At 67.9% G+C, this 380040-nt stretch carries 329 protein-coding genes, 4 tRNA genes, 3 rRNA genes and 4 pseudogenes (1 of these 340 running past the window's edge); 167 read left to right on the plus strand and 173 right to left on the minus strand.

What is annotated here, in order from left to right:
* Nucleotides 1–138 precede the first annotated feature (138 nt).
* From HEP73_RS00765 to HEP73_RS00795, 7 genes are all read right to left on the minus strand, one after another.
* Complete coding sequence (locus HEP73_RS00765; RefSeq protein ID WP_003466273.1) at nt 139–447, minus strand: type II toxin-antitoxin system RelE/ParE family toxin; 309 nt, start codon at nt 445–447, stop codon at nt 139–141.
* Complete coding sequence (locus HEP73_RS00770) at nt 444–629, minus strand: hypothetical protein (protein ID WP_080627620.1); 186 nt, start codon at nt 627–629, stop codon at nt 444–446. The genes HEP73_RS00765 and HEP73_RS00770 overlap by 4 nt, the downstream gene beginning before the upstream one ends.
* A gap of 196 nt (nt 630–825) precedes the next feature.
* A complete protein-coding gene (locus HEP73_RS00775; protein WP_185821753.1) occupies nt 826–1158 on the minus strand; it encodes a hypothetical protein in 333 nt (110 codons plus the stop codon).
* A gap of 210 nt (nt 1159–1368) precedes the next feature.
* Nucleotides 1369–1725: an HIT family protein gene (locus tag HEP73_RS00780; protein ID WP_185821754.1), complete on the minus strand. Its 357-nt coding sequence runs from the start codon at nt 1723–1725 to the stop codon at nt 1369–1371.
* Nucleotides 1726–2256: 531 nt separating this feature from the next.
* Entirely contained in the window at nt 2257–4020 is a 1764-nt protein-coding gene (locus HEP73_RS00785; protein ID WP_185821755.1) for a hypothetical protein, read from the minus strand.
* Nucleotides 4021–4171: 151 nt separating this feature from the next.
* Entirely contained in the window at nt 4172–5428 is a 1257-nt protein-coding gene (locus tag HEP73_RS00790; RefSeq protein WP_185821756.1) for a hypothetical protein, read from the minus strand.
* Between the two features lie 121 nt (nt 5429–5549).
* Nucleotides 5550–6374, minus strand: a complete 825-nt coding sequence (locus tag HEP73_RS00795; protein WP_185821757.1) for a restriction endonuclease — start codon at nt 6372–6374, stop codon at nt 5550–5552.
* 252 nt (nt 6375–6626) lie between these two features.
* Here HEP73_RS00795 and HEP73_RS00800 point away from each other — a divergent pair, with 252 nt between their 5' ends.
* The 3 genes from HEP73_RS00800 (at nt 6627) to HEP73_RS00810 (ending at nt 8203) form a co-directional block, all read left to right on the plus strand.
* The gene (locus tag HEP73_RS00800) at nt 6627–6959 is read left to right on the plus strand and encodes a hypothetical protein (RefSeq protein ID WP_185821758.1); all 333 of its coding nucleotides are present in this window, start codon (nt 6627–6629) and stop codon (nt 6957–6959) included.
* A complete protein-coding gene (locus HEP73_RS00805) occupies nt 6952–7308 on the plus strand; it encodes a SymE family type I addiction module toxin (protein ID WP_185821759.1) in 357 nt (118 codons plus the stop codon). The genes HEP73_RS00800 and HEP73_RS00805 overlap by 8 nt, the downstream gene beginning before the upstream one ends.
* Nucleotides 7309–7489: 181 nt before the next feature.
* The gene (locus HEP73_RS00810; RefSeq protein WP_185821760.1) at nt 7490–8203 is read left to right on the plus strand and encodes a DUF2306 domain-containing protein; all 714 of its coding nucleotides are present in this window, start codon (nt 7490–7492) and stop codon (nt 8201–8203) included.
* Nucleotides 8204–8450: 247 nt separating this feature from the next.
* Here HEP73_RS00810 and HEP73_RS00815 read toward each other — a convergent pair whose 3' ends face one another.
* The 3 genes from HEP73_RS00815 to HEP73_RS00825 all read right to left on the minus strand — a co-directional run bounded on the left by HEP73_RS00815 (nt 8451) and on the right by HEP73_RS00825 (nt 12586).
* Complete coding sequence (locus tag HEP73_RS00815; RefSeq protein WP_185821761.1) at nt 8451–9713, minus strand: lipase family protein; 1263 nt, start codon at nt 9711–9713, stop codon at nt 8451–8453.
* A gap of 604 nt (nt 9714–10317) precedes the next feature.
* Complete coding sequence (locus HEP73_RS00820; protein WP_185823237.1) at nt 10318–10749, minus strand: hypothetical protein; 432 nt, start codon at nt 10747–10749, stop codon at nt 10318–10320.
* Nucleotides 10750–11695: 946 nt separating this feature from the next.
* Nucleotides 11696–12586 carry a type II toxin-antitoxin system RelE/ParE family toxin gene (locus HEP73_RS00825; protein ID WP_185821762.1) on the minus strand — a complete coding sequence of 297 codons (891 nt, stop codon included), beginning with the start codon at nt 12584–12586 and terminating at the stop codon, nt 11696–11698.
* 304 nt (nt 12587–12890) lie between these two features.
* Here HEP73_RS00825 and HEP73_RS00830 point away from each other — a divergent pair, with 304 nt between their 5' ends.
* The 7 genes from HEP73_RS00830 to HEP73_RS00860 all read left to right on the plus strand — a co-directional run bounded on the left by HEP73_RS00830 (nt 12891) and on the right by HEP73_RS00860 (nt 22802).
* The gene (locus HEP73_RS00830) at nt 12891–13439 is read left to right on the plus strand and encodes a YdeI/OmpD-associated family protein (RefSeq protein ID WP_185821763.1); all 549 of its coding nucleotides are present in this window, start codon (nt 12891–12893) and stop codon (nt 13437–13439) included.
* A gap of 119 nt (nt 13440–13558) precedes the next feature.
* On the plus strand, nt 13559–14941 hold the full coding sequence (locus HEP73_RS00835; protein WP_185821764.1) for an MFS transporter: 1383 nt from the start codon (nt 13559–13561) through the stop codon (nt 14939–14941).
* Nucleotides 14942–15080: 139 nt separating this feature from the next.
* Nucleotides 15081–15683 (plus strand): GTP cyclohydrolase I FolE, encoded by a 603-nt coding sequence (gene folE, locus HEP73_RS00840; RefSeq protein WP_179570518.1) that lies wholly within the window; start codon nt 15081–15083, stop codon nt 15681–15683.
* A gap of 71 nt (nt 15684–15754) precedes the next feature.
* Nucleotides 15755–17224 carry a DUF3375 domain-containing protein gene (locus HEP73_RS00845; RefSeq protein WP_185821765.1) on the plus strand — a complete coding sequence of 490 codons (1470 nt, stop codon included), beginning with the start codon at nt 15755–15757 and terminating at the stop codon, nt 17222–17224.
* A complete protein-coding gene (locus tag HEP73_RS00850; protein ID WP_185821766.1) occupies nt 17211–17915 on the plus strand; it encodes a DUF4194 domain-containing protein in 705 nt (234 codons plus the stop codon). The genes HEP73_RS00845 and HEP73_RS00850 overlap by 14 nt, the downstream gene beginning before the upstream one ends.
* Before the next feature lie 82 nt (nt 17916–17997).
* Complete coding sequence (locus HEP73_RS00855) at nt 17998–21612, plus strand: ATP-binding protein (RefSeq protein WP_185821767.1); 3615 nt, start codon at nt 17998–18000, stop codon at nt 21610–21612.
* 5 nt (nt 21613–21617) lie between these two features.
* Nucleotides 21618–22802, plus strand: coding sequence for a Wadjet anti-phage system protein JetD domain-containing protein (locus HEP73_RS00860; RefSeq protein WP_255423618.1), 1185 nt, complete (start codon nt 21618–21620; stop codon nt 22800–22802).
* A gap of 45 nt (nt 22803–22847) precedes the next feature.
* On the opposite strand, the gene HEP73_RS00865 is transcribed toward HEP73_RS00860, so the two are convergent.
* Nucleotides 22848–23621, minus strand: a complete 774-nt coding sequence (locus HEP73_RS00865) for a sulfite exporter TauE/SafE family protein (RefSeq protein WP_185821768.1) — start codon at nt 23619–23621, stop codon at nt 22848–22850.
* A gap of 100 nt (nt 23622–23721) precedes the next feature.
* Between HEP73_RS00865 and HEP73_RS00870 the strand changes: the two genes are divergently transcribed.
* The 8 genes from HEP73_RS00870 to bphP all read left to right on the plus strand — a co-directional run bounded on the left by HEP73_RS00870 (nt 23722) and on the right by bphP (nt 34667).
* On the plus strand, nt 23722–24114 hold the full coding sequence (locus HEP73_RS00870; RefSeq protein ID WP_185821769.1) for a YchJ family metal-binding protein: 393 nt from the start codon (nt 23722–23724) through the stop codon (nt 24112–24114).
* 77 nt (nt 24115–24191) lie between these two features.
* Nucleotides 24192–25907, plus strand: coding sequence for a GGDEF domain-containing protein (locus tag HEP73_RS00875; RefSeq protein ID WP_185821770.1), 1716 nt, complete (start codon nt 24192–24194; stop codon nt 25905–25907).
* A gap of 330 nt (nt 25908–26237) precedes the next feature.
* On the plus strand, nt 26238–27209 hold the full coding sequence (locus tag HEP73_RS00880; protein ID WP_185820548.1) for an IS110 family transposase: 972 nt from the start codon (nt 26238–26240) through the stop codon (nt 27207–27209).
* 93 nt (nt 27210–27302) lie between these two features.
* Complete coding sequence (locus tag HEP73_RS00885) at nt 27303–29543, plus strand: lytic murein transglycosylase (protein ID WP_255423823.1); 2241 nt, start codon at nt 27303–27305, stop codon at nt 29541–29543.
* Between the two features lie 322 nt (nt 29544–29865).
* A complete protein-coding gene (locus tag HEP73_RS00890) occupies nt 29866–30468 on the plus strand; it encodes a DcrB/PsbP domain-containing protein (RefSeq protein ID WP_185821771.1) in 603 nt (200 codons plus the stop codon).
* A gap of 253 nt (nt 30469–30721) precedes the next feature.
* A complete protein-coding gene (locus tag HEP73_RS00895) occupies nt 30722–31966 on the plus strand; it encodes a TCR/Tet family MFS transporter (protein WP_185821772.1) in 1245 nt (414 codons plus the stop codon).
* Between the two features lie 200 nt (nt 31967–32166).
* Nucleotides 32167–32766: a biliverdin-producing heme oxygenase gene (locus HEP73_RS00900; RefSeq protein WP_185821773.1), complete on the plus strand. Its 600-nt coding sequence runs from the start codon at nt 32167–32169 to the stop codon at nt 32764–32766.
* On the plus strand, nt 32763–34667 hold the full coding sequence (gene bphP, locus HEP73_RS00905; RefSeq protein ID WP_185821774.1) for a bacteriophytochrome BphP: 1905 nt from the start codon (nt 32763–32765) through the stop codon (nt 34665–34667). Before HEP73_RS00900 ends, bphP begins: the two co-directional genes overlap by 4 nt.
* A 22-nt stretch (nt 34668–34689) precedes the next feature.
* Here bphP and HEP73_RS00910 read toward each other — a convergent pair whose 3' ends face one another.
* On the minus strand, nt 34690–35874 hold the full coding sequence (locus HEP73_RS00910) for a benzoate/H(+) symporter BenE family transporter (RefSeq protein ID WP_185821775.1): 1185 nt from the start codon (nt 35872–35874) through the stop codon (nt 34690–34692).
* Between the two features lie 728 nt (nt 35875–36602).
* Here HEP73_RS00910 and HEP73_RS00915 point away from each other — a divergent pair.
* The 5 genes from HEP73_RS00915 to rrf all read left to right on the plus strand — a co-directional run bounded on the left by HEP73_RS00915 (nt 36603) and on the right by rrf (nt 41855).
* A 16S ribosomal RNA gene (locus HEP73_RS00915) occupies nt 36603–38148 on the plus strand.
* Nucleotides 38149–38233: 85 nt separating this feature from the next.
* Nucleotides 38234–38308 (plus strand) — tRNA-Ala (locus HEP73_RS00920).
* Between the two features lie 76 nt (nt 38309–38384).
* Nucleotides 38385–38460, plus strand: a tRNA-OTHER gene (locus HEP73_RS00925).
* A gap of 226 nt (nt 38461–38686) precedes the next feature.
* Nucleotides 38687–41564: ribosomal RNA gene (locus HEP73_RS00930) — 23S ribosomal RNA — on the plus strand.
* 176 nt (nt 41565–41740) lie between these two features.
* Nucleotides 41741–41855 (plus strand): 5S ribosomal RNA (gene rrf / locus HEP73_RS00935).
* Together the 16S, 23S and 5S rRNA genes with 2 tRNA genes alongside form the textbook arrangement of a ribosomal RNA operon.
* Nucleotides 41856–41921: 66 nt before the next feature.
* Here the strand turns inward: rrf and HEP73_RS00940 are convergent.
* The 10 genes from HEP73_RS00940 to HEP73_RS00985 form a co-directional block, all read right to left on the minus strand.
* The gene (locus HEP73_RS00940) at nt 41922–42383 is read right to left on the minus strand and encodes a PepSY domain-containing protein (protein WP_185821776.1); all 462 of its coding nucleotides are present in this window, start codon (nt 42381–42383) and stop codon (nt 41922–41924) included.
* Nucleotides 42384–42478: 95 nt separating this feature from the next.
* Nucleotides 42479–43837 (minus strand): substrate-binding domain-containing protein, encoded by a 1359-nt coding sequence (locus HEP73_RS00945; protein ID WP_185821777.1) that lies wholly within the window; start codon nt 43835–43837, stop codon nt 42479–42481.
* Between the two features lie 552 nt (nt 43838–44389).
* The gene (locus HEP73_RS00950; RefSeq protein ID WP_185821778.1) at nt 44390–45268 is read right to left on the minus strand and encodes a methylglyoxal synthase; all 879 of its coding nucleotides are present in this window, start codon (nt 45266–45268) and stop codon (nt 44390–44392) included.
* Nucleotides 45269–45419: 151 nt separating this feature from the next.
* Complete coding sequence (locus HEP73_RS00955; RefSeq protein WP_185821779.1) at nt 45420–46475, minus strand: glycoside hydrolase family 5 protein; 1056 nt, start codon at nt 46473–46475, stop codon at nt 45420–45422.
* A gap of 204 nt (nt 46476–46679) precedes the next feature.
* The gene (locus HEP73_RS00960; protein ID WP_185823240.1) at nt 46680–47669 is read right to left on the minus strand and encodes a glycoside hydrolase family 5 protein; all 990 of its coding nucleotides are present in this window, start codon (nt 47667–47669) and stop codon (nt 46680–46682) included.
* Nucleotides 47670–48021: 352 nt separating this feature from the next.
* Nucleotides 48022–49080 carry a glycoside hydrolase family 5 protein gene (locus HEP73_RS00965; protein ID WP_185821780.1) on the minus strand — a complete coding sequence of 353 codons (1059 nt, stop codon included), beginning with the start codon at nt 49078–49080 and terminating at the stop codon, nt 48022–48024.
* A gap of 820 nt (nt 49081–49900) precedes the next feature.
* Nucleotides 49901–51010, minus strand: coding sequence for an IS5 family transposase (locus tag HEP73_RS00970; protein WP_255423619.1), 1110 nt, complete (start codon nt 51008–51010; stop codon nt 49901–49903).
* Nucleotides 51011–51312: 302 nt separating this feature from the next.
* A complete protein-coding gene (locus HEP73_RS00975) occupies nt 51313–52803 on the minus strand; it encodes an FAD-dependent oxidoreductase (protein ID WP_185814794.1) in 1491 nt (496 codons plus the stop codon).
* A gap of 127 nt (nt 52804–52930) precedes the next feature.
* Complete coding sequence (gene gltB / locus HEP73_RS00980; RefSeq protein WP_185821782.1) at nt 52931–57388, minus strand: glutamate synthase large subunit; 4458 nt, start codon at nt 57386–57388, stop codon at nt 52931–52933.
* Nucleotides 57389–57593: 205 nt separating this feature from the next.
* The gene (locus HEP73_RS00985; protein WP_255423620.1) at nt 57594–57989 is read right to left on the minus strand and encodes an I78 family peptidase inhibitor; all 396 of its coding nucleotides are present in this window, start codon (nt 57987–57989) and stop codon (nt 57594–57596) included.
* Between the two features lie 151 nt (nt 57990–58140).
* Between HEP73_RS00985 and HEP73_RS00990 the strand changes: the two genes are divergently transcribed.
* On the plus strand, nt 58141–59355 hold the full coding sequence (locus HEP73_RS00990) for a DNA topoisomerase IB (RefSeq protein ID WP_185821783.1): 1215 nt from the start codon (nt 58141–58143) through the stop codon (nt 59353–59355).
* 95 nt (nt 59356–59450) lie between these two features.
* On the opposite strand, the gene HEP73_RS00995 is transcribed toward HEP73_RS00990, so the two are convergent.
* Entirely contained in the window at nt 59451–59807 is a 357-nt protein-coding gene (locus HEP73_RS00995; protein ID WP_185821784.1) for a hypothetical protein, read from the minus strand.
* Between the two features lie 139 nt (nt 59808–59946).
* On the opposite strand from HEP73_RS00995, the gene HEP73_RS01000 reads away from it, so the two are divergent.
* From HEP73_RS01000 to HEP73_RS01020, 5 genes are all read left to right on the plus strand, one after another.
* Nucleotides 59947–60180 carry a hypothetical protein gene (locus HEP73_RS01000; protein ID WP_185821785.1) on the plus strand — a complete coding sequence of 78 codons (234 nt, stop codon included), beginning with the start codon at nt 59947–59949 and terminating at the stop codon, nt 60178–60180.
* An 85-nt stretch (nt 60181–60265) separates the two neighbouring features.
* On the plus strand, nt 60266–61306 hold the full coding sequence (locus tag HEP73_RS01005; protein ID WP_255423621.1) for an SDR family oxidoreductase: 1041 nt from the start codon (nt 60266–60268) through the stop codon (nt 61304–61306).
* Nucleotides 61307–61633: 327 nt separating this feature from the next.
* Complete coding sequence (locus tag HEP73_RS01010; RefSeq protein ID WP_053836589.1) at nt 61634–62020, plus strand: BlaI/MecI/CopY family transcriptional regulator; 387 nt, start codon at nt 61634–61636, stop codon at nt 62018–62020.
* Nucleotides 62021–62023: 3 nt separating this feature from the next.
* Nucleotides 62024–63883, plus strand: coding sequence for a M56 family metallopeptidase (locus tag HEP73_RS01015; RefSeq protein ID WP_185821787.1), 1860 nt, complete (start codon nt 62024–62026; stop codon nt 63881–63883).
* Between the two features lie 67 nt (nt 63884–63950).
* The gene (locus HEP73_RS01020; RefSeq protein ID WP_185821788.1) at nt 63951–65063 is read left to right on the plus strand and encodes a saccharopine dehydrogenase family protein; all 1113 of its coding nucleotides are present in this window, start codon (nt 63951–63953) and stop codon (nt 65061–65063) included.
* A 388-nt stretch (nt 65064–65451) separates the two neighbouring features.
* On the opposite strand, the gene HEP73_RS22515 is transcribed toward HEP73_RS01020, so the two are convergent.
* Entirely contained in the window at nt 65452–66567 is a 1116-nt protein-coding gene (locus HEP73_RS22515) for a ribonuclease H-like domain-containing protein (protein WP_255423622.1), read from the minus strand.
* Between the two features lie 341 nt (nt 66568–66908).
* The gene (locus HEP73_RS01030) at nt 66909–69407 is read right to left on the minus strand and encodes a DEAD/DEAH box helicase (protein ID WP_185821789.1); all 2499 of its coding nucleotides are present in this window, start codon (nt 69405–69407) and stop codon (nt 66909–66911) included.
* Nucleotides 69408–69577: 170 nt separating this feature from the next.
* Between HEP73_RS01030 and HEP73_RS01035 the strand changes: the two genes are divergently transcribed.
* From HEP73_RS01035 to HEP73_RS01050, 4 genes are all read left to right on the plus strand, one after another.
* Nucleotides 69578–69859, plus strand: a complete 282-nt coding sequence (locus HEP73_RS01035; RefSeq protein WP_185821790.1) for a type II toxin-antitoxin system RelE/ParE family toxin — start codon at nt 69578–69580, stop codon at nt 69857–69859.
* A gap of 14 nt (nt 69860–69873) precedes the next feature.
* Nucleotides 69874–70164 (plus strand): HigA family addiction module antitoxin, encoded by a 291-nt coding sequence (locus HEP73_RS01040; protein WP_179571181.1) that lies wholly within the window; start codon nt 69874–69876, stop codon nt 70162–70164.
* Nucleotides 70165–70312: 148 nt separating this feature from the next.
* Nucleotides 70313–70975: a PAQR family membrane homeostasis protein TrhA gene (gene trhA / locus HEP73_RS01045; RefSeq protein WP_185821791.1), complete on the plus strand. Its 663-nt coding sequence runs from the start codon at nt 70313–70315 to the stop codon at nt 70973–70975.
* Between the two features lie 127 nt (nt 70976–71102).
* Nucleotides 71103–71555 (plus strand): hypothetical protein, encoded by a 453-nt coding sequence (locus HEP73_RS01050; RefSeq protein WP_185821792.1) that lies wholly within the window; start codon nt 71103–71105, stop codon nt 71553–71555.
* Between the two features lie 186 nt (nt 71556–71741).
* On the opposite strand, the gene HEP73_RS01055 is transcribed toward HEP73_RS01050, so the two are convergent.
* From HEP73_RS01055 to HEP73_RS01065, 3 genes are all read right to left on the minus strand, one after another.
* Nucleotides 71742–72161, minus strand: coding sequence for a BA14K family protein (locus tag HEP73_RS01055; protein WP_185821793.1), 420 nt, complete (start codon nt 72159–72161; stop codon nt 71742–71744).
* A gap of 220 nt (nt 72162–72381) precedes the next feature.
* Nucleotides 72382–72675, minus strand: coding sequence for a DUF2388 domain-containing protein (locus HEP73_RS01060; protein WP_185821794.1), 294 nt, complete (start codon nt 72673–72675; stop codon nt 72382–72384).
* A gap of 182 nt (nt 72676–72857) precedes the next feature.
* Nucleotides 72858–73049 (minus strand): hypothetical protein, encoded by a 192-nt coding sequence (locus HEP73_RS01065; RefSeq protein ID WP_185821795.1) that lies wholly within the window; start codon nt 73047–73049, stop codon nt 72858–72860.
* 224 nt (nt 73050–73273) lie between these two features.
* Here HEP73_RS01065 and HEP73_RS01070 point away from each other — a divergent pair, with 224 nt between their 5' ends.
* A complete protein-coding gene (locus HEP73_RS01070; RefSeq protein WP_221899366.1) occupies nt 73274–73495 on the plus strand; it encodes a Rossmann-fold NAD(P)-binding domain-containing protein in 222 nt (73 codons plus the stop codon).
* Between the two features lie 36 nt (nt 73496–73531).
* Here HEP73_RS01070 and HEP73_RS01075 read toward each other — a convergent pair whose 3' ends face one another.
* A complete protein-coding gene (locus tag HEP73_RS01075) occupies nt 73532–74443 on the minus strand; it encodes a hypothetical protein (protein WP_185821796.1) in 912 nt (303 codons plus the stop codon).
* Nucleotides 74444–74581: 138 nt separating this feature from the next.
* Nucleotides 74582–75085 carry a lysozyme inhibitor LprI family protein gene (locus HEP73_RS22520; RefSeq protein ID WP_255423623.1) on the minus strand — a complete coding sequence of 168 codons (504 nt, stop codon included), beginning with the start codon at nt 75083–75085 and terminating at the stop codon, nt 74582–74584.
* A 466-nt stretch (nt 75086–75551) separates the two neighbouring features.
* Here HEP73_RS22520 and HEP73_RS01085 point away from each other — a divergent pair, with 466 nt between their 5' ends.
* From HEP73_RS01085 to HEP73_RS01135, 11 genes are all read left to right on the plus strand, one after another.
* Nucleotides 75552–76454, plus strand: a complete 903-nt coding sequence (locus HEP73_RS01085; protein ID WP_185821797.1) for a DUF4424 family protein — start codon at nt 75552–75554, stop codon at nt 76452–76454.
* A 166-nt stretch (nt 76455–76620) separates the two neighbouring features.
* Nucleotides 76621–78030, plus strand: coding sequence for an MFS transporter (locus HEP73_RS01090; RefSeq protein ID WP_185821798.1), 1410 nt, complete (start codon nt 76621–76623; stop codon nt 78028–78030).
* 323 nt (nt 78031–78353) lie between these two features.
* Complete coding sequence (locus tag HEP73_RS01095) at nt 78354–79169, plus strand: EcsC family protein (RefSeq protein ID WP_255423624.1); 816 nt, start codon at nt 78354–78356, stop codon at nt 79167–79169.
* 221 nt (nt 79170–79390) lie between these two features.
* A complete protein-coding gene (locus tag HEP73_RS01100) occupies nt 79391–80476 on the plus strand; it encodes an alpha/beta hydrolase (RefSeq protein WP_458309667.1) in 1086 nt (361 codons plus the stop codon).
* Between the two features lie 156 nt (nt 80477–80632).
* Nucleotides 80633–81508, plus strand: a complete 876-nt coding sequence (locus HEP73_RS01105) for an NYN domain-containing protein (protein ID WP_185814815.1) — start codon at nt 80633–80635, stop codon at nt 81506–81508.
* A 59-nt stretch (nt 81509–81567) separates the two neighbouring features.
* Nucleotides 81568–82170 (plus strand): DUF938 domain-containing protein, encoded by a 603-nt coding sequence (locus tag HEP73_RS01110; RefSeq protein WP_185821799.1) that lies wholly within the window; start codon nt 81568–81570, stop codon nt 82168–82170.
* Between the two features lie 186 nt (nt 82171–82356).
* Nucleotides 82357–83373, plus strand: coding sequence for a glycosyltransferase family 2 protein (locus HEP73_RS01115; protein WP_185821800.1), 1017 nt, complete (start codon nt 82357–82359; stop codon nt 83371–83373).
* A gap of 10 nt (nt 83374–83383) precedes the next feature.
* Nucleotides 83384–84121 (plus strand): hypothetical protein, encoded by a 738-nt coding sequence (locus HEP73_RS01120; RefSeq protein WP_185821801.1) that lies wholly within the window; start codon nt 83384–83386, stop codon nt 84119–84121.
* Nucleotides 84112–85299, plus strand: a complete 1188-nt coding sequence (locus HEP73_RS01125) for a glycosyltransferase family protein (RefSeq protein WP_255423625.1) — start codon at nt 84112–84114, stop codon at nt 85297–85299. Before HEP73_RS01120 ends, HEP73_RS01125 begins: the two co-directional genes overlap by 10 nt.
* A complete protein-coding gene (locus tag HEP73_RS01130; RefSeq protein WP_185821802.1) occupies nt 85296–86210 on the plus strand; it encodes a fatty acid desaturase family protein in 915 nt (304 codons plus the stop codon). The genes HEP73_RS01125 and HEP73_RS01130 overlap by 4 nt, the downstream gene beginning before the upstream one ends.
* Before the next feature lie 301 nt (nt 86211–86511).
* Nucleotides 86512–87291: a hypothetical protein gene (locus HEP73_RS01135; RefSeq protein WP_185814821.1), complete on the plus strand. Its 780-nt coding sequence runs from the start codon at nt 86512–86514 to the stop codon at nt 87289–87291.
* A 315-nt stretch (nt 87292–87606) separates the two neighbouring features.
* Here the strand turns inward: HEP73_RS01135 and HEP73_RS01140 are convergent, their stop codons facing one another.
* A complete protein-coding gene (locus tag HEP73_RS01140) occupies nt 87607–91314 on the minus strand; it encodes an indolepyruvate ferredoxin oxidoreductase family protein (RefSeq protein ID WP_185821803.1) in 3708 nt (1235 codons plus the stop codon).
* Nucleotides 91315–91504: 190 nt separating this feature from the next.
* Here HEP73_RS01140 and HEP73_RS01145 point away from each other — a divergent pair, with 190 nt between their 5' ends.
* Nucleotides 91505–92113, plus strand: coding sequence for a tetratricopeptide repeat protein (locus tag HEP73_RS01145; RefSeq protein ID WP_185823246.1), 609 nt, complete (start codon nt 91505–91507; stop codon nt 92111–92113).
* A gap of 322 nt (nt 92114–92435) precedes the next feature.
* Entirely contained in the window at nt 92436–93350 is a 915-nt protein-coding gene (locus HEP73_RS01150; RefSeq protein ID WP_185821804.1) for an AEC family transporter, read from the plus strand.
* Nucleotides 93351–93476: 126 nt separating this feature from the next.
* On the opposite strand, the gene HEP73_RS01155 is transcribed toward HEP73_RS01150, so the two are convergent.
* The gene (locus tag HEP73_RS01155) at nt 93477–94970 is read right to left on the minus strand and encodes an AAA family ATPase (protein WP_185821805.1); all 1494 of its coding nucleotides are present in this window, start codon (nt 94968–94970) and stop codon (nt 93477–93479) included.
* A 123-nt stretch (nt 94971–95093) separates the two neighbouring features.
* Between HEP73_RS01155 and HEP73_RS01160 the strand changes: the two genes are divergently transcribed.
* From HEP73_RS01160 to HEP73_RS01200, 9 genes are all read left to right on the plus strand, one after another.
* Complete coding sequence (locus HEP73_RS01160; RefSeq protein ID WP_185821806.1) at nt 95094–95726, plus strand: ParA family protein; 633 nt, start codon at nt 95094–95096, stop codon at nt 95724–95726.
* A gap of 15 nt (nt 95727–95741) precedes the next feature.
* Entirely contained in the window at nt 95742–96218 is a 477-nt protein-coding gene (locus HEP73_RS01165; protein WP_185816444.1) for a SixA phosphatase family protein, read from the plus strand.
* Nucleotides 96219–96268: 50 nt separating this feature from the next.
* Nucleotides 96269–96823, plus strand: coding sequence for a YceI family protein (locus HEP73_RS01170; protein WP_458309668.1), 555 nt, complete (start codon nt 96269–96271; stop codon nt 96821–96823).
* Entirely contained in the window at nt 96820–98817 is a 1998-nt protein-coding gene (locus HEP73_RS01175) for a phospholipase D family protein (protein ID WP_185821807.1), read from the plus strand. Before HEP73_RS01170 ends, HEP73_RS01175 begins: the two co-directional genes overlap by 4 nt.
* 115 nt (nt 98818–98932) lie before the next feature.
* On the plus strand, nt 98933–99352 hold the full coding sequence (locus HEP73_RS01180) for a hotdog fold thioesterase (RefSeq protein ID WP_185821808.1): 420 nt from the start codon (nt 98933–98935) through the stop codon (nt 99350–99352).
* A gap of 76 nt (nt 99353–99428) precedes the next feature.
* Nucleotides 99429–100223: a lysophospholipid acyltransferase family protein gene (locus HEP73_RS01185; RefSeq protein ID WP_185821809.1), complete on the plus strand. Its 795-nt coding sequence runs from the start codon at nt 99429–99431 to the stop codon at nt 100221–100223.
* Nucleotides 100224–100294: 71 nt separating this feature from the next.
* Nucleotides 100295–101287 (plus strand): YheT family hydrolase, encoded by a 993-nt coding sequence (locus HEP73_RS01190; RefSeq protein ID WP_185823248.1) that lies wholly within the window; start codon nt 100295–100297, stop codon nt 101285–101287.
* A gap of 240 nt (nt 101288–101527) precedes the next feature.
* A complete protein-coding gene (locus HEP73_RS01195) occupies nt 101528–103600 on the plus strand; it encodes a tetratricopeptide repeat protein (RefSeq protein WP_185821810.1) in 2073 nt (690 codons plus the stop codon).
* A 22-nt stretch (nt 103601–103622) separates the two neighbouring features.
* Nucleotides 103623–104234 carry a YbhB/YbcL family Raf kinase inhibitor-like protein gene (locus HEP73_RS01200; protein ID WP_185821811.1) on the plus strand — a complete coding sequence of 204 codons (612 nt, stop codon included), beginning with the start codon at nt 103623–103625 and terminating at the stop codon, nt 104232–104234.
* Between the two features lie 318 nt (nt 104235–104552).
* Here HEP73_RS01200 and HEP73_RS01205 read toward each other — a convergent pair whose 3' ends face one another.
* Nucleotides 104553–105344 carry an undecaprenyl-diphosphate phosphatase gene (locus tag HEP73_RS01205; RefSeq protein ID WP_185821812.1) on the minus strand — a complete coding sequence of 264 codons (792 nt, stop codon included), beginning with the start codon at nt 105342–105344 and terminating at the stop codon, nt 104553–104555.
* A gap of 222 nt (nt 105345–105566) precedes the next feature.
* Between HEP73_RS01205 and glnA the strand changes: the two genes are divergently transcribed.
* The 7 genes from glnA to HEP73_RS01240 all read left to right on the plus strand — a co-directional run bounded on the left by glnA (nt 105567) and on the right by HEP73_RS01240 (nt 113512).
* The gene (glnA, locus tag HEP73_RS01210) at nt 105567–106976 is read left to right on the plus strand and encodes a type I glutamate--ammonia ligase (protein ID WP_003480122.1); all 1410 of its coding nucleotides are present in this window, start codon (nt 105567–105569) and stop codon (nt 106974–106976) included.
* Nucleotides 106977–107303: 327 nt separating this feature from the next.
* Nucleotides 107304–107642, plus strand: coding sequence for a P-II family nitrogen regulator (locus HEP73_RS01215; RefSeq protein ID WP_039009092.1), 339 nt, complete (start codon nt 107304–107306; stop codon nt 107640–107642).
* 19 nt (nt 107643–107661) lie between these two features.
* Nucleotides 107662–109101: an ammonium transporter gene (gene amt, locus HEP73_RS01220; RefSeq protein ID WP_185821813.1), complete on the plus strand. Its 1440-nt coding sequence runs from the start codon at nt 107662–107664 to the stop codon at nt 109099–109101.
* A 339-nt stretch (nt 109102–109440) separates the two neighbouring features.
* Complete coding sequence (locus tag HEP73_RS01225) at nt 109441–110478, plus strand: two-component system sensor histidine kinase NtrB (RefSeq protein WP_185821814.1); 1038 nt, start codon at nt 109441–109443, stop codon at nt 110476–110478.
* Nucleotides 110479–110488: 10 nt separating this feature from the next.
* Nucleotides 110489–111913 carry a nitrogen regulation protein NR(I) gene (gene ntrC / locus HEP73_RS01230; RefSeq protein WP_179571145.1) on the plus strand — a complete coding sequence of 475 codons (1425 nt, stop codon included), beginning with the start codon at nt 110489–110491 and terminating at the stop codon, nt 111911–111913.
* Nucleotides 111914–112201: 288 nt separating this feature from the next.
* Nucleotides 112202–112783: a superoxide dismutase family protein gene (locus tag HEP73_RS01235; RefSeq protein ID WP_185814834.1), complete on the plus strand. Its 582-nt coding sequence runs from the start codon at nt 112202–112204 to the stop codon at nt 112781–112783.
* Between the two features lie 69 nt (nt 112784–112852).
* The gene (locus HEP73_RS01240) at nt 112853–113512 is read left to right on the plus strand and encodes a superoxide dismutase family protein (protein ID WP_185821815.1); all 660 of its coding nucleotides are present in this window, start codon (nt 112853–112855) and stop codon (nt 113510–113512) included.
* Nucleotides 113513–114013: 501 nt separating this feature from the next.
* Here the strand turns inward: HEP73_RS01240 and HEP73_RS01245 are convergent.
* Complete coding sequence (locus HEP73_RS01245) at nt 114014–114901, minus strand: hypothetical protein (RefSeq protein WP_185821816.1); 888 nt, start codon at nt 114899–114901, stop codon at nt 114014–114016.
* 102 nt (nt 114902–115003) lie between these two features.
* Between HEP73_RS01245 and HEP73_RS01250 the strand changes: the two genes are divergently transcribed.
* Entirely contained in the window at nt 115004–116284 is a 1281-nt protein-coding gene (locus tag HEP73_RS01250; protein ID WP_185821817.1) for an acetyl-CoA C-acetyltransferase, read from the plus strand.
* A 219-nt stretch (nt 116285–116503) separates the two neighbouring features.
* Nucleotides 116504–117073 carry a hypothetical protein gene (locus tag HEP73_RS01255; RefSeq protein WP_185821818.1) on the plus strand — a complete coding sequence of 190 codons (570 nt, stop codon included), beginning with the start codon at nt 116504–116506 and terminating at the stop codon, nt 117071–117073.
* A gap of 116 nt (nt 117074–117189) precedes the next feature.
* Here HEP73_RS01255 and HEP73_RS01260 read toward each other — a convergent pair whose 3' ends face one another.
* The 3 genes from HEP73_RS01260 to HEP73_RS01270 all read right to left on the minus strand — a co-directional run bounded on the left by HEP73_RS01260 (nt 117190) and on the right by HEP73_RS01270 (nt 120330).
* Nucleotides 117190–118461, minus strand: coding sequence for a heme biosynthesis HemY N-terminal domain-containing protein (locus HEP73_RS01260; protein ID WP_185821819.1), 1272 nt, complete (start codon nt 118459–118461; stop codon nt 117190–117192).
* The gene (locus HEP73_RS01265; RefSeq protein WP_185814841.1) at nt 118458–119435 is read right to left on the minus strand and encodes a uroporphyrinogen-III C-methyltransferase; all 978 of its coding nucleotides are present in this window, start codon (nt 119433–119435) and stop codon (nt 118458–118460) included. The genes HEP73_RS01260 and HEP73_RS01265 overlap by 4 nt, the downstream gene beginning before the upstream one ends.
* 118 nt (nt 119436–119553) lie before the next feature.
* Entirely contained in the window at nt 119554–120330 is a 777-nt protein-coding gene (locus HEP73_RS01270; RefSeq protein WP_458309642.1) for a uroporphyrinogen-III synthase, read from the minus strand.
* A 42-nt stretch (nt 120331–120372) separates the two neighbouring features.
* On the opposite strand from HEP73_RS01270, the gene HEP73_RS01275 reads away from it, so the two are divergent.
* The 5 genes from HEP73_RS01275 (at nt 120373) to HEP73_RS01295 (ending at nt 123439) form a co-directional block, all read left to right on the plus strand.
* Complete coding sequence (locus HEP73_RS01275) at nt 120373–120843, plus strand: YiiD C-terminal domain-containing protein (RefSeq protein ID WP_185814843.1); 471 nt, start codon at nt 120373–120375, stop codon at nt 120841–120843.
* Nucleotides 120844–120880: 37 nt separating this feature from the next.
* A complete protein-coding gene (locus HEP73_RS01280; RefSeq protein WP_185814844.1) occupies nt 120881–121300 on the plus strand; it encodes a hypothetical protein in 420 nt (139 codons plus the stop codon).
* Between the two features lie 53 nt (nt 121301–121353).
* Nucleotides 121354–121788 (plus strand): rhodanese-like domain-containing protein, encoded by a 435-nt coding sequence (locus tag HEP73_RS01285; RefSeq protein WP_179571134.1) that lies wholly within the window; start codon nt 121354–121356, stop codon nt 121786–121788.
* Between the two features lie 88 nt (nt 121789–121876).
* On the plus strand, nt 121877–122395 hold the full coding sequence (gene secB / locus HEP73_RS01290) for a protein-export chaperone SecB (protein ID WP_185814846.1): 519 nt from the start codon (nt 121877–121879) through the stop codon (nt 122393–122395).
* An 18-nt stretch (nt 122396–122413) separates the two neighbouring features.
* On the plus strand, nt 122414–123439 hold the full coding sequence (locus tag HEP73_RS01295; RefSeq protein ID WP_185821820.1) for an NAD(P)H-dependent glycerol-3-phosphate dehydrogenase: 1026 nt from the start codon (nt 122414–122416) through the stop codon (nt 123437–123439).
* Nucleotides 123440–123612: 173 nt separating this feature from the next.
* Here the strand turns inward: HEP73_RS01295 and HEP73_RS01300 are convergent, their stop codons facing one another.
* The 4 genes from HEP73_RS01300 to HEP73_RS01315 form a co-directional block, all read right to left on the minus strand.
* Entirely contained in the window at nt 123613–124185 is a 573-nt protein-coding gene (locus tag HEP73_RS01300) for an OmpO family porin (protein ID WP_145707161.1), read from the minus strand.
* A 346-nt stretch (nt 124186–124531) separates the two neighbouring features.
* Entirely contained in the window at nt 124532–125200 is a 669-nt protein-coding gene (locus HEP73_RS01305) for an NAD(P)-dependent oxidoreductase (RefSeq protein WP_185821821.1), read from the minus strand.
* 197 nt (nt 125201–125397) lie between these two features.
* Entirely contained in the window at nt 125398–125871 is a 474-nt protein-coding gene (locus tag HEP73_RS01310) for an AtaL-like protein (protein WP_185821822.1), read from the minus strand.
* Between the two features lie 39 nt (nt 125872–125910).
* On the minus strand, nt 125911–126780 hold the full coding sequence (locus HEP73_RS01315; protein WP_185821823.1) for an SDR family oxidoreductase: 870 nt from the start codon (nt 126778–126780) through the stop codon (nt 125911–125913).
* 110 nt (nt 126781–126890) lie between these two features.
* Between HEP73_RS01315 and HEP73_RS01320 the strand changes: the two genes are divergently transcribed.
* The gene (locus HEP73_RS01320) at nt 126891–127772 is read left to right on the plus strand and encodes a LysR family transcriptional regulator (RefSeq protein ID WP_185821824.1); all 882 of its coding nucleotides are present in this window, start codon (nt 126891–126893) and stop codon (nt 127770–127772) included.
* Between the two features lie 175 nt (nt 127773–127947).
* On the opposite strand, the gene HEP73_RS01325 is transcribed toward HEP73_RS01320, so the two are convergent.
* From HEP73_RS01325 to HEP73_RS01340, 4 genes are all read right to left on the minus strand, one after another.
* The gene (locus HEP73_RS01325; protein WP_185821825.1) at nt 127948–128355 is read right to left on the minus strand and encodes a DUF2000 domain-containing protein; all 408 of its coding nucleotides are present in this window, start codon (nt 128353–128355) and stop codon (nt 127948–127950) included.
* 52 nt (nt 128356–128407) lie between these two features.
* Complete coding sequence (locus HEP73_RS01330; RefSeq protein WP_185821826.1) at nt 128408–129262, minus strand: AraC family transcriptional regulator; 855 nt, start codon at nt 129260–129262, stop codon at nt 128408–128410.
* Between the two features lie 311 nt (nt 129263–129573).
* Nucleotides 129574–130053: a tRNA (cytidine(34)-2'-O)-methyltransferase gene (locus tag HEP73_RS01335; RefSeq protein ID WP_179571124.1), complete on the minus strand. Its 480-nt coding sequence runs from the start codon at nt 130051–130053 to the stop codon at nt 129574–129576.
* A 51-nt stretch (nt 130054–130104) separates the two neighbouring features.
* Nucleotides 130105–130578, minus strand: a complete 474-nt coding sequence (locus tag HEP73_RS01340; RefSeq protein WP_185814856.1) for a hypothetical protein — start codon at nt 130576–130578, stop codon at nt 130105–130107.
* A gap of 414 nt (nt 130579–130992) precedes the next feature.
* Between HEP73_RS01340 and HEP73_RS01345 the strand changes: the two genes are divergently transcribed.
* The 6 genes from HEP73_RS01345 (at nt 130993) to HEP73_RS01370 (ending at nt 138626) form a co-directional block, all read left to right on the plus strand.
* Nucleotides 130993–133869 (plus strand): M16 family metallopeptidase, encoded by a 2877-nt coding sequence (locus tag HEP73_RS01345; protein ID WP_185821827.1) that lies wholly within the window; start codon nt 130993–130995, stop codon nt 133867–133869.
* 317 nt (nt 133870–134186) lie between these two features.
* Nucleotides 134187–134504 (plus strand): DUF4156 domain-containing protein, encoded by a 318-nt coding sequence (locus HEP73_RS01350; RefSeq protein WP_185821828.1) that lies wholly within the window; start codon nt 134187–134189, stop codon nt 134502–134504.
* A gap of 102 nt (nt 134505–134606) precedes the next feature.
* A complete protein-coding gene (locus tag HEP73_RS01355) occupies nt 134607–135623 on the plus strand; it encodes a 3-oxoacyl-ACP synthase III (RefSeq protein ID WP_053835032.1) in 1017 nt (338 codons plus the stop codon).
* Nucleotides 135624–135763: 140 nt separating this feature from the next.
* Entirely contained in the window at nt 135764–136936 is a 1173-nt protein-coding gene (locus tag HEP73_RS01360) for a Fic family protein (RefSeq protein ID WP_185821829.1), read from the plus strand.
* A 103-nt stretch (nt 136937–137039) separates the two neighbouring features.
* Complete coding sequence (locus tag HEP73_RS01365; RefSeq protein ID WP_185821830.1) at nt 137040–137945, plus strand: alpha/beta fold hydrolase; 906 nt, start codon at nt 137040–137042, stop codon at nt 137943–137945.
* Between the two features lie 192 nt (nt 137946–138137).
* Nucleotides 138138–138626: a hypothetical protein gene (locus tag HEP73_RS01370; RefSeq protein WP_221899367.1), complete on the plus strand. Its 489-nt coding sequence runs from the start codon at nt 138138–138140 to the stop codon at nt 138624–138626.
* A gap of 143 nt (nt 138627–138769) precedes the next feature.
* On the opposite strand, the gene HEP73_RS01375 is transcribed toward HEP73_RS01370, so the two are convergent.
* Nucleotides 138770–139144: a YkgJ family cysteine cluster protein gene (locus HEP73_RS01375; protein ID WP_185821831.1), complete on the minus strand. Its 375-nt coding sequence runs from the start codon at nt 139142–139144 to the stop codon at nt 138770–138772.
* A 215-nt stretch (nt 139145–139359) separates the two neighbouring features.
* Here HEP73_RS01375 and oleC point away from each other — a divergent pair, with 215 nt between their 5' ends.
* Entirely contained in the window at nt 139360–141012 is a 1653-nt protein-coding gene (gene oleC / locus HEP73_RS01380; RefSeq protein WP_185821832.1) for an olefin beta-lactone synthetase, read from the plus strand.
* A gap of 10 nt (nt 141013–141022) precedes the next feature.
* Nucleotides 141023–142600 carry a winged helix-turn-helix domain-containing protein gene (locus HEP73_RS01385; protein ID WP_185821833.1) on the plus strand — a complete coding sequence of 526 codons (1578 nt, stop codon included), beginning with the start codon at nt 141023–141025 and terminating at the stop codon, nt 142598–142600.
* Here HEP73_RS01385 and HEP73_RS01390 read toward each other — a convergent pair.
* Nucleotides 142584–143723 carry a serine hydrolase domain-containing protein gene (locus HEP73_RS01390; RefSeq protein WP_185821834.1) on the minus strand — a complete coding sequence of 380 codons (1140 nt, stop codon included), beginning with the start codon at nt 143721–143723 and terminating at the stop codon, nt 142584–142586. The genes HEP73_RS01385 and HEP73_RS01390 overlap by 17 nt on opposite strands.
* A gap of 78 nt (nt 143724–143801) precedes the next feature.
* Here HEP73_RS01390 and HEP73_RS22525 point away from each other — a divergent pair, with 78 nt between their 5' ends.
* The 3 genes from HEP73_RS22525 (at nt 143802) to HEP73_RS01400 (ending at nt 145152) form a co-directional block, all read left to right on the plus strand.
* The gene (locus tag HEP73_RS22525) at nt 143802–143924 is read left to right on the plus strand and encodes a hypothetical protein (RefSeq protein WP_255423626.1); all 123 of its coding nucleotides are present in this window, start codon (nt 143802–143804) and stop codon (nt 143922–143924) included.
* On the plus strand, nt 143921–144931 hold the full coding sequence (oleD, locus tag HEP73_RS01395) for a 2-alkyl-3-oxoalkanoate reductase (RefSeq protein WP_185821835.1): 1011 nt from the start codon (nt 143921–143923) through the stop codon (nt 144929–144931). Before HEP73_RS22525 ends, oleD begins: the two co-directional genes overlap by 4 nt.
* 62 nt (nt 144932–144993) lie before the next feature.
* On the plus strand, nt 144994–145152 hold the full coding sequence (locus tag HEP73_RS01400) for a DUF1328 domain-containing protein (RefSeq protein ID WP_003468167.1): 159 nt from the start codon (nt 144994–144996) through the stop codon (nt 145150–145152).
* Nucleotides 145153–145265: 113 nt separating this feature from the next.
* On the opposite strand, the gene ddlA is transcribed toward HEP73_RS01400, so the two are convergent.
* Nucleotides 145266–146381: a D-alanine--D-alanine ligase gene (gene ddlA / locus HEP73_RS01405; protein WP_185821836.1), complete on the minus strand. Its 1116-nt coding sequence runs from the start codon at nt 146379–146381 to the stop codon at nt 145266–145268.
* Nucleotides 146382–146596: 215 nt separating this feature from the next.
* On the opposite strand from ddlA, the gene HEP73_RS01410 reads away from it, so the two are divergent.
* From HEP73_RS01410 to HEP73_RS01430, 5 genes are all read left to right on the plus strand, one after another.
* A complete protein-coding gene (locus HEP73_RS01410) occupies nt 146597–148513 on the plus strand; it encodes a prolyl oligopeptidase family serine peptidase (RefSeq protein ID WP_458309669.1) in 1917 nt (638 codons plus the stop codon).
* A gap of 66 nt (nt 148514–148579) precedes the next feature.
* Complete coding sequence (locus HEP73_RS01415; protein WP_185814868.1) at nt 148580–149221, plus strand: ubiquinone biosynthesis accessory factor UbiJ; 642 nt, start codon at nt 148580–148582, stop codon at nt 149219–149221.
* Nucleotides 149218–150876 (plus strand): ubiquinone biosynthesis regulatory protein kinase UbiB, encoded by a 1659-nt coding sequence (gene ubiB / locus HEP73_RS01420; protein ID WP_185821838.1) that lies wholly within the window; start codon nt 149218–149220, stop codon nt 150874–150876. Before HEP73_RS01415 ends, ubiB begins: the two co-directional genes overlap by 4 nt.
* A 71-nt stretch (nt 150877–150947) precedes the next feature.
* Nucleotides 150948–151298, plus strand: coding sequence for a DUF3147 family protein (locus HEP73_RS01425; protein ID WP_185821839.1), 351 nt, complete (start codon nt 150948–150950; stop codon nt 151296–151298).
* A gap of 284 nt (nt 151299–151582) precedes the next feature.
* On the plus strand, nt 151583–152383 hold the full coding sequence (locus HEP73_RS01430; protein ID WP_255423750.1) for a pseudouridine synthase: 801 nt from the start codon (nt 151583–151585) through the stop codon (nt 152381–152383).
* 292 nt (nt 152384–152675) lie between these two features.
* On the opposite strand, the gene HEP73_RS01435 is transcribed toward HEP73_RS01430, so the two are convergent.
* The gene (locus tag HEP73_RS01435) at nt 152676–153215 is read right to left on the minus strand and encodes a DUF2059 domain-containing protein (RefSeq protein ID WP_185821841.1); all 540 of its coding nucleotides are present in this window, start codon (nt 153213–153215) and stop codon (nt 152676–152678) included.
* 190 nt (nt 153216–153405) lie between these two features.
* On the opposite strand from HEP73_RS01435, the gene arfB reads away from it, so the two are divergent.
* Nucleotides 153406–153837: an alternative ribosome rescue aminoacyl-tRNA hydrolase ArfB gene (gene arfB / locus HEP73_RS01440; RefSeq protein WP_185814873.1), complete on the plus strand. Its 432-nt coding sequence runs from the start codon at nt 153406–153408 to the stop codon at nt 153835–153837.
* A gap of 3 nt (nt 153838–153840) precedes the next feature.
* Entirely contained in the window at nt 153841–154443 is a 603-nt protein-coding gene (locus HEP73_RS01445) for a lysophospholipid acyltransferase family protein (RefSeq protein WP_185814874.1), read from the plus strand.
* A 153-nt stretch (nt 154444–154596) separates the two neighbouring features.
* Here the strand turns inward: HEP73_RS01445 and HEP73_RS01450 are convergent, their stop codons facing one another.
* The 3 genes from HEP73_RS01450 to HEP73_RS01460 form a co-directional block, all read right to left on the minus strand.
* On the minus strand, nt 154597–157635 hold the full coding sequence (locus HEP73_RS01450) for a TonB-dependent receptor (protein WP_255423627.1): 3039 nt from the start codon (nt 157633–157635) through the stop codon (nt 154597–154599).
* A 106-nt stretch (nt 157636–157741) separates the two neighbouring features.
* Entirely contained in the window at nt 157742–158869 is a 1128-nt protein-coding gene (locus HEP73_RS01455; protein WP_255423628.1) for a FecR family protein, read from the minus strand.
* Nucleotides 158793–159368, minus strand: coding sequence for an RNA polymerase sigma factor (locus HEP73_RS01460; protein WP_185821844.1), 576 nt, complete (start codon nt 159366–159368; stop codon nt 158793–158795). Before HEP73_RS01460 ends, HEP73_RS01455 begins: the two co-directional genes overlap by 77 nt.
* 349 nt (nt 159369–159717) lie before the next feature.
* Here HEP73_RS01460 and HEP73_RS22530 point away from each other — a divergent pair.
* From HEP73_RS22530 to lepB, 4 genes and pseudogenes are all read left to right on the plus strand, one after another.
* Nucleotides 159718–160239, plus strand: a pseudogene (locus HEP73_RS22530) (cyanophycinase); the annotation flags it as partial.
* Nucleotides 160240–160503: 264 nt separating this feature from the next.
* A complete protein-coding gene (locus tag HEP73_RS22535; RefSeq protein ID WP_255423751.1) occupies nt 160504–161469 on the plus strand; it encodes an isoaspartyl peptidase/L-asparaginase family protein in 966 nt (321 codons plus the stop codon).
* Between the two features lie 246 nt (nt 161470–161715).
* Nucleotides 161716–163870, plus strand: a pseudogene (dcp, locus tag HEP73_RS01470) (peptidyl-dipeptidase Dcp).
* A 434-nt stretch (nt 163871–164304) separates the two neighbouring features.
* Nucleotides 164305–164934 carry a signal peptidase I gene (gene lepB / locus HEP73_RS01475; RefSeq protein WP_185821846.1) on the plus strand — a complete coding sequence of 210 codons (630 nt, stop codon included), beginning with the start codon at nt 164305–164307 and terminating at the stop codon, nt 164932–164934.
* A gap of 115 nt (nt 164935–165049) precedes the next feature.
* Here lepB and HEP73_RS01480 read toward each other — a convergent pair whose 3' ends face one another.
* The gene (locus HEP73_RS01480; protein ID WP_185823250.1) at nt 165050–166090 is read right to left on the minus strand and encodes an MBL fold metallo-hydrolase; all 1041 of its coding nucleotides are present in this window, start codon (nt 166088–166090) and stop codon (nt 165050–165052) included.
* Nucleotides 166091–166219: 129 nt separating this feature from the next.
* Here HEP73_RS01480 and HEP73_RS01485 point away from each other — a divergent pair, with 129 nt between their 5' ends.
* Complete coding sequence (locus HEP73_RS01485; protein WP_185821847.1) at nt 166220–166852, plus strand: TetR/AcrR family transcriptional regulator; 633 nt, start codon at nt 166220–166222, stop codon at nt 166850–166852.
* A 104-nt stretch (nt 166853–166956) separates the two neighbouring features.
* Here HEP73_RS01485 and HEP73_RS01490 read toward each other — a convergent pair whose 3' ends face one another.
* The 3 genes from HEP73_RS01490 to HEP73_RS01500 all read right to left on the minus strand — a co-directional run bounded on the left by HEP73_RS01490 (nt 166957) and on the right by HEP73_RS01500 (nt 169224).
* Nucleotides 166957–167307 carry a VOC family protein gene (locus tag HEP73_RS01490; RefSeq protein WP_185821848.1) on the minus strand — a complete coding sequence of 117 codons (351 nt, stop codon included), beginning with the start codon at nt 167305–167307 and terminating at the stop codon, nt 166957–166959.
* 70 nt (nt 167308–167377) lie between these two features.
* A complete protein-coding gene (locus HEP73_RS01495; protein WP_185821849.1) occupies nt 167378–168100 on the minus strand; it encodes a helix-turn-helix domain-containing protein in 723 nt (240 codons plus the stop codon).
* Between the two features lie 155 nt (nt 168101–168255).
* Nucleotides 168256–169224, minus strand: a complete 969-nt coding sequence (locus HEP73_RS01500) for a LysR family transcriptional regulator (RefSeq protein WP_185821850.1) — start codon at nt 169222–169224, stop codon at nt 168256–168258.
* A gap of 108 nt (nt 169225–169332) precedes the next feature.
* Here HEP73_RS01500 and aceB point away from each other — a divergent pair, with 108 nt between their 5' ends.
* The 4 genes from aceB (at nt 169333) to HEP73_RS01520 (ending at nt 176405) form a co-directional block, all read left to right on the plus strand.
* Nucleotides 169333–170976 (plus strand): malate synthase A, encoded by a 1644-nt coding sequence (aceB, locus tag HEP73_RS01505; protein ID WP_185821851.1) that lies wholly within the window; start codon nt 169333–169335, stop codon nt 170974–170976.
* Between the two features lie 142 nt (nt 170977–171118).
* Complete coding sequence (gene aceA, locus HEP73_RS01510) at nt 171119–172414, plus strand: isocitrate lyase (RefSeq protein WP_185814885.1); 1296 nt, start codon at nt 171119–171121, stop codon at nt 172412–172414.
* 293 nt (nt 172415–172707) lie between these two features.
* Entirely contained in the window at nt 172708–173754 is a 1047-nt protein-coding gene (locus tag HEP73_RS01515) for a GGDEF domain-containing protein (protein ID WP_185814886.1), read from the plus strand.
* A gap of 26 nt (nt 173755–173780) precedes the next feature.
* The gene (locus HEP73_RS01520; protein WP_185821852.1) at nt 173781–176405 is read left to right on the plus strand and encodes a putative peptide modification system cyclase; all 2625 of its coding nucleotides are present in this window, start codon (nt 173781–173783) and stop codon (nt 176403–176405) included.
* On the opposite strand, the gene HEP73_RS01525 is transcribed toward HEP73_RS01520, so the two are convergent.
* Entirely contained in the window at nt 176357–176683 is a 327-nt protein-coding gene (locus tag HEP73_RS01525) for an NHLP-related RiPP peptide (RefSeq protein ID WP_185821853.1), read from the minus strand. The two genes, HEP73_RS01520 and HEP73_RS01525, sit on opposite strands and share 49 nt — an antisense overlap.
* Nucleotides 176684–176853: 170 nt before the next feature.
* Between HEP73_RS01525 and HEP73_RS01530 the strand changes: the two genes are divergently transcribed.
* Complete coding sequence (locus HEP73_RS01530; RefSeq protein ID WP_185821854.1) at nt 176854–178032, plus strand: putative peptide maturation dehydrogenase; 1179 nt, start codon at nt 176854–176856, stop codon at nt 178030–178032.
* A gap of 179 nt (nt 178033–178211) precedes the next feature.
* On the opposite strand, the gene HEP73_RS01535 is transcribed toward HEP73_RS01530, so the two are convergent.
* The 3 genes from HEP73_RS01535 to HEP73_RS01545 form a co-directional block, all read right to left on the minus strand.
* Entirely contained in the window at nt 178212–179018 is an 807-nt protein-coding gene (locus HEP73_RS01535) for a DUF2884 family protein (RefSeq protein WP_185821855.1), read from the minus strand.
* A gap of 121 nt (nt 179019–179139) precedes the next feature.
* Entirely contained in the window at nt 179140–179646 is a 507-nt protein-coding gene (locus HEP73_RS01540; protein WP_185821856.1) for a cupin domain-containing protein, read from the minus strand.
* Nucleotides 179647–179862: 216 nt separating this feature from the next.
* Nucleotides 179863–181485 (minus strand): SulP family inorganic anion transporter, encoded by a 1623-nt coding sequence (locus HEP73_RS01545; protein WP_185821857.1) that lies wholly within the window; start codon nt 181483–181485, stop codon nt 179863–179865.
* A gap of 452 nt (nt 181486–181937) precedes the next feature.
* Here HEP73_RS01545 and HEP73_RS01550 point away from each other — a divergent pair, with 452 nt between their 5' ends.
* The 4 genes from HEP73_RS01550 (at nt 181938) to HEP73_RS01565 (ending at nt 184768) form a co-directional block, all read left to right on the plus strand.
* Nucleotides 181938–182357: a hypothetical protein gene (locus HEP73_RS01550; protein WP_185821858.1), complete on the plus strand. Its 420-nt coding sequence runs from the start codon at nt 181938–181940 to the stop codon at nt 182355–182357.
* A 191-nt stretch (nt 182358–182548) separates the two neighbouring features.
* A complete protein-coding gene (locus HEP73_RS01555) occupies nt 182549–182755 on the plus strand; it encodes a hypothetical protein (protein ID WP_185821859.1) in 207 nt (68 codons plus the stop codon).
* 31 nt (nt 182756–182786) lie between these two features.
* A complete protein-coding gene (locus HEP73_RS01560; protein WP_185821860.1) occupies nt 182787–183878 on the plus strand; it encodes a DUF3182 family protein in 1092 nt (363 codons plus the stop codon).
* A 2-nt stretch (nt 183879–183880) separates the two neighbouring features.
* Entirely contained in the window at nt 183881–184768 is an 888-nt protein-coding gene (locus HEP73_RS01565) for an alpha/beta hydrolase family protein (RefSeq protein ID WP_185814896.1), read from the plus strand.
* A gap of 77 nt (nt 184769–184845) precedes the next feature.
* Here the strand turns inward: HEP73_RS01565 and HEP73_RS01570 are convergent, their stop codons facing one another.
* Both HEP73_RS01570 and dkgB read right to left on the minus strand, forming a co-directional pair.
* Nucleotides 184846–185163 (minus strand): hypothetical protein, encoded by a 318-nt coding sequence (locus tag HEP73_RS01570; protein WP_185821861.1) that lies wholly within the window; start codon nt 185161–185163, stop codon nt 184846–184848.
* Nucleotides 185164–185406: 243 nt separating this feature from the next.
* The gene (gene dkgB, locus HEP73_RS01575) at nt 185407–186210 is read right to left on the minus strand and encodes a 2,5-didehydrogluconate reductase DkgB (RefSeq protein ID WP_185814898.1); all 804 of its coding nucleotides are present in this window, start codon (nt 186208–186210) and stop codon (nt 185407–185409) included.
* A 297-nt stretch (nt 186211–186507) separates the two neighbouring features.
* Here dkgB and HEP73_RS01580 point away from each other — a divergent pair, with 297 nt between their 5' ends.
* From HEP73_RS01580 to HEP73_RS01590, 3 genes are all read left to right on the plus strand, one after another.
* On the plus strand, nt 186508–187410 hold the full coding sequence (locus HEP73_RS01580) for a LysR family transcriptional regulator (RefSeq protein WP_185821862.1): 903 nt from the start codon (nt 186508–186510) through the stop codon (nt 187408–187410).
* 265 nt (nt 187411–187675) lie between these two features.
* Complete coding sequence (locus tag HEP73_RS01585) at nt 187676–188122, plus strand: Rrf2 family transcriptional regulator (protein ID WP_185821863.1); 447 nt, start codon at nt 187676–187678, stop codon at nt 188120–188122.
* Nucleotides 188112–189044 carry an NAD(P)/FAD-dependent oxidoreductase gene (locus tag HEP73_RS01590; RefSeq protein ID WP_185821864.1) on the plus strand — a complete coding sequence of 311 codons (933 nt, stop codon included), beginning with the start codon at nt 188112–188114 and terminating at the stop codon, nt 189042–189044. Before HEP73_RS01585 ends, HEP73_RS01590 begins: the two co-directional genes overlap by 11 nt.
* Before the next feature lie 69 nt (nt 189045–189113).
* On the opposite strand, the gene HEP73_RS01595 is transcribed toward HEP73_RS01590, so the two are convergent.
* The 3 genes from HEP73_RS01595 to HEP73_RS01605 form a co-directional block, all read right to left on the minus strand.
* Nucleotides 189114–190334: an RtcB family protein gene (locus tag HEP73_RS01595; protein WP_185821865.1), complete on the minus strand. Its 1221-nt coding sequence runs from the start codon at nt 190332–190334 to the stop codon at nt 189114–189116.
* Nucleotides 190335–190389: 55 nt separating this feature from the next.
* Nucleotides 190390–191511: a slipin family protein gene (locus HEP73_RS01600; protein WP_185821866.1), complete on the minus strand. Its 1122-nt coding sequence runs from the start codon at nt 191509–191511 to the stop codon at nt 190390–190392.
* A gap of 373 nt (nt 191512–191884) precedes the next feature.
* Nucleotides 191885–191960 (minus strand) — tRNA-OTHER (locus HEP73_RS01605).
* 927 nt (nt 191961–192887) lie between these two features.
* On the opposite strand from HEP73_RS01605, the gene HEP73_RS01610 reads away from it, so the two are divergent.
* Both HEP73_RS01610 and pcaD read left to right on the plus strand, forming a co-directional pair.
* A complete protein-coding gene (locus HEP73_RS01610; RefSeq protein ID WP_185821867.1) occupies nt 192888–193376 on the plus strand; it encodes a nuclear transport factor 2 family protein in 489 nt (162 codons plus the stop codon).
* Between the two features lie 322 nt (nt 193377–193698).
* Nucleotides 193699–194478: a 3-oxoadipate enol-lactonase gene (gene pcaD / locus HEP73_RS01615; protein WP_185821868.1), complete on the plus strand. Its 780-nt coding sequence runs from the start codon at nt 193699–193701 to the stop codon at nt 194476–194478.
* 74 nt (nt 194479–194552) lie between these two features.
* Here the strand turns inward: pcaD and HEP73_RS01620 are convergent, their stop codons facing one another.
* Complete coding sequence (locus HEP73_RS01620) at nt 194553–195599, minus strand: NADP-dependent oxidoreductase (protein WP_185821869.1); 1047 nt, start codon at nt 195597–195599, stop codon at nt 194553–194555.
* Nucleotides 195596–196555, minus strand: coding sequence for an aldo/keto reductase (locus tag HEP73_RS01625; RefSeq protein WP_185821870.1), 960 nt, complete (start codon nt 196553–196555; stop codon nt 195596–195598). The genes HEP73_RS01620 and HEP73_RS01625 overlap by 4 nt, the downstream gene beginning before the upstream one ends.
* A 175-nt stretch (nt 196556–196730) precedes the next feature.
* Between HEP73_RS01625 and HEP73_RS01630 the strand changes: the two genes are divergently transcribed.
* Together HEP73_RS01630 and HEP73_RS01635 are read left to right on the plus strand one after the other, a co-directional pair.
* Nucleotides 196731–197588: a class I SAM-dependent methyltransferase gene (locus tag HEP73_RS01630; protein WP_185821871.1), complete on the plus strand. Its 858-nt coding sequence runs from the start codon at nt 196731–196733 to the stop codon at nt 197586–197588.
* A gap of 113 nt (nt 197589–197701) precedes the next feature.
* Entirely contained in the window at nt 197702–198238 is a 537-nt protein-coding gene (locus HEP73_RS01635; RefSeq protein WP_185821872.1) for a pseudouridine synthase, read from the plus strand.
* Nucleotides 198239–198551: 313 nt separating this feature from the next.
* On the opposite strand, the gene HEP73_RS01640 is transcribed toward HEP73_RS01635, so the two are convergent.
* Nucleotides 198552–198953, minus strand: coding sequence for a hypothetical protein (locus HEP73_RS01640; protein WP_185821873.1), 402 nt, complete (start codon nt 198951–198953; stop codon nt 198552–198554).
* Between the two features lie 533 nt (nt 198954–199486).
* A pseudogene (hrpB, locus tag HEP73_RS01645) lies at nt 199487–202101 on the minus strand (ATP-dependent helicase HrpB).
* 110 nt (nt 202102–202211) lie between these two features.
* On the opposite strand from hrpB, the gene HEP73_RS01655 reads away from it, so the two are divergent.
* The gene (locus HEP73_RS01655) at nt 202212–203009 is read left to right on the plus strand and encodes a TatD family hydrolase (protein WP_185821874.1); all 798 of its coding nucleotides are present in this window, start codon (nt 202212–202214) and stop codon (nt 203007–203009) included.
* A 148-nt stretch (nt 203010–203157) separates the two neighbouring features.
* Here HEP73_RS01655 and HEP73_RS01660 read toward each other — a convergent pair whose 3' ends face one another.
* From HEP73_RS01660 to HEP73_RS01765, 22 genes and pseudogenes are all read right to left on the minus strand, one after another.
* Entirely contained in the window at nt 203158–203670 is a 513-nt protein-coding gene (locus HEP73_RS01660; RefSeq protein ID WP_185821875.1) for a hypothetical protein, read from the minus strand.
* Nucleotides 203671–204101: 431 nt separating this feature from the next.
* Nucleotides 204102–205046 (minus strand): 2-dehydropantoate 2-reductase, encoded by a 945-nt coding sequence (gene panE, locus HEP73_RS01665; protein ID WP_185821876.1) that lies wholly within the window; start codon nt 205044–205046, stop codon nt 204102–204104.
* Nucleotides 205047–205491: 445 nt separating this feature from the next.
* The gene (locus tag HEP73_RS01670; RefSeq protein ID WP_255423630.1) at nt 205492–206724 is read right to left on the minus strand and encodes an OmpA family protein; all 1233 of its coding nucleotides are present in this window, start codon (nt 206722–206724) and stop codon (nt 205492–205494) included.
* Entirely contained in the window at nt 206652–207260 is a 609-nt protein-coding gene (locus HEP73_RS01675; RefSeq protein ID WP_185814914.1) for a hypothetical protein, read from the minus strand. Before HEP73_RS01675 ends, HEP73_RS01670 begins: the two co-directional genes overlap by 73 nt.
* Nucleotides 207260–207931: a TadE/TadG family type IV pilus assembly protein gene (locus tag HEP73_RS01680; protein ID WP_185814915.1), complete on the minus strand. Its 672-nt coding sequence runs from the start codon at nt 207929–207931 to the stop codon at nt 207260–207262. Before HEP73_RS01680 ends, HEP73_RS01675 begins: the two co-directional genes overlap by 1 nt.
* Complete coding sequence (locus HEP73_RS01685) at nt 207928–208317, minus strand: DUF192 domain-containing protein (RefSeq protein WP_185821877.1); 390 nt, start codon at nt 208315–208317, stop codon at nt 207928–207930. Before HEP73_RS01685 ends, HEP73_RS01680 begins: the two co-directional genes overlap by 4 nt.
* Nucleotides 208314–209204: a type II secretion system F family protein gene (locus HEP73_RS01690; RefSeq protein ID WP_185814917.1), complete on the minus strand. Its 891-nt coding sequence runs from the start codon at nt 209202–209204 to the stop codon at nt 208314–208316. The genes HEP73_RS01685 and HEP73_RS01690 overlap by 4 nt, the downstream gene beginning before the upstream one ends.
* Nucleotides 209201–210049 carry a type II secretion system F family protein gene (locus HEP73_RS01695; RefSeq protein WP_185814918.1) on the minus strand — a complete coding sequence of 283 codons (849 nt, stop codon included), beginning with the start codon at nt 210047–210049 and terminating at the stop codon, nt 209201–209203. Before HEP73_RS01695 ends, HEP73_RS01690 begins: the two co-directional genes overlap by 4 nt.
* Nucleotides 210049–211773 (minus strand): ATPase, T2SS/T4P/T4SS family, encoded by a 1725-nt coding sequence (locus HEP73_RS01700; protein WP_185821878.1) that lies wholly within the window; start codon nt 211771–211773, stop codon nt 210049–210051. Before HEP73_RS01700 ends, HEP73_RS01695 begins: the two co-directional genes overlap by 1 nt.
* Nucleotides 211774–211805: 32 nt before the next feature.
* Nucleotides 211806–213329: a type II and III secretion system protein family protein gene (locus HEP73_RS01705; protein WP_255423631.1), complete on the minus strand. Its 1524-nt coding sequence runs from the start codon at nt 213327–213329 to the stop codon at nt 211806–211808.
* A gap of 71 nt (nt 213330–213400) precedes the next feature.
* Nucleotides 213401–214234 (minus strand): Flp pilus assembly protein CpaB, encoded by an 834-nt coding sequence (gene cpaB / locus HEP73_RS01710; protein ID WP_185814920.1) that lies wholly within the window; start codon nt 214232–214234, stop codon nt 213401–213403.
* Nucleotides 214235–214276: 42 nt separating this feature from the next.
* Nucleotides 214277–214471 (minus strand): hypothetical protein, encoded by a 195-nt coding sequence (locus tag HEP73_RS01715; RefSeq protein WP_185821879.1) that lies wholly within the window; start codon nt 214469–214471, stop codon nt 214277–214279.
* Nucleotides 214468–215160 (minus strand): hypothetical protein, encoded by a 693-nt coding sequence (locus tag HEP73_RS01720; RefSeq protein ID WP_185814922.1) that lies wholly within the window; start codon nt 215158–215160, stop codon nt 214468–214470. The genes HEP73_RS01715 and HEP73_RS01720 overlap by 4 nt, the downstream gene beginning before the upstream one ends.
* The gene (locus tag HEP73_RS01725) at nt 215157–215969 is read right to left on the minus strand and encodes a TadE family protein (protein WP_255423632.1); all 813 of its coding nucleotides are present in this window, start codon (nt 215967–215969) and stop codon (nt 215157–215159) included. Before HEP73_RS01725 ends, HEP73_RS01720 begins: the two co-directional genes overlap by 4 nt.
* Before the next feature lie 5 nt (nt 215970–215974).
* Nucleotides 215975–216838: a hypothetical protein gene (locus HEP73_RS01730; RefSeq protein ID WP_255423633.1), complete on the minus strand. Its 864-nt coding sequence runs from the start codon at nt 216836–216838 to the stop codon at nt 215975–215977.
* Nucleotides 216775–218289, minus strand: coding sequence for a pilus assembly protein TadG-related protein (locus tag HEP73_RS01735; protein ID WP_185821880.1), 1515 nt, complete (start codon nt 218287–218289; stop codon nt 216775–216777). Before HEP73_RS01735 ends, HEP73_RS01730 begins: the two co-directional genes overlap by 64 nt.
* Before the next feature lie 164 nt (nt 218290–218453).
* Nucleotides 218454–218732, minus strand: coding sequence for a pilus assembly protein (locus tag HEP73_RS01740; RefSeq protein WP_184413945.1), 279 nt, complete (start codon nt 218730–218732; stop codon nt 218454–218456).
* Nucleotides 218733–219041: 309 nt separating this feature from the next.
* Nucleotides 219042–219539, minus strand: coding sequence for a hypothetical protein (locus tag HEP73_RS01745; RefSeq protein WP_185821881.1), 498 nt, complete (start codon nt 219537–219539; stop codon nt 219042–219044).
* Between the two features lie 30 nt (nt 219540–219569).
* A pseudogene (locus tag HEP73_RS01750) lies at nt 219570–219773 on the minus strand (ABC transporter permease); the annotation flags it as partial.
* Between the two features lie 90 nt (nt 219774–219863).
* Nucleotides 219864–220316 carry a hypothetical protein gene (locus HEP73_RS01755; protein WP_185821882.1) on the minus strand — a complete coding sequence of 151 codons (453 nt, stop codon included), beginning with the start codon at nt 220314–220316 and terminating at the stop codon, nt 219864–219866.
* On the minus strand, nt 220313–221128 hold the full coding sequence (locus HEP73_RS01760; protein WP_185814925.1) for an ABC transporter permease: 816 nt from the start codon (nt 221126–221128) through the stop codon (nt 220313–220315). Before HEP73_RS01760 ends, HEP73_RS01755 begins: the two co-directional genes overlap by 4 nt.
* A gap of 21 nt (nt 221129–221149) precedes the next feature.
* On the minus strand, nt 221150–222157 hold the full coding sequence (locus HEP73_RS01765) for an ABC transporter ATP-binding protein (RefSeq protein WP_458309643.1): 1008 nt from the start codon (nt 222155–222157) through the stop codon (nt 221150–221152).
* Nucleotides 222158–222296: 139 nt separating this feature from the next.
* Here HEP73_RS01765 and HEP73_RS01770 point away from each other — a divergent pair, with 139 nt between their 5' ends.
* Nucleotides 222297–223007: an FAD-binding oxidoreductase gene (locus HEP73_RS01770; protein WP_255423752.1), complete on the plus strand. Its 711-nt coding sequence runs from the start codon at nt 222297–222299 to the stop codon at nt 223005–223007.
* A 101-nt stretch (nt 223008–223108) separates the two neighbouring features.
* On the opposite strand, the gene HEP73_RS01775 is transcribed toward HEP73_RS01770, so the two are convergent.
* The gene (locus HEP73_RS01775) at nt 223109–224002 is read right to left on the minus strand and encodes an AraC family transcriptional regulator (RefSeq protein ID WP_185821884.1); all 894 of its coding nucleotides are present in this window, start codon (nt 224000–224002) and stop codon (nt 223109–223111) included.
* 237 nt (nt 224003–224239) lie between these two features.
* Here HEP73_RS01775 and HEP73_RS01780 point away from each other — a divergent pair, with 237 nt between their 5' ends.
* From HEP73_RS01780 to HEP73_RS01805, 6 genes are all read left to right on the plus strand, one after another.
* Nucleotides 224240–224995 (plus strand): SDR family NAD(P)-dependent oxidoreductase, encoded by a 756-nt coding sequence (locus tag HEP73_RS01780; protein ID WP_185821885.1) that lies wholly within the window; start codon nt 224240–224242, stop codon nt 224993–224995.
* A gap of 247 nt (nt 224996–225242) precedes the next feature.
* Nucleotides 225243–225824, plus strand: coding sequence for a hypothetical protein (locus HEP73_RS01785; RefSeq protein WP_185821886.1), 582 nt, complete (start codon nt 225243–225245; stop codon nt 225822–225824).
* A complete protein-coding gene (locus HEP73_RS01790) occupies nt 225821–226021 on the plus strand; it encodes a helix-turn-helix transcriptional regulator (protein ID WP_053840574.1) in 201 nt (66 codons plus the stop codon). Before HEP73_RS01785 ends, HEP73_RS01790 begins: the two co-directional genes overlap by 4 nt.
* An 82-nt stretch (nt 226022–226103) precedes the next feature.
* A complete protein-coding gene (locus tag HEP73_RS01795) occupies nt 226104–227621 on the plus strand; it encodes an alpha/beta hydrolase (RefSeq protein ID WP_185821887.1) in 1518 nt (505 codons plus the stop codon).
* Nucleotides 227622–227652: 31 nt separating this feature from the next.
* Nucleotides 227653–228399, plus strand: a complete 747-nt coding sequence (locus tag HEP73_RS01800) for an ABC transporter ATP-binding protein (protein WP_142742927.1) — start codon at nt 227653–227655, stop codon at nt 228397–228399.
* Nucleotides 228396–229577 (plus strand): ABC transporter permease, encoded by a 1182-nt coding sequence (locus tag HEP73_RS01805; RefSeq protein WP_185814933.1) that lies wholly within the window; start codon nt 228396–228398, stop codon nt 229575–229577. Before HEP73_RS01800 ends, HEP73_RS01805 begins: the two co-directional genes overlap by 4 nt.
* A 137-nt stretch (nt 229578–229714) precedes the next feature.
* Here HEP73_RS01805 and HEP73_RS01810 read toward each other — a convergent pair whose 3' ends face one another.
* On the minus strand, nt 229715–230728 hold the full coding sequence (locus HEP73_RS01810) for an energy transducer TonB (RefSeq protein ID WP_185821888.1): 1014 nt from the start codon (nt 230726–230728) through the stop codon (nt 229715–229717).
* A 178-nt stretch (nt 230729–230906) separates the two neighbouring features.
* Nucleotides 230907–231515, minus strand: a complete 609-nt coding sequence (locus HEP73_RS01815; protein ID WP_179571039.1) for a TIGR00645 family protein — start codon at nt 231513–231515, stop codon at nt 230907–230909.
* 110 nt (nt 231516–231625) lie between these two features.
* On the opposite strand from HEP73_RS01815, the gene HEP73_RS01820 reads away from it, so the two are divergent.
* The 4 genes from HEP73_RS01820 (at nt 231626) to HEP73_RS01835 (ending at nt 237388) form a co-directional block, all read left to right on the plus strand.
* Nucleotides 231626–232315, plus strand: a complete 690-nt coding sequence (locus HEP73_RS01820; RefSeq protein ID WP_185821889.1) for a glutathione binding-like protein — start codon at nt 231626–231628, stop codon at nt 232313–232315.
* A 76-nt stretch (nt 232316–232391) separates the two neighbouring features.
* A complete protein-coding gene (locus HEP73_RS01825; RefSeq protein ID WP_185821890.1) occupies nt 232392–234623 on the plus strand; it encodes a S9 family peptidase in 2232 nt (743 codons plus the stop codon).
* Nucleotides 234624–234662: 39 nt separating this feature from the next.
* On the plus strand, nt 234663–235274 hold the full coding sequence (locus HEP73_RS01830; protein WP_185821891.1) for a cytochrome c oxidase assembly factor Coa1 family protein: 612 nt from the start codon (nt 234663–234665) through the stop codon (nt 235272–235274).
* Between the two features lie 320 nt (nt 235275–235594).
* Entirely contained in the window at nt 235595–237388 is a 1794-nt protein-coding gene (locus HEP73_RS01835; protein ID WP_185821892.1) for a DUF885 domain-containing protein, read from the plus strand.
* 59 nt (nt 237389–237447) lie between these two features.
* Here HEP73_RS01835 and HEP73_RS01840 read toward each other — a convergent pair whose 3' ends face one another.
* Nucleotides 237448–237819: a hypothetical protein gene (locus tag HEP73_RS01840; RefSeq protein ID WP_255423635.1), complete on the minus strand. Its 372-nt coding sequence runs from the start codon at nt 237817–237819 to the stop codon at nt 237448–237450.
* A 246-nt stretch (nt 237820–238065) separates the two neighbouring features.
* A complete protein-coding gene (locus HEP73_RS01845) occupies nt 238066–238542 on the minus strand; it encodes a hypothetical protein (protein WP_185821893.1) in 477 nt (158 codons plus the stop codon).
* 178 nt (nt 238543–238720) lie between these two features.
* Here HEP73_RS01845 and HEP73_RS01850 point away from each other — a divergent pair, with 178 nt between their 5' ends.
* The 3 genes from HEP73_RS01850 (at nt 238721) to hemB (ending at nt 242300) form a co-directional block, all read left to right on the plus strand.
* Nucleotides 238721–238969 carry a hypothetical protein gene (locus HEP73_RS01850; protein WP_185821894.1) on the plus strand — a complete coding sequence of 83 codons (249 nt, stop codon included), beginning with the start codon at nt 238721–238723 and terminating at the stop codon, nt 238967–238969.
* 152 nt (nt 238970–239121) lie between these two features.
* Nucleotides 239122–240882, plus strand: a complete 1761-nt coding sequence (locus tag HEP73_RS01855; protein ID WP_185821895.1) for a thiamine pyrophosphate-dependent enzyme — start codon at nt 239122–239124, stop codon at nt 240880–240882.
* A gap of 425 nt (nt 240883–241307) precedes the next feature.
* Complete coding sequence (hemB, locus tag HEP73_RS01860; RefSeq protein ID WP_185821896.1) at nt 241308–242300, plus strand: porphobilinogen synthase; 993 nt, start codon at nt 241308–241310, stop codon at nt 242298–242300.
* Nucleotides 242301–242455: 155 nt separating this feature from the next.
* Here hemB and HEP73_RS01865 read toward each other — a convergent pair whose 3' ends face one another.
* On the minus strand, nt 242456–243466 hold the full coding sequence (locus HEP73_RS01865) for an SDR family oxidoreductase (RefSeq protein WP_185821897.1): 1011 nt from the start codon (nt 243464–243466) through the stop codon (nt 242456–242458).
* Between the two features lie 94 nt (nt 243467–243560).
* Between HEP73_RS01865 and HEP73_RS01870 the strand changes: the two genes are divergently transcribed.
* Entirely contained in the window at nt 243561–244448 is an 888-nt protein-coding gene (locus HEP73_RS01870; RefSeq protein ID WP_185821898.1) for a LysR family transcriptional regulator, read from the plus strand.
* A gap of 175 nt (nt 244449–244623) precedes the next feature.
* Here HEP73_RS01870 and HEP73_RS01875 read toward each other — a convergent pair whose 3' ends face one another.
* Entirely contained in the window at nt 244624–245376 is a 753-nt protein-coding gene (locus HEP73_RS01875) for a DNA/RNA non-specific endonuclease (protein ID WP_185821899.1), read from the minus strand.
* A gap of 197 nt (nt 245377–245573) precedes the next feature.
* On the opposite strand from HEP73_RS01875, the gene HEP73_RS01880 reads away from it, so the two are divergent.
* Nucleotides 245574–248078, plus strand: coding sequence for a PepSY domain-containing protein (locus HEP73_RS01880; RefSeq protein ID WP_185821900.1), 2505 nt, complete (start codon nt 245574–245576; stop codon nt 248076–248078).
* Between the two features lie 259 nt (nt 248079–248337).
* Here HEP73_RS01880 and HEP73_RS01885 read toward each other — a convergent pair whose 3' ends face one another.
* Nucleotides 248338–249237, minus strand: a complete 900-nt coding sequence (locus HEP73_RS01885; RefSeq protein ID WP_185821901.1) for a TolB-like translocation protein — start codon at nt 249235–249237, stop codon at nt 248338–248340.
* 52 nt (nt 249238–249289) lie between these two features.
* On the opposite strand from HEP73_RS01885, the gene aroE reads away from it, so the two are divergent.
* From aroE to HEP73_RS01915, 6 genes are all read left to right on the plus strand, one after another.
* On the plus strand, nt 249290–250138 hold the full coding sequence (gene aroE / locus HEP73_RS01890; protein WP_185821902.1) for a shikimate dehydrogenase: 849 nt from the start codon (nt 249290–249292) through the stop codon (nt 250136–250138).
* Nucleotides 250139–250185: 47 nt separating this feature from the next.
* Entirely contained in the window at nt 250186–250512 is a 327-nt protein-coding gene (locus tag HEP73_RS01895; protein WP_185821903.1) for a hypothetical protein, read from the plus strand.
* Between the two features lie 106 nt (nt 250513–250618).
* Entirely contained in the window at nt 250619–252718 is a 2100-nt protein-coding gene (gene dinG / locus HEP73_RS01900) for an ATP-dependent DNA helicase DinG (RefSeq protein ID WP_185814950.1), read from the plus strand.
* A 220-nt stretch (nt 252719–252938) separates the two neighbouring features.
* The gene (katB, locus tag HEP73_RS01905) at nt 252939–254462 is read left to right on the plus strand and encodes a catalase (protein WP_221893151.1); all 1524 of its coding nucleotides are present in this window, start codon (nt 252939–252941) and stop codon (nt 254460–254462) included.
* 68 nt (nt 254463–254530) lie between these two features.
* A complete protein-coding gene (locus tag HEP73_RS01910; RefSeq protein ID WP_185821904.1) occupies nt 254531–255076 on the plus strand; it encodes an ankyrin repeat domain-containing protein in 546 nt (181 codons plus the stop codon).
* Nucleotides 255077–255319: 243 nt separating this feature from the next.
* Entirely contained in the window at nt 255320–256900 is a 1581-nt protein-coding gene (locus tag HEP73_RS01915; RefSeq protein ID WP_185821905.1) for an SDR family NAD(P)-dependent oxidoreductase, read from the plus strand.
* A gap of 50 nt (nt 256901–256950) precedes the next feature.
* Here HEP73_RS01915 and HEP73_RS01920 read toward each other — a convergent pair whose 3' ends face one another.
* Together HEP73_RS01920 and HEP73_RS01925 are read right to left on the minus strand one after the other, a co-directional pair.
* Nucleotides 256951–257247: a hypothetical protein gene (locus HEP73_RS01920; protein WP_185814953.1), complete on the minus strand. Its 297-nt coding sequence runs from the start codon at nt 257245–257247 to the stop codon at nt 256951–256953.
* A gap of 7 nt (nt 257248–257254) precedes the next feature.
* Nucleotides 257255–257680: a hypothetical protein gene (locus HEP73_RS01925; RefSeq protein ID WP_185821906.1), complete on the minus strand. Its 426-nt coding sequence runs from the start codon at nt 257678–257680 to the stop codon at nt 257255–257257.
* Between the two features lie 422 nt (nt 257681–258102).
* Between HEP73_RS01925 and HEP73_RS01930 the strand changes: the two genes are divergently transcribed.
* Entirely contained in the window at nt 258103–258465 is a 363-nt protein-coding gene (locus tag HEP73_RS01930; protein WP_255423636.1) for a TfoX/Sxy family protein, read from the plus strand.
* A 36-nt stretch (nt 258466–258501) separates the two neighbouring features.
* Here the strand turns inward: HEP73_RS01930 and HEP73_RS01935 are convergent, their stop codons facing one another.
* Nucleotides 258502–258969: a metallophosphoesterase family protein gene (locus HEP73_RS01935; protein WP_185821908.1), complete on the minus strand. Its 468-nt coding sequence runs from the start codon at nt 258967–258969 to the stop codon at nt 258502–258504.
* Nucleotides 258970–259074: 105 nt separating this feature from the next.
* Here HEP73_RS01935 and HEP73_RS01940 point away from each other — a divergent pair, with 105 nt between their 5' ends.
* Nucleotides 259075–259416, plus strand: coding sequence for a hypothetical protein (locus HEP73_RS01940; RefSeq protein WP_185821909.1), 342 nt, complete (start codon nt 259075–259077; stop codon nt 259414–259416).
* Between the two features lie 251 nt (nt 259417–259667).
* On the opposite strand, the gene acpA is transcribed toward HEP73_RS01940, so the two are convergent.
* The 27 genes from acpA to HEP73_RS02065 form a co-directional block, all read right to left on the minus strand.
* On the minus strand, nt 259668–261368 hold the full coding sequence (gene acpA, locus HEP73_RS01945; protein WP_185821910.1) for an acid phosphatase: 1701 nt from the start codon (nt 261366–261368) through the stop codon (nt 259668–259670).
* A gap of 310 nt (nt 261369–261678) precedes the next feature.
* Nucleotides 261679–262077 (minus strand): VOC family protein, encoded by a 399-nt coding sequence (locus HEP73_RS01950; RefSeq protein WP_185823255.1) that lies wholly within the window; start codon nt 262075–262077, stop codon nt 261679–261681.
* A 115-nt stretch (nt 262078–262192) separates the two neighbouring features.
* Entirely contained in the window at nt 262193–262474 is a 282-nt protein-coding gene (locus HEP73_RS01955; protein WP_185821911.1) for a hypothetical protein, read from the minus strand.
* A gap of 144 nt (nt 262475–262618) precedes the next feature.
* Nucleotides 262619–262831 (minus strand): hypothetical protein, encoded by a 213-nt coding sequence (locus tag HEP73_RS01960; RefSeq protein ID WP_185821912.1) that lies wholly within the window; start codon nt 262829–262831, stop codon nt 262619–262621.
* Between the two features lie 129 nt (nt 262832–262960).
* Nucleotides 262961–263449: a YcxB family protein gene (locus HEP73_RS01965; protein WP_185821913.1), complete on the minus strand. Its 489-nt coding sequence runs from the start codon at nt 263447–263449 to the stop codon at nt 262961–262963.
* A 79-nt stretch (nt 263450–263528) separates the two neighbouring features.
* Entirely contained in the window at nt 263529–264515 is a 987-nt protein-coding gene (locus HEP73_RS01970; protein WP_185823256.1) for an AI-2E family transporter, read from the minus strand.
* A 210-nt stretch (nt 264516–264725) separates the two neighbouring features.
* Nucleotides 264726–265040 carry a hypothetical protein gene (locus HEP73_RS01975; RefSeq protein ID WP_255423637.1) on the minus strand — a complete coding sequence of 105 codons (315 nt, stop codon included), beginning with the start codon at nt 265038–265040 and terminating at the stop codon, nt 264726–264728.
* A 190-nt stretch (nt 265041–265230) separates the two neighbouring features.
* A complete protein-coding gene (locus HEP73_RS01980) occupies nt 265231–265800 on the minus strand; it encodes a DUF1963 domain-containing protein (protein ID WP_221899368.1) in 570 nt (189 codons plus the stop codon).
* Between the two features lie 152 nt (nt 265801–265952).
* A complete protein-coding gene (locus tag HEP73_RS01985) occupies nt 265953–266498 on the minus strand; it encodes an NADAR family protein (protein WP_185821914.1) in 546 nt (181 codons plus the stop codon).
* Between the two features lie 60 nt (nt 266499–266558).
* Entirely contained in the window at nt 266559–266879 is a 321-nt protein-coding gene (locus tag HEP73_RS22735) for a hypothetical protein (RefSeq protein ID WP_185821915.1), read from the minus strand.
* A 66-nt stretch (nt 266880–266945) separates the two neighbouring features.
* Complete coding sequence (locus HEP73_RS01995) at nt 266946–267752, minus strand: trypsin-like serine protease (RefSeq protein ID WP_185821916.1); 807 nt, start codon at nt 267750–267752, stop codon at nt 266946–266948.
* An 83-nt stretch (nt 267753–267835) separates the two neighbouring features.
* Nucleotides 267836–268057: a hypothetical protein gene (locus tag HEP73_RS22545; RefSeq protein WP_255423639.1), complete on the minus strand. Its 222-nt coding sequence runs from the start codon at nt 268055–268057 to the stop codon at nt 267836–267838.
* A gap of 585 nt (nt 268058–268642) precedes the next feature.
* Complete coding sequence (locus HEP73_RS02000; RefSeq protein ID WP_185821917.1) at nt 268643–269023, minus strand: hypothetical protein; 381 nt, start codon at nt 269021–269023, stop codon at nt 268643–268645.
* Between the two features lie 431 nt (nt 269024–269454).
* Nucleotides 269455–270675 carry a PQQ-dependent sugar dehydrogenase gene (locus tag HEP73_RS02005; RefSeq protein WP_185821918.1) on the minus strand — a complete coding sequence of 407 codons (1221 nt, stop codon included), beginning with the start codon at nt 270673–270675 and terminating at the stop codon, nt 269455–269457.
* A 1488-nt stretch (nt 270676–272163) separates the two neighbouring features.
* Entirely contained in the window at nt 272164–272562 is a 399-nt protein-coding gene (locus tag HEP73_RS02010) for a hypothetical protein (RefSeq protein ID WP_185821919.1), read from the minus strand.
* Between the two features lie 928 nt (nt 272563–273490).
* Nucleotides 273491–273727, minus strand: coding sequence for an Imm32 family immunity protein (locus HEP73_RS22770; protein WP_458309644.1), 237 nt, complete (start codon nt 273725–273727; stop codon nt 273491–273493).
* 867 nt (nt 273728–274594) lie between these two features.
* Nucleotides 274595–275293, minus strand: coding sequence for a bleomycin resistance protein (locus tag HEP73_RS22775; RefSeq protein WP_458309645.1), 699 nt, complete (start codon nt 275291–275293; stop codon nt 274595–274597).
* A 35-nt stretch (nt 275294–275328) separates the two neighbouring features.
* Nucleotides 275329–275679 (minus strand): DUF6717 family protein, encoded by a 351-nt coding sequence (locus HEP73_RS02020; RefSeq protein WP_185821921.1) that lies wholly within the window; start codon nt 275677–275679, stop codon nt 275329–275331.
* Between the two features lie 853 nt (nt 275680–276532).
* Nucleotides 276533–276940: a DUF6265 family protein gene (locus HEP73_RS02025; protein ID WP_185821922.1), complete on the minus strand. Its 408-nt coding sequence runs from the start codon at nt 276938–276940 to the stop codon at nt 276533–276535.
* A 533-nt stretch (nt 276941–277473) separates the two neighbouring features.
* A complete protein-coding gene (locus tag HEP73_RS02030) occupies nt 277474–277653 on the minus strand; it encodes a hypothetical protein (protein ID WP_081274991.1) in 180 nt (59 codons plus the stop codon).
* Between the two features lie 174 nt (nt 277654–277827).
* Nucleotides 277828–278298, minus strand: coding sequence for a VOC family protein (locus tag HEP73_RS02035; RefSeq protein ID WP_185821923.1), 471 nt, complete (start codon nt 278296–278298; stop codon nt 277828–277830).
* Between the two features lie 113 nt (nt 278299–278411).
* Nucleotides 278412–278864, minus strand: a complete 453-nt coding sequence (locus tag HEP73_RS02040) for a hypothetical protein (RefSeq protein ID WP_185814967.1) — start codon at nt 278862–278864, stop codon at nt 278412–278414.
* A gap of 60 nt (nt 278865–278924) precedes the next feature.
* A complete protein-coding gene (locus HEP73_RS22780) occupies nt 278925–279404 on the minus strand; it encodes a DUF4188 domain-containing protein (RefSeq protein WP_185821924.1) in 480 nt (159 codons plus the stop codon).
* Nucleotides 279405–279465: 61 nt separating this feature from the next.
* On the minus strand, nt 279466–279828 hold the full coding sequence (locus HEP73_RS02050) for a bleomycin resistance protein (protein ID WP_185821925.1): 363 nt from the start codon (nt 279826–279828) through the stop codon (nt 279466–279468).
* Nucleotides 279829–281875: 2047 nt separating this feature from the next.
* On the minus strand, nt 281876–282148 hold the full coding sequence (locus tag HEP73_RS02055; protein WP_185821926.1) for a hypothetical protein: 273 nt from the start codon (nt 282146–282148) through the stop codon (nt 281876–281878).
* 96 nt (nt 282149–282244) lie between these two features.
* On the minus strand, nt 282245–282631 hold the full coding sequence (locus tag HEP73_RS02060) for a hypothetical protein (protein WP_185821927.1): 387 nt from the start codon (nt 282629–282631) through the stop codon (nt 282245–282247).
* Between the two features lie 1139 nt (nt 282632–283770).
* Entirely contained in the window at nt 283771–284064 is a 294-nt protein-coding gene (locus tag HEP73_RS02065) for an immunity 53 family protein (RefSeq protein ID WP_185821928.1), read from the minus strand.
* A gap of 208 nt (nt 284065–284272) precedes the next feature.
* Here HEP73_RS02065 and HEP73_RS02070 point away from each other — a divergent pair, with 208 nt between their 5' ends.
* Nucleotides 284273–285247, plus strand: a complete 975-nt coding sequence (locus tag HEP73_RS02070) for an integron integrase (RefSeq protein WP_185823258.1) — start codon at nt 284273–284275, stop codon at nt 285245–285247.
* 146 nt (nt 285248–285393) lie between these two features.
* Here HEP73_RS02070 and ilvD read toward each other — a convergent pair whose 3' ends face one another.
* Nucleotides 285394–287232, minus strand: a complete 1839-nt coding sequence (ilvD, locus tag HEP73_RS02075; protein WP_185821929.1) for a dihydroxy-acid dehydratase — start codon at nt 287230–287232, stop codon at nt 285394–285396.
* A gap of 259 nt (nt 287233–287491) precedes the next feature.
* Here ilvD and HEP73_RS02080 point away from each other — a divergent pair, with 259 nt between their 5' ends.
* The 3 genes from HEP73_RS02080 (at nt 287492) to HEP73_RS02090 (ending at nt 289582) form a co-directional block, all read left to right on the plus strand.
* Complete coding sequence (locus HEP73_RS02080) at nt 287492–288034, plus strand: DUF1190 domain-containing protein (protein WP_185821930.1); 543 nt, start codon at nt 287492–287494, stop codon at nt 288032–288034.
* A gap of 40 nt (nt 288035–288074) precedes the next feature.
* A complete protein-coding gene (locus HEP73_RS02085; RefSeq protein WP_185821931.1) occupies nt 288075–289256 on the plus strand; it encodes a glutathionylspermidine synthase family protein in 1182 nt (393 codons plus the stop codon).
* Nucleotides 289257–289393: 137 nt separating this feature from the next.
* On the plus strand, nt 289394–289582 hold the full coding sequence (locus HEP73_RS02090) for a hypothetical protein (protein WP_185821932.1): 189 nt from the start codon (nt 289394–289396) through the stop codon (nt 289580–289582).
* Between the two features lie 210 nt (nt 289583–289792).
* Here the strand turns inward: HEP73_RS02090 and HEP73_RS02095 are convergent, their stop codons facing one another.
* From HEP73_RS02095 to HEP73_RS02185, 19 genes are all read right to left on the minus strand, one after another.
* Complete coding sequence (locus HEP73_RS02095; protein WP_185821933.1) at nt 289793–291040, minus strand: PstS family phosphate ABC transporter substrate-binding protein; 1248 nt, start codon at nt 291038–291040, stop codon at nt 289793–289795.
* A 174-nt stretch (nt 291041–291214) separates the two neighbouring features.
* Nucleotides 291215–292525: a PstS family phosphate ABC transporter substrate-binding protein gene (locus HEP73_RS02100; protein ID WP_185821934.1), complete on the minus strand. Its 1311-nt coding sequence runs from the start codon at nt 292523–292525 to the stop codon at nt 291215–291217.
* Nucleotides 292526–292845: 320 nt separating this feature from the next.
* Nucleotides 292846–304914, minus strand: coding sequence for a filamentous haemagglutinin family protein (locus HEP73_RS02105; protein WP_185821935.1), 12069 nt, complete (start codon nt 304912–304914; stop codon nt 292846–292848).
* 24 nt (nt 304915–304938) lie between these two features.
* Nucleotides 304939–305301: a hypothetical protein gene (locus HEP73_RS02110; protein ID WP_185821936.1), complete on the minus strand. Its 363-nt coding sequence runs from the start codon at nt 305299–305301 to the stop codon at nt 304939–304941.
* Nucleotides 305298–305978: a hypothetical protein gene (locus HEP73_RS02115; protein ID WP_185821937.1), complete on the minus strand. Its 681-nt coding sequence runs from the start codon at nt 305976–305978 to the stop codon at nt 305298–305300. The genes HEP73_RS02110 and HEP73_RS02115 overlap by 4 nt, the downstream gene beginning before the upstream one ends.
* 2 nt (nt 305979–305980) lie before the next feature.
* On the minus strand, nt 305981–307690 hold the full coding sequence (locus tag HEP73_RS02120) for a putative porin (RefSeq protein ID WP_185821938.1): 1710 nt from the start codon (nt 307688–307690) through the stop codon (nt 305981–305983).
* Between the two features lie 28 nt (nt 307691–307718).
* Nucleotides 307719–308390 carry a TonB family protein gene (locus tag HEP73_RS02125; RefSeq protein ID WP_185821939.1) on the minus strand — a complete coding sequence of 224 codons (672 nt, stop codon included), beginning with the start codon at nt 308388–308390 and terminating at the stop codon, nt 307719–307721.
* Between the two features lie 9 nt (nt 308391–308399).
* Nucleotides 308400–308804, minus strand: a complete 405-nt coding sequence (locus HEP73_RS02130) for an ExbD/TolR family protein (protein ID WP_185814983.1) — start codon at nt 308802–308804, stop codon at nt 308400–308402.
* A 4-nt stretch (nt 308805–308808) separates the two neighbouring features.
* Entirely contained in the window at nt 308809–310584 is a 1776-nt protein-coding gene (locus HEP73_RS02135; protein WP_185821940.1) for a DUF2341 domain-containing protein, read from the minus strand.
* Between the two features lie 57 nt (nt 310585–310641).
* Nucleotides 310642–311292 carry a hypothetical protein gene (locus tag HEP73_RS02140; RefSeq protein WP_185821941.1) on the minus strand — a complete coding sequence of 217 codons (651 nt, stop codon included), beginning with the start codon at nt 311290–311292 and terminating at the stop codon, nt 310642–310644.
* 31 nt (nt 311293–311323) lie between these two features.
* Nucleotides 311324–312934 (minus strand): ShlB/FhaC/HecB family hemolysin secretion/activation protein, encoded by a 1611-nt coding sequence (locus tag HEP73_RS02145; protein ID WP_255423640.1) that lies wholly within the window; start codon nt 312932–312934, stop codon nt 311324–311326.
* Between the two features lie 622 nt (nt 312935–313556).
* On the minus strand, nt 313557–314855 hold the full coding sequence (locus tag HEP73_RS02150; RefSeq protein WP_185821942.1) for a DUF58 domain-containing protein: 1299 nt from the start codon (nt 314853–314855) through the stop codon (nt 313557–313559).
* Nucleotides 314856–315027: 172 nt separating this feature from the next.
* On the minus strand, nt 315028–316020 hold the full coding sequence (locus tag HEP73_RS02155; RefSeq protein WP_185821943.1) for an AAA family ATPase: 993 nt from the start codon (nt 316018–316020) through the stop codon (nt 315028–315030).
* Nucleotides 316017–317213 carry a DUF4350 domain-containing protein gene (locus HEP73_RS02160; RefSeq protein ID WP_185821944.1) on the minus strand — a complete coding sequence of 399 codons (1197 nt, stop codon included), beginning with the start codon at nt 317211–317213 and terminating at the stop codon, nt 316017–316019. The genes HEP73_RS02155 and HEP73_RS02160 overlap by 4 nt, the downstream gene beginning before the upstream one ends.
* Nucleotides 317210–318895 (minus strand): DUF4129 domain-containing protein, encoded by a 1686-nt coding sequence (locus HEP73_RS02165; RefSeq protein ID WP_185821945.1) that lies wholly within the window; start codon nt 318893–318895, stop codon nt 317210–317212. The genes HEP73_RS02160 and HEP73_RS02165 overlap by 4 nt, the downstream gene beginning before the upstream one ends.
* Nucleotides 318885–319910, minus strand: a complete 1026-nt coding sequence (locus HEP73_RS02170; protein WP_185821946.1) for a stage II sporulation protein M — start codon at nt 319908–319910, stop codon at nt 318885–318887. Before HEP73_RS02170 ends, HEP73_RS02165 begins: the two co-directional genes overlap by 11 nt.
* Nucleotides 319907–320584 carry an RDD family protein gene (locus HEP73_RS02175; protein WP_185821947.1) on the minus strand — a complete coding sequence of 226 codons (678 nt, stop codon included), beginning with the start codon at nt 320582–320584 and terminating at the stop codon, nt 319907–319909. Before HEP73_RS02175 ends, HEP73_RS02170 begins: the two co-directional genes overlap by 4 nt.
* A gap of 232 nt (nt 320585–320816) precedes the next feature.
* Entirely contained in the window at nt 320817–321767 is a 951-nt protein-coding gene (locus tag HEP73_RS02180) for a DUF2167 domain-containing protein (protein ID WP_185821948.1), read from the minus strand.
* Nucleotides 321768–321858: 91 nt separating this feature from the next.
* On the minus strand, nt 321859–322419 hold the full coding sequence (locus HEP73_RS02185; RefSeq protein WP_185821949.1) for an RBBP9/YdeN family alpha/beta hydrolase: 561 nt from the start codon (nt 322417–322419) through the stop codon (nt 321859–321861).
* A gap of 125 nt (nt 322420–322544) precedes the next feature.
* On the opposite strand from HEP73_RS02185, the gene HEP73_RS02190 reads away from it, so the two are divergent.
* Nucleotides 322545–323018 (plus strand): Lrp/AsnC family transcriptional regulator, encoded by a 474-nt coding sequence (locus tag HEP73_RS02190; protein WP_185821950.1) that lies wholly within the window; start codon nt 322545–322547, stop codon nt 323016–323018.
* A gap of 17 nt (nt 323019–323035) precedes the next feature.
* Here HEP73_RS02190 and HEP73_RS02195 read toward each other — a convergent pair whose 3' ends face one another.
* Together HEP73_RS02195 and HEP73_RS02200 are read right to left on the minus strand one after the other, a co-directional pair.
* The gene (locus tag HEP73_RS02195) at nt 323036–323587 is read right to left on the minus strand and encodes a gamma carbonic anhydrase family protein (RefSeq protein WP_185821951.1); all 552 of its coding nucleotides are present in this window, start codon (nt 323585–323587) and stop codon (nt 323036–323038) included.
* 585 nt (nt 323588–324172) lie between these two features.
* The gene (locus tag HEP73_RS02200) at nt 324173–324382 is read right to left on the minus strand and encodes a hypothetical protein (protein ID WP_185823559.1); all 210 of its coding nucleotides are present in this window, start codon (nt 324380–324382) and stop codon (nt 324173–324175) included.
* Nucleotides 324383–324436: 54 nt separating this feature from the next.
* Between HEP73_RS02200 and HEP73_RS02205 the strand changes: the two genes are divergently transcribed.
* The 4 genes from HEP73_RS02205 to HEP73_RS02220 all read left to right on the plus strand — a co-directional run bounded on the left by HEP73_RS02205 (nt 324437) and on the right by HEP73_RS02220 (nt 331660).
* Complete coding sequence (locus HEP73_RS02205; protein ID WP_185821952.1) at nt 324437–325294, plus strand: PA4780 family RIO1-like protein kinase; 858 nt, start codon at nt 324437–324439, stop codon at nt 325292–325294.
* A 682-nt stretch (nt 325295–325976) separates the two neighbouring features.
* Nucleotides 325977–327098 carry an efflux RND transporter periplasmic adaptor subunit gene (locus tag HEP73_RS02210; protein WP_255423641.1) on the plus strand — a complete coding sequence of 374 codons (1122 nt, stop codon included), beginning with the start codon at nt 325977–325979 and terminating at the stop codon, nt 327096–327098.
* Between the two features lie 9 nt (nt 327099–327107).
* Nucleotides 327108–330236, plus strand: coding sequence for an efflux RND transporter permease subunit (locus tag HEP73_RS02215; RefSeq protein ID WP_185821954.1), 3129 nt, complete (start codon nt 327108–327110; stop codon nt 330234–330236).
* Nucleotides 330233–331660 carry an efflux transporter outer membrane subunit gene (locus HEP73_RS02220; protein ID WP_185821955.1) on the plus strand — a complete coding sequence of 476 codons (1428 nt, stop codon included), beginning with the start codon at nt 330233–330235 and terminating at the stop codon, nt 331658–331660. The genes HEP73_RS02215 and HEP73_RS02220 overlap by 4 nt, the downstream gene beginning before the upstream one ends.
* Nucleotides 331661–331777: 117 nt before the next feature.
* On the opposite strand, the gene HEP73_RS02225 is transcribed toward HEP73_RS02220, so the two are convergent.
* From HEP73_RS02225 to HEP73_RS02235, 3 genes are all read right to left on the minus strand, one after another.
* A complete protein-coding gene (locus HEP73_RS02225; RefSeq protein WP_185821956.1) occupies nt 331778–332596 on the minus strand; it encodes a nucleotidyltransferase domain-containing protein in 819 nt (272 codons plus the stop codon).
* 48 nt (nt 332597–332644) lie between these two features.
* Entirely contained in the window at nt 332645–334534 is a 1890-nt protein-coding gene (gene mnmG / locus HEP73_RS02230; protein WP_185821957.1) for a tRNA uridine-5-carboxymethylaminomethyl(34) synthesis enzyme MnmG, read from the minus strand.
* A 500-nt stretch (nt 334535–335034) separates the two neighbouring features.
* Nucleotides 335035–335592 (minus strand): hypothetical protein, encoded by a 558-nt coding sequence (locus HEP73_RS02235; protein ID WP_185814999.1) that lies wholly within the window; start codon nt 335590–335592, stop codon nt 335035–335037.
* A gap of 165 nt (nt 335593–335757) precedes the next feature.
* On the opposite strand from HEP73_RS02235, the gene HEP73_RS02240 reads away from it, so the two are divergent.
* The 3 genes from HEP73_RS02240 to HEP73_RS02250 are packed head-to-tail and all read left to right on the plus strand — an operon-like array spanning nt 335758 to nt 337799.
* Nucleotides 335758–336717, plus strand: coding sequence for a pyridoxal-phosphate dependent enzyme (locus HEP73_RS02240; protein WP_185821958.1), 960 nt, complete (start codon nt 335758–335760; stop codon nt 336715–336717).
* The gene (locus HEP73_RS02245) at nt 336702–337319 is read left to right on the plus strand and encodes a YdcF family protein (protein WP_185821959.1); all 618 of its coding nucleotides are present in this window, start codon (nt 336702–336704) and stop codon (nt 337317–337319) included. Before HEP73_RS02240 ends, HEP73_RS02245 begins: the two co-directional genes overlap by 16 nt.
* Nucleotides 337320–337370: 51 nt before the next feature.
* Nucleotides 337371–337799 (plus strand): ketosteroid isomerase-related protein, encoded by a 429-nt coding sequence (locus tag HEP73_RS02250; protein WP_179570926.1) that lies wholly within the window; start codon nt 337371–337373, stop codon nt 337797–337799.
* A 172-nt stretch (nt 337800–337971) separates the two neighbouring features.
* Here the strand turns inward: HEP73_RS02250 and bioC are convergent, their stop codons facing one another.
* The 6 genes from bioC to bioB all read right to left on the minus strand — a co-directional run bounded on the left by bioC (nt 337972) and on the right by bioB (nt 343796).
* The gene (bioC, locus tag HEP73_RS02255) at nt 337972–338862 is read right to left on the minus strand and encodes a malonyl-ACP O-methyltransferase BioC (RefSeq protein ID WP_185815002.1); all 891 of its coding nucleotides are present in this window, start codon (nt 338860–338862) and stop codon (nt 337972–337974) included.
* 399 nt (nt 338863–339261) lie between these two features.
* Nucleotides 339262–340044, minus strand: coding sequence for an SDR family oxidoreductase (locus HEP73_RS02260; protein ID WP_185821960.1), 783 nt, complete (start codon nt 340042–340044; stop codon nt 339262–339264).
* A 183-nt stretch (nt 340045–340227) separates the two neighbouring features.
* Complete coding sequence (gene bioH, locus HEP73_RS02265; RefSeq protein ID WP_185821961.1) at nt 340228–340989, minus strand: pimeloyl-ACP methyl ester esterase BioH; 762 nt, start codon at nt 340987–340989, stop codon at nt 340228–340230.
* 47 nt (nt 340990–341036) lie between these two features.
* Nucleotides 341037–341390: a DUF7079 family protein gene (locus tag HEP73_RS02270; protein WP_185821962.1), complete on the minus strand. Its 354-nt coding sequence runs from the start codon at nt 341388–341390 to the stop codon at nt 341037–341039.
* A gap of 24 nt (nt 341391–341414) precedes the next feature.
* A complete protein-coding gene (gene bioF, locus HEP73_RS02275) occupies nt 341415–342620 on the minus strand; it encodes an 8-amino-7-oxononanoate synthase (protein ID WP_185821963.1) in 1206 nt (401 codons plus the stop codon).
* Nucleotides 342621–342740: 120 nt separating this feature from the next.
* A complete protein-coding gene (bioB, locus tag HEP73_RS02280; RefSeq protein ID WP_185821964.1) occupies nt 342741–343796 on the minus strand; it encodes a biotin synthase BioB in 1056 nt (351 codons plus the stop codon).
* A 49-nt stretch (nt 343797–343845) separates the two neighbouring features.
* On the opposite strand from bioB, the gene HEP73_RS02285 reads away from it, so the two are divergent.
* Entirely contained in the window at nt 343846–344571 is a 726-nt protein-coding gene (locus tag HEP73_RS02285) for a ComF family protein (protein ID WP_185821965.1), read from the plus strand.
* Nucleotides 344572–344940: 369 nt separating this feature from the next.
* Nucleotides 344941–345450, plus strand: coding sequence for a SecDF P1 head subdomain-containing protein (locus HEP73_RS02290; RefSeq protein WP_255423642.1), 510 nt, complete (start codon nt 344941–344943; stop codon nt 345448–345450).
* A 460-nt stretch (nt 345451–345910) separates the two neighbouring features.
* On the opposite strand, the gene ubiA is transcribed toward HEP73_RS02290, so the two are convergent.
* Nucleotides 345911–346813 (minus strand): 4-hydroxybenzoate octaprenyltransferase, encoded by a 903-nt coding sequence (ubiA, locus tag HEP73_RS02295; RefSeq protein WP_185821966.1) that lies wholly within the window; start codon nt 346811–346813, stop codon nt 345911–345913.
* 269 nt (nt 346814–347082) lie between these two features.
* On the opposite strand from ubiA, the gene HEP73_RS02300 reads away from it, so the two are divergent.
* Both HEP73_RS02300 and HEP73_RS02305 read left to right on the plus strand, forming a co-directional pair.
* A tRNA-Arg gene (locus HEP73_RS02300) sits at nt 347083–347159 on the plus strand.
* 534 nt (nt 347160–347693) lie between these two features.
* Complete coding sequence (locus tag HEP73_RS02305; protein ID WP_185821967.1) at nt 347694–348524, plus strand: alpha/beta fold hydrolase; 831 nt, start codon at nt 347694–347696, stop codon at nt 348522–348524.
* A gap of 323 nt (nt 348525–348847) precedes the next feature.
* Here HEP73_RS02305 and HEP73_RS02310 read toward each other — a convergent pair whose 3' ends face one another.
* On the minus strand, nt 348848–350413 hold the full coding sequence (locus HEP73_RS02310) for a YifB family Mg chelatase-like AAA ATPase (RefSeq protein WP_255423643.1): 1566 nt from the start codon (nt 350411–350413) through the stop codon (nt 348848–348850).
* 13 nt (nt 350414–350426) lie between these two features.
* Nucleotides 350427–350696, minus strand: a complete 270-nt coding sequence (ubiK, locus tag HEP73_RS02315; protein WP_185821968.1) for a ubiquinone biosynthesis accessory factor UbiK — start codon at nt 350694–350696, stop codon at nt 350427–350429.
* Nucleotides 350697–350872: 176 nt separating this feature from the next.
* Between ubiK and HEP73_RS02320 the strand changes: the two genes are divergently transcribed.
* Nucleotides 350873–351211, plus strand: coding sequence for a P-II family nitrogen regulator (locus tag HEP73_RS02320; RefSeq protein WP_003480503.1), 339 nt, complete (start codon nt 350873–350875; stop codon nt 351209–351211).
* 884 nt (nt 351212–352095) lie between these two features.
* Nucleotides 352096–354084 carry a beta-N-acetylhexosaminidase family protein gene (locus tag HEP73_RS02330; protein WP_185823261.1) on the plus strand — a complete coding sequence of 663 codons (1989 nt, stop codon included), beginning with the start codon at nt 352096–352098 and terminating at the stop codon, nt 354082–354084.
* Nucleotides 354085–354278: 194 nt separating this feature from the next.
* Here the strand turns inward: HEP73_RS02330 and HEP73_RS02335 are convergent, their stop codons facing one another.
* Entirely contained in the window at nt 354279–355010 is a 732-nt protein-coding gene (locus HEP73_RS02335; RefSeq protein WP_185821970.1) for a hypothetical protein, read from the minus strand.
* A 169-nt stretch (nt 355011–355179) separates the two neighbouring features.
* On the minus strand, nt 355180–356031 hold the full coding sequence (gene speE, locus HEP73_RS02340) for a polyamine aminopropyltransferase (protein ID WP_185821971.1): 852 nt from the start codon (nt 356029–356031) through the stop codon (nt 355180–355182).
* A 303-nt stretch (nt 356032–356334) separates the two neighbouring features.
* Here speE and speA point away from each other — a divergent pair, with 303 nt between their 5' ends.
* The 3 genes from speA (at nt 356335) to HEP73_RS02355 (ending at nt 360346) form a co-directional block, all read left to right on the plus strand.
* A complete protein-coding gene (gene speA / locus HEP73_RS02345; protein WP_185821972.1) occupies nt 356335–358224 on the plus strand; it encodes an arginine decarboxylase in 1890 nt (629 codons plus the stop codon).
* A 235-nt stretch (nt 358225–358459) separates the two neighbouring features.
* Entirely contained in the window at nt 358460–359575 is a 1116-nt protein-coding gene (locus tag HEP73_RS02350; protein WP_185821973.1) for an acyltransferase family protein, read from the plus strand.
* 123 nt (nt 359576–359698) lie between these two features.
* Nucleotides 359699–360346, plus strand: coding sequence for a hypothetical protein (locus HEP73_RS02355; protein ID WP_185815017.1), 648 nt, complete (start codon nt 359699–359701; stop codon nt 360344–360346).
* A 397-nt stretch (nt 360347–360743) separates the two neighbouring features.
* Here the strand turns inward: HEP73_RS02355 and HEP73_RS02360 are convergent, their stop codons facing one another.
* Nucleotides 360744–361652 (minus strand): LysR substrate-binding domain-containing protein, encoded by a 909-nt coding sequence (locus HEP73_RS02360; protein ID WP_185821974.1) that lies wholly within the window; start codon nt 361650–361652, stop codon nt 360744–360746.
* 105 nt (nt 361653–361757) lie between these two features.
* Here HEP73_RS02360 and HEP73_RS02365 point away from each other — a divergent pair, with 105 nt between their 5' ends.
* From HEP73_RS02365 to HEP73_RS02380, 4 genes are all read left to right on the plus strand, one after another.
* Complete coding sequence (locus HEP73_RS02365; RefSeq protein ID WP_185821975.1) at nt 361758–362081, plus strand: carboxymuconolactone decarboxylase family protein; 324 nt, start codon at nt 361758–361760, stop codon at nt 362079–362081.
* Between the two features lie 23 nt (nt 362082–362104).
* On the plus strand, nt 362105–362503 hold the full coding sequence (locus tag HEP73_RS02370; RefSeq protein WP_185821976.1) for a tautomerase family protein: 399 nt from the start codon (nt 362105–362107) through the stop codon (nt 362501–362503).
* A complete protein-coding gene (locus HEP73_RS02375; RefSeq protein WP_185821977.1) occupies nt 362500–363069 on the plus strand; it encodes a DUF4865 family protein in 570 nt (189 codons plus the stop codon). Before HEP73_RS02370 ends, HEP73_RS02375 begins: the two co-directional genes overlap by 4 nt.
* Before the next feature lie 73 nt (nt 363070–363142).
* A complete protein-coding gene (locus HEP73_RS02380) occupies nt 363143–363898 on the plus strand; it encodes an SDR family NAD(P)-dependent oxidoreductase (protein WP_185821978.1) in 756 nt (251 codons plus the stop codon).
* A gap of 192 nt (nt 363899–364090) precedes the next feature.
* Here the strand turns inward: HEP73_RS02380 and HEP73_RS02385 are convergent, their stop codons facing one another.
* From HEP73_RS02385 to radC, 3 genes are all read right to left on the minus strand, one after another.
* The gene (locus HEP73_RS02385) at nt 364091–364918 is read right to left on the minus strand and encodes an SPOR domain-containing protein (RefSeq protein ID WP_185821979.1); all 828 of its coding nucleotides are present in this window, start codon (nt 364916–364918) and stop codon (nt 364091–364093) included.
* A 15-nt stretch (nt 364919–364933) separates the two neighbouring features.
* Nucleotides 364934–366622: an arginine--tRNA ligase gene (gene argS / locus HEP73_RS02390; protein ID WP_185821980.1), complete on the minus strand. Its 1689-nt coding sequence runs from the start codon at nt 366620–366622 to the stop codon at nt 364934–364936.
* A 165-nt stretch (nt 366623–366787) separates the two neighbouring features.
* Nucleotides 366788–367462, minus strand: coding sequence for a RadC family protein (radC, locus tag HEP73_RS02395; RefSeq protein WP_185815025.1), 675 nt, complete (start codon nt 367460–367462; stop codon nt 366788–366790).
* 97 nt (nt 367463–367559) lie between these two features.
* Between radC and coaBC the strand changes: the two genes are divergently transcribed.
* The 3 genes from coaBC to HEP73_RS02410 are packed head-to-tail and all read left to right on the plus strand — an operon-like array spanning nt 367560 to nt 371647.
* Nucleotides 367560–368822, plus strand: coding sequence for a bifunctional phosphopantothenoylcysteine decarboxylase/phosphopantothenate--cysteine ligase CoaBC (gene coaBC, locus HEP73_RS02400; RefSeq protein ID WP_185821981.1), 1263 nt, complete (start codon nt 367560–367562; stop codon nt 368820–368822).
* Entirely contained in the window at nt 368819–369289 is a 471-nt protein-coding gene (dut, locus tag HEP73_RS02405; RefSeq protein ID WP_009588584.1) for a dUTP diphosphatase, read from the plus strand. The genes coaBC and dut overlap by 4 nt, the downstream gene beginning before the upstream one ends.
* A gap of 15 nt (nt 369290–369304) precedes the next feature.
* Nucleotides 369305–371647: a phosphomannomutase/phosphoglucomutase gene (locus HEP73_RS02410; RefSeq protein ID WP_185821982.1), complete on the plus strand. Its 2343-nt coding sequence runs from the start codon at nt 369305–369307 to the stop codon at nt 371645–371647.
* Nucleotides 371648–372132: 485 nt separating this feature from the next.
* On the opposite strand, the gene HEP73_RS02415 is transcribed toward HEP73_RS02410, so the two are convergent.
* The gene (locus HEP73_RS02415; protein WP_185821983.1) at nt 372133–372813 is read right to left on the minus strand and encodes a hypothetical protein; all 681 of its coding nucleotides are present in this window, start codon (nt 372811–372813) and stop codon (nt 372133–372135) included.
* Between the two features lie 15 nt (nt 372814–372828).
* Nucleotides 372829–373488, minus strand: coding sequence for an orotate phosphoribosyltransferase (pyrE, locus tag HEP73_RS02420; RefSeq protein WP_185821984.1), 660 nt, complete (start codon nt 373486–373488; stop codon nt 372829–372831).
* Between the two features lie 135 nt (nt 373489–373623).
* On the opposite strand from pyrE, the gene HEP73_RS02425 reads away from it, so the two are divergent.
* From HEP73_RS02425 to HEP73_RS02435, 3 genes are all read left to right on the plus strand, one after another.
* On the plus strand, nt 373624–374424 hold the full coding sequence (locus tag HEP73_RS02425; RefSeq protein WP_185821985.1) for an exodeoxyribonuclease III: 801 nt from the start codon (nt 373624–373626) through the stop codon (nt 374422–374424).
* On the plus strand, nt 374421–375737 hold the full coding sequence (locus tag HEP73_RS02430; RefSeq protein ID WP_185815031.1) for an AmpG family muropeptide MFS transporter: 1317 nt from the start codon (nt 374421–374423) through the stop codon (nt 375735–375737). The genes HEP73_RS02425 and HEP73_RS02430 overlap by 4 nt, the downstream gene beginning before the upstream one ends.
* Before the next feature lie 70 nt (nt 375738–375807).
* Nucleotides 375808–376035, plus strand: a complete 228-nt coding sequence (locus HEP73_RS02435; protein WP_104558896.1) for a hypothetical protein — start codon at nt 375808–375810, stop codon at nt 376033–376035.
* A gap of 29 nt (nt 376036–376064) precedes the next feature.
* Here the strand turns inward: HEP73_RS02435 and HEP73_RS02440 are convergent, their stop codons facing one another.
* Nucleotides 376065–377195, minus strand: coding sequence for an anhydro-N-acetylmuramic acid kinase (locus HEP73_RS02440; RefSeq protein ID WP_185821986.1), 1131 nt, complete (start codon nt 377193–377195; stop codon nt 376065–376067).
* A 90-nt stretch (nt 377196–377285) separates the two neighbouring features.
* Nucleotides 377286–378755, minus strand: a complete 1470-nt coding sequence (locus tag HEP73_RS02445; protein ID WP_185821987.1) for a M23 family metallopeptidase — start codon at nt 378753–378755, stop codon at nt 377286–377288.
* 167 nt (nt 378756–378922) lie between these two features.
* Between HEP73_RS02445 and tyrS the strand changes: the two genes are divergently transcribed.
* On the plus strand, nt 378923–380040 hold the 5' portion of the coding sequence (tyrS, locus tag HEP73_RS02450; RefSeq protein WP_185821988.1) for a tyrosine--tRNA ligase. 94 nt of this gene lie beyond the right edge of the window; 1118 of the gene's 1212 nt are visible here — the first part of the coding sequence; the start codon lies at nt 378923–378925; the stop codon falls past the right edge of the window.

The following is a 380040-nucleotide window of genomic DNA, read 5'->3' on the forward strand; positions in this document are numbered from 1 at the left end:
CACCGCCGTCGTCAACATTCCAAACAGAAGGCCAGCCGTTCCCTCTCCAAGGCGCATTGTTCTAACCTATTCGGGCGAGCCGCAACGTCGATCTGATCCGCGTGCCGCAAGAGTCCTGGGCCACTCTCATGGCACAGATCAGCCGGCCTCCCACGGCGGGCGGGGCATCAGCGACAGGTCGCGCGCGCCATGCACGATGGCGAGAATTTCGACAACTGCCGCGTGCGAGCGATAGATGATGCGGTAACTCTGGAAAAGCAACTCGCGCACTGCAGGATTGCCGGCCTCAGGCACTTCTCGGCCGCGCTCGGGGAACGCCTGCAGCGACTCCGCTGCGTCGATGAGGCGATTGACGAAGAGGTCGGCGTAGAAAACGCTGTCGTGGGCGACATAGTCGCGAATGGCTTGCAGGGAATCGACGGCAGGTTCGGTCCAGACGATGTTCATCGGTCGAGAGCGAAGCGCCTTCTGACTTCATCATGCGGTACCACACGACCTTCTTCGGCTGCACGCAAGCCTTGTTCGATCTTCTGGCGAACGTAGATTTCGTACATCAGGTCGTCCCAACTGGCCTGTTCCGGCAGGCTACGCACTAGCTGTTCGGCTTCGGTTTTCATGCTGTTGGGCATGGGTGTGCTCCGTTACAGGGACAGGCCTACTTTAGCGAAGAACGGGGAGGGTAGAAATGGAGCCCCGGCGCAGCTAGCTGCGTTACCCGAGGCAGGCCCGTTGCACGGCGCTCCATCGCCACGCGTGGAGACGCCGCGCCGGCCCGAGAGGCAGCGGCGCGGCGTTCCTTCCAGGCCTAGCGCCCGGGCGACGCGCTCACTTGGCCGGAACGCGCTGGTACTCGTCGCTGCCGGTGCGCAGGTGCCCATTGGCCTGGTCGATGGCGAAGTTCACCGTTTCGCCGTCGTTGGAGACCTGCAGCACGTCGTCCTTGTAGATGGCCGGGTAGCTCTCGGTCTTGGGCTTGCGGCTGAAGAACCGCGGCGTGGTGTTGCGCACCATGAAGGACTCGCCATTGCGTTCGATGTCCATCGTGTCGTCCTGCGATTGCACGTTGACCCAGTGGCCGACGAACTTCTCGCCCTCCACCTTGGCGCAGCCGGCCATCAGCATCGCCGCGGCCAGCGCGGCACCCATCCACTTCGTCATTTCCAGCGCTCCGGTGTTGAAATCGCGGCAAGGATGAGGCGCTTCGGCTGTATGGAAAGTCAAGAGTGCAGGGGGCAAGGAATCAGGCGCCCATCGTGCCGAAAGGGCAAGCGCGCCAAGGACTCACCGGGCCTTGCCAGGTGCTTACGTCCCAGAGCCATTCACGGGGCCACAGCCAGGCAGGGGATGCAGGCCTTCCGGAGGGCACGCTTACGGCAGCGCAGCCCGAAGACGGGCGGCCAGTGCAATGCGCTCCTCGGTGGCGTAGCGCACTTTCTGCCCCCCATACAGCCCGTCGTTCGTGTAGCGCGGGAACACGTGCAGGTGGTAGTGCCACACATCCTGATTGCCGGCCGGCCCGTTGTGCTGGCGCGTGGAGATGCCCTCGCAGCCGAAGGCCGCCAGCATCGCGTGCGCCAGGCGCCGCGTGGCGCGGAAGACCTCGCGGCCCAGCTCGTCCGGCATGTCCAGCACGTTCTCGTAGTGGCCACGCGGGATCACCAGGCAGTTGCCTTGGATGCCGGCGTAGTGGTGCGTCGGCACCAAGGCGTACACGTTGGCATCCACCAGGACAACGGCTGACTCCGGCGCAGGCGAGGGCAGCGTGGTCGCAATACCGCAGAACGGACAGTCGTACCCGGGGGGAGCGTGCTGCATGAGACCGAGCAACGAAGAGAACCCACTGTGGGGCGGGAGCGGATTTTGTGGGGCGCTCCGGCGACGCGTCAATCGGACAACACAGCTGGTGGGCTGGCACCGATCACCGAACCGCTCGGGCAGAGGAGGGCGGCAGGAAAAGTGCACACTGATCCCAAGCGTCGTGACCTGGGCGTTGAGCTACAGCCTGTCGGCCAGGCGAGCCATCAAGTCCATGCGTTCGTGAAAGATCGCCACGATGCTGATGGTCGGGGGCATCCGCGGCTTCCAGCGGCACCACCTGAATCCGTTCCACCAGCCCGTGATGCGGGCGGTGGCTGGTTCGGCAGCGTAAGCGTGCGACTCGATCTGCATAGCAGATTGGCAGCTGAAAGTGATGGGATAGTCTGCGTAAGTGCACTCTGACCCCCGTTTTCTAGACCCCCGTTTTCTACGTAGCTACTAAGGTTGGCAGTAGATTCTTGGTGTAACACCAGCTTCTTTGCAGGCGTGAGCGAAGGAGGAGACTATCCAGAAGAACTGCGTGATGTTTCCTGCCACGGCTTGCTTGCTCTTTATTTTTTTGAATTCCTTGCTCATTTGTGCCTTGGATATAAAAGAGCATGCCAGAACGCATACCCTCTCATATTTGTAATTCCCCACTAACTTTCTGAGAAATGAGGGGAACTGTCCGTTTCTCTTTCGCACTCTATCGATATTTGATCCAGCCATCTTTTTACTACGGATAGACTTTTCGTACTTCGCGACTATTTGATCGATAGAAAAATACATATTTCCAAGATTTTTCATTGCCTGGCCTACAACTACCTGTAAAGCGCTCGCTGAAGAACTCGGTTCGCCGTGTTTTGAGTGTACAAAAAAAACGCAGTTCTCCTTGCTGCTAAAAGAAATATGATCGGCCCATTCATCACCAAGGTCATCACAAAACAGAAAGTCGTCATTGCAGTGAATCTGCTCAACAACAGAAAATACGGTGTTTGTGTCAAAGTCCACCTGTGCGGGAAGAAATTTCCCCTTTTCTGACGTTACAGTCTTAAGGGCTGGAATAGCCAAGAAAAGTGCTAGCAATGCGTCTATTTCAGACGATCCAGAAACATCGATGAAACATCTCTTGGCGAAGTACATGTATCTTGTGTCGTCAAAACAGATAGAATACGCTCCGTTCTTATGGATGAACTTAAGTAGCGTCATTGTCTCTACACCTTCAACGGAAACTTTTACCCGCTGTAAAACCTTTGCATGAAAAGTTAGGCTTTTCCTGCCAGGCTTACCCTTGAGCCAAGCGCTATTTTCGTGGCCTATTACAGCGCCGTTGTTGTCGAATTCGTAAACTTTTCCGATCACGTCGAGGAAGGGCGACCTTGCTTTCCCTCTGATTTCAACAGCGGTTCCGGTCCTTGTCTCAAAGAAGATTTTAATGCTGCCAGATTCGATCTTCTCAATTAGAATGGATGTTTCAATTAGAAGTGATCTTGGAATTACTGGAATATCGTTTGTTTCCAGCTCGGCTAGATCCACTGATCGCGCAAAGTTTTTTAGAAAGCCATCATTTTTATCGTGTGCGTTAGTCATTCGCTTAAGTTCTGATCGAGCCCAAGCTGCGACGACTTCAATGCTCTGTCGATCTGATATTTCAACCAGCCTGCCGGCAGTCAAAGTAACCGATTTGGTGCTAGAACCATCTTGAACGCGCAAGTAAGATGGAATTGATCGGCCAGCAGCGTGCAGTGACATGACGCCATTAAGATTCATTGCTTCGTATGATCTGTTACGGACGGCTCGCTCGGAAATTGTCATGTTTCGAGCATTTATTTTTCTAAACTCCGCAGTATTCGTGTCCACTGCTGCTGCCAACGCATCGTAACTAATTTTTTCAAACTTCTCATCTAGCTGGTCGTTAAGATCTGCGCAATTCTTCTTTGTTATCACCAGGTGGTTGTCAATTTCGATAATTACTATATATCCATAAATCCTGTCTTTGAGCAATGGGTCCGAATGGAAGTGCAAGTCCCGCTCCACCAAGAAAAGCGCCGTCGAATAGCGGAAATTTAAACCGGCCACCTCCTGTCGAAAAACACTGTACTGGTCCAGAACTTCTACGGCGTCCTTAGTCGCGGCTTCAATTATTTCGGCTACATTCTCCTCAAGAACGTGGTTAGCTGTATAGAATCGAGCATTCTTTGAAAGGATGAATTCGTTAGGCATGATTTTATCTCAGACTAATACGTAGGCTTGTGAGGAGATCTCTTAATTAATAAATTTTCCGGAAGGAAATACACTCTGATCCCTATCTCTCTGCCGACGTTTGACTGAGCGGCCAAGAACAACAGCTTTGGTAGCTCGATCGTTGAAAGGGTTAGGTTGCGATTTCAAGGCGTCGAGACGATGCGATAAGTACGTAGTGGGCAATGAATCGCGCAAGATCAATTTCGAAGTGCATGCGGTCAGCCTCGGGTGAGTACGGAAGGAGTAACTCAATATCGCCATCATCTGAGTCGCCTTTCGTATGTACGATCTTGCAGCGTATGTCGTATATGCGTTCAGCTACTTGGTAAGCCAGATCGTTTTGTCGATTGTCTGGGTTGATTAGGCAGCCCGTGACGCCTTTGGATTTAGTCAGGAAGTGTGCTGCTCGTTCCTTGTCGTCACCCAAGAATGCCTTGATATCCTCCGGCGACAGGCATTCCTTTAGAGTCGCGCGCAGCTGATCACGCTCCGAGGCAGGTCCTTGCCGCGACCCACGAAATGCCGCGATTACCCTTGATAGATCAACATCGCGGTCTACCCGGAACGAGGGGTGCTTGAGGATCGTGCGAATTCTACGGCTCATGTCAGCGTTGTAGTAAACGGGGTAGTAGTATTCAATGACTTGGTAATACGCAAGGAACTGAAGCAGTGGCATGCCCTCTGCAGATCGAGCGTACCAATACAGTGCCATTGGCGCCTTATCGTATTCGTGCTTTGGATATTCAATTGGAGCATCTTGTTGATTGGTGCGGGACCGCCTGCGCGAAGATGCATGACGAAGAAGGGCGAAGTGTGCGCCAGTCCCTACATCGATCCCAAAAAACACAGAGTTTGATAGTCGTTCAAGTAAATCCAATGCCGAGTCGTGGGTGATCTGTCCTGATGTTTTTATAAACAGGCTAGCACCAAGGTTATCGGTCGACTGCGATAGTAGCTTTGCAGTTTTTGTTGTTGGGCCAAACGAAACTGAGGGCAACTCAAGTTCATCACCAACGAGCACGCGCGAGCTCAGCTTTCCAGCTGATTCCGATAACCCAAGTGCTTTCAATAGTGCACCCTTTCTCAATACCGGCTTTGACTGCCCTGGTGCGGTCAGGATTGCTTCGATTTGACCAGATTTCCGATCGGCTATTGCTGCGAACGATCCAAGTAACGTGAAGCTCTCGAACTTAAGCTCATCAAAGTCCTCAAGATCATCTTCATCCCAGATAAATATGTTTCGTGTGGCGCGGCCACAGGGAAACTGTACAGTTAGGTCTACATCTAGAGTCTCGTCGAAGTCGCAAGAGTCAATATATTTGATATTGGCCGCATCGAGGCGATCGACGACTTTTTCGTGGAGTTGTTGAATTTCGTCTTTATTCATAGCGTGTAGGTTATCGATGTAAATCTTTGCCTAAGGAAGATATTGAGCTGCGCTTATTGCGGCCTATCGCTTGCAAGGCGCTGACGCCGACCTGCTACTACCGAGTAACGGGGAAGGTCGCTTATGAAGTTTCTCGGCATCGCGGAAACTGACTACAGCCAAAGAACGATTCGCCTGTGCGCCTGTTGGTCCGCTGTACCAGCGTGCTTCCACACTGCCGACATGCGTGTGCTTGACTGGGAGCGTCGATCACCAGGACAAGCACCGGTTCGATGCGCGGCCTTGGAGAAGACCCGGTCGCGCGGTCGCGTTGCGCCGATTGGATCATCGCTAGCAAGAACTCGCCACTAATCAGCTCGATCGGTTTGCCCTGTGCAAACAGTGCCGCATCTTTCGTATAGCTGCCGATGCAAACGATCTTCACCGCGTGCGCCTGGTGATGCGCCAGCAGCCCATATATCTCGCGCACGACGCTGACGCCGACCTGCTGCCACTTCCACTGTTTGCATTGCACCAGCGTGCGGCGGCCATCCTTGCGCAGGATCAGGTCGATACCGCCGTCGGCGCCGCCTAGGCCGGTTTCTTCCACGCTGTAGCCCTGGCGGCGGAAGGCTTCGCCGACGAGCAGTTCGAATTGGCGCCAGCCACCGGCGGCAAGGCTTTCCAGGGTGGTACGAGTATCCAGTAGGCGGCGACGATGGCGTGCGCCGAGGAAGGAGAAGAGCGCAGCGATCCAACAGACGATCAGCACGATCCACGCAAGCGGTGCGAGCGTGCTGTCCGAGTGCTGCGCGATGCCTTGAGCCAGCATGCCGCCGTGCTGGGAGAGCCACCAGGCGAGTCCATAGCGCACGGCAAGAAAGCCAGCGATGCCCATGGCTAGCCCAAGCGGCCACGGCAACGCAGCCAGCGCGTCAAAACCGGTATTTCCCCGTTTGCGTCCCATGCGACCCCCGTCCCAGAACCAAACATAGCGCCAGAATCGGCAGCTGTCCGCCTGGCGATTGCGTCGTCTACGAAACGAGACATGAGGTGCTTCAGGGCAGCGGTCGAGCAGACGGCACCGGCCCTAGGTTATGGGTACGACTGTCGTTGCGCGGCTGAAGCTCTCAGTGAATATCTGATTTTTGGATATCAAAAAGAGCGCGCTACGTTGGCTGCGCGGACACCCCGTCCGCCCACGTCGAGGACGGATGCCATGACGACTTCGAAAGCCCGCACAACCACCGCCGCGCTGCGACACGCCGCGCCAGCGGCCACGCTGCACACGCAGGAAGACCGCTTCACCTTCGGCGTCACCCTGCAGCAGCTCGACCAGTTCCACGCGCTGTTGCGCACCATCACCGCGCAGAGCGACATGGTGGCGGTGTGCAGCGGCGCGCCGCTGGACGACAAGAGCGTGTCGATCCTGGGCGAGAGCATCTTCACGGCCGCCCGCGCGGTGCGCGGGATCGTGGACGAGATCCACGCACAGCGGCTGGGCGGCGATGGCCTGGCGCAGGTATCGCACGGGGAGCCGCGCCATGCGTAAGCCGCCTTCCCGTCCCGCCGCCACCTCGCGCAAGCGTGCGCCGCGCCAGACAGCGCAATTTCGCGACTGGACCATCGTCGAGCCGACGCTCACGCCGATGCTGACGCCCGAGCAGATCGCCGCCGAGCTTGCCGCCGAGGAGGCCCGTACGCCGCGCGCACCCTGCCGCCGGCGCCCGCCGCAGCGCTGCAAGATGGGTTACGGCTATTACCCGGCCAGCAACCAGGTGGTGCCGTCGCTGCGCCTGCGTGGGCGCTGGCTGGAACAGTTGGGCTTTGCCATCGGCAGCACCTTGCGGATCGAGGTGCGCGATGGCGCGTTGGTGGTGCGCATGGCCGGGGAGGAGTGATGCATGTGCGGCCACGCGCGGGCGTGCGCATGGACGGTTGAACACCGACCCGGCCGGCCGTTGCGGTGTGCTCCGCTGTGCGTCGGGCCGGTCCGATGATGGCCTGGCGCTGCGGCTGCCGGGTGGGCGCAGCCGTGCTAGCGTGCCGCTGCCGAGGGTCCGGCAGTGCGAAGGGGCAGGCATGCGCATTGAGTCAGTGCCAGTGGAGCGCCGCGTGGTGGCGCCGCGCACCAAGCCAGGCGTGCGCCTGGCCTGGTGGCTGTTGTGGCTGGCCTTGGCGGTGTTCGCCGGGGAGTTCGTGCACTCGGTGTACGCGAAGTACGCATCGCTGCAGTCGCCGGCCTATGCGATGTTCCTGACCCGGCGCGGTTGGCTGTGGTGCCACCTGGGTGGCGGCGCGGTCGGCCTGTTGCTCGGCGCGCTGCAGTTCGCGACGCAGCGTTGGCGGCGGTGGCCGCGGCTGCACCGCTGGGTGGGGCGGGTCTACTTCGCCGGTATGGCGGTGGCGATGGTCGGGGCGGTCGGCTTGATCGCCACGTCGCCGGCGCCGCTGTCGATCCGGCTGGCGTTTTCCGTGACGGCGCTGGTGTGGCTGGTCACCGCGTCGATGGGGTTGCTGGCGATCCTGCGCGGCCAGGTGCTGCGCCACCAGCGCTGGATGGTGCGCGCCTATCTGGCGACGCTGGCACCTGTGCTGTTCCGGCTGGCGCTTCCCACGGCGATCGGGTTGGGCATGACGCCATCGCCCGGCCTGATCGCGCTGTTGCTGTGGGCCAGTTGGATGGTGCCGTTGCTGTTGTATGCGGTTGGTCGTGCGGGGGTGCACGCGCTGCGCGGTGGCATGCAGGCAACGCCGGTTGCGGGAGCTGCCCGCATCGGCGGCGATGCCGGTTGATCGAGGAGCGCGTGCTGGGAGTGCGGTGGTGCGTCGCGCTTGCGCGGAAGGTCCGCGCCTTGTTGGTCCGCTTTCGCGACACGCTGGTTCGGCCACACCCGCTAGCCGCGATGCGCGATCGCCGCAGTCCGCGCGGCCATCGCCCCGGACGCTGCCGCGCCGATGGTCAGGCGCGGCAGCGTCCGTTCGCTGGCGATCGCAAGGGCATGGGGGAGGGGGCTGCCCCTGCGATTCTCTGCGGCGAAACTCAGCGGCGCTTGTCGAACAGCTGCTGGCGCACGGCGACGGTGCAGGCTTCCTTGGTCAGCAGGTGCTCGAAGGCGCTGTTGTCGCTGGGCTTGCCGCTGCCCAGGTCGAGCACGGAGACTTGGTTGCTGCCGCGGGCCTTGAACGCGGCGATGGCGGTGGTGGCGTTCTTCAGCGGCACGGTGGCGTCGTTGTCCGAGCCGCACAGCAGGGTCGGGGTGCGCGGCGCCCAGTCGAGCAGGTCGTTGCGCTCCAGGTCGCGCAGGAACGGGTCGTTGGCGTTGCTGGCGAAGTCCTTGTAGAAGCCGGGCTGGAAGTACTGGCGGATCTTGTCGACGCCGGGCAGGGTGTCGCCGAGCACCAGGTCGGTCAGGCTGTGCGTGCCGGGGAACAGCGCTTCGACCTGTTTGGCCCACGGATCCTGGAACACCTGCGCCGGGTCGAGGTAGAGGTTGTGGTAGGTGTGCTGCATGCCGACGATGGCGTAGCTGGCCAGCACGATGCCGAAGGTGTTCTCGCCCACGGCGCTGTGGCCGCTCCAGCCGTCGCGGAAGGTCTGGCTGAGCGCGTACGGGCCGGAGATCGGCGCGCTGGCGACCAGGTGGAATTCGTTGGACAGGTGCGCTTCGATCTCGCGCTGGGTGGCCATGGCGGCATGCCCGCCCTGCGAGTAGCCGGTCAGCATGACCTTGCCCGACAGGGGGGTGTTGAGCCGCTGCAGCACCTGGCGCGCGGCGCGCAGGGCGTCGATGCTGGCGCTGGCCTCGGACGCGGCGTGCAGGTAGGGATGGAACGGATAGTTGGACTGGCCGATGCCGAGGTAGTCGCTGCTGACCACCACGTAGCCCTGGGTGGCGAGGTGGGTGACCATGGTGTCGTCGCCATTGGCGTCGCGGATCTCCTTGGCCTGCTCGGCGCGGCGCAGCGACTCGGTTCCCTGGCTGTAGCTCACCAGCGGGAACGGCCCGGTGCATTGGCTGCCGCCCGGCACCAGCAGCGCTGCGGAGGCGGTAGCGGGCTCGCCGCCGACGCCGATGGTGGCGTAGGTGAACTCGGCGACGCGCACATCGCACTTGGCCTGGTCGGTGGATTGGTCGTTGGCCAGCAGGGTTCCGATCGCCTGGTGGGTGTAGCTGGTCAGCACATTGCTCTTGAGCAGCGTGCCGCGCGCCGGTGCGGCCGACGCGGCCAGGGGCAGCAGCGCGCCTGCAACGCCGATGGTGGACAGGACGCGCAGCGCCAGCCGATTCCGCAGTGTGGCCATGAAAAACGTCCTCGCAAGTGAATCCCGGTGGCACGGGACGGTGGGGTGGGGTGGGGGGCAACCCTACTACGGCGCTTCGACTGTTCTTCTGACAATGCGCGGCAATGTTTATCTGCAGTATGGATTCGCGCAGCAATCGGGCGAATATCGAGACACGCAGCGAAAATAAATCCTGTAGCGCGTCTGTGTGGCAGCGTGCGGAGTGGCACGCCGGTGCAGAAATTCGCCTGAAATCCGCATGCTTTCGCTGGATTTCTGCCTGTTTCGCCAATGGCGAAAAAATCAGATGGCGCCGCGCTTCATTCGAAAATGGATATTTCAGTATTCGATAATCTGGCGATAAAGGTGATCGCCGCGCATTGAAAGATAATCCGGCATGCAGTGCATGTCGGGTATGGGCGATCGCATCGATTGGGTGGCGCGACGCGGCGAGGCAGCGGCGTCGGATGGCCGCCTGGTTTCGCCTTAGGTCATGGCGTATGCCGCGCTCCCGGATGTGTCCAGCAGTGCGCGCGGCGCAGAAGACAAAAAAGCCGGCTGCCCCATCAGGGCATGCCGGCCGGGTGTAGCTGCCTGCGCGGCTGCGCAGGCCGGACGAAGCGGATTAGCGCACCTTGTACAGCACCGCAGCACCGGGCTTGGGTTCGAACATGGGCACGGTCTGCTGCTTGAGTGCTTTGCCGTTGGCGTCCCACACCAGGGTCTCGGCGGGATATTCCTCGTTGCGGGTCATGGCGCCGATCTGCTTGACGATCACCGTGGAGCCGGCCTTCACTTCGGGATTCCAGGCGAACACGCCGAGCCTGCCGTAGAACACGGCCGGCGCTTCGGCATCCAAGCGGCGGTCGGGACACATGACCAGGCCGCGGTCGAGCATCACGCGCAACGCGCCGACGGGCACGGCTTTCACGGTGGGCGCGGTGCGGTCGGTGCTGTGGCCGGGGCAGACATTGGCCGAGCGGAGCAGCATGTCCTCGACCACTTGCCGATCGGGCTGGGCGAAGGCCGGCAGGGCGGCGGCGGACAGGGCGAGCATTGCGACAGTGGACTTCCAGTGCACGTGACACCTCCTATTGAATGAATTGCTCCAAGCGTCGCGGTCGGCCACGTGGCACAGGTGGGCTGCCGCTGGGGACGCGCGGCGACTCTATCAACAAGGCCAATGGGCAATTGCAAATGAAGCGTGATGGTGCGTGAGGTTGCGCACGCTTCTATTCACGTTGGGTGTGTTGGTTGATGGTGGTGACGGCGAGGTGTTTGCACAGTTGCGGTAGGCGCGCGGGGAGTGCGGCGACGCGTTCTTGCACATTGCATGGCGCGCGCTCGCGTGTGGGTATCGCTGCGGAAGGTGAGCGAACATTTCGAGACGCCGCCGCATGCATCGTGGGTGGAAGCGCTGTCTGTGCAGCAACGCCGGATGCAGGGAGGGGCGGAGCCTTGCGCACTCAATTCCGCGAGACGCTTCGCTCCGTACCCTCACCCCAACCCCTCTCCCGGGGGGAGAGGGGCTTTGGCTGTTCCCTTCTCCCATCGGGAGAAGGTGGCCCGCAGGGGCGGATGAGGGTCCGGGCGAAGCCTCGTGCACCCAAACGCCGCGAGACGCTTCGCGCCGCACCCTCACCCCAACCCCTCTCCCGGTGGGAGAGGGGCTAGTCGGCTGTTCCTTCTCCCATCGGGAGAAGGTGCCCCGCAGGGGCGGATGAGGGTCCGGGCGAAGCCTCGTGCGCCCAACTCCGCGAGACGCTTTGCGCCGCACCCTCACCCCAACCCCTCTCCCGAGGGGAGAGGGGCTAACGGCTGTTCCTTCTCCCGTCGGGAGAAGGTGCCCCGCAGGGGCGGATGAGGGTACGGGCGCAGCCTCGTGCACCAACTCCGCGAGACGCTTTCGCGCCTTACCCTCACCCCAACCCCTCTCCCGGAGGGAGAGGGGCTTTTGGCCGATCGTGCGGACTCTTATCCCCACCCGTCCCAGGGGAGATGGGCTACTTGTACGGCCCCGGCCCACGCCAGACCAATTCGCCCTGCTTGTAGACCTGCAGCATGGTGATGACCTCGCGGGCGTCGCCGATGTCCTTCAGTTCCGGGGAGTCCGGCGGCAGCGCGCGGCATTTGCCGGAGCCGCGCTTCATCGCGATCTCCAGCGGGCAGGCCATGCGGTACTGGGTGCCGGGCAGCAGGATGAAGAATTCCTTCATGCCCTGGTCCATCCAGGCGCGCAGCAGGGTTTCGCTGCGCAGGTCGTAATAGACCAGGTAGCCGCCCAGTTCCATGCTGGGGCCGGCGTCGCTGGGGTCGCCGCGGCGCCCGCCGCGACCGCCGCCGTCGCGCACCAGCCCCGCTTCGTTGGGCCCCAGGTCCTGGTCGATCGCGCCCGGCGGCCGCCCGGTCCAGGTCTCGCGGCGCTGGGTCGGTTCGGGTGCGCTGGCGGCAGCCTGCGCCTGCTGCTGGGTGGTGGGGTCCGGCTGCGGCGGTGCCGGTTGCTCGGCGGGCGTGGGCGCGGGCGGCGCCGGCGTGCTGGCCGTGGCGGCCGGATCGGGCGGCGGCACCGGGTGGTCGGACTGCGCGACCAGCGTGGACTGCACCGGTGAGGTGGCACGCCGTTTCTTGGCCGCGACCGGCTTTTGCGCGGGGGGGGGCGAGGGCGGCGTCTTGGCTGGATGCACCGGCTGGCGCGTGGCGCCGATGAAGTCCACCTTGGTCCGGCCGCCGCTGGCCGCGCCTTGCGGCGTGCTCATGGTGGGCGGGTCGGCCAGCAGCAACAGCAGCAACATCAGCAGATGCAGCACTGCGCTGACGATGGCGGCAATCCAGGGGTCCAGGCGTTCGACCCAGGATTTGGCCCGGGGGTCCGCGCGATGCGACGCGTTGCTCATGCCGCCGCGGCTGCGTCGGGAGTGCGGGCCTTCATGGGGGGTCTGCAGGGTGCGGCCGTGGGGGCGCCATCGTAACGCGTGCGGGGCTCCGTTCATTTGTCGGGCCGCAGCACGCTTAGGGTCTGTTGCTGTTGGCGGGACAGGGCGATCCGGCCAGGCCACGCCTGCGCGCGGTCGGCGTGGGCCGCGTCCGCAACACCGCACGGAGGTCCGCGACCGGCGCGATGAGGCGCTCCAGCGCGGCGACACGAGGCCCGGCGGCTGCCGGAATCACCCGCCGGCACGCAGTGCTATCTTCCGCGCCATGTCCAAAGGCAATGCCACCATTCGCTTCAAGACGAAGCTGCTGCGGCCGGCCGCGCCGAAGGATGCGGCCTGGACCTTCCTGGTCCTGCCCGCCGAAGCCAGCGCCAGGCTGCCGACGCGCAGCATGGTCAGCGTGGACGGCACGCTCGCCGGCCAGCCGTTCCAGGCCACGCTGGAGCCGGATGGGCAGGGCAGCCATTGGTTGAAAGTCGAAGAAGCGCTGCGGGCAGCGGCCGGGGTTGCCGCGGGCGAGACGGTGGCGCTGGAGATCGCGCCGGTGGCGGTGGAGCCGGAACCGGCGGTGCCGCCGGACCTGGCCGCCGCGCTCGCCGCGGAGCCGGCCGCGCGTGCGACCTGGAACGACATCACCGCGCTGGCGCGGCGCGACTGGATCTTCTGGATCGTCTCGGGCAAGAAGGCCGAGACGCGGGTCAAGCGCATCGCCAGCGCCTGCGACATGCTCGCCTCGGGCAAGCGCCGCGCCTGCTGCTTCGATCGCTCGGGCATGTACAGCAAGTCGCTCGGCGCGCCGCAGGCGGCGCAATGACGCGCGGCGGCAACGCGCCGCGCGCGCGTGCCGCTCGGGTCGGCTGAGGCGGTTCGCGACAGCGTCCTCGCACATCGCCACCTATACTCCGGCGATGTCCAGCTGAAGGGTCTCATCGCATGAGCACACCCGCATCTTCGACCGCCGCCGTTTCCGGCGCCGCGCCCGGCAGCCTTCGCCGCTCGGTGTCCAATACGCTCAAGGGCTCGGCCGGCAACCTGGTCGAGTGGTACGACGTCTACGTCTACTCGGTGTTCGCCACTTATTTCGAATCGCAGTTCTTCTCCAAGGAAGACAAGAACGCCACGATGTTCGTGTGGGCGATCTTCGCGATGACCTTCCTGATGCGGCCGATCGGCGCGTGGTACTTCGGCCGCTTCGCCGACCGCTACGGCCGCCGCCTGGCGCTGACCATTTCGGTGTCGCTGATGGCGCTGTGTTCGTTCGCGATCGCGGTGACGCCGACGGTGGCGACGATCGGCATCGCCGCGCCGATCGTGCTGCTGTTGGCGCGGCTGCTGCAGGGCTTCGCCACCGGCGGCGAATACGGCACCAGCGCCACCTACATGTCCGAGGCGGCGATCCCGGGCCGGCGCGGCTTCCTGTCCTCGTTCCACTACGTGACCCTGGTCGGCGGGCATGTGCTGGCGCAGACCACGCTGCTGCTGATGCTGCATTTCGCCGACAAGGGCTGGGTGTCCGAATGGGGCTGGCGCCTGGCGTTCGGCCTGGGCGGCATCGGTGCGCTGGTGGTGTTCTGGCTGCGCCGCACGATGGACGAATCGCTGGGCTCGGATTCCATCGCCGAGGCCAAGAAGGGCGGGGCGCGTTCGGCCGGCTCGCTGCACGAGCTGTTCGTGCACCAGTGGCGGCCGCTGCTGCTGTGCTTCCTGGTCACTGCGGGCGGCACCATCGCCTTCTACACCTATTCGGTCACCGGGCCGAAGATGATCCAGACCGCGTTCGCCGGCGACGACGTGATGGCCGGCACCATCATCAACCTGGTCGCGCTGACCGTGCTGATGCTGATGCAGCCGGTCGGCGGCTGGCTGTCGGACATCATCGGGCGCAAGACCCTGCTGGTGTTCTTCGGCATCGGCGGCGTGCTCTACACCTGGTTCCTGGTGCTGGAGCTGCCCAAGCAGAGCGATTGGCTGACCGCGTTCGCGATCCTGACCGGCGGCTTCGTGATCCTGACCGGCTATACCTCGATCAACGCGGTGGTCAAGGCCGAACTGTTCCCCACCCACATCCGCGCGCTGGGCGTGGGCCTGGGCTATGCGCTGGCGAACTCGGCGTTCGGCGGCACCGCGCCGCTGCTGTACCAGGCCTCGCTGAAGACCGGCCACGTGACCACCTTCGTCTGGTACGCCACGGCGGTGATCGCGGTGTCGCTGGTGGTGTACATGTTCTTCCTGAGCAACAAGGGCGCGAACTGGCTGGACGACGAGCGCGCGATGCGCGAGCGCCGGGCGGCGAAGGCGGCGGCCGGACGCGGCTGAAGCCGGCGGCGGCATGGGCGCGACCACCGCGCCCGTGCCGCGGCGAGCGCCGCGATCCCGGCGGGACGTTGGCCTCCGGTTTCGGCGGCACGCGTGCGACTCGGGTACCATGCAGCCCCCCTCACGGGCGTTTTCGCTCATGGCCGATTCCAAGAAGACCCCCGACTCCCCCGTTACCCAGGACCAGGCCGAAGCCGCCGTGCGCACCTTGCTGCGCTGGGCCGGCGAGGACCCGGACCGCGAGGGCCTGCTGGACACGCCGCGGCGCGTGGCCGAGGCCTATGGCGACTGGTTCAGCGGCTACAAGGCCGACCCGCGCGAGTACATGCTGCGTACCTTCGAGGAAGTGGCCGGCTACGACGAACTGATCGTGCTGCGCGACATCGAATACGAAAGCCATTGCGAACACCACATGGCGCCGATCATCGGCAAGGTCCATGTCGGTTATTTGCCGCGCGGCAAAGTGGTGGGCATCAGCAAGCTGGCGCGCGTGGTCGAGGCCTATGCGCGGCGCTTCCAGGTGCAGGAGAAGATGACCGCGCAGATCGCGCAGTGCATCCAGGACGTGCTGCAGCCGCTGGGCGTGGGCGTGGTGGTGGAAGGCGCGCACGAGTGCATGACCACCCGCGGCATCCACAAGCGCGGCGTCAGCATGGTCACCTCGAAGATGCTCGGCACCTTCCGCGAGGACGCGCGCACCCGCGCCGAATTCCTGCGCTTCATCGACGGCGGCGTGCGCTGAGCGTGCCGCATGCGGTGCCGCGCTAGCCTTTCCGCCTGTTCGTCACACCCGTTGCGCCCGGCAGCATCGGCATGAAGCACCGCGCCCGCATCGCCCGCTACCGCGCCATGCGCGAGCAGCCGCTGTGGAAGCTGCTCGCCGCCGACCAGGCGCCGGAAGTGATCGGCCTGCTGCAGTCGCTGTTGCTGGACAGCGAACGCCGGCTGCCGGCGGCGGTGCTGCACGAACGCCTGCAGCGCATGCTCGACGAACTCAATGCCGACCAGCTCTCGCGCGAGTTGCCGCGCACCGCGCAAGCCTATGTCGCGCACTGGCTGGCGCAGGGCTGGCTGGAGCGGCGGCTGCCGGAAGGCGCGCAGCAGGAGGAATACGAACTCTCCACCCAGGCCACGCAGGCGATCCGTTTCGCCGACGGCCTGGAGCATGCGCGCGGCGCGGCCACCGAGAGCCGCCTGGCCTTGGTGATGCAGCAGCTGGCGCAGCTGGCGGCGCTGACCGAGACCAATCCGGACGCGCGGCTGTCGGCGCTGCGCGACGAGCGCGACCGCATCGACGCGGAGATCGCGCGGGTGTCCAAGGGCAAGGTGGCGGCGCTGGACGGCAAGCGCGCGCTGGAACGCGCGCGCCAGGTGATCGCGCTGGCCGACGAATTGACCGAGGATTTCCGCCGCGTCCGCGACGATTTCGAGCAGCTCAACCGCGATTTCCGCGAGCGCATCATCGACGACGAGGGCGAGCGCGGCGAGATCCTGGGCAAGCTGTTCGAAGGCGTGGACGTGATCGGCGACAGCGATGCCGGGCGCAGTTTCCAGGCGTTCTGGGCCTTGCTCAACGATGCCGAGCAGAGCGCGCAACTGGATGCGGCGCTGGAGACGGTGCTGGCGCGCGGCTTCGCGCGCAAGCTGGACCGGCGCGAACGCGGCTTCCTGCGCGGGCTGACCGGCACCATGCTCGAGCGCGGCGGCCAGGTGCACGACGTGATGCAGCATTTCGCGCGCAGCCTGCGCGGTTTCGTGCAGAGCCGCGGCTATCTGGAGCAGCGCCGACTCAACCAGTTGCTCAAGCAGGCGCAGGCCGAGGCCTTGGCGTTGCGCGACCACATTCCCGCGCAGCGCGGCATCGGCCGCGATCTCAACCTGACCACCAGCCGCCTGCGCTCGCTGGCGCAGTGGCGCCTGCACGACCCGCGCCAGCAGCAGGTCGAGGGCGGCATCCAGCGCAACGAGGCGGCGGCGATTTCGCTGGACAGCGTCGGCGACCTGGTGGCGCAGTCGGAAATCGACTTCCGCAGCCTGCGCCGCGACCTGTTCGACCTGCTCGCCGAGCAGCCGCAACTGTCCATCGCCCAGGTGCTGACGCAGCGTGAGGCCAGCCAGGGCCTGGGCAGCGTGATCGGCTATCTGTCGCTGGGTACCCGCCATGGCGTGGTCGCCGCCGGGCAGCACGAGATCGCGCAATGGCGCGGCGGCGACGGCCAGTGGCGCCGCGCGCGCATTCCGTTGGTGTGGTTCACCCAGGAGAAACGCCATGAACTGGCATGAGCACGAAGTGGATGCCGAGCAGGAACGCCTGCCGGACGCGGCCGACAGCGCGGCCCCCGACGCCGGCACCGGCCTGTTCCCCGGCGACAGCGGGCGCCTGCCGGTGGAGGCGCGGCGCGCGCTGTGCCAGCTGCTCAGCGGCCCCAGCGTGGACGCGCAGCGCCACAGCAAGCTGTGGCCGGCGCTGCTGCGCAGCGAGGCGGCGATCCGCAGCGCCCTGGCCGAGCTGTTCCTGGAGCTGGTGCTGGACCGCGAGGCCGGCATCGCCTTCACCCGCCAGGCCGACACCGGCGAACTGGAAGCGCCGGTGCTGCTGCGCTCCTCGCCGCTGACCTTCATCGATTCGGTGCTGCTGCTGTACCTGCGCCAGCAACTGGCCGAAGCCGATGCGCGCGGACTGCGCGCGGTGGTGGAGGACGCGCAGCTGGGCGAGGCGCTGGCGGTGTACGAGAAGAACCTGTCCACCGACCGCGCCGGCTTCCTGCGCCGGGTCGGCAATGCCGTGCAGAAGATGAAGGACAACCACATCCTGACCCGCCTGCGCGGCGAGGACGAACGCTACGAAGTCTCGCCGGCGCTGAAGCTGCTGTTCTCGGCCGAGGACGTCGCCGCGCTGGCGCAGGTGTACCGGCAGCTGCGCGAAGGCCCGGGCAGCGGCGAGGACGACGCCGAAGCTGCGCAGGACGCCTAGGGCGCGCTTTCGCCGGCGCGAACTGCCGCGAAAGCGCCCGCGCCGGCTTGGTTCCGCGCGTCCCCGTCCCTAGACTGTGCGGATGAAATCCTCCGCTTCCACGCCTGGCCTGTTCGCCGGCGATCTGCCCGATCCGCGCCTCCAGCAGTTCCGCATGCGCCGCCTGCAGGTGCACAACTGGGGCACGTTTTCCGGCCTGACCGAGATCCCGATCGCCGCGCGCGGCTTCCTGTTCGTCGGCCGCTCCGGCTCGGGCAAGTCCACCCTGCTCGATGCGATGTCGGCGTTGCTGACGCCGCCGAGCATCGTCGATTTCAACGCCGCCGCGCGCGAAGCCGAGCGCAGTGGCCGCGACCGCAACCTGGTGTCCTACGTGCGCGGCGCCTGGGCCGACCAGCAGGACAGCGAATCCGGCGAGATCGCCACCCAGTACCTGCGCAAGGGCGCGACCTGGACCGCGCTGGTGCTGGAATACCGCAACGGCGAGGACCGCGTGGTCAGCCTGGTGCGGCTGTTCTGGATCGCCGGCAACGGCACCGCCGCGGCCGACGTGCGCAAGCACTACATGGTGGCCGAGCGCGCGTTCGATATCGCCAGCGACCTGGACGGTTTCGACCTGGACCTGCGCAAGCTCAAGCAGCGCCTGCACGACGTGCACCATTTCGACAGCTTCGCCGGCTATGCCGAACGCTTCCGCCACCAGCTCGGCATCGGCAACGAGATGGCGCTGCGGCTGCTGCACAAGACCCAGTCGGCGAAGAACCTCGGCGATCTCAACGCGTTCCTGCGCGGCTTCATGCTCGAGGAGCCGAAGACCTTCGACGCCGCCGAGCGCCTGGTCGGCGACTTCGCCGAGCTCGACGGCGCGCATCAGGCGGTGGTGACCGCGCGCCGCCAGGTCGAGACCCTGCTGCCGGCGCGCGGGCACCACGCCGAGCTGATGGCGGTGCGCCGCCAGCGCAGCGAACTGGACGAACTCAAGCTCGGCATCGACAGCTACCGCGAGCAGCGCCGGCTGGCGTTGCTGGATGCGCGGCTGCAGGAACTGGACACGCAGGACCGCGGCCTGGCCGGCGAGGAAGGGCAACGCCGCGCCGTGCTGGAGAACCACCAGCGGCGCCTGGACGACCTGGAAGCGCAGCGCCGCGCGCAGGGCGGCGAGCGCATCGACGCGCTGGAACGCGAGCGCGGCCAGCAGGAAACCGAGCGCGACCGCCGCGCCGCCAAGCGCAGCCAGGCCGAGCAGGCCTGCCGCCAGTTGGAGCAGGTGCTGGCCGGCAGCGCGCATGGCTTCGCCGAACAGGCCGCACAGGCGCGCGCGGCGCTGGAGGACGGCACGCGCGCGGCCGCCGAACTCGATGAGGCGATCGGCCAGCGCATCGCCGGCAAGGCCGAGGACGCCAAGCGTTTTGCCGAAGTGCGCGCCGAGATCGACGCGCTCAAGCGCAACCCGTCCAATATCCCGGCGCCGATGCAGGCGCTGCGCGCGCGCCTGAGCGCCGACACCGGCGTGCCCGAGGCCGCCTTGCCGTTCGTCGGCGAACTGCTGCAGGTGCGCAGCGAGGACGCCGACTGGCGCGGCGCCATCGAGCGCGTGCTGCACGGCTTCGCGCAATCGCTGCTGGTGGACGAGCGCCATTACGCCGACGTGGCCGACTGGGTCAACCGCACCCATCTGGGCATCCGCCTGGTCTATTACCGGGTGCGCGACAACGAACACGCGCTGCCTGCGCGGGCGCCGGCCGCCGGCTCGCTGCTGCACAAGCTGGAACTGCGCGAGCACGCCTTCGCCGGCTGGCTGCGCCGCGAACTGGGCAAGCGCTTCGACTACGACTGCGTGGACAGCGCCAAGGCGTTGCGCCATGCCGAGCGCGCGATCACCCGCGAAGGCCAGGTCAAGCATCCAGGAGAGCGCTACGAGAAGGACGACCGCCACGCGGTGAACGATCGCCGGCGCTGGCTGTTGGGCTTCGACAACCGCGACAAGCTGGCCTTGTTCGAAGAGGAAGGCCTGGCGCTGGCGCAGCGCATCGCCGCCTGCGATGCCGACGTGGCCGCGCTGCGCGCGCGCCGCGAACGCGATGGCGCGCGGCGCCTGGCCCAGCACACCCTGGCCAACCTGGTTTGGGACGAGATCGACGTGGCCGCGCCGCTGCAGCGCCTGGACGACATCGCCACGGCGCTGCGCCAGTTGCGCGAGGGCGACGCCAACCTGCGCGCGCTGGGCGAGGCGATCGACCATGCGCGCGCGGACATCAAGCAGGCCGAGCGCACCTTCGAGGGCGTGCGGACGGAGCGGATCGCGCTCGGCGTCGAGCGGACACGATTGGAGAAGCAACGGCTGTCCTGCGCCGACGCGGACGCGCGCGTGGTCACGCCGCTGCAGCGGCAGGGACTGGACGAACGCCTCGCTGGCCTGGGCGTGCTCAGCCTGGACAATCTCGAGGCGCATTTCCGCCAGATCGGCAATGCCCTCGTCGAGCAAACCAGCGCCAGCGATAAGGAACACAACCGCCTGGAGCAACTGCTGCTCGGCTGCTTCCGCCGTTACTGCCAGCAGTGGCCCGAAGACAGCGGCGATTTCACCGTCGGCCTGGGCAGCGCCGAGGATTTCCTCGCGCGCCTGCAGCGCCTGGAACGCGACGGCCTGCCGCAGCACGAGGCGCGCTTCTTCGACCTGCTGCAGAGCCAGAGCAAGAACAACCTGCTGGCCTTGCAGCGGCATACCGCCGAGGCGCGCAAGTCGATCGCCCAGCGCCTGGACGAGGTCAACGCCAGCCTGGAGCAGGTGCCGTTCAACCGCGGCACCTTGCTGACCATCGAGTTGGGCGACCGCCGCCTGCCGGAGGTGATCGAGTTCCACCAGCGCCTGCGCGACGTGCTCGGCCACCACCAGACCGAGCAGCGCGAACTGGCCGAACAACAGTTCGCGGTGTTGCGCGAACTGGTGCGCCGGCTCGGCTCGCAGGACGGCGAGGACAAGCGCTGGCGCGAGCTGGTGCTGGACGTGCGCCTGCACGTGGAATTCGTCGGCGTCGAGCTGGATGCCGCCACCCGCCAGCAGGTGGAGATCTACCGCAGCGGCGCCGGCAAGTCCGGCGGCCAGCGGCAGAAGCTGGCCACCACCTGCCTGGCGGCAGCGTTGCGCTATCAGCTCGGCGGCGAGGACGGCGAACTGCCGCGTTACTGCGCGGTGGTGCTGGACGAAGCCTTCGACAAGGCCGACAACGAGTTCACCGCGCTGGCGATGAACATCTTCGAGAACTTCGGTTTCCAGATGGTGGTGGCCACGCCGCTGAAATCGGTGATGACCCTGGAGCCGTTCATCGGCGGCGCCTGTTTCGTCGAGATCAGCGGCCGCCACGACTCGGGCGTACTGCTGATCGAATACGACGAGCAGGCGCGCCGGCTCAAGCTGCCAGAGCGCACGCGTGGCGCGAATGCGGCGGACGCCACCGCGGCCGCGCCGGACGAACAGGAAGCGCCGGAGGCGGAGCAGGCGCAGCCGGCGCCGCAGCGTCTGCGCGCTGGCGCCGTGGCGGTGGTGCGCAGCGCTGTGGCTGACCCTGCGCTTTCAGATGCTGCCGCCGCCACGGCAGCCACGCCGCAGCGCACGCCGCCCAAGTCCAAGCCGACGTCCAAGTCCAAGCCGACGTCCAAACCCAAACCCAAACCCAAATCCAAGCCGAAGGCCTGACGTGGATGGCGCGCGCTAACGCGATGCTGCTGCCCGACGCCGCGCTGGCCGCGCTGCGCGGGCAATGGCGGCTGCACCGCGGCGCCTGGCTGCTGGGCGAGGCCGTGCCGCAACCGGTCGCGCTGCGCATGCCGACCCAGGCCCAGGCCAGCGCCGGATTCGATGCGTTTGGCGCCTGGCTGCGCGCCTGGCGCACCACGCCGTTGCCGGGGCACGTGGAATGGCGCGATGTGAAATGGCCGCAGCTCGGCCCGCAATGTCTGCCGCAGGCCTGGCAGCCGAACGCCGACGAGGCCGCGCTGGCGCTTGGCGAACACGCGCGCTGGCAGCGCGCACGCCAGCGCTGCGCGGCGCTGGTCGCGCGCTGGCCGCAGGCACTGGGGTTTGCCGCGCGGCTGCGCCGGCAGTTCGACCTGCTTGCCGATGCGCCGGAAGCGGACTTCGTGCGCCTGCTCGCGGTCGTCGAGTGGCTGCACGCGCATCGCGACAGCGGCCTGTTCCTGCGCCAGTTGCCGATCGCCGGCATCGACAGCAAATGGATCGAGCCGCGCCGCGGCATCATCGCCGACTGGCTGGCCGGGCTGCGCGGCATCGCCGAACCGCGCAGCTTCGACAGCCTGTCCGGACTGCGCCACGCGCCCGACCGGGTCCGCCTGCGCCTGCTCGATCCGGACCTGCGCGCGCGGCTCGGCGGACTGGACGACATCCAGGCGCCGATCGCGCAGGTCGCCGCGCTGCAGCTGCCGGTGCGGCAGGTGCTGATCGTGGAGAACCGCGAGACCGGCCTGGCCTGCGAGGACCTGCCCGGCACGCTGCTGCTGATGGCGCGCGGTTACGCGGTGTCCTATGTCGAGCAGATGCCGTGGCTGCAGCAGTGCCCCCTGTACTACTGGGGCGATATCGATACCCATGGCCTGGCCATCCTGGACCGGCTACGCCGACATGCGCGGCATGTCGTCTCGGTGCTGATGGACGAACCGACCCTGCATGCGACGCCGCGCGAGCTCTGGGGCCACGAACCCGCGCCGCATCCCGCCGAGGCTGGAGAACTCGTTGCGCTCACGGATGCCGAGCGCGGCTTCTACGCACGGCTGCGCGGCGGCGAGTTCGGCCCTGCCCCGCGCCTGGAGCAGGAGCGCATCGCCTGGAACTACGCGTGGCCGCGCCTGCGCGCCGCAATGGCCGGCTAGCGCGACGACCCATCTGCGATCGCGTCGATACGGCCGCGACGCGCCTCAGCGCAGCAGATCCCAGCCCATCTTGCCGATCAGCACCACCACCAGCACCAGGAACAGCTGCCGGATCAACGGCGTGCCGCCGCGCAGCGCCAGCCGCGTGCCGGCCACCGCGCCGGCGATGTTGGCCACGGCCATCGGCACCGCCATTGCCAGCAGCACCTGGCCGCTGGGCACGAAGAAGCACAGCGCGGCCAGGTTGGTGGCCAGGTTCACCACCTTGGAGGCGGCCGAAGCGCGCAGGAAGTCCAGGCCGAAGAAGCGGATGAACAGGAAGATCAAGAAGCTGCCGGTACCCGGCCCGAAGAAGCCGTCGTAGAAACCGATCGCCGCACCCATCGCCAGCGCGATGGCCAGCTCGCGGCGGCCGATCTGGCGCGGCCGGTGCAGCGCGCCGAAGTCCTTCTTGATCAGCGTATAGACCAGCATCGCGATCAGCAGCGCCAGGATCAGCGGCCGCACCGCCTGTTTCGGCAGCAGGCTGACCGCGGTGGCGCCGAGGAAGGAGAACGCGAACGCGGCCGCGGTGGCGTATAGCACCGGCCGCCACGGGAAGCGCACGTTGCGCGCATAGCGCCAGGCCGACGCGCCGGTGCCGGCCATCGCGCTGAATTTGTTGGTGCCCAGCAGCACCGCCGGCGCCTGCTGCGGCAGGGTCGCGAACAGCCCCGGCAACTGGATCAGGCCGCCGCCGCCCACCGCCGCATCCACCAGCCCGGCGACGAAGGCGATGCACAACAGCCACGGCAGCTCGGTCGGGATCAGTTCCAGCAAGGCGGCGCTCCGTGCGATGGGGGGCGCAAGCATAGCCGGGGGCCGCCGCGCACGGCAGCGCAGGCGTGCGCCGCGCCGTCACAGCCGGCACAATCGGCGCATGTCTCCGTCCGCCCCGCGCCTTGCCGACCCCTGTCCCTGCGGCCGCCCGCGCGATTACGCGCAGTGCTGCGGGCTCTACCACGCCGGCGCCGCCGTGCCCGACGCGGAAACGCTGATGCGTTCGCGCTACAGCGCCTACGTGCGCCGCGACGCCGACTATCTGCGCGCCAGCTGGCACCCGTCCACGCGCCCGGCGGAACTGGAGTTGGATACGCACACCACCTGGCTCGGCCTGACCGTGCAGCGGGTCGTCGCCAGCGGCGCCGACCGCGCCGAGGTCGCGTTCCTGGCGCGCTACCGCATCGGCGGCGGCAGCGCCGTGCGCATGACCGAGCACAGCCGTTTCGTGCGCGAGGACGGCCGTTGGTATTACCTGGACGCGCTGGACTGACCCATGGCCGGGCGCGGCATCAGGTTTGCGCGTGGCTGGCCGATGATGTTGCAGTGTCCGCCGTTCCTGCAGCCGTGATGTCTTTCCTGTGTACCGCGCTCTTCGCCCGGTTGCGCCGCTGGCGCAGCCATGGCCGCGCGTTGCTGTGCTGCTGCCTGTTGCTCGCCTGCCACGGCGCCGTGGCGGCTTCCGCGCCCATGCCGGCGCTGGAAGGCGCCTGGCGCCCGGTCGCCGCCGCCGACCGCGGAGTGCCGCCGTCGCGCGCCGATCCCGCGCTGCAGCGTTTCGACCCGAACCGGATGACCCAACTGCACGGCGGCGATGCCGGCGCCTGGGTGCTGCTGTGGCCGGCGCAGGGGCCGTGGCCGCCGGCGCCGTGGGTGCTGGAAGTGCCCAGTCCTGCGTTGCAGCGGGTCACCCTGCTGGCGCCGGTCGCCGGCGCGGCGCCGCAGCAGCGCGGGTTGATGCGCGACGACCCGCAGGCGCTGCCCGGCAACGGCCGGCTCGGCTTCCGCATCGACGCCGCGCCGGCCGCCGGACAACCGCTGCGGCTGTGGGTGGACCAGCACGGGGTCATGGCCGCGTCGCTGCGCTTCCATTTGCGCAGCGAGTCCGACTACCTGCGCCAGGACAGCCGCTGGCTGGTGGTCGCCAGCCTGAGCTTCGCGATCATGCTGAGCATGGCGGCGATGGCGCTGGTGTTCGCCTGGCGCCTGCGCGAGGCGACGTTCCTGTATTACGCCGTCTACGTGCTCAGCTATGGCCTGGTGATGGCGCTGGAAACCGGCTATGTGGTGCATCCGCTGGGGCTGGAGGCGATCGGCCAGGCCGCACGGTTCTGGGGGCGCCTGGGCGTCACCACGTCGATCGTGGCCGCGGTGCTGTTCCTGGAACGCTTCGCCGACCTGGCGCAGTACCTGCCGCGCGCGCGGCGCTGGTTGCGCGGCTATGCGCTGCTGGTCGCGTTGATCGGGTTGCCGGCGCTGCTGCCGCTGCCGTGGCTGGACGCGCTCGGCCGGGCGCTGGTCAACCCGCTGCTGATCCTCGGCGGGCCGCTGCTGATCGGCATCGCCGTGGCGGCGGCGTGGCGCGGCTCGCGCTATGCCGGGCTGTTCCTGCTCGGCTGGACGCCGCTGCTGCTGGTCACCGCGCTCAGCAGCCTGCAGGGCTTCGGCATGGCGGCGCACTGGACGTGGAGCGAAGAGGCGGCACTGGCCGCCGGCGCGTTCGAGGCGCTGGTGCTGTCGCTGGGCCTGGCCGAGCGCAGCACCTCGCTGCGCCGCGACCGCGACCAGGCGCGGCAGCTGGCCGACCTGGATCCGCTGACCGGGCTGCTCAACCGCCGCGCCTGGCACGAGCGCCTGACCGCGCTGAAGCAGGTCGCCCGGCGCCGGCGGCGACCGTTGGCGCTGATGTTCCTGGACGTGGACCACTTCAAGCGGCTCAACGACCGCTACGGCCACCGCGCCGGCGACGACGGCCTGCGCGCGCTGGCCCAGGCGCTGCGCGAGGAACTGCGCGGCGAGGACCTGATCGGCCGCTATGGCGGCGAGGAATTCGTGATCGCGCTGCCCGGCATCGACGCGGCGCAGGCCACGCCGATCGCCGAACGCATCCGCGAACGCTTCCGCGCGCAAGCCGCGCTGGCCTTTCCCGAGCTGCAGCCGACAGTGAGCATCGGCGTGGTCCAGCTGCGCCCCGGCGACGACGCCAACGGCCTGGTGCAGCGCGCCGACGAGGCGCTGTACGCGGCCAAGAGCGGTGGCCGCAACCGCGTGGTCGCCGTGCATTGACGGCGCAACAGCCCACCAGCACCCCTGTAGGAGCGGCTTCAGCCGCGACAGGATCTATCGGTAAAGCCCGTCGCGGCTGAAGCCGCTCCTTGTATCTGGACATAGCGCTCCTATGGCGTTATGTCTTCCGACTGATCATCGGAGGAGGTGCGGGAAGTCCAGTCGCTCCTGAAGCTTCGAGCTTGTGCTGTAGATCGGCTCGCGCCCTCCACATGCTGGCCCATCGGTGTCCGAACGGTATCCAGAGTCCGCCCTTGGCGTGAACTCGCATCCACAAGGCAGGACCGGGCGCAGCGATGATCGTCTTCACCCTACGATGGAGGATTCTTCATGCCCCTAGTCGTCGGTATCGACGTCGCCAAATGCAGTTTCGACCTGGCCATCGAACTGGCCAACGGCAAGCACCGCACCAAGGCCAAGCTCCCCAACGAGCAGAAGGGCTTTCAGGCACTGCAGACATGGCTACAGACCCATGCGCAGGCCGATAGCTGGATCGTGATGGAGGCCACCGGCGTTTACCATGAGGCCCTGGCGGAGTTCGTGTATGCGCTGGGCTACCGCGTCTGTGTCCTCAACCCAGCGCAAACGGCGCTGTATGCGCGCAGCCAGCTGACCCGGGTCAAGACCGACCGCAGCGATGCCAAGCTGATCGCCAGCTACGGCGCACGCCACCAAGAGCAGCTACGGCCCTGGCAGCCCGATCCGCCGGCACTCAAGCAGCTCAAGGCGCTGGTACGCCGTCGCGGCGATCTGCAGCAGATGCTGCAGATGGAGCGCAACCGTCTGGACGTGGCCGGGTCCGCCGTGCAGGACTCCTTGCACACGCATATTGCCGATCTGCAGGTCCGCATTGCCGAGATCGAACGGGCGATCGAGGACCATATCGACCAGGATCCGACCTTGCGCGGACAGCGCGAACTGCTGGTGAGCATCGACGGCATTGCCGACACCAGCGCGGCATTGATGCTGGCCGAGCTGGGCGATGTGGCCCGCTTCGCCGATGCCGCGGCGGTGACGGCGTTTGCGGGCCTGAACCCGCGACTGCAGGAGTCGGGCAAGCGCCAGGGCCAGGTCTGCATCTCCCGCACCGGCTCACCTCGCCTGCGTGCCGGACTCTACATGCCCGCGCTGGTCGCCATGACCCACAATCCGATTGTCCGGGCGCTCAAGCAACGCCTGCGCGAGCGCGGCAAAGCCAACAAGCAGATCATCTGCGCCGCCATGCGCAAGCTGCTGCATATCGCCTACGGCGTCCTCAAATCACGGACGCACTTCGATCCTGAAAAGGCTCTTGCCTGTTAGCAGGGAAGACGGTATCTACAAAAGCGCGCGTGAGCAGCCATTCCCCACCGTTGTTTATGATGTCCGGCCTGCTGTTGGCGAGGAATTCCGATGATGCGTTTCGCCTGGGCCCTGCTGCTGGCCGCGCCCTGCGCCGCCGCGCAGACCCTGCCCGCGCCGCCCGTGGCGCCGGACCCCGCCTTCGTCGGTTGCCTGTCCACGCTGCGCACCGCCGCCGCCAAGACTGGCGTGGCCGCCACCGCGTTCGACCGCTTCACCGCCGGCGTGCAGCCGGACATGAGCGTGCTGCCGTTGCTCGACGCGCAGCCCGAATTCACCACGCCGATCTGGGATTACCTGGCCGGGCTGGTGGACACCCAGCGCGTCGCCGACGGCCGCGCGATGCTGACCACGCACCGCGACCTGATCGCGCGGGTGGCGCAGCAGTACGGCGTGGACGCGCAGACCGTGGTCGCGGTATGGGGCGTGGAGAGCGACTACGGCCGTGTTTCCGGCAAGCGGCCGCTGCTGGTGTCGCTGTTGACCCTGTCGTGCAACGGCCGCCGCCAGCCGTTCTTCCGCGGCGAACTGTTCGCGCTGCTGAAGCTGCTGCAGGCCGGCGACCTGCAGCCCGACGGCCTGAGCGGTTCCTGGGCCGGCGCGTTCGGGCACACCCAGTTCATGCCCAGCACCTATGCGCGCGTCGCCGTCGACGGCGATGGCGACGGCCGCCGCGACCTGGTCGCCAGCATTCCCGATGCGCTGGCCTCCACCGCCAACTACCTGAAGCTGGCCGGCTGGCAGAGCGGGCAGCCGTGGGGCATGGAGGTCAAATTGCCGGCCGGGTTCGACCCGGCCCTGGCCGGGCGCACCCAGCGCCGGCCGCTGTCCGACTGGCGCACGCGCGGCGTGACCGCCATCGACGGCAGCGCGCTCGAGTTGCCCACGCTGGCGCCGCAGACGCCGGCCGCGGTGCTGATCCCGGCCGGCACGAAGGGCCCGGCGTTTCTGGTGTTCCGCAATTACGACGCGATCTACGCCTACAACGCCGCTGAAAGCTATGCACTGGCGATCGCGCTGCTGTCCGATCAGTTGCGCGGCAAGCCCGGCCTGGTCACCGCCTGGCCCACCGACGATCCCGGCCTGGGCCGTCCGGAGCGGCGCGAACTGCAGACCTTGCTGCTGGCGCGCGGCCACGACATCGGCCAGGCCGACGGCATGATTGGCAGCGCCAGCCGCCGCGCGATCCAGGCCGAGCAGCTGCGCCTGGGCCTGCAGCCGGCCGACGGCCGCGCCGGGCAACGCATCCTCGACGCGCTGCGTCGTGAGGCGCCCGGCGCACCCGCCACTGCGCCTGCCGCACCGACCACGCCAACGCCAGCACCCGCGCCATCCAGGCCGTTCGGCGGCAAGCCCGCGACTGCCTTCCGCATGCCGGCGCGTTACCCGGCCTTCGTCCAATCCCCCGCGCCACGGAGCATCACCCCCATGTCCGAGATCCCCGGCCTGAGCACAGGCGATTTCCACGGCTACCCCTCGCTGCTGGTGGAGACCCCGCACTCCACCGCCGCGATCAGCCTGTTCGGCGGCCAGCTGCTGTCGTTCGTGCCCAAGGGCGGCACCGAAGTGATGTGGTTGTCGCCGAGCGCGCAGCCCACGCCCACCCCGATCCGCGGCGGCACCCCGGTGTGCTGGCCGTACTTCGGCCGCCAGGACCAGAGCGCCGACGTGCCGGCGCACGGCTTCGTGCGCACCGTGCCGTGGCAACTGCAGGACGCGCGCCGCGAGGCCGACGGCAGCATGCTGCTGACCCTGGCGCCGCCGGACTTCGACGACCTGCCGCTGCGCCTGCGCATGCAGCTGCGCATCGGCGCGACCCTGGAGCAGCGCCTGATCACCGACAACGTCGGCCGCGAACCGGCACGCTTCACCCAGGCGCTGCACAACTACTTCCATGTCGCCGACGCCACCGAGGTGCGGGTGCAGGGCCTGGATGGACTCGACTACCTCGACAAGTTCGAAAACTACGCCACGCCGCACCGCCAGCAAGGCGACTGGAGCCTGCAGGACCCGCGCGATCCGGGCCGCAGCGACCGCATCTACACCGGCGCCGGCGGCCGCTACACGCTGCTCGACCCGGGCCTGCAGCGCCGCATCGAGATCGCCACCGCCGGCAGCCGCACCCTGGTGGCCTGGAACCCGGGCGAAGCCGGCGCGCAGAAGATGGCCGACGTCGGCGCCCACTGGCGCCAGTTCGTGTGCCTGGAAGCGGCCAACGCCGGCCCCGAGGTGATCGAGCTGGCCGCGGGCGCGCAGCACGTGTTGCAGCAGACCATCGCGGTCGCGCCGCTGTAACGGCGCGCACTTGCGCAGGCGTTCGCGCCGGATAGGCCGTGGCGGCGGGGCGGCCTCGCGCCCCAAGCCGCAACGGCGTGAGCGACCTGCACCAGGCGGATCGACCGGCGTCAGGCCCGCGCGATCCCTGTGGGAGGGACGTCAGTCCCGACGCGCGCTACCGACGCGATGTCGGGACCGAACCTCGCCGCCGCGCTCGCACCTGCGCAGATGCCGGCGGACGCGGTGTTCACTGGCGGCGACGACGGTGTGACTCCAGTCGACACATCGACGCGACGTACTGACGCGATCAATGAAACCAACCCAAGGAACGCACACCCGCATGGCTTCCACATTCCTCAGATCTGCCTTCCTGGCGCTGGCCATTGCCGGATCGCCACTGTGCGCAAGTGCATCGGTGCGAACGGCGGCCGACAGTCCGGGCAACGCGACGCAGCAGGAACATGCGTCGCTGCTGAACGGAAAAATCAAGTTTGACGTGCCGCCCGGTTTCGTCGGCATGGCGCTGCCCCCCGAGCCACCCCAGAACGGGGCTGCGGGCGTCACCGCCATGGCCTACTCAAACCGTGCGCAGCAACAGATGATCCTCGCCAGCGAGGAGGAACCGATGCCAGACGGTGTGCGCGTCCAGGACAACGACGCAACGTTCCTGGATGGTGTCGTGGCCAGCTTCATGGAACAGCAGCAGGCAAGGTGGCAGCAGTATCGACGGTTGGGTGAAACATCCATCGCCATCGAGGGCTTGGGCCTGCGCCGAGTGGACGCGATCGCCAGTTTCGATGGCATTCCCATGCGCGTGACCATGCTGTTCGCGGGCTCGGGCACTGCCTTGGCGCTCATCCGCATCACCTCGAAAGCCGACGATGCCGACGGCCACGACACCCTGGTGTCCACTGTGCTGGATGGGATTCGGGCCGGGCGCTGACGCGACAGCCGGTGTGCGGCCGATTTCCGGATCAAGCCGACGCCGCTGGCCATCGATGCCGGGATGACGAAACCGCTCCTGCGCGCGGGAATGACCACGGCGTATCGCCTGGCGTAGCGCGCCCTGGGCCATGACCCCGCCCAGGGCGCTGGTGGCGGACCGCCAACCGCTCCCCTATCGCCCCTCCACCCCGCCGCCCGCCCGAAACCCCACGCCTGCCGCTTACACTGCCGCCTCCATCGGGAGACCTGCCGTGCATTCCTCGCCCCCTGCCGCGCGCACGCGCCGCGCTGCCCTGGTCTTCATCTTCATCACCCTGCTGATCGACGTGCTGGCCTTCGGCGTCATCATTCCGGTGTTGCCGGGGCTGGTGCGCGGCTTCACTGGCGGCGATTTCGCTGCCGCGGCGAAGTGGGTCGGCTGGTTCGGCTTCCTGTTCGCCGCGCTGCAGTTCGTCAGCTCGCCGCTGCAGGGCGCGCTGTCCGACCGCTACGGCCGGCGCCCGGTGATCCTGGCCTCGTGCCTGGGACTGGGCGTGGATTTCGTGGTGATGGCGCTGGCGCAGAGCCTGCCGTTGTTGCTGCTGGCGCGGGTGGTGTCGGGCGTGTTCTCGGCCAGCTTCACCACCGCCAACGCCTACATCGCCGACATCACCACGCCGGACAAGCGCGCGCAGGCCTACGGCATGATCGGCGCCGCGTTCGGACTCGGCTTCGTGATCGGGCCGCTGCTCGGCGGCTGGCTCGGCAGCTACCACCTGCGCGCGCCGTTCTGGTTCGCCGCGGCGTTGGCGCTGCTCAATTTCCTGTACGGCCTGTGGGTGCTGCCCGAATCGCTGGCGCCGGAGCGGCGCACCCCGCGCCTGGACTGGAAGCACGCCAATCCATTCGGCGCGCTGCGGCTGCTGCGCAGCTATCCGCAGGTGTTCGCGCTGGCCGCGGTGATCTTCCTGGCCAACCTGGCGCACTACGTGTATCCGAGCATCTTCGTGCTGTTCGCCGAGTACCAGTACCAGTGGGGACCGAAGCAGGTCAGCTGGGTGTTGGCGCTGGTCGGGGTGTGCAGCATCGTGGTCAACGCCTTGTTGGTCGCGCGCGTGGTGCGCCGCCTGGGCGAACGCGGGGCGCTGCTATTCGGATTGGGCTGTGGCGTGGCCGGTTTCGCCATCTACAGCGTCGCCGGCAGCGGCGCGATGTTCCTGCTCGGGGTGCCGGTCAGCGCGCTGTGGGCGGTGGCGTCGCCGTCCGCGCAGGCCATCGTCACCCGCCACGTCGGCGCCGATGCGCAAGGCCGCGTGCAGGGCGCGCTGATGAGCCTGGTGAGCCTGGCCGGGATCGTCGGGCCGCTGCTGTACACCTGGGTGTTCGCGTTGTTCATCGGCAAGCACGCACCGGCACATCTGCCCGGCGCGCCGTGGCTGCTGGCCGCGCTGTTGCTGGCCGCCGGCTGGGTCGTGGCCTGGCGCCGTGCGCGCGTGCCCGCCAGCGTCACCGCTTAGCACGCCGAACCGCACTGCGGCGGACCGTTGCGCGCATGGCCGGCGTGGTGCCGCTGGCGGTGGATGAATCGCTCAGCTTTGAGCCGGCGCGGCGCGCTGTGCGGCCGCCGCAGCGCCAGGAGCTCTGTATCCACGATGCTACGCTGTGCGGCCTCTCCGCCGTCGCGGCCGTTTCGGCTGCTGTAGACCGCACGCCCTCCATGATGTCGCCCCCCGACGGTTCCGCCGTGCCCCTCACCGCCTCGCGCCTGTTGCGCGAAGCCACCGCGCAACAGCATCTGGCCGTCGAACAATTGCCGGCGATGCGCGCGCTGATGCGCGACTCCCTTTCCGTGTCCGACTACGTGCAGGTGCTGCGCCGCCATCACGCCGCGCTGGCCGGCTGGGAGCAGCGCGAGTCGGCCTGGCTGCACGCCAGCGGCGATGCCGCCTGGCGCTACCAGCCGCGCAGTCCGCTGCTGGAACAGGATCTGGCCGCGCTGCAGGCGACCCCGCCGCTGCCGGCGCCCGCGCCGCCAGCGCCCGACACCGGCAGCCGCTGGGGCATGCTGTACGTGGTCGAAGGCTCGCGCCTGGGCGGGCGTCTGATCGCCCGGCAGCTGCGGCACAGCCTACCCGACGCCGCCCCGGCGCTGAGCTATTTCGAACTCGGCCATGCCGACCCGGCCTGCTGGCGGCGGTTCCAGCAACGCCTGGAGCAGGCCCTGCCGACGCCGCGATCGCGGCAGGCCGCCGTCGATGGCGCACGCGCGATGTTCGCGCACTTCCACACCCACTTCGCCCTGGAGACCGTCGCATGAGCGAGACCGCCGCGCCCTTGGACATGGACGCCTGCGCGCGCGAGCCGATCCATATCCCCGGATCGATCCAGCCGCACGGCGCGTTGCTGGTGATCGAACCCGGCGACGGCCGCATCGTGCAGGCCAGCACCAGCGCCGCCGACCTGCTCGGCGTGCCGCTGGCGGACCTGCTCGGGCAGCGCTACGACGCGCTGCTGACGCTGCAGGAACCGCGCGTGTCGGCGGACGCCTCCGAACGTACCCAGCTCGCCTACGTCGACGTCGCTTTCCCGCGCCGCGCCACCGCCCCGCGCCAGCGCTGGGTCGGCGCCTGGCATCTGTACCCGGAGCAATGGCTGCTGGAACTGGAGCCGCGCGATGCGCCGCTCGCCGATGCCACCTTGCGCGAGGCCTTGCCGTTGCTGCGCCGGCTCGAGACCGACAACAGCATCGACGAAGCCTGCCAGCGTGCGGCCAAGAGCCTGCGCACGCTGATCGGCTACGACCGGGTGATGATCTACCGCTTCGACGACGAGTGGAACGGCGACGTCGTGGCCGAAGCGCGCACGCCCGAGCTGGAGTCCTATCTCGGCCTGCACTATCCGGCCAGCGACATCCCGGCGCAGGCGCGCACCCTGTACCTGCGCAACCGCGTGCGCCAGATCGCCAATGTCGGCTACATCCCCTCGCCGATCCAGCCGACCCTGCATCCGCGGCTGCACGCGCCGGTGGACCTGAGCGACGTCAGCCTGCGCAGCGTCTCCCCGGTGCACCTGGAATACCTGGCCAACATGGGCGTCACCGCCACCCTGGTGGCCTCGATCGTGGTCAACGATGCGCTGTGGGGGCTGATCGCCTGCCACCACTACCGCCCGTACTTCTGCAACCACGAGATGCGCGACGTCACCGACGCGGTCAGCCGCGCCCTGGCCGGGCGCATCGGCGCGCTGACCGCGGTGTCGCGCGCGCGCGTGGAAACGGTGCTGCTGACCGTGCGCGAGAAGCTGATCACCAACTTCAACGAAGCCGAGACGCTGACCGGGGACATGCTCGACGACATGGCCTCGGACCTGCTCGACGTGGTCGATGCCGACGGCGTGGCGGTGTTCCACGGCGACCACGTCACCCGCCACGGCATGGTGCCGAGCGCCGCCGAGCTTGCGCGGATCCGCGAGCAGATCGAAGCCAGCCACCACGAGGCGCTGCGCCACGACGCGGTCGGCGCGCTGCATACCGAGCAGATCGGCGCGACCTTCCCGGAGCTTGCCGACCTGGCGCCGCTGGCTGCCGGCTTCATCTTCGTACCGCTGATGCCGCAGGCGCGCAGCGCGCTGCTGTGGACGCGGCGCGAGCAGGTGCGCACGGTCAACTGGGCCGGCAACCCGCAGCTGTCCAAGCTGCAGGACATTCCCAACTCGCGTCTTTCGCCGCGCAAGAGCTTCGACCTGTGGCAGGAAACCGTGCGCGGCCGCGCGCGGCCGTGGTCGCCGCTGAGCCTGGAGTCGGCGCGCAGCCTGCGGGTGCTGATCGAGCTGATGGAGCGCAAGCGCTTCCAGCAGGATTTCGCGCTGCTGGAAGCCTCGCTGTCGCGGCTGCGCGAACCGGTGGCGATCATCGAGCGCGGCAGCGACGGCCGGCCCAGCCGGCTGGCATTCGTCAACGACGCCTTCGCCGTGCTGTACCAACGCGAGGTCGCCGAGCTGATCGGCTGCGAGCTGGACCAGCTGTACGCCACCGACGCCGCGCCGGTGGAAACCCAGCGCATCGCCACCTTGCTGCGGCAGGGGCGCGCCGCCTACGTGACCTTGCCGCTGCGCATCGAAGCCGCCGCGCCAGTACATCGCCAGTTCGATTTCGAACCCTTGCCCAGCCCGTCCGGCGTCTCCACGCACTGGCTGCTGCAATTGCGCGATCCGCGCTGAGCGCATCCGTGGCGGCGCTCGTTCAGCGCGTGCGCCGCCGCCACAACAGCGACGTCGCCGCACCGGCCAGTAGGCCCCAGAACGCGGCGCCGATGCCGAACAGCGACAGTCCCGAGGCAGTGACCAGGAAGGTGATCAGCGCCGGCTCGCGTTCGCCCTCGTCCTTCAGCGCCATCGCCAGGCTGTTGCCGATGGTGCCGAACAGCGCGATACCGGCGATCGCCATCACCAGTTCCTTCGGGAACGCGGCGAACAGCGCGGCCACGGTCGCACCGAACAGGCCGATCAGCAGGTAGAACAGGCCGGCGAACACCGCCGCCATGTAGCGCCGCTGCGGATCTTCCTGCGCCTCGCGGCCCATGCAGATCGCCGCGGTGATCGCCGCCAGGTTCAGCCCATAGGCCCCGAACGGAGCCAGCAGCGTATTGACCACGCCGATCCAGCCGATCGTCGGCGAGATCGGCACCGCATAGCCGGAGGCGCGGATCACCGCCACCCCGGGCAGGTTCTGCGAGGCCATCGTCACCACGAACAACGGCAACGCGATGCCGAACAGCGCCTGCCACGACAGCGTCGGCCATACGAACACCGGCCGCGCCAGGCTCAGCTGCGCGCTCTCCAAGTGCAGCGTGCCGCTGCCGGCGGCGATCGCGATGCCCACCGCCAGCGTCGCGATCACCGCGTAGCGCGGGAACGCGCGGCGCCCCAGTAGATAAACCGCGAACATCGACAGCGCCATGCCCAGCCGGCTCTGCATCGCCACGAACACGTCCAGGCCGAAGCGCAGCAGCACCCCGGCCAGCATCGCCGAGGCCAGCGACACCGGGATGCGCCGGATCATCCGCTCGAAGACGCCGGAGAATCCCGCCGCCGTGCCGAGCAGCGCCGCCACCACGAACGCGCCGATCGCATCGGACAGCGGCAAGCCGCCCCCGCTGCTGATCAGCATCGCCGCGCCGGGGGTGGACCAGGCCGTCACCACGGGCATCCGGTAGCGCAGCGACAGGCCGATGCAGGTGATGCCCATGCCCAGCCCCAGCGCCCACATCCACGAGGCGATCTCCGCCTGCGAGGCGCCCAGCGTGCGCGCGGCCTGAAACACGATCACCGCCGAACTGGCGAAGCCGACCAGGACAGTGACGAAGCCGGCGACCAGCGCCGGCAGCGAGGCGTCGCGCCATAGGGAGCGTCCGGCAGTGGAGGGCATTGCGAGATCCTGCGGGGGTGAACCCGCATTCTCGGCCAAGCGCGCCGCCAACGGCAGCAGTGGCGTGAGGCGGCCGCCGCGCGTGCGCGTTCTACTAATGGGATCGCTGCCGGGAAGCGCCTGCGATGGCCGCAGACACACCGAGCGCAAAAAAGCGGTTGACGTTTTTTCCTGGCCCGGTAGACTGCGCGGCCCGCTACGCAGCTGCCGATCTTCGGCTCGACGGAAGCGAAACGGGGCCGGAAACACTTAGCGAACATCGGGTGTTGACGGCGTGAAAAAAACGGCTAATATGGCCGGCTCGCTTCAACGAAAAGACCTCCGGGTCCTCATCAAGAAGCGGCGTCAACCTCCTGATAAATCAGGGTATTGACGGCAACAAAAAAGCCGCTATGATGGGCGGCTCGGTTCAGCGGAAAGTCTGCGGGTTTGAAGCGAAGCCGGCGTCAAAGCCTCCGAAACGAGGTGTTGACGGAAAGAAAAAGTCCGCTATAATGGGCGGCTCGCTACGACGGAAACGTCGCAAGCGAAACGGGAAAGGCGCTGAGGCCGGCCCCGAAGTTCTTTGACAGTGTGCGCAGGTAACTTGTGAGGGCGCCTGCAGGTGGAAGTATGTCCATCTTGCAGACGTTCGAATCAAGAGCAACAAATCAATTGCTAAGCAAGCGATACGTAAGCTTGGTTTGAACTCTGCATATTCAAAGTATTGACCTTCGGGTCTGTAATTTTAAGTGAAGAGTTTGATCCTGGCTCAGAGTGAACGCTGGCGGCAGGCCTAACACATGCAAGTCGAACGGCAGCACAGTGGTAGCAATACCATGGGTGGCGAGTGGCGGACGGGTGAGGAATACATCGGAATCTACCTTTTCGTGGGGGATAACGTAGGGAAACTTACGCTAATACCGCATACGACCTTAGGGTGAAAGCGGAGGACCTTCGGGCTTCGCGCGGATAGATGAGCCGATGTCGGATTAGCTAGTTGGCGGGGTAAAGGCCCACCAAGGCGACGATCCGTAGCTGGTCTGAGAGGATGATCAGCCACACTGGAACTGAGACACGGTCCAGACTCCTACGGGAGGCAGCAGTGGGGAATATTGGACAATGGGCGCAAGCCTGATCCAGCCATGCCGCGTGGGTGAAGAAGGCCTTCGGGTTGTAAAGCCCTTTTGTTGGGAAAGAAAAGCAGTCGGTTAATACCCGATTGTTCTGACGGTACCCAAAGAATAAGCACCGGCTAACTTCGTGCCAGCAGCCGCGGTAATACGAAGGGTGCAAGCGTTACTCGGAATTACTGGGCGTAAAGCGTGCGTAGGTGGTTGTTTAAGTCCGTTGTGAAAGCCCTGGGCTCAACCTGGGAATTGCAGTGGATACTGGGCAACTAGAGTGTGGTAGAGGATGGCGGAATTCCCGGTGTAGCAGTGAAATGCGTAGAGATCGGGAGGAACATCTGTGGCGAAGGCGGCCATCTGGACCAACACTGACACTGAGGCACGAAAGCGTGGGGAGCAAACAGGATTAGATACCCTGGTAGTCCACGCCCTAAAACGATGCGAACTGGATGTTGGGTGCAACTTGGCACGCAGTATCGAAGCTAACGCGTTAAGTTCGCCGCCTGGGGAGTACGGTCGCAAGACTGAAACTCAAAGGAATTGACGGGGGCCCGCACAAGCGGTGGAGTATGTGGTTTAATTCGATGCAACGCGAAGAACCTTACCTGGTCTTGACATCCACGGAACTTTCCAGAGATGGATTGGTGCCTTCGGGAACCGTGAGACAGGTGCTGCATGGCTGTCGTCAGCTCGTGTCGTGAGATGTTGGGTTAAGTCCCGCAACGAGCGCAACCCTTGTCCTTAGTTGCCAGCACGTAATGGTGGGAACTCTAAGGAGACCGCCGGTGACAAACCGGAGGAAGGTGGGGATGACGTCAAGTCATCATGGCCCTTACGACCAGGGCTACACACGTACTACAATGGTTAGGACAGAGGGCTGCAAACTCGCGAGAGTAAGCCAATCCCAGAAACCTAATCTCAGTCCGGATTGGAGTCTGCAACTCGACTCCATGAAGTCGGAATCGCTAGTAATCGCAGATCAGCATTGCTGCGGTGAATACGTTCCCGGGCCTTGTACACACCGCCCGTCACACCATGGGAGTTTGTTGCACCAGAAGCAGGTAGCTTAACCTTCGGGAGGGCGCTTGCCACGGTGTGGCCGATGACTGGGGTGAAGTCGTAACAAGGTAGCCGTATCGGAAGGTGCGGCTGGATCACCTCCTTTGAGCAAGACAACTACGCCTACAGGCGTCCCTCACAAGTAACCTGCATTCAGAGAGTTCCGCCACAGGGCGGGGCACCCCGATTTCGGGGCCATAGCTCAGCTGGGAGAGCACCTGCTTTGCAAGCAGGGGTCGTCGGTTCGATCCCGACTGGCTCCACCAGATTTGCAGATCCCTCTGCAAACGCCCGCACATCCATGTGCGGACTGTCTAAGGGAACTGCAAGAGCAAAGACTTTGGGTCTGTAGCTCAGGTGGTTAGAGCGCACCCTGATAAGGGTGAGGTCGGTGGTTCGAGTCCTCCCAGACCCACCACTCTGAATGTAATAAGCACACTAAGAATTTAAGATGCGCCAGCATTGAGGCTGGGGTATGTTCTTTTAAAATTTGTGACGTAGCGAGCGTTTGAGATCAAACTATCTTGACGTGTCGTTGTGGCTAAGGCGGGGACCTCGAGTCCCTAGAAATTGAGTCGTTATAGTTCGCGTCCGGGCTTTGTACCCCGGACTCAGCATAGCTTGGAGGCAACTTCAGGTTATATGGTCAAGCGAATAAGCGCACACGGTGGATGCCTTGGCGGTCAGAGGCGATGAAGGACGTGGCAGCCTGCGAAAAGTGTCGGGGAGCTGGCAACAAGCTTTGATCCGGCAATATCCGAATGGGGAAACCCACTGCTTCGGCAGTATCCTGCAGTGAATACATAGCTGCTGGAAGCGAACCCGGTGAACTGAAATATCTAAGTAACCGGAGGAAAAGAAATCAACCGAGATTCCCTAAGTAGTGACGAGCGAACGGGGACTAGCCCTTAAGCTGGTATGGTTCTAGAAAACAACCTGGAAAGGTTGGCCATAGAAGGTGATAGCCCTGTATTTAAAAGGGCCATTCCAGTGAAGACGAGTAGGGCGGGGCACGTGAAACCCTGTCTGAATATGGGGGACCATCCTCCAAGGCTAAATACTCCTGACCGACCGATAGTGAACCAGTACCGTGAGGGAAAGGCGAAAAGAACCCCGGAGAGGGGAGTGAAATAGATCCTGAAACCGTGTGCGTACAAGCAGTAGGAGCTCGCAAGAGTGACTGCGTACCTTTGTATAATGGGTCAGCGACTTACTGTTCGTGGCAAGCTTAACCGTATAGGGGAGGCGAAGGGAAACCGAGTCTGATAAGGGCGCATAGTCGCGGGCAGTAGACCCGAAACCGGGTGATCTAGTCATGCCCAGGGTGAAGGTCAGGTAACACTGACTGGAGGCCCGAACCCACTCCCGTTGCAAAGGTAGGGGATGAGGTGTGATTAGGAGTGAAAAGCTAATCGAACCCGGAGATAGCTGGTTCTCCTCGAAAGCTATTTAGGTAGCGCCTCGGACGAATACTGCTGGGGGTAGAGCACTGTTATGGCTAGGGGTCATCGCGACTTACCAAACCATTGCAAACTCCGAATACCAGTACGTACTATCCGGGAGACACACGGCGGGTGCTAACGTCCGTCGTGAAAAGGGAAACAACCCAGACCCACAGCTAAGGTCCCAAATTCACTGCTAAGTGGAAAACGATGTGGAAAGGCACAGACAGCCAGGAGGTTGGCTTTAGAAGCAGCCACCCTTTAAAGAAAGCGTAATAGCTCACTGGTCGAGTCGGTCTGCGCGGAAGATTTAACGGGGCTAAGCAGTGAACCGAAGCTTGGGGTGCATCGCGATAAGCGATGCGCGGTAGAGGAGCGTTCCGTAAGCCGTTGAAGGTGGATTGAGAAGTCTGCTGGAGGTATCGGAAGTGCGAATGCTGACATGAGTAACGATAATGCGGGTGAAAAACCCGCACGCCGAAGCCCAAGGTTTCCTTGCGCAACGTTAATCGGCGCAGGGTGAGTCGGCCCCTAAGGCGAGGGCGAAAGCCGTAGTCGATGGGAAGCAGGTTAATATTCCTGCACCTCGCGTAAGTGCGATGGAGGGACGGAGAAGGTTAGGTGTACCGGGCGTTGGTTGTCCCGGGGAAAGGCGGTAGGTTTGGATCTTTGGCAAATCCGGGATCCTTTAAGACCGAGCACCGAGACGAGTCTTTTAGACGAAGTCACTGATACCACGCTTCCAGGAAAAGCTCCTAAGCTTCAGCTTACGCAGACCGTACCGTAAACCGACACAGGTGGGTAGGATGAGAATTCTCAGGCGCTTGAGAGAACTCGGGTGAAGGAACTAGGCAACATGGCACCGTAACTTCGGGAGAAGGTGCACCCTTTTGGTGGCTCATGCGAGCTATAGCTGAAGAGGGTCGCAGAAACCAGGCCGCTGCGACTGTTTATCAAAAACACAGCACTCTGCAAACACGAAAGTGGACGTATAGGGTGTGACGCCTGCCCGGTGCTGGAAGGTTAATTGATGGGGTCAGCCGCAAGGCGAAGCTCTTGATCGAAGCCCCAGTAAACGGCGGCCGTAACTATAACGGTCCTAAGGTAGCGAAATTCCTTGTCGGGTAAGTTCCGACCTGCACGAATGGCGTAACGACAGCGGCGCTGTCTCCACCCGAGACTCAGTGAAATTGAAATCGCTGTGAAGATGCAGCGTTCCCGTGGCAAGACGGAAAGACCCCGTGAACCTTTACTATAGCTTTACACTGAACGTTGAGTTCGTCTGTGTAGGATAGGTGGGAGGCTATGAAACTGTGGCGCTAGCTGCAGTGGAGCCATCCTTGAAATACCACCCTGTCGTGCTTGACGTTCTAACCTAGGTCCGTAATCCGGATCGGGGACCGTGTATGGTGGGTAGTTTGACTGGGGCGGTCTCCTCCTAAAGAGTAACGGAGGAGCACGAAGGTACGCTCAGCGCGGTCGGACATCGCGCACTGTGTGCAAAGGCATAAGCGTGCTTGACTGCAAGATCGACGGATCAAGCAGGTACGAAAGTAGGTCTTAGTGATCCGGTGGTTCTGTATGGAAGGGCCATCGCTCAACGGATAAAAGGTACTCCGGGGATAACAGGCTGATACCGCCCAAGAGTTCATATCGACGGCGGTGTTTGGCACCTCGATGTCGGCTCATCACATCCTGGGGCTGTAGTCGGTCCCAAGGGTATGGCTGTTCGCCATTTAAAGTGGTACGCGAGCTGGGTTCAGAACGTCGTGAGACAGTTCGGTCCCCATATCTGCCATGGGCGTTGGAAGTTTGAGAGGGGCTGCTCCTAGTACGAGAGAGGACCGGAGTGGACGAACCTCTGGTGTTCCGGTTGTCACGCCAGTGGCATTGCCGGGTAGCTATGTTCGGAAGCGATAACCGCTGAAAGCATCTAAGCGGGAAGCGCGCCTCAAGATGAGACTTCCCGGGGCACAAGCCCCTTAAGGAACCATGTAGACTACGTGGTTGATAGGTCAGGTGTGTAAGTGCAGCAATGCATTGAGCTAACTGATACTAATGATCCGTGCGGCTTGACCATATAACCTCAAGTTGCTTCCTCAAAAAGCAACCCTTAGCACGACACACGTCGATAGCTATCCAATCGCTCGCTACGTCACACCCTATGAGAGGCTGGCGCCCAATGCCGTCCTTCGACCTCCGCACACATCCGTGCCTTGTTCGAACGACGCATCGCGGCGACACTCCAACCGTCTCCCTGGTGAAATTAGCGCTGTGGAACCACCCGATCCCATCCCGAACTCGGAAGTGAAACGCAGCTGCGCCGATGGTAGTGTGGCTCAAGCCATGCGAGAGTAGGTCATCGCCAGGGGCTTTACCCCAAATCCCCGTCCTCACAAGGACGGGGATTTTTTATTGGGCGCAAAAAAGCAACACCTCAGTCCCGCTCCGCGCTCACCACGCGCCCGTCCACAGGGTCCGCGTACACCTCCACCCGCTCCCCCGTCGCGCTGTGCGCCTGCGCTTGCCACAAACCGTCGTCGTACTTCACGTCGTGTACCTGCGTGTAACCCGCCGTCGTCAATGCCGCACGCACCTCCGCTTCGCTCAGCTTCGACGGCACCCCTTCCGCGTAAATGCGACCCCCGCGTGCGCCGACCCGCACATCGCCGCGCTTGCCGTCGCCGCTGGTGGCTTCGGTCTTCCAGAGGCCGTCTTCGAATTTCAGCTTGTCCAGCTTGGTGTAACCCTGCTCGCTCAGCAGGGCCTTTACCTGCGCCTGGGTCAGTGCCGGGCCGGCCGGCGCCGGTGCTTGCGCATGGGCACTGCCGACGGCCAGCGCAAGCGAAAGCGACATCGCCAGCAGCGGCCGCGACAGGATCTTGTTGGTGTCGTTCATGACGTTCTCCGTTTGACCAGAATCGTCATGCTCCCAACCGGGAGTTCTGCAGCGAGTGAATATGCGGACGCTGCGTTCAGCTTGCGCCGTAGCGGTCAGCGCCCGGCATCCAGCAGCCAGATCTCGACCCGCTCGTTGCGCGCCTTGGCCGCCGCATCCTCGCCGCCGACCAGGGGGCGTGCCGCGCCCAGTCCACGCGCGCGTTTGACCACGATGCCGCGCTGGGACAGATAGGCCGCGACCACGTCGGCGCGGTCGTTGCTGGCGATGGTCGGATACAGGCGATTGGCCGTATCCGGCGTGGCGAAGCCGATGATGCCCAAGGCGCGACCGCGCATGGCCGGCTGCTGCATGTAGGCGATCAAGCGATCCAGGTCCTGCGCGCTGCGCGCCTCGAACATCGAGTTCAACGACTGCAGGCTGAAACGCAGGGTCGTGGTCAGGCGCTGCCCACCGGCGCCGGCCTGCAGGTAGGCATCGGTCTGGCGCTTGTCGGGGCCTGCCTGGGCCGTTTGGGTTGGATCGGACGCGATGCTCATCGGGATCGGCCCGATCCGGCGCACGACCTGCTGCGCCTGCGCGCCGACCGAATACAGCGCCAGGCTGCGGCCGAGGGCCGACATCATCTGCCCGCCGTACAGGCTGTAGCGCTGTACCAACGGATAGTCTTCGCCACGGATGCTGGCCGGCGTGGGCAGCACGGCGATGCCGCCGTCGGCGATGGCGAGCGCACGCGTGCCGGCCGGCAGCGGCGTGGTCAGCGCGACGATCGCCAGCGCCGCCGGGTGCCCGGCCACGGCCTGCGCCGCTTCGGCCAGGCTGGGATGGATCTGTTGCGAGGCGGCCCGCGCCGTCGCCGGCAGCGGCAGGCGTTCGCGCAGGAAATCGCCCAAGCCGCTGTGCTCCGCATTGCGTTGCACTTCGATCGGCAGATCGGCGCCACCGAGTTGCGACCAGCGCGTCAGCCGCCCGCTGAGGATGTCGCGCAATTGCGCGACGCTGAGCGAGGCCAGCGGATTGTCGGCGGCGACCAGCAAGCGCGCGCCGTCCAGGGCGAGGACGAAGTTCTGGTCCGGCGAGGCCAGGTCGCCAAGCTGCCAGGCGGCATCGCGTTCGCGCGCATCGGGGACCCGCGCCAGCATCGCCAGCTCTGCGTCGCCGCGGACCAGATCGGCGAAGCCGGTGGCCGAACCGGCGCTGCCGATCTCCACTACCAGCGGTGCGTCGTCGCGCAGTGCGGAGATTTCCAGCGTCGCCGCATCGACGCGGCGGCGCTGGATCTGCCGATAGCCGATGCTGTGCAACCAGGATTCGACCAGTGCCGGCATCAGCTGCACGCCGACGCTGTTGGAGCCATGCACGCGCAGGCGTTCGGCCTGCTGCGCGGCGGCGGACGGGATGGAGCACAGCACTGCGGCACCCAGCAACAGCAGGTGCAAGATGAAACGCGACATCGGATCCCCCCAGGATCTGGACAGGCGGAAGTGTTGGCGACAGGCGTGACATGGCAGTGACTGTGAGCGCGGTCACGCGATGTGTGCGGGGCGTACGAGGTGTGGCGCTCGCGCGTGCGTATCTTCGGCTAGGGCTGACGCAGCTGGCTGCGGCGGCCTAGCGGGTCACGGGACGGGGGAGCATGCAGACGTGTCATCCAGTCTGCGCAGGCTTGCTGGCTGCTATCGCGTGTGCTCGAGAGCGAAGCGAGGGGCACGAACAAGCGCCCAGCACAGTGCGGGAAAAAGCACTTGGATAAGGTTACTGCTAACGGCTGAACCCAGCACGGCACAGCTGGTCCCTTTCTGGAACCGTGCGTCCGGCCCAGTCTGGCGGCGTCCGGACACCGCCGGGAGCATTCGACTTGGAGACGATACTAGGACACTAGTTGGGAGCGACTGCAGATGGCTTCGCGCCAAAATCGCGACGGGCATGTTTCTCGGTAATGCGCGTCGCGACTGAAGTCGCTCCTACAGGGAGCGAATGGCCTGGAGAAACGCTTGCACCATCGCTCAGGCCGACGGCAGCGCCCGCTTCGCCGCCGCCTGCGCCCAGCGTGCGGCGACCAGGGGCGAGGTGATGCAGACCGCGCTGTCGGTCACGGTGGTCACCGCGCGCTCCAGCAACTGGATGTCGGCCTCGTGCTGGCGCGCCACGTGCGGATCCTCGAAGAAGATCGCGCGTTGGCAGCGCCGTTCCAGCACGCGGTCGGCGATCTGCGCATCGCCGCCCATCGGTCCGCTCTGATAGCGATGCACCCAGTCCTGGCCCTGCGGCCAGCCGCGGCTCCAGGCCAGTTCGTTGAGGCGCTGACCGGTGGTGCCGGTGGCCACGCGCTCGGCGAAGCGCGACAGCAGGTCGAAATGCTCGCTGGCGAAGGCCAGCATCTGCGGCTTCATCGCATCGTGCGCGATCAGCGCCAGGGTGTGCCGCTCCAGCGCGTGCAGGTCGTCGGCGCCGGCGTCTGCCGCCAGCCCGGCGTGCACGCGCTCCATCTCGATCCAGTCGCGGGCGCTGGCCACGGTGGAGATGAAGGGCTTGCCGTGGATCACGCATTGGCGCTTGAGCGCGATGGCTTCGGGAAAGATCGACGAGGGATCGACCGGGTCGATGAAGTAGATCGCACCGTCGAGGGTGCGTTCGGCGCCTTCCAGGCCCACCACTTCGGCGACCAGTTTCATCAGCCCGCCTTCGCGGCCGAACGGATAGCGCTTGAGTTCCGTGTAGCCGGACAGCCAGCCGGCGCGCGCGATCGCCTCGTGGGTGCGGCCGACCGCGTGCAGGCCGAGCTGCAGTTCGCGGATGCCAGCCTCGCAGGCGCGCAGCCAGCGGAACAGGGCGGCGTCCTTGCCCTGGTGGTGCAGTCGGTTGGCGGCCAGGCCCAGGCGCATACGTCGATCCGTGCGGAAGAGGAACGACAGTCTGCGCCGGATCGCGGTACGGACTCAATCGCCCGCTATCGCCACAGACCTAAGGTCCACGCCGCTGAACCCAGCCGCCCCGCGCTCCACCAATCCCGTCATCCCGAATCCCCAATCCCGGCTACTGCACGATCTCCCGCGCCCGCGCCGACAGCACGCTCATCTGCGGCTTGTCGCTGCCGTCCTGGTTGGGTTGCAGGTTGAACGCGTAATCGGTCTTCCACCACGCGCCGGCGGCCCAGGCGGTCCAGCCCAGCCACACGTCGGCATTGTCGTGCACGTAGCCGAGCATGTCGTCGAGCGCGGCCATGCAGGTGGCGTTGCCGCTGGCGCCGAATTCGCCGAGGAAGCCCTTGTAGCCGTTGGCGCGGAGCCACTGGGTGAAGCCCTGCAGTTTCTCCGAGCCGATCGTGGCGCTGACGCAGTCGGCGCTGGTGCCGCTGTAGTCCTGGTCCAGGTACTGGTGGACTTCGAACACCAGGTTTTCGACGGGATCCTCGATCGACACCAGCGATGCCGCGTTGGACACGCCGTACCAGGTGCTGTTCCAGCTGTGCGCGCCGGTGTACGCGGTGCCCGGCACCATGATCAGGTTGTAGGCGCCGGCGCCGCGGATCGCATCGATCGCCAGTTGCGCGGCGGCGGTCCAGTCGCCGGAGGAGATGCCGTTGGGCTCGTTCATCAGCCCGAAGATCACCGCGTCGTCGTTGCCGAACACGATCGCCAGGCGCCGCCACAGGTCGGCCAGCATGCTGGCGGGGGTGCCGTCGCTGCCGATCCGCGCGCCGTTGTACTTGGCGTAGTTGTGCAGGTCCAGGATCACGCGCAGGTTGTGGCTCTTGGCACGGCTCACCGCGGTCTGCAGGTAGCCGAGCTGGGCGGCGTCCAGCTCGCCGTTGGCGGTGGGCTGCAGGCGTTCCCACAGGAACGGCAGGCGCACGATGTTCATGCCTTGCGCGGCGACGTAGGCGTAGTCGCTGTCGCGCGGATACAGGTAGTCCTTGAAGACCACGCCCGGTTTCTTGGCCGAATTGAATTCTGCGCCGGCCAGGTTGAGGCCGGCGTAGTGCGCGCCGTTCTGGGCGAAAGCGACGAACGTACTGGTGACCAGCAACAGGCACAGCGCTGCGCGCAGCAGCCAGCGTGAGGGAGTGGGGAGGTTGGGATGGCGTTGCATGGGATTGCCTTCTTCGTGGGGGGAAGAGCGAATGGGCGCCGCCGCGCACCAGGTGTGTGGCGCGGGCTGTCCCCATCCGTTGCAATCGGCATGCCAGCAGTGTGCGTGCGTGGAGCCGGCGCGCCGACGCCACGCATGCCTTTGCCGACGCTCAGGCTTTGTTCGGCCCGCGTTGCGGTGTTCTCCCTTGCAGGAAACGCGGTGTCAGCGCGCGATGCGTTTCGCCCTGGCCGACAGGATCGACATCTGCGGTTTGTCGCGGCCATCCGCGCCGGGTTGCACGTTGAATGGATAGTCCGCGTTCCACCAGGCGCCCCCGGCCCAATAGCTCCAGCCCAGCCACACCGCGCGGTGCTGCTCGATGTAGTCGAGCATGCCGTCCAGCGCCTGCCGGCAAGCGGCATTGTCGGCGGCGCCGAACTCGCCCAGGAAGCCGATGTGTCCGGTCTTGCGCAGCCAGTCGGTGAAGCCGACCAGGCGTTCGGCACCGATGCTGCCGCTCACGCACGTGGCGCTGGTGCCGCTGGAATCGATGTCCAGATACTGATGCACTTCGATGGCGGTGCGCCGCAGCGGGTCGTACAGCGACGCCAACGCGGTGGCATTGGATTCGCCGCCGACGGTCGAATACCAGCTGTGCGCGCCGCTCCACAGCGCGCCCGGCACCAGGATCAGATTGCGCGCGCCGGTGACGCGGATCGCATCGACCGCCGCCTGCGCGGCAGCCGCCCACAGCCCGGGCGCGATGTTGTTCGGCTCGTTCATCAGGCCGAAGACCACGCTGTTGTCGTCCTTGAACTCCAGCGCCAGGCGTTGCCACAGATCGCTGAAGGTCTTGATCGGCACGTTCGCGCTGCCGATCTTGTTGCCGTAATAGCTGGCGTAGTTGTGGATGTCCACGATCAGGTGCATGCGCTGCGCCTTGGCCTGCTTCGCCGCGGCCTTGATCAACGCCAGCTGCGCGGGGTCCAGCCGGCCCTGCGGCGTGGGCTGCAGGCGTTCCCACAACACCGGCAGGCGCACGATGTTCATGCCCTTGCCGGCGAAATAGGCGTAATCGGCATCGCGCGGATAGAAGTAGTCGATGTTGACCACGCCGGGCTTCTTGCTGGAGCTGATTTCCGCGCCGGACAGATTGACGCCGGCGAATTTCAGCACGCCTTGCGCGTGCAGTGGCGGCAGCACGGCAAGCAGGGACAACAACAGCGCCAGGCGCAGTGCGCGCAGGCACGGCGACGAATGCACCATGGGGAGCCTCCTTCTGCATCAGCGGGGGGAGACTCGGCCAGGCGGATCGTGGGCTGGCCGAGCTGATGACAAACGGTGTGCTTGCTCGCACCGTAATGCATTCCCGCTTCCGCCACTACGACCGGCATGCGTGCATGCGCGGATCTGTGCAGGGCTTGGCATGGCCAACACGCACTGGTTCTCTCTCGGCCCTCGCCGCCGCAAGGCATGCGGCGGCGTACGTACGCGATGTTGTCCGAGAGCTTCTGTTCTTCTTTCGCAACGGCGCGCCGGACGATTGCCCGGTGCGCCTGTGCGCCTACTTTCCGGTCACCTTGTGCGCGTGCTTGGACAGGATCGACATCTGCGGCTTGTCGCTGCCGTCCTTGTTCGGTTGCACGTTGAACGGATAGTCGTTCTTCCACCACGCGCCGGCCGCCCACCAGGTCCAGCCGACGATCACGTCGTTGTTCTGCTCGATGTAGCTGAGCAGGCCTTCCAGGGCCTGGTTGCAGACGGGGGTATCGGCGGTGGCGAACTCGCCGATGAAGCCGACCTTCTTGTTCTCGCGCAGCCAGCTGACGAAGCCGGCCAACTTTTCGGCGCCGGCGGTGGCGCTGACGCATTCGCCCTTGGTGCCGCTGTTGTCCTTGTCGAAGTACTGGTGCGCTTCGAAGGCGATGCGGTTGCCCGGATCGGTCAGCGGCTGCAGCGCCACCGCATTGGAGGTGCCGTAGTAGGTGCTGCGCCAGCTGTGCGCGCCGGTGTAGGCGGTGCCGGGGACCAGCACCAGGTTCTTGGCGCCGGCCTTGCGGATGGCGTTGATCGCCGCTTGCGCGGCCGCGGCCCAATCGGTGGAGGACACCGCGTTGGGTTCGTTCATCAGGCCGAAGATCACCGTGTCGTCGTCCTTGAACTCGGTCGCCAGGCGCCGCCACAGGTCGGCGAACACGGCGGCCGGCGCGCCGTCGCTGCCGATCAGCGCGCCGTTGTACTTGGCGTAGTTGTGCGGGTCCAGGATCAGGTGCATGTGGCTGGCCTTGGCCTGCGCCACCGCCTTCTTGATCTGCGCCAGCTGCGCCGGATCGAACTCGCCTTTGGCGGTGGGCTGCAGGCGTTCCCACAGGAACGGCAGGCGCACGATGTTCATGCCCTTGCCGGCGAAGTAGCTGTAGTCCGCCGGACCCGGATAGGTGTAGTCCTTGTACAGCGTGCCCGGCTTCTTGCCGGAATTGAATTCGGCGCCGGACAGGTTGATGCCGGCGTACTTGAGCACGCTCTTGCCGTCCTGGGCGGACACGCTGAAGGCGGCGGCGAGCAGGAACACGGCGGGCGCGACGGGGCGCAACCGCGACGACCAGAGAGAGGAAAGCGACATGGGGGAGCGTCCTTGGGGGAGGGGAGGATGCCGTTTTGCCATCGGGGGGAAGCAGCCGGCGGTGCAAGGGTGCGCGGATCGCACCCGCGCGGCCAGCCTAGGCGCTCGTGCGTTAGCGCCTCATTCACCCGCGCGAAAAACGGCGTTGCGCGTGTGGTGATGCAGGGGCGATCGCCGTTCTGTGGCGCATAGGTGGTTGGTGTGGTCCGAGTTGCCTGCGTGAGCGGTCGCAGCCCCGCTCACTGGCGCTTTTGTAGAAGGGGCTTCAGCCTCGACAGGCAGCCGAAACCAGTGGGTTTCGACTTCGCTCGTCGCGACTGAAGTCGCTCCCACAGGGGGGGGCGTGCACTTCGAGTGCACTTGTGGGAGGAGACTTCAGCCCCGACAGATAGCCAAACCACGCGGTTCCGACGCTGCTCGTCGCGATTGAAGTCACACCCACAGGGATCTTCTGGGCCCGGTGAGGCACTTGTGAGATGAGAATTCAGCCCTCACAGATGGCCGAGCCGCAGGGTCTCCGGCTCCGCTCGTCGCGGCTGAAGCCGCTCCTACAGGGGGCTGCGGTGCCTGTAGGGTGCACTTGTAGGAGGGGCTTCAGTCCCGACAGGTAGCCGAAACCACACGGGTTCCGACGCTGTTCGTCGCAACTGAAGGTCACCTCGAACAACCCGTCATTTCACTGATGTGAGCTGCAAAGACGCTCCCGCTACGTCTGTTTGAGGAAGCCGACGTGCTTCGCAGGGGGCGCTGGGCGTCCTGGATGTGGGAAGAGCGGCCGTTTTTGGCCGCCTCACCCGCTCACGCGGGCGCCATGGCCCGCTCACGCGGGCGCCATGGCCCGCTGCTGCAGCCGCGCCAGCCGCATCAGGTTGTGACTGGCGACCTTCAACCCGATCACCACCGTGGCCCGTGCCAACCCGATGGTGCGCAGGCATTTACCGCCCTGCTGCGCCAGCCGCGCGAACGGGTGTTCGCCGAACACCCGGTCCTTGGCAAGCCGCCGGTTGCGACGTTGTTCGGCCGCGCTTAGTGGCTTGCGCGCCTGGCCCTGGTGCTGAATGGCCGCCCGATAGCCGCGTTGCGTGAGATCAGCCTCCCGCGATGCGTCGGCATAGCCACTGTCGGCCCACACCGTGCGTCCGCGATTGCTGGGGTCCAGCACCTCCTCGAAGTGTCGGCTGTCATGCACGTTGGCTGCGCTCACCGCATGTCGGCGGATGAAGCCCCAACGCCGATCGGTGCTGGCGTGCAGCTTGTAGCCGTAGTGCGCCTTGCCGTGCTTGCGGGTCCAGCGGGCTTGCACATCCTTCTGTGCGCGCTTGGCGTCGCTCCAGTCTTGGCCTACCTCGCCACCCTGCTTGATCTGTGCGTTCTCCTCGCGCGTGTTGCGTTGGATCGGGGCGCTGACGATGCTCGCATCGATGATCTGACCGCCACGCGCGATGAATCCCGCACGCTGCAATTGCACGCCGACCGCTGCGCTGATGTCGCCCATCACATCCTGCGCCTTGAGCCGCTCGCGCCACACCCAGATCGTCTTGGCGTCAGGCACCTTGCCGCTGTGTTCCAGCCCAAGGAACTGCTGGAAACTGCGCCGATCCAGCACCTGGTACTCCAGCGCATCGTCAGAGAGGTTGTATAGCTGCTGCAACAGCAGCAGTTTGACCATCACCACCGTCGGCCAGGCCGGACGACCCCCGCGCGTACCGGTGCCCAAGGACAGCTTCGCATCGACGGCTTGGGCAATCGCTGCGAAATCGATATGGCGCGAAAGCAGGGTCAGCGGGTCGCCTATCTGCTGGCGCTTGGCTTCGCGTTCGTGTCCGGCAAACAGGCTGATCATCGCGGGGCCTCGGCTCTCTCTTCTGACCATATGATGCCAAAGAAGGAGGTTTTTAGAGGTGCCCTGAAGTCGGCTCCCACAGGGCATCTTCTGCGCCTGGTGAGTGCGCTTGTGTATGGGAGGGGATTTCAGCCCTGACAGATGGCTGAGCCGCAGGGTTTCGGACTCCGTTCGTCGCGGCTGAAGCCGCTCCTACAGGGGGCTGGGGTGCCTGATGGGGCACTTGTGGGAGGGGCTTCAGCCCCGACCCGACCATGCGGGCGCCGCTGAGTTCGGCGGACGCTGTTCCCATGGGCGAATGCCGCTGTATTGCGGTCAACCCGCAACCCGCAACCCGGCCGCTCGCCGCCGGGCATGCAACGCCGTTGCCTAGATGCGGTAGAGCTCGCTCAGGCCGCGGCCTGGGTGGTCACCGGCAGGCGGTTGCCGATCCATTCGGCGATGCTGGCGGCCGCGTCGCGGCCTTCGGCCACCGCGGTCACTACCAGGTCCGCGCCGCGCACCGCATCGCCGCCGGCGAACAGCTTCGGGTTGGTGGTCTGGTACGGCAGGCGGCCGCTGCCATCGGGGTCGCTGCCGCCGGCCAGGATGCGGCCGTTGGCGGTGCCTTCCACGCCCTGCGCGGCCAGCCATTCCGGCACGCTCGGCGAGAAGCCGAAGGCGATGATCACCACGTCCGCGTCCAGCAGCGATTCGCTGCCTTCGACCGGCACCGCGGCCTGGCGGCCGCGCGCATCGGGTTCGCCCAGGCGGGTCTGCACCACGCGCACGCCGGCCAGCTTGCCGCTGGCGTCGGCTTCCACCGCCAGCGGCTGGCGGTTGAACAGGAAGCGCACGCCTTCCTCGCGCGCGTTGGCCACTTCGCGTGCCGAGCCGGGCATGTTGGCCTCGTCGCGGCGATAGGCGCAGGTGACCTTGGCCGCGCCCAGGCGGATCGCGCTGCGCACGCAGTCCATGCCGGTGTCGCCGCCGCCGAGCACCACCACGCGCTTGCCGCTCAGGTCCGGCAGCGCGATCTTGTCTTCCCAGCCGGCGATCGGCCGGCCCCAGGGATCGTTGCCGCTGACGATGCGGCTGTTCTGCACCAGGAACGGCAGCGCCGGCAGCACGCCGGGCAGGTCCTGGCCGGTCAGGCCGCCGTCGGTGTAGCGGTAGGCGCCGGTGCCGAGGAACACCGCGTCGTATTCGCCGAGCAACTGCTCCAGGCTCACGTCGCGGCCGATCTCCACGCCCAGGCGGAATTCCACGCCCATGCCTTCGAGCACCTCGCGGCGCTTACCGATCACGCTCTTGTCGAGCTTGAAGCTGGGGATGCCGAACTGCAGCAGGCCGCCGATCTGCTCATAGCGGTCGTAGACCACGGCATGGATGCCGGCGCGGACCAGGCGGTCGGCGCAGCTGAGCCCGGCCGGGCCGGCGCCGATCACCGCCACGCGCTTGCCGGTGGCCTGGACCTGGCTCAGGTCCGGGCGCCAGCCGTTGCTGAGCGCGGTATCGACGATGTACTTCTCCACCGCGCCGATGGTGACCGCGCCGAATTCCTCCAGCGTGCAGCTGCCTTCGCACAGGCGGTCCTGCGGGCACACCCGGCCGCACACTTCCGGCAGCGGATTGGTGCTGTGGCACAGTGCCGCGGCTTCCTCGATGCGGTTCTCCTGCACCAGCTGCAGCCACTGCGGGATCGCGTTGTGCACCGGGCATTTCCAGCTGCAGTACGGATTGCCGCAATCCAGGCAGCGCCCGGCCTGGTACTGCGCGTCGGCCTTGTCGAACTTGCCGTACAGCTCGTTCCAGTCGCCGGACGTACGCAGCTCCACCGGGATGCGCTGCGGCATCTGCCGGGGCAGGTCGAGGAACTGGAAGGCTTGTTTGCGGCTCATAAAAAATTCCGTGGCGTATTCCCTTCTCCCCCCGGGAGAAGGTGCCCCGAAGGGGCGGATGAGGGTACGGGGCGCGCAGCGCCTTCGCGATCCCCTCTCCCCAAAAGCAGGAGAGGGGATACATCGATCAAGCAGCTCGCCGCAGCGACTCGGTCAACGACTCGATGCTCGCCGCCTTCGGCTTGACCAGCCAAAACTTGCCGACATAGTCGCGGAACTCGTCGAGGATCTGCTGCGCCCAGATGCTGCCGGTCAGTTCGCGATGGCGGCTGATCAGCTTGTGCAGGTGCTGGCGGTGGCTTTCGAAGCCTTCGGCGGAGATGCGATGGATGTCGATCAGCTCGTGGTTGTAGCGGTCGACGAAATCGCGGTCCACGTCGAGCACGTAGGCCAGGCCGCCGGTGAAGCCGGCGCCGAAGTTCAGTCCGACCTTGCCCAGCACCAGCACGATGCCGTCGGTCATGTACTCGCAGCAGTGGTCGCCGGCGCCTTCGATCACCGCCAGCGCGCCGGAGTTGCGCACGCCGAAGCGCTCGCCGGCGCGGCCGGCGGCGTACAGCTCGCCGCCGGTGGCGCCGTACAGGCAGGTGTTGCCGATGATCGCGGTGCTGCGCGCCTCGAAGCGCGCGCCGCGCGGCGGACGCACCACCAGGCGGCCGCCGGCCATGCCCTTGCCGACGTAGTCGTTGGCCTCGCCTTCCAGCTCCAGCTGCAGGCCGCCGGCGTTGAACGCGCCGAAGCTCTGCCCGGCCGAGCCGCGGAAGCGCAGGGTCAGCGGCGCGTCGTCCATGCCGTGGTTGCCGTGCACGCGGGCGATGGCGCCGGACAGGCGCGCGCCGATCGAGCGGTCGGTGTTGTGGATCAGGAAGCGATGGTCGCCGCCGGTCTTGTTGGCGATCGCGTCGGCGAGCAGGCCATCCATCTGCGTGGCCAGGCTGTCCGGCGATTCGTACAGGCGCTGCGCCGCGCAGTGACCGCCGTCGTAGCGCACGTCCTTGAGCAGCCGCGACAGGTCCACGCGCACGCCTTCGCGCGGCGACACGTCCAGCTGCTGCAACAGTTCGGTGCGGCCGATGATCTCGTCCAGCGAGCGCGCGCCCAGGTACGACAGCCACTGCCGCACTTCTTCGGACAGCAGCTTGAAGAAGTTCTCCACGCGCTCGGGCAGGCCGGTGAAGTAGTTGGCGCGCAGGCGCTCGTCCTGGGTGGCCACGCCGGTGGCGCAGTTGTTGAGGTGGCAGATGCGCAGGTACTTGCAGCCGAGCACGATCATCGGGCCGGTGCCGAAGCCGAAGCTGTCGGCGCCCAGGATCGCGGCCTTGATCACGTCCAGGCCGGTCTTCAGCCCGCCGTCGGTCTGCAGGATGGTGCGGTCGCGCAGGTTGTTGGCGACCAGCGCCTGGTGCGACTCGGCCAGGCCCAGTTCCCACGGCACGCCGGCATAGCGGATCGAGCTGACCGGGCTGGCGCCGGTGCCGCCGTCGTGGCCGGACACGGTGATCAGGTCGGCGCCGGCCTTGACCACGCCGGCGGCGATGGTGCCCACGCCGGCATGGCTGACCAGTTTCACCGACACCAATGCTGTCGGATTGACCTGCTTGAGGTCGTAGATCAGCTGCGCCAGGTCCTCGATCGAATAGATGTCGTGGTGCGGCGGCGGCGAGATCAGGCCGATGCCCGGCTTGGCGTAGCGCAGCCGCGCGATCAGCTCGTTGACCTTGTGCCCGGGCAGCTGGCCGCCTTCGCCGGGCTTGGCGCCCTGAGCGACCTTGATCTGCAGCACTTCGGCATTGACCAGGTATTCGGGGGTGACGCCGAAGCGGCCGGAGGCCACCTGCTTGATCTTGGAGCGCTTCTCGGTGCCGTAGCGGGCCGGGTCTTCGCCGCCTTCGCCGGAGTTGCTGCGCCCGCCGAGGCGGTTCATCGCGATCGCCAGCGCCTCGTGCGCCTCGGGCGACAGCGCGCCCAGGCTGATCGCGGCGGTGTCGAAGCGGCGCAGCAGATCGGCGGCCGGAGCCACCTCGTCCAGCGGGGTCGGCACCTCGGCGCGCTTGAGCTGCAGCAGGTCGCGCAGCGCCGACGGCGGGCGCGAATGCACCGCGTCGGCGTACGTGGCCCAATCGGCCTGTTCGCCGCTGCGCGTGGCGCGCTGCAGGGTCATGACCACGTCCGGGTTGTACATGTGGTACTCGCCGCCGTGCACGTACTTCAGCAGACCGCCCACTTCCGGCTTGAGCAGGTCGTTCCAGGCGCGCGCGGTCAGCTGCCGCGCCTCGGTGTCCAGCCGCGCCAGGTTCACCCCGCCGATACGCGAGGCGGTGTCCGGGAAGCACAGCTGCACCACGTCCGGATCCAGCCCGACGATCTCGAACAGCTGCGCGCCGCGGTAGCTGGCGATGGTGCAGATGCCCATCTTGGAGATGATCTTGGACAGGCCCTTGTAGATGCCCTTGCGGTACTTGCGGCCGATCTGCGCCTGTTCGCCGCCCTTCTTCAGCAGCAGGATGCCGCGCCGGCCCAGGTCGAACAGGGTCTGGTAGGCCAGGTACGGATACACCGCGGTGGCGCCGAAACCGAGCAGGCAGGCCATGTGGTGCGGATCGCGCGCGGTGCCGGTCTCGATGATCAGGTTGGCGTCGCAGCGCAGGCCGGCGCGCGACAGATGGTGGTGCACCGCGCCGGTGGCCAGCAGCGCATGCGCCATCGGCCGTTCCGGCACCGGGTAGCGGTCGGTCAGCAGCAGCATGACCTTGCCGTCGCGCACCGCCTGCTCGGCCTGCGCGCAGATCCGTTCCAGGCCGGCCTTGAGGCCTTCCTCGACGCTGTAGGACAGGTCGATCTGCGCGTTGCGGGTCTGGTACTGCTCCATCTTCAGCAGCTGGCGCAGCTTGCGCTGGCTGAGCACCGGCGAATTGAGGATGACGTGGTTCACCGTCTCCGGGCCGGCATGGAAGATGTTGGTCTCCTTGCCGAGCTGGGTGGTCAGCGACATCACGCAGTCTTCCCGCAACGGGTCGATCGGCGGGTTGGTGACCTGCGCGAACGCCTGGCGGAAGTAGTCGTACAGCGGCCGGGTGTGGCGGCTGAGCACCGCCATCGGGGTGTCGTCGCCCATCGAGCCGGTGGCTTCCTGCTCGGTCTCGGCCAGCGGCCGCAGCACCTGCTCCACTTCCTCGGTGCTGAGCTGGAACAGCTTGTGGTAGCTGCGCAGGGTGCTCTCGTCGAACGGCTCCTCGACCAGCGAGGGGTCGATCAGCTCGGTCTGCAGATAGGTCACGCCCTGCTGCAGCCACTGCTTGTACGGGGCGCGGCCGCGGTTGATGCGGTCGATCGCGTCCGAGTCGAGCAGGTCGCCGCGCTTGAGGTCGATGGCCATCATCTCGCCCGGGCCGAGCTTGCCCTTGCGGGTCACGCGCTCGGCCGGCAGTTCCCACACGCCGGCTTCGGAGGCGACCAGGAAATGCCGGTCGGAGGTCAGCATCCAGCGCGCCGGGCGCAGCCCATTGCGGTCGAGCATGCACGCGGCATAGCGGCCGTCGCAGGCGACGATGCCGGCGGGGCCGTCCCACGGCTCGGTGTTGAGCCCGTAGAACTCGTAGAACGCCGCCAGGTCGGCGTCCTTGAACTCCAGCGACTGGGTCGCCGGCGGCACCAGGATGCGCAGCGCCTGCAGCAGGTCCATGCCGCCGGCGACCAGCAGCTCCAGCATGTTGTCCAGGCTCTGCGAATCGGAGCCGTGCATCGAGATCACCGGGTCGAACTCGGCGATGTCGAAGCGCGGCGTCTTCCACACCTTGCTGCGCGCCTGCGCCCAGTGCCGGTTGCCCTCGATGGTGTTGATCTCGCCGTTGTGCGCGAGCAGCCGGAACGGGTGCGCCAGCGGCCAGCGCGGCAGCGTGTTGGTCGAGAAGCGCTGGTGGAAGACGATGGCGCTGGAGGCCAGGTCGCTGCGCTGCAGGTCCGGGTAGAAGGTGCTGAGCTTGTCCGGCAGCACCATGCCCTTGTAGCTGATGCCGTTGGGCGAGAGCGTGGTGACGTAGAAATCGGCGATGTCGCGCAGGCGCTGTTCGGCGCGGCGGCGCGCCAGGAACAGGGCCAGGGCGAAGCCGTCCTCGCTATGCTCGGCGCCGGCATCGACGAACACCTGCTCGATGTGCGGCAAGGTGTCCTTGGCCAGCTGCCCGCACACCGAATCGTCGGTGGGGGTGACCCGCCAGCCGCGCGGCTGGGTGCCGGCGCGGAGCAGTTCCTCTTCCAGCACCTGGCGGCAGCGTGCGGCGCCATCCACGTCGTCGCGCGGCATGAACACCTGACCGGCGGCGAAGCGCGCGCCCACCGCGATGCCGGCGTCGCGCGCCAGCGCGCGCAGGAACGCATCGGGTTTGCGGATCAGCAGGCCGCAGCCGTCGCCGGTGAGGCCGTCGGCGGCGACGCCGCCACGGTGGGTCATCCGCGACAGCGCGGCAATGGCGGTATCGACCAAGGCCCGCGAGGGTTGGTCATCGAGTTGCGCGACCATGCCGAAACCACAGGCATCGCGCTCATCTTGGGGGTCGTAGAGCCCGTGGCGGTTGCGGGGGGCCATGTCTGCCTCTGAAAAGCGATCCGAAGGAACGCGGCGACACTCGCCCCCGCTCTATCCTGGAGCGCATCTTGAGGTCACCGGAACATCGACTAAAGCACATGTTGGTGCGGTGCCGCAATACACGGTTGCAGCTGCAACCGTAGTGACGGCAACCGCCTTGCCGTCGCAACCATGCGCGGTGCCTGCAGGCGCCGCCGGACGGGCCTCAGCCGCAGCGCACGCCGGTGATCTGGTTCTTGGCATCGACCTCGATGTTGAGCCGTTCGCCGTCGAACTCCATGGTCACCGCCTGGTTCGGCTTGAGCACGCGCACGCTCTTGGCGCCGGTGTCGCTGCGCGCCTGATCCAGCAACGCCTGTTCGGCAGCCTGGCCGACCAGGCCCTGCGCCTGCGAGGCGTCGCAGGTGCCCACCGGCGGCGGCTGCGGGGCACTGGCCGGATCGGGCGCGGCGGCCTGCTGCGCGGCGGCCTGGGCCTTGGCCCCCACCTGTTCCTGCTCGTCCGGCGGCGGCGCGCTACATGCGGCCAATGCCAGCGCCAGGCACGCCGTGCCGAGCAGGCCGGCACGCGCGCACGCACGAGAAGAAAGGAAAGTGCTCATCGAGGCTCCTGGTGGGTGGAGGAAGACGGGTCCAGCATACGTGCAGAAGAATCGGACAAGTCGCGTTCGCCGCACGTTAACCGGTCCGCCGTTGACGCGGCCTAGGCGCCGCGCTGCCGACAATCCGGGCTCCCCATCCGCTGGCGTCCCGATGTCCAACGCGTCCCGCACCACCGCCGCCACCGAGGCGGCCCGCGCGCTGCAGGCCAGGCAGGCCGCCAGCAGCGCCGGCCTGGTCTATGTCAGCGACGAAGAGCCCGGCATCGTCCGCCGCCGTGCCGGCAAGGGCTTCAGCTATCGGCTGCCGGACGGCCGCCCGGTGCGCGATGCGCAGACCTTGCAGCGCATCCGCCAACTGGCGATCCCGCCGGCCTACACCGAGGTGTGGATCTGCACCAAGCCCAACGGCCACGTGCAGGCCACCGGCCGCGATGCGCGGCGGCGCAAGCAGTACCGCTACCACGCGGACTGGGCGCAGGTGCGCGGCGACGGCAAGTTCGAGCGGATCATGGCCTTCGGCCAGGCCTTGCCACGGCTGCGCCGGCGCCTGCGCCGCGACCTGGCGCTGCCCGGCTACCCGCGCGACAAGGTGCTGGCGATGGTGGTGGCGCTGATGTCCGAGACCCTGGTCCGCGTCGGCAACGCCGAATACGCGCGCAGCAACCGCTCCTACGGCCTGACCACGCTGCGCAACCGGCACCTGGCATTCGTCAAGGGCGGCCGCGCGCGGCTGAAGTTCCGCGGCAAGGGCGGGCAGGAGCACGACATCGAGGTCGACGACGTGCGCCTGGTCAAGCTGATCCGCGGCTGCCAGCAATTGCCCGGGCAGGCGCTGTTCCAGTACCGCGACGACGACGGCCAGCTGCAGCCGGTGGATTCGGGCGAGGTCAACGACTACCTGCGCGAGGCGATGGGCGAAAGCTTCACCGCCAAGGACTTCCGCACCTGGGGTGGCACCCGCGCCGCGCTGCAGCGGCTGGCGCAGCTGCCCTTGCCCGACCCCAGCAGCGAGCGCGCGCTGAAGCTGGCGCAGAACGCGGTGATCCGCGAGGTGGCCGACGCGCTGGGCAATACCCCGGCGGTATGCCGCAAGGCCTATATCGACCCGTGCGTGTTCGACGGCTGGCGCGGCGGCGAACTGCACGGCCTGTGCGAGCGCGTGCGCGGCGAGCGGCAGTGGGACCTGGCCACGCTGAAGTACCTGGCGCGGGCGCGCGCCGCGACCCGCAAGGCGGCCAAGGCCTCGGGGGCCAAGAAGACCGGATCCAAGGCGGCCGGTGCCAAGCCGGCGAAGTCCACGGTGCCGCGTCGCGCCGGCGGCAGTGTTGCGGCCGGGAACGCTGCGCGTTCACGCGGCCGCGCCTGATCGCAGCGCTGGCGCGGCTGTGCCATCAGCGCAGGTCGCGACGCGGTCGCGGCAAGACCGCGCCGCGTCCTGCGCTCAAGCTGCGGCGCGCACCATCAACCGCAATACAGCGTGGTGATGTTGTTGTACGGGCCGACCTCGATGGTCAGGCGATCGCCACCGCTTTCGCCTGCACCGCGCGACGCGCTGTCCACGCCGCTGGAGGTGGCGCCGCTGTGGCCGACGCTGCTGTTCACCACCTGCACCTTCAGGCTGTCGCTGTCGACGCGGGCGCGTTCGACGGTGGTCTGCGCGGCGGCCAGGCCCGCCGCGCCGCGGACCTTGTCGATGTGGCACTGGCCGGAGATGACGCCGTCGATCGGCTGCACCTCGGCGACCTGGGTGGTGCTGCAGGCGCCGAGCAGCAGGCTGGCGGCGAGGGGAACGGCGAGGGCGAGCGGGTGGCGGATCATGGACGGGTTCCTTGTGCGGATAGCGCGAGCGTGTCGCGGCGGATGTTTGCGCTGCATGAAGAGATCGGCGGCCGGCTTCACCCGACGTGGCCGCGGGCTTGGCCAGACTGTGGCTTCCCCAGCCAACCGGAGCCTGACCATGGCCACCTGCGATGTCTGCGGCAACGACTACGACAAGGCCTTTACCCTGACCCAGGGCGCCCGCAGCGGCACCTTCGATTCGTTCGAATGCGCGATCCACGCCTTCGCCCCGCACTGCAGCCACTGCGACTGCCGCATCGTCGGCCACGGCGTGGAAGCCGGCGGCCGCATATTCTGCTGCGCGCATTGCGCCCAGCATGCCGGCGTCGAAGGCGTCGCCGACCGCGCCTAGCGCGCTCGCGCCCGATCGCCCACGTCTGTCCATTCCCCGATGCGGCGCCCTGCAGCGCCGCGTCGCGTATTCCGGAGCAATGCCGATGGCTTCCAGCAACAAGCGTCCTGCCGCGTCCACCAAGACCGCTTCCTCCAAGCCGGCGTCGTCCCGATCCGGCGCGGCAGCCGCCAAGACCGCACGCCAACAGCGCGTCCTGCAGCGCGCGACCGATGCCGACGAGGCGCAGTCGAAAGCCAAGGCCAAGAAGTCCGCGCCGACCCAGGCCGGGGTACGCAAGCAGCCGGAGAAGATGCCCAGGCAGCATTTGCGCAAGCCTGGCAAGGAGCAAGACCTGGCATTGCAACCGCGCTTCGAGGCGCCTGAGTACGTCGGCAGCGGCAAGCTGCGCGGCATGAGCGCGATCGTCACCGGCGCCGACTCGGGCATCGGCCGCGCGGTGGCGGTGCTGTTCGCGCGCGAAGGCGCCGACGTGGCGGTGCTGTACCTGGACGAGCACGAGGACGCGCAGCTGACCCGCGCGCACGTGGAGAAGGAAGGCCGGCGCTGCCTGACCATCGCCGGCGACGTGAAGGATCCCCAGTTCTGCGAAGACGCGGTGGCGCAGACCGTGCGTGCCTTCGGCGGACTCGACGTGCTGGTCAACAACGCCGCCTTCCAGTTGCACTGCCACGCCCTGGAAGACCTCAGCGAGGAACACCTGCAGGAAACCCTGCAGACCAACATCGGCGGCTACTTCCACATGGCGCGCGCGGCCTTGCCGCATCTCAAGCGCGGCGCGGCGATCATCAACAGCGGCTCGGAGACCGGCCTGTTCGGCAGCAAGTCGCTGCTCGACTACTCGGCCACCAAGGGTGCGATCCACGCCTTCACCATGGCCCTGGCCAGCCAGCTGCAGCCGCGCGGGATCCGCGTCAACGCGGTCGCGCCGGGGCCGGTGTGGACCCCGCTGAACCCGGCCGACAAATCCGCCGAGGACGTCGCCGAGTTCGGCAAGAGCAGCGCGATGGGCCGCCCGGCGCAGCCGGAGGAACTGTCGCCGGCCTATGTGTTCCTGGCCTCGCCGATCACCGCCAGCTACATCAGCGGCGCGATCCTGCCGGTGATGGGCGGGCCGCAGGGCTGAGGCGCGGCAGACAGAGAAAGCGGGCGGGCGCGGCAGGTTCCGACGGAACCGATAGCGAAGCGCTCCGAACGCCGGTGCCAGCGAGGCCCATGCTTGTCGCCATGGACGTTCGCGACCCAGCGCCGCATGCGGTGTGCTGACCGCTTCATCGCCCAACCGTAACGGCAGGTTCTGCTTCGATCTTGAGTAAGCGGCGCCCCTGTGGAGCCATGGCTTCCGCCGCGGGCGCCGCACTTCTCTTACAGCGTAGCCAATGACCGACGGCCTATTGACTACAGATGTCGCCACGGGTACGTTGGCGACACGTGTAGTCACTGGGGCGGGCGGATGCGACGCAAATCGATCGGGGACCAGGAGCTGGCCCTGCTGCAATACATCGGCGAACAGGGCGAGGCCAGCGTCGGCGAGGTCGCTGCCGGCTTTGGCGAGACCCGCGGGCTGGCCCGCTCCACCGTGCTGACGATGATGGAGCGGCTGCGTGCCAAGGCCTATCTGCGCCGGCGCCAGGTGCAGGGCGTGTACCGCTACGCCGCCACCAGCGGCCAGGACGACGTGGTGCGCAGCGCGGTCGGCAGCTTCGTCGAGAAGACTCTGCAAGGCTCGGTGTCGCCGTTCGTGGCGTGGATGTCGCAGCGCGCCGAGGTCAGCGACGACGAACTGGCCGAACTCGAGGCATTGGTCGCCAAACTGCAATCGCAGCGGCGGGAGGACTGAGGCATGGACACGATTTTAGGCACGACGTTGTTCGAGACCCTGCTGTCGCGGCTGCTGGCGACCAGCGTGCAGGCGGCGATCCTGGTCGCGGCGATCTGGGCGCTGTGCCGCTGGTTGCCGGCATTGCCGGCGGCCACGCGCTGCCGGCTGTGGTGGCTGGTCGGCGCGCAGACCGTGCTCGGCCTGCTGTGGGCCGGTGCGCTGCACCTGCCGGTGTTGCCCGCTGCGCCGGCACAGACCGCCGTTGCCGCGACCGCGTTGCCAGCCGCCTCGCTGCAGGACGCGGGCGCTGCGACTGCCGCATCGCCGCGTGCCGCCACGCAGCAGGCCGCTGCTGCAGCGTCGCTGTCCTGGGCGCAGGCGCTGGTCGCGCTGTGGATGGCGGGCGTGCTGCTCGGCGCGCTGCGCAGCGGCCATGCCTACCGCGCCAGCCGGCGCCTGGTGCGCGCCAGCACGCCGTGCACCGATGCCGCCTTGCTCGGCGCCTTGCGCCTGGCCGCCGAAGCGCACGGCCTGCGCCAGCCGCCGCAGCTGCGGCTGTCCGCGCAGATCGATTCGCCGCAACTGATCGGCCCGTGGCAGCCGGTGCTGCTGCTGCCGGCGCGGCGCCTGGCGGCGATGCACGCCGACGATCTGGACATGGCATTGACCCACGAACTGGTGCATCTGCAGCGCCGCGACCTGTGGTGGGGCCTGTTGCCGGCGCTGGCGCAGCACCTGTTCTTCTTCCACCCGATGGTGCACCTGGCGGTGCGCGAATACGCACTGGCCCGCGAAGCGGCCTGCGATGCGGCGGTGGTCGCCGGGCACCGGCACTGCCGGCACAACTACGCGCGGCTGCTGGTGCAGTTGGGTGTGGCGCCGCGGCCGGCGGCCGGCGTGGCCAGCGCCTCGCCCAGCTTCGTCAGCCTGAAGCGGCGGCTGCTGATGCTGCAGAGCACCGCCTCCTTTTCGCGCCTGGGCGCCGGGTTGATCACCGCCGCGATCGCGCTGGCCGGAGTGATGCCGTTGCGCCTGGTGGCCAAGCCGGCGCCGGCGAACGCGGCAGCGGTGGCTGCGCCGGCCGCCGCGCCGGTCGCAGCGGCCACACCGGCCACTGCCGCGCCTGCGGCGCAGTCGACCTCGATCGTGGCCAGCGTGCTGGCACGGCCTGCACCCGTGGCGCCGGCAAGCCCTCCGGAGCCGCCGACGGTGCCGGTGCCACCGACCCCACCCGCTGCGCCGCCGGAAACCGATGCGCCGCTGCTCACCCAAGGCCGCATTTCGCTCTCGCCGCACAACGAGCAGGACGCCTACGTGCTGGTGCAGGACGGGCACAATCTGATGGATGCCTCGCTGGACGACCTGCGCGAAGCGCGTCGCCTGGCCGGCAACGATGGCGAGATCCTGTGGTTGCGCCATGCCGGTCATCGTTACGTGGTCCGCGATCCGGCGGCGCTGGCGCGCTTCCAGGAACTGCATGCGCAGACCCTGGAGCTTGCCGATGCGCAGGCCGAACTGGGCGACCAGCAAGGCGATCTCGGCGAGCGCCAGGGCGACCTGGGCGAACGCATGGCGGAACTGAGCGCGCAGATGGCCGAGAGCGCCGCGCGCCAGGCCGAGGCGGCGGTCGCCGCCAGCCATGGCGCCGCCAGCCAGGCGCAGATCGAGCGCATGGCGGCGCAGCGGGCGACCGAGCAACTGCGCCGGCAGGACCTGGGCAAGAAGATCCAGGAGCTGGCCAAGCAACAGGCGCAACTCGGCCTGCAACAGTCCCGGCTGGGCAAGCAGCAGGCCGATGCCAGCGCACGCGCACGGCAGCAGGCCGAGCAGCTGATCCGCGAGGCCATCGCGCAAGGGCTGGCCACGCCGATCGACGGCTGAGCGATTCCCCGCAGGCGGCGCCCGCGCGGATAATCGCCGCGGACGCCGACAGGAGGGGGCAAGGGCAATGGCTGTTTGCAAGGTGGTAGTGCTGGGCGGCTACGGCCATTTCGGCGCGCGGATCGTGCGCGCGCTGGCGGCGACGCCGACGCTGCAGGTGATCGCGGCCGGACGCCATCCTGGCGCTGCCGCCACCAATCTCGCCGGCGCGGACCTGGGCGGCGTCGCGGTGTGCCGCCTGGACACTGCGGCGGCGGATTTTCCGGCGCAGCTGACCGCTACCGGCGCGGACATCGTGGTGCACACCGCTGGGCCGTTCCAGGGCCAGGACTACGCGGTCGCGCATGCCTGCCTGCAGGCCGGCATGCACTACATCGACCTGGCCGACGGCCGCGCGTTCGTGCGCGACTTTCCCGCCGCGCTGGATGTGCTGGCGCGGCAGGCCGGGCGCACCGCGATCAGCGGCGCCAGCACGCTGCCGGCGCTGTCCAGCGCGGTGGTCGATGCGTTGCGTCCGCGCTTCTCGCAGTTGCACGACATCGACCTGGTCATCGCGCCGGCGCAGGCCACGCCGTTGGGCATGGCCACGGTGCGCGCGGTGCTGTCGTATTGCGGCCTGCCCTTCGACTGGTGGTGCGATGGACGCTGGCAGCGCACGCTGGGCTGGGCCGCACCGCAGCCGGTGACGTTCGCGCGGCTTGCGCCGCGTCTGGCCGCGCCCTGCGACGTGCCCGATCACGACCTGCTGGTGGCGCGCTATCCCGGCGTGCGCAACGTACGCTTCCGCGCGGCGCTGGAACTGCCGTTCCTGCAGCGCTGCCTGGCCGCGCTCGCGCGCCTGCGCGGGCTCGGCGTGCCGCTGCCGATGCGCTCGCTGGCGGCACTGTTCGCGCACGCCGGACGCTGGTTCGATCGCTTCGGCAGCGACCTGGGCGGCATGTCGGTGCAGTTGCGTGGACTGCGCGATGGCCGCCCGCACGCGCTGTGCTGGGAACTGACCGCGCCGACCCTGCACGGCCCGGAGATTCCCTGCCTGGCCGCGATCCTGCTGGTACGCAAGCTGGCCAGCGGCGCGCCGCTGCCGGTGGGCGCGCATGCGTGCATGGGTCTGCTGAGTTTGGCCGAATTCGAAGGCGAGTTCGCGGCGTGGCGGATCGAGACGGAGGTGCGGGAGAGTTAGGGTTGTTGTCTGGAATCCATCAGCGTTGAGAGGTGGGGCTACAACACAGTGCGGCTATTCCCTTCTCCCACCGGGACCATGGCCCCCTTTTCGGGGGAAGGTGGCGCGAAGCGCCGGATGAGGGTACGGGCGAAGCCTCGTGCATCCAATCTAGCGCCGCGCCTGGGGCCGTACCCTCACCCCAACCCCTCTCCCGGGGGGAGAGGGGCTAACGCGCTGCGGCTGTTCCTTCTCCCACCGGGACCATGGCCCCCTTTTCGGGAGAAGGTGGCGCGAAGCGCCGGATGAGGGTACGGGCGTAGCCTCGTGCATCCAATCGAGCATCGCGCCTGGTGCCGTACCCTCACCCCAACCCCTCTCCCGGTGGGAGAGGGGCTAAAGCGCTGCGCTACGGCGCTTCCACGAACGGCACCACCTCGCGCTCTTCGGCTTCATTGTCGACCAGGCGCTGCAGCAGCAGCGCAAGCGTCACCACGTCCTGGTGGTTGTGCGCGGCGACGCGGCGCAGGTTGCGCGCGCTGCCGCCGCGCAGGTAGCTCAGCCATGCGGCCGGCGCTTCGGAGCCGGGCAGGTCGTCCTCGCGCACGATGCGCAGCAGCTGGCGTTCGATCGTGGACAGCTTGCAGTTCTCCCAGGTGCCGCGGTAACGACGGCGGGTGGGATGCAGCAGGTCCACATGGTCCAGCGCCGACAGCGGATCGGCGCAGCGCGCCAGCCGGTAGCGGGTCTTCAGCAGCGGCGCGTCGTAGCAGCGGCCGTTGTAGCTGGACAGCACCGTGGTCGGCGCCAGCCATTCGCGGAACGCTTCGAGCATGGCCTTCTCCGCGCCCATCGTCGCCATCATCAGCTGGCGGATGCGCAGGCCGGGACCTTCGACCGGATGCAGGTACCAGTCGGCCGCGCCGATCATGAAAGCGCGGGTGCCGGTGCCGCCGGCCAGGCCGGTGGTCTCGGTGTCGAAGAACAGCAGGTCCGACGGCTGCACCGCGTCCTCGCGGCGGGCGAAGGCCAGCGACAGCGCGGCGGCGGGGATCGGTTGCGGCAGGAACGCTTCGATCAGGTGCAGGCCGGGCGCGATTTCCACTCCGGGCAGGTGGCGGTCGGCCGCCTGCGGCTTGCGTGGTGACGCGGCCGGCGCCACCGCGCGCTCGCGCATGCCGAGCAGGCGCCGTAGCGACGCGACGTCGGCACCGCGCCGGTCGAACGGTTCGATCGCGATCGGCGGCGCCACGGCGACGGCGGTGTCGACGCTATGCGCAGGCAACGGCGCGCGTGACGTAGGTGGGGCGGGCGCCGCAGCGGTGTCGCGGGGTGGCTTGCGCAGCAGCGTGGATCCGCTGGCGGGCGCGGCTGCCCTTGCAGGCACGGGTGCCGAAGCTTTGGCACCTGCGGCGCCGGAAGGGCTGTTTGGCCGCACGCCCGGCGTCGACGGACGCGGCGCGTCCACACTCGCATCGCCGGCCTGCTTGCGCAGCGCGCGCAGGCGCTCGAGGCTGATGCTCATGCGCGCGACACCGGCAAGGCTGCGGGACCGGCATGGACCGCGATCGCTGCGTGGTCCAACACCGCCCGTTCCAGCAGAAAACGCGATGCGTACCGACATTCCAGGCTGCCGCTCATACGCGCGACTCCAGCAACGCTGTGGGATCAGTGGGTCGATTCGATGCGTTGTCGCGCGCCGATCGTTCCGGCAGCAAGCGCAACCTGCACGGATGTCCGAAGCCGACGCTCATGCGCTCCGTTCCGTCAGCATGTGGAGATCGACGTCGACTGCGCTCGACGCGCCATCCGGCACCACATCTTGCGGCAACAGGCGCAACGCCCACGCAAACTCTGGGCCGACGCTCATGCGCTCCACTCCGGCAGCGCATCCAGTTCGCTGTCGATCGCGGTGGTTTCCTCGTCCAGCGCCGCGCCACCGTCCAGCAACAGGCGCAGTACCTGCAGCGCCAGCGCCTTTGGTGTGGTCGCGCTGTCTTCCTGCGCGGCCAGCACCGGGCCGACGCAGGCCGGGCAACCGGCCACGCAGTCGCAGCGCTGCACCAGTTCGCGCGCGCGCTGCACCAGCTCGGCCTGGCGCTGCCACAGCGGTTCGCTCAGGCCCACGCCGCCGGGGAAGTTGTCGTACAGGTATACGGTGGGCACGAACTGCTGCAGTTCCACGCCGACCGGTTCGCCGTTGTCGCCGCCGCGCAGCTGGCCGCGGCCCTTGGCATCGGCCATCGCGAACCAGGCGCCGTCGCCGTCGCCCACCGCTTTCTGCAGGTCGCGCGCGTCGGCCATCACCGCCACCGTCGCCACCACGTGCAGCGCGTAGGCCGCGCCGAGGAAGCCGTCCAGCGCGTCCTGCTTGGCGGCGAATGCCTTCAGTAGCGTGGCCTGCGGCAGCTGCCACCACACCGCGGTGGTATGCAGTTCCTGGTCGGGCAGGGTGACCGGGCCGTAGCCGATATTCTCGTGGGTGTAGTAGCGGATCTTCTTGTAGCCGGCCACGCGCCGCACAACGTGCACTTCGCCGTGGTGGCTGTCGCCGCGCCCGGCCGCGCCGCCGTCGAAGCGGTCCAGCACCTTGAGCTTGGTGAAGTCGATGCTGTCGGTGTAGTAGTCCACGTGGGTGCGGGTGACGTAGGCCTTGCGCCCTTCCCAGTCCAGCTTCTCCACCTGGTACGGGGTGCTCTGCACCATGTGGATCGCGCCTTCGTACAGGGTGAGCGCGGCGGCGGAATAATCCACCTCGGCGATGATCTGCTGCTTGCCGTCGGTCTTGTCCACCACCACGAAATTGCCGTCGGCCACCGAGCGCAGGCTCACCGCGTTGGCCGGATAGCTGTCGGCGATCCATTCCCAGCGGTCGCCTTCCTGGTGCACCACATCGCTTTCCGCCAGCGCTTCCAGGAACACCGCCGGATCGACCGGGCCGAACGCTTCGCCGGCGACGAAGGTCAGCTCGAACGCGGCGCAGCGGATGTGGTCGAACAGGATCAGCGGCTGGTCCGGGGCGATGCGCGCATGTTCGGGCGAGGCGTCGGCGAAGAAGTCCGGATGCCGCACCACGTACTGGTCCAGCGGCTGCGAACTGGCCACCAGCACGCCCAGCGACGGCTGCTGGCGGCGCCCGGCGCGGCCGAAACGCTGCCAGGTCGCGGCCACGCTGCCGGGGTAGCCGTTGAGCACCACCACGTCCAGCGAGCCGATGTCCACGCCCAGTTCCAGCGCCGAGGTGGAGACGATGCCGTCGATGCTGCCGGCACGCATCGCGCGCTCGGCCTCGCGACGCTCGGTGGGCAGGTAGCCACCGCGGTAGGCGCGGATGCGCGGCGGCTTGCGCGGATCGTGGTCGAAGATGTCCTTCAGGTACTTGGTCAGCACTTCCACCATCAGCCGGGTCTGCGCGAACACCAGGGTCTTCAGTCCGCTCTTGATCGCGATGCGCGCGATGCGGTTGCTCTGCGAACGCGCCGACGCGCGCAGGCCCAGGTCGGCGTTGACCACCGGCGGGTTCCACAGCAGTACGTGCTTGTCGCCGGACGGCGCGCCGGACTCGGTGATGGCATGCACGCGCTGCTCGATCAGCGCTTCGGCGTGCGCACGCGGATTGCCGATGGTGGCCGAGCACAGGATGAACTGCGGGTTCACCCCGTAGAACGCGCAGATGCGCTTGAGCCGTCGCAGCACGTTGGTGACGTGGCTGCCGAACACGCCGCGGTAGGTATGGATCTCGTCGATCACCACGTAGCGCAGGTTCTCGAAGAACTGCGCCCACTTGGTGTGATGCGGCAGGATCGCCTGGTGCAGCATGTCCGGATTGCTGACCACGATGTCGCCGTGCAGGCGGATCGCCTGGCGCGCATCGCCCGGGGTGTCGCCGTCGAAGGTGAAGGCCTTCACTCCCAGCTCGCCGGCCCGGTTGAGTTCCAGCAGCTCGGCCACCTGGTCCTGCGCCAGCGCCTTGGTCGGGAACAGGTACAGCGCCTTGGCCTGCGCGGTCATCGCCGCGGCCACCACCGGCAACGTGTAGCACAGCGACTTGCCCGAGGCGGTGGGAGTGACGATGGCCACGTGTTCGCCGCGCTGCGCCGCGTCCCAGGCCTCGGCCTGGTGGCTGTACAACTGCTCGATGCCGCGCGCCTTCAGCGCCGCGACCAGCGCCGCCGGCACGTCGTCCGGGATCGGCGCGTAGCGGCCTTCGCGCCCGGGGATCATGAAGCTGCCGGTGATGCGGTCGTGGTAGCGCCGCTCCAGCCGCTCGGTCAGCAGCGCACCGTCGCGCGAGGGCTCGCCGCCGGTGGTGGACAGGGCGCGCTCGGCGTCCTCGGTGCGGCGGGCTAGGGCGTGGGCGGGCATCGGGACGGCTCTCAAAGCGGGACAGGGAAGCGGAACGGCGTCTCAGGGTATGAGACAGCAGCCAACCGGGCGAGGGCCGCTGGCTGAGCAGATTCAGCCAGCGCAGCGAAAGACGCGCAGGATCTCCATGACGGGTTGCGTCATATGACGAGCTGCGTTATGGTTGCTGCGTGATCCGGAACTTTGTCGACAAGGAAGCCGAAAAGATCTGGCAGGGCACGCCTTCCCGGCGATTGCCGGCCGACATCCAGGCCGTGGCGCGGCGCAAGCTGCGCATGCTCAACAGCGCGGCCACGCTGGACGATCTGCGTGTTCCGCCGGCCAACCGTCTGGAGGCGTTGAAGGGAAACCGTAAGGGTCAGTGCAGCATCCGGATCAACGATCAATGGCGCGTGTGCTTCCAATGGAAGGACGGCGATGCGCTGGACGTGGAAATCGTCGACTACCACTGACCCATCGAGCCGCCATGAAGACCCTGCCCAACATCCACCCCGGCGAAGTCCTGCTGGAGGAATTCCTGATCCCGCTGGGCATCAGCCAGAACGCACTGGCGCGCGCCGCCGGCGTGCCGCCGCGCCGCATCAACGAGATCGTGCTGGGCAAGCGCAGCGTCAGTGCCGACAGTGCGATCCGGTTGGCGGCCGCGCTCGGGACCAGCGAGCGCTTCTGGCTCGGCCTGCAGGCCGACTATGACCTGGAACAGGCGCGGCGCGCGCTGGGTGCGCAAGCGCGCAAGATCGAACGCATCGCGGCGTAGCCGCCGCCATGCGCGCGGCCGTTGCCGCCGCGCCGCACGGCTGTAGCGGCCGGCGGCCGAGAAAGCCGACTGATCGTCGCGGCCAGCGCGTATCCTGTGCTCCCCCCTCGCGCAGCGGCGCCGTCCCCCGACGTGCCGAAGACTCGCCTTGTCCGTGCCTGCCCCCGCTCCCGCCGCCCATTACAAAACCGCCGGTGCCCGCCGCGCCGACCTGATCGTGCACGCCGCCGGCCTGCTGCTGTCGATCGTCGGCGGCGCCATGCTGATCTGGCGCCCCCACGCCAACCACGCGCTGCTCCTGGCCACCTGCGTCTACGCACTGGGGATGCTGGTGATGTTCGCCTGCTCGGCGGCCTACAACTTCGCCACGCCGCAGCGCCAGCCGATTCTGCGCAAGCTCGACCACGCCGGCATCTTCGTGATGATCGCCGGCTCCTACACGCCGCTGTTCGTGCTGGCGCTGTCTGGCGCCTGGGTCTGGTCGATGACCCTGGCGGTGTGGGGCGTGGCGCTGTTCGGGGTGTTCGCCAAACTGTTCCTGCCCGGCATCAGCAAGGGCTTCTGGGTGGCGATCTACCTGCTGCTGGGCTGGGCCGGCATCGTCGCGATCAAGCCGCTCATGGCCAGCCTGGACAGCGCCGTGCTGTGGTTCATCGCCGCCGGCGGCATGTTCTACACGGTGGGCGTGGGCTTCTACGTGCGCAAGTCGATGGTCTACAACCGCGCCATCTGGCACGCGCACGTGCTGGGCGGCGCGCTGTCGCACTGGTGCGCCATCTGGTTGTGCCTGCAGCCGTTGCAGACGGCCTGAACCGGCGGGCAAGGGCGAGCGCCGGCGGCGGCATGCGTCCTCCCATCGCCGCGGCAATGGCGACGTTCAGCCGCCGACCGTAAGCTCGGCAGTTGCCATGGCGATGCATGGAAAAGGATCGATCTCGATGTGCAATGCCGCGCGTTTCGTCGTTGCCGCCGCGCTGCTTGGCGCGGTCGCGCAGGCGCATGCCCAACAGGTCGACCCCGCGCCCGCCGCGGCCAGCCCGCCGCAGCAGGACATCCAGACCCTCGACGAAGTGCGCGCGCTGCCGCCGGACGTGGAGCAGCCGCTGGACCTGTATCGCTTCAAGAATCCGGTCAGCGCCCAACCCAACCGCTTCGACAAGGATTGGCGGCCACCGCCCTCGGTGGAGCAGGTCAGCCAGGGCGGCGGCTACATCGCGCTCGGCGTCTATTACGTTGCCGGCAAGGTCGCCAAGGGCCTGCATACGCTCACTGGCGCGCCGGACCAGGTTCAGGCGGCGGTCGCCCGCCCGCCGCCGTTGAGCGATGCGCAGATCCGCCGCGCCGCAGAGATCTGCGACGCGCAGAATACGGACTGTGCTGGGCAGCAGTGAGCGTGTCCCGGATGGTGCTAGCAACGGTCTGGGCCGCTCGCCGGATGAGGCCGCTCATCCCGTAGAAAATTGCGCTGCTGCACTTCGTTATTCGACCAGGCCCGCGCGCGTTGCGCTCACCTGGCATCGAGAAGCCTGCCCCGCGTTCTGCGCCGCTTGCGCAAAACGCGGGCAGGCGCTTGCCGCTTACAGCGAGCAGCGCAGGCGGCGGCCGCGATGGACGAAGGTGTCGGTGCGCGCGTCGTAGCTGCGGTAGCGCTGCTGGCAGGTGCGCACGTGGCGATACCAATCGTCGTGCCGCGCGCGGTGCGCGGGCGGGTTGCCCGGACGCGGGCCCCACTTGGGATCCCAACGCCCATAGCGCTTGTCGTCCGGGCGGTCGTCCCTGCGGTGGTCGTCGCGGTGGTCGCCGGGCCGATCGTCATGGCGGTTGTCGTGCCGCGCTTCGTCGCGGCGATCCGTGCCCAGTTGGCCCGGCCGCGGCGGGTCGTCGTGACGGCGGCCGTCGTCGTGGCGGTCCTGGGGCGGGACCTGGTCCGCGCCTGCAACGGCAGGAAAGCCGGCGGCCAGGGCGCAAGCGAGCACAACGCCAAGCATCTTGTTCATTCGATTCTCCATGGGCGGGTAACGCACTGCGTGCGATCCGGCGCTGACGCTACGCGCACCGGTACGTTGACGCCGTGATGCCGTCCGTCCGTGCAGGCGGGCGACCGCCTGGCGAACTTGAGCGACCTGCGAATAGAGCTTGGCTGGCGGGTAGCCAGGGTCGAATGGCGGCCGGGATGCCGGATGGAGTTGCCGCCGGACGGCAGTCGCCAGCCAGGTGTCAGCGGGCGAGGATGGCCTGGGCCAGTTGCAGGTCGCTGGCCTGGCGCGCGCCCGGGTCGCGTTCGCGCAGCGCGCGCAGCGCCGATTCCAGTTGCGCGCCGCGGATGCGGCCGTCGCTGGCGACGAAGCTCGCGGCATCGTCGCGCGCCTGCAACACCACTTTGTCGTCGCCGGAACTGCTGCTGCCGGCCGAGGACGCGCCGGCAGAGCTGCCGGCGAAGCTGGAGGCCTGGGCCAGCATCGGCAGGGACAGGCTCGCCAGCAACGCGCCGGCCAAGGTGATCTTGTTCATGGATATCGCTCCAGGGTGGGTGCAGCGTGTTGCCGGCGCTCGGCGCCGGACGTTCCGACATCGCCGCAGCGGATGGCTGCAGCGACCGTATCATCGCGTCGAATGGCGCTGCGTGCTGCAGCGATCCGATATGCGCTGGGATGGCGCCGCTCGCATGCGCCCGTTACCGGGCGCCGGCGCGTTCAATCGCGTCGACCGCAACGGTCCGAGCGACTGCGCGACAGCATCGCGGCGATCGTGTGCAGGCGCCGGCTCATCCAGCCGGCTGCCGGGCGCACGCGCGCCGACGGGATCTCCGGAAGGTCGAACAGCGCCTGCTCACCCGGACGCAATGCGGGTGAGGAAACAGAAGGAGTGGGATGGTGCGGCTTCATGGGGGAGGCCTGGCGGGGGTGGCAAAAAAGCACTGGGGGGGACGAACAGCACAACACGATGCAGCATTGTTGCTACGCGGTAGCGACGGGTCAGCGCTGCCGTCGTTGCCTGCTCGGAAGGCTATTCCAAATAGCTTGTATAAAAACCAAACTGTACGGTTCTATTATTTGGCGGCTGTCTGTTGTTGTCAACACGAAACCCAGCAAGCAGTTCAGCTCGCGGTGTGGCGTTCGGCGACATCGCTGCGGCCATCGGCCTGCACCTGCAGTTGCCGGTGCGCTCGATCCTGGCCGAGGCAGCGCCGGCGCAGTTCGGCTGGAAGGCGCGCTTCGCCAGCCAGGACGTCCCCACTTCCAGCGCATGGACGCGCGAACGGCTGGGCTGGCAGCCGACCGGCCCGAGCCTGCTGCAAGACCTGGACAGCGCAGGCTATTTCGCCGGTTAAGCCGATCGCGAGTAACGTTTACCCGCGTTGCCGACCTCAGCCGCAGGCCCAGTCGAACTGCATGTCCTTGAAGTCCAGTTGCGCGTTGCCGCCGCCGAAGTTGTAGCCGCCGAAGTCCTCTTCGAACCCGATGTAGTAAGGGCTGAATTCCGGCACGTTCTGCACCGGGCGCATGGTGCCGCCGAGGTGGTTGGCGGCGTGGCCGGCGGCCCAGTCGTGTTCGCGGTAGTTCTCGGTCGCGATCTCGCCGTCCAGCCAGTAGTGGAAGGGTTGATAGTCGCCATCGCCGGGCGTGTCGCCGAAGTATTCCCGCGGCGGCCTGCCGGCGTTGGGATCGTTGGCGCGCGCGCTCAGCTCGAACGGGCGATGGACGATGTGCGGGTCGCGCGCTTCCGGCAGTGGTATATCCCGCCGCTCCCACGCAGCGAAGCCGGCTGCCGCCCCGGCGCCTAGCCACTGCGGCACGGCCAACACGTGCTGCAGCGGACTATCCACCAGCGCCGGCGGTGGGCACGGCGGGCCATCGGCTTCGTCCTGGCTCAGCAGGATCACCGCGTAGGCGCAACCCAGGATGTCGCGCATCCGCCACAGCCGCGGATGCGCCTGCCGCGCGCGTTCCCAGAAGGGCAGCAGTGCCACGTCGTCCGGCGGCAGCGGGCTTGGCGCATCGATCACGTCCTCCATGCCATCCGGTCCGCCGATCGGGCCGCCGTCGTTGTGATCCAGCGACGTGGCGAAGAACGACAGTGCCACCACGTCGGAACCATGCACGCGATAGTCCGCCGGCAGCCGCAGGGTGAAGCCGTGCAGCATCGGATAGCCGCTGTGCGGATCCAGCGGCCATTGTGCCGGGCGAATCCCGGGCGGCAGGCCGAAGCACCAGCCGTCGCTGTCGTGCGCCGGTGGGCCGCTTTGCCAGTCGCCCAGAGTGATGTCGTAGGCCTGCATCGGGTGCTCCGGAGGTGGGGCGGAATTGCGCGAAGCAGATCGCGTGCACTCACCATGCCGGGATGCGCCGCGCAGCGTACTGACCACATAGTGCATGCTGCAGCGCCCACCGAATCGGGCGCTGCGCATTTCTCTGCCTCAGGGGTTTATGCGCGTGTATTTCTCCAACTCGTTGGCGCGCGAGCTGACCCGCTCCAGCGCGGCTTCTGCGCTCTGCAGGGCGGCCGCCTGGCCGTGGCCACCGAGTGCCTTGTCCAGATCCCTCGCCTGCGCGTCGGACTGCAGCCAGGTGTATTGCGCATCCATCAGCGTGGCCCGGTCGCGGCCTCCGAGCCGATAGCGCAGGGTGTCGTAAGCCTTGGTCATGCGCTGTTCCTGCAGCCTGCGTTCGCGCTCGATGCAGCGCTGTTGATCGTAGACGCCGCTGGCCTGCTTGCGGCAGTCCAGGTAGGCTGAGGACAGGCCCTTGGAAGACTCGGCGTTCGCCGACTGCTGCTGTTGCTGCTGGAGTTGCAGTTGCTGAAGCTGTTGGAGCTGCTGCTGTTGTTGCATCTGTTGCTGCTGCAGTTGCAACTGTCGCTGTTCTTGGTCCTGCTGCGCGCTCGCTTCGGCGCTGGCCGCCGCAGCGGCCAGCAACACCACCCACAACAGCCAGCTGCGCTTGTTTTCCCTGGTACCCATGCGTCCTTCCCCTTGTCTCGTATCCATGTGCGGAGACAGCTTTACAAGCCTGCAGTTAATGTTTCGCTAAGGATACGGCGCGCAGCGCCATTGGCGATGCCGGATCCGGAAGCCTGAAAATGGTATGGACTTAGAGATGAGGCGCACGGATGCCGATGTAGCGTGGCTATACTTCGAGCGCTTTTTCGTCTCGCGACCCTCGATCGGCTCAGGACCACGGATCGGTTCGTGTGCGCTCACTGGATGCGTCCCCGTAGTGTCATGACTTCCAAACTCCCGCCACTCCGGCTTCCTCGTTGCGCGCCGCGCTGACGGTCCTTGCCGCCGCGCCGCCGCCTTCCTGGACGCAGGTGAAGGCGATTGCTGGTCTAGACAAGCGGCTGTGTGACTGGCGCATTTGCCTCCTTTCTTCGAACTTATCCTACCCATGGCACCAAAATCCCTGCTGGTCCGCACCCTGTTCGCTCTCGTGCCGCTGTTCGCGGCCACCGCCCATGCCAACGACAGCAGCTTCGGCGATGCCAACGGCACCATCCAGCTGATCCAGCAGCCGGATATCCGCATGAGCAAGGAGGCCTTGTTCATCAGCGAGGACCTGGTGCGGGTGGACTACGTGTTCACCAACACCAGTGCGCGCGATCTGGTGGTGCCGATCGCGTTTCCGATGCCGCCGATGTACTTCGGCATGGCCGACCACAGCAAACTGACCGAGTTCAAGCTGTGGGTGGACGGCAAGCCGGTGCGTACCGAGCGCAAGCTGGTGGCGCAGCTGGAGAATGGGACCGACGTGTCGCGGCAGTGGGCGGCCAGCGGCTGGAGCAGCGACGACCTGGCCAGCTACACCGAATCCGGCGAGACGCCGAAGGGCCGCAAGCCGCTGCCCAAGAGCTGGTTCGACCCGGATGGGCAGCCGCTTTTCACGCTCAGCGAGTATTTCACCTGGCAGCAGCCCTTTGCCGCGGGCAAGGCGGTGTCGATCCGTCACAGCTATGCGCCGAGCCTGGCGAGCGGCGTACCGCAGCCGGCCAGCGAGTTGATCCGCGACTACGCCAAGGACACCTGCATGGACGCCGGCGCGCAGCAGAGCGCGCGCCGCCGCGAGGGCGAGCAGGGCCTGCAATGGAGCAACCTGCGCTACATCCTGTTGACCGGCAACAACTGGAAGGGGCCGATCCAGGACTTCCACCTGACCCTGAAGAAGCGCGCGCCGAGCGACATGCTCAGCCTGTGCTTCGACGGCGCGCTGAAGCGCACCGATCCACTGACCTTCGAATTCGAGCAGAAGGAGTTCGTGCCGAAGCAGGATCTGAACGTGCTGTTCCTGCACTAGTTGGCTGACGCTGCGCGCGGGCCGAAGCCGACGTCCCGCTGAACGCGAGCCGGACTGCGCCGGCAACCATCGCCGCTTGCGGTAGCGGATACGCAGGGCAATCGGGCAGCATGCGCCAGCGCCGACGGTCGAGGCCGTCGGCGACCCTTTTCGCCGGTGCATGCCCATGCTCGATCCTGTCGCTGCTCGTTCCGATTCCGTCGCGCTGGTGGCCGCGCGCATCGATCGCCTGCCGGCCACGGCGACGCTGTGGCGCCTGGTCGCGCTGCTGGCGCTGGGCGGCTTCTTCGAACTGTACGACCTGTTCCAGACCGCCTACATCAGCCCGGGCCTGCTGCGCGACGGCATCTTCGCCACCGGCGCGGCCGGCGCGTTCGGAATCGCCGACCAGGCGGCGTTCGCGTCGGCCACCTTCCTGGGCCTGTTCCTCGGCGCCAGCCTGCTCAGTCCGTTCGCCGACCGTTTCGGGCGGCGTCCGGTGTTCACCTTCGCGCTGCTCTGGTACACCGCCGCGACCGTGGCTATGGGCCTGCAGAGCACGGCGTTGGGGGTGATCGGGTGGCGCTTCGTGGTCGGCATCGGCCTGGGCATCGAGCTGGTCACCATCGATACCTATCTGTCCGAGCTGATGCCCAGGCACATGCGCGGGGCGGCCTTCGCGTTCGCGTTCTTCGTGCAGTTCCTGGCGGTGCCGGCGGTGGCGGTGAGTGCGTGGGCGCTGGTGCCGCATGCGCCGTTCGGGGTCAGCGGCTGGCGCTGGGTGGTGCTGCTCAGCGGCACGTTCGCGGTGGCGATCTGGTGGCTGCGCCGGAGCCTGCCCGAATCGGCGCGCTGGCTGGCCGCGCAGGGCCGGCATGCCGAAGCCGACGCCGTGCTGCGCCAGCTCGAGGCAGGTTGCACGGCGGACCTGGGCCGCGCACTGGACGCGCCACAGCCCGAACCGCAGCTCGCCACCACCGCGGCGACGCAGGGGCGTTTCGCCGCACTGTGGAAAGTGCCTTACCGGCGCCGCGTGGCGATGCTGGTGGCGTTCCATGTGTTCCAGGCGATCGGCTTCTTCGGCTTCGGCAACTGGTTGCCGGCGCTGTTGTCGGCGCAAGGCGCGGACAGCGTGCACGGGCTGGGCTATGCGTTCGCGATCTCGCTGGCCTATCCGCTGGCGCCGCTGCTGTTGCTGCGTTTCGCCCAGCGCTGGGAGAACAAGTGGCAGGTGGTGTGGTCGGCGCTCGGCGCGGTGCTGTTCGGCGCGCTGTTCGCCTGGCAGACCCAACCGCTGGCGATCATCGCCTGCGGCGCGGCGATCACCTTCTGCAACGCCTGGATGAGCTTCGCCTACCACGGTTACCAGGCCGAACTGTTCCCGACCGCATTGCGCGCCCGCGCGGTGGGCTTCTGCTATTCCTTCAGCCGCCTGTCCACCGCCGGCAGCAGCCTGCTGATCGGGCTGTTGCTGGAGCGCGCCGGCAACCGCGGCGTGCTGGCCTTCATCGTCGCCAGCCTGCTGGCGGTGGCCGGGATCATCGGCTTCTTCGGCCCGCGCACCCGCAACCGCACGCTGGAGCAGATCGCAGGCTAGGGCGTGTCACCGATTCCGGAGTAGGTCGCGTTGGGTCTGTCAGGTCGCCAGCCGGTGCTGCGTGGCGCAGCGCCTGACTGGCGGTCAGGTCAAGCCGCGCGGCGCCGGCTGGCGGCCTGACAGGCCCAACCCGCAGGGCCGCTCTTGTGCGCCCTCGGCGCACGTCATCGCCTGGGTGGAACCACGCACAAGAGTGGCGCGATCTGCTCGGGGATTGATGACGCGCCCTAGGGCGCCGTGTTCCCGGTCTCGTCATCTGCTCTCGACAGCATCGCGGCGGCGGCCGGTGCATGCTGTGCGTTCCCACGCCACGACTCCTGGCCATGACCTCCAATCTCCCCGTTCCCGCCATGGATGCCGCCGACCACCGCGATCTGGCCCAGGCGCACGCGCTGCTCGAACATCCCGGCCTGGCGGCGAAGATCGCCAATACGGTCGGCGCGCCGATCGAGGATCTGCTCAGCAAGCGCCTGCCGAAGGCGCTGTCCTCGCGGATCGACGCGATCAGCCATCGCGCGCTGCGCATCGCCTTGCGCTCGGCGCTGCTGACCCTGCGTACCCAGGCACCGGGTGCGGCGCGGCCGCGCCTGCATGGTGTGGCGGTGGCCGCCACCGGTGCCGCCGGCGGTTTCTTCGGCCTGCCCGGGTTGCTGGTGGAATTGCCGCTGACCACCACGCTGATGCTGCGTTCGATCGCCGACATCGCCCGCGCCGAGGGCGAGCGGTTGGACGATCCGGCGACCACCCTGGCCTGCCTGGAAGTGCTGGCGCACGGCGGCCGCAGCGCGCGCGACGACGGCAGCGAATCGGGCTACTTCGCGGTGCGCACGGCGATGGCGCAGCAGCTCAGCGCCGCCGCGCAGTACATCGCCGCGCACGGCATCGGCAGCAAGGGCGCGCCGGCGCTGGTGTCGCTGATGTCGCGGATCGCGGCGAAGTTCTCGATCACGGTCAGCGAGAAGCTGGCCGCGCAGGCGGTGCCGCTGGTCGGCGCGGCCAGCGGCGCGCTGCTCAACACGGTGTTCATGGCCCACTTCCAGGCCATGGCGCGTGGCCACTTCATCGTGCGCCGGCTGGAGCGGCGCTACGGCGAGGCCGCGGTGCGGCAGGCCTACGAGGCGTTGCCGGCGTCGGCATAAGCCAGGGCGACGTGCTTCCCGGCACGGATTGACCACGCTGTAGCCGTTGTGCGTTTCCTGCCTGAAGACGGGCGGGCGCGCGTTGGCATTGCGCGCAGCGTCGCCTGCGTTCGGCGGGATCGCGCAAAGCCACGCGCGTTCGCCGCCGGTATCCTTTGCGCTCGATCGCCGCCTGGGAGGGCGTGTACGTGACGGGATACCTGCGCAAGACGACACCGGCGCTGTTCGCGCTGCTAGCGAGCCTGGCGGCTCCGGTGGCGATCGCCGCCGAGGCTGCGGCGCACGACGGCATCCGCCACATGCCCGCATTCGACCTGCCGCTGTCGCCGTTCCTCAGCCCGCAAGCGCAGGCGGTGGCGCGCGACGGCATGGCCCATGGCGATCCCTTGGCGAAGATGGACAACGCCACGCTGGCGCGCGAACTGCCGCGCATCCGCGCCGAGACCGAGGCCTGGGCGAAAGGCGTGGTGGAGCCGCTGCGCGAGCGCTATGGCGTGAAGATCACCACCGCGACCTGGAACGGCGTGCCGGTGACGCTGGTGCAGCCGCGCGCTGCGTCGCCGGCGCAGCGCCAGCGGCTGTTGATCGAACTGCACGGCGGTTCTTTCGTGATGGGCAGCGCCGCCTCGTTCGGCATGATGGAGGCGATTCCGGTGGCGGCGATGACCGGCGTCACCGTGGTCAGCGTCGACTACCGGATGGGGCCGGAACACAGGTTTCCCGCGGCCAGCGAGGATGTGGCGACGGTGTATCGCGAAGCGCTCAAGCGCTATGCGCCGCAGCACATCGGCCTGTTCGGTTGCTCGGCCGGCGGCGTGCTGACCGGCGAGTCGCTGGCCTGGTTCGCCAAGGAGAAGCTGCCGATGCCGGCCGCGGCGGGCATGTTCTGCGCCGGCGGCGATGCGCGTTACCGCGGCGATTCGCGCTATGTGGTGGCGGCGGTGAACGATGCGCCGCTGCCCGATGTGCAGGGCGCGCTGCCGATCATGGAGGACCTGTACTACGGCGCAGACGTGGATTTCCACGATCCGCTGGTGTCGCCGGTGTTTTCCGATGCGGTGCTGGCGCAGTTTCCGCCACTACTGTTCATCACCGGCACGCGTGCGGCCGAGCTGAGCAATGTCGCCTACACCCATTCGCGGCTGGTCGATCTGGGCCGCGAAGCGGATCTGCACGTGTGGGACGGCATGGGCCATGCGTTCCATCTCAATGACGCGCTGCCCGAGAGCCAGCAGGCCTTGCGGGTGATCGCGCGCTTCTTCCACAAGCATCTGCAGTTGCCGCCCGCGCCTGCGGCAACGCCCTGACAGCGGGATCGCGCCTGGCGACGCGGCGACCGCCGCCATTCTTCGAGACTGGCCGCCGCTGTGCCGGAGTGGCACAGTGGGGCCTGGCGCCGAGCGCGCCGGCGTCACCACGCTGCGCTCGGCGCCGCCGCTTTCGTTTCCACGCAGGTCCTTGCCATGAAAACCCGTTCCAGATCCGAGACCGACGACGACCAGCCGCGCCTGGCGGTGCTGATCGATGCCGACAACGCGCAACCGTCGGTGATCGAAGGCTTGCTGGCCGAAGTGGCCAAATACGGTGTGGCCAGCGTCAAACGCATCTACGGCGACTTCACCAGCACGCGCATGACCCAGTGGAAGCAGGCGCTGCTGAAGCACTCGATCAGCCCGGTGCAGCAGTTCGCCTACACCAGCGGCAAGAATGCGACTGACAGCTCGCTGATCATCGACGCGATGGACCTGCTGTACACCGGCCGTTTCGACGGCTTCTGCCTGGTCTCCAGCGACAGCGATTTCACCCGCCTGGCGCAGCGCCTGCGCGAGGAGGGGCCGACCGTGTACGGCTTCGGCGAACGCAAGACCCCGGATGCGTTCGTGCAGGCCTGCGACAAGTTCATCTACACCGAAGTGCTGCGCAGCGAGGCGGCCAGCCCCGAACCGTCCAAGCCGGCAGCGGCGGTCGCCAAACCGGCGCGCAAGGGCCGCAAGACGCCACAAGGTGCGCAGGCTGCGCAGACGGCCAAGCCCGAGGCGACGGCCGTGGCCGCAACCACGGCGGCGCCCGCTGCGCCGGCCGATGCGAAGGCCGCGCCGCTGTCGGCACCGCTGAAACTGCTGCGCCAGGCGATCGAGGAAGCCTCCGACGACCAGGGCTGGGCCGGACTCGGCAGCGTCGGCAGCTATCTCAACAAGGTGCGCCCGGATTTCGATCCGCGCCTGTACGGGCACAAGAAACTCAGCGACCTGCTGCGCCGGCTGTCGGCGCAGTTCGAACTCGAGGAGCGCGGCAACGAAGGCGGCAGCAAGCGCATCTTCGTGCGTTCGCGCAGTTGACCGCGACCCGCCTGCGCGCGGCCGTGGCACGCGCGCAGGCCACACCCAGGCGATGAGCGATGAACGATAGACCCTACGCCCCCTCCTGCGACCGCAATCGCGACCCGATCCTGCAGGTGCTGCAGCGGCATTTCGCCGATCGCCGCCATGTGCTGGAGATCGGCAGCGGCACCGGCCAGCACGCGGTGCATTTCGCCGCCGCCTTGCCGCAGCTGACCTGGCAATGCAGCGAGCGCGCCGAGCACCTGCCCGGCATCGCGCAATGGCTGGACGCGGCGGCATTGCCGAACACGCCGCCGGCCTTGGCCCTGGACGTGCAGGAGGGGCCATGGCCGAGCGCCGGCTACGATGCGGTATTCACCGCCAACACGCTGCACATCATGGGCTGGCCCGCGGTGCAGGCGTTCTTCGCCGGTGTCGGCACGTTGTTGGCCGACCGCGATGACGGCACGCTGGCGGTGTACGGGCCGTTCAATTACGGCGGCACCTTCAGCAGTGACAGCAACCGCGAGTTCGACGCCTGGCTGAAGGCGCGCGATGCCGCGAGCGGGATCCGCGACTTCGAGGCTGTCGCCGCGCTGGCGCAGGCGCAGGGCCTGGTGCTGCAGGAGGACGCGGCGATGCCGGCGAACAATCGCTGCCTGGTGTGGCGGCGCGGCTGAGTCCGCATTAACTCGTAAAGGCGCGTTCGGTTCCTGCCGCGGCACGGCGCCTGCGCAGCGGGCACCGCGGTTCCCCGGTATAGTCGCGCTGCGATTTCAGGGACGCTGCCGTCCCCTCCCGTTCGAGCGCGCAGGCCATGCGGTCGTGCGCGGCGCGGGCCATGGACGCCTACCGGGACTTGTTCGATGTCGATGCTCATTGCCGCACGCAGCGCCCTGGTCCTGGAGACCAACAATCTGCGTGGCGGGGACGCGGCGGCGGTGCGCGCCGAGGCGAGCCTGCAGCGGGTCATGCGCGCCTTGGCCGCGCAGAGCGTGCCGCTGGACGCGCTGGCGCAACTGATCGTGACCCACGATGGCTTGAGCGAAGCGGCCTGCGCGGCGCTGGTGGCGATCGCCGGGCGCCCGATCGGGTTCGTCTGCATCGACGCGGCGACCGGCTATTACGACGCCAAGAACGCCGGCTTCGCCGCCACCGATCCGCAGCGCTGCGACTATGTGGTGTTCGCCGACGCCGACTGCCTGCCGGATCGCGAATGGCTGGCCGCACTGTTGCAGCCGTTCGCGCAGCAACCCGCGCCGGCGGCGGTGGCCGGCCGCACCAGCTACCGTGCCGACGTGCTCGGCACCGCGCTGACCACGCTGGACTTCATGTACTTCCCTAGTCCGTTGCAGGCGCAGGCGACGCGGAACTTCTATGCCAACAACGTGGCGTTCCGGCGCGAGGTTTTCGCCCAGCACGCTTACCAGCCGCTGGACGGCGTGTACCGCGCGCACTGCCAGGTGCTGGGGCTGCGCCTGCAGGCGGCCGGGGTGGCGGTGCACTACGCGGCGCAGGCGCACACCGTGCACCGGCTGCCCGATACCCGACGCGAGGCACTGCAGCTGCGCTGGTGGCGCGGCCAGGACACCTTGGGCCTGACGCCTCACCTGGTGCGCGCCTACCTGCCCGGTGCGCTGCATTGGCTCGGCCGCAGTGGCCCGCTCGGCCCGCTGTGCGTGCTCGCCTCGCGCCTGTGGTTCAGCGTGGGTGCGTTGAACCGGCAGAACCTGCCGCCGCTGCGCGGCCTGCGTTGGTGCGCGGCGCTGCTGCTGATCGCCGGCTTCTCCGCGGTGGACATGGCCGGCGCGCTGGCGCGCGGACTGGGCTGGCGCCGTGGCGGCCAGGCCGATGCGCAGGCGCTGTCCTATCACCGCGCGTGAGCGGCAGCCGGTGACGGCGCTGCCCGAGGGCGAGGGCGCCACCATCGCCACCCTGCGCGACCTGGAGCCGCCGCCGCTGCACGGCCCGCTGCGCTGGCAGGCGTGGCTGGTCGATCGGATCAAGCGTGCCGCGCTGCGGCAACTGCATGCCAGCGTCGCCGGCGAACGCCTGCTGCTGCGCATGTACCTGATCGGCGAGGAAGCCACCGAACTGGCGTTGCAGCGCGAAGTGCCGGTGCAGCGGCCGGCCTGGCTGGTGCCGCTGATGGACCGGCACCTGCAGGAAGAGCAGTGGCATGCGCAGGCGTTCGCCGCCGCGCTGGCCGCGCGTGGCGACCTGCAGCCCTCGCGCCGGCCCGATCCACTGAGCAGGCGCAAGATCGCGCAATGGCATCGCCTGGCCGAGCGCTATGCCGGCGCCTTCGCGCAAGGGCTGCTGGTGCCGGCGTTCGCGATCGGGCTGTGCGCCGAGCAGATGGCGTCGCGGGTGCTGCAACGGCATTGCGCGACCTTGCCTGCCGAGCATGCGCTGCAACCCTTGCTGAGCCGGGTGCTGGGCGACGAACAACGGCACGTGCGGCAGTGCCGGCAGATCCTGCAGCGGTTGGTGAGCGCGCAGGAGCAGCCGGCGTTGAGCGCCTTGCTGGCGCAGGTGCGGCGGATCGACCGTGCCTTCGGCGTCAGCGGCGCGCTGGGCATGTACCTGGCCGGGTTGCTGCTGCGCGTGCGCGGCGCAGTGTGGCGCTGAGCGCGCCGCGGCTGTTGTACCTGGCCACCGCCGATGCGCGCGGGCACCTGATGCGTGCGCAATTGCTGACCCACGCGCTGCGCGCGCAGGGCGCGCACGTGGATGTGCTGACCACCTCCGAGGCGGGTGTGCAGTTCCTGCGCCGCTTCGGCATCGAAGCCGCGCTGCTGTCGCCGCGCTACGCCGTGCAGTTCGATGCGCGGCAGAACATGCGCGCGGCCGCGACCGACGCCAATGTCGCCGCCTACCTGCTGCACCCGGCACGGATGCTGCGCGACATCCTGCGGCTGCGGCGTTGCCTGCGCGGCGTTGACCTGATCCTCAACGATTCGTTCCATCCGGCCTTGCTGGTGATGGGCATGCTGCCGGGCTGGCGGCGCAGGATCGTGCATGTCTATGGCGCCAGCCTGCGCGCGGCGCTGCAGGGGAATTTCGACGGGCGCCTGCCGCGGCGGGTGGCGGCGCTGTTCGCGCGGCTGATCGGCTGGCAGATCGACGCGGCGGCGGGGCAACTGGAGCACGATTTCGCGCAGCCGCGGCTGCAGGCGTGCGGCCGACGTTTCCGCCTGCCTACCCCGGTCGCGCTGGCCGCACCCGCGATGCCAGGTGCGCCGCCGCAGGCACCGACCGCGGCGGTGTACCTGAATCCGCACTTCCGCGATCCGGCCTTGGCGCAGGCGCTGGAGCAGGGCCTGCAGCGTGCCGGCCTGCACAGCCACCGGGTCGGTGAAGGCTATGCCGATCGCGCCGGCTGGGTGGGCGAGGATCTGCAGTGGATCGCCTGCGCTGCCGCCAGCACGCTGCTGGTTTCGGCGCCGGGCATGGCCGCGCTGTCGGTGGCGCAGGTGTATCGGCGGCCGATCCTGCTGCTGCTCACCGAGCAGCCCGAACAGCAGCGCAATGCGCGCCGCGCTGCGGCCTGCGGGCTGCCGCACCGGACCGTGGTGTGGCGCGGCGATGGCGAGGCGTTCGCGCTGGCGGTGGCAGTGGCCTGCCGTGCGCTGCAGTCCGAACCGCTGCCGCCCGCGCCGGAGCCGGCCCCGCTCGATGCGCCCGCGCGGCTGCAGCTATGGGTGCAACTGATCCTGGCGCTGGCGCGTGGGCAATGCGTGTCGAGCGCCGATGCTGCCGTTCCCGCACCCGCTCCCGTACCGCTGCGGCAGGAGCAGGGCGCATGATCGCTGCCTTGCCGCCGGCATTGCGCCGGCTGAGCCCGTGGCGCAGCGCGCTGGCCTTGGCATTGGACTGGGCAATGATCGCGCTGTGCTTCGCCGCGGCGATCCGCTATCCGCACCCGCTGGTGTATCTGCTGGCGGCGCTGCTGGTGGCGCGCACCCAGTTGGCGCTGGCGGTGATGATGCACGAGGGCGCGCACGGCCTGCTGGCGCGGCGGCAGACGCACAACGACCGGTTGGCGCAACTGTGCGCGGCCGGGCCGTTGTTCCTGTCGCTGTTCGCCTATCGCCAGGGTCATCTGCAACACCACCGCGCGCCGATGGCCGACGACGATCCGGTGGCCATCGTGTTCGGCATTGCCGATTACCCGGTCTCGCGGCGTCGGCTGGCGGCGCGCTTGCTGCGCGATGTTACCGGCATCGGCTACGTGCTCGCCGTGCGCGATGCGCTGCGGCGGCGCCGCGCGCGTGCTTCCGAGTCCGGCGCGTCGGCGCCGGCCGGCCATCTGCCGTTGGTGCTGGGCTCGATCGCGGTCAGCAACGGCGTGCTGCTGGGGACGCTCGCCGCGCTCGGCCACGCAGGGCTGTACCTGGGCCTGTGGCTGCTGCCGGCGCTGACCTTCCTGCAATTGTTCGCGCGCATTCGCGCCATCGCCGAACATGCCGGCTATCCTGCCTGCGCCGACCAGCGCCGCAACGCCCGCAGCATCGTCCGCCGCAGCTGGCAGACGTTCTTCTGCGGGCCGCACGCCATTCACTATCACATCGAACACCACCAGCACGTGCGCGTGCCGTTCTACCGTCTGCCGGCGGTGCATCGCTGGATGCACGCGCACGGGCAGTTGCCTGCAGCCAATCTGTATCGTGGCTACGGCGCGGTGCTGCGCGAAGTCAGCCGCGGCCCGGCGGCGTGATCGGTGTGCGATGCAACGTGCGGCGCGTGGCGCGTGCAGCCGATGCAGTGCATGTGGCAGCGCACCGATACGGCGATGGTCGCGTTTGCACGGAGCCTGCGGGTAGTGGATGCACCGCAGCATGGCGTTGCCGCGCCGCCGCCTGCCGAGGCGACGTTGCGGGCACGTGAGGACGGGGGCGTGCAGCCTCATCGCGCGCTCACCCCGGTGGCACGAGGGATTAACCGGACGTTCGCCACTGTGCGACCACCACGGGCCGATGCAGATGGCCGGTGATCCCATCAACTGCGGAGCGTTCCCAATGAGCAGCAACAACGAAGCACGCGATCTGAATCGCGATCCCATCTCCGGCACGCCGGGCTCGCATCCGGTCGGCGTCGGCATCGGTGGCACCGCGGGTGGCGTTGCCGCCGGTGCGTTGGCCGGTACCGTGTTCGGACCGCTCGGCACGCTGATCGGCGCCGCGGTCGGCGTGGTCGCCGGCGCCGCCGCGGGCAAGGGCGTGGCCGAACGCATCGACCCCACCGGCGAGGCCGAATACTGGCGCGAGGAATACCGCAACCGCGACTACGTGAAGTCCGACTACGACTACGAGCGCGATTACGCGGCCGCTTACGGTCTTGGCCTGCAGGCGCGCGAGCAGTATCCGACCCGCAGCTGGGAAGAGAACGAAACCGAGTTGTCGCGCGACTGGGGCACGCGCCGCGGCGAATCGCGCCTGGAGTGGGAAGACGCGCGCCTGGCGGCACGCGATTCCTGGCAGCGCGCCGACACCACCTATCGCACTTACGAAGACAGCGACCGCTACTACGCCGAGCGCTTCGACCGCGTCGACTACCGCGATCCCGATGCCGGCTACGACGACTACCGTCCTGCCTACCGCTACGGCATCCAGGCGCGCAGCCGCTATCAGGACCGCGACTGGGACGACCGCCTGGAATCGGATCTGGAAAGCGGCTGGGAACGCGCCAAGGATCGCTCGCGGCTGACCTGGCAGCAGGCCAAGGCGGCGGTGCGCGAGGCCTTCCATTCGGACCGCTACGGTTCGGGCCGCGGCACGCCGACTGATCCGCGGGTTTGATAGCGCAGTGAGGTGACCCTTGCAATCGCGCGGGCGTAGTCGCAATCGCCCGCCGCGATCAACGCGCTTCGCTCTGTCCTCTAGAACGCTGCCGGCACGATGCCGGCAGCGGTTTTTATGGAAAACCGGATGCTTGGCCCGTGCACTGTAGGAGCGGCTTCAGCCGCGACCGCGTTTGTCCGATCGGCGACCTGGTTGACTAGCCGACACACAAAAGGTCGCGGTTGAAACCGCTCCTACAAGAGCGTGCGGGGCGCAGTGCAGGAGGAGCTTCGGCCCCAAGCGCCGTTGCTGCGTTGCGCGCGCCTCCATTATTCAAGCCGCCTGCACGATATGCAGCGCCTTCGGATTGCGCCAGGTCGCCAGCAGCCGCGCCTCGCGCTGCTTGGCCTCGTGCAGATGCGCTTCCTTGACGTGGCCGTAGCCGCGGATGTGTTCCGGCACGCTGGCGATCTCCACCGCCAGCGCCAGATTGTCCGTCGCCAGCCGTTCCAGCAGTTCGCCCACGGTGCGTTCGTAGTCGGCGATCAGCTGCCGTTCGCCGCGGCGTTCGGCGCTGTAGCCGAAGAGGTCGAACGCGCCGCCGCGCAGCACGCGCAGCTTGGCCAGCCACTTGAACGCGGTAAACATCCACGGCCCGTACTCGCGCTTCAGCGCGCGGCCTTGCGCGTCTTTCTTGGCCAGCAGCGGTGGCGCCAGGTGGAAGCGCAGCGAATAGGCGCCGTCGAACTGCTGCTGCAGCTGGCGCTGGAAATCGCCGCTGGTGTACAGCCGCGCCACTTCGTATTCGTCCTTGTACGCCATCAGCTTGAACGCGTAGCGCGCCACCGCCTCGGTCAAGGCGGTGGAACCGGCGGCGACGCGCTGCTCGGCCTCGCGCACGCGTTCCACCAGCGCGGCGTAGCGCGCGGCGTAGGCGGTGTCCTGGTAATCGACCAGGAACGCGCGGCGGCGCGCGACCAGTTCGTGCAGCGAGCGCGACAGGCGGGTGTCGTCTAGCGGCGCGTGACCGGTGTCGGCGGCATCGCCGGCGGCGGGCAGGTCGCGCGCCTGGCGTGCGTTTTGCGGATTGCGCGGCGCGGCGCTGGCGCCGCCCTCGTGGCCTTCCCACTCGCCGGGCGGCAGCTGCTGCAGCCGTTGCGCGGCGGGTTCGGCTCCGGCGGCGACGCTGCTGGGCATGCCCGCGGCCTGCTGCACCGCGGCCAGGTCCAGCGCCGCCAGGCGGCCCCAGGCGAAGGCCTGCTGGTTCATCGTCACCGCGGCGCCGTTGAGTTCGATCGCGCGCATCAGCGCGTCGTGCGACAGCGGCACAAGACCTTGTTGCCAGGCGTAGCCGAGCATGAACAGGTTGCTGGCGATGGCGTCGCCGAGCAGCGCGGTGGCCAGTTGCGTGGCGTCGAGCAGCAGGGGTTCGCGCCCGCCCAAGGCCAGGCGCACGCCGGCGATGATGTCGGCCGCGGGGAACTGCATGTCCGGATGCGTGGTGAAGGTGCCGGGCATCGCTTCGTAGGTGTTGAGCACCACCTGCGAGCGGTCGCCGCGCACCTTGGACAGCGCCCAGTAGTCGTTGACCACGACCATGTCGCAGCCCAGCACCAGGTCGGCCTCGCCGGCGGCGATGCGCACCGCGTGCAGGTCCTCGGGCTGGCGCGCCAGGCGGATATGGGTGGTGACCGCGCCGCCCTTCTGCGCCAGTCCGGTCTGGTCGAGCACGCTGGCGCCCTTGCCTTCCAGGTGTCCGGCCATGCCCAGCAGCGCGCCGATGGTGACCACGCCGGTGCCGCCGACGCCGGTGATCAGGATGTTCCAGGGCTGCGCCAGGTCGCTGCGGAACACCGGCGGCGGCAGGTCCTGCAGCAGCGTGGCCGCGTCGGCCTTGCGGCCCTTGCGCAGCGCGCCGCCATGCACGGTGACGAAGCTGGGGCAGAAGCCGGAGACGCAGGAGTAGTCCTTGTTGCAGCCGGACTGGTCGATCTGGCGCTTGCGCCCGAACTCGGTTTCCTTCGGCAGCACCGACACGCAGAAGCTCTTCTCGCCGCAATCGCCGCAGCCCTCGCAGACCAGCGAATTGACCAGCACGCGCTTGGCCGGATCGGGCAGCTTGCCGCGCTTGCGCCGGCGCCGCTTCTCGGTGGCGCAGGTCTGGTCGTAGATCAGGATGCTGGTGCCCTTGACCTCGCGCAGGCGCTTTTGCACCGCGTCCAGCTCGCCGCGGTCGTGGAACTCGACCTCGCTGGGGAACTGCTCGCGGCGCCGCGTCCACTTGCCGATGTCGTCGCTGACCAGGGCGATGGTGTGCACGCCTTCGGCACGCATCTGCCGGGCGATGTCGGGCACGCTCAAGGTGCCGTCCACCGGCTGCCCGCCGGTCATCGCCACCGCGTCGTTGTAGAGGATCTTGTAGGTGATGTTGACGCCGGCGGCGATCGACTGGCGGATCGCCAGCGAGCCGCTGTGGAAATAGGTGCCGTCGCCCAGGTTCTGGAACACGTGCGGGGTGTCGGTGAACGGCGCCTGCCCGGCCCAGGTGACGCCTTCGCCGCCCATGTGGGTGAAGGTGTCGGTGGAGCGGTCCATCCACGTCACCATGTAGTGGCAGCCGATCCCGCCGAGCGCGCGCGAACCCTCCGGCACCACCGTGGAGGTGTTGTGCGGGCAGCCGGAGCAGTAATGCGGCACGCGCGGGAAATTGGCGCGCGGCAGGGCCATCTCCGCTTCCTTGGCCTCCATCCAGCGCAGCCGCTGCTCGATCGACTCGGTGTTGAAGAACCGCTGGATGCGCTTGCCGATCACCGCTGCGATCGTCGCCGGGGTCAGCTCGCCGGTGGACGGCAGGATCCACTCGCCGGCCTCGTCGTACTTGCCGACGATGCTCGGGCGCGGCCCGGCGCTGGCCGGCCAGTTGTAGAACTGCTCCTTCATCTGCCGCTCGATGAAGGCCTTCTTCTCCTCCACCACCACGATGTCGTCCAGGCCCTGCGCGAACGCGGCGATGCCGATCGGCTCCAGCGGCCAGGTCATGCCGACCTTGTACACGCGGATGCCGATGTCGCGGCAGGCGCGTTCGTCCAGGCCCAGGTATTCCAGGGCCTGCAGCACGTCCAGGTAGCTCTTGCCGGTGGTGACGATGCCCAGCCGCGCGTGCGGCGAATCCATCACCGTGCGGTCCACGCCGTTGGCGCGGGCGAAGGCCTGCGCGGCGCGCACCGCGTAGCGGTGCAGGCGCATCTCCTGATCCAGCGGCGGGTCCGGCCAGCGGATGTTGAGCCCGCCCGACGGCAATGCGAAATCCTCCGGCAGCACGATCTGCCGCGCGAACGGATCCACTTCCACCGAGGCCGAGGATTCCACCGTCTCGGCGATGGTCTTGAAGCCGATCCAGCGCCCGGTGTAGCGGCTCATCGCCCAGCCGAGCAGGCCCAGGTCGAGGATGTCCTGCACCCCGGCCGGGTTGAGCACCGGCATCATCGCGCTGACGAATTCCTCTTCCGAGCCGTGCGGCAGAGTCGAACTGCGGCAGGCGTGGTCGTCGGCGGCCAGCGCCAGCACGCCGCCGTGGCGCGAGGTGCCGGCGGCGTTGGCATGCTTGAACACGTCGCCGCAGCGGTCCACGCCCGGGCCTTTGCCGTACCACATCGCGTACACGCCATCCACGCGCGCGCCGGGGAACAGGTTGGTCTGCTGCGTGCCCCACACCATGGTCGCGCCCAGGTCCTCGTTGAGGCCGGGCTGGAATTTCACGTTGGCCGCGTCCAGGTGCTTGCGCGCGCGCCACAGCTCCAGGTCGAAGCCGCCCAGCGGGCTGCCACGGTAGCCACTGACGAAGCCGCCGGTGTTGAGTCCGGCGGCGCGGTCGCGCAACTGCTGCATCAACGGCAGGCGCACCAGCGCCTGCACGCCTGAAAGATAGATGCGGCCGTCGGTGCGGGTGTACTTGTGCTCCAGGGTGTAGCCGGCGTCGACGCCGGCGGCGGCCGGCACGGCGAGGGAGGACGGCGGACGCGGATCGGCGATGCGGTTCATGGCTTGCCTGGAGATGGAAGGCTGGCGCGCGCGCGGCGCAGGCCGGGCACGATCCCCCGATTGTATCAGCGGCATTTTGTGCGCCCGCCCCTCGCCCCCGGCGGCGGACGCGGTTAGGATGCGGATGGGGGAGGGGACCACCTCCAAGGGGTTGTCAGCAGTGAATGCACATAAATACGCACTGGCCGCGATGCTGGCCTGGGTGGGCACGGCCGCGGTCGATGCGCACGCGCAGGCCTTGCCGGCGCCGAAGGAGTTCTATTTCGACCAGGACCGCAGCACCACGCGGCCGGTGGCGGCGATCGCCGGCAGCGGCGAGGCGCTGGTCGATCGTCTCGCCAGCACCGTGCAGCGCGATCCGAACGCGGTCGAAGCACGCGCGCAGTTGGCGGCGATCGCCATGGCCGGCGGGCGCCGCGAACTGGGCGAAGAGCTGTACCAGACGGCGCTGCGTGCCTTGAGCGCCGGCGCGCAGCGCCGCCAGATCGAGTGGAACTACGGCTGGGACCTGTTGCGCGCCGGCGATCCGGCGCGCGCGCTGGCGCAGTGGAGCGGCCTGGTCAACGGACGTCCCGCGGCGCCGGACTGGGTGCCGCCGACGCTGGCGCTGGTGCTGTGGCGGCTGGATCGCAAGGACGAGGCGGTGAAGTGGTACGCCGCCGCCGTGCGCACCTGGCCGGACCAGTGGGGCGCCGGCGCCGATTTCGCCAAGCTGCTGCCGGCCTGGCGCGACGACGAACGCGCCAGCCTGGCCGACGTGCAGGCCGCCTGGCAGGCCAAGCCGCCCGCCTGGCCCTGAGCTGCGCTTGTCCTGGCGCTGTGGCCTGAGTCGCCGCCACCGTTACAGCTAGGGATGGCGTGGCTGGGTCACTGCAGCAGGGTCTTCGGCTCGACGGTGTGCGCGATCGTCATGTGCATCGCTCCGTTCGTCGCGGCTGAAGCCGCTCCTACAGGGGCTTGCGTCAAGCTGGCCGGGTGCACTGTGGGAGGGGCTTCAGCCCCGACGCGGGAACGTTGCGTGCGCTAGCACCGTCGTGCCGCACGGTGCATTCGGCCTCGACCGACTAAGCGGCAACCGCATGCGATGATGCCCGCGGACCCGCCACATTCCCGTTGTACCGATGGCTTTCGACGCGTTCGCCCTGATCCTGGCCATGTTGGCGCTCGGCATGCTGTTCGCGCGCCTGCGCGTGTTGCCGGTCAACACCACCGAAGTGCTCAACGGCGTGGTGCTGTACCTGTGCCTGCCGGCCTCGGTGCTGATCTACGTGCCGCGCCTGCAGTTGAACCTGTCCCTGCTCGGGCTGATGCTGACTCCGTGGCTGCTGGCCGGCGTCACCGTGCTGGCGGTGCTGGCGCTGCGCCGGCCGCTGCGGCTGCGCCGCGAGGAGCACGCCGCGTTGCTGCTGTGCGTGGGCCTGAGCAATTCCAGCTTCATCGGCTATCCGATGGTGCGCGCGCTGCTCGGCGAGACGGCGCTGCCGTATGCGGTGGTCTACGACCAGTTCGGCACCTTCGTGCTGCTGTCCAGCTTCGGCCTGTACGTGCTGGCCCGCTACGGCGGCGAGACCCCGCCGTCGCTGCGGCAGACGCTGCTGCGCATGGCCCGCTTCCCGCCGCTGTGGGCGCTGGCGTTTGCGTTGACCCTGATGCCGGCGCAGCCACCGGCGTGGATCGCCTCGGGCCTGCAGCATCTGGCCGATGCGATGCTGCCGCTGGTGATGCTGGCGGTGGGCTTCTCGATCCAGTTGCGGCTGCCGCGCGAGGAGCTCAAGCCGCTCGCCGCGGGCCTGCTGCTGAAGCTGCTGCTGTTGCCCGCCCTGGCCTGGCCACTGTCGTGGGCGCTGGGCCTGCGCGGACAGGCATTGCAGGCCAACGTGCTCGAATCGGCGATGCCGACGATGATCACCGCTGCGGCGCTGGCGATCTCGCACCGGCTGGCGCCGCGGCTGGCGGCGGCCTTGGTCGGTTACGGCATCCTGCTGTCGCTGGCCACGCTGCCGGCATGGGCGTGGCTGCTGGGGGCGCTGGGCTGACGCTTTCCGTTTCGGCGTGCGCGATCGCGAGTCGGGCGCCGTAGGCGGCGCTAGGAGGGCACTACAGGCAAAACCCGGCTCGAGGGTGAAGCACCTTCCGCAGCTAGACAGAACCCAGCCGGCCACTCAATCCGCCGGCACCGTGCGCTCGCGCGCCCACTCGCGCAGCGCCTGTACCTGTTCGGCCATCATCACCGACAGCGGCCGCGTGCCACGCAGTTCCTGCATCAGCAGCTCGGTGTCCAGCGGCCGGCTCTCGGCATGCGCCGCATACAGGCCGGAGACGATGGCCTGCTCGATCTCGGCGCCGGAAAAACCGTTCGCCGCGGCGGCCAGCGCCGGCAGCGCGAAGTCGTCCTCGCGCAGTTTGCGCCGCGCCAGGTGCAGGCGCAGCAATTCCACCCGCGTGTCGGCATCGGGCAGGTCGACGAAGAAGATCTCGTCGAAGCGGCCCTTGCGCAATAGTTCCGCCGGCAGTTCGTGCACCTGGTTGGCGGTGGCGACGATGAACACGCCGCCGCCAGCGGCGGTGCCGCCGCGCTCGGCCATCCAGGTCAGCAGGTAGCCGAGCACGCGCCGCGACACGCCGCCGTCCTCGCCGCCGCTGGCCAGGCCCTTCTCGATCTCGTCGATCCACAGCACGCACGGCGCCAGTTGCTCGGCCGCGGCCAGCGCGCCGCGCAGGTTCTTCTCGGTCTCGCCGTGGTACTTGTCGTACAGCGAGCCGAAGTCCAGGCGCAGCAGCGGCACGCCGAAGCCGGCGGCGGTGGCCTTGGCCAGCATCGACTTGCCGCAGCCCTGCACGCCCAGCAGCAGCACGCCCTTGGGCGGGTCCAGCCCGGGCGGGGCGGCGCCGGCGAACACCGCGCGGCGTTGCTCGATCCAGCGCTTGAGCCGGCGCGCGCCGGCCACGTCGGCGAAGCGGGTGGCGTCGTATTCGTAGTGCAGGTGACCGCTGCGGTTGAGCAGCTCGAACTTGAGCTTGGCCAGCTGCGGCAGGTCGGCGGCGTTGAGCGCGCCGTCGGCGTAGATCAGTTGGCGGGCGATGCGACGCGCGTCGATCAGGCTCAGCCCCTGCAGGTTGCGCACGACCTGCTTGACCGCTTCGCCATCCACCTCGACCCGGCGCCCGCCGAACTCGCGCGCGTAGCCGGCGGCCTCTTCCTGCACCATCTTCAACAGCGCGTTGGCGTCGGGCAGGCGCGGGTTGAAGCGCGTGGCCAGCGCTTCCAGCTCGGCCGGCAGCTCGATCCTGGCGCCGATCAGCACCAGCACGTGCGGCTGGCAGTGGCGGCGCTCGACGATGTCGCGCAACAGGCGCTGGTGGCTGGCGTAGCCCAGGTACGGCACCACGTCCAGCAACAGGTAGATGCCGCGCTGGTCGGCCTGCTTGATCGCCTGCAGCACCGCGCTGGCGTCGGGCGGGCCGCTCGGCTCGTCCTCGCGGTCCAGGTCGATGCGGCGCAGGCCTTCGGTGATCGACCAGCGGTACAGCGCGCGCCAGACCTGCATCAGCGCCTGCCGGAACAGCGCCACGATGCGCGCCTCCTCCTGGGTCTCGATGACGATCAGGGGGGTGTTGGCGCGGATCAGCGCGGTCAGGTCCTGCAGCTCGCTCATGGGCGATCCGTTGCCGTGGGGCCGCCACGATAGCAACGCGCCGCCCCGCCCGCTACGCGTTGACTACCGGCCAACATGGGGCCGGTGTACGCTGCGGCCTCTTCTTCCGGAAGCGAGGCGCGCATGAAGACGATCCTGGTGGCCGGCTCCAAGGGCGGCGTGGGCAAGACCACGATTGCCACGCACCTGGCCGCGTACTACGCGCTGGCCGGCAAGCGCACGGTGCTGGCCGATGCCGACCCGCAGGGCTCCTCGACCCGCTGGGCCGAGCGCCGCGCCGGCCTGGACAGCGCGGTGCTGCCGATCGACGCCAGCCGCAAACGCAACTGGCGCGCGGCGCTGCCGGACGACACCCAGCGGGTGATCGTCGACGCCGCCGCCGGCGCCATGGCCGAAGACCTGGCCCAGTTCCTGGACGAGGCCGATGCGGTGGTGGTGCCGGTGATGCCGTCGGCGCTGGACATCGAGGCCACCGTCGGCTTCCTCAATACCCTGGCCAAGGTGCCGCGGGTGCACCAGCGCAAGCTGCCGGTGGGGTTGGTGATCAACCGCAGCAAGCCGTGGACCCACGCCGCGCAACAGGCGCTGGAGATGCTTGGCGGCTGGCCGTATCCGGTGCTGGCGCAGCTGCGCGACAGCCAGGCCTACGTGGTGCTGGTCGGCCTCGGCCGCAGCCTGTTCGACTACCGTTCCGCTCAGGTGCGCGATCACCAGCAGGACTGGGAACCCTTGCTCAAGTGGCTCAAGAAGGCCTGACCGATGACCATCGTCCTGCGTGAAGTGATCCTGCTGCGCCATGCCCATGCCGAGCCGGCCGACACCGGCCAGGCCGATTTCGACCGTCCGCTGTCGCCGCACGGCATCGCCGAGGCCGAGGCCGCCGGGCGCTGGCTGCTGGAGCAGCGGCTGGTGCCCGACTGCGTGCTGTGCTCGCCCGCGCGGCGCGCGCGAGAGACCCTGGAAGCGGTGCTGGAAGTGACCGGCTATGCCGAGCAGCGACTGGAGCCGCGGATCTACGAGGCCACCTCCGGCACCCTGGCCGCGCTGATGGACGAGCATCGCGACGTCGAGCGGCTGCTGCTGGTCGGTCACAACCCGGGCCTGGAGCAGCTGGCGGCGCTGATGCACAGCGGCCAGTCCGGCGACTACCGCGGCATGCCCACCGCCAGCGTGGTGGTGCTGACGGTGCCGCAGGACGCGGCGATCGAGCCGGGTGTCGCCCGACTGACCGCGTTCTGGTGGCCCTGAACGCACCGCGCCGGCGCCTGAGCCCGGCGCTGTGCACCGCGCTGCTGTCGCTGTGCCTGGTGCCGGGCTGGGGCCGCGCGCAGGCGCCGCCGCTGTCGCCGGGGGAGCATGCCTTCGACCCGGCCCAGTCGCGCTTCGGTTTCGAGATCCGCACCCGCTTCGGGCAGCGCATCGAGGGCTTCTTCCCGCGTTTCGAAGGCACCGTGGAGATGCTGCCCGACGGCCGCCACCAGGTCCGCCTGCGCCTGTTCACCGCCTACGTGCAGATTCCCGGCAAGCCGCGCTACACCGGCTGGATGCGCGGCGAGGATTTCTTCGACGCGGAACGCTTTCCGACCGTGTCCTTCGATTCGCAACCGTTCTCCCCGCAACTGCTGACCACCGGCGGCGCGCTGGTCGGCACGCTGAGCATCCGCGGGGTCGGCCATACCGAGACCCTGACCATGATGCCGTCGGCCTGCAGCCGTCCAGGCTATGATTGCGATGTGATCAGCCGCGGTACGGTTCTGCGTGGACGTTATGGAATGGACAAGTGGGATCTGGCCTTGAGCGATCGGGTCACCTTCGTGCTGCGCGCACGGCTGACCGGAGCGGACGCCCGGTGACGGCGTGGTTGAGGGTCCTGGTGCTGGCGGCGATGCTGCTCGGCAGCGGTTGCGCGAGCCTGTCGCAGGCCCAGCACGGCCGCGCGGTGGCGATCGCCGAGGCGGCGCGCGATGGCCGCGTCGACTGCACGCAAAGCGACCACTGCGCGCTGGCCTCGCCGCTGCGCGCGCTGGCCGGCAAGGCCTTCGCCGCATCCGGCGACGCCGCGCCGCACCACTACGCCACCATCCTGGACCACGGCGAGGAAGCGCTGGTGGCGCGGGTCAACCTGATCCGCAGCGCCAGCCGCAGCATCGACCTGCAGACCTACATCTTCGACAAGGACGACAGCGCGCGGCTGGTGATGGACGAGCTGCTGGCCGCGGCGCGGCGTGGCGTGCAGGTGCGGGTGCTGATCGACCAGCTGTCGGCGATCTCCGACCTGCAGATCCTCGGCGCGCTGGCCGGCGCCCACCAGAATTTCTCGTTGCGCATCTACAACCCCACCTTCGGCCTGGCCAAGCCCAACTACTTCCACTACGCCGCCAGCGTGGTGTGCTGCTTCCGCCGCTTCAACCAGCGCATGCACAACAAGATGCTGGTGGTGGACGACGCGGTCGGCGTGGTCGGCGGGCGCAACTACCAGGACGACTATTACGACTGGGACGCCGAGTACAACTTCCGCGACCGCGACGTGCTGGTGGCCGGCCCTGTGGCGCGCGAGATGGCGGCCAGCTTCGATGCGTACTGGGCGGCGCGGCGCAGCGTGCCGGTAGCGCGGCTCAACGACGTCGGCAAGCTGCTGCTGCGCGACGGCGTGCCGACGATGCCGCCGGCGCAGTTCCTGCGTCCGGAGCGGGTGCAGCGGGTCAGCGAGGAGGCGGCCGATCCGGCCTTCGTCGAGGACGCCTTCGTGCTGCCGGCGCTGCCGGTGAGCAACGTCAGCTACGTCGCCGATCCGCCGCAGAAGCACCGGCGCGATGCCGCATCCAAGCGGGCGCTGGCGGTGGCCGTGCCCAAGCGGGTCAGCCTGATCACCGGCGCGCAGCGCGAGATCATCCTGCAGACGCCCTACCTGGTGCTGTCGGACCCGGCGCAGGAGATCTTCCGCAACCTGCGCAAGCGGCCCACGCCGCCCAAGATCATCGTCGCCACCAACAGCCTGGCCTCCACCGACAACCCGGTGGTGTACGCGCTGTCGTACAAGTACAAGCGGCGCAACCTGCGCGAACTCGGCTTCGACATCTACGAATACAAGCCGTTCCCGCTGGACGCGCCGGTGAACTACGCCAACCTGCTGCCGTCGCCGTTGCTGCCCGATGCCGACGTGGCCGACGGTGGTGGCCGCAATCCGCTGATCGGCGGCAGCGCCGCCGGCCGTTCCAGCGCGCTCGGCAGCGGCGGCGGCAGCGGTAGCCCGGGCGGCAGCGGACGACGCGCCGACGGCAGCCAGGTCGACCGCCGCGTGCTGCGCACCGAGACGCGCCCGTCGTTCCTCAGCCGTCGGGCGGCCAACCGCCCGCTGCCGGTGACCCGCGAGGGCGCGCGCATGGGCCTGCATGCCAAGTCGCTGGTGGTGGACCGGCACATCGCGGTGATCGGCACCCACAACTTCGATCCGCGCAGCGAGAACTACAACACCGAGGGCGCGGTGATCATCGACGACCCGGCCTTCGCCCAGGCGCTGGCCGCCAGCATCCTGCGCGACATCGAGCCATCGAACTCGTGGACGGTCGCACCGCGCGCCAAGCCGCCGGTGCTGTCGGGGCTGAACTACAGCCTCGGCAAGGCATCGGAGGCGCTGCCGGTGCTGGATTTCTGGCCATGGCGCTACGCCACCAACTACGAATTCCAGCCCGGCCCCGAATGCCCGGCGCCGCTGACCCGGCGCGATCCCGGCTTCCACCGCTGCTACAGCGCGGTCGGCGACTTCCCCGAGGTCAACGTCGGCCCGAAGTGGCTGCTGGTGCGGATGCTGACGGCATTCGGTTCGGGGTTGGTGCCGATTCTTTGAGGGCCGGGATTGGGCATTGGGGATTCGGGATTGGCAAAAGCGGTAGTACTGTTTGAGGGAGAGCCGCTGGCGAATTCCCGATCCCGAATCCCTAATCCCTAATCCCGGACCCAAGATGACTTTCCGCGACCCCGTCGATCTCGATGCCCTCAACGCCGCCGCCCGCGACACCCTGATCGCGCATCTGGGCATCGTCTTCACCGAGGCCGGGCCGGACTGGCTGCGCGCGACGATGCCGGTCGATGCGCGCACGCTGCAGCCGTACGGGCTGCTGCACGGCGGCGCCTCGGTGGTGCTGGCCGAAACCCTGGGCAGCAGCGCCGGCAATCTGTGCGTCGGAGCTGACCGGATCTGCGTGGGCCTGGAGATCAACGCCAACCACCTGCGGGCGGCCCGCGCCGGCTCGGTCACCGGCACCGCGCGGCCGCTGCACGTGGGCCGCGCCACCCAGGTCTGGGAGATCCGCGTCGAGGACGCGGCCGGCAAGCCGGTGTGCGTGTCGCGGCTGACCCTGGCGGTGATCGCACGCGATTAGCGTGCACTCAGCCGTAACCGTCTTCATGCTGACACAATAAGGTGCTTCCCTCCCGGCTTCCGGTACCCTGACCAGAATGAGCGAGTTCTCCTCACCCGCCACGCGCCAACACGGCGAGGCGCTGCGCTGGGTCCGTTACGGTTACCGCATTCCGCTGCTGGCGCTGCACGTGTTGCTGTCGTTGCCGTTCCTGCTGGCGTGCATGGCGCTGTCGCCGGGCCGGGCCGGGGTCGAATCGTTCGGCGACCGCGTGGTGTGCTGGTGGTCGACCTGGCTGCTGCGCATCTTCGGCCTGCGTGTGCGCCGGGTCGGCACGCCGTTGCCCAATCCGGTGCTGTTCGTGGCCAACCACGTCAGCTGGATCGACATCGTGATGCTGCACAGCCAGCGCATGATGGGCTTCGTCGCCAAGCGCGAGATCGCCGGCTGGCCGCTGGTCGGCTGGCTGGCCACGCGCGGGCAGACCATCTTCCACCAGCGCGGCAACACCGAATCGCTGGGCGGGGTGCTGCAGGCGATGCTGGAACGGCTGCGCTCGGGGCGCTCGGTCGGCGTGTTCCCGGAAGGGCGCACCCGCGGCGGCCACGATGTCGGCCCGTTCCACGCGCGCATCTTCCAGGCCGCGGTGGAGGCCGAAGTGGCGGTGCAGCCGGTGGCGGTGCGCTACGGCGCCGGCGGCTCGGCGCAGACGGTGATCGCGTTCGGCCCGCACGAGAGCTTCTTCGCCAATTTCCTGCGCCTGCTCGGCGAACCGGGCCGGGTGGCCGAGGTGCACTTCCTGGAGCCGATCCGGCTGCAGGACGTGGAAGGGCGCCGGGGCATCGCCGAGATCGCGCGCGCACGCATCGTCGCCGCGATGGCGCAACGCTGAATCATGGAACACTGCGGTCCGGACGATTTGACCTATTGCTCCAATCGCCCGGCGCAAGCTCGCGGCCGATGATGAATGCCGCCGACTACCTCCCCCCGCGTTGGCTGCGCAACCCGCACCTGCAATCGGTGCTGGGTTCCAGCGCGCTGCGCGTGCGCCGCGGCGAACAGCTGCTGGCCGCCAGCGGCGCGACCACTACCTCGCATATCCTCGACGGCGGCGACGGCGTGCGCCTGCAGGGCTGGCTCAGCGTGCCGGCCGGCACCGCCGAGCCGCGCGGCACCGTATTGCTGCTGCACGGCTGGGAAGGCAGCGCCGACTCCAGCTACATGCGCCTGACCGCCGCACAGCTGCTGGCGCGCGGCTACCAGGTGTTCCGGCTCAACTTCCGCGACCACGGCGGTACCCACCACCTCAACGTGGACCTGTTCCACTCCGATCGCCTGGACGAAGTGGTCAACGCCGCCGGCGACCTGTGGCGGCGTTTCCCGGCGCCGACGTTGCTGGCCGCCGGCTATTCGCTGGGCGGCAATTTCGCGTTGCGCCTGGCGCTGCGCGCGCCGGCTGCCGGCCTGCCGCTGCAGCACGTGGCCGCGGTGTGCCCGCTGCTGGATCCGGCCACGACCATGCAACGGATCGAGCAAGGCCCGCAGTTCTACGACTGGTATTTCCGCCGCAAGTGGCGCGAGTCGCTGCTGCGCAAGCGCGAGCTGTTCCCCGAGCGGCACGGCTACGACGACGCCACCCTGGCGCTGGACATGCGCGAGCTGATGGGCTGGCTGGCGCAGCGCCACGCCGGCTTCGCCAGTCTGGACGCGTACTTCGAAAGCTATTCGATCGCCGGCGAGCGCCTGCGCAACCTGAGCGTGCCGGCCGACATCCTGATGGCCGAGGACGACCCGGTTATCCCGCTGGACGATTTCCGCAACCTGCGCCTGCCGGCGCTGGCGCGGCTGGAAATCGCGCGCTGGGGCGGGCACTGCGGCTTCATCGAGAATGCGCGCGGCGACGGTTTCGCCGAGCGCTGGGTGGCCGAACGCCTGACCGACGGGCTGCCCGCCTGAGCCAGGGCATGGCGCCAGTTCCAGGGCAGGCGACAGGCGTGGCCCTGCCGGTTGCGCCTGGCAAGCGACCAGTCGGCACCGCGTAGCTTGACCCGACCGCCGTCGCGCGACGCAGCACCAATCGACGGCTCGCCAGCCCGACGCAGCCTGCCCGCGAATTGATGACACACCTGCCGCGCCAAGGCGCAGGCAGGCCGGGCGCTCCCGTTACAATGCCGGTTTGCCCAGAGCCGGACCCTCATGCAAGAGCAAATTCTCGACGCCCTGCGCCGCCAGGCCAACGCCGACGCGCTGCGCATCGCCCAGGCCTGGGTGGCCGACGCCGCCGCCGACGCGCAGGCGCACCGTTGGCTGGCGCTGGCGCAACAGCAGAACGGCGACACCGCCGCCGCGCTGGTCAGCATCGACCAGGCCATCGCGCTGGCGCCGGAAGACGCCGGCCTGCACATGCTGCGCGCCGGCATGCTGCTCAGCGCCAACGACCTGGCCCAGGCCGAGGACGCGCTGGCACGCACCGCCGCGCTGGATCCCAACCAGTTCCTGGCCTACGTGATGCGCGCCCATCTGGCGCTGGGTCGCGGCGATCTGGACGAAGTGGAGCGGCTCAGCCGCACCGCCGCGCGGCTGGATCCGGACCATCCGCAATTGCTGGGCCTGGACGGCATGCTGGCGCTGCGCCGCGGCGATGCCGATCGCGCGCTGGCGCTGCTGTCGCGCGCCAGTAAGGCGCTGCCCGACGATCCGCGCTTGCTGTACGCGCTCGGGTTCGCCTACCTGGACAAGCAGCACCTGGCGTTCGCCGAGACCGCGTTCCGCCGCGTCGCCACGCTGACCCGCGGCACCAGCGCGCTGATGGCGCTGGTCGCGCAGCTGGCGCACCGCCAGGGCCGCCTCGACGACGCCATCGCCGCGCTGGACGCGGTGCTGGCCGATCCGGTCAGCGATACCGCCGGCATGCGCCGGCTGGCGGGCGAATACGCCTTGCAGGCTGGGCGTCCGGCCGATGCGCTGGAGCACCTGCGGCGCGCGCTGGGCGCCGCCCCGGCCGACCGCCGCACCCTGCATGCGGCGCTGATCGCCTGGCAGCGGCTGGGCGCGGTCGAGGATGCCCGCGCCACCCTGGAAGCGGCGCTGGCCACCACCACCGACGCGCACGACCTGTGGCTGGCGCGGCTGGCGCTGGAGCCGGTCGGCGGCGCCGAGGCGCGCGCGCTGATCGCGCGCTGGCAGGCGGCGATGCCGGGCCATTTGCCGGCGCTGGAAGCGCAGCTGCGGGTGCACGACATGGCCGGCGAACGCGACCAGGGCGAGGCCGTGGCGCAGCGCATCGTGGCGCTTGAGCCGGGCCGCATCAGCGGCGAGGAGCGCCTGGTCGAGGCGCTGCTGGAGCGCGGCGAGCACGACGAGGCCATCGCCCACGTGCGTGGCCTGATGCAGCGCATGCCCGAGAACGAGCAGACCACGCTGCGGCCGTGGCTGGCGGCGGTGCAGGACCGCGCCGGCCATTCGACCGAGGCGCTGGCGACGTGGCTGGCGTTCCAGCAGGAACAGCTGCCGCACCGCCTGCCGCTGCCGCCGCTGGGCCAGGCCACGGCGACGTGGCCGGCGCTGGCCGAGATCGATCCGCAACAGCCTGCGCGGCCGCTGTTCGTATGGGGTGCGCCGGGTAGTGGCGTGGAGCGGGTGATCGCGGTGATGGACGCGACCAGCCAGGTGCTGCGCAGCGACCGCTTCGGCGTGCAGCCGCCCACCGACGGCTTCCAGCGCTACCGCACCGTCCCCGAACTCGATAGCGGCGAACTCGACGGCGCGGCGCTGATCGCCGAGTGGCGCGCGCAGCTGCCGGCGCGCGGCATCGACGACGGCAACATCGTCGACTGGTTGCTGTGGTGGGACAACGCGCTGCTGCGCGCGCTGCGCCCGCAGCTGCCGGAAGGACGGCTGCTGATCGCGCTGCGCGACCCGCGCGACATGCTGCTGGACTGGCTGGCCAACGGCGCCCCGGCACCGCTCGGCCTGGCCACCCCGGAGACCGGCGCGCACTGGCTGGCGGCGGTGCTGGCGCAGGTCGCCGACTTGCACGAGCAGGACCTGTATCCGCACCGCCTGCTGCGCCTGGACGGCATCGAGGCCGATCCGGCCGGCGTCGCCGCGGCGCTGGAACAGGCCTTCGGCATTCCGTTCCCGAGCGTGCCCACGATCGGTCCGCCGCGCCTGCCGTCCGGCCACTGGCGCGCCTATGCCGCGCCGCTGGCGGCCGCGTTCGCGCCGCTCACGCCGGTGGCCGTGCGCCTTGGCTACGCCGAAACCTGATTCCCCCCACAGGAGTTTTCGCATGCGCCTTCGCAGTGACAGCATCCAGCCCGGCCAGCCGATCGCCGCGACCTACGCGATGGGCCAGGCCGACGGCTTCGCCGCCAACCGCAATCCGCACCTGGCCTGGGACGACGTCCCGGCCGGCACCGCGGCCTTCGCGCTGCTGTGCCTCGATCCGGACGTACCGACCGTGGCCGAGATGGTCGGCCGCGATGACGTGCAGATCCCGGTCGAGCAACCACGCACCAATTTCGTGCATTGGGCTGCCGTTGATCTTCCGGCCGATCTGCGCGAGATCGCCGAGGGCAGTGCCAGCGACGGGGTCGTGGCCAAGGGCAAGCGGCAACCGCCCGGTTTGCCTGGCGCGCGGCAGGGCTTGAACAGCTATACCGAGTGGTTTGCCGGCGATGCGCAGATGGGTGGCGACTACTACGGCTACGACGGCCCGTACCCGCCGGCCAACGACCTGCGCGTGCACCGCTACTTTTTCCGCCTGTTCGCGCTGGACGTGGCCACGCTGGACCTGCCGGCACGCTTCACCGCCGCCGATGTACTGCGCGCGATGCAAGGTCATGTGCTGGCCGAGGCCAGCCTGTACGGCACGTACAGCCTGAATCCCAAGCTCGCCTGAAGCCCCTCTCCCGTCGGGAGAGGTGAGTCGCCGCGTAGCCCCTCTCCCGCCGGGAGAGGGGTTGGGGTGAGGGTACGGCGCGAAGCGACTCGCGGAGTTTGGGTGCGCGAGGCTACGCCCGTACCCTCATCCGCCCCTGCGGGGCACCTTCTCCCGAGGGGAGAAGGAACAGCCGCTTAGCCCCTCTCCCCTCGGGAGAGGGGTTGGGGTGAGGGTACGGCGCGAAGCGCCTCGCGGAGTTTGGGTGCACGAGGCTTCGCCCGTACCCTCATCCGGCCCTGCGGGCCACCTTCTCCCGATGGGAGAAGGGAACAGCCCTCAAGCCCCAGGCAACCACAGCAACAACGCCGCACCCAGCACGATGCGATACACCGCGAACGCGGTGAAGCGGTGCGACTTGATGTAGCCCAGCAGCCACTTCACCACGATGAAGCCGGTCACCACCGCGGCGGCGAAGGCGATGGCCACGTCGCCCCAGTCCTCGCTGCCCACCGCGCCGTTCTTGTAAAGCTCCAGGAACGAGTAGCCGCTTGCCGCGAACATGGTCGGGATGCCGACCAGGAACGCGAAATCGGCCGCGGCCGAGCGCTTGCTCAGGCCCAGCAGCATCGCCAGGAAGATCGTCGCGGCCGAGCGCGAGGTGCCGGGGAACACGCCGGCCACCACCTGCGCCAGGCCCACCGCGATGGCCACCTTCCAGGTCACCAGCTCGCGCTCGGGCATGCGCGCGGCGAAATGCTCGGCCACCAGCATCCACACGCCGCCGATCACCAGCGCCCAGGCCACCGGTTGCACCGATTCCGGCAGCTGCCAGCCGGCCTTGCGCACCGCCAGGCCGACCACCGCGGTGACCAGGAACGCGGCGCCCAGCTTGAGCACGTAATCGCGGTTGGCGCGGTCGCCCAGCCCGGTGGCCAGCGTCCATAGCTTCTGCCGGAACACCAGGGTGGTGGCCAGGATCGCGCCGGCCTGGATCACGATGTTGAAGAAGTCCGAACGGCGGCCGAGCCATTGCTCGGCGATCAACAGGTGACCGGTGCTGGAGACCGGCAGGAATTCGGTCAGGCCTTCGAGAATGCCCAGCAGCAGGGCGGAGAACATGTCGCTCATGGGGGAGGGTTCGGCTCGTGGGGGAGGAAAAGCCGGGCAAGGATAAAACATTGCCTCGAGCACCATTTTGGTGCTCCAAATCGCTGCCGAACTATTTTGGTGCGTTGATTTCGCCCCGTTGGCGTGCTCCCTTCACCAAAATCAAGGACTTGTGAACCGGTCACAGTTGGCACGGCGATTGCTGTTACTGGGCAAGCCATTCACCAACCCGAGGTTTCATCGATGTCTGCGGAAAATATTGAGAAGCTGGTCAAGGACAACAAGGTCGAGTTCGTCGACCTGCGGTTCGTCGATATGCGCGGCGTGCAGCAGCACGTGACCTTCCCCGTGAGCATCATCGAGCCGGCGCTGTTCGAAGAAGGCAAGATGTTCGACGGCAGCTCGATCTCGGGTTGGAAGGGCATCAACGAGTCGGACATGGTCCTGCTGCCCGATGCCGACACCGCGTTCATCGACCCGTTCATGGCCGATCCGACCCTGGTCCTGACCTGCGACATCCTCGACCCGGCCACCATGCAGAGCTACGACCGCGACCCGCGTGGCGTGGCCAAGCGCGCCGAGGCCTACCTGAAGTCCAGCGGCATCGCCGACCAGGCGTTCTTCGGCCCGGAGCCGGAATTCTTCATCTTCGACGGCGTGCGCTTCGGCAACGAGATGGGCCACACCTTCTTCAAGATCGATTCGGAAGAAGCGGCCTGGAGCAGCGGCAGCAAGATCGAAGGCGGCAACAGCGGCTACCGTCCGGCGGTCAAGGGCGGCTACTTCCCGGTGCCGCCGACTGACTCGCTGCAGGACCTGCGCGCGGAAATGTGCAAGACCCTGGAGCAGGTCGGCATCGAAGTCGAAGTGCACCACCACGAAGTGGCCACCGCTGGCCAGTGCGAGATCGGCACCAAGTTCAACTCGCTGGTGAAGAAGGCCGACGAACTGATGATGATGAAGTACATCATCAAGAACGTCGCCTACCGCAACGGCAAGACCGCGACCTTCATGCCCAAGCCGATCGTCGGCGACAACGGCTCGGGCATGCACGTGCACCAGTCGCTGGCCAAGGGCGGCACCAACCTGTTCTCCGGCGACGGCTACGGCGGCCTGTCGCAGATGGCGCTGTGGTACATCGGCGGCATCTTCAAGCACGCCAAGGCGATCAACGCCTTCACCAACTCCGGCACCAACAGCTACAAGCGCCTGGTCCCGGGCTTCGAGGCGCCGGTGATGCTGGCCTACTCGGCGCGCAACCGCTCGGCCTCGTGCCGCATTCCGTGGGTGTCCAACCCGAAGGCGCGCCGCATCGAGATCCGTTTCCCGGATCCGCTGCAGTCCGGCTACCTGACCTTCGCCGCGCTGATGATGGCCGGCCTGGACGGCATCAAGAACCAGATCGACCCGGGCGCGCCCAGCGACAAGGATCTGTACGACCTGCCGCCGGAAGAAGAGAAGAAGATCCCGCAGGTGTGCTCCAGCCTCGACCAGGCGCTGGAAGCGCTCGACGCCGACCGCGAGTTCCTCAAGGCCGGCGGCGTGTTCAGCGACGACTTCATCGACGGCTACATCGCGCTGAAGATGCAGGAAGTGACCAAGTTCCGCGCCGCAACGCACCCGCTGGAATACCAGCTGTACTACGCCAACTGAGTTCCACGCGCGGCGATGGCGAAGGTTACCCCTCCCTCCTTCGTCATCGCCGCCACCTACTCGGCTGGGGAGCCGTGTCGGTGGTCCGCGCCCGAATCAGTCGCAACAGCCGGTTTTCCAGGGGATGCACCACGAAAGACAGCGCTTGCGTGCCGTGGGCCACGCTCCCTCCCACGTCGCCGTTGCCGTCGCACTCCGGTGCGCCGCGCCACGGCGTGATCCGCGGGACGCACCGCGCAGCAGGACGGCGCCGTTCGCGGCGCCGATGACATGCAAACCGCCGGCCGGCGTTCGCCGGCCGGCTCCTTCCACCAACGGGGTATGCGCATGAAACTGATCACCGCCATCATCCGGCCATTCAAGCTCGACGAGGTCCGCGAGGCCTTGTCGCAGGCAGGCGTGTCCGGCATCACCGTCACCGAGGTCAAGGGCTTCGGCCGGCAGAAAGGCCACACCGAGCTGTATCGCGGCGCCGAGTACGTGGTCGACTTCCTGCCCAAGATCAAGATCGAGACCGTGGTGACCGACGAGCGCCTGGAAGCCGTGGTCGAGGCGATCCAGACCGCGGCCGGGACCGGCAAGATCGGCGACGGCAAGATCTTCGTCACCGCGATCGAACAGGTCATCCGGATCCGCACCGGCGAGATCGGCGCAGATGCGCTCTAACCCCACCCTGGAGCCCCTCATGAAGACAGGTCTTTTCTCCGGGTGGAAGGCCCGGTTCTACGCGGTATGCATGCTGATGCTGGTCAGCGCGATGGCGGTGGGCGTGCCGGGCACGGCCTTCGCCCAGGCCGAAGTGACCCCGGCGCCGACGCCGGACGTGGTTACCGAACAACTGACGCCGCCGGCGCCGCCGGCCGCGGCCGCCGCGCCCGAAGCCGCCGCACCGGTGGTGGACAAGGGCGACGTCGCCTGGATGCTGACCTCCACGCTGCTGGTGCTGCTGATGGTGGTGCCGGGCCTGGCGCTGTTCTACGGCGGCATGGTGCGCTCCAAGAACGTGCTGTCGGTGCTGATCCAGGTCGGCGTGGTGTTCTCGCTGATCGCGATCCTGTGGGTGCTGTACGGCTACAGCCTGGCCTTCGCCGATGGCGGCCCGTTCGTCGGCACGCTCAACAAGGCGCTGCTGCACGGCGTGGATACCACCACGCTGGCCGATACCTTCTCCAAGGGCTTCAAGCTGCCGGAGTACGTGTTCGTCGCCTTCCAGCTGACCTTCGCCGGCATCACCGGCGCGCTGATCGTCGGCGCCTTCGCCGAGCGCGTGAAGTTCGCCGCGGTGCTGTTGTTCATCGTCATCTGGTTCACCTTCGGCTACCTGCCGCTGGCGCACATGGTGTGGGCGGCCCCGGGCTTCCTGTTCACCAAGGGCGCGCTGGACTTCGCCGGCGGCACCGTGGTGCACATCAACGCCGGTGTCGCCGGCCTGGTCGGTTCCTACTTCGTCGGCAAGCGCCTTGGCTTCGGCCAGACCGCGCTCAAGCCGCACAACGTGACCCTGACCTTCGTCGGTGCCTCGCTGTTGTGGGTGGGCTGGTTCGGCTTCAACGCCGGCTCGGCGCTGGAAGCCAACGCCACTGCCGCGCTGGCTTTCCTCAACACGCTGCTGGCCACCGCCGCCGCGGTGCTGGCCTGGTCGCTGGTCGAGAAGCTGGTCAAGGGCAAGTCCTCGGCGCTGGGCGTGGCCTCGGGCATGGTCGCCGGCCTGGTCGGCATCACCCCGGCCGCCGGTACCGTCGGCCCGTTCGGCGCGATCGTCATCGGCCTGGCCGCCGGCGCGATCTGCGTGTGGGGCGTGACCGGGCTGAAGAAGCTGCTCAACGCCGACGACACCCTTGACGTGTTCGGCGTGCACGGCGTCGGCGGCATCGTCGGCGCGATCCTGACCGGCGTGTTCACCGACAAGGCGCTGGGCGGTGCCGGCTACGCCGAAGGCGTGACCATGGGCCACCAGCTGCTGGTGCAGGCCACCGGCGTCGGCGTGACCGTGGTCTGGATCGGCGTGGTCTCGGTGGTCGGCTTCCTGGTCGCCAAGCTGGTGTTCGGCCTGCGGGTGTCGGAAGAAGCCGAGCGCGAGGGCCTGGACATCACCTCGCATGGCGAAGCCGCGTACGAGTCCTGAGCAAGACCGGCCCGCGACCATGCGTCGCGGGCCGCTGCGGCAATCCGCCTGCGGCCGGTATGCGCCGGTCCTGGCGGTCAGAGGCCATCGCCGGCGCTCCATGGGGCGGAACGACGGCAGTTTTCTTAGCGATCTGAGGTATTCCCGCGTGGCCGCTAGCCTCGCCCGACCCCCAATTCTTTTCTTCTCCGTTGCCCGCGGCGCCTCGTGCCCGCCGGCCGCGGTGGCTGCGACAGGCTGCGCCTCGGCGCCGGCCCACGTTGCCGGCAGGTTCCGGCAAATGGCCCGCCCGGCCGGGCGTTCAGCGCCTTCCGGCAGCCTTTGCACTACATTGGTGCAATGCTGATGTCCTCGCCTCCACCCCCGCTCGACGCGCTCGGCACTCCGGTGGTCTGGGCCGATGCCGACGGCCGCCTGCTCGGTGCCAATCCGGCCTTCGCGCGCTGGCTGGGCGTGAGCGTGCGGCGCCTGCTCGACCAGCCGCTGGCCTCGCTGGAAGTGCAGGGCGACGCGCTGGCGCGGTTCCTGCTCAACGACGAGCGCGACGTGCTGCGCCTGCACCGCATGGCGCTGGCCATTCCCGGCGAGGCCCCGCGCTTCGCCGAGGGCTGGCTGTCGCGGATGGACGATGGCGGCTGGCTGCTGGAAGCGCACCCGGTCGACGAATTCCCCACCCCGGATCCGGCGCAGGCGTTGCCCAACGCGCTGGGCGCGGCGCTGAAGGGCCTGGCTCACGAACTGCGCAACCCGCTGGCCGGGCTCAAGGGCGCCGCGCAGCTGCTGGCGCGGCGCGCGCAGCACCGCGACGAGGACGAGCGCGAGCTGATCGAGCTGATCGGCGCGGAGATCGAGCGCCTCAACAGCCTGCTCGACCAGTTGCTGTCGCCGGCGCCGGCGCGGCCGCACGCCATGCTCAACATCCACGCGGTGCTGGAACGGGTGCTGCGCCTGGCCGAGAACGAGGGTGGCTGGTCGGTGCGCCTGCAGCGCGACTACGACCCCAGCATTCCCGAATTCCTCGGCGATGCCGACCGCCTGACCCAGGCGGTGTGGAACCTGGTCCGCAACGCGATCCAGGCCGGCGCCGCGCAGGTGACCCTGCGCACCCGCGTCGAGCACGCCCAGCGCATCCGCGACCGCGTGCACGCGCGCGGCGTGCGCCTGGAGATCGTCGACGACGGCCGCGGCGTGCCGGAAGAGCTGGCCGAGCACCTGTTCCTGCCGCTGGTCAGTGGCCGCGCCGAAGGCAGCGGCCTGGGCCTGGCGCTGGCGCAGCAGGTGGCGCGCGAGCACGCCGGTTCGCTGACCTTCCGCTCCCGCCCCGGGCATACCGTTTTCACCCTGCTGCTGCCGCAGGCCGCAGCGGACCCCGAATAGGAGCATTCCGATGACCGAATCCCTGGAAGGATCGCAACGCATCTGGGTGGTCGACGACGACCGCTCGGTCCGCTTCGTGCTGTCCACCGCCTTGCGCGATGCCGGCTACAGCGTGGACGGTTTCGACAGCGCGGCCTCGGCGCTGCAGGCGCTGGCGCAGCGCCCGCTGCCGGACCTGCTGTTCACCGACGTGCGCATGCCCGGCGACGACGGCCTGGTGCTGCTGGACAAACTCAAGGCCGCGCATCCGCAACTGCCGGTGATCGTGATGTCCGCCTACACCGACGTGGCCAGCACCGCCGGCGCGTTCCGCGGCGGCGCGCACGAATTCCTGTCCAAGCCGTTCGACCTGGACGACGCGGTGGCGTTGGCCGCGCGCGCGCTGCCGGAGGCCGGCGGCGTCGCCGAGGTCGCGCTGCCGGTGTCCAGCCAGGGCAGCGCCGAACTGATTGGCGACACCCCGGCGATGCGCGCGCTGTTCCGCGCCATCGGCCGCCTGGCGCAGGCGCCGCTGTCGGTGCTGATCAACGGCGAAACCGGCACCGGCAAGGAACTGGTCGCGCACGCGCTGCACACCGAGTCGCCGCGCGCGCGCAAGCCGTTCGTGGCGCTCAACACCGCGGCGATCCCGGCCGAACTGCTGGAAAGCGAACTGTTCGGCCACGAGGCCGGCGCCTTCACCGGCGCGCAGCGGCGCCACATCGGCCGCTTCGAACAGGCCGACGGCGGCACCCTGTTCCTCGACGAGATCGGCGACATGCCGCTGCCGCTGCAGACCCGGCTGCTGCGCGTGCTGGCCGAAAACGAATTCTTCCGCGTCGGCGGCCGCGAACTGATCCGGGTCGACGTGCGGGTGATCGCCGCCACCCACCAGGACCTGGAGGCGCTGGTGGAACAGGGCCGCTTCCGCGCCGACCTGCTGCATCGGCTGGACGTGGTGCGGCTGCAGCTGCCGCCGCTGCGCGAACGCCGCGCCGACGTGCCGCAGTTGGCCGAGAACTTCCTGGCGATGGCCGCGCGCAAGCTCGACACCCCGCCCAAGCGGCTGTCGCCGGCGGCGCTGGACGCGTTGCGCGGCTACGCCTGGCCGGGCAACGTGCGCGAACTGGAGAACGTGTGCTGGCGGCTGGCCGCGCTGGCGCCGGCCGAGGTCATCGACGCGCACGACGTGGACGGCGCGCTGCTGCGCGGCAGCCGCCGCGAGCGCAGCGGCGAGGGCGGCGAATGGGACGCGCAGCTGTCGGCCTGGGCGCAGCAGCGCCTGACCGACGGCGCCGAGGGCCTGCACGCGGAAGCGCGCGACCGCTTCGACAAGGCGCTGCTGGAAGTGGCGCTGCGCTTCACCCAGGGCCGCCGTGCCGAAGCCGCCGCGCGCCTGGGCGTGGGCCGCAACACGGTGACCCGCAAGCTGGGCCCGGGCCGGCGCCGCCGTTGAGTGGCGCCGGGACTCGGGACTCGGGACCGGGGACCCGGAAAGCAATGGGCCTTGTCTGATTTCTCCGCAGGCTTCGTAAGCAACCGCTGCGACGCTCTGCCGATTCCCGATTCCCGATTCCCGATTCCCGAATCCCGAATCCCGAATCCCGAATCCCGAATCCCGAATCCCGAATCCCGAATCCCGAACCGGCGCGCAGCGCCGGTTTAGACTTGCGCGGCCGACGCCGCCTTCATGAGCTGTGAACGGCCATCCCTCTAGTTTTCGCTGCACAAGGAGTCAATGCCGATGCGTTACAGCCTGTATGCCGTCGTGGGAAGCGCGTTGCTGATACTGGCCGGCTGCAGCAGTGCGCCGCCGGTAGCGCCACCGCCGCCGCCGCCGAAAGCGCCGCCGATGCCCACCAGCGGCACCGCGCAGCAGGCGCAGGCGGTGCTCGCCCCGGCCTCCGGCAGCCTGGTCAGCGGCAAGCTGTCGCTGGTCGCCGCGCCCGGCGGCGTGCGCATCACCGGCACCCTCGGCGGTCTGCAGCCCAGCCGCGCGTTCGCGTTCCACGTGCACGAGCGCGGCGATTGCAGCGCGGCCGACGCCAGCAGCGCCGGCGGCCACTTCAATCCGCTCGGCGGTCCGCACGGCCGCGCCGGCAGCGGTCCGCACCACGCCGGCGACATGGACAACCTCAGCGCCAACGCCGACGGCGTCGCCCAGGTCGATGTGCTGCTGCACGGCGTGGTGCTCGGCGGCGGCGCGGCCAACGACATCGCCGGGCGCGCGCTGGTCGCGCATGCCGATGCCGACGACTACCGCAGCCAGCCGGCCGGCAACGCCGGCGCGCGCGTTGCCTGCGGCGTGATCCGCGTGCTGCGCTAACCGATCATCCGCCCGGGGCTTGCTCCGCGGCGAACGTCCGCATTCCGCGGCCCCTCAAGGAGAACCACCATGCGTACGCTTCCCACCGTCCTGTTCCTGGCCACGACCCTAGCGCTCGGCGCCTGCAAGCGCGAAGAGCCGGCCGCTGCCGACGCGCCCGCTGCGGCCGCGACGCCCGCCACCCCGGCACCGGCCGCAGAACCGGCGCCCGCCGCCACGCCCGCCCAGGCCGCCGCCAGCGCCGCGCTGAGCCCGACCCAGGGCAACCAGGTCGCCGGCGAGGTCAAGTTCGACACGGTCGATGGCGTCGTGCACGTCACCGGCACCATCACCGGGCTCAAGCCCAACAGCGAGCACGGCTTCCACATCCACGAGTTCGGCGATTGCAGCGCGCCCGACGGCAGCAGCGCCGGCGGCCACTTCAACCCGGCCAAGTCCGAACACGGCCAGGTCAGCGCCGACCCGCACCACGGCGGCGACATGCCGAACCTGAAGGCCGACGCCGACGGCAAGGCCACGATCGACGCGCCGGTGTCCAACAACGTCAACATCGGCAAGGGCGACGGCTTCGACATCCTCAACCACGCGGTGATCGTCCACGCCGACGCGGACGACTACAAGACTCAGCCCACCGGCAATGCCGGCGGCCGCCTGGCCTGCGGCGTGATCAAGGGCAACGCCAACGCCGCCGCCCCGGCGGGCGCAGCGGCGGCGCCTTCCGCGCAGTAAGCGGCAGGTCGCCGTAGGCAGATGCAAGCGCGCCGCCGGTGGCTTCGGGCCATCGGCGGCGACGGGTTTCGAAGTCGGCAAATCCGCCGACTTCGGAGCGCCGTTCGAGCTTGAAACCGCCGCTGCGACGACGGTGCAAGCCGCCAGGCTCTGCCTGTGCAGAAGATGCATCCGCGTGTGTAGGAGCGGCTTCAGCCGCGACGAGCGGAGTCGGGAAGTTGGCCGGCTTCGGTGCCTATCTGGGTCGATGGCACAAGGCGGGATCTGCCGGGAGGCTGCCGGCTTCGGCACAGGTCGGGTTGAAATCCCATCGACAGAGCGCTCAGCGCCCAGCCGCAACTCCTGTGGGAGCGACTTCAGTCGCGACGCACGAAGCGCTAGACGCAGACGGTGTTGGACAGCACTGGCACCGAAGCGCTAATCGCAGGACCACACGGCCAGATCGCTGCAAGTTCGCTTGCTCGCCCCGTCACCCGAGCCACCTCCGCGATCAAACGCGCTTCACGCCGCCAGCAACGCCTGCTTCGCGTCCTCGCCGGCCTCGCAATGCACGTACAGCACCGGCATGCCGTGCGCTTCCAGCACCGCGGCCAGTTGCCGCTGCCGGGCCAGGTAGTGTTCGTAGACCCGCTGCAGGCGCTCGCAGTCCTGGCGGTCGTGGGCGTAGTGCGCGCACCAGCTGGCCGGGTCGAACAAGGCCATGCGCACTTCGCCGCCGCGGTAGCGCAGCAGCGGTTCGGGCGGGCTGGCCAGCCATTCCTCCTGGTCCGGCGCCAGCAGCGCGGTCTCGATCAGCGGCCACAGCGGCGCCAGGCCCTGGTTGTCGTACTGCATCGACATCATCGCGGCCAGGTCGTTGACCGTCAGATAGCGCGCGTGTTCGATCTGCGCGCCGAACGCCTGCTGCGCCAGCAGCGCGGTGTCCGGCTGCGCCATGCCCTGCGCCAGCAACACGTCTTCCAGCGCCTCGGCGACCGGTTGCAGCGTCTCGGCCGGACCGCTGAGCAGGAACGGCACCACCCGCAGCGCGCCGCCGAGCAGGGCGGTGTCGGCCTGGAACGGCAGCGGCACGGCGCCGTCGGCATCGGCGCCGAACGCCAGCAGGCGCGGGCCGGCGTCGCGGCCGGGCGCGCGCGCGCGCAGCTCGTCCAGGCGCCGGTGCATCGGCCAGCCCGGGCGCAGCGCCTCGGCGGGGTCGAAATGCGCGCCGGCCAGGCTCAATTCCAGTTCGCGCACCGCCGGCACCAGTTGCGCCAGGTCGCGGCCGACCTTCTCGGCCAGCTCCGCGGCCAGGGCGTGCGGCAGCGCCGCGTGGGCCGGGGCGAGTCCGGCGGACAGTTCCAGGGCGATCACGCCGCGGGCATTCATGCTGGCAATGGCTTGGCTCATGGCTTGGCGGTTGGCCCGTCGCGGGCGCAAAGCTACACTCGCTTCATTATGCCTGCGCTAACGTGCAGGTCATGTCCCCGACCCCTCGCGCGAGGTAATCCCATGCCAGTAGCCCGTCCCGTCGCCATTCTCGGCGGCGTCCGTATTCCGTTTTGCCGGCAGAACACGGCGTATGCGGATGTCGGGAACCTCGGCATGTCGGTGCGCACGCTGGGCGCGCTGGTCGAGCGCTACGGACTGCACGGCCAGCAGCTGGGCGAGGTGGCGATGGGGGCGGTGATCAAGCACTCCAGCGACTGGAACCTGGGCCGCGAGGCGGCGCTGTCGTCCGGCCTGTCGCCGCTGACGCCGGGCATCACCCTGCAGCGCGCCTGCGGCACCAGCCTGGACAGCATCATCACCGTGGCCAACAAGATCGCGCTGGGGCAGATCGAGTCGGGCATCGGCGGCGGTTCGGACACCACCTCGGAAGTGCCGATCGTGTACGGCAAGAAGCTGCGCGCGCGGCTGCTGGCCGCCAACCGCGCCAAGACCACCGGCGACAAGATCCGCGCGCTGATCCGCAGCTTCAAGTTCGCCGAACTCAAGCCGGAGTTTCCCGGCGTGGCCGAGCCGCGCACCGGCAAGAGCATGGGCGACCACTGCGAGGACATGGCCAAGCAGTGGAACATCGCGCGCGACTCGCAGGACGCCTGGGCGGTGTCCTCGCACCACAAGCTGGCCGCAGCCTACGAGCGCGGCTTCTTCGCCGACCTGATCGCGCCGTTCCGCGGCGTGGAGCGCGACAACATCCTGCGCGCCGACACCTCGCTGGAGAAGCTCGCCACGCTGAAGCCGGCGTTCGACAAGGTCAGCGGCCGCGGCACCCTGACCGCGGCCAACTCCACCCCGCTGACCGACGGCGCGGCCGCTGTGCTGCTGGCCTCGGAGGAATGGGCGCAGGCGCACGGCCATGTGCCGATGGCGTATCTGCGCGATGCGCAGGTCGCGGCGGTGGACTTCGTGCACGGCGAAGGCCTGCTGATGGCGCCGACCATCGCCGTGCCGGACATGCTCAAGCGGCATAACCTGAGCCTGCAGGACTTCGATATCTACGAAATCCACGAGGCCTTCGCCGCGCAGGTGCTGTGCACGCTGCGCGCCTGGGAGAGCGAGGACTACTGCCGCACCCGGCTCGGCCTGGACGCGCCGCTGGGGCAGATCGATCCGGCCAAGATCAATCCGCTGGGGTCCTCGCTGGCCACCGGCCACCCGTTCGCCGCGACCGGCGCGCGCATCGTCGCCACGGTGGCCAAGCAACTGGTCGAACGCGGCGGCGGGCGTGCGCTGATCTCGATCTGCACCGCCGGCGGCATGGGCGTGGTGGCGATCGTCGAGCGCTGAGCCGCGGCGTGCGGTCCGCGCGCCTGGGTGCGTCGGACCGCGAAGGCGTGCAGGGGATGGCCGCCCGAGAGGCGGAGCGTGGCTCGACGCGGCCACGCCGACACCATCGTCGTACGCGTCTTCCTGCCATCGCCCGCCAGCAGCGCTTGCCGCTGCGCTACCATGCGCGCCGATCCGCCTGCACGACGCAGGCCGAACGGCGCGCAGGGGGCGCATGCCATGAACCAGCAGGACAGCTTCAATCCGTATCAGGCGCCCGACGCCGCCATCCAGACCACCACCATGCCGCCGCTGCCGGGCGAGACGCTGTGGCGCGATGGCGACGACTTGCTGTGCCTGCGCGATACGCCGTTCCCGGCGCATTGCGTCAAGTGCGGAGTGGCGTTGCGCAACGACGAACTGAAGAAGCGCACGTTCTACTGGCATGCGCCGGGCTGGTACGTGCTGATCCTGGTGAGCGTGGTGATCTACGCGATCGCGGCGATGATCGCGCGCAAGCGCAGCATCCATGTGCTCGGCATGTGCGCCGAGCATCGGCGCCGACGCAACCGCTTCGTGCTGCTCACGGCGGCGGCGTTCGTGGCCGGGCCGCTGCTGGGGTTCGCCGTCGGCAATGAGGCCGGGATTTGGCTGGGCCTGGGACTGTTCCTGGCCATGCTGGTCGCCGGCCTGCTCGGCGCGCGCATCCTGGTGCCGCGCCGCATGGACGAACGCTATGCGCGCTACAAGGGCGTGGCGCCCGCATTCCTGGCGCGCCTGCCGGCGCTGCCGGCCGCGTTGCGGCGCTGAGCCGGTCGATTCAACCGGCCGAGCGCTGGATTCGCAATCGTTGAACGAGAAAGCCGGCGCCGGCTGCAGCCGACGCCGGCCCCGGACAACGGCGCCTCGTCCCTGGTGCCGCCGCGTTATTCCTGCAGGCGCGGGAAACCGTGTTCGTCGCGGCGCTCGGCGCTGTCCGGATCCGGATCGATCGGGATCACCGCCGGCGCGCTGGCCGCGGGCAGCGGCTGGGCCAGTTCGCCGCGTTGCAGGCGCAGCGCGTTGGCGTAGCAGTGCTGCGCCAGGACCGGGTCGCCGGCCTCGGCATAGCCATCGCCGAACGCCTCCCAGGCTTCGGCGCCGGCGCCCAGCGCCAGCGCGCGGTGCAGGAATTCCTCCGATTGCGGCCATTGCTGCTGCTGACGCGCCAGCCGCGCCAGGGTCAGCAGCAGCCCCGGGCTGTCCGGATGGCTCTGCAGCCAGCGCTGCGCGCTGGCGCGGCGCGAATCGTATTTCTCCACCGGCAGGCGTCCGTACAGCGCCGCCAGGCCTTCGTCCCAGCGCGTTTCCAGTGCCTGTTCCACCGCGCGCAGCGCCGCGTCGTCCCAGTGCAGTGCGGCGGCGCGGGTGGCATAGGCCTCGACCACCGCCGGTTCGCTGCGTTGCGACTTGGGCAGGCTTTCCCAGCGTTCGGCCAGCGCGTTGGCATCGTCCGCCTGCTGCAGCGAGGCGGCGGCCAGACGCGATTCCAACGGACCGATCGCTTCCAGCGGCAAGGCCTGCTGCTGGCGGATCGCACCAAGCTGGCCATAGGCCTCGCCGGCACGGCCGATGCTGGTCAGCGCCTCGGTGCGCAGCAGCAAGCCGCGCGGCGGCAACGGCTGCGCCGCGGCCACGTCCAGCGCATTGATCGCATCGACCGGCCGTTGCTGGGCCAGAAGGCGTTCGCCCTGCAGCAGCGCGTGCGCGCCGGCGTCGCGTTCGCTCAGGCGCTGCAGGTAGCGGTTGGCCGCCTCCGCGTCGGCGCGCGCATCGGCCACGCGTACCGCCGCGACCAGGGCGATGGCGCTGACGTCGGGATCTTCCGCAGCGGCATTGAGCTGTTTCTCGGCGCGCGTCCACTGACCGTTGTGCAGCGCGGTCAGGCCTTCGATCAGGCGCGCGCGCGATTGCTTGCGGCGATGCCGGCCCCAGGCGCGGAACGGGAAGCTGAGCAGGTTCCACAGCAGCAACAGCACCAGGAAGGCGATCACCAGCAGCAGCGCCGCCTGCGGCAGCGGCGAGATGTAGTCATTGCCACCGGCGCGCACGATCACTTCGCCGAGGTCGCCCAGCTTGTCCTGCGCCAGCCACTGCGCGCCGATCACGCCCAGGGCGATCACCACCAGCAACACGATCAGGGAACGGAGGGATTTCATGGTTGGCTCCTTGCATCACGCATGTTGCGCAATTGCTGCAGGGTGGTGCCCAGCTCGGGGACGGCCGGACGCAGGGCGGCGTTGCGCAGGGTCTGCAATGTGGCACGGCGTTCGCGCAGCGGCGCCGAATCCGGCCACAGGCGTTGCAGCCAGGTGCCGGCGCGGGTCAGCGCGCCGCGGTAACCGCGCGCGTCGCCGCGCTCCAGCGCGGCGCGCGCCAGGCTCAGGTCCAGCTGCAGCGCGTCGCGCGCGGCGACCCGCTCCGAACGCGCGACCAGCACGCCGCCCTGGGCGGGGCGGATCTTGACCAGCGGCGACAGCAGCCGTTGCCACAGCGGCGCTTGCGTGCGCTCGGGCAGTTGCGTGGGCAAGGCCTCCAGGCTGGCGGCGAAGGCGTCCAACTGCGCCGACAGCCGGGCCTGCGGGCCCTCGCCGAGCGCGTCCAGCGCGGTGCGTTCCTGCAGCAGCACTTGGCGCAGGTTGAGATAGCGCGGATCGTCCACGCCTTCCAGCACGCCGCTGGCCAGCGCATAGGCGCGGCGGGCGCCCTGGGTATCGCCAGCCACATCCAGGCGCTGCTGGCCCTGGCTCAGCAGCAGTTCCACCTCGTCCAGGCGCAGCGCCTGTGAGCCGTGGCGATTGGAGTCGGCGAGCTTGGCGACGTTGTCTTCGAGCAGCGCGCTGCGCTGGCTGAGGCCGAGCATCTCGTCGCGCAGCACGCGGTTGGTGCTGGCCGCGTCCTGGACCCGCTGCACGGTGGCGCGCTGGTCGCGGCGCAGGGTTTCCAGATTCTGTTGCAGGGCCTGCAACTGCAGTTGGGTCTCGGATTGCTCGGCCAGCGCGCGCGCATTTCGCGCCTGCCACCACTCCCAGCCGCGCCAACCGGCCAGCGCGAGCGCAACCAGCATGGCCAGCACCAGAAGCAGCCAGATCCAGCGCGTGGAGCGGCGAGGCGGGGACGAGATTTCGGTCATCGGCGGGGGCATCCTTTTAGCCTGCGTCCCGTCGCGACGATGGCGACGGCCGGACCCACGGCACGCGGGAGCATGGCGTGAGCGGCACCGCGCCCGCAAGCCGGGGGGCGGCGCGCGTTCAGCGAGGTGGCGAGCGCGTTACGACCGCGGCGGCGGCCGCGGCCAGTTGCTGCGGCAGCGGACCGGCGGCGCGCGCGATGTCGGCGAAGCCGAGTTCGGCGGCCAGCGCGGCCAGCCGCGCGCTGGCGGCGACCAGCGGCTGCGCGCGCCACGCTGCGGCCAAGTCGTCGGGCAGGTGCTCCAGCACCAGCCGCAGCGCCTCGCCGCTGCTCAGCGCCAGCACGCCCGGCGCCGCGGCGCGCAGCCGGGCGATGCACGCCGCGGACAGCGGCAACGGCACCCGGCGGTAGACATCGGCGCGCTGCAGCGGCGTGCCGCGCGCCTGCAGGTGCGCGGCGATCAGGCCGCGTCCGCCGGGCGCGGTGACCAGGCCGACGGCGCCATCGCTGGCCGCCAGCTGCGGCAGCGCCAGCAGGCCGTCGCTGTCCATCCGTTCCGGTACCGCGACCTCGGCGATGCCATGGCGCCGCAGCGCGCGCGCGGTGCCGGCGCCCACCGCCAACCAGCATTGCCCGGGCGCCGCCGCCAGCGGCTGCAGCGCCGCGGCCGCGCGCACCGCCGCCGGGCTGCTGAAGATCACCCGCGGCGCGGCCAGCGCCAGGGCCAGCGCGCTGCGCGTGGCAGCGTCGTCGCAGGCCTGCAGGCGCCATGGCGAGACCGCCAGCAGCCGCGCGCCGACCCGCGCCGCGGCCCGCCGCAGCGGCGCGTGCTCGCCCTGCGGGCGCAGCGAGATCAGGGTCCAGGCCGCGGCGGCAGCGGTTGCATGTGCGCTCATGCCAGGCATTATGCGAGCCCCCACCGGCAGCACAATCGCACCATGGCAGCGGATCTTTCTTTCGATGCGTTCCTGCAGCAGCTGCAGCGGCAGTTCGACGCGATGCCGCCGGTGGCGGCGCTGCAGGTCGCGCTGCAAGGCTATGCTGAACGGCGCTTGCAGGTGGTCGCGCCGCTGGCGGCCAACCTCAACGACAAGGGCAACGCCTTCGGCGGCAGCCTGGGTTCGGTGATGACCCTGGCCGGCTGGGCGCTGGTCACTTGCGAACTGCACCGCGCCGGCCTGCAGGCCGACGTCTACGTCGCCGATACCCAGGTGCGCTACCTGGCGCCGCTGTACGCCGACCTGCACGCGCAGGCCAGCGCCGACGCGCAGGCCGACTGGGACACCTTCGTGCAGACCTTCCGCCAGCGCGGCCGTGCCCGGATCGGCATCCAGGCCCAGGTCGGGCCGGCCGATGCCGCCGCGGCGGCCACGCTGAGCGGGCGTTTCGTCGCCATCGCGAAAGGGTAGGATGCGCGCACCGCTCGCGCCCATCCGGAAACCCGCCATGCACTCGACGTTCCGCGCCCTGGCGCTGCTGCTGGTGCTGGGTTTCGCCGGCACCGCGCTGGCCGGCAGCCGCAGCCAGCAGAACAAGCTCGACGACCTGCAGACCGCCTACGGCACCGCGATCCGCTGGAGCGAGTTCGAGTCGGCCTGGGAAGCGGTGGACCCGGCCTACCGGCAGGCGCACCCGCTGACCGATCTGCAACTGGAGCGCTACCGCCAGGTGCAGGTGTCCTCCTACAAGGTCGGGCGGGTCGGCGTGCTGGACGGCGACGCGGTACGCGACATCGAACTGGGCGTGATCAACCGCAATACCCAGGCCGAGCGCATCGTGCGCTACCGCGAGCGCTGGCGCTGGGACGCGCAGGCCAAGACCTGGTGGCTGCTGGACGGGCTGCCGGACTTGTGGAACGGCCAGTAGCGCCGCCGGCCAGCTGTGCGACAATCGGCGCCCGCTTCCAGCCCCCTATTCCTGTGAACTTCGAAGAACTGCTGGCCTTCGCCGGCCGCAACCCGATGCTGGCCCTGGCCCTGGTCGGCCTGACCATCGCCCTGATCGTCACTGAAATCGCGCGCCTGTTCCGCGGCTTCAAGACCCTGCGCCCGGCCGAACTGACCCTGCTGATCAATGCCGGCAACGCGGTGCTGGTCGACCTGTCGGCCGCGGCCGATTTCGAGAAGGGCCATATCGCCGGCAGCCGCAACGCCACGCCGAGCCAGTTCGGCCCCGAGCACAAGCTGGTGGCCAACGCCAAGTCCTCGCCGGTGGTGCTGGTGTGCCGTACCGGCAATACCGCCGATGCCGCCGCCAAGCAGCTGAAGAAGGCCGGCTTCGAGCAGGTCTACGTGCTCGACGGCGGCATCGCCGCCTGGCAGCAGGCCGATCTGCCGCTGGTCAAGGGCCGCTGATCGCGCCTCCCGGCCCGGCGCCGAGCGCCGCGGCCGGCATGTGATAATCCCGAATCTTTCTGTTACCTGAATCCACCGGAGTCAAGAAATGTCCGACGTCACCAACAACGGCGCCACGGCGCCGGCCGAAGCCGCAACCGGCCCCGCTTTCACCATCGAGAAGATCTACGTCAAGGACGTGTCCTTCGAGTCGCCCAACGCGCCGGCGGTGTTCAACGACAACGTGCAGCCGGAGTTGCAGCTCAACCTCAACCAGCGCGTGCAGCGTCTGAACGAGCAGGCCTTCGAAGTGGTGCTCGCGGTGACCCTGACCTGCACCGCCGCCGGCAAGACCGCGTACGTGGCCGAAGTGCAGCAGGCCGGCGTGTTCGGCTTGGTCGGCCTGGACCCGCAGGCGGTGGACGTGCTGCTCGGCACGCAGTGCCCGAACATCCTGTTCCCGTACGTGCGTTCGCTGGTCAGCGACCTGATCCAGGCCGGCGGCTTCCCGCCGTTCTTCCTGCAGCCGATCAACTTCGAAGCGCTGTACGCGGAAACCCTGCGCCAGCGCGCGCAGCAGGGCGAGACCCAGTCGCTCGCCGACTCGGAGCCGGCCGGCAACGCCTGAGCGCGTCTGCCGTTCCACATGCGCGATAACCCCGCGAAGAAGATCGCCGTTCTCGGCGCCGGCTCCTGGGGCACTGCCCTGGCCGCGCTCGTCGCCCGGCACGGTTTCCCGACCGTGCTGTGGGGGCGCGACGCCGTCGTCGCCGAGGCGATCCAGCAGCGCCACGAGAACCCGCGCTACCTGCCGCAGATTCCGCTGCCGGCGACCCTGCAGGCCACCACCGACCTGGCGGCGGCCGTGCACGGCGCCGACTGGATCCTGGTGGTGGTGCCGTCGCACGCGTTCACCGAAACCCTGCAGCAGCTGGCGCCGCTGCGCCCGCCGCAGGCCGGCGTGGCCTGGGCGACCAAGGGCTTCGAGCCCGGATCGGGGCGCTTCCTGCACGAGGTGGCGCAGCAGATCCTGGGCGAGGACGTGCCGCTGGCGGTGGTGACCGGGCCGTCGTTCGCCAAGGAAGTGGCGCTGGACCTGCCGACCGCGGTGACCGTGCACGGCGATGCCGCGTTCGCGCAGCAGGTCGCCGACGCGATGCACGGCCCCACCTTCCGCGCCTACACCGGCGACGACATGGTCGGTGCCGAGCTGGGCGGGGCGATGAAGAACGTGCTTGCGGTGGCCACCGGCGTGGCCGACGGCATGGAGCTGGGCCTGAATGCCCGCGCCGGCCTGATCACCCGCGGGCTCAACGAAATGCTGCGGCTGGCCGCGGCGATCGGCGGCAAGCCGGAAACCCTGATGGGCCTGGCCGGACTCGGCGATCTGGTGCTGACCTGCACCGGCGACCTGTCGCGCAACCGGCGCCTGGGCCTGGCCCTGGGCCGCGGGCAGACCCTGCACGACGCGGTTCGCGCGATCGGCCAGGTGGTCGAGTCGGTGCAGACCGCCGACGAGGTGATGCGCCAGGCCGAACGCCATGGCATCGACCTGCCGATCTCCAACGCGGTGCGCGCGGTGCTGCACGGCGAACTGACCCCGGCGGTGGGTCTGCAGCAGTTGCTGGCCCGCGAGCAGAAACCCGAGTATCCGACCACGCTGTTCAGTTGATCGGATCGCTTACCGTTGCAGATACGAAAAAGCCCGGCCGAAGCCGGGCTTTTTCGTATCTACGGTCACTCGGCACGAACGACGCGCAAAAAAGAAGCCCGGTCCTGGGACCGGGCTTCGAACCGCGCGCAGCGGGAGAGAGAGACGCGGCGCGCAGTGCTACGCGGTGTCGCTTACCAGCTGAAACGCGGGCCGACGAACCATTCCTTGTCGCCATCGCGGTTCATCTTCAGGTCCGCGCTCAGGCCCCAGTTCTGGTTGAGCTTGGCCTGGGCGCCGAGGCGGCCATAGAACTCGCCGTCCGGGTTGATGCCGTCCTTCTTGGTGTAGTCCTCGTAACCGCCCAGCGCATACACCTCGAGGTACGGGTTGAACGCGGTACGGATGCCCACTTCGGCGCTGTAGCCGTTGAACTTGGTGCCGTATTCCGGGTCGAAGCGGTTGTAGGCCACGCGGGTCACCAGGTCGGTGCTGGTCGAGATCTCGTGGTTGTAGCCGGCGCCGATGCGCCACTGGTCGACGTCGACGTCGCCGAAATCGGTCTTCTGGCGGTTGAAGTCGCCGAACACGCTGAAGTTCGGGTTGATCGCGTAGGAGCCCTTGACGGCCCAACCATCCGCGTCGCCGCCGTCGGCGTCGGTCTTGATGTAACCGCCTTCGACGTAGTTGTAGGACAGGCCTTCAGCCGCAGAGGCAGCGAACGGCAGAGCGGCCAGGAGGCCGAGAGCGAGCAGAGAAGTCTTCATGATCGGGATACCCTTGTTATTGGTTTAGTCGGCGCTGAGGCGTGGGCCGTTCGCTGCCGATATGTAAATTATCCGTTAGCCACCCGAACTTCCCCTGAATTTCAAACTGACCGGTATATAAATCAGACGCCCTGTTCAGGAACTTTCGAAGGCATGGTTTCGAGGGCGCATGGCCCGCACGGTCCGCGCTGCTACCGGATCACAAGTCGCCCCATTGCGGGATGCCAAACCGCAATCGACTCGTTGCCGATGGGATTGGTGGCGGGCTCTTCTTTGTACCTACCGCTGCGGCCGCGTCCCCGTCTGCTCGTTCAGCGCGCTCCCAACAGCGGCGCGCGCGGTGCGCTTACCAAGTGATCAGCGGCGAACGATGTATCCAGTCGCTGGCGGTCACCTGGTCCAAGACGAACGCCGCGACATCCGAACGCGCGATGGTGCCGCCGTGGAAACCGGTGAGATCGGTGAGCGTGCGGACATCGCCGCGGGCAGGCTTGTCGTTGAGGACGGAGGGGCGCACCAGCACCCAGTCGAGGCCGCTGTCGCGGATCAGCGCTTCCTGCCGATTCTTGTCTGCATACACCTTGCGCAGGAGTAGTGGAAAGATCAGCTTGTCGAAGAGAAAGCCGCCGTGTCCCGCGCTGTCGCCGGCCCCCATGCCGGTAATGCCGACCAGGCGTGCGACCTGCTCCGCCTTCATCGCACTCACCAGCGCCCGCGTCGCGGTGGAGAGCAGTGTGACCTCGCGGCGCGGGCTGGCCGGTGTGCCCAGTGCGCTGATGACGGCGTCGCGGCCGCGCAGCGCCTGGCGCAGGATCGTCTCGTCGCGGGCGTCTCCTACGATGAGCCGCGCCCCGCCGAGATGCCGCGCCGCGTCGGGCGAACGCACCAGCGCCGCGACGTCGTAGCCTCGGGCCAGCGCTTGGCCGACGATGAGTTGGCCGGTGCCGCCGGTCGCGCCCAGGACCAGAATCTTCGGTCGGTCAGGCGCGATATTGCCGCTGTCATGCTGTTGCATGTCGATTTCCTCAAGGCAAGGGGCGCCTGTTGCAGGTCGCCCAGGATGGGTCTGACTTTTCGGCCAGGCATCGCTGCTGGCTGAGCCGTTGCCAGTTCGTCAAATGGGGCCGAGCGTGGGGGCGTCGGCGTGGCTTTCCGTATCGCTGCCCGCATGGAACAGCTCCGTGCGGACAGGGAATGGAAGCGGATGCTTGTTCAGAGCCGGCCGTCCGCGAGCAGTTCGCGGGTGCGTTTCAGCGTCGAGTGCAGCGCCGCCTTATAGCCCTTGTCGCTGTCGAACTGCGCCTGCTCGGCCTGCTCCTCGGGGCCACCCGGCACCTTGCCGCGCAGGCCGAGATAGCAGTAGAAGCGCAGCTGCAGCGCTCCGGCCGCGTCTTCGAACAGCACGTTGACGATCGCGCCTTCGCGCGGGCCGGTGGCTTGGAAGAAGGTGATCTTGCTTTCCGGTTCGAGGGCGATGATCTCGCGCAGGTTGGTGCCGGCGATCGTGGCTTCGCGCACGAAGTGCGTGGCGCTTTCCTCCACGACATCGCAGCGGGTGCACAGGCCTTCGGGCAGGAACAGGCGGGCGTCGCGGGCCTTGAGCAGCAGGCCCTGCCAGGCCTGCGCGCGGGTCAGCGGGAGTTCGCCGGGAGGGTTCACGGCGACGGTAGCGGTCGAATAGATCATGGTGGCGTCCTGGTGGTGTAGGTGCGCAAGCGCTGCGTGTCAGGAGGAGGTCGCGACCCGGGTGGCGAACTCGCGATAGGAGTGGAGCGGGCGCCCCAGCAGCGTGGTCAGGCGTTCGACGTCGCCGGTGGCGGGGATCATGCCGTCGCTGATGAAACGCTCGCTCATCAGGCGCATGTCGTAGGCCATCCAGCTCGGCATGAACTGGCGCAGGTTCTGCTCGAATGCGGCGGTGTCCTCGCCCGGATAGGAGATCTGGCGGCCCAGCGCGTCGCTCCAGATCGCGGCGATGGCGGTGCCGGTCAGCGTTTCGGGGCCGACCAGATTGATGCGCTCCAGCGCCAGCGGCACGGCCGACTGCTCGCGGCGCAGCAGTTCGATAGCCGCGACCTCGCCGATGTCGCGGGTATCGACCATCGCCAGGCCCTTGCTGCCGATCGGCATCGGATAGACGCCGTAGCCGCTCACCACGTCCTTGATCGTGAGGTCGTTGTCGATGAAGTAGGCCGGACGCAAGATGGTGGCGTTCAGGCCCATCTGCTCGATCATGCGTTCCACGCCGTACTTGCCGGCGAAGTGCGGCACGTTGACGTACAGGTCGCTGTGGATCACCGACAGATAGACGAACCGCTCGATCCCGGCCTGGCGAGCGACGTTCAGTGCGATCAGGGCCTGGGTGTACTCGTCGGCCACCACGGCGTTGAGCAGAAACAGCGTGGAGACGCCGGAGAAGGCGCCACGTAGCGAATCGACATCGAGCAGATCGCCCTGGACGACCTCGACGCCTGCCGGCAGGTTGGCCTTGGCCGGGTCGCGGACCAGCGCGCGGACATCGGCGCCGCGCTTGACGAGTTGTTCGACGACCTGACGGCCGACATTGCCGGTGGCACCGGTTACGAGAATGGTCATGGTGATTTCCTTGGTTGGGGTTTGGTGTGGGTGTGGGCAAACAATAGGAGGTTCCATATTCAAAACACAGACTCTAAAATGTGGACGCCTCGTATCAAATCTGAGACACAATGGACCTGAATGCCCTGGAAGATTTCCAACTGGTGGCCGTGCATGGCGGCTTCGGCAGAGCCAGCCGCGCCAGTGGCCGGTCCAAGGCGACCTTGTCGCGCCGGGTCGCCGATCTCGAGGACTCGCTGGGCATACGGCTCATCGAGCGAGGCGAGCGCAGCCTGGGCCTGACCGAAGCCGGCCAGATCCTGCTGGCCAGACTCGAGGGACCGATGCGCGAGGTGGCCGACGCGATCGCGGCGGCACGGGACGGGCTGGCGGCCCCGCGAGGCCGGCTGCGTGTCGCCGCGCCGCTGCTGTTCTCGCAAGTGGCGCTGGGACGGCTTGCCGCCGCGTTCCAGGCGCTCTATCCGCAAGTGCATATAGAGGCCGTCTCCGAGGACCGTGTCGCCAACCTCGTCGAGGAGCAGTTCGACGTCGCCATCCGCATCAATCCGCGCAAGGACAGCGTGCTGGTCGGCAGGTGTTTCGCCAAGGACCGCTTGCTGCTTGCGGCGGCTCCCACCATCGAGAGGCCAAAAGGGCGCAAAGGCGAGACGCCGCGCGTCCCGGCCGTGGTGACGCCGTCCTATCGCGACGGCGAGCTGTGGTCCGTGCAGGGCGGCCAGCTCGTCGTCGAGCCACAGCCCGTGCTGCGGCTGTCCTCGCTGCTGACGGTCCGCGACGCGGTCACCGCCGGCGCGGGCGCGGCCATGCTGCCGCAATCGCTCATTGCACGCCTTCTCGACCAGGGCGAACTGGTCGCGTGGGGCGCGGCCGGCGACGAGGTCGAACTGTGGGTGCTGCATACCTCGCGGCGCCTGCAGAGCCCTAAGGTCCGGGCGTTCGTCGAGTTCATCTGCGGCTGCTACCCGAGTGGCGTGTTTGTCGTCGACGCCTGACCTGAGCCAGTCGGCGCACGCCATACGGATGTGCGGATTGCGCACCTGCCCCTGGCTGCCAGGCAGCGCCACGCATCGTCTGGAGCGATCCGCTACCGACCGACCGTGCAGGGGACGATGCGGCTTGCGAGATGACCTAAGGAAATTCGGAACGGCTGCATCGCCGCGCGCGCTGTCACGGATGCAGCGACAGGCGCTTGGTGGCTTTTTCCACGGCCTTCTTCGACCCGCGCAACCCGATCCCCACGAGGTTCAGATCGCCCGGGTCTTCCGCGGCGAAGGCCTGGCGATTGGCGTCGTCGTGTCCGGTCGCGAACATGGCGAACACATACGGCAGCACGGTGATCTCGCGTTCCAGGCCCACGCGGTGCGCGGCCTGGAGCCCGGCGATATCGGCCTCGAACACCAGCATCGGCTGGCCGAGCATGTTGCCGTAGCGGTGGCCGTTCGCATCGACGTAGGGTTCGCCCATGGCGTCGGGGGCGGCCGCTGCGATACCTGTCGCCAGGAAGGCAACGACATTCAACCGCTGCCAGGTCGCCAGGTCGTTGCGGACGATGAGAGCCACTTTGGTGTCGAACATGGGGGAACTCCGTTCTCGCTGGACTGTGGCCATGGTCGGAGCGCCCCAGGATTCAATCTAGAACGCCTGTGCACTGCCGCTGGTAGGCGGCCGGGGTGAGCCGATAGGCGCGCTTGAACCAGCGGCCCAGATGGCTTTGATCGGCAAAGCCGACCTTGAGCGCCACGTCCGCAGGTTCCTGGCCACTGGCCAGCAGGGCGCGCGCGACGCGCAACCGCAAGCGGATCAGGTAAGCGTGCGGCGACAGGCCGAACGTGCGCTGGAATTGCCGGGTGAGGCGGAACCGGTCCATGTCGGCGTAGCCGGCAAGTTCATTCAGGCCGACGTCGCGTTCCATCTGCGCGTGCAGGAAATCCCTGGCCCGCGCCATCCTTGCCGCCGAATCGCGCGTGGGCTGCGCATCCGCAGACAGATGCGAGGACAGCAGCCGCATCATGCGATCCAGGCTCTGGTCCCGCGCCAGGCGGCCTTCGCCGTGATGCACGGCGAGGAACGCCTGGCGTATCGCCGCGCTCAGCACGGCGTCGCCGGTCAAGGTGCTCCGGAACGCCGGTTGAATCGCGGAGATGTCCCACTGGCCGAGCCGCTGCAGCATCTCCGCCACCCAGGACTGGGGGAGGTAGAGCATCGCGTAGGTGAAGCCGTCCTCCTCGGGCGCATGCCCGTCGTGGACCGCCCCGGGCTCGATCAGGATGGCGCGCCCGGGCGTACTGGTATGCAGCGATCGATGGCAGTGGAACCGCTGCACTCCCTGCAAGGTGACGCCGACCAGCACTTCGTCATGATCGTGGGGATCGTAGGCGTGTCCGCGGAAATGCGCGTGCACGCTCTCGATCCCGGTTTCCCGGTCGCGGCGAATCCTGACCCAATCGTCGGTGGTGATCGTTTTTCGGGAGCTGGATGTCATGGCGCTACCCTGCAAGAGCGCGGCGGGCAGCTCGCTCGGATCGACTCAGGCGATGTTCCTGACGGCCGAGTGTAAGAACGAAGCGTTGCCGACTTCAACTGCAAGCAGGGACGCCCGTAATGCACGTTCGCGAGAGGTAGCGGTGTTCCGGCGGAAACCTCGGCGTGCAGCTTTCGTGGCGTTGTCGTGGAGAAGGCGTCATGCCTGCGCCGCCGCCGCCGTGTGTCGAATCGCGCGGCAGTCGTGGTCTATGTTGTTGCGCCGTTCGGCCCAAAGGACGTGTCGCCATCAACCAGTGTCCTGCCGCGCGTTCAATCCGCGCCGGGGAAGCCCAGTTGCCGCCATGCTTCGAACACTACCACCGCCACCGCGTTGGACAGGTTGAGGCTGCGGTTGTGCGGGCGCATCGGCAGGCGCAGGCGTTGCGCGGGCGGAACCTGTTCCAGCACCTCGGCCGGCAGGCCGCGGGTCTCCGGGCCGAACAGGAACGCATCGCCGTCGGCGAAGGCGGGCGCATCGTAGCGGGTGTCGCTGCGGGTACTCAGGGCGAACAGGCGGCGCGGGGCGATGCTTTGCAACGCGGCGTCCAGCGAAGCGTGGACCTGCAGGCGTGCGTACTCGTGGTAATCCAGGCCGGCGCGTTTGAGCTGCTTGTCCTCGAGGTCGAAGCCGAGCGGCTCGATCAGGTGCAGCTGCGCGCCGGTATTCGCGCAAAGGCGGATGGCGTTGCCCGTGTTGGGCGGTATTTCGGGTTGGAACAGCAGGACATGCAGCGTGGGCGTGGCGGTCATTGGCGCAGTTTACGCGCCGGCTCCGGCCTGCGCCGGCGAAGCGTCGCCGGCTCAGCGCGCCAGGCTGGTGGTCAGGTCCTGGCCCAGGTTCTGCAGGCTCGGCTGCAGCTGCAGCATCGCGCTGTCCAGGGCGCCGCTGACCACGCTGCCGATCGCGAAGACGCTCTGGGTGTCGGCGCTCGGACGCACCTGCACTGCGGTCAGGGTAACAACGCGCGGGCTCGTGGCCTGCTCGGTAGCGCGCTGGGCGATCTGCTCGGCGGACGGACGCACCTGCACCGACGCCAGCGTGGCGATGCGGCTGGACAGCTCGGCGTCGCGCTGCGCCAGCTGCTCGGCGGAGGGACGCACCTGCACCGCGGTCAGGGTGGCGATGCCGCTGTTGCGCTCGAAGGTGCGCTGGGCGATCTGCTCGGCGGAGGGGCGGACCTGCACGCTGTCCAGGGTGGCGGTCGGTGCGGCGATGGCCGGCGCGGCGAGCAGGGCGGCGATGGCGAAGGTCAGGGCGAAGGAAGCGGTTTTCATGGCGGGCCTCGTTGGTGTTGTTGAGCAGTGGTGTGGTAGTAAGGTAGAACACCCAATCAGGGTGTGCAAGAACTTTCTTCTGTTTTTTCTACTTATTAAGCTTTCATTCATTATTTGATTTGACGGTGTTTGTTGCGCCCCAGATACAAAGCAGATCCTGTGCCAACTTCAAAGCATTGTTATTCAAGGTTTTTTTGCGGAGCCGTGTGTCCGCAGGCGGACACACGGTCGCTTGCGTACGTCCGTCTTCGGCCTGCCGGTCACCCCTCCGGCAGCGTCGTCCGCCCATCGCGTTCAGGATCGAAGGCGCCAGCGATGCTCAGGAACGGGCCGAAAGGCATACGCGGGCGCGGCATCGGCCCGTTACGATCGAGGCCTGGCTGTCCTTCCATTCATTACTCAAAAGGAACTTGCATGACCGTGTCGATCCGCCCCCGTGGGGCGCTGCTGGCCATCGCCCTGTCCACCGCGCTCGGCGCGCTGAGCTACGCGCCTCCGTCCAGTGCGGCCAGGCAGCCGGCTGCGGCGAAAGTGGACATCGCGTTCGAGCAGTTCACCCTGCCCAATGGCCTGCGCGTGGTGGTGCATACCGATCGCAAGGCGCCGATCGTGGCGGTCAATCTCTGGTACCACGTCGGCGCCAAGGACGAGCCGGCCGGGCGCACCGGTTTCGCGCACCTGTTCGAACACCTGATGTTCCAGGGCAGCGAGAACCACAGCGGCGAATTCTTTGAACCGTTCAAGCAGGTCGGCGCCACCGACCAGAACGGCACCACCAACAGCGACCGCACCAACTATTTCGAGAACGTGCCGACCACCGCGCTGGACATGGCGCTGTGGATGGAGTCCGACCGCATGGGCCACCTCGTCGGCGCCATCGATCAGGCCGCGCTCGACGAGCAGCGCGGCGTGGTCCAGAACGAGAAGCGGCAGGGCGAGAACCAGCCCTACGGCCAGGCCTGGGACAAGCTGAGCCGCGCGCTGTACCCGAAGGGCCACCCGTACCACCACAGCGTGATCGGCTCGATGAACGACCTCAACGCCGCCTCGCTGGCCGACGTGAAGCAGTGGTTCCGCACCTGGTACGGGCCGAACAACGCGGTACTGGTGCTGGCCGGCGACATCGACGTGGCCACCGCCAAAGAGAAGGTCGCCCGTTACTTCGGCGATATTCCGGCCGGGCCGAGCATGGCGCAGCCGCAGGTCGACGTGGCCCAGCACACCCAGTCCACCCGCGAGACGATGACCGACAAGGTGCCGCAGGCGCGCATCTACCGCGTCTGGAACGTGGCCCAGACCGGCACCGAGGACATCGACCGCCTGCAGCTGCTGGCGCAGGTGCTGGGCGGCGCCAAGTCGTCGCGGCTGGACCGGCGCCTGGTGCACGAGGACAAGCTGGTCGACCAGATCAGCGCCGGCGCCTGGCCGTCGCAGCTGGGCTCCAGCTTCGGCATCATCGCCACGGTGAAGCAGGGCGTGGATCCGGCCAAGGTCGAGGCGGTGATCGACGAGGAACTGCGCAAGCTGCTCGACAAGGGGCCGGACAAGGACGAGCTGCTGCGCGCCAAGACCGCGTTCCGCGCCGGCTTCGTGCGCGGCATCGAGCGCATCGGCGGGTTCGGCGGCAAGGCCGATGCGCTGGCCGAGTGCACGGTGTTCACCGGCGATCCGGGCTGCTTCCGCACCTCGTTGGCCACGATCGAGTCCACCCGCGCGCGCGATCTGAAGGCGGTGGGCCGCAAGTGGCTGGGCAAGGGCGACCACACCCTGGTGGTGGAGCCGGGCGAGCGCGTGGCGCTGGCCGAAGAGCCGGCCGTGCAGCCGGCGCCGCTGAATCCGCCGCCGGTCGATCCGAAGTACCGCGCGCTGCCCAGCGTCGTCGATCGCAGCGCCGGCCCGCCCAAGACCACCCAGTTCCCGCAGCTGAAGTTCCCGGCGCTGCAGCGCGCCACGCTGAAGAACGGCACCCGGTTGATCCTGGCCGAGCGCCACGACGTGCCGGTGGTGCAGTTCAGCTACGAATTCCCGGGCGGCTTCAGTGCCGACCAGGGGCGCAAGTCGGGCACCGCCAACTTCACCATGGGCATGCTCGACGAAGGCGCCGGCACCTACGACTCGCTGGGCTTCGCCGATGCCGCCGACACCCTGGGCGCCACGCTCAGCGCCGGCGCCTCGCTGGACGGCAGCAGCGCCTACTTGTCCGCATTGAAAGAGAACCTGGCGCCGTCGCTGGCGCTGTACGCCGACATGCTGCGGCGCCCGCGCTTCGAGCAGAAGGAGATCGAGCGGATCAAGGCGAGCTGGATCGCCGGCATCCGCCAGGAGAAGGCGCAGCCCAACGCGGTGGCGATGCGGGTGCTGCCGCCGCTGCTGTACGGCGCCGGCCATCCGTATGCGATCCCGTTCAGCGGCAGCGGCACCGAGCCGGCGATCGAGGCGCTGGAGCGCACCGACCTGGTGGACTTCCAGCGCGACTGGATCCGTCCCGAACAAGCCACCCTGATCGTGGTCGGCGACACCACCCTGGCCGAGGTGGTGCCGCTGCTGGACGCGCAGTTCGGCGACTGGAAGGGCGAGGGCGCGGCACCGTCGCTGCAGGCGCCGGCGGCGGTGCCGCGTCCGAGCAAGTCGCGGGTGTACCTGATCGACCAGCCCGGCGCGGTGCAGGCCAACCTGTTCGCCGCCGAACTGGTGCCGCCGACCACCGATGCGTCCTCGATCCGGTTCGACACCGCCAACGGCGTGCTCGGCGGCGACTTCACCTCGCGGCTGAACATGAACCTGCGCGAGAACAAGCACTGGTCGTACGGCGCGCGCAGTTCGGCCTCCAACACCCTTGGCCAGCGCCCGTGGTCGGCCGCCGCGCCGGTGCAGATCGACAAGACCGCGCCGGCGCTGCAGGAGATGCAGAAGGAGATCAGCGTCTTCGCCAGCGGCAAGCTGCCGCCGACGGCGGAGGAAGTGGCGCGGATCCGCAACATCCAGACCCTGAGCCTGCCTGGCGCCTACGAGACCGCCAGTTCGGTGCTCGGTGCGATCGGCGGCATCGTCCGCTACGGGCGCCCCGACGACTACGTGTTCAAGCGCAAGGCCGAGATCGAGGCGATGACCCCGGCGCAGGTGGCGCAGGCCGCCGCGACCCTGGACGCGAACGCGCTGACCTGGGTGGTGGTGGGCGACCTGAAGCAGATCGAGCGCCCGGTGCGCGCGCTGAAGCTGGGCGAAGTGACGGTGATCGACGCGGACGGCAAGCCGCAGGGCGCGGCCGCGCCGGCAGCGCCCAAGCGCTGAGGCGGTGGCCTGTGGGGCGGGGGGCGGATGAGGATATGGGCGGAGCCTGTGCGCCCCAATTCCGCGAGTCGCTTCGCGCCGTACCCTCACCCCAACCCCTCTCCCGGTGGGAGAGGGGCTTAGGCGGTTCCTTCTCCCATCGGGACCATGGCCCCCTTTTCGGGGGAAGGTGCCCCGAAGGGGCGGATGAGGGTACGGGCGAAGCCCCGCGCTAGCAGGCTTCCATGCCTGCCAGCCACCGGCGGATCCGCCAGCGTCATTGCCAATTCAGCGATCTGCGGCACAATCCGGGTTCTCTCAGCCTGCGGTCCCTCTCCATGCGCCTACCGATCGCGTTGCTCCTGCTCGCCAGTCTCGCCGCCTGCACCTGGGTGCCGATGGCGCCGGAAGGCAAGACCGTGCGCGTGCTGCCGCCAGGGCAGGCGCCGGCCGGCTGCGAGAAGCGGGGCGAGGTGGTGGTGTCGGTGAAGAGCAGCGTGGGCTTCTACCAGCGCAACCCGCTGCGGGTGCGCGAGGAACTGGAGACCCTGGCGCGCAACGAGGCCCCCGGCGTCGGCGCGAATACCGTGCAGGCGATGGGCGAACCGGTCGACGGCGACCAGCGCTACGCCGCTTATCAGTGCAGTGTTCGCTGAACAGGTTAAGCCATACGCTCTGTTCCAGTTTGTTAAAGATGCGGTAAAACCGGGCAGCCGCTAGAATTGGCGCCCCTTCGCCTTATCCCGGCGTACATCTCGATGCTCTTCAACAATGTCTCCATCGCGGGACTGGCGCATATCGATGCGCCGCACACGCTGACTTCCAAGCAGATCAACGAACGCCTGCAGCCGACCTATGATCGCCTCGGCATCCGCACCGACGTGCTCGGCGACGTCGCCGGCATCCACGCGCGGCGCATGTGGGATGCGGACATGCAGGCATCCGATGCGGCCACCCTGGCGGCCCGCAAGGCGATGACCGACGCCGGCATCACCGCCGGCCAGGTCGGGCTGCTGGTCAATACCTCGGTCAGCCGCGACTACCTGGAACCGTCCACCGCCAGCATCGTCTCCGGCAACCTGGGCGTGGGCGAGGAATGCGTGACCTTCGACGTCGCCAATGCCTGCCTGGCCTTCATCAACGGCATGGACATCGCGGCGCGGATGATCGAGCGCGGCGAAGTCGACTATGCGCTGGTGGTGGATGGCGAGACCGCCAACCTGGTGTACGAGAAGACCCTGGAGCGGATGACCTCCCCGGACGTAACCGCACAGGAATTCCGCGACGAGCTGGCCGCGCTGACCCTGGGCTGCGGCGCCGCGGCGATGGTGATGGCGCGCGCCGAGCTGGTTCCCGACGCCCCGCGCTACCGCGGCGGCGTGACCCGTTCGGCCACCGAGTGGAACACGCTGTGCCGGGGCAACCTGGACCGCATGGTCACCGATACCCGCATGCTGCTGATCGAGGGCCTCAAGCTGGCGCAGAAGACCTTCGTCGCCGCCATGCAGGCGCTGGGCTGGGCGGTGGACGAGCTGGACCAGTTCGTGATCCACCAGGTCAGCCTGCCGCACACCCAGGCCTTCATCAAGAACTTCGGCATCGACCCGAAGAAGGTGATGACCATCTTCGGCGAGCACGGCAACATCGGCCCGGCCAGCGTGCCGATCGTGCTGAGCAAGCTGCGCGAACTGGGGCGCCTGAAGAAGGGCGACCGGATCGCGCTGATGGGCATCGGCTCGGGCCTGAACTGCTCGATGGCCGAGGTGGTCTGGTAGGCGGAAGGCGTTTGTTGTGGGGCTCCATTGCGCCGAATAGGCCAATAATTTTCCTTGTCCGGCGCAATCTGGCGCTTTGGGAAAATTATTGGTAGTTTTCTTTCTTAATGGCCGCATTCGGTGGCTGTAAGGAAAGCCCGATGCCTCCCCGCCGTTCCACCGGCCATTACGTTTCCGGTTCGCTGGCCGGGAGTCGTTACCAGGCGTTCGTCCCTGATCCGCTGCCGCCTGTGCCGCCGCTGGATCTGGCCGCGCCGGAATTGATCGCTCGCAAGGAGCGGGCGGATCAGGCCCTGGGACGCCTGGATGGCATCACCTTGATGCTGCCGGATCCGGAACTGTTCCTCTATCAATACGTGCGCAAGGAAGCGCTGCTGTCCTCGCAGATCGAGGGGACGCAGTCGTCGTTGTCGGACTTGTTGCTGTTCGAGTTGGACGAGGCGCCGGGCGTGCCGCTGGACGACGTGGAGGAGGTGTCCAACTACGTCGCCGCGCTGAACCACGGGCTCAAGCGTTTGCGCCAGGACGACTTCCCGCTGTCCTTGCGCTTGATCCGGGAAATGCACGCCTTGCTGTTGCGGGGTGGGCGCGGTGCCGGCAAGCGGCCCGGCGAATTCCGCGCGGGACAGGTATGGATCGGCGGCGCCTCGCCGGCGTTGGCGTACTTCGTGCCGCCGCCGCCCGACGCCCTGGAGACGGTGCTGGGCGCATTCGAACGCTTCCTGCATGCGCCGGCCAGCGACGTGTCGCCGCTGGTCAAGGCCGCGTTGGCGCATGTGCAGTTCGAGACGATCCATCCTTTCAGCGACGGCAACGGCCGGCTGGGGCGGCTGCTGATCGCGTTGATCCTGTGCAATGAAGGCGTCTTGCGCGAACCAAGTCTGTATCTGAGCCTGTTCTTCAAGCGGCATCGCGTGCAGTACTACGAGCGCCTCAACGGTGTGCGCACCGAGGGTGACTGGGAAGGATGGCTGGGATTCTTCCTCGACGGGGTCGCGGATACGGCGCAGCAAGCGGTCAGCACGGCGCAGCGTTTGCTGGCGCTGTTGGCGCAAGATCGTGCGCGGATTGCCGGCCTGGGCACGCGTGCCGGCAATGTCGGACTGGTGTTCGAGCAGTTCGCGCGCAGGGTGCTGCTGGGCGTGCCGCAGGTGCAGCCGCATCTGGCGCTGAGCGCACCGACGATCCGCGCGGCCATCCGTACCCTGCAGGAACTGGCGATCGTCAACGAACTCACCGGCCAGCAGCGGCATCGCGTCTTCGCCTATCAGGCGTACCTGGACATCCTCAGCGAAGGCGCGCAGCCGCTATGAATGTGCCCGCGCCCGCGTGTGCAGACATGCCATCTGCATGCCTTGCCCGCGATGCAGATGCACATGCTTCGCTTCATTACCCACTTTCAATTGGTCGACCCATATGAACTACCCCGGCTACCCCTTCACCCCGCAGCGTTTCCAGGTCCGTCCGGGGCTGGCGATGTCCTACCTCGACGAAGGCCCGCGCGACGGCGAGGTGATCGTGATGCTGCACGGCAATCCGTCGTGGAGCTACCTGTGGCGGCATCTGGTGAGCGGACTGTCGGACCGCTATCGCTGCATCGTGCCCGACCATATCGGCATGGGCCTGTCGGACAAGCCGGACGACGCGCCGGGCGCGCAGCCGGGCTACGACTACACCCTGCAGTCGCGCGTGGACGATCTCGACGCGCTGCTGCGGCACCTGGGCATCGACGGGCCGGTGACGCTGGCGGTGCACGACTGGGGCGGCATGATCGGCTTCGGCTGGGCGCTGTCGCACCACGCGCAGGTCAAGCGGCTGGTGATCACCAACACCGCTGCGTTCCCGTTGCCGGCGGCCAAGCCGATGCCGTGGCAGATCGCGATGGGCCGGCACTGGCGCCCGGGCGAATGGTTCATCCGCACCTTCAACGCGTTCTCCTCCGGCGCGTCGTGGCTGGGCGTGTCGCGGCGCATGCCCGCCGACGTGCGCCGCGCCTACGTGGCGCCGTACGACAGCTGGGCCAACCGCATTTCCACCATCCGCTTCATGCAGGACATCCCGCTGTCGCCGGCCGACAAGGCCTGGTCGCTGCTGGAACGTTCGGCGCAGGCGTTGCCGTCGTTCGCCGACCGCCCGGCGTTCATCGCCTGGGGCCTGCGCGACATCTGCTTCGACCATCACTTCCTGGCCGGTTTCCGCCAGGCGCTGCCGCAGGCCGAGGTGATGACGTTCGAGGACGCCAACCACTACGTGCTCGAAGACAAGCACGAGGTGTTGGTGCCGGCGATCCGCACGTTCCTGGACACGCATCCACTGGGCTGACGCGCCGTTGTCTGTGCGCATCGGCCCGGCAGCGGCGTGCATCGCGCTGAGGCGCGCCGTTGGCCATGGCGCGCGTCGCAGCGGGAGCCGTCGCCGGCATGTTCGCGGAAACTGCAAACGATTGCCGCTCTGTAATAAACCGGTCCCTGTACAGTGCGGGCGATTCACGCAACCGGACCGGAGACAGACGAAGTGAGAGCGATCGCAATGTCGATGTTGTTGATGTCGATGAGCGCCACTGGCGCGCACGCGGAAGACCTGACGACCTCCCCCGACGGCAAGCGCCTGGCGGTCGGTTTCGGCCAGCCCACCTACAAGCAGGTGCTGCATTACCGGAAGATGTACGACAAGAAGCCGTTTCCCGATGCCGAGCTCTATTACTACAGCAACGGCATGTACAAGCTCATCTCGCAAGGCGAGAACCACTACGGCGTGTATGTGTTGCAAGGCAGTTTCGACGACGAGAGCTATACCGTCCGCTTCATTTCCCTGCCTTCCGAGGATTGGGGCAACAAGACCGCCTTCCACCAGTTGACCTTCGTCCGCGGCGAGGACAAGAACATCTTCATCCAGAACGCGATCGTCGACACCGGCGAAGCCATCGCCCAGCAGAACGGCACCTACACCATGGAAAAGAACACCGTGACCAATCCGGTGTCGACCAAGTGGAAGGATCGCTGAAGCGGGTTCGTGCTCGGCCGTGGCGTTGGCAGGCGGACGTCGCCAGCGTTATGGGCGCCCGGCACCGATGAGAGGGTGGTCATCGGACGACGGGATGTAATGCGCGCGGACGGCGTTGCGCCGAGCGCGGCGGCACCGCGCAATCAGGCGTCCGGAAGATTGCGCTCGGTCACGCCATCCCAGTCGTCCGCGGTCAACAATGGCAAACCATGCGCCAGCCGCGACTTGTCGCACTGCGCGCTGCGCTCGCCGAACTCCAGCGAGGCGGGTACCGCGGCGCACACCGAGGGACGCCGGTCGTGGATCGTGCAGCGGCTGTAGCGGCCGATCTCGGCATCCAGCGCCACGCAGCGCGGCTGCGCCTGCGAGGTGCCGCGCATCACCCGTTCGTGGGTGCGCAACGGCTCGGTGAGCGCGAACGGGACCCTGCCGCCCAGCTCGGGATCGGCTTCGCTCCAGTGGAAGCTGACGCGGAAGTAGGCGCAGCAGGCGCCGCAGGTGAGGCAGGGATGTGCCATGGCAGCCGGGCCTTGCGCGGCAAACAACGTTGGGGGGCGCGGCATTCTGACCGAACCGACGCGCGCTGCAAGCGCTGCGGCGTTCAGGTGCATGGCGCCGCCGCGCCGCTGGCGAACCGGGGTGCCAGCTGCCGAACCCACTCCTCGGGTCGCGGCACGTTGGACAAAGGCATGCCGGTAAAGGCATGGCCGGCGCCATCGGCGATAATCGACCGATGACTACGACCCCCATCTGCAACATCGCCGCGACGCTGCCGCCGTTGGCGCGCGAGCGCCCCGACCAGATCGCCATCCGCTGCCCGGGCCGCCGTGGCGCCGACGGCCTGGCCGCCTACGACGTGACCCTGAGCTATGCGCAGCTGGATGCGCGCAGCGACGCGATCGCCGCCGGGCTGGGCGGTTACGGCATCGGCCGCGGCACCCGCACGGTGGTGATGGTGCGGCCGTCGCCGGAATTCTTCCTGCTGATGTTCGCGCTGTTCAAGGCCGGTGCGGTGCCGGTGCTGGTGGATCCGGGCATCGACAAGCGCGCACTCAAGCAATGCCTGGACGAGGCGCAGCCGGAGGCGTTCATCGGCATTCCGCTGGCGCAGCTGGCGCGGCGCTTGCTGGGCTGGGCGCGCTCGGCGCGGCGCATCGTCACCGTGGGCCGGCGCTGGGCCTGGGGCGGCACCACGCTGGCGCAGATCGAGCGTGCCGGCAACGGCGCCGGCAGCCAGCTGGCCGACACCGCGGCCGACGACGTGGCCGCGATCCTGTTCACCAGCGGCTCCACCGGCGTGCCCAAGGGTGTGGTCTACCGGCACCGCCATTTCGTCGGCCAGATCGAACTGATGCGCAACGCATTCGGCATGCAGCCCGGCGGCATCGACCTGCCGACCTTCCCGCCGTTCGCCCTGTTCGATCCGGCGCTGGGGCTGACCTCGGTGATCCCGGACATGGACCCGACGCGGCCGGCCAGCGCCGATCCGCGCAAGCTGCACGATGCGATCGACCGCTTCGGGGTGACCCAGCTGTTCGGTTCGCCGGCGCTGATGCGGGTGCTGGCCGACTACGGCCGGCCGTTGCCGAACGTGCGCTGTGCGACCTCGGCCGGCGCGCCGGTGCCGCCGGAAATCGTCGCCAAGATCTGCAGCCTGCTGCCGGAGGACGGCAAGCTGTGGACGCCGTATGGCGCCACCGAGTGCCTGCCGGTGGCGGCGATCGAAGGCCGCGAACTGCAGGACACGCGCACGGCCACCGAAACCGGCGCCGGCACCTGCGTCGGCGCGGTGGTGGCGCCGAACGTGGTGCGCATCATCGCCATCGACGATGCGGCGATCCCCGAGTGGCCCGGCGTGCGCGAGCTGCCGGCGGGCACGGTCGGCGAGATCACCGTGGCCGGGCCGACCACCACCGACACCTATTTCAATCGCGATGCGGCCACGCGCATTGCCAAGATCCGCGAGCGCCTGGACGACGGCAGCGAGCGCATCGTGCATCGCATGGGCGACATCGGCTACTTCGACGCGCAGGGCCGGCTGTGGTTCTGCGGGCGCAAGACCCAGCGCGTGGAGACCGCGCAGGGGCCGCTGTACACCGAGCAGGTCGAACCGATCTTCAATACCTTGCCGTGGCTGCGCCGCAGCGCGCTGGTCGGGATCGGCGCGGCGGGCGCGCAGCGGCCGGTGCTGTGCTACGAACTGCAGGCGGGCGTGGCGCCGCCGGCGCAGCCGGAAGCCGTGCTGCGCGCGCTGGCGCAGACGCATGCGCACACCGCCGGCATCGCCGACTTCCTGCGCCATCCGGGCTTCCCGGTGGATATCCGCCACAACGCCAAGATCGGCCGCGAGAAACTGGCGCTGTGGGCCAAGGACCGCGTGCGCTGAGGCCGCGGCGATGGGCGAGCGCTACCGGCTGGACGACCTGCGCATCGACGTGGCGCGGCAACGGGTCGAGCGCGACGGCGTGGCGCTGGAGCTGGGCGGGCTGAGTTTCCGCCTGCTGCATTACCTGCTGCAGCAGGGCCAGCGCGTGGTCGGCTTCGACGAACTGATCGCGCAGGTGTGGGCACCGGCGCTGGTCAACGAGGAGACCGTGACCCAGCGCGTGCGCCTGTTGCGGCAGGCGCTGGGCGATGCCTCGCGGCAGCCGCGCTATCTGCGTTCGGTGCGCGGCCAGGGCTACCAGTTGTGCGCGCCGGTGCGCAGCGACGAAGACGACAGCGACAGTGAGGACGCACCGGCACCGCAGCGACCGCGTTGGCGTGGCATCGCGATTGCGGCCGTCGTGGTGCTCGGTGTCGGAACGCTGGCGGCGCTGGCGTGGCCGTGGCATGCGCCGCAGCAAGCGGCGACGTCGCCGCTGCTGCAACGCGCCGAGTATTACGCCGGCATCGGCCAGCGCGACGACAACGAACGCGCGATCGCGCTGTACCGGCAGCGCCTGCAGCAACTGCCCGACGAGCCGCGTGCGTTGCTCGGGCTCAGCCGTGCCTACAGCGCGCGCGTGTGCCAGTACGGCGGCGATGCGCAGTACGTCGCGCTCGCGCGGCGCCTGGCGGCGCAGGTGATTGCGGCGCAGCCGCAGCTGGCCGCAGCGCATGCCGCGCTCGGCTACGCGCACGATTGCAGCGGCGAGTACGCGGCGGCGCTGGCCGCCTACGAGCGCGCGCTGCAGCTGGATCCGGGCGCCGATGCGGTGCGTGGCTCGGCTGCGTATCTGTACGAACGCAAGGGCCAGTTGGCGCAGGCGTTGGCCGCCAACCTGCAGGTGCGCGATCCGGCGCGGGTGCGGTTCCTGCCGATCCAGATCGCCAGCAACCTCAACCTGCTCGGCTACGTCAGCGCCGCCGAAGCGCGCTATCGCGACAGCTTCCAGTTGTATCCGGACAGCGCGTTTTCCAACGTGGCCTGGCCGAGTTTCCTGTTCGCGCATGGCCGCACCGCCGAAGCGCAGGCGGCATTGGACGAGGCGCTGGGGCGCGGCACCGACTACGCCGGCCTTTACCTGCTGCAGGCGGAACTGGCATTGGCGCAGGGCGATGCGGCGCGTGCGCGCCAGGCCAGCCTGCATGCGCTGCGGTTACGTCCCCAGGGCAGCCTGGGGCAGACCGTGGCATGGACGCTGGACGCGCAGCCACGACCAGCCGCGCCGGCGCTGCGCGCGCGGGCGCAGGACCTGTTGCGCAACCTCGCGCGTGGTGCCGACCCGCTCGATGGGCTGGATGCGGCGCTGCTGCTGCAACTGGCCGGCGACCCGGCCGCGGCGCTGGATGCGCTGCGCCGCGCACAGGCCGCCGGCTATCGCGATGCGGCCTACCTGCGGGTGTCGCCGCTGCTGGCACCGCTGCGCATGCAGGCCGGCTTCGCCGCGTTGCTGGCGCGCAACCAGGCTGACATCGCCGCCCAGCGCGCACAGGTGCGCCAAGCCGGCCTGCTCCCGCAGGAAACCGGCGCGGCTACGGCAACGCCTTGAGCACGTAGTCGGCGAGCAGCGCCTGCGATTGCGGATGCATTTTCGGCGTGTTGTAGGCGCTGCGGGTGATCACCACCACCAGGCGTTCCTCGGGCAGCACGAACACGTAGTTGCCGCCGTTGCCGGACATCGCCCACACCCCGCGTTCCACCCCGCGCACCGGGAAGCGGAAGCGCCACAGCAGATAGCCGTAGTCGGCGTCCTCGCGCGCCTGCGCGTGCACCGTGGTCATCGCCCGCACCCAGTCCGCCGGCAGCACCTGCTGACCGTGCCAGCGGCCCTGGTCGAGCAGCAACTGGCCGAACTTGGCCAGGTCGCGGCTGCGGTAGCGGGTGCCGCCGCCGCCCATGCCCACGCCTTCGGCCGAGCGGCCCCAGTGGACGTCGGTGATGCCCAGTGGCCGTTCCAGCGCTTGCGCGGCGAAGTCTTCCAGGTGCTGGCCGGTGGCTTTCTCCACCAGCGCGCCGAGCAGGAAGCTGCCGGCGGTGCAGTAGGCGAAGGCGCGGCCATGCGGGCTGTTCTCCGGGCGGCTCATCCACGGCGCGTAACCCTTGATCGGCAGGTCCAGCGCGAACTGGGTCCAGTTGGCGCTGACGTACATGCGTTCCTCGTTGCCGCTGGAGAACGCGTTCTCGTCGTCGCATTCCAGTTGCGAACTCATCGTCAGCAGGTCCTCGACGGTGAGCGCGCGCTTGCGCGGATCCGGCTGCTGCCAATGGCGATCGCCGAAGTAATCGTAGACCTTGGCCTGCGCGCCGGCCAGGCGGCCGCGCTCGATCGCCGCGCCGACCAGCATCGCGGTGATGCTCTTGGTCGCCGAGCGGGTGTCTTGCAGGGTCTGCCGGTCGGCATCGCCGAAGTAGCGTTCGTAGACCAGCGCGCCGTCGCGCACGATCAGCACGCTGCTGGTGTTCGGCGCCTTGCCGTCGGCGATGGCCTGATCCAGTGCCGCGAGCGTGGCCATGTTCCAGCCGGTGGCCTTGGGGTCGGCGACCTTCCAGCCGTCTTCGAGCGCCGGCGGCGTGGTGGTGGTAGTGCTGCTGGTGGTGGTGGCGGGCGCGGCATGGACGACAGGCGCGGCGAGGACGAACACGGTGCACAGCAGGAACGGAAGGCGCGACATGGTGAAACTCCGGAAGGATGCAGTCCGCGCACTGCGCCAGCGCCGTGGATGAAGTGCCTGATGCCACGGTGAAGAATTATGAAGTTCCACAAGATCAATGACTTGGGGTGCGCCCTGGCGTCGCCCGCGGCCGTGCGGATCGCCTTCCCCGGCGACCCCGGCTATCGTGTGCGCCCTGATGCGATCGGTGCGGCGCGATGAAAATAGTGGTGACGGGCGGTGGTGGATTCCTGGGCCAGGCGCTGTGCCGCGGCCTGGTCGCGCGCGGGCATGAAGTGATCAGCTACAACCGCGGCCACTATCCGGAGCTGCAGGCGCTGGGCGTGGCCCAGGTGCGCGGCGACCTGACCGATGCGCAGGCGCTGCACCACGCCGTCGCCGGCGCCGAGGCGGTATTCCACAACGCGGCCAAGGCCGGTGCCTGGGGCAGCTACGACAGCTACTACCAGCCCAACGTGGTCGGCACCGAGAACGTGCTGGCCGCCTGCCGCGCGCACGGCGTGGGCCGTTTGATCTACACCTCCACGCCGAGCGTGACCCATCGCGCCACGCATCCGGTGGAGGGCTTGGGCGCGGATCAGGTGCCGTATGGCGAGAACTTTCAGGCGCCGTACGCGGCGACCAAGGCGATCGCCGAGCGCGCGGTGCTCGCCGCCAACGACGCGCAACTGGCGGTGGTGGCGCTACGGCCGCGGCTGATCTGGGGGCCGGGCGACAACCAGATCCTGCCCAAGCTGGTCGCGCGCGCGCAGGCCGGGCGCGTGCGCCTGGTCGGCGGCGGCGACAACCGGGTCGATTCCACCTTCATCGACAATGCCGCGCAGGCGCATTTCGACGCGTTCGAGCATCTGCGCGTCGGCGCGGCCTGCGCCGGCAAGGCGTACTTCATTTCCAACGGTGAGCCGTTGCCGATGCGCGAGTTGCTGAACAAGCTGCTGGCCGCGGTCGGCGCGCCGCCCGTGACCAAGACCCTGTCGTTCAAGGCGGCCTACCGGATCGGCGCCGCCTGCGAAACGTTATGGCCGCTGCTGCGCCTGCGCGGCGAGCCGCCGCTGACCCGCTTCCTGGCCGAGCAGCTGTGCACGCCGCATTGGTACAGCATGGAACCGGCGCGACGCGATTTCGGCTATGTACCGCAGGTTTCGATCGATCAAGGCCTGCAGCGCCTGGCGTCATCATGGCGCCGCGACACTTCCGTCACTTCCTGACGACCGGCGGTTTCCGAAGATAACTGCGCGCCGATTCGGCACGACAACTTCTGGACCTTGCCATGCTGCATTACGCCATCATCTTTTTCGTCATCGCCATCATCGCGGCCGTGCTGGGTTTCAGCGGCATCGCCGGCGCCGCGACCAACATCGCCTGGATCCTGTTCGTGGTATTCCTGATCCTGGCCGTGATCTCGATGTTCCGTCGCGGCAAGGTGTAGTCGCCCGCGTAGCATCCCGAACGGCCCGTCGCACCGGAGAACATCCGGCGCGGCGGGCCGTTCGTTTTTGTGCGCGCCGCTGGCGCGGGATGCACCATTACATGGCCGCTGCGCTATTCCTCGGATCCCGGCAACGCCACCGCACTTCGCAGCGCCGCATCCTGCGCGTGACGTTCCAGCGCCAGCTCGATCAGGCGGGTGATCAGTGCGCGGTAGCTCAGCCCGCTGGCCTGCCAGAGTTTCGGATACATGCTGATGCGGGTGAAGCCGGGCAGGGTGTTGAGTTCGTTGATCACGATACGGCCGTCGCCGGTCAGGAACACGTCCACCCGAGCCAAGCCGGCGCATTCCAGCGCGGCGTAGGCGCGCAACGCGATAGCGCGGATGCGTTCCTGGGTGGCTTCGTCGAGTGCCGCCGGCACCACCACCTCGGCGCCGGTCTCGCTGATGTATTTGGTCTCGTAGGAATAGAACGCGTCGTGCACCACCACCTCGCCGCAGACGCTGGCCTGCGGGGCGTCGTTGCCTAGCACGGCGCATTCGATTTCGCGCCCGTCGATCGCCGCCTCCACCAGCACCTTGTGGTCGTAGGCCAGGGCCAGCGCCAGCGCCGCATCGAAGCCGGCCGCATCGTGCACCTTGCTCACGCCCACCGACGAGCCCTGGTTGGCCGGCTTGACGAACAACGGCAGCCCGAACTGCGCGGCCAGCGCGGCGAAATCGGCCTGCGCCGCATCGCGGCGGCGAATGGAGGCGAACGGCGCCACCTCCAGCCCGGCGTCGCGCAGCAGGCGCTTGGCCACGTCCTTGTCCATCGCCAGCGCCGAGCCGAGCACGCCGGAGCCGACGAACGGCAACCCGGCCATGCGCAACAGGCCTTGCAGCGAGCCGTCCTCGCCCAGCGTGCCGTGCACGATCGGGAACGCCACGTCGATCTGTTCCAGCGCCTGCGCCGGCTGCAGCGCGCGCAAGGGCTGCGCGTCGTCGCCGGGGATCACCGCCACGCCGCGTCCGCTGCGCTGCAGCGCGATCCGCGCCGGATCGTCGGCATGCAACAGGAAGCCGTCGCGCTCGTTGGCGTGCCAGCGGCCTTGCTTGTCGATGCCGATCAGAGTGGCGTCAAAACGCTGCGGATCCAACGCATCGACGATGTTGCGCGCCGATTGCAGCGAAACCTCGTGCTCGGCCGACTTGCCGCCGAAGATGATGCCGACCCGGATCTTGCGCATGTCGCGGCTCCCGTCATTGCCCGATGAAGGGGCGATAGCATGGGCCATCGCCGCGCGATGCGGGAGAGGGGATCTGCGACGCACGCGCGGGGCTCCGCGGACTGTGGCGGGGGATGGACGCCGTTCCCGGAGCTTGCCAACATAGGTCGTTCAGGGGAGAGGGGAAGCACGCGATGCGACGTTGGACATTGGTGGCCGGCCTTGCGCTGGCCGGTATGGCATGCGCGCAGGCCGAGCCGCCGCCGCTGGATCTGACCCCGTATCTGAAGCGCGACCAGTTCGAGCGGGTCAAGATCTCGCCGACCGGCGCCTACTATGCCGTTACCCAGCCGATGGAGGACCGCACCGGGCTGGTGGTCGTTCGCCGCAGCGACAAGCAGCTTTCGGCCAGGATCATCGGCGGTGCCGACTCGGTGATCGACGATTTCTGGTGGGCCAACGACGAGCGCATCGTGGTATCGATGGCCGAGCGCTTCGGCACGCGCGATGAACCGGTGGCGATCGGCCAGCTGCACGCCATCGATGCCGACGGCAAGAATCCGCGTCTGCTCGCCAGCCCGTATGGAATGAACGATGCGGTCAATGCCACCACGCTCAAGGCGGGCCTGGATCCGTCGGTGTACATGCTCGATACCCTGGCGCAGGATCCGCGCAACGTGCTGGTGTCGGTAGTGGCGCCCAGCAGCGATCCCACGATCCGCATCGACAAACTCGATATCTACAATCACCGGCGTACGCCAGTGGCGACCGCGCCGGTGTCGCGGGCGGACTTCGTCGCCGACCATGCCGGGCGCGTACGTTTCGCCAACGGCGCCGATAGCGGCAATTCCAGCAAGCTCTATTACCGCGACGACAACGACACGCCGTGGCGGCTGATCAACGACGAAACCGTCAGCTTCCATCGCGCCTATCCGCTGGGGTTCTCCAGCGACGACAAGCTCGCCTATCTGCAGGTGGAACAGGCCAGCGGTCCGGATGCGGTGGTGTCCTGGGATCCGGCGACCGACCACTACTCGCCCTTGCTGCGCGATGAGCAGGTCGACCCGTACCGGGTATTGCGCGACCTGGACGGCAAGACGCCGATCGGCGTGTCGTTCATGAGCGATCGGGTGCGCAACCGCTTCTTCGACGACAACGCGCCGACCTCGCGCCTGTATCGATCGCTGGAAAAGGCGTTCAACGGCGATGCGGTGTTCATCACCTCAGCAACGGCCGATCGCCGGCTGGTGTTGCTGTACGTCTGGAGCGACCGCAACAACGGCGATTATTTCCTGTACGACACCGTGGACAAGCAGGCCAAGCGCGTGTTCAGCCGGCGCGAATGGTTCCGGCCCGACCAGGTGCCGCCCAGCCGCGAGGTCAGCTTCAAGGCCAGGGATGGCCTGCCGCTGCACGGCTATCTCACCCTGCCGCTGCATGCCGAGGCAGGCAAGCCCTTGCCGATGGTGCTGTTGCCGCACGGCGGGCCGTTCGGCGTGTTCGATGCGTGGGATTTCGACGACGACACGCAACTGCTCGCTGCGGCGGGCTATGCGGTGCTGCGGGTCAATTACCGCGGTTCGGGCAACTATGGCCGTGCCTTCACCCAGGCCGGGGCGAAGGAATGGGGCGGCCGCATGCAGGACGACCTGACCGATGCCACGCGCTGGGCGGCTGCGCAGGGTATCGCCGATGCCTCGCGCATCTGCCTCTATGGCGCCAGCTACGGCGCCTACGCGGCGTTGATGGGCGGGGCCAGGGAACCGGCCTTGTACCGCTGCGCCGCCGGCTACGTCGGCGTCTACGACCTGGAGACGATGTACCGCGACCAGGCCAGGCGTGCGCGCTGGGCCAAGAACTGGGCCGGCGACTGGCTTGGCGAACGCAGCACCCTGGCCGCGCGCTCGCCGGTCAATCTGGCCGATCGCATCCGCATCCCGGTGTTCCTGGCCGCCGGCGGCAAGGACGAGCGTGCGCCGATCCAGCACACCGAGCGCATGGAAAAGGCGCTGAAAAAAGCCGGTGCGCCGGTGGAGTCGCTGTACTTCCCCAACGAGGGCCATGGCTTCTACACCGAGCCGCACCGGCGCGCCTACTACACCCAGTTGCTGGCGTTCCTGAGCAAACACCTGGGGGGCGCGCAGGCGCAGTAGCGCGGCGCGCTTCACAGTCTGCCGCGCGCACGGTGCGGCGACGTGTCTGCCGCTAGAATGCGCGGCATGCCTGGATCTCCCTTCGATGCCCTCAAGCCCCTGGCCGGCCGCGCGCTGGAAGCGGCGCTCAACCGCGCGCTGGCGCTGGACCCGGATACCCGCGAGGCGCTGCGCGGCCTCGACGGCCAGCGCGTGGCGCTGACCCTGGAGGCGCCCGCGCTGGCGCTGCAGATCCGGGTGGACGGCACGCGCCTGCAGGTCGGCCCGGTGGACACGGCGCAGGAGCCGGATCTGGCGGTGCGCAGCACCCTCGGCGGGCTGTTCGCGCAGCTGCCGTTCCTGGCCCAGGCACGGCGCGGCGCCAGTCCCGGCGGACGGGTGCGGGTGTCCGGCGATGCCGAACTGGCGCGGCGCCTGCAGCAGTTGGCGGGGCGTTTCGATCCCGACTGGCAGCGCCCGTTCACCCAGGTGTTCGGCGACGTGCTCGGCGTGCAGTTCGCCAACGCCGCGCGCGCGGCGCTGCAGCAGGCCCAGCGCAGCGCGCAGGATCTGGCGCAGAGCGCGGCCGAATTCGTTACCGAGGAGTCGCGCGACGTGGTCCCGCGCGCCGAGCTGGACGCGTTCTACGACGATGTGGATGCGGTGCGCGACGATGTCGAACGTCTGGCCGCGCGGGTGGCCAGGTTGCAGCCGGGGCACGGCGCATGAAGGCGATGTTCCGCGCCAGCCGCATCGGCCGGGTGATCCTGCGCTACCGCCTGGACGATCTGCTCGACGGCACCCCGGCCGAGCGCTGGCTGCGCCTGGCCAAGCCGTTCGTGCCGCGTGCCAGCCCGGACATCGCCGCGCAGTCGCGCGGCGCGCGGTTGCGTTTGGCGCTGCAGGACCTGGGCCCGATCTTCGTCAAGTTCGGGCAGATCCTGTCCACCCGCCGCGACCTGATGCCGCCGGACGTGGCCGAGGAACTGACCCTGCTGCAGGACCGGGTGCGCCCGTTCGACGGCGAGGCCGCGCGGCGCATCGTCGAGCAGGCGCTGGGGCAGCCGATCGGCGTGGCCTTCGCCAGTTTCGACACCACGCCGCTGGCCTCGGCCTCGATCGCGCAGGTGCATGCGGCGACGCTGCACGACGGCCGCGAAGTGGTGGTCAAGGTGCTGCGCCCGGATATCGAGCGGCAGATCGACGCCGACATCGCCCTGTTGAAGTCCGCCGCCGCGCTGGTCGATCGCGCGCACCCGCGCGCCGACAAGATCCGTCCGCGCGAAGTGGTGGCCGAGATCGAGACCACCCTGGCCGCGGAGCTGGACCTGCAGCGCGAAGGCGCCAACGCCAGCGTGCTGCGCCGCTTCTGGCTGCATTCGGACGACATGTACGTGCCGGAGGTGATCTGGAGCCACACCGCTGAGCGCGCGCTGACCCTGGAGCGGGTGCGCGGCATCCCCTCCGACGACATCGCCTCGCTCGACGCCGCCGGCATCGACCGCAAGGCGCTGGCGGCCAAGGGCGTTCGCGTGTTCTACACGCAGGTGTTCCGCGACAACTTCTTCCATGCCGATGCGCACGCCGGCAACATCTGGGTCGACAGCGATCCGGCGCGGCGGATCAACCCGCGCTTCATCGCGCTGGACTTCGGCATCATGGGCCAGCTGTCGCAGGAAGATCAGTACTACCTGGCCGAGAATTTCATGGCCATCTTCAACAAGGACTACCGGCGCATGGCCGAGCTGCACGTGGAGGCGGGCTGGATGCCGGCCAACGTGCGCATCGACGAACTGGAGGCGGCGGCGCGCTCGGTGTGCGAGCCGTACTTCACCCGGCCGCTGTCGCAGATCTCGCTGGCCGAGGTGCTGATCAAGCTGTTCCGCGTGGCCCAGCGCTATGAGTTGACCCTGCAGCCGCAGCTGATCCTGCTGCAGAAGACCCTGCTCAACATCGAAGGCGTGGGCCGCCAGCTGGACCCGGAGCTGGACATCTGGGCGGTGGCGCGGCCGGTGCTCGAGCGCATCCTGGTCGAGCGCTACAGCCCGCAGCGCGCGCTGCACGAACTGCGCAAGCGGTTGCCGGAAATCATGACCCATGCGCCGGACATGCCGCGCCTGGTGCACAGCTGGCTGCGCCAGCAGGTGGAAGGCGGCCACGAGCTGTCGATGCGCTCGCGCGATCTGTCCGACCTCAACGTGATCCTGCTGCGCATGCAGCGCCGCGTGGTCACCGCGATCACCGGCGTGGGCCTGCTCACCGTCGCGGCGCTGCTGTACGCGCTCGACGCCGGCGGGCCGCAGCTCGGCGGCGTGTCGATCTGGGCATGGATCGCCGGCGGCATCGGCGCGGTCAGCCTGCTCTCGGCGTGGTGGCGGCGCTAGGCGCTTCGCCGCCGCGATCGAACGCCCCGCGCTGTCCGCGTCCTGCGTTTTTCACCTGTCGGGAGCTGCGCATGCCCTGGATCGTCGGCAAGTATCTGATCACCGCCGCGCTGGTGGTGGCGATTTCCGAAGTGGCGCGGCGCAGCGACCGGCTCGGCGGGCTGATCGCCGCCTTGCCGCTGGTGACGGTGCTGACGCTGATCTGGCTGCAACTGGAGCGGCAGCCGCAGGCCAAGATCGCCAACCATGCCTGGTATACGTTCTGGTACGTGCTGCCGACGCTGCCGATGTTCCTGGCGTTTCCGCTGCTGTTGCCGCGGCTGGGCTTCTGGTGGACGCTGGCCGCGTGCGCGCTGCTGACCATCGCCTGCTTCGGCGCGTTGGCGCTGGGCGTGCGCCGCTTCGGGATCCAGTTGCTGTAGGGCGTGTCATCCACCCATGAGCAGATCGCGCCACGCTTGCGCGTGCCTGGGGCAGGAAACGGGAGGACGTGAGTCCACGCGATGACATGGCAGCGTGCGCGCAAACGCGGCGCGACTTACGCGGAAGCTACACGCCAGGGCACCGATACGGCTGCCGGTCGCCACGGGCTGCGCGTCGGGCAGTTCCAGCATTTCAACGGGACTCCGCAGCTGTGGGAGGCCATCGTCGAACCATCGCGCGGCGACGTCGGCGGCCTGGAACCGGACGCTGCGTGACGCGCGCATTGTGGCCGGGGGCGCCGGGCGCGGATAATCCGGTGGTGAGCATTTCCCCCGATTCCCTGCAGATCCTCTATCTGGACCCGTTCCTGGCCGTGGTCGACAAGCCGGCCGGGCTGATGGTCCACGACAGCAAGCTGGCCCGCGGCGAGGACGACTTCCTCGCCGATCGCCTGCGCGCGCAACTGGGGCGTCCGATCTTCCTGGTGCACCGGCTCGACCGCGCCACCAGCGGTTCCCTGCTGCTGGCCTTCGACCGCGACACCGCCAGCGCGCTGGGCAAGGCGCTGATGGGCGGCGAGGTGGACAAGGATTACCTGGCGATCTGTCGCGGCTGGCCGGCCGAGGAGCGCTTCGACGTCGACCACGACCTCGACGGCGGCCCCGGCAAGCCGTTGAAGAAACCGGCGCAGACCCGCTTCCAGCGCCTGGCCTGCGGCGAGTTGCAGGTGCCGTCGGGCGAGTTCGGCACCTCGCGCTACGCGCTGTTGCGCTGCAGCCCGGTGACCGGGCGTTTCCGCCAGATCCGTCGCCACCTCAAGCATCTGTCGCATCACCTGATCGGCGACACCAGCCACGGTGATGGCCGCCACAACCGCATCTTCCGCATGCAGGGCGTGCACCGCATGCTGCTGCACGCCGAGCGCCTGGCGTTCCCGCATCCGGACGGGCGCCGGATCGAGGTGAACGCACCGCTGGATGCGGAGTTCGTGCGCGCGTTCGGGTTGTTCGGGTGGTCGGCGGCGCCGTGGGTGCGGGGCACCGCGGAACGATTGGCGGTTGCGCCAGGCGAAGTCGCTGGTTAGCGCTTTTCCAGACGGTTCGTGGTGCGCGCTTGTGTAGGAGCGGCTTCAGCCGCGACCGGAGCTACCGGTAATGCCCGATCGCGACGACGCATGACCTAACGCCACCCAAAGTCGTTCCGACGATGCCTTCCGCGCGGCCTGAGCTTCCAGCTGCGGCCGGAACATGTCGATCCAGACCTCTGCCGCAAGCGCAACGCCAGCCGCTTCGCTCATCGCGGTTGAAACCGCTGCTACAGGAAGCGGGGGTGCAGCGCTTCGCGCGCAAGGGCCCAGCGCATTGGCCGCGGCAGGACTACTTCTTCGCCGGCGCCGCCGGCGGCGTGTTGACGGTCTGCTCCAGGTCCTTCTGCAGGTCGGCGAACAGCGGGGTGATCTTCTGCTGGATCGCGCCCATCAGGTTCTGCATCAGCTGCGGGGTCTTGTCGAGCATGCTCTGGCCGGCCGGGCTCTCGTAGAACTCGGCCATCGCCAGCACGTCCTGCTTGGAGAACGACTGCTTGTACAGGTTCACGTAGAGCGGGCGCATTTCCTGCCACGACAGCGCCTTGCGCACGGTGGCCTGGGTGCGCTCCTGGATCTGCTGCACCTTTTGCTGCTGCGCCGCGTCGAGCGGGCGCTGCGCGGTCAGCTGCGCGAATTGCTGGCGCTGCATCGCCTCGATCTGCGGCAGCATGCTGTCGAGCATGTTCTGCGCGCGCGAGGCCGACAGCAGGCGGTTGACGTCGCCGTCGCTGGGCGGCTCGGCCAGCGCGGGGCCCGCGGCCAGGGCCAGCAGCGCGGCCAGCAGCAGGCGCTGCGGCCAGCGACGGGAAAGGAGCGGGGTCGGGTTCATCGAGCGTCCTGCAAGGCTATGACCGGCGGCCAGGATACGGGAATCGCCGTGGCCTCGCCGTCTGCGCCGGCTCGCATGGCCGGCCCAGGTCCGGGGTCGCGCCGCGGCCGCCGGCGCTGCCCGCGTCTTCACGTCGCGGCCGCGGGCCTTGGAAAATCAAGCCGTCTGGCGGATGCCCTACAATTCGCGGATGGGTAATGGGGCCATCCACATCTCGAACAGCCTGGCGATTCCGGAAAGCGAAATCGTCGAGCGCTTCGTGCGCGCCAGCGGCGCCGGCGGGCAGAACGTCAACAAGGTCTCCACCGCGGTGGAGCTGCGTTTCGATCTGGCCGGTTCGCCGTCGCTGCCGGAGCCGCTGCGTGCGCGGCTGCTGGCGCGTCGCGACCGGCGCATCACCGCCGAGGGCGTGCTGGTGATCGATGCGCAGCGCTTCCGCACCCAGGACCGCAACCGCGACGATGCGCGCCAGCGCCTGGCCGAGTTCATCGCCGCCGGGCTGTCGGTGCCGAAGCGGCGCATCGCCACCAAACCTTCGAAGGGCGCAAAGCTGCGGCGCCTGGATGACAAGCGCGAGCGCAGCCAGATCAAACGTGGCCGTTCGCCCGGCCGCTGGGAGTGACTTTTGAGCGAACGCGATTTTTCGTTGCCCCCCGCCACCCCCAACATGCCGATGGTCAAGCCCAGCCGCTTCGGCCGCTGGCTCGGCCGCACCGCGCTGCGCCTGACCGGTTGGCGGGTGGTGGGCGAATTCCCGGACGTGCCGAAGCTGGTGATGATCGTCGCCCCGCATTCGTCCAACTGGGACGGTTTCCTCGGCTTCGCGGTCAAGTTCGCGGTCGGCTTCGAGGTGCGGGTGATGGGCAAGAGCCAGCTGTTCTGGTGGCCGCTGGGACCGTTGCTGCGCAAGCTCGGCGGCATCCCGCTGGACCGCAAGTCGCCGCGCGGCGTGGTCGAGCAGGCGGTGGCGCTGATCCGGCAGGCGCCGCGCATGTGGTACGTGATCACGCCGGAAGGCACGCGCAAGCGGGTGGAGAAGTGGAAGGTCGGTTTCTGGAAGATCGCGCATGGCGCCGAGATCCCGATCTTCCCGGTGTACTTCGACTACCCCAGCCGCACCGTCGGCCTCGGCCCGCTGTTCCACACCAGCGCCGACATGCAGGCCGACATCGCCGCGATCCGCACCTGGTACCGGCCGTGGCGCGGGAAGCATCGCGATACGTTGTGAGGCTGGCCGGCACCTCGATGCGAATGCGGTTCCTGTAGGAGCGGCTTCAGCCGCGACCGGGCGTTACCGGTAGCATCCTGTCGCGGCTGAAGCCGCTCCTACAGGATCGCGCCGACCTGCGAACAGTCGAAGAACGCGCCAGTAGCGGTGGCCTTACAACGCGCTGCCGCCGAACTTGTGCGTGTACTGCAAATACAGGCTGCGGCCCACGGTGTCGAACCAGGACACGTCGTAGTACGGATACGACGTGTAGGTGCGGTCGCGCGGCGGCATCTTGTCGAACAGGTTGGTCACCGCCAGCGACAGCTGCGCATGGTCGCCGATGCGGTACTGCACCGAGGCGTTGTAGCGGTAGGTGGCGCCGATCCACGGGCTGTCGCCGCTGTCCGGGTCGTACACCTGGTCGTAGGAATCGGAACTGGGCAGGCGCCCCAGGCGCTCGCCGTGCAGCGTCGCCGACCACGCCTTGCGTTCCCACGACACGCTGGCGCTGGCCTTGCTGCGCGGGATGTCGTAGCCGCTGTTGACCGCGAATTCGTCCACCATCGCTTCGCCGGCGTAGACCTGGATGTCGTGGCGGCGCACCCAGGTGTAGCTGCCGCTGAAGCGGAAGGTGCCGATCCCGGTGTCCAGCCGGTAATGGGTGCTCAGGTCGATGCCGCTGGTGCTTTCGCGGGCGATGTTGATCGGGTTGACGTAGACCCCGTACAGGTCGCCGTCGGCGCTGCGGGTGACCCGCGCCAGCGCCTGCTGGCAGGTGGTCGAGGCTGCGTCCAGGTTGCCGAGCCGGCATTCGGATTCGTCGCGCAGCACCTGGTCCACGCGCAGGTCCTGCACCTGGTTGCGCATGTCGATGTCGAAGTAGTCCACCGACACGTCCAGCTCCGGACGCGGCGACCAGACGAAGCCGGCGGTCCACGAGGTGCTGGTTTCCGGATCCAGTTTGCGGTTGCCGCTGCGGCCGCGGATGATCGCCTCGTCGTTGTAGCTGCAGTCCTCGATCGCCACGCCGGGTTCTTCGCTGGCGCAGCGGTAGTAGTCCACTCCGGAGGTCTCGTCGTTGCCGGCACCGGCGTAGATGTAGTGCAGGTCCGGCGCGCGGAACGCGGTGCCGTAGGAACTGCGCAGCAGCAGCGTGTCCAGCGGCCGCCATTCCAGCCCGCCGCTGTAGGTGAACTTGCCCAGGGTGCGGCCGGAGAAGCGGTACTGGTCGTAGCGTCCGGCCAGGCTCAGCGCCAGCGTCGACAGCACCGGCAGGCGCAGCTCGCTGGCCAGCGCCCAGCGGTTGCGGCTGCCGTGGCCGTCGGAGTCCTTCCAGCTGTAGTAGTAGTACTGGGTGGCCAGCGGATCCGGGCGCAGGTCGTAGCCCTGGTTGCCGAACTCGGCGGTGGCCGACAGCCCGGCGTCGCCGCCGGGCAGCGCGAACAGGCTGGGGTTGGTCACGGTGAAGGCGGCGGTGTCGGTGCGCGAGCGCGGCTGGTAGACGCTGCGCTGGGCGATGCTGTCGTATTCGGCGCGGGTCAGCGGCGTGTACAGGCGTTGCGGGTCGGCGTTGAAGATCGGCAGGCCGGAATCGTCGTCCACGCCCAGCTGCGGGCCGAGGAACAGCGCGTTGGCGCGCTCGGCGACGATCTGCGGCCAGCTGATGGTGGCCTGGTACTGCGAATGGCTGAGGCTGGCCTCGTAGTCCCAGTCGCTGGCCAGCTTGCCCTTGAAGCCGGTGGTCAGGCTGAAGGTCTTCTGCCGGGTGCGGATGGTGCCGACGTTGAGCCCGCCCATTTCCTCGGGACTGAACTGGCGGCCCCAGGCCTCGATCTGGTCGCTGGCCTGGTTGTAGAAATAGCCTTCCTCGTTGCCGTCCGGGGCCATGTAGCCCCACTGGGTCACGTCGCGGAACAGCGACAGTTCGTGGTAACCGAGTTGCAGGTCGGCGAACCACTCGGTGCCACCGTCGAAGGCGTAGCTCAGCGAGGCGTAGGCGTTGATGCCGCGGCGCTTGTTGCCGATGGTGCCGTAGCCGATCGACGCGCTGCTGCCGCAGAACTCGCCGTAGCCCGGGCGCGAGGCGTAGCTGGTGCTGCCGCGGTTGAGGCCGGACACCGCCTCGCAGGTGGCTGCGCCCGGATCCAGGTAGTTGTCGTCGTAGTCGGTGCGCAGGAAGGTGCGGCGCGGCACCTGCGAACGCTCGGTCGGGCCGTCCAGGGTGCTGTCCTGGCGGCTGCGCTGGTAGGCCCACAGCGGATTCTGGGTCACCGCTTCGGCGCCGAACACCGCATCGAATGCGCCGCGCGAGAAACCGCTGCTGACGCTCAGGTTGAAGCTGTCGCCGCCGCCGCCGCTGGTATCGCCGAAGCGGTAGTCCAGGGTGGTGCCGTCGGCGTGCTTCTTGAGGATGAAGTTGACCACGCCGGAGATCGCGTCCGAGCCGTAGATCGCCGAGGCGCTGCCGGTCAGGATCTCGATGCGGTCGATCATGCCCAGCGGGATGTTGGAGATGTCGGTGAAGTTGCTGCGTCCCTTGAACGGCATCGGGAAGTCGGCGATGCGGCGGCCGTTGACCAGCACCAGGGTGTGGTTGGGGCCGAGCCCGCGCAGGTCCACCTGCTGCGCGCCGGGCGAGAAGTCGGCGCCGCTGGCCGACTGCGGGCTCTGCGTCTCGCCGCCGTTCTGGGTCATCGCGCGCAGCACGTCCGGCACCGAGGTGAAGCCGTTGGCCTTGATCTGTTCGGCACTGATCACGCTGATCGGCGCCGGCCCTTCCAACTGCGCGCGCGGAATGCGCGAGCCGGTGACCTGCAACGTCTGCAAGTCGGCGATCGGTTCGGCGGGCGCGGCGGCCGGCAACGTGGCGCGCACCGGTTGCGTGCGCGGCGCCGGGGCCGGCTCCTGGCGGCGGACCAGCCAGGCGCCGGAGGCATCGCGCTGGGCGACGAAGCCGCTGCCGTGCAGCACGCGTTGCAGCGCCTGCGCGGTGTCCAATTGGCCGTGCGCGCCGGCGCTGCGCGCGCCGTCGAGCTGGTCGGCGCGGTAGATCAGCTGCGCGCCGGATTGCCGCGCCAAGGCCTCCAGCGCCGCGCGCAGCGGGCCGGCGGGAATGTTCAGCTGGATGCCGGCGGTTTGGCCGTCGGCAACGGATTGCGCCTGCGCCGCGCAGGCGGTGGCGCAGGCCATGCTCAGCAGCAGGACACGCATCGGATATCGCATCGAGTCTTCTCCCCTAAACCAGGCGCAAGGCCACGCCCCCGCTAGACACGACGAACGAGCTGCGCAAATCCCCCCATCCCGACCGCGCTCGCGCTCAGCGGCTGTGCAACAGCACCTGGTCGCCGCGGCGCTCGGCGCGGATCGGGAAGCCCTGCTCGAGCAGGCGCACGAACGCCTCGGTGTTGGACCATCGGAAATTGCCGCCGACCCGCAGCGCGCCGGCAGCGGCGTCGGCCACCTGCAGCTTGACCGTGTTGTAGCGGTTGAACTCGGCCACCGCCGCCTGCAGCGGGGTGTCGTCGAAAGTCAGGTAGCCGTTGCGCCAGTCCAGCGCGCGTTCGGCCTCGGCTAGCGCGACCCGCCGCACCAGCACTCCGTGCGGGCCGGCCAGGGCGATGCTGCCGGCCGGCAGCAGGGTCGGCGGCGCCTGCGGGTTCGCCGCCGATTCCAGTCGCACCGTGCCCTCGGTGACCACCACGCGCAGCGCGTCGGCGTCGCGGCGCACCGCGAAGCGCGTGCCCACCGCGATCACCCGGCGCGCGCCGCTGGCGACCACGAACGGCCGCGCCGGATCCTTGCTCACTTCGAAGAACGCCTCGCCGCGCTGCAGGTCGATATGCCGCTGCGCGCGCGACAGCGCCACGTCGATGCGGCTGTCGCTGCTCAACGTCGCGTGCGAGCCGTCGGCCAAGGCCAGCGGGCGCAGGCTGCCGGTGGCGCTGGCGTAGGCGACCGCCGGCGGCGTCGCGGACTGGCGCCAGGCCAAGCCCAGCACCGCGCCGAGCAGCAGCGTCGCGGCCAGCGCCAGCGGCCAGCGCCGGCGCGTGCGTGGCGGCGGGCGCGGTGCGAAGCGCAACTGGCCGAGGTCGGCCGATGCGCCGGATGCGTCGGCGGCCGCCGCGCTGGCGCTGGCCGCGCCGTCGCCAGCCGCCAGCCCGCGCCAGCTGCCGCGCGGCGGAATGCCGCCGTCGCGCTGGCCGGCGCCCAGCGCCTGCAGCCGCCCGCTCTCCTGCCACGCCGCGCGCAGGCGCAGGAACGCCACCCGGTGCGCCGTGGCCGCCGCCAGCCACGCCTCCAGCCGCGCCTGCTGCTGCGGCGTCCAGTCGCCGCGGTCGCAGCGCGCCAGCCACGCCGCAGCGCGCAGCTCAATCCGCCTGCTGTCCATCCTGCGCCCGTGCCCGCCGCGGCGCCGCGGGCGCACGCGCGCCGTCGTCGTCGCCATGAAAATGATCGGCCAGCAGGCGCATGCCCTTGGCCACGTGTTTTTCCACGGTCTTCTCGCTGATGCCCAGACGCACGGCCACCTCCCTTTGCGACAGTTCCTCGACCCGCCGCAGCCAGATCACGCTGCGGCAGCGGTCGGGCAGGCGGTCGAAGGCGGCTGCCAGCCGTCCCAGTACCTGCCGCCCGCCGCACCAGCGTTCCGGCGACAGCTCGTCTACCAGGACGTGCAGCGACTCCAAATCACCCACTGCCTCGATCGACACCACCCGGCTGCGCCGCCGCCGGTCGCTCATCAGGTGCCGCGCGGTGGCGAACAGGAACGACTTGGGCAGGCTCGGCCGCGCCTTGCCGGCGGCCTCGTAGACGCGCACGTAGATTTCCTGGCGCAGGTCGTGCCATTCGTCGCGCTGCGGCCAGCAGCGCCGTAGGTAACCGCTCAGCGCCTGCTCGTGGACGAGGATCTCGTGGACGAACCAATCGTCGAGGGAGGCGGGCATGCATCCCACATTAGCCGATCGTCCGCCCGCGTGGCAGCGCCCGCGCGGCGCCGCGAACCGGTACAACGACGAGGGGGGAAACCGCGCCGCCGTTCGTCCCTTGTCTGCAACGAACCGCCCGTGCGGTTCCCGTCCGCCCCTCGAGGAGATCCGCATGACCCGTTTCGTCGGCACGTTCCGGCCCTGGATGGTGGCGTTGCTGGGCCTGTGCCTGGCCGCGCCCGCCGCCGCGCGCGATTACCGCCAGTACCTGGTCGGCGACCCGGCCCTGCCCACGCCCGGCCCGGTCGCGCCGGGGCTGCTGCTGATGGGCGGCGGCGACCGCAACTACGACGCGCTGCGCTGGTTCATGGCCAAGGCCGGGCACGGCCACGTGGTGGTGCTGCGCGCCTCGCAGGGCAACGAAGTGGCCGAGGAGTTCTATCGCGACGTCGGCGGCGTGGCCTCGGTGGAGACGTTCGTGTTCAGCGGCCGCGGCGCCTCCAGCGATCCGGCGCTGCTGCGCAGCCTGGCCCGCGCCGACGGCATCTTCATCGCTGGCGGCGACCAGTCGCGCTACGTGCGCTACTGGAAGGGCACGCCGGTGGCGGCCGCGCTGGACGCGCACGTGCGCGCCGGCAAGCCGCTCGGCGGCACCAGCGCCGGCCTGGCCATGCTCGGCGAATACCTGTACGGGGCGATGGACGGCGGTAGCCTGACCAGCGCGCCGGCGCTGGCCGATCCGCTGGGGCCGGCCACCACCATCGAGACCGACTTCCTGCACCTGGACCTGCTCAAGCGGGTCATCACCGACACCCACTTCAAGGAACGCGACCGGCTCGGCCGGCTGTTCGCGTTCCGCGCCAGGGCGGCGACGCTGGCCCCGGCCGGGCAGCCGTTGATCGGCCTGGGCGTGGACGAGAGCGCGGCGCTGGCGGTGGAGGGCGACGGCAGCGCGCGGGTCTATGCCACCGATCCGCAGGCCGGCGCCACCGTGGTCGCCGGCCCGCTGCAGCCGCCTAGGCCGGCCGGGAAGCCGCTGCAGGCGGCGCGCATCGAGACCGTCGGCGTCGGCCCCGGCTCGACTCTGCATCTGCCCGAAGGTCGGGTCGATGCGCCGGTGTTCCACCGCTACTACGCGGTGCGCGATGGGCAGATGCGCGAGATTCCCGCCACCACCCTGGTGATCCACGGCGGCGCCGGGGTCGAGCGCGCCAGCAGCAGCGCTGCCGACTTGGCCGAGGCGCGTACGGCGATGGAAACCGCCCTGCGCACCGGGCAGGCGCTGCTGGCGCAGGGCAAGCCGGCAGTGGACGCGGTCGCCGCGGCGATCGCGGTGCTGGAGGACTCGCCGCAGTTCAACGCCGGCAAGGGCGCGGTGTTCACCCACGACGGCCGCAACGAACTGGACGCGGCGATCATGGACGGCGCCAGCGGCAAGGCCGGCGCGGTGGCCGGGGTGCACCGGGTGAGGAACCCGATCCAGCTGGCGCGCGCGGTGATGGACCAGTCCGAGCACGTGATGCTGGTCGGCGACGGCGCCGAGGTGTTCGCGCGCCAGCACGGCGTGACCCTGGTCGATCCGTCCTACTTCCGCACCGACAAGCGCTGGAAGCAGCTGCAGCAGGCGCTGAAGGAAGAAGCCAACAAGCAGGCGCACGCCGACCTGGAGACCGCCAAGCACTTCGGCACGGTCGGTGCGCTGGCGCTGGACACGCAGGGCCGGCTGGCCGCGGGCACCTCCACCGGCGGCATGACCAACAAGCGCTACGGCCGCATCGGCGACTCGCCGATCATCGGCGCCGGCACCTATGCCGACAGCCGCTGCGCGGTGTCCGGCACCGGCTGGGGCGAGTTCTACATCCGCGCGGTGGCGGCCTACGACATCTGCGCGCGGGTCAAGTACGCCGGGCAGAGCCTGGCGCAGGCGGCCGAGGCGGTGATCGACCAGCAGATCCCCAAGGCCGGCGGCGACGGCGGCGCGATCGCGCTGGGCGCCGACGGCAGCGTCGCCTTCCCGTTCAACACCGAAGGCATGTACCGCGGCTGGATCGGCGCCGACGGCGTGCCGCACGTGGCCATCTTCAAGGACGAGGCGCTGCCGCTGCCTGGGGCGCCGTAACCGGCTTGAGCAAGTTCCTGTCGCGGCTGAAGCCGCTCCTACAAGGCCGGTGCACTGTAGGAGCGGCTTCAGCCGCGACAGGATCTGCCCGCAAAGCGCCTGCTCCGGCCGCTGCGCCAAGGCGTTCGGCGCCATGCCCGCGCCGCGCGCGCCACCCCCAGATCCAATGGCACATGCCGCCCCCGCACAAACCGCGTAGCGTGCGCGGCTGCCCCGCCACCATGTCCCTGTCAGGAGTTCCACCCCATGTCGCGTACTGTCGTTCTGGCCGCCGCCATCAGCTTGGCGCTGGCCGCCTGTTCCGGTAAGGAGTCCACCCCGTGCCCGCCGCCCCTGCCGCTTCGCAGTCCCCGCGCCCGCCGCCGCCAATCCGCTGTTGAGCGCCAGCACGCTGCCGTTCCAGGCGCCGCCGTTCGACAAGATCAAGGACGCCGACTACCAGCCCGCGTTCGAAGAGGGCATGAAGCAGCACCTGGCCGAGATCCGCAAGATCGCCGACAACGCCGAGCCGGCCACCTTCGCCAACACCATCGAGGCGATGGAGCGCAGCGGCGAGACCCTGAACCGGGTCCAGCGCATCTTCTTCGGCCTGGTCCAGGCCGACACCAACGACGAACGCCAGAAGATCCAGGAAGCGGTGGCGCCGAAGATGGCCGAGCACCAGGACGAGATCAGCCTGGACCCGAAGCTGTTCGCGCGGATCAAGGCGATCTACGACCAGCGCGACACGCTGAACCTGGAGCCGGAGCAGAAGCGTCTGGTCGAGCGCGACTACGAGGAATTCGTGCGCTCCGGCGCGCAGCTGTCCGATGCCGACAAGGCGACGCTGCGCAAGCTCAACGTCGAGGAAACCACGCTGGCCACGCAGTTCCACACCAAGCTGGTCGCGGCCACCGCCGCCGGTGCGGTGGTGGTGGACGACAAGGCCAAGCTCGACGGCCTGTCCGAAGGCGACATCGCCTCGGCCGCGCAGGACGCCACCGCGCGCAAGCTCGACGGCAAGTACCTGCTCGCGTTGCAGAACACCACCCAGCAGCCGGTGCTGGCGTCGCTGAAAGACCGCGAGCTGCGCACCCAGGTGATGGCCGCCTCGCAGTCGCGCGCCGAGAAGGGCGACGCCAACGACACCCGCCAGACCATCCAGCGCCTGGCCCAGCTGCGCGCGCAGAAGGCCAAGCTGCTCGGCTTCGAGAGCTACGCGGCCTACAGCCTGGGCGACCAGATGGCCAAGACCCCGGCCGCGGCGCTGAAGCTGCTCACCGACACCGTGCCGGCGGCCACCGCCAAGGCACGCAGCGAAGTCGCCGAGATGCAGAAGGTGATCGACGCGCAGAAGGGCGGCTTCAAGCTCGCCGCGTCCGACTGGGACTTCTACGCCGAGCAGGTGCGCAAGGCCAAGTACGACCTGGACGAGTCGCAGATCAAGCCGTACTTCGAGCTGGACAACGTGCTCAAGAACGGCGTGTTCTACGCCGCCACCGAGCTGTACGGCATCACCTTCAAGGAACGCACCGACATTCCGACCTACAACCCGGACATGAAGGTGTACGAAGTGTTCGACCAGGACGGCACCTCGATGGCGCTGTTCTACACCGACTACTACAAGCGCGACAGCAAGTCCGGCGGCGCGTGGATGGACGTGTTCGTCGAGCAGGACGGCCTCACCGGCGCCAAGCCGGTGGTGTACAACGTCTGCAACTTCACCAAGCCCGCGCCCGGCCAGCCGGCGCTGCTCAGCTTCGACGACGTCACCACCATGTTCCACGAGTTCGGCCACGCGCTGCACGGCATGTTCTCCAAGGTGAAGTACCCGTCGATCGCCGGCACCGCGACCTCGCGCGACTTCGTCGAGTTCCCGTCGCAGTTCAACGAGCACTGGGCCTCGGATCCGAAGGTGTTCGCGCACTACGCCAAGCACTACCAGACCGGCGCGGCGATGCCGGCCGAGCTGGTGGAGAAGATCAAGAAGGCGCGCACCTTCAACCAGGGCTACGCGACCACCGAATATCTGTCGGCGGCGCTGCTCGACCTGGCCTGGCACACCCAGCCGGCCGACGCCCCGCTGCAGGACGTGGACAAGTTCGAGGCCGACGCGCTGAAGAAGTTCAAGGTGGACGTGGCCGAAGTGCCGCCGCGTTACCGCACCACCTATTTCGATCACATCTGGGGCGGCGGCTACTCGGCCGGCTACTACGCCTACTTCTGGTCGGAAGTGCTCGACGACGACGCGTTCGAATGGTTCAAGGAGAACGGCGGCCTGTCGCGCAAGAACGGCGACATCTTCCGCGCCAAGATCCTCTCGCGCGGCAACACCGTCGACCTGGCCACCCTGTACCGCGATTTCCGCGGCAAGGATCCCAGCGTCGAACCGCTGCTGGAAAACCGCGGTCTGAAGAACTGAGTCGCACCTCGCCGCCAGCGGTGATCGAGAACGGGATGGCCCAACGGCCATCCCGTTCTTCGTTGTGGCAGCCGCGAAATGGCCGCAGCAACCCTGTAGGAGGGGCTTCAGCCCCGACAGTCTCCTAAACCGTGCGCACACTCGTTTCGAGCGCCATGGCTTCCGCCGCCGACCGCCGCCTCCTAAGTGCCGCACCGCTAGTCGACGCGACCTAACGCGGCTCCCACATGAAGAGCATGCACTGCCTGTCTGGGTGCACTGCAGGAGGGACTTAAGCCCCGACCGCCTGCGTATCCGTGAACCCATCCGCGCCCGCCTCCCGATGGCACAAGCGCAGCCCCATGCCTTCCGTCACTGGTACCCGTGCGGCGACGCGCGCACTGTCGCAATGGCAACCCCGCGATGTCCTCCCACCCGAATCCCACAGGTGTTCCATGACCTCGACCGACCCGCAAGACTCCCGCCTGCACCGCGCCGCGCGCTGGACGCGCAAGGAACTGCTGCCGATCGCGGTCATGCTGCTGTTGCTGACTGCCGCGCGTTCCTCGTTCGCCAACCACTACGTGGTCCCGAGCGGTTCGATGCAGCCGACCCTGCAGCCCGGCGACCGCGTCGCCGTGGACATGAGCGCCTATGGCCTGCGCGTGCCGTTCACCGAATGGCGCCTGCTCGAACGCGGCCATCCGCAGCGCGGCGACGTGGCGGTGTTCGATTCGCCGCGCGACGGCACCCGCCTGATCAAGCGCGTGGTAGCGGTGGCCGGCGACCGCGTCGACCTGCGCGACGGCCACCTGTCGATCAACGGCCAGCCGCTGCGGATCGGCAGCGCCGGCGACGAGGAACGGTTCGGCGAACGCATCGCGCACCTGGACCTGGACGCCGGCGGCGGCCCGGACCTGTACGACGTGCGCGTACCGCCTGGCAAGCTGCTGGCGGTGGGCGACCATCGTGGCAACAGCCTGGACGGCCGTTACTTCGGTTTCGTCGATGCCGACAGCGTCTACGGCAAGGCGTTGGCGGTGTACTACCGCCGCGGCGAAGGCCTGGAGTGGCTGCGCCTGTAATGGCCATGCGCGCGTGTCGGTCGCGTCATGCGGCCGGCGCGTACAGTTCTCCGAAGGGTGTGCCGGCGCAGGTCGCGGACCGCGCCGGCATTGGCAACGTTGCTGCTTCAGCGCTTCATCGCGCCGCCGCAGGAACCGCGCCCAGCGTGCGCCACCAGCGGTCGCCGGCAACCGGCGCGGTCAGATCCACCCGCTCGCCCATGCGCGGCGTCGCCAGCGTCACGCCGGCCGCGACCGCCAGCGCGACGATGCGCTCGAACGGTTCGTGCCAGGCATGCAGGGCCAGGTCGAAGGTGCCGTTGTGGATCGGCAGCAGCGTGCGCCCGCGCACGTCCAGGTGCGCCTGCAGGCTCTGCTCCGGCTGCATGTGCACGTGCGGCCATTGCGCGTCGTAGGCGCCGGTTTCCATCAAGGTCAGGTCGAACGGACCCAGCCGCTGGCCGATCGCCTTGAAGCCGTCGAAGTAGCCGCTGTCGCCGCTGAAGAAGATCTTCAGCGCCTGGTCCTGGATCGCCCACGAGCACCACAGCGCGCGGCCGCTGTCGAACAGCCCGCGGCCAGAGAAATGCTGCGACGGCGTTGCGGTCAGCGTCACTCCGTCCACCGTGGTCGATTGCCACCAGTCCAGCTGCCGCACCTTGGCCGGGTCCACGCCCCAGCGCAGCAGCAGGTCGCCCACGCCCAGCGGCGTCACGAACACGCCGACCCGGTCGGCCAGGCGGCGGATGGTGGCGCGGTCCAGATGGTCGTAGTGGTTGTGCGACAGGATCACCCCGGCGATCGGCGGCAGCTCGTCCAGCGCGATCGGCGGCGCATGGAAGCGCTTGGGTCCGGCGAAGGCGAACGGCGAGGCGCGCTCGGAGAACACCGGGTCGGTCAGCCAGAAACCGCCATGCAACTTCATCAGCACCGTGGAGTGGCCGAGCCGGAACAGGCTGTGGTCCGGCGCGGCCAGCAGCTGCGCGCGGGTCAGCGGCAATACCGGCAACGGCAGCGACGGCACCGTGTGCGCCGGCTTGTTGAACAGGAAGTCCCACATCAGGCGCAGGGTCGGGAAGAAGCCCAGCGCACTGGTCGCGGTGGGCGCCGCATTGCGGAAGCGACCATCGCGGAACTGCGGCGAGGCCGCATGCGGGGACGGCGAACAGCGGGGCATCTGGCGGGCGGAGGCGAGCACGGCGGTGTTCCAGAAGGGTGTGGAGGGAGGGGGTGTGGCATGAAAATTACACTACACAGTGTAGTTTCCTTGAGGGGGAAAGTAAACCGCCCGGTGTAAAATGTCCACATGTCCAGTTCATCCGACCCCGCACCGGCCCCGGTGCGCCTGACCGAGCGCAAGCGCCAGGCCATCCTGGAGGCGGCAATCGCCGAGTTCCGCAGCCAGGGCTTCGACGCCACCAGCATGGACCGCGTCGCCGCCAGCGCCGGCGTGTCCAAGCGCACCGTCTACAACCATTTCCCGAGCAAGGACGCGCTGTTCGCCGAGATCCTGCGCCGGCTGTGGCAGCGCAGCGCGGACACGCTCGACGTGCCGTATCGCGCCGACCGGCCGTTGCGCGAGCAACTGCTGCAACTGCTGCAGCAGAAGCTGCGGCTGCTCGACGACCCGGCCTTCGTAGATCTGTCGCGCGTGGCCATCGCCCAAGGCGTCCATTCGCCCGAACGCGCCCGCGAACTGATCGCGCAACTGGGCAGCAAGGAAGAGGGCACCACGGTCTGGATCCGCGCGGCCCTGGCCGACGGCCGCCTGCAGCCGCTGGATCCGGAGTTCGCCTCGCAGCAGCTGCAAGGCCTGGTCAAGGGCTTCGCGTTCTGGCCGCAGATCGCCATGGGCCAGCCCGCGTTGAACGCCGCGCAGCAGGCGCAGGTGGCGGAGTCGGCGGCGGATATGTTCTTGCGGCATTACGCGCGCGGCTGAGTGCGGTGCGCGTGCGGCGTGCCGCTCGCGCCATTGCGCGGTTGGCTATCGGCAGCAGTGCCGCAGACGCACAGCGGCCTCTGCGCCGCAGTTTTGCCCAGCCGTCAGCTTTCCGACCACACCGCCAACTCATAGCCATCGCGATCGGTGAAATGGAAGCGGCGGCCGCCGGGGAATTCGAAGAGCGGGCGGACGATGCGGCCGCCGGCGGCTTCGATGCGCGCCTGGGTGTCGGCCAGGTCGTTGGAGTACAGCACCACCAGCGCACCGCCGGGCTGCGCGGTGCCGTGGAAGAAGCCGCCGGTGAGGCGGCCGTCGCGGAATTCGCAGTAATCGGGGCCGTAGTCCTGGAAGGTCCAGTCGAAGGCCTGGCCGTAGAAGGCCTTGGCCGCGGCGATCGAGGCGACGGCGAATTCCAGGTAGTCGATGCGGTGCTGATGGTCGGCGCGGCTCATGGCGGGCTCCGTGGAAAGGGCGGCCAGTATCCATCGCCGTGCCGCTGCCGGCTTGGCGAAAACGGCCAGCTCAGCTTGCGTGTTGTCGTACCAGGTCGCGCGGGCTGAGGCCGGTCAGTTGGCGGCTGTCGCGGACCAGATGCGGGGCGTCGCCGTAACCGGCTTGCAGCGCCGCCGCGGTCAGCGTGGCGTGGCCGGAGGCAATGCGCAGGAAGCGCTGCAGGCGCAGGATGCGTTCCAGGGTCTTGGCGCCGTAACCGAACGCGTCCTGGCAGCGGCGCCGCAGCGAGCGCTCGCTGATGCCCAGGCTGCGCGTGAGTTCGGCCATGCGCGGCGCATCGTCGCCGGCCAGTTGCGCGAACACCCAGGCCATCCGCCGGTCCGCCACGAGTGGACGGCTGGCGCATAGCGCATGCAGCAACGTCAGCGGCTCGGTGCTGTCTTCGAGCCGTGTTTGCCAGTCGCGACCGCGGCCGTCCCACAACGCCTCCAGCGCGACGCGTTGGTCGGCGATGGCATGCAGCGGCACGCCGAGCAGGCTCGCGCCCGCGCCTGCAGCCAGGCGCACCCCGCTCAGTACGCTGCCCGGCGCCAGCGTCGCGACGCTGGCTTCGTGGTCCGGTCCGGCCACGAACAGAGCGCGTCCGTCCCAGATCAGGTCCACGCAGCCATCCGGCAATACCTGCGTCGGCAGCGGATCGGCATCGCCCTGGCGAAAGCGCCAGCTGCAGCGCAGGCGATCGCGCAATGCCGGCGGTGCGTCGATTTCGGCGTAGCGGGAGGAGGGAGTCAAGGCTGTGGCGGTGGGTGGGCGATGTGCGGCTTCACCTTAGCAGGCAGCCGGCATGTCCTGGGTCCGGCGCCGCCGCGAGCCTGCCAGCGCAACCGGACGGCCTGCGGCCACCTGGCGCGGCGCGCGAAACGGCCCGTTCGCCCGGCCACGGCGACTCAACGCTCCGACGGCCCGCTCTCGTCGTAGCCGCGCGGGGTGAACAGGTCTGGCTGGATCAGTTCGATGAAGGCGCGCGCCTGCGGCGACAGGAACTTGCCCTTGCGCACCACCACGCCGTAGCTGCGTGAGGGAAAATAGTCGCTCAGCGAGCGCGTGGCCAGCTTGCCGCGGTCGGCCTCGGTGACGCAGATCGAGCTGACGATGGAGATGCCCATGCCCATCGCCACGTACTGCTTGATCACCTCCCAGCCGCCCACTTCCAGCGCCACCGTGTACGGCACCCGCGCCTGCTGGAACACCAGGTCGACCAGGCGGTAGGTCACCTGGCGCTTGGGCGGCAGGATCAGCGGATACGGCGACAGGTCGTGCAGGGTGAGCTTGGGCGTGTTCGCCAGCGGGTGGTCGCGCGGGGCGATCAGCAGTTGTTCGAAGCGGTACACCGGCGCGTAGCTGAGGTCGGCCGGCACGTCGAGCATCGAGCCGATCGCCAAGTCCACCGCATCCTCGCGCAGCAGTTCGGTACCGTCGGCGCTGATCGCGTTGTGCAGGGTCAGGCGCACGTCCGGGTGGCGCGCGCGGAAGTTCTCCACGATCTTCGGCAGCAGGTACAGGATGGTGGAGCTGTTGGCGGCGATGTTCAGTTCGCCGGCGTCCAGCCCGCGCGCCTTCTCGCGGAAATCGGCCTCCAGCCGGTCAAGGCTTTCCACCAGCGGCTGCGCCATTTCGTACAGCAGCTGGCCCTCGCGGCTGGGGATCAGGCGGCGCCCACTGCGCTCCAGCAGCACCACGCCCAGTTCGCGCTCCAGCGCCTGCAACTGCAGGGTCACCGCCGGCTGGCTGACGAACAGCGCCTCGGCCGCCCGTGAGACCGAACCCAGGCGTACCGTCTGGCAGAACGCGCGCAGTGGCTTCAGCCGGTCGGATTTGTAGGGAAAACGCGGGGTTGCGGTGCCGCGCGTGGCCATGACGTGACAACTATAAGGTGTGCTTATTTAATGCATTGATAAAACTGTATTGTCAAATACTTGCGGCAGCAGCACGGTGGCATCCCGGAAACATCGAGGAACCCCACCATGTCCGCCGCCGCCTTCGCCGCTTCATCCCCGTCCGCCGACCGCTCCACCCCCGGCATCACCCTGACCGCCTCGCTGGCCGGCCAGGACGCCCTGTTGCCGCCGGCGGCGCTGGCCTTGCTGGTGTCGCTGCACCGGGCGATTGAACCCGAGCGCCAGGCGCGGCTGGCGGCGCGCCGCGAGCGCCAGGCCTATTTCGATGGTGGCGGCCTGCCGGACTTCCGCGCCGACACCCAGGCGATCCGCGCCGGCGACTGGCGCGTGGCGCCGCTGCCGGCCGCGCTGCAGGACCGCCGCGTCGAGATCACCGGTCCGACCGATCCGAAGATGGTCATCAACGCGCTGAACTCCGGCGCCAAGGTGTACATGGCCGACTTCGAGGACTCGACCGCGCCGACCTGGCGCAACCTGGTCGCCGGGCAGCGCGCGCTGGCCGAGGCGGTGGCCGGCACGCTGATCTTCAGCGCGCCGCCGGCGCGCGACGGCAGCGCGGGCAAGCGCTACGCGCTCAAGCCCTTTGAGGAGCAGGCGGTGCTGATCGTGCGCCCGCGCGGCTGGCACCTGGACGAGAAGCATGTGCTGGTCGATGGCCAGCCGCTGGCCGGCGGCCTGTTCGACGCGGCGCTGTTCGCCTTCCACAACGGCCGCGCGCTGCTGGCCAAGGACCGCGGCCCGTACCTGTACCTGCCCAAGCTGCAATCGATGGAAGAGGCCGCGCTGTGGGAAGCCGCGCTGTCGCACATCGAGGCGATGCTGGGCCTGCCGCAGGGCCAGATCAAGGTCACCGTGCTGATCGAGACGCTGCCGGCGGTGTTCGAGATGGACGAGATCCTGCATGCGCTGCGCGAGCGCATCGTCGGCCTGAACTGCGGCCGCTGGGACTACATCTTTTCCTACCTGAAGACTTTCCGCCGCCACCCCGACCGGGTGCTGCCCGAGCGCGGCCAGGTGACCATGACCCAGCCGTTCCTGAAGGCGTATTCGGAACTGCTGATCCGCACCTGCCACCGCCGCGGCGCGCACGCGATGGGCGGCATGGCCGCGCAGATCCCGATCGGCCACGACGAGGCGGCCAACGAACAGGCGATGGCGCGGGTGCGTGCGGACAAGCTGCGCGAAGTCAGCGCCGGTCACGACGGCACCTGGGTCGCGCATCCGGCGCTGATCCCGATCGCCCGCGCCATCTTCGACGAGCACATGCGCGCGCCGAACCAGCACGACCTGCGCCGCGAGGACGTGCAGGCCGACCGCGACACGCTGATCGCGCCATCCACCGGCACGATCACCCGCGCCGGCTTCGAAGGCAACATCGAAGTGTGCGTGCGCTATCTGGCGGCGTGGCTGGACGGCAACGGCTGCGTGCCGATCCACCACCTGATGGAAGACGCCGCCACCGCCGAGATCAGCCGCAGCCAGCTATGGCAGTGGCTGCACGTGGGCGGCCTGCACCTGGACGACGGCACCGCGATCGACTTCGCGCTGTTCGACGCCTGCATGCGCCAGCTGCCGGCGCGCCTGGGCGAACGCGCGCTGCTGCCCGGCGGCAACCGCCTCGACGACGCCATCGCGCTGTTGGACACGCTGACCCGCAGCGAGGACTTGGCCGAATTCCTGACGTTGCCGGCCTACCAGATGATCGAGTGATTGGAGCTGGGAGTGGGGAATCGGGAATGGGGAATCGTGAAAGCGACATTCCTGCGCCTGACTCTTCCGTGCCTTCCATGCTTTTCGTCCGAAACACCGCTCCACCGTTTCATCGCCGTATCCATTCCGAGGAGAACGCAAGATGAGCACCACGTTGCAGACCGCCGAACAGATCCAGCACGCCTGGGACACCGATCCGCGCTGGGCCGGGATCGCCCGCAACTACACCGCCGCCGACGTGGTGCGCCTGCGCGGCACCGTGCACGTGGAGCATTCGCTGGCCCGGCTCGGTGCCGAGAAGCTGTGGAAATACCTGCACGAAAAGGACTTCGTCAACGCGCTGGGCGCGCTGACCGGCAACCAGGCGATGCAGCAGGTCAAGGCCGGGCTCAATGCGATCTACCTGTCCGGCTGGCAGGTCGCCGCCGACGCCAACCTGGCCGGGCAGATGTACCCGGATCAGTCGCTGTACCCGGCCGATTCGGTGCCGGCGGTGGTCAAGCGCATCAACAACACGCTGCTGCGCGCCGACCAGCTGCACCACGCCGAGGGCAAGGACGAGATCGACTTCCTGCAGCCGATCGTGGCCGATGCCGAGGCCGGTTTCGGCGGCGTGCTCAACGCCTTCGAACTGATGAAGGCGATGATCGAGGCCGGCGCGGCCGGCGTGCACTTCGAGGACCAGCTGGCCTCGGTGAAGAAGTGCGGGCACATGGGCGGCAAGGTGCTGGTGCCGACCCGCGAGGCGATCGAGAAGCTCAATGCCGCGCGCCTGGCCGCCGATGTGCTGGGCGTGCCGACGCTGCTGGTCGCGCGCACCGACGCCGAGGCCGCCGACCTGGTGACCAGCGACATCGACCCCAACGACCGCCCGTTCACCACCGGCGAGCGCACCGTCGAAGGCTTCTTCAAGACCAACAAGGGCCTGGACCAGGCGATCAGCCGCGGTCTGGCCTACGCGCCCTACGCCGACCTGATCTGGTGCGAGACCGGTAAGCCGGACCTGGAATTCGCGCGCCAGTTCGCCGAGGCGATCCACGCCAAGTTCCCGGGCAAGCTGCTGGCCTACAACTGCTCGCCGAGCTTCAACTGGAAGAAGAACCTGGACGACGCGACCATCGCCACGTTCCAGAAGGAGATCGCCCGCTACGGCTACAAGTTCCAGTTCATCACCCTGGCCGGCTTCCACGCGCTGAACTACTCGATGTTCAATCTGGCGCACGGCTATGCGCGCCGGCAGATGAGCGCCTTCGTCGAGTTGCAGGAAGCCGAGTTCGCCGCCGCCGATCGCGGCTTCACCGCGGTCAAGCACCAGCGCGAGGTCGGCACCGGCTACTTCGATGCGGTGACCCAGGCGATCCAGCAGGGCCAGTCCTCCACCACCGCACTGAAGGGCTCGACGGAAGAAGAGCAGTTCCACGGCGAAAAGGCCGCCTGACCTGCAGCCAGGCGTCCGTTGCTTGCCGATCCCCATGGGAGGGGAGAGCCCGGGTTCGCCCGGGCTTTTTTTTGCGTGTGCGGTGGCGCATGGGTCGGCGGCGGCACGGTGTCTACGAGTTGCGCCAGGCTGGGTGCGGCGGCACCGTACCGTCAGGCCGGCAACGCCCGATTCCAGGTCCTTTCGCGGTCTCAGCCCTTGCGAGATTGGCTGTGATCGCGTCAGCGGCGATTCGTTCAGGTGCTATGCTTTGTGCAAGATGGCGGGCGACGTCAAGAGCAGTAGGGGACTGGATGAGCTGCGATAGCGCCGCGTCCAATGCACGCGAGACAATTCCGACGGTTGCTGTGGTCGCTCCCAAGCCCAATGAGCTGACGGTGCTGACTGCCGCGGAGCTGCGCCTGTTCTCCGAGTTCGGCCGTTCGCGCACGGTGCGCGCCGGCGACGTGCTGTTCCGGCGCGGCGACGGCGGCAGCGCCATGTTCGTGATCAACAGCGGCGTGATCGACCTGGATTTCGGCGAGGACCTGGTCGTCAAGCATCTCGGGCACGGCGAATTCTTCGGCGAGCTCGGCCTGTTGATCGGCAACCACATGCGCAGCGCCGACGCCATCGCCGCCAGCGACGGCGTGCTGGTGGAACTGGACCACGACGACTTCCAGCGCCTGGTGGAGCGCGATCCGGGCCTGGTCGCCTACTTCCTGCGCCGCACCATCATGCGCGTGGTGATGAACGAGCAGACCCTGATCCGCCAGCTGCGCCGCCGCAACCACGACCTGGAAGCGGCGCTGGACAATCTGTACGCCACCACCCACCAGCTCACCCAGACCGAAGAGCTGGTGCGCACCGACGAACTGACCGGCCTGCACAACCGCCGTGGCCTGATCCTGCGCCTGCAGGAATGCCGCCGCGACGGCCGCTCGCCCGGCCCCGGCCTGCTGCTGATCGACTGCGACCGCTTCAAGCGCATCAACGACGAGCACGGCCATCTGGTCGGCGACCGCGTGCTGCAGAACGTCGCCAACATCCTGCGCTCCGTCGCCGGCCAGGACGACATCGCCTGCCGCCTCGGCGGCGACGAATTCTGCCTGCTGGTGTCCACCGGCAATGCGGACGACCTGCGCCGCATCGGCGAGTTCGTGATCGCCACCGTGCAGAACCTGCTCGGCGTGCCGCATCCACTGCCGCACATCTGCCCGGTCAGCATCGGCATCAGCCGGGTCGATCCGCAATCGGACTGGAACGACTGGTACGCCAACGCCGACGCCGCGCTGTACGAGGCCAAGCGCCTCGGCGGCAACCGCTTGTATTGGCACGACCTCGCCTCCGGCTCGCGCTGAGCCCATCAACAACCCTCGAGCTGCCCATGAACGACGCCCATCAGCCGCAGCCCGACGCCCCGCAACTGCGGACGCTGCTGCTGACCGACCTGTGCGATTCGATGGCGCTGGTGGAGCGGCTGGGCGACGCCAAGGCCGCCGAGCTGTTCAAGCTGCACGATCACCTGGTGCTGGAACTGCAGCAGCGCTGGCGCGGACGCCTGATCGACCGTTCCGACGGCCTGCTGCTGCTGTTCGAGCGGCCGATCGACGGCCTCGGTTTCGCCCTGGACTACAGCCGCGGGCTGCACGAGCTGGGCAAGCAGCGCAAACTGGTACTGAAAGTGCGCGCCGGCCTGCACGTGGGCGAGGTGCTGACCTGGCGCAACAGCGACGCCGCGGTGCAGGTCGGCGCCAAGCCGCTGGAAGTGGAGGGCCTGGCCAAGCCGACTGCGGCGCGGCTGATGACCCTGGCCCGGCCCGGGCAGATCCTGCTGTCGGCGGTGGCCGAGTCGCTGACCCACCGCGCCGCGCGCGAACTGGGCGAGCGCGGCGAACGCCTGCTGTGGAAATCGCACGGCCGCTGGCGCTTCAAGGGCGTGCCGACGGCGCAGGAGATCTACGAAGTCGGCGAGATCGGCAACACCCCGCTGCGCGCGCCGAAGCCGACGCCGAAGGCGTGGCGGGACATCCCGCTGTGGCGGCGCCCGGCGGCGCTTGCCGCAGAGGTGGCGCTGATTGCCGCGATCACGGTCGGTGCCTGGTTCGTCACGCGTCCGCAGCCGGCCATCGCCTTCGCCGAGCGCGACTGGGTGGTGGTGGGGGATCTGCGCAATTTGACGGGCGACACGTCCATGGACGATTCGCTGCAACAGGCATTCCGGGTGAGTCTGGAACAGTCGCGCTATGTGAATGTCCTGAGCGATCTGAAAGTACGCGATACGCTGGCGCGGATGCGCCGCGATCCTGATCGGACCGCGCTGGATCGAGCCACTGCTTCCGAAATCGCTTTGCGCGACGGAGCGCGCGCAGTCCTTCTTGCGACGGTATCCGAAGTAGGTGGAAAGGTACGGGTGAGCGCGGAAATGGTGGATCCGATCACGCAAGCCACAGTTTATGCGTCCTCCCGGGATGGAAGAGGAGCTGGTTCAGTACTTGCATCGATCGATACGGTCACTGCGTCGCTGAGAGAGCAATTGGGGGAAGACGAAGATTTGATCAGCAAGAATTCGGCGCCTTTGCCTCGCGTCACCACAAGCAGCCTGGATGCGTTGAAGGCATACGCCATCGCTGTGAGGTACTTCACGAAGCGCGACTTTCAGGCAGCTGATCAGTACTTCGCAAAGGCTGTCGAGATCGACGAGGATTTCGCGCTCGCCTATATGGGCTTGATGCGTACCAAGGTATCCACAGCCAATAATCGGGCCGCCATTCCGTATCTTGTCAAGGCAGTTGCATTGCGCGACCACTTGTCGGAACGGGATGCGCTCTATCTCGACGCGTGGGCTAGCGAACTCGGTTCCTACCCTTGGCGGCAGGCAAGGCAGAAGTGGAAAATGCTCTCCGAACTTTACCCCGACTATTACGCCGGCGCGGCCCAGTTTGCCTGGGACGAATTCACTGAGGGCGACTATGCATCTGCTTTGCAAAGCACGAATATGTTCGCCGTTCCGCAGAACCCATTGCGCGACGTCGCCATCGAGCTGCAGGGAAGGATCTATCTTGCGCAGGGCCGCTATCGCGAAGCGTTGAGCAGTTTCCGGCAAGCCGAGCAACTCGGCGGATACTCGGCAACCAGAAGGCACGCGGCCGCATTGGCCGCCACCAAGGACTACGCGACTGCCAGCAAGGTGATGGCGGCGCTGAGTACTTCAAGCAAGGCATTGACGGATAGGTTCGAGCAGATCTCCATCCCCCTGGATCAAGGTAAGCTCGTCGAGGCCGCCAACGCTGCGAAAGCGGCCGTGATCGCCTCCGCCAATGCGGAGCCGGTACTCAAGTATCCTTTCCAAGTCGCGCAGCAAGCCGTCGCTTTTGTAGTCGACCCGCAGACGGTCGATAGAGCGGCACTCGGACGCATCGCAAGCGAGTCGCTGACTCAGGCCGTCATTGGAGACGCAGGCGATCGCGACGATCTCGTCATTGTGGCGATGGCCGCAATCAGGCTGGCGCAGCGGGTCGGTGACAGGAATATCTGCGAAACGCATCTTCCACAGCTCGAAGCGCTAGTATCACAATCAGGGTTTCCTCCCATGATCAAAATGCTATCGCTACTCAAGGCTGAGCAACTGGTCATGTCGGGGCGCTCGCATGAGGCAGTCCCTCTTCTTCGGCAACAAATCGACGGCAAGGAGCCGTTCCAAATTCATGTCGGCTTGAGAGATGCGCTGCTTGCAGCGGGGGAAAAGAAGCAAGCTTTGGCCGAAAACGAATGGCTGGCCTCTCGCCGTGGTTTGGCTTACATCGAGCCGATCGGTGGCCTGGTCTTCCAGGCTACGAATGTCGCCGATTCGAATCTGGCGATATTGAGGACTACGGAAATCCTGTCCAGCATGGGCCAGGGAGAAATGGCGCGGCAGAAGGCCGATACCTTCCGCCGCGCTTGGCAGCAGTCACTCCCGTCTTATCTTGCCTTGAGGCTTGTGGCTACGGAGCCCGCTTCGAAACAATGAACGACCGTGTGGGTGCCATGGGCAGTGAGGTAGGCGGTCAAAAGCTCGCAGGCCTCCTCTATCTCTTCCTTTGAGGCCAGTTCCGAAGTGCAAAGGCACGTGGGTTCTTTAAGGGCGGCTGCGGCTCTTTCTTCGGAGACGCCAAGGCTACGCAGGGCGGCATCCGGATCTTGGGAAAACATAGCGCGGAAATCGTCATCCGTGGCCAAAAGCGCGAGCAGTTGTTGTGCAGTGGCGATGTCGAAGGGCGGATGCCCCTGAATCTGATCACTTGTCATGGTGTATCCCCCTGTGTGTCAATGAATTAAGCATGCGACAGAGTGCATGACTTAGACGCGGCTGCCACGGACGCTAGCAACTCGACCGGGGCTGCGTCGGTATCCTAGCAGGACAGACCGTCGTCCACGCGATTCAGACATAATTTGCATCATGGAAAAAGAAGGGGTTTATGCGGTTAAGGCGATGCGCAGTGCTGTTCATCGAGGCTAGGGAAAGCGTGGGGTTCGACCTAGGCGTTTTGCTACGGGGCGGCGCTGGTCTCAGCCGGCGAAGCGCATGGATTGCCTTGGCGCCCCATCTGGATCATGAGGTGGAAATCAATCACGCCGACATGCAGTTGCTCGGTGCAATCAGTCCGACTGAATGGATCAAGCAAACGCAAGTCGTAGGTGGTGACGCGGAATCGATCCGACGATTGCTTGAGTGCGGTTTGTTGATAGGCGATGACGAGAGCTTCGCTTCTTTCCGGAGAAGCGACGACACGCTGCGCGCAGGTCATTGGTGGCCAGCAGCGGCAGTGGCGCATTGGCTTAGCCGATGGCAAGGGGTGGATGGGGTCGTGGCGATGGAGTCCAGCGGCATGATCTCTGCCAATGACCTGCGTAAGAAGCTTGGCCCCCCGCCGCCTGAAGTACGGGCAACAGGCCATGAAAGCGATAGAATTCCGCTCGCAAAGCTCGATGATGATGAGTTCGGGAAGATGCTTGCGCGTCGCGTAACATGCCGGAACTACGACCGGACAAGATCGCTTCCCAATGCGCTTTTCGTCAGGATGCTGCAACGTGTACTGATGGCGCAGATGCTGGTTCGCGTGGAGGAAGACACGGCTTTCCTCAAAAAGAACGTGCCCTCAGCCGGCGGCCTGCATCCCACGGAAGCCTACCTTCTGATAAGGGATGTCGAAGGAGTGTCGCCAGGGGTCTACCATTACCACCCGGTGGACCACGCCCTACAACCATTGACTCACCCCGAGCCGGGCGTGGAGGAATTTGCCCGCCTCGCCTTGGCTGGGCAACACTGGTTCTCCAGCGCGCACGTCCTTGTGCTTCTGGCGCCGAGGTTCGACAGGACATTCTGGAAGTATCGCCAGCACGCGAAAGCTTATCGCGCTGTGATCCTGGATGTCGGACATATTTCTCAGGCTTTGTACATTTCCGCCACCGAGTTGGGCTTGGGCGCTTTTGTCACGTCAGCGATCAACGAGATCGACATCGAGAAAGTACTTGAACTGGATCCAATGCGACAGGGTGCAATAGCGATCTGCGGCTTTGGTTGGCGCAGCGAATGCTTGATGACAACGGAATTCGATCCTGCCAACGGAGTATGGTCGGATGAGGAGGCCCGTTAAGGCGATGAGTTGGTCAGGCCTCGGGAGCGGCAATGTCAAGAGCAGCAAGAACTTTCCAGCTTCTCACCGCAGGGTGCCGTAGCTTGAATTCTTGCTTGACTTGCCGTGTTGCGGCCAATTTTTGTAAGGGCTGTGGTGTCGCGTAACCGTGCAGTGCTCGAAAATACCGAATTTCCGCTTCACCGCCTCGATCCACCAGTCACTTCTGTCTCTCTGGCCATCGCAGATGAGGGTTCGGCCGGATTTTTGGTTTGTTGGAGCAACAGTAAGCGCTTGCCGTCGGAGAGCCGGTAGTCCAATTGCAGTTGCAGCTCGTCGAGCTCTCTGACTTGCACGCAGAGCGCGTTGGCCCTGGCTTCCAGCGCCTTGCCGCGCGCGTCCATGCGCCGATCCATGTCCTTCTGCATCGCGTCGGTGCGTTTCTCGATGTCGTCGGCGCGGCCGGTGAACACCGCGAACATCACCCCGCTGGTCAGCGCGCCGGCCATTTCCTCGGCGGCGGCGCTGACGTCGGCTTCGAACGCCTTGTCGAACGGTTCCTTCTGCCATTGGCCTTTGCCGAGGGTGCGCTCGAGGTGGGCGAGGGCGGCGTCGCGGTGCCGCTCGATCTTGCGCGCCTTGCTGCGGCTGCCGGTGATCGCTTCGACCACGCCGCCGAAGGCGTCGAAGGTGATGCCGACCACTTCGCGGGCGATGCCGGCCACTTCGGGCATCAGTGCCTGCGCGCCCTGTTCCATCTGCCGCACGCGCTGGGCGTCGGCACTGCTCAGCGGCTGCGCGACGCCGTCCACCTGCAGGCGGCCGTCATGCAGGAATACGGTCTTCGGTGTGCCGGCGCTGCGCGTCAGGGCGACGCCGGTGCGGTCGACGATGACGTCGTAGGGCGTGGAAAAGCCGCATTGCTGCGAGGAGAACTGCGGCCCGGCGCTGGCACTGGCGGCGGCACCGAGCAGGGAGAGGGTGCATACGGAAAGCAGCAGGCGCATGGCGACGGTTCCTTTGACGATGGCAGCAGCATCGCTGCTGGGCCGTGCTCTGTCGTCTGCGGGAAGTCAGGGTGCGGGAAGTCATGCCCGCACCGCGGTGCGCCGGCAGGCCCGCGCGGGTCTAGCCCCGGTCCTGAGGCACTTTCCAGTGCTGAAGAAAGGGGCCTTGCGGACCGGCGACGGGATCGCTGGGCGGGAACGGCAACTGGGCGATGCGCTGGATCGTTTCGGCGCTGGGCGCCTGCCGGCAGATGTCCCAGTCCTGCCCGGCGGGATAGGCACCGACCACCAGGAAGTCGCTGCTGGAATCGATGCAGCAATGGCCGGTGCCGGCCGGCAGCAGCAAGGCGTCGCCGGCCGCCAGCGCGGTTTCGGGGCCGCCCGGGCCGCCGATGACCAGCCGCGCGCTGCCGCTGGCCACGCCAAGCACCTCGTGTGCAGTGGAATGGTAGTGGTGGTAATCGTAGATGCCATCGCGCCATTGCGGCGGCCAGCCGTGGGCGGCGAAGCGGCGTTCGAAGCCGGCGGCACCGCCCTCGCGGTCGGCCTGGCGGTACAGCAGGACCGGCAGGAACGGATGGTTGGGGACCCAGTCGTGTGGCGGCAGCAGCCAGTGTTCCAGATGCATCGGCGAATCCTCGCGGCATGGTGCGGCGGACAGCGGGCGGCCGCCGTTGCGGAGCATGCTAGCCAGGCCGCGTGGTCGTGGCGTCATGGCGCGATGTGGCGGCATCGTCGCGGTGCATTTGCGCGTGCATAGGCCGACACGGGCACCGAAGCCATCCGCTGATCTGCGACATGGCAGCGAGCGCAGGCGGTATCGCCTGCGCTGCCGCTATCCAATTCAATGCAGCGGTGCCGGGGCCGCGTCGGCCCGATGGTGCGTGCCCAGATCCCCGACCATGGCGGCGCTGGCGGCGTTCAGTCCGATCACCTGCACCTGCGCGCCATGGCGGCGGAACTTCAGCACCACCTTGTCCAGCGCGCCGATGGCGCTGATGTCCCACAGGTGCGCCTGCGACAGGTCGAGGGTGACCCGCGCCGGCGCGTGCGCATAGTCGAACGCGGCGGCGAAACTGCCGGCCGAGGCGAAGAACAGCTGGCCGCTGATGCGGTAGGTGTGGCCGCCATCGGCGTCCTCGGTCTTGACGATGTCCAGCATGCGCCCGACCTTGCGCGCGAAGAACAGCGCCGACAGCAGCACGCCGGTCAGCACGCCGCGCGCCAGGTCGTGGGTGGCCACGGTCACCGCCACAGTGGCGAGCATCACCACGCTGGAGCTCTTCGGATGCGTGCGCAGCTGCGCCAGCGAGCGCCAGCTGAAGGTACCGATCGAGACCATGATCATCACCGCCACCAGCGCGGCCATCGGGATCTGCCGCACCCACGGGCCGGCGAACACCACCAGCATCAGCAGCACGCTGCCGGCGACCAGGGCCGACAGGCGGCCGCGGCCGCCGGATTTCACGTTGATCACCGACTGCCCGATCATCGCGCAGCCGGCCATGCCACCGATCAGCCCGCTGGCGATGTTGGCGGTGCCCTGGCCGATGCATTCGCGGTTCTTGCCACTTGGGGTGTCGGTCATGTCGTCGACGATCTGTGCGGTCATCATCGATTCGAGCAGGCCGACCACCGCCATCGTCGCCGACACCGGGAACACGATCTTCAATGTCTCCAGCGTCCACGGCACGTCCGGCAGCAGGAACGTCGGCAGGCTGTCGGGCAACTGGCCCTTGTCGCCGACGGTGGGCACGGCGATGCCGAAGTACAGCGCCATGCCGGTCAGCAGCACGATCGCCACCAGCGGCGGCGGTAGCGCGAGCGTGCGGGTCCAGCGATGACCGAGTAGCAGGGCCGCGCCACCGACCGCTGCCACGGCATACAGCGCACGCGCATCGAGGCTGCCCGCGGTCAGCGCGGCGCCGAGCAACAGCAGCCACAGGCCGAGCCCGGCAAAGGTGCGCTGCGACAGCCACGGCAGGCCGTAGATCACCAGCAGGCCCAGCGCCACCAGTGGATACACCAGCGCCGGCACGCCGATCAGTTCCGGCAGTTGCGCCATGAAGATCAGGATCGCCAAGGCGTTGACGAAACCGGTGATCACCGAGCGCGACACGAAGCGCATCAGCGCGCCGAGCTTGAGCAGGCCCGCGCCGATCTGCAGCACGCCGGTCAGCAGCGTTGCCGCCAGCAGGTACTGCAGGCCGTGGTCCTTGACCAGGCCGACCATCAGCAGCGCCATCGCGCCGGTGGCGGCGGAGATCATGCCCGGCCGGCCGCCGACGAAGGCGATCACCACGCAGATGCAGAACGAGGCGTACAGCCCGACCTTGGGATCGACCCCGGCGATGATGGAGAAGGCGATGGCTTCGGGGATCAACGCCAGCGCCACGACCAGGCCGGCGAGCACGTCGCCACGGAGGTTGCCGAACCATTGCTGGCGCAGCGGGGGATAAAGATTCACGAGAAAACACTCCTGGCGCCGCGCCCGTCGCAGGGCGGCGCTACACGAAATGGAAAGCCAGAACACACCGGGCGTCCCGCAGGGGGGACAGCGTGGAAAGCGCAGCGCGGGTGTCAGGGTGGCGTCATGTCGTGGCGTGGGGAGCGGAAGAGCGCGCGCGGCGATGCGCTGCGTGCCGCGCCAGTATAGAACAGTCGCGCCGATGCCGGTCTTGCGCTGCTTCCCAGTTGCGCGTGCTGCGGTGGATGCAGCGCTGCATCCGCCCGCAAATGCGGCCACGCGGCAAGGAGCGCATTGCCGTTCGATACGGCCGTTTGCAGCTGATCGCCGGCTTACCCCGGCCGAGCCGCGGAACGCGCCGTCCCATTGCCGCAGAGGCTGCGGCTCACAATCTCCTCACTATTTGCGCGCAAAATGCGTCGATCGGATTGCGCGACGTGGAGCGCCAGCGAATGAACGATTTACGCATCGACCAGATCGACGCTGCCTTGTCCGCCCTGGACCAGGCCGATCCGCAACGCAAGGCGGCGCTGTGGCAGTGGGCATATCTGGAGATGCTGCACGAAACCCTGAGCGCGATGCATCAGCTGTCGCACCGGATCGGCGTGGCCGAGCTGGTCGCCGATGCCTGGCTGGCGCCGGTGGACGTGATCGCACTGGAACACTCGTTTCTCGACCGTGCCACGCTGGCCGACCCGCGCGTGCAGGCCTTCGCGCTGGCGCTGGCCGAAGCATCCTCGCGCCAGTCGCGCGCCGAGCTGTGGCGCAGCGGCTACGCCAGCGCGGTGCAGGCCACGCTGCAGGGCATGCAGGCGCTGGCCGGCAAGCACCGGATCGATGCGCAGGCCACCGCACCATTATCGTCCGCCTGAGCGCCGCCCCCGAGAGGCATTCGTGCGGGGTGGATAACGTTGTTAGTGACGCGCCGGTAGCATGCGCTCGCAACAGGCAACGTCGTCGGTTGCATCTTCGACATCGAGATTCGACATCCGGATATCCCGCTAACGCGCTCGGCACGCAGCGTTCACCATGGCGCAACGCGGTTGCCGACAGCCTTGGAACCATGGTCAATCCCCACCGCCATTCCTCATCGCAGGCGACGGCCAGGCATCAGGCTCCGCCTACAAACGACGTTCCCGCCGATGCCCCGGGCATCTCGGAGGCCGGCGCCTGGTGGCGGCAATTGCGCGCCGCCGTGCCGCGCTGGCTGCTCGCCGCGGTCGCGCTGTTCGCGCTGGGCCTGCTGCTGTTCTGGTACGCCCGTGCTTGACCTCCTGTCCTGTTCGCCTGGAGAGCCGCGCATGGCGCCATCTGCCGCGCACGACCATGTCCGTCGCTGCAGCGTCCGCATGCATCCGCCCGGCGGACACGAGGTCGCCACGCACGCCTGGATCGCCGCCGAAGTGGCGCGGCTGATGCGCCTGCCGTTGCAGGATGCCGGCGCGACACAGAGCGGTTTCTACGTACCGGACGACACCCTGACCACCGCGCAGGCGCAACAGCTGGGCGTGCGCGCGGCGGCCGACCTGCTCGGTGGCGTGGTCCCGCATGCGTTCGTCGCCACCAAGGCGATCAGCCATCCGCTGGTCGATCCCGGCGCGGCCGCGCCACAGGGCTGGAACCATGCGCTCGGCGGCGCATTGGCCGAGGCGACGGTGCCCGGCTACACCGCGTTCGCGGCGGACGATGCGCGCGTAGCGTATGCGCGCTTGTGTGGCGGCGGCCAGGTGCGCTTGAAGTTGCCGCACGGCATCGCCGGGCAGGGCCAGCTGTTGCTGCACGATGCGCAGGCGTTGGAGACCGCGCTGGACGCGTTGGCAGCCGCGGATCTGGCGCAGCAGGGCGTTGTGCTGGAGCGGCAACTGGATCGCTCGACGACCTTCAGCGTCGGCGAAGTGGACTGCGCCGGCATGACCATCGCCTACTACGGCACGCAATCAGCCACCGACGACGCTGCCGGTGGCGAGACCTACGGCGGCTCGCAGCTGTTCGTGATCCGCGGCACCCTGGACGCGCTGCTCGAACGCACATTGCCGCCGCCGCAGCGTGAGGCGGTGTTGAAGGCGCGCCATTACGATCGTTGCGTCGCCCAGGCCTATCCCGATTTCTACGCATCGCGCCGCAACTACGACGTGATCGAGGGCATCGCCCAGGACGGCACGCGCCTGTGCGGCGTGCTCGAGCAATCCTGGCGCATCGGCGGCGCCACGCCGGCGGAACTGGCCGCGGTCGATGCCTTCCAGCGCGACCCGGCGTTGCACGCGGTGATCGCGGCCACGGTCGAACGCTATGGCGCGCCGGCGCTGCCCGCGGATGCCGAGGTCTACTACATGGGCGAAGATCCGCGCGTGGGCCGCCTGACCAAATACCGTTATGTGAGCGCTGCGGACTGACGATGGAAACCAAGCTCTCCAGCATCGATATCGCGGTGGACGGCGACGCCTTGAGCGGCACCTTGCTGACGCCGACCAATGGCATGCCTGGCGTACTGTTCGTGCATGGCTGGGGCGGCAACCAGCATCACAACCTGGTGCGTGCGCGCGAAGCGGTCGGCCTGGGCTGCGTGTGCCTGACCTTCGACCTGCGCGGCCACGAAGGCATGGCGTCGATGCGCGAGACGGTGACGCGCGCGCAGAATTTGGACGACATCAAGGCGGCCTACGACCGGCTGGTGGATTCGCCGCAGGTGGATCCGGAATCGATCGCGGTGGTGGGCCTGAGCTACGGCGGCTACCTGGCCTCGCTGCTGACCCTGGAGCGGCCGGTGGAGTGGCTGGCGCTGCGTTCGCCGGCGCTGTACAAGGACGCGCATTGGGACGGGCCGAAGGTGGCATTGAACCGCGATCCGGACTTGATGCCGTATCGGCATCGCGCCGTCGCGCCGGACGACAATATCGCGCTGGCCGCGTGCCAGCGCTTTCGCGGCGACGTGTTGCTGGTCGAGGCCGAGCAGGATGTGATCGTGCCCGGCCAGGTGCTCAAGAACTATGCCGCCGCGTTTTCCAATGCGCGCTCGCTGACCTCGCGGGTGATCAAGGGCGCCGACCACGCGCTGACCCGCAAGGAACATCAGCTCGAATACACCCGCTACCTGGTCGACTGGCTCACCGAGATGGTGGTCGGGCGCCGCGTGGCGCTGGCCAAGAACGTGGTCGAACGGCGCAAGCAGCAACTCAAGAGCACCCAGGGCGATGCGGCGACATCGCCCGGGCAGGGCTCGAAAGAATTCCATGGCCGCATCGAGGCCAAGGAGCGCACCTCCGACGCGCCGCCGTCGCGGTGAAGCGCTGGCGCGACGAAAAAGCTGTCGCGCTGCAGTCTGCAACGCGCTACCCATTTCCGGCGTGCTCGCCGCTGCCGTCAGTGGCTGCGCCCGGATTGCTCCAAATGGTGCCAGGCATGGCGGACCAGCCAGCGCGCCTCGTCCCACGGCACCGACAGCGACGGTGCCAGGTGGTGATAGGACTCCTGCAGCACGCGGTACAACTGCGCTTCGGTGGCGCGCGGATAGGCCAGATAGACGTCGTAGCCCATCTTCAGCAGCGAGACATAGTCGGAGAAACCATGGTGACCGAGGCGGCCATTGGCATGCGCATGCCGCCAGTAGGCCATTTCGGCATCCAGATCGACGGCGCGACGAGCGTGGGCAGGACGAGCGAGAGCGGAAGCGGTCTGCATGGGTAGGACTCCTCTCGAAGCTACCCCCCTGTCGCTCCGATCCTAGCCGATAGTTGCCGCGATTTGCGCCTGCAGCGCGATATCGCGCGCGAATCGCTGAACCGATAAGCGAGATGAGCGGGCAAACGCCATGGAAGCGTTTGCAACGCCGTGCTGGATAGCGTGCCGGTTGCGAGGTCGCATGACGCGTTGTCGTGGAGGCGCCGGCACGCTCACCGATCCAGGGCATGCAGCGCGGCGGCTTCAGTCCCAGTCCGGCGCGATACCGGCCGGGTTCGCCAGCCGTTCGCCGCGGTCCAGCGTGGCGATCTGCGCCATGTCCTCCTCCTCCAGGCGCAGCGACTGCGCGAGCAGATTGCTGGCCAGGTTCTCGCGCTTGGTCGAGGACGGGATCACCGCATAGCCTTGCTGCAGCGCCCAGGCCAACGCCACCTGTGCCGGTGTGGCGGCATGGCGTGCGGCGATCGCGGCGATCGCCGGATCCTGCAGCACCTTGCCGTAGGCCAGGGTCATGTACGAGGTGACGTGGATGCCCTGTTGCTGCAGGTAGCCGATCAGCTTGCGATTCTGCAGATAGGGATGGACTTCGATCTGCTGGGTGGCGATCGCGTCGGCACCGAGGATCGCGATCGCCTGCTCGGTCAACGCGATGGTGAAGTTGGATAGGCCGATCTGCCGGGTCAGGCCTTGCCGCTTGGCGTCGGCCAGGGCATGCAGATATTCGGCCATCGGCACCGCATCGCGCGGCGAGGGCCAATGCACCAGGGTCAGGTCCACGTAGTCGCTGCGCAGCTTGTCCAGGCTCTGCCGCAGGCTCGGCAGCAGGGTATCGGCGGACAGGTTGTCGGTCCACACCTTGGTGGTGACGAAGATGTCCGCGCGCGGCACGCCGGAGGCGGCGATGGCCTGGCCGACCTCGGCTTCGTTGCCGTAGATCTGCGCGGTGTCGACGGCGCGGTAGCCGAGTTCGAGCGCGTTGCGAACCGAGTCGACGACGACCTGATCCTTGAGCCGGAACGTACCCAGGCCGAAAGCGGGAATGCGCATGCGGTGACTCCTTGCGAGGAAGATGGGGAAGAAGATTGGATTTCAGTATGCGAGTGGCGCGGTCATGTCGGTGTCGCTGCGGCACGCATCGCATCGCGCTGGCCGATCGGTGCGGTGGCGCCTAGGGGGACGTTCACAGGGCAGAGCACGGACGGAAGCGGGACCATGACGGCATCCGGGAGAAATAAGCACAGACGCAGTGTGGCCCCATCCCTGGCCAGGAAAAACCCATCGCCAGACCAGTCACTTTTGCGTTCTGATCAATAATCGATTCCCGATTCCACCATCCGCTCTGCCATGAAGACGACGCTGGACGAACTGCAGGCCTTCATCGCCGTGGTCGATACGCACTCCATCACCGCCGCCGCCGACGCATTGGGGCAGACCGCCTCCGGGGTCAGCCGCGCGCTGGCTCGGCTGGAGGAAAAGCTGCAGACCACGCTGCTGCGGCGGACCACCCGGCGCCTGGCGCTGACCGAGGAAGGCCAGGCCTTCTTGCAGCGCGCCCGCGAGATCGTGGCTGCGGTCGAGCAGGCCGAAGAGCAGATGGTCGCGCGCCGCCAGCGCCCGGTCGGGCGCCTGCGCGTGGATGCGGCCACGCCGTTCATGCTGCATGCGATCGTGCCGCACGTGGCCGGCTACCGCGCACGCTATCCGGATGTGGAGCTGGAGCTGACCAGCAACGACGGCATCATCGACCTGCTCGAACGCCGCACGGACCTGGCGATCCGCATCGGCGCGCTGCGCGATTCCAGCCTGCATGCGCGCGCGCTGGGCAGCAGCCGGCTGCGCGTGCTGGCCAGTCCCGACTACCTGGCCCGGCGCGGCTTACCGCGCCGCGTGGACGCGCTGGCCCCGCACGACCTGCTCGGCTTCACCCAGCCCGAGTCGCTCAACGAATGGCCGCTGCGCGGCAGCGATGGCGCTGCGTTGCACATCCGCCCGACGCTCGCCTGTTCCAGCGGCGAGACCCTGCGCCAGCTGGCGCTGGCCGGCGACGGCATCGCCTGCCTGTCCGACTTCATGACCGCGGCCGATCGCCGCGAAGGCCGCCTGGTGCAGCTATTGCCCAAGCTCACGCTGGACGTGCGCCAACCGATCCACGGCGTGTACTACCGCAACACGGCGGTCTCGGCGCGCATCGCCTCGTTCCTGGACCATCTGGTCGACGCGCTGGGACCGGCGCCGTTCGCGGCGTGACGCATGCGTGCGCCAAGCGCGCATTGGCGAGCGGGGGCGAGGCGTCGCCGATCGGGGCACGCTGGCAGCGCACGCCACGATGCCGTGAAGATGCGCAGCCGAAACGGGCCGCACATGCACGTCGTGCAGACGATGCCTCCAATAGCCTGCCTGCGTACGAATGACGCGTGTGCCGCGTCCATGTGCGAGACCGCGGCGGCGGTTGCGCCGTCGTTCCGGCCACCGGGACTGGACACGCATTTATAAATGTAACTAAGATGGTTACATGAAGCGAAACACACAACTTTCCGATGTGCTGCACTTGCTGGTGCACATGGCCCAGCATGGCGAGCCGATGACCTCCGAGCGGATGGCGGCCTGCCTGCAGAGCCATGCGGTGGTGGTGCGGCGCCTGCTGGCGCGGCTGCGCGACGCGCAACTGGTCGAATCCACCCGCGGCCACGGCGGCGGCTGGCAGTTGGCGCGCGCGCCGGAGGCGATCAGCCTGTACGACGTCTATGTCGCCTTGGGCGAGCCGCTAGTGCTGGGCCACGGCGTGCGCGGTCCGCATCCGGATTGCGCGATCGAGCGTGCAGTCAACGATGCGCTGGACGACGGCTATCGGCAGGCACAGGCCGCGTTGGCCGCACAGCTGCAGGCATTGACGCTGCGCAAGCTGGGCCAGCGCGTACAACGCAAACTCAAACAGGAGCAGAAGACCCATGCAACATGATGCCGTGGTCGTCGGTGGCAGTTTCTCCGGCCTGTCCGCCGCGCTGATGCTGGCGCGCGGGCATCGCAAGGTCCTGGTGGTCGATGCCGGCCTGCCGCGCAACCGGCACGCCGCGCACTCGCACGGCCTGCTGGCGCTGGACGGCATGCCTGGCAGCGCGGTGCTGGCGCAGGCCAAGGCGCAGCTGCTGGCCTATCCGACCGTCGAATGGTGGGACGGGCAGGTCGAAGAGGCGACTGCATTGCCCGGCGGCTGGGATGTGGCGCTGGCCGACGGCAGGCGGATACGCACGCGCGGCATGGTGCTGGCGACCGGCGTCGTCGACCAGTTGCCGGACCTGCCGGGCGTGGCCGAGCGCTGGGGACACACGGTCATGCACTGCCCGTACTGCCACGGCTACGAGCTGGGCCGGCAGGCGCGCATCGGCGTGCTCGGCAACGGCACCGCCATGTCGGCGGAACAGGCGCTGATGCTGGCCGACTGGGGCCGGGTGACGTTGTTCGCGCAGGGCATGCCGCTGGATGACGCCGAGCTGATGGCCAAGCTGGCCAGGCGTGGCGTGCAGCTGGAAACGCGGCGGGCAATCGCCTTGGAAGGCGAGGGCACGGCGATCGACGGCATGCGCGTGGACGATGGCGCGCTGGTGCAGATCCAGGCGCTGTTCCTGGGCGCGCCGACGCGCATGGCCAGTCCGTTGGCCGAGCGCCTGGGTTGCCGCTTCGAGCAAGGCCCGTTGAGCCCGTATCTGAGCGTGGACGAAAAGAAGCTGACCAGCGTGCCGCGGGTCTATGCGGCCGGCGACGCGGCGCGCATGTTCGGCAACGCCACGCTGGCCTCGGCCGATGGCGTGATCGCCGGCATCGGGCTGCACCACGCGTTGATCGCCGAAGACAGCGAGCAGGACGCTGCGGCTGCGGCATAAAAAAAGGCCGTCCGCGAACGGACGGCCTCGCACCGGCACGAGGCCGGCAGCTGCCAAGGCCACACCGCCTCAGCCCTTAACGCACAACACCTGACGCAGCGTATGCACCACTTCCACCAGGTCGCTTTGCGCGGCCATCACCGCGTCGATCGACTTGTAAGCCGCCGGCGATTCGTCGATCACCGCCGCATCCTTGCGGCACTCCACGTGCGCGGTGGCCTCGCGGTGCTGGGCCAGGGTGATCTGCTGGCGCGCGGCGGTCCGGCTCAGCAACCGCCCGGCGCCGTGGCTGCAGCTGTGGAAGCTGTCGCCATTGCCCAGGCCGCGCACGATGAAGCTCTTCGCGCCCATGCTGCCGGGGATGATGCCCAGCTCGCCGGCACGCGCGCTGACCGCGCCCTTGCGCGTCACCAACAGTTCCTCGCCGGCGTGCGTTTCCTTCTGCACGTAGTTGTGATGGCAGTTCACCGCCAGCTTCTCCAACTGGAACTTCGGCAAGCGGTGGCGCATCTCCGCCAGCACCCGCGCCATCATCGCCTCGCGGTTCTCGCGGGCGTAGTCCTGCGCCCAGGACACCGCTTCCACGTAGTCGTCGAACAACGGCTCGCCTTCCATGAAGAACGCCAGGTCCTTGTCCGGCAGGTGGAAGCCGAGCACGCGGTGCGCCAACTGCTCGCGCGCCTGCTCGATGAAGTAGCTGCCGATCAGGTTGCCGGTGCCGCGCGAGCCGCTGTGCAGCATCACCCACACCGCGTCGCTCTCGTCCAGGCACACTTCGATGAAGTGGTTGCCGCCGCCGAGCGTGCCGATCTGGCAGTCCAGCTTGTCGGTGCGGATCCGGCGGTGCCTGGCCTTGATCGTGTCCAGGCGCTCGACCAGCCCCGACTGCGCGATGCGCGTGGCGATGCTGTCGGGCAGCTTGCGGTGCTCGCCGCCGCGGCCATTGCCGACCGGCACGCTGCGCTCGATGCTGGAGCGCAGTTGCGCCAGGCTGTCGGGCAGATCGGCCGCGCGCAGCGTGGTCCGCACCGCGGCCATGCCGCAGCCGATGTCCACGCCGACCGCGGCCGGGATGATCGCGCCGCGGGTCGGGATCACCGAGCCCACGGTCGCGCCCTTGCCCAGGTGCACGTCCGGCATCACCGCCACCCATGGTCCCACGAACGGGATCGCGGCGATGTTGCGCAGTTGCTCGTGGGCCTGCGCTTCCAGCGGCACGCCGCGCACCCAGCCCTTGATCGGCGTGGCGCTGCCCTCGGCGTGCAGCAATTCATAGTTCTGCATGTTCATGTCTTCATTCCTTCGAGGCCCTGCACGGCGCTTCCTTGCGCCGCACAGGGCGGTCCTACTTCATCGTCACCAACTGCTTCAGCACGCCATCCAGGCCGCCGAACACGGTGAGCTTGTCGATCTTCTCGGTGACCTTCTCCAGCGCCTCCAGCTCCTTCAGCCGCATCAGCACCGGGTTGTCCTCGATCAGCTTGGCGGTGTTGAGCAGCGACCGCGTGGCGTTGGCCTCCTCGCGCCGGCGGATCACGTTGGCCTGCGCCGACTTCTCCGCCTGCACCACCGCGTTGAGGATGTCCTTCATCTCGCCGGGCAGAATCACGTCCTTGACCCCGACGCCCAGCACCTCGATGCCGAAGCCGGCGACCTGCTCGCGCACGTAGCCGAAGATGTCCGCATCCAGCGAGGCCTTGTCGCCCAGCAGCTCGTCCAGCGTCTTCGCCGACACCGCACGGCGCAAGCCGTACTGCAGCTCGCGGTACAGCTGGTCGCCGTACTTGGCCACCCGCGTCCGCGCCGCGACGGGGTCGGCGACGCGCATGCTGGCGGCCAGGTTGACGCGCAGGCTGACCTTGTCGCGGGTCAACAGCTCCTGCCCGGATACCTCCACCGACTGGATACGCAGTTCGATCACTTCCGCGACGATGTTCTTGCGGAAGTTCCAGAACGCGTAGTGCCCCGGCGCCAGGGTCTGCTGCAGGCGCCCATCGACGAACACCAGTCCCGCCGACTCGGCCGGAACGTCCAGCGCCACCGCGAAGCGCGACAGCAGGCCGAGCTGGCGCAGGCGCTGGGCGACATCCGCCGGCACCGCCAGGCTCTCGCCCAGCGGCAGACGCATCACCTCCACCGCGATCAGCCCGCGCCAGTACAGCCGGCGCGTGCCGGGCGCCAGCACGTCTTCGAGCTTGCCCTGCTTGAACACCAGGCCGACCTCGTCGCTGCCCAGGTCGGCCAGCACGAAGACCTCGTGCAGCTGTGCGCCCAGGCGCGCGATCAACGCATCGACATCGGTGCCGGCGTATTCCGGCACGGCGATATTGCAGGTCTTCACGTCGATCCGCTGCGACGGATCGAACAGACGGTAGACGCCGGGCGCGAGCACGCGCTCGAAACGCCGGTTGCGATACATCAGGCCGCGCTCGCTATCGCCGATCACGACCCGCTTGGTCCAGAACATGGCACGTTCTCCTTGTGTGGCTCTGGTGATCCGGTCCTGTGGATGAAATCGCCGCGCCGGACCGAAGAACGCGAGGACGCTGCGTTGCGGATGCCGTCGGCACTGCAACGCTGCAGAGAGGTGCAAGTACGCGCACGACGTCGCTGTGGCGGCCAGCGGGCGCTGTCGGTGCGGAGGCCGGCGCGTGTCGTCGGCATCGCGTTGCATTGCGATGCGACCGTCGGCGCAGGCGCGCACGTCCAGGGCGGCGTGGCGGCGGCAGCGGCGCTGCGGTGCATGCGTTACGCAGCGCCAATGGCGATGCGTGCGGCGTGTCCCGCGCGGCGCGACTTGCTGGGCTTGCGCCCGGTATTGCACATGACGTGACAGGTCATGGTTCTCGGAGCGGGAATCGAACCCGCAACATTCGGATTGATTTCCGATGCTCTAACCAATTGAGCTATCCAAAAGGTGACGTGCCGGAATCGAACCGGCGACCAGTGGACAAGCCACTGCTCTACCTCTGAGCTAACGTCTGGTGGAAACTGCACATCCCGGCCGCAGGCATACGCGACGGCAGCGCCGTGCGCACCGGACGGGAGTGGCATCCCGTACCGCTAGCGGCCATTAAGTACAGTTTCCCATTGTCGTCTCCTTCGAAACGGCAATTCCTGCGTCGATCCCATTCCCGCCGCCCGCGTCCGGCACCTGGACGCAGCGCTTGCGCGCCTCGCGAGCGAAACTTCCCTGTTTCCGGGCATTCCATGCCCGGGTGCCTGGGATATTGGATCGATAAAAACAAAAAAGCATGCGAACGCGCAAAGCAAAACGCCCCCGGAATGGTGTCCGAGGGCGTTCGCGTTCCTCGGAGATCGATGCAACCGATCTCCGCAACGGGCGATCAGTCGATCAGGTGGTGGGGTCCAGCCGCAGCGCGGTATTGCGCAGCGCACGCAGTGCCGCTGCGCGCGTTTCGCGCTGCAGGCTGGGCAGATGTGCGGTGAAGGGGCGGAAGGTCATGGTCGTCGGAGTCGTCGTTGCCGAACGTGTCGGCTGATGGGCGCGCACATTACCTGCGTTGTTTTCGTTGCGCAAGGGGTTTATCGAATTATTTTTCTCTCACGCCAATGCCTCGATCGCCGCGCGCCGCGTCGGCGGTCGCCGCAAGATCGGAATTCCCTGGGGCGCGTTTCCAATTCTGGTGTTTTGGTTACTGTGGCCGGCTCCGCAGAGCGGGAAATTTCATCGGCAAATCGCCGGATTTTCTCTGGCGATGGCCGGACTGGCGCAATGCGCACTGTTAGGCTCGCGATGCGTCCTCCAGCACCAAATCACTTACTTTTCGGTAACTGGATGGCGCTTGCGATCGAGCCACTTCCCCCAACGGAGCCATCGAAATGAAAATTCGCCTGCATGCGTCTCTGCTCGCATTGCTGCTCGCGTTCCCCGCCGCGTCCGCATTCGCGCAAACCGCGGTCACCGCCAATCCCAACCACCAGCAGCTGCTGCAGGCGTCGGATTGGCGTACCGAGGCGAACAAGCGCCTGGTCTACGACTTCTGGCGCATCGTGTTCGAAGCCGGGCACACCGAATACGCGCCGATGTACATGGCCAAGGACTATATCCAGCACAATCCGACCGTGGCCAACGGTCGCGACGCGTTCCTGAAGTTCCTGACGGCGTTCGTCAAACCGCAGCCGATCAAGCCGCGCGTGCAATTGCCGCTGGTGGCGATCCTCGCCGAGGGCGATTACGTGACCCTGGTATCGGTGCGCACGTTGCCCGACCCCAAGGACGCAACCAAGACCTATACGACTACCTGGTTCGACATGTTCCGCATCCAGAACGGCAAGATTCAGGAGCATTGGGATCCGGCGACCAAGTGAGATAGGCCAGGGTCAAGGACGTTGCGGCGATGCGTCGCTGCGGCACGCACGATGTGTGGTGTCGCAGCGACGCGGTGTGTGCGGGCGTGATGCCGTCATCGGACGGATTTCCTTGTTGTCCGGCGCCGGCACAGGGTGGCGAGTTGGATGTCGGCGTGGGCCGCATGTGCAGTCGGTCGCATGCGCCTCGAGAACGCTCTGCCGGCTTGCAGTGGCGAACATCCGGCGGTGCTCGTTTGGAGCATGCTGGCGAGGCGCGAGAGGGCTAGACTCCGGTAGCGGCCATCGGTCGCGCGCCCTTCCCCCAGCCGACATCGCCGCCATGCCCTTCCTCGAACTTCCGACGCATCGCCTGCATTACCGCATCGACGGCAGCGAAGGCCGTCCATGGCTGACCTTCTGCAATTCGCTCGGCACCGACCTGCACATGTGGGACGCGCAGATCGACGCGCTGGCACCGTACTACCGGGTGCTGCGCTACGACCGTCGCGGCCACGGCGCCTCGAGCGCCGCGCCTGGCCCGTATCGGATCGAGGAACTGGCCTGCGATGTGCTGGCGTTGCTCGATGCGCTGTCGGTGGAGCGCACTCATTTCTGCGGCCTGTCGATCGGCGGGCTGACCGGGCAGTGGCTGGGCATCCACGCCGGCGCGCGGCTGCATACGCTCACCGTGTGCGCGACCGCGGCCAAGATCGGCACCGCCGATGGCTGGCAGGCACGCATCGCGCAGGTGCAGGCCGATGGACTGGCGCCGTTGCTCGCCGGCACCCGCGAGCGCTGGTTCACTCCGGCCTTCGCCGAGATGCAGCCGGCGACGGTCGAGGCGATCCTTGCGAGCTTCATGGACACCGATGCGCAGGCCTATGCAGCCTGCTGCGAGGCAGTGGCCAGCGCCGACTTCCGTGGCGTCCTGGGCGAGATCGCCACGCCGCTGCTGGCGCTGGCCGGGCACGACGATCCGGTCTGCCCGCCGGACGGTCTGCAGGCGGTCGCCGCGCAGGCGGCGCGCGGCAGCTACGCCCAGGTGCATGGCCGGCATCTGTGCAATGTGGAATCGCCGCACGCCTTCAACGACGCGCTGCTGCGCTTCCTGTTGCAATAGCCACGGCCAGGTGCGGCAGAGACCGTTGCCGCGTGATCCCGACCACGCAGCGCGGGCTGTCCAATCCCGAATCCCTAATCCCGGCTCTCATCCAGCTGCACAACCAGCTTGCCGAAATTGCCGCCGCCGAGCATGTCGATGAAGGCCTGCGGCGCGTTCTCTAGCCCATGCACGACATGCTCGCGGTAGCGCACGCGGCCGTCGGCCAGCCACGCGCCCATCTCGCGCAGGAACTCGGGATAGAGCTTGACGAAATCGCCGACGATGAAGCCGCGCAAGGTCAGCCGCTGGCGCAGCACCTGGTTCATCAGCGCCGGCAGACGGTCCGGTCCCGGCGGCAGTTCACCTCGCTTGTTGTAGGTGGCGATGGTGCCGCACACCGGCACCCGCGCGAAATCGTTGAGCAGCGGCAACACCGCATCGAACACATGGCCGCCGACGTTCTCGAAGTACACGTCGATGCCGTCTGGCGCGGCGGCGCGCAGTTGCTCGGCGAAGTCCGCAGCGCGATGGTCCAGCGCCACGTCCAGGCCCAATTCCTCGCGCAGGTAGCGGCATTTCTCGGCGCCACCGGCGATGGCGATCACTTTCGCGCCGCGCAACCTGGCGATCTGCACCACGCTGGCGCCGACCGGGCCGGTCGCCGCGGCGACCGCCACGGTCTCGCCGCTCTGCGGCTTGCCGATCTCGTGCAGGCCGGCGTACGCAGTGAAGCCAGGCATGCCGTAGACGCCGAGCGCCGTGCTCGGCGGCAACGGCGATTGCGGATCGAGCTTGCGCCGCAGGCCGGCGCCGTCGGCCACCAGATGCGTCTGCCAGCCGCCGCTCTGCACCAGCACCAGATCGCTGGGCTTGAAGTCGGGGTGGTGCGATTCCAGCACCTCGGCGACGGTGCTGCCGACCATCACTTCACCCAGTTGCACCGGCGGCGCGTACGAGGGGGCATCGCTCATGCGTCCGCGCATGTACGGATCCAGCGACAACCAGCGGTTGCGCAGCAGCACCTGGCCGGGACCGGGTGCGGCCAGCGGCGCTTGTTCGATGCGGAAATTCTGCGCGGTCGGCGCGCCTTGCGGACGCGAGGCGAGGACCACGCGGGTGGTATGGGAAGCGGTGCTCATACGGTTTCCTTGCTTGCGGTATCCAGTTGCGCGATATCGTCGGCCGACAGCGCCAGGCGCGCGGCGGCCAACAACTGCTGCAACTGCTCGATGCTGGTGGCGCTGGCGATCGGCGCGGCGATGCCGGGGCGCGCGATCAGCCAGGCCAAGGCGACCTGGGTCGGCGTGGCCGAGTGCTTGCCGGCGATGTCGTCGAGCGCGGCGAGGATGCGCAGGCCGCGCGCGTTGAGGTAACGCGCGATCACGCTGTCGCCGCGCGCCTGGCTCTTTGCCGCATCGGCGGGACTGCGGTACTTGCCGCTGAGGAAACCGCGGGCCAGCGCGTAGTAGCAGATCGTGCCCAGGCCTTGTTCGCGCACCAGCGGTTCCAGGCCGGCCTCGTAGCCGGCGCGGTCGTACAGGTTGTATTCGGGCTGCAGCGTCTCGTAGCGCGGCAACCCGTATTGCGCCGACACCTTCAGCGCTTCGGCCAAGCGTTCGGCGCTGTAGTTGGAGGCGCCGATCGCGCGCACCTTGCCTTGCTCGATCAGCCGCCCGAATGCGGCCAACGAGGCTTCCAGCGGCACCGACTCGTCGTCCTCGTGCGCCTGGTACAGATCGATCACATCGGTCTGCAGGCGCTGCAGCGATTCGTCCACCGCCGCGGCGATATTGTCCGCGGCCAGGCCCGGGCGTTCGGCCCACTTGCCGACCTTGGTCGCGATCAACACCTTGTCGCGCTTGCCGCTGCGCTTGAGCCACTGGCCGATGATGGTTTCCGACTCGCCACCGCGGTTGCCGGGCACCCAGGCCGCGTACGCATCGGCGGTGTCGATCAGGTTGAAGCCGGCTTCGACGAAGGCGTCGAGCAAGGCGAAAGAGGTCTTGGCGTCGGCACTCCAGCCGAACACATTGCCGCCGAAGGCGAGCGGCGCCGCGTGCAGGCCGGAACGGCCGAGTTCGCGCGTGTGCAGCATGGGGAACGCTCCGCTGTGGGGAAGGGCGACAGGATAGTCGTCCAAGGTTTCGGTATCGGGGCGATGGTCGCGAAAACAGCGTTCCGTTTGCGTGATTCGCGCTAACGCGAAGACAACATTCGGGCGCGCGCGCATGCGTGCTAGGCTCGCCTCACACCGACAACGGACGTACGCCATGAGCCTTCGCACCACGCTTGCCTGCGCTTGTACCCTTGCCATTGCCGCGACGCTGGCGATCCCGGCCGCACAGGCGATCAAGCCTGCCGACAGCGCCAGCTTGCCCGCGCCGGATGCGGCCTTGCAAAAAGCCATCGACGGCAGCTGGCGCGACCGCGTCTACGTCGAGCGCGATGCCTATCGCCACCCGGGGCAGACCCTGGCGTTCTTCGGCATCAAGCCGACCCAGACGGTGATCGAGATCACCCCGGGCGGCGGCTGGTATTCGGAAATCCTGGCGCCGTACCTGCGCGAGCGCGGCCAGTACATCGCCGCGGTGGTCGATCCGACGGCGGTGCCGGAAGGGCGCGGCCGCGAGTATCAGCAGAAGGCGCGCGCGACGCTGGAGCAGAAGTTCGCCGCCGCGCCGGCGCAGTACGACCACGCCAAGCTGGTGGCGTATTCGCCGACCGCGCCGGTCTTGGGTCCTGCTGGCTCGGCCGATCTGGTGCTGACCTTCCGCAACGTGCACAACTGGCGCATGTCCGGCCAGGCCGAGGGCATGTTCAAGGGCTTCTACCAGGTGCTCAAGCCCGGCGGCGTGCTCGGCGTGGTCGAACACCGGGCCAAGGCCGATGTGCCGGCCGACGACAAGAGCGGTTACGTCGGCCAGGCGCAGGTGATCGCGATGGCCGAGGCGGCCGGCTTCAAGCTGGCCGGCAAGAGCGAGGTCAACGCCAACCCGCGCGACACCAAGGACTATCCGGGCGGCGTGTGGACGCTGCCGCCGAGCAATAGCCACGATGCCGCCGACGACGCCAAGTACAAGGCGATCGGCGAGAGCGACCGGATGACGCTGAAGTTCGTCAAGCGCTGAGAGCGGCCGGCGCGGGCAGCGGGAAAAGGAAACCGGCGTGGGAGAATTGCCCGCGTCGCGCGCGACGCCGATGCTCGCCAATCCCTAATCCCCACTCTCCAATCCCCGCTTCCATGCTGATCGCGTTCAACAAGCCGTTCAATGTGCTGTGCCAGTTCACCGATCGCAGCGAACCGCCGCGACGCACGCTGGCCGGGTTCGGCCTGCCCGCCGACGTGTATGCGGCGGGGCGGCTGGACTACGACAGCGAAGGCCTGCTGCTGCTTACCGACGACGGCGCGCTGGCGCACCGCTACACCGACCCGCGCCACAAGCAACCGAAGACGTACTGGGTGCAGGTGGAAGGCGTGCCGCAGCCCGAACAGCTGCAGCGCCTGCGCGATGGCGTGGTATTGAACGACGGACCGACCGCGCCCGCCCAGGCCAGCGTGCTGGAGACGGCGCCGGACCTGTGGCCGCGCGACCCGCCGGTGCGTTTCCGCAAGACGGTGCCCGATGCCTGGCTGCAGATCGTGCTGCGCGAGGGGCGCAACCGCCAGGTGCGGCGCATGACGGCCGCGGTCGGCTTGCCGACCCTGCGCCTGGTCCGCGCGGCGATTGGCACGCACCGGCTGGACGGGTTGGCGCCGGGCGCGTGGCGGGCGCTGTAGGCCGTCTGGGCAACACCCCTGTAGGAGCGGCTTCAGCCGCGACCCTTTACCGATAGAGTCTGTCGCGGCTGAAGCCGCTCCTACAGGAACGGGGCCGGGCGGTCGCGAATCTTGGATTGAGACGCGGGCGTGCCGCGTGGCGTATCCGCAGGCGCTCGACGATCGCCGTCGCGGCGGCCGCATCGCCGCGCCGCGGATCGCCGGCGCATCACGTCCTCCGCCGCCTGCAAACGAAAACAGCGGCCGGATGCATCCGGCCGCTGTTTCGATGGCGCTGCTGTCGTCGCTGTCGCGGCGACGCTCCTGCAAAGCCCTATTCTTCGGTGGCGTCCTGCGCGGCCGCGGCACGGCGCGAGCTGCGTGCCGCCGAACGACGGGCACCGGCGTTGCCGCGCTTGCTGGCTTCGATGCGCTGCGAATCGCCTTCGATCGGTGCGGCGTTGTCGCGCTGGCGCTTGCGGTAGATCGCATACCCGAGCAGGCCGACGCCTACCGCCGCGGCGGCGATCGCGATGACCGGATTGCGGCGCACCGCGGTGCGCGCGACCTTGGTGCCGGTCTTCACCGCACCCAGCGCCGCACCGGTCTTCAGCGCGCCCATGGCGGCGCCGGACTGCAACCACTTGTTGGCCTGCGGCCCGATGTGACGGAGGCTGTCGCCGGCATGGCTGGCGAGATCCAGCGCGCGGTCGGTGATGATGGTCAGCTTGCTCATGGGGGCGTCCTTACTGGCAGGAATAAGGGCTGCAGTGTCCCTTGGGCGCCGTATACATGGCGTTAGCGCGCTGGCGTGGAATCGTCTGGCGGCTGAATGCGCAGGGCGGTTCGGGTGCGGCGGTCGGTGCGCTTGCGGTCGCCACGCTGGGGATTTCTCGATAGGACGCGCTGGCGCGATATCGCCGCGGGCGACGCCGGTCGGCGCACCGTTCGCGCCGGGACTATCGCCTTCGCCATCCATGACGGCGGGCGGCGGGTGAGGCGGTGCTCGCCCGCCTCCGTACCTTGGCGTGCTTGCATCGGACCTTGGCGGAAGCGCGGCAGGCAGGCGGAGCGTCCTAAGCCGCCGTTGCCGCCTCGAATGGCCGCAACCTGCAGCCGGGCGGCTTCGCCGAGCAGACGGCGGAGGGCGTCGAATGCCTGCTGGCGCTCAACACCACCGCGCTGACGCGGCTGGCGATCGCGCCGCGGCTGGCGCAGTCCGGCCACGGCGCGATCATCAGCATCGGCTCGGTTTTGCCTGCCGTCGGCTCAGGTGCCACGCGGCTTCGCGCGATGGCTGGCGGTGGCGGTCCACGGGTCGTCCGGCCACGGGTGGCGGGGATAGCGGCCCTTCATTTCCTTCTTCACTTCCGGATAGGTGCTGGACCAGAAGTTGCGCAGGTCCTGGGTCACCTGCAACGGGCGTCCGCCGGGCGAGAGCAGGTGCAGCAGCAGCGCCACGCGGCCGTCGGCGACGCGCGGGGTGTCGGCCAGGCCGAACAGTTCCTGCAGCTTCACCGCCAGCACCGGCGGTTGCGGCTGGCCGGCGTGATCGAGCGCGTAGTCGATGCGCCGCTCCATGCCTGAGGGCACGGTGATCCGCGTCGGCGCATGGCGATCGACGGCCTGCCGCCGGTCCCACGGCAGCAGCGACTTCAACGCCTCGCCGAGGTCGTCTTCGCCCAGCGCGTCGAGCCGGGTCTTGCCGGCGAAGGCGGGGCGCAGCCAGCCGTCCAGGCCTTCCAGCAACGCCGCATCGCCGAGATCGGGCAAGTCCAGCTCCGGCATCCAGGTGCGCAGTGCGACCACGCGCGCGCGCCACTGGGTCAACGGTTCGCTCCACGGCAGCGCCTGCAGGCCGAGTTCGCGCACCGCCTCGGTCAGCGCCGCCGCCGCGTGCGACGGATCGACGCGGCCGGCGGGGCGGCTGTCGAGCACGATGCGGTCGAAGCGGGTTTCGCGCAGCGCGCTCAACGCACGCCGCTCGGCGTCCCAGCGCACCACGTCCTGCTGCACGAAGCGCTGCGGGAAGTCCACGCGCAGCCGCGCTTCGTCCACCGGCGCGGCGCGCAGCAGTAGCGCGTCCTTGGCCTCGTAGCGCAGTTCGGTGGCGACCAGCCACGGCTCGCCGCGCAGGTCGCTGTGCTCGAACAGGCGTGCGCTGCGGCCGTTGGCCAGCAGGTAGCGCAGCGGATCGGCCGGATGCCGGGTGGCGATGCGGTCGGGGAAGGCGTGGGCCAGCAGGTCTCCGAGTTCATGCGCTTCCACACTGTCCGGCGCGGCGGCGTCGCTGCGCAGGCGCCGCCGCCATTGCTTGGCCGCCGCGTCGATCGCGGCCAGGCCGCCGCGGTTGGCATCGTGCGGGGCGCGGCCGCGGCGGAAGCCGGCCAGTGCGCGCCAGCGCGCCGCCAGCGCGTCGCCGCCCTGGCGCAGCGGATCGCGCGCCTCGACCAGCGCGGCCAGGTCGCAGGCCAGCGCCTGCGCCCGCGCATCCGGCGCGGCCAGCAGCATCGCCGCCAGCCGCGGGTGGGTGCCCAGCGCGAGCATGCGCCGGCCGCTGGCGGTAATCGCATGGTTCTCGCTCAAGGCGCCGAGCCGCTGCAGCAGTTCGCGCGCGGCGGCCAGCGCGCCGGCCGGCGGCGGATCGACGAAGCGCAAGGCGTCGCTGCCCCAGGCCGCCAGTTCCAGCGCCAGCCCGGCCAGTTCCACCTGCAGCATTTCCGCGCGGCGCTGTGCCTCCAGGCGCTGCGACTGCGGCCACAGCCGGTAGGCCCAGCCGGAGGCGACACGGCCGGCGCGGCCGGCGCGCTGGTCGGCCGAGGCCTGGGCGATGGCGGTGACGTCCAGCCGCGAGAAGCCGCTGTTGGGATCGTAGTGCGGCTCGCGCGCCAGGCCGGCATCGATCACCACGCGCACGCCGGGCAGGGTCACCGACGATTCGGCCACGTTGGTCGCCAGCACCACGCGGCGGCGGCCGTGCGGATCGGGCTGCAGCACCTTGGCCTGCTGCTCGACCGGCAGCTCGCCATGCAGCGGCAAAACGTCGATGCCACCGCTCCCTTCTCCCATCGGGAGAAGGTGGCGCGCAGCGCCGGATGAGGGTACGCCCGAGGCGGTGCCGGATGGGAGGCCACCAGAAGCAGCCCCCGATGCGGGCACCCCCACCCCACCCCGGCCGCTTCCAGCGCCGCCTGCACCCGCGCGATCTCGCGCTGCCCTGGCAGGAACACCAGCACGTCGCCGGGATGATGCTGCAGCGCATGTTCGATGGCGCGGCGGGTCTGCGCTTCCAGCGCCTCCTCGCGCCGCGCCGGGAAATGCGCGATCTCCACCGGATAGCTGCGGCCGGCACTGGACAGCCGCGGCGCATCCAGGAACTGCGCCAGGCGTTCGCCGTCCAGCGTCGCCGACATCACCACGATGCGCAGGTCCTCGCGCACCTGCGCCTGCACGTCCAGCGCCAGCGCCAGGCCCAGGTCGGCGGCCAGGTGGCGTTCGTGGAATTCGTCGAACAGCAGCGCGCCGACGCCGTCGAGCATCGGGTCGTCCTGGATCATCCGGGTCAGGATGCCCTCGGTGACCACCTCGATGCGGGTGCGCGCGGACACCTTGTTCTCGAAGCGGATGCGGTAGCCCACGGTCTCGCCCGGCGCCTCGCCGCGCTGCCGGGCCATGAACGTGGCGGCGCTGCGCGCGGCGACCCGGCGCGGCTCCAGCATCACGATGCGGCGGCCCTGCAGCCACGCCGCGTCCAGCAGCGCCGGCGGCACCTGGGTGGTCTTGCCCGCGCCGGGCGGGGCTTCCAGCACCAGCCGCGGATGCGCGGCGAGGCTGTCGCGGATCTGCGGCAGCAGCGGATCGATCGGAAAAACGGGAGAGGCCATCGGCCAAGGATACGGATCGGCTGCGTCGCTGTAGAGCGCATCCATCTCGCCGGTAGCGCCGGCCCCGTACAATCTCCCGCTTTCCTGCCCGGCTTCCTCGGCATCTCCGCATGACTCTGATCGATATCGGCGCCAACCTCACCCACGACTCCTTCGATCGCGACCGCGACGCGGTGCTGCAGCGCGCCCGCGACGCCGGCGTCGCGCAGCTGGTGGTCACCGGCGCCAGCCGCGAGCACTCGCCGCTGGCGCTGCAGCTGGCGCAGCAGCATCCCGGTTTCCTCTACGCCACCGCGGGCGTGCATCCGCACCACGCGCTCGAGTACACCGCCGAGTGCGACGCCGAACTGCGCGCGCTGCATGCGCATGCCGAGGTGGTGGCGGTGGGCGAGTGCGGGCTGGACTACTTCCGCGACCTCGCGCCGCGCCCGGCGCAGCATCGCGCCTTCGAGCGCCAGCTGCAGCTGGCCGCCGACACCGGCAAGCCGCTGTTCCTGCACCAGCGCGACGCGCATGCGGACTTCCTGGCGCTGATGCGCCAATTCGACGGCAAGCTCGGCCCGGCGGTGGTGCATTGCTTCACCGGCACCCGCGAGGAGCTGTTCGACTATCTGGACCGCGACTGGCACATCGGCATCACCGGCTGGTTGTGCGACGAGCGCCGCGGCGCGCACCTGCGCGAGCTGGTCAAGAACATCCCGGCATCGCGGCTGATGATCGAGACCGACGCGCCGTACCTGTTGCCGCGCACGCTCAAGCCGCTGCCGAAGGACCGGCGCAACGAACCGGCATTCCTGGCGCACATCGTCGAGGAACTGGCACGCGACCGCGGCGAGGACGTGGCGGCGGCCGCGGCGGCGACCACCGCCACCGCGCGCGGGTTCTTCCGCTTGCCCGCCGCCGCGTGAGTGGAGTTCGCAGCACGGCAGTAGTCGATCGCGGTTGTTTGCGCTGCGAGATCTTGTAGGAGCGGCTTCAGCCGCGACCGGATCTATCGGTAAAGCGGTCGCGGCTGAAGCCGCTCCTACAGGGTTGATGGCCTGCCGATTTTCCCAGCTATTCGACCTGCGCGTCCTCGCGCTTGGCCTCGGCCATCGCTTCCGGCTCCAGTTCCTCGGCGCTGCGGTTGAGCTTGACGAACACGCCCCAGGCGACCAGCAACAGCGCCGCGCACAGGCCGACCGCGGTGGCGTAGGGCAGCTTGGCCGGGTCGTCGTGCATCAGTTCGAAGATCGACACCAGCGTCTCGATCGCCAGGGCGATGACGATGACCACGAAGAACCGCGACAGGTAGCGGCGCACCCGCGTCGGGCCACTGACCTTGACGTCGCGCTGCACCTCTTCCTCGAAGATGGTCTGGCCCAGTTCCAGCGTCACCAGCGCCACGGTGAGCAGGCCGATCGCCTCCAGCACCACGTTGAAGCGGTCGCGGATCACCAGGTCGCCGCCGGGAGTGAGGCCGTGCCACAGCTCCAGCACCGCCATCGCCACCAGGCCGGTGGCGCACAGCAGGAACAGCAGGATGATGACGAAATGGCCGCCGCGGAATAGTTTTTCCATGAACTTCATCGCCGCTCGCCGTGGTCAGGTCGGCGAGCATAGGCGCGGCGGGCGTCAGCGGCGCGCGAAGGCGTGCGCAGAGGGGGGGCGGTGGCAAGCGGCGCATGTGCGGATGCGGGGAATGCGTTCTCGCATGCACTTCGCTGCCGCCGCCACAGCAACTATGGGGACGCGCGCCGTGAACTGCTGGCCCGGTGCTGCGCAAGAGGTTGGGCGCTGCGATCGTCGGCCGGAACGCTGTGGGAGGGACTTCAGTCCCGACGCTTGCCGCCGGCCAATCGCATGGCTCCGCTTGTCGCCGCTGAAGCCGCTCCTGCAGAGTGCATTGCGCCTCGCCACGCTGCGCCGAATCCAATATCGGGAAGATTGCGCGAGGAGGCGGCTCCCGGCGCTTCAACGAATCGCACTGCCGCTGAAGGCATCGCCAGGCTGGTCCGCTTCTATCCTTCCGCCAGCCCCGCCTGGTAGGCCTGCAGGTGGCAGTAAGCGGCTATCAGCCATGGCGCGGCGTGGCCGGCGGCGCGGGCGCGCGCCAGCATGTCGCCGACGATGTGCTGCGCTTCCACCTGCTGCCCGGCTTCCAGGTCGCGCAGCATCGACGCTTTCATCGGCGAGCCGGGTTGGGTCAGCAGCTGCAGCGCGTTGGCCTGCGCCGCTTCCGGCACCGGTTCGCCTGCGGCGGCGGCGACCGCCGTGCATTCGGCATACAGCCCATGCAGCAGCGCCACGCCGTCGTCGCTGGCGACGATGCGGCCGGTCGGCGCGCGCATCAGGCAGGTGGCCGCGGCCAGCGCGGTCAGGAAGGTGTACTTGATCCACTGTTCCTGTGCGATGCGCGGCGTGGCGACATGGTCGATGCCGGCCTGCGTGCAGGCGGCGGCCAGGTCGCGCACGCGTGCGCTGTCGGCGCCGCGTCCGTCGCGTTCGCCGAAGGTCAGCGAGGCCGGCTTGCCCAGGTGCTGGATGCTGCCGTCCGCGTCCAGCGTGGCGCTGATGAAGCACAGCCCGCCGAGCACGCGTTCGGCCCCGAAGCGCGTGTCCAGCACCGGGTAGTGGCGCAGGCCGTTGAGGATCGGCAGCAACGCGGTGTCGCCGCTCATCGCCGGCGCCAGCGCGTCCAGGGCGCTGTCCAGGTCGTAGGCCTTGCAGCTGAGGATCGCAAGGTCGAATGGCTGCGCGGCGGCCGCGGCCGGCAACGTGTCGGCGGTCAGCGTGGTCACCGCGATGTCGGCATCGCCGCGCGGGCTGCGGATGCGCAAGCCGTCGCGCTGCAGCCGATCGGCTCGTGCCGGGCGGACCAGGAAGGTGACGTCGGCGCCGGCCTGGGCCAGGCGTCCGCCGAAGTAGCCGCCGGTCGCGCCGGCGCCGAGGATCAGGATGCGCATGCGCCGATGGTAGCAGCGACGCCGGCCCGGTTCAGCGAGGCGGGTCGCGCGTCTGCGGCGTGCGCAAGCCGTCCGGGGGCGCGAAGGTCTCGGCGGGCACGGGCCCGTAGCTGACCGCGTCCACGCGCAGGCTGCGTTCGTCGCGGCGGCTGCCGATACGGCCGCGATAGCCGAGCAGCAGGCCGCTGCTGTCCAGCCAGAGCGTGCCGCTGGTGGTGCCGTCGGGCCCTTGCGTGGCGGATTGATAACGCCAGCCGGCGGCGGGGCGGCCGGCGATGAATTCGCCGGGGACCGGCGCGCAGCGGCAGCCGATCCGCCTAGGGGATTCTTGGTGTCGTGTAAGTAGAGCCCGCTGGCGTCGCGCGGAAAGGACCTGCCCGCGACGAGCCAGGCGTGCAGGTTTCCGCTACCGATGCGGCATCCAAGCGGGCTCTGTTGACAGGTCCTAGCGCTTGACTAGTTCGACCCTGCGGTTTTGCGCCTTGCCAGCTTCGTTTGCGTTGTCGGCTACCGGATCGGCATCGCCAAAGCCGGCAGACGTCAATCTGGTCGCATCGATGCCCTGGGCCGCAATGGCGGAGGCGACAGCCTTGGCGCGGCCGTCCGACAACGTCTTGTTGTGCGCCGGGTCGCCGGTGTTGTCGGTGTAGCCATTTACGGCCAACTTCAGCGAGGCATCCTGCTTGAGCAGCTGCACGACCTGCTCGATCTGCGGTTGCGAGTCCGGCAGGATGTCGGTCTTGTCGGTTGTGAAGTTGACGTGCAATGCCACCTTGCCGGTCTTGTCGATCTGCGCCTTCAGTTCGCTGGCCGGCAGCAGGCTGGCGGTGATTTCCAGCGGCTTGGTCTCGGCGATGAGCAGTCCGCCGCCGAACTGGTAGCTGCACAGGTGGATCCAGATGTCGCGATCGGCGCGATGCACGACGAACACCTGTGTGGGATTGTTCCAGACATCGCCCAGGCCGCTGTTGTACTTGACCGCGAAATCGCGCGGCCATTCCTTGATCTTCTGCCCGGCTTGTTCCGGAATCTTGCCGTCGAAGATCTTCTTGCCGCCCAGCGACGCGACCACCGCTTCGATGTTGCGTTCCAGTTCCACGTCCGAGAAGGTCTTGCCCTGCGCGGCATCGATGTGCGCGGACCATACCTTGCCCTCCACGGTTTCCAGGCGATCGCCTGTCCAGAACGGCACCTGGTCGAAATCGGCGACATCCGGCGTGCTTCCGGTGACATAGCCGTTGGGAAGCGCGATATACGGGAACGCGCCCAGCGGTACGCTCGACACCGGCAGGCTGGACGCATCGAAGCCCTTGGCGGTTGCTTCCTGTTGAGGTTGCGACGCCTGCGGACTGCCGTCCGCGGCCGCGGACGCGGCGGCATGCTCGTCGCCTTGCGCGGCGTGCTCCTGCTTCTTGCAGGCGCCAAGACCCAGGGTGATCGCTACAACCAACGTCGCCGCTACTGCCTTTTTCACAGAGGTACTCCTTTGCCGGGGGACGAAAAAACAGTGTAGCCGCGAACCCGGCCGATCTTCCTGCGCCACGATGAACACCGACCAATTGGCGACGCGAAACGGCGCGCGGCGCGGGCTGCCAGCGCCCGTGACTAGTGGGCCGGTTCGGGGGGTTGGAACAGCGCATCGGGTTGCGGGCGGTATTCCACGCGCTGGATGTCCCATTGCTGCTGCTGTTGCAGACCGGTCTTGCCGCGATACGCAAGCACCAGGCCGGTGTCGCGATCCAGCCACATCGTTCCCTGCCGGGTCATGCCGGGGCCGCTCGCATTGGACAGCCGGTATCGCCACTGCACCGCCGGCCGACCGGCATGGACGCCGGTGTCGACACGTTGGCAGTCTGCGAACATGCCCAGACCTGCGCAGGGCTGTTCCGGGTCGAAGCGCAGCGGCCAGCGCATGCCGGGCACCGGCATGCCATCGCCCTGCTGGCCCACGATCCACCCGATGCTCGCGTCCTTGGTGAGGATCAGCGCGTACGGCGTGCCGCTTGCATCCTTGAACTGCACGCGCAGCGCATCGTCTCGGAAATACAGCGTCACCGGCTGCGGCGCGTCTTTGGGGCGGATCCGGCTCAGCCCGCTCAGTTGGTTGGTCGTCACCTCGGCCACGCCGGAGAATGGCAGTTCCTGGGCGAGGGCCGTTCCCGCGAGCGCAAGGGAGAGCGCCAGCGCGCCGGCCAGCAACGAGCGTCGACGCATCACTTGTCCAGGTTGCCCTGCTTGTAGATGGGCGATTGCATCCGCACGATGGCGTAGCTCTCGATGGGCAAGCGCCCGGTGAATGTCTGCAGCGGCGATGATTCGAACGTACCTGGCTTCAGATACTGCGATCGCCCGCCGAGCACCCAGCCCACGAACGGCACCACAAGCGGTGCGTCGTAGACGACCTTGATCTTGAGGATGTTGGCGTCCTGGACATTCACGCCGCTGCTGCCGACCGTGGTGCTGCGGTAGGCGAGCGTATCGTTGGGCAGGGCGTACTGGCCGTTGTACTGCCGCTCCTTGAAGTTGCCCCATGCCGCACGCGTCGGGTTGATCACGGTGATATGGCCGTGCACTGTTAGGTCGGGCAGTGCTTTTGTCCAATATGCGACCTCCATTGCGGCCTGCCCGGTTTCGTGCACATACAGGGGCAGCATGCCTTTGGCCAGGGCCTTGCGCATTTCCTGCCGGTCCACGCCGCTCACCGCACCCGCCCGCGCCGTCATCAGCGCGGCATAGTCGAGCGTCGATTTCATCCGGTACACCAGCACCGCCTGGATGACGGAGAGCAACAGGAACAGCAGGACCGGGGTGATGATCACCAGTTCCACCATCGATTGGCCGCGCATCGAGTGCCGGCCGCGAAATTCCCGCATGCGTGTCTTCATGACCATGCTCCAGTGTCGGGCGGCGGCGCGACCGCTGCGGCGCGCCAGCGCCACTGTTCGCCCTGCTGCGGTTGCAGGCGGTCCAGCGCGCCGCCATGGAATTCGATGGTGGCCACGGCGCGCCGGCAGGCCGCGGCACGGTACGGCCTGACGTTCTGGCGCCATTCCAGGACGACGTCGTCGCGCGCGAGAAACACCAGGTCCAACGGGTAGGCCATGCCGATGGTGTGCACGCTGGCGCATGGCCGGATCAACAGGGCTTCCGATCCGTCCTCGGCCAGCGCCGGCCGCGCCAGCAAGCCGCGCATCCGCGACCACCAGGTGTCGGCGGACCACACGTGCGGGATGGACGCGCCCCGGCTGCGTTCGATGTGTCCGCGCTTCACAGGATTCCCTCCTGCAACATCTTCAAGTAGATGAAGTAGCCCAGGAACAGGAAGATCAGCGGGAAGAAGAACATCACCAGCGGCAGCATCATCTTCACCGGCGCTTCCAGCGCCAGTTTCTCCGCGCGCAGGAAGCGCTCTTCGCGTCGCTGATTGGCCTGCGCGCGCAGGGTGTCGCTCAAGTTGGCGCCGACCTTGTCGGCCTGGATCAGCGCGCTGGTGAAGCTGGTGATCTGGCCGATGTCCATGCGTTCTGCCATGCGCCGCAGCGCTTCGGCCCTGGGAAGCCCGGCGCGCAGATCGCGGAGCATGCGCGAGAACTCCTGCGACAGCGCGCCGGCCGGGCCCTTGGCCACGGCCTGCTCGATGCCGCCGGTCACATTCAAGCCGGCTTCCACCGACATGGTGATGAAATCCAGGTAGACCGGCAGGTCGCGCACCACCGCCTTCTGCCGCGCCTTGCGGCGTTCGCCCAGCCACAGCGCGGGGTAGAGCCAGCCCAGCACGCCCCCGAAGAACAGGCACATCAACCCCGCCCCGATCGCGAGCTTGCCGAGCATCGCCGTGCACAGCAGGAACACCGCAGTCACCACGATCGCGCTGGCCATGCGCAGGCCGTAGAACTCTTCCGGGGTCAGGGTGAAGTCCTGCCCGGCGGCCTGCAGCTGGCGATGGGTCTGCTCGAGCTGGGTGACGCTGAGGTGCGGCGCGATGCGGCGCGTCAGCACCGTCACCAGCGGCCACATCAACTGCATCAACCGTGGCAGCGGGTCGTAGTAGGTACGATCCTCCAGCTCGACTTCGCGGATCACCCCGCGCGTGCCGATGATCACCAGCGCGACGGCGCCGGCGGCCAGAAGAGCGACGAGGGCGAGCATCCAGGTCATACGTCGATCGTCATGATCTTCTTGCAGAGACGATAGCCCAGGTATTCCATGACCAGGCAGATGGTGATCACCACCCATCCGTGCCAGCTGTGGAACATGGGCTGCATGGTTTCGCTGTACATCAGGCTGAGATAGCCGATCAGGAACACCGGCAGCATCGCCATGACGATGCCCTGCAAGCGGCCCTGCGCGGTCAGGGACTTGACCTTCTTTTCCATGGTCAGGCGCCGACGCAGCGTTTCGGCCAGCGTCGCCAGGGTTTCGGCCAGGTTGCCGCCCACCTCGCGCGAGATGTTCACCGCCGAGACGAACAGTTCGGCATCGGTGATCGGCACGCGCTTGCTGAAATTTTCCATCGCTTCTTCGGCGCGCACGCCCATGTGCTGTTCGCGCAGCACCAGCGCCAGTTCCTGCGCCAACGGCGGCTGCCCATCGTGCACCAGCACTTCCATCGCCGGCGCGAAACCCACGCCGGCACGCAGGCTGCTGGACAGCATCTGCAGCGCGTCGGGGAGTTGTTCCTGGATCTTTTCCAGCCGGCGCCGGCGCAGATACGCATAGATCTTGCGGGGCGCGAAGATCAGGAAGACGCCGATCAGCACCGCGATGACCAGGCTGCCGGTCAGCATCCAGATGAGCAGCGGGATGATCACCATCACCACGGCGCTGATCATGTAGACCTGCGCCGGGTCCATGAACAGGAACATGTCCGCCAGGTTCATGCGCGCCTGGTCCATGAAACTCTCGCGGTAGCGCTGCATGAACCGCTCGCCGGAACGCGCAACCAGCAGAACGCCGACCAAGGCGCCGCCGAACACCAGCAAGGCGATCAACCACAGGGCCATCAGCGTGTACTTCCCTGACTGCGGAAAATGTCCAGATCCACCGACACGCCACGCTCTGCCAGCTCCTCGTAGAATTCGGGCACCGCGCCGGTCGCCACGAAGTTGCCGGCGACCTTGCCGTCCGGCCCGTGGTAGGTGGTCGGCTTGAACAGGAACAGGTCCTGCATCTGGATGGTGCCGCTTTCGATGCCGGTGATTTCGGTGATGTGGCTGACCTTGCGCGACCCGCAGGGGTAGCGGCGCTGGTGCACGATGAGGTTGACCGCCGAGGCGATCTGCTCGCGCACGACCGTCATCGGCAGTTCCATGCCGGCCATCATCACCATCACTTCCAGGCGCGACAGCGTTTCGCGCGGGTTGTTGGCGTGCGCGGTGGTCAACGAACCCTCGTGGCCGGTGTTCATGGCCTGCAGCATGTCCAGGCTCTCGCCTCCGCGGCACTCGCCGACCACGATCCGATCCGGGCGCATGCGCAGCGCGTTCTTGACCAGATCGCGGATGGTGATCTGGCCCTTGCCCTCCATGTTCGCGGGGCGGGCCTCCAATGCGACCAGGTTCGGCTGCACGAGCTTCAGTTCGGCCGCGTCCTCGATGGTCACCACGCGGTCGCCATCGGGGATGAAGTTCGACAGGATGTTCAGCAGCGTGGTCTTGCCCGAGCCGGTGCCGCCGGACACCACGATGTTGCGGCGCTCGCGCACCGCCATGATCAGGAAGTCCAGCATCGGCTGGTTCAAGGAGCCGTATTTCAACAAGTCTTCGCCCATCAGGCGGCGCGTGGCGAACTTACGGATGCTGATGCTCGGCCCGCGCAGGGCCACCGGCGGTATCACCGCGTTCACGCGCGAGCCGTCCTTCAGGCGCGCATCGACGAGCGGCGAGCTTTCGTCGATGCGCCGGCCCAGCGGGGTGACGATCCGTTCGATCGCCGCCAGGCAGGCGCGTTCGTTGGAGAACACCACCTCCGATTTCTGGATGCGCCCGGCCCGCTCGATGAAGATATCGTCGTGGGCATTGACCATGATTTCGGTGACGGTCGGATCCTCGATCAGATCTTCCAGCGGACCCAGACCGATGGCTTCGTCCAGTACCTGTTTGGCCAGGCGGCGCGGGTTGATGTCCGAGGGCAGGTCGGCAAACTCGCGCGCGAGGATGTCGTCGATCAGGTTGATGGTGCTGTCGCGGAGTGCGCCGTCGTCCATGCTGCGCACATCCATCCGGCGCAGGTCCATTTGCCGGACCAGCGCCATGTGCAGCTTGGTGCGCCAGGTGGCGATGTCCGGCGGCGGCGGGCCGGCCAGCACCATGTCGGTGGACGCTGGCGCGGCCGCCTGGGCCGCTGACGCCGCGTCGGCCGGCGCCGTTGCAGGTTCGGCCGCGCGCGCGGCGACGCCATCGTTGGCCGCCGGCGTGTGCTTGGCGATCCGCGCGTCGTCGCCACTCACCTTGAGCATGTAGTGCCCGATGCGGATCTCGTCCTTGCCGTCGATCGGGCCTTGCTTGGCCAGGACGACCTTGCCGTTGAGCGTGATCGGCTCGCGCCCGCCCAAGGGCAGGATGAAAACGCCCTCGTCTTCGCGCAGCAGCGTGGCGTGCTTGCCGGCGATATTCCAGCCCTGGAGCATCACCAGGTTGGCATCGCCGCGGCCGATGCCGCACTCCCGATGCATGCATTTGACCTGGCGGGTATCGCGGCCTGGCGTATTGATCAGCACTGTGAACATGACGATGAACCTTCCGCACGACGTAGGGTGGATTACTTGATCAACTTGTCCTGCCTGGGGCTGATCTCGTCCTGCAAGCCCTTTTCGATCGCATCGCCGCGTTGCAGGTCCTGCAGGTTCTCCGGCGAGGTCGGGCTGACGATGCGCGGGGTCACGAAGATCACCAGCTCGGTCTTGTTGCCGCGGAACCCGTCGGAGCGGAACAGCTTGCCCAGGATCGGGATGTCGCCGAGGATCGGCAGCTTGTCCACGGCCTTGGAGGCCTCGCGATCGAGCAGGCCGGAGATGACGATGGTCTGACCGGCGTTGACGTTGATTTCGGTCTCGGCGCGACGGGTCAGGAAGCCGGGCACGCCCTGCACCGACACCGAAGGGTCGATCCGGCTGACTTCCGCCATGATCGAGGTGTTTACCTGATTGGAGGAATTGACCGTCGGGTTGATGTTGAGACGGATGCCGTATTCCTTGTATTCGATCTGGGTCTGCCCGAGCACCGACGGCACCACGATCGGTACCTCGCCGCCGACCAGGAACGAGGCGCTGCTGCCGCTCTTGGCGCTGAGCTTGGGCTGGGCCAGCACCCATGCCTTGCCGCGGCTCATCAGCAGGTTGATCTGCGACCCGATGGTGGTCGCGATGCCGAAGTAGCCCTGCGGTCCGGGCAGCCTGGTCGGCAACGTGTCCTTGACGTCCTGGAAGGTCTGGTTGTTCTCGGGAAGCACGCGAAAGAAGCCGTTCGTGGTGACATCGCGGATCAATCCGCCGATCGGACCGTCGATCGTGGTGTCCCAACGGATACCCAGGTCTTCCACTGCGTTCTTGTTGAACTCCATGATGGAAACGTCCATCTGGATCATCGGCCGCATGCCGACCGGATCGGCGCCGGCAAAGTTCAGGACCTGCGGATACAGCTTCTGCAATGCCTGGATCTTTGCGGTCGTGGCCGCATCGATGTCGTTGCCGGAGATGACGACGTTGGAGCCGATCGCCCTCACGGTGACGCCAGGCGTATTGCCCAGCAACTCGCGTACGGTGTCGGCCACGCCTTCCGACTTGCCACCCGTCACCGTCACGCTGACGTCGCGCTGGCTGCCGTCCGCCATCCACAGATGCACGTTGGTGTCGCCGGGCTTGGTGCCGATCATGACCAGTTCGGACTTGCCGACCGAAAACACGCTGAGCACCTCGCCATCGCCGACCGCGATGCGGCGCAGCGCGCCGTGCACGCGCCGAACCACGGCCTCGCCCGCATAGACGGTCTGGGCAGGCTGCAGCGGCGGTGCCACCGACGGCTTCTTGTCGCCCGCCAGGGCGACGCCGCCTGAGGCGGTACCCGCTCCCAATTCCTGGATCTGCGATTCGGCCGCACGCTTGAACTGGTCGACCTGACGACCTTGCGCGATCAGCCGCGCCTGCTCGGCCGCGGCCTCGTCGGACGGCGTGCCGGCGGCGGCGGGCGCCGCTGCAGGATGCGCCGCGGTGTTCGCCGCAGTCTTCGCCGCGGCCGGTGTGGCGGCCTGTTGGGCCGACGCGTTGATGCCTCCAATACCCGCCAACAGGATGCCAGCCAGCCACGCCGCCGACCTGCCTGCCTTGCTTCTGCTACGTCCTGTTGCTTGCCTCATGCTCAACCCTTTCCGCCAATGATGAACTCAACGCGGCTGCTTCCGGTGCCGGTGCTTTCCGGATCGCCCGATCCCAGCGATCGCAGTAATTGACTCTCGCTCATGCCTGTCGCCGCGCCGGGCGAGGTGTCCTGAAGTTCGCGCAGCAGCACACGGACCGCGCCCACCTTCGAGGCCATGGCCAACTGCTTGGCCTGGTACTGGTCGAGCTCCAGGGTGACGCTGGAGAATCCCGCCGATTCGTTCGACTCCTCTCCCTCCTTTGGCGTGGGCGCATCGCCGATCCGGCTGCCGGCCGCCAGGACCTTGACCTTCTGCAGCAGCGGAAACACCTGGGCGCCGCTGCCCGAACCGGGCGCGCCGCTGGTGGAGGCATCCTTCACGAAGAAGATATCGATGAGGTCGCCCGGGGCGATCATGCCGGAGATCGAGTTGTTCTCGTCCACGCTCATCGTGTAGGCGACCTTGCCCTTGGGAATCAGCCGGGAAAACTGTTCGTACAAGGGCACCAACGCACTGGCGCTCAGTGGCGCGCCGCCACGGGCCGGAGCACGCAGCATCCGGCCTTCGTACTGGCCGTGGTTGTCCGGCGTGACCGCATCCGCAGGCGCGAATTCGGCCGGGATCGGCCGCGATGCCAGATCGCTGCCTTGCAGGATCGCGCCCTGCGGCAGGTCGTTCACCGGCACGGCCACCTCGACCATCGGCCGCGTGTCCTGGGTGCGCTCGGCGACGGTGGTGCGGATGTAGCTCACCGCGATGAAGGCGGCGAAGGCCGCCATCACCACGGCGATGATGATGAACAGGATGTTCTTGCTGAGTTTTGGTTTCTGCATGAAGAGTTGCCGTCGAGGCAGGCCGTGGCGAGGGAATGGAGGTCAACCCACCAGGATGTCGGACGCCGAGATGGCGTAGACAAAGGCGGCATAGAGGTCTTTCAGGGCGGTGACCACGTCGGTGATCACATTCGGATTGGCGATCAGCACGATCACCAGCGCCATCACCACCACGGTGTACTCGATCGTGGATTGACCGCGTTGGGTGCGCTTGCAGGGGATGCCGGAGCGGATCATTCGACCACCGCCACGACCACGGTACCGGTCTTGCCGCGGCTGGAGGTCACCGTGACGCGTTCTTCCTGGCGGATGAAGCGGCCGACGCAATGCGGGCTCGTCGCCGCGCAGGCGGACGAGGAGCTGTCCCGCACGTAGCCTTGCGCTGCGAAATGGCGCGTGTAGTACTGCTGATTCTGCAGCGGCGTATAGCGGTTGAGCATGCTCAGGGTTCTGACATGGCGCGGCGTGTCCATGTAGACGATGTCTTCGGCGACCTGCGTATCCGGCAGCCGTCCGAAGCCCTTGCCGACGCCGTCCGCCGGCAGGTCGTTCTTCGGGAGCTGCATGACGCCGATCTGGCCGCGTGTGCTGGTGGCATCTCCGCTCAGTTCGACGGTAACGTAGTAGCCGCCTGCCTCCATGTGGCCGAGCACGGTCTTGTTGCCCACGGGAGTGGCCACCACGCCCTTGCCCCATTCCTGTCGATAGAACTGTTCCACCTGGCCTGGCGGCGCGGCCACGGTGAAGCGGCTGGCGCGCATCGAAATACCGTTGTAGATCATGTGGTCGGACACGATCTCGCCCGAGGCCTGTTCGGGCACAGGCACATCCGGCCAATCCGCCGCGCGTGCATGCTGTGTGGCGAGCCCGAACAGGACCGGGCCCACCATCTGCGCGAGCAGGCGGCTGGAAGGTCGCCCGCTCATTGCTTGGCCGGGTAATTGGCCAGCTTGTCCGCGGGGACGACATCCGGCTCGATCGTGCCGATTTCCAGGTCGCCGAGCGATCCGACCATCGGCATGATCGGCTCCAGCACCTTCAGGGTGTCGAAGATGCCATCCAGTCCTTCGAAATACGACAGTGGCGCCAAGGGCTTCACGGTGCTGACCACACTGCGCGGTCCGCTGCGTGGGCCGGACGCGTTCCATGCATCCGCCAGCAGGGTCTGGTGGCGCTTGTCGACCAGGTTGAGGTTGTCCAGCGGCTCCAGGAAGTGCGCCGGCCGGCCATCAGCGGTCTTCAGGTCGCGGTAGTTCAGCGACACTTCCGCGGTGACGTAACCTTTCCGATTGGGCGGGAAGGCGTTGTCGAAATAGTTCTTCGGCAACAGCGTCGCGGCTTCGTCGACGTAGCCGGGTGAATTGGCGTTGGCGGTCCGCGTGACCGACAGGTCGTTCTTTTCCAGCAACTTCTTGTTCGAAAACGTATTCAGCATCTGGTCGCCGAACGCACCGCTGCTGCTGCCGGACGTCGCCGACCTGATCGGCGCATCGGCATCGGCGAAGTTGCGGTCGAGCGCTTTGCTCTGCAGTGCGCCTCGGGTCGGCGGCTGGTAGTTGTTGGCTACCGTGGCTTCCCAGGCCGCATTGCGTGCGGCCTGCATCGCCATCTGCTTGCCGTGCCCGAGCTTGGCCACGACCGGGATCAGCAGAAAGAGCGGGACCAGCACAGCGGCGCAAACGGCCAGTTCCACCATGCCTTGCCCGCGCATGCGGCGTGGCGACGCAATGGACATCGTTTTCATCCTGCCTGCTCCTTGCCTGCTACCTCGCCGGCGGGGTCCTCGGGAAGCAGTCCCTTGCCGAGGCTGAACGACTTGACCTGCAGCAGGCAGCCATTCCCGCCTTGCAGCGGCTTGGCTTCCAGCGGGATGGAATTCAGGTAGTTGCCCGCGCTGTCCACCGTGCAGCCCGCCGCGTCGGCCGGCGCCTCGGCGAATCCCCACTTCATGCCGCCGGACCACATGCACACTTCCTGCTGCCCGTTCTGCCACCGCGTGCAAGGCTGGCCTTTGATCTGGCCGTCGCCCATGAGCTTCCAGCCGGTGCCCTGTACGTCCTGGCGCTCCTGGGTACGTGCGCCGCTGTCGATCGCCTCGTACATGCCGGTCGCGTCTTCGATCGCGTCGTGGTCTTCGTGTTGCTCGAGCTTGGCCAGGCATGCGCTTCGCCCGTCTTCGCCATCGGCGCCGAGCGTCCAGCTGACCTGGTGCGCGAACTGGCGTCGCGCGTCGATCATGATTTCGACTTCGCCGGTGCCCAGCTTGGCTTCTTCCTGCGGCGAGAGCGCGCGCGTCGGCATGCCGGAGCCGCTGCAGGCATCCAGCTTGGCGCGATAGTTCTTGCGCTCCATGTTCTCGCCGCCCACGCGCGATTCCCATGCCAGAACGACATGCAGCGCGGGCAGCGATTTGGCACCGCCATCGGAAGCCGAGGCCTCCAAGCCGCCTTCGGCTGCATCGCGCGAATGGCAGCCGCCGGTGAAGGCAAGCAAGGCCACGCAGCCTGCGGCGAGGGCGCGGGATCTTTTTTCGAAGAACATCATGGAGCGGCCACCAAAAGAGTACGGTCCGCCGCTGGTGTCTGCACCAGGCGGGCCTGCCAATACGGACTGAACAAACTGCCTTTTTCGAATTTTCCGTCGCCCTTGCCCCAGACCGAACGCCGGAAGGCGGCGAGCTCATGGGGGCGGTTGAAATAGACCTGCGCGCTGGCCATCGCCCGCAACTGGTTTCCGCGCGCCTCGTCCTTCAGTTCCATGCGGCCACGCCCGATCTTGAGCGTGGAACTGGTGCGCGCCTTTTCGATCTTGGTGCCCACCTCGACCGTATAGATCGGCCCGGCATTGGCGCCGTCGGGAGTTTGCGAATAGGTGCTCTTGACGTCGTGATACTGCGGGCTGATACCGTAGCGATAGCCATTGAAAAATGCTTTGTCGCGCTTGAAATCTTCGATCACGGCAGGGTCGCCTTCGATGAACCGGCCGGCGATATCGCTGCGCTTGGTGCCGTTGTAGGCCTTGTAGGTCCTGTTGTCGTAGGGCGATTTCCATCCACGCCCATTGCTCATTCCCCCGAAGAAATTCGGCTTGCGGCCATCGACGGCTTGGGTGCCGCCCCAGCCCAGCGGAATCTTGACGTCGTCGAGCGGCCAGGGAAGAGGAAGCTTGAATTGGAACGCATCCACGGCCGACCAGCGATCGTATTCGACCATGTCCGTGCCGCCGTTGTTGTTGAACACCCCGAATGCGGTGCCGTCGCGCGCGCGCGTAAACGTGTCGCGCGATGCCATCACCACGTTGCGGTAGCGTTCGCCGCCCGGGTTGGTGCTGGTCAGGCCTTTGCGCTGGCCGGGGCTGTAGCGTTCCAACTGGTTGCCCGCCGAGACCACGTTCTTGGCCAACACGCCTTTGCCGACCAGGGTCAGTTCCGCATCTGGCGCGTTGTCCTTGACCACCTTGTTGGCAAGGAGGAAGACGTTGGCTTCCGATGCGAGCGTCCCGACCGCGGCATCCGCCGCAAGCGCATAGGGGTGGTCCAGCACCTGGTCCAGCACTCGGATTTCGCCGTTCGCCACCTGCATGAAACCTTGCCGAAAGACCTTGAGCGCCTTGTTGATCGCGGTCATGGCGCGATCGAGCGCGATCAGCACTTCACCCAGGCCAGGCACCCAGAACAACAAGGTCTCGGCGACCTTGGTGAATTCCCCGAAATGCACGGAGGTGGAGTGCACCATCGTCAGCCACGAATTCAGGCTAACCGTTTGTGCGATCGCCACTTCGTTGGCGACGCGTCCGCGGTTCAAGTAAGCGGCGAAGTTGCGCGCACGCGCCTGCTCGACCGCGATGCTGTAAGCCGCGGCATCGGCGGCATTGGTGATTTCCACTTTCTTGCCGACGACCTGTCCGGTGTTGAAGGTCGCCAACAGGCCAACGCACAGCACCATCAGGAACGCCAGCACCATGGGCATCGACTGCCCCGACATGTCGGGGCGGACGCGTCCCAGCCGTGGCGCGACATTCCTTGTAGACGGATCGGCGGCTGCGATGATCCCCATCTGGTGTCCTTCCGGAAAAACGCTTCGCTAAGAACGCCATGGATGCGTTCAGCTCGGCTGGGTCCATTTATAAAGGTGCTGATCAGAAAAACGCCGAGGCGTGCCCACGGCGGTGACAACCACAGGCCACCATCTGCCCTGCTGGGCAGATGGTGGCGAAGGCCTTACTTGTTGCCGTTGTACGCGGCCATGCCCTTGTCCTTGTCGGCCTGGCTCTGCGCCTTGCCGGCGTTGGTACCGGCGCGGTTGATCATCTGGCTAGCGTCCTGCTTGCCCGACAGCTCCTGCGCCATGCCGGCGACCTGGCTGCGGACGGTGCCGCCGAAGAAGGTAAACACGCCGATGGCGGCGATCGCGATCAGGGCCACGATGATGATGTACTCGGTCATGCCCTGGCCGAGCTGCTTGCGGCCGAAACGAATGTGCCTGCGTTGGTTCTTCATTGAATCCTCTCCTTGGCTCTGGCGCCCACTGGACCGGCAGCACACTTACGTCCGCGCGGTTGCGTGTAGGCGTGTGGGTTGCATAAGTGAAAACATGCGCAGATATGAAACTTATCCTTGGCCCGCATTTGACATCTGATGGCAAATGTATCTCGGACGTGGCCACTTTATAGTCAAAATATTGCCGGTTCAAGAAAACTACCGTTAATGCCTTGGCTAAAAATGGAATGTTTATCCCGTAATTGAGTCAAACTTCAGGCGCAACGTTCCATGAATCGATTCACTCTGTGCTGATTTCGGAATGCCAGCTCAGCCAAGGCGGTGCGCGGCGAATTCTTGACTCGGCGCAGCCATGCTCTTGGAATACCTAGATGAATAGGGGATTCCTTTATTGTTCCCCGGCGCACTGGTGGAGTCGAACGCCGGAATAGGGATGCGCAAGACGCGTCGCCAAGTGGTGGAGACGACGGTATGGCGAGAGCCTGCGATGACTGACGCTGGTCCCATTGCTTTCACCTCTACGGGTTCGGCGAGGATCGCGAGCGTGTCGAGAATGGCCGGCGACAGAATCTGCGCAGGCAGGGCACCAGGGCTTCGCTGCGTGGGCTGACCGCCATCGACCGCCAAGTGCCGGACGGCGTGGCGGCGACTACCAAGGCATCGATCTACGGGCTGCATAGCTTCGCAGACGCCGAAGGTATTGCCGGCGTCGACGATGTCCTTGTCCTGGGCATAACCCGGTTTCAACGCCCGGCCGACGTGCCGCTGCGATGCTTGGTATCGGTTCTTGCAGCCCGACTCGCGCAAGCTGGGCGCGCCAGGGCAGCATGCAATTAGCTACGCAACCCCACTCACGCCACGCCGCAGCAGCCACAACGCCAGCGCGCTGAGCACCGCGAGGAAGCCCAGCATCAGCGCGTAGGTCACTCATAGCGACATGTCGCCGCTGCCGAGCAGGCCATAGCGGAAGGCATTGACCATGTAGAAGATCGGGTTGGCGTGGGTGGCGGCCTCGGCCCAGCCGGGCAGCAGCTTCACCGACGAATGCTCCCTGGTCGCGACGGCGCCGAGGATCGGGATGCGCATCCGGCGGTGCCCTCTGGCGATATGGAATCCGCCGGCAGGGTCGCGCTAGCCCTTGGTGTCCTGCTTGGTCAGCGGGCCGATCAGGGTCTCGATCCCGGCGCGTACCTCGGCGCACTGCTCGCGGTAGTGCGCCTGGCGTTGCGCCAGGTTCTGGGCGCTGCCTTGCGCCTCGACGGCGGCCATCAGCTTGCGGAAATCGTCGAAGCCGGCGCGCATCGCAGCGTCGTGCGCGGCCGCATCGAAGGCCACGTTCGCGGCCAGCGCGCGCTCGCGCGCGGCCTGCTGCAGCGCGTCGGCAAGGCGGGACATCTCGGCCGGCGGCAGGTCGCAGTAACGGGCCTGGGCCAGCTGCGTGCCGTCGGCCTCGCCCAGCCGGTACAGCGTCTCGGCGCTCGGCGCGGCCGGATCCTGGCCGGCGGCGGGCGCGGTAGCCGGCACCGCGGCGGCGCTGCACATCAGCCACAATGACAGCGGCCCGATGGCGCGGCGCGCGCTCAACTGCGCAATCCCACTCCACGCTTGAGCAGCCACAGCGCCAGCGCGCTGAGCACCGCGACGAAGCCCAGCATCAGCGCGTAGGCCACCCACACCGGCACGTCGCTGCTGCCGAGCAGGCCGTAGCGGAAGGCGTTGACCATGTAGAAGATCGGGTTGGCATGGGTGGCGGCCTCGGCCCAGCCGGGCAGCAGCTTCACCGAATAGAACACGCCGCCCAGGTAGGTCAGCGGGGTCAGGATGAAGGTCGGCACGATCGCCACGTCGTCGAACTTCTTCGCGTACACGGCGTTGATGAAGCCGGCCAGCGAGAAGATCGTGGCGCCCAGCAGCACCGTGGTCAGGGTCACCAGCGGATGCGGGATGCGCACCGGGGTGAAGAACATGGCGATGATCAGCACCAGCACGCCGACCATCAGCCCGCGCAGCACCGCGCCGGCCACGTAGCCCCACAGGATCACCCAGTTCGGCATCGGGCTGACCAGCAGTTCCTCGACGTGTCGGCCGAACTTGGCGCCGAAGAAGCTGGAGCTGATGTTGCCGTAGCTGTTCTGGATCACGCTCATCATCACCAGGCCGGGAACGATGAACTGCATGTAGCTGTAGCCGCCCATGTCGCCCACGCGCGAGCCGATCAGCCCGCCGAAGATCAGGAAGTACAGGGTCATGGTGATCGCCGGCGGCACCAGGGTCTGGCCCCAGATGCGCAGGATGCGCTTGACCTCGCGGCGCACCACGGTGCCCAGCGCGACCCAGTTGCGCTGGGTCGGCGTGGTCTCGGGGAGGAGGGATTGCGGTTTGGCGGTGGTGTTCATTGGCATCCAGCGAAAGAGGGGTCAGGCGGCGGCGGGCGGCTGCTTCGGCGAGTCTGGCGCCGAGGCCGGGCCGCTTGCGCCGTCCCGGTTGTCGCCGGTGAGGCGCACGAACAGCTCCTCCAGGCGGTTGCTCTTGGTGCGCATCGAGCGCACGCGGATGCCGGCGGCGCCGAGCGCGGCGAACACGCGGTTGAGGTCCATCGCCCGCGGCATGTCCAGGTCCAGCGTGTGCGCGTCCTGTGCGAGCAGGATGGTGCCCTCGATCGCCGGCAGCTGCGCCGGCAGTTCGCCGTCGATGTCGAGCAGGAAGCCTTCCACGTCGAGCTTGGCCAGCAGTTCGCGCATCGGTCCCTGTTCGACGATGCGGCCGCGGTCGATGATCGCCAGGTTGCGGCACAGGCTCTCCGCTTCCTCCAGGTAGTGCGTGGTCAGGATGATGGTGGTACCGGCGGCGTTGATCTCGCGCAGCACGCGCCACATGTCGCGGCGGATCTCGATGTCCACGCCGGCGGTGGGTTCGTCCAGGATCAGCAGGCGCGGCTGGGTCATCATCGCGCGGGCGATCATCAGCCGCCGCTTCATGCCGCCGGACAGGGTGCGGCTCATCACCTGCGCCTTTTCCCACAGGTGCGCGCGCTTGAGTTCCACTTCCGCCTGGCGCTCGGCCTGCGCGCGCGGCATGCCGTAGAAGCCGGCGTAGTTGACCAGGATGTCGAAGGGCTTCTCGAACAGGTTGAAGTTGATCTCCTGCGGGACCAGGCCGAGCAGACGCATCGCCGCGCTGCGCTGGGTGCTCAGGTCGGTGCCGAACACCTCGACCTGGCCGGCGCTGAGGTTGACCAGCGAGCTGATGATGCCGATCAGGGTGGACTTGCCGGCGCCGTTGGGGCCGAGCAGGGCGAAGAAATCGCCGGGCAGCACGTCCAGCGATACGCCGTGCAGCGCCTGCACGCCGTTGTCGTAGGTCTTGCGCAGCTCGCGCACGCGCAGCGCGGGCACCGGGGAGGGGAGCGGGGAGGCGATATTCAAGGCGGACCCTTTCGCGCCCTGTAGACGGCGCTGAAGAAATGCAGCCGCTATTATAGGAGACCTCGTGGGCTCGGCCCCGGCCATAGACTGTTGCATCCGCGTGCCTGCCCAATTCCCGTTGAAACTGGTCGACCGCCACATGCTGGCCCCGGCCGTCGGCCACTACCGCTTCGTCCGCGACGACGGCCAACCGCTGCCGTTCGTGCCCGGCCAGTTCGTGCAGGTGCACTTCCACTACGCCGACGGCACCGCGACCAAGCGCAGCTATTCGCTGGCCACCCGCCACGACCCGGCGCAGCCGGCCGATGCGACGGTCGAGATCGCGGTCAGCTTCGTCGCCGGCGGCGCGGCCACGGCATTGTTCGAAGGCCTGGAGATCGGCGGGCAGGTCTGCGCCAGCGGTCCGTACGGCCGCTTCTGCCTGAACCAGGGCGACAGCAACCGCCGCTACCTGCTGATCGCCACCGGCACCGGCGTCACTCCGTACCGCTCGATGTTGCCGCTGCTGGAAGCGGCGATGGCCGAGCGCGGCGTGGAAGTGGTGCTGCTGCTGGGCGCGCGCACGCCGGCCGAGCTGCTGTACGGCGACGAGTTCCGCGCCTTCGCCGACGCGCACCCGGGCTTCCGCTTCGTGCCGTGCTTCTCGCGCGAGCTGCCGGAGGCGCCGCATGCCGACGTGCGCCACGGCTACGTGCAGCAGTTCCTGGGCGAGTTCGCCCCGCAGGCCGACGGCGATGTCGCTTACCTGTGCGGCAACCCGAACATGGTCGACGCCTGCTTCGACGCGCTGAAGGAAGCCGGCCTGCCTGTGCAGCATATCCGCCGCGAGAAGTACGTCAGCAGCAAGTAGCGCCTGCGCGTCGCCGCTGGCCATGCGCCAGCGCCTGGCTGCTCGCGTCCTGCCCGCGCCGGACGCTGCATCGTTTGCTTGGCACGGGCCCAGCGCCTCGGCTACGCGGCCGAGGTCAGGCGCTGCCGGGTGTGCCTCATGTCCTTGCCCGGCGGCATGCCGAACATGCGGCTGTATTCGCGCGTGAACTGGGGAACGCTTTCGTACCCTACGGCCGAGGCCGCCCAGCCGATCGTTGCGCCTTCCGCCAACAGCAGGCGCCTGGCCTCGATCAGGCGCAGCTGCTTCTGGAACTGCAGCGGGGTCAGCAAGGTGATCGCGCGGAAGTGCACATGGAACGTCGACAGGCTCATTCCCGCCGCGTCCGCCAGTTGCTCCACGCGCAACGGCTTGGCGAAGTCCGCGCGGATCCTGGCCACCGCGCGGCCCACGCGCCGGGCATGGCTGTCGGTGACGCCCAGCGCACGCATCGCGCCGCCGTGCCGCCCCGACAGCAGCCAGTAGTGCAGCTCGCGCAGCAATTGCGGCCCCAGCACGTGGACCGACGCGGGGCGATCCAGCAGGCGGATGAGCCTGTCCGCGGTGTCGGCGACTTCCGCCTCGGTCGGATCGACGCGTACCGGCGATCCCATCGCGAAAGGGGCCGTGCCCATCTCGGCCACCAGCGATGCGATCGTGGCCGGATCCAGCTCCACCACGCAGGCGTAGTAAGGCGCGGCGAGCGAGGCATGGGTGATCTGGCTGACCGTGGGCACTTCCGCGGTGACCAGCAGGGACTCGCCGGCACCGAAGTCGTAGCTGCTGCTGCCCATCGTGACCTGCTTCCTGCCCTGCAGCACCAGCGCCACCAGCGGCCTGCAGATGGCGTAGTGCAATGGCGTCGGCCGGGTCTCGCGCAGGATCGCAAGCCCGGGCAAGGGCGTATGCGCGACCCCGGCCTCGTCGACGTTCGCATCGGCGTAGCGACGCGCGGTTTCCAGCAGATTCGCAGGCATGTGCAGACCCTAGCGCGTGGCCGCAATGGGCACAATCGGATTGGATGATTGGGCAAGAAATCCGGAAGAAAAGGCAGGGCTGCGCCGAAATTAGCGCAGGAAATTAGTGCTGTTTGAGGTCCGCTGGCGCGAAATCTGGATGAATAGGCAAGAAATGGATGGAATCGGGAAACTGTGCGAGGGCGTTCCGGCCGATCGTCTCTGCACCCCGCAACATCCACCCCGCTGGAGATTCCCATGACGTCGATTTCGCTCATCACCGGTGCCAACCGCGGCCTCGGTCGCAATACCGCCATCAGCATCGCCCGCCGTGGCGGCGATGTCCTGCTGACCTACCGCAACGGCGCCGACCAGGCCAAGGCCGTCGTCGCCGAAATCGAGGCGATGGGCCGCAAGGCGGTGGCCTTGCCGCTGGACGTGAGCGACGTGGCGTCCTTCGGCGCCTTCGCCGACGCTGTGCGCAGCGCGCTGTCAGGCACCTGGTCCCGCACCGGCTTCGACCACCTGCTCAACAATGCCGGTCATGGCGAGATGGCCATGCTCGCAGAGACGACCGAAGCCCAGTTCGACGCGCTGTTCGCGACCCACGTCAAGGGCGTGTACTTCCTGACCCAGGCACTGCTGCCGCTGATCGCCGATGGCGGCCGCATCGTGAACTTCTCCTCCGGCCTGACCCGTGTATCGATGCCGGGCTTCTCGGCCTACGCCGCCGCCAAGGGCGCGGTCGAGATCCTGTCGGTCTACATGGCCAAGGAATTCGGTGGCCGCGGCATCGCGGTGAACGCCGTGGCCCCGGGCGCGATCGAAACCGACTTCCTGGGCGGCGCCGTGCGCGACCTGCCCGATCTGAACAAGCAGTTCGCCGACATGACCGCCCTGGGGCGCGTGGGCGTGCCCGACGACATCGGCCCGATGGTCGCCAGCCTGCTCGGCCCGGACAACCGCTGGGTCAACGCGCAGCGGATCGAGGTCTCGGGCGGGCAAGCCATCTGACCTGCGGTTCCACGAGGCTCTCGAGGGCGTCGGCCTGCTGGCCGGCGCCCTTCGTGCGGCGACGGCAGAGCGCGTTGCCCGACGGCATCGCCTGTTGCCGGTGGCTGTAAAGGACGCTTGACAGCTGCTACCGGCGCGCGCATCCTCCTGTAAAGCGTGCTTGACAGGGGGATGTAATGCGGAACGTCGTAATGGTATTCAATCGGTACCGGCTGTGGCCGGCCAGCGTTGTGGTCGGGGTCCGGCCGTGACCCGCTGCAAGCGCAGCGCGATCGTGGTGTTGAGCGTGAGCGTGGCCTTGCTCGCGGTCACGCCATGGCTGCGGTGGTTGCGCGGCGACGATTACTTTCTCGGGCTGTGGTTCGGTGTGTGCATCGGCGGCGTGTTGCTGGCGCTGATGCTGTGGTGGTCGTCGGGCAGCATGCGCGACAGCGCGGTGCCGGCGCTGGCGCGCCGCTACTACCGTGAACTGGGTCCGCCGATGCTGATCTACGTCGTGGTGATGCTGTGCTGGAAGCGCTTGCTCGACAGCGTGGACGCGGACTGGGCGCGGGTATTGATCGCGCTGCTGCCGGCAGTGCTGGTGGCGCTGGTGATCCGTGCGGTGGCGCGCTTCGTGCGCGACTCCGACGAGATGCAGCGGCGCATCGAGCTGGAGTCGATCGCCATCGCCGCCGGACTGGTCGCCGGCGGTTACATGACCGCCGGTTTCCTGCAGGCGGCGGGCACGATCGCGGTGCCGGCAGCGGCGGCGATGCTGTGGGTGTTCCCGCTGCTGTGCGCGACCTACGGCATCGCCAAGGGCGTGAATGCGCGCCGCTACCAATGAACAGCCGCGTCCGCGAACTGCGCGAGGCGCGCGGCTGGTCGCAAGGCGAGCTGGGCGAGCGGCTGGGCGTGTCGCGGCAGACCATCAACGCGCTGGAAACCGGCAAGTACGATCCGAGCCTGCCGCTGGCGTTCCGTATCGCGCGGCTGTTCGCGCACAGTATCGAGCAGGTGTTCCTGTTCGACGATTCCGAGTAGTCCTTCCGACCTGCCATCGGTCACCTACGACGCCATGCTCCGGCATGGCATCCTGCAAGCCATGAACTCAAGGATGCGAACCATGCGACACCCATGCAGACCGCTCGCGATCGTCGCGGCGACCTTGCTGCTCGCCGCCTGCCAAGGCGGACACGGACCGGCACCGCAGAATGCGGGGCGCAGCTACGGCACGCTGCGCTTCCATCCCTGCACGTTGACCAGTCCGGTCGCGTCCAACAACGTCGAAGCGCAATGCACGCGCATGCCGGTGCCGGAGAATCCGGCGCTGCCTGGCGGGCGCAAGATCGAGCTCAACATCGCCTGGTTGCCGGTCACCGGCCAGGGCGGCAGCGATCCGGATCCGGTGTTCTTCCTCGCCGGCGGCCCGGGCCAGGCGGCGACCGAGGTGGCCAGCATTGTCGACATGGCCTTGCGCGAAACGCGCAAGCGCCGCGACGTGTTCCTGATCGACCAGCGCGGCACCGGCCAATCCAATCCGCTGACCTGCCTGGGCGCGGACGGCAAGGAAATGCAGTTGGCCGATCCTGCGCGCGCGCCCACCGCCAACGAGTTGCTCGACTACGCGCGGCGTTGCGCGCAGTCGCTGCAGGGCCGCGCCGATCCGCGCTACTACACCACCACCCAGGCCATCGCCGACCTGGATGCCGTGCGTGTCGCGCTCGGCACGGACAAGCTCAACCTGATCGGCGGTTCCTACGGCACCCGCGTCGCCCAGCAGTACGCGGCGCGCTATGCGGCGCACACCCGCAGCGTGGTGATCGACGGCGTGGCGCCGAACGACCTGGTGGTCGGCGGCGAATTCGCCACCACCTTCGAGGATGCGATCAAGCTGCAATCGGAGCAGTGCCGGGCCACCCCGGCCTGCGCCAAACGCTTCCCCACCGACACCCGCGCGCAGCTGCGCACGGTGGTGGAACGGCTGCGGCAGGCGCCGGCGGACGTGGACTATCGCGACCCGGCCAGCGGCGAGAGCAAGCACGACCGGGTGACCGCCGACACCGTCACCAGCCTGGCGTTCTCGTTCTCGTATGCGCCGCAGACCGCGTCGTTGTTGCCGCTGGTGCTGGACGAGGCCGCGCACGAGCGCTATGCGCCGCTGATGTCGCTGGCGAAGATGATGGGCAAGCAACTGGACGGGCAGATGAACCGCGGCATGCAGTGGTCGGTGATCTGCGCCGAGGATGCCGACCGTTACCACCCGCCTGCCGCCGGTGGCGAAACCTTGCTCGGCCCGGAGGTGGCGCAGATGTTCTTCGCCGCCTGTCCGGCATGGCCGACCGGGACGCGTCCGGCCGGTTTCACCGCACCGTTCAAATCCGAACTGCCGGTGCTGCTGACCTCCGGCGAGCTGGATCCGGTGACCCCGCCGCGCTATGCCGCGCGTGTGTTGCAGGGCCTGCCCAACGGCCGCCACCTGGTGGTGCGCGGTCAGGGCCACGGCACCATGACGTTGGGTTGCATGCCCAAGCTGCTGAGCCAGTTCTTCGAGAACGCCGATGCCAAGCAGCTCGACGCCACCTGCCTGGACGCGATGAGCGGCGTGCCGGCCTTCACTTCATTCAACGGATGGGAACCATGAGCCGCGCAGCGTTTCACAGGGGAGAGTGCGCATGATCGTCGCCGACAATCTGCACAAGGCGTTCAAGACCAAGGCCGGCACCGTGCAGGCGGTGCAAGGGGTCAGCTTCGAAGCCGCCGACGGCCAGATCACCGGCCTGCTCGGTCCCAACGGCGCCGGCAAGACCACCACCTTGCGCATGCTGTACACGCTGATGACGCCCGACCAGGGCCAGGTGCGCGTGGATGGCATCGACGTGGGCGCCGATCCGCTGGCGGTGCGCCGCGCGCTGGGCGTGCTGCCCGACGCGCGCGGCGTGTACAAGCGGCTGACCGCGCGCGAGAACATCGCCTACTTCGGCGAACTGCACGGGCTGTCGGCGGCGCGCATCGCCGAGCGCACGCGGCTGCTGTCGGCGGCGCTGGACATGGACGACATCCTCGATCGCCAGACCGAGGGCTTCAGCCAGGGCCAGCGCACCAAGACCGCGATCGCGCGCGCGCTGGTCCACGATCCGCGCAACGTGATCCTCGACGAACCCACCAACGGCCTGGACGTGATGACCACCCGCGCGATGCGCGGCTTCCTGCGCGGGCTGCGCGCCGAAGGGCGTTGCGTGATCTTCTCCAGCCACATCATGCAGGAGGTGGCGGCGCTGTGCGATCGCATCGTCATCGTCGCCAAGGGCACGGTGGTGGCCGCCGGCACGGCCGACGAACTGCGCGCCCTGACCGGCGAAGACAATCTGGAAGACGCCTTCGTCAAGGCGATCGGCAGCGACGAGGGACTGCACGCATGAGCCTGTTTCGAACCGTTTTCACCGTGATGCGCAAGGAATTGCGTGATCTGTCGCGCGACCGCCGCACCCTGGCGTTGGCCTTGCTGCTGGGCCCGCTGCTGTATCCGGCGCTGATCCTGGGCATGGGCGCGCTGGCCGAGAGCCGGGTCAGGACGCAGATCGACAAGCCGCTGGACATCCCGGTGATCGGCCGCGAGCGCGCGCCGAACCTGGTCGCGTTCCTCGCCGCGCAAGGCCTGAACGCGGTCGCGCCGCCCAAGGACCTGACCGCGGCGATCCGCAGCCAGGACGTGGACCTGGCGCTGAAGATCGACGAGGACTACGCCAACGCCTGGCGCGAGGGGCGGCCGGCGCTGGTGGAGATCATCAAGGACAGCACCCGCCGCGATGCCGACATCCCGACCACGCGCGTGCAGACGGCGCTGAGCATGTACAGCCAGCAGGTCGGCGCGCTGCGGCTGTTGGCACGCGGCGTCGATGCGCAGGTGGCGCGTCCGCTGGACATGGCCGTCCAGGACCTGGCCACGGCCGAGGCCAAGCGCGGCGTGCTGCTGGCGATGCTGCTGCCGGTGCTGCTGAGCATCACCTCGTTCATCGGCGGCGCCTATCTGATCCTCGACGCCACCGCCGGCGAGCGCGAGCGGCAATCGCTGGAGCCGCTGCTGGCCACGCCGGCTTCGCGCGGCGCCATCGTCAGCGGCAAGATCGCCGCCGCGTGCGTGGTCGGGCTGGCCTCGCTGCTGCTGACCCTGCTCGCGTTCAAGCTCAGCGCGCAGGTCGCCAGCGGCATCGGCCGCCAGCTCAACGTCAGCTTCGTGGCGATGCTGCAGATGCTGTTCGTGCTGCTGCCGATGCTGTTCATCGGCACCTCGCTGCTGACCCTACTGGCCGCGACGGCCAAGAGCATGAAGGAAGCGCAGAGCCACATGACCTGGCTGATGCTGCTGCCGATGCTGCCCGGCTACGCGTTGATGGTGTATCCGCTGAAGACCACGCTGTGGCAGTTCGCGGTGCCGTTTCTGGCGCAGAACCAGATGCTGCTGAAGATCATCCGCCGCGAACCGATCGACCTGCAGATCTGGGCGGTGTACCTGGCCGCCGGCTTCGGCCTGGCCGCGGTGCTGTGGCTGGCCGCGGTGCGCCGCTACCGACAGGAGCGGTTGGCGATATCAGGGTGAAGCCGGGATTGGGGAGTCGGGATTGGAGATTCGTAAAGGCAGCGCAAATGCATGCTGCAGGAACGCCCTTCGCTCTTACGAATCCCCAATCCCGACTCCCCAATCCCAAAAAAAAGCCCGGCAGAGCCGGGCTTTTCTCAGCCGCCGGGATTGAACGCCAGCGTGCGCCGCGTGGTCACCGGCGCGCTGACCGGCTCGAAGCGCCAGCGCTTGGTCGCGTTCAACGCTTCGCGGTCGAACACCCGTGCCGGGGTAGCGCGCAGCACGCGGGCGCTGGTGACCGAGCCGTCGGTGCCGACGGTGATCTCCACCAGCACTTCGCCGGCGGTGCCCGAACGCAGCGCTTCGGGCGGGTAGCGCGGCGCCGGGGTGCTGATCGCGCGTAGCGATTGGGTGCTGGCAGTGGCCGTTGCCGCGGGCGCGGCGGTTGGCGGCGCGGCGGCGGGCTGCGCTGCCGGAGCCGCTGCCGGCGCGCTGCGTGCCGCGGCGGCCTGGCGCTCGGCCTCCTGTCGCGCTGTCTCGCGGCGCGCGGCTTCCTGTTGCGCGGCGATCTGCTGCGCAGCCTGCGCCTCGCTGGCCTGCTGCTGCGCCTGCTTCTGCTGCTCGGCCAACAGCTTGGTCTTCTGTTCGGCCTCCTTCTTGACCTTGTCGGTCTCTTCCTGGCTGCGCTGCGCCGCGGACTGCATGCCGTTGCTCACTCCCAGCTTCAGCCGCGGCAATGCCGGCGCCTGGCTGTCGATCTTTTCGATCAGCGCGACCAGCCGCTGCGCCTCCGGGAAGTCCTCGCGGTTGATGCTCTGCTCGGCGGCGATCAACGTGTACGGCATCAGGTCGGTCAGCGCGCTCTTCACCCCGGCGTCGTCCGGCTGCTTGTCGCGCAGCGCCAGGTAGTACTCGACCGCGTTGTTGCCGGCCGGCGCATACATGCGGTTCTCGCGCAGCGCCTGGCTGGCCGACTCGTGCAGCTGCTCGGTGCCCATCGACTGCACCTTGGCCGAGACCGGCGGCGCGGCTGGCGCGGTTGCCGCGGGCTTGGCCGCCGGCGCAGCGGCCGGGGCGGCGTCTTCCTGCTTGGAACAGGCGGCCAGCGCGGCCAACAGCAGTACCGGCGCCATGCGGCGCGCCTTCGCGAATGTCGTTACCTGCAACATGCTTCCCCCTAATCCCCGGTGATGGCCATGAATACGCAGCGGTGGTTCTCCCGCGCAGCCGGTCCGGCTCCCCCGTCCCTGCCAGCGCACCCCACCTGCCAATCTAGCATCCGCTCCCGCTGAGTGCTTGACCGCCGCGTGGCGGCGGCCGCAAAAGCGTGAGCCCGCGCACGCGAGGTCAGTGCGCCGGTTTCGGCGGCGCCGACATCAGCCGATCGGTCCAGGCGATGCCGATCGCCGACAGGATGAAGATGCCGTGGATGATGGTCTGCCACAGCACGCCGGTCTGGGTCAGCGTCGCACAGCTCTTCAGGTCCACCGTGGCCGCGGCGCTGGCCAACTGGTCCGGCGAGCACAGCGGCATGCCGCCCAGCGCGCCGACCGCGATGAAGGTCTTGAGCAGGTGGATCGAGGAGATGCCGATGATCGACAGCGCCAGCTTCACCTTCAGCACGCTGGCATTGACGTGGCTCAGCCACTCCGGCTGGTCCGGATGGCCCTCCAGGCCCAGCCGCGAGACGAAGGTCTCGTAGCCGCCGACGATCACCATCACCAGCAGGTTGGAGATCATCACCACGTCGATCAGGCCAAGCACGATCAGCATGATCTGCTGCTCGCCCAGGCTCGGCGCTTCGTGGATCAGGTGCCACAGTTCCTTGCCGAACAGGAACACGTACACGCCCTGGGCCACGATCAGCCCCAGGTACAGCGGCAGCTGCAGCCAGCGCGAGGCGAAGATCAGGCTGGACAGCGGATTCAGGCGGGGCGTCGGGCGCGGAGGGCTCATGGCGTGGTATCGAATGCTGCGTTGCAGGAAGGCGCAGGGTACTGGCCCACCGTGATGCTGCCAAGCGCGCGGCGCGGCTACACTGGACGCCCCGTTTCCGGACCGCCGCCATGATCGATCTGTACTACTGGCCCACGCCCAACGGCCACAAGGTCACGTTGTTGCTCGAGGAAGCCGGCCTGGACTACACCATCAAGCCGGTCAACATCGGCGCCGGCGAGCAGTTCGCGCCGGAGTTCCTGGCGATCTCGCCGAACAACAAGATGCCGGCGATCGTGGACCATGCGCCGGCCGACGGCGGCGCGCCGCAGAGCGTGTTCGAATCCGGCGCGATCCTGCTGTACCTGGCCGAGAAGACCGGACGCTTCCTGCCGGCCGATCCGCGCGGGCGCATCGTCACGCTGGAGTGGCTGTTCTGGCAGATGGCCGGGCTCGGCCCGATGACCGGGCAGATGGGCCATTTCAATGTCTACGCGCCGGAGAAGATCGGCTACGCGATCGACCGCTACAACGCCGAGGTGCGGCGCCTGCACGGCGTGCTCGACAAGCGCCTGGCGCACAGCGAGTACCTGGCCGGCGCCGAGTACGGCATCGCCGACATGGCCAGCTATCCGTGGATCGAGGTGTACAACGGGCTCACTCCCGACTACGCCGCGTTCCCGCATCTCAAGCGCTGGCACGATGCGATCGGCGCACGCCCGGCCACGCAGCGCGCCTATGCGCTGAAGCAACAGGTCAATCCGGATGCCGGCAAGCCGCTCAGCGACGCCGAACGCAAGCACCTGTTCGGCAAGCGCTGAGCCGGTCCGCGTCACGCTTCTCAAACCGCCGGCACGCGCGCATCCTTGCGCGCTTAGTGCTACGCCAGGAATCTTCATGCGCTCTGTGTTCGCCGCTCTCGCCCTCATGCTCGCCACTTCCCTCGTTCCCGCGCACGCCGAAAAACTGACCCTGGAGGCCATCACCGGCAGCAAGCCGTTGTCGGGGCCGACCTTGATGAAACCGCAGGTCGCACCCGACGGTTCGCGGGTGACCTTCCTGCGCGGCAAGGACAGCGACCGCAACCAGCTGGACCTGTGGGAATACGACATCGCCAGCGGCCAGACCCGCTTGCTGGTGGACTCGAAGGTGGTGCTGCCCGGCACCGAGACGCTGAGCGACGAGGAAAAGGCGCGGCGCGAGCGCCAGCGCATTTCCGCCTATGCCGGCATCGTCGATTACCAGTGGGCGCCGGATGCGCACGCGCTGCTGTTCCCGCTCGGCGGCGAGCTGTATCTGTACGACCTGCGCAAGACCGGCAGCGCCGCGGTGCGCAAGCTCACCAATGGCGAGGGCTTCGCCACCGATCCGAAGATCTCGCCGAAGGGCGGTTACGTCAGCTTCGTGCGTGCGCGCAACCTGTGGGTGATCGACCTGGCCAGCGGCCAGCAACATCAGCTGACCCGCGACGGCAGCGACACCATCGGCAACGGCGTGGCCGAGTTCGTCGCCGACGAGGAGATGGACCGCCACACCGGCTACTGGTGGGCGCCGGACGACTCGGCGATCGCCTTCGCGCGCATCGACGAATCCGGCGTGCCGGTGCAGAAGCGCCCGGAGGTGTATGCCGACCACACCGAGGTGATCGAGCAGCGCTATCCGCAGGCCGGGCAGCCCAACGTCAGGATCCAGCTGGGCACGATCGCGCCGCGCGCCGACGCACAGCCGCAATGGATCGACCTGGGCAAGAATGCGGATATCTACCTGGCGCGGGTGGACTGGCGCGATGCGCAGCGGCTGACCTTCCAGCGCCAGTCGCGCGACCAGAAAAAGCTAGAGCTGATCGAAGCGACCCTGGCCGGCGGCAAGCAGCGCGTGCTGGTCACCGAGACCAGCAAGACCTGGGTGCCGCTCAACCACGACCTGCATTTCCTCAAGGACGGGCGCTTCGTCTGGGGCTCGGAACGCAGCGGCTACGAACACCTGTATTTGGCTTCGGAAGACGGCCGCAAACTGGTTCCGCTGACCCGCGGCGACTGGATCGTGGACGAGTTGTTGGCAGTGGACGAGGGCGCCGGCAAGGTCTACTTCTCCGCGACCAAGGAGTCGCCGACCCAGACCCAGCTCTACGCGGTGCCGCTGGCCGGCGGCGCGATCGAGAAACTGTCCAAGCCCAACGGCACGCATGCGGCCAGCTTCGCCAAGAACGCCAGCGTCTACGTCGACAGCTGGTCCAACACCACCACGCCGCCGCAGATCGAGTTGTTCCGCGCCAATGGCGAAAAGATCGCCACGCTGCTGGTCAACGACCTGGCCGATCCGCAGCATCCCTACGCCAAGTACCGCGATGCGCAGCGGCCGCTCGAGTTCGGCAGCCTGACCGCCGCCGACGGCAAGACGCCGCTGCACTACCGGCTGACCAAGCCGGCCGATTTCGATCCGACCAAGCGCTATCCGGTTGTGGTCTACGTCTACGGCGGCCCCGCCGCGCAGACCGTGCTCGACGGCTGGCCGGCGCGCGGCGACGCGCTGTTCGATCAGTACCTGGCTCAGCATGGCTACGTGGTGTTCTCGGTCGACAACCGCGGCACGCCGCGCCGCGGCCGCGACTTCGGCGGCGCGCTGTACCAGCGCCAGGGCACGGTGGAAGTGGACGACCAACTGCGCGGCGTGGCCTGGCTGAAGGCGCAGCCGTGGGTGGATGCCGCGCGCATCGGCGTGTACGGCTGGTCCAACGGCGGCTATATGACCCTGATGCTGCTGGCCAAGCACAGCGAGGCCTATGCCTGCGGCGTGGCCGGCGCGCCGGTGACCGACTGGGGGCTGTACGACAGCCACTACACCGAGCGCTACATGAACCTGCCTGCGGCCAATCCGGACGGCTACCGCGACGGCCGCGTGGCCGCGCATCTGGACGGCCTGAATTCGCCGTTGCTGCTGATCCACGGCATGGCCGACGACAACGTGCTGTTCACCAATTCCACCTCGCTGATGAGCGAGCTGCAGAAACGCGGCAAGCTGTTCGAGCTGATGACCTATCCTGGGGCCAAGCACGGCCTGTCCGGCAGCAATGCGCTGCACCGCTACCGCACCACCGAAGCGTTTCTGGCGCGTTGCCTGAAGCCCTGATCGCCACCCGCACCGTCTTTCGCCGAAAAGGAGTTCTGCATGTCCACGCCGCCGCCGCCGCTTCCCAATTCGCCCTCGCCCCCGCCCTCGCTCGATACCGCTGCTGCCGCCGCCACGCCGCCGTTGGCGGCGCGCAGGGGCTGGTGGTCGCGTCACTGGAAATGGGCGGTGCCCTTGGTGGTGATGGTGCTGGGCGCAATGCTGCTGGCCTCGATCGCCGTGTTCGTGCTCGGCATCGCACGCGTCACCAAGTCGTCCGAGCCGTACCGCGTCGGCCTGATGGCCGCGCAGCTCGACCAGCGGGTCATCGATGCGCTGGGCGCGCCGGTCAAGGACGGGATCATGCCCAGCGGCAGCATTTCCACCAGCAACGGCACCGGCAGCGCCAATTTCAGCGTCTCGCTGCACGGCGCGCGCGGCAACGGCACCTTGTACATCGAGGCCGAGCGCCATGCCGGCGAATGGCATTACACGACGCTGCAGGTGCTGCCCGACGCCGGTGAGGCGATCCCGTTGCTCGACGATGTCGCGCCGGACGAGGAGGACGCCGGCGAAACCGATGCCGAGTCCGATTCCGACGCGGACGCCGCCAGCGACGTGCAGGCCGAAGCGGATCCGTCCGCGCCGGTCGAGGTGGATAGCAGGCAGTAAGCCCATCCGCTGCCGCGGCGTGCGCCGCGGTTGCGGGCGGGACGCAAGCCGCCTGGCCAAATCCGTCGAGCCGCTGCGTTGCGCGGGCAGGATGGATGGCGGGCATCGCGCTGTCGCCGTGCTGCCGACCACAGACGGTGCAGCCGTGTGTAAGAGTCGCGGGCCTGCAGCGGCCGTCGCGCAATTCGGGTCGCTGCCCTAACCGCTTCCGTTTCGCGAGCGAGCGCCGGCCACCCGGCGCGGCCCCATGACCTACGGCAGCTTGCCGGCCGCGCGCGCGCCGCGTACGGTCGCCGCATCGTCCCGCTGGAGATCCACCGATGAAGCCACTCGTCCTCGCCATCGCGCTGGCCCTGGCCGCGCCCCTGCCTGTCCTCGCGCAGGCCGCGCCGGCTGCCGCCTCGGCCGAGACCGCCGGCCCGGCATGGGTAAAGCGCAGCAACGACTTCGCGCAGATCCTGCTGCAGGCGCAGGCGCCGTTCCAACCCGAGGAGGTGAGCTTCTTCGGCGTGCCGGGGTATGACGACAAGGTCACCGACCTGGGGCCGGACAATGCCCGCCGCTATCGCGACGCGATCGGCAAGGCCCGGCGCGCGCTGCAGGAAAAGCTGGAAGTCGAGCGCGACCCCAACGTCCGCCAGGACCTGGCGATCATGATCCACGCCGCCGACCAGGCCGCCGAAGGCAGCGCGTTGAACGAGCGCCTGATGCTGCCGTGGCAGGATGCGCCGCAGATGGTGTTTGGCGGCCTCAACAATCTGCTGTCCGAACAGGTGCCGGCGGCGCGCCGGGCCAAGGCGCTGGACCGGCTGCAGCGCTACGTCGGCCTGGCGCCCGGTAGCAGCTCCTCGCTCGTGTTGGCGCGCCAGCGCTACGAGGAAAAGCTGGCCGACGGCGCGCTGCTGCCGCCGACCCGGCGCGAGGTCGAGCAGGCCTTGAGCAACGTGGACACCTACGCCAAGGGCATTCGCGAACTGTTCGCGACCTACAAGATCGACGGCGCCGAACCGGCGCTGGCGGCGATGGACAAACAGTTCAAGGACTACGCCGCCTGGACGCGCAAGGTGGTGTTGCCGAAGGCGCGCGAGGACGCGCGCCTGCCGCCGGAGCTGTATGCCTTCCAGCTCAAGCAGGTCGGCATCGACATCGCGCCGCAACTGTTGATGCAGCGCGCGCAGCTGGAATTCATGGAGACCCGCGCGGCGATGCAGCAGCTGGCGCCGCTGGTGGCCAAGGCCAAGGGCCTGAAGGTCGACAATCCCGGCGACTACCGTGCGGTGATCCGCGCGCTCAAGCGCGACACCATCGCCAACGACCAGTTGGAAACCCATTACCGCGACGTCATCGCGCAGATCGATCCGATCATCCGCCAGCAGCGCATCGTCGATGTGCCGCAGCGGCCGATGCAGATGCGGCTGGGGTCGGCGGCCGAGAGCGCGGCGCAACCGGCGCCGCATTTCCGCCCCGCGCCGCTGGTCGGCAATACCGGCGAGCAGGGCACCTTCGTGCTGCCGCTGGGCAATCCGGATACCGCGGGCAAGGGCGAGCACTACGACGACTTCAACTTCGGCTCGGCGGCGTGGACGCTGAGCGCGCACGAAGGCCGGCCCGGCCACGAACTGCAGTTCACCGCGATGGTCGAGCGCGGCGTGTCGCTGGCGCGCAGCATGTTCGCGTTCAATTCGGTCAACGTCGAAGGCTGGGCGCTGTACGCCGAGGCCGAAATGGTGCCGTACGAACCGCTGGACGGGCAGCTGATCGCGCTGCAGTTCCGCCTGTTGCGCGCCGCGCGCGCCATGCTCGACCCGATGCTCAACCTGGGGCTGACCGACCGCGAACGCGCGCGCCTGGTGCTGGAGAACGACGTCGGCCTGTCGCCGGCGATGGCGCGGCAGGAACTGGACCGCTACATGATGCGCGCGCCCGGCCAGGCCGGCAGCTATTTCTACGGCTACAGCCGCATCATGGAATTGCGCATGCGCACCGAACTGGCGCTGGGCGCGAAGTTCGACCGGCTCAAGTTCAACAACTTCCTGCTCGACCAGGGCCTGCTGCCGCCGGATCAGCTGCAGACTGCGGTGGACGAAGTGTTCGTGCCGGCGCAGCGGAAGTGATCGGGCTGTGACCATGCCGCACCGCTGCGTCAATGACGCAGCGGTGCGGCCAATGCCGATCAGTGATCCTCCGGCACCTTTTCCGGACGCTGGCGCCCTTTCCAGTCGCTGGCCTTGCCGCCGCCGTCGGGGCAGATGCGCATGTACTCGCCTACGGCGTCAACGGCAGTCTGTGTCCATGTTCGGAAGCACACATTGCCAACACAGCAGGGACCGGTGGTGGTTGGCCAGGGGCAATAGGTCGGCGCAGCGACCCATAGTCCGGCGCTTGGGGTGACAGGAATCCAGTTCTTGTCCTTGCCCTTGCATCCCTGCGTGCAGAACACGAACGGATCGTTCTTGCGGCACGACAGATCCTCATACACAGGAACTGCATTGGCAACGCCCTGCAGCCCAAAGAACGCGACCAATATCCATATCCAGCGTTTCATAACGAGTCCTTCTGTCAAAGACGGTCCAATCCCGGGCGCTCAGAACACAATGACGGGTCACGGCCCTCGCGGCTCCGGATCCATCCCCTGCACTGCCCGAGGGTCGGGGAATATTATAACCCGGCCAATAGCTTACCAAGGGTTTCGGGACGACGGTCGCCTGTACCTGGGCCGCTGCAACCAGGGGGCAGTGAAGCCGGATGCCAGTCTGGGCCGGCATTCGCCGGGTGCACTCTCCCAAGAATCTCAGTGTTCCTGCGGCGGTGGCAACGGCTGCTGGGGCTGCGGCTCGGGCACCGTCGGCACGTGCGCTCCCGGCGGCACCCAGATCGCCATCCCGGCGGCACGCTTCTGCGTGGTCGGGATGCCGATGCCCAGGCCGCCGCCGACATGGCCGCCGTAGCTGCCGGCACCGACCGACACGCCGCCGCCCGAGCGCTGCGAGGCCACGCCCATCAGCACCACGCCGTTGGCGCCGAGCTTGGCCGCCTCGCGCTTGAGCCGCGCCATCGCCGCGTCGGTCTGGCCCTGGGTGCCGAAGCCGGCCGCGCTGGACGATTCGAGCTGGGCGATGTCGACCGCACCGAGCGGCGGGGTCGAATAGATCTGGACCAGGGCCGGGTCGATCGGCGGACGCGGCGCGCTGACCATCACCTTGGAGGAGCTGGCGCAGCCGGCCAGCGCGAACAGCAGCGCTAGTGGCAACAGCGGTCGGACGTTCATGGCATTACCCCCGTGGATCGGATACGAGGCGATGATAGGCGCGACCGGTGAACCGCGCCGCACCCGCCATTGCCGCGCTACCGTGGCACGCCCGCCGTGAGTCCCGTGCCAAGAGTTGGCTTGCGCCGCCAGGGCCGCGCGCTATGGTGCGCACTGGCATTCAGCGAAGGGCGGCGGCATGGGCTTGATCAGTCTGTTGTGGGGCATCGTGGCGTTGCTGTGGATGATCCTGGCCTTCATCCCGCTGCTGGGCTGGGGCAACTGGTTCGTGATCCCGTTCGCCGCGGTCGGCGCGATCATCGCCGCGATCGGCCTGCTGTTCACCTCGGCCCCGAACCGCGGCCGCGCCAAGACCGGGCTGATCCTCAACGGCCTGGTGATCGTGGTCGGGGTGATCCGGCTGAGCATGGGCGGCGGGGTCATCTGACGCACCCGTAGTGCGCCGCGCCGCCGGTCTGCATGGGGCGGCGTGCGTTGGACCCACCGCGCGTTTTCGCATGCTGTTGACCTTGCCCTGACGGATGCCGCACCGGAGCTGTGCTCTGCTCGCCTTGACGCAGTCGCGGACAGGAGCGAAGCATGGCGCGCAACGGGGCGGATATCCTGATCGACACGCTGATGGCGTTCGGCGTGGACACGATCTTCGGCATGCCGGGCGACGGCATCAATGCACTGATGGAATCGATCCGGGTGCGCGCACCGCGGGTGCGTTTCGTGCAGATGCGCCACGAGGAATCGGCGGCCTTCGCGGCCACGGCCCACGCCAAGGTCAGCGGCAGGCTCGGCTGCTGCCTGGCCACCACCGGCCCAGGCGGGGTGCATCTGCTGAACGGGCTCTACGACGCCAAGCTCGACCGCGCGCCGGTGATCGCGATCACCGGGTCGCCGTACCACGACCTGGCCGACACCTTCACCCAGCAGGACGTGGACCATAGCAAGCTGTTCATGGACGTGGCGGCGTATTCGGCCCGGGTCATGGGCGCCGGGCAGGTCGAGAACGTCGCCAGCCTGGCCTGCCGGCATGCGCTGGCGCTGCGCGGCGTCGCCCATCTGGCGATGCCGATCGACGTGCAGGACGAGCCGGAAGCGGCCGATGTCGCCTCCAGCCGCAACCTGCCGCACCATGCATCGCTGCTGCCGGCGGCCGGCTACGGCTGCGCCGATGCGGAGGCCATCGCGCGCGCCGCAGCACTGCTGAACGATGCCGAGCGGGTGACGATCCTGGCCGGGCAGGGGGCACTCGGCGCCGTCGAGGCCTTGACCGAGACCGCCGAGCTGCTCGGTGCGCCGATCGTCAAGGCGCTGCTCGGCAAGGGCCTGCTGGCCGACGACCATCCGCTCACCACCGGCGGCATCGGCCTGCTCGGCACCCGCCCCAGCCAGGAGGCGATGGAGGGCTGCGATGCCCTGCTGATCGTCGGCTCGACCTTTCCCTACATCGAGTACTACCCCAAGCCCGGACAGGCGCGCGGCGTGCAACTGGATTGCGACGCCACCCGCATCGGCCTGCGCTTCCCGGCCGAGGTCGGCCTGGTCGGCGATGCGCGCAGCACGCTGCAGGCGCTCAACGCGCAGTTGCGGCGCAAGCAGGAGCGCGGCTTCCTGCAGCAGGCGCAGGAAGGCTACCGGCAATGGCGGGCGCTGTTGCGCAGCAGCGTCGAGCGGCAGGCGATCCCGATGCCGCCGGGGCGGATCGTGCGCGAGATGGGCGACCGCCTGGACGAGGACGCCATCGTGGTGTGGGACTGCGGCCACAACACCGGGCTGATGGCGCGCTACGTGCAGGCGAAGGCGCGGCAGACCTACATCGGCTCCGGCCTGCTGGCATCGATGGCCTGCGCGGTGCCCTACGCGATCGCCGCGGCGCTGGCGCATCCGGGCCGGCAGGTGGTCGTCTTCACCGGCGACGGCGGCTTGAGCATGCTGCTGGGCGAATTGGTCACCATCGCCCGCTACCGCCTGCCGATCAAGCTGGTGGTGATCAAGAACAACACGCTGGGCCAGATCAAGTGGGAGCAGATGATGTTCCTGGGCAATCCGGAGACGGAATGCGACCTCACTCCCATCGACTTCGCGCAGGTGGCGCAAGCCTGCGGCATCGCCAGCTGGCGCGTGGAAGATCCGGCGCAGTGCGCCGAGGTGGTGCAGGCGGCGCTGGCCGCGCCCGGCGCGGCGTTGATCGAAGCGAGCGTGGATCCGAACGAACCGCTGCTGCCGCCCAAGCGCGTGGAGCAGTACGCCAGGCACTTGGAGCAGGCCTTGCAGCGCGGCACGCCGGGTGCGCAGGAACTGCGCGAAGCGCTGGCGCGCGAGCCGGCGCGGACCATGCTGCAGGGCTGAGTTCGGCGGACCACGCGCTGTGGTTCCGGCACCGGCGTGCAGATCGCGCCGACCCACTGCGCCGCTACCGTGCGTCTGACCATCGCGTGCCGCTCGCATGGCTGCGCCGACCTGGCGCATCTTTGCGACAGGCCGCCGCGTTATCCACGCACTCGGCGTTGCCAGCGACGTCGTGCCATGGCTGGCGAGGGGTGTCGACAGCGGCAAGCAGCGCCGCGGCGCGTAATGTCCTTTCTTTGGCGGACGCTGCGTCCCGTGTCGGCACCTGGCGGGTGCGGGTGCCGGGCGTAGAATGAGGCCTTGCCGTTGCGGCGCCGGGCATCGCTGGAAGGCAGCGCGGTCGTCCGCTTCCATCTCGGCCTTGGAGCGCGTGCGGCGGTCGCTGGCCGGCCGCGCCGCCCGTCTCTCTGCACAGGAACCGTTTCATGGCCCATCCCCATTATCGCCCCCGGCGCATGCGTCGCGACGACTTCTCGCGCCGGCTGATGCGTGAAAACACCCTGACCACCGACGACCTGATCTGGCCGGTGTTCGTGCATGAACTGCCCGGCCGCGCGCCGATCGCCTCGATGCCGGGCGTGGAGCGGCTGTCCATCGACGACCTGCTGAAGGAAGCCGAGACCGCGTTGGAACTTGGCATCCCGGTGATCGATCTGTTCCCGGTCATCGATCCGTCCGGCAAGAGCCTGGACGCGGCCGAGGCCTGGAACGAGGACGGCCTGGCGCAGCGCGCGGTGCGCGCGTTGAAGGCGCGCTTCCCCGAACTGGGGGTGATGACCGATGTGGCGCTGGACCCATACACCACCCATGGCCAGGACGGCATCATCGACGCGCGCGGCTATGTGCTCAACGACATCACCGTCGACGCGCTGGTCAAGCAGTCGCTGTCGCACGCGCAGGCCGGCGTGGACATCGTCTCGCCCTCGGACATGATGGACGGGCGCATCGGCGCGATTCGCCGCGTGCTGGATGCCGAGGCGCACCTGCACGTGCGCATCATGGCCTATTCGGCCAAGTACGCCTCGGCGTTCTATGGCCCGTTCCGCGACGCGGTCGGCAGCGCCGGCAACCTCGGCAAGGCCGACAAGAGCACCTACCAGATGGACCCGGCCAACGGCGACGAGGCCATGCGCGAGATCGCGCTGGACCTGGAGGAGGGCGCCGACATGGTCATGGTCAAGCCCGGCATGCCGTACCTGGACGTGGTGCGGCGGGTGAAGGACGAGTTCCGTGTGCCGACCTTCGCCTATCAGGTCAGCGGCGAGTACGCGATGCTCAAGGCCGCCGCCGCCAACGGCTGGCTGGACGAACGCAAGTGCGTGCTGGAATCGCTGATGGCGTTCAAGCGCGCCGGTGCCGATGGCGTGCTGACCTATTTCGCGCCGCAGGTGGCGCGCTGGCTGCGCGAGTCGCGTTGAGCCGCTAGCGTCTTGCGATTCAGAGGATGCCGCTTTGTTGTAGGAGCGGCTTCAGCCGCGACAGGACGCTACCGGTAGCATCCTGTCGCGGCTGAAGCCGCTCCTACAAAGGCAGGATGCGCGCAGGGAAAGACCTGCAGGCATGGGCGCTGCATTTATGACGTGGACGCTGACTGCGCCAGCGGCATGGATACAGCCGCCGGCAGGCAACCCAACCCGATCAGTGTCGCCTCAACCGCCTCGTCCAGCGGCGTGTGCGGTTCTTCGCCCAGCGTTTGCAGCAGGCGCGCGTTGCGCATGCGCAGCGGATGGCGCCACAGCGGGCGCATCTCGCGCAGTTCGCGCGCCAGCGGCCAGAACGGCATGGCCAGGGTCAGCAGCCACCACGGGAAACGGCGGGTCTTCGGCGACGCCATGCCGTGGCGTTGCAGCGCGCGTGCGATCGCGGCCGCCATCTGCGTGCCGTCGGCGTCCCAGTGTCCGTCCATGTGCAGCCGCGCGAACGCCGGCAGCGCATCGCGCTGCTGCAGCAGGCGCAGCATGGTCCGCGCCACGTCCGGCACGTATGCCCATTGATGGCCGACGCCGGGATCGCCCGGCAGGGTCACACTGGCGATCGGCTGCCCCGGTTTCACCAGGCCTTGCGCGAACCAGCTGTTGCCCACGCGCGGGCCGAAGAAGTCGCCGGCGCGCACCACGATGACCCGCGCACCGTGCGCGGTCGCGGCCTGCAGGCGCCGCTCCAGCTCGACCCGGATCGCGCCCTTGCGCGTGGCCGGGGCCTGCGCCGCGTCTTCGTCCGGCGCCGGGTAGGCATCCAGTCCGTAGTTGTAGACCGTGCCCGGCAGCACGATGGTCGCGCCTTCGGCGCAGGCTGCGGCGATCGTGTTGTCGATCATCGGCAACACCAGCTCGGCCCAGCGCCGGTAGCCCGGCGGATTGACCGCATGCACGATCGCCGCGCAGCCGCGCGCGGCCTGCAGCACGTCCTCGCGGCACATCGCGTCGCCGCGCAGCCAGTGGATGCCGTCGCGGGTTTCGCTGGCGGCTGCGAGTCCGCGCTGCAGGGCGCGTACCTGCCAGCCGGCGTCGCGCAGTTGGCGCGCCAGTTCGCCGCCGATGCCGCCGGTGGCGCCCAGGACCAGTGCGGTGGATGTCGTTGCCATGCGGATGCTCCGTTTGCGGGGAAGGCGATCAGTGTGGTCGCCGCCGTAGTTCAAAGGAATTGGCGAATATCGGCCATCGGCTATACATTTGTGTATGGATAACGCAATCGGTTGGGAGCTCTATCGGTCCTTCCTCGCGGTGCTGGAGGAGGGCTCGCTGTCGGCGGCGGCGCGTGTGCTGGATCTCACACAGCCCACGATCGGCCGGCATGTGGCGGCGCTGGAGAAGGCGCTGGCGGTGCCGTTGTTCGTGCGCTCGCAGAGCGGATTGCTGCCGACCGACGCTGCCCTGGCGCTGCGCGGCCATGCGCAGGCCATGGGCAGCATTGCCGCGTCGCTGCAGCGCGCGGCCGGCCGCCACGTCGAGGCGGTGCAGGGCACGGTGCGGATCTCCGCCAGCGAGGTGATCGGCGCGGAAGTGTTGCCGCCGGTATTGGCCGGCTTGCGCCGCGCGCATCCGCAGTTGCGACTCGAACTGGTGCTGAGCAACCGTGTGCAGGACCTGCTGCACCGCGAGGCGGATGTGGCGGTGCGCATGACCCGGCCGCAACAGGATCTGCTCGTCGCCCGCCGCATCGGCGAGATTGCGCTGGGCCTGTATGCCGGTCGCGACTACCTGGCACAGCACGGCACGCCGCAAGACCTGGAGGAACTCGCACAGCACGCGCTGGTGGGTTTCGATGCGGAGACGCCGTTCCTGCGTGCCGCGCGCGCGGCGCTGCCGCAGTGGCGGCGCGAGGCGTTCGCACTACGTGCCGACAGCGACCTGGCGCAGCTGGCCTTGATCCGCGCGGGCTGCGGTATCGGCTTCTTCCAGGCGGCCCTGGCCAGGCGCACGCCGAGCCTGCTGCCGGTACTGCCGCAGCAGGTGCACCTGGGCCTGGAGACCTGGATCACCATGCACCAGGACCTGCGCGGCAGCGCGGCCTGCAGCGCCGTGTTCGCGGCGCTGGCGGAAGCAATGACCGCGCACGTGGCCTGAGCCACGTGCACGGCGATTGCCTGGTGATGCGATGGGGCGAGCCGCCTGTCTGCGGAAATGCGGTCTGCTGGCGCAAGCAGACCGCTTTCGTAGCTCCTATGCCTACGGTATCGACACAGCCTCAGCAGGCGATGCGCCTACGAATCCCCAATCCCGAATCCCCAATCCCGGCCTTTCAAGGCATCGTCAACGCGATCGGCGTGGACTTCATCGCCGCGGAGATCGACGGGAACGGATCGACGCTGGCCATGGTGATCACGTCGTCGATCGACACCACATCGCAGGTGATGCTGTCGTCGTTCACGCACAGGTACGCGGCCGCGCCCACGCCCGGCTCGTACACCGCCTTCCAGACGTAGTCCGCCACTTCCACCTTGTCGGTGCCGATGGTCGTTACGTTGTCGTCGAAGGCCGGGCCGGTCACCACGTAGATCTCGCCGCGCTGCTTGGCCAGCTGCCGCACCTGCTCTTCGATGCGCGCCCATTCGCCGGTGTTGAGCTTGTGGTCCTGCGGGACCACGTTGGCCATCGAGAAGGTCTCCTTCTCCGTGCTCTCGGTCGAGGCGTCGCCGGCCGGAGTCATGTGGCCGCGGTCGAACCCGGTGTTGGTGTAGTCCGAGCTCTTGGAGCGGTCGGCGGCGGGAATGGCGGTTTCCTCGTGGAACGAACCGACCCGGCCGATCGCCTCGGCACCGGCGACCTGCTGGTCGGTCAGGTGCTCGGCGGAGTACAGCGGGCCCTTGGTCACGCCCGAGGCCAGGATCGCGTATTCGGTATGGCAGACCTCGGTGGTGCGGGCGGTCAGCGAGGCGTCCACGCTCGGCGGTTTGCCGCCTGCGTACAGCGTGGCGCAACTGGTGGCGGCCATCGCCGTTTGGGCCGTGAACAACGCAAGCAGAACCAGACAACCGCGCAGGGAGAAGGACATCGCGTACCTCGCTAGCCAAGGGGGAGTGAAGAAACTGGCGAGGGGCGATGTCGCTACGGTGACCGCTGGATGTGCCGCGCATGGCAAAGGTGTTGCCGGTCACGTTTGCGGGTAGACGACGCGGGTCGGCCCCGAAGCGGATCCGATAAGCGTTCTCATTTACAATGCGCGGCCGCCTTCCGAACGTGTCCTGCGCCGTGACCAAGAAGCTGTTGTTCCAGCTGCACTGGCTGTTCGGCATCAGTGCCGGGCTGGTGCTGTCGGTGATGGGCCTGAGCGGGGCCACGCTGGCGTTCGAGGACGAGATCGTGCGTTGGGCCAACCCGCCACTGGCCGAGGTGGCCGCGCGCCATGCGGCCGGCGAGTCGCCGTTGCCGCTGGCCGAGCTGGCGCGGCGTCTGGACCTGGGCGGCACGCACCGCACCACGCGCATGCTGATCGACCCCACCGGCACGCGTCCGTCCAACGTGCGCCTGGCCGGCCGCGGCGGCGGGCGCCTGTATTTCGATCCCTATACCGGACACACGCAGCCGCAGCCGCGGCTGACCGGCTTCTTCGAATTCGTCGAGGACCTGCATCGGCGCCTGGCCGCCGGCGAACGCGGCAAGGCGGTCACCGGCGCCTGTGCGATCGCGCTGCTGTTCTTCTGCCTGTCCGGGCTGTACCTGCGCTGGCCGCGGCAGTGGTGGAGCTGGCGCGCATGGTGGGTGGTGGAATGGAAGCGGCAGGGCCGCAGTTTCCTGTGGAGCCTGCATTCGGTGATCGGCACCTGGTGCCTGGCGATCTACCTGTCGATCGCGCTGACCGGGCTGTACTGGTCCTACGACTGGTACCGGCAGGGACTGGTGGCGGTGCTCGGCGGCGAGCGCGCGGACAACGAGGGCGGCGGCCGCGGCGGCAAACCGCCGGCGGTGGACTATGCGCGGCTGCAGGCCACGCTCGATGCGCTGCCGGACGTGCGCCGCGCCTATCTGGACCTGCGCCTGCCCGGCCGCCCCGGGCAGCCGCTGATCGCGCGCTATCTGGCCGCCGATCCGGTGCACAGCCGGGCCTTCGATGGCCTGGAGATCGATCCGCGCAGCGGGCGCATCCTGCGCCGCCTGGACTATCGGCAGCAGCCGCTGGGGCGGCAGCTGTTGAGCAGCGTGTTCGCCCTGCACACCGGCAGCTTCTTCGGCCTGGCCGGGCGCGTGGTGGTGATGCTGGCCAGCCTGTGCATGTCCTTGTTCTTCGTCACCGGCTGGCTGTTGTACCTGGACCGGCGGCGCAAGAAGCGCGCGTTGCACACGGTGCGGCGCGATCTGGCCTCGCCCGCGCAGGACGCTGCCGCGCCGTGGCTGGTGGGCTTCGCCAGCCAGAGCGGATTCGCCGAACGCCTGGCCTGGCAGGCCGCCGGCCAGCTGCAGGCGGCCGGCATACCGGTGCAGGTGCAGTCGCTGGCGCAGCTGGATGCGGTGCAGCTGCGCAGCGCGCGGCGCGCGCTGTTCGTGGTCAGCACCTTCGGCGACGGCGAGGCGCCGGATCCGGCGCGCGCTTTCGAGAAGAAGGTGCTGCGCCAGGCCCAGGCCCTGCCCGAGCTCGGCTATGCGCTGCTGGCGCTTGGCGATCGCCAGTACGCGCGTTTCTGCGGGTTTTCGCGGCGGCTGGAGCAGTGGCTGGCCGCGCAGGGCGCGCAGGCGCTGTTTCCGGCGGTGGAGGTGGACAACGCCGATCCGCAGGCACTGGCGCAATGGCAGCGGCAGCTGTCCGCGGTCACCGGCGTGGCGGACGCGGCGCCGGCTCTGCAGGCGCCGCCGGCGCTGGAGTGGCGCCTGGCCGGACGCACCCTGCTCAACCCCGGCAGTGCCGGTGCGCCGGTGTGGCGCATCGATCTGGCGTTACCGGCACAGGCGCAGTGGCAGGCGGGCGACATCCTGGAAGTGCAGCCGTGTCATGCGGAGGATGCCGTGCGCGCCTGGCTGGCCACGCATGGCCTGGCAGCGGACACGCCGCTGCGCGCCGGTGGCGTGTCGCTGCCGTTGCACGCGGCGCTGGCTGATCGCGCACTGGCGCCGCCCGGGGACGCGCACGATCTGCAGGCCTGGCTCGATGCGCTGCCGCAGTTGCCGCTGCGCGAATACTCGATCGCCTCGGTGCCGGCCGACGGCCTGCTGCAACTGGTGGTGCGCCTGACCCGGCGCGACGACGGCAGCGCCGGCCTGGGCTCGGGTTGGTTGTGCCTGCATGCGCCGCTCGGTGCCGCGGTGCAGGCGCGGGTGCGCGCCAACCCCGGTTTCCGCCGACACGGTGATGCGCCCTTGCTGCTGATCGGCAACGGCACCGGCATCGCCGGCCTGCGCAGCCTGCTGCGCGAAACCGAGCAGGCCGGTGTGCATGCGCATTGGCTGCTGTTCGGCGAACGCAATGCCGCGCACGACGCGCTGTTCGGCGCGGAATTGCAGGCATGGCGGGACAGCGGCCACCTGCAGCGGCTGGACCTGGCGTTCTCGCGCGACCAGCCGGATAAGGTCTACGTGCAGGACCGCCTGCGCGATGCCGCCGACGAAGTGCGCGCCTGGATCGCCCGCGGCGCCACGCTGCACGTCTGCGGCAGCCTGGACAGCATGGCTCGCGGCGTGGATGCGGCCTTGCGCGGGATTCTGGGCGAGGACGCGTTGGATGAACTCAGCGCAGCCGGGCGTTATCGGCGCGATGTGTATTGAGGTCTGAGGCAGGTGGAGCGATTCGGGGAGAGTTCTCGGCCCCGGAGAGAATTCGGTGGCGTTGTCTTTACCGCTGCGTCTGTCGCGGCTGAAGCCGCTCCTACAAGGGCAGAAGGCGCAGCTCGCTTTTTGTAGGAGCGGCTTCAGCCGCGACCAGCTGCATCAACGATCATTGCAGCGACCGTTCCAGCAGCGCTTGCAGACGGGCGCGCGTCACCGACCTTCGGTATTCGCGCTTCCGGCAGCGAAGCCGTTACCGTCAGCGCGCACCCGCACAATCGCCGCTGCCGGTCGCAGCCGGTGCCTTCATCCGGTAAATATCGCGCTTGCCGGCCTTCGGCGCACGCGCGCTGCCGACCAGCAACAGTTCGCTCGGCTTGGAGGCGTCCAGCACCGCACCGCGGGTGTCGCCGTCGGCGCCGTTGAACGACAGCGCCAGTGGCAGTGCCTGCACGTAGTGCCCGCCGGCGCACTGCGCCAGCAACAGCTGCGCGCCTTGCGGCTTGCGCGCACGCGCGAACACCAGCGCGCGGCCGTCGCCCAGCCAGGCGGCGTCGGTTTCGTCGTCGCCGCTGTTGATGCCGTCCAGCGCCTGCAGTTGGCCGAAGACCTGGCCTTGCAGCCGCGCCACGAACAGGTCCATGCCGCCGGCACCGCCGTGGCCGTCGCTGGCGAACAGCAGCCGGGTGCCGTCCAGCGACAGGGTCGGCGCGCGCTCGTCGCCGCGCGAGTTCACTGCCGCGCCCAGGTTCTGCGGCGGGCCGTAGCGGCCATTGGCCAACACCGGCGCACGGTACAGGTCGCTGCCGCCCTGGCCGCCGGCGCGGTCGGAGGCGAAGTACAGCCAATGCCCGTCGGCGCTGAAGAACGGGTCGCCATCGGCAGCGGGCGAGTTCAGTGGCGCCGGCAACGGCTGCGGCTCGACCCAGCGCCGGTCGCGCAGCGTGGCCTGCCACAGGTCGCCGCCGCCGGGCCCGCCGGCGCGGTCGGGGCTGGCCCAGACGATGCGTTGTCCATCGGGCGAAACGCTGGCGCGGGTCTCGTCGGCCTTGGTCGAGACCACGCCCATGCCCTCGATGCCGAACTCGGAAAGCGCGAACGCCGACGGCGCGCAGAGTAAACTCGCGGCCAGCGCGAGCGGCAGGGCGGGGGTCCGCATGTCGGATTCCTTCGGATGTCGCGACCAGTCTAAAACAACCAACGAGCGTTCCATGCCCACATCCCGCTATGCCGTGTTCGGCCATCCCGTCACCCATTCGCTGTCGCCGCGCATCCATGCCGACTTTGCCAAGCAGACCGGCATCGCCCTGCAGTACGACGCGATCGACGCCCTGCCGGACGGCTTCGCGGCGGCACTGGCGGCCTTTGCCGCGGAAGGCGGCGTGGGCGCCAATGTGACCCTGCCGTTGAAGGAAGCCGCGTATGCGCTGAGCGTGGTCCACAGCGAGCGCGCGCAGCGCGCCGGGGCAGTCAACACGCTCAGCTTCCGCGACGGTCAGTGGCACGGCGACAACACCGACGGCGCCGGTCTGGTGCGCGACCTGACCGGGCGCAACGGCCTGGACCTGCGCGGCCGCCGCGCGCTGCTGATCGGCGCCGGTGGCGCCGCGCGCGGCGTGGCGCCAGCGCTGCTGGAGGCCGGTGTGCAGCAGCTGCTGATCGTCAACCGTTCGCCCGAGCGCGCCGATGCGCTGGTCGATGCGCTGGGCGAGCCGGCGCGCGCCATTTCCCGCTACTGGGAAGACCTGCGCGAACTGGGCGACTTCGAACTGATCGTCAATGCCACCGCCGCCGGCCGCGACGACAGCGCGGGGTTCTCGCTGCCGCTGTCGCTGGTCAACAGCATGACCCTGGCGGTGGACCTGAACTATGGCGAGGTCGCGATCCCGTTCCTGGCCTGGGCGCGTGCGGCCAACTGCCGCGATACCGTGGACGGCCTGGGCATGCTGGTCGAACAGGCGGCCGAGAGCTTCGAGCGCTGGCATGGCGTGCGCCCGGACACCGACCCGGTCTACGCCGCGCTGCGCGCGCGCGACGCGGTGCTGGTCAGCGCCGACTGACCTTTTTTGCGCCCCGGCGCTTGTTTCGTAGCTAAACGGAGATTCCGATGGACGATGGATTCGTGATGCAGCTGTTGACCACGGTAGGCTTCCAGCTGCCGATCCTGATCGTGCTCGGCACCGGCCTGGTGCTGCTGGCCACGCGCCGCCCCGGCCGCGCCCGCACGCTGGGCCTGTGGGGCTTGAGCCTGCTGCTGCTCGGCGGGCTGTGCGGCACGGTGACCTCGCTGCTGCCGATGTGGATCATCTCGCAGGGCGGAACCTACTCCAGCTACGCGGTCTGGTTCGGCATCCTGCAGGCAGTGTTCACCCTGCTGCATGCGGTGGCGATGCTGCTGGTGGTGCTGGCGCTGCGCCTGGCGTTGCCGCGCTAGGGCATTTCCTAGGCTTCGCGCGGCGAGCCGTTCACCTTTCCCCGGCACGCGGCGGCCAGACCTGGGAAAATAGCCGGCCGATCCCCGGCACGAGCAGACAGGCGGCATGGAAAAGGCAGCACCCACGCGGCAGTTGACCGACGAGATGAAGGCCGGCATCCGCGACGCCTACACCAAGCTGCAGGCCAACACGCCCGGCTTCATGGTGCGCCGCGCGCAGAGCCAGATGATCGGTGTGGTGTCGCGTGCGCTGGGCACCAGCGGCGGCGTCGGTGTGGCCGAGGCGCCGACCGGCGTCGGCAAGAGCCTGGGTTACCTCACCGCCGGGGTGCCGATCGCGCTGGCCAGCAAGAAGAAGCTGGTGATCAGCACCGGCACCGTGGCGCTGCAATCGCAATTGGTGGAACGCGACATCCCCGCCTTCCTCAAGGCCACCGGCATCGAGGCGACGGTGGCGCTGGCCAAGGGCCGCACCCGCTACCTGTGCGCACGCAACGTCGCCGAGCTGCATGGCGAAGCCGCGCAGAACAGCATGTTCGAGGACGAGGCGCCGCTGTACGACCGCCCGCTGAGCCCGGCCGAGGCCGAACAGGCGCGCGCGCTGGCCAAGGCCTACGCCGACAAGACCTGGAACGGCGATCTGGACACCGCGCCGGAGCCGATCCCGGCGTCGTTGCGCGCGCGCATCACCACCAACGCCGCCGGCTGCGCCGGGCGCCGCTGCTCGTTCGCGGTGCAATGCCCGGTGCTGAAGGCGCGCAGCGACGTGCGCGATGCGCAGATCGTGGTCACCAACCATGCGCTGCTGCTGTCGGCGCTGGCGTTGGGCGACAGCGACAACGGCCAGCCGCTGATCGCGCCGCCGGCGGACATGCTGCTGGTGCTCGACGAGGGCCACCACATCGCCGGCGTCGCCATCGACCAGGGCGCCGCAAACCTGGCGCTGGACGACATGGCGCGGCGCACCGGCCGCCTGCAGGCGCTGGTCGGCGCCGCCTATCGGCTGGCCGACAAGGACACCATCGGCAACCAGCTGCCGAACGAAGCGATCGAACTGGCGACCCAGGTCAGCAAGGGGCTGAAAACCTTCCGCGCCGAGATCGAACGCGCCTGGGTGCCGGAGCCAGGCCAGGAAGAGCCGATGTGGCGCGCGCCCAACGGGCGCCTGCCCGAGGACTGGAAACCCTTCATCGATGCGCAGGCGCAGGACACCGCCGCGCTGCTCAACTGGGTGCAGGCCGCGCATCAACTGGTGGCCAAGTCCAAGCAGGAAGACGCGGCCAAGGAGCGCCTGCAGCGCAGCCTGGGCATGGCCCTGGAGATGGTCGAGCAGCAATACGCGCTGTGGCTGGGCTGGCGCCGCGAGGACCAGGACGGACAAGCGCCGATGGCGCGCTGGATCACCCTGTCGCGCGATGCCGACCTCGTCTGCCATTGCTCGCCGGTCTCGGCTGCGCAGGTGCTGCGCGCGCTGTTGTGGAGCGAAGTGGACTCGGCGGTGCTGACCTCGGCCACGCTGACCGGCGGCGGCGATTTCCAGGCGCTGGCGATCGACAACGGCCTGCCCGCGCATGCGGAGATGGTGTCGCTGTCCTCGCCGTTCGACCTGCCCAACCAGGCCGAGCTGATCGTGCCGAAATTCCCGGTGGCGCCGGACGACCGCGAAGGCCATCCGCGCGAGGTCGCGCGCTACCTGGTCAAGGAACTGGACTGGGGCAAGGGCTCGATCGTGCTGTTCACCTCGCGCTGGAAGATGCTCAAGGTCGCCGACCTGTTGCCGATCGCGCAGCGCAACCGCGTGCTGGTGCAGGGCGATGGTTCCAAGTCGCAGATGATCGGCGAACACATGCGCCGCATCGGTGCCGGCGAAGGCTCGGTGCTGTTCGGTTTGAATTCCTTCGGCGAAGGCCTGGACCTGCCCGGCGAGGCCTGCACCACCGTGGTCATCACCCAGGTGCCGTTCGCGGTGCCGACCGACCCGCAGACCGCCACCCTCGGCGAGTGGTTCGAAAGCCGCGGCCTCAACGCCTTCAACCTGATCGCAGTGCCGCACGCGCTGCGCACGCTGACCCAGTTCGCCGGTCGCCTGATCCGCAGTTCCAGCGACCACGGCCGCGTCATCATTCTCGATTCGCGCTTGCTGACCAAGCGCTACGGCAAGCGCATCATCGATGCGCTGCCGCCGTTCAAGCGGGTGATCGGCTAGCGTCGCGCGCTGTCTACATTTTGCTGTCGCTTGCCTCGCATCGCGCCGCTTGTGCGATGCGCACATGCCACGAAGTGCAAAGCGCAACGCACATGGGCGAGTACCGCAGTCACAACAGCAGGCACGCATGCATCGTGCCTATCGCAGTCATAGCAACTAACGAATTCTCAGCCTGCAGTGCCGCCGCCATGCTTCAGCTCCCTCAACACGAGCTGACGCCATGCGCCCTGGAACACTGTTGGTGCTCGCCCTGCTGTCGCAGACCCTGATCGTTCCCGCCGGGTTCGCGCAGTCCACGCTCACCCGCGACAACGGTGCGCCGGTCGGCGACAACCAGAACTCGCAGACCGCCGGCGCTACCGGCCCGACCCTGCTGCAGGACGTGCAGCTGATCCAGAAGCTGCAGCGCTTCGACCGCGAGCGCATCCCCGAGCGCGTGGTGCATGCGCGCGGCACCGGCGTGCATGGCGAGTTCACCGCCAGCGCCGACATCTCCGACCTGACCAAAGCCAAGGTGTTCGCTGCCGGCGCGAAGACCCCGGTGTTCGTGCGCTTTTCCTCGGTGGTGCACGGCAACCATTCGCCGGAGACGCTGCGCGATCCGCACGGCTTCGCCACCAAGTTCTATACCAGCGAAGGCAACTGGGACCTGGTCGGCAACAACTTCCCGACCTTCTTCATCCGCGATGCGATCAAGTTCCCGGACATGGTGCATGCATTCAAGCCGGATCCGCGCAGCAACCTGGACGACGATTCACGCCGCTTCGATTTCTTCTCGCACGTGCCCGAAGCCACGCGCACGCTGACACTGTTGTACTCCAACGAAGGCACGCCGGCCGGCTACCGCTTCATGGACGGCAACGGCGTGCACGCCTACAAGCTGGTCAACGCGCAGGGCGAGGTGCACTACGTCAAGTTCCATTGGAAGTCGCTGCAAGGCCTGAAGAACCTGGATCCGAAGCAGGTGGCGCAGGTGCAGGGCAAGGACTACAGCCACCTGACCAACGACCTGGTCGGCGCGATCAAGCAGGGCGACTATCCGAAGTGGGATCTGTACATCCAGGTGCTGAAGCCGGAAGACCTGGCCAAGTTCGACTTCGATCCGCTGGATGCGACCAAGATTTGGCCGGACGTGCCCGAGCGCAAGATCGGGCAGATGGTGCTGAACAAGAACGTGGACAACTTCTTCCAGGAGACCGAGCAGGTGGCGATGGCGCCGGCCAACCTGGTGCCGGGCATCGAGCCGTCGGAAGACCGCCTGCTGCAGGGGCGCATCTTCTCCTATGCCGATACCCAGCTATACCGCGTCGGCACCAATGGCCTGAGTCTGCCGGTGAACCGGCCACTGGTGGCGGTCAACAACGGCAATCAGGACGGGTCGATGAACTACGGCGCCACCGCGAGCGGCGTCAACTACGAGCCGAGCCGGCTCGCCCCGCGCCCCCAGGATCCGAACGCGCGCTACAGCCAGCTGCCGCTGTCGGGCAGCACCCAGCAGGCCAGGATCGCCCGCGAGCAGAACTTCAAGCAGGCCGGCGAACTGTTCCGCAGCTATAGCAAGAAGGAACAGCAGGACCTGATCCAGAGCTTCGGTGAATCGCTGGCCGGCACCGACGATGCAAGCAAGCACATCATGCTGTCGTTCCTGTACAAGGCCGATCCGGCCTACGGCAGCGGCGTCGCCCGCGTCGCCAAGGGCGATCTGGCGCGGGTCAAGCAGCTGGCCGCGCAACTGCAGGATTGACCGTTCACTGCGTAGTGCGGCGGCGCCTCCCCCACGCCGCGCCGCGCCTTCTTTCCCGGAGACCGAGCATGCGTCGCTTCCTTATTCTCGCCCTGAGCCTGGTCGTCGTCTCGGCGACTGCCGCGCCCGCACCCGCCGACCCGGCCAGGATCCAGGCGCAACTACGCGACTACTTCTTCGATGCTGCGCGCGAAGGCCGCCAGGACATGCTGGCCGAGTTCATCCAGGCGCACTACGACCTCGATATCCGCGACGACAAGGGCTATACCGCGCTGATCCTGGCCGCCTACCACGGCCAGCAGCCGGCGGTGGAGCAATTGCTGCGTGCGGGTGCCGATCCGTGCGCACAGGACAAGCGCGGCAACACCGCGCTGATGGGCGCGATCTTCAAGGGCGAGCTGGCGATCGCCAAGCGGCTGATGCAGGCTGATTGCGCGCCCGACCAGCGCAACAACGCCGGCCAGACCGCGGCGATGTATGCGGCGCTGTTCCAGCGCACCGAAGTGCTGAAAGAGCTCGCCGCCAAGGGCGCCGATCTGCAGGCCAAGGACGCGCAAGGCAACGACGTGGCCAAACTGCAGCGCGGCGAATTCGCGCAGGCGCCGGTGCGCTGAACCACGCAGGAGAAGCGCGTGCGCCTAGGCATGGCCGGCGCGCTGCAGGCGAGCACGGTGGTTCAGCCGCCGGCCATGGCGCCGAAGCCCCGGGATCGGCGAAAATACCCGCCCTGCCGGGCAACTACGGCTTCCTGAAACACGCTTCGCGCTGCCGCTGCCCGTTCGCTGCAAGGACTGGCTACGCCGCATCGCCGGCGCGCCCGCCGCGCTGTCGTGCCTTCGCTTCTTCCTGGATCCGTCTTGAACACCACCGCCTCGCCCCCTGCCGCCGACGACCTGCCCCTGACCGAGCGCCTGCGCGTCGCCCTGGACCTGCTCGAAGCCATCGATGCCGACCGCAGCGTGCTCGACGCGCTGCCCGAGGCCGACCGCGTGCGCCTGCACCAGGTCGTCGCCAAGGTCTATCACCCCGAGCCCAAGGCGCGCCGGCAACTGCTCAAGCAGCAGGCGCGCGAACGCCACCAGGAGAAGGTGCGCAAGGCCGAAGCGCTGCTCGAGCAGACCGGCATCCGCGCGCTGCGGCGCAAGCCGGTGTTCAGCACGCCGAACTACTTCCCGCCGCATGCCGCCGGCCTGCACGACGCCAGCAATGCCGCGGCCGAGGAACCAGCGGCAGCGCAGTCGCCCGAGTTGCGCCACTGCTACGTGTGCAAGCAGAAGTTCACCCAGCTGCACCATTTCTACGACCAGATGTGCCCGGCCTGCGCCGAGCTGAACTACTTCAAGCGCACCGAGACTGCGGACCTGCGCGGGCGCGTGGCGCTGCTGACCGGCGGCCGCGTCAAGATCGGCTACCAGGCCGGGCTGAAGCTGCTGCGCGCCGGTGCCGAACTGATCGTGACCACGCGCTTCCCGCGCGATTCGGCCGCGCGCTACGCGCAGGAACCGGATTTCGCCGAGTGGGGCCACCGCCTGCAGGTGTTCGGCCTGGACCTGCGCCACACGCCCAGCGTCGAAGCGTTCTGCAGCCAGCTGCTGGCCACGCGCGAGCGGCTGGACTTCATCGTCAACAACGCCTGCCAGACCGTGCGCCGGCCGCCGCAGTTCTACGCGCACATGATGGCCGGCGAGACCGCCGCGCTGCACGAATTGCCCGAGCACGTGCGGCGCCTGGTCGGCCATTACGAAGGCCTGCGCAGCCCGGAACTGCTGCCGGCGGCATCGGCGACCACGCTGCCGGCAGGCCAGGGCCACGGCATCAGCGGTGCCGACGGGCTGACCCGCGCCGCCGAACTGTCGCAGGTGCCGTTGCTGGCCGACGAACTGCTCGGCCAGCAGCACCTGTTTCCCGAAGGGCGTCTGGACCAGGACCTGCAGCAGGTGGACCTGCGCGGGCGCAACTCGTGGCGCCTGCTGATGGCCGAAGTGCCGTCGGTGGAATTGCTGGAGACGCAGCTGGTCAACGCCATCGCCCCGTTCATCATCAACGCGCGGCTCAAGCCGCTGATGCTGCGCACGCCCGAACGCGACAAGCACATCGTCAACGTGTCGGCGATGGAAGGGCAGTTCTACCGCAACTTCAAGACCACCCGGCATCCGCACACCAACATGGCCAAGGCCGCGTTGAACATGATGACCCGGACCTCGGCGGCCGATTACCAGAACGACGGCATCCACATGAACAGCGTGGACACCGGCTGGGTCACCGACGAGGATCCGGCCGAGATCGCCGCGCGCAAGGTGCAGGAAGAACGCTTCCACCCGCCGCTGGACATCGTCGACGGCGCCGCGCGCATCGTCGACCCGATCATCCACGGCTTCAACACCGGCGAGCACGTGTGGGGGCAGTTCCTGAAGGACTACGCGCCGACGGATTGGTGAGTGGGCGGGGAGGCCATGCGTCGCCGGCCTCCCGGAAACCGCTGCGCGATTCAGCCCGGTTGGCGCAGCCGGTGCGCCTTGAACAGGGTTCCCAGCCAGTTACCCAGCCGGCCGGTCATCCAGCGCAGGCCGAGAAACCAGAGACAGGCAGGCCATACCAGCAAGGCGATGCCGAGCGTCAACAGCTCGAGGTCGAATGCCGTCATCGTGCCGGCCACGTAGCAATCTCCGCGAGGCGGGCAGCCCAGCTCCGCGTACAGGCGTTCGATCCTGTCGGAGAGCGCCAGCGGAACGTAGGCGAGCGCGAGCCACCACAAGGATTGGATGATGCGCTTGAGCAGGACCACCTGCGCCTCAACCGGATTGGTCGGAGCCGGCCGTGGAGGCGGCCTGGTCATTTTCGCGGCCCCAGAACTCCACCAGGATGGTCATGGCGGTCCACACGATCAGCGTTGGCTGGACCTTGCCGGGGATGACGTCATTCGCTCTGAGCACCAGGTCGGCCATCCTGGGGAAGCTCAGCACCAGCACGGTCGTATAGATCGCATAGGCGACCCTGTGCCGGCTGTTGGAGATGAAGAGGATGGAAATGACGATGCCGGACAGCAGGGTCAGCACGACGCCGAACTGCCAGTTGTTGAGCGTTTCGGTACCGGTGAGGACGAACCCCAGCACGGCGCCGAAGAACATGTTCATGCCGTTGAGGTTTGCCTGATATTCGTCACTGGACATTTTCCCCAGGCCGGTCTTGCCGAAGACACCGCCGAACTTCTTCCACATGAGACATCCCCTTTGTCTGCCACGCGATCTAGATCGCCCATTTCCCGCTGCATCGAGCGTTCGGCAACGCCTGCGCCCCCGCGCGGCATCCACCATGTTCCCCGTTCCCGGCCCCGGCCGGTCGGCCCTGCGGCCAGCAGCCAACTCTAGCGGAGATTGGCGATGGCCACAGCACGACCGCTGCAGGGATCGCCGCACTCGCGGTGCGGGAAGAGCGCTTCTATCCAAGGTGGGGCAGCCTCGACGGCGCCATGCGCATCGTCGATGCGGATCATCCACGGCTGCAAAGCCGGGGAGTCGGCGTGCGGACATGGGCGTATCGCTTGGCCAAGGACGCTTTCCGATGCGCGGCGCATTCCGGCGCTTGCGCTTTGCCGGCCGCGATGCAGAATCCGGCATCGACCCAAGCGCAGAGCGACGACATGGCCTCCGATGCCAGCTACGTGGATTACGTCATGGAACAGGCGGCGCTCGGCGCCGCGCTGACCTGCAAGAAGATGTTCGGCGAATACGCGCTGTATCTGGACGGCAAGGTGGTGGCGTTCGTCTGCGACAACCAGGTCTTCGTCAAACCGACCGCCGCCGGGCGCGCGCTGCTCGACGACGTGATCGAACAGGCGCCGTATCCTGGCGGCAAGCCGCACTACCTGATCGACGAGGGGCTGGAGGATCGGAGCCTGTTGCAGCGCCTGCTGCGCGCCACCGCACAGGCATTGCCCGCTCCCAAACCGGCCAAGGCGGCCAAGGTCGGCAAACGCGCAAGCCGGCCGCCGGCGCCGCGCTAGGTCGCGCGTCGTTTCCCGGAATCCTGCAGCGACGCTTCAGGTCAGCGCGTGCAACTCGCCGCGGACGCCGCCTGCCTGCAGATGCAGATAGCCCACTCCGATCGGCAAGCTGAAACGGCGCGGTCCGGCACTGCCGGGATTGACGTACAGCACGCCGTCACGGGTCTGCAGCAGCGGCTTGTGCGAATGCCCGCTGACCACCACGTCCACGGATGCGGGGTCGCGCGCCAGCGTCTTCAGATCGTGCAGCACGTGTAGGCGGATGCCGGCGATGTCGAGGTCCAGCGTGTCGGGCAGCGCCTGCGCCCATGGCGCGGTATCGATGTTGCCGCGGATCGCATGCAGCGGCGCCAGCGCACGCAGCGCATCGAGGATCTCCGGCTTGCCGATGTCGCCGGCATGCACGATGGCCATGCAATCGCGCATCGCCGCCAACGCCTGTGGCCGCAACAGGCCGTGGGTGTCGGAGATCAGGCCGATTCGCAGCGGCGGGACGGAAGGCATCGGCAGGGCTTGGCAACGGGACGGAGTGCTAGCCTAAACCCCACGTTCGCAAGGCCGCGTGCCGGTCTGAGCGAAAGACTCCTTTCACCACGTCGCGAGAACCACATGCCTGCAGCGCTCGATCGGGAACCAGCGGCCTACGTGGAAAAGGCCGACGCCGCCGCGATCCAGGTCCGGGCGATGCGTGGCGAACACGATGCGGCGCTGCGTGCGCTCGGTTTCGCATGCACCGGCGAGGCCGGCGTCCATGCCATGGTGGTGCACGACGACGCGGAAAAGGCCGAGGCCTTCCACGCGCTGCGCGAACTCGGCCTGGCCTTTGCCGCCGGAAGGGAATGGTGCCCGGCAGAGGTCTTCTGCTATCTGCGCGACAAGGGACTGCTGAGCGGACCGTTCCTGTGCATCGCCTGGACCCAGCCGGGCCGTTATCGAGTGGAGGAGGCGTGATCGCGTGCCACGCGGACCGGCTGCTCGCGACCGCCGCATCCTGGCCGAGTCGTCACGCGCATTGGCGCGCGTGGTCGCTACGTCATGGTGACGCAATCGCGAATTGCCGCCTGCGGCGGCGGCCGCAGCAAGCCGCGGATGTCTGAGGTCAGGCCAATTCGCAGCGGCGAAACGGAAGGCATCGGCGGCGCCTGACGGGCAGGCCGATAGCCTAACCGTGCGGGCGACCACCGTTCTTCCCTGGCTCCTGCTCAGGCGAAGTGCAGCGCTGCGGTCAGGTCGCCCGGGCGCACTCCGCTGGCGGCCTGCATGGCGCGCTCGCGTTCGGCCAGGCCCGGCAGCGTCTCGAGCCCGAAGCGGCGGGTGATGAAGCGCAGGATCGAGCCGGTGTCGTAGACGTTGTGATCGACATGCCCGCGCCTGGCGTGCGGCGACACCACCAGCGCCGGGATGCGCGAGCCGGGCCCCCAGCGATCGGCCTTGGGCGGGGCCACGTGGTCCCACCATCCGCCGTTCTCGTCGAAAGTGATGAACACCACCGTCTTGTCCCACAGCGGGCCGTTGCGCAGCGCGTCCACCACCATGGCGATATGGCGGTCGCCGGCGGCCACGTCGGAGTAGCCGGCGTGCATGTTGAGGTTGCCCTGCGGCTTGTAGAACGCCACCGGTGGCAGCGTGCCGGCCTGCACGTCGGCGATGAAGCGGTTGTCCGGGGCGCTGTCGCCCAGCCCGCCGTCGCGCAGGCGTCGCGCGCGCGCGGCCGTGCCGGGAGCGAGATTGGCGAAATAGTTGAGCGGCTGGTGGTGGATCTGGAAATTGGGGCTGGTCGGGAACTCGGGGGTGTCGCCGGTGTCGCCCTTGCCCTGCACCGCCAGGCCCCAGCCGCCGGCATACCACGCCCAGTCCACGCCCTTGGCATCGAGCGCGTCGCCGATGTGACGGTGGGTCTGCGCCGGCAAGACGTCGGGGCTGTCGGGGGCGGCGTAGTCGGGGCGCGCCGGGTCCTGGCTGGTGCTGGGCTGGAACGGCGGGCTCAGGGTGTTGACCGCCCAGAAATCCGGGGTCAGCGCGCCGCCGCGCACGAAGCGCGGCTTGCCGTTGAGCGCGGTGTCCGGCGAATCCTCCTGCACCGCCAGGCGGATCTCGTCGGGCTGGTCGCTGGCCATGGCGCTGATCTGCAGCCGCGCCGGGCCGGTGTCCGCTTGCGGGTAGTACGGCGCCTGCGCGGCGACCAGGTATTGGTGGTTGAGGAACGAGCCGCCGAACGCGCCCATGAAGAAGTTGTCGCACAGCGTGTACTCGCGCGCCAGGCTCCACAGCCGCAGTGTCGCCGGGGCATCGGCGTAATGGCCCATCACCAGCCCGCCGGCATCGCTCCACGCGGCGAAGCCGTCGTTGCGGCCGCCATTGATCTGCATCTGGTTCTCGTAGAACCGGTGCACCAGGTCGCGGGTGACCACGCCATGCGGCAGCGGTTTGCCGTCGGCCGTGCGCAGCGGGAACGGCGCATTGGGCAGCGGACCGATCGCATCCTCGCCGATCTTGTAGCGGCGGTGGTCCACCACCTGCTCGTCCGGCGCCAGCCCGCCCCAGATCGGCGGCAGGATGTCGAGCACGCTGCCGTCGCGATCGACCTGTCGCGCCTGAGCCGGCGTCACCGCCGACAACGGCCGCTGCAGCCCGGGAAACTCCGGGAACAGATTGTTGAAGCTGCGATTCTCGGCGTAGATGACCACCACGTGCTGGATCTTCTCGCGCAGTTGCTTGTCCAGGTCGCTGGCCGACAACGGGCTTTGCGGCGCGCGCTTGGCCGCCTCGGCGAGGGTCTCGGTGGGGCCGATGGCCAGCGCGCCGCTGGCCAGCGCCAGGCCGCCGAGCAAGCGGCGACGCTGTGGGTTTTCGGGGGTGGCATCGGTGTCGGTGGACGCGGGGTCCTGGGGCGGCTTCTTCACGGTGTCATGGGCGTTGGGGGAAAGGCATCGGCCAGTGTGGGCCGCGCAAATGACAAGTCAAAGCGGACGCGACGGCTGGCCGGCGTGGCGTTCAGCGGCCGTATCGCAGACCGTCGTCGTGCCCTGCTGCGATTGGACAGGAATGGTGCGCCGACCAGCCGATCCAGCGGTGTTCGACGGGGAGATTTCCCGCAAGGCCTTGCGTTGCGAGCAGCGCCTCACGCGATCGGTCGACGGCATGGCCTGCGCTTACGCCATTAGCAATCGGAGCGCAGGCAAGCGCCCATCAACCGCCGCAGTGTCGCCGCGCCTACGGCACCCGATTGATGACGGCTTCGATGTGGTGGCCATCCGCATCCACCACGAACGCCGCGTAATAATCGGGGCCGTAGTCCGGGCGCAGGCCGGCGGCGCCATTGCTGCGGCCGCCATGCTGCAGCGCTGCCTCGTGGAACGCGGCAACCGCATCCCGGCTGGGTGCGGCGAAGGCGAGGTGGAAGCCGGGACCGGGCGCGCGAGCGCCGGCGCCACGCATCTTGATCGCCAGCTTGTCGCCGCCGCCGGGCAGTCCATAGCCAACGGCCTGGTCGTCGTCCCCGGGACTCAGGTCTTCCCATACCCGGACATAGCCGAGCGCACCCAGCACAGCATCGTAGAAGCGCGCGGCGCGTTCGATGTCTGCGACGCCGAGAGAGACGTGATGGAGCATGTTGTGGAGTTCCTGATCGAGTGGACCGGCTCCGCCCTTGCGGGAGCGAAGTGCCATGTGTGTGGGACCGATCCGGATCGGACGATTTGACGCTTGGTCCGACGCGAGTGGCAGCTTACCAACGCCAGCCGTACTTCTTCATCCGCTTGCCATGCGCCCGCATGTCCTCCGCGGCCGTGGAACCCCTGCGGACCCTTCCATAGCGGCCGACATGGTAGGCGACAAGCGCAAGCAGGACGCCCAACAATGCATAGCCGACATGGCGAACGTCTTGTAGCGCGAAGGCGAGATATAGGTTGCGCAGTGCGCCCAGAACCAGCAGCAGGGAAAATCCAAGCATCACCAGGCGCCTGACGCCAAGCCATGTCGTCGCAACCGCTTCTTCTGCAGATCGCATGGGCCTGCGCCGGCTGCGCAGCCAGAGCAACGCAGAGAAAAGCACTGCCAAGAGGCCGAGAATGTAAATTCCAGAATGCGGCACGCAACGTCCCTGTCAGTCCCAATGTGTCAGCGCCGCGGTAGAGGCGCCTGGTGGCCTAGTTTAGGCGCCATTGAGCGGTTTTTGTTCCGCCCACTTGTGTTCGCACTCGGCGCGATCGATGCGAAACGGCTCGAACTCGTCTGGATCGAGTGACGTTGCACCGAGGCCGCCATACGCATCCTCAAGACGGTCGCGGTGATAGAGCAGGACCAGGCCGGCGTCATGGATTTCGATCTGCCTGCTCGGCCAGAACGCATCATCGGTCTCGAACAACCACCAGGAGTGACCCTATGCGTCGATCGGCGCGGGACTGATTCCAACGGCGTTTGTAGTAGTGGGGCATCGGGTGGTGCCAACCCTTGATTGCAAGGGGCCAAGAGATGGCCTCGACCGCATGCGGCGTCAGGAAATCTTGCCGCCCGCAGCCAGGACCCGGGCGCGGATGAACTCGGCGGCTTCCGGGGTGAGGTCGGCGAGGGGTAAGGTGACGAATTGAGACTTCGAAAGCAGCAGCAGCCAATAGGATTCGAATCGCCACACTTCGGAAACGGCCGACCAGGGCAGTGTCGTGATGCCGGCACCCGAGGAAAGCGACAGCGAGGCTTCGGATGCTTCGAGCGTACCGAGGGGAGTGCCCATCGCATCGAGCCTGAGCAGCGAGTGGCGATAGTGGATGGCGTAGAGCGCTACGGGAAAGACAACGCCGAGCGCCAGTACGCCAGCCAGTACGCCGACCCACCAGGAGGCGTTGCCGCCGCGAACGAGGAACACAAGGGATCCCGCCACCAAGGCCAGGGCTACGAGATACCGCAGCCCGACGACGCGCCAGCAGAAGCTCGCCACGGCTTGCCGGATCAGCGTTTTGTCGTAGCGCAGGGTGGCGCGATGCATCGGATAACGTCCGCATTGGGCGCCGCTGTATGGCGGCGTCGGTCATGAAGATCCGGAGTCTACGCGTTACGCGGCTGGATCAATCCGCTGGTACGGGATCGCCTGCGTCGTCCAGCGCATGGTGGACGTACAGATGCTTGACCAGCACGTAGATCACCACGGTCAACGGCGCCGCCAGCACCACGCCCATCGGTCCGAACAGCACGCCGATGCCGAACAGCGAGAACAGCAGCAAGGCCGGAGGCAGATCCACCGCACGCGCCTGGATCAGCGGTTGCAGCACATGGCCCTCGATCTGCTGCAGAACCACGAACACCAGCAGCGCGCCCAGCGCCACCTGCGGACTGACGGTGAAGCCGAGCAGCACCGCCGGAACCGCCGCCACGATCGGGCCGACGATCGGGATGAAGTCCAGCAGCGCGGTCAACAGGCCGATGCCGAGCGCCACCGGAACGCCTAGCAGCCATAGCCCCAGACCGGTCAGGCTGCCGATCACCAGCATCGCCAGGAACTGACCGCCCAGCCAGGCGCGCAACACCTGGCCGCTGGCGGCCAAGGCCTCGTCGGCGACATCGCGACGGTCGCGCGGCAGCAGCCGCAGCAGCCCGCGCCGATACAGCTTGGGCTGCGCGGCCAGGTAGACGCCGCCGACGAGCATCAGCACCGCGTCGGTGATCCCGCCGCCGGCCGACAGCACGATCGCGCCGGCATGCGTGGCCAGCGTCGAAGCGCCGTCGCGCAACTGGTCGGGGATGCTCTCGATCTGCGGCCCGAGCGGGCCGGACTGCAACCACGCATGGAACTTGTTCCAGGCCGCCGGCAGCGTGGTCCGGAAGGCGTCGATCTGGGCAGCGACTTCCGCGCCGAACAGCAACACGATCGACGACAGGATCAGCACCAACAGCAGGATCACCAGGCCCAGCGCGGCCCATTCCGGGACCGGCAGCCACTTGCGTAATGCCGACGCGAGCCCGTGCAGCAGCACGCCCACCACCACCGCGCCGAACACGACCAGCAGCAGTTCGGAGAGCTGCCAGGCCAGCAGCGCCAGGCCGACCAGCGCCATGACGACCAGCACGCGCGCCGCGAAAGGCCGCAGCGGGGACGGAGAATTTGGGGCGGAGGAAAGCATGTGGCACATCCCGGCAAACGGCAGTGTGCGGACGATACGGTCAGCGCAGTGCAAGGCGAGCGAAGAGCGCAAGGCGCTGCCGTTGCCTGAACCGTCCTGGCCGATGACGCGGACTCGGCGCGAATGACAGGTCCGGGCGCATTCCTAGCACGTAAAGAAGAAGTACACGAACGCCAACCCCAGGCCGCCCACCCACACGGCGATCATCCCGCAAAATCCAAGGACGATGACGGCAGAGCGAGAGAACCAGCGCATGCCGCGCGAACGCCGGACAAGGTAAGCGAACAGCAGGCTGCCGACGACGATGCCCAGGGCGACGACGAGCCAGCCCAGCAGGTTGACGATCGGATTCTTCGGGCCGAATTCGGGCGGGCATTGGCTTGTTGCGTATGCGGGGAAGGAGAACGTCAGCAGCGCAAAGAGCGTGCTGCCCGCCGAATGCCGCCACTCGGTCTTCATGTGTGTTCGCTGGCGCAGGTCGCCGCAAAGAACGGGATACGCCAGGCTTCAAATGGTAGATACATGTAGGGTGGACAGCAGTCGAGTGGATGCACGATAGCGGGTTCGCGACTGCTGTTCGAGCATCGTGCGAAGCGGCTCATAGGTTCGACCGATCTGAGGTTCGACCCGAATGCACCGCTGGCTACCGTCAGTAGAACTGGCAAGACCATGACCATTGCCCTTCGGGCGAGCGAAAGAAGTAGCCGAATCCATTGTCCGACCACATCCAGCCCACTTTTTCCTCCGACGCGACTTGGAAGACGAAGTCCTTCAAGCCGACCCCATGCTGGATCTGGGTGGGGTAACCGCCGAACTTGGTACAGGCGTGGCGTGCGAAGTCGTCGAAGAAGGCCTTGGATGCCGTGGCGTCGTCGTTCACCGCAGTCAGATCGACGCAATCCCAGGCGTCTTCCCAGCCTGGAGCGTCGTCGTCCACTTCGCTCCATCGGATCGGGAAAGGCCGAAACGGGTGCGCAACCTGGGGAAGCGGCTCCAGGCCGTCCAGCGACCTGTACACGCGGACCAGCCAGCCATCGCCGTGTGGGCGATCGAATGGGTGGCGCTGCAGGTTCTGGAACAGTACCAAAAACGCGATGCCTTCCAACTGCGGGGAACGACGGGCAGCGCGTCGATGCGGACCTGCAACAGTGGAAACATTGGCTCGCCATTCCACGAGGGAAACCCTTCGTTCGGCAGGCCGACTGCGCGGCAGAACCATGGCGTCATTGGGTCTTCGGGTGGGCGGAAGCCTCCTGCCGTGGCGACGGAAGCACGGCGTAGCTTGGTACGCAGCAGGTTCAGTACTTCGAGTGCGGCAGGCGTCATCAGGTCGCATCAATTGTCGGCGGCGCAACGTGGTCTGCAGCTTTCCTAGCGGCCGTCGCGCACCTGCATGAGGGCGAAGCCGAGGAGGTTGAGGCCAGGCCAGAGGTTCGGGTTGCTTGCCCTCCCGTCATCATGGGCCAGACCGATGCCCCAGATGGAGTCGACGGGACTCGCCTCGACGAGAATACGAGAGCCCGTTTGCTTGAGGAATAGGCCCAACTCCGTGTTCTGAGCAAACTTGGCCTCGTTGGCACGGATGACGACGGAGAACCGGTTCTCCAGCCACGCCGCCTCGTCGAAGCCATGTACCTGCCGGCCTAACGCTTTTGCTGCTCCAGGAGTGGGCGCCTGAAGCACCAATGCCCTTGTTGCATGATCTCCGAATAGCGCGGCCTTCTCCGCCATCATGAAGTGCTCGGCGGTTGGATAGTGCTGCCCTTCAACGACGAACGGAGCTTCGTACCACTGGCTGAAGCAGGACGCGGTCACTTTGCCTTTGCGGGTCCGATGCCCCCAGAAAAAGAGGTACTTCAGCTGCTCGCCAGCGTCGAAACGGGAGCGAAGGACTTCCAGAGGTTGAGAGTCATGCATTATGCAATCTAGTGCCTGGGCTAAGTCGCGCCGCGAAGCGGGTTCTGCTTGAATGAACCATTAGGACTGTACGGCAGCATTGCCGGGCTCTGAGAAGGTGCCGAGTAGAGTTTGCTCGAAGCCGAAAATGCTCACGGTTTTGTAGTCGATCATTCGGATGCGGGAGATGGCAAGCTCGACAAGCGATGGGTCCGCATTGGTCAGGCGGTCTTTGACGCCGAGATTGAGGTCCAAGAGCGGAAAGGACCAACGGGGATCGCCCACCTCCAGGAAGTCGTGAAGAGGCAGCTCGCTTGGGCACTCGTAAACGGTGATCCAGTGGGATCGGAAGTCCCCGACCTCTCGAAGCTCCAACCCGCAGTGGCTGCAATATCTGGACATCGGCCTAACGTATGGGTTGAGCCGAGCCGCGAGCGACTTAGGCTTGAAGGAATTGTTGGCGTCCGCCTACGGTTGCATAGAGACGATGCTTTCAATCCACTCGCTGTAATGACTCAGGCGAACATTGCAGGTGATTTGACCATACCTCCCGGGCGTCCTGATAGCGCTTTGAGGATCTGACCATGAGGTCAGTCCGGCCACCAGCCAATCCTTGTCGGCCTGGATAAGGACTGGTCCACCACTGTCACCACTTCCCGACCCGCCTTCAAGGGGGAGGGCGTCCGACGGTTTGTCGAACATATAGCAGAGCCAGCGGCCATCGGCGCTGGTGACTTTGTTGTACGCACGGCGAAGCTCCGTGCGGTGAGCGCTGCTGAATTCGTATCCAGTGACCCCGTTACCCGTAGCGCCTTTCCCTATGATCTTGACGACATGACCGAACTCATCACTGCTCTTGTTGATTGCGGCTGGAGTGATATCGGTAACGGGTTGTGCCAGTTTGAGAAGTGCGATGTCATCGGATGAGGAGAGCACAACCCTGAACAGTGTCCAATCCCAAGTAGCCAGCGCTTGGTCGAGTAGCGCTTGCGGAGGCTTCTTGTACCCGGGATGTATCACGAGACGTTCAACGTCCCTGGATATCCCATTGATGGTGACCTGTTTGATTTCGGGTTGCCACGTGATCGCATGGGCAGCGGTCACGACCCATTGCGGCGCAATCAGCACGCCGTGTCCCTCGCCAGGCATGTCAACCAAGGCAGGAAACTCAGATGCCGGAACTCGATACTTCGAGTCGTCAACGTCATCCCGAATGACGATTGCGCCCGCACTGAAGGGCACAACAAGCAGTGCGAGCAGCAAGAGCCGGGCCATATGCGATTCCTTTGGAATTCTCTTAGAGTGGCTAACGCTAAAATTGAGCCAAGCCACGAGACGGCTTCTGCTTGAGCAAAATACTAGGCCGCCGCTGCGTGCCCCGGCCGCCAGCCAAGGAGGCGGGCAGGCAGGAGCAGGATGGCGTGCAGGAGCGCGAACACGGCAGAGAACGTGATCCCCACAAGCCGGAAGGGCAGGGTCAGTAGCCAAACGATTGGCCACAGGACCAGGGCCAGCAGGGCCAGTGGCCAGCACAGAACGAGGAGAAGGCACCACGCAACTGTCGCAATTAGCGCTTTCACGATGCGGCTCCTTTGGCCGGTGGGGAGAACCGGAAGGATTGCAGCTCCAGGGAAGCGCGGCAACTGGGCTGCGACGAACCAGGCGAAGCGCCGGATGGAACGCCAGATATGGCGACGAACTGTCCCCGCGGCCTAACGCCTGAATTAAGTCGACCTGCGGAGCGGGATCGGCATGAGTGAATTGCTAGCTGCCGCCTGGTTGCGTAGGCTCAAGGACAGCGTAGCGACGACACACCCAGGCGGCGACTAATTGGTGCCCGACAAAAGGTGGCAGAAGAGCAAGTGTGGCAGGAGCTACCCCCTGGATAGCACCGTTACGAACGAGGTACCAGCGTAAAAGCAGAAAACCAACGCCCATCGTCGCGGTGCCTGCAAGAAATGACATTGTCCAAGCCTTTCCGGAAATTGCCAGCTCAGTGTGGCAGGCCGGGCAAGCGATCTCCTCACGTACTAACTTGAGCCTTGGTAAAAATAGCCAAAGTGAGCGGATGCCGTGTCCACAATCTGGGCAGGATGGATGTTTTATTTTCAAGGTAGTTAGCGCCCGACTTAAGCCGCGCCGAGGGTTGGGGTTTGAATGAGTGGTTAGGTGGCGTGCTCGATAGCAAGATACTTGATCCTTGGTTCCGAGCCCAAGACTGCCAAGACGCTCGCGAGACAAATATCGTCGTCTTCAAGGCGAACTTCTCGAGAGGACGGATTTCTCGTTCTGAATTTTGCGACCTGCAAGGTCCATTCCATGGAGGGCAAGCAAGGTCCTTCTCCACTTGCTCCCAGCAGGTAGCAGTGTTCGTCGACGACGATCGTTGAGAACCAGCCCCAGTCTTCTGGCTCCGGCAAGCTCAATTCAGGGATTTTAGTTCTGAGCCATTCCAGAAGCGAGTAGCCAAAGATCGGATTGATCGGATTCTCTGGTTCCCCGGAAGCGTCGAACAGCGCTGATTCAAAACGGATTAATGGATGCATTTCGTGGATCCCAACGCCTGAGTCAAGTGGCGCTACGAAGTGACATTGAGTTGAGTGAATTGCTGGCTACATTACCGTGAAGGTAAGCATTTGTTCTCGTATCCCACCGCACCCATGTCTGCGCTGGTCGCCAGTAGCGCATCCCGTCATCGCGGTGGTGACCTTGCGCGTACGTATCTCAAACGGCTCCCGGCCTTGTGCGTCTTGTGCGATGTGGCGGGCGGCCGGTTCGGTATCGCCGACCAGCAGGTTGATCTTGCCGCCGCCGAGTACTGGTCGAATAGGGGGACGAAAGAAGCTTTAGAGCTCGTCGGCGATTGGGCATTCACGCGGCCAATGGGCGCGAGGGCACATGGTGAAAGCAACCCATGCGTGATGGATGTGCTATCACGCCTCTTGAGTTCTACCCTCATCCGCCGGCCTCCAGTGCATTACTTCGGCGTGAGCCGGTACAGACCACCGGGTCGCGCATCTTCCAATACCCACAATGAGCCATCCGGCGCCTCTTCGATATCGCGGATGCGCTTGTCCAGGCTCCAGCGCTGGACCGCGGTGGCGCCGCCCTTGCGGTCAACGGTGACGCGAATGATTCCCCCGCTGACAAGGCCACTGATCAAGGCGCTGCCCCTCCACTGCGGGAACATGCTGCCCTTGTAGAACATGATGTTGCCTGGTGCGATCACCGGTACCCAATAGATCACGGGCTTGACGAGATCGGGCCGCGTGTCCGGGCTGGGGATGGGCACGCCGTTATAGTTCATGCCATACGAAACCAGCGGCCAGCCGTAGTTCTTGCCACGCTGGATCAGGTTCAGTTCGTCGCCGCCTTGAGGGCCGTGCTCAAGCTCCCACAGTCGACCGTCAGGCGCGAAGGCGAGGCCATACGGCGTGCGGTGGCCGGTGGACCAGGTTTCGGCCGGCGTGAGGTTGCGGCTGGGGAACGTATAGGTGCTGACAACCGGAGCCGTCTTGGCGGCTTCGGTATCGGCCGCCGGATCGATCAGCGGAATGCTGGCGGCACCGACCTTGCCTGCCCACGGATTGCCGGGCGCGGGTTTGCCGTCCAGCGTCAGCCGCAGGATCTTGCCAGCCGGTTGATCGGGATCCTGGGCCGGCGTGAAACGCTGGCGGTCGCCCACGGTGAGGAAGAGGTATTTGCCGTCCGGTGAGAAGGCGATCTGGGCGCCGGCTTGGCCGCCCTTGCCCGTGGGCATCTGGCGCCACAGGACCTGGAAGTTGTGCAGCCGGGCCTGATTGCCCTCCAGAACGAGCTGGCCTCGGCCCATCGCCAGGCCACCGCCATAGCCGCCGGGGGCGACATAGGTAAGGTAAACATTGTGGTCAATGGCGTAGTGGGGCGAAAGGAAGACGCCCAACATGCCGTTCTGGCCTTCGACATAGCTGGCCGGGATGCCCTTGATCTCGGTCTTGGCGCCACCCGGCGTGACAAGCTGGAGGCGGCCGACCTTCTCGGTCACGAGCATGCGGCCATCGGGCAGGAAGGCAATGCGCCAGGGCAGGTCGAAGCTAGCGACCTTGGTGACCTTGAAGGGGAGGTCGGGATCGGGTTTCTGACCGCCTGCGTTAGTCTGTGCGTGGGCGGCGCTTGTGAGCAGAGCGCCAGCCAGGAACCCGCTTGCCAGCTTCATCATGTGCGTGTTTCCTTGCGTCCGAGCGACTTGGGAGATCCTAATGTCTCGAATGCTGTTTGGGTGTGACGGTTTGTTTAATCCTGGCGTGAAGTCGGAATGAAATTCCTGATTTCGAATTTCCAGTTGAAAAAGTAATTGTTGGGAGTGCCACGAAATGTCCCTAGGTCTAACGCTGAATTAAGGCTGCCCGCTAAGCGGCTTCGGCCTGAATGGATTGTTAGGCCGCATCCGCGCCGCCGCCCGAGCCATAGCTTGATATTGTTGCCACCACTGGCAAGGACGCTGGGCGATCCGAGTAGCTATAGATCTCCAAGCTCGAAAGATGGTTGTCCAGCGCCCAAACGATCAGGCCTAGGTGCTCACCGTCCGGAGCCTTAGCCATGGCGTCAGCGACGATACGTGCGACTTGGCCCTGAGCCGGAACACGAAAGTCCACCGACGCGCATCCGCAACCGCAACGGCCAACCACCTTCAGGGAGCGAACAAGTCCAATCAGATCCTGAGTGGACTCATCGGTTGCCGCAACGGCAAGCGCATGCTCAATGACCGCCACCTCTGAATCGGAGATTGATCGAACAGTTACCAGAGGTCTGGACATGCTACCTAACACCCTGAATTAAGCCGGCCCATCATGGATTGGTTTCGAAGCCGATTCGTCTTGAATGAATTGTTATGTGCCAAGCCGGACTCCGCCGGGAAGATTGACACCAATTGGGAAGGACGACAGGAAGCGGGGGAGCAGCCAAAACCAAAATAGTAGAGCGGCAACTAACGCACACGAGAGAACCAATAGATTTAGGAATCGACGGCCGATGCGGACACGTCCTATGAGTCCGCGTTGCGAAATATTGACGAACGACACCGGCAAGATCCAGGTCGCAAGCAAGACTGGTGGCAAAACAGCAGGGGGTGGATTAAGGAGAACGTATCCGTATGCAAGCGCGGGCAGGAGCACAAAGTAGGAAGCGCAGCCAAGAACCAACGCGCGCCGTGGAGACCGCGGAGAGCGACCTCTGACAACGGCGCCGGGCGGCGCATGTATGTTATCCGTGCTTTTCCTGAAATCTTCCATTGGTACCTAACGCCTGAACTAAGCCGAGCCGCGAAGCGGCTTCGGCTTGAATGAATTGTTAGGCTCCGAAGAGGCCTGCCAAAGGGAAGTATCCCAGAGGACGAAGCTATCTGTCTCAGGGGATCGCAAGTGGACCAGCGGCGTCGGGTCAACGTGCCAGCGACGAAATACGATTAGTAGCTGCCGTACGGTGTCCGTACTGACCGGATGCGCCAGCTCCAAGTCTAAGGTGGTGCCTCTGCCGCGAATGTCCTTGTACTCAGGTAGCGAGTATAGCCACCCAAAGAACTGATTCTCGTCTTCAGAAGCAAAGAATATTGGACCTTTGAAAGAGATGATCATGGGGCCTAATGCCTGAATTAAGCCAGCCCACATCAGGGCGGCGACTGGGTGCAAATATAGCCGAAGGCGCGCACTTAGGCACCGCCCTGATGTGGGCTCGGCTTGAATGAATTGTTAGGCCCCGCGCCGGCCAATTGATCCACATCGGAAACTGCGCGACCTTTGGTTAAGGCCAATATGGCGAGAGAACGATCCAGTGCAACGCGAACATGAAATCCCAATATCGGAGCCTCCTCGCAGTGCGATATAATCCGGTCGAGCAAATGCATAAGAGAGTCTGGACGGTCGCTTGAGTAAGCTCCCCAAACTCTGTGCTGCACTTCATTTAGCCACTTAAGAGCGTTGAGTTGCGTGGCCTGATCTAACTTTTCATCCGTCCAGATGGCGCGCCCGGCGATGGTAAGCTCATTCCAAAGGTGAATGCAAAATTCCTTCGCCTGGGATTTGGTTAGTGACTTGACTTGTTCGCGCATTCCGAAGGACCTAGCACCTGAGTTAAGGTGCGCCGCGAAGCGGCGTCGGCTTGAATGAATTGTTAGCTGTCATTTCCGACGCCACAACTGTACGAATCGATGGTGGTTGTGTAGTCAAATCTCTCGATCTCCTGGCCAAAGCGGTATTTGGCCGCAGCAAGCCTTGTTGATACGTCACAAGGGCGATCTCTAGATGACTCAAGAATCTCGACGCGATCAACTAGGCCGCCGGAAACCACATGCAGCTTGACTGTCACAGAGCAGGTGAAGCCTTGTGGCTTGTTGTCACAGGCATGCGGTGGCTGCAAGACCGGCTCAATGTGCGCCGGACGAACCACGCCACTACTAGTCGCTGCCAGCGGGGCAAGTATTAGCAGGGTCGCCGCAATGTGTCTCATGACAGCTAACGCCTGAGTTAGGCCGCGCCGCAAGGCGGCGTCGGCTTGGACGAATTGTTAGCTGACCAGCCGGAACAGTGATTCGTCCTGCGGCCAGCTACCCTCATATGTGTACGACTCCAGGCAACTAATGTAGCCGTCCTTGACCCACAAGATGAGCCCGGCGCCGTCCGGCAGATCCGGGTGCTCGCGTGAACCTTGGGCATGTCCTCGATCTTCCGGCGAGCCTGGTCCAGCAGCGCTGCGCTAGGGTCTACTGCAAGATTTGTGTAGAGCCCAACACCCGTGTAGTCGCGGGACGCACATTTGCCTGTAGCCAGTTGAGCCAGAATCACATCCCGCTGCGGGTCCGAGGCAGCAATGGCTTCGATTGCTTGCTGCTCATATGCGCTGAGTTCTTCGATGGTCATCTAACGCCCGCGGTAAGCCGCACCGGAGTGCGCAGCACGGAGGGAATGTTGGTGTCGGCTTGACCAACCATTTAGGCCGCTGCGCGAAGGCAAAGCGTTGCCGTTGATAGATGAACGATGCTAGTCATTGCGACAAACCACAAACTGTGGCGAATTGCGGAACTGCTTAAGTTGATCAGAAAGATGGACGTGATCGTAGCTTTCGCCCATGCGTTCCATATCGGCAGCGCACTTAATTAAGAAATTGGCAATCTCGCGCAACTCTTTGGTAGAAGCGCATAGCGTCACCTCAGTGAGTGTAGTAGGTGTGATTTCCTCTGGCGGGAGATCAGTTTCTGAGTATCCGAAGAACATCATATGCCAAGATGCCTAACACCAGAATTAGGCCGGCCCGCAGCAGGGCGGCTACTGAGGATGAGTATAGCCGAAGACGTGCGCTCGGGCGCCACCTTGATGTGGGTTCGGCTTGAATGAATTGTTAGGCTTCACTACTTTGTAGCCTGAAAAAAATTACAACATCAAGTACGATAGATGTCGCGGTAAAGAGACCTGCGACTGCAAGGAATATATTTGTCAGCGCCAAAGAGTCGCTGGATAGTAAGAAGCGAAGAAATGCGCCTGGAGTCGCAATGGCGCAAAGGATCGCAAGAGATCCCGATGCTGCCGAGGAGAAGCGTATCCAAGGTCGTTTGTCCTCCAAGCCAAATTTGATGGCAAAGAGATTTATCGCAGCTGCGATGATCAGTATGAGGATAGCTGCGAGGACTCTCAATGAACTCTCACTTGCGGCCTGTCGTCTGAATTAAGCCGACTGGCGAAGCCCGTCGGATTGAATGAATTGTTAGGCCGCTGCCCGAAGGAGCAAAAGCCCAATGATGCAAAAGACCAGCAGTCCGACGAGAACCTGGTGAGCACGGTAGTGCCGCCTAATGGCAACGTGATCAGGGTGTGACAAGTCATTAGCTACTGGAATCTTTCGCATGCGTAATAGGTTAAGGGCGATCCCGAGTGGTGAGCCGCCCGAACGAAAGCTGTCCAACTCAGCAGACTTCAATTGCTGTGCACCAATGGCCTTGCGGATGCTGCGGGCCAGCAACCAGTCATTCGCTATGACGGCAGCGAAAAGAGCTATAGTTACATAATTCAAAGGGTGCATGAACTCTCCTAGCGGCCAAACGTTTGAGTTAAGCCGAGCCGCGAAGCGGGTTCGGCTTGAATGAATTGTTAGGCAGAGAGCTCAGTGAAGAAGGTGAGCCTGTTGCCGTCTGGATCAGCTACTAAGATTTCGCGAGTTTTCCATGCGGTGTTGTTCGGTGCGCCAGATTGAACAAGTCCTGCTGCTTTGAACGCCTGATGGCACTCGTCTACATCTGGAACAGCAAAGTAGATGGCACCACCGACCTGACAGTCGTCTGCGTGCTCTGTTAGGAAAATGGATTGGCACCCGCGAGTTAGCTGCGCAAAGACCGGAAGATCTGGCTCGTGCCTATACTCCCAATCGACGGTGAATCCAAGCCCCTGAACGTAGAACGGGAAACTGGCGGAAGCACTGGTTATCCGAAGGACGGGGGTCACTGTCTGAGTCACGATGATCTCTCCTTCTTGCCTAACGCTTGAATTAAGCCGCGTTGCGAAGCAACGTCGGCTTGAATGAGTTGTTAGGCAGTGAGTGGCCGCAAAGCTTGGATGGTGCAACCATGCTCCCCAACACTGCCGCCTGGACCGAGTGTGCCACAGCTTGCGGGATGAAGCTTGCGCCGCAATGCGACAGGGCCTGTTGGCTCCGAAGCTAGGCGCAATGATTGCCGCGCGGCAGTGACGCGAAATGACGAAGCGGCGGACTGCCCGATACCAGTTACGGTGAGAGCCTCTGTCCGGAGCCGACCGCGTGCGCGGCAGTGAACTGGTCGAAGATGCGAGCACCGATGCTGTTGCTCCACCACGGCTTAACTCAGGCGTTAGGCGGCAACCTTTTGACGAAACTGCGCATACAGTGTAGGTGGCGGCGAATCAAAATACTTTAGTAGTGCTGGGCAGAGCCAGCCCTCCATCGCTATTGATTGGGCGTGGTACCAGTTAGCGCTAAGGTCAGACCGAACCCAAAGTAGTTCCAAGTCATAGCCAGGAAAAGGTGAAGCTGAGAAGATCAATGTGAATCCAGAATCTGGGCTAGAGAAGTCACGCACCATATGCTCAATGATTTGGTCGGCTCCAGATACAAACGGTTCCTCGCGCAGGCCGGCGGCTAGATCGTCGAACACCCACATGTCGTGAGTTTTGTATGGATGAATTGCAACTATGGAGTTCATGAATACTCTCCTTGCCGCCTAGCGCTTGAATTAAGCCGCGTTGCGAAGCAACGTCGGCTTGAATGAGTTGTTAGGCAGTGAGTGACCGAAACGGTTGAGACCGCAACCGTGCTCCCCAGCACTGCCCGCCTGAGCCGAGTGTGCCACAGCTTGCGGGAGGAAGCTTGCACCGCAATGCCACGATGCCCGTTGGATTTGAAGCCAGGCGCAATGGTTGCCGCGCGGCAGTGACACGAAATGACGAAGCGGCGGACTGTTCGATGCCAGTTACGGTGAGAACCACTATCCGGAGCCAACCGCGTGCGCGCCAGTGAACTGGTCGAAGATGCTGGCACTGATGCTGCTGCTCCACCACGGCCTAACGCCTGAATTAAGCCGATCCGCGAAGCGGTCGGCTTGAATGAATTGTTAGGGCTCAGCACGTCGCAAATCATGAAGGTGCTCAGGCCCTGGTGAAATGATGTAGGTTGAGCCACTGCGTGTCACCGTGAGTCTAAACTCGGACTTGTCAGGATGATCCTCAATCGCTCGAACACCGTCAATGACGCACAGTACGCCAAAAAGCGTTGCACCCGCTGCATCTCGCATTGCGGCGACAACGTTGGCCTGATCAGCAGGATCGAGCCCCCGATACCATTTGGAAAGATCAAGCAGTGTTTGTGCGGGTCTGCGACCGGGTGGGGATTGATATGTGCTTATGCAGCCGGAGACGGCAGCATCCTCACACTCAGTCTTCAGCGCATCAACGAACTCGCTCGGATTCATGTTCTGAGCCCTAACGTTTGACATGAGGGGCGCCCAAAGGCGCTAGCCTTTGGGCGACCCTCTCGATGGAAGGGTTAGGCGGCACGGGCTACCTGGCAGGGAGTTTGAGTTGTGAATCGCAGCTCACTCGGTTCATTGGGAACTCGATGACCCGGAGAGCCCCTTTCCGCATGCCCTCGATTCGAGCCCGCAGCTTCGTTTCGCCTTCGAGTTGATAGATGACCCGTTGCGGGAAGTCGTGTTGTGGATTCTCGAACACGACCTCGGTCTCACCAAGGCGCAGGAGAGGGAAGACCACTGTTTTCTGCCCTGACGGCATGGCGATGAATGCCAGTTGTCCACTTTCCACAGCTCGGATCTGCATGAACTCAAACTCAACTGTCTTTCCTTGCTTCACCGTGCGGCTCACGCCGAGCAAGGTACCGCCAGCCAAGGGCAGCCAGTGCTCGCCTGAGCCCGGCTCGGCGGTATCGCTTTTCCAGCAGCCCCAAGCCAAGCCAACTGCGAGATGTCTGCAGCTCTTGCACTTGTGCCCGTGCCAGCGAAAAGCACGAGTATTGCTGCTAGGAAGGGCAGAGTACGCATGGTATTTGTGCGGCCTAACGCTTGAATTAAGCCGCGTTGCGAAGCAACGTCGGCTTGAATGAGTTGTTAGGCAGTGAGTGGCCGAAACGGTTGAGACCGCAACCATGCTCCCCAGCACTGCCGCCTGGGCCGAGTGTGCCACAGCTTGCGGGATGAAGCTTGCACCACAATGCCACGGGGCCTGTTGGCTCCGAAGCCAGGCGCAATGAGTGCCGCGCGGCAGTGACACGAAATGACGAAGCGGCGGACTGTCCGATGCCAGTTACGGTGAGAACCACTGTCCGGAGCCGACCGCGTACGCGCCAGTGAACTGGTCGAAGATGCGAGCACCGATGCTGTTGCTCCACCACGGCCTAACGCCTGAGTTAAGGCGAGCCGCGAAGCGGCTTCGCCTTGAACGAATTGTTAGGCCGTGAGCAAGAAAATCCCACTAGCTGCGATTCTTTACTCATCGGTGGAGCTGGTAATCGAAAGCTCGAGGGCATTGCCGTTGATGTCTACGAAGAGCCGGCTGCCATCCTTGAATCTGATCCCTACCTCGCCTGGTTGGTGGCGCCAGACAGTCTCGACCATTTTTCCACTTAGCAGCTCAGTGGCCCGTTTGGCTTCCTCTTCAAGCGTCATGAACTTTTCCCTTGCGGCCTAACGCCTTGGCTCAGTTGCCGCCGGAGCAGCCGAAGGCAGCCGAAGCGCGGAGCGCTTTGGGCAGTCAACTGCAGCGATTTTTCGGGCACCCAAGGCAACCTCCGCAAACTGTTCAAGTCGCCATGAAGTTGTGAAACATGCCAAAAAATAGAATCATTTATCCAAGGACGGCGGTTGCATGAGTTCAAGTGCTGTTCCTGACGGACCTACGATATACATCACATGAGTGCCAGTACGCGAGCCTTCTTCGATCTTCTGGGGTTTGCCTTGAGCTTTCCAGCCATAATAACCGACCTTCTCGATCACTGCCTCAATGTTGCTTACTTGAATGGCCAAGTGAAATATCCCGGCACTGTAAGGCCTGGAGGGAGCCTCCGTGCGCTTTGTAACATCGTCGTACTCTAGCAATTCGATTTTTTGGCCAGCGAGCTCAACTATTGCCATTTTTACGGTTGCATTCTTGGCGCCGGTCACCTGCGTAAGGAAGTCGCCAGCCATTTCCCCGGTGCGGATAAGTTCAGCGCCCAAGGCTTCGGTCCAAAACAGTATGGCATCGTCGAGAGATGGCACTGAAATGCCAACGTGATCAGAACGGTAGACCTCAAAATTTCGTGACGATGTCATTACTCACCTTGAAATTACGAAAGTTAATGATTGACTGAATTTCCGCACTAAACGACCGCGCCTAACGCCTGAATTAAGCCGACCCGCGAAGCGGGTTCGGCTTGAATGAATTGTTAGGCCCCTGGCCCCGCGCCATACAACTGCTCCCAGTAGTGGCCGTAACCCCATGCCTTGGCACCTGAGGATCGGCAGATGTATGGTCTCTCATCAGTACGTAGCTCACTAGTGCATTCAAAGCTGAATGTGGCGCTATGGAAGACGTGACCATAGGACTCCTTGACCTCGATCCCGGTGACCTCGAATGCGACATTCATCGACGCGTGCAGCAGTGCTTCCGCCGGAATGCCATGTGCCTCTGACTCTCTCAGGAGCCACTCTCGATAGCTTGCCCCGGTGCGCATCTCGGGCTTGGAGAGGCCGTTGATCGAGGCGGTTCCTTGCAGAAAATCGAACTCTACGACGCCATTCTTCTCCCTCGCCAACACTGCTAGATCCAACCCCTCGGGCAGATCAAGGAATCTCTGAGGAAGCATGTTTGCGAAATGCTGGATAACCTTGCGGCGCATGAAGGGGCCTAACGTCTGAATTAAGCCGACCCGCGAAGCGGGTTCGGCTTGAATGAATTGTTAGGGCTCACCCTGCGCTCTTCTAAGTCGATCCTTTGCTGAGGATTTTTTTCCGGAAGCTGGTTCAAGTTGGCCGGCACGTCCCAACCCGAAAGGCGGCATGCCGACGTAAATATTCTCGTAACTGCCAGGCGAAGCTAAATATGTCTCATGCCATATCCCCACTGACCCATCAGTACCTGCCGCCCGATTGAAAGCTTGCCAAGCCGGAAGATGGGACGAGTCTCGATCTTTAGCGTATGCGAGCAGTTGCTCCGTAGATCGCCAATACTGGATCATTACGGTTGTCCGTGACAGCCAACTTTCAGCGTGTAGAAATCCGAGCTCAGGGCGGCTGTGTAATTCGCCGATCATCTGTCCCATAGCCTGTAACACCGGCAGCCACCTATGCACAAGCAGAGGTTTGTTGATTCGCATACCAATTAAGAAGACGGCGAACTCGCCGTCTAGCGAAGCTGTGAGTCGATCGCGACTTACCATTTGTGAGCCCTAACGTTTGAGTTAAGCCGAGCCGCGAAGCGGGTTCGGCTTGAATGAATTGTTAGGCGGTGAGCTCAGTGAAGAAGGTGAGCCTGTTGCCGTCTGGATCAGCTACTAAGATTTCGCGAGTTTTCCATGCGGTGTTGCGCGGCGAGCCAGATTGAACAAGTCCCGCTGCTTGGAACGCCTGATAGCACTCGTCTACATCTGGAACAGCAAAGTAGATGGCGCCACCGACCTGACAGTCGTCTGCGTGCTCTGTTAGGAAAATGGATTGGTCCCCGCGAGTGAGCTGCGCAAAGACCGGAAGATCTGGCTCGTGCCGATACTCCCAATCGACGGTGAATCCAAGCCCCTGAACGTAGAACGGGAAACTGGCGGAAGCACTGGTTATCCGAAGGACGGGGGTCACTGTCTGAGTCACGATGATCTCTCCTTGCTGCCTAACGCCGGAATTAAGCCGACCCGCGAAGCGGGTTCGGCTTGAATGAATTGTTAGGGCTCAGCACGTAGCAAGTCATGAAGGTGCTCAGGCCCTGGTGAAATGATGGAGGTTGAGCCACTGCGTGTCGCTGTGAGTCTAAACTTGGACTTATCAGGATGATCCTCAATCGCTCGAACACCGTCAATAACGCACAGTACGCCAAAAAGCGTTGCATCTGCTGCATCTCGCATTGCGGCAACAACGTTGGCCTGATCAGCAGGACCAAGCCCCCGATACCAGTTGGAAAGATCAAGCAGTGTTTGTGCGGGTCTGCGACCGGGTGGGGATTGATACGTGCTTATGCAGCCGGAGACGGCAGCATCCGCACATTCAGTCTTCAGCGCATCAACGAACTCGCTGGGATTCATGTTCTGAGCCCTAACACCTGAATTAAGCCGACCCGCGAAGCGGGTTCGGCTTGAATGAATTGTTAGAGGGCGTACCGGTGATGCTGGGTGGGCGCTCGGATAGGACCGATACACAGTCGTTTGCGCCGACAACAAGGTACTCGTGTAGCTGATACAAGCGACCTGACGTGAAGTAAGGACGACTTAGCTCCAAGTCTAACCATCCCCCGGCCTGGACCTTGAACAGCCAGCCGTCTTTGAGCGTCACCTTGGACCAGAACTCTGTGAGGTCCAACTCCGTCAGGACACGGAAGCCCCAAAAGGAGTCGAAGACAGCCTGAGCACGCCATAGCTCGGATTTGATCGTGATGCAAAGGCCGTCAGCGTTGGATTGAATGGACTCCACCGAGACAGTCAGGTCCGGTTCGTGGCCGGTATCGACCCGAATCGCCCTTGGCTCGACTAGCGAAAAGTCTGTCATCAGCCCTCTAACGCTTGAATTAAGCCGCGTTGCGAAGCAACGTCGGCTTGAATGAGTTGTTAGGCAGTGAGTGGCCGAAACGGTTGAGATCGCAATCGTGCTCCCCAGCACTGCCCGCCTGAGCCGAGTGTGCCACAGCTCGCGGGATGAAGTTTGCAACGCCAATGCCACGGGCCTGCTGGCTCCGAAGCCAGGCGCAATGAGTGCCGCGCGGCAGTGACGCGAAATGATGAAGCGGCAGACTGTCCGATGCCAGTTACGGTGAGAACCACTGTCCGGAGCCGACCGCGTACGCGCCAGTGAACTGGTCGAAGATGCGAGCACCGATGCTGTTGCTCCACCACGGCCTAACGCTTGAATTAAGCCGCGTTGCGAAGCAACGTCGGCTTGAATGAGTTGTTAGGCAGTGAGTGGCCGAAACGGTTGGGACTGAAACCGTGCTCCCCAGCACTGCCCGCCTGAGCCGAGTGTGCCACAGCTCGCGGGATGAAGCTTGCGCCGCAATGCCACGGAGCCTGTTGGCTCCGAAGCCAGGCGCAATGAGTGCCGCGCGGCAGTGAAACGAAATGACGAAGCGGCGGACTGTCTGATGCCAGTTCCGGTGAGAATCACTGTCTGGAGCAGACCGCGTGCGCGCCAGTGAACTGGTCGAAGATGCGAGCGCCGATGCTGTTGCTCCACCACGGCCTAACAGTAGGATTAAGCCGACCCGCGAGGCGAGTTCGGCTTTAATGAATTGTTAGGCTCATGCGCAAGAATTATGTTCCAGTTCCTGCAGAACCCCTTCTCATTGGTGCAGGCGTCAAATAGCGACACTGTAAACGAAAAAATAATAATTGCGGTTATTAGGCAGATACCGAAGATGTTGAGATGCGTGCCGGCCACATCTCTGGAAAGACGGCGGAGATAAACGACGAGAAGGACGAAGCATAATATTGAGACCTGTGTTAGTAGTCCCTTGAGTAAAAGTTCTCCGAAGCCCCCTGGGCCGTCGCCATGAACAACGGAGAACTGTCGGATGACAACCAACAAGAAAAGCGCGTTGATAGTTAGAAAAATTCTTGATTTGGCTTTCATCAGGGTCTGTCTGAAGTCTCCAGCACAAGCCTAACACCTGAATTAAGCCGCGCCGCGAAGCGGCGTCGGCTTGAATGAATTGTTAGGCTGCAGTGCCCATGCCGAAATGCGATTTTAGCTCCTGCAGTGTTTCGTATAGCTTCGACGGCCCTCTGTCAGTAGATCTGGCGAAGGCTAAGCCAGACTCGCTGATGGAGATGGTTCCCTCAAGCTGCTCTATCAAGCCTCGCTTTAGTAGGTGCCGGAGTGCGGTGTCGAGTTCCTCGCCGTTCGGGATAGCGAAGTTGATCGCTTCAGCCGAGTGCAATATCTCTTCGCGCCTCACTTGGTCCTTGTCCCAGAAGTGGATAGACATGAAGATCCATGCGACTAAACTAGCATCAATTGTGTCCATGCGGCCTAACGCCTGAATTAAGCCGAGGCGCGAAGCGGCTTCGGCTTGAATGAATTGTTAGGACCCGTGCAGGGCTCTAGCAACTGCGGATTTGAAGGCTTGCTCATCGTCTAGCAACTCGCGGTATGCTGCATAAGACAATTGTCCATCATTGACTTGGGCCTCGATGAAGCGAGCGAGCCGCCACTCATCCGGATCAGGTTTGTCAAAGTCGAAGTCTATCCCGCCAACGCCAGGCACCTTATAGATATCTACACCGATTCCGTGTGGCCGCACGAACCAGCACGTACCGGGAATTTGCCGGAGATGACGGTTCTCTCTGCGTAGGATCTCTTGTGGCTCAGAAAAATTGAAGGCACTAACAAGAAGGACCTTTGCCCAAACCACGTTGGCATGCCAGAGGGGAATTGCTTGCTCTATTAGTTGCACGTGCGAATTGGTCATGGTGCCTAACGCCTAAATTAAGCCGACTGGCGAAGCCAGTTCGGCTTGAATGAATTGTTAGGCCCCAGCCAGCGCTGTGACCGACTCGACTGTGATGCTGCCATTGAAGCCCTCTACAATGCACGCTGCGATGGCGTCTGAGAACTCGTCCGTCAGGGCAGATCCATCTGTGTCGTAGTCGTTGTCCGCTTGCAGCAACAACCGAGAGCCGTTCCACGAGCACTGAACGTTCTGGTGCCAGGGCCGGTGCGTGAATTCCTCAGCGATGTCACAGGCAGCGCCAGCGCCTACCCGCTCAGGAACTCCACTATAGGCAAGGACTACTCGATACATGGGGCCTAACGCTTGAATTAAGCCGCGTTGCGAAGCAACGTCGGCTTGAATGAGTTGTTAGGCAGTGAGTGGCCGAAACGGTTGAGACCGCAACCGTGCTTCCCAGCACTGCCCGCCTGAGCCGATTGTGCCACAGCTTGCGGGATGAAGCTTGCACCGCAATGCCACGGTGCCTGTTGGCTCCGAAGCCCGGCGCAATGAGTGCCGCGCGGCAGTGACACGAAATGACGAAGCGGCGGACTGTCCGATGTCAGTTACGGTGAGAACCACTGTCCGGAGCCGACCGCGTGCGCGCCAGTGAACTGGTCGAAGATGCGAGCACCGATACTGTTGCTCCACCACTGCCTAACGCCTGAATTAAGCCGACCCGCGAAGCGGGTTCGGCTTGAATGAATTGTTAGCCCCAAACCGCTGTACCACCGAGCGACAAGCGGGAAGAGCTAGCGGAGTTGCCCAAGCAATGGCTGACTGCATCTCAGGCTCAAGCTTGGCTAAAGCTTGCGGTGCCCAGCTTGATCTGGCGGTCCCGAGAGGCAACGAGTCACACTCCGAGGAAATAACAGTGAACGTCTCGAAATCTGGATCTCGCTCCGGAACCTCTAGCTCAGGTTGGAGTGAGGCCAATGCATAACAGCCCTCAAGCAACGGCATTGCTCCTTCTAGAACGGCCAAAGCAATACCGGCAGCCCGCTCGCGGCAAGAAGAAACGTACTCCTCATGGCTCATGCGATCACTCATTGGGGGCTAACGCCTGAATTAAGCCGACCCGCGAAGCGGGTTCGGCTTGAATGAATTGTTAGGCCGCGTCACGACTCGGCCCAGTTGAGGAATGTACGCAACAGCTCGCCCAGGTTGTCAGCGCCGCCATACCCAACGAACTGTTTCGCCTCCAGCTTGCACACAATCCAGTCGGGGTCGGCATCCGAGTCTCCGCGGGACAACGGTTCAAAGCTCTTCCCTTCAAGCGCAGTCTTTGTGAGATCGATCTTGACCATCCAGCCCGGATTGTCGAGCGTATCGATCTTGACGCCGAAAGAATGCTCCCAGTCCTCATTGCACTGACGGCGATACCAATTTTGAAGTCGCTGAAGTTCGCTCATTAGCGGCCTAACTACTATTGGACCGCCTAAAAGCGGTGTTGCACCAAGTATCGACTAACGCCAGAAGTCTGGGAAGGGGGAATTCCTACTTCGTAACAATGACTTGCCGGATGGCAATCGACGGTCTTGGCGTCGATGCTGGTTGCGTTACCCGACGTTTGAGCAGGCGTATGAGTTACACCGTGACGATGCAGGCGTAACGACGCGCCTGGCGCCCAGGCTGCTGGATCAGGTCCGTGGTCGGCTGCGGCTTCGCCACTACAGCCTGCGCACCGAGCAGGCGTATGTGGGCTGGATAAGGCGCTTCATTCTGGCCAACGGCAAGCGGCATCCGGTGCAGATGGGGCGGGCAGAGGTCGAGGCGTTTCTGACCGAACTGGCGACGCGGGGCCAGGTGTCGGCCGGAACGCAGAATCAGGCGCTGGCGGCGCTGCTGTTGCTCTATCGCGACGTTCTGGGCGTGGAGTTGCCCTGGATGGAGAATCTGGTGCGCGCCAAGCGGCCGCGGCGGATTCCGGTGGTGCTCTCGGCCGAGGAAGTCGCGCGCTTGCTGACGATGCTGGAGGGGTCCTGTCGGCTGATGGCGGGGCTGCTGTACGGCAGCGGGATGCGGTTGCTGGAATGCCTGCGGTTGCGGATCAAGGATGTGGACATGGTTCGCGGCGAGATCGTGGTGCGCGACGGCAAAGGCGGCAAGGATCGGCGGGTGCCGCTGCCGCGCAGCCTGCGCGGGGAATTGATGCAGCAACGCGAGCGGGCGCTGCTGCTGCATGCCGCGGATCTCGTCGAGGGGGCAGGAAGGGTGTTCCTGCCACATGCGCTGGCGCGCAAGTATCCCAATGCCGATGTCGAGGCCGGCTGGCAGTATCTGTTCCCCGCCGCGCGTCGATCGGTGGATCCGCGCAGTGGCCGAGTGGGTCGGCATCACGTGTCGGAGGAAACGCTGCAGCGCGCAGTGCAGGCGGCACGACGCCGTGCAGGCATCGCCAAGCCGGCGACCTGCCACACCCTGCGGCATTCGTTAGCCACGCACCTGCTGGAAGCCGGCCACGATATCCGCACCGTGCAGGAGCTGCTAGGCCACAAGGATGTGGCCACCACGCAGATCTACACGCATGTGCTTGGGCGCGGGGCCTCGGCGGTGCGCAGTCCGCTGGATGGGCTGGGCGTCGGCGGCGAGTGACGTGCCGCCAGGAAAAGCAACCCACCCGCGGGCGTTTGTGGTCACGCGTCGGGACTGATGGCCCGAGGCCACCCAGAGTCCCTTCCACAGTGCAACGCCTGGACACCATGAAGACCGCGGACTTCCGCGGTCTTCATGACAACGCCTCAACCGTCCAGCATCGCCTTGTCGCGCACCGCGCCCTTGTCGGCGCTGGTTGCCAGCAGCGCGTACGCCTTCAGCGCGGTGGTGACCTTGCGTGGGCGCACTTCGACCGGCTTCCAGCCTTGCGCGTCCTGCGCGGCGCGGCGGGCGGCCAGTTCGGCGTCGTCGACCAGCAGGTTGATGCTGCGGTTGGGGATGTCGATCAGGATCTTGTCGCCGTCGCGGACCAGGCCGATGGCGCCGCCGGCCGCCGCTTCCGGCGAGGCGTGGCCGATCGACAGGCCGGAGGTGCCGCCGGAGAAGCGGCCGTCGGTGAGCAGGGCGCATTGCTTGCCCAGGCCCTTGGACTTCAGGTACGAGGTGGGGTAGAGCATCTCCTGCATGCCGGGGCCGCCCTTGGGACCTTCGTAGCGGATCACCACCACGTCGCCGGCCTTCACTTCGTCGGCGAGGATGCCCTTGACCGCCGAATCCTGGCTCTCGAACACCTTGGCGTTGCCTTCGAACACGTGGATCGATTCGTCCACGCCGGCGGTCTTGACCACGCAGCCGTCGAGCGCGATGTTGCCGTACAGCACCGCCAGTCCGCCTTCCTGCGAGTAGGCGTGGGCGACGTCGCGGATGCAGCCGGCTTCGCGGTCGGCGTCCAGCGTCGGCCAGCGCGTGGCCTGGCTGAAGGCGATCTGGGTCGGGATGCCGGCCGGGCCGGCCTTGTAGAAGGTGTGCACGGCGTCGGCGTCGGTCTGGGTGATGTCCCATTGCGCGATGGCGTCGGCGAGGGTGCGGCTGTGCACGGTGGGCTGGTCGGTATGCAGCAGGCCGCCGCGCGCCAGTTCGCCGAGGATGGCGACGATGCCGCCGGCGCGGTGCACGTCCTCGATGTGGTACTTCTGGATGTTCGGCGCGACCTTGCACAGCTGCGGCACGTGCCGCGACAGGCGGTCGATGTCGCGCAGGGTGAACGGCACTTCGCCTTCCTGCGCGGCGGCGAGCAGGTGCAGGATGGTGTTGGTGGAGCCGCCCATCGCGATGTCCAGGGTCATCGCGTTCTCGAACGCTTCGAACGTGGCAATGCCGCGCGGCAGGGCGGTCGGATCTTCGGCGCCGTACCAGCGGTGGCACAGTTCGACCGCGGTGCGGCCGGCTTTCAGGAACAGCTGCTCGCGGTCGGCATGGGTGGCGACCACGGTGCCGTTGCCGGGCAGGGCCAGGCCCAGCGCTTCGGTCAGGCAGTTCATCGAGTTGGCGGTGAACATGCCCGAACACGAGCCGCAGGTGGGGCAGGCGCTGCGCTCGAAGGCGGCAACCTTTTCGTCGGAGGCATTGGGATCGGCGGCGATCACCATCGCATCGATCAGGTCCAGGTTGTGGTCGGCGAGCTTGGTCTTGCCCGCTTCCATCGGCCCGCCGGACACGAACACGGTGGGGATGTTGAGGCGCAGCGCGGCCATCAGCATGCCGGGGGTGATCTTGTCGCAGTTGGAGATGCACACCAGCGCGTCGGCGCAGTGCGCGTTAACCATGTATTCCACCGAGTCGGCGATGATCTCGCGGCTGGGCAGCGAATACAGCATGCCGTCGTGACCCATGGCGATGCCGTCGTCCACGGCGATGGTGTCGAATTCCTTGGCCACGCCGCCGACGCGCTCGATCTCGCGGGCGACCAACTGGCCGAGATCCTTCAGGTGCACGTGGCCGGGCACGAACTGGGTGAAGGAGTTGGCGATGGCGATGATCGGCTTGTGGAAGTCGGCATCCTGCATGCCGGTGGCGCGCCACAGCGCGCGCGCGCCGGCCATGTTGCGGCCGTGGGTGGAGGTCTTGGAGCGATAGTCGGGCATGGGGGTGTCGTGCGGTCGGAAGGCGGGCGGAGTGCTGGCGGAAGCGGGCGGCCCGGCGGGCCGCAAAGGGTTGCATTCGCAACCTTTTTGCGCGCCGTACAGGGCCATTGGCCACGTTATCACGCGACCTGCGCCGCTGCCCTTGCCGGCGATGAACCGGTGCGATGCGCATGGCGCCTGGCAGGCGCCACGGTGCCGGCGATTTCCGTCCCTGGCCGGAACCAGGCATCATCTGGGTCTGTGGTCCGGGAGGGAACCGATGAAGCGATCCAAGAAGGCCGCGCTGTTGCTGATGGGCAGTGCGCCGCTGCTGTTCACGGCCTGCGCGCCCGAAGCCAAGCACCAGGAGGGGCTGTACACCTCGGTGGAAGCCTGCGCGGCGCAGACTCACGACATCACCACCTGCCGCGAGGCGTTCAAGCAGGCGCAGCAGCAGTCGGCCGAGCAGGGACCCAAGTACGCCAACCGCGAGCAGTGCGCGCAGGAGTATTCGGCCGAGCGCTGCGTGGAGCAGCGCGACAGCCACGGGCATTCGTTCATCGGCCCGCTGATGACCGGTTTCTTCCTGTCGCAGATGCTCAACGGCAACCGCATGGCCGGCTTCAACGCCGCGCCTGCGTTCCAGGACCGACAGAGCCAGTGGCAGCGGCCCGCTGCCGCCGGGGCCGGCACCACCACCACCACCAGCCTGCGCGGCAACCAGACCATGACCCATATCGGCGCCACGCCGAACCGGGCGGTCACGGTGAGTCGCGGCGGTTTCGGCAGCTCCAGCGGCGCGCGCGGCAGCTTCGGCGGCTGATTGCCGCACCTCTTTACGCCGCATCAACCAAGGCAAGCACATGCAACGCATCGCGATCGTCGAACGCGGCGACTGGCGCGCGCAGGCCGCCGAGTGCGGCTTCCGTTTCCATACCATCGGCGGCGAACGCTACTGGGACGAACGCGCGTACTACGCATTCACCCTGCGCCAGATCGAACGCGATCTGGAGGATCCCAGCGCCGAATTGCACCAGATGGCGATGGGGCTGGTGGACGAGATCGTCGCCAGCGAGGAGTTGATGCAGCGCCTGGCGATTCCGCCGGCGTTCCGCGACTGGATCGCCGAGAGCTGGCGGCGCCGCGATCCGCATCTGTACGGGCGCCTGGACCTGGCCTACGACGGCACTGGCCCGGCCAAGCTGTACGAACTGAACTACGACACGCCGACCTCGCTGTTCGAGTCGTCGTTCTTCCAGTGGCAGTGGCTGGAAGACCAGCGGGCGCAGGGCCGTCTGGCGCAAGACGCCGACCAGTTCAACTCGATCCACGAGACGCTGGTGGAGCGCTTCGCCGAACTGGCGGCGCAGTTGCCGCCGCCGCTGTCCTTCGCCGCGGTACGCGAGTCGGAAGAGGACCAGGGCACGATCGCCTATCTGCGCGATTGCGCGGCGCAGGCCGGGCTGTTCGGCGAGGCGATCGCGATCGAGGACATCGGCCTGTCCGAGGACGGGCGCTATACCGATCTGAACGACGTGGTGATCGGCGCCATGTTCAAGCTGTATCCGCTGGAAGACCTGTTCGCCGAGCGCTTCGGCCAGGCCCTGCCGGGATCGGGCCTGCGCCTGCTGGAGCCGCCGTGGAAGGCGGTGCTGAGCAACAAGGGCATCCTGCCGCTGCTGTGGTCGCGCCATCGCGGTCATCCCAACCTGCTGCCGGCCGCGTTCGACGACGGCGCCCCACTGCCGCCGGGTTGGGTGCGCAAGCCGCTGCATTCGCGCGAAGGCGCCAATATCGCCTTGCACCTGGCCGATGGGCGCATGTTGGAGAGCGACGGTCCGTACCAGGGGCCGTGCATCGTGCAGCAGGCGCATCCGCTGCCGGCGTTCGACGGCCGCTATCCAATGGTCGGCAGCTGGATCGTCGGCGATACCGCGTGCGGCATCGGTATCCGCGAGGACGATGGCCCGATCACTCGTGACAGTGCGCGCTTCGTGCCGCACGCGATCGTCGAAGCGGGGCAGCCGGGCGTGCTGTATGCCTGAGCCGGCGTGAGGCCGCTTGTCGGCTAGTGCCGAATGATCCAGGCGTGGCGATGGCGATTGTGTGCCGTTGCCGCCGCCGTGCAGGAGCCGGTCACGCTGGTTTACTGTAGCGATCCCATCCACGCAGGTGTCACGCCATGGATCGCAATTCGATCGCGCAACGATTGCAGCATTTGAAGGACGAGCGCCGCGCGGGCGATGCGCAGCTGCAACAGCTGGATACGCGCAGGAATGATCTGCAGCAGACGCTGACACGGATCGACGGCGCGATCCAGGTGCTGGAGGAGCTTCTGGGCGATCAGCAGGAGCCGCCGGCTTCGGCGTAGCGGCCTTCGGCATGGTCGCGTTGCCGGTGGTGCGGGTCTCGCCCGGCCCGGCCTGCGGCGATGTTCGGCTGCGAGCTGAGGCTGCAGAAAGACAGGAAGACGGACGCAGCGCCGCGTCCCCATCGCTGCATCGACTGCAGCGGCCAAGAAACAAAAAACCGGCGGGCATCGCTGCCCGCCGGTCGCGTTATTGACGCTAAGCGCTAGCGTTTACTGCACGCAGGTGTTGACGGTGTTCTGCGCCGAGGCGGTGACGCCGCCCAGGTAGGCGAAGCCCTGCGGCAAGGCCGGGCGGGTGCTGGTGTTGTAGAAGATGTTGAACAGGTCCTTGACCGCCTGCACGTGCGCGGCGCTGCCGTTGCCGCTGGTGAAGCCGGCCAGGTAGGTGATCGCCACGATCGGGTATGTATTGGTGATGACGCTGTTTGGGTTCACCAGACGCACGCAGTTCTTCACTGCCGCTGCGGCGCTGCCCGGGACGCTGTTAACGGTGGAGCCGTCGAGCACGCGGCCGCTCAGCAACGCGCTCGCGCCCAGCGAGATCGGTGTGGCCTGGCCGGAAGAGTTCCTGCCGAATTGGGCCGGATCGAAGCCGTTGATCGTGACGTAGTCGGCGGCCTGCAACAGCACTTCGCCGATGCTGGCATAGCCCAGTGCGTTGGTATTGGTAAAACGCACCGAGGTCACCACGCCGTTGTCGCCGCTGGCGCCGACCGCTCGTGAACCATAGACGTTGTTGACGCCGCCGGGCAGGGCGGAGTTGAAGATCTGATTCGGGGTAAAGGTAAAGCCGGACGGCACGTTGCTGGTGCCGTTGCAGGTGCGCGCCAGGTAGCTGGTGAAGGCGAAGCTGGTGCCGCTGCCATCGCGTTGGTAGACGATCTTGATCGGGCCGGTGGTGCCGCTGACGAACACGCTGTTCCAATCTGTGACCAACCCCGAATAGATCTGGCATACCTGGGCGGCGCTCAGGTTGAAGCTGACGGTCGGGGTGCTCTGCGGCAGCGCGATGGCGCCGGCCAGGGTCGGGACCTGGACGATGCCGACGCGGCTGGCGGCGTTGCCGCCACCCAGGAACACGTTGTAGTCGGCGGTGCTGTAGGGCGCATCGGTACCGATGAAGTCCGGGGCGGCAGCGCCGCCGCTGAGGCCCAGTGACGAGACGCTGAAGTCCTGACAGGCCTGGTTGGCAGTGGTGCTGCCGGCCAGGGTGTTCTTGCCGATCAGGCTGCTGGCCTGGCAATACGACACCTTGTTGGTGCTGTTGTTGCTGTAGGTCAGGAACACCGAGCCGCTGCCCAGGGTGGCAGTGCCGTAGCCGCTACCGGCAGTGTTGCCGGCATTGGTCGACAGGCGCGCATCCGGGTTGGTGCTCAGGTAGTTGCTACCGACGTAGGGTTGCGCCGGCAAGGTGGCGCCGCCGCCATAAAGATTTTCCGCGGCCAACGCGCTGGGCACAGCCAGAGCTGCTATGAGTCCGAGGCCGAGAACGACATGGGGATTGCTACGTTTGCGCATCGCTCTTCTCCTTGAGGTGAAAGAAACAACGGTTGTAGGTGTCAGGTCCAAATAAAAAACCGGCGGGCATTGCTGCCCGCCGGTCGAACGCCATCCTGGCGTGAAACGTTGCTGTTACTGAACGCAGGTGTTGATGGTGTTCTGCACCGAGCTGCGGAACGCCGCGACGCCGTCCAGATAGGCGAAGCCGGACGGCAGGGCCGGGCGGGTGCTGCTGGTGTAGAAGATGTTGAACAGATCCTTCACCGCCTGGATGTGCGCGGCGCTGCCGTTGCCGCTGGTGAAGCCGGCCAGGTAGGTGATCGCCGCGATCGGGTAGGCGTTGGTGATGGCAGCGGTCGGATTCACCAGGCGCACGCAGTTCTTCACCGCCGTGGTGCCGCTGCCCGGCACGGCGTTGACGGTGGAGCCGTCGAGCACGCGGCCGCTGAGCAGCGCGCCCGCCGCCAGCGAGATCGGCGTCGGCTGGCCGGACGCGTTCTTGCCGAACTGTGCCGGATCGAAGCCGTTGACGGTGGCATAGCCAGCGGCCTGCAGCAGGACTTCGCCGATGTCGGCATAGCCCAGCGCGTTGCTGTTGGTGACGCGCACCGAGGTCACCACGCCGTTGTTGCCGCTGGCGCCGATCGCGCGCGAGCCGTACACGCCGCTGACGCCACCCGGCAGCGCCGAGTTGAACGTCTGGTTCGGGGTGAAGACGAAGCCGGACGGCACGTTGCTGCCGCCATTGCAGGTGGCCGCCAGATAGCTGGTGAAGGCGAAGGTGGTGCCGCTGCCGTCGGTGCGATAGACGATCTTGATCGGACCGGTGGTGCCGCTGCCGGACACGCTGCCCCAATCGCTGACCAGACCCGAGTAGATCCGGCAGACCTGGGCGGCGCTCAGGTTGAAGCTGGTGGTCGGGGTGCTCTGCGGCAGCGCGATCGCGCCGGCCAGGGTCGGGACCTGGACGATGCCGACGCGGCTGGCGTTGTTGCCGCCCAGGAACGCGTTGTAGTCGTTGCTGCTGTAAGGCGCGTCGGTACCGATGAAGTCGGGCGCAGCGTTGGCGCCGCTCAGGCCGGTGGGCGAGGTGCTGAAGTCGTTGCAGGACTGGTTGGCGGCGGTGGACACCAGGGTGTTCTTGCCGAAGCCGCTGCCGGTCTGGCAATACGACACCTTGTTGGTGCTGTTATTGCTGTAGGTCAGGAACACCGAACCGGTGCCCAGGGTCGCGGCGGTGAAGCCGCTACCGGCGGTGTTGCCGGCATTGGTCGACAGGCGCGCGTTCGGGGTCACGCCGGTGTAGGTGTTGCCGACATACGGCTGCGCCGGGAAGGTGGCGCCGCCGCCGTAGAGGTTCTCGGCCGCCATGGCCGAACCGGTGGACAGGGTCGCGATCGCAATGGCGATCGCGCTGACGCGGGGGAAATTAAGATTAAGCACTTGCCTCTCTCCTTGGTGAGAAAACGACGGAATGGATCCGGGGGAATTCTTTACCTGTAGCGTGCTGGCGCCATCGACTGGCGCCAAGAAAGGTTGCGCTCGGCAGATGATAATGCTGCGACATTCGTCGGAATGTTTCTTTACCTGTGATGCGCAGTCTGAAATGACCTGATTTTCATGGCGATGAAATAATGAATTTATCGGAAACTAACGATTAACTTGATTATTTTCAGAAGCGCGAATTGGCGTCTACAAAATGCTCCAGTTTCTACTTGTCGCGACGACGCCTGAACGCCGCCGCGGCCCCTGTCGCCGCACTGTCATGGACCAGGCTGGCAGCGCGGATCGTCCACCTTGCAGTCGCCGAACCCGACCACCTGCACGGTGATCACCGACGGCGCTTCGCGTGGCGTGGAGGTGCCGCGCGTCGCCAAGTCGCCGACCGCATCGGTCACCGCTGCCGCGGCGTTGGAGGCGGCGCTCAACGCGCCACCGTCGACGTTGCGTGCGGTGCCGACCCCGACCGCATCGCCCTGCACCTGGATGTTGTCGGCATTGGCGACGAACTGCGCGGCCACGATCAGGTTGCCGCTGGCGCGGATGCCGGCATCGCCGGCATCGACGGTGCCGCGCGGGGCGACCAGTACCGCGTTGCCGCGCGGATCGGTCGGATTCGCCTGCAGCGTGGCGATGCCCGCACCGCTGACCTGGCCGCTGGCATCGAGCACGCAGTACTGGTCCTGGTCGCACAGGTAGCGCGCACGTGCGCGCTCGGCGCTGGTCTTGCTGCCCTTGCCGGCGTTGATGTCGCCGTTGGAACTCCACAACAGCAGGTCGCCGCCGCGCTGGGTGAAGATGCGGCTCTGCGCCAGCAGCACGCTGGCGTCGGTGAACACGCCGATGTCGCCTTGCCCCACCGCCAGGATGCCTTGCTGCGCCGGACCGATCAGCACGTTGCCCTGCGCATCGGTCACCACCGGCGGCGCCAGCACGCTGCCGACCTGCAGCCCGCCGCCCGGGCCGAGGATGCGGATGTCGCCGCCGGCCTGGGTCTGCAGGGTGGAGCCGCGCATGTCCAGGGTGCCGGTGACGCTGCGGGTCGCCGCGCCGTTGGCGCCGCCTTCCAGATTGTTGCGGGTGTAGCCCAGCCGTGCCGGGAACAGTGCTTCGATCGCGGCATAGCCGCGCGTGTATTTTTGGAAGTCCGGGCTGGCCGGATTCGCGTAGCCCTCGCCGACCTGTTTGAGCACATCGAGGAAGACGCGTTCGCTCAGCAGACGCCGGGTAGCGCTCGGCAGCTGGGCGAACTGGCGCCAGGCCTCGGCGGGCGTCGGCTTGTCCTGCTCGGTCGCGGCTTGCTGCGCGAGCGGCGTCGAGGCCGGTGCAGACGCATCCTGAGCATGTTGGCGCATGAAGTCGAGCAGCCAGCGCTGATACGTGTCGGTGTTCTGCTGGCTGCCTGGATCCAGATACAGCGCGGCCAGCGCGTCGGCGTCCTCGCCGTTGGCCACGCCGTAGCGCACCACTAGGTCGGCACCGGAAGTAGTGCGGATGCCGCCCGCGTTGCGATCGATAAGCTGAACGCCGAGGCCCTTCATGGCTTCTTCGGCCGAGGTCAGCGGGCCGAGATTGCGTCCGGCCTCGATCTCGAACGTCCCTGGGCCGGCGAGTGACATCCAGCCCCAGCGAACGGCTTGGTCGCCACGTGGCCCCCCCACGATCGAGGTGTAGGTGATGTCGCGTCCGGCCAGCACCCGGGTAACGTCCGAGGCCAGATAGTTCTGCGCTCTCAGATCCAGATTGACGATGTCGCGTCCGGCACGGATGTCCGCCGGTTTCGGCAATTGCAGGGTCAGCGGATTGAGCGTGAAGCCGCCGGCTGCATAACCGCTCGCCACGTCGCCGTCGCGGCTGTAGATGCGCACGGGTTGCGCATCGTCCCGATGCAGGCCGAGTTGCGCGCCGCTGCCGGCGGAGTTGTCGTTGCCGTCGTAGTTGCCGGTTTCGTCCAGCATCGCCAGTTGCAGCTTGCTCTTGGCGGTAACCAGGGAGTCGTTGAACAGACGGATGTCGCCCTGCGCCATCGCCTCGAGCTGCCCTTGTGCCGACGGATACAGGCGGCCGCCGGTCTCGAACTGCAGGTTGCCGGCGTGGGCGACCGCTTCCACCCGGGCCGGCAGCACGTTGTCGAACACGCCGTCGTTCAAAATGAGACTGTCGTTGCCGCGGCTCGCATCGCGCGCGCCGTTGCCGAACAGCGCCGCCGGCAACTTGAGCGTGCCCAGGCGGATATCGCCGTTCAACGTGTCGATGGCGATTGCCGAGGCGCTGCCGTAGTCGGTGGTAGCGCGGGTGCTGTCGCTCATCAATGCGGCGACGCCGCCGGAGGACAGCACGTAGCCGGGATTGACGATGGCGCCGAGCGACGCGTCGCCGCCGGCATGGATCGTCCATTGCCCGTCCTGCAGCGCGAACACTGGATCGACCGCGCTGCTCACCTGCAGCAGTGTCCCCGATGCGTCGTAACCCTGGCCGCTCAGCGTGAACGCGCTGCCCAGGTTGCCGCCGGCGTTCAAGCTGCCTTGTCCGTGCGCGACGAAATAGTCGCCGCCGAGCACGTCGCGTCCGGCTTCCACTTGCAGGTCGCCGCCGCCATAGGTCTGGCGGCCCTGCGCGGTCAGCCGGTAGCTGGTCGGCAGCGACACCGACAATTCGCGAATGTCGCGCCCGGCCTGCACCGCAACGTCGCCGCCGCTGCTGAGCACGCCCTGGGCGAAGCCGCCGTAGTTGATCAGCCCGGCGCTGGGGGTGACGCCATCGGCGCCGACCGGATTGCCGACCTGCAGCCACGGCCACCAGTACTGGCCGACGTAGTTGCCGGCCACGCCGGTGCGGCTGCCGTCGCGATCGAACACCTGGCGGTTGCCGAGGATGTCGCGCCCGGCCTGCAGCAGCAGGTCGCCGGCGGCTTCGGCATTGGCCTGCGCGCTGACCACCTGGTCGGCGCTGTGGCTGGCGTCGTCGCCGCGCACGATGCGGATGTCGCTGTCTGCATCGCTGCCGGCGGCGGGCTGGCCGGCGCTGTAGATGCTGGCCGGCGCGTCGGCGTCGGCGAAATGCAGGTCGCGCGCGGCAGCGATCTGGATGCTGCCGGTGCCGGTGCGCACCACGGTCGGCAGCAGTACGTCCTTCTTGCCGCTTTCCTGGTAACGCTGGTGGCCGTCGAGCACCACGTCGGCGTCGCTGTCGGCGCGCAGCGCGTCGGGGCGGATGCCGGCGAAATCGGCGCCGGCGACGATGCGGTAGCGGCTGCTGTCGCCGCCGATCAGGCTGGTGGTGGCGAGCGGCAGCGGATTGCTGGCGTTGGCTTGCAGCGACGGCGTGTTATGGGTGGCGGCCGGCAGCAGCGGGCCGAGCACCGGCAGCGAGGGCAGCGTCAACGTCGGCAATGGGTACTCGCCCGAGGCGTTGTAGAACGCATATAGGTCGAGAACGTAGCGTTGGTAGTTGCTCACGTACTGCGTGTAGTCGGCCGGCGAGGAGGGCGCTGCAGGCGCGGCGGGTTGGCCAGCATAGTCCTGTATGGGAAACCCGGAATCCGGCGAATAGTTGACGATGAAGGCATTGAGCAGGGTGTTGTAAGGCGGCAGCAGGCCGCCCGATGTCAATTCATCCTGCGGTTTCTGCAGCATGTCCAGCAGCTGCAGGTATTGGCCGTAGTACTGCGCGATCTGGTCCTGGTCGCCGCCCAGGCTGGCCGGCGGTGCCGGGATCAGGCCATCGACGTTGACGAAGGCATTGTTGTAGGCGTCCTGGAGCAGGAGCTGGTAAGCGTTTGCCGCGCCGGCATAGGTGCCCTGCGGGCCGCCGCCGCCGAACGGATTGCGTACCTGATAAAACCCATCGCTGAGGCTGGCCTTGATGGTCACGCCGCCCTCGGCGCGCAGGGTCAGCACCGGCGCGTTGCCGTTGTAGCGGAAGTCCAGTTGGTCGCGGTTGGCGCCCGAGCCGAGATTCCAGTTGCTCATCACCCGGATCTCGCCGCCGTTGATGGCCGGATCCGGATTGCGCAGCTCGATGCCGGGGCGCGCGCGCAGGTTGGGCAGGTTGGCCAGGCGCGCTTCGAACGCGAAGCCGGGACGTTGCACGAAGCCCATCAGCGTGCCGGGCGTGCCCGCTGCATCGTCGGCATAGCCGTAGAATTGGCGATGCGCGGCGTTGGCGCTGTCCGGGGTGAATGCGTAGCGGCTGAGGTAATCGGCGACCTGCGCCGGCGTAGTCGGCGCCGCCACCGCGTTGCCGGCCAGGTCCGTCCAGCTGCCGGCCAGCAGCGCGCCCTGCGCGTCGTACCAGCCGGCCGGATCGACGATGCCGTCGAAGTGTTTGACCGGATCGGTGCTGGCGTCGGTGGTGCTCCACACCGCGTAGGCTTCCAGGCCCACTTCGCGCGCGCCGCGCACGCTGGCGCCGTTGGCCACGGTCACGTTGACCTCGCCGTCGGCGAGCAGCGGCGTGCGGATCTCGACGTTGCCGCCGGACAGTCCGCCGGCGCTGCCGCCGGAGACATCCAGCACCGCGCCGGCGCCGAGTGCGATGCTGCCGGCCGCGCCGGCCTGCACGTTCTGGTAGCCGTAGTCGGTGTTGAGGGTGCCGTCGTCGCGGCCGCTGCTGCCCAGCGTGATGGTGCCGCCGCGCTTGTCGGCGGCGCTGCCACGGGCCAGCAGCTGGCCGTCGATCGCCACGCCGTGACGGCCCCACAGCGCGATGCTGCCGCCCTGCGTGCCGGACGCATCGATGCTGCCGGCGATGCCGATGTTTCCGTTCGCCGCATCGCGGCCGATGGCATCGGCGCCGCCGTCGGCGGTCAGGGTCACCGCGTCGGCACGCAGCGTGTTGCCGGCCGACAGCAGCAGGTTGCCGCTGCGCGCATGCACGTCGATGGCACCGTCGAAGCCGCCGCCGGCCAGCTGCGCGGCCAGCGAATCCAGGGCGATCGCGCTGCCCGAATCGAGCAGGAAGCGGCCGCCGCGGCCCTGCGCGGCGTGGCCGTCGAGGCTGCCGGGCAGGGTCACCTTGCCTTGCGTTGCCGACAGGTTGACGCTGCCGGCGTCGGCGCTGCCCACGGCCGACACGTCGATGCGGGTGGTGGCATCGGCGAGCACGTCGCCGGCCGTGGCCTGCAGCGTGACCGTGCCGCCTTGGGTCGGCTTGGTGGTGTCGAAGAACGTGCTGGCCACGCCGGACGCATCCAGCGTGGCGCCATCGCGCAGGCGCACCGCGCCGTCGCTGCTGCGCAGGACGATGCCGCCGGAATTGGCGCGGATCAGCCCGTTGCTGTCGATGCTCCCGCCGACCAGCGTCACCCGCCCGCCCAGCGGTTGCGCCGCGTTGACGCTGCCGCCGCTGCCTTGCAGGCGCAGCGCGCCGCCGGTGCGCAGGGTCTGGTCGGCGCCGGCGTCGGCCAGCAGCAGCGGGGTGCGCAGGTCCACGTCGCGCGTGCCGAAATCGAACTGGCCGCGGTCGCGCACGTACAGCGTCTGCGCCGCATCCACCGCGACCGCGCCGAACCCGGTCAACTGCTTGTCGCCGCCGGCGAAGGCGACTTCGCGTCCCTGCAGGTGCAGCAGGCCCCCGCCGGCCACGGTGTCGGCCGGTGCCGCGCTGGCGCCCTGGTTGGACAGGGTCAGCTGATCGGCGCTCAGGCTGACGTCGCGGCCGTCGCCGACGAAGCGGCCGGCACTGAGCGTGAGCGCATTGCTCACCCGCAGGTCCAGGCCGCCGGCGAAGTCCATGTCGCCGTAGCTGTGCAGGTTGACCTGTTTCGCCTGCGCGAACTGCGCCAGGCTGCCGGCGCCCAGCACCAGGCCGTCGGCATCGCCGCTGGCCGCCTGCGCGTCCAGCCGCACGTGGCCGGCGCTGGCGTCGATGCGCTGGCCGCGCAGCAGCGCGCCGGCATCGATCGCGCTGTCGCCGGTGGAATCCAGGCTCAGTGCCGCGCCGCCGTCGAGCAGCGCGCCCGCGCCGATCTGCAGCCGTGCGCGCGCCTGCGCCGCCTCGGGCACGTTCGCCCGTTCGATCGTGGCCGCGCCGAGGCTGGACAGGCGCACCAGCGTGCCGTCGCCGCTGCTGCCGCCGTCCTCGCCGATCAGCAGCGTCGTGGCCGCGCGATCGCCGCTGCCGCCCTGCGCGCGCAACACGCTGCCGGCGTCCACGCGCAGGCCGCCGTCGGCAGCGTCGCTGGCGGCGGTCGCCAACAGCAGTTCCGGCGCTTGCAGCGCGCTGCCGGCGTCGTTGCTGATTCGCAGTTGTTGGGAGGTCACATGCAGGCGCGTGCCGTCGGCGCTCTGCTCGCGGGTGCCGCCGAGCAGCAGGCTGCCGGCGTTCATCGCGTTGAGCGCGCTCGCCTCCACGCCGACGTAGCCGGCCGCGGCGCTCTGGCCGGTGCCGAGCACCTGCAGCGCGCGCGCAGTGATATCGATCTGCGCGGCGTTGCCGCCGCTGGCCGCGGCGGTGGACAGGCTGGCGCCCAGGCGCAATGCCTCGCCCGCCGCCAGGATCAGCTGGCCGCCGTCGCGCGGCAGCTGCGGCGTCGCGTTGCCGGCGCCGGCCGCCTGCGCGGCGAAGAACGCGTTGGCGCCGGTGCGGGTGTATTCCGAGTACTGGCCCCAGGTCGCCGCCGACTGCACTTCGAACAGCTGGCTGCGCGCGCTGCGGGTGCCGCTCAGGGTATCGACCAGATAACCGGCGACCACCGCGGTGCCGTCGACCGCGACCATATTCTGCGCGGCGGTGGCGTCGGTGCTGCCGCTGCGCGCGACCACCCGGTAGGCGCCGGGCAGGGTGGCGTACTTGGCCGGCAGCAGCGTGTAGTCGCCATCCGCCAGGCCGGGCACGCCGCTCAGATGCACGGCGCTGCCGAGCGCGGGCGTGTCGCCCTTCTGTTCGAACGCCGCGTCGCTGGCGGCGACCGGGGTCTGCGCCCCGGGCACGATCGCGTAGACCGTGCGACCGTCCGCGTACAGCGGCACCTGGGTGGCGTTGCCGCTGGCATAGCTGGTGTTGGTCGAGGACAGCAGGTCACGGCTGCCGCCGGTGCCGGGTACCCACTCGCTGGCCTGCAGGTCGCCGCCGCCGGACAGGTCCACGCGCGCGCCGGGCGCCAGCGCGACGCTGTCGGCGTCCAGCCGGATCTGCTTCTGCGGCGGCGCGCTCAGCGCGGTGCTGCTGCCTTGCGCGCTGCCGTCGTAGCGCCACTGTGAACCGTCCACGGTACTGCCGTACGGCAAGGTGGTGCCTTCCAGCGACACCGAGGTGAGGCTGCCGGCGCCGAGGCTGACCTCCAGCGTTGGCGTCAACGTGCGAGTGCCGAACACCGCGCGTGTGGCCGCGTCGTCGAGCGCGCCGACCCCGAGCAGCAGCCGCCCGCTCGGCGCGCGCAGGCGTCCGTCCTGGGCGATGCGGGTGGCATCCAGCGCCAGCGTGCCGCCGGCCGACAGCGGCAGCGCCGGCGTGTCGCCCTGGGCCTGGATGCGGATGCTGGTCTCGGCGCGGCTGCCGTCGCTGCCGAGCGCGCCGAGCGCGCGTACCAGGAAGGTTTCGCCGCTGGCCGGATACAACTGCGCGGCGCTGAAGGTCAGATTGCCGGCGGTCAGCAGTTCGCCGGCGCGCGGCGTGGCGATGCCGTTGGCGTCGAGCAGGTAGGCATAGGCGGCGGGCGTGTGGAAACGCACTGCGCCGCTGCTGGACAGGAGTGCCTCGCCGACCCCGTCCAGCGCGAACTGGCCGCCGAGATCGATCTGCGCGGCGTTCACCGTCAGCGTGGTCGCGCCGGGCGCCCGCGGTTCGGCCAGCACCGCGGCCGGGCTGTTCGGCGACTGCCAGCCGTTGAGGCCGACGTAGGCGGCGCTCAGGCTGACCTGGCCGCTGTCGGCTAGCTTGCCGAAACCGGTCGCATCGCTCGCCAGCAGCGCATAGCGCGGCGCGTTGAACACCAGCGCGCGCGACAGCGACAGGTTGACGTCGCCGGCGAAGCCGACCGCCACCTGCGGGCGCAACGTGTTGGTCGGCGACTGGTCGCCGACCAACAGCGTATCGATGCCGCTGTCGTCCAGGCGATCGGCGGCGAAGTACAGCGGGCCGGGCGTGGCGCTGGCGTTCGGCAACGGGGCGCCGGGCTGCGCGCCCTGCGGCAGGCGGCTGTCGTGCTGGGTGAAGATCACGCCGCTGGGGCCGGGCAGCACCTGATTGCTGCCGTCGACCAGTTTCAGCGGCAGCAAGGCCAGGGTGCCGCCGCGGTCCTGCGTGCTGCCGCCGCCGGCGTGGATGCTGCCGTCGAAGTACAGGCCGGTGCTGGCGGCCAGGTCCAGGCGCCCGCCGGCGCTGCCCACGCTCTGCGCCTGCAGCGTGTCGCCGCCGCCGATGATGGGGTTGCCGGTGGGCAGGTCCAGCACCGCGGTGGTGCCGGACAGGTCCAGCTGCGCGCCGGCGGCGACCACGATCGCGCCGCTGTCGTTGCTGAGGGTGATGTGGCCGCCGTCGAGCACGCGCCCGCTGCGCGGCCGCACCAGGCCGTTGGCGCTGGGCTGCAGCGCGGCCTGCGGATCGAGCAGGGCGATGCCGGAGACGTCCAGGCGGCTGTTGGCGCCCAGCCACAGCGCCTTGCCCGGTGCCGCATACGCCGGGCCGCGGTCCACGTCGGGCGCCGCGGACAGGCCCGAGTCGCGCGAGGTGTCGCCGGAGATGGCGATGCTGCCGCCGTGCGCCTGGATGCTGCCCAGCACCTCGACCTGGCCACGCGCGCCGATGCGCACGTTGGCGCCCGGATCCAGCAGCAGCTGCGCGCCTTCGTCGAGCAGCACGCGGCCGCTGGCGCCGCTCAGGCTGGGATTGCCAGCGACGCGGCCGAGGAAGTCGCCGCCGCGCAGCGCGAAATCGGTGGCGGGGCGATAGAACGGATCCAGCCGGCCGAGCGTGGCGTAGCCATTGCCGCCGGCCTGCGCCGCACCGCTGACCACGTCGCTGCCGCTGGCGGCGCCGCGCAGCGCCTGCAGGTTCGGGAGCAGATTGCGCTGGCTCACCCGCAGTTGGGTGCCGGCGACGAGTGTGGCGTCCTGCTCGGCGGCCAGGTCGTAGCTGCCGAAGCTGTTGTCGGCGAAGAAGCCGGCATCCAGGTGTAGCACGCGCGCATCGCTCGGTGCGCTGCCGCCGATCTGCACGCCAAAGGCGCGCAGGCTCAGCGTGCCGCCGCCGGCGAAGTTGTCGGCGCGCAGGCTGGCCGGGTCGAACTGCAGCAGCCCGGCGCCATCGGCGACCGGGGCGTTGGCGGTGTAGGTGGGTGAAGCGGAATCCTGATTGGCCGGGCGCACGTAGGTATGCAACGCAATGTCGCCGCCATGGCCTAGCGGCCGCCCATCGTGCATGGCCAGCGCGCCGTCGGCATCGACGTAGCCACCGCTGGATGCGTCGAGTACGGCGCCGGTTGCGATCAGCAGCGATGCGCTCTGGTCGCTGTTCTGTCCGGTCGTCGCGTCGGTCAGCCTGACCTGCAGCGCGTCGAGGGCGATGCTGCCGCCGTCGACGAAGGCGCTGCCCTGCGCTTCGGCGCCGAAGCGGCGGTCGTCGTTGATCCAGCGGCCGCTCACGTCAAGTCGCGCGCCGGCGCCCAGCAGCAGGTCGCCGTGGCCGAGCGACCGTCGCGTGTCGTTGATCTGCCTTGGATCATCTACGTAAGCGAAGCCGCCGCTGCTCTGAAGCGCGATCTTCCCGGCGTGCGTGACCAGCGCGCCGTCGATCTGCAGGCGTTGCGCTTGCAGCGAAAGCGAGCCACTGTCGGCGAGCTGCAACGTCGCGCCGGCCGCGACCTCGATCAACGGCGCATTGCCGATCGTCAGCATCTGCAAACCACTGCCATTGATCATCCGCGTGGACAGCTGCGACCAGAAGAGTGGATTGTCTTGGTCCTGCGCCGCGACTGAGCTGCCTGGCAGTTCGGCCGCGCGCGTCCCAAGCGCAAGTCCCTGCGGCAGCCCCGCGGCGTCATCCGTTATGCGCCAGTTGCGTTGATCGCGGCTGATGCCGTCCGACAGGCCGATCGTCGCGCTGTACAAGCCGATATCGCTATTGATGCGCAGCGTTCCGCCCTGCGGCGAAGTATCCCTCGTAAGTTGGTAGCGCCCGGCCAGCGCCTGCGCGGACAGGTCGCCAGCGAGCAGTGCCACGCCTGGTTCCGGTCCGTTGCCGTTGGCCTGGCGTCCAAGTTCGATATTCAACGCACCGGCGTCGCCGCCTTGCAGATAGTCGCTCTCGTAGTAGCGGCGGCTGCCCAGCAGCGGGTTGGCGAACTGTTCGCTCACGCCCCAGCGCGTGTGCGCGACGGTCTGCGTGCCGGCCACGCCCAGGTAGCGCATGGACGGGTCGGCGCTGGCCAGGTCGTACAGGCGGCCGTCGGCACCGAGCAGGCGCGGCGTTTCGACCATGCCGCCGAGCATGTGCACGTAGCCGCCGTCCATGTTCACCTGCGCGCCGGGCGCGATCACCAGGTCGCGCGCGCCGATGTTGATGGTGCCGCCGTCGAGCAGCATCTCGTCGATGGTGCGCGGCACCTGGTCGACGTAGCCCTGCGCGTTGAGCAGCGGGCTGCCGACCCAGGCCTGGCCATCGGCGCGCACGCCGCTGGCGCGGCGATCGAATTGCAGCGACTGGCGGAACAGCGCGCCGTCGCGTTGCAGCGGCGCGTCGGCCAGTTCGTTCTGGCCCACGCGCGGAATCTGGATCAGGTTGCTGCGCATCGCCTGTTGCACGTCGGCGATGCCGGACACGTCGAGCTGTGCGCCGCTGTCGATCATCAGCCGGTTGTTGAGCGGGGTGCGACCCTGCAGCCGGGTGGTCTCGCTGCCCAGGCCGATCAGGTTCACGGTGCCGCCCGGGGCGAAGGTGAGCGACTGCTCGCGCAACTGCACCTGGGCGCCGGCCAGGACCATCGTCGGGCCGAGGAAGGACAGGTCGGCAGCGCTGCTGGAGGTGGTGGTCTCGCCATCGTGCTCGGGCAGCGTGGTGGTCACCGAGCCGGGCGCCAGTTCCAGTGCGCCGCCCCTGTAGCTGGACAGCGCATCGCCGCCGTAGTTGCTTTCCTGGTTGATCGCCAGCAGCATGACGCTGCCCGGGCGGCTGATGCTGGTGCTGGCCTGGACCAGGCCGCGCTGCTGCACGCTGTAGCCGGCCAGGGTCGCGTTGCCGCGGGTGGCCGCGACGATGCCGCTGTTGTCTAGCGTGCCGACCCCGGAGCGGTCGCTGCCGGTCGGCGAGAAGAAGCCGCTGAAGCCCAGCGGCAGGACGTTGTCGCCGCTGGTCCCCAGCAGCTGCTGCAATTCCCGCGACTGTCGCAGGCCCAACACCGCCGCCAGCATCGCCTGCCCGTCCTGCGCGGTCACGGTACCGGCGTTGCCGACGTTCGGCGCGGCGATCAGGGTGTAGCCCTGGCTGCCGCTGGCGATGCGCGCGCCGCTGTCGATCTGGATGTCGCCCGGGGTCTGCCCGGCGGCCATGCTGTCCAGGCCGGTCAGCACCGTGCCGCTCTGCCCGGTGCTGCCGAACAGGCCGCGGGCGAGGAAGGTCTGGTCGCTGAGCGCGCGGTTGGCGTCGAACAGATCCAGCGACGACACCAGCAGCGAATGCACGTTGACCTGGCTGGCGCCGCCGAACAGCACGCCGTTGCGGTTGAGCAGGTAGACCTGGCCGGGCGCCTGGATGCGGCCCAGGATCCTGCTTGGCGCCGCGCTCGGGTCGTTGACCCGGTTCAGCGCGATCCACTGCGCCGCGTCGCTGCCGCCGGCCGACTGGTCGAACTGCACTAGGGTGCGGCTGCCGACGTTGAACGTCTCCCAGTTGAGGATCGCCTTCTTCTGGGTCTGCTGGATGGTGACCTGGGTGTCGCCGCCGACCGTCTGCTGGGTCGGCGCACGCGCGCCCAGCCAGACGTTGCGCTGGCCCAGGCGCGGGTCGTCGCTGCGCACCGCGCCCGGATCGATGACTGCGCCGTCGGGCAGTTGCAGGCCGCCCTTGCCCAAGCCATCGGGGACCATGCCGGCTTGCGCTGCCTGCGCCGCGGCGCGCGCGGCGGCCTGGGTCGCGTCCAGGGCCTGGCGCGCCTGCGCGGCGCGCTGGAACGCCTGCAGCGAGGTCTGCGCCAGCTTGCTCGCCGCCGCCGATTGCAGGCCCTGCTGCTGCGCGGCGGCCGCGGCCTGCGCGCCCGGGTCGGCGCCACGGCGCACGAACGGGCTGCTCTGCGCCTGGCTGCGACCGACCAGGGCGGCCGAGATCGCCAGGCTCAGCACCAGCAGGCGAAGGGGACGGCGGAGGCGGTTGCGGCGGCGGCGACGGTTGCGGGGCATGGCGGCGATCTCGGTGGCGGCGCGTCAGCGCGCCGGAGCGAACGGAGTAGGGAGGTAGTGCGGCTGCGGCCGCTGCGGAACCAGCGAGCGGCCATAGGCATCGCCGTAGCGCTGGCGCAGCGCGGCCGGCGTGGGTTGCCCGCGCTGCAGCGGATCCAGCGTGGTCGCGGCGGTGACCAGCGGCGAGGCGCCGGGGCGGGCGCTGGCGGCCGCGGCGCGCAGCGTCTGGTTGAGGCAGTCCAGGTGGCCGGCGACGTCCTCGCCGATCCGCACCTGCACGCATGGCGCAGTCGCCGCGGCTGTGGCCGGCGCGGCGTGCGCGTGCAGTGCCAGCGCGGCCAGCGCGGCCAGCGCGAGCGATGCCAGCGCGGCGCCGCGGCGCTTCATTGCACGCTGTCCTGCGTCGCCGTGGCCGTCGCCGTAGCCGCGGTGGCGCCGGCGCAGGCCTGGGTCTGCGCGTGCTGCTCGGCCAGGCGGTCTTCCAGGGTGCGCACGCGGTTCTCGCGGGTCACCCTGGCCATGCCGAACAGCTCGCGGCCGTGGCTACGCACGAAGCGCACGAACGCCGGATCGCGGTACAGCGCGGCCAGTTCGCGCGCGGTGGCGTACAGGGCCTCGCTGCCGGTGGCGCACTGCGCCATCCGCGCGCGCTGGTGCTGCAGTTCCGCATCCAGCGTCGCCTGCGTCTGCGCCTGCTGCGCGGCGGCCTGCGCGGTCCTGGCCTGCGCCTGTTGCTGTTCGCGCTGTTGCGTCAGTGCCGCGTCGCGTTCGCGCTGCGCCTGTTGCAGTTGCCGCTGCAACGCGGCCTCGCGACCTGGGTCGGCGCTTGCTACCCGCGGCGCCGGCATTGGTGCCGCGCGCAGCGCATCGCGCTCGCGTTCGGCGGCGGCGGTGGCCAACTGCTGCTGCACCAGGTCCGCTTCGGCCTTGCGCAAGCGCGTGCTGGTCTCGCGCAGCGCTTCGCGCAATCGCGTCTCGGTGCTGTCCTGGGCGTGCAGCGGGGCGGCGGCAAGCAATGCCGTCACGAGCATGCCGCAGGCCAGATGGGAGGGAAGGCGGCGCATGCTCAGAACTCCGTGCCGAGGTCGAGCTGCAGCAGGTCCACCGCGAACGGCGCGCCGGAGATCTCGTTGGCGCTGAGCCAGCGCAGGCCGACCCAGGTGTTGCGCGCCAGCGCATAGTTGCCGCCGACGATCAGCCCGCGCGCATTGGTGCCGCCCAGGTGGAAATCCGAATCGGTGAAGCCGTCCGGCACCGCGTCCGATTCCAGGTACTTGTAGCCGATGCTGACGTTCCAGTCGCCGGGCTTGACCGGCTTGGGCTGGCCGACGGTGAAGTTGAGGTAGTAACCCATGTCGCCGCCATCGAACACGCCCTGGTCGCCGAGGTTGTTGACCGGGCCGAGCGAGCGCACGCGTGCGGCGTTGTAGCGGGTGTTCTTGACCACGTCGGCCTCGACCAGCACCGCGACCGGGGCGAACTGGTCCAACTGCAGCTGCGCGTGCAGGTCGGCCACGCCGAACTTGCTGGCATAGCCGTAGTACTGCAGTTGCGGGCCGTTGGGGTTGGCGGGATCGGCGACGATGTCGCGCAGCGCGACCAAGGTGTTGCCGAACTGCTGGAACTGCGGCCGCGAACCGTCGGTGTCGCAACTGTCGGCCGAGGTCGGCGCCAGGCACGGCGACGAACGCTTGCCCTCGAACTGGTCGTACTGGAAGTAGCCCAGGCCCACGCGCAGCGCCATGGCGTCGGCGAAGCGCCACTGCGCGCCCAATTGCGCGCCGTACATCCACTTGTCGCGGCTGCGGGTCTTGCTGGTGCTGGTGGAGCCGAAATCGAACTCGGTGTTGTAGACCGGGAACAGGCCGGCGCTGATCCACGGCGCGAACTCGGCGTCGGCGTCGGCCAGGTCGTAGCGCGCGGCCACGCCGTCGAAGTTGAGATCGTTGTCGAACACCAGTTCGCTGCTCCAGAACGGATTGGCGAAGCGGCCGAACGACAGGGCCAACCCGTCGAGTGGCGTGAGCTGCAGCGCGGCGCGGTCCAGCCACAGCGAATACTTGGACAGGTTGCCGTTGCCGCCCAGGGTCTGGTTGGTGGACACCGGGCTGCGGTCGCTGCCGGTGGCCAGGCGCAGGTCGGCCTGCACCCAGTCGGCGATCTGCGCGCTCACCCCGAGCCGCGCACGCACGCGCATGCGGCTGCGGTTCTGCGTGGTGTTGAGGAACGGGGCGTTATTGCTGCCCACCGTATCGAAGCCGGAGCCGGCGTTGATGGCGCCGAAGTTGGGGAAGGCCGCGTAGTTGTCGTCGGCGTTGAACACGCCTTCGCCGCGCACGCGCAGGTCGCCGTACACGCGCACGCGCTGGGTCCATTCCGGCAGCGCGCCGGGCGCGGCCCAGCCTTCGGATTTGGCCTGCGCGGTGACTTCGGCGCGCAGCTCGTCCTTGATCTGCTGGCGCACCGGCTCGGGCACGTACGGCACCACCACCGCGCCGGGCTGGGTCTTGTACGCCGCGGCGCCGGCCAGTGCCGGTGCGGGCGCTGGCGCCGCGGTGGCGGAAGCCTCGCGGATCAGGTCATCGGCCTGGGCGCGGGTCATCACGCCCTTGGCGACCAGCAGGTCGATCAAGCGCAGCGTGACCTGCGGGTTGATCTGCGCCGGATCGATCGCGGGCGCGGCGGACTGGGCCATGGCCGCGGCCGGCGCCAGCAGCAATGCCAGCAGCGCCAGGCGCAGCCGGGACGGACGGTGGAGAGGAGACGAAGTGGTCATGCGGGAGTCCTTGATGCGAAACGCGGCGTCAGCCCGGCGCCAGGGCGCCGATGCGCAACTGGATGGGTTGGGGAAGGGAGGCGGGCGGCGGTTGCGGCAGCGGCTGGTCCTGCAGCGCGCGCACGATCGCCGCGTCCAGTTCCGGCTTGCCGGCCGAGGTGAGGATCTGCAGGCGGCCGATGCTGCCGTCCGGGTTCAGCCACAGCGCCACGGTGGCGCTGTAGCGGCCCTTGCGGGTGCGTTCGTCGCGCTGCAGCAGCTGCTGCACCGCGCGCTGCACGCTGGCCGCATAGCTGCCGAACGGACTGCCGCCGCCGCCCTTGCCGCCGATGCGGGTGCCGCCGCCGTCGCCGGCCTGCAGGCCGAAGGCGTTGTCGCCGGGGCCGGCCGGCGCGGTCAGCGGGTCGCCCGGCGGGGTCGGCTCGGCGTCCGGTTTCGGTTGCGGCGTCGGCTCGGCGGCCTGCAAGGGCTGCGGGCGTTCCTGCGGCTTGGGCGGCTGCGGATCGGGTTTGGGCGGCGGCGGAGGCGGCGGGGGCGGCAGCATCACCTGGGTGATGCGCGGCGGTTGCGCGCGTGCCGGTGTCGCCTGCTGCGGGCGCAGCAGCGTGGAGACCAGCCAGCCGAGCAGCAGCAGCGCCAGCAACGCGGTGCCGACTTTCAGCCAGCGTCGCGGCGGCTCGGTGTACTGCAGCGTATCCATCGCGTCCACTCAGCCGGCCGCCGGGCGTTGCGTGGCCAGACCGATCGAGGCGATGCCGAGCCGGCTGCACAGGTCCAGTACCGCCATCACCTTCTCGTATTGCACGGTGCGATCGCCGCGCAGCATCACCGGCAATTCGGCATCGCTGGCCAGCGCGTTGCGCAGCTGCTGTTCCAGTTCGCTCATGCTCACCGGCACCGCGTCCAGGCTGACCTGGCCGTTGTTGTCGATCGCGATGACCTTGGTCTTGGGCTCGGACAGTGGCTTGGCCGCGCTGGCCTTGGGCAATTCCACCTTGATGCCCTGCACCGCGGCGGTGGTCATGATGATGAAGATCACCAGCAGCACGTACGCCAGGTCCAGCATCGGCGTGATGTTGATGTCGTCGTAGGGCTTCTTGCCTTGGACCTTCATCGGCTCAGCCTCCGCCCACGCGGACCGGCGCGTCGCCGGCATAGTCTTCGGCGATGCGCTTTTCCAGTTCGTCGACGAACACCTGCATGTCCGCCGAGACCGCTTCGGCCTGGCTCAGCAGGTAGTTGTAGCCGAACAGCGCCGGGATCGCGACGGCCAGGCCGGCCACCGTGGCCAGCAGCGCGGCGGCGATGCCGGGGGCGATCGCGTTGATGTTGACGTCGCCGGCCGCGGCCACCGCGGCGAAGGTGATCATGACCCCGACCACGGTGCCGAGCAGGCCCAGGAACGGGCCGCCGGAAATGGCGATGGTCAGCAACACCATGCTCTTGTGGATGCGCTGGCCTTCGCGCACTGCGGCCGCGTCCAGCGCCGAGCGGATCGCGGCAATCGACTGCGGACGCACCACGTTGGTCCCGCTGGCCTGCAGGCGTTCGCGCAGCTCCTGCTGGCCGACCTGCAGCAGCCGCGCCAGGTTGGAGCGCACGCCGGCGGCCGTGCCGAGTTGCTGCCAGTGCGGCGCGTGCAGCGGATGCGCAGTCACCTGCTGGCGGTAGGCGGTGAGGAAGCGCGCGTTGGCGCCGGCGGTGGCGTTGAGGTACAGGCCCTTGCGCACCATCACCCACCAGCTGATCAGCGCCATCACCCCCAGGATCCCGATCACCGCCCACGCATCCGGGGTCAGCGCGGCGATCAGGATGCCGAAGTAGTTGTGGCCGCCATCGCCGGAATGCTGTTCGACCGGATCGAAACGCAGCAGCCGCGCATCCACGCCCTGGCTGCGCGCCGCCGCTTCGATCGCGCCGATCGCGCGCGCGTTCTTGGACACTTCGACCTCGTCGAGCAAGCCGATGAAGTTCGGCCGTGCCGCGCCGGGTTCGCCGCCGAGCAACAGGCCGCCACTGCTGGCCGGCAAGGCCACCGCGGTCTCGCCGGCGGGCTGGCCGTTGACGAACAGGGTCGCGGTCTTGCCGTCGCTGCGCAGCGCCACATGCGCCCAGGCATCGGCCGGCAGCGCGGTGGTGGCGGCGATCTGCGCGGTCGCGCCGAACTCGGCCAGCACGCGGCCTTCGTCCAGGCGCAGGGTGAGCACGCCGGGCAGCGCCAGCAGCACGCCCGAGGCATTTGCGCTGGCCGGCTTGGCCCACAGCGACACGGTCGCCGGCTGCGCCGCCGGCCAGTTCAACGAGGCCGAGGCCGGCACCGTCACCGGCGCGCGGCCGTCCAGGCGCAGGCCGGCGCCGATCAGCGCGGTGTCGGCCAGGGCCGGTGTCGTGGCGGCGTTGTTGCCGTAGGCGGTGCTGTCGGCGCCGGCGGCTTGCGCGCTGGCGAAGTGATAGACCGCCACGGTGTCGGCGTCGTAGCTGCCCTTGGCGTCGCTGCCGCCGCTGGCCTCGGGGTTGCCGAAGTAGACGTACAGCGGCGTGCTCGCGTTGGCCGGCAGGTCGGGCAGATCGACCCAGGCCAGCGCCACCTGGTCGACCAGACCGTCGTACTTCTCGAAGTGGTACTTCAGCGGCGTGCGGTCGTCGCCGGCGACGAAACGCACGTCGCTGCCGTCGGCCTTGGCATCGGCGAAATTGAAGTTGCCCGCATGCAGGCGCACCAGCACCTGGGTGCGCCCGGACGGCTGGCTCAGCGCCGCACCGGTGGACGTGGTGTCCACGGTGAGCTTGGCCCGATAGTTCCACTTGCCGTCCCACCATGTCGCGGCCGACGCAGGGAGCGCCGACAGCAGCACGGCGGCCGCCAGCATGAAGCGCAAAACATACATCGCCATCTTTCGTTCTCCCGGGGTCGACCCGAATGCATGTCCGCATTCGTCATGATTGGTGGATTAATTGGAGCTGATGGATCCGGTCACGCCGGTGTACTGCATCCCGATCGTCGGGTTCCCCGGGCCCTGGTACTTGAAGTCGATGGCGGTGCCCGCGGTCGGCCTGCCCATAAGGAAATCGAAGCTGATGCTGACCGTGGCGCCGTAGGGTTCATTGCCGACGATCAGGCTGGTCGCGCCCGTCCAGCTACCGCTGCCGCTCACCGCGCCGGTCGGCGAACCGTAGACTCGGCAGAAGATGGTCGAGGTGCCCTCGTTCACCGATCCGCTCGGGTGGCCGCTGCTAGGCCTTGCATACAGATCCGCCGAGCATGTCGTGGTGGCGTTCGCAGCCGTCGCGGTCCCGGTCGGCGGATGCAGCGTCGCGCAGCCGTAAGCGAGGGGATTGGGGCTGCAGCCGGCCGCCATCGTCGTGGCAGACCGCTGCTGCGGCCCTTCCGGAATCAGGCAGACCGTCATTGCGCGCGTACCGCCGCCGATCTCCGTCCTTCCCAGCTCGGTGATGTCGATGCCGTTCTGTTGCGCGCAGTACGCCTGCCGCAATGCCGCGATCTCGGCAGCGGCCGTGACGGTATCGCTTGCGAAGCAGGGCCACGAACCGATGCCGAGCAGCGTCGCCGCGAACAGGCTGAGGATTTTCGATGTCTTCATGGCTGGGATCTCGTTGGTATGGATGCCGGATTCAGAACTCGCCCCACAACCGGAACAGCACGTTGACATCGTCCTGTTTCGGCGCCTTGTCGCCGCCAGGCCGCGACAGCGGTGCGGCAATATCGAACGATCCGTTGATGTGTTCGAAGACCTGCGCGGTCGCACCGATGCCGACGCTGATCAGCGTCTCGCTCGGGGTCTGCTCGGGCAACGGCTGGTGGATGCGCACATAGCCGCCGTCGACGAAGGCGCGCGCTCGCGCTTGCTGCGCGGACGAACCGAACCATCCGGCGAACGAGGGGCTACGCAGTTCCAGCTGCGCCGTCACCCCGTAATCGCCGAGCGCCTGGCTTTCCTTGTAGCCGCGCACCGTGTCCAGGCCGCCGATGCTCATTTCCTCGTTGCTGATCAGCGGTTCGGCGGACAGCTGGGTTTGCGCGCGACCGAACAACTGGAAATCCTCGCCCAGCGTGCGCGTATGCGATCCCTCCAGGCGCAGGTGGGCGAAGTTCGGGCGCGCGTTGTAGCGCTTGTAGTCGAAGCTTCCAGGTTGGGAAGGATTGCACTGGGTATTGCCGCATCGATCGGCGCCGAAGCCGAGTCCACCGGGATTGGCCGTGAACGTGGCGCCGAAGCTGCTGTGGGTGCGCGCGCCCGTCCAATCCGCGTTGTAGGCGAAGTTGAGCGGGTAGTACTTGATCGGCGAGGAGTCGACGCTCGCGCCGAAATTCGACTTTTCCTCGAAATCCTTGTAGTCCACGCCCAGGCTCAGCGAGTGGAAGAATCCGGCCCGCGCCGGAAGCGTGCGGATCGCACGCACGCCGGCCAGGGTGCCGTTGCCGATCACGTTGAAATCACCGATGACCGCGACGTCGCTGTCGCTGCGCACCGCGTAGGCGAGCAGCGACCAGGGCGAATCCGCCATGCGCGCCATGTAGGAGGCCGAGAACACCTTCGCATCGGAGGTCCGCTGCGGGGCCGTCTGCATCGACAGGCTGAAACTGTGGCCGCGCTGCCACAGGTTGTCGTAGCGCACGGTGGCATTCAGGCGTAGGTCGGTGGTGTTGGCGCTGCTGCGGTTGTTGAGTTCCAGCGAACCGTGCAGTGGCAGGTTGTCGTCCACGTTCAGGTCGACGTCCAGGGTGTTCGGCCCGACGCCGGGCTTGATGTCCGGCGTCACCCGCCGATCGGGTAACTGATTGAGTGCGACGATGTCGCGCTGCACATCGTTGAAGTTGGGCACGCCGCCCTCTTTCAACGACGGCGCGCCGCGCTCGACCGCATCGGGAGAAAAATACGCGGCGCCGTTCACCCGCAGGCGGCCGATGCGCTGCTCGCTCACCTGCAGGGTGACCAGGCCGTTGCCCGCGTCCTGCTCGGGGATGCTCACCGCCACCGTGGCCAGGCCCTTGCCCGCGTACAGCGTCTGCAACGCGGCGCGCGCCGCTTCCACATCGGCCTCGCTGCGCTGCGGGCCGAGAAACGGATACACCGCGCGCTCGATCTCCGTTGCGCTCAATTCGCTGTTGCCGACGACCTGGTAGGCCATTACGTCGAAACGCGCGGTCGGCGCGTCTGCGGCGAAGGCGCACGGCACGCCGCACACGGCCATGCCGAGCGCTGCGAAGATTCGCAACTCCATCTGAAAATATCCCCTGAACTTCGGCGCGCGGCGCGATGCCGCTATGAAGACCGCTGCAATGCGGCGAGGACCATAGGAGCGCTAAATGACTATTCGCGAACGCTTTTGTGACGGCGCGTGTAAGGTTTTTGCCATAGACGGCAAAAACGTGCCGAGCACTGAAATATGAATTCGCAGTGCAGCAACATCATTCGCGGCTAGCGACAGGCGGCGTATAGCGAAGCGCGGGATTACCGCGCGATGACGCGCTCAGACGCGCACGCAGCAACGCAGCGGCACCGTCGCGACTTGTCTACGAGATCGTCCGTGTCGCGGTCGCGCGACGACAGAGATCGGTCTCGCTAAATGCGAGGTAACGTTCACCAGCGCAGCCCGGCTGCTTCTCGCCGGTGGCCGGGCGTCGCGGCGCAGCGCTTGGCCGCCAGCTTATCGGCCGTGGCCTGCTACAACTTGATAAAGGAGAAGGCGCCGTCCGGCGTTTCGGCATCCGAACTGGACAGGTTGCTGCAACGCTGCGAATGAACGCCGTCCTGGCATCTGGGAGTCGCTTGCGTGCGCGGACGCTGCAGCGATGCGCGCGCCGTTTCGCCGGCAACGCTGTTCCGCGAGCTGCGCGCTGCCGCTACAACAACCCGTCGCGTTTGACCGCGAGATAGCGTTCCACCAGCGCGCCCGGCAGTTCCTCGCCGGTGACGTCGAGCACCATCACGCCGTGGCTGCGCAGTGCGTCGTGGGCGTCGCCGCGTTGCTGCAGATAGCGCGCCACCGCGCCGGCCTGCACCGCCTGCTGCAGGTCGTGCACGTCCTGGCTCAGCGCCTGGTCCAGCGCGTGCTCGCGCAAGCTGGCCACGCAGACCAGATGCCGGCGCTGCAGCAGTCGCACCGCGGCGAGCAGGTCTTCGATGTCTTCGTCGCGCACGTTGCTGATCAGCATCACCAACGAGCGACGGCGCTGGCGCAGCGACAGTTCGGTCGCCGCCGCCAGATAATCGGTGGCCACCGCCTGCGGCTGCAGGTCGTAGCTGGCGCGCAGCAGCGCATCGACCGTGGCCATCCCGCGCTGCGGCGCGACCCAGCGCGCGTCGCCGCCGCTGGCCATCAGGCCCACCGCATCGCCTTGGCGCAGCGCCAGGTACGACACCACCAGCGCGGCATTGAGCACGTTGTCGAAATGCGACAGGCCGCTCTCGCTGGCCATCATCCGCCGCCCGGTGTCGATCAGCATCAGCAGCTGCTGGTTCTTCTCGTCCTGGTACTCGCGCGAGATCAGCTTGCGCGCGCGCGAGGTGGCCTTCCAGTCGATCTGGCGCAGGCTGTCGCCGACGCGGTATTCGCGCATCTGGTGGAAGTCGGTGCCTTCGCCGCGGCGCCGCTTCAGGTGCGCGCCGACCAGCCGCGAGGCCTGTTCGGCACTGAACAGGGCGAAGCGGGTCAGCGGCGCGAAGTTCGGATACACGCGCACGGTCTGCGCCGCGCCGGCCACGCGCCGCTGCCGCCACAGGCGCCAGGCCGAATGCAGGCGCAGATGGGTGCCGGGAAATTCGAAACGGCCGCGCGCGGTCGGACGCAGCCGGTAGGTGAGATGGGTCTCGCTGGCCGCGCGCAGGGTCACGCGCCGCGGCAGGCCTTGCATCCACCAGCCGCTAGGCACCAGATCGAACACGTCCAGCGTCTGCCGCTGCGCGCTGTCGATGCGCAGCCCGGCCTCGCGCTCCACGCCCAGCGGCAAGGCTTCCGGCAGTTCGCGGCGCAACTGCGGGGTGGGGCTGCGCCACAGCCGCCACGCATCGACCGCCGCGACCACGCCGATCGCCGCGCCCAGCGCCTGCCATGGCCACAGCGGCAGGAACTCCAGCGCCGTGGCCAGGCCGCACAGCGCCCATAGGCCGAGCAGGGCGAGCAGTGGCGGGGCGGGTCTCATGGATGAGTGGCCGGGATTGGGGATTCGGGATTGGGGATTCGCAACAGCGCTGCGTGCGGTGCGGCATTGCCGCAGCGCATGTCGAGCGCGGCCGCGCTGCGATCGGGGCATGCCGGCATCGTCGCAAGCTCGCGCTTTTGCGAATCCCCAATCCCCAATCCCGACTCCCGGCTCATTTCCGCGGCGCCTCCACCTTCGCCAGCAGCGCGCCCAGCGCGTCGTCGGCGCTCTGGCCTTCGATCTGCAGTTCCGGGGCCAACGCGATGCGGTGGCGCAGCGCCGGCTTGGCGATGTCGCGGATGTCGTCGGGGGTGACGAAGTCGCGGCCGGACAGCACCGCCTGCGCGCGCGCGGCGCGGATCAGCGCGATGCTGCCGCGCGGGCCGGCGCCGAGCGCGATGCCCGGCCAGCTGCGGGTGGCGGCGACGATGCGCACCGCGTAGTCGATCACCTGCGGGTCCACCACGATCGCGGCGGTGCCCAACTGCATCGCCACCACGTCGTCGGCGCTGAGCACGCGCGGCACCTGCGACAGGTCGAAGTCGCCGGCGCTGCGCCCGGTGGTGACCGCTTCCACCATGCGCTTTTCGTCTTCGAGCTGCGGATAGTCGATCAAGATCTTCAGCAGGAAACGGTCCAGCTGCGCTTCGGGCAGCGGATAGGTGCCTTCCTGTTCGACCGGGTTCTGCGTGGCCAGGGCCAGGAACGGCGGCGCCAGCGGAAACGCTTTGCCCTCGATGGTGACCTGGCCTTCCTGCATCACTTCCAGCAGCGCCGACTGGGTCTTGGCCGGGGCGCGGTTGATCTCGTCGGCCAACAGCAGGTGGGTGAACACCGGGCCGCGGCGGATCTTGAAGCTCTCGGTCTTGGGGTCGTACACGGCGTGGCCGCTGACGTCGCTGGGCATCAGGTCGGGAGTGAACTGCACGCGCGCGTAGTTCAGTTCCAGCGCCTGCGCCAGCGCGCGCACCAGCAGGGTCTTGCCCAGCCCGGGCACGCCTTCGATCAGCACGTGGCCGCCGGCCAGCAGCGCGATCAGGATCTGCTCGAGCACCTCCGGCTGGCCGATGAAGGCCTGGCCGACCGCGTCGCGGATCGCCTCGACGCGTTCGATCAGGGCGGAGCCGGTGAGGGGGGCGACGGATTCGGCGGGGGCGGTGGTCATAACTGGTTTCTCATCTGGACGAGGAGGCGAATGCGATCGCGGAAGGCGGCGTGGTGTTTGGGCGCTGGCGCCTGCAGCGCCTGTTCGACCTGCGCCGGCGACAGGTTCAGGCGTTCGGCGATGGCCGCGGCCTGGGCGGGACCCTGCAGCGCCGCGGCGAGCGGCGCGCGGCGCCGCAGCCGGGTCAGGAACGCCTGGCGCATCGCCGCGTACAGCAGCGCGGACTTGCCGTAGCGGAACAGGTGCTCGCCGCTGGCGCGCACGTGTTCCAGCAGCGAGCGGCGGTCGCCGGCCGGCGAGGCGCGCAGCGGACCGAAGCGCTGCGTGCGCGACCACAGCCAGGCCAGCAGCATCAGCAGCGCCGGCAGCCAGGCCGGCCAGCCGCGGGTGAACAGCGTGCGCCACAGCGACGGCAGTTCGGCGGAGTAGATCAGGTAGATGGTGCCGTCGCCGTAGTTGGGCGCCAGGATCTGCCGCGCCAGGAGGCGATTCGGCACGTCGCGCAGGCCGCCCTGGCGGAAAAACGGCGAGTCCACCAGCGGCGACCCTTTTTCATTGAAGGCGCTGCGCATTTTGGAATCCTCGTTCTGCAGGAAATCCATTTCCGCCAGCAGGTCCACGGTGCCATCGCCGTACGGCAGGCGCGCGTAGGCGTAGTCCGCGTCGCTGCCCCATAGGTTGCTCGCCGCATCCTCGTCGATCTGGAAACGCCGGCCATTGCAGAACTCGCTGTGCTCGGGCTGTCCGGGAATGGCCAGTTTCAGGCAGTGGTCCGGCTTGCCGTCCTCCAGCGCGACATCCAGCGCATCGAAGATCGGCAGCTTGGCCGTGTCGTCGTCCTCGTCGGCCGCAGGCGTGCGCAGGATCAGGTGGCCGCCGCGCTCGACCCAGGTCAGCAGCGCATCGCTGTCGGGCTTGCTCAGCGCGCGCGGGTCGCCGAACAGCAGCACGCTGTCGTGCGGCTGCAGGCGCATCGCCGCCAGGTCCAGGCGCTGCCGCGATTCGGCGCGCACGCCGTCGGCGCGCAGGGTCTGGCGCAACGCATACAGGGGGTTGTACGCGGCTTCGCCGCGCGGCGGCAGCGCCAGTTCGCGTTCGGCGCGTTCGTAGCGGCCCAGGAACCAGGCCGCCAGCACGCTGGTCACCAGCAGCCCGAGCAGGAAGATCAGCGCATTGCGGGTGCCGCTGTTCATGCGCGCCACCGGTACTGTTGCTGCAGTTCGTCGAGCAGGCCGGCGAAGGCGTCGTCGTCGGGCAGGCGCGCGGCGTAGGCGGCGTATTGCCAGGTGCGCACCATGCGTACGAACAGGCTGCGGTCGGCTTCGTCCGGCATGCGCCTGGAGGCGCGCAGGCATTGCGCTTCGGTGGCGCCCGGCGGCAGCACCAGGTTGGCGCGTTCGCAGACGGTCTGCACGCTGGCGCGGTACAGCAGCGCCAGCGCGTTGCGTTGCTGGCCTTCGCGCCACAAGCGACGCGCGATGGTGGCGACGTCGTCCGGCAGCGGCTCGGCGCTCAGCACCGGCGCATGCGCCACCGGCGTCTCGACCGGGGCACGCTTGTGCACGCTGCCGCGCATCCACGGCAGCCAGTGCTTGGCGGTCAGCAGCAGGACCAACACCAGCAGGCCGGCCAGCAGCCACATGCCCCATTCGCCGACGAACGCGAATACCGCCGCCACGCTCGCCAGCAAGCCCTTGCCGAAGCGCGGATCGAGCTTGTCCGGATCGGGCTTCTTCTCGTCGTCGTCGTTGCGGTCGCGCTTCTTCCAGTAGCCGATGCTGCGCTTGCCCGACAGCAGCGGATCTTCGTAGGCGCGGTCGGCGGCGCGGTCGAAGCGCGCGTCGGCGGCGGGGACGGTATTGAAGATGTCGTCGAGCGCGGCCGGCTCGGCAGCGTCTTCGTCATCGTCATCGTCCTGAGCCTTGTGCGGATCGCCCATCGCGGTGCCGTCGTCCGCGGCGTTGGCGGCGTCGTGCGGCGCTTCCGTCGCCGGAGCGGGGGACAGCGCATGCGGATCGGCCGCGACCGGGCTTTCGCTGCCTGGTGCTGCGCTTTGCGCGCGCAGCGCGGCGCCCGGGACGCCGAGCAGGACCAGCGCCAGCAGCAGCGGTGCGGCGCCGCCCAGCCGATCGCGCAGCCGGCGCAGCGCCATTTCCACGTCCCAGGCTTCGATCTCGGTGCGGCGGTTCAGGTACAGGCCGAAGCCGGCGCCGACGAAGAACGGTTCGATCAGCGTCGTCGCCAACCAGCCGAAGGCATTCAGGCCGACGTCGGCCCACACCGGGTTCTCATCGCCGATCAGCGCCCACGCCGCGCGCGCGGTTTCCGGCAGCAGGTCCACCGGCACGAACATCGCGATCGCGGCGATGCAGGCCAGCAGCAGCATCGCCTCGAAATGCCAGCACACGCTGGCCAGCAGCAGCGCATGCCCGTACACCGCGCCGCCCAGGGTGCGGCGGCGCTGCCGCTGCTGTTCGGCGCTGGCCCCTTCGAGCAATTCCAGCGGCAGGAACACCGTGCGCGCCGGGCTCAGCCGGCGCCAGGTCAGGTAGCCGAACATCGGGCGCCAGCCCCAGCGCAGCTGCGCGCGCAGCGTGTCGCGCACGCTGGGCACGTCGCCGAACACGCCGCGCGAGATCACGAACAGCGGGATCCGGTCCAGCACCGGTTTCAGCCACCACAGCGCCAGGCTGGCCAGCCAGAGCTGGTCGATCGCCCAGGCGCCGAGATTGAGCAGCGCGAACAGCGGCAGGGTGAACAGCAGCCACGGTTTCCAGATCGCGCCGGCATGGCGGCGCACCAGCGCGCTGCCCAGCTCCATCGCCTCCCAGGCCGAGCGTGCGCGCAGCACCACGTCCAGGCGTTCAATCCGCATCGCCGGCCTCCGCCATGCCGCGTCCGCCGCGCCACAGCCACACCAGCACCAGCGTCCACAGCAGGCCGGACACGCCGTACTTCACCGCCGCCGGCAGCGAGCCGATCGAGGACCAGAACGCCTCGATGAAGGCGGCGACCAGCAGCATGAACGCCACGCCCAGGCACAGCTTGGCGCCGATCGTGCCGCCTTCGACCAGTGCGTCGATACGCCGGCGCCGGCCCGGCGCCAGCAGCTTCAGGCCCAGTTGCAGGCCCGCGCCGCCGGCGATCACGATCGCGGTCAGTTCGAACGGCGCATGCCCGGCGACGAAGCGCCAGAACGTCACGCCGTACCCGATCTGGTGCAGATGCCCGGCCACCGCGCCGATGGTGACGCCGTTGAACAGCAGCACCAGCACCGTGCCGAGCCCGGCCAGCAGGCCGCTGGCGAAGGTGCGCAGGCCGATGCTGATGTTGTTCATGATGTAGGTGCCGAACATCTGCCAGTCGTCGCCGCTGTCGCGGCCGAGCTTGTGCGCGGCGCTGGCCGGGTCGTACATCCGTTCCATCTGCGCGACCTGCATCGGATCCATCAGCCCGTGGATCAGTTCCGGCCGGTACTGCAGCAGCACGAAGATGGTGACCAGCGGCACGACGAACAGCGCGGTGGCCGCGGCCATGCAGCCGGCCTGGCTGCGCACCAGCTGCGGGAAATCGGCGAACAGGAACTCGGCCGCGCGCCGCCAGCGCGGCCGCGGCGGCCGGTACAGCGCGGTGTGGCCCTGCTGCATCAACTGCTGCAGGCGCGCGGTGACCAGCGGGCTGTAGCCGCGCTTGCGCGCCAGCGCCAGCTGCTGGCAGAGCCGCCGGTAGCGGGCCGGCATGTCTTCGTCGGCCAGGCGCCATGCGTCCGCGGCGCTGTCGGGCGCGCTCGCGTCCGCGCTGGCGGGGCGCTTGCGTCCGCGCGTGTGCAGCCAGGTCTCGAAGGCCTCCCACTCGCGCTGATGGCGGGCGATGAACTGCTCTTGCCTCATCGCCGCCCCAACAGCCAGTTGGCCATCGCATACAGCCGCAGCACGCCGGCCTGGCCGGGCGTCTGCGTCAACGGCAGCGCCAGCGTGGCCAGTTCCAGCTGCCGCGCCGGCGCCAGCCGCGGCGCGCGCTCGGCGAAGGCGATCAACGCCGCCTGCTCGGCCGGCAGCAACGCCAGCGGCGGCGCCGCCGCGCTGGCGATCGGCGGCAGTCCGGTCTCGTGGCGCGGCGGCTGGTGGATCACCAGGGTGCCGGCGACCATGTCGCCCAGGCGCCGCGCATGCACGTCGAACAGGCAGGCGATCAGGCCGACGGCATAGCCGAACGGCAGCATGTCCACGGTGCGCAACAGGTTGCGGGTGATCGCCGCCATCCAGCCGGCCGGCGCGCCGTCGCGCGAGACCACGCGCAGGCCGAGCGCCTTCTTGCCCAGGGTCTGCCCGAACCAGCCTTCGAGCACGATCGGATAGGCCCAGAACACCAGGAACATCGCCACCAGGTACAGGCCCTGGCCGAAGCCGCCGAGCGCGCCGAGCAGCAGGCCCATCAGGGTCAGCACGCCGAAGCGCACCGCCAGGTCGATCAGCCAGGCCAGCGCCCGCGGCACCGCGCCGGCGGCCGGCAGGTGCAACGGCACGCCTTCGGGCGTGATCACTTCACGGTAGGTATCGAGCATGCCGCTCACCGCCGGAGTGCGGCGTGGCGCGCATGCGTGCCTGCGATGTAGGGAGGCCGTCCTTCCGTCCGGCCGGCTGCCTGTGGCGGCATGCGTGATCTCGACTGCGTCCTGCTCCGAACCGCGACTTTAGCCGGCGCGGCGCCAATTGCCCAGCCGCACGCCGTTGCCGGCGCCGGAAGGTCCTCACGCGATGACGACGACGGCGCGGCAAGCGTGCCGCGCAGGCCGCTCAACGCACCGTGCCGCCGTCGCGCTTGCGCCCGGAGAACAGCTTGCCGATCCCGCCGGCCAGCGCCATCAGCCCCAGCGCCACCAGCTTCCAGGCCTTGGCCAGGATCAGGCCGAGCTTGGCGAACAGGCCGGCCTTGGCCGCCAGGCCGCCGCCGATCAGCGTGGCCAGGCCGTAGCTGGCGATCTTGTCGGCGGATGGGTTGTGGTCGGCGTAGCGCGCGCCGCTGTCGAATTCGGCCATCGGCAGCAACTGCTGCATGCCGGTGCGCACCTGCGGCAACGCGTCCATGCCGGCGATCGCGTTGAGGCTCAGGTAGCCGTGGCGGCCGAGCACGCGGATGTCGTAGTTGAGGGTGTGGCCGTCGTTGCCCTGGAACGCCAGTTCGCGCGCCCAGTACAGCTTCTTGCTCGCGGCGTCGTAGCGCGGCGGCACCGCCCAGCCGACCAGGTCCACGCTCTCGTAGCCGGCTTCCTTGCGCTGGGTGTTCTCCTCGCGGGTTTCCTTCTGCATGTCCGCGAGCATGTCCTGGTAGTCGATCTTGCTGGCGTCCTCGTCGGACACGTAGCCGTCGTCGGCATAGGTGACCACCACCGCCCAGCTGCCCTGCTCGTTCAGCGCCGGCTGGCGCGGCACGATCAGGCCCAGCACGGTGTCGTCCGGCGGGTTGCCCCAGTACGTTTCCAGCACCTGCCGCGCATCGTCCTTGCCGAGATAGCGGAAGTCGTGGTTCAGCTCGAAATGCACCTTGGCCTGCGGCACTTCGATGTGCCCATCCTGGAAATGCAGCGAGGCGACGAACTGCTCGGCGGTCATGCCGTCCTGGCCATGCTCTTCTTGAGCGTGCTCTTCCTGAGCATGCTCTTCTTCGGCCACGGCCGATCCGGCAGTGGCGCCCAGCGCAAGCAGGAAAGCGGCCAGCAGGCCGCGCAACGGAAGTGTCTTGGTCATCGCGAATCCATTCGGTGGCGTCCCCACGCCAGAGGCGCGCAGTGTCGCGCAAAGCGCTACGCCGCGCCAGTCGCCCGCGGCGTGGCGGCGGTCAGACGGGCGCGGCGGGCGCGCGGCCGATGCCGGCGTCGAACGCGGCCAGCAGCTGTGCGCCGCCCGGCCACGCGCCCAGGCCGCTGGCCGCATTGAGATGCCCCACGCGGTCGAGTTCGATGAGTCCGCTGCCCCACTCGGATGCGCGACGGCGGCTGTAGGACAGCGCGGCGTACGGATCGTCGCTGCCGGCCACGATCAGGCTGGGAAACGGCAGCGGCGCCGCCGGTACGGGAACGAAGCTGGTGGCCTCGGCCTGCGGAAACGCGGCGCTGTCCGGATCGGGCACCGCGACCAGGAAGGCGCCGCGCGGCAACCGCTCGGCGCGCGCGGCCCAATGCGCGACCAGCAGGCAACCCAGGCTGTGCGCGACCAGCAGCGGCGGTGTGGCGGATTGCTGCACGCAGCGGTCGAGCGCGCGCAGCCAATCGCGCAGCTGCGGTTGCGCGAAGGAGTCCGGCTGCAGCCGCCGCATGCGCGGGTCGCGCCGTTGCCAAAGGGTTTGCCAATGCCCCGGTCCCGAGTTGCCGATGCCCGGCACGATCACCACCGCTTGCATGCGCTACGCTCCGTTCGAGAGAGCGGCCAGTGTCGCGATGCGCGCGTCGCCGTGCCATGGCGATTCATCGCCGCCGGCGGCGTTTTGCCGATGAATCCAAGGTGCATGACGAGAGGACGAGCAGCGTGGCAGCGAAACCCTGGCAGGGCGATGCCCTGGATCACGCGATTCTGGAAACGTTGCAGTGCGACGGGCGCATCGCGTTGGCGGAGCTGGGGCGGCGCATCGGCCTGTCGCAGCCGGCGATGTCCGAGCGCGTGCGCCGGCTCGAGGAGCAGGGCGTGATCACCGGTTACGCGGCCAGGGTCGATCCGCGGGTGGTGGGCCTGGCGACGGCGGCCATCGTCCGCCTGCGCACCACGCATGCGCAGATCGGCGCGTGCCTGGAGCAGTTCGCGCAGATGCCGCAGGTACTGGAAGTGCATCGGGTCACCGGCGAGGACTGCTTCGTGCTGCGCGTGCTGGTGCCCGCGCCGGCGCAGCTGGAACCGATCATCGATGCGTTGGCACGGTTCGGTGCGGTGACCACCAGCGTGGTGTTGCGCAGCGAGGCGCCGCGGCCGATCGGCCGCGCGCTGCTGGAGCTGGCGGCGCAGTAGCCGCGACGCCTTGCGGCTTACTGCGGCGACGCCGCGGCCGCCTCCAGATAGCGATCCTTCAAGCGCACGTAGTGCTGCGCGGAGTAGTGCAGGCTTTCGACCTCCTTGTCGCTGAGCGTGCGTGCCAGCCGCGCCGGATTGCCCAGCCACAGTTCGCGCTCGCCGACCGTCTTGCCCGGCCCGACCACCGCGCCGGCGCCGACGAAGCCGTATTTCTTCACCGTGGCGCCGTCGAGGATGCACGCGCCCATGCCGATCAGGCACAGGTCCTCGATGGTGCAGGCGTGGATGATGCAGCCGTGGCCCACGGTCACGTCGGCGCCGATCAGGGTCGGATAGCCGGCGGTGTTGAACGGGCTGTGGTGGCTGACGTGGATGATGCTGCCGTCCTGGATGTTGCTGCGCGCGCCGATGCGCACGTGGTTGACGTCGCCGCGGATCACCGTGCCCGGCCAGACCGACACGTCCTCGTCCAGCGCCACGTCGCCGATGAGCGTGCAGGCCGGGTCCACGTAGACGCGTGCGCCGAGCTGCGGCGTCTTGTCCAGGAACGGGCGGATCGGGTTCACGGCATTCTCCGGTGGAGGGGGGACAGGCACCGGGCTACGGCGCGCCTGTCGATGATAGCGCCTGGCCGCGAAGCGCTTCTGGCACATGGCTGGGGGGCGGGGGGATGCCCGCAATGGCGCGGCCGCTGGCGCGGTGGATCGGGAAGATCCGTGCGGCCCTGGGCAATTGCGGCCGCCAGGCGCAGGCCCATGACCAGCAGGGTGCCGCCGGCCAGCACCCGCAGCAGGCGCACCCCCTGCGTAGCCCGCGGCCCTGGGCCGAGACATCTGCATTCGCAGAGGCTGCCGACCGGGATGCGCCAGGCACGGCGCAGCGACCGGCGAACGACGGCATCGCCTGACATGGACAGCACGGGGAGGTTGCGCTTCGCGAGGCATGCGCGGACCGCGGCGTCTGCGCGCGGGTCGGGCTGGTGAAGGAGGGGCGAATCGTCGTGGGCGTAGGCGCAGCACGGTTGCCCACGTGCCGGGAGCGCAGCGGATGCCAGGCTGACGCATCGCCGTCGGGCCGGGCCGGGATGCCGCGCGCCGCCTCTGCGGTCGCAGTCCGGCGAGCCCGTCGCGCGAGCTCGCCGGAGGCGTTTGCTACTTCTTCTTTTCCTTCTTGGCCGCGCGCTTTTCCTTCAGCGTCTTGGTCGGCTGCTTCTTGTCGCTCTTTTTCTGATCCATGCCCTTGCTCATGACACCCTCTGGACGATTGCACTGTGGATTGCCGGCTGCGGCCGCCGTGGCGGCGATCGCGGCTGCCACTTTACTCCGCTGGCGGCCGCCCATGCCGCAGTTGTCGCCCGGCATGCACGCAAGGTTGGGTCATAATCCGGTTTTCCCCTTCAAGGTCCCCCGCGTCCGATGAAAACCCCCCAGGGCCTGCAGCCGCTGATCGAGGACGGCGTCATCGACAGCGTGCTGCGCCCGCTCAAGAGTGGCAAGGAGGCCGCCGTGTACGTGGTCCAGGCCGGCGCCGAGGTGCTGTGCGCCAAGGTCTACAAGGACATGGCGCAGCGCAGCTTCCAGGCGCGCGTGCAGTACCAGGAGGGCCGCAAGGTGCGCGGCAGCCGCCAGGCGCGGGCGATGGGCAAGGCGACCAAGTTCGGCCGCCGCGAGCAGGAAGCCGCGTGGAAGGACACCGAGGCCAACACCCTGTACCAGCTGGTGGACGCCGGCGTGCACGTGCCGCAGCCGCGCGGCTACTTCCACGGCGTGCTGCTGATGGACCTGGTCACCGATGCCGACGGGCAGAGCGCGCCACGGCTGGGCGAAGTGGAGCTGGAGCCGGAGCAGGCGCGCGCGTTCCACATGCAATTGATCGGCGACGTGGTGAAGATGCTGTGCCTGGGCTTGGTCCACGGCGACCTGTCCGAATACAACGTGCTGGTCGCCGCCGAGGGCCCGGTGGTGATCGACTTCCCGCAGGTGGTCAGCGCCGCCGGCAACAACGCCGCGCGCGACATGCTGCTGCGCGACGTGCACAACCTGCGCGATTGCCTCGGCCGCTTCGCCCCCGAGCTCAACGAAACCCACTACGGCGAAGAAATGTGGGCGCTGTACGAGAAGGGCGAACTGCGCCCGGACAGCGCGCTCACTGGCCGCTTCGTGTTCGACACCCACCGCGCCGATGTGCGCGCGGTGCGCGATTCGATCGAGGACGCGCGGCAGGAAGCGATCATCCGCCAGCAGGGTCGCGAGGCCGCGGCGGACGAGGACTGAGCGCACGCGGCGGTGTGCCGTGACAGGGCGCGCTGCAGAAAACGTGTTCTCGCCGAAGCGCGCCGCTCGCCACTGCGCGCTGCGCGGCGCAGCGGCCGATGGCGATGGCCATGCGCGCCATCTCGGGCAGATGGATGGTACGGCTGGCGTTGCAAGCGGTGCGGTTGGTTAGCGCGCTTTTCGCCTCATATTGCTGATCGTGATCGACAGGAGCGACTTCGGCCTTGGCGCTTCCCAAGTGCGGCGACTCCGCTGCTTCGTTGGTCGCGGCTGAAGCCGCTCCTACAGGGGCTTGCGGCCAACTCGCCGGGTGCAGTGTGGGAGGAGTTTCAGTCCCGACGCGGCATGAGCGCGGCTGACAACGGACCCCCTTGACCACAACACGACACGACGCCGGCATGCGCTCTGTAGCTGTTCGCGAGCGCAGCGCACAGCGCAATTTTCGTATGCGATGCGATACCAACGTATCGCCGAAAAGATCAATCTTTCTCCAGTCTTTCTGCGCGCGCAGAAAAATTGAAGTGGCAGCTGACTGCCGTTTTCGTGCGGGTATAAAGCGGGAATACATTTCGTGTAGCGTTGCGCGCTTCGATCTCCCACCCCCTCGATTTCGACGCTCATGTTCGACGCCTTCGCCGCGCCTCGTTGTTTGATTTTCTGTGGATCCATTTTGTTTCTGACGATGGCGACGGGGTGTTCGTCCACTGCGCAACCGCCGCCGCCGATCAAGGTCGGCACGCTCGCGCTGACCCCGCACAGCTTGCCGGTGGAGCAGTCGCTGCCCGGGCGCACCGTGGCCTACGAAGTCTCCGACGTGCGGCCGCAGGTCAACGGTCTGCTGCGGCAACGGCTGTTCACCGAGGGCCAGGAAGTCCAGTCTGGGCAGGTGCTGTACCGGATCGATCCTGCGCCGTACCAGGCCGCCTACGACACGGCGCGCGGGCAGCTCGCGCAGGCCCAGGCCGCGGTGGTCGCGGCGCGTCCCAAGGCCGCGCGCTACCGCACCCTGGTCGAGCAGGACGCGGCCAGCAAACAGGATGCCGACGACGCGCAGGCCGCCTTGCAGGAAGCCGAAGCCAACGTGGTGGCGGCGCAGGCGTCGTTGCAGGCGGCGCGCATCAATCTCGGCTACACCCGGGTGACGGCGCCGATCTCCGGCACCATCGGCAGCTCGGCCTATACCGCCGGCGCGCTGGTGACCGCGCAGCAGGATGCGGCGCTGACCAGGATCCAGCGGCTGGACCCGATCTACCTGGACGTGAGCCAGTCCAGCACGCAGATGCTGGCCTTGCGCGAGCGCCTCGATGCCGGCCAGATCAAGGCCGCCGACGGCAAGATCGCGGTGCGGATACGCCTGGAGGACGGCCGCTTCTATCCGCATCCGGGCACGCTGGAGTTCGTCGGCAGCTCGGTCGATCCCGGCACCGGCGGGGTCACCCTGCGCGTGGTCGTGCCCAATCCGCAGCACCTGCTGCTGCCCGGCATGTACCTGCGCGCGCTGCTGCCGTTGGCCAGCGATCCGAGCGCGATCCTGGTGCCGCAACAGGCGGTGACCCGCGACAGCAAGGGCGAGCCGCTGGTGAAGTTGCTCGACGCGCACAACCGGGTGGTGGAGCGGCGGATCCGCACCGGCGACATGGTCGGCCACGAGTGGGTGGTGGAAGCCGGACTCAAGCCGGGCGAGCGGCTGATCGTGGTCAACGGCAGCCGCGCCGAGATCGGCAAGCCGGTCGTGCCGTATGCGGTCAGTGCCGCGCAGCTCGAGGCCGCGCCTGCGGTGCCGGGCGACGCCCAGGCCGACTGAGGAGCTGCCATGTCGCGTTTCTTCGTCAACCACCCGGTCGTGGCCTGGGTCATGGCCATCGTCGTCGTCCTGGTCGGCATGCTGGCCATCCACGCGCTGCCGATCGAGCGCTATCCGCAGATGGCGCCGCCGACCATCACCGTGCGCGCAGCCTATACCGGCGCCTCGGCGCAGACCGTGGAGAACACCGTCACCCAGCTGATCGAGCAGTCGCAGCAGAGCCTGGACCACCTGCTGTACATGACCTCGACCAGCGCCTCGGACGGTACCGCGCAGGTCAACCTGGTGTTCGAGACTGGCACCAACGCCGACACCGCGCAGGTGCAGGTGCAGAACCAGTTGCAGTCGGTGATGTCGGTACTGCCGCAGGCGGTGCAGCAGAACGGCCTGGTCATCACCAAGTCCAGCGGCTCGCTGTTCGAGGTAGTGGCGTTCACCTCCGACGACGGCAGCATGGACAACTTCGATGTCGCCAATTACATGGAATCGAACATCGACGACCAGATCAGCCGGGTCAGCGGCGTGGGCAACATCCAGCCGATGGGCTCGGAGTACGCCATGCGCATCTGGCTGGATCCGGAGAAACTGCGCAAGTACGCGCTGATGCCCTCGGACGTGGAGAACGCGCTGCAGGCGCAGAACACCGACGTGTCGGCCGGCGAAATCGGCGGCCAGCCGGCGCCGCGCGGGCAACGCCTGGATGCCACCGTGACCACGCGCAGCCGCCTGCACACGCCGGCGCAGTTCGGCGCGATCGTGCTCAAGAGCGGGCCCGGCGGCGCGGCGGTGCACCTGTCCGATGTGGCCAGGATCGGCCTGGGCCCGGAAACCTACGACAGCATCACCCGCTTCAACGGCAAGCCCTCGGCCTCGCTCGGCATCGAGCTGAACGCCGACGCCAATGCGGTGGAAACCTCCAGGGCGATCGATGCGCGCCTGCAGGAGCTCAAGCAGTACTGGCCGCACGGCTACAGCTACCACATCGCCTTCAGCACCACGCCGTTCGTGACCACCTCGATCAAGGAAGTGGTCATCACCCTGATCGAAGCGGTGCTGCTGGTGGTGGCGGTGATGTACCTGTTCCTGCAGAACTGGCGCGCCACGCTGGTCCCGACCATCGCCGTGCCGGTGGTGCTGATGGGCACCTTCGGCGTGCTGGCCGCGTTCGGCTACTCGATCAACACCCTGACCATGTTCGCGATGGTGCTGGCGATCGGCCTGCTGGTGGACGACGCCATCGTAGTGGTGGAGAACGTGGAGCGGGTCATGAGCCAGGAAGGGCTGCCGCCGAAGGAGGCGACGCTGCGCTCGATGCAGCAGATCGGCGGCGCGCTGGTCGGCATCGTGCTGGTGCTGACCGCGGTGTTCGTGCCGATGGCCTTCTTCAACGGCGTCACCGGGGTCATCTATCGGCAGTTCTCGATCACCATCGCCGCCTCGATGATCCTGTCGGTGCTGGTGGCGATGACCCTGACCCCGGCGCTGTGCGTGACCATCCTCAAGCCGCTGCACCAGGGCGAGGCGCCGATCGGCTCGCACGGCCGCCTCGGCCGGTTCTTCGTCTGGTTCAACACGCGCTTCGGCCAGCTGTCCGAGCGCTACCGCGCGCTGGTCGAGCGGGTGCTGGGCCGGCGCGCGCTGAGCCTGCTCGCCTACGCGCTGCTGCTGGTCGTCACCGGCGTGCTGTTGTGGCGCCTGCCCGGCGCGTTCCTGCCCGACGAGGACGAGGGCATGCTCAACGTGCTGGTCAAGCTGCCGGCCGGTTCCACCCTGGAGCAGACCCTGGCGGTGACCGACCGCTTGACCAAGGCCGCGCTGCACGAGCCGGGCGTGCGTTCGGTGCTGTCCTCGGCCGGCTTCAGCGTGACCGGCGCCGGCCAGAACGTCGGCATGGCCTTCGTCCGCCTCAAGGACTGGGACGACCGCGAAGACGACGCCGACACCATCGCCGCGCATCTCAACCAGACCTTGGCCGACGTGCCCGACGCGGAGCTGTTCGTGACCTCGCCGCCGGCCATCAGCGGCCTCGGCGACGCCTCCGGCTTCACCTTCGAACTGATGGACTACGAAGGCGCCGGCCATGCCGCCTTGGTGAACGCGCGCGACAAGCTGCTGCGCCTGGCCAGGCACGATCCCAAGCTGCGCGACGTGCGCTACGCCAGCCTGGAGGACGCGCCGGTCTACGCGGTCAAGATCGACGACGACAAGGCCCAGGCGCAGGGCGTGGACCCGGGCGACATCAACGCCACGCTCAACAGCGCGCTCGGCGGCGACTTCGTCAACAACTTCATCTACAAGGGCCGGATCAAGAAGGTGTTCGTGCAGGGCGATGCCGAGGCGCGCATGGCGCCGCAGGATCTGCAGCGCTGGACGGTGCGCAACGCCAGCGGCGACATGGTGCCGATGTCCGCCTTCACCACCTCGCACTGGACCAGCGCGCCGGCCGCGCTGGAGCGCTACAACGGCGTGTCGGCGATGGAACTCACCGGCCAGGCGGTGGCCGGGGTCAGCTCCGGCGCGGCGATGGACGCCATGGCCGAACTGAGCAAGCAGCTGCCGCATGGCTTCGGCTATGCGTGGTCGGACATGGCCTACCAGGAGAAGCTGTCGGCCAACCAGGCGCCGGCGCTGTACGCGATCTCGTTGCTGTTCGTGTTCCTGTGCCTGGTGGCGCTGTACGAAAGCTGGACGATCCCGTTCGCGGTGATGCTGGCGGTGCCGGTGGGCGTGTTCGGTGCGGCGCTGTTGATGACCGTGCGCGGCCTGCAGAACGACGTGTATTTTCAGGTCGGCCTGCTGACCACGGTCGGCCTGGCGGCCAAGAACGGCATCCTGATCGTGGAATTCGCGCGTGAGCTGGAGCGCCGCGGCGAACCCCTGCTGGCCGCCACCTTGCACGCGGTGCAGATGCGCCTGCGGCCGATCCTGATGACCTCGCTGGCGTTCCTGCTCGGCGTGCTGCCGCTGGTGTTCAGTCATGGCGCCGGCTCGGCGGCGCGCCACTCGCTGGGCACCGGCGTCACCGGCGGCACCCTGGCCTCGATCACCCTGGGTCTGTTCTTCGTGCCCCTGTTCTACGTCATCGTGCGCAGCGTGTTCCCCGGCAGCAAGCATCCGCCGCTGGAGGCCACGCCATGAACGCCCGGTCGTTACGCTTGCTGGCCGTGGCCTGCTGCGCGGCGCTGGCCGCGTGCAGCATGGCCCCGCACTACGCGCGCCCGGCGCCGCCGGTGCCGCTGCAGTTCGACACGGCGGGCAGCGCCCCGCCTGCGGCCGGCGCCGCGCTGGCGATGCCGGACTGGCGCGAGGTGTTCCTCGATCCGCGCCTGCGCCAGGTCATCGCCCTGGGCCTGGACAACAACCGCGACCTGCGCGTGGCCATGCTGGACATCGACAAGGCGCGCGCGCAGTACCGGATCCAGCGCGCCGCGCTGGCGCCGTCGCTGGATGCCAATGCCAGCAGCAGCCGCCAGCGGACCAGCGCCAGCGCCAGCGACACCGGGCAGGCGCAGATCGGCAGCAGCGACGCGCTGCAGGTCGGCATCAGCAGCTGGGAACTGGACCTGTTCGGTCGCGTGCGCAGCCTGAAGGACGAAGCCATGGAAACCTGGCTGGCCAGCGCCGAAACGCAACGCAGCGTGCGCCTGAGCCTGATTGGCCAGATCGCCGACGACTGGCTCGCGGTCGGCGCCGACCAGCAGCTGCTGGCGCTGGCGCAGCAGACCCTGGACAGCCAGGAGCAGACGCTCAAGCGCAGCCGCGCCCAGCACGACAACGGCATCGGCTCCGGGCTGGACCTGGCGCAGATCCAGAGCAGCGTGGAAGCGGCCCGCGTCGATGTGGCGCGCGATGCCACCCAGCTCGCCCAGGCGCGCGACGCGCTGCAACTGGTGGTCGGCGCGCCGGTGGACGCCGCGTTGCTCGCCGGGCCCGATGCGTTCGACGGCAGCGTGGCCCTGGCGCCGGTGCCGGCGGGACTGGATGCCACGGTGCTGCTGCAGCGTCCCGACGTGCTCGCCGCCGAGCATGCGCTGAAGGCGGCCAATGCCGACATCGGAGCCGCGCGCGCGGCGTTCTTCCCGACCGTCTCGCTGACCGCCTCCACCGGGCGCAGCAGCGATGCCCTTTCCACGCTGTTCGCGGCGGGTTCGCGGACCTGGTCGTTCGTGCCCAGCATCGCGTTGCCGATCTTTCACGCCGGCGCGCTGAAGGCCTCGCTGGACGTCTCCAAGATCGGCAAGAACATCGCCGTGGCGCAATACGAGAAGGCTATCCAGAGCGCCTTCAGCGATGTCGCCGATGCGCTGGCGCAGCGCGATCACCTCGCCGCGCAGCTTAGCGCGCAACGCGCGCTGGTGGACGCGGTGCGGCGCAGCCATATGCTGGCCGAAGCGCGCTACCGCGCCGGCGTGGACGACTACCTGCAGGTGCTTGACGCGCAACGCTCGCTGTACGCCGCGCAGCAGGATCTGATCGCCTTGCGCCTGCAGGACGACAGCAACCGGGTCGCGCTGTACACCGCGCTGGGCGGCGGCGCGGATGCCACGGCGGCGGGGCGGTGAACGCATCGCTCGGGCTGTTGCCTCCTGTAGGAGCGGCTTCAGCCGCGACAGGCATTACCGGTAACGCCTGTCGCGGCTGAAGCCGCTCCTACAGGGGCATGCGCGATGCACATGATGCTAAGCGGAGGCATCGGTACGGATCAGTTGGCGGAACAGCGCATCCAGCGCCCGCGGATCGCCGCTGCCGGCGGCTAAGCGCGGCGCGGCGGCGCCCATGCGCGCAAGTTCGGCGTCCAGGAAGTCGCTGATCGCCGGGACCCGCGGACCGTCCTCGATTTCCGCGGCGGCGCGTTTCTTCTCCAGCAAGGCATCGATCGCCTCACGCAGCGGTCCCGACGGCAGCAGCGCCTCCAGCAGCAGCTCGAACGCCATCGGCGGCATCCCCTGCTCGCGTTCGATCCACTGGCAGGCCAGCACCGGGCGCAGCACGTACAGGTATTTCTTGGTGCGGATGCGTTCGCCGCGCATATAACCGCGGTAGTTGCTCTTGGCCATGTTGAAGTAATGCCACCAGGTGCCCAGCGGCGAGTAGAACGCGTGCGCCATCTGCAGCAGTCCGGAGACGGCGGTGGGATCCTGGCGGTAGACCAGCGGCGACTGCAGCCATTCCAGCAGCGTTGGATTGGACTTGGACACCAGACGCAGCGCCTTGCGCAGGTCCCAGCCGCTGACGTCCAGGTCGTCGGCGATCGGCAGTTCGATCACGTCGCGCTGCGGCTCGCCCGGCCCGGTGCGTTCGTTGACGGTCAGATACCACTCCGGCCGATGCATATAGACGAAGCGCGCGTCGTAGTCGCTGTCGGGCGAGGAAAATCCCCAGCCGCGGCTGCCGGACTCGCAGGCCAGCAGGATGCGCACATCGTGGCTGCGTTCGATGTCGCCGAGCGCGTCCAGCACGGCGACGCGCTTGTCCGGCGCGAGCGGGTGGATCTCCATGGCCTGTCGTCCTTGTAGCGGCGGGACAGGATGCCGCGCAGCCGCCGCTTACGCCACCCGGCTGCGCCGCGCGCGCTCCAGGTGCACCAGCAGCAGCGAGATCGCCGCCGGGGTCATGCCGGGAATGCGCTGCGCCTGGCCCACGCTCTGTGGGCGCACGCGCTGCAGCTTCTGCTGCACTTCGGCCGACAGCCCGCGAACCTGCGCGTAGTCGAACGCCTCGGGAATCGGCGTGTCCTCGTGGCGCTGCTGGCGCGCGATCTCGTCGCGCTGGCGATCAAGATAGCCGGCGTACTTGATGCCGATCTCGACCTGCTCGGCGACCTGCGCGTCGTCCACGCCCGGGCCCAGCGACGGCACCCGCATCAACGCGGCGTAGTTCAGCTCCGGGCGCTTGATCAGGTCGAGCACGGTGGTCTCGCGGCTCACCGCCACCCCCAGCGTCGCGGCAAGCTCGCGGCCCAGCGCATTGCCCGGCGTGGCCCACAGCGCGCGCAGCCGTTCGTTCTCCCGCGCCACCGCCTCCTGCTTGGCCTGGAAGCGCGCCCAGCGCGCCTCGCCGACCAGGCCCAGATCGTGGCCGATGCCGGTCAGGCGCGCGTCGGCGTTGTCCTCGCGCAGCTGCAGCCGGTATTCGGCGCGGCTGGTGAACATGCGGTACGGCTCGGTGGTGCCGTGGGTGATCAGGTCGTCGATCAGCACGCCGATGTAGGCCTGGTCGCGGCGTGGCGACCACGGCTCCAGCCCGCGCACCTGGCGCGCGGCGTTGAGTCCGGCGATCAGGCCCTGCGCGGCGGCTTCCTCGTAGCCGGTGGTGCCGTTGATCTGGCCGGCGAAGAACAGCCCGGGCATCGCCTTGGTCTCCAGCGAGGCCTTCAGCCCGCGCGGGTCGAAGAAGTCGTATTCGATCGCGTAGCCGGGGCGGGTGATGTGGGCGCGCTCGAAGCCGCGGATCGAACGCACCAGCTCCAGCTGCACGTCGAACGGCAGCGAGGTGGAGATGCCGTTGGGATAGATCTCGGCCACGTCCAGGCCTTCGGGTTCGACGAAGATCTGGTGGCTGGCCTTCTCGGCGAAGCGCACCACCTTGTCCTCGATCGACGGGCAGTAGCGCGGGCCGATGCCCTCGATCTGGCCGGTGTACAGCGGCGAGCGGTCCAGCGCGCCGCGGATGATGTCGTGGGTGCGCTCGGTGGTATGGGTGATCCAGCACGAGACCTGGCGCGGATGCTGGGCGAGTCCGCCCATGAACGACATCACCGGCAGCGGATCGTCGCCGGGCTGCTCTTCCATCGCCGCGTAGTCCAGGCTGCGCCCGTCGATGCGCGGCGGGGTGCCGGTCTTGAGCCGGTCCACGCCGAAGCGGCCGTCGCGCAGCGTCTGCGCCAGCGCGGTGGCCGGCGGGTCGCCGGCGCGGCCGCCGGCGTATTGGGTCTGGCCGATGTGGATCTTGCCGGCCAGGAAGGTGCCGGCGGTCAGCACCACCGCCGCCGCCTCGAAGCGCAGGCCGGTCTGGGTGATGGCGCCGCGCACGCGCTCGCCTTCCACGATCAGCGCGTCGACCGCGGCCTGGAACAGGGTCAGGTTCGGCTGGGTCTCGACCAGGCGCCGGATCGCGCCGCGGTACAGGTTGCGGTCGGCCTGGCAGCGGGTGGCGCGCACCGCCGGACCCTTGGACGCGTTGAGCGTGCGCCACTGGATGCCGGCCAGGTCGGCGGCATGCGCCATCGCCCCGCCCAGCGCATCGATTTCCTTGACCAGATGGCCCTTGCCGATGCCGCCGATGGCCGGGTTGCAGCTCATCGCGCCCACCGTCTCCACGTTGTGGGTCAGCAGCAGGGTGCGCGCGCCGGCGCGCGCGGCCGCCAGCGCGGCCTCGGTGCCGGCGTGGCCGCCGCCGATCACGATGACGTCGTAGCGGTAGAAGGAATCGCTCATCGGGTACTCGTCCGCCCGGTCGCTGGGACCGGGATGGGGGCGTTCGCGGGGTGGCGCACGCCGGAAAACGGAAATTTTGGAGTTCTCATCACAGTTTACGGATTCGCCCCTAAAGTTGGCACGCCATCTGCAGATATCCCTACTGCACCCAACGTGGCATTGCGTCAGGGGCGTACGACTGGAATTGGAACAGGGGCCAGTCACGCGCACGTTGGGGGAGCTGGGGGCCGGTAGTCGGGGGACTGCCGGCCCTTTTTTATGCCTGCGATTCGGGTCCGATGCCAACAACAGCAAGGCCCGAACGCGAAAAGCCCCGGCGAACCGGGGCTTTTCGTTTTAGGCGCCGACGCCCGACAGGGCCGGAACAGGGGGGATCCAGATTTCCCTGTCGGACATCGACATAGACGGTGGGGCGATCCCTTCGGGTCATAAAGCGACGCAGGCGGTCACCCCTTACGACGTAGAGTGCGTCTTGTGCCTGCGTGAAATCAAGCCTTTTCTTAGGGCTCTAGTGTGCGCTTCGTCCCATTGCTACGACCCAGATTGCCAGGCCGGGGCGCGGCCGGACGCGGCTGGGCGGCCGGCCGCGGCGCGCTGGCCGGACGTGGCTGCATCGACTGCGGTCGCGGCTGCATCGACTGGGGGCGTGGGCCGGCGTTGGCGGCATCGGGACGGCGCAGCCGGTCCAGGTCGCGCCACGGCGCCTTGCCCCGGCCGCCGCCGCCACCGATGACCGGCGGCGGACGGTCCGGCGGGCGGCCGTTGTCGTCGGGCCGCGGACGCGGCGGCGGACGGTGCCGCGGCGGACCATAGTAGTCGCGGTAGTAGTAAGGGCCGCCGTAGCCGTAGTAGCCATAGCCGTAATAGCCGGCGCCATAGCCGTAGGGCACCGCGCCGTACGGCGCGTAGTAACCGTCGGAGTAGCCATCCGGATAGCGGTATTCGACCGATGGGGCGCCGCGGTAATAACCGCCGCCGCCGTTGTCGGCGTAGTCGTAGGTGGCGCAGCCGCTCAGCGTGGCCAGCAATCCAGCGGCCCAGATCAGGCGCATGTTCATGGCGAATCCTCTCCCTGAGGCTGACCGACAGGTTCGGCGTGTTGCATTGAATGCCCCCTTAACTCGCTTCGTCGTTGATTGAACGCTTAAGTCGCGTGCAACCGCCGTGTTGCCCCGGCAGTCCGCGACACCGCGAACTTGGGACGATACGCTAACCTTTCACGCATGTTCTCATCTTCACTGCCCGTTTTCGCCGATGTGACCGCCGCCGCCGCGCGGATCGCGCCGCATGCCCAGGTCACCCCGGTCCTGCGCTCGCGGGCGCTGGACGCGGCGACCGGCGCGACCCTGCTGTTCAAGGCCGAGCACCTGCAGCGCAGCGGCGCGTTCAAGTTCCGCGGCGCCTGCAATGCGGTGTGGGCGCTGAGCGAGGCGCAGGCCGCGCGCGGCGTGGTCACCCATTCCTCGGGCAACCACGGTGCGGCGCTGGCGCAGGCCGCGCGTAGCCGCGGCATCGGCTGCCACGTGGTGGTGCCGGAGGGCGCGGTGGCGACCAAGCTGGCCAATATCGCCCGCGACGGCGCCACCCTGTGGCGCTGCGACGCCGGCATCGCCGCGCGCGAGGCGATGTGTGCGCAGGTGCAGCAGCAGACCGGCGCGACCCTGGTGCATCCGTACACCGATCCGGCGGTGATCGCCGGCCAGGGCACCGCGGCCCTGGAATTACTCGGCGCCAGCGGCCCGCTCGACCTGCTGGTGGTGCCGGTCGGCGGCGGCGGCCTGGCCGCCGGCAGCCGCCTGGCGCTGTCGGCGCTGGCGCCGCAGGCGCGCCTGCTGCTGGCCGAGCCGGCCGGCGCCGCCGATACCGCGCGCTCGCTGGCGGCCGGCGCGCTGTGCGTGGACTTCGTCCCGGACACGATCTGCGACGGCTTGCGCGGCACCCTGGGCGCGCCCAACTTCGCGCTGCTGCACGGCCAGGCCGAGACCATCGTGGTCGAGGACGCCGCCACCGTGGCGGCGATGCGGCTGCTGTGGCAGGTGCTCAAGCAGGTGGTGGAACCCTCGTCGGCGATCGCGCTGGCGGCGGTGCTGGCGCAGCCCGATCGCTTCGCCGGGCGCCGGGTCGGGCTGATCCTGTCCGGCGGCAACGTCGACCTCGACGCCCTGCCGTGGGGCGCGGCGTGAAGCCGCGGCGACGACGCGGCTGGCTGGGCTGGCTCGGTCGGCTGACCGCGGTGCTGGGGCTGTGGCTGCTGGGCGTGGCGATCTACATCGTCTGGGTCGGCGACCGCGACCAGGCGGCGCCGGCCGACGCGATCATCGTGCTCGGGGCGGCCGCCTACGACGCCAAGCCCTCGCCGGTGTTCGAAGAGCGCATCCGCCACGGCCTGGACCTGTACCAGCGCGGCTATGCGCCGACCCTGATCTTCACCGGCGGCTTCGGCGGCAACGGCGCGCGCTTCGCCGAGTCGCAGGTGGCGCGCCGCTACGCGCTGCGCCACGACGTGCCGGCCGATGCGATCCTGGTCGAGACCGTCTCGCGTACCACCCGCCAGAACCTGCTCGAGGCGCGCGGGCTGATGCGCAGCCACGGCCTGCACCGGGCGATCATCGTCAGCGATCCGCTGCACATGGCGCGGGCGCTGCGCCTGTGCCGCGAGTTGCAGATCGACGCGCTGGCGTCCTCGACCCCGAGCACCCGCTTCCGCAGCTTCCAGACCCGCTGGCGCTTCCTGCTGCAGGAGGTCTACTTCTTCCACCGCGACCTGGTGGTGCCGGGCGCCTGAACGGACCCGGCCGCCGTATCATGGGCGCCCGCATGGCATGAGGTGGTGGCGATGAAGATCGACGGAACCCGCGAGCAAGACCGCGCCATCGAGCTGGTGCTGTCCTATTACGACGCGTTCAACCGCGGCGACTGGGCGGCGATGCTCGACAAGCTGACCGACGACGTCGCGCACGATCTCAACCAGGGCGCGCGCGAGACCGGCAAGGACACCTTCGCCGCGTTCCTGCAGCGGATGAACGCCAGCTACCGCGAGCAGCTGCGCGACATCGTGGTGCTGGGCGGGCAGGACGGCCGCCGCGCCGCCGCCGAATACGTGGTGCACGGCGAATACCACCACACCGACGAAGGCCTGCCGCCGGCGCGCGGGCAGACCTACGTGCTGCCGGGCGGGGCGTTCTTCGACATCCGCGACGGCAAGATCGCCCGGGTCAGCAACTACTACAACCTGCAGGACTGGATCGACCAGGTGTCGGCCTGAGCGATCGCACGCAAGGCCGCCCGGCTGTCGTGTAGGAGCGGCTTCAGCCGCGACAGGTTCTACCCGTAGACTCGGTCGCGGCTGAAGCCGCTCCTACAGGTAATACGTCCGGTTCCTAGCTCTTGCGAGTCCCGAGTCCCCGGACCCGAGTCCCGGAACGAAACGCGTCGCCTCAATCGCCGCGGCGGCGGATCGGGATCGCCGACACCGGCACCGCGGCGATCTCGCTGCCGCCCTCGCGGATCGGCGCGCCCGGCGGCGGCGCCCAGGCGTGCGCATAGATCACTTCCCAACTGCTCGGCAGCTTGCCGTCGGCGTTGCGCAGCGGCTCGTAGGCGGCGCTGGCGGCGGCGAAACGGCCGCGCCCGGTCAGCGTGTGGCGGCGCGCGTGCAGCGCGTTGGTCGCGCCGATCGCGCGCAGTTCGCGCATCAGCGCGGCCAGGTCGGGATAGGTGAGGGTGAACAGGTCGCGGTCCAGCACCGGGTCGCGGAAACCGGACAGCATCAGCGCATCGCCGAACTGCGCGATCGGCGCGAAGCGGCTCACGTGCGGCGCTTCGCGGTCGGCCTGGGCGAACGCCTCGCGCAGTTCGACCAGCGTGTCCGGGCCGAAGCTGGAGCACAGCAGCAGGCCGCCGGGCTTGAGCACGCGGCGGAAGCCGGCGAACACCGCCGGCAGGTCTTCGACCCATTGCAGGCACAGGTTGCTGAAGATCACATCGACGCTGTGCTCGGCCAGCGGCAGCGCGCGCGCATCGGCGCAGACGCGGCCGAACGGCTTCCACCAGCCGGCCTGGCGCTTGGCCTGCTGCAGCATCGGCAGCGCCTGGTCGAGCGCGATCACCTGCGCGCGCGGCCAGCGCTTCTTCATCGTCGCGGCGGCGTGCGCCGGACCGCTGCCCACGTCCAGCACCACCTGCGGCACGCGGTCGCCGAGGTAGTCCAGCGATTCCAGCAGGCGCTTCTCGACCTCGTGCTGCAGGGCGGCGGCGGCATCGTAGCTGGCGGCGGCGCGCGAGAACGCGCGGCGGATGTGGTGGGCGTCGAACGAAGAGGAATCCATCGGCGCATTATCGCCGGCCGCGGCGCGCAGCGGCCAGCGAAAAGCCGGGAATGGGGAATCGGGAGTGGGGAATCGAAACGGCTGCGGCGGCGAGGCGGTCACCTGGCTTGCCCATTCCCGTCTCTCCATTCCTCAATTCCCATCGCCATCGCGCATCAGTCCGAGCGTATCAGCGGACACCGCGCGGACCGCACGCCGCCATTCACTCCGTCTCGAACCCTGTCCCTTTCCAGGATGGGCCGCGCACCGAGCAACAGGATCTGCCCACTGACGCAATGGCCTGTGCATTGCGCGCAGGCGCGCAGGCCGCACCGAGCTCATCCGCAATACAAACGTCAAACATCGGAAGCGACCGCGCGCAGTCCCCCATCCCCAATCCCGAATCCCCAATCCCGGCCTTCAGAACGTCCCCGGATAAGCCCCGCCATCGAGCAACAGGTTCTGGCCGCTGAGGTAGCCGGCCTGCGCGCTGCACAGGAACGCGCAGGCCGCGCCGAATTCCTCCGACGTGCCGAAACGCCCGGCCGGAATCTGCTCGCGCTTCTGCGCCGCCACGGTGTCCACGTCGGTGCCGCTGCGCTGCGCGGCATGGGCGAAGTTGCTGCGCAGCCGGTCGGTGTCGAACTGGCCGGGCAGCAGGTTGTTGATGGTGACGTTGTACGCGACGGTGCGCCGCGCCAGCCCGGCCACGAAACCGGTCAGTCCGGCACGCGCGCCGTTGGACAGGCCCAGGCTGTCGATCGGCGCCTTCACCGCCGCCGAGGTGATGTTGACGATGCGGCCGAAGCCGCGCGCCTGCATCGCGTCGACGGTGGCGCGGATCAACGCGATCGGCGTCAGCATGTTGGCGTCCAGCGCGCGCAGCCAGTCGGCGCGATCCCAGTCGCGGAAGTCGCCCGGCGGCGGGCCGCCGGCGTTGTTGACCAGGATGTCGACCTGCGGGCAGGCCGCCAGTGCGGCGGCGCGCCCGGCCTCGGTCGTGATGTCGGCGGCGACCGCGATCACCGCGCCGGCGCCGGGCAGCGCGCGCAGGCCATCCGCCGCCGCGTCCAGCGCGGCCTGGCCGCGCGCCACGATCACCACGTTGACGCCTTCGCCGGCCAGCGCCCGCGCGCAGCCCAGGCCCAGGCCCTTGCTCGCGGCGCAGACCAGCGCCCATTTGCCGGCGATTCCAAGATCCATGCCTGCGTTCCGATCGATTGAGGGAATTGCGATGATCGGACATCGGCGTGATGGCGGCCAGCGCGCGGAATTCCGCCCCCCTGTAGGAGGGGCTTCAGCCCCGACCGGGTTTCACCGGTAACGCCCGGTCGGGGCTGAAGCCCCTCCTACAGAAAGCGCAAGCGCGCATCCGCAACGCGCGCGCTACGCCAGGCTGGCGAGGAATCCGCGCAACGCCTCCGCCACCTCATCGGCATGGCCGAGGAACGGTGCGTGGCCGCCGCCAGCGATGTGCAACGTCCTCGCATGCTGGGTCAGCGCTGCGGCGTCGTCCATTCCGGCGGGCGATACGAGCCGGTCGCGTTGGCCGCTGATCCACAGGCTGGGTACGCGCAGGCCGGGCAATGCGCGGCGCAGGTCGCTGCGCTCGAGCAGCGTCAGCCCATCCTGCAGCGCCTGCGCATCGGGTTCGCCGCGCGCGCTCAGGGTCTCGCGCAGCGTGCGCAATTCGGTGCGGGCATGCGCCGAGCCTAGCGTGTCCAGCGCCAGGAAGCGGTCCAGGGTGCCGCGGTAGTCGTCGGCCAGGTCGCGGCCGAACTGCGCGAACACCTGCGGTTCCACCGCATGCGGCCAGTCGCTGCCGCGCACGAACCGCGGCGTCGCCGCGAGCATCGCCAGGCCGCGCACCTGTGGCTGGGTCGCCGCGGCATGCAGTGCGAACAGCCCGCCCAGCGACCAACCCAGCCACGCCGCCGGCGGCGTCGCCGCGGCGATCGCGCTGACCACGTGCGGCAGCGCCAGCGGGGTGTCGTCGCCGCGGCTGTGGCCATGCCCGGGCAGGTCCACCAGGTGCATGCGGAACTGCGCCGACAGGCGCTCGACCAAGGGTGCGAAGATGCCGCCGTGCAACGCCCAGCCGTGGATCAGGACCAGATCGGGGCCGTGCCCCAGGGTTTCGATGTGCATCGTCGATCGTGTGCCGAATGGAAAAGAAGAGCCGGGGAGCGCCGCGCTCAGCCTTGCGCGCGCAAGGCCAGCAGCCGCGGCAGCAGCAAGCGCCATTGTTCGCGCGGGTAGGCGCGGGTGCGCCAGGCCGACCAGCGCTGCACGCCTTCGCCGCGCAGGATCGCCGCGCTCAGCCAGGCGTGGTCGAAGCCTTGCCAGACCCCGGCCACGCTCAGCAGGTTCGGCGCCAGGCGCGGATGCACGTCGTGCAGCAGCATGCGCCGCAGCGTCTCCGCTGCGTACGGCGAGGCCGCGAGCACGGCGGTGATATGCGCATGCCGCGCGGCGACGTCGTCGTCCAGGTACAGCTCGGACAGCGCGGCCCATACCTCGCGGCGCGCTGCGAGGTCGCCGTCGTTCACGGCGGGCCGCTCACATCGGCGCGCTCATGCCGGCAGGCCGAGCGGATGCGCGGCCAGGCGGTCGCGCGCCAGCGCCAGCGCGTCCAGCAGCGCCTGCACCTGCGCCGGCGTGTGCAATGCCGACAGCGTGACCCGCAGCCGCGACTTGCCTTCGGGCACGGTCGGCGGGCGGATCGCGGAGACCAGGAAGCCGGCCTGCTCGAGCGCCGCCGACAGCGCCAGCGCGCTGGCCTCGTCGCCGCACAGCAGCGGCTGGATCGGCGTGTCCGAGGCCATCAGTTCCAGGCCATGGCGGCGCGCGCCGCCGCGGAACGCGGCGATGGTCTCGGTCAGGCGCTCGCGCCGCCACTGGTCGCGCCGCGCCAGTTTCACCGCGGCCAGCGAGGCGGCGGCCTGCGCCGGCGGCAACGCGGTGGTGTACAGATAGGGGCGCGCGGTTTCGGCCAGATGCCGGATCAGCGCCTCGTCGCCGACCACCAGCGCGCCGTAGCCGCCCAGCGCCTTGCCCAGGGTCACCAGCTGCAGCGGCACATCGTCCACGCCCAGTCCGGCCTCGGCCACGCAGCCGCGACCATGCGGGCCGACCACGCCGACGCCGTGCGCGTCGTCCACGTACATCAGCGCCTGCTGCATGCGCGCCACCAGGGTCAGCGAGCGCAGCGGGGCGATGTCGCCATCCATGCTGAACACGCCATCGGTGGCCAGCATCGCCGCGCCCTCGGCGGCGTGCTTGAGCTGGCGCATCGCGCCTTCGGTATCCAGGTGCGGATAGCGGCGCAGGCGGCAGCCGGCCAGGCGGGTGGCGTCGAGCAGGCTGGCGTGGTTGAGCCGGTCCTGCACGCACACGTCTTCTTCTTCGCTGAGCAGCGCCTGCTGCACGGCCAGGTTGGCGAGGAAGCCGCTGCCGAACAGCAGCGCGCGCGGATAGCCGAGCCAGTCGGCGACCTCGCGTTCCAGGCTCTCGTGCAGCGCGTGGTGGCCGCAGACCAGGTGCGAGGCGGTGGCGCCGACGCCCTCGCGCGCGGCCGCGTCCTGCAGCGCGGCGAGCACTTCGAACTGCTGCGCCAGGCCCAGGTAGTCGTTGCTGCAGAAGCCGGTCAGCCAGCGCCCGTCCAGCTCCAGGCGCACGCCGTCGCGGCGGCCCACGCTGCGGCGCACGCGGATGCGGCCCTGCGCCTCGCGCAGCTTGCGCAAGGACTGGATGCGGTCGTGCAGGTCGGGACGGGCCATGGGCGGCGGGGCATGGGGCGGCTGGCTAGCGTAGCGCGTCCCCGGCCGCGCCGGGCGCCGCCGGCGATGGACGGCCGGATCGGCGGATGGACGCGCGCGCGCCGGCGCGGCGCGCTGGGGTCAGACCAGTGCCGCGGCGATCGCCGGCCTGTCCGCTGCCGGCGCCGGCGCGGTGATGTCCGCATGCACGGTGCCGGGATGGTCGTGCGCGTCGGCGTCCACCTGCACCTGCATCGGCTTCAGCCCCAGCCGCGCGAACAGCGCCTGGTCGCGTGCGGTGTCCGGGTTGCCGGTGGTCAGCAGTTTTTCGCCGTAGAAGATCGAATTGGCGCCGGCGCAGAAACACAGCGCCTGCAATTCGTCGCTCATGCTCTCGCGGCCGGCCGACAGCCGCACCATCGCCTGCGGCATCGCGATGCGGGCGACGGCGATGGTGCGCACGAACTCGAACGGATCCAGCTCGACCGTGCCGTGCAGCGGGGTGCCGGCGACCTGCACCAGGCGGTTGATCGGCACCGAGTCCGGATGCACCGGCAGGTTGGCCAGCGCCTGCAGCAGGCCGGCGCGCTGCTCGCGCGATTCGCCCATGCCGACGATGCCGCCGCAGCAGGTCTTCATGCCGGCATCGCGCACGTGGGCCAGCGTGTCCAGGCGGTCCTGGTACTGGCGGGTGTGGATGATCGTGTCGTAGAAGTCCGGCGCTGTATCCAGATTGTGGTTGTAGTAGTCCAGCCCGGCCGACTTCAGCGCCTGCGCCTGGCGTCCGTCGAGCATGCCCAGGGTGGCGCAGGTTTCCAGGCCCAGCGCCTTCACTTCGCGGATCATCGCCGCGACCTTGGGGATATCGCGGTCCTTCGGCGAGCGCCACGCCGCGCCCATGCAGAACCGTGACGCGCCGGCGGCCTTGGCCTGGCGCGCTTTCTCCAGCACCGCCTCGGTGCTCATCAGCTTCTGCGCGTCCACCCCGGTGTCGTAGCGCTGCGCCTGCGGGCAGTACGCGCAGTCTTCCGGGCAACCGCCGGTCTTCACCGACAGCAGCGTGGAGACCTGCACCTGCGCCGGATCGAAGTGTTCGCGATGCACCGCGGCGGCGCGGTGCAGCAGCTCCGGGAACGGCAGATCGAACAGGGCGAGCAATTCCTGGCGTTGCCAGTCGTGTCGGACGACAGCGGACATGGGGGTTTCCTGACGGTAAGCGGCTGGGAAAGCGGGCAGTCTGGTGAGCATGGATATCCCTGTCAACTTCAATGGACTGGATCAAGTTGACGACTGCTGGCGGCGGCTGCAGCGCTGGCTGCTGCCGGAGCGCTGCCTGGTCTGTAGCGAACCCGGCGCCGCCGGCCTGGACCTGTGCCCGGCCTGCCGCGACGCGCTGCCGTGGAATGCCAGCGCCTGCCAGGTGTGCGCGCTGCCGTTGCCCGCGCTGGACGCGGACCAGTTGTGCGGTAGCTGCCAACGCAAACCGCCGCCGCTGGCGCTGGTCGCCAGCGCCTGCGTCTACGCTGCGCCGGTGGATGGATTGCTGCGCCGCTTCAAGTTCCATCAGGACCTGGCCGCCGGGCGCCTGCTGGCGGCATTGCTGCAGGCGCGCTGCGCCGGTTTGCCGCGGCCGCAGGCACTGCTGCCGGTGCCGCTGCATTGCGCACGGCTGCGCCAGCGCGGCTACGACCAGGCGCTGGAACTGGCGCGGCCGCTGGCGCGCGCGCTGTGCCTGCCGCTGTGCGCCGGCCTGCAGCGCGTGCGCGCCACGGCGCCGCAGTCCGAACTCGATGCGCAGGCGCGGCGTCGCAACCTGCGCCATGCGTTCGTGGTGCAGGCGCCGCTGCCGCCGCACGTGGCGCTGATCGACGACGTGATGACCACCGGCGCGACCCTGCATGCCGCGGCACAGGCGCTGCGCCGCGCCGGCGTGGCGCGGGTCGATGCGTGGGTGGTGGCGCGGGTGCCGTGAGGCCGTGAGTGCGCTGGTGGCTTGCATGCCGCGGCGGCGATTGGCCCTGCGATGGCAAGGGTGGCGGGTCATGTGGACCTGCGTGTCTGGCGCTGGCCGTGGTCGCGTGATCCGTCATGCATGCGGGGAGCGATCGCTGTTTGGTTGCCTGGACCACGCAACGGCAGCGAGGGCGTTTTCTGATTGGGGGGCGAGCTTTACGCTTCGTCGTGCCACGCAGGCGCCACGACCCGACGCAATCGGCCGCTGTCGGACGGGTTCCGCAGCACGGTGCATGGCACGTTCTTCTGCGTGACATGGGTGGGCACCTGTCTGCGACAGGCCACAACAGCCGGTTCTTCTATGATGTCGCCAAACGAACTGCGGGAGATGGCGATGCGCTTGAGAACTCTGGGACTGTCGTTGGCGTTGTGCGTGTTCGGGGTCAGCGGGTGCAGCTACGCCCCGTCGCCCGATGGCGCCGACACCAGCGCGAGCGCGAGTGCGGTGAAGGCGAAGATCGAATGGCGCCTGGCCAGCTATGCGCCGAGCGCCGGCTATACCGAGGCCGTGTACCAGGGACGGCCGGTGTATCTGGCGCCGCAGCAGTTATTGGCCGTCGATGGCGCCGCGACGGTGGCGCGCGTGGACGGCGACGATGGCAAGCCGGCACTCGATCTGAGTTTCTCGGGGTCCGGCGATCGCCTGACCCGGGCGACGGAGCAGAACATCGGCAAGCCGATCGCGCTGCTGGCCGATGGTCAGGTGCTCACCGTGGCGACGGTCATGGCGCCGCTCCCCGGCGACCGACTGCGCATCAGCGGTCTGCAGGATGCGCAGGAACAGCAGCGGGTGTTCGCGCTGCTGACGCATGCGTCGACGGCGCACGGGAAGCCTTAGTGCTGGCTGATGCGATCCGGATGGGGCGCCGTGTTCGTGATGGCGGTCCTGCGCCGCAGCGCGCGCCTGTTCGAGCCGCGGGCTGCTGTCTTGTGCCGGCAGCTTAGCGCGATGCCGCTGCTTCGAAGCGGAGTGCGCCGACGCTTCCTCGATTGCGCCGTCGGGCCAGGTCGGGGAAGGGTATATGCCGATCCAGCAGCTGGGATGCGGATTTTGCCGGTCATGCTTGTCGTGATCGAAGTCGTTCCCGCCACCGGCGGTGGGAAAGGCGTCGCGGCTGAAGCCGCTCCTACAGGAACCGATCGACGGTTTTGTGGGAGGGACTTCAGTCCCGATGCTTTACCGGCAACGATCGGACGAAGTGTGCCCCGGCGGCATTGCCGTCGGCGGCCAAGCGAGCCGACTGGTACCGACGACATCCTTGTGCGCAGCCGCCACTGCGCGGCTTCTCCGCTTCGGTCTACCCCGCGCGCAGCGCCAACGCCGCGACGATGCCGGCGAAGATCGCCAGGCCGACCCAGTTGTTGTGCATGAAGGCACGGAAGCAGGGCGCGCGTTCGCGGGTTCGCGCGATGCGGAATTCATAGGCGACCAGCAGCGCGGCCACGCCCAGGCCCGCCCAGTACCAGATTCCCAGCGCGCCGCGGGTGCCGACGAAGCCCAGCGCGACGAACATCAGCGCATACAGGATGCCCAGCGCGACCAGGTCCAGGTCGCCGAACAGGATCGCGGTGGACTTGGAGCCGGCGCGCAGGTCGTCCTCGCGGTCCACCATCGCGTACCAGGTGTCGTAGGCGGTGGCCCACAGGATGTTGGCCGCGTACAGCAGCCAGCCCAGCGCCGGCACCTCGCCGCGGATCGCCGCGAACGCCATCGGGATGCCCCAGCCGAAGGCCATGCCGAGGTAGACCTGCGGCAGGTAGGTGTAGCGCTTCAGGTAGGGGTAGCTGGCGGCCAGGAACAGCCCGACCACGCTCAGGCCGATGGTCAGCGCGTTCATCGTCAGCACCAGCGCGAAGGCGGCGAGCATCAGAAGCGCGAACACCGCCAGCGCCTCGCGGCCGCTGACCGCGCCGGTGGCCAGCGGCCGGCTGCGGGTGCGCTCGACCTGCGGGTCCAGCCAGCGGTCGGCGTAGTCGTTGATCACGCAGCCGGCCGAGCGGGTCAGCCAGACCCCGGCGGTGAACACGAACAGCGTCCACAGCGGCGGTAGCCCGTCGGCGGCCAGCCACAGCGCCCACCAAGTCGGCCACAGCAGCAGCAGCGCGCCGATCGGACGGTCGCCGCGCAGCAGTTTCCAGTACTGGCCCAGGCGCGCGCGCGGCGGCAGGGCGGCGGGCGTTTCGTAGCGTTCGTAACCCATCGCGCAAGGGTAGCAGTCGGGCTCGCTCGGCGGCAGCACGGCACGGGTCGTGGCCGCTGCGACGGCGACGGTCTGTGCATCCGCGTCCAGTTACAGACCCAGGCGTAGGAGCCGGTTGTACGCAGGCGATGCGCAGTCGCCAAACCTCGGCCGCTCACGGAAACCTCGCTGCTCCGGCGCCGGGTACGGCGACAGCTGGGCCGGCCATGGCGGCAATCGGGCATGGGGGAGACGCGGCGCGCGGTTTGCCGTTAGAATGCGCGTCCGTTGCGCCCGTAGCTCAGCCGGATAGAGTAGTGGCTTCCGAAGCCATTGGTCGGGGGTTCGAATCCCTCCGGGCGCACCACATCATTCCCAGCCTGCATGGCCTCTTCGACCGCGAACCCTGCCGGTGGTGGACACCGCCTTCGGCGCTGCGGCGATCAGCGGCTTGTGGCGTATGACGCCGTTGCCCGTACTCGCATTGCTCGGGATGCCGCGCTGGGGCCCTCTGCGTTGAAAGGCTGGCGCGTACCGCGTGTCTCCCCGAGCGCGCCGCATCATCGTCCATCGTGCTTGGAATTCCTTCCGCAGCTGGCCTGCATCGCCTTTGGCGTTGCGACGACGACGGGCGGTCTGGGGCGCGTGGCGCCGCCGTCGCTCCCTGGGATGCCGCGCTGGATTTCGCTGGGCTGCATCGCCAGCGCGTGCGGCGCGCATGGCAAAGCGGCCTCCGCCATGCCCGCGCCGCCGCCGGGACGCTCGCGGCCGTCGTATCTGCGCTCGCGGCAGTCCAGTGCCTGGCAACTCCTTTCGCATTCTCTCCGTGTCGTGTCAGCGCGGTCGCCATGAATAATGACGTGGTGCGGGCTCCGTTGCGGCTCCTTGCCGGAGGCCACCGGTGATCTGTCCGCGTACCCCGCTCGGCAAGCCCGCGGTCCACTTGCTGGGCGACGACGATGCGCTGGCCTATCTGCGGCTCGGCGCCGGCGCCCCGGTGGTGCTGGTGCACGGCGCGCTGTGCGACTACCGCTATTGGGCGCCGCAACTGCGCGGCCTGTCCGAGCGCTTCGAGGTCGCTGCGCTGAGCCTGGGCCAGTATTTCCCGCAGCTGCCATCGTCGCTGCGGCATCGCTTCGGCTGGCGTTGGCATGCGCAGCAAGTCGCCGGGTTCCTCGCCAGCTACGGACAACCGGTACATCTGGTCGGCCACTCGCGCGGCGCCGCGGTGGCTTGGCAGGTCGCGCTGCAACAGCCCGCCGCGATCGCCAGCCTGAGCCTGTTCGATCCGGGTGGGCCGCAGCCGCAGGGCCTGCCGGAGGACGTCGTGGCGATCCGCGCGCGGGCGATCGAATTGCTGCGCGACGGACAGGTCGAGGCCGGCCTGGAGTGCTTCGTCGATTCGGTCAGCCAGCCCGGCGCCTGGTCGCGCAGCAGCGCGACGTTCCGGCAGATGGTGCGCGACAACGCGCAGACCCTGGTGCCGCAGATCGGCGATGCGCTGCCGGCCTACGATCGCGAGCAGGCCGCGGCCCTGGCGGTGCCGGTACTGCTGGTTAGCGGCGAGCTGAGTCCGGCGCAGTACCGCGACAACGCCACGGCGCTCGCCGCCTGGTTGCCCGACGCGCGCCACCACGTGCTCGCCGGTGCCTCGCACGGGATGACCTTCACCCATGCGCGGCGCTGCAATGCCTTGCTGGCCGAGTTCGTGACATCGACAGCAGTTGGTTGAAGCCACACATGCATCTGCGGTGGGGGGAGCGCCCGTCGCGCGAGATGGATGATCCGAAAGGGCTGGCCGGCATTGCCGCGATGTATGGCCGGCACCGATTGTCCGTGGCGGATGGCGGCGATGGCGCGATCGCATTGCGCCAAGCGTGCCGTCGTAGCCGTATCCGAGTGCGCTAGGCGAGGCCGCCGCGCGGTTCCATGCGATGGGTGCATGCACACCAGTAGTCCCACTTCTGCTTGCCGTGTTCGCGACCACGGCCAGGTCCGCGTCGCCGCCGGGCAGGGCGAACAGCTTGGCGTTAGGTAGCTGCCGCGCCGGCGCGGTCAGCGCGCTATCGCACCGCGCCGCGCTTCGCCTGCGCGCGCAAATGAGTCCGCTTGCGGCGCTGCGGGCTCGCCGCGATCCAGTTGCCGGTAGCCGATCGCTTCGGTCAGGTGCGCAGTGGCGATCGCATCGCTTCCGGCCAGGTCGGCGATGGTGCGCGCCACGCGCAGGATGCGGTGCAAGGAGCGCGCCGACAGGCGCAGGCGGTCGATGGCGTGTTCCAGCAGCGCTTCGTCGCGCGGTTGCAGGCGGCAGTCGCGCAAGGTCTCGCTGTGGCCGAGCTGGCCGTTGGGGCAGCCGGCGCGCGCCAGCTGGCGTTGCCGCGCCTGCTCCACCCGCGCGCGCACGGCGGCGCTGCTCTCGCCGGGAGAGGCATCGGCGCGCAGCGCTTGCGGCGGCAGTCGCGGTACGTCCACGTGCAGGTCGATGCGGTCCAGCAACGGACCGGAGATGCGCGCGCGGTAGCGGCGGATGCTGTCGTCGCTGCAGCGGCAACGGCCGCTGGCGTCGCCGGCCCAGCCACAAGGGCAGGGGTTCATCGCTGCGACCAGTTGGAACCGGGCCGGGAACTCGGCGCTGCGCGCGGCTCGCGACACCGTGACCGTGCCCGATTCCAGCGGCTCGCGCAGCACTTCCAGCGCGTGCCTGTTCCACTCGGGCAGTTCGTCGAGGAACAAGACGCCGCGATGCGCCAGCGAGATCTCGCCGGGGCGCGGGTGGGTGCCGCCGCCGACCAGCGATACCGCGCTGGCGGTGTGGTGCGGGGATCGGTAGGGGCGTTGCCGCCAGCGCGATGGATCCAGTCCGCGGCCGCTGACCGAGGCGATCGCCGCCGCTTCCAGCGCCTCGGCCTCGCTGGCCTCGGGCAGGATGCCGGGCAGGCGCGAGGCCAGCAGGGTCTTGCCGCAGCCCGGGCTGCCGATCAACAACAGATGGTGATGACCGGCCGCGGCGATCTCCAGCGCCCGCCGTGCCTGCGCTTGCCCGCGCACGTCGCTCAGGTCGGGAAACGGCGTGGCCGCGGCCGGCAGCGCTTCGGCGGCGGGCAGGGTCTTGGTGCCGTTCAACAGTGCGCAGACTTCGAGCAGGGTACGCGCGGTGAACGCCTGCACGTGCTGCGCCAGCGCCGCTTCGGGACCGTTGCCGGCCGGCACGATCAGCGTGCGCCCGGCTTGGGCGGCGGCCAGCGCCGCCGGCAGCACGCCGTCCACGGCACGCAGCTCGCCGGTCAAGGCCAGTTCGCCGAGGAATTCGTAGTTGCCCAGCGCCTGCGGGTCGAGTTGCCCGGCGGCGGCGAGGATGCCCAGCGCGATCGGCAGGTCGAAGCGGCCGCCTTCCTTGGGCAGGTCGGCCGGGGCCAGGTTGACGGTGATGCGCCGCGCCGGAAATTCGTATTGCGCGCATAGGATGGCGGCACGCACGCGATCGCGCGATTCGCGTACCGCGGCCTCGGGCAGGCCGACGATCTGCGTCGCCGGCAGGCCGCCGGACAGATGGACCTCGACCCGAACCGGAGGCGCAAGCACCCCCGCGCGGGCACGGCTGTGCACCAGCGCCAGGCTCATGGCGGCGGGTGGATCAGGCTTGCGTGGAAGGCGCGTCGCCGCTGCGCGCGGCTTCCAGCGCGGCGACGCTGCGTTCCAGCGCTTCCAGCTTCTCGCGGGTGCGCAGCAGGACTGCGCGCTGCACGTCGAATTCCTCGCGGGTGACCAGGTCGAGCTTGCCCAGGCCGGCCTGCAGCGCGCTCTTGAAGGTGCTCTGCAGTTCGTCGCGGGATTCGCGCAGGCCTGGCGGTACCAGGTCGCTGAGGCGGCGGGCGAGGTCGTCGAGGTGATTGAGGTCGATCATGGCGATGCTCCGGCAGGGAGCGCCAGACTGCGGCACCCTGCGGTTCGGGGCCATCGGTATCGGGCGCGGCGCGCTGTCGGAAAATTCCGGCGATGGGGCGCGCGATCATTTGAACCCGGCGGCCGGGCATCGCGCAACCGCGCTATCCTGACGCCATTGTGATTGGAGAAAGCCGCATGAAGATGATCATGGCCGTCATCAAGCCGTTCAAGCTCGACGACGTGCGCGAAGCGCTCGCCGCGCAGGGCGTGGCCGGCATCACCGTCACCGAGGTCAAGGGCTTCGGCCGACAGAAGGGCCACACCGAGCTGTACCGCGGCGCCGAGTACGTGGTCGATTTCCTGCCAAAGGTGAAGCTGGAAGTGGCGGTCACCGAGGACCAGGTCGAGCGCGTGCTCGAGGCGATCGTCAAGGCCGCCGGCACCGGCAAGATCGGCGACGGCAAGGTATTCGTGTACGACCTGGGCACGGTGGTGCGGATCCGCACCGGCGAACTGGATGCGGACGCGCTGTAAGGTCTCGGCGCGCGCGCTGCGCGCCCGGCGACAGTGCTGCATCGCGAGAATTCCAACGGTGATGTGCGTGGCAGTGCGATCGCGCATCGCGGATCGATGCGCGTGTAGTTGATGATTCGACGCCGTACTGCGTCGCCGGCACGTCGCCGCTCTACATAGACAAGCTCTCGGTAGAACTCGGCCCATGCTGTTCTCTGCGCCGCGATAGACCTGCTTTCACTCCGCAACATTCGTCCGCCGTAGGGCCACTGCGCCTGCGCGCAACGCAGATGGCTGCATTGGCTTCGCTGACCGCATACTCCTCCACGTTATCGCGCTCCGCGCCGTTGAACGAACGGAGTCCGGTACTGCGCCGGCTTGGGTGAGTGTCGGGGCTGAAGCCCCTCCTACATGTGCACCAGACGAGCATCGAGGCTCCCTGTGGGAGCGACTTCAGTCGCGACGCGCGAAGCGGTGATTTTTCGGCTGCGGATGCGTCGGGACTGAAGTCCCTCCCACAGTGCACCCAGCCGCTTGCCGCAAGGTTCCTGTAGGAGCGGCTTCAGCCGCGACAAACGAGCCGGAACTGCGCCCGCTTCGGCGAATATCCGGGCTGAAGCCCTTCTCGGTCTATAGCCGGGCAGTGATTGGTCAGGGCGATTTGCTCTCCTTGCCGCTGCGGCAGGATCAGCGCTTTCGCGACAATCTGTTGGTCACCGGGTGGCCACTCATACCATTTAAATACCGAATGGGCGCGGGCCTGCTCCGCATTCGGCCTGACGCGAGCCAAGCCCGGAATTCGACAAGCACACTGCCAAAATCCCAACCACGGCCGCGCAGCTTGTCGCGGCCCAGCGACTTGCCTACTCTGTGCCGTAATACCATTCCAATACCGGAGATCCGGAATGACGCGACGCGCTACACGGGCGGGCCTGAGTCTGCTCTCGATGACGGTGGCGCTGGGCCTCGCGCTGGCGGTCCCGGCCACGGCGCAACCGGTCACGCGGCCGGCGCTGTTTCCGAGTCCGGTGTCGATCCGGCTCGATGCCGGCACCGTCGCGCTCGGCCGGAAGGTCGTGCTGGTCGCCGCGCCGGGCGCGGACCAGGCTTCGGTCGCGTTAGTCCGCCGCATTCTGGTGTCGGCGGGGGTCGAGCACATCGCCACCGCATCGCGCCTGCCGGCAACGCTCGAGCAAACGTACATCGTCGTCGGCACCGGCGAGGCGGCGGTCGTCCGCGAGGCGCTGACGCGCAGCAAGGCCGTGCAGGAGACGCGCAAGGAGGGCTACACCCTCGCCAGCGTCGCCAGCGTCGCCACCGGCAAGGGCAGCCTGATCACGCTTGCGGGCCACGACGCCGACGGCCTGTTCCATGCCGCGCAGACCTTGCGTCAGCTTGCCGAACGCCCGGCCATCCCGACGCTGGTCATCCAGGATTATCCGGCGATGGCCATCCGCGGCACGATCGAGGGATTCTACGGGGCGCCATGGTCGATGGCCGATCGCGCCAAGCACATCGATTTCCTCGCCCGCACCAAGGCGAACACCTATATCTACAGCCCGAAGGACGATCCCTATGCGCGCGACCGCTGGCGCGAGGCCTATCCGGCGGCCACGCTGAAAGCGCTGGGCAACTTGGCGGCGACGGCCAGGCGCAACCATGTCGATTTCGTCTACGCGATCTCGCCCGGGCCGTCGGTCTGCTTCTCCGATCCGGCCGATGCCAAGGCGCTGCTCCGCAAGTTCGACGCGTTTCGCGCGCTGGGCGTGCGCAGCTTCTACGTCGCACTCGACGATATCGAATACACCAAGTGGAATTGCGAGCGCGACAAGACCGCCTTCGGCCCGTCGGGCGCGGAAGCGGCAGGCATCGCGCAGTCGCACCTGCTCAACCTGGTGCAGGCGGACCTGGTCGCCCGGCACGCTGCGGCGTCGGAACTGATCATGGTGCCGACCGAGTATTACGACGCCAAGGAAAGCCCGTACAAGGCCGCGTTGCGCCAGCATCTGGATCCGAAGATCGTGGTGCAATGGACCGGCACCGACGTCGTGCCGCCGGCCATTTCCATCCCCGATGCGCGCGCGGCGACCAAGGCGTTCGGGCGCAGGACGCTGCTGTGGGACAACTACCCGGTCAACGATTACGAAACCTCGGCCGGCCGTTTGTTGCTGGCGCCGTATACGCGGCGCGAAGCCGGACTGTCCGCCGAGTTGGCCGGCATCGTCGCCAACCCGATGAACCAGGAAGCGCCGAGCCGCGTCGCGGTGATGGGGCTGACCGCGTTCGCATGGAACGACAAGGACTACGACGCCGAGCGGACCTGGCATGCGGCGGCGCGCGATATGGCGGCGGGCGATGCGCGGGTGACCGCGGCGCTGCTCACCTTCTTCGATACCCAGCACCTGGCGCCGACCTTCGGCAGCCAGCCGTGGCAGGAGCAGGCGCCGCGGCTGAAGGCCGTGCTCGACCGGGTCCGCGAAGCGCTCGCCGGCGGCGACGCCGACGCGCGCGGCCAGGCGCTCGCCGAACTTGCGCGCAGCGCGGACGAGATCGCGGCCGCGCCGGCCGTCATCCGCGCTGGGGTGGCCGATCCCGGCTTCGCCGAACAGTCGCGCCCCTGGCTGGATGCGATGCAGGGTTGGGGGCGCGCGCTGCAGGCGACGGCAGCCGGGCTGCAGGCCGCCGACCGAGGCGACGCCGCGGCGTCGGACTTGTTCGCCGATGCGACCCGGCTCGCCGCCGAGGCCGCGGCGATCCAGTCGATCCCCGGCGCGACGCGCTTCGGCGGGCCGGTCAAGATTGCCGATGGCGTGCTCGATCGCTTCGTGGCCGACGCCCCGACGCTGATCGCGCTGGGCGTGCCGGCTGGGTCCGCTCCGGCGGCCGCGCGCTGACGGCTCGGCGCGCGCCTGCATGGCGCGCGCAGCCCTGCGTGGGCGATGCGGCCGTTTTCAGCGTTGCGTAAACGTCTTGTTGAACAGACCTTCGGCTGGAGGATCGGCGTCCAGCAAGCGCCGACGCAAGCATGCCGACCACGCCAGTCAGGCCACGCGTTGTCGTCGGCATGCGCGACCTCGACCAGACGTTCTCAAGCAGCGGTATAGCCGCGTCCAAGGGTCAGCCAGAAGGCGAGTACGACTAGCGCGCCGATGAGCATGACGGTCCGGCTGGATGGCGGAGGCAAGACCCGGGACGGACGCCGGGAGAACGCGACGAAGAGCAGGCCCAGCGGCGCGAGCAGGCTTTCTTGCGCCGCTTCCTTCAGCGCGGGCAACGCCGCGCCTGGATAGAACAACACGCTGGCGCAAGCCACGCCGCCCGCCGCGCAATACGCGGCGAGCAGTGGCATGCCGTTCGGCAGGCAGGGGCCGACGTTGCGCACGACGAGGCGGTAGAGCCATAGGCCGGCCAGCCCCATGCCCAGGCGCCATGCCCAGGCTGGCTGCAGGACGAGATCGCGTACGACAAAGGCGAGGTCGCCGGTGTCGGTGACCGCGGAGAAGATCAGGTAGCCCGCGCCCCACAGGCCGTTGAACGCGGCGACCAGCGCGAACGCCGTACGTGCGGTGGCCTGCCGGCTATGGCGTGCGGCGAGGGCGAACACCGCGGCGACGCAGAGATTGCTCAGCGGCCCGGCGACATCGACCAGCGGATGGCCCGGCTGGCAGTGGAAGTACACGGAGCTGAGCAGGCTGACGGTGCCGCCCGTGCCCAGGCAGGTCAGGCCGTGGCCGACCGCCTCGTGCGCGATGCACGCGGCGACGAAGGCCATCGCCGCCAACGCGCACAGGGTCCAGAGGCGGGAGAGCTCGGCAGGCATGCGCGACGCTGCAAGGGAGCGGGCCGACAGTATGCCGGCGTCGCGGCTTGCCGACCGTTCGCACGGCAATGCCGCGGCCGGCGGCGTGCGCCGCCGTTGCCGAGCGGCCACAACGCCCCCGGTCCGCGCGACGTGGCCGGCGCCAACTTCGTCGGCGCCGGCCCGGTGATTAGCCGCCCAGCGCCTCGGCCACGAACGGCGGCAACACCTGGGTGCCGGTGTGCAGGTGCGCGCTGTAGTAGCGGGTGGCGAACGGCTTGGCCGCCGCGTCGGCTTCGCGGAAGTCGAAGCCGCCGGACTTGCGCGCCAAGGTCACGCTCCACCAGCCGGTCGGGTAGCACGGCTGCGGGAACGGCACGGTGTGGAAGCTGGCGAAGCCGGCCTTGCCCATCTCCGCGCGCATTTCCTTGATCAGGTCCAGCAGCGCCAGCGGCGATTCGGACTGCTGCACCAGAATGCCGTCGTCCTTCAGCGCCTTGAAGCAGCTGGCGTAGAACGCCTTGTTGAACAGGCCTTCGGCCGGGCCGACCGGGTCGGTGGAATCGACGATGACGATGTCCACGCTGCCGGCCGGGCAGTTGGCCATGTAGGCGATGCCGTCGTCGAACAGCAGCTCGGCGCGCGAGTCGGCGTTGGACTCGCACAACTCCGGGAAGTACTTCTCGGCCATGCGCGTGACCTGCTCGTCGATGTCGCACTGGGTGGCGCTCTCCACGCCCGGGTGCTTGAGCACTTCGCGCAGGGTGCCGCAGTCGCCGCCGCCGATGATCACCACGCGCTTGGGCGCGGCGTGGGTGAACAGCGCCGGGTGGCTGATCATCTCGTGGTAGAAGAAGTTGTCGCGCGTGGTCAGCATCACCGCGCCGTCGATCACCATCAGCTTGCCCCAGTCGGTGGTGTCGTAGATCTCGATCTTCTGGAACGGCGACTGCACCTCGTCCAGCTTGCCGGTGATGCGGTAGCCGATGGCCGAGCCGGTGGGCTGGAAGTGTTCGATGTACCAGTTGTCGTTGGCGCTCATGCAGGGGATTCCTAGGAAAGCAAGAAAGAAGATGGACGCATCCTTCTCCACCGGGAGAAGGCGGCGCGAAGCGCCGGATAAGGGTGGGGCGTAGCCACGTGCAGTCAGCCCACACGCTGCCAGACCCAAATCCTTCGCCGGATGCGGGTCCGGCGCAGCCTCGCGTCCCCGAACCACGCCACGCAGCGCCCGAACCCACCCCGCTCCGCCGGGAGAGGGGCGTCAGGTCGGCGCGGATTGTAACGGAGCCCACGCGTAGCAGGCGTTACAATCCACGCCCCTTTTCCCCGCCGAGCCGCCACGATGAGCGATTGGTCCCTCGACCAAGCCCGCAAGACCTATTCGATCCCGCACTGGGCCGATGGGTATTTCGACGTGGACGCGGCCGGGCGGGTGGTGGTGCGCCCGCAAGGCGCCGACGGCGTGGCGATCGCGCTGCCCGAGGTGGTGGACGCGGCGCGCGCGGCCGGCGCCAAGCTGCCGATGCTGGTGCGCTTCCCGGACATCCTGGGCGAGCGCCTGGGCAAGCTGCAGTCGGCCTTCGCCCAGGCCCAGGCCGACTGGGACTACGCCGGCGGCTACACCGCGGTGTACCCGATCAAGGTCAACCAGCATCGCGGCGTGGCCGGCACCCTGGCCAGCCACCACGGCGAGGGCTTCGGCCTGGAAGCGGGCAGCAAGCCGGAACTGATGGCGGTGCTGGCGCTGTCGCGGCCGGGCGGGCTGATCGTGTGCAACGGCTACAAGGACCGCGAATACATCCGCCTGGCGCTGATCGGGCGCAAGCTCGGCTTGCAGACCTTCATCGTCATCGAGAAGCCGTCGGAGCTGAAGCTGGTGCTGGAGGAAGCGCGCGCGCTGGACGTCAAGCCGGGCCTGGGCGTGCGCATGCGCCTGGCCTCGCTGGGCGCGGGCAAGTGGCAGAACAGCGGCGGCGACAAGGCCAAGTTCGGGCTGTCGCCGCGGCAGGTGTTGGACCTGTGGAAGGCGCTGCGCGACACCGAGTACGCCGAGTCGCTGAACCTGCTGCACTTCCACATGGGCTCGCAGATCTCCAACGTGCGCGACATCGCCAACGGCATGCGCGAGGCCACGCGCTATTTCGTCGAGCTGTCCAAGCTGGGCGCCAAGATCAGCCACGTCGACGTCGGCGGCGGCCTGGGCATCGACTACGAAGGCACCCGTTCGCGCAGCTACTGCTCGATCAACTACGGCCTGCACTCCTACGCCAGCAACATCGTGCAGCCGCTGGCCAACGCCTGCGAGGAACACGGCCTGCCGCCGCCGCGCATCGTCACCGAATGCGGGCGCGCGATGACCGCGCACCACGCGGTGCTGATCGCCAACGTCTCGGAAGTGGAGCAGGCACCGGAAGGGCGCGTGCCCGACGCGCACGCCGACGAGCCGGCGGCGATCCGCCACCTGCGCGAGATCCATGACGAACTGGACGTGCGCCCGGCGGTGGAGCTGTTCCAGGAAGCGCAGCATTTCCATGCCGAAGGCCTGTCCAGCTACGCGCTGGGCCAGATCGACCTGCCGCAGCGCGCGCGCATCGACGACCTGTTCTACGCCATCGCGCACGGCGTGCGCGCGCGCCTGAGCCATGAGGAAAAGAGCCACCGCCCGGTGCTGGACGAGCTCAACGAGCGGCTGGTGGACAAGTATTTCGTCAACTTCAGCGTGTTCGAGTCGATCCCCGACGTGTGGGCGATCGACCAGGTGTTCCCGATCGTGCCGATCGAACGCCTGAACGAAGCGCCGGCGCGGCGCGGGGTGATCTGCGACATGACCTGCGACTCCGACGGCATGGTCAAGACCTACGTCGAGAACGAGAGCCTGGACAGCTCGCTGCCGCTGCACGAACTGCGCGCTGGCGAGAGCTACCGGCTCGGCTTCTTCCTGGTCGGCGCCTACCAGGAGATCCTCGGCGACATCCACAACCTGTTCGGCGACACCGATGCGATCGAGGTCAGCGCCGATGGCGACGGCTACCGCATCGCCCAGCAGCGCCGCGGCGACACCACCGACGTGATGCTGGATTACGTAGGCTATGCACTGGCCGACCTGCGCGCGGCCTACGCCGAGCGCGTGGCTGCCGCGCAGCTGCCGGCCGAGCAGGCGCAGGCCTTGTCGGCGGCGCTGGAAGCTGGGCTGACCGGCTACACCTACCTGTCGGACGAACCGCTGGGCTGAGTGCCTGCATGCGCTCCCTCGCCAATGGGCGGGGCGAGCGCGCTGCCCGGCGGCGTGTCGCGCCGCGTTGTCGAACGCACGCAGGAGCGTATCGAGCACGATCGTCGTTCCAGCGCATCCCGTGCAGACGCCACGCGCTTTTTCATCGCGGCACCTCTCGCGTTCGCCACGGCGGATGGACGCGCGCTGGCACCGGCCCATAAGCTGAGCGCCTCTGCCATCACTCCTTGACGCGATGCGCTACCCCGGATTGGATTTGCTGCGCGCGCTGGCGATCGTGTGGGTGATGCTGTTCCACTCGTTCGTGGTCGGCGGCCTTGGGCCTGACTGGGCCTGGCTGTCGCGCTATGGCTGGATGGGCGTGGACCTGTTCTTCGTGCTCAGCGGCTTGCTGATCGGCGGCCAGGTGCTGGCGCCACTGGCGCGCGGCGAACCGCTGCGTTATGGCGATTTCTACCTGCGCCGCGCGTTCCGCATCCTGCCGGCGTTCGCCGTGGTGCTGGCGCTGTACCTGGCCTGGCCCGGTTTCCGCGAAGCGCCAGGCATCGCGCCGTGGTGGATGTTCGCCAGCTTCACCTTGAACCTGGGCATCGACTACGCCAGCCAGCAGGCGTTCTCGCATGCCTGGTCGCTGTGCGTGGAGGAGCATTTCTACCTGGTGTTCCCGCTGCTGGCGGCGCTGTCGATGCGGCGGCCGTCGGCGCCGCGTTTCGTCGCGGTGTGCGGCGCCGTGGTGCTGGCCGGCATCGCGTTGCGCACGGCGACCTGGCTGCACGACAGCGCGCTCGAGCGCATCGGCGACGGACTGCAACGCAACTGGTTCATCGAGGACATCTACTACCCGACCTGGAACCGGCTCGACGGCTTGCTGGCCGGTGTGGTGCTGGCCGCGATCAAGGTGTTCCGGCCGCAGCGCTGGCAGTGGCTGCAGGCGCGCGCCAACGCACTGCTGCTGGCCGGATTGGCGGTGTGCGCACTGGCGATGTGGCTGTTCCGCGAACGTACCGGCCTGCTCGGCAACGCGATCGGCTGGCCGCTGTTGTCGCTGGGACTGGCGTTGCTGGCGATTGCCGGCGCCTCCACACGCAGTTGGATCGGCCGGCGCGCATTGCCTGGGGTGGGGTGGTTGGCGGCGGTCTCCTACAGCCTGTATCTGTCGCACAAGGCCGTGTTCCATCTCACCCAGAGCTGGTTCGGCGCCGCGCTCGACGGACGCGGTCCGCTCGCGTTCGCGATCTATGCGGCGATGGCGCTGCTGGCCGCCGCGTTGCTGCACTACGCGGTGGAACGGCCGTTCCTGCAGTTGCGCGAGCGCCAACGCGTCCAGCGCCGCATGGAGGCTGGTGCTTGAGCGCCGAGCCGTGCGCGGTCCTAGCGAGGTGGCATCGTGGGCCTCTTTGGAAGCACCGCGAATCGTGTTATTTTCGCCCGCTCATGGAAGAAGGGGATCGAAATGCGGACGAGATGCTATGCCTTGATCGTTGCAGGGTGCTGCGGCCTGGCCGCCGCCGGACAAGGGGGCGCGCAGGTGCGCACGTCTCCCACAGTGGATACCAAGCCGAAAATACGCGAAACCTCGCCAAGAGCCCCTTTCGACAAGCAGGCGGCCGAAGCCGCGCTGGCCAAAGGACGGGCGACGATCGTTGGCGTGGCCTGCGCCTATCACGACAGCCGGATTTTCCTTGCCAATAACCGCAAAGTGATGCTGTTCCCGGCAACGCCGTACTTTGCGGAGTGGGTCGCCATGCGCAAGAAGGCGGACCGCAGCAAGGAGACGGCGCTGATGTCGGACGAGGCCTACAACATGCGCGTGGAAACCCAGACGGACGCCAAGGGGGCATTCCAGTTCACCGAGATGCAGCCAGGTAGTTACTACCTGGTGTTGCCCTTCCAGTTCGATCAGGCCAAGTCGCGCGATGTGTACGCGGGCAGCAGCTACGCCGGTTCGACCGAGGTGGACCACTACGAGCGGCAGGACTATACGGTCGCGCGCGACGACGAGCTTTTCAAAGAAGTGGAAGTCAAGACCGATGGCAGCACGGTCAAAACGGCGATTACCGGCGGCGCCGGCATGCTCAATGGCGGTGGTGGGCTGTTTAGCAAAATGCTGCCATGCAAGTGACGCGCCTGGCGGGATGCAAGCCGGTTTCGCGACCGCCGATGAGGTTCGTTGAAGGTATGGTGCGGCGCTAATTCCGGCGTGTCGTCGGTATTTCGCGGCAGCGGTGCAAGTTTTGCGGTCAACGCCGGCAGGAGCGGAAGTTGGGTCGCGGCACCGTCTGGCACCGGTGACCGGGCGGTGGATTTCCGGCTACAGCCTCAGTTCGAGACCAAGATGGGCTGAGCATGACGGAGCGGGCAGAACATCGTTCGGTCCTTTGCCGCCCAGCGGCCGTTCCTGCGCCTGCGTGAACGCCTGGGGCGCGAGCCCTCCGAAATGCCGGTGGCTGCCTAGGCCATCACTGCCGGAGCGTACTGGCGCGGCAAGCCGGTTGCACGTAGTTCTCCACGTGGCCGCCTCACCCCGGATCGGTGCACGCCACGCGCGCCTCGTGCAAGCGCTGCTGCAGGATCTCCGCCAGGCGCGCCACTGCCGGCGCCGGTTCCGCGTCGGCACGATGCAGGTTCAAGCCCAGCGCCGGCAGCGTCGGCAGGCCGCCGACCCCTGGCGGCAGCAGCGCCAGCGCGTCGGGCAGGCCGGCCGGCGTGCGCAGGGTCAGGCCCAGTCCGGCGCGGACCGCGGCCCAGACGCCGCCCAGGCTGGCGCTGGTGAAGGCGATGCGCCACGGGATGCCGGCGCGGTCCAGCGCCGTGGTCGCCGCAGTGCGCAGCAGGCAGGGCGCCTCCAGCATCACCAGTGGCAATGGCGTATCGCTGCTCCAGCCGCTCGGGTCCGGAAGCGGCGCCTGGGCTGCGGCGATCCAGCGCATCGGCCAGGCCGCCTGCGGTGCGCGATGCGCCGTTGCGGTCCCGGCGTCCCAGACCAGCGCCAGGTCCAATTGGCCCGCTTCGACCCGCGCCAACAACTCCTGATGGCGCGCGATGCGCGCTTCGATGCGCACCTTGGGATGGGCGCGGGCGAAGCGGCCCAGCACGTCGGGCAGCATGTGCTCGCCGAAATCCTCCTGCAGTCCAAGCCGTACCCAGCCCTGCAGGGCTGGCCCGTGCAGCGCACCGGCGGCTTCGTCGTTGAGGTCCAGCAGGCGCCGTGCGTAGGCCAGCAACACCTCGCCCGCGTCGGTCAGCGCCAGTCCGCGGCCGCTGCGGCGCAGCAGCGCGTGGCCGGCCTGCGCTTCCAGTTTCTTCAGCTGCGCGCTGATCGCCGACGTGGAACGCCCGTGTCGGTCTGCCGCCTTGGCGAAGCTGCCCAGTTCGACGCCGGCGACGAAGCTGCGCAGCGCATCGAGATCGAAGTTGACGCGACGCATGCTATCGATCCTGTTTTATCGAAGTTTGGATGCTGAATTTCCCGGTTTTCAGGAACATCTTCGGTGGCTAGGCTGTGCGCAGTCAACCTCCAGCGCGAGACGCCAATGTCCGACCTGCCCCAGCCTGATGCTTCCTTGTTCGGCGATATCGCGCCGAAATTCGCGCAACTGACCGAGGAAGTGCTGTTCGCCGACTTGTGGCAGCGTCCGGCGCTGTCGCCGCGCGAGCGCAGCCTGGTCACGGTGGCGGCGCTGGTGGCGCTGTACCGGCCGCAGCAACTGCCGTTCCACCTGAGCCGCGCGCTGGACAACGGCCTGCGCCGCGACGAACTGGCCGAAGCGATCACCCATCTGGCGTTCTACGCCGGCTGGCCGTGCGCCGCCTCGGCGCTGCCGCTGCTGCGCGACGCCACCGCGTCGGCCGCCTGATTTCCCCAAGCAGGAGACATCCCATGCCCTACGCCCGTATCTCGCTGCATCGCGGCGCCACCCCCGACTATCTGCGCGCCTTGTCCGCCAGCGTCTACCAGGCCATGCACGAGGCCTTCGAGGTGCCGGCCGGCGATTGCTTCCAGGTCATCCACCAGCACGATCCGGGAGAACTGGTGTTCGACCGCCACTATCTCGGCGGACCGCGCTCGGACGCCTTCGTGCTGATTGCGATCACCGCCGGGCGGCCGCGCAGCGAGGCCTGCAAGCGCGCGTTCTACCGGCGCCTGGTGGAACTGCTGGCGATCGCGCCGGGCATCGCGCCGGAAGACGTGATGGTCAACATCGTCACCACGCAGGCGCAGGACTGGTCCTTCGGCGGCGGCCGCGCCGGGATCGTGGCAGCGGAGGCCGATGCATGATCGCCATGCAGTACAGCATTGCGTTGCCGGCCGACTACGACATGGCCATCATCCAGCGCCGCATCGCCGACAAGGGGCCGTTGCTGGACGATCTGCCGGGACTGGTATTCAAGGCCTATCTCAGTGCCGATCGCGGCGATCGCGCACTGTCCAGCCGCAGCAACCTGTATGCGCCGTTCTATCTGTGGCGCGATGCCGAGGCGATGCGCGATTTCCTCGCCGGCGCCGCGTTCCGCGCGCTGACCGCGTCGTTCGGACGGCCTGCGGTGCAGGTGTGGACGGTGTGCGCCACGCATCTGCACGCAGACCTGCGCGGCGCCCGCTACGCCCGGCGCGAGATCGTCGCGATGTCCGATGCCGACGCGCTCGAAACGCTGGGCGAACGCGAGTCAGAGCGGGCGAGGGACGATCTTGCCGCAGGCGCGCTGGCCACGGTGAGCGCCTACGAGCCGCACGGCTGGAACCTGCTGCGCCTGCAGCTCTGGCGCGATCTGCCGCCGCCGTCGCCGGACGTCGGTCAAGCCTATGCCGTCGGCCACGTGTCCATGCCGGCAAGCGGCGGTTGAGGCAACAGCACCCCGGCGTTGCCTGTTTGCTTTTACCATTCCCGATTCCCCACTCCCAATACCCGGCCTCTCAATGACCCAGACCGCCCTGATCACCGGTGCCACCTCCGGTTTCGGCGCCGCCGCCGTGCGCCGCTTCGTCAACGCCGGCTGGCGCGTGATCGCCACCGGCCGCCGCGCCGAGCGGCTGCAGCCGCTGCTGGCCGAGTTCGGTGCCGAGCGCGTGCACGTGGCGGCGTTCGACATCCGCGACGAAGCCGCGCTCGATGCGATGCTGGCGGAGCTGCCGGACGCGTTCCGCGGCATCGACCTGCTGGTCAACAACGCCGGTCTGGCGCAGGGCACCGCACCGGCGCAGGCCGCGTCGCTGGACGACTGGCGCACGATGATCGACACCAACATCACCGCGCTGGTGACCCTGACCCATCGCCTGCTGCCCACGCTGATCCAGCGCCGCGGCGCGATCGTCAACATCAGTTCGGTGGCCGCGCTGTACCCGTATCCGGGCGGCAATGCCTACGGCGGCACCAAGGCCTTCGTCAGCCAGTTCTCGCTGGGCCTGCGCTCGGACCTGCACGGCACCGGCGTGCGCGTGACCGCGATCGAGCCGGGCATGGCCGAGACCGAGTTCACCCTGGTCCGCACCCACGGCGACCAGGGCGCGTCGGACAAGCTGTACCACGGCGCGCAGCCGATGACCGCCGAGGATATCGCCGAGCAGATCTTCTGGGTCGCCACGCTGCCGCCGCATCTGAACATCAATCGGCTGGAAATCATGCCGGTGACGCAGTCCTTCGCAGGCTTTCAGGTGGCTAGGAGCCGGGATTAGAGATTAGGGATTAGGGATTAGAAAAAGCGAAAGCGGCGCCGATGCGTTGCGCCTGCCGACGGCCGTCGCAGCCAGGCGGCCGTCAGTTGCGCTCGCGACAGGCGAGGCAATTCACGCATGTCGTAAGCCAACGGGTCGCAAGGAATGTGGGAGACGTTGCGTCTCCCGAATCCCGAATGCCCAATCCCGGCCTCACTGCGCCTTGATCGCGATCGCCGGCAGTCCGCTGCCGGTCAGCTTCTGCTTGGCCGCGGCCAGTTCGCTGGCGGTGCCGTACGGCCCCATGCGCACGCGGTACACGGTCTTGCCGCTGATCTGCGCCGATTCCACGCGCGCTGAAAGGCCCAGCATCGCCAGCTTGGCCTTGGTCGATTCGGCATCGCCGGAGGCGCCGAACGAGCCTGCCTGCAGGATGTAGCGGGCGTTGTCCGCTGCTGCCGCAGCGGCCGTGGCAGCGGCAGGCGTGGCCGCCGCCGCGGTCGGCTTGGCCGCCGTGTTGGCGGGTGCGCTCGCTGTTGCCGTTTCCGGCAGCGGTGTCGGGTTGGACACTGCCGCCGTCGTTGCCGGAGCGGTAGTGGCCGTGGTCGTCGTGGCCGTCGCCGGCGTGGCGGCGGCCGGCTGCGGCGCGCGCGCCTGGCGCGCGGCCTCGGCGCGTGCGCTGGCGGCCAGTTCGGCGTCGGACATCTGCACTTCCTTGCCGGGCAGCAAGGTATAGAAGTCGTACTGGGTCTGCGGGTCCTTCTTGGCGTCGGGCTTGGTGCTGCCGGCCGCCGCTGCCGCCGGTTTGGGCAGTTCCGGCGCCGCGTCCACATCGGCGTCGGCCACCGGCGCCGGTTGCGCATCCGGGTTGGCGCGCGGGCCGCCCACGCGCAGGAAGCCGTCGCCGTCCTTCTTGAACAGGCCCGGCGCCGCCAGGAATACCACTGCCGCGATCGCCACGCCGGCAATCAGCCACACCCATCCGGGCGTGCCGTTGCCGCTGTTGCGCCGCGCCTGCGTCTTACCGCGTCGTGCTGCCATCTACCGCTTCTCCACTCACATTTTTTCCGGGGCGGAAACGCCCAGGAGGTTCAGGCCGTTCGCCAGCACTTGCTGCGCCGCCACGGCCAGGGTCAACTTGGCGTTGCGCTCGCTCGCATCGTCCACCAGCACCGGAGTGCCGTGGTACCAGGTGTGGAACGCGGTCGCCAGTTCGCGCAGGTATTGCGCGATCAGGTGCGGCTCCAGCACATGCCCCGCATTCTCCACCACTTCCGGGTAGCGCGAGAGTTCCAGCATCAGTTCCAGCGAGGTCGCATCGTTCAGCCGGTTCAGCTGGCCCAGCCCGTCGGCCTGGTCGTAGTCCAGTTTCTTCTCCTGCGCCTGGCGCAGCAGGCTGCATACCCGGGCATGCGCGTACTGCACGTAGAACACCGGATTGTCGTTGCTCTGCTGGCGCGCCAGGTCGATGTCGAAGGTCAGCTGCGAATCGGGCTTGCGCGCGATCAGGAACCAGCGCGTGGCGTCGCGGCCGGCTTCCTCGATCAGGTCGCGCAGGGTCAGGTAGCTGCCGGCGCGCTTGGACAGCTTCACTTCCTCGCCGCCGCGCATCACCGTGACCATCTGGTGCAGCACGTACTCGGGCCAGCCCTTGGGGATGCCCAGGTCCATCGCCTGCAGGCCGGCGCGCACCCGCGCCAGCGAGCCGTGGTGGTCGGCGCCCAGCTCGGTGATGGCGCGCACGTAGCCGCGCTGCCACTTGCTCAGGTGATAGGCCACGTCCGGCACGAAATAGGTGTAGCTGCCGTCGGACTTGCGCATCACGCGGTCCTTGTCGTCGCCGAAATCGGTCGATTTCAGCCACAGCGCGCCGCCTTCCTCGTAGGTGTGGCCGGAGGCGACCAGCTTCTGCACCGCTTCCTCGACCTTGCCGTCGCGGTACAGCGAGCTTTCCAGGAAGTAGATGTCGAAGTCGACGCCGAACGCGGCCAGGTCGTGGTTCTGCTCGTTGCGCAGGTAGGCCACGGCGAAGCGGCGGATCGCCTCCAGATCGTTCGGATCCTTGGAGCCGGTGACCAGGTTGCCCTCCAGGTCCACCGAGTCGCCGGCCAGGTAGGCGTTGGCCACGTCCTGGATGTAGTCGCCGCGGTAGCCTTCTTCCGGCCAGTCGGGGCTGTCGGGGGTCTTGCCCTGCGCGCGCGCCTGCACCGAGCGCGCCAGGTTCTCGATCTGGCCGCCGCCGTCGTTGTAGTAGAACTCGCGCTTGGCGTTCCAGCCGTTGGCCTCGAGCAGCCGCGCCAGGCAGTCGCCGATCGCCGCAGCGCGGCCGTGGCCCACGTGCAGCGGGCCGGTCGGATTGGCCGAGACGTACTCCACGCCCACGGTGCGGCCATTGCCGACCAGGCTGCGGCCGTAGTCCTCGCCCTGCTTGAGCACCGCCAGCACCTCGCGCTGGTAGGCGCTGGGGCTGAGGTGGAAGTTGATGAAGCCGGGGCCGGCGATCTCGACCCGGGTCACTTCGTCGCTGGCCGGCAGCGCGGCGACCAGCTGCTGCGCCAGCGCGCGCGGATTGCCGCGCGCGGCCTTGGCCAGCAACATCGCGGCATTGGTGGCGAAGTCGCCGTGCTCGCGGGTCTTGGGCCGTTCGACCACGAAGTCCGGCGGCAGGGTGTCGGCCGGCAGGGTGCCGTTGGCGCGCAAGGCTTCGATGCCTTGACCGATCAGGGCGCGGAGTTGGGATTTCACGTGATCTCTGCTTGAAGCGCGGAACCGGCGATTTTACCCGACCCGCCGCCTCCCGGCCCGTGCCGGGTTCAGCCCGACCTCAGGCCGTCCGACGATGGCGGGTCGGGATTGGGAATTCGGGACGTGCCGTGCTGCCGCCGCGCTGCCCGGTTCCCGGATTCCGGCTCAGGCCCAGCCGCGCGCCGCCATCGATACCGGTGCTCCGTCGCCGACGATGAAATGGTCCAGCAAACGGATGTCCACCAAGCCCAGCGCCTGCTTCAGGCGGTGGGTAACGGCGCGGTCGGCGGGCGAGGGCTCCGAGTTTCCCGATGGATGGTTGTGGCCGATGATCACCGCAGCCGCGTTGTGCGCCAGCGCGCGCCGCACCACTTCGCGCGGATGCACCTCGGCGCCGTCCAGGGTGCCATGGGACAGTTCTTCGAACGCCAGCGAGCGGTGCTTGGTGTCCAGGAACAGCACCGCGAACACCTCGTGCGGCCACGCCCGCAGCCGTTGCGCGAAGTAGCGGCCGGCCGCCCCCGGATCGGTCAGGGTGGTGCCGCGTTCGAGTTCGGCGGCCAGGTGGCGCTTGGCCAGCTCCAGCGCCGCCGACAGCTTGCAGGCCCGTGCCGGGCCCAGTCCCGGCAGGCGCACCAGCTCGCGTGGCGGGCGGTCCAGCAGCATGCGCAGCGGGCCGTGCCGATGCAGCAGGTCGCGCGAGGTCCGCACTGCGTCGCTGCCGGGCAGGCCGGAGCCGAGGAAGATCGCCAGCAGTTCGGCGTCGGAGAGGGCGCCGGGGCCGCGTTCCAGCAGCTTTTCCCGGGGACGTTCGGCGTCGGGCCAGTCGTTGATGTGCATATCGCCAGATTGGCGGGCGATATGGCGCAACGGTATCAGGGCCGCAAAGGGCCATCGGGTAAGCTAATCGTTCTTGCATGGGTAGGACATTCCCGACGTGACCGGTACTTTCGAGGGGCCCCTGCAGGGGCGGCGTGTGCTGTTGTGCGTGGGCGGCGGCATCGCTGCCTACAAGGCGCTGGAGCTGGTGCGGCGGCTGCGCGAGGCGGGTGCCGAGGTGCAGGTGGCGATGACCGCCGGCGCGCAGCAGTTCGTCACGCCGCTGAGCTTCCAGGCGCTGTCCGCGCACCCGACCCGCACCAGCCTGTGGGACAGCGCCGCCGAGCAGGCGATGGGCCATCTGGAACTGGCGCACTGGGCCGATCGCGTGGTGGTGGCGCCGGCCACCGCCGACCTGCTGGCGCGGCTCGCCCACGGTCTGGCCGACGATCTGGTGACCACGCTGTGCCTGGCCACCACCGCGCCGCTGACCGTGTGCCCGGCGATGAACCACCGCATGTGGCTGCACCCCGCCACCCAGGCCAATGTCGCCACGCTGCGCCAACGCGGCGCCAGCGTGGTCGGGCCGAACGACGGCCCACTGGCCGAGGGCGAGTCCGGCCCCGGACGCCTGGCCGAGCCGGAAGAGATCGTCGCCGCGCTGGCCGGTGGCCACGCCGCGGTCGCGGCGACCCTGGCGGCGCCCGCGCCGGTCGCGGCCAGTAGCGGGGGCGGCGCGCTGCACGGCCTGCGCCTATTGATCAGCGCCGGGCCGACCTACGAAGACCTGGACCCGGTGCGCTATCTCGGCAACCGCAGCAGCGGCAAGATGGGCTATGCCCTGGCCGCCGCAGCGGCGCGGCAGGGCGCGGCGGTGGTGCTGGTCAGCGGCCCGGTGCACCTGCCCACGCCCGACGGCGTGCAGCGCATCGACGTGCGCTCGGCGGCGCAGATGCGCGCCGCGGTGCTCGGCGCGTTGCCGGCCGACATCTACATCGGCACCGCCGCGGTCGCCGACTACACGCCCAAGCAGGTCGCCGCGCAGAAGATCAAGAAGAGTGGCGAGATGCTGACCCTGGAACTGGTGCGCACTCCGGACATCCTGGCCGAGGTCGCCGCGCAGACCCAGGCGCTGAAACTGGTGGTCGGCTTCGCCGCCGAGACCCACGACATCGAACGTTACGCGCGTGGCAAACTCAACGACAAGCACCTGGACCTGATCATCGCCAACCAGGTGGGGGTGGCCGGCAACGGCTTCGAGAGCGACCAGAATGCCGCCACCGCCTACTGGCAACAGGGCGCGCGCAGCTTCCCGGCCGTGTCCAAGGCGCAACTGGCCGAACAATTGCTGGCCCTGATCGCGGAGCGACTGCACGCATGACCATCCCGACGCCGTACCCGCTGCAGGTCAAACTGCTCGACCCGCGCTTCGGCGACAGCTGGCCGCTGCCGGACTACGCCACCGAAGCCAGCGCCGGGCTCGACCTGCGCGCGGCCACCGAGGCGCCGCTGACCCTGGCGCCGGGCGATACCGCGCTGATCCCCAGCGGGCTGTCCATCTACATCGCCGATCCGCAGCTGTGCGCGGTGGTCTTGCCGCGCTCCGGGCTGGGCCATCGCCATGGCATCGTGCTCGGCAACGGCACCGGCCTGATCGATGCCGACTACCAGGGGCCGCTGCTGATCAGCGTCTGGAACCGCGGCCGCGAGCCGTTCACCATCGCCCCCGGCGACCGCATCGCGCAACTGGTGGTGATGCCGGTCGTGCGCGTTGCCCTGCAGGTGGTGGATACTTTCGCCGACAGCGCCAGGGGAACGGGTGGATTCGGCCATACCGGAGTGCGCTGACAGGGGATCGTCTGCATGAGCGAGGCAACACAACGGCCGCCGGCGCATGAGGGTTTGCGCAAGGCGGCGCCGCTGCTGGCGCTGCTGCTGGCCGTACTGGCCGGCTGGTTCGGCTGGAGCGGCGCGCAGCAATGGCGCTACGAACACAGCGCCACGGACCTGCAGCAGGCGCGCGACACGGCGGTGGCGCAGACCTCGCAGGCGCTGGCGGCGGTCGCCAAGCGCTTCGCCGCGCAATTGCAGCAGCCCGCGGTGCAGGCCGCCCTGGCGCGCGGCGACGCGACGGCGGCGGCGCAAGCCTTGCGCGAGGGCTGGAAGGACGCGGAAGACGCACAAGTGCTGCCCGGTGACCTGAGCGCCGGCTACGCCGACGCGGGCAGCTTCGGCTATGGCCGCCTGGCGCTGCTGGAAAAGGCGTTGCTGACCGACGCGGTCGCCAGCGCGGTGGTGCGCGACGGCGGCGGCGCGCGACTGGGGCTGGCCGCGCCGGTGACCCTGGACACGGGCGCCGGCGTCGCCTACCTGCGCCTGCCGCTGCGCGTGCTGACCGCACCGCTGGCGCAGGCTGCGGTCCCGGCCAGCGGCTATCTGGCGCTGCGCCAGGGCAGCTACGACGTGATCGGCGCCGGCGATGCCGGCCTGGCCGACCATGGCGACGCCTTGTCGCGGCCGATCGGCAAGACCGGGCTGCGGGTGGTCGCGGCATTGCCCGACGCCGAGGTCGGACCGCTCGGCCTGGACGCGCTGCCCTGCCTGATCGTCGCCGGCCTGCTCGGCTTTTTGGCTCTGGCGGTGCTGCTGGCCGCGCGTGGCCGCCTGCCGCGGCCGCGCCGCGCCAAGGCCGCCGCCGCCGCCGCCGAGCAGGAACCCACCCTGCGGCAGAGCCTGCAGCACCGGGAGTCGCCAGCGGCGCCGCCGGTGCCGGAGGGCGAGACCGCGCCGGCCAGGACGGTTCAGGCACTGACCGTGCCGGCCGCCATCTTCCGCGCCTACGACATCCGCGGCGTGGTCGGCCGCGATCTCAGCCCGCAGGTCGCCGCCTTGATCGGCCAGGCGATCGGCGCGGTGATGCAGGAGCAGGGCTTGAGCGAGGTGGTGGTCGGCCGCGACGGCCGCCTGTCCGGCCCGGAACTGTCGACGGCGCTGATCGAAGGCCTGCGCCGCGCCGGCTGCCACGTCACCGATATCGGCCTGGCGCCGACCCCGGTGGTGTATTTCGCCAGCTTCCACCTGCGCGCCGGCAGCTGCGTGGCGGTGACCGGCAGCCACAACCCGCCGGACTACAACGGTTTCAAGATCGTGGTCGGCGGCGAAACGCTGTCCGGCGCGGCGATCACCGACCTGTACGCGCGCATCAGCGAAGGCCGCCTGCCGACTGCCGCCGAGCCCGGGCGGCTGGATCAGCGCGACGTCGGCGACGACTACATCAAGCGCATCGCCGACGACGTGCAGCTGGATCGCCCGCTCAAGGTGGTGGCCGATGCCGGCAACGGCGTGGGCGGCGAACTGGCGCCGCGGCTGCTGGAGGCGATCGGCGCGGAGGTCATCCCGCTGTATTGCGACGTCGACGGCACCTTCCCCAACCATCACCCCGATCCCAGCGAGCCGCACAATCTGGAAGACCTGATCCAGACCGTGAAGCGCTTCGACGCCGACCTGGGCATCGCCTTCGACGGCGATGCCGACCGGCTCGGCGTGGTCACCAAGGAAGGCACGGTGATCTATGCCGATCGCTTGCTGATGCTGTTCGCCGCCGACGTGCTGCAACGCAACCCCGGCGCGCTGGTGATCTACGACGTCAAGTGCACCGGCAAGCTGTCGGACTACGTGCTGCGCAACGGCGGCAGCCCGATGGTGTGGAAGACCGGGCATTCGCTGATCAAGGCGAAGATGCGCGAGACCGACGCCGAACTGGCGGGCGAGATGAGCGGCCACTTCTTCTTCAAGGAGCGCTGGTACGGCTTCGACGACGGCCTGTACGCGGCGGCGCGGCTGCTGGAGATCCTGGCGCAGCGCGAGGAGAGCCCGTCCGAGGTGCTGGCCGAGCTGCCCGACAGCGTGTCCACGCCGGAGATCAAGCTGCCGCTGGCCGACGGGCAGGACGCGCATGCACTGGTTGCGCAACTGGTCGCTGTGGCGCAGCAGGAAGGCTCGGCGTTCGCCGGTGCGCGGCTGCTCACTATCGATGGCCTGCGCGCGGACTTCGCCGACGGCTGGGGCCTGGTGCGCGCGTCCAACACCACGCCGGCGCTGGTGCTGCGCTTCGAGGCCGACACCAGTGCCGCGCTGGAGCGGATCAAGGACCTGTTCCGCAGCCAGTTGCAAGCGCTGTTGCCGTCGCTGGCGGCGGGATTCTGAGGCGCATGGTGTGTGCGCCCGGCGCCGCGCCGGGCGAGGCGACGTAGCGCCGCCGGCATGCGGAGTGCTGGGGGAGCGGCTTCGTCCCGCGACAGGATGGCCGAGAACGCAGCGATTCCGGGCTGCGCTCGTCGCGGTTGAAACCGCTCCTACAGGAAGCTCGGCCAACTCGCCGGGCGCACTGTAGGAGGGGCTTCAGCCCGACAGCATCCGAAGCCGTCGGGCGTCCGGACTTCTCTCGTCGCGACTGAAGTCGCCCCCACAAGGGACTCGCGGCCAACTCGCTGCGTGCACTGTGGGAGGGACTTCAGTCCCGACTCCAGCCGAAGCCGCCCAGGCATCCGGGCTTCGTTCGCCGCGACTGAAGGCGCTCCCACAAGGAACTCGCGGCCAACTCGCTCTCGCTGGGTGCACTGTAGGAGGGACTTCAGTCCCGACATCCCTGCCGCGGCGACCTGTCTACCGCCGCTGGCCGCACGTCGCGCTCAGCCGCTGTTCGTCGTCGCAGCCGGCGCCGTGCCGGTCCCGGGCCGCTTCGCCGCACGGTAGCGTTGCAGCGCGTCGTCGATTTCCTGGTTCAGGCCGAGCCGCTGCTGTTCGAAGTTCTTCTGCATGCGCAGCTGCCACAGCAGCGCGCGATGGCGCTGCTGCACGTCCTCGACGATCTTGCCGGTCACCTTCTGCCCGGCCAGTTCGCGCGCGCCGGCGTTGGCCAGCAGGCCGACCAGTCCTTCGCGCAGGCTGTTGACGTTGTAGCGGGCGGTGTTGATGTTGTTGTCGACGATGCCGATGCGCTCGGAGAACACCCGGCGCAATTCCTCTTCGGTCTGGAACGACAGCAGCATCGCCTGGTCGGTGCGCTTGCGCGTCTCCAGCGCCGCCTGGTCGGCGCGCTGCTGCGCGGCATCGGCGGCGGCCGCAGCGCGCTCCTCGGCATTCAGCGCGCGGCCGACCGCGCCGCTGCGCATTCCGCTCTTGGCGTTGAATTCGTCGCGCGCCTGGTTCACCGCTTCCGGCGGCAGCGCATCGCTGCACACGCGCTGCCCGCCCTGGTTCCAGCAGTACAGCTTCTTGGATGGCGCCGGCTGCGCTGCGGCCGGCAATGCAATCAGCGCGAGCAGGACCGGCAACGCGGCCCGGCCCCATGGTCGTTGGATCGGCATCATGGCAGCCCCCTGCTGTCAGCCTGACGGATCGCAGCCGTAGCGTGCCCGGTAGGCCAGCAGCGGTTCGCGGAAGCCGACAAGGTCCGCGTTTCCATCGATGAATGCAAGCAGATCGCCCAGGTGCGCGACCGACACCACAGGAACGCCGGCCTCGGCCGCCACCGCCTGTGCCGCCGAGCGCCGGTCGTGCTCGCCGGCGATCTCCTGGCGGTCCAGCGCGACCAGGATCGCCGCCGGGAGGCCGCCGGCCTCGCGGATGATCGCCAGCGCCTCGCGGATCGCGGTGCCGGCGGTGATCACGTCGTCCACGATCAGCACCCGGCGCCCGGCCAGCGGCGCGCCGATCAGGCTGCCGCCTTCGCCATGGGTCTTGGCTTCCTTGCGGTTGAACGCCAGCGGCAGGTTGCGGTCGCGCTGCGCGTACTCGCAGGCCAGCGCGGTCGCCAGCGGGATGCCCTTGTAGGCCGGGCCAAACAGCAGGTCGAAGTCGAGCCCGGCGGCGTCGGCCGCATCGGCGTAGCACGCCGCCAAGCGCGCAACCGTGGTCCCGGAATCGAAGCGCCCGGCATTGAAGAAATAGGGACTGATGCGCCCGGACTTCAGCGTGAACTCGCCGAAGCGCAGCGCCTGCGCATCCAGGGCCAATTGCAGGAAACGTTGCCGGTAGTCGGTCATTGGGATGCCGGGATTCGGGATTCGGGATGACGGGATTCGTGAAAGCATAGCCGGTTGCGGCCATGCAGCGTCCACGCATGGGGTACGCTTTCACGAATCCCCAATCCCTCCATCCCGAATCCCGGCTCTTCCTCCATGCGCATCATCAGCTTCAACGCCAACGGCCTGCGTTCGGCCGCCACCAAGGGCTTCTTCGAGTGGTTTTCCAGCCAGCACGCCGATGTGCTGTGCGTGCAGGAGACCAAGGCGCAGGAGCATCAGCTGGCCGGGCCGGCGTTCCTGCCGGACGGCTACCGCGTCTGGTTCCGCGATGCCAGCACCAAGAAGGGCTACAGCGGCGTGGCTATCTACAGCAAGCGCGAGCCGGACGAGGTGCGTACCGCGCTGGGCTGGTCCGAGTTCGACGAGGAGGGCCGCTACCTGGAAGCGCGCTTCGGCAACCTGAGCGTGGTCTCGTTCTACATCCCCTCCGGCTCGTCGGGCGAACTGCGCCAGGGCTACAAGTTCCAGGTCATGGACTGGCTGCGGCCGATCCTGGACGAATGGCTGGCCAGCGGCCGCGACTACGTGCTGTGCGGCGACTGGAACATCGTGCGATCGGCGCTGGACATCAAGAACTGGAAGTCCAACCAGAAGAATTCCGGCTGCCTGCCGGCCGAGCGCGACTGGCTCAACGGCCTGTGCGCCGATCGCGCCGAAGACGCGGACGCGGCCAGCGGCCGCGGCTGGGTCGACGCCTACCGCGCGCTGCACCCGGAAGGCCAGGACTACACCTGGTGGAGCAACCGCGGCGCCGCGCGCGCCAACGACGTGGGTTGGCGCATCGACTACCAGTTCGTCACCCCGTCGCTGCGCGAGCGCCTGCAGCGCTGCGCGATCTACACCGCGCAGCGCTTCTCCGACCATGCGCCGTTCGTGGTGGATTACCGCGAATGAGTCCGGCCGCGTCCGCGCCGGCGTCCTACAAGGGCTGGGCCGGGATCAAGCGCGCCTTCGCCACGCCGTCGGCGGCGACGATGGCGCTGCTCGGCTTCGGCAGCGGCCTGCCGTTCCTGTTGATCGCCTCGCAGACCCTGTCCACGCGCCTGCGCGACGTCGGCCTGGACCTGGGCAGCATCGGCCTGATCAGCCTGGCCAGCTTCTTCTACCTGCTCAAGTTCCTGTGGGCGCCGCTGCTGGACCGCTATCCGTTCCCGCTGGTCGCGTTCCTGGGCCGGCGCCGCTCGTGGCTGCTGGTGTCGCAACTGGGGGTCACGATCGGCCTGGCGGCGCTGGCGCTGATGCGCCCGGAGTTGAGCATCGGCGGGCTGGTGCTGTGGGTACTGATCGCCTCCTTCGCCGGCGCCACCCAGGATTCGGTGGTCGATGCGTACCGGATCGAGATCGCCCCGGCCTCGGCGCAGGCCGCGCTCGCCGCGACCTACACCTTCGGCTACCGCATCGGCCTGATCCTGTCCGGCGCCGGCGCGCTGTACCTGGCCCAGTTCGGCGACTGGACCCTGGCCTATCTGGTGATGGCCGGTCTGATGCTGCTGCCCATCGCCACCACCTTGCTGTGCCGCGAACCTGAAGTGCCGGCGTCCACGGTGGTGCGCAAGATCGACGTGGTCGGTGCGTTCTGGCAACCGATCTCCAGCTTCTTCACCAGCAACGGCCTGGCGCTGGGCCTGGGGCTGCTGCTGTTCGTGGGCCTGTTCAAGTTCCCCGACCAGGTGATCGGGGTGATGTCCGGGCCGTTCTACCTGGATTCGGGCTTCAGCAAGGCCGACATCGCCACCGTCTCCAAGCTGTTCGGGGTGTGGATGGGCATCGCCGGCGCCTTCGCCGGCGGCCTGGCGGTGGCGGCGTTCGGCTTCCGGCGCATGCTGTTCGTCGCCGCGCTGGGCGTGGCGCTGTCGAATCTGGCGTTCCTGCTGATGGCCCACCATCCCGGTCAGCTGTGGTCGTTCTACGCCGCGCTCAGCGCCGACAACCTGTTCCAGGGTTTCGCCGGTACCGTGCTGGTCGCCTTCATGTCGTCGCTGACCGACCGCAACTTCACCGCCACCCAGTACGCGCTGCTGGTGTCGCTGGCCAACCTGCCCGGCAAGTTCGTCGGCGGCGCCTCCGGTTATATCGTCGAGGCCACCTCCTACAGCACCTTCTTCGTGCTCAGCGCGTTCACGGTGATCCCGACCTTGCTGCTGCTGGCCTGGCTGTGGCCGCGGATCCGCGAACAATCGGCGCCCGCCGCACCGCAGGCGGATTGAAAGCCCGCCCGGACTTGCGGATGATGCATGGCGGCGCCTGGGGTGCGCCGCCGTCCGCTCGGGAGTCCGCATGACCGATCTGCTGTTGCGCGACATCGACCCCATTCTGGTCGATCGGATCCGTCGCATCGCCGTGGCCCGCGGCTGGACCCAGCACCAGACCGTGCTCAACCTGATCGAACAGGGCCTGTTCGCCAGCGAGCACGAGGTGCGCAGCGGCTTCGAGAACCCGGAAGTGGATGCCTTGTCCGACGCGATCGCCGCGTTGCGCGAACTGCCGGCCGGCGCTGGCTTCTGAGTCGCGTGTCGGCGCCCATGGCGCCGAGCTCAGGCCAGGTGGATCGCGCCGAGGATGCGCGGCCCGCGTGCGCCGCTGACCGAAGGCACATTGCCGGGCAGCCCGGCCAGGGTCTGCCGCGCCAGCCAGGCGAATCCCATCGCTTCCACGTAGTCCGGATCCAGGCCCAGCGCCTGCGTGGACAGCACCTGCACGCCCGGCAGCCGCGCCTGCAGCCGCGCCAGCAACAGCGGGTTGTGCACGCCGCCGCCGCAGACCAGCAATTGCCGGGTCGCCGGCTGCTGCGCCAGCAGCGCGTCTGTCACGGTGGCCGCGGTCAACTCCAGCAAGGTCGCCTGCACCGCCGCGGCCGGATGCGCGGCCGGCTCCAGCAACGCATCCACCCAGCGCAGATGGAACTGCTCGCGCCCGGTGCTCTTGGGCGGGGCCAGCGCGAACCAGGGATCGGCCAGCAGGCGCTGCAACAGGCCTTCGTCGACCTGGCCGCTGGCGGCGAAGGCGCCGCCGGCATCGTAGGGCCGGCCTAGATGGCGCTGGCACCAGGCATCGAGCAGTGCGTTGGCCGGGCCGGTGTCGAACCCGCGTACGCTGCCGTGCGCCGGCAGCAGGGTCAGGTTGCCGATCCCGCCCAGGTTCAGCACCGCGCGGTCCTCGTGCGCCGCGCCCAGCATCGCCGCGTGGAAGGCCGGCATCAGCGGCGCGCCATGGCCGCCGGCGGCGACATCGCGGCGACGGAAGTCGCACACCGTGGCGATGCCGGTCAGCTCGGCGATGCGGTTGCCGTCGCCCAGTTGCCAGGTGAAGGCGGGATTGGCCAGCGGCCGGTGGCGCACGGTCTGTCCGTGCGAACCGATCGCGCGGACCTGCGCAGGCGCGACGCCGGCTTCCTCAAGCAGGCGCAGCGCGGCCTCGGCGAAGGCGATCGCCACTTCCGCATCGAGCCGGCCCAGCGTATCCAGCGAATCGATGTCGCCGCCTTCGCCCAATGCGATCAACGCCTCGCGCTGGCGGGGTGCCCAGGCGTAGGTACGGCCGAGGCGCAGCTGCGCCTGGCCATCGGCGCCGAAGCGCACCAGCGCGGCGTCGATGCCATCGGCGCTGGTGCCGGACATCAGGCCGAGGAACAGGGCCTCGTCATCGAGTGCGATCGGATCGGGCATTGCAAGGCACCAGGCAGCGTCAGCGCCGCAGCGTGGGCGAGCGGCGGCGGCGCGTCAATCCGCGCCGCCGTGGCGAGGCAGGTACGCGGCTCAGCCGGCGTCGCTGGACTGTGCCGACTTGGCCGAGGCGACAGTCTTCTTCTTCTTGGTCGGGGCATCGCCCTTCGCCGGTGCGGCGTCGGCGTAGATCAGCTTCTCCACGCGCTGGATGCGCGCCAGCGCGGGCGAGGTCTGCGCACGGAACGCGGCCAGCTCGGTGCCGGCCAGCGGTGTCGGCGGTGGCATCGTCACCGAGGCCGGATTGCGCTGCACGCCGTCCACGCGGAATTCGTAGTGCAGGTGCGGGCCGGTGGCCATGCCGGTCATGCCGACGAAGCCGATCACCGTGCCCTGGTTGATGCGCTGGCCGGCCTTGATCCCGCCGAAGCGCGACATGTGCCCGTACAGCGTGCTGTAGCCCTTGCCGTGGTCCAGGATCACCACGTTGCCGTAGCCGCGCTGGGTGCCGACGAACTGCACCCGCGCATCGCCGGCGGCCATGATCGGCGTGCCCGACGGCGCCGCGTAGTCGATGCCCTTGTGCATGCGCATGGTGCCCAGCACCGGATGCTTGCGCGCGCCGAAGGTCGAGCTGATCCGGCTGTAGGACACCGGCATGCGGATGAAGCTCTTCTTCAGCGGCCGCCCGCTGACGTCGAAGTACTCGGCCGGCTTGCCGTCGCGCTCGAAGCGGAAGCCGCTGTAGGTCTTGCCGCGGGTGGTGAAGGTCGCCGCCAGGATCTTGCTGGTGTCGATCCGCTCGCCTTCGCGCCAGGTTTCGTCCATCACCACGCTGAAGCGGTCGCCCGGCTGCAGGTCCTTGTCGAAGTCGATGTCGTACTTGAAGATCTCGTCGGTCATCGTCGCGATCGCCGACGGCGACAGCCCCGCCTTGCGCGCGGCCACGTACAGCGAGCTGGTGATTTCGCCGCTGATGACCGCGGTGCGGGTGCTGGTCTCGCGCTCGGTCACCTTCTCGCGGATATCGTCGCCGAGCAGCGATAGTTCCACGCGGTGGGTGGCGTCGCGGTCGAAGCGGATCCCGCGCAGGCTGCCGGCCACCGGCAGGTCGAAGCCGATCTCGGCGCCGGGGCGCAGCTTGGTCAGCGCCTCGCGCGTGCCGGGGTGGTCCAGCACCTGGTGCATCACCGTGGCCGGGATGTCGAGCTGTTCGAACACCGCGCCCAGGGTCTGCCCGGGCTGGATCCGCACCACCTGCCAGCTGTCGCCGGCCACGCCCTGCTGCTGGGCCAGCGAAATCGGCGGCAATGGCAGCGCCAGGGTCGCGTGCGTGGTCTGCAGCGGCACGTCGATCGCATTGGAGAAGCCGGGCACGATCGTGGCCACCAGCGCGCCGATGGTGGCGAACAGGCTGGCGTGGATCCAGTGGCGGCGGGTCCAGCGGCCGGCGGGGAAGTGCTGCGTCAGCTGCCGATGCAGTGCGGTGTCGTGAAGCACATGGAGACGTTGCTGGAAGCGCTGCTTGCGCGCGCGTTCCTGTTCGGTTTCGCTGTTCTGCATCAAGGCTTCCTCATGAGCCCGAAGCGCGAGCTCAAAACTCGGCTACCATAAACACCGATCAACAGCGCGTCAAACCATTGAACCGGCTCAGGTTTTCGCCGGATGCGCAGTTAACTCGCACTTAACGTCATTCATGTTGCCTGGCGGCAACCCGTCGGAGTTCCGTTTTGTCCACGATTGAAGAGTGTCTTGCCCTGATCGGCCGCGGTGCCGACGAAATCCTCAAGCGCGAAGAACTGGAAGCGCGGCTTCGTACCGGCCGCCCGTTGCGCGTGAAAGCCGGTTTCGACCCGACCGCGCCCGACCTGCACATCGGCCATACCGTGTTGCTGAACAAGATGCGTCAGTTCCAGCAGCTGGGCCACCAGGTGATTTTCCTGATCGGCGACTTCACCGGCATGATCGGCGACCCCACCGGCAAAAACGTCACCCGCAAGCCGCTGACCCGCGAGGACGTGCTCGCCAACGCGCGTACCTATGAGGAGCAGGTGTTCAAGGTGCTGGACCGCGAGCGCACCGAAGTGCGCTTCAACTCGGAGTGGTTCGGGCAGATGAGCGCGGCCGACATGATCCGCCTGGCCGGCCAGCACACCGTGGCGCGCATGCTCGAGCGCGACGATTTCGCCAAGCGCTATGCCGCGCAGCAATCCATCGCCATCCACGAATTCCTGTATCCGCTGGTGCAGGGCTACGATTCGGTGGCCTTGAAGGCCGACGTCGAACTGGGCGGCACCGACCAGAAGTTCAACCTGCTGATGGGGCGCGGCCTGCAGGAGCACTACGGGCAGGCGGCGCAGATCGTGCTGACTATGCCGCTGCTGGAGGGCCTGGACGGGGTCAACAAGATGTCCAAGTCGCTGGGCAACTACATCGGCATCAGCGAGCCGGCGATCGACATCGTCACCAAGACCATGAAGATCGGCGACGAGCTGATGTGGCGCTGGATCGAACTGCTGTCCTTCGACATAAGCCTGAGCGAAGCGCAGGAACTGAAGCGGCAGGTGCAGGCCGGCGCATTGCACCCGCGCGAAGTGAAGCTGCGCCTGGCCCGTGAGCTGACCACGCGCTTTCACGACGCCGCGGCGGCCGAGCAGGCCATTGTCGGCTGGCATGCGGTGGTGACCGGGCAGGGCGACACCAGTGCATTGCCGCTGCAGGATGTGGCGGTGCCGGCGGAAGGCCTGCGCATCGCCGCGCTGCTGACCGCCGCCGGGCTGACCGCCAGCAACTCCGAGGCCAGCCGCAAGCTCAAGGAGCGCGCGGTACGCGTGGAAGGCGAGGTGGT

The organism is Xanthomonas sp. GW (assembly GCF_014236815.1).
Taxonomy (GTDB): Bacteria; Pseudomonadota; Gammaproteobacteria; order Xanthomonadales; family Xanthomonadaceae; genus Xanthomonas_A.

Excerpts from the sequence above, each read along its gene's own strand:
- HEP73_RS00765 (WP_003466273.1), bottom strand. The coding sequence starts at position 447 with ATGAACATCGTCTGGACCGAACCTGCCGTCGATTCCCTGCAAGCCATT.
- HEP73_RS00770 (WP_080627620.1), bottom strand. The coding sequence starts at position 629 with ATGCCCAACAGCATGAAAACCGAAGCCGAACAGCTAGTGCGTAGCCTG.
- HEP73_RS00775 (WP_185821753.1), bottom strand. The coding sequence starts at position 1,158 with ATGACGAAGTGGATGGGTGCCGCGCTGGCCGCGGCGATGCTGATGGCC.
- HEP73_RS00785 (WP_185821755.1), bottom strand. The coding sequence starts at position 4,020 with ATGCCTAACGAATTCATCCTTTCAAAGAATGCTCGATTCTATACAGCT.
- HEP73_RS00790 (WP_185821756.1), bottom strand. The coding sequence starts at position 5,428 with ATGAATAAAGACGAAATTCAACAACTCCACGAAAAAGTCGTCGATCGC.
- HEP73_RS00795 (WP_185821757.1), bottom strand. The coding sequence starts at position 6,374 with ATGGGACGCAAACGGGGAAATACCGGTTTTGACGCGCTGGCTGCGTTG.
- HEP73_RS00800 (WP_185821758.1), top strand. The coding sequence starts at position 6,627 with ATGACGACTTCGAAAGCCCGCACAACCACCGCCGCGCTGCGACACGCC.
- HEP73_RS00805 (WP_185821759.1), top strand. The coding sequence starts at position 6,952 with ATGCGTAAGCCGCCTTCCCGTCCCGCCGCCACCTCGCGCAAGCGTGCG.
- HEP73_RS00810 (WP_185821760.1), top strand. The coding sequence starts at position 7,490 with ATGCGCATTGAGTCAGTGCCAGTGGAGCGCCGCGTGGTGGCGCCGCGC.
- HEP73_RS00815 (WP_185821761.1), bottom strand. The coding sequence starts at position 9,713 with ATGGCCACACTGCGGAATCGGCTGGCGCTGCGCGTCCTGTCCACCATC.
- HEP73_RS00820 (WP_185823237.1), bottom strand. The coding sequence starts at position 10,749 with ATGCTCGCCCTGTCCGCCGCCGCCCTGCCGGCCTTCGCCCAGCCCGAT.
- HEP73_RS00825 (WP_185821762.1), bottom strand. The coding sequence starts at position 12,586 with ATGAGCAACGCGTCGCATCGCGCGGACCCCCGGGCCAAATCCTGGGTC.
- HEP73_RS00830 (WP_185821763.1), top strand. The coding sequence starts at position 12,891 with ATGTCCAAAGGCAATGCCACCATTCGCTTCAAGACGAAGCTGCTGCGG.
- HEP73_RS00835 (WP_185821764.1), top strand. The coding sequence starts at position 13,559 with ATGAGCACACCCGCATCTTCGACCGCCGCCGTTTCCGGCGCCGCGCCC.
- folE (WP_179570518.1), top strand. The coding sequence starts at position 15,081 with ATGGCCGATTCCAAGAAGACCCCCGACTCCCCCGTTACCCAGGACCAG.
- HEP73_RS00845 (WP_185821765.1), top strand. The coding sequence starts at position 15,755 with ATGAAGCACCGCGCCCGCATCGCCCGCTACCGCGCCATGCGCGAGCAG.
- HEP73_RS00850 (WP_185821766.1), top strand. The coding sequence starts at position 17,211 with ATGAACTGGCATGAGCACGAAGTGGATGCCGAGCAGGAACGCCTGCCG.
- HEP73_RS00855 (WP_185821767.1), top strand. The coding sequence starts at position 17,998 with ATGAAATCCTCCGCTTCCACGCCTGGCCTGTTCGCCGGCGATCTGCCC.
- HEP73_RS00860 (WP_255423618.1), top strand. The coding sequence starts at position 21,618 with ATGGCGCGCGCTAACGCGATGCTGCTGCCCGACGCCGCGCTGGCCGCG.
- HEP73_RS00870 (WP_185821769.1), top strand. The coding sequence starts at position 23,722 with ATGTCTCCGTCCGCCCCGCGCCTTGCCGACCCCTGTCCCTGCGGCCGC.
- HEP73_RS00875 (WP_185821770.1), top strand. The coding sequence starts at position 24,192 with ATGTCTTTCCTGTGTACCGCGCTCTTCGCCCGGTTGCGCCGCTGGCGC.
- HEP73_RS00880 (WP_185820548.1), top strand. The coding sequence starts at position 26,238 with ATGCCCCTAGTCGTCGGTATCGACGTCGCCAAATGCAGTTTCGACCTG.
- HEP73_RS00885 (WP_255423823.1), top strand. The coding sequence starts at position 27,303 with ATGCGTTTCGCCTGGGCCCTGCTGCTGGCCGCGCCCTGCGCCGCCGCG.
- HEP73_RS00890 (WP_185821771.1), top strand. The coding sequence starts at position 29,866 with ATGGCTTCCACATTCCTCAGATCTGCCTTCCTGGCGCTGGCCATTGCC.
- HEP73_RS00900 (WP_185821773.1), top strand. The coding sequence starts at position 32,167 with ATGATGTCGCCCCCCGACGGTTCCGCCGTGCCCCTCACCGCCTCGCGC.
- bphP (WP_185821774.1), top strand. The coding sequence starts at position 32,763 with ATGAGCGAGACCGCCGCGCCCTTGGACATGGACGCCTGCGCGCGCGAG.
- HEP73_RS00910 (WP_185821775.1), bottom strand. The coding sequence starts at position 35,874 with ATGCCCTCCACTGCCGGACGCTCCCTATGGCGCGACGCCTCGCTGCCG.
- HEP73_RS00940 (WP_185821776.1), bottom strand. The coding sequence starts at position 42,383 with ATGAACGACACCAACAAGATCCTGTCGCGGCCGCTGCTGGCGATGTCG.
- HEP73_RS00945 (WP_185821777.1), bottom strand. The coding sequence starts at position 43,837 with ATGTCGCGTTTCATCTTGCACCTGCTGTTGCTGGGTGCCGCAGTGCTG.
- HEP73_RS00950 (WP_185821778.1), bottom strand. The coding sequence starts at position 45,268 with ATGCGCCTGGGCCTGGCCGCCAACCGACTGCACCACCAGGGCAAGGAC.
- HEP73_RS00955 (WP_185821779.1), bottom strand. The coding sequence starts at position 46,475 with ATGCAACGCCATCCCAACCTCCCCACTCCCTCACGCTGGCTGCTGCGC.
- HEP73_RS00965 (WP_185821780.1), bottom strand. The coding sequence starts at position 49,080 with ATGTCGCTTTCCTCTCTCTGGTCGTCGCGGTTGCGCCCCGTCGCGCCC.
- HEP73_RS00970 (WP_255423619.1), bottom strand. The coding sequence starts at position 51,010 with ATGCCCTGTGGGAGCCGACTTCAGGGCACCTCTAAAAACCTCCTTCTT.
- HEP73_RS00975 (WP_185814794.1), bottom strand. The coding sequence starts at position 52,803 with ATGAGCCGCAAACAAGCCTTCCAGTTCCTCGACCTGCCCCGGCAGATG.
- gltB (WP_185821782.1), bottom strand. The coding sequence starts at position 57,388 with ATGGCCCCCCGCAACCGCCACGGGCTCTACGACCCCCAAGATGAGCGC.
- HEP73_RS00985 (WP_255423620.1), bottom strand. The coding sequence starts at position 57,989 with ATGAGCACTTTCCTTTCTTCTCGTGCGTGCGCGCGTGCCGGCCTGCTC.
- HEP73_RS00990 (WP_185821783.1), top strand. The coding sequence starts at position 58,141 with ATGTCCAACGCGTCCCGCACCACCGCCGCCACCGAGGCGGCCCGCGCG.
- HEP73_RS00995 (WP_185821784.1), bottom strand. The coding sequence starts at position 59,807 with ATGATCCGCCACCCGCTCGCCCTCGCCGTTCCCCTCGCCGCCAGCCTG.
- HEP73_RS01000 (WP_185821785.1), top strand. The coding sequence starts at position 59,947 with ATGGCCACCTGCGATGTCTGCGGCAACGACTACGACAAGGCCTTTACC.
- HEP73_RS01005 (WP_255423621.1), top strand. The coding sequence starts at position 60,266 with ATGGCTTCCAGCAACAAGCGTCCTGCCGCGTCCACCAAGACCGCTTCC.
- HEP73_RS01010 (WP_053836589.1), top strand. The coding sequence starts at position 61,634 with ATGCGACGCAAATCGATCGGGGACCAGGAGCTGGCCCTGCTGCAATAC.
- HEP73_RS01015 (WP_185821787.1), top strand. The coding sequence starts at position 62,024 with ATGGACACGATTTTAGGCACGACGTTGTTCGAGACCCTGCTGTCGCGG.
- HEP73_RS01020 (WP_185821788.1), top strand. The coding sequence starts at position 63,951 with ATGGCTGTTTGCAAGGTGGTAGTGCTGGGCGGCTACGGCCATTTCGGC.
- HEP73_RS22515 (WP_255423622.1), bottom strand. The coding sequence starts at position 66,567 with ATGAGCATCAGCCTCGAGCGCCTGCGCGCGCTGCGCAAGCAGGCCGGC.
- HEP73_RS01030 (WP_185821789.1), bottom strand. The coding sequence starts at position 69,407 with ATGCCCGCCCACGCCCTAGCCCGCCGCACCGAGGACGCCGAGCGCGCC.
- HEP73_RS01040 (WP_179571181.1), top strand. The coding sequence starts at position 69,874 with ATGAAGACCCTGCCCAACATCCACCCCGGCGAAGTCCTGCTGGAGGAA.
- HEP73_RS01050 (WP_185821792.1), top strand. The coding sequence starts at position 71,103 with ATGTGCAATGCCGCGCGTTTCGTCGTTGCCGCCGCGCTGCTTGGCGCG.
- HEP73_RS01055 (WP_185821793.1), bottom strand. The coding sequence starts at position 72,161 with ATGAACAAGATGCTTGGCGTTGTGCTCGCTTGCGCCCTGGCCGCCGGC.
- HEP73_RS01060 (WP_185821794.1), bottom strand. The coding sequence starts at position 72,675 with ATGAACAAGATCACCTTGGCCGGCGCGTTGCTGGCGAGCCTGTCCCTG.
- HEP73_RS01065 (WP_185821795.1), bottom strand. The coding sequence starts at position 73,049 with ATGAAGCCGCACCATCCCACTCCTTCTGTTTCCTCACCCGCATTGCGT.
- HEP73_RS01075 (WP_185821796.1), bottom strand. The coding sequence starts at position 74,443 with ATGCAGGCCTACGACATCACTCTGGGCGACTGGCAAAGCGGCCCACCG.
- HEP73_RS01085 (WP_185821797.1), top strand. The coding sequence starts at position 75,552 with ATGGCACCAAAATCCCTGCTGGTCCGCACCCTGTTCGCTCTCGTGCCG.
- HEP73_RS01090 (WP_185821798.1), top strand. The coding sequence starts at position 76,621 with ATGCTCGATCCTGTCGCTGCTCGTTCCGATTCCGTCGCGCTGGTGGCC.
- HEP73_RS01095 (WP_255423624.1), top strand. The coding sequence starts at position 78,354 with ATGACCTCCAATCTCCCCGTTCCCGCCATGGATGCCGCCGACCACCGC.
- HEP73_RS01105 (WP_185814815.1), top strand. The coding sequence starts at position 80,633 with ATGAAAACCCGTTCCAGATCCGAGACCGACGACGACCAGCCGCGCCTG.
- HEP73_RS01110 (WP_185821799.1), top strand. The coding sequence starts at position 81,568 with ATGAACGATAGACCCTACGCCCCCTCCTGCGACCGCAATCGCGACCCG.
- HEP73_RS01115 (WP_185821800.1), top strand. The coding sequence starts at position 82,357 with ATGTCGATGCTCATTGCCGCACGCAGCGCCCTGGTCCTGGAGACCAAC.
- HEP73_RS01130 (WP_185821802.1), top strand. The coding sequence starts at position 85,296 with ATGATCGCTGCCTTGCCGCCGGCATTGCGCCGGCTGAGCCCGTGGCGC.
- HEP73_RS01135 (WP_185814821.1), top strand. The coding sequence starts at position 86,512 with ATGAGCAGCAACAACGAAGCACGCGATCTGAATCGCGATCCCATCTCC.
- HEP73_RS01140 (WP_185821803.1), bottom strand. The coding sequence starts at position 91,314 with ATGAACCGCATCGCCGATCCGCGTCCGCCGTCCTCCCTCGCCGTGCCG.
- HEP73_RS01145 (WP_185823246.1), top strand. The coding sequence starts at position 91,505 with ATGCTGGCCTGGGTGGGCACGGCCGCGGTCGATGCGCACGCGCAGGCC.
- HEP73_RS01150 (WP_185821804.1), top strand. The coding sequence starts at position 92,436 with ATGGCTTTCGACGCGTTCGCCCTGATCCTGGCCATGTTGGCGCTCGGC.
- HEP73_RS01155 (WP_185821805.1), bottom strand. The coding sequence starts at position 94,970 with ATGAGCGAGCTGCAGGACCTGACCGCGCTGATCCGCGCCAACACCCCC.
- HEP73_RS01160 (WP_185821806.1), top strand. The coding sequence starts at position 95,094 with ATGAAGACGATCCTGGTGGCCGGCTCCAAGGGCGGCGTGGGCAAGACC.
- HEP73_RS01180 (WP_185821808.1), top strand. The coding sequence starts at position 98,933 with ATGACTTTCCGCGACCCCGTCGATCTCGATGCCCTCAACGCCGCCGCC.
- HEP73_RS01185 (WP_185821809.1), top strand. The coding sequence starts at position 99,429 with ATGAGCGAGTTCTCCTCACCCGCCACGCGCCAACACGGCGAGGCGCTG.
- HEP73_RS01190 (WP_185823248.1), top strand. The coding sequence starts at position 100,295 with ATGAATGCCGCCGACTACCTCCCCCCGCGTTGGCTGCGCAACCCGCAC.
- HEP73_RS01195 (WP_185821810.1), top strand. The coding sequence starts at position 101,528 with ATGCAAGAGCAAATTCTCGACGCCCTGCGCCGCCAGGCCAACGCCGAC.
- HEP73_RS01200 (WP_185821811.1), top strand. The coding sequence starts at position 103,623 with ATGCGCCTTCGCAGTGACAGCATCCAGCCCGGCCAGCCGATCGCCGCG.
- HEP73_RS01205 (WP_185821812.1), bottom strand. The coding sequence starts at position 105,344 with ATGAGCGACATGTTCTCCGCCCTGCTGCTGGGCATTCTCGAAGGCCTG.
- glnA (WP_003480122.1), top strand. The coding sequence starts at position 105,567 with ATGTCTGCGGAAAATATTGAGAAGCTGGTCAAGGACAACAAGGTCGAG.
- HEP73_RS01215 (WP_039009092.1), top strand. The coding sequence starts at position 107,304 with ATGAAACTGATCACCGCCATCATCCGGCCATTCAAGCTCGACGAGGTC.
- amt (WP_185821813.1), top strand. The coding sequence starts at position 107,662 with ATGAAGACAGGTCTTTTCTCCGGGTGGAAGGCCCGGTTCTACGCGGTA.
- HEP73_RS01225 (WP_185821814.1), top strand. The coding sequence starts at position 109,441 with ATGCTGATGTCCTCGCCTCCACCCCCGCTCGACGCGCTCGGCACTCCG.
- ntrC (WP_179571145.1), top strand. The coding sequence starts at position 110,489 with ATGACCGAATCCCTGGAAGGATCGCAACGCATCTGGGTGGTCGACGAC.
- HEP73_RS01235 (WP_185814834.1), top strand. The coding sequence starts at position 112,202 with ATGCGTTACAGCCTGTATGCCGTCGTGGGAAGCGCGTTGCTGATACTG.
- HEP73_RS01240 (WP_185821815.1), top strand. The coding sequence starts at position 112,853 with ATGCGTACGCTTCCCACCGTCCTGTTCCTGGCCACGACCCTAGCGCTC.
- HEP73_RS01245 (WP_185821816.1), bottom strand. The coding sequence starts at position 114,901 with ATGAGCCAAGCCATTGCCAGCATGAATGCCCGCGGCGTGATCGCCCTG.
- HEP73_RS01250 (WP_185821817.1), top strand. The coding sequence starts at position 115,004 with ATGCCAGTAGCCCGTCCCGTCGCCATTCTCGGCGGCGTCCGTATTCCG.
- HEP73_RS01255 (WP_185821818.1), top strand. The coding sequence starts at position 116,504 with ATGAACCAGCAGGACAGCTTCAATCCGTATCAGGCGCCCGACGCCGCC.
- HEP73_RS01260 (WP_185821819.1), bottom strand. The coding sequence starts at position 118,461 with ATGAAATCCCTCCGTTCCCTGATCGTGTTGCTGGTGGTGATCGCCCTG.
- HEP73_RS01265 (WP_185814841.1), bottom strand. The coding sequence starts at position 119,435 with ATGACCGAAATCTCGTCCCCGCCTCGCCGCTCCACGCGCTGGATCTGG.
- HEP73_RS01270 (WP_458309642.1), bottom strand. The coding sequence starts at position 120,330 with ATGAGCGCACATGCAACCGCTGCCGCCGCGGCCTGGACCCTGATCTCG.
- HEP73_RS01275 (WP_185814843.1), top strand. The coding sequence starts at position 120,373 with ATGGCAGCGGATCTTTCTTTCGATGCGTTCCTGCAGCAGCTGCAGCGG.
- HEP73_RS01280 (WP_185814844.1), top strand. The coding sequence starts at position 120,881 with ATGCACTCGACGTTCCGCGCCCTGGCGCTGCTGCTGGTGCTGGGTTTC.
- secB (WP_185814846.1), top strand. The coding sequence starts at position 121,877 with ATGTCCGACGTCACCAACAACGGCGCCACGGCGCCGGCCGAAGCCGCA.
- HEP73_RS01295 (WP_185821820.1), top strand. The coding sequence starts at position 122,414 with ATGCGCGATAACCCCGCGAAGAAGATCGCCGTTCTCGGCGCCGGCTCC.
- HEP73_RS01300 (WP_145707161.1), bottom strand. The coding sequence starts at position 124,185 with ATGAAGACTTCTCTGCTCGCTCTCGGCCTCCTGGCCGCTCTGCCGTTC.
- HEP73_RS01305 (WP_185821821.1), bottom strand. The coding sequence starts at position 125,200 with ATGCAACAGCATGACAGCGGCAATATCGCGCCTGACCGACCGAAGATT.
- HEP73_RS01310 (WP_185821822.1), bottom strand. The coding sequence starts at position 125,871 with ATGATCTATTCGACCGCTACCGTCGCCGTGAACCCTCCCGGCGAACTC.
- HEP73_RS01315 (WP_185821823.1), bottom strand. The coding sequence starts at position 126,780 with ATGACCATTCTCGTAACCGGTGCCACCGGCAATGTCGGCCGTCAGGTC.
- HEP73_RS01320 (WP_185821824.1), top strand. The coding sequence starts at position 126,891 with ATGGACCTGAATGCCCTGGAAGATTTCCAACTGGTGGCCGTGCATGGC.
- HEP73_RS01325 (WP_185821825.1), bottom strand. The coding sequence starts at position 128,355 with ATGTTCGACACCAAAGTGGCTCTCATCGTCCGCAACGACCTGGCGACC.
- HEP73_RS01330 (WP_185821826.1), bottom strand. The coding sequence starts at position 129,262 with ATGACATCCAGCTCCCGAAAAACGATCACCACCGACGATTGGGTCAGG.
- HEP73_RS01335 (WP_179571124.1), bottom strand. The coding sequence starts at position 130,053 with ATGACCGCCACGCCCACGCTGCATGTCCTGCTGTTCCAACCCGAAATA.
- HEP73_RS01340 (WP_185814856.1), bottom strand. The coding sequence starts at position 130,578 with ATGAAAACCGCTTCCTTCGCCCTGACCTTCGCCATCGCCGCCCTGCTC.
- HEP73_RS01345 (WP_185821827.1), top strand. The coding sequence starts at position 130,993 with ATGACCGTGTCGATCCGCCCCCGTGGGGCGCTGCTGGCCATCGCCCTG.
- HEP73_RS01350 (WP_185821828.1), top strand. The coding sequence starts at position 134,187 with ATGCGCCTACCGATCGCGTTGCTCCTGCTCGCCAGTCTCGCCGCCTGC.
- HEP73_RS01355 (WP_053835032.1), top strand. The coding sequence starts at position 134,607 with ATGCTCTTCAACAATGTCTCCATCGCGGGACTGGCGCATATCGATGCG.
- HEP73_RS01360 (WP_185821829.1), top strand. The coding sequence starts at position 135,764 with ATGCCTCCCCGCCGTTCCACCGGCCATTACGTTTCCGGTTCGCTGGCC.
- HEP73_RS01365 (WP_185821830.1), top strand. The coding sequence starts at position 137,040 with ATGAACTACCCCGGCTACCCCTTCACCCCGCAGCGTTTCCAGGTCCGT.
- HEP73_RS01375 (WP_185821831.1), bottom strand. The coding sequence starts at position 139,144 with ATGGCACATCCCTGCCTCACCTGCGGCGCCTGCTGCGCCTACTTCCGC.
- oleC (WP_185821832.1), top strand. The coding sequence starts at position 139,360 with ATGACTACGACCCCCATCTGCAACATCGCCGCGACGCTGCCGCCGTTG.
- HEP73_RS01385 (WP_185821833.1), top strand. The coding sequence starts at position 141,023 with ATGGGCGAGCGCTACCGGCTGGACGACCTGCGCATCGACGTGGCGCGG.
- HEP73_RS01390 (WP_185821834.1), bottom strand. The coding sequence starts at position 143,723 with ATGTCGCGCCTTCCGTTCCTGCTGTGCACCGTGTTCGTCCTCGCCGCG.
- HEP73_RS22525 (WP_255423626.1), top strand. The coding sequence starts at position 143,802 with ATGAAGTTCCACAAGATCAATGACTTGGGGTGCGCCCTGGCGTCGCCC.
- oleD (WP_185821835.1), top strand. The coding sequence starts at position 143,921 with ATGAAAATAGTGGTGACGGGCGGTGGTGGATTCCTGGGCCAGGCGCTG.
- HEP73_RS01400 (WP_003468167.1), top strand. The coding sequence starts at position 144,994 with ATGCTGCATTACGCCATCATCTTTTTCGTCATCGCCATCATCGCGGCC.
- ddlA (WP_185821836.1), bottom strand. The coding sequence starts at position 146,381 with ATGCGCAAGATCCGGGTCGGCATCATCTTCGGCGGCAAGTCGGCCGAG.
- HEP73_RS01410 (WP_458309669.1), top strand. The coding sequence starts at position 146,597 with ATGGCATGCGCGCAGGCCGAGCCGCCGCCGCTGGATCTGACCCCGTAT.
- HEP73_RS01415 (WP_185814868.1), top strand. The coding sequence starts at position 148,580 with ATGCCTGGATCTCCCTTCGATGCCCTCAAGCCCCTGGCCGGCCGCGCG.
- ubiB (WP_185821838.1), top strand. The coding sequence starts at position 149,218 with ATGAAGGCGATGTTCCGCGCCAGCCGCATCGGCCGGGTGATCCTGCGC.
- HEP73_RS01425 (WP_185821839.1), top strand. The coding sequence starts at position 150,948 with ATGCCCTGGATCGTCGGCAAGTATCTGATCACCGCCGCGCTGGTGGTG.
- HEP73_RS01435 (WP_185821841.1), bottom strand. The coding sequence starts at position 153,215 with ATGAACCCGACCCCGCTCCTTTCCCGTCGCTGGCCGCAGCGCCTGCTG.
- arfB (WP_185814873.1), top strand. The coding sequence starts at position 153,406 with ATGGGTAATGGGGCCATCCACATCTCGAACAGCCTGGCGATTCCGGAA.
- HEP73_RS01450 (WP_255423627.1), bottom strand. The coding sequence starts at position 157,635 with ATGCGTGTCCTGCTGCTGAGCATGGCCTGCGCCACCGCCTGCGCGGCG.
- HEP73_RS01455 (WP_255423628.1), bottom strand. The coding sequence starts at position 158,869 with ATGGCGACGACGACGGCGCGCGTGCGCCCGCGGCGCCGCGGCGGGCAC.
- HEP73_RS01460 (WP_185821844.1), bottom strand. The coding sequence starts at position 159,368 with ATGCCCGCCTCCCTCGACGATTGGTTCGTCCACGAGATCCTCGTCCAC.
- HEP73_RS22535 (WP_255423751.1), top strand. The coding sequence starts at position 160,504 with ATGCGCGAGATTCCCGCCACCACCCTGGTGATCCACGGCGGCGCCGGG.
- lepB (WP_185821846.1), top strand. The coding sequence starts at position 164,305 with ATGACCTCGACCGACCCGCAAGACTCCCGCCTGCACCGCGCCGCGCGC.
- HEP73_RS01480 (WP_185823250.1), bottom strand. The coding sequence starts at position 166,090 with ATGCCCCGCTGTTCGCCGTCCCCGCATGCGGCCTCGCCGCAGTTCCGC.
- HEP73_RS01485 (WP_185821847.1), top strand. The coding sequence starts at position 166,220 with ATGTCCAGTTCATCCGACCCCGCACCGGCCCCGGTGCGCCTGACCGAG.
- HEP73_RS01490 (WP_185821848.1), bottom strand. The coding sequence starts at position 167,307 with ATGAGCCGCGCCGACCATCAGCACCGCATCGACTACCTGGAATTCGCC.
- HEP73_RS01500 (WP_185821850.1), bottom strand. The coding sequence starts at position 169,224 with ATGGCCACGCGCGGCACCGCAACCCCGCGTTTTCCCTACAAATCCGAC.
- aceB (WP_185821851.1), top strand. The coding sequence starts at position 169,333 with ATGTCCGCCGCCGCCTTCGCCGCTTCATCCCCGTCCGCCGACCGCTCC.
- aceA (WP_185814885.1), top strand. The coding sequence starts at position 171,119 with ATGAGCACCACGTTGCAGACCGCCGAACAGATCCAGCACGCCTGGGAC.
- HEP73_RS01515 (WP_185814886.1), top strand. The coding sequence starts at position 172,708 with ATGAGCTGCGATAGCGCCGCGTCCAATGCACGCGAGACAATTCCGACG.
- HEP73_RS01520 (WP_185821852.1), top strand. The coding sequence starts at position 173,781 with ATGAACGACGCCCATCAGCCGCAGCCCGACGCCCCGCAACTGCGGACG.
- HEP73_RS01525 (WP_185821853.1), bottom strand. The coding sequence starts at position 176,683 with ATGACAAGTGATCAGATTCAGGGGCATCCGCCCTTCGACATCGCCACT.
- HEP73_RS01530 (WP_185821854.1), top strand. The coding sequence starts at position 176,854 with ATGCGGTTAAGGCGATGCGCAGTGCTGTTCATCGAGGCTAGGGAAAGC.
- HEP73_RS01535 (WP_185821855.1), bottom strand. The coding sequence starts at position 179,018 with ATGCGCCTGCTGCTTTCCGTATGCACCCTCTCCCTGCTCGGTGCCGCC.
- HEP73_RS01540 (WP_185821856.1), bottom strand. The coding sequence starts at position 179,646 with ATGCATCTGGAACACTGGCTGCTGCCGCCACACGACTGGGTCCCCAAC.
- HEP73_RS01550 (WP_185821858.1), top strand. The coding sequence starts at position 181,938 with ATGAACGATTTACGCATCGACCAGATCGACGCTGCCTTGTCCGCCCTG.
- HEP73_RS01555 (WP_185821859.1), top strand. The coding sequence starts at position 182,549 with ATGGTCAATCCCCACCGCCATTCCTCATCGCAGGCGACGGCCAGGCAT.
- HEP73_RS01560 (WP_185821860.1), top strand. The coding sequence starts at position 182,787 with ATGGCGCCATCTGCCGCGCACGACCATGTCCGTCGCTGCAGCGTCCGC.
- HEP73_RS01565 (WP_185814896.1), top strand. The coding sequence starts at position 183,881 with ATGGAAACCAAGCTCTCCAGCATCGATATCGCGGTGGACGGCGACGCC.
- HEP73_RS01570 (WP_185821861.1), bottom strand. The coding sequence starts at position 185,163 with ATGCAGACCGCTTCCGCTCTCGCTCGTCCTGCCCACGCTCGTCGCGCC.
- dkgB (WP_185814898.1), bottom strand. The coding sequence starts at position 186,210 with ATGCGCATTCCCGCTTTCGGCCTGGGTACGTTCCGGCTCAAGGATCAG.
- HEP73_RS01580 (WP_185821862.1), top strand. The coding sequence starts at position 186,508 with ATGAAGACGACGCTGGACGAACTGCAGGCCTTCATCGCCGTGGTCGAT.
- HEP73_RS01585 (WP_185821863.1), top strand. The coding sequence starts at position 187,676 with ATGAAGCGAAACACACAACTTTCCGATGTGCTGCACTTGCTGGTGCAC.
- HEP73_RS01590 (WP_185821864.1), top strand. The coding sequence starts at position 188,112 with ATGCAACATGATGCCGTGGTCGTCGGTGGCAGTTTCTCCGGCCTGTCC.
- HEP73_RS01595 (WP_185821865.1), bottom strand. The coding sequence starts at position 190,334 with ATGAACATGCAGAACTATGAATTGCTGCACGCCGAGGGCAGCGCCACG.
- HEP73_RS01600 (WP_185821866.1), bottom strand. The coding sequence starts at position 191,511 with ATGTTCTGGACCAAGCGGGTCGTGATCGGCGATAGCGAGCGCGGCCTG.
- HEP73_RS01610 (WP_185821867.1), top strand. The coding sequence starts at position 192,888 with ATGAAAATTCGCCTGCATGCGTCTCTGCTCGCATTGCTGCTCGCGTTC.
- pcaD (WP_185821868.1), top strand. The coding sequence starts at position 193,699 with ATGCCCTTCCTCGAACTTCCGACGCATCGCCTGCATTACCGCATCGAC.
- HEP73_RS01620 (WP_185821869.1), bottom strand. The coding sequence starts at position 195,599 with ATGAGCACCGCTTCCCATACCACCCGCGTGGTCCTCGCCTCGCGTCCG.
- HEP73_RS01625 (WP_185821870.1), bottom strand. The coding sequence starts at position 196,555 with ATGCTGCACACGCGCGAACTCGGCCGTTCCGGCCTGCACGCGGCGCCG.
- HEP73_RS01630 (WP_185821871.1), top strand. The coding sequence starts at position 196,731 with ATGAGCCTTCGCACCACGCTTGCCTGCGCTTGTACCCTTGCCATTGCC.
- HEP73_RS01635 (WP_185821872.1), top strand. The coding sequence starts at position 197,702 with ATGCTGATCGCGTTCAACAAGCCGTTCAATGTGCTGTGCCAGTTCACC.
- HEP73_RS01640 (WP_185821873.1), bottom strand. The coding sequence starts at position 198,953 with ATGAGCAAGCTGACCATCATCACCGACCGCGCGCTGGATCTCGCCAGC.
- HEP73_RS01655 (WP_185821874.1), top strand. The coding sequence starts at position 202,212 with ATGACTCTGATCGATATCGGCGCCAACCTCACCCACGACTCCTTCGAT.
- HEP73_RS01660 (WP_185821875.1), bottom strand. The coding sequence starts at position 203,670 with ATGAAGTTCATGGAAAAACTATTCCGCGGCGGCCATTTCGTCATCATC.
- panE (WP_185821876.1), bottom strand. The coding sequence starts at position 205,046 with ATGCGCATCCTGATCCTCGGCGCCGGCGCGACCGGCGGCTACTTCGGC.
- HEP73_RS01670 (WP_255423630.1), bottom strand. The coding sequence starts at position 206,724 with ATGGGACATCCAGCGCGTGGAATACCGCCCGCAACCCGATGCGCTGTT.
- HEP73_RS01675 (WP_185814914.1), bottom strand. The coding sequence starts at position 207,260 with ATGCGTCGACGCTCGTTGCTGGCCGGCGCGCTGGCGCTCTCCCTTGCG.
- HEP73_RS01680 (WP_185814915.1), bottom strand. The coding sequence starts at position 207,931 with ATGAAGACACGCATGCGGGAATTTCGCGGCCGGCACTCGATGCGCGGC.
- HEP73_RS01690 (WP_185814917.1), bottom strand. The coding sequence starts at position 209,204 with ATGACCTGGATGCTCGCCCTCGTCGCTCTTCTGGCCGCCGGCGCCGTC.
- HEP73_RS01695 (WP_185814918.1), bottom strand. The coding sequence starts at position 210,049 with ATGGCCCTGTGGTTGATCGCCTTGCTGGTGTTCGGCGGCGCCTTGGTC.
- HEP73_RS01700 (WP_185821878.1), bottom strand. The coding sequence starts at position 211,773 with ATGTTCACAGTGCTGATCAATACGCCAGGCCGCGATACCCGCCAGGTC.
- cpaB (WP_185814920.1), bottom strand. The coding sequence starts at position 214,234 with ATGCAGAAACCAAAACTCAGCAAGAACATCCTGTTCATCATCATCGCC.
- HEP73_RS01715 (WP_185821879.1), bottom strand. The coding sequence starts at position 214,471 with ATGATCCGCTCCGGCATCCCCTGCAAGCGCACCCAACGCGGTCAATCC.
- HEP73_RS01720 (WP_185814922.1), bottom strand. The coding sequence starts at position 215,160 with ATGAGCGGGCGACCTTCCAGCCGCCTGCTCGCGCAGATGGTGGGCCCG.
- HEP73_RS01725 (WP_255423632.1), bottom strand. The coding sequence starts at position 215,969 with ATGTCCATTGCGTCGCCACGCCGCATGCGCGGGCAAGGCATGGTGGAA.
- HEP73_RS01735 (WP_185821880.1), bottom strand. The coding sequence starts at position 218,289 with ATGGGGATCATCGCAGCCGCCGATCCGTCTACAAGGAATGTCGCGCCA.
- HEP73_RS01740 (WP_184413945.1), bottom strand. The coding sequence starts at position 218,732 with ATGAAGAACCAACGCAGGCACATTCGTTTCGGCCGCAAGCAGCTCGGC.
- HEP73_RS01760 (WP_185814925.1), bottom strand. The coding sequence starts at position 221,128 with ATGAACACCACCGCCAAACCGCAATCCCTCCTCCCCGAGACCACGCCG.
- HEP73_RS01770 (WP_255423752.1), top strand. The coding sequence starts at position 222,297 with ATGCTGGCCCCGGCCGTCGGCCACTACCGCTTCGTCCGCGACGACGGC.
- HEP73_RS01775 (WP_185821884.1), bottom strand. The coding sequence starts at position 224,002 with ATGCCTGCGAATCTGCTGGAAACCGCGCGTCGCTACGCCGATGCGAAC.
- HEP73_RS01780 (WP_185821885.1), top strand. The coding sequence starts at position 224,240 with ATGACGTCGATTTCGCTCATCACCGGTGCCAACCGCGGCCTCGGTCGC.
- HEP73_RS01790 (WP_053840574.1), top strand. The coding sequence starts at position 225,821 with ATGAACAGCCGCGTCCGCGAACTGCGCGAGGCGCGCGGCTGGTCGCAA.
- HEP73_RS01795 (WP_185821887.1), top strand. The coding sequence starts at position 226,104 with ATGCGACACCCATGCAGACCGCTCGCGATCGTCGCGGCGACCTTGCTG.
- HEP73_RS01800 (WP_142742927.1), top strand. The coding sequence starts at position 227,653 with ATGATCGTCGCCGACAATCTGCACAAGGCGTTCAAGACCAAGGCCGGC.
- HEP73_RS01805 (WP_185814933.1), top strand. The coding sequence starts at position 228,396 with ATGAGCCTGTTTCGAACCGTTTTCACCGTGATGCGCAAGGAATTGCGT.
- HEP73_RS01810 (WP_185821888.1), bottom strand. The coding sequence starts at position 230,728 with ATGTTGCAGGTAACGACATTCGCGAAGGCGCGCCGCATGGCGCCGGTA.
- HEP73_RS01815 (WP_179571039.1), bottom strand. The coding sequence starts at position 231,515 with ATGAGCCCTCCGCGCCCGACGCCCCGCCTGAATCCGCTGTCCAGCCTG.
- HEP73_RS01820 (WP_185821889.1), top strand. The coding sequence starts at position 231,626 with ATGATCGATCTGTACTACTGGCCCACGCCCAACGGCCACAAGGTCACG.
- HEP73_RS01825 (WP_185821890.1), top strand. The coding sequence starts at position 232,392 with ATGCGCTCTGTGTTCGCCGCTCTCGCCCTCATGCTCGCCACTTCCCTC.
- HEP73_RS01830 (WP_185821891.1), top strand. The coding sequence starts at position 234,663 with ATGTCCACGCCGCCGCCGCCGCTTCCCAATTCGCCCTCGCCCCCGCCC.
- HEP73_RS01835 (WP_185821892.1), top strand. The coding sequence starts at position 235,595 with ATGAAGCCACTCGTCCTCGCCATCGCGCTGGCCCTGGCCGCGCCCCTG.
- HEP73_RS01840 (WP_255423635.1), bottom strand. The coding sequence starts at position 237,819 with ATGAAACGCTGGATATGGATATTGGTCGCGTTCTTTGGGCTGCAGGGC.
- HEP73_RS01845 (WP_185821893.1), bottom strand. The coding sequence starts at position 238,542 with ATGAACGTCCGACCGCTGTTGCCACTAGCGCTGCTGTTCGCGCTGGCC.
- HEP73_RS01850 (WP_185821894.1), top strand. The coding sequence starts at position 238,721 with ATGGGCTTGATCAGTCTGTTGTGGGGCATCGTGGCGTTGCTGTGGATG.
- HEP73_RS01855 (WP_185821895.1), top strand. The coding sequence starts at position 239,122 with ATGGCGCGCAACGGGGCGGATATCCTGATCGACACGCTGATGGCGTTC.
- hemB (WP_185821896.1), top strand. The coding sequence starts at position 241,308 with ATGGCCCATCCCCATTATCGCCCCCGGCGCATGCGTCGCGACGACTTC.
- HEP73_RS01865 (WP_185821897.1), bottom strand. The coding sequence starts at position 243,466 with ATGGCAACGACATCCACCGCACTGGTCCTGGGCGCCACCGGCGGCATC.
- HEP73_RS01870 (WP_185821898.1), top strand. The coding sequence starts at position 243,561 with ATGGATAACGCAATCGGTTGGGAGCTCTATCGGTCCTTCCTCGCGGTG.
- HEP73_RS01875 (WP_185821899.1), bottom strand. The coding sequence starts at position 245,376 with ATGTCCTTCTCCCTGCGCGGTTGTCTGGTTCTGCTTGCGTTGTTCACG.
- HEP73_RS01885 (WP_185821901.1), bottom strand. The coding sequence starts at position 249,237 with ATGCGGACCCCCGCCCTGCCGCTCGCGCTGGCCGCGAGTTTACTCTGC.
- aroE (WP_185821902.1), top strand. The coding sequence starts at position 249,290 with ATGCCCACATCCCGCTATGCCGTGTTCGGCCATCCCGTCACCCATTCG.
- HEP73_RS01895 (WP_185821903.1), top strand. The coding sequence starts at position 250,186 with ATGGACGATGGATTCGTGATGCAGCTGTTGACCACGGTAGGCTTCCAG.
- dinG (WP_185814950.1), top strand. The coding sequence starts at position 250,619 with ATGGAAAAGGCAGCACCCACGCGGCAGTTGACCGACGAGATGAAGGCC.
- katB (WP_221893151.1), top strand. The coding sequence starts at position 252,939 with ATGCGCCCTGGAACACTGTTGGTGCTCGCCCTGCTGTCGCAGACCCTG.
- HEP73_RS01910 (WP_185821904.1), top strand. The coding sequence starts at position 254,531 with ATGCGTCGCTTCCTTATTCTCGCCCTGAGCCTGGTCGTCGTCTCGGCG.
- HEP73_RS01925 (WP_185821906.1), bottom strand. The coding sequence starts at position 257,680 with ATGTGGAAGAAGTTCGGCGGTGTCTTCGGCAAGACCGGCCTGGGGAAA.
- HEP73_RS01930 (WP_255423636.1), top strand. The coding sequence starts at position 258,103 with ATGGCCTCCGATGCCAGCTACGTGGATTACGTCATGGAACAGGCGGCG.
- HEP73_RS01935 (WP_185821908.1), bottom strand. The coding sequence starts at position 258,969 with ATGCCTTCCGTCCCGCCGCTGCGAATCGGCCTGATCTCCGACACCCAC.
- HEP73_RS01940 (WP_185821909.1), top strand. The coding sequence starts at position 259,075 with ATGCCTGCAGCGCTCGATCGGGAACCAGCGGCCTACGTGGAAAAGGCC.
- HEP73_RS01950 (WP_185823255.1), bottom strand. The coding sequence starts at position 262,077 with ATGCTCCATCACGTCTCTCTCGGCGTCGCAGACATCGAACGCGCCGCG.
- HEP73_RS01955 (WP_185821911.1), bottom strand. The coding sequence starts at position 262,474 with ATGCGATCTGCAGAAGAAGCGGTTGCGACGACATGGCTTGGCGTCAGG.
- HEP73_RS01965 (WP_185821913.1), bottom strand. The coding sequence starts at position 263,449 with ATGCATCGCGCCACCCTGCGCTACGACAAAACGCTGATCCGGCAAGCC.
- HEP73_RS01970 (WP_185823256.1), bottom strand. The coding sequence starts at position 264,515 with ATGGCGCTGGTCGGCCTGGCGCTGCTGGCCTGGCAGCTCTCCGAACTG.
- HEP73_RS01975 (WP_255423637.1), bottom strand. The coding sequence starts at position 265,040 with ATGAAGACCGAGTGGCGGCATTCGGCGGGCAGCACGCTCTTTGCGCTG.
- HEP73_RS01980 (WP_221899368.1), bottom strand. The coding sequence starts at position 265,800 with ATGGTTCTGCCGCGCAGTCGGCCTGCCGAACGAAGGGTTTCCCTCGTG.
- HEP73_RS01985 (WP_185821914.1), bottom strand. The coding sequence starts at position 266,498 with ATGCATGACTCTCAACCTCTGGAAGTCCTTCGCTCCCGTTTCGACGCT.
- HEP73_RS22735 (WP_185821915.1), bottom strand. The coding sequence starts at position 266,879 with ATGTCCAGATATTGCAGCCACTGCGGGTTGGAGCTTCGAGAGGTCGGG.
- HEP73_RS01995 (WP_185821916.1), bottom strand. The coding sequence starts at position 267,752 with ATGGCCCGGCTCTTGCTGCTCGCACTGCTTGTTGTGCCCTTCAGTGCG.
- HEP73_RS02000 (WP_185821917.1), bottom strand. The coding sequence starts at position 269,023 with ATGCATCCATTAATCCGTTTTGAATCAGCGCTGTTCGACGCTTCCGGG.
- HEP73_RS02005 (WP_185821918.1), bottom strand. The coding sequence starts at position 270,675 with ATGATGAAGCTGGCAAGCGGGTTCCTGGCTGGCGCTCTGCTCACAAGC.
- HEP73_RS02010 (WP_185821919.1), bottom strand. The coding sequence starts at position 272,562 with ATGCGCGAACAAGTCAAGTCACTAACCAAATCCCAGGCGAAGGAATTT.
- HEP73_RS22770 (WP_458309644.1), bottom strand. The coding sequence starts at position 273,727 with ATGATGTTCTTCGGATACTCAGAAACTGATCTCCCGCCAGAGGAAATC.
- HEP73_RS02020 (WP_185821921.1), bottom strand. The coding sequence starts at position 275,679 with ATGAACTCCATAGTTGCAATTCATCCATACAAAACTCACGACATGTGG.
- HEP73_RS02030 (WP_081274991.1), bottom strand. The coding sequence starts at position 277,653 with ATGACGCTTGAAGAGGAAGCCAAACGGGCCACTGAGCTGCTAAGTGGA.
- HEP73_RS02035 (WP_185821923.1), bottom strand. The coding sequence starts at position 278,298 with ATGACATCGTCACGAAATTTTGAGGTCTACCGTTCTGATCACGTTGGC.
- HEP73_RS02040 (WP_185814967.1), bottom strand. The coding sequence starts at position 278,864 with ATGCGCCGCAAGGTTATCCAGCATTTCGCAAACATGCTTCCTCAGAGA.
- HEP73_RS22780 (WP_185821924.1), bottom strand. The coding sequence starts at position 279,404 with ATGGTAAGTCGCGATCGACTCACAGCTTCGCTAGACGGCGAGTTCGCC.
- HEP73_RS02055 (WP_185821926.1), bottom strand. The coding sequence starts at position 282,148 with ATGTCTATCCACTTCTGGGACAAGGACCAAGTGAGGCGCGAAGAGATA.
- HEP73_RS02060 (WP_185821927.1), bottom strand. The coding sequence starts at position 282,631 with ATGACCAATTCGCACGTGCAACTAATAGAGCAAGCAATTCCCCTCTGG.
- HEP73_RS02065 (WP_185821928.1), bottom strand. The coding sequence starts at position 284,064 with ATGAGCGAACTTCAGCGACTTCAAAATTGGTATCGCCGTCAGTGCAAT.
- ilvD (WP_185821929.1), bottom strand. The coding sequence starts at position 287,232 with ATGCCCGACTATCGCTCCAAGACCTCCACCCACGGCCGCAACATGGCC.
- HEP73_RS02080 (WP_185821930.1), top strand. The coding sequence starts at position 287,492 with ATGAAGCGATCCAAGAAGGCCGCGCTGTTGCTGATGGGCAGTGCGCCG.
- HEP73_RS02085 (WP_185821931.1), top strand. The coding sequence starts at position 288,075 with ATGCAACGCATCGCGATCGTCGAACGCGGCGACTGGCGCGCGCAGGCC.
- HEP73_RS02090 (WP_185821932.1), top strand. The coding sequence starts at position 289,394 with ATGGATCGCAATTCGATCGCGCAACGATTGCAGCATTTGAAGGACGAG.
- HEP73_RS02105 (WP_185821935.1), bottom strand. The coding sequence starts at position 304,914 with ATGCCCCGCAACCGTCGCCGCCGCCGCAACCGCCTCCGCCGTCCCCTT.
- HEP73_RS02110 (WP_185821936.1), bottom strand. The coding sequence starts at position 305,301 with ATGAAGCGCCGCGGCGCCGCGCTGGCATCGCTCGCGCTGGCCGCGCTG.
- HEP73_RS02115 (WP_185821937.1), bottom strand. The coding sequence starts at position 305,978 with ATGCGCCGCCTTCCCTCCCATCTGGCCTGCGGCATGCTCGTGACGGCA.
- HEP73_RS02120 (WP_185821938.1), bottom strand. The coding sequence starts at position 307,690 with ATGACCACTTCGTCTCCTCTCCACCGTCCGTCCCGGCTGCGCCTGGCG.
- HEP73_RS02125 (WP_185821939.1), bottom strand. The coding sequence starts at position 308,390 with ATGGATACGCTGCAGTACACCGAGCCGCCGCGACGCTGGCTGAAAGTC.
- HEP73_RS02130 (WP_185814983.1), bottom strand. The coding sequence starts at position 308,804 with ATGAAGGTCCAAGGCAAGAAGCCCTACGACGACATCAACATCACGCCG.
- HEP73_RS02135 (WP_185821940.1), bottom strand. The coding sequence starts at position 310,584 with ATGGCGATGTATGTTTTGCGCTTCATGCTGGCGGCCGCCGTGCTGCTG.
- HEP73_RS02140 (WP_185821941.1), bottom strand. The coding sequence starts at position 311,292 with ATGAAGACATCGAAAATCCTCAGCCTGTTCGCGGCGACGCTGCTCGGC.
- HEP73_RS02145 (WP_255423640.1), bottom strand. The coding sequence starts at position 312,934 with ATGGAGTTGCGAATCTTCGCAGCGCTCGGCATGGCCGTGTGCGGCGTG.
- HEP73_RS02150 (WP_185821942.1), bottom strand. The coding sequence starts at position 314,855 with ATGAGACCCGCCCCGCCACTGCTCGCCCTGCTCGGCCTATGGGCGCTG.
- HEP73_RS02155 (WP_185821943.1), bottom strand. The coding sequence starts at position 316,020 with ATGACCACCGCCCCCGCCGAATCCGTCGCCCCCCTCACCGGCTCCGCC.
- HEP73_RS02160 (WP_185821944.1), bottom strand. The coding sequence starts at position 317,213 with ATGAACAGCGGCACCCGCAATGCGCTGATCTTCCTGCTCGGGCTGCTG.
- HEP73_RS02165 (WP_185821945.1), bottom strand. The coding sequence starts at position 318,895 with ATGCGGATTGAACGCCTGGACGTGGTGCTGCGCGCACGCTCGGCCTGG.
- HEP73_RS02170 (WP_185821946.1), bottom strand. The coding sequence starts at position 319,910 with ATGAGGCAAGAGCAGTTCATCGCCCGCCATCAGCGCGAGTGGGAGGCC.
- HEP73_RS02175 (WP_185821947.1), bottom strand. The coding sequence starts at position 320,584 with ATGCTCGATACCTACCGTGAAGTGATCACGCCCGAAGGCGTGCCGTTG.
- HEP73_RS02180 (WP_185821948.1), bottom strand. The coding sequence starts at position 321,767 with ATGACCAAGACACTTCCGTTGCGCGGCCTGCTGGCCGCTTTCCTGCTT.
- HEP73_RS02185 (WP_185821949.1), bottom strand. The coding sequence starts at position 322,419 with ATGCAAGCGGTGGTGATCGTGCCGGGCATCGGCAACTCGGGACCGGGG.
- HEP73_RS02200 (WP_185823559.1), bottom strand. The coding sequence starts at position 324,382 with ATGCCGGGCGACAACTGCGGCATGGGCGGCCGCCAGCGGAGTAAAGTG.
- HEP73_RS02205 (WP_185821952.1), top strand. The coding sequence starts at position 324,437 with ATGAAAACCCCCCAGGGCCTGCAGCCGCTGATCGAGGACGGCGTCATC.
- HEP73_RS02210 (WP_255423641.1), top strand. The coding sequence starts at position 325,977 with ATGGCGACGGGGTGTTCGTCCACTGCGCAACCGCCGCCGCCGATCAAG.
- HEP73_RS02215 (WP_185821954.1), top strand. The coding sequence starts at position 327,108 with ATGTCGCGTTTCTTCGTCAACCACCCGGTCGTGGCCTGGGTCATGGCC.
- HEP73_RS02220 (WP_185821955.1), top strand. The coding sequence starts at position 330,233 with ATGAACGCCCGGTCGTTACGCTTGCTGGCCGTGGCCTGCTGCGCGGCG.
- HEP73_RS02225 (WP_185821956.1), bottom strand. The coding sequence starts at position 332,596 with ATGGAGATCCACCCGCTCGCGCCGGACAAGCGCGTCGCCGTGCTGGAC.
- mnmG (WP_185821957.1), bottom strand. The coding sequence starts at position 334,534 with ATGAGCGATTCCTTCTACCGCTACGACGTCATCGTGATCGGCGGCGGC.
- HEP73_RS02235 (WP_185814999.1), bottom strand. The coding sequence starts at position 335,592 with ATGAACATGCGCCTGATCTGGGCCGCTGGATTGCTGGCCACGCTGAGC.
- HEP73_RS02240 (WP_185821958.1), top strand. The coding sequence starts at position 335,758 with ATGTTCTCATCTTCACTGCCCGTTTTCGCCGATGTGACCGCCGCCGCC.
- HEP73_RS02250 (WP_179570926.1), top strand. The coding sequence starts at position 337,371 with ATGAAGATCGACGGAACCCGCGAGCAAGACCGCGCCATCGAGCTGGTG.
- bioC (WP_185815002.1), bottom strand. The coding sequence starts at position 338,862 with ATGGATTCCTCTTCGTTCGACGCCCACCACATCCGCCGCGCGTTCTCG.
- HEP73_RS02260 (WP_185821960.1), bottom strand. The coding sequence starts at position 340,044 with ATGGATCTTGGAATCGCCGGCAAATGGGCGCTGGTCTGCGCCGCGAGC.
- bioH (WP_185821961.1), bottom strand. The coding sequence starts at position 340,989 with ATGCACATCGAAACCCTGGGGCACGGCCCCGATCTGGTCCTGATCCAC.
- bioF (WP_185821963.1), bottom strand. The coding sequence starts at position 342,620 with ATGGCCCGTCCCGACCTGCACGACCGCATCCAGTCCTTGCGCAAGCTG.
- bioB (WP_185821964.1), bottom strand. The coding sequence starts at position 343,796 with ATGTCCGCTGTCGTCCGACACGACTGGCAACGCCAGGAATTGCTCGCC.
- HEP73_RS02285 (WP_185821965.1), top strand. The coding sequence starts at position 343,846 with ATGGATATCCCTGTCAACTTCAATGGACTGGATCAAGTTGACGACTGC.
- HEP73_RS02290 (WP_255423642.1), top strand. The coding sequence starts at position 344,941 with ATGGCGATGCGCTTGAGAACTCTGGGACTGTCGTTGGCGTTGTGCGTG.
- ubiA (WP_185821966.1), bottom strand. The coding sequence starts at position 346,813 with ATGGGTTACGAACGCTACGAAACGCCCGCCGCCCTGCCGCCGCGCGCG.
- HEP73_RS02310 (WP_255423643.1), bottom strand. The coding sequence starts at position 350,413 with ATGAGCCTGGCGCTGGTGCACAGCCGTGCCCGCGCGGGGGTGCTTGCG.
- ubiK (WP_185821968.1), bottom strand. The coding sequence starts at position 350,696 with ATGATCGACCTCAATCACCTCGACGACCTCGCCCGCCGCCTCAGCGAC.
- HEP73_RS02320 (WP_003480503.1), top strand. The coding sequence starts at position 350,873 with ATGAAGATGATCATGGCCGTCATCAAGCCGTTCAAGCTCGACGACGTG.
- HEP73_RS02330 (WP_185823261.1), top strand. The coding sequence starts at position 352,096 with ATGACGCGACGCGCTACACGGGCGGGCCTGAGTCTGCTCTCGATGACG.
- HEP73_RS02335 (WP_185821970.1), bottom strand. The coding sequence starts at position 355,010 with ATGCCTGCCGAGCTCTCCCGCCTCTGGACCCTGTGCGCGTTGGCGGCG.
- speE (WP_185821971.1), bottom strand. The coding sequence starts at position 356,031 with ATGAGCGCCAACGACAACTGGTACATCGAACACTTCCAGCCCACCGGC.
- speA (WP_185821972.1), top strand. The coding sequence starts at position 356,335 with ATGAGCGATTGGTCCCTCGACCAAGCCCGCAAGACCTATTCGATCCCG.
- HEP73_RS02350 (WP_185821973.1), top strand. The coding sequence starts at position 358,460 with ATGCGCTACCCCGGATTGGATTTGCTGCGCGCGCTGGCGATCGTGTGG.
- HEP73_RS02360 (WP_185821974.1), bottom strand. The coding sequence starts at position 361,652 with ATGCGTCGCGTCAACTTCGATCTCGATGCGCTGCGCAGCTTCGTCGCC.
- HEP73_RS02365 (WP_185821975.1), top strand. The coding sequence starts at position 361,758 with ATGTCCGACCTGCCCCAGCCTGATGCTTCCTTGTTCGGCGATATCGCG.
- HEP73_RS02370 (WP_185821976.1), top strand. The coding sequence starts at position 362,105 with ATGCCCTACGCCCGTATCTCGCTGCATCGCGGCGCCACCCCCGACTAT.
- HEP73_RS02375 (WP_185821977.1), top strand. The coding sequence starts at position 362,500 with ATGATCGCCATGCAGTACAGCATTGCGTTGCCGGCCGACTACGACATG.
- HEP73_RS02380 (WP_185821978.1), top strand. The coding sequence starts at position 363,143 with ATGACCCAGACCGCCCTGATCACCGGTGCCACCTCCGGTTTCGGCGCC.
- HEP73_RS02385 (WP_185821979.1), bottom strand. The coding sequence starts at position 364,918 with ATGGCAGCACGACGCGGTAAGACGCAGGCGCGGCGCAACAGCGGCAAC.
- radC (WP_185815025.1), bottom strand. The coding sequence starts at position 367,462 with ATGCACATCAACGACTGGCCCGACGCCGAACGTCCCCGGGAAAAGCTG.
- dut (WP_009588584.1), top strand. The coding sequence starts at position 368,819 with ATGACCATCCCGACGCCGTACCCGCTGCAGGTCAAACTGCTCGACCCG.
- HEP73_RS02410 (WP_185821982.1), top strand. The coding sequence starts at position 369,305 with ATGAGCGAGGCAACACAACGGCCGCCGGCGCATGAGGGTTTGCGCAAG.
- HEP73_RS02415 (WP_185821983.1), bottom strand. The coding sequence starts at position 372,813 with ATGATGCCGATCCAACGACCATGGGGCCGGGCCGCGTTGCCGGTCCTG.
- pyrE (WP_185821984.1), bottom strand. The coding sequence starts at position 373,488 with ATGACCGACTACCGGCAACGTTTCCTGCAATTGGCCCTGGATGCGCAG.
- HEP73_RS02425 (WP_185821985.1), top strand. The coding sequence starts at position 373,624 with ATGCGCATCATCAGCTTCAACGCCAACGGCCTGCGTTCGGCCGCCACC.
- HEP73_RS02430 (WP_185815031.1), top strand. The coding sequence starts at position 374,421 with ATGAGTCCGGCCGCGTCCGCGCCGGCGTCCTACAAGGGCTGGGCCGGG.
- HEP73_RS02435 (WP_104558896.1), top strand. The coding sequence starts at position 375,808 with ATGACCGATCTGCTGTTGCGCGACATCGACCCCATTCTGGTCGATCGG.
- HEP73_RS02440 (WP_185821986.1), bottom strand. The coding sequence starts at position 377,195 with ATGCCCGATCCGATCGCACTCGATGACGAGGCCCTGTTCCTCGGCCTG.
- HEP73_RS02445 (WP_185821987.1), bottom strand. The coding sequence starts at position 378,755 with ATGCAGAACAGCGAAACCGAACAGGAACGCGCGCGCAAGCAGCGCTTC.